General features: G+C 69.2%; 388 protein-coding genes and 10 pseudogenes (2 of these 398 only partly in view). 208 read left to right on the top strand and 190 right to left on the bottom strand.

Annotated elements, in window-relative coordinates:
• From BW730_RS14065 to BW730_RS14025, 10 genes are all read left to right on the top strand, one after another.
• Positions 1–418, top strand: the 3' portion of a protein-coding gene (locus BW730_RS14065; RefSeq protein ID WP_158522676.1) for an AAA family ATPase. The gene continues 98 nt to the left of window position 1, outside the view; 418 of the gene's 516 nt are visible here — the last part of the coding sequence; the start codon falls outside the window, past its left edge; its stop codon occupies positions 416–418.
• 30 nt (positions 419–448) lie between these two features.
• On the top strand, positions 449–1,510 hold the full coding sequence (locus BW730_RS18235) for a hypothetical protein (RefSeq protein WP_145952885.1): 1,062 nt from the start codon (positions 449–451) through the stop codon (positions 1,508–1,510).
• Complete coding sequence (locus BW730_RS14060; protein WP_145952884.1) at positions 1,396–2,937, top strand: hypothetical protein; 1,542 nt, start codon at positions 1,396–1,398, stop codon at positions 2,935–2,937. Before BW730_RS18235 ends, BW730_RS14060 begins: the two co-directional genes overlap by 115 nt.
• Entirely contained in the window at positions 2,934–3,722 is a 789-nt protein-coding gene (locus tag BW730_RS14055; protein ID WP_077686809.1) for a hypothetical protein, read from the top strand. The genes BW730_RS14060 and BW730_RS14055 overlap by 4 nt, the downstream gene beginning before the upstream one ends.
• 327 nt (positions 3,723–4,049) lie before the next feature.
• Complete coding sequence (locus tag BW730_RS14050; RefSeq protein WP_077686808.1) at positions 4,050–5,135, top strand: hypothetical protein; 1,086 nt, start codon at positions 4,050–4,052, stop codon at positions 5,133–5,135.
• Positions 5,116–5,958: a hypothetical protein gene (locus tag BW730_RS14045; protein ID WP_077686807.1), complete on the top strand. Its 843-nt coding sequence runs from the start codon at positions 5,116–5,118 to the stop codon at positions 5,956–5,958. The genes BW730_RS14050 and BW730_RS14045 overlap by 20 nt, the downstream gene beginning before the upstream one ends.
• Before the next feature lie 272 nt (positions 5,959–6,230).
• Entirely contained in the window at positions 6,231–6,791 is a 561-nt protein-coding gene (locus BW730_RS14040; protein ID WP_226996830.1) for a C40 family peptidase, read from the top strand.
• A 517-nt stretch (positions 6,792–7,308) separates the two neighbouring features.
• Positions 7,309–8,793, top strand: coding sequence for a DUF3375 domain-containing protein (locus tag BW730_RS14035; protein WP_077686805.1), 1,485 nt, complete (start codon positions 7,309–7,311; stop codon positions 8,791–8,793).
• Positions 8,790–9,458 (top strand): DUF4194 domain-containing protein, encoded by a 669-nt coding sequence (locus BW730_RS14030; protein ID WP_077686804.1) that lies wholly within the window; start codon positions 8,790–8,792, stop codon positions 9,456–9,458. The genes BW730_RS14035 and BW730_RS14030 overlap by 4 nt, the downstream gene beginning before the upstream one ends.
• Positions 9,455–12,808, top strand: coding sequence for an ATP-binding protein (locus tag BW730_RS14025; RefSeq protein ID WP_077686803.1), 3,354 nt, complete (start codon positions 9,455–9,457; stop codon positions 12,806–12,808). Before BW730_RS14030 ends, BW730_RS14025 begins: the two co-directional genes overlap by 4 nt.
• A 243-nt stretch (positions 12,809–13,051) precedes the next feature.
• Here the strand turns inward: BW730_RS14025 and iolG are convergent, their stop codons facing one another.
• The 3 genes and pseudogenes from iolG to BW730_RS14010 form a co-directional block, all read right to left on the bottom strand.
• Positions 13,052–14,047, bottom strand: a complete 996-nt coding sequence (gene iolG / locus BW730_RS14020) for an inositol 2-dehydrogenase (protein WP_077686802.1) — start codon at positions 14,045–14,047, stop codon at positions 13,052–13,054.
• Between the two features lie 32 nt (positions 14,048–14,079).
• Positions 14,080–15,153, bottom strand: a pseudogene (locus BW730_RS14015) (transaldolase family protein); the annotation flags it as partial.
• A 142-nt stretch (positions 15,154–15,295) separates the two neighbouring features.
• The gene (locus tag BW730_RS14010; RefSeq protein ID WP_226996829.1) at positions 15,296–15,919 is read right to left on the bottom strand and encodes a GntR family transcriptional regulator; all 624 of its coding nucleotides are present in this window, start codon (positions 15,917–15,919) and stop codon (positions 15,296–15,298) included.
• Between the two features lie 286 nt (positions 15,920–16,205).
• Here BW730_RS14010 and iolC point away from each other — a divergent pair, with 286 nt between their 5' ends.
• The 12 genes from iolC to BW730_RS13950 all read left to right on the top strand — a co-directional run bounded on the left by iolC (position 16,206) and on the right by BW730_RS13950 (position 30,624).
• Positions 16,206–17,192 carry a 5-dehydro-2-deoxygluconokinase gene (gene iolC, locus BW730_RS14005; protein WP_077686801.1) on the top strand — a complete coding sequence of 329 codons (987 nt, stop codon included), beginning with the start codon at positions 16,206–16,208 and terminating at the stop codon, positions 17,190–17,192.
• Between the two features lie 169 nt (positions 17,193–17,361).
• A complete protein-coding gene (locus BW730_RS14000) occupies positions 17,362–18,054 on the top strand; it encodes a Cgl0159 family (beta/alpha)8-fold protein (RefSeq protein WP_226996828.1) in 693 nt (230 codons plus the stop codon).
• Positions 18,051–18,938: a 5-deoxy-glucuronate isomerase gene (iolB, locus tag BW730_RS13995; protein WP_077686800.1), complete on the top strand. Its 888-nt coding sequence runs from the start codon at positions 18,051–18,053 to the stop codon at positions 18,936–18,938. The genes BW730_RS14000 and iolB overlap by 4 nt, the downstream gene beginning before the upstream one ends.
• A complete protein-coding gene (gene iolD, locus BW730_RS13990) occupies positions 18,935–20,812 on the top strand; it encodes a 3D-(3,5/4)-trihydroxycyclohexane-1,2-dione acylhydrolase (decyclizing) (RefSeq protein ID WP_418082018.1) in 1,878 nt (625 codons plus the stop codon). The genes iolB and iolD overlap by 4 nt, the downstream gene beginning before the upstream one ends.
• A gap of 46 nt (positions 20,813–20,858) precedes the next feature.
• A complete protein-coding gene (locus tag BW730_RS13985; protein WP_077686798.1) occupies positions 20,859–21,719 on the top strand; it encodes a sugar phosphate isomerase/epimerase family protein in 861 nt (286 codons plus the stop codon).
• Between the two features lie 133 nt (positions 21,720–21,852).
• Entirely contained in the window at positions 21,853–23,121 is a 1,269-nt protein-coding gene (locus BW730_RS13980) for an outer membrane protein assembly factor BamB family protein (RefSeq protein WP_158522675.1), read from the top strand.
• Positions 23,122–23,152: 31 nt separating this feature from the next.
• Positions 23,153–24,700 carry a DUF4132 domain-containing protein gene (locus BW730_RS13975; RefSeq protein WP_077686796.1) on the top strand — a complete coding sequence of 516 codons (1,548 nt, stop codon included), beginning with the start codon at positions 23,153–23,155 and terminating at the stop codon, positions 24,698–24,700.
• A 300-nt stretch (positions 24,701–25,000) separates the two neighbouring features.
• Positions 25,001–25,981 carry a sugar ABC transporter substrate-binding protein gene (locus tag BW730_RS13970; RefSeq protein ID WP_158522674.1) on the top strand — a complete coding sequence of 327 codons (981 nt, stop codon included), beginning with the start codon at positions 25,001–25,003 and terminating at the stop codon, positions 25,979–25,981.
• A 79-nt stretch (positions 25,982–26,060) separates the two neighbouring features.
• Complete coding sequence (locus BW730_RS13965; RefSeq protein ID WP_077686794.1) at positions 26,061–27,563, top strand: sugar ABC transporter ATP-binding protein; 1,503 nt, start codon at positions 26,061–26,063, stop codon at positions 27,561–27,563.
• Positions 27,560–28,564, top strand: a complete 1,005-nt coding sequence (locus BW730_RS13960; protein ID WP_077686793.1) for an ABC transporter permease — start codon at positions 27,560–27,562, stop codon at positions 28,562–28,564. Before BW730_RS13965 ends, BW730_RS13960 begins: the two co-directional genes overlap by 4 nt.
• Positions 28,565–28,637: 73 nt before the next feature.
• The gene (locus tag BW730_RS13955) at positions 28,638–29,648 is read left to right on the top strand and encodes a Gfo/Idh/MocA family protein (RefSeq protein ID WP_077686792.1); all 1,011 of its coding nucleotides are present in this window, start codon (positions 28,638–28,640) and stop codon (positions 29,646–29,648) included.
• Between the two features lie 10 nt (positions 29,649–29,658).
• The gene (locus tag BW730_RS13950; RefSeq protein WP_077686791.1) at positions 29,659–30,624 is read left to right on the top strand and encodes a sugar phosphate isomerase/epimerase family protein; all 966 of its coding nucleotides are present in this window, start codon (positions 29,659–29,661) and stop codon (positions 30,622–30,624) included.
• Here the strand turns inward: BW730_RS13950 and BW730_RS19830 are convergent.
• Positions 30,621–30,779, bottom strand: coding sequence for a two pore domain potassium channel family protein (locus BW730_RS19830; protein ID WP_077686790.1), 159 nt, complete (start codon positions 30,777–30,779; stop codon positions 30,621–30,623). The genes BW730_RS13950 and BW730_RS19830 overlap by 4 nt on opposite strands.
• Before the next feature lie 11 nt (positions 30,780–30,790).
• A complete protein-coding gene (locus BW730_RS13940; protein WP_077686789.1) occupies positions 30,791–31,330 on the bottom strand; it encodes a hypothetical protein in 540 nt (179 codons plus the stop codon).
• Between the two features lie 257 nt (positions 31,331–31,587).
• Between BW730_RS13940 and BW730_RS13935 the strand changes: the two are divergent.
• Positions 31,588–33,083 (top strand): annotated as a pseudogene (locus BW730_RS13935) (CoA-acylating methylmalonate-semialdehyde dehydrogenase).
• A gap of 71 nt (positions 33,084–33,154) precedes the next feature.
• Here BW730_RS13935 and BW730_RS13930 read toward each other — a convergent pair.
• Positions 33,155–33,469 carry a hypothetical protein gene (locus BW730_RS13930; protein ID WP_077686788.1) on the bottom strand — a complete coding sequence of 105 codons (315 nt, stop codon included), beginning with the start codon at positions 33,467–33,469 and terminating at the stop codon, positions 33,155–33,157.
• 55 nt (positions 33,470–33,524) lie between these two features.
• Between BW730_RS13930 and BW730_RS13925 the strand changes: the two genes are divergently transcribed.
• The 5 genes from BW730_RS13925 (at position 33,525) to BW730_RS13905 (ending at position 38,338) form a co-directional block, all read left to right on the top strand.
• Entirely contained in the window at positions 33,525–34,496 is a 972-nt protein-coding gene (locus BW730_RS13925) for a lactonase family protein (RefSeq protein ID WP_077686787.1), read from the top strand.
• 4 nt (positions 34,497–34,500) lie between these two features.
• The gene (gene lgt, locus BW730_RS13920; RefSeq protein WP_226996826.1) at positions 34,501–35,529 is read left to right on the top strand and encodes a prolipoprotein diacylglyceryl transferase; all 1,029 of its coding nucleotides are present in this window, start codon (positions 34,501–34,503) and stop codon (positions 35,527–35,529) included.
• 82 nt (positions 35,530–35,611) lie between these two features.
• Positions 35,612–35,998 (top strand): thiol-disulfide oxidoreductase DCC family protein, encoded by a 387-nt coding sequence (locus BW730_RS18645; RefSeq protein WP_158522673.1) that lies wholly within the window; start codon positions 35,612–35,614, stop codon positions 35,996–35,998.
• Positions 35,999–36,131: 133 nt separating this feature from the next.
• On the top strand, positions 36,132–37,136 hold the full coding sequence (locus tag BW730_RS13910; protein WP_077686784.1) for a Gfo/Idh/MocA family protein: 1,005 nt from the start codon (positions 36,132–36,134) through the stop codon (positions 37,134–37,136).
• A gap of 8 nt (positions 37,137–37,144) precedes the next feature.
• Positions 37,145–38,338: a Gfo/Idh/MocA family protein gene (locus BW730_RS13905; RefSeq protein WP_077686783.1), complete on the top strand. Its 1,194-nt coding sequence runs from the start codon at positions 37,145–37,147 to the stop codon at positions 38,336–38,338.
• Between the two features lie 7 nt (positions 38,339–38,345).
• Here BW730_RS13905 and BW730_RS13900 read toward each other — a convergent pair whose 3' ends face one another.
• Complete coding sequence (locus BW730_RS13900) at positions 38,346–39,440, bottom strand: ROK family protein (RefSeq protein ID WP_145952883.1); 1,095 nt, start codon at positions 39,438–39,440, stop codon at positions 38,346–38,348.
• A gap of 216 nt (positions 39,441–39,656) precedes the next feature.
• Between BW730_RS13900 and xylA the strand changes: the two genes are divergently transcribed.
• From xylA to BW730_RS13850, 10 genes and pseudogenes are all read left to right on the top strand, one after another.
• On the top strand, positions 39,657–40,832 hold the full coding sequence (xylA, locus tag BW730_RS13895; protein WP_077686781.1) for a xylose isomerase: 1,176 nt from the start codon (positions 39,657–39,659) through the stop codon (positions 40,830–40,832).
• A 245-nt stretch (positions 40,833–41,077) separates the two neighbouring features.
• Positions 41,078–42,145 (top strand): sugar ABC transporter substrate-binding protein, encoded by a 1,068-nt coding sequence (locus BW730_RS13890; RefSeq protein WP_077686780.1) that lies wholly within the window; start codon positions 41,078–41,080, stop codon positions 42,143–42,145.
• Between the two features lie 62 nt (positions 42,146–42,207).
• On the top strand, positions 42,208–44,793 hold the full coding sequence (locus tag BW730_RS13885; protein WP_077686779.1) for an ATP-binding cassette domain-containing protein: 2,586 nt from the start codon (positions 42,208–42,210) through the stop codon (positions 44,791–44,793).
• Entirely contained in the window at positions 44,790–45,788 is a 999-nt protein-coding gene (locus tag BW730_RS13880) for an ABC transporter permease (RefSeq protein WP_077686778.1), read from the top strand. The genes BW730_RS13885 and BW730_RS13880 overlap by 4 nt, the downstream gene beginning before the upstream one ends.
• Positions 45,789–45,810: 22 nt before the next feature.
• Complete coding sequence (locus BW730_RS13875) at positions 45,811–46,821, top strand: Gfo/Idh/MocA family protein (protein WP_077686777.1); 1,011 nt, start codon at positions 45,811–45,813, stop codon at positions 46,819–46,821.
• A 64-nt stretch (positions 46,822–46,885) separates the two neighbouring features.
• Positions 46,886–47,926 carry an aminotransferase class V-fold PLP-dependent enzyme gene (locus tag BW730_RS13870; RefSeq protein ID WP_077686776.1) on the top strand — a complete coding sequence of 347 codons (1,041 nt, stop codon included), beginning with the start codon at positions 46,886–46,888 and terminating at the stop codon, positions 47,924–47,926.
• Positions 47,927–47,929: 3 nt separating this feature from the next.
• Positions 47,930–49,374 (top strand): annotated as a pseudogene (locus BW730_RS13865) (aldehyde dehydrogenase family protein).
• Positions 49,371–50,123 (top strand): creatininase family protein, encoded by a 753-nt coding sequence (locus BW730_RS13860; RefSeq protein ID WP_158522672.1) that lies wholly within the window; start codon positions 49,371–49,373, stop codon positions 50,121–50,123. Before BW730_RS13865 ends, BW730_RS13860 begins: the two are co-directional and overlap by 4 nt.
• Before the next feature lie 15 nt (positions 50,124–50,138).
• Positions 50,139–50,972 carry an IclR family transcriptional regulator gene (locus tag BW730_RS13855; RefSeq protein WP_077686773.1) on the top strand — a complete coding sequence of 278 codons (834 nt, stop codon included), beginning with the start codon at positions 50,139–50,141 and terminating at the stop codon, positions 50,970–50,972.
• A gap of 7 nt (positions 50,973–50,979) precedes the next feature.
• Complete coding sequence (locus BW730_RS13850; protein ID WP_077686772.1) at positions 50,980–51,993, top strand: Gfo/Idh/MocA family protein; 1,014 nt, start codon at positions 50,980–50,982, stop codon at positions 51,991–51,993.
• On the opposite strand, the gene BW730_RS13845 is transcribed toward BW730_RS13850, so the two are convergent.
• Genes BW730_RS13845 through BW730_RS13835 form a run of 3 tightly spaced genes read right to left on the bottom strand, consistent with a single transcriptional unit; the run spans position 51,986 to position 54,619 of the window.
• Positions 51,986–52,732, bottom strand: coding sequence for an MBL fold metallo-hydrolase (locus tag BW730_RS13845; protein ID WP_077686771.1), 747 nt, complete (start codon positions 52,730–52,732; stop codon positions 51,986–51,988). The two genes, BW730_RS13850 and BW730_RS13845, sit on opposite strands and share 8 nt — an antisense overlap.
• Complete coding sequence (locus BW730_RS13840; RefSeq protein ID WP_077686770.1) at positions 52,729–53,430, bottom strand: GntR family transcriptional regulator; 702 nt, start codon at positions 53,428–53,430, stop codon at positions 52,729–52,731. Before BW730_RS13840 ends, BW730_RS13845 begins: the two co-directional genes overlap by 4 nt.
• A gap of 4 nt (positions 53,431–53,434) precedes the next feature.
• Positions 53,435–54,619, bottom strand: coding sequence for a M20 family metallopeptidase (locus BW730_RS13835; RefSeq protein WP_077686769.1), 1,185 nt, complete (start codon positions 54,617–54,619; stop codon positions 53,435–53,437).
• Positions 54,620–54,765: 146 nt separating this feature from the next.
• On the opposite strand from BW730_RS13835, the gene BW730_RS13830 reads away from it, so the two are divergent.
• Positions 54,766–55,881, top strand: a complete 1,116-nt coding sequence (locus tag BW730_RS13830) for a pyridoxal-phosphate dependent enzyme (RefSeq protein ID WP_145952882.1) — start codon at positions 54,766–54,768, stop codon at positions 55,879–55,881.
• A gap of 7 nt (positions 55,882–55,888) precedes the next feature.
• On the opposite strand, the gene BW730_RS13825 is transcribed toward BW730_RS13830, so the two are convergent.
• The 4 genes from BW730_RS13825 to BW730_RS13810 all read right to left on the bottom strand — a co-directional run bounded on the left by BW730_RS13825 (position 55,889) and on the right by BW730_RS13810 (position 59,472).
• Complete coding sequence (locus BW730_RS13825; protein WP_077686767.1) at positions 55,889–56,254, bottom strand: MGMT family protein; 366 nt, start codon at positions 56,252–56,254, stop codon at positions 55,889–55,891.
• Positions 56,251–57,006 (bottom strand): SIR2 family NAD-dependent protein deacylase, encoded by a 756-nt coding sequence (locus tag BW730_RS13820; RefSeq protein ID WP_077686766.1) that lies wholly within the window; start codon positions 57,004–57,006, stop codon positions 56,251–56,253. The genes BW730_RS13825 and BW730_RS13820 overlap by 4 nt, the downstream gene beginning before the upstream one ends.
• Positions 57,007–57,127: 121 nt before the next feature.
• The gene (locus tag BW730_RS13815) at positions 57,128–58,240 is read right to left on the bottom strand and encodes an IS30 family transposase (RefSeq protein ID WP_226996699.1); all 1,113 of its coding nucleotides are present in this window, start codon (positions 58,238–58,240) and stop codon (positions 57,128–57,130) included.
• A 242-nt stretch (positions 58,241–58,482) separates the two neighbouring features.
• Positions 58,483–59,472 (bottom strand): cation diffusion facilitator family transporter, encoded by a 990-nt coding sequence (locus BW730_RS13810; RefSeq protein ID WP_077686765.1) that lies wholly within the window; start codon positions 59,470–59,472, stop codon positions 58,483–58,485.
• A gap of 128 nt (positions 59,473–59,600) precedes the next feature.
• On the opposite strand from BW730_RS13810, the gene BW730_RS13805 reads away from it, so the two are divergent.
• From BW730_RS13805 to BW730_RS13790, 4 genes and pseudogenes are all read left to right on the top strand, one after another.
• Positions 59,601–59,891, top strand: a complete 291-nt coding sequence (locus BW730_RS13805) for a FeoA family protein (RefSeq protein WP_077686764.1) — start codon at positions 59,601–59,603, stop codon at positions 59,889–59,891.
• Positions 59,888–61,818: pseudogene (feoB, locus tag BW730_RS13800) on the top strand (ferrous iron transporter B). The gene BW730_RS13805 and the pseudogene feoB overlap by 4 nt, the downstream one beginning before the upstream one ends.
• On the top strand, positions 61,815–62,381 hold the full coding sequence (locus tag BW730_RS13795) for a NifU family protein (RefSeq protein WP_158522671.1): 567 nt from the start codon (positions 61,815–61,817) through the stop codon (positions 62,379–62,381). The pseudogene feoB and the gene BW730_RS13795 overlap by 4 nt, the downstream one beginning before the upstream one ends.
• A gap of 46 nt (positions 62,382–62,427) precedes the next feature.
• Positions 62,428–62,700 carry a hypothetical protein gene (locus BW730_RS13790; RefSeq protein ID WP_077686762.1) on the top strand — a complete coding sequence of 91 codons (273 nt, stop codon included), beginning with the start codon at positions 62,428–62,430 and terminating at the stop codon, positions 62,698–62,700.
• 14 nt (positions 62,701–62,714) lie between these two features.
• On the opposite strand, the gene BW730_RS13785 is transcribed toward BW730_RS13790, so the two are convergent.
• Both BW730_RS13785 and BW730_RS13780 read right to left on the bottom strand, forming a co-directional pair.
• Positions 62,715–63,935, bottom strand: coding sequence for an MFS transporter (locus BW730_RS13785; RefSeq protein ID WP_077686761.1), 1,221 nt, complete (start codon positions 63,933–63,935; stop codon positions 62,715–62,717).
• A gap of 41 nt (positions 63,936–63,976) precedes the next feature.
• A complete protein-coding gene (locus BW730_RS13780; RefSeq protein ID WP_077686760.1) occupies positions 63,977–64,165 on the bottom strand; it encodes a DUF6767 domain-containing protein in 189 nt (62 codons plus the stop codon).
• A 101-nt stretch (positions 64,166–64,266) separates the two neighbouring features.
• Here BW730_RS13780 and BW730_RS13775 point away from each other — a divergent pair, with 101 nt between their 5' ends.
• Together BW730_RS13775 and BW730_RS13770 are read left to right on the top strand one after the other, a co-directional pair.
• Entirely contained in the window at positions 64,267–65,529 is a 1,263-nt protein-coding gene (locus tag BW730_RS13775) for a YibE/F family protein (protein WP_077686759.1), read from the top strand.
• A 22-nt stretch (positions 65,530–65,551) separates the two neighbouring features.
• On the top strand, positions 65,552–66,451 hold the full coding sequence (locus BW730_RS13770; protein WP_145952880.1) for a rhomboid family intramembrane serine protease: 900 nt from the start codon (positions 65,552–65,554) through the stop codon (positions 66,449–66,451).
• Here BW730_RS13770 and BW730_RS13765 read toward each other — a convergent pair.
• Positions 66,411–67,832, bottom strand: coding sequence for a TIGR01777 family oxidoreductase (locus BW730_RS13765; protein WP_077686758.1), 1,422 nt, complete (start codon positions 67,830–67,832; stop codon positions 66,411–66,413). The two genes, BW730_RS13770 and BW730_RS13765, sit on opposite strands and share 41 nt — an antisense overlap.
• A 169-nt stretch (positions 67,833–68,001) precedes the next feature.
• Here BW730_RS13765 and BW730_RS13760 point away from each other — a divergent pair, with 169 nt between their 5' ends.
• Entirely contained in the window at positions 68,002–68,790 is a 789-nt protein-coding gene (locus BW730_RS13760) for a phosphatase PAP2 family protein (protein ID WP_145952879.1), read from the top strand.
• Positions 68,790–69,896, top strand: a complete 1,107-nt coding sequence (locus tag BW730_RS13755) for an autotransporter-associated beta strand repeat-containing protein (protein ID WP_077686756.1) — start codon at positions 68,790–68,792, stop codon at positions 69,894–69,896. Before BW730_RS13760 ends, BW730_RS13755 begins: the two co-directional genes overlap by 1 nt.
• Here the strand turns inward: BW730_RS13755 and BW730_RS13750 are convergent.
• Complete coding sequence (locus tag BW730_RS13750) at positions 69,893–70,825, bottom strand: CPBP family intramembrane glutamic endopeptidase (RefSeq protein WP_077687667.1); 933 nt, start codon at positions 70,823–70,825, stop codon at positions 69,893–69,895. The two genes, BW730_RS13755 and BW730_RS13750, sit on opposite strands and share 4 nt — an antisense overlap.
• Before the next feature lie 209 nt (positions 70,826–71,034).
• Here BW730_RS13750 and BW730_RS18640 point away from each other — a divergent pair, with 209 nt between their 5' ends.
• The 14 genes from BW730_RS18640 (at position 71,035) to BW730_RS13690 (ending at position 89,115) form a co-directional block, all read left to right on the top strand.
• Positions 71,035–71,481, top strand: coding sequence for a hypothetical protein (locus tag BW730_RS18640; RefSeq protein WP_158522670.1), 447 nt, complete (start codon positions 71,035–71,037; stop codon positions 71,479–71,481).
• The gene (locus BW730_RS13745; protein WP_158522669.1) at positions 71,478–74,213 is read left to right on the top strand and encodes a vWA domain-containing protein; all 2,736 of its coding nucleotides are present in this window, start codon (positions 71,478–71,480) and stop codon (positions 74,211–74,213) included. Before BW730_RS18640 ends, BW730_RS13745 begins: the two co-directional genes overlap by 4 nt.
• Positions 74,214–74,233: 20 nt before the next feature.
• Positions 74,234–77,716, top strand: a complete 3,483-nt coding sequence (locus BW730_RS13740) for a tubulin-like doman-containing protein (RefSeq protein WP_077686754.1) — start codon at positions 74,234–74,236, stop codon at positions 77,714–77,716.
• Positions 77,697–80,330 carry a poly(ADP-ribose) polymerase family protein gene (locus tag BW730_RS13735; RefSeq protein WP_077686753.1) on the top strand — a complete coding sequence of 878 codons (2,634 nt, stop codon included), beginning with the start codon at positions 77,697–77,699 and terminating at the stop codon, positions 80,328–80,330. The genes BW730_RS13740 and BW730_RS13735 overlap by 20 nt, the downstream gene beginning before the upstream one ends.
• A gap of 11 nt (positions 80,331–80,341) precedes the next feature.
• Positions 80,342–81,118 carry a hypothetical protein gene (locus BW730_RS13730; protein WP_077686752.1) on the top strand — a complete coding sequence of 259 codons (777 nt, stop codon included), beginning with the start codon at positions 80,342–80,344 and terminating at the stop codon, positions 81,116–81,118.
• Complete coding sequence (locus BW730_RS13725) at positions 81,115–82,518, top strand: SaeA-related protein (protein ID WP_077686751.1); 1,404 nt, start codon at positions 81,115–81,117, stop codon at positions 82,516–82,518. The genes BW730_RS13730 and BW730_RS13725 overlap by 4 nt, the downstream gene beginning before the upstream one ends.
• Positions 82,401–82,832, top strand: coding sequence for a hypothetical protein (locus BW730_RS20525; RefSeq protein WP_471248211.1), 432 nt, complete (start codon positions 82,401–82,403; stop codon positions 82,830–82,832). Before BW730_RS13725 ends, BW730_RS20525 begins: the two co-directional genes overlap by 118 nt.
• Positions 82,727–83,251, top strand: a complete 525-nt coding sequence (locus BW730_RS13720) for a hypothetical protein (protein WP_471248210.1) — start codon at positions 82,727–82,729, stop codon at positions 83,249–83,251. The genes BW730_RS20525 and BW730_RS13720 overlap by 106 nt, the downstream gene beginning before the upstream one ends.
• Before the next feature lie 73 nt (positions 83,252–83,324).
• Positions 83,325–84,692 (top strand): GAP1-N2 domain-containing protein, encoded by a 1,368-nt coding sequence (locus BW730_RS13715; RefSeq protein ID WP_077686749.1) that lies wholly within the window; start codon positions 83,325–83,327, stop codon positions 84,690–84,692.
• Positions 84,692–85,711 (top strand): hypothetical protein, encoded by a 1,020-nt coding sequence (locus tag BW730_RS13710; protein WP_077686748.1) that lies wholly within the window; start codon positions 84,692–84,694, stop codon positions 85,709–85,711. The genes BW730_RS13715 and BW730_RS13710 overlap by 1 nt, the downstream gene beginning before the upstream one ends.
• Entirely contained in the window at positions 85,708–86,679 is a 972-nt protein-coding gene (locus tag BW730_RS13705; protein ID WP_077686747.1) for a hypothetical protein, read from the top strand. The genes BW730_RS13710 and BW730_RS13705 overlap by 4 nt, the downstream gene beginning before the upstream one ends.
• Positions 86,679–87,248 carry a TerD family protein gene (locus tag BW730_RS13700; protein WP_077686746.1) on the top strand — a complete coding sequence of 190 codons (570 nt, stop codon included), beginning with the start codon at positions 86,679–86,681 and terminating at the stop codon, positions 87,246–87,248. Before BW730_RS13705 ends, BW730_RS13700 begins: the two co-directional genes overlap by 1 nt.
• Positions 87,249–87,267: 19 nt before the next feature.
• Complete coding sequence (locus BW730_RS13695; RefSeq protein WP_077686745.1) at positions 87,268–88,284, top strand: lactonase family protein; 1,017 nt, start codon at positions 87,268–87,270, stop codon at positions 88,282–88,284.
• A 90-nt stretch (positions 88,285–88,374) separates the two neighbouring features.
• Positions 88,375–89,115: a hypothetical protein gene (locus BW730_RS13690; RefSeq protein WP_077686744.1), complete on the top strand. Its 741-nt coding sequence runs from the start codon at positions 88,375–88,377 to the stop codon at positions 89,113–89,115.
• Between the two features lie 1,166 nt (positions 89,116–90,281).
• Here BW730_RS13690 and BW730_RS18230 read toward each other — a convergent pair.
• From BW730_RS18230 to BW730_RS13670, 3 genes are all read right to left on the bottom strand, one after another.
• Positions 90,282–92,228, bottom strand: coding sequence for a DUF222 domain-containing protein (locus BW730_RS18230; protein WP_145952877.1), 1,947 nt, complete (start codon positions 92,226–92,228; stop codon positions 90,282–90,284).
• Positions 92,229–92,303: 75 nt separating this feature from the next.
• Entirely contained in the window at positions 92,304–92,693 is a 390-nt protein-coding gene (locus tag BW730_RS13675; protein WP_077686741.1) for a hypothetical protein, read from the bottom strand.
• A gap of 50 nt (positions 92,694–92,743) precedes the next feature.
• On the bottom strand, positions 92,744–93,139 hold the full coding sequence (locus BW730_RS13670) for a VOC family protein (RefSeq protein WP_226997231.1): 396 nt from the start codon (positions 93,137–93,139) through the stop codon (positions 92,744–92,746).
• 904 nt (positions 93,140–94,043) lie between these two features.
• Here BW730_RS13670 and BW730_RS13665 point away from each other — a divergent pair.
• From BW730_RS13665 to BW730_RS13640, 6 genes are all read left to right on the top strand, one after another.
• Complete coding sequence (locus BW730_RS13665) at positions 94,044–94,994, top strand: hypothetical protein (RefSeq protein ID WP_145952876.1); 951 nt, start codon at positions 94,044–94,046, stop codon at positions 94,992–94,994.
• 31 nt (positions 94,995–95,025) lie between these two features.
• Positions 95,026–96,003 (top strand): hypothetical protein, encoded by a 978-nt coding sequence (locus tag BW730_RS13660; protein ID WP_145952875.1) that lies wholly within the window; start codon positions 95,026–95,028, stop codon positions 96,001–96,003.
• A gap of 28 nt (positions 96,004–96,031) precedes the next feature.
• A complete protein-coding gene (locus BW730_RS13655) occupies positions 96,032–96,730 on the top strand; it encodes an ABC transporter ATP-binding protein (protein ID WP_226997230.1) in 699 nt (232 codons plus the stop codon).
• Positions 96,731–97,247: 517 nt separating this feature from the next.
• Positions 97,248–97,958 carry a hypothetical protein gene (locus BW730_RS13650; protein WP_077686736.1) on the top strand — a complete coding sequence of 237 codons (711 nt, stop codon included), beginning with the start codon at positions 97,248–97,250 and terminating at the stop codon, positions 97,956–97,958.
• Positions 97,959–98,184: 226 nt separating this feature from the next.
• Positions 98,185–100,035 (top strand): ABC transporter transmembrane domain-containing protein, encoded by a 1,851-nt coding sequence (locus tag BW730_RS13645; protein ID WP_077686735.1) that lies wholly within the window; start codon positions 98,185–98,187, stop codon positions 100,033–100,035.
• A 161-nt stretch (positions 100,036–100,196) separates the two neighbouring features.
• Positions 100,197–101,960, top strand: a complete 1,764-nt coding sequence (locus tag BW730_RS13640; RefSeq protein WP_226996824.1) for an ABC transporter ATP-binding protein — start codon at positions 100,197–100,199, stop codon at positions 101,958–101,960.
• 520 nt (positions 101,961–102,480) lie between these two features.
• Here the strand turns inward: BW730_RS13640 and BW730_RS13635 are convergent.
• The 8 genes from BW730_RS13635 to BW730_RS18225 all read right to left on the bottom strand — a co-directional run bounded on the left by BW730_RS13635 (position 102,481) and on the right by BW730_RS18225 (position 108,793).
• Positions 102,481–103,077, bottom strand: a complete 597-nt coding sequence (locus BW730_RS13635; RefSeq protein WP_193432345.1) for a DEAD/DEAH box helicase family protein — start codon at positions 103,075–103,077, stop codon at positions 102,481–102,483.
• Between the two features lie 335 nt (positions 103,078–103,412).
• Positions 103,413–104,120 (bottom strand): tetratricopeptide repeat protein, encoded by a 708-nt coding sequence (locus tag BW730_RS13630; protein ID WP_145952874.1) that lies wholly within the window; start codon positions 104,118–104,120, stop codon positions 103,413–103,415.
• A complete protein-coding gene (locus tag BW730_RS13625; protein ID WP_077686732.1) occupies positions 104,117–105,073 on the bottom strand; it encodes a vWA domain-containing protein in 957 nt (318 codons plus the stop codon). The genes BW730_RS13630 and BW730_RS13625 overlap by 4 nt, the downstream gene beginning before the upstream one ends.
• 55 nt (positions 105,074–105,128) lie before the next feature.
• The gene (locus BW730_RS13620; protein ID WP_077686731.1) at positions 105,129–106,019 is read right to left on the bottom strand and encodes a VWA domain-containing protein; all 891 of its coding nucleotides are present in this window, start codon (positions 106,017–106,019) and stop codon (positions 105,129–105,131) included.
• Complete coding sequence (locus tag BW730_RS13615) at positions 106,010–106,474, bottom strand: hypothetical protein (RefSeq protein ID WP_077686730.1); 465 nt, start codon at positions 106,472–106,474, stop codon at positions 106,010–106,012. Before BW730_RS13615 ends, BW730_RS13620 begins: the two co-directional genes overlap by 10 nt.
• A 3-nt stretch (positions 106,475–106,477) precedes the next feature.
• Positions 106,478–107,356 (bottom strand): DUF58 domain-containing protein, encoded by an 879-nt coding sequence (locus BW730_RS13610; RefSeq protein WP_077686729.1) that lies wholly within the window; start codon positions 107,354–107,356, stop codon positions 106,478–106,480.
• A 7-nt stretch (positions 107,357–107,363) separates the two neighbouring features.
• Positions 107,364–108,383, bottom strand: coding sequence for an AAA family ATPase (locus BW730_RS13605; RefSeq protein ID WP_145952873.1), 1,020 nt, complete (start codon positions 108,381–108,383; stop codon positions 107,364–107,366).
• 2 nt (positions 108,384–108,385) lie between these two features.
• Positions 108,386–108,793: a hypothetical protein gene (locus BW730_RS18225; RefSeq protein WP_145952872.1), complete on the bottom strand. Its 408-nt coding sequence runs from the start codon at positions 108,791–108,793 to the stop codon at positions 108,386–108,388.
• A gap of 274 nt (positions 108,794–109,067) precedes the next feature.
• Here BW730_RS18225 and def point away from each other — a divergent pair, with 274 nt between their 5' ends.
• Positions 109,068–109,631, top strand: coding sequence for a peptide deformylase (gene def, locus BW730_RS13600; protein WP_077686727.1), 564 nt, complete (start codon positions 109,068–109,070; stop codon positions 109,629–109,631).
• Here def and BW730_RS13595 read toward each other — a convergent pair.
• A complete protein-coding gene (locus BW730_RS13595) occupies positions 109,628–110,041 on the bottom strand; it encodes a CBS domain-containing protein (protein WP_158522668.1) in 414 nt (137 codons plus the stop codon). The genes def and BW730_RS13595 overlap by 4 nt on opposite strands.
• Positions 110,042–110,193: 152 nt before the next feature.
• Between BW730_RS13595 and BW730_RS13590 the strand changes: the two genes are divergently transcribed.
• From BW730_RS13590 to BW730_RS13580, 3 genes are all read left to right on the top strand, one after another.
• Entirely contained in the window at positions 110,194–110,745 is a 552-nt protein-coding gene (locus tag BW730_RS13590; RefSeq protein WP_145952871.1) for a hypothetical protein, read from the top strand.
• A 278-nt stretch (positions 110,746–111,023) separates the two neighbouring features.
• On the top strand, positions 111,024–112,097 hold the full coding sequence (locus BW730_RS13585; protein WP_077686724.1) for a ScyD/ScyE family protein: 1,074 nt from the start codon (positions 111,024–111,026) through the stop codon (positions 112,095–112,097).
• Between the two features lie 204 nt (positions 112,098–112,301).
• Positions 112,302–112,913: a hypothetical protein gene (locus tag BW730_RS13580; RefSeq protein WP_077686723.1), complete on the top strand. Its 612-nt coding sequence runs from the start codon at positions 112,302–112,304 to the stop codon at positions 112,911–112,913.
• 37 nt (positions 112,914–112,950) lie between these two features.
• Here the strand turns inward: BW730_RS13580 and BW730_RS13575 are convergent, their stop codons facing one another.
• Positions 112,951–113,682 (bottom strand): RibD family protein, encoded by a 732-nt coding sequence (locus tag BW730_RS13575; RefSeq protein WP_077686722.1) that lies wholly within the window; start codon positions 113,680–113,682, stop codon positions 112,951–112,953.
• Between the two features lie 48 nt (positions 113,683–113,730).
• Here BW730_RS13575 and BW730_RS13570 point away from each other — a divergent pair, with 48 nt between their 5' ends.
• A complete protein-coding gene (locus BW730_RS13570) occupies positions 113,731–114,426 on the top strand; it encodes a class I SAM-dependent methyltransferase (protein ID WP_077686721.1) in 696 nt (231 codons plus the stop codon).
• Between the two features lie 52 nt (positions 114,427–114,478).
• Here the strand turns inward: BW730_RS13570 and BW730_RS13565 are convergent, their stop codons facing one another.
• The 4 genes and pseudogenes from BW730_RS13565 to BW730_RS19820 all read right to left on the bottom strand — a co-directional run.
• A complete protein-coding gene (locus BW730_RS13565) occupies positions 114,479–114,895 on the bottom strand; it encodes a VOC family protein (protein WP_077686720.1) in 417 nt (138 codons plus the stop codon).
• Positions 114,896–114,929: 34 nt separating this feature from the next.
• Positions 114,930–115,796: a helix-turn-helix domain-containing protein gene (locus tag BW730_RS13560; protein WP_158522667.1), complete on the bottom strand. Its 867-nt coding sequence runs from the start codon at positions 115,794–115,796 to the stop codon at positions 114,930–114,932.
• 109 nt (positions 115,797–115,905) lie between these two features.
• Positions 115,906–117,270, bottom strand: coding sequence for a phosphoketolase family protein (locus BW730_RS19825; protein ID WP_237268053.1), 1,365 nt, complete (start codon positions 117,268–117,270; stop codon positions 115,906–115,908).
• A 27-nt stretch (positions 117,271–117,297) separates the two neighbouring features.
• A pseudogene (locus BW730_RS19820) lies at positions 117,298–118,384 on the bottom strand (phosphoketolase family protein); the annotation flags it as partial.
• Between the two features lie 335 nt (positions 118,385–118,719).
• Here BW730_RS19820 and BW730_RS13550 point away from each other — a divergent pair.
• Positions 118,720–119,121, top strand: coding sequence for a hypothetical protein (locus BW730_RS13550; RefSeq protein ID WP_145952870.1), 402 nt, complete (start codon positions 118,720–118,722; stop codon positions 119,119–119,121).
• Between the two features lie 131 nt (positions 119,122–119,252).
• Here the strand turns inward: BW730_RS13550 and BW730_RS13545 are convergent, their stop codons facing one another.
• Positions 119,253–119,915, bottom strand: coding sequence for a FadR/GntR family transcriptional regulator (locus BW730_RS13545; protein WP_226996822.1), 663 nt, complete (start codon positions 119,913–119,915; stop codon positions 119,253–119,255).
• Between the two features lie 372 nt (positions 119,916–120,287).
• Here BW730_RS13545 and BW730_RS19480 point away from each other — a divergent pair, with 372 nt between their 5' ends.
• The 7 genes from BW730_RS19480 (at position 120,288) to BW730_RS13515 (ending at position 126,665) form a co-directional block, all read left to right on the top strand.
• Positions 120,288–120,803 (top strand): aminotransferase class V-fold PLP-dependent enzyme, encoded by a 516-nt coding sequence (locus BW730_RS19480; protein ID WP_237267966.1) that lies wholly within the window; start codon positions 120,288–120,290, stop codon positions 120,801–120,803.
• A complete protein-coding gene (locus BW730_RS19475) occupies positions 120,761–121,288 on the top strand; it encodes a hypothetical protein (protein WP_226996819.1) in 528 nt (175 codons plus the stop codon). Before BW730_RS19480 ends, BW730_RS19475 begins: the two co-directional genes overlap by 43 nt.
• A 26-nt stretch (positions 121,289–121,314) precedes the next feature.
• Positions 121,315–122,616, top strand: a complete 1,302-nt coding sequence (locus tag BW730_RS13535; RefSeq protein ID WP_077686716.1) for an ABC transporter substrate-binding protein — start codon at positions 121,315–121,317, stop codon at positions 122,614–122,616.
• 173 nt (positions 122,617–122,789) lie between these two features.
• On the top strand, positions 122,790–123,566 hold the full coding sequence (locus BW730_RS13530; protein WP_226996818.1) for a carbohydrate ABC transporter permease: 777 nt from the start codon (positions 122,790–122,792) through the stop codon (positions 123,564–123,566).
• Positions 123,563–124,399, top strand: a complete 837-nt coding sequence (locus tag BW730_RS13525) for a carbohydrate ABC transporter permease (RefSeq protein WP_077686714.1) — start codon at positions 123,563–123,565, stop codon at positions 124,397–124,399. Before BW730_RS13530 ends, BW730_RS13525 begins: the two co-directional genes overlap by 4 nt.
• A gap of 657 nt (positions 124,400–125,056) precedes the next feature.
• Positions 125,057–125,260 carry a transcription antiterminator/RNA stability regulator CspE gene (gene cspE / locus BW730_RS13520; RefSeq protein ID WP_077686713.1) on the top strand — a complete coding sequence of 68 codons (204 nt, stop codon included), beginning with the start codon at positions 125,057–125,059 and terminating at the stop codon, positions 125,258–125,260.
• Between the two features lie 163 nt (positions 125,261–125,423).
• On the top strand, positions 125,424–126,665 hold the full coding sequence (locus tag BW730_RS13515; protein WP_077686712.1) for an MFS transporter: 1,242 nt from the start codon (positions 125,424–125,426) through the stop codon (positions 126,663–126,665).
• On the opposite strand, the gene BW730_RS13510 is transcribed toward BW730_RS13515, so the two are convergent.
• A complete protein-coding gene (locus tag BW730_RS13510) occupies positions 126,641–128,326 on the bottom strand; it encodes a nuclease-related domain-containing DEAD/DEAH box helicase (RefSeq protein WP_077686711.1) in 1,686 nt (561 codons plus the stop codon). The genes BW730_RS13515 and BW730_RS13510 overlap by 25 nt on opposite strands.
• A gap of 108 nt (positions 128,327–128,434) precedes the next feature.
• Between BW730_RS13510 and BW730_RS13505 the strand changes: the two genes are divergently transcribed.
• From BW730_RS13505 to BW730_RS13470, 8 genes are all read left to right on the top strand, one after another.
• Positions 128,435–129,922, top strand: coding sequence for a glycoside hydrolase family 36 protein (locus BW730_RS13505; RefSeq protein WP_226996817.1), 1,488 nt, complete (start codon positions 128,435–128,437; stop codon positions 129,920–129,922).
• 1 nt (position 129,923) lies between these two features.
• Positions 129,924–131,051, top strand: coding sequence for an ROK family transcriptional regulator (locus tag BW730_RS13500; protein WP_077686709.1), 1,128 nt, complete (start codon positions 129,924–129,926; stop codon positions 131,049–131,051).
• Positions 131,052–131,130: 79 nt separating this feature from the next.
• The gene (locus BW730_RS13495; protein ID WP_077686708.1) at positions 131,131–131,556 is read left to right on the top strand and encodes an OsmC family protein; all 426 of its coding nucleotides are present in this window, start codon (positions 131,131–131,133) and stop codon (positions 131,554–131,556) included.
• A 193-nt stretch (positions 131,557–131,749) separates the two neighbouring features.
• Complete coding sequence (locus BW730_RS13490) at positions 131,750–132,883, top strand: ABC transporter substrate-binding protein (protein ID WP_077686707.1); 1,134 nt, start codon at positions 131,750–131,752, stop codon at positions 132,881–132,883.
• Positions 132,884–132,885: 2 nt separating this feature from the next.
• Complete coding sequence (locus tag BW730_RS13485; RefSeq protein ID WP_077686706.1) at positions 132,886–133,758, top strand: ABC transporter permease; 873 nt, start codon at positions 132,886–132,888, stop codon at positions 133,756–133,758.
• Positions 133,755–134,540: an ABC transporter permease gene (locus tag BW730_RS13480; protein WP_077686705.1), complete on the top strand. Its 786-nt coding sequence runs from the start codon at positions 133,755–133,757 to the stop codon at positions 134,538–134,540. The genes BW730_RS13485 and BW730_RS13480 overlap by 4 nt, the downstream gene beginning before the upstream one ends.
• A 7-nt stretch (positions 134,541–134,547) precedes the next feature.
• Entirely contained in the window at positions 134,548–135,591 is a 1,044-nt protein-coding gene (locus BW730_RS13475) for an ABC transporter ATP-binding protein (protein WP_226996816.1), read from the top strand.
• Positions 135,592–135,618: 27 nt separating this feature from the next.
• Positions 135,619–136,092, top strand: a complete 474-nt coding sequence (locus BW730_RS13470) for a nucleotidyltransferase domain-containing protein (protein ID WP_077686704.1) — start codon at positions 135,619–135,621, stop codon at positions 136,090–136,092.
• 108 nt (positions 136,093–136,200) lie between these two features.
• Here the strand turns inward: BW730_RS13470 and BW730_RS13465 are convergent, their stop codons facing one another.
• From BW730_RS13465 to BW730_RS13440, 6 genes are all read right to left on the bottom strand, one after another.
• Positions 136,201–137,151 carry a hypothetical protein gene (locus BW730_RS13465; RefSeq protein WP_077686703.1) on the bottom strand — a complete coding sequence of 317 codons (951 nt, stop codon included), beginning with the start codon at positions 137,149–137,151 and terminating at the stop codon, positions 136,201–136,203.
• A complete protein-coding gene (locus tag BW730_RS13460; protein WP_077686702.1) occupies positions 137,151–140,444 on the bottom strand; it encodes an AAA family ATPase in 3,294 nt (1,097 codons plus the stop codon). The genes BW730_RS13465 and BW730_RS13460 overlap by 1 nt, the downstream gene beginning before the upstream one ends.
• Positions 140,444–141,598: an exonuclease SbcCD subunit D gene (locus BW730_RS13455; protein ID WP_077686701.1), complete on the bottom strand. Its 1,155-nt coding sequence runs from the start codon at positions 141,596–141,598 to the stop codon at positions 140,444–140,446. Before BW730_RS13455 ends, BW730_RS13460 begins: the two co-directional genes overlap by 1 nt.
• Positions 141,599–141,605: 7 nt before the next feature.
• Positions 141,606–143,315: an ATP-binding protein gene (locus tag BW730_RS13450; RefSeq protein ID WP_077686700.1), complete on the bottom strand. Its 1,710-nt coding sequence runs from the start codon at positions 143,313–143,315 to the stop codon at positions 141,606–141,608.
• A gap of 144 nt (positions 143,316–143,459) precedes the next feature.
• Entirely contained in the window at positions 143,460–143,672 is a 213-nt protein-coding gene (locus BW730_RS13445; RefSeq protein ID WP_077686699.1) for a hypothetical protein, read from the bottom strand.
• Between the two features lie 9 nt (positions 143,673–143,681).
• A complete protein-coding gene (locus tag BW730_RS13440; RefSeq protein ID WP_145952869.1) occupies positions 143,682–144,011 on the bottom strand; it encodes an SHOCT domain-containing protein in 330 nt (109 codons plus the stop codon).
• 143 nt (positions 144,012–144,154) lie between these two features.
• Here BW730_RS13440 and BW730_RS13435 point away from each other — a divergent pair, with 143 nt between their 5' ends.
• The 5 genes and pseudogenes from BW730_RS13435 (at position 144,155) to BW730_RS13415 (ending at position 148,219) form a co-directional block, all read left to right on the top strand.
• Entirely contained in the window at positions 144,155–145,303 is a 1,149-nt protein-coding gene (locus BW730_RS13435) for a sensor histidine kinase (RefSeq protein ID WP_077686697.1), read from the top strand.
• Positions 145,304–145,344: 41 nt separating this feature from the next.
• Positions 145,345–145,878, top strand: a pseudogene (locus BW730_RS13430) (response regulator); the annotation flags it as partial.
• A 97-nt stretch (positions 145,879–145,975) separates the two neighbouring features.
• Positions 145,976–146,539: a GNAT family N-acetyltransferase gene (locus BW730_RS13425; protein ID WP_158522666.1), complete on the top strand. Its 564-nt coding sequence runs from the start codon at positions 145,976–145,978 to the stop codon at positions 146,537–146,539.
• Positions 146,536–147,447, top strand: coding sequence for a hypothetical protein (locus BW730_RS13420; RefSeq protein ID WP_077686695.1), 912 nt, complete (start codon positions 146,536–146,538; stop codon positions 147,445–147,447). Before BW730_RS13425 ends, BW730_RS13420 begins: the two co-directional genes overlap by 4 nt.
• Complete coding sequence (locus tag BW730_RS13415; RefSeq protein ID WP_077686694.1) at positions 147,431–148,219, top strand: ferritin-like domain-containing protein; 789 nt, start codon at positions 147,431–147,433, stop codon at positions 148,217–148,219. The genes BW730_RS13420 and BW730_RS13415 overlap by 17 nt, the downstream gene beginning before the upstream one ends.
• Before the next feature lie 67 nt (positions 148,220–148,286).
• Here BW730_RS13415 and BW730_RS13410 read toward each other — a convergent pair whose 3' ends face one another.
• On the bottom strand, positions 148,287–149,114 hold the full coding sequence (locus tag BW730_RS13410; protein WP_077686693.1) for an SDR family NAD(P)-dependent oxidoreductase: 828 nt from the start codon (positions 149,112–149,114) through the stop codon (positions 148,287–148,289).
• Positions 149,115–149,167: 53 nt separating this feature from the next.
• Between BW730_RS13410 and BW730_RS13405 the strand changes: the two genes are divergently transcribed.
• Positions 149,168–149,695 (top strand): TetR/AcrR family transcriptional regulator, encoded by a 528-nt coding sequence (locus BW730_RS13405; protein WP_077686692.1) that lies wholly within the window; start codon positions 149,168–149,170, stop codon positions 149,693–149,695.
• Positions 149,696–149,765: 70 nt separating this feature from the next.
• Here the strand turns inward: BW730_RS13405 and BW730_RS13400 are convergent, their stop codons facing one another.
• Positions 149,766–150,449: an HAD family hydrolase gene (locus tag BW730_RS13400; protein ID WP_077686691.1), complete on the bottom strand. Its 684-nt coding sequence runs from the start codon at positions 150,447–150,449 to the stop codon at positions 149,766–149,768.
• Positions 150,450–150,500: 51 nt separating this feature from the next.
• Positions 150,501–151,094, bottom strand: a complete 594-nt coding sequence (locus tag BW730_RS13395) for a hypothetical protein (protein ID WP_077686690.1) — start codon at positions 151,092–151,094, stop codon at positions 150,501–150,503.
• A gap of 245 nt (positions 151,095–151,339) precedes the next feature.
• Here BW730_RS13395 and BW730_RS13390 point away from each other — a divergent pair, with 245 nt between their 5' ends.
• The 9 genes from BW730_RS13390 (at position 151,340) to BW730_RS13350 (ending at position 162,952) form a co-directional block, all read left to right on the top strand.
• The gene (locus tag BW730_RS13390; RefSeq protein WP_077686689.1) at positions 151,340–152,377 is read left to right on the top strand and encodes a sugar-binding transcriptional regulator; all 1,038 of its coding nucleotides are present in this window, start codon (positions 151,340–151,342) and stop codon (positions 152,375–152,377) included.
• Between the two features lie 413 nt (positions 152,378–152,790).
• Positions 152,791–153,930 carry an ABC transporter ATP-binding protein gene (locus BW730_RS13385; protein WP_077686688.1) on the top strand — a complete coding sequence of 380 codons (1,140 nt, stop codon included), beginning with the start codon at positions 152,791–152,793 and terminating at the stop codon, positions 153,928–153,930.
• Positions 153,927–155,621 carry an ABC transporter permease gene (locus BW730_RS13380; protein WP_226996815.1) on the top strand — a complete coding sequence of 565 codons (1,695 nt, stop codon included), beginning with the start codon at positions 153,927–153,929 and terminating at the stop codon, positions 155,619–155,621. The genes BW730_RS13385 and BW730_RS13380 overlap by 4 nt, the downstream gene beginning before the upstream one ends.
• A gap of 54 nt (positions 155,622–155,675) precedes the next feature.
• The gene (locus BW730_RS13375) at positions 155,676–156,737 is read left to right on the top strand and encodes an extracellular solute-binding protein (RefSeq protein ID WP_077686687.1); all 1,062 of its coding nucleotides are present in this window, start codon (positions 155,676–155,678) and stop codon (positions 156,735–156,737) included.
• 203 nt (positions 156,738–156,940) lie between these two features.
• Positions 156,941–158,395, top strand: coding sequence for a carbohydrate-binding protein (locus BW730_RS13370; RefSeq protein ID WP_193432344.1), 1,455 nt, complete (start codon positions 156,941–156,943; stop codon positions 158,393–158,395).
• A 58-nt stretch (positions 158,396–158,453) separates the two neighbouring features.
• Complete coding sequence (locus BW730_RS13365) at positions 158,454–159,293, top strand: HAD-IIA family hydrolase (protein ID WP_077686686.1); 840 nt, start codon at positions 158,454–158,456, stop codon at positions 159,291–159,293.
• Positions 159,294–159,331: 38 nt separating this feature from the next.
• The gene (locus tag BW730_RS13360; RefSeq protein WP_193432343.1) at positions 159,332–160,690 is read left to right on the top strand and encodes a sn-glycerol-1-phosphate dehydrogenase; all 1,359 of its coding nucleotides are present in this window, start codon (positions 159,332–159,334) and stop codon (positions 160,688–160,690) included.
• Positions 160,691–160,964: 274 nt separating this feature from the next.
• On the top strand, positions 160,965–162,332 hold the full coding sequence (locus BW730_RS13355) for a threonine/serine exporter family protein (RefSeq protein ID WP_226996814.1): 1,368 nt from the start codon (positions 160,965–160,967) through the stop codon (positions 162,330–162,332).
• Between the two features lie 59 nt (positions 162,333–162,391).
• Positions 162,392–162,952, top strand: a complete 561-nt coding sequence (locus tag BW730_RS13350) for an LURP-one-related family protein (RefSeq protein WP_226996813.1) — start codon at positions 162,392–162,394, stop codon at positions 162,950–162,952.
• A gap of 8 nt (positions 162,953–162,960) precedes the next feature.
• Here BW730_RS13350 and BW730_RS13345 read toward each other — a convergent pair whose 3' ends face one another.
• The 11 genes from BW730_RS13345 to BW730_RS13300 form a co-directional block, all read right to left on the bottom strand.
• A complete protein-coding gene (locus BW730_RS13345) occupies positions 162,961–163,689 on the bottom strand; it encodes a hypothetical protein (protein WP_077686683.1) in 729 nt (242 codons plus the stop codon).
• A gap of 2 nt (positions 163,690–163,691) precedes the next feature.
• Positions 163,692–164,090 carry a hypothetical protein gene (locus tag BW730_RS13340; protein WP_077686682.1) on the bottom strand — a complete coding sequence of 133 codons (399 nt, stop codon included), beginning with the start codon at positions 164,088–164,090 and terminating at the stop codon, positions 163,692–163,694.
• A 20-nt stretch (positions 164,091–164,110) separates the two neighbouring features.
• Positions 164,111–165,688, bottom strand: coding sequence for a PGAP1-like alpha/beta domain-containing protein (locus BW730_RS13335; protein ID WP_145952868.1), 1,578 nt, complete (start codon positions 165,686–165,688; stop codon positions 164,111–164,113).
• Between the two features lie 2 nt (positions 165,689–165,690).
• On the bottom strand, positions 165,691–165,990 hold the full coding sequence (locus tag BW730_RS13330) for a hypothetical protein (protein ID WP_077686680.1): 300 nt from the start codon (positions 165,988–165,990) through the stop codon (positions 165,691–165,693).
• A gap of 842 nt (positions 165,991–166,832) precedes the next feature.
• Positions 166,833–167,936 (bottom strand): glycoside hydrolase family 3 C-terminal domain-containing protein, encoded by a 1,104-nt coding sequence (locus BW730_RS19470; protein WP_226996812.1) that lies wholly within the window; start codon positions 167,934–167,936, stop codon positions 166,833–166,835.
• Between the two features lie 35 nt (positions 167,937–167,971).
• Positions 167,972–169,120 (bottom strand): glycoside hydrolase family 3 protein, encoded by a 1,149-nt coding sequence (locus tag BW730_RS19465; protein ID WP_226996811.1) that lies wholly within the window; start codon positions 169,118–169,120, stop codon positions 167,972–167,974.
• Positions 169,117–170,130 carry an ABC transporter permease gene (locus BW730_RS13320; RefSeq protein ID WP_077686679.1) on the bottom strand — a complete coding sequence of 338 codons (1,014 nt, stop codon included), beginning with the start codon at positions 170,128–170,130 and terminating at the stop codon, positions 169,117–169,119. Before BW730_RS13320 ends, BW730_RS19465 begins: the two co-directional genes overlap by 4 nt.
• A gap of 3 nt (positions 170,131–170,133) precedes the next feature.
• Entirely contained in the window at positions 170,134–171,213 is a 1,080-nt protein-coding gene (locus BW730_RS13315) for an ABC transporter permease (RefSeq protein WP_077686678.1), read from the bottom strand.
• Entirely contained in the window at positions 171,210–172,016 is an 807-nt protein-coding gene (locus BW730_RS13310) for an ABC transporter ATP-binding protein (RefSeq protein WP_077686677.1), read from the bottom strand. The genes BW730_RS13315 and BW730_RS13310 overlap by 4 nt, the downstream gene beginning before the upstream one ends.
• The gene (locus BW730_RS13305) at positions 172,013–172,837 is read right to left on the bottom strand and encodes an ABC transporter ATP-binding protein (protein WP_077686676.1); all 825 of its coding nucleotides are present in this window, start codon (positions 172,835–172,837) and stop codon (positions 172,013–172,015) included. Before BW730_RS13305 ends, BW730_RS13310 begins: the two co-directional genes overlap by 4 nt.
• Positions 172,838–172,922: 85 nt before the next feature.
• The gene (locus BW730_RS13300; RefSeq protein ID WP_077686675.1) at positions 172,923–174,620 is read right to left on the bottom strand and encodes an ABC transporter substrate-binding protein; all 1,698 of its coding nucleotides are present in this window, start codon (positions 174,618–174,620) and stop codon (positions 172,923–172,925) included.
• Between the two features lie 223 nt (positions 174,621–174,843).
• On the opposite strand from BW730_RS13300, the gene BW730_RS13295 reads away from it, so the two are divergent.
• Positions 174,844–175,497, top strand: a complete 654-nt coding sequence (locus BW730_RS13295) for a TetR/AcrR family transcriptional regulator (RefSeq protein WP_077686674.1) — start codon at positions 174,844–174,846, stop codon at positions 175,495–175,497.
• Between the two features lie 1,079 nt (positions 175,498–176,576).
• Here the strand turns inward: BW730_RS13295 and arfA are convergent.
• The 9 genes from arfA to BW730_RS13250 all read right to left on the bottom strand — a co-directional run bounded on the left by arfA (position 176,577) and on the right by BW730_RS13250 (position 188,885).
• Positions 176,577–178,112 carry an arabinosylfuranosidase ArfA gene (arfA, locus tag BW730_RS13290; protein ID WP_077686673.1) on the bottom strand — a complete coding sequence of 512 codons (1,536 nt, stop codon included), beginning with the start codon at positions 178,110–178,112 and terminating at the stop codon, positions 176,577–176,579.
• Positions 178,113–178,137: 25 nt separating this feature from the next.
• Positions 178,138–179,034, bottom strand: a complete 897-nt coding sequence (locus BW730_RS13285; RefSeq protein WP_077686672.1) for a carbohydrate ABC transporter permease — start codon at positions 179,032–179,034, stop codon at positions 178,138–178,140.
• A complete protein-coding gene (locus BW730_RS13280) occupies positions 179,034–179,942 on the bottom strand; it encodes a carbohydrate ABC transporter permease (RefSeq protein WP_077686671.1) in 909 nt (302 codons plus the stop codon). Before BW730_RS13280 ends, BW730_RS13285 begins: the two co-directional genes overlap by 1 nt.
• Positions 179,939–181,264 (bottom strand): substrate-binding domain-containing protein, encoded by a 1,326-nt coding sequence (locus tag BW730_RS13275; RefSeq protein ID WP_077686670.1) that lies wholly within the window; start codon positions 181,262–181,264, stop codon positions 179,939–179,941. Before BW730_RS13275 ends, BW730_RS13280 begins: the two co-directional genes overlap by 4 nt.
• A 352-nt stretch (positions 181,265–181,616) precedes the next feature.
• Positions 181,617–184,055: a mannosyltransferase family protein gene (locus BW730_RS13270; protein WP_145952867.1), complete on the bottom strand. Its 2,439-nt coding sequence runs from the start codon at positions 184,053–184,055 to the stop codon at positions 181,617–181,619.
• 70 nt (positions 184,056–184,125) lie between these two features.
• Entirely contained in the window at positions 184,126–184,686 is a 561-nt protein-coding gene (locus tag BW730_RS13265) for a TetR/AcrR family transcriptional regulator (protein WP_077686668.1), read from the bottom strand.
• Positions 184,679–185,494 (bottom strand): alpha/beta fold hydrolase, encoded by an 816-nt coding sequence (locus BW730_RS13260; RefSeq protein ID WP_077686667.1) that lies wholly within the window; start codon positions 185,492–185,494, stop codon positions 184,679–184,681. The genes BW730_RS13265 and BW730_RS13260 overlap by 8 nt, the downstream gene beginning before the upstream one ends.
• Before the next feature lie 319 nt (positions 185,495–185,813).
• Positions 185,814–187,334 (bottom strand): DEAD/DEAH box helicase, encoded by a 1,521-nt coding sequence (locus tag BW730_RS13255; protein WP_077686666.1) that lies wholly within the window; start codon positions 187,332–187,334, stop codon positions 185,814–185,816.
• Between the two features lie 309 nt (positions 187,335–187,643).
• Positions 187,644–188,885, bottom strand: coding sequence for an alpha/beta fold hydrolase (locus BW730_RS13250; RefSeq protein ID WP_226996810.1), 1,242 nt, complete (start codon positions 188,883–188,885; stop codon positions 187,644–187,646).
• Positions 188,886–189,459: 574 nt separating this feature from the next.
• On the opposite strand from BW730_RS13250, the gene BW730_RS19460 reads away from it, so the two are divergent.
• Together BW730_RS19460 and BW730_RS19455 are read left to right on the top strand one after the other, a co-directional pair.
• Positions 189,460–190,284 carry a hypothetical protein gene (locus BW730_RS19460; protein ID WP_226996809.1) on the top strand — a complete coding sequence of 275 codons (825 nt, stop codon included), beginning with the start codon at positions 189,460–189,462 and terminating at the stop codon, positions 190,282–190,284.
• Positions 190,285–190,333: 49 nt separating this feature from the next.
• Positions 190,334–191,413, top strand: a complete 1,080-nt coding sequence (locus BW730_RS19455; RefSeq protein ID WP_226996808.1) for a S9 family peptidase — start codon at positions 190,334–190,336, stop codon at positions 191,411–191,413.
• Between the two features lie 378 nt (positions 191,414–191,791).
• Here BW730_RS19455 and BW730_RS13240 read toward each other — a convergent pair whose 3' ends face one another.
• Entirely contained in the window at positions 191,792–194,986 is a 3,195-nt protein-coding gene (locus tag BW730_RS13240; RefSeq protein ID WP_077686664.1) for a GH92 family glycosyl hydrolase, read from the bottom strand.
• Positions 194,987–195,141: 155 nt separating this feature from the next.
• Complete coding sequence (locus BW730_RS13235; RefSeq protein ID WP_077686663.1) at positions 195,142–195,468, bottom strand: YciI family protein; 327 nt, start codon at positions 195,466–195,468, stop codon at positions 195,142–195,144.
• A gap of 125 nt (positions 195,469–195,593) precedes the next feature.
• On the opposite strand from BW730_RS13235, the gene BW730_RS13230 reads away from it, so the two are divergent.
• Together BW730_RS13230 and BW730_RS13225 are read left to right on the top strand one after the other, a co-directional pair.
• Positions 195,594–197,258 carry an FAD-binding dehydrogenase gene (locus tag BW730_RS13230; RefSeq protein ID WP_077686662.1) on the top strand — a complete coding sequence of 555 codons (1,665 nt, stop codon included), beginning with the start codon at positions 195,594–195,596 and terminating at the stop codon, positions 197,256–197,258.
• Between the two features lie 185 nt (positions 197,259–197,443).
• The gene (locus BW730_RS13225) at positions 197,444–198,262 is read left to right on the top strand and encodes a TSUP family transporter (RefSeq protein ID WP_077686661.1); all 819 of its coding nucleotides are present in this window, start codon (positions 197,444–197,446) and stop codon (positions 198,260–198,262) included.
• 573 nt (positions 198,263–198,835) lie between these two features.
• On the opposite strand, the gene BW730_RS13220 is transcribed toward BW730_RS13225, so the two are convergent.
• Positions 198,836–199,657: a DMP19 family protein gene (locus BW730_RS13220; protein ID WP_077686660.1), complete on the bottom strand. Its 822-nt coding sequence runs from the start codon at positions 199,655–199,657 to the stop codon at positions 198,836–198,838.
• Positions 199,658–199,744: 87 nt separating this feature from the next.
• Between BW730_RS13220 and BW730_RS13215 the strand changes: the two genes are divergently transcribed.
• Complete coding sequence (locus BW730_RS13215) at positions 199,745–200,089, top strand: hypothetical protein (protein ID WP_077686659.1); 345 nt, start codon at positions 199,745–199,747, stop codon at positions 200,087–200,089.
• A gap of 46 nt (positions 200,090–200,135) precedes the next feature.
• Entirely contained in the window at positions 200,136–200,801 is a 666-nt protein-coding gene (locus BW730_RS13210; RefSeq protein WP_077686658.1) for a DNA alkylation repair protein, read from the top strand.
• A gap of 51 nt (positions 200,802–200,852) precedes the next feature.
• Here BW730_RS13210 and BW730_RS13205 read toward each other — a convergent pair whose 3' ends face one another.
• Positions 200,853–201,530: a winged helix-turn-helix transcriptional regulator gene (locus BW730_RS13205; protein WP_077686657.1), complete on the bottom strand. Its 678-nt coding sequence runs from the start codon at positions 201,528–201,530 to the stop codon at positions 200,853–200,855.
• A 1-nt stretch (position 201,531) separates the two neighbouring features.
• Positions 201,532–201,966 (bottom strand): VOC family protein, encoded by a 435-nt coding sequence (locus BW730_RS13200; RefSeq protein WP_077686656.1) that lies wholly within the window; start codon positions 201,964–201,966, stop codon positions 201,532–201,534.
• A 203-nt stretch (positions 201,967–202,169) separates the two neighbouring features.
• Here BW730_RS13200 and BW730_RS13195 point away from each other — a divergent pair, with 203 nt between their 5' ends.
• The gene (locus tag BW730_RS13195) at positions 202,170–203,432 is read left to right on the top strand and encodes a low temperature requirement protein A (RefSeq protein WP_145952866.1); all 1,263 of its coding nucleotides are present in this window, start codon (positions 202,170–202,172) and stop codon (positions 203,430–203,432) included.
• On the opposite strand, the gene BW730_RS13190 is transcribed toward BW730_RS13195, so the two are convergent.
• Positions 203,429–204,073: a Pr6Pr family membrane protein gene (locus tag BW730_RS13190; RefSeq protein WP_077686654.1), complete on the bottom strand. Its 645-nt coding sequence runs from the start codon at positions 204,071–204,073 to the stop codon at positions 203,429–203,431. The genes BW730_RS13195 and BW730_RS13190 overlap by 4 nt on opposite strands.
• Before the next feature lie 268 nt (positions 204,074–204,341).
• On the bottom strand, positions 204,342–206,006 hold the full coding sequence (locus BW730_RS13185) for a formate--tetrahydrofolate ligase (RefSeq protein WP_077686653.1): 1,665 nt from the start codon (positions 206,004–206,006) through the stop codon (positions 204,342–204,344).
• Positions 206,007–206,148: 142 nt separating this feature from the next.
• On the opposite strand from BW730_RS13185, the gene BW730_RS13180 reads away from it, so the two are divergent.
• Positions 206,149–206,655: a GNAT family N-acetyltransferase gene (locus BW730_RS13180; protein ID WP_077686652.1), complete on the top strand. Its 507-nt coding sequence runs from the start codon at positions 206,149–206,151 to the stop codon at positions 206,653–206,655.
• A 508-nt stretch (positions 206,656–207,163) separates the two neighbouring features.
• Here the strand turns inward: BW730_RS13180 and BW730_RS13175 are convergent.
• Positions 207,164–208,201 (bottom strand): extracellular catalytic domain type 1 short-chain-length polyhydroxyalkanoate depolymerase, encoded by a 1,038-nt coding sequence (locus tag BW730_RS13175; RefSeq protein ID WP_077686651.1) that lies wholly within the window; start codon positions 208,199–208,201, stop codon positions 207,164–207,166.
• Positions 208,202–208,248: 47 nt separating this feature from the next.
• Here BW730_RS13175 and BW730_RS13170 point away from each other — a divergent pair, with 47 nt between their 5' ends.
• A complete protein-coding gene (locus BW730_RS13170) occupies positions 208,249–208,683 on the top strand; it encodes a MarR family winged helix-turn-helix transcriptional regulator (RefSeq protein WP_077687662.1) in 435 nt (144 codons plus the stop codon).
• Positions 208,684–209,550: 867 nt separating this feature from the next.
• Here BW730_RS13170 and BW730_RS13165 read toward each other — a convergent pair.
• Positions 209,551–210,738 (bottom strand): amidohydrolase, encoded by a 1,188-nt coding sequence (locus BW730_RS13165; protein ID WP_077686650.1) that lies wholly within the window; start codon positions 210,736–210,738, stop codon positions 209,551–209,553.
• 46 nt (positions 210,739–210,784) lie between these two features.
• On the opposite strand from BW730_RS13165, the gene BW730_RS13160 reads away from it, so the two are divergent.
• Complete coding sequence (locus tag BW730_RS13160; protein WP_077686649.1) at positions 210,785–211,180, top strand: VOC family protein; 396 nt, start codon at positions 210,785–210,787, stop codon at positions 211,178–211,180.
• A 22-nt stretch (positions 211,181–211,202) separates the two neighbouring features.
• Here BW730_RS13160 and BW730_RS19450 read toward each other — a convergent pair whose 3' ends face one another.
• Complete coding sequence (locus tag BW730_RS19450) at positions 211,203–211,793, bottom strand: TetR/AcrR family transcriptional regulator (protein WP_077686648.1); 591 nt, start codon at positions 211,791–211,793, stop codon at positions 211,203–211,205.
• Positions 211,794–211,932: 139 nt separating this feature from the next.
• On the opposite strand from BW730_RS19450, the gene BW730_RS13150 reads away from it, so the two are divergent.
• The 3 genes from BW730_RS13150 to BW730_RS13145 all read left to right on the top strand — a co-directional run bounded on the left by BW730_RS13150 (position 211,933) and on the right by BW730_RS13145 (position 214,403).
• The gene (locus BW730_RS13150) at positions 211,933–213,258 is read left to right on the top strand and encodes an FAD-dependent oxidoreductase (protein ID WP_226996807.1); all 1,326 of its coding nucleotides are present in this window, start codon (positions 211,933–211,935) and stop codon (positions 213,256–213,258) included.
• An 8-nt stretch (positions 213,259–213,266) separates the two neighbouring features.
• A complete protein-coding gene (locus BW730_RS19445) occupies positions 213,267–213,629 on the top strand; it encodes an FAD-binding protein (RefSeq protein ID WP_418082017.1) in 363 nt (120 codons plus the stop codon).
• Positions 213,630–213,926: 297 nt separating this feature from the next.
• On the top strand, positions 213,927–214,403 hold the full coding sequence (locus BW730_RS13145) for a CoA-binding protein (protein WP_077686647.1): 477 nt from the start codon (positions 213,927–213,929) through the stop codon (positions 214,401–214,403).
• A gap of 233 nt (positions 214,404–214,636) precedes the next feature.
• On the opposite strand, the gene BW730_RS13140 is transcribed toward BW730_RS13145, so the two are convergent.
• From BW730_RS13140 to BW730_RS13130, 3 genes are all read right to left on the bottom strand, one after another.
• Complete coding sequence (locus BW730_RS13140) at positions 214,637–215,182, bottom strand: GNAT family N-acetyltransferase (protein WP_077686646.1); 546 nt, start codon at positions 215,180–215,182, stop codon at positions 214,637–214,639.
• Positions 215,183–215,250: 68 nt separating this feature from the next.
• Positions 215,251–215,481 carry a helix-turn-helix domain-containing protein gene (locus BW730_RS13135; RefSeq protein ID WP_077686645.1) on the bottom strand — a complete coding sequence of 77 codons (231 nt, stop codon included), beginning with the start codon at positions 215,479–215,481 and terminating at the stop codon, positions 215,251–215,253.
• Positions 215,482–215,991: a DUF2975 domain-containing protein gene (locus BW730_RS13130; protein WP_077686644.1), complete on the bottom strand. Its 510-nt coding sequence runs from the start codon at positions 215,989–215,991 to the stop codon at positions 215,482–215,484.
• 212 nt (positions 215,992–216,203) lie between these two features.
• Here BW730_RS13130 and BW730_RS20385 point away from each other — a divergent pair.
• Together BW730_RS20385 and BW730_RS13120 are read left to right on the top strand one after the other, a co-directional pair.
• Positions 216,204–216,329, top strand: a pseudogene (locus tag BW730_RS20385) (hypothetical protein); the annotation flags it as partial.
• 247 nt (positions 216,330–216,576) lie between these two features.
• A complete protein-coding gene (locus BW730_RS13120; RefSeq protein WP_077686643.1) occupies positions 216,577–217,374 on the top strand; it encodes a M56 family metallopeptidase in 798 nt (265 codons plus the stop codon).
• Here BW730_RS13120 and BW730_RS13115 read toward each other — a convergent pair.
• The 4 genes from BW730_RS13115 to BW730_RS13100 are packed head-to-tail and all read right to left on the bottom strand — an operon-like array spanning position 217,371 to position 220,281.
• On the bottom strand, positions 217,371–218,267 hold the full coding sequence (locus tag BW730_RS13115; RefSeq protein ID WP_077686642.1) for a copper resistance D family protein: 897 nt from the start codon (positions 218,265–218,267) through the stop codon (positions 217,371–217,373). The two genes, BW730_RS13120 and BW730_RS13115, sit on opposite strands and share 4 nt — an antisense overlap.
• Positions 218,165–218,947, bottom strand: a complete 783-nt coding sequence (locus tag BW730_RS13110) for a copper resistance CopC family protein (RefSeq protein ID WP_077686641.1) — start codon at positions 218,945–218,947, stop codon at positions 218,165–218,167. Before BW730_RS13110 ends, BW730_RS13115 begins: the two co-directional genes overlap by 103 nt.
• Positions 218,944–219,678: a YcnI family protein gene (locus BW730_RS13105; protein WP_077686640.1), complete on the bottom strand. Its 735-nt coding sequence runs from the start codon at positions 219,676–219,678 to the stop codon at positions 218,944–218,946. The genes BW730_RS13110 and BW730_RS13105 overlap by 4 nt, the downstream gene beginning before the upstream one ends.
• Before the next feature lie 24 nt (positions 219,679–219,702).
• Positions 219,703–220,281 (bottom strand): DUF5134 domain-containing protein, encoded by a 579-nt coding sequence (locus BW730_RS13100; RefSeq protein ID WP_077686639.1) that lies wholly within the window; start codon positions 220,279–220,281, stop codon positions 219,703–219,705.
• A gap of 163 nt (positions 220,282–220,444) precedes the next feature.
• Here BW730_RS13100 and BW730_RS13095 point away from each other — a divergent pair, with 163 nt between their 5' ends.
• Together BW730_RS13095 and BW730_RS13090 are read left to right on the top strand one after the other, a co-directional pair.
• Positions 220,445–222,382, top strand: a complete 1,938-nt coding sequence (locus tag BW730_RS13095; protein WP_193432342.1) for a cytochrome c oxidase assembly protein — start codon at positions 220,445–220,447, stop codon at positions 222,380–222,382.
• Positions 222,383–222,429: 47 nt separating this feature from the next.
• A complete protein-coding gene (locus BW730_RS13090; protein ID WP_077687660.1) occupies positions 222,430–224,670 on the top strand; it encodes a heavy metal translocating P-type ATPase in 2,241 nt (746 codons plus the stop codon).
• 134 nt (positions 224,671–224,804) lie between these two features.
• Here BW730_RS13090 and BW730_RS13085 read toward each other — a convergent pair whose 3' ends face one another.
• Together BW730_RS13085 and BW730_RS13080 are read right to left on the bottom strand one after the other, a co-directional pair.
• A complete protein-coding gene (locus tag BW730_RS13085; RefSeq protein WP_077686638.1) occupies positions 224,805–225,446 on the bottom strand; it encodes a response regulator in 642 nt (213 codons plus the stop codon).
• 38 nt (positions 225,447–225,484) lie between these two features.
• Complete coding sequence (locus tag BW730_RS13080; RefSeq protein WP_077686637.1) at positions 225,485–226,807, bottom strand: sensor histidine kinase; 1,323 nt, start codon at positions 226,805–226,807, stop codon at positions 225,485–225,487.
• Between the two features lie 109 nt (positions 226,808–226,916).
• Between BW730_RS13080 and BW730_RS13075 the strand changes: the two genes are divergently transcribed.
• Positions 226,917–227,561 carry a nucleoside/nucleotide kinase family protein gene (locus BW730_RS13075; protein WP_077686636.1) on the top strand — a complete coding sequence of 215 codons (645 nt, stop codon included), beginning with the start codon at positions 226,917–226,919 and terminating at the stop codon, positions 227,559–227,561.
• A 6-nt stretch (positions 227,562–227,567) separates the two neighbouring features.
• Here the strand turns inward: BW730_RS13075 and BW730_RS18635 are convergent, their stop codons facing one another.
• Positions 227,568–227,723, bottom strand: a complete 156-nt coding sequence (locus BW730_RS18635) for a substrate-binding domain-containing protein (protein WP_158522665.1) — start codon at positions 227,721–227,723, stop codon at positions 227,568–227,570.
• A gap of 333 nt (positions 227,724–228,056) precedes the next feature.
• Positions 228,057–228,626, bottom strand: coding sequence for a winged helix-turn-helix domain-containing protein (locus BW730_RS13070; protein WP_077686635.1), 570 nt, complete (start codon positions 228,624–228,626; stop codon positions 228,057–228,059).
• 80 nt (positions 228,627–228,706) lie between these two features.
• On the opposite strand from BW730_RS13070, the gene BW730_RS13065 reads away from it, so the two are divergent.
• Together BW730_RS13065 and BW730_RS18210 are read left to right on the top strand one after the other, a co-directional pair.
• Positions 228,707–229,597 (top strand): MFS transporter, encoded by an 891-nt coding sequence (locus BW730_RS13065; RefSeq protein ID WP_145952863.1) that lies wholly within the window; start codon positions 228,707–228,709, stop codon positions 229,595–229,597.
• Entirely contained in the window at positions 229,549–229,989 is a 441-nt protein-coding gene (locus BW730_RS18210) for an MFS transporter (RefSeq protein WP_145952862.1), read from the top strand. The genes BW730_RS13065 and BW730_RS18210 overlap by 49 nt, the downstream gene beginning before the upstream one ends.
• Before the next feature lie 183 nt (positions 229,990–230,172).
• Here BW730_RS18210 and BW730_RS13060 read toward each other — a convergent pair whose 3' ends face one another.
• The 8 genes from BW730_RS13060 to BW730_RS13025 all read right to left on the bottom strand — a co-directional run bounded on the left by BW730_RS13060 (position 230,173) and on the right by BW730_RS13025 (position 237,793).
• Complete coding sequence (locus BW730_RS13060) at positions 230,173–230,727, bottom strand: bacterial transcriptional activator domain-containing protein (RefSeq protein WP_145952861.1); 555 nt, start codon at positions 230,725–230,727, stop codon at positions 230,173–230,175.
• Between the two features lie 71 nt (positions 230,728–230,798).
• Positions 230,799–232,901, bottom strand: a complete 2,103-nt coding sequence (locus BW730_RS13055) for a LysM peptidoglycan-binding domain-containing protein (RefSeq protein WP_145952860.1) — start codon at positions 232,899–232,901, stop codon at positions 230,799–230,801.
• Positions 232,902–232,934: 33 nt separating this feature from the next.
• Positions 232,935–233,120, bottom strand: coding sequence for a hypothetical protein (locus tag BW730_RS13050; RefSeq protein WP_077686632.1), 186 nt, complete (start codon positions 233,118–233,120; stop codon positions 232,935–232,937).
• Positions 233,121–233,204: 84 nt separating this feature from the next.
• Positions 233,205–234,089 carry a hypothetical protein gene (locus tag BW730_RS13045; protein WP_077686631.1) on the bottom strand — a complete coding sequence of 295 codons (885 nt, stop codon included), beginning with the start codon at positions 234,087–234,089 and terminating at the stop codon, positions 233,205–233,207.
• The gene (locus tag BW730_RS13040) at positions 234,086–234,946 is read right to left on the bottom strand and encodes a type II secretion system F family protein (RefSeq protein ID WP_077686630.1); all 861 of its coding nucleotides are present in this window, start codon (positions 234,944–234,946) and stop codon (positions 234,086–234,088) included. Before BW730_RS13040 ends, BW730_RS13045 begins: the two co-directional genes overlap by 4 nt.
• On the bottom strand, positions 234,937–236,361 hold the full coding sequence (locus tag BW730_RS13035) for a CpaF family protein (protein ID WP_077686629.1): 1,425 nt from the start codon (positions 236,359–236,361) through the stop codon (positions 234,937–234,939). The genes BW730_RS13040 and BW730_RS13035 overlap by 10 nt, the downstream gene beginning before the upstream one ends.
• Complete coding sequence (locus BW730_RS13030; RefSeq protein ID WP_077686628.1) at positions 236,358–237,149, bottom strand: hypothetical protein; 792 nt, start codon at positions 237,147–237,149, stop codon at positions 236,358–236,360. The genes BW730_RS13035 and BW730_RS13030 overlap by 4 nt, the downstream gene beginning before the upstream one ends.
• On the bottom strand, positions 237,149–237,793 hold the full coding sequence (locus BW730_RS13025; RefSeq protein WP_158522664.1) for an SAF domain-containing protein: 645 nt from the start codon (positions 237,791–237,793) through the stop codon (positions 237,149–237,151). The genes BW730_RS13030 and BW730_RS13025 overlap by 1 nt, the downstream gene beginning before the upstream one ends.
• Positions 237,794–238,050: 257 nt before the next feature.
• On the opposite strand from BW730_RS13025, the gene BW730_RS13020 reads away from it, so the two are divergent.
• The 4 genes from BW730_RS13020 (at position 238,051) to BW730_RS13005 (ending at position 242,115) form a co-directional block, all read left to right on the top strand.
• Positions 238,051–238,884: a hypothetical protein gene (locus BW730_RS13020; protein ID WP_077686626.1), complete on the top strand. Its 834-nt coding sequence runs from the start codon at positions 238,051–238,053 to the stop codon at positions 238,882–238,884.
• Positions 238,885–238,916: 32 nt separating this feature from the next.
• Positions 238,917–239,381 carry a hypothetical protein gene (locus BW730_RS13015; RefSeq protein WP_077686625.1) on the top strand — a complete coding sequence of 155 codons (465 nt, stop codon included), beginning with the start codon at positions 238,917–238,919 and terminating at the stop codon, positions 239,379–239,381.
• Between the two features lie 68 nt (positions 239,382–239,449).
• Complete coding sequence (locus tag BW730_RS13010) at positions 239,450–240,496, top strand: NAD(P)-dependent alcohol dehydrogenase (protein ID WP_077686624.1); 1,047 nt, start codon at positions 239,450–239,452, stop codon at positions 240,494–240,496.
• A gap of 299 nt (positions 240,497–240,795) precedes the next feature.
• A complete protein-coding gene (locus BW730_RS13005) occupies positions 240,796–242,115 on the top strand; it encodes an MFS transporter (protein ID WP_226996804.1) in 1,320 nt (439 codons plus the stop codon).
• Positions 242,116–242,124: 9 nt separating this feature from the next.
• Here the strand turns inward: BW730_RS13005 and BW730_RS13000 are convergent.
• Positions 242,125–243,107, bottom strand: a pseudogene (locus BW730_RS13000) (ribose-phosphate diphosphokinase).
• A 167-nt stretch (positions 243,108–243,274) separates the two neighbouring features.
• Here BW730_RS13000 and BW730_RS12995 point away from each other — a divergent pair.
• From BW730_RS12995 to BW730_RS12985, 3 genes are read left to right on the top strand one after another with little or no spacing between them, the layout of a single operon-like run.
• Positions 243,275–244,624 carry a hemolysin family protein gene (locus BW730_RS12995; protein ID WP_077686622.1) on the top strand — a complete coding sequence of 450 codons (1,350 nt, stop codon included), beginning with the start codon at positions 243,275–243,277 and terminating at the stop codon, positions 244,622–244,624.
• Positions 244,621–245,655 carry a CNNM domain-containing protein gene (locus BW730_RS12990; RefSeq protein ID WP_226996802.1) on the top strand — a complete coding sequence of 345 codons (1,035 nt, stop codon included), beginning with the start codon at positions 244,621–244,623 and terminating at the stop codon, positions 245,653–245,655. The genes BW730_RS12995 and BW730_RS12990 overlap by 4 nt, the downstream gene beginning before the upstream one ends.
• Positions 245,652–246,254, top strand: a complete 603-nt coding sequence (locus BW730_RS12985) for an SMI1/KNR4 family protein (RefSeq protein WP_077686621.1) — start codon at positions 245,652–245,654, stop codon at positions 246,252–246,254. Before BW730_RS12990 ends, BW730_RS12985 begins: the two co-directional genes overlap by 4 nt.
• On the opposite strand, the gene BW730_RS12980 is transcribed toward BW730_RS12985, so the two are convergent.
• The 3 genes from BW730_RS12980 to BW730_RS12970 form a co-directional block, all read right to left on the bottom strand.
• Complete coding sequence (locus tag BW730_RS12980; RefSeq protein WP_158522663.1) at positions 246,219–247,136, bottom strand: COX15/CtaA family protein; 918 nt, start codon at positions 247,134–247,136, stop codon at positions 246,219–246,221. The two genes, BW730_RS12985 and BW730_RS12980, sit on opposite strands and share 36 nt — an antisense overlap.
• A gap of 74 nt (positions 247,137–247,210) precedes the next feature.
• Positions 247,211–247,729, bottom strand: coding sequence for an O-acetyl-ADP-ribose deacetylase (locus BW730_RS12975; protein ID WP_077686619.1), 519 nt, complete (start codon positions 247,727–247,729; stop codon positions 247,211–247,213).
• A 25-nt stretch (positions 247,730–247,754) separates the two neighbouring features.
• Complete coding sequence (locus BW730_RS12970) at positions 247,755–248,399, bottom strand: MerR family transcriptional regulator (RefSeq protein WP_158522662.1); 645 nt, start codon at positions 248,397–248,399, stop codon at positions 247,755–247,757.
• Positions 248,400–248,569: 170 nt separating this feature from the next.
• On the opposite strand from BW730_RS12970, the gene BW730_RS12965 reads away from it, so the two are divergent.
• Together BW730_RS12965 and BW730_RS12960 are read left to right on the top strand one after the other, a co-directional pair.
• The gene (locus BW730_RS12965; RefSeq protein WP_077686617.1) at positions 248,570–249,070 is read left to right on the top strand and encodes a GNAT family N-acetyltransferase; all 501 of its coding nucleotides are present in this window, start codon (positions 248,570–248,572) and stop codon (positions 249,068–249,070) included.
• Positions 249,067–250,773 carry a long-chain-fatty-acid--CoA ligase gene (locus tag BW730_RS12960; protein ID WP_077686616.1) on the top strand — a complete coding sequence of 569 codons (1,707 nt, stop codon included), beginning with the start codon at positions 249,067–249,069 and terminating at the stop codon, positions 250,771–250,773. The genes BW730_RS12965 and BW730_RS12960 overlap by 4 nt, the downstream gene beginning before the upstream one ends.
• Before the next feature lies 1 nt (position 250,774).
• Here the strand turns inward: BW730_RS12960 and BW730_RS12955 are convergent, their stop codons facing one another.
• The 8 genes from BW730_RS12955 to BW730_RS12920 form a co-directional block, all read right to left on the bottom strand.
• Positions 250,775–251,491, bottom strand: coding sequence for an esterase/lipase family protein (locus BW730_RS12955; protein ID WP_145952859.1), 717 nt, complete (start codon positions 251,489–251,491; stop codon positions 250,775–250,777).
• Positions 251,484–252,224 carry an alpha/beta fold hydrolase gene (locus BW730_RS12950; RefSeq protein ID WP_077686614.1) on the bottom strand — a complete coding sequence of 247 codons (741 nt, stop codon included), beginning with the start codon at positions 252,222–252,224 and terminating at the stop codon, positions 251,484–251,486. Before BW730_RS12950 ends, BW730_RS12955 begins: the two co-directional genes overlap by 8 nt.
• A 68-nt stretch (positions 252,225–252,292) precedes the next feature.
• Positions 252,293–253,468, bottom strand: coding sequence for a multiple monosaccharide ABC transporter permease (gene mmsB / locus BW730_RS12945; RefSeq protein ID WP_077686613.1), 1,176 nt, complete (start codon positions 253,466–253,468; stop codon positions 252,293–252,295).
• A complete protein-coding gene (mmsA, locus tag BW730_RS12940) occupies positions 253,468–255,000 on the bottom strand; it encodes a multiple monosaccharide ABC transporter ATP-binding protein (RefSeq protein ID WP_077686612.1) in 1,533 nt (510 codons plus the stop codon). Before mmsA ends, mmsB begins: the two co-directional genes overlap by 1 nt.
• An 86-nt stretch (positions 255,001–255,086) precedes the next feature.
• The gene (gene chvE, locus BW730_RS12935) at positions 255,087–256,232 is read right to left on the bottom strand and encodes a multiple monosaccharide ABC transporter substrate-binding protein (RefSeq protein ID WP_077686611.1); all 1,146 of its coding nucleotides are present in this window, start codon (positions 256,230–256,232) and stop codon (positions 255,087–255,089) included.
• A 595-nt stretch (positions 256,233–256,827) separates the two neighbouring features.
• A complete protein-coding gene (locus BW730_RS12930; protein ID WP_077686610.1) occupies positions 256,828–257,169 on the bottom strand; it encodes a DUF5713 family protein in 342 nt (113 codons plus the stop codon).
• A gap of 16 nt (positions 257,170–257,185) precedes the next feature.
• Complete coding sequence (locus tag BW730_RS12925) at positions 257,186–259,807, bottom strand: DEAD/DEAH box helicase (protein ID WP_077686609.1); 2,622 nt, start codon at positions 259,805–259,807, stop codon at positions 257,186–257,188.
• A 3-nt stretch (positions 259,808–259,810) separates the two neighbouring features.
• Positions 259,811–261,145 carry an MFS transporter gene (locus BW730_RS12920; protein WP_226996800.1) on the bottom strand — a complete coding sequence of 445 codons (1,335 nt, stop codon included), beginning with the start codon at positions 261,143–261,145 and terminating at the stop codon, positions 259,811–259,813.
• A gap of 59 nt (positions 261,146–261,204) precedes the next feature.
• Between BW730_RS12920 and BW730_RS12915 the strand changes: the two genes are divergently transcribed.
• The 5 genes from BW730_RS12915 (at position 261,205) to BW730_RS12895 (ending at position 267,608) form a co-directional block, all read left to right on the top strand.
• The gene (locus tag BW730_RS12915; protein ID WP_226996796.1) at positions 261,205–261,507 is read left to right on the top strand and encodes a DUF6458 family protein; all 303 of its coding nucleotides are present in this window, start codon (positions 261,205–261,207) and stop codon (positions 261,505–261,507) included.
• Between the two features lie 189 nt (positions 261,508–261,696).
• Positions 261,697–262,983 carry a citrate synthase gene (locus BW730_RS12910; protein ID WP_077686608.1) on the top strand — a complete coding sequence of 429 codons (1,287 nt, stop codon included), beginning with the start codon at positions 261,697–261,699 and terminating at the stop codon, positions 262,981–262,983.
• Positions 262,984–263,150: 167 nt separating this feature from the next.
• Complete coding sequence (locus BW730_RS12905) at positions 263,151–264,374, top strand: anaerobic sulfatase maturase (protein ID WP_077686607.1); 1,224 nt, start codon at positions 263,151–263,153, stop codon at positions 264,372–264,374.
• A gap of 148 nt (positions 264,375–264,522) precedes the next feature.
• Positions 264,523–266,334: an ABC transporter ATP-binding protein gene (locus tag BW730_RS12900; protein WP_077686606.1), complete on the top strand. Its 1,812-nt coding sequence runs from the start codon at positions 264,523–264,525 to the stop codon at positions 266,332–266,334.
• 125 nt (positions 266,335–266,459) lie between these two features.
• Positions 266,460–267,608 carry a DUF2207 domain-containing protein gene (locus BW730_RS12895; protein WP_158522661.1) on the top strand — a complete coding sequence of 383 codons (1,149 nt, stop codon included), beginning with the start codon at positions 266,460–266,462 and terminating at the stop codon, positions 267,606–267,608.
• 132 nt (positions 267,609–267,740) lie between these two features.
• Here the strand turns inward: BW730_RS12895 and BW730_RS12890 are convergent, their stop codons facing one another.
• Both BW730_RS12890 and BW730_RS12885 read right to left on the bottom strand, forming a co-directional pair.
• Positions 267,741–268,814: an FAD-dependent oxidoreductase gene (locus BW730_RS12890; protein ID WP_077686604.1), complete on the bottom strand. Its 1,074-nt coding sequence runs from the start codon at positions 268,812–268,814 to the stop codon at positions 267,741–267,743.
• A 156-nt stretch (positions 268,815–268,970) separates the two neighbouring features.
• Entirely contained in the window at positions 268,971–269,345 is a 375-nt protein-coding gene (locus BW730_RS12885; protein ID WP_145952858.1) for a helix-turn-helix domain-containing protein, read from the bottom strand.
• A 344-nt stretch (positions 269,346–269,689) separates the two neighbouring features.
• Here BW730_RS12885 and BW730_RS12880 point away from each other — a divergent pair, with 344 nt between their 5' ends.
• Entirely contained in the window at positions 269,690–270,715 is a 1,026-nt protein-coding gene (locus tag BW730_RS12880; RefSeq protein ID WP_226996794.1) for a CPBP family intramembrane glutamic endopeptidase, read from the top strand.
• On the opposite strand, the gene helR is transcribed toward BW730_RS12880, so the two are convergent.
• The 4 genes from helR to BW730_RS12860 form a co-directional block, all read right to left on the bottom strand.
• Positions 270,702–272,825 (bottom strand): RNA polymerase recycling motor ATPase HelR, encoded by a 2,124-nt coding sequence (helR, locus tag BW730_RS12875; protein ID WP_077686602.1) that lies wholly within the window; start codon positions 272,823–272,825, stop codon positions 270,702–270,704. The genes BW730_RS12880 and helR overlap by 14 nt on opposite strands.
• Positions 272,826–272,962: 137 nt before the next feature.
• Complete coding sequence (locus tag BW730_RS12870; RefSeq protein WP_077686601.1) at positions 272,963–273,466, bottom strand: GNAT family N-acetyltransferase; 504 nt, start codon at positions 273,464–273,466, stop codon at positions 272,963–272,965.
• 412 nt (positions 273,467–273,878) lie between these two features.
• Positions 273,879–274,349 (bottom strand): hemerythrin domain-containing protein, encoded by a 471-nt coding sequence (locus tag BW730_RS12865; RefSeq protein WP_077686600.1) that lies wholly within the window; start codon positions 274,347–274,349, stop codon positions 273,879–273,881.
• A gap of 221 nt (positions 274,350–274,570) precedes the next feature.
• Entirely contained in the window at positions 274,571–280,075 is a 5,505-nt protein-coding gene (locus BW730_RS12860) for an ATP-binding protein (protein WP_077686599.1), read from the bottom strand.
• Positions 280,076–280,632: 557 nt separating this feature from the next.
• Here BW730_RS12860 and BW730_RS12855 point away from each other — a divergent pair.
• Positions 280,633–282,537, top strand: a complete 1,905-nt coding sequence (locus BW730_RS12855; protein ID WP_418082051.1) for a potassium transporter Kup — start codon at positions 280,633–280,635, stop codon at positions 282,535–282,537.
• Between the two features lie 132 nt (positions 282,538–282,669).
• Here BW730_RS12855 and BW730_RS19435 read toward each other — a convergent pair whose 3' ends face one another.
• Entirely contained in the window at positions 282,670–283,170 is a 501-nt protein-coding gene (locus BW730_RS19435) for a hypothetical protein (protein WP_077686597.1), read from the bottom strand.
• 208 nt (positions 283,171–283,378) lie between these two features.
• Between BW730_RS19435 and BW730_RS19430 the strand changes: the two genes are divergently transcribed.
• The gene (locus tag BW730_RS19430; protein ID WP_077686596.1) at positions 283,379–284,824 is read left to right on the top strand and encodes a sensor histidine kinase; all 1,446 of its coding nucleotides are present in this window, start codon (positions 283,379–283,381) and stop codon (positions 284,822–284,824) included.
• A complete protein-coding gene (locus BW730_RS12840) occupies positions 284,821–285,486 on the top strand; it encodes a response regulator transcription factor (protein ID WP_077686595.1) in 666 nt (221 codons plus the stop codon). Before BW730_RS19430 ends, BW730_RS12840 begins: the two co-directional genes overlap by 4 nt.
• 351 nt (positions 285,487–285,837) lie before the next feature.
• On the opposite strand, the gene BW730_RS18625 is transcribed toward BW730_RS12840, so the two are convergent.
• From BW730_RS18625 to BW730_RS20515, 7 genes and pseudogenes are all read right to left on the bottom strand, one after another.
• Positions 285,838–286,200 (bottom strand): hypothetical protein, encoded by a 363-nt coding sequence (locus BW730_RS18625; RefSeq protein WP_077686594.1) that lies wholly within the window; start codon positions 286,198–286,200, stop codon positions 285,838–285,840.
• Between the two features lie 87 nt (positions 286,201–286,287).
• The gene (locus BW730_RS12830; RefSeq protein WP_158522659.1) at positions 286,288–287,520 is read right to left on the bottom strand and encodes an MFS transporter; all 1,233 of its coding nucleotides are present in this window, start codon (positions 287,518–287,520) and stop codon (positions 286,288–286,290) included.
• A 241-nt stretch (positions 287,521–287,761) separates the two neighbouring features.
• The gene (locus tag BW730_RS12825; RefSeq protein WP_237267965.1) at positions 287,762–289,204 is read right to left on the bottom strand and encodes an MFS transporter; all 1,443 of its coding nucleotides are present in this window, start codon (positions 289,202–289,204) and stop codon (positions 287,762–287,764) included.
• On the bottom strand, positions 289,171–289,401 hold the full coding sequence (locus BW730_RS19425) for a hypothetical protein (RefSeq protein WP_226996792.1): 231 nt from the start codon (positions 289,399–289,401) through the stop codon (positions 289,171–289,173). Before BW730_RS19425 ends, BW730_RS12825 begins: the two co-directional genes overlap by 34 nt.
• Entirely contained in the window at positions 289,394–290,410 is a 1,017-nt protein-coding gene (glsA, locus tag BW730_RS12820) for a glutaminase A (RefSeq protein WP_077686592.1), read from the bottom strand. The genes BW730_RS19425 and glsA overlap by 8 nt, the downstream gene beginning before the upstream one ends.
• A 1,065-nt stretch (positions 290,411–291,475) precedes the next feature.
• Positions 291,476–291,925: a FumA C-terminus/TtdB family hydratase beta subunit gene (locus BW730_RS20520; protein WP_471248209.1), complete on the bottom strand. Its 450-nt coding sequence runs from the start codon at positions 291,923–291,925 to the stop codon at positions 291,476–291,478.
• 41 nt (positions 291,926–291,966) lie between these two features.
• Positions 291,967–293,015: pseudogene (locus tag BW730_RS20515) on the bottom strand (fumarate hydratase).
• A 739-nt stretch (positions 293,016–293,754) separates the two neighbouring features.
• Between BW730_RS20515 and BW730_RS12810 the strand changes: the two are divergent.
• The 3 genes from BW730_RS12810 to BW730_RS12800 all read left to right on the top strand — a co-directional run bounded on the left by BW730_RS12810 (position 293,755) and on the right by BW730_RS12800 (position 305,994).
• Positions 293,755–298,167, top strand: a complete 4,413-nt coding sequence (locus tag BW730_RS12810) for a prealbumin-like fold domain-containing protein (protein WP_145952857.1) — start codon at positions 293,755–293,757, stop codon at positions 298,165–298,167.
• Between the two features lie 306 nt (positions 298,168–298,473).
• Positions 298,474–305,211: a VWA domain-containing protein gene (locus BW730_RS12805; protein WP_077686590.1), complete on the top strand. Its 6,738-nt coding sequence runs from the start codon at positions 298,474–298,476 to the stop codon at positions 305,209–305,211.
• Between the two features lie 162 nt (positions 305,212–305,373).
• On the top strand, positions 305,374–305,994 hold the full coding sequence (locus BW730_RS12800) for a hypothetical protein (protein ID WP_077686589.1): 621 nt from the start codon (positions 305,374–305,376) through the stop codon (positions 305,992–305,994).
• Positions 305,995–306,438: 444 nt separating this feature from the next.
• Here BW730_RS12800 and BW730_RS12795 read toward each other — a convergent pair whose 3' ends face one another.
• From BW730_RS12795 to BW730_RS12780, 4 genes are all read right to left on the bottom strand, one after another.
• Positions 306,439–309,183 (bottom strand): beta-glucosidase, encoded by a 2,745-nt coding sequence (locus BW730_RS12795; protein ID WP_077686588.1) that lies wholly within the window; start codon positions 309,181–309,183, stop codon positions 306,439–306,441.
• Positions 309,184–309,192: 9 nt separating this feature from the next.
• Positions 309,193–311,604 carry a glycoside hydrolase family 3 C-terminal domain-containing protein gene (locus BW730_RS12790; protein WP_077686587.1) on the bottom strand — a complete coding sequence of 804 codons (2,412 nt, stop codon included), beginning with the start codon at positions 311,602–311,604 and terminating at the stop codon, positions 309,193–309,195.
• A gap of 160 nt (positions 311,605–311,764) precedes the next feature.
• Positions 311,765–312,295 carry a substrate-binding domain-containing protein gene (locus BW730_RS12785; RefSeq protein WP_077686586.1) on the bottom strand — a complete coding sequence of 177 codons (531 nt, stop codon included), beginning with the start codon at positions 312,293–312,295 and terminating at the stop codon, positions 311,765–311,767.
• Positions 312,292–312,741, bottom strand: a complete 450-nt coding sequence (locus BW730_RS12780; RefSeq protein WP_077686585.1) for a LacI family DNA-binding transcriptional regulator — start codon at positions 312,739–312,741, stop codon at positions 312,292–312,294. The genes BW730_RS12785 and BW730_RS12780 overlap by 4 nt, the downstream gene beginning before the upstream one ends.
• 1,274 nt (positions 312,742–314,015) lie before the next feature.
• Here BW730_RS12780 and BW730_RS12775 point away from each other — a divergent pair.
• The 3 genes from BW730_RS12775 to BW730_RS12765 all read left to right on the top strand — a co-directional run bounded on the left by BW730_RS12775 (position 314,016) and on the right by BW730_RS12765 (position 317,464).
• Complete coding sequence (locus tag BW730_RS12775; RefSeq protein WP_077686584.1) at positions 314,016–315,329, top strand: GAF domain-containing protein; 1,314 nt, start codon at positions 314,016–314,018, stop codon at positions 315,327–315,329.
• 101 nt (positions 315,330–315,430) lie between these two features.
• Positions 315,431–316,987, top strand: a complete 1,557-nt coding sequence (exaC, locus tag BW730_RS12770) for an acetaldehyde dehydrogenase ExaC (RefSeq protein WP_077686583.1) — start codon at positions 315,431–315,433, stop codon at positions 316,985–316,987.
• An 87-nt stretch (positions 316,988–317,074) separates the two neighbouring features.
• Positions 317,075–317,464, top strand: coding sequence for a DUF779 domain-containing protein (locus BW730_RS12765; protein ID WP_077686582.1), 390 nt, complete (start codon positions 317,075–317,077; stop codon positions 317,462–317,464).
• On the opposite strand, the gene BW730_RS12760 is transcribed toward BW730_RS12765, so the two are convergent.
• Entirely contained in the window at positions 317,403–318,917 is a 1,515-nt protein-coding gene (locus BW730_RS12760) for a hypothetical protein (RefSeq protein ID WP_145952855.1), read from the bottom strand. The genes BW730_RS12765 and BW730_RS12760 overlap by 62 nt on opposite strands.
• A 10-nt stretch (positions 318,918–318,927) precedes the next feature.
• Positions 318,928–320,439 (bottom strand): hypothetical protein, encoded by a 1,512-nt coding sequence (locus tag BW730_RS12755; protein WP_145952854.1) that lies wholly within the window; start codon positions 320,437–320,439, stop codon positions 318,928–318,930.
• Positions 320,440–320,527: 88 nt separating this feature from the next.
• Between BW730_RS12755 and BW730_RS12750 the strand changes: the two genes are divergently transcribed.
• From BW730_RS12750 to BW730_RS12740, 3 genes are all read left to right on the top strand, one after another.
• Positions 320,528–320,944 (top strand): hypothetical protein, encoded by a 417-nt coding sequence (locus BW730_RS12750; RefSeq protein ID WP_077686579.1) that lies wholly within the window; start codon positions 320,528–320,530, stop codon positions 320,942–320,944.
• A gap of 61 nt (positions 320,945–321,005) precedes the next feature.
• Positions 321,006–321,542 (top strand): RNA polymerase sigma factor, encoded by a 537-nt coding sequence (locus BW730_RS12745; RefSeq protein WP_077686578.1) that lies wholly within the window; start codon positions 321,006–321,008, stop codon positions 321,540–321,542.
• Between the two features lie 433 nt (positions 321,543–321,975).
• Complete coding sequence (locus BW730_RS12740; RefSeq protein WP_077686577.1) at positions 321,976–322,563, top strand: hypothetical protein; 588 nt, start codon at positions 321,976–321,978, stop codon at positions 322,561–322,563.
• Positions 322,564–323,129: 566 nt separating this feature from the next.
• Here BW730_RS12740 and BW730_RS12735 read toward each other — a convergent pair.
• The 6 genes from BW730_RS12735 to BW730_RS12710 all read right to left on the bottom strand — a co-directional run bounded on the left by BW730_RS12735 (position 323,130) and on the right by BW730_RS12710 (position 328,673).
• Complete coding sequence (locus tag BW730_RS12735; RefSeq protein WP_077686576.1) at positions 323,130–323,528, bottom strand: hypothetical protein; 399 nt, start codon at positions 323,526–323,528, stop codon at positions 323,130–323,132.
• 234 nt (positions 323,529–323,762) lie between these two features.
• Positions 323,763–324,620 carry a sigma-70 family RNA polymerase sigma factor gene (locus BW730_RS12730; protein WP_077686575.1) on the bottom strand — a complete coding sequence of 286 codons (858 nt, stop codon included), beginning with the start codon at positions 324,618–324,620 and terminating at the stop codon, positions 323,763–323,765.
• Complete coding sequence (locus BW730_RS12725) at positions 324,613–325,233, bottom strand: NAD(P)/FAD-dependent oxidoreductase (RefSeq protein WP_077686574.1); 621 nt, start codon at positions 325,231–325,233, stop codon at positions 324,613–324,615. The genes BW730_RS12730 and BW730_RS12725 overlap by 8 nt, the downstream gene beginning before the upstream one ends.
• 50 nt (positions 325,234–325,283) lie before the next feature.
• Positions 325,284–325,694, bottom strand: coding sequence for an FAD-dependent oxidoreductase (locus BW730_RS12720; protein ID WP_158522658.1), 411 nt, complete (start codon positions 325,692–325,694; stop codon positions 325,284–325,286).
• Positions 325,695–326,714: 1,020 nt separating this feature from the next.
• A complete protein-coding gene (locus tag BW730_RS12715) occupies positions 326,715–328,130 on the bottom strand; it encodes an MFS transporter (RefSeq protein ID WP_145952853.1) in 1,416 nt (471 codons plus the stop codon).
• A gap of 105 nt (positions 328,131–328,235) precedes the next feature.
• Complete coding sequence (locus BW730_RS12710) at positions 328,236–328,673, bottom strand: OsmC family protein (protein WP_077686572.1); 438 nt, start codon at positions 328,671–328,673, stop codon at positions 328,236–328,238.
• 104 nt (positions 328,674–328,777) lie between these two features.
• On the opposite strand from BW730_RS12710, the gene BW730_RS12705 reads away from it, so the two are divergent.
• The 9 genes from BW730_RS12705 to BW730_RS12665 all read left to right on the top strand — a co-directional run bounded on the left by BW730_RS12705 (position 328,778) and on the right by BW730_RS12665 (position 338,870).
• On the top strand, positions 328,778–329,854 hold the full coding sequence (locus BW730_RS12705; protein WP_077686571.1) for a branched-chain amino acid aminotransferase: 1,077 nt from the start codon (positions 328,778–328,780) through the stop codon (positions 329,852–329,854).
• A 737-nt stretch (positions 329,855–330,591) separates the two neighbouring features.
• On the top strand, positions 330,592–331,425 hold the full coding sequence (locus BW730_RS12700; protein ID WP_145952852.1) for a hypothetical protein: 834 nt from the start codon (positions 330,592–330,594) through the stop codon (positions 331,423–331,425).
• Positions 331,426–331,672: 247 nt separating this feature from the next.
• Positions 331,673–332,545 (top strand): hypothetical protein, encoded by an 873-nt coding sequence (locus BW730_RS12695; RefSeq protein WP_077686569.1) that lies wholly within the window; start codon positions 331,673–331,675, stop codon positions 332,543–332,545.
• Positions 332,546–332,725: 180 nt separating this feature from the next.
• Positions 332,726–333,877 carry an LLM class flavin-dependent oxidoreductase gene (locus BW730_RS12690; protein ID WP_077686568.1) on the top strand — a complete coding sequence of 384 codons (1,152 nt, stop codon included), beginning with the start codon at positions 332,726–332,728 and terminating at the stop codon, positions 333,875–333,877.
• A gap of 62 nt (positions 333,878–333,939) precedes the next feature.
• Complete coding sequence (locus BW730_RS12685; RefSeq protein WP_077686567.1) at positions 333,940–334,533, top strand: CE1759 family FMN reductase; 594 nt, start codon at positions 333,940–333,942, stop codon at positions 334,531–334,533.
• Positions 334,534–334,562: 29 nt separating this feature from the next.
• The gene (gene mshB, locus BW730_RS12680) at positions 334,563–335,453 is read left to right on the top strand and encodes an N-acetyl-1-D-myo-inositol-2-amino-2-deoxy-alpha-D-glucopyranoside deacetylase (protein WP_226996789.1); all 891 of its coding nucleotides are present in this window, start codon (positions 334,563–334,565) and stop codon (positions 335,451–335,453) included.
• A gap of 106 nt (positions 335,454–335,559) precedes the next feature.
• On the top strand, positions 335,560–336,798 hold the full coding sequence (locus tag BW730_RS12675; RefSeq protein WP_077686566.1) for an NHL repeat-containing protein: 1,239 nt from the start codon (positions 335,560–335,562) through the stop codon (positions 336,796–336,798).
• A complete protein-coding gene (locus BW730_RS12670) occupies positions 336,779–337,999 on the top strand; it encodes a fibronectin type III domain-containing protein (protein WP_077686565.1) in 1,221 nt (406 codons plus the stop codon). The genes BW730_RS12675 and BW730_RS12670 overlap by 20 nt, the downstream gene beginning before the upstream one ends.
• Before the next feature lie 100 nt (positions 338,000–338,099).
• Positions 338,100–338,870 carry a hypothetical protein gene (locus tag BW730_RS12665; RefSeq protein ID WP_077686564.1) on the top strand — a complete coding sequence of 257 codons (771 nt, stop codon included), beginning with the start codon at positions 338,100–338,102 and terminating at the stop codon, positions 338,868–338,870.
• Here BW730_RS12665 and BW730_RS12660 read toward each other — a convergent pair.
• Positions 338,867–339,499 (bottom strand): HAD-IA family hydrolase, encoded by a 633-nt coding sequence (locus BW730_RS12660; RefSeq protein WP_077686563.1) that lies wholly within the window; start codon positions 339,497–339,499, stop codon positions 338,867–338,869. The genes BW730_RS12665 and BW730_RS12660 overlap by 4 nt on opposite strands.
• A 63-nt stretch (positions 339,500–339,562) precedes the next feature.
• Between BW730_RS12660 and BW730_RS12655 the strand changes: the two genes are divergently transcribed.
• The 6 genes from BW730_RS12655 (at position 339,563) to BW730_RS12635 (ending at position 349,038) form a co-directional block, all read left to right on the top strand.
• Positions 339,563–340,927, top strand: a complete 1,365-nt coding sequence (locus BW730_RS12655) for an FAD-binding oxidoreductase (RefSeq protein WP_077686562.1) — start codon at positions 339,563–339,565, stop codon at positions 340,925–340,927.
• A gap of 162 nt (positions 340,928–341,089) precedes the next feature.
• Positions 341,090–342,265 carry an SWIM zinc finger family protein gene (locus BW730_RS12650; protein WP_226996787.1) on the top strand — a complete coding sequence of 392 codons (1,176 nt, stop codon included), beginning with the start codon at positions 341,090–341,092 and terminating at the stop codon, positions 342,263–342,265.
• Positions 342,262–345,495, top strand: a complete 3,234-nt coding sequence (locus BW730_RS12645) for a DUF7824 domain-containing protein (RefSeq protein ID WP_077686561.1) — start codon at positions 342,262–342,264, stop codon at positions 345,493–345,495. Before BW730_RS12650 ends, BW730_RS12645 begins: the two co-directional genes overlap by 4 nt.
• 211 nt (positions 345,496–345,706) lie before the next feature.
• Complete coding sequence (locus BW730_RS12640; protein WP_226996785.1) at positions 345,707–347,665, top strand: alpha-amylase family glycosyl hydrolase; 1,959 nt, start codon at positions 345,707–345,709, stop codon at positions 347,663–347,665.
• Positions 347,572–348,033: a hypothetical protein gene (locus BW730_RS19420; protein WP_226996782.1), complete on the top strand. Its 462-nt coding sequence runs from the start codon at positions 347,572–347,574 to the stop codon at positions 348,031–348,033. Before BW730_RS12640 ends, BW730_RS19420 begins: the two co-directional genes overlap by 94 nt.
• Before the next feature lie 138 nt (positions 348,034–348,171).
• A complete protein-coding gene (locus BW730_RS12635) occupies positions 348,172–349,038 on the top strand; it encodes a diacylglycerol/lipid kinase family protein (protein WP_077686560.1) in 867 nt (288 codons plus the stop codon).
• Positions 349,039–349,265: 227 nt separating this feature from the next.
• On the opposite strand, the gene BW730_RS12630 is transcribed toward BW730_RS12635, so the two are convergent.
• From BW730_RS12630 to BW730_RS12610, 5 genes are all read right to left on the bottom strand, one after another.
• The gene (locus BW730_RS12630) at positions 349,266–349,691 is read right to left on the bottom strand and encodes an arsenate-mycothiol transferase ArsC (RefSeq protein ID WP_226996780.1); all 426 of its coding nucleotides are present in this window, start codon (positions 349,689–349,691) and stop codon (positions 349,266–349,268) included.
• A 33-nt stretch (positions 349,692–349,724) separates the two neighbouring features.
• Positions 349,725–350,321, bottom strand: coding sequence for a DUF4126 domain-containing protein (locus BW730_RS12625; RefSeq protein WP_077686559.1), 597 nt, complete (start codon positions 350,319–350,321; stop codon positions 349,725–349,727).
• A gap of 199 nt (positions 350,322–350,520) precedes the next feature.
• Entirely contained in the window at positions 350,521–351,150 is a 630-nt protein-coding gene (locus BW730_RS12620; protein WP_077686558.1) for a hypothetical protein, read from the bottom strand.
• A gap of 25 nt (positions 351,151–351,175) precedes the next feature.
• Positions 351,176–351,811, bottom strand: coding sequence for a hypothetical protein (locus tag BW730_RS12615; protein WP_145952851.1), 636 nt, complete (start codon positions 351,809–351,811; stop codon positions 351,176–351,178).
• A gap of 47 nt (positions 351,812–351,858) precedes the next feature.
• The gene (locus BW730_RS12610; protein WP_145952850.1) at positions 351,859–352,455 is read right to left on the bottom strand and encodes a hypothetical protein; all 597 of its coding nucleotides are present in this window, start codon (positions 352,453–352,455) and stop codon (positions 351,859–351,861) included.
• A 96-nt stretch (positions 352,456–352,551) separates the two neighbouring features.
• Between BW730_RS12610 and BW730_RS12605 the strand changes: the two genes are divergently transcribed.
• Positions 352,552–354,642: an NAD(+) synthase gene (locus BW730_RS12605; RefSeq protein ID WP_077686555.1), complete on the top strand. Its 2,091-nt coding sequence runs from the start codon at positions 352,552–352,554 to the stop codon at positions 354,640–354,642.
• Positions 354,643–354,676: 34 nt separating this feature from the next.
• Here the strand turns inward: BW730_RS12605 and BW730_RS12600 are convergent, their stop codons facing one another.
• Together BW730_RS12600 and BW730_RS12595 are read right to left on the bottom strand one after the other, a co-directional pair.
• Positions 354,677–355,168, bottom strand: a complete 492-nt coding sequence (locus BW730_RS12600) for an RNA polymerase sigma factor (protein WP_226996778.1) — start codon at positions 355,166–355,168, stop codon at positions 354,677–354,679.
• Positions 355,165–355,752 (bottom strand): hypothetical protein, encoded by a 588-nt coding sequence (locus BW730_RS12595; protein WP_077686554.1) that lies wholly within the window; start codon positions 355,750–355,752, stop codon positions 355,165–355,167. The genes BW730_RS12600 and BW730_RS12595 overlap by 4 nt, the downstream gene beginning before the upstream one ends.
• Before the next feature lie 579 nt (positions 355,753–356,331).
• Between BW730_RS12595 and BW730_RS12590 the strand changes: the two genes are divergently transcribed.
• From BW730_RS12590 to BW730_RS12515, 16 genes are all read left to right on the top strand, one after another.
• Positions 356,332–357,261, top strand: a complete 930-nt coding sequence (locus tag BW730_RS12590; protein WP_077686553.1) for a siderophore-interacting protein — start codon at positions 356,332–356,334, stop codon at positions 357,259–357,261.
• A 2-nt stretch (positions 357,262–357,263) separates the two neighbouring features.
• Complete coding sequence (locus tag BW730_RS12585; protein ID WP_077686552.1) at positions 357,264–358,298, top strand: FecCD family ABC transporter permease; 1,035 nt, start codon at positions 357,264–357,266, stop codon at positions 358,296–358,298.
• Between the two features lie 199 nt (positions 358,299–358,497).
• Positions 358,498–359,331: a FecCD family ABC transporter permease gene (locus tag BW730_RS12580; protein ID WP_158522657.1), complete on the top strand. Its 834-nt coding sequence runs from the start codon at positions 358,498–358,500 to the stop codon at positions 359,329–359,331.
• Positions 359,328–360,125 (top strand): ABC transporter ATP-binding protein, encoded by a 798-nt coding sequence (locus BW730_RS12575; RefSeq protein WP_077686550.1) that lies wholly within the window; start codon positions 359,328–359,330, stop codon positions 360,123–360,125. The genes BW730_RS12580 and BW730_RS12575 overlap by 4 nt, the downstream gene beginning before the upstream one ends.
• Before the next feature lie 47 nt (positions 360,126–360,172).
• Positions 360,173–361,222, top strand: coding sequence for an iron-siderophore ABC transporter substrate-binding protein (locus BW730_RS12570; protein ID WP_077686549.1), 1,050 nt, complete (start codon positions 360,173–360,175; stop codon positions 361,220–361,222).
• Between the two features lie 93 nt (positions 361,223–361,315).
• Positions 361,316–361,669, top strand: a complete 354-nt coding sequence (locus tag BW730_RS12565; RefSeq protein ID WP_077686548.1) for an ArsC/Spx/MgsR family protein — start codon at positions 361,316–361,318, stop codon at positions 361,667–361,669.
• Between the two features lie 300 nt (positions 361,670–361,969).
• On the top strand, positions 361,970–362,599 hold the full coding sequence (locus BW730_RS12560; protein WP_077686547.1) for a DUF1345 domain-containing protein: 630 nt from the start codon (positions 361,970–361,972) through the stop codon (positions 362,597–362,599).
• Positions 362,600–362,734: 135 nt separating this feature from the next.
• Complete coding sequence (locus BW730_RS12555; protein ID WP_077686546.1) at positions 362,735–363,904, top strand: M24 family metallopeptidase; 1,170 nt, start codon at positions 362,735–362,737, stop codon at positions 363,902–363,904.
• A gap of 213 nt (positions 363,905–364,117) precedes the next feature.
• Positions 364,118–365,185 (top strand): sugar ABC transporter substrate-binding protein, encoded by a 1,068-nt coding sequence (locus tag BW730_RS12550; protein ID WP_158522656.1) that lies wholly within the window; start codon positions 364,118–364,120, stop codon positions 365,183–365,185.
• Positions 365,186–365,268: 83 nt separating this feature from the next.
• On the top strand, positions 365,269–367,386 hold the full coding sequence (locus BW730_RS12545; protein WP_077686544.1) for a glycoside hydrolase family 20 zincin-like fold domain-containing protein: 2,118 nt from the start codon (positions 365,269–365,271) through the stop codon (positions 367,384–367,386).
• The gene (locus BW730_RS12540; RefSeq protein WP_077686543.1) at positions 367,383–368,870 is read left to right on the top strand and encodes a sugar ABC transporter ATP-binding protein; all 1,488 of its coding nucleotides are present in this window, start codon (positions 367,383–367,385) and stop codon (positions 368,868–368,870) included. The genes BW730_RS12545 and BW730_RS12540 overlap by 4 nt, the downstream gene beginning before the upstream one ends.
• Entirely contained in the window at positions 368,870–369,850 is a 981-nt protein-coding gene (locus BW730_RS12535; RefSeq protein ID WP_077686542.1) for an ABC transporter permease, read from the top strand. The genes BW730_RS12540 and BW730_RS12535 overlap by 1 nt, the downstream gene beginning before the upstream one ends.
• 21 nt (positions 369,851–369,871) lie before the next feature.
• Positions 369,872–370,858 (top strand): LacI family DNA-binding transcriptional regulator, encoded by a 987-nt coding sequence (locus BW730_RS12530; protein WP_077686541.1) that lies wholly within the window; start codon positions 369,872–369,874, stop codon positions 370,856–370,858.
• Between the two features lie 68 nt (positions 370,859–370,926).
• The gene (locus BW730_RS12525) at positions 370,927–371,841 is read left to right on the top strand and encodes a polysaccharide deacetylase family protein (protein ID WP_077686540.1); all 915 of its coding nucleotides are present in this window, start codon (positions 370,927–370,929) and stop codon (positions 371,839–371,841) included.
• Entirely contained in the window at positions 371,838–372,200 is a 363-nt protein-coding gene (locus BW730_RS12520; protein WP_077686539.1) for a sensory rhodopsin transducer, read from the top strand. The genes BW730_RS12525 and BW730_RS12520 overlap by 4 nt, the downstream gene beginning before the upstream one ends.
• A gap of 287 nt (positions 372,201–372,487) precedes the next feature.
• A complete protein-coding gene (locus BW730_RS12515; RefSeq protein WP_226996776.1) occupies positions 372,488–373,369 on the top strand; it encodes an ABC transporter substrate-binding protein in 882 nt (293 codons plus the stop codon).
• Between the two features lie 48 nt (positions 373,370–373,417).
• Here BW730_RS12515 and BW730_RS12510 read toward each other — a convergent pair whose 3' ends face one another.
• Together BW730_RS12510 and BW730_RS12505 are read right to left on the bottom strand one after the other, a co-directional pair.
• On the bottom strand, positions 373,418–374,104 hold the full coding sequence (locus BW730_RS12510; protein WP_077686537.1) for a haloacid dehalogenase-like hydrolase: 687 nt from the start codon (positions 374,102–374,104) through the stop codon (positions 373,418–373,420).
• Positions 374,094–374,702: a DUF4432 family protein gene (locus tag BW730_RS12505; RefSeq protein WP_237268051.1), complete on the bottom strand. Its 609-nt coding sequence runs from the start codon at positions 374,700–374,702 to the stop codon at positions 374,094–374,096. Before BW730_RS12505 ends, BW730_RS12510 begins: the two co-directional genes overlap by 11 nt.
• A gap of 222 nt (positions 374,703–374,924) precedes the next feature.
• Here BW730_RS12505 and BW730_RS12500 point away from each other — a divergent pair, with 222 nt between their 5' ends.
• A complete protein-coding gene (locus BW730_RS12500; protein ID WP_077684975.1) occupies positions 374,925–376,337 on the top strand; it encodes an IS1380 family transposase in 1,413 nt (470 codons plus the stop codon).
• 148 nt (positions 376,338–376,485) lie between these two features.
• Here the strand turns inward: BW730_RS12500 and BW730_RS12495 are convergent, their stop codons facing one another.
• From BW730_RS12495 to BW730_RS12465, 7 genes are all read right to left on the bottom strand, one after another.
• The gene (locus BW730_RS12495) at positions 376,486–376,866 is read right to left on the bottom strand and encodes an aldose epimerase family protein (RefSeq protein ID WP_077686535.1); all 381 of its coding nucleotides are present in this window, start codon (positions 376,864–376,866) and stop codon (positions 376,486–376,488) included.
• 41 nt (positions 376,867–376,907) lie between these two features.
• Positions 376,908–377,402 (bottom strand): lipocalin family protein, encoded by a 495-nt coding sequence (locus tag BW730_RS12490; protein ID WP_077686534.1) that lies wholly within the window; start codon positions 377,400–377,402, stop codon positions 376,908–376,910.
• Between the two features lie 67 nt (positions 377,403–377,469).
• Positions 377,470–378,519, bottom strand: coding sequence for a ferrochelatase (hemH, locus tag BW730_RS12485; RefSeq protein ID WP_077686533.1), 1,050 nt, complete (start codon positions 378,517–378,519; stop codon positions 377,470–377,472).
• Positions 378,520–378,590: 71 nt separating this feature from the next.
• Positions 378,591–379,706: an alanine dehydrogenase gene (gene ald / locus BW730_RS12480; RefSeq protein ID WP_077686532.1), complete on the bottom strand. Its 1,116-nt coding sequence runs from the start codon at positions 379,704–379,706 to the stop codon at positions 378,591–378,593.
• Between the two features lie 92 nt (positions 379,707–379,798).
• Complete coding sequence (locus tag BW730_RS12475; RefSeq protein WP_077686531.1) at positions 379,799–380,710, bottom strand: PfkB family carbohydrate kinase; 912 nt, start codon at positions 380,708–380,710, stop codon at positions 379,799–379,801.
• A complete protein-coding gene (locus BW730_RS12470) occupies positions 380,707–381,687 on the bottom strand; it encodes an ADP-ribosylglycohydrolase family protein (RefSeq protein ID WP_077686530.1) in 981 nt (326 codons plus the stop codon). The genes BW730_RS12475 and BW730_RS12470 overlap by 4 nt, the downstream gene beginning before the upstream one ends.
• Before the next feature lie 46 nt (positions 381,688–381,733).
• Positions 381,734–382,405 (bottom strand): DUF1707 SHOCT-like domain-containing protein, encoded by a 672-nt coding sequence (locus tag BW730_RS12465; RefSeq protein WP_158522655.1) that lies wholly within the window; start codon positions 382,403–382,405, stop codon positions 381,734–381,736.
• Between the two features lie 175 nt (positions 382,406–382,580).
• On the opposite strand from BW730_RS12465, the gene BW730_RS12460 reads away from it, so the two are divergent.
• The 5 genes from BW730_RS12460 (at position 382,581) to BW730_RS12440 (ending at position 392,857) form a co-directional block, all read left to right on the top strand.
• Positions 382,581–383,768 (top strand): L-lactate MFS transporter, encoded by a 1,188-nt coding sequence (locus BW730_RS12460; protein WP_226996774.1) that lies wholly within the window; start codon positions 382,581–382,583, stop codon positions 383,766–383,768.
• A 194-nt stretch (positions 383,769–383,962) separates the two neighbouring features.
• A complete protein-coding gene (locus tag BW730_RS12455) occupies positions 383,963–384,316 on the top strand; it encodes a hypothetical protein (RefSeq protein ID WP_077686527.1) in 354 nt (117 codons plus the stop codon).
• Complete coding sequence (locus BW730_RS12450; RefSeq protein WP_077686526.1) at positions 384,313–392,034, top strand: DUF7927 domain-containing protein; 7,722 nt, start codon at positions 384,313–384,315, stop codon at positions 392,032–392,034. The genes BW730_RS12455 and BW730_RS12450 overlap by 4 nt, the downstream gene beginning before the upstream one ends.
• Before the next feature lie 125 nt (positions 392,035–392,159).
• The gene (locus BW730_RS12445) at positions 392,160–392,414 is read left to right on the top strand and encodes a hypothetical protein (RefSeq protein ID WP_077686525.1); all 255 of its coding nucleotides are present in this window, start codon (positions 392,160–392,162) and stop codon (positions 392,412–392,414) included.
• A complete protein-coding gene (locus BW730_RS12440) occupies positions 392,387–392,857 on the top strand; it encodes a sortase (protein ID WP_077686524.1) in 471 nt (156 codons plus the stop codon). The genes BW730_RS12445 and BW730_RS12440 overlap by 28 nt, the downstream gene beginning before the upstream one ends.
• A gap of 624 nt (positions 392,858–393,481) precedes the next feature.
• Here BW730_RS12440 and BW730_RS12435 read toward each other — a convergent pair.
• Positions 393,482–394,078: an HAD family hydrolase gene (locus tag BW730_RS12435; protein WP_077686523.1), complete on the bottom strand. Its 597-nt coding sequence runs from the start codon at positions 394,076–394,078 to the stop codon at positions 393,482–393,484.
• A gap of 126 nt (positions 394,079–394,204) precedes the next feature.
• On the opposite strand from BW730_RS12435, the gene BW730_RS12430 reads away from it, so the two are divergent.
• Positions 394,205–395,629, top strand: coding sequence for a purine-cytosine permease family protein (locus BW730_RS12430; protein ID WP_077686522.1), 1,425 nt, complete (start codon positions 394,205–394,207; stop codon positions 395,627–395,629).
• A gap of 4 nt (positions 395,630–395,633) precedes the next feature.
• A complete protein-coding gene (locus BW730_RS12425) occupies positions 395,634–395,978 on the top strand; it encodes a YnfA family protein (RefSeq protein WP_077686521.1) in 345 nt (114 codons plus the stop codon).
• 40 nt (positions 395,979–396,018) lie between these two features.
• On the opposite strand, the gene BW730_RS12420 is transcribed toward BW730_RS12425, so the two are convergent.
• The 4 genes from BW730_RS12420 to BW730_RS12405 all read right to left on the bottom strand — a co-directional run bounded on the left by BW730_RS12420 (position 396,019) and on the right by BW730_RS12405 (position 399,459).
• A complete protein-coding gene (locus BW730_RS12420; RefSeq protein ID WP_077686520.1) occupies positions 396,019–396,663 on the bottom strand; it encodes an HAD family hydrolase in 645 nt (214 codons plus the stop codon).
• 906 nt (positions 396,664–397,569) lie between these two features.
• Positions 397,570–398,442: an HhH-GPD family protein gene (locus BW730_RS12415; RefSeq protein ID WP_077686519.1), complete on the bottom strand. Its 873-nt coding sequence runs from the start codon at positions 398,440–398,442 to the stop codon at positions 397,570–397,572.
• Entirely contained in the window at positions 398,439–398,957 is a 519-nt protein-coding gene (locus BW730_RS12410; RefSeq protein WP_077686518.1) for a DUF6553 family protein, read from the bottom strand. The genes BW730_RS12415 and BW730_RS12410 overlap by 4 nt, the downstream gene beginning before the upstream one ends.
• Before the next feature lie 52 nt (positions 398,958–399,009).
• Positions 399,010–399,459, bottom strand: a complete 450-nt coding sequence (locus BW730_RS12405; protein WP_077686517.1) for an anthrone oxygenase family protein — start codon at positions 399,457–399,459, stop codon at positions 399,010–399,012.
• Positions 399,460–399,554: 95 nt separating this feature from the next.
• Between BW730_RS12405 and BW730_RS12400 the strand changes: the two genes are divergently transcribed.
• Positions 399,555–400,475 carry an AraC family transcriptional regulator gene (locus tag BW730_RS12400; protein ID WP_077686516.1) on the top strand — a complete coding sequence of 307 codons (921 nt, stop codon included), beginning with the start codon at positions 399,555–399,557 and terminating at the stop codon, positions 400,473–400,475.
• Here the strand turns inward: BW730_RS12400 and BW730_RS12395 are convergent.
• Both BW730_RS12395 and dnaB read right to left on the bottom strand, forming a co-directional pair.
• The gene (locus BW730_RS12395) at positions 400,456–401,130 is read right to left on the bottom strand and encodes a hypothetical protein (RefSeq protein ID WP_077686515.1); all 675 of its coding nucleotides are present in this window, start codon (positions 401,128–401,130) and stop codon (positions 400,456–400,458) included. The genes BW730_RS12400 and BW730_RS12395 overlap by 20 nt on opposite strands.
• A 70-nt stretch (positions 401,131–401,200) precedes the next feature.
• A complete protein-coding gene (gene dnaB, locus BW730_RS12390; protein ID WP_077686514.1) occupies positions 401,201–402,559 on the bottom strand; it encodes a replicative DNA helicase in 1,359 nt (452 codons plus the stop codon).
• A 641-nt stretch (positions 402,560–403,200) separates the two neighbouring features.
• On the opposite strand from dnaB, the gene BW730_RS12385 reads away from it, so the two are divergent.
• The 4 genes from BW730_RS12385 to fumC all read left to right on the top strand — a co-directional run bounded on the left by BW730_RS12385 (position 403,201) and on the right by fumC (position 406,761).
• Positions 403,201–403,512: a metal-sensitive transcriptional regulator gene (locus tag BW730_RS12385; protein ID WP_077686513.1), complete on the top strand. Its 312-nt coding sequence runs from the start codon at positions 403,201–403,203 to the stop codon at positions 403,510–403,512.
• Between the two features lie 12 nt (positions 403,513–403,524).
• Positions 403,525–403,734: a heavy-metal-associated domain-containing protein gene (locus tag BW730_RS12380; protein ID WP_077686512.1), complete on the top strand. Its 210-nt coding sequence runs from the start codon at positions 403,525–403,527 to the stop codon at positions 403,732–403,734.
• Between the two features lie 252 nt (positions 403,735–403,986).
• Complete coding sequence (locus BW730_RS20065) at positions 403,987–405,210, top strand: septal ring lytic transglycosylase RlpA family protein (RefSeq protein WP_077686511.1); 1,224 nt, start codon at positions 403,987–403,989, stop codon at positions 405,208–405,210.
• Between the two features lie 159 nt (positions 405,211–405,369).
• On the top strand, positions 405,370–406,761 hold the full coding sequence (gene fumC, locus BW730_RS12370) for a class II fumarate hydratase (protein ID WP_077686510.1): 1,392 nt from the start codon (positions 405,370–405,372) through the stop codon (positions 406,759–406,761).
• 13 nt (positions 406,762–406,774) lie between these two features.
• Here the strand turns inward: fumC and BW730_RS18620 are convergent, their stop codons facing one another.
• Positions 406,775–407,359 carry a TetR/AcrR family transcriptional regulator gene (locus BW730_RS18620; protein WP_077686509.1) on the bottom strand — a complete coding sequence of 195 codons (585 nt, stop codon included), beginning with the start codon at positions 407,357–407,359 and terminating at the stop codon, positions 406,775–406,777.
• 75 nt (positions 407,360–407,434) lie between these two features.
• Here BW730_RS18620 and BW730_RS19410 point away from each other — a divergent pair, with 75 nt between their 5' ends.
• Entirely contained in the window at positions 407,435–408,442 is a 1,008-nt protein-coding gene (locus BW730_RS19410; protein ID WP_226996772.1) for a BadF/BadG/BcrA/BcrD ATPase family protein, read from the top strand.
• A complete protein-coding gene (locus BW730_RS12360) occupies positions 408,406–411,780 on the top strand; it encodes an acyl-CoA dehydratase activase-related protein (protein ID WP_226997226.1) in 3,375 nt (1,124 codons plus the stop codon). The genes BW730_RS19410 and BW730_RS12360 overlap by 37 nt, the downstream gene beginning before the upstream one ends.
• A gap of 16 nt (positions 411,781–411,796) precedes the next feature.
• Here the strand turns inward: BW730_RS12360 and BW730_RS12355 are convergent, their stop codons facing one another.
• The 4 genes from BW730_RS12355 to BW730_RS12345 form a co-directional block, all read right to left on the bottom strand.
• Positions 411,797–413,656 (bottom strand): glycoside hydrolase family 127 protein, encoded by a 1,860-nt coding sequence (locus BW730_RS12355; RefSeq protein ID WP_077686508.1) that lies wholly within the window; start codon positions 413,654–413,656, stop codon positions 411,797–411,799.
• A 45-nt stretch (positions 413,657–413,701) separates the two neighbouring features.
• Positions 413,702–414,520 carry a carbohydrate ABC transporter permease gene (locus BW730_RS18195; RefSeq protein ID WP_145952848.1) on the bottom strand — a complete coding sequence of 273 codons (819 nt, stop codon included), beginning with the start codon at positions 414,518–414,520 and terminating at the stop codon, positions 413,702–413,704.
• The gene (locus BW730_RS18190) at positions 414,517–415,452 is read right to left on the bottom strand and encodes a carbohydrate ABC transporter permease (protein ID WP_162494720.1); all 936 of its coding nucleotides are present in this window, start codon (positions 415,450–415,452) and stop codon (positions 414,517–414,519) included. Before BW730_RS18190 ends, BW730_RS18195 begins: the two co-directional genes overlap by 4 nt.
• A gap of 61 nt (positions 415,453–415,513) precedes the next feature.
• Positions 415,514–416,815, bottom strand: coding sequence for an ABC transporter substrate-binding protein (locus BW730_RS12345; RefSeq protein ID WP_077686507.1), 1,302 nt, complete (start codon positions 416,813–416,815; stop codon positions 415,514–415,516).
• A 221-nt stretch (positions 416,816–417,036) separates the two neighbouring features.
• Here BW730_RS12345 and BW730_RS12340 point away from each other — a divergent pair, with 221 nt between their 5' ends.
• Positions 417,037–418,047, top strand: a complete 1,011-nt coding sequence (locus BW730_RS12340; protein ID WP_077686506.1) for a LacI family DNA-binding transcriptional regulator — start codon at positions 417,037–417,039, stop codon at positions 418,045–418,047.
• Between the two features lie 159 nt (positions 418,048–418,206).
• Here the strand turns inward: BW730_RS12340 and BW730_RS12335 are convergent, their stop codons facing one another.
• Complete coding sequence (locus BW730_RS12335; protein ID WP_145952846.1) at positions 418,207–419,496, bottom strand: glycosyltransferase; 1,290 nt, start codon at positions 419,494–419,496, stop codon at positions 418,207–418,209.
• A 257-nt stretch (positions 419,497–419,753) separates the two neighbouring features.
• Here BW730_RS12335 and BW730_RS12330 point away from each other — a divergent pair, with 257 nt between their 5' ends.
• Complete coding sequence (locus BW730_RS12330; RefSeq protein ID WP_158522654.1) at positions 419,754–422,666, top strand: polysaccharide lyase family 8 super-sandwich domain-containing protein; 2,913 nt, start codon at positions 419,754–419,756, stop codon at positions 422,664–422,666.
• Here BW730_RS12330 and cydC read toward each other — a convergent pair.
• The 4 genes and pseudogenes from cydC to BW730_RS12310 all read right to left on the bottom strand — a co-directional run bounded on the left by cydC (position 422,628) and on the right by BW730_RS12310 (position 428,515).
• A complete protein-coding gene (gene cydC / locus BW730_RS12325; protein ID WP_077686503.1) occupies positions 422,628–424,256 on the bottom strand; it encodes a thiol reductant ABC exporter subunit CydC in 1,629 nt (542 codons plus the stop codon). The two genes, BW730_RS12330 and cydC, sit on opposite strands and share 39 nt — an antisense overlap.
• A pseudogene (gene cydD / locus BW730_RS12320) lies at positions 424,253–425,858 on the bottom strand (thiol reductant ABC exporter subunit CydD). The gene cydC and the pseudogene cydD overlap by 4 nt, the downstream one beginning before the upstream one ends.
• An 80-nt stretch (positions 425,859–425,938) precedes the next feature.
• Positions 425,939–427,015, bottom strand: coding sequence for a cytochrome d ubiquinol oxidase subunit II (cydB, locus tag BW730_RS12315; RefSeq protein ID WP_077686502.1), 1,077 nt, complete (start codon positions 427,013–427,015; stop codon positions 425,939–425,941).
• Positions 427,016–427,030: 15 nt separating this feature from the next.
• Positions 427,031–428,515, bottom strand: coding sequence for a cytochrome ubiquinol oxidase subunit I (locus BW730_RS12310; RefSeq protein ID WP_077686501.1), 1,485 nt, complete (start codon positions 428,513–428,515; stop codon positions 427,031–427,033).
• A gap of 111 nt (positions 428,516–428,626) precedes the next feature.
• Here BW730_RS12310 and BW730_RS12305 point away from each other — a divergent pair, with 111 nt between their 5' ends.
• Both BW730_RS12305 and cynS read left to right on the top strand, forming a co-directional pair.
• Positions 428,627–428,944 carry a BlaI/MecI/CopY family transcriptional regulator gene (locus BW730_RS12305; RefSeq protein ID WP_418082016.1) on the top strand — a complete coding sequence of 106 codons (318 nt, stop codon included), beginning with the start codon at positions 428,627–428,629 and terminating at the stop codon, positions 428,942–428,944.
• A 61-nt stretch (positions 428,945–429,005) separates the two neighbouring features.
• Positions 429,006–429,449 (top strand): cyanase, encoded by a 444-nt coding sequence (gene cynS, locus BW730_RS12300; RefSeq protein WP_077686499.1) that lies wholly within the window; start codon positions 429,006–429,008, stop codon positions 429,447–429,449.
• Positions 429,450–429,483: 34 nt separating this feature from the next.
• On the opposite strand, the gene BW730_RS12295 is transcribed toward cynS, so the two are convergent.
• The 10 genes from BW730_RS12295 to BW730_RS12250 form a co-directional block, all read right to left on the bottom strand.
• Positions 429,484–430,770, bottom strand: coding sequence for a PPK2 family polyphosphate kinase (locus BW730_RS12295; protein ID WP_077686498.1), 1,287 nt, complete (start codon positions 430,768–430,770; stop codon positions 429,484–429,486).
• 122 nt (positions 430,771–430,892) lie between these two features.
• The gene (locus BW730_RS12290; protein ID WP_077686497.1) at positions 430,893–431,741 is read right to left on the bottom strand and encodes a VOC family protein; all 849 of its coding nucleotides are present in this window, start codon (positions 431,739–431,741) and stop codon (positions 430,893–430,895) included.
• Between the two features lie 159 nt (positions 431,742–431,900).
• A complete protein-coding gene (locus BW730_RS12285) occupies positions 431,901–433,904 on the bottom strand; it encodes an ABC transporter ATP-binding protein (protein ID WP_077686496.1) in 2,004 nt (667 codons plus the stop codon).
• Positions 433,901–435,646, bottom strand: coding sequence for an ABC transporter ATP-binding protein (locus BW730_RS12280; RefSeq protein WP_077686495.1), 1,746 nt, complete (start codon positions 435,644–435,646; stop codon positions 433,901–433,903). Before BW730_RS12280 ends, BW730_RS12285 begins: the two co-directional genes overlap by 4 nt.
• A complete protein-coding gene (locus tag BW730_RS12275; protein ID WP_145952845.1) occupies positions 435,643–436,230 on the bottom strand; it encodes a TetR/AcrR family transcriptional regulator in 588 nt (195 codons plus the stop codon). The genes BW730_RS12280 and BW730_RS12275 overlap by 4 nt, the downstream gene beginning before the upstream one ends.
• Positions 436,231–436,294: 64 nt before the next feature.
• The gene (locus tag BW730_RS12270; RefSeq protein WP_145952844.1) at positions 436,295–437,503 is read right to left on the bottom strand and encodes a hypothetical protein; all 1,209 of its coding nucleotides are present in this window, start codon (positions 437,501–437,503) and stop codon (positions 436,295–436,297) included.
• Positions 437,500–438,846, bottom strand: coding sequence for a hypothetical protein (locus BW730_RS12265; protein ID WP_077686492.1), 1,347 nt, complete (start codon positions 438,844–438,846; stop codon positions 437,500–437,502). Before BW730_RS12265 ends, BW730_RS12270 begins: the two co-directional genes overlap by 4 nt.
• 45 nt (positions 438,847–438,891) lie before the next feature.
• Positions 438,892–440,157 carry a hypothetical protein gene (locus BW730_RS12260; RefSeq protein WP_077686491.1) on the bottom strand — a complete coding sequence of 422 codons (1,266 nt, stop codon included), beginning with the start codon at positions 440,155–440,157 and terminating at the stop codon, positions 438,892–438,894.
• On the bottom strand, positions 440,154–441,563 hold the full coding sequence (locus tag BW730_RS12255; RefSeq protein WP_077686490.1) for a hypothetical protein: 1,410 nt from the start codon (positions 441,561–441,563) through the stop codon (positions 440,154–440,156). Before BW730_RS12255 ends, BW730_RS12260 begins: the two co-directional genes overlap by 4 nt.
• 26 nt (positions 441,564–441,589) lie before the next feature.
• Positions 441,590–442,456 (bottom strand): DUF4031 domain-containing protein, encoded by an 867-nt coding sequence (locus tag BW730_RS12250; RefSeq protein WP_077686489.1) that lies wholly within the window; start codon positions 442,454–442,456, stop codon positions 441,590–441,592.
• A gap of 99 nt (positions 442,457–442,555) precedes the next feature.
• Here BW730_RS12250 and BW730_RS12245 point away from each other — a divergent pair, with 99 nt between their 5' ends.
• Both BW730_RS12245 and BW730_RS18615 read left to right on the top strand, forming a co-directional pair.
• The gene (locus BW730_RS12245; protein ID WP_077686488.1) at positions 442,556–443,272 is read left to right on the top strand and encodes a DMT family transporter; all 717 of its coding nucleotides are present in this window, start codon (positions 442,556–442,558) and stop codon (positions 443,270–443,272) included.
• A complete protein-coding gene (locus BW730_RS18615) occupies positions 443,215–443,532 on the top strand; it encodes an EamA family transporter (protein ID WP_237267964.1) in 318 nt (105 codons plus the stop codon). Before BW730_RS12245 ends, BW730_RS18615 begins: the two co-directional genes overlap by 58 nt.
• On the opposite strand, the gene lysS is transcribed toward BW730_RS18615, so the two are convergent.
• Positions 443,465–444,982 (bottom strand): lysine--tRNA ligase, encoded by a 1,518-nt coding sequence (lysS, locus tag BW730_RS12235; RefSeq protein ID WP_077686487.1) that lies wholly within the window; start codon positions 444,980–444,982, stop codon positions 443,465–443,467. The genes BW730_RS18615 and lysS overlap by 68 nt on opposite strands.
• 338 nt (positions 444,983–445,320) lie before the next feature.
• Here lysS and BW730_RS18185 point away from each other — a divergent pair, with 338 nt between their 5' ends.
• On the top strand, positions 445,321–445,698 hold the full coding sequence (locus BW730_RS18185) for a YbjQ family protein (RefSeq protein WP_145952843.1): 378 nt from the start codon (positions 445,321–445,323) through the stop codon (positions 445,696–445,698).
• Between the two features lie 7 nt (positions 445,699–445,705).
• Here the strand turns inward: BW730_RS18185 and BW730_RS12225 are convergent, their stop codons facing one another.
• Both BW730_RS12225 and BW730_RS12220 read right to left on the bottom strand, forming a co-directional pair.
• Entirely contained in the window at positions 445,706–446,359 is a 654-nt protein-coding gene (locus BW730_RS12225) for an HAD family hydrolase (protein WP_077686485.1), read from the bottom strand.
• Entirely contained in the window at positions 446,356–446,640 is a 285-nt protein-coding gene (locus BW730_RS12220; RefSeq protein WP_077686484.1) for a cell division protein CrgA, read from the bottom strand. Before BW730_RS12220 ends, BW730_RS12225 begins: the two co-directional genes overlap by 4 nt.
• Positions 446,641–446,746: 106 nt before the next feature.
• Here BW730_RS12220 and BW730_RS12215 point away from each other — a divergent pair, with 106 nt between their 5' ends.
• The gene (locus tag BW730_RS12215; protein WP_145952842.1) at positions 446,747–447,523 is read left to right on the top strand and encodes a DUF881 domain-containing protein; all 777 of its coding nucleotides are present in this window, start codon (positions 446,747–446,749) and stop codon (positions 447,521–447,523) included.
• A gap of 237 nt (positions 447,524–447,760) precedes the next feature.
• On the opposite strand, the gene BW730_RS12210 is transcribed toward BW730_RS12215, so the two are convergent.
• The 8 genes from BW730_RS12210 to meaB form a co-directional block, all read right to left on the bottom strand.
• Entirely contained in the window at positions 447,761–448,399 is a 639-nt protein-coding gene (locus tag BW730_RS12210) for an aminodeoxychorismate/anthranilate synthase component II (protein WP_077686483.1), read from the bottom strand.
• Positions 448,400–448,656: 257 nt separating this feature from the next.
• Positions 448,657–450,519, bottom strand: a complete 1,863-nt coding sequence (gene pknB, locus BW730_RS12205) for a Stk1 family PASTA domain-containing Ser/Thr kinase (RefSeq protein WP_077686482.1) — start codon at positions 450,517–450,519, stop codon at positions 448,657–448,659.
• A 67-nt stretch (positions 450,520–450,586) separates the two neighbouring features.
• Entirely contained in the window at positions 450,587–452,014 is a 1,428-nt protein-coding gene (locus BW730_RS12200) for a peptidoglycan D,D-transpeptidase FtsI family protein (RefSeq protein WP_077686481.1), read from the bottom strand.
• On the bottom strand, positions 452,011–453,405 hold the full coding sequence (locus tag BW730_RS12195) for an FtsW/RodA/SpoVE family cell cycle protein (protein WP_077686480.1): 1,395 nt from the start codon (positions 453,403–453,405) through the stop codon (positions 452,011–452,013). The genes BW730_RS12200 and BW730_RS12195 overlap by 4 nt, the downstream gene beginning before the upstream one ends.
• Positions 453,405–454,811, bottom strand: a complete 1,407-nt coding sequence (locus BW730_RS12190; protein WP_077686479.1) for a PP2C family protein-serine/threonine phosphatase — start codon at positions 454,809–454,811, stop codon at positions 453,405–453,407. The genes BW730_RS12195 and BW730_RS12190 overlap by 1 nt, the downstream gene beginning before the upstream one ends.
• A complete protein-coding gene (locus BW730_RS12185; protein ID WP_077686478.1) occupies positions 454,811–455,272 on the bottom strand; it encodes an FHA domain-containing protein FhaB/FipA in 462 nt (153 codons plus the stop codon). The genes BW730_RS12190 and BW730_RS12185 overlap by 1 nt, the downstream gene beginning before the upstream one ends.
• Positions 455,273–455,275: 3 nt before the next feature.
• Complete coding sequence (locus BW730_RS12180; RefSeq protein ID WP_077686477.1) at positions 455,276–455,971, bottom strand: FhaA domain-containing protein; 696 nt, start codon at positions 455,969–455,971, stop codon at positions 455,276–455,278.
• 104 nt (positions 455,972–456,075) lie between these two features.
• Positions 456,076–457,098, bottom strand: coding sequence for a methylmalonyl Co-A mutase-associated GTPase MeaB (gene meaB / locus BW730_RS12175; RefSeq protein WP_077686476.1), 1,023 nt, complete (start codon positions 457,096–457,098; stop codon positions 456,076–456,078).
• A 214-nt stretch (positions 457,099–457,312) separates the two neighbouring features.
• Here meaB and cobT point away from each other — a divergent pair, with 214 nt between their 5' ends.
• On the top strand, positions 457,313–458,374 hold the full coding sequence (cobT, locus tag BW730_RS12170; RefSeq protein WP_077686475.1) for a nicotinate-nucleotide--dimethylbenzimidazole phosphoribosyltransferase: 1,062 nt from the start codon (positions 457,313–457,315) through the stop codon (positions 458,372–458,374).
• A 132-nt stretch (positions 458,375–458,506) separates the two neighbouring features.
• Here the strand turns inward: cobT and BW730_RS12165 are convergent, their stop codons facing one another.
• Complete coding sequence (locus BW730_RS12165; protein ID WP_077686474.1) at positions 458,507–459,973, bottom strand: glycosyltransferase family 2 protein; 1,467 nt, start codon at positions 459,971–459,973, stop codon at positions 458,507–458,509.
• 260 nt (positions 459,974–460,233) lie between these two features.
• On the opposite strand from BW730_RS12165, the gene BW730_RS12160 reads away from it, so the two are divergent.
• Complete coding sequence (locus BW730_RS12160; RefSeq protein ID WP_145952841.1) at positions 460,234–460,824, top strand: hypothetical protein; 591 nt, start codon at positions 460,234–460,236, stop codon at positions 460,822–460,824.
• Here BW730_RS12160 and BW730_RS12155 read toward each other — a convergent pair.
• On the bottom strand, positions 460,821–461,373 hold the 3' end of the coding sequence (locus BW730_RS12155; protein WP_145952840.1) for a helix-turn-helix transcriptional regulator. 2,174 nt of this gene lie beyond the right edge of the window; 553 of the gene's 2,727 nt are visible here — the last part of the coding sequence; the start codon falls outside the window, past its right edge — the gene reads right to left on this strand; it ends in the stop codon at positions 460,821–460,823. The two genes, BW730_RS12160 and BW730_RS12155, sit on opposite strands and share 4 nt — an antisense overlap.

Raw genomic sequence — 461,373 nt, 5'->3', positions numbered from 1 at the left:
CGACGACGTCGGCGAATGCTTCATCGTCGCCGGCCTGGTGTTGCCAGGAGGCAACCCTGCCGACGAGGCCGAGCGGCAGTTGGCGCTGCGCCGTACCAACATCTGCGCGCTTGCCGCCAACTTCGCGGCCGACGGGTTCGACGTGTTCGTCTCCGACGTGGTGCTGTGGCCAGGGCTGTTCGCCGACTACGCCCGGCTGCTCGGCGGGCCGCCACGACTCGTCATCCTCGACCCCGACGCCGCCTCCATCGCCTCCCGCGACGCGGGGCGCGACAAGCAGGTCGCTGCCGCGTGGTCGCACCTGAAGGCCGACCTGGACGCCTGGACCGATGCCCCCGGGCTGCGCCTCGACAGCACAGCGCTCGACCTCGGCCAGACCGTCGACGAGGTGGACCACTGGCTGCGTGCCCAAGGGTGAGCGGCCCCCGTCGCGCCTAGAGTGAAGGGCATGGACGACCGCAGCAAGGCCGCCTCGCTGGTACTGGCGTGGAGCAGGATGCCGCTCGACCCGCACGAGTTCCTCCCCATCGTCGACCTGCTGCGCGAACAGGCGACCGAGGTCGGCGACCAGGTGCTCCGGAAGCAGGTCGACCGGCTCATCGAACTCAGCAGCGCCACCGTCGAACAGCCAGGGGAGCGCCCGGAAGAGGTGACAGGCGACGACCTCGTCACCGCGCTCAACCTGCAGGCCAGGATGATCTGGCAGGGCCACGACGCCAGCGCCACCGGCCCGGACGACACCGTCGCGGCGCTCGCCGACCGCCTCGACGACCTGGTCGCCGGATCGGCCCAGTTGCGTGACCTCGGCCTCGATGTGCCGATGGCCTCCGACGTCGCGGCTCACCTCGTCCGCTTCGCGACCACGGGCGTCTCGACGGAACGGACCATGCTGATCCGGCGCTTGTTCGACCTGCCACCGGAGCGGGTCCGCACCAACTCCTATGTGCGGGCGCTGACACCCTTCGCGCTAGCCGCCGCCGAGGCAGGGCGCGCCGACCTGTGGCAGCAGATCGCCGAGGAGTTCCTCGACCGGATCGGCGACCGCGCCCCCAGCGACGCGCTCGTCATGATCGCCCGCCACACGCAACCGCTCGTGGAGCGGGACTCCCGCTGGTACCGCGCCGAGCAGACCTGGGATCAGGCGACCCAGATGATCACCCTCGCCGAGGGCGGCGCGCACCCCCTCCCGGCCGGGTCAGGCGACCAGGTCCGCATCACGCTCGGCCTAGCCTTCCTCGACAACCGCGACCTCGACGAGCGACCATTCCTCGACGTCGTCAGCGACGTCTACGCGAAGGTGCACGCCCAGCTTCAGCCCTCCGGTCGGCCGGAACTGCTCGCCCGCTCGGCGCTGCGGTTGGTCAACAGTTGGGTCCCGGCGGGGAAGCGGCAGAGGTGCTGCGCGGCTGGATCAACCGGGCCTACCTCGACCGTCGGGATCTCGACGAGGAGGAGTCGGACGCGTTCACGGCCGAGATCGACTTCGCCTGGCGGATGGAACTGGTGCTGAGCCTTCGGGCTGGCGAACCCGTGGTCGACCGGCTGCTGGCACCGGGCACCGACGAGGAGGTCTTCAAGCGCCTTGAGATCGTCGTCATCGAGGGCCGCGCCCCGGACTTGGCGGCCGAACTCGAGCGGATCGGATCGACCCGCCCCGGACCCACCGGCACCGGATTCCTGGTCGCGGGCGCCGCCGTCAGGGCCCACTTCGACCCCGACGGCGGACAGGAACGGTTCGGGGAGCTTGGTGGCCTCGGCAGCGGCTCCGCGGCCGAACCCGACGCCCTGCAGCGGCTGCGCTTTGCCGTCTCCCAGGCACTGCTGCCCCCGGACGAGCCAGGGCCCGACGACGAGCGCGTCGACGGCGTGCCCCCGCAGCTCTACTCCGACGACCCTGCCCAGCGGCTGTGGGTGATGCAGTCGCAGTTCGGCGGCCCCGCCTTCATGAGCGCCATCGGCAGCCTCGACGAGTTCCGGGAGCACCTGCCCGTCCTGATCGAGCTGTACACCCGCGGGATCGGCGACATCGATGAGGAGGTGCTGGAGGCGAGCGTCATCTTCGCCCGCCGCATCATCTACGGCTTCCAACGCTACGAGCTCCGCGCCGACGCGTTGCAGTGGGCGCGGCGCGTCGCGGAGGACCTGCGCAACGCCACCAGTCCCAGGGCCGTGCGCGCCCGGGTCCTCGCCCTGCACGACGTCGTCCGCGAGGCCGAGCGCCCGGAGGCCGTAGCGGCGGCAGACGAGATGTGGGGGCTGCTGGAGGGCAACGACGCCGACTACGCCATCGTCGAACGCGCGCTCCTCAAGCACACCACGCTCGACTGGGAGGAGGACCAGCAGCGGCTGATCGTCGCCACCGAGCAGCTCGTGCCGCTGCTGATGGACGCCATCGAGCACGACGAGTACGAACAGCAGGATTACCCGCTGCTGATCCGGTCGCAGGGCCTCTGGCTGTTCCACCGCTACTGCGACGCGGAGGACTGGCCGAATGTCGCCCGCACCGCGCGCATCTTCCTCGACTGGCCGGGCGGCGCTGAGGAGCGCGAACTCGACGGCATCGGGGCTGTCGTGCTGCGCACTGAGCACAGCCTGGACGCGATGGACCAGCAGACCGCGCTCAGGATGCGCGAGGCCATCGACGAGGCGCGCGGCAGGCTCGCCGAACTGGGCCCCACCTACCTTGGCCTCGTCGAGGCCCGCGGAGGCCTCAACGCGGCACGGGACGTCCGCGACGAGGACCTCCAGCGCGCCGTCGAGCTGTATGAGGAGGTGCTGCCCCGCTACCTGGAGGCGGCGCGGGCCCACCTCGAGGTCGTTCCCGAGGCCCGCGAGAAGAGCCTCCTGCCCGCGGCCGGGCACGCCTCGGAGCTGTTCCTGACGTGCTGGCGCGCCGACAACGACGCAACCGAACTGCCCCGACGACGAAGTGGTTGAGGACCGCGCGGTCGGCGCGGCTGTACCTGCGGCTCGGCACGCCCGAGTTCGACCCGAACCCCGACGACGACCTGAAGGGCATGGTCCGGCTCGCCGGCCACGAGGACACCTTCGCGCCGCTGGCCGATCAGGCCCTGGTCGCCGAGCTGTACCGACTGCTCGAGCCGCACCTCGACCGGGCGCGCGACGCCGACTGGATCGACCGGTTCCACCGGGTGGCAGGCCGCTATCTCGCTGGTGGTGGGGCGGGAGTCGCCGTCGCCGCCTCAGACTCGGCGGCAGGTGCCGGGGACGGCGGACGTGCCGGCTCCTCCCACGCGTCGGATCTGGCAAGGGCGCGGGCGGCCGTGTCCGCGGCCGCCGACCAGTGGGAGGCGCATCCCGCGGCGGCCAACGCCGCCCTCGCCGACGCGCTGGCCGCGCTGCGCCGCGCCCACGACGCAGACCCAGACGACGCGTCGGCCGAGACGCTAATCGGCTGGGGTCGCTGGTGGCTGCGCGAGGCGATGCAGCGCGACGCGGCGACCCCACGCAAGCCCTACAACCTGTCCGCCTTTGCGGCGATGCACTACCTGCGGCTCGGCATCCACGTCCTCGACCCTGGCGGGGACGAGCAGGTGCGTGAGTTGATCGAGTGGGCCGTCCACCCGAACGGCTTCGTCCGCGCCCACGAGCAGACCCGCCGCGAGTTGTACGACCTGCTCGCCCCCTTGGTCGACCCGGCCCGCGACGACGCCAAGGGCTTCGCCAGGAACCGCAAGCCCAAGCTCTTCGGCCTCTTCTAGCGCCGGGCTGAGCGCCCGTGCCCGTCATCGTGGTCCTGATCCTCTTGGTGAATCTTGCTCTTAAGCCTGTTGGTGATCTTTCTCTTGATCCTCTTGGTGATCTTGGTCCTGTTCCTCATCGTGAGCGTGGTGGTGTTCACGATCGATCGTTCGCTTGTCCCTTGCTCAATGCTCACCGGGACCAATTCGTAGGCTCGAGGCCACCCGCTGCAACGTTGGGCGTGGTGCGAGGGCTTGGTGCGGTCGTGGCCTCCACGGGGCGACCAATGACGATGTTCTGGAAATCGCTATCTTCCGTACGCTGCGGAAAGGCTGTATTATCTGAACATGCCTGCAGTCAGCGAACATCCACCGCAGCTCACCGAGCGCATGTTGCTCGGAATCGTGCAGCGCACCCTTCAGGAACGACTTCCGTCTGGGTGGTCCGTGGGCGAGCTCGAGATACCAGCCTCCGATTCTGGTGCCGATGCCATCGTGGTCGTTACCGCGCCGACCGGACCGGCGCTGCGTGTCCTGGTTGAGACGAAGAGGCTTGTCGAACCCCGCGACGTGCAGCGCATCGGAGATCAACTCCTATCCAGGGCCAGAGAAACCTCTGACATCGGCCTTGTTGCCGCGCGCTACCTGTCCCCGACGGTGCGCCAGCGGCTCGAGGACGTGGGATTGTCATTCGTCGATGCCACAGGCAATGTCCGCGTCCGCTCCGATTCGCCTGCGTTGTTCCTTGCAGACCGTGGATTGGATCGGGACCCGTGGAGAGGTCCCGGGCGACCTCGCGGAACCTTGAAGGGTGCCCCCGCTGCGCAAGTCGTCCGGGCCCTCCTTGATGCACCCGGGCCCATGCGAATCAGGGAGCTAGTGGCCTCGTCGCAGGCCTCTACTGGGTCTGTCTACCGTGTCGTGGAGTTCCTGGAGACCGAAGACCTCCTTGTGCGACGCAAGGATGGGGCTCTGGCGGTACCAAGTTGGGTGTCGGTTCTTCGTCGATGGTGTGCGGACTATGAGTTCCTGACCACCAACACTGTTTCGCGGTGGATCGCCCCGCGCGGAGTCGACAGCGTGATCCGTGCCGCGATCGAGACGAACCCCGCCAGCTATGTGGTCACTGGGTCTGTCGCCGCTGCCACGTGGGCGGCCTACGCGCCAGCCCGATCGGTCCATGCGTATGCAACTAATGCGTCGGAGATCGCACGGCAGTGGGGCTTGCGTCCAACTGAGACTGGGGCGAACGTGTTGATCGCGGAGCCTGCCTACGAGGTGCTCATGCGCGGTGCCAGGCAGCGTCAGGACGGACTCTCGGTCGCCGCCCCCGTTCAGGTGGCCGCAGACCTCTTGAACGGTCCGGGAAGGGCGCCAAGTGAAGCGGAAGAACTGATCGAGTGGATGGTGGGGCATGAAGATGACTGGCGGTGATTCGGAGAGCCTCTTCATCCGGGCGCGAGAGGCCTTGCTGGATGCGCTCGAGGCGCTGGAGAAGCAGCGAGACGCTTTGATCGTCATCGGAGCGCAAGCCGTCTACCTGCGAACGGGTGACCTGGATGTCGCTCTTGCGCCCGCCACGAAGGATAGTGATTTCTCCCTCGACCCCCGCGCCCTTCAAGATGACCCGTTGATTGAACAGGCGATGCTCTCTGCTGGCTTCCTGCCCGACGAGCAACCCGGTGCCTGGCTGACTGCCGACGGCATTCCCGTGGACCTCATGGTTCCAGAGCGGCTAGCGGGAAATGCGCGCCGCAGCGTTCGCATTCCACCACACGGCGACCGCTCGGCACGGAGAGCGCGGGGGATCGAAGCGACTCTCGTCGACTACGACATTCAAGAGATTTGCGCACTCGATGCCCAGGATGGGCGACGGATCAGTGCGAAGGTCGCAGGTCCCGCTGCGCTCCTCGTCGCCAAGATCCACAAGATCACAGAGCGGCTCGCTCGGCCCACCCGGCTCAACGACAAGGACGCGCACGATGCGTACCGGCTTCTTCGAAGCATCGAGACCCAGGAACTGGTCGACCGATTCATCCGCCTCATGGGTGACGAGATCAGCCGTGAGACCACCGTGGAAGCGCTGCGATCTCTCGAGGTCAACTTCGCGTCGGGCGCGGATGCAATCGGGTCTTTCATGGCTGGACGGGCGGAGTCGGGCGTCGGTGACCCGCAGCAGGTCGCTCTGTCGACGGCCATCCTTGCCGAGGATCTGCTGCAAGCGCTGGTCGCCGACGGGATCCTCAACGCCGACTGAAACTGTGCGGAGCGTCTAGGTGCCGCCGACATTCGCCTCCGCGAGGAGGGTTTCTCGGCCGGCGGTCGCAGGTGAGGAACCGCGGCGTGTTGACTCTGAGGAAAGCCTGAGACGACGCAAGGAATCTTGAGTGTAGGAGGGCGTGATCTGAGCGTGGCCAGCCTCGGTTCGGTCCGAGGTCGAGAAATTGATCTGAGAAAAAGCTTGGAGATTCTCAGGTGTGGGTGTTACGTTTTCTCGTCATTACTGACCCCACCCGAAAGGGGGCACCCGTGTTCAAGCGCCAAGTGCTCGTGATTCTCACCGCTTTCCTCGGCGTCCTCGTCGGCGTCGCCCCCGTTGCGGAGGCCCAGGCGGACACCAACTACCGCCCGCCGACCACGACGAAGACGGCTCCGAAGCCGGCCCCGAAGGTCGCCGCCAAGCCGGCCCCGAAGGCCGCGGCCAAGGCTGCGCCGAAAGCCGCCGTCTCCAGCGCAGACGCCAAGCGACAGAAGGTCGTCGCCGCGGCACTGAGCAAGGTCGGGAGCCGCTACGTCTACGGCAAGACCGGCCCCTCGTCCTTCGACTGCTCCGGCCTCACGCTGTACGCCTACCGCCAGGTCGGCATCTCCCTCCCGCACTCCTCGCGCAGCCAGTCGCGCGTCGGTAAGCGCGTCGCCCTCAACGCGCTGAAGCCCGGCGACCTGGTCTTCTACTACTCGCCGATCAGCCACGTGGGCATCTACATCGGCAACGGCAAGGTCGTCGACGCGGCCAACCGTCGCACCGGCGTCCGCGTGACCAGTCTCAAGTCGATGCCGCTGAAGGCCGCCGTCCGCGTCATCAACTGACGAACCCCGCGTGAGCGGTCGCCGTTCCCGGAGCTTCTCCGGGAACGGTTTCCGTTTCCCGAGCTTGTCGAGGGGTCCGTGTGCCGAGCATCGGTCTCGGGGCGGGTCTGCGTTCGGGTTGCGGACGTTTCGACGCGGACGCGCGACTTCGTCGGCGGTCCGGCTCAACGAGCGGGACCGTTCCCCGAGCCTGTCGAGGGGTCCGTGTGCCGAGCATCGGTCTCGGGCGGGTCTGCGTTCGGGTTGCGGACGTTTCGACGCGGACGCGCGACTTCGTCGGCCGTCCGGCCCAACGAGCGGTGGGAGGTCCGGCTCAACGAGCGGGACCGTTCCCCCGAGCTTGTCGAGGGTCCGAGCGCCGAGCGTCGGTCTCGGGTCGGATAGGCGTGGTCGTTGCGGACGTTTCGACGCGGACGCGCGACTTCGTCGGCCGTCCGGCTCAACGAGCGGTGGGTCCGCTCAACGAGCGCGGCTCTCGAAATGCGCCGGGCGACCAGGCGAACTAGGCTGGCCGCCGATGAGCAACACCCATGTGGAGGCCGCCTTCCAGCGCTCGGCCGCCGCCTTCAAGAACCCCATGCTGGACCTGCTGCACGGACGCTTCGCGCCGTTCGTCGTGACGGCCCTGTCCATGGTGTTCACGCCCGACCGGCCGAAGGTGGCCGTGGCCGACGCGCACGTCGAGGTCGGCGAGGTCCTCGAGCAGCTTCGCGGCGCCGGCTACGGCGACGACGACTCTCCCTGGCACCTGCCCGCGGGCACCGCCCGTGAGCTCTGCCGACAGTGGGTAAAGGTCGGCTGGCTGCTGCCCCAGATCGACGACGACGTCGAGGTTTACCGCCTCTCCGCCCACGCCGTCGGCGCGCTCGAGATCGCGGGCCGGGTCGGCGGGGCGCGCACCCGCGTCACCACCTCCCGCGTCCGCACGCTGCTCGACGCCGTCGAGCACCTCGCCGAGACCACCGACCCGGACCCGAGCGCCCGGATCGATCGGCTCCGCGCCGAGCGCGACCAACTCGACCACGAGATCGCGCGACTCGCGGCGGGGGAGCGACCCGAGCAGGTCGGCGACGAGCAACTCCTCGAGGAGGCCGAGAACGTCCTGCACCTCGCCCGCGAACTGCCCGCCGACTTCGCCCGCGTCGCCGAGTCCATCAAGGCCATGCAGCGCGACGTCGTCACCGACCTGCGCCAGGACATCCGCCCCACCGGCGAGGTGCTGCGCGAGTACCTACAACGCGGCCAGCAGGTGATGGAGTCGACCCCCGAGGGCCGCGCCTTCTCCGGGGCGCTTCGCCTGATCGGCGACCCCGAACGCATCGACGACCTCACCCACCAGTTGGGCGTCGTGCTGCACCACCGCTTCGTCCGGCTACTCGACCCCGAGCAGCGCGCCGAACTGGCCGCGATCTCGCGCCGCGTCGAACAGGGCGTCCAGGAGGTGCTGGTCGCGCAGCGCCGCGCCTCGCACGTCATCACGACCCAGGTCCGCACCCACGACCCGATCCGCGACCGCCAGGTCGACGACCTCCTCCGCGACGTGATGAGCGGCTTCCATCGCTGGATGCAGAGCTCGCAGCGGGGCGAGACGGTCGAGCCGCTGCGCAGCCTCCCCATCGCCGACGTCGGCCACCTCCGCCAGAGCCTGGGCGACATCCGCCCCAGCAGCACCCCCGACGCCCTCGCCGACGGCGACGCCGACGCCGACTTCGTCGACGCGGACACGCGCAACTGGGGCGGACCGCACTACGGCGCCCTCGAGGACCACCTCGCGGCCTTCGCCGACGGCGAATCCTTCGACCTGGCGGCCGCCTTCGAGGCGGTCCCGGACGACGCGCGCCGCCCCGTCGACCTGCTCGGCCTGCTCGAGATCGCCCACCGCAACGGCATGACGGAGGCCGAGACGATCTCCGTCGTCGAGGCCCTGCGGCCAGACGGCACCAGCCGACGCTTCGCGTTCGGGTCGGTCACGGCCCGCACCACCCGAGGAGAAGACCAATGACGCAGGACATCGCCCTCGACGGCCCGTTCATCGAGCCCGTCTCGATGGAGGACGATCCGGACGAGTTGTACGCGGGCGACCGCGGCGTCCTCGAACCCGAGGTCCGCCACGTGCTGGTGCGACTGCTGCAGCGCCGCTTCCTGCTCGCCGACCGCAACGCCGCGCAGTGGAAGGTGCTGCTCGACAACCAGCAGGTCATCGAGTCCCGGCTCGGCGACCTGTACGTGCGCCTCGTCGTCGACCACGACCGCGGCGTCGCCTACAAGACGCAGGTCCGCTCCGACGAACTCGAGGTGCCGATCCTGCTCAAGGACGAGTCCTACACCCGCGTCGAGACGCTCGTGCTGATCAACCTGCGCACCGTCTTCCAGCGCGAGCGCACCGCGGGCGAGTCGTCCGCGCGCGTCGACGTCGAGGAGATCGAGCAGACGGTGTTGACCTACTTCACCGACGTCGACGGCGACATCGCCCGCAGGCAGCGCGCCATCCGCAACGCGCTGGCCCGGCTGCGCGCCGAGGGCGTCGTCGAGGAGGAATCCGAGGGCCGCTACCGGATCAGCCCGCTCGTCGAGATCGTGCTGAGCCTTAAGCGGCTGCAGGAACTCAAGACCTGGCTGCGTGACCAGAATGCGCAGCCCACCGACCAGGAGGAGGACCTCGCATGAGCATGCTCGACACCCTGTTCGGGCTCATCCCGGCCGCCTCGCGCGGCCAGCAGTGGCTCGCCGAGGACCTGCAACTGGTCAACTGGGGCGGCTACGACGGCGTGCACCGCGTCCGCTTCTCGCCGACGGCGACGCTGCTGTGCGGCGGCTCCGGCTCCGGCAAGTCCACGCTGATGGACGGCTACATCGCCCTGATGATGCCCCACACCACCCCCTTCAACGGCGCCTCCAACGGCGGCATCGTCGGCAGGCCGCGCGGCCAGGAGCAGCGCAACATCCTCTCCTACGGCCGCGGAAAGCTCGACGAATCCCGCACCGAGGAGGGCACCAAGTTCCGGGTGCTGCGCGGCGACGGCGTCGACACCTGGACGGCGATCGCGATGACCTGGGGCGACCAGGACGGCGCCCGGTTCACGGCGGTGCGCGCCTGGTACATCCCCGCGAGCGCCCGACTGCTGGACGACACCATCAAGGTCCGTGGGTTCCGCGCGGGCGACTTCGACCTGCGCTCCCTTGAGCCGGCCGTCGCGCAGCGCTTCGGCGACGCCGCCGTCCGGGCGACCGGACTCGACACCGTCGCCACCGACCGCGAGTTCTCCGCCAAGCTGCACTCGACGCTCGGCATCGGGGCGGCGGGCGCCGGGTCCAAGGCCATGAGCCTGCTCGCCCGCATCCAGGCGGGCCAGCAGATCACCACCGTCGACGACCTCTACAAGAAGATGGTCATCGAGGAGCCCGAGACGCTCGCCACCGCCGACGCCGTCGTTGCCCACTTCGACGGGCTCGAGTCGACCCGGCAGCGGATGCTGACGGCGCGCCAGCAACTCCGCGCGCTCGACCCGATCCGGGGGCTGCGCGAGAAGATCGACGAGGCCGCCGAGCGGCTGCGCGTGATCGACGCCGTCGGCTCGTTCTCCGATCCCACCTCTCCCGCGACGCTGTGGCAGGCCGAGCGACGCCTCGGGTTGCTGCGTGAGGTCGAGGAGGAGCAGCGGCTGCGCAAGCAGAAGGCCGACGCGTTGGTCAGGGAGCGGACGGCGCTCGCCCACGCGGCGGAGGCCGAGCGCGAGGGGCTCGAGGACGTGCTTCGTGCGTCGGGAGGCGACCGACTCGAGAACGCCCGCCGCGAACTGCGCGAGACCGAGCGGCGCCTCGCCGAGGTCCGCCGTCAACGCGAACGCCTGGACGGGGCCCTTGAGGTGCTCGGCGCGAGCGTCACGTCGGCGGGCTCGTTCGGCAAGCTCGCCGACCAGGCCCGCGCAGCGCTTGCCGACCGGGACGCGAAGGCCGTCGCCCGCGACGTCTACGCCGACGCGCAGGGCACCAAGCGCGCCGTCGAACGCGAGGTCGCGGACCTGGAGGCCGAGCGTGGCGTCGTCGAGACTGGCCGCGACAACATCCCGCGGCACCTGCACGAGACCCGCGACCTGCTCGCAAAGGTCGCGGGGCTGACCCCGGACGATCTGCCGTTCGTCGGCGAACTGGTCGAGGTCCGCACCGAGTACGAGCAGTGGCGCGAGGCGTTCAACCTCGCGCTGGGCGGCTTCGCCACCACGATGCTCATCGACGCGTCACACCTGCCTGCGTTCCGCGCCGCCATCGACTCGGTGCGCTCACGGGTCCGGCTCCGCTACGAGGGCGTCCACACCGGCGTCCCGCAGGCCGAACGGCTCGACGACGACACACTGCCCGGGCGCCTCGACTACCGCCGCACCGAGTTCACCGGCTGGCTGCAGGAGCGCCTCGAGGCGCGCTTCGGCTACGTGTGCGTCGACAACCCGGCGGCGCTCTCGCGACACAAGATGGCGCTGACCGTCACCGGCCAGATGGCGCGCGGCAGTTCCGGCGCGCATGGCGGGCACGGCACCGACAACGTCCTCGGCTTCTCCAACCAGCGACGGCTTTCGCTGCTGACCGACCGGATCGACGAGACCCGGTTCCGGCTCGTCGACGCCATCGACGCGGTCGACCGGGCGGCTCGGGCGCTCGACGACCTCGAGGCGCGCCGCACGGCCTACGCCGAGGTGTCCAACGTGACGTGGGACCAGGTCGACGTCGCCGGGCTGGAGACCGAGCTTGAGCGGTGGTCGCGCGTCATCGACGAGGTCACCTCCGGCAACCCGGAGATCGCCCGGGTGCAGAACCAGATCGCCAAGGCGCGCGACAAGGTCGCCGACCTGCAGCAGGCCATCGGACGGGCCCGCCAGGAACACGACCTGGCGGACGCGGCCCTCGGCGCCACCGTCGACGAGGTCGACGCCGCGCAGGAGGTCGTCGACGCCGCGGAGGACGACGAGCGCGCCCTCACCGCGGGGCAGCGCTCCTACCTCGACGCCCGCTTCGAACTGGGCGGCGCCGCCGGCGACGAGTCGCGCACCGAGGAACTGGGCCGCTTCGACGCGGCGCTGCGGCAGGCCTCCGCCAAGCTCGGCTCGGACCGGGATGCGGCGCAGGAGACGCTCGGCGAGTCGCGCGAGCGGCTGCGCCAGAGCCTCACGTCGTTCCTGGAGCGGTGGCCCAACCCGAACCTGCTCGCCGACCCGGACGAGTCGGTCGCCGACTTCGAGCGGATCATGGACGACCTGGAGGCCAGCGGGCTGCACGAGTTGGAGACGGAGTGGCGCGACTCGCTGCTCAAGCTCTCCGGCAACGACCTGACCAACCTCGACGCGTCGCTGTCGCGGGCCGTGCGCGAGATCCGGGAGCGGATCGAGCCGATCAACCAGATCATGGCCGACCTACCGTTCTACGACGACGGGTTCCGGCTCCAGATCGCGACGCAGGAGAGCAGTTCGGCGGTCCGCACCAGGTTCCGCCGCGAACTGCGCGACGTGCGCGCCGCTATCGACGCCGCCGAAGACGACGCGGCCCGCGAGCAGGTCTACACGCGGATGGCGAAGCTGATCCAGCGGATCCGCCGCACGGCGCCGGACTTCTCCGACCTGATCGACGTGCGCAACCACGTCAGGGTCAGCGCGGAGCGGGTGCGGGCAGGCAGCCGCGAGCACGTCGCGCTGTACGACCACATCGGCGAGAAGTCCGGTGGCGAGTCGCAGGAACTGATCGCGTTCATCGTCGGGGCGGCGCTGCGCTACCAACTCGGCGACGCGGGGGCCGAGCGTCCGCGCTACGCGCCGGTGTTCCTCGACGAGGCCCTGATCAAGGCGGATGCGCACTTCACAAAGCGCGCGATCGGCGCCTGGCGGGGGCTGGGCTTCCAGTTGGTGATCGGCGCCCCGAACGACAAGTACAGCGCGATCGAGCCGCACGTCGACGTCGAGTACGACATCCTCAAGGACACCCGCGGCCGGTCCTGGCCGAAGGCGAAGGTCGGGCTGCCCGCGGACTGATGTGGTGGTGCGACCTGGGCGTTGAGCAGTAGTCGACGGTCGATTCGGTCTGGAACGTGCAAATGCGCTCGCAAGCGCGTCGAACGTGTAATGCTGCTCAACGCCAAGCCAACGCCAACGCCAACGCCAACGCCAACGCCAACGCCAACGCCGTCCGACCCAGGCGCCCGACCCACGCGTGCGACCGGGAACGAGGACGGCGCCGCCCGACCGTAGTCGAGCGGCGCCCTGCGAATGCCAGGCTCAGGCGTCCAAGCGGACCGTCCTGCCCGAGTGGGCAGACTCCTCGGCCGCCTGGGCGACCACGAGGGCCGCGACACCGTCGGCGACCGTCGGGGACACCTCGGTGCCGTTGTTGATCGCGTCGATGAAGGCCGTCAACTCGTCGCGATACGCGTCTGCGTAGCGCTGCAGGAAGAAGTTGAGGTACGGCTGCTGCACCCCGGAGGTCTCCGCAGTGTTGACCGACAGCGTCGTCTCGCGCCAGTTGTCCATGCTGACCGAGCCCTTGGACCCGTGCACCTCGAGGCGCTGGTCGTAGCCGGTGACGCAGCGACGGTTGTTCGTGATCGACGCGACCGCGCCGTCCTTGCCGCGCAGCAGCACGAAGGCCGCGTCGAAGTCGCCGGTGCCCTTCAACTCAGGCAGCACGTTCTGGCCGAAGGCGCTCACCTCGACGATGTCGCCGATGAAGAAGCGGGCCTCGTCGAAGTCGTGGATGGTCATGTCCTTGAACAGACCGCCCGAGCCCGCGACGTACTCGGCCGACGGCGGCTGCGGGTCGCGGGCCACGATCACGACCTGCTCGATGTCACCGAGTTCGCCCGCGTCGGCGAGTTCCTTGGCGCGCCGGATCGACGGGTCGTAGCGGCGCTGGAAGCCGACCATGACGGGCGGGTGGTCGAAGGTGGCTAACTCGGCCTCGAGGGCGCGGGCCTCCTCGACGTCCTTGGCGACCGGCTTCTCGACGAGCACGGCCTTGCCGGCGCGGGTCGCGCCGAGCACCTGCGGGGCGTGCGCTGCGGTCGGCGAGCCGATGATGACGGCGTCGACGTCCGCGTCGGCGAACAGTGCGTCCGCGTCCTTGTAGGCCTTGGCGCCGAAACGCGCGGCGAGGTCCTCGGCGGCGGTTCCGATGGGGTCGCAGACGGCGACGAGTTCGGCCTGCGGGTGCGACGCGACGGTCTGGGCGTGCACCTTGCCGATCCGACCGGCGCCGATGACGGCAACACGAAGCATGGGGGTTCTCCTAGGGGGAAGGGAAGATCAGGGGCGGGGATCAGGATGTCGGTGACGAGCTGATCGAGGTCGGCGTCTGCGGCCAGGAACTGACGAAGCGTCTTGCGGGTCGGGCCGAACTGCTCGAACTCCTCCTCAGTCATGCCGTCCACGTCGTATGCCTTGCGGAAGTCCTCGATGCGCATCAACTCGTCCAGGTACTCCTTGCGGACCGGCTCGTTGATCCTGTCGACGACCTGGTAGTCCGAGGCGTTGATGATCTCCTGCCACTTGAACGGCGGGGAGACGACCAGGTCGCCGCCGACCAGTTCGGACCACTGCAGCACGTTGCGGAACGCGGCGGACAGGACGCGCGAGCGGAAGCCGCGCTCCTGGAAGATCTGGTAGGCCTTCTTGGCGCACGCGACGCCCGCCCACTCCAGCGCGGACGGGTCGATGAACATGGAGTCGCGGGCGACGACCGACTTCAGCCAGTCGTCCAGGCGGCCGACCATGATGGTGACGACGGGGCCCATCTGCGAGATGTCGTGGCCCTCGGCGGCGCGCCGGTCCAGCCCGCGCTCGATCGCCTCGGCGGCCCTGACGGCCTGCGGCACGGAGAACGAGACCGTCACGTTGATGCTGACGCCGCGGTAGGTGGCGTCCTCGATCGCCTCGATGCCCGTCTTGGTGGCGGGGATCTTCACGACGATGTTCTCGGCCAGGTGGTGGAACTCCTCCGCCTGGTCGGCCAGCGCCTTCGCGTCGCGGTGGAAGCGGGGATCGGTCTGCACCGAGAGGCGGCCGTTGCGGCCGTTGTGCTCGTCGAAGATCGGCTTGAGAAGCTCCGCGGCCTCCACCGACAGGTCCTTGACGGCCTGCCAGCCGATCGCGGCCTCTCCCCAGGTGGGGTTGGCGTCGGCGATGGCCTTGATGCGCGGGCGCCACACGTCGATGTTGGACTTGATGACGGTGTAGGCGATCACCGGATTACACGTCGCGCCGACCCCGCCGAACGAGATGGACTGGCGCAACTCATCGAGGTCCGACGAGTCGTTCCACAGCGCGGTGGGGGTGGTCTGTGCGGCCGTCAGCAACGGCCCGGGCGTGTAATCGATGTTGCTCATCCTTGGCTCCTGGTGGACTGCTCTGCACGCGGCGTCAATGCCGCATGCCAACGCGAACCAGTGAACCCCAATGTCCGGGTCCAGTCAAGTATTTGTACACACATACGCCACATGTGTGTGCCAATTCGGCCGTTGAGGAGGCTCAGGAGGTGAAGAGCGCGAACCGGAAGGAGTACAGCGTCGGGCGGTAGATGTGCTGTCCGATCTCGACCGGACGACCCTCGAGCGTCCTGCCGACCCGGTGCATCGTCAGCAGCGGGGCGCCGGGCTGCTCGCCGAGGGTCGACGCCTCCTCCTGCGTCGCCCCCCGAGCGCCGATCTCCTGGGTCGCCGACGCGATGTCGATGCCGCGGTTGTGGAGACACTGGTACAGGCCCGCCTCGCCCAGTTCCTGCCAGGTGGGGGCGATGTCGAGGGGGATCAGGTTGGTGAGCACGGCCAGGGGGTGATCGTCGGCGTAGCGGAGCCTGCTGACGGAGAGAAGCCCGTCGTCGGGCCCGAGGCCGAGTTGCTCGGCCTCCTTCGCGGTGGCCTGCCTGACCTGGTAGCTCAGCACCTTCGTGGTGGGCACGAAGCCCGCCTCCGCGAGGTCCTCGTTGAGCGAGCTCAGCTTCATGGGGCGATGCACGTGCGGAGGGGTCACGCGGGTGCCGACACCTCGGCGCCGAGTGAGCAGGCCCTTGTTCGCCAGTTCCTGTAGCGCGCGGCGGGCGGTGGGGCGGGCGACGTCTAGCCGGTTGGCCATCGACACCTCGTCCTCGATCATGGCGCCGGCCGGAAGCTCCCCGAGAGAATGGCAGCCTCGATGGGGCGGGCGATCTGCTCATACAAAGGGGTCGCAGACGCGCGATCGATGACGATCGGCGGCGCGTATGTCTCCTCCATGGTGACTCCTAGCAGCGTCGGGCCCGGTGGCAACTTTGCCCTGGGGTGGCCAAACCCATGGTAGAGGGGATCATAGCGGCAGGGAATACCCCCTCTATGTACACACAAAGAGTTGACCCGAGCGACGTCCGGCTGGCAGACTGAAACGCAGACGTAGGAGGTCGCCAATGGTGGTGGATGACTCGCGGGCACCCGAGGTACTTGTCATCGGTCGATGCAGCGTGGATGTCTACCCGCTGGAGGTCGGCGTCAAGCTTGAGGACGTCAAGGTCTTCGGCAAGTTCCTGGGCGGCTCGGCCACGAACGTCGCCGTCGCGGCCGCCAGGTACGGGCACCGCGTCACGGCGCTGACCGGGGTCGGGGACGACCCGTTCGGCCGGTTCGTCATCTCGGAACTCGAACATTTCGGAGTCGACGCGTCAGAGGTGGTCGTCAACGACCGGTTCAACACCCCCGTGACGTTCTGCGAGATCTTTCCGCCGGACCATTTCCCGCTCTACTTCTACCGTCAACCCACCACACCAGATCTCGAGATCGGCCCGGGCGACCTGCCGGTCGACCTCGACAGGTACAAGATCATCTGGCTGACCGGCACCGGGCTCGCCCACGAGCCGTCCCGGTCGGCGCACCACGCCGTGGTCGCGGCCGCCGTCGACTCGACCATCGTGCTCGACCTCGACTACCGCGAACGCTTCTGGGCCGACGAGGGCGTGCCCCGCCGCGCGATGGGCGACGTGCTTCCCCATGTCGACGTCGCGATCGGCAACGTGGAGGAGTGCAGGATCGCCACGGGGGAGAGCGACCCCGAGCGGGCCGCCGATGCGCTGCTCGCGATGGGCGTCACGATCGCCATCGTCAAGCAGGGCCCGGTCGGCACGCTCGTGAAGTCCGCCAACGAGCGCGCGTTCATGCCCGCCTTCCCGGTCGAGGTGGTCAACGGGCTCGGTGCGGGCGACGCGTTCGGTGGGGCCGTGTGCCACGGCCTCCTGGAGGGCTGGGCCCCGCACCGGATCATCGAGTTCGCCTCCGCAGCAGGGGCGATCGCCACCACCCACATCGAGTGCGCCTCGATCATGCCGACCGAGGCCGAGGTCGAAGCGCTGCTCGCCGAGCACCCCGAGGTCACCCGGGCGTTGGACGTGTGGTCGCGATGAGCCTGATCCGTCGACTCGCAGAACTGCGCTTCCACCAGCCAGAGGCCTTCGCGGAGGCGCTCGCGACCCGCGGCCAGGGCAACCTTCCCGCCGACCGCAGCAAAGCCCTGTTCGTCGCGGCCGACCACCCGGACGCAACTCGCTCGCCGCCGGCGGCGACCAGATGGCGATGGCAGATCGCGAGGACTACCTGCAGCGCTGCATCACGGCCCTGTCGCGCCCGGGCGTCACCGGCTTCCTCGGCACCCCCGACCTCGTCGAGGACCTTGCGGTGCTCGGCGCGCTCGAGGACAAGGTCGTGCTCGGCTCGATGAACCGCTCCGGCCTGGCTGGCGCCCGGTTCGGCGTCGACGACCGCGTCACGGCCTACGACCCGGCCGGCATCGTCGCGGCACGCCTCGACGGCGGCAAGATGCTGCTGCGGATCGACCTGGACGACCCGGCGACCCCCGCGATGCTTGAGCGTGCCGGGCGGCTCGTCAGCGAGTTGGCGGCCGTCGAGAAGATCGCGGTGATCGAGCCGTTCATGGCGACGTCCTCACCCGCCGGGCCCGTCAACGCGCTCGACGCGGAGGCCATCATCCGGTCGATCACCATCGCCTCGGCGCTCGGCAACACATCGGCGCGCACCTGGCTGAAGATCCCGTGCACCGCCGACGTCGCACGCACCGTCGCCGCCACCACGCTTCCCTGCCTGATGCTCGGCGGCGACGTGCCCGACGACCCGTACGCGGCCGTCGCCAGTTGGCGCGATGCGCTTGCCCAACCCAACGCCATGGGCCTCGTGCTCGGGCGCTCCCTGCTGTTCCCGCGCGACGGCGACGTCGCGGCAAACGTCGACCGAATCGTGGAGGTCCTGTGAGCGACAACGACACCTATGTGATCCGCGCCGGATCCACGGCGCACGGCCAGTTCGAGACGGACGTGGACCCCCGTCGGGCCGGCTGGGAATGGAGCAGCATCCGCGTGCTGAACCTGCCCGCCGGCGGCTCCGAGACCGTCGAGACCGGCGAGGAGGAGATCCTGGTGCTCCCGCTGAACGGCGGCTGCACCGTCACCTCCGACGACGAACGGATCGACCTCGACGGACGCCCCGAGGTGTGGACGGCGATCACCGACTACCTGTACGTCCCGCGGCGCACCACCATCACCATCAGCAGCACAGACGGCGGCCGCTTCGCGCTGCCCGGCTCCAAGGCGACCACCGACAAGCCGCTTCGCTACTGCCCGGTCACCGAGGTGGGCACCGGCCTGCGCGGCACCGGCAACTGCTCGCGCCAGGTCAACAACTACGCGCTCGGCAACGCCGTCGAGACCTCGCACCTGCTGGTCTGCGAGGTGCTGACCCCCGGCGGCAACTGGTCCAGCTACCCGCCCCACAAGCACGACGAGCACACCGACGTCGAGCGGGTGCTCGAGGAGATCTACTACTACGAGGTGCGGCCGGGCCGAGGCGACGTGCCAGGCATGGCTCTGCAGCGCATCTACCCCTCGCCCGCGGGCGACATCGACGTGTGCGCCGAGGTGCATTCCGGTGACGTCGTCGTGATGCCGTTCGGCTATCACGGCCCCTCCGTCGCCGCCCCTGGGTACGACCTTTACTATCTCAACGTCATGGCGGGGCCTGCCGAGGACTCGACCTGGCTGATGACCGACGATCCGCACCACACGTGGATCCGCGAAACCTGGAATGACTCGGACGTCGATCCGCGCCTTCCCATGACCCCCCTCAACCCCCAGGAGTGACTTCCATGAGCGAGACCGTGCGACTCACCGTCGGCCAAGCCATCATCCGGTTCCTCGTCAACCAGTTCGTCGAGAGCGACGGCGAGACCGACCGCCTCATCGTCGGCGCGATGGGCATCTTCGGACACGGCAACGTCGCGGGCATCGGCCAGGCGCTGCTGCAGAACGAGATCGACCCCACCCCCGACGGCGGCGAGATGGCCTACATCATGCCCCGCAACGAGCAGGGCATGGTCCACGCGGCCGCCGCGTTCGCGAAGGCGACCAACCGCCGCCAGACGTGGATGTGCACCTCCTCGATCGGCCCCGGCGCGCTGAACATGGTCACTGGCGCGGCGCTCGCCACCACCAACCGGCTCCCGGTGCTGCTGTTCCCCTCCGACCAGTTCGCTACCCGCAACCCCGACCCGGTGCTGCAGCAGGTCGAGGACCCGACGTCGCTGATGACGGCCGCGACCGACTGCTTCCGGCCCGTCTCCCGCTACTTCGACCGGATCGAGCGCCCCGAGCAGCTCATCCCGTCGCTGCTCGCCGGGCTACGGGTGCTGACCGATCCCGCCGACACCGGCGCCGTCACGATCGCGCTGCCGCAGGACGTGCAGGCCGAGGCCCACGACTTCCCGGTCGAGTTCTTCCGTCCCCGCACCTGGCGGATCCGTCGCCCCGCGCCAGAGCCGATCGCCATCGAGCGCGCGGCGCAGGCGATCCGCGACGCCAAGCGCCCGATGGTCGTCTCCGGCGGCGGCACCATCTACTCGCTCGCCTCCGAGGAACTGCGCGCGTTCGCGTCGGCCACCGGCATCCCGGTCTCCGACACGCAGGCGGGCAAGGGCGCCATCAACTTCGACCACGAGTGCGCCGTCGGCGGCGTCGGCTCGACGGGCGCCGCGTCGGCCAACGCGATCGCCGACCAGGCGGACGTCGTCATCGGCATCGGCACCCGCTACTCCGACTTCACCACCGCGTCGCACACGCAGTTCAAGAACCCCGACGTGAAGTTCATCAACATCAACGTCGGCGCCTTCGACGCCGCCAAGCACTCCGCCGAGATGGTCGTCGCCGACGCCCGCGAGGCGCTCGTGGCGCTCACCGCCGCGCTCGAGGGGTACCGCGTCGACGCGTCCTACACCGCCGAGATCGCCAAACTGCGCGACGAGTGGGCCGAGGCGACCCGCCAGTGCTACACCGTCGGCAACCAGCCGCTCCCGGCGCAGACCGAGGTGTTCGGCGCGCTCAACGAACTGCTGGGCGACGACGACGTGGTGATCAACGCGGCGGGCTCGATGCCGGGCGACCTTCAGTGCCTGTGGCAGGCCCGCACCCCGAAGCAGTACCACGTCGAGTACGCCTTCTCCACCATGGGCTACGAGATCCCCGCCGCGATGGGCGTCAAGCTTGCGTTCCCCGATTCCGAGGTCGTCGCGATCGTCGGGGACGGCACCTACCAGATGCTGCCCATGGAGCTGGCCACCATCGTCCAGGAGGGCGTCAAGGTCATCTTCGTGCTGCTGCAGAACTACGGCTTCGCGTCGATCGGCGCGCTGTCGGAGTCGCGCGGATCGCAGCGCTTCGGCACCAAGTACCGCTCCGGCAAGGGCGAACTGCTGCCCGTCGACATCGCGGCAAACGCCGAGTCGTGGGGCATCAACGTGCTGCGCGTGAAGACCATCGACGAGTTCAAGGCGGCCTACGCCGAGGCCAAGGAGATGGACCGCGCGGTGATGATCCACATCGAGACCGACCTGATGGGCCCGAACCCGCCCGGATCGAGCTGGTGGGACGTCCCCGTCAGCGAGGTCTCGCGCCTCGAATCGACGCAGCAGGCCTTCGAGGACTACGTCCGCGACCGCGCCCCGCAGCGCCACTACCTCTGATCGACCGGGCATCGCCCGTCAACCCACGAACAACAAGGAGACACACATGAAGATCGCTGGTGCGCCCATTTCCTGGGGCGTGTGCGAGGTCCCGAACTGGGGCTACCAGATGACGCCGGAGCGCGTGCTGACCGAGATGAAGGAGATCGGCCTGACGGCGACCGAGTTCGGCCCGCAGGGCTGGCTCCCCGTCGACGCTGAGGAGCGGGCCGCCGTGGTCGGCAGGTTCGGCCTCAAGCCCGTCGGCTCGTTCTTCCTCGCCGTGATGCACGACCCCGGCTTCGACCCGATCCCGCAGGTCGAGCAGGAGCTGAAGGCGTTCGAGGCGGCAGGCGGCGAGTTCCTGGTGCTGGCCGCCGACTCCGGCCAGGACGGCTACGACGACCGCCCCGAGCTCGACGAGGAGGGCTGGGCGACCCTGTTCAACAACATGTCGCGGATCCGCGAGGTCTGCGCGGCGCAGGGCGTCACCGCCTGCATCCACCCCCACTGGGGAACCATGGTCCAGAACGTCGACGAGGTGGAGCGCGTGCTCGACAACTCGACGGTCGGCCTGTGCCTCGACACCGGCCACCTGACCGCAGGCGGCGCCGACGTCGTCGAACTGGTGCGCAAGTACGCCGACCGCGTCGACATCGTGCACGCCAAGGACGTCAACAAGGCCATGACCGACAAGCTGCTGCCCGGTGAGCTCACCTGGAGCGAGGGCATCAAGGGCGGCATGTTCACCCCGATCGGCCAGGGCGACATCGACTTCGCCGCGATCGTCGGGCTGCTCGACAGCGCCGGCTTCGACGGCTACTGGGTGCTCGAGCAGGACATCATGCTCGACGAGGAGCCCCCGGCCGACGGCGGCCCGGTCGCCAACGCCAAGGCCAGCTTCGAGGCCCTCGCCGCCCTGGCCTGAGCCCCGCGCCTGAGCGCACGCATCGATGGCCCCGTGGACGAGTTCCGCGGGGCCATCGTCGTCCCCAGGCCTTGTCGGAGCCGGGTGGACCCGCCGCTTGCCACACTGGGGCTTCGCCGAGCGAGGAGGACACATGCGGGCAAGGACACCGTGGTGGGCGGTCGGGTTCGTGGCGCTCGGGATCGGCCTCGCGGTCGCCGCGCTGATCTTCCAACTCGGGTGGGTCGCATGGTGGATCGGCCTCGGCCTCGCTGCGGTCGCGCTGATCTACACGGTCGCCACCCGCTGGGGAAGACGCGGCGCCGTGATCGGCTGCCTGCTGGCCGCCATCATGCTCGCAGTCCCCTCGCTGGTCATCAGGATCGGGGGAGGGCCGGACATTGAGGAGTGGCCCGTCGCGCTGGTCGGTGACGTGCTCGTCTTCCATGGCCCCTCCGGGGCGAGCGGCGTCAGCCTCACGAGCGGGGAGACGCTGTGGGAGGCAGACCTCGGTGGCCTACAGGCTGCCGGCGGAACCCTTTTCGCCTCGTCGGTCCCTGGGTCGGAGCACGGCGGCGTGGTCGACGCCGCTACGGGCAAGGTGTTGTGGACGCTTCCCTCTCACGGCGCACCGAGCGCCGTCGGCTCCGGGACGCTGGCCGTCACAGGTGGCGGAAGCGTGACGGGATACGACTCCGCGACCGGGGCCGAACTGTGGCGCGTCCCCGGCACGGTCCTCCCTGAGACGTGGTGCGGCACAGGGCCTCAGATGCCCCTGCTACTCAAGGCCCAGCAGGACTGGGTAGCCGTGTCGCAGTTTGACCGGATTCTGGTCGTCGACATGGCAACGGGGGAGCCCTCCCAGGCGCGTCTCGACCCGCAGTCGGTGAGCATCTACGGGGATCGGGCCATCGCTCTCGACCGGAAGGGCGGCGTTGTCCGGGTGGCCGACCTCGGCACCGGGGACGTCCGCGCTACCGACCTCCGGTGGCAGATAGGCCAGAAGTGCTACGACGTCGACGGCGCCCCGGTCTATGTCGACACCCTGCGGGATGTGGTCGGGATCATCGACCCCGCCTCGGGCGAGGTTGTGGAGACCGATCTCGAGACCCGTGGGCTGGAGATCTCTGGGAGTATGACGCGCGAATCGGTACACGGCCTCCCCGGCCGTTACAGGGACGGCCGGGTGGTCGACCTGACCACCGGCGAGCCCTACCCTGCGATGCCGGGGCGACCGGAGAGTCGCCCCGAGGGTCACCTTGTGAGGGACGTCCTGGACGACGTGCTGATCGTGAACAGCGACGTCTTCGATGCGCTCGGGGCCCGCCACCCGATGCTCCTGGTGGTGGGGGAGCGGGGGCAGCGGCTGATGGCCGGTCCCTCCCGCGACGACATCGTCGAAGCGGTCGCCGCCGTCCGGTGACCCTGGGCCTGGCGGCGCCTAAGCTCCTGACATGGCCGAAGACCTGGTGGGCGCCGACCTCGCAGACGTGGAACGCGATCTCGTGGAGGGCCTCGCCCCGTCGAGTTACGACTCGTGGACGGTGCTGTTCGACGAGTACGCCGGCCTCACCACCGAACTGCTGCCCCACGCCCGCGCGCTCGCGGCCGACCCTCGCTGGGTCGACTTCGCGCAGGCGGCGCTGCGGGCCGCAGCCGAGCGCGGCAGGCAGGTTCGCGAGGGGAGCCGCGAGTACCGCTCCGACAAGCTGTTCGCCCAGGACGAGGCGGCGGTCCTCGAGCGCGCGCTGCTGACGGCGCTCGCCGTCGACGCCGACTGGGTCGGCCTCGGCATCGACGCCATGGACCTCGCGTCGGTCGCGCCCGGCGCGGCAAAGACCCTCCCGTCGCAGGCGGCGGTCTACGCGCTCGCCCGCGCCATCGTCAGCGTCCCTACCCCCGAGGCCATCGCCGGGATGGAGCGCGTCAGGGCGGGGTGCCGCAACGCCTCGGTGGTGAAGAAGTTGTGCAAGTACGTCGCCGATGCCCGGGCGGCGCTGCCCGCGATGCCGTGGGGGCTGCGGGTGCCCGAGGGTGCGACGTTCGGCAAGCGTGAACTCGGCGCGTGGCTCACGACGCTCGAGCACGGCTGGCTCCGCGACGCGCAGTGGAGCCCCGACGCCTGGGTAGCGACGCTGTACGCGAGGCCCGAACTCGCCGACGCCGCGTCCCGGCTGATCTGGGTCGCCGACGACGGTTCGAGCTTCCTCGGCGCCCGCGACGCCTGGGCCGACGCCTCCGGTTCGCCCGTCGCGCTGCCCGAGGCCACCGTCAGGCTGTGGCATCCGCGCTCCAGCGACGCGGAAGGGCGCGACCTGTGGAGACGCAGGATCATCGCCGAGCGGATCGACCAGCCGATCCGTCAGATCGACCGGGAGTTCTACTCCGAGCCGTTCGACGTCGCGGGCATCAGGGTCGACGTCCACGTCCTGATGGGGGTCGCGAGGAAAGAGGGCTGGACGAGCAGCCTCGACGAGTTCTCGCGTAAGGCGGCCGAGGTCCGCGTCGTGCTGTCCTGCGACCGGGAGTTGAACCCGTTCTCCGAGGGGCAGGCGCGGTTGTTCCGGTTGGAGGTCCGCGACGCCGCCCTCGACGCCGACTTCGGCCACGCACGCCCGGCCGAGGCGCCCGAGGGTCGCCCGGAGGTGGTGCTGTCCGAGTTGCTGCGCTCGGCCGACCTGCTCGTCAGCGTCTCCGCCGTGGGGATCGAGGCCTCTCCGGAGATCGGCTGGGACGCGCTGCCGCAGACCCCGCACGGCATCCTCGCCACCCGTCGCGAGATCCTCGGCCACCTGCTCGCCGAACTGGGCGACCCGCGCGTCGGGCTGGAGCAGCGGCACGTCACGGTCGGGTCGTACCGGATCCACCTGGCGACGGCCTCGGTGACCCGCGACGGCGAGCAGATCGAGGTGACCCCGGCAAGGCACGACCTGTGGGCCCCGCCCGACCCGTTGGTGAACAAGATCCTGGGCACCGTCGTCGCCCTGCTGCACCCGGTCTGAGCGGCTGACCTGGGCGGATGGGATCCCGGGCCGCGTCGACGCACCCTGGTAGGTGACAAATATCCGTACAATGTACCGGGGAGGTTGCTCCGGAGGCGCCGCAGAATGGCCGACCAAAGGTCACAGCGCGATAACAATTTCGCCTGCCAACGCGGCATCCAGCCTTATCAGGGCACGGTCGCGACGGTTGAGCAGACAAACTTCTCATATGTTTTGACAAGGACCGTTTCCTGGCACAGAATAGCGGCATTGGGTGTGGCGGTCATTGGTGACGCGACCCGGGAATACTTGGAGGAATCAATGAAGAAGTCTCTCTTTGCGGGGTTGATCTCCGCAGCGGTGCTGCTCTCCGCGTGCAGCATGGGCGCCAGCGAGCCGGGCACGGGTGGCAGCAACGGCGGCGGTGACGCCGGCGGCAAGATCAAGGTCGGCGTCGTCCTGAAGACCCTGTCCAGCGAGTACTGGCAGTACGTCGTCTCGGGCGTCAAGGCGGCCGAGAAGGACCTCGGTGTCACCGTCGCGCTCCAGGGCCCCGCCTCGGAGACCGCCTACGACGAGCAGAACGCCATGCTCGAGACGATGCTCGCGGACAACTCGATCCAGGCCATGGTCATCTCCCCGCTCCAGCCCGACTCCGTCGTGTCTGTCATCGGCGACACCGAGAAGCCGATCCTGTTCGTCGACACCGACGCCCCGTACGACAAGAAGGTCAGCTACATCGGCACCGGCAACGAGGCCGCGGCCAAGTCCGGCGGCGAGTACGCCTCCAAGATCGCAGGCTCGGGCGCCAAGGCCGTCTGGATCGGCGGCGTCAAGGGCAACACCACCTCCGACGACCGCGAGGCAGGCTTCACCGCTGGCCTCAAGTCCGGCGGCGTCGACGTGACCGTGCAGCAGTACGGCGAGGGGCTCGGCGACAAGGCCGCCTCCATCATGGAGAACGTCCTCACCTCGAACCCCGACGTGACCGTGGTCGTCGCCAACAACGACGACATGGCCGCAGGCGCCGCCCGCTCCGTGAAGGCCGCTGGCAAGGACATGGTCATCATCGGCTTCGACGGCATCAAGGCGGGCGTCCAGAACGTCATCGACGGCAACGTGACCGCGACCGTCGCGCAGGACCCCTTCGGCATGGGCTACAAGGCCGTCGAGGCCGCGGTGAAGACCGTCAAGAAGGAGCAGGTCGAGAGCTTCATCGACACCGGCTCCACCGTCGTGACCAAGGAGAACGCCGCGGAGTACCTCGCCAAGCTCGAGAAGCAGCTGGCCGGCGAGTCCTGATCGTCGGGCCTGAACCAGGAGGAGGGCTCGACCACGCGTCGAGCCCTCCCTCCAGCCCGACACTCAAGGCAGGTACACCATGACCGCAATCGTTGAACTTCGTAACGTCACGAAGCGCTTCCCCGGTGTCGTCGCCCTGCGCGACATGGGGTTGTCGATCGAACCGGGGGAGATCCACGGCCTGATCGGCGAAAACGGGGCTGGCAAGTCCACCCTCATCAAGGTCCTCACCGGCGTCTATGTTCCGGAAGAGGGCGACATCCTGGTCGACGGCGAGCCGCAGCGCTTCACGGCCCCTCGCCAGTCGCAGGACGCCGGCATCGCCTGCGTCTACCAGGAACTCAACATCGTCAAGCAGTTGTCACTGACGGACAACATCTTCCTCAACCAGTTCATCAAGGGCCGCGGCGGTCTCCTCGACTACACCGCCATGCACGCGAAGGCCGAGGAACTCCTCACGTCGATGGGCATCAACGTCGATGTCACCCAGCCGGCGGGCATCTTCGGGATGGGCGTCCTGCAGATGGTCGAGATCGCCAAGGCGCTGCTCACCGGCGCAAAGCTCATCATCATGGACGAGCCCACCTCGAGCCTCGGCGAGAGCGAGGTCGAACAACTGATCCGGGTGGTCCGCAGCCTCAAGGCCAACGGCGTCGCGATCCTGTTCGTCTCGCACAAGTTGGAGGAGCTGTTCATCCTCTGTGACCGCGTCACGGTGATGCGCGACGGACAGCACATCGTCACCGAGAACATCGAGGACCTCGACAACGACAAGCTGATCCGGGCCATGGTCGGACGCAACGTCGAGAACCAGTTCCCCAAGGTCGACACGACGCCGGGCAAGGTCGCGATCGAGTTCAGGAATGTGACCTCGGTTGGCACCATCAAGGGCGTCAGCTTCCAGGCCCGCTACGGCGAGATCCTCGGCTTCTCCGGCCTGGTCGGCGCCGGTCGCACCGAGACCATGCGGGCCATCTTCGGCGACCTCCCCATCGACAGCGGCGAGGTACTGCTCGACGGCGTGCCTGTCACCATCGCGTCGCCCCAGCGGGCCGTCCAGAAGGGCATCGCTTTCCTGACGGAGGACCGCAAGGGGCAGGGCCTCGTGCTCAACCAGTCGATCGCGACCAACCTCATCCTCGCCTCCCTGAAGAAGGTCGAGAAGGGGCCGCTGCTCGACAAGGGCAAGGTCACGCAGATGTGCGACGAGTCCATCGCCTCGATGCGCATCAAGACCCCGGACGCCGAGAACCAGGTGTCGAAACTCAGCGGTGGCAACCAGCAGAAGGTCGTCATCGGCAAGTGGATCAACTCCAACGCCGAGATCTATCTCTTCGACGAACCGACCCGCGGCATCGACGTGGGCGCCAAGGTCGAGGTCTACAACATCATGAACAGGCTTGCCAGCGCAGGTAAGTGCATCATCATGGTCAGTTCCGAACTTCCCGAGGTGATGGGGATGAGCGATCGCGTCATCGTCATGCGCGGCGGCGAGGTGATGGCCGAGATCGGCCGCGACGATCCCGACTTCAACGAGGACGACATCATGAAGGCAGCCTGGGGAGAACGGAAGACAGCATGAAGAACAACCCTCGCGTAGCGGCCATCCTGCGGGCGCTGGCGCCACTGCTCGCCCTGGCGATCCTGGTCATCGTGATGTCGGTGATCGCCCCCGAGTTCCGCACCGTCAACAACGGCATGAACATCCTGCGTCAGACGGCGGTCAACGGCTTCCTCTCCGCAGGCATGCTCGTTGTCCTGATCACCGCCGGCATCGACCTCTCGGTCGGCGCGAACGCCATCCTCAGCGCCTGCGTGATGGCGATGCTGATGTCGACCTTCGGCCTCACCAACCCGATCCTGCTGCTGGTGGCCGCGATCGTGACGGGCACCCTCGTCGGCGTCGTCAACGGCCTGCTCCTGACCAAACTGAAACTGCCCCACCCCTTCGTCTCGACGCTCGGCATGAAGTTCGTGCTAGCAGGACTAGCGCTTTTTGTCGTCAGCACCCGCACCATCTCGGGCTTCCCGGACGCGGTGACCTGGCTCGGGTCGGCGGACTTCCTGCGCGGTGCGGGGTTCAACGGCATCCCAGGCTCGTTCCTGGCGCTGCTCCTGACGTTCGCCCTGCTGCACCTGCTGCTGACCAGAACAGCACTGGGCCGCTCGATCTACGCGGTCGGCGGTAACCCCGAGGCAACCCGCCTGTCTGGCATCAACACCGACCGGGTGCTGACCTTCGTCTACGGCCTCTCCGGCTTCGTCTCGGCCCTCGCGGGCATCGTGATCGTCGGCCGCTCCGGCGTCGCGAACCCGTCTGCGGCCATGGGCGGCAACTACGAGACCGACGCGATCGCGGCCTGCATCATCGGCGGCGCATCGTTCACCGGCGGCAAGGGCACGGTGTGGGGCACCCTGATCGGCTGCCTGATCATCGCCGTCATCCGCAATGGCCTGACCATCATGAACGCGCAGTCCGACGTGCAGTTCATGGTCATCGGCGCCGTCATCATCGTCGCCGTCTTCATCGACGTGCGTCGCACCGCCTCGGAGGAGAAGCGCCGCCGCCTCGCGGCCGCCTGATCCGACACGACAACCACGAAGACGAGGGCTGGCGACCGCCGGCCCTCGTCGCGTCAACCAGGAGAGAGACCACATGACCGACATGCTGCGGGTCGGCGTCATCGGCGCCGGAGTGATGGGACGCGACCACGCCAGGTTGCTCGCGACCGAGGTGTCCGGTGCCCGCCTGACGGCGATCGCCGACATCAACCTCGACGGGGCGCGCGAGGTGGCAGAGCGCCACGGCGCCGAGGCGGTCTTCTCGACGGGGGAGGAACTGATCGCCTCCGGCCTGGTCGATGCGGTCGTGATCGCCTCCCCCGATCACCTGCACGCGGGCACCACGCTTGCCGCGATGGACGCGGGCCTGGCGGTGCTGTGCGAGAAGCCGCTCGCGCCCACCGTCGAGGAGGCCCTGGAGGTCGCCGAGCGGCACGCCGCGCTCGCCCGCCCGCTGGTCAGCGTCGGGTTCATGCGCCGCTTCGACCCCGGCTACGTCGCGCTGCGCAAGCGCCTCGACTCGGGCGTCGACGGGCGACTCCTGATGACGCACTCGGTGCACCGCAACGTCGAGGCCTACCCCGGCAGCCCGTCCAGCGCGACCATCACCAACTCCGCCGTGCACGAGATCGACATCCTGCCGTGGCTGACCCGCACCCCGATCGCCGAGGTGCTGTGGACGGCCGGCCGAACGACGTCATTGCTGCCCGAGCGTCACGACCCGCAGTTGCTGCTGCTCAAGGATGCCGACGGCGTCCTGCACTCCGTCTCCATGCAGGTCCACGCCCGGTACGGCTACGACGTGCGGTGCGAACTCGTGTGCGAACGCGCCTCGGTCGAACTGCCCAACCCACCCTCTCTCAACGATGCGGAACCCCTGATCGTCAGCGCCGACCTGACCCGCGGTGCCGCGTACGCCGCCGACTGGCGCCCCCGCTTCGAGACCGCCTACCGGCGCGAACTGACCGCCTGGGTGCAGGCCTCCCTCGCGGGCACGGTGCCTGAGGAGGCCGCCACCATCGACGAGGCGCTGACCACCACGAAGATCGCCCACGCCCTCGTCGCGTCGATGAATGACGGTGGCTGGGTCACCGTCGCCGGATAGGGGCCGCTCCATGCGCATCGCACTGCTCACCGACTCCCTCGGCTCGATGCCCGTCGACGACATGCTCGACGCGGCCACGGAACTCGGAGTCATGGACCTGGAGTTCGCGACCGGGGGTTGGTCGGAGGCGCCCCACCTCGACGTCGACGCCATGCTCGACGACCCTGCCGAGCGCGCCCGGTTCCTCCGCAAGCTGGACGAGCGGGGGCTGCGGGTCGCCGCGCTCAACGCCAACGGCAACCAGTTGCACCCCGTGATCGGGGCTGAGGTCGACCGGGTGCTCCGCCGCACCGTCGAACTGGCCGAGGTCCTCGAGGTGCCGACCGTGGTGTGCATGTCCGGGCTGCCCGGCGGGGCGCCCGGTGACGCGACCCCGAACTGGATCACCACCTCGTGGCCGCCAGAGACGCAGACCATCCTCGACTACCAGTGGAACCGGGTGGCGCTGCCCTACTGGCGCGACCTCGTCGAGTTCGCGCGGCCGCGGGGCGTGCGGTTCGCGGTCGAGATGCACGGACAGCAACTCGTCTACAACGCGGCGACCCTGCTGAGGCTGCGTGGCGAGGTCGGCGAGAGCGTCGGCGCCAACCTCGACCCCTCGCACCCGATCTGGATGGGCGTCGACCCGCGCCTGCTCGCCCGGGAACTCGACGGCGTCATCCACCACGTCCACATGAAGGACGCGAGGGTGCAGTCCTCGATCGCTGCGGTCAACGGCATGCTCGACACCCAGACGGTCGACAAGGCCCGCGACAGGGCCTGGAACTACGTGACGCTCGGGCTCGGATACCCGGGAGGGCAGCAGTTCTGGGGCCAGTTCCTGGCCGACCTGCGCGCCTCGGGCTACGACGGGTTGCTGAGTATCGAGCACGAGGACGTCGGCCAGGACGCCCTGGAGGGGGTCGAGCAGAGCGTCGCCATGCTGCGCGGGATCCTGCCAGTCAAGTCGCCGAGTTGGAGGCCCGCCGCACTCTAGGCGTTGTCGTAGCGCTCCCGGCGGCGCAGGCCCATCGCGACCAGCCGGGCGACCACCATCGCGACGTACAGCATGCCCGCGATCTGCTGGATCATCACGACCGAACGGGCCAGCGGCACCACCGGCACCACGTCCGAGAGTCCCGTCGAGGTCATGGTGGTACAACTCAGGAACAGCAGTTCGATCCACGTCCGGTCGGGGCCGGGCGTCGCGGCCGCGAACGCCCCGGGTAGAGGAACCCGATGATCGAGTAGGCGTAGGCGAAGGTCCACACGGCCACCGTGAAGCAGGCGCCGACCGCGAACAGTTCGTCGTGGGTCACCTTGTCGTCGCGGAACATGTAGACGATCAGCGAAATCGTCGTGTAGCCGTAGAACAGCATGTGCAGCACGTCGCTCCAGACGTGCAGCGGCTGGGTCCACCCGAACAGGCCATCGGCCACCGTGATGATCACCGCGGGGATCAGCAGCACGATGCCGACCCAGGTGAACATCGGGGTCGCGTTGACGGCCCGGATCGCCAGCACCAGCACCAGCAGTCCGAGCAGGCTGAACAGGCTGCGCCCCAACGCGCTCGCGTCCCCGTCGAGGAAGGGGAAGATCAGGATCGAGAGCAGTTGCACCGCGAGCAGCGTGGCGTTGGGGTTGCGGCGCAGCGCCCGCCACCACGGGTGTCTGACGAGGTCGGGGGTCGACGGCAGTTGCATGGCGTCACAGTAACCGCGCCCGGCCCATCCGGTCGGTCGCGCGGTCGACCGGGTCGACGCGCTATGTGCGGACAACTCCACTGACAGAGGCCGAATGCGGACGTCGGCGCGACCCCGCCATCGCCCCTGCGGGTGCGCTCGGGGCGGACACTTCGCCCTTGAGGCCCCGTCCCACGTCTGTTATTGTATGTACAAATGCCCAGCGCAGGTGCCGGGCCGAGTCGAAACCGATGCGCCGTTCAACGGAAGGCAGATACATGACGCAGACGATCACCCACTGGATCAACGGGGCCCCGTACGAGGGCCAGCCGGTCGGAACCATCCCGGTCGAGAACCCGGCCACCGGCAAGGTGGAGTCCGAACTGCTCGCCGCGAGCAAGGCCGACCTCGACCACGCCGTCGAGGTCGCCGTCGAGGCGCAGAAGGCCTGGGCGAAGACCTCGCTGGCCAAGCGCACGGCCATCATGTTCAAGATGCGCGAACTGGTGCTCGCCAACCAGGACGAACTGGCCAAGTCGATCGTCGCGGAGCACGGCAAGGACTACGGCGACGCCCTCGGTGAGATCCAGCGTGGTCGCGAGACCCTCGACTTCGCGTGCGGCATCAACGCCGCGCTCAAGGGCGAGTACTCCTACGACATCTCCTCCGGCGTCGACATCCACACCGTGCACCAGCCGGTGGGCGTCGTCGCGGGCATCTGCCCCTTCAACTTCCCCATCATGGTCCCGATGTGGATGCACCCGGTCGCTATCGCCACCGGCAACTCCTTCATCCTGAAGCCGGCCAGCCCGACGCCGACCGCGTCGCTGCTGATCGCGAAGCTCTACAAGGAGGCGGGCCTGCCTGACGGCGTCTTCAACGTCGTCTCCGGCAACCGTGACATCGTCACCAGCATCCTGGAGCACCCCGGCATCGACGCGATCTCGTTCGTCGGCTCGACCCCGGTCGCCCACATCATCCAGGAGGTCGGCACCGCAAACGGCAAGCGCGTCCAGGCCCTCGGCGGCGCGAACAACCACGCCATCGTGATGCCCGACTCCGACCTCGAGTTCGCCGCCCAGCACATCGCCGCCGCCGCCTTCGGTGCCGCGGGCGAGCGCTGCATGGCGCTCCCCGTCGTGGTCGCCGTCGGCGGCATCGGCCCGAAGCTGGCAGACATGGTCAAGGCATTCGGCGAGAAGATCAAGGTCGGAAACGGCCTCGACGAGGGCGTCAACATGGGCCCGGTCATCTCGAAGGCCGCCAAGGAGCGCATCACCGGCCTCATCGATGACGCGGAGAAGCGCGGCGCCACGGTCGTGCTCGACGGCCGCGGCCTCACCGTCGACGGCCACGAGGACGGCTTCTGGCTCGGCCCCACCATCCTCGACGACGTCCCGCTCGAGGCGCCCGCGTACTACGAGGAGGTCTTCGGCCCGGTGCTGACGATCGTGCACGCCGACAGCTACGCCGAGGCGATCGAGATCGTCAACGGCTGCGAGTTCGGCAACGGCTCCGCGATCTTCACCAACGACGGCGGCGTCGCTCGTCGCTTCACCCTCGACGTGGAGGCAGGCATGGTCGGCGTCAACGTGCCGATCCCGACGCCGGTGGCCTACTACTCCTTCGGCGGCTGGAAGGAGTCGCTGCTGGGCGACCTCCACATCCACGGCCCGAAGGCGTGAAATTCTACACCAAGCTCAAGGCGATCACCACCCGCTGGCCATCCGAGAAGGCCTACGCGGCGACGATGTCCTTCCAGCGCGAAGAGTGACGAGAAGACCTACGCACAAGGAGTAATGGGGCGGGCCAGACGGCCCGCCCCATTACTTGTCCCCCGTCTCTCTACGCGACCCGATGCAGCGGCGCCGGGCCGAGCAGGCCGACGAGCGAGACCATCGCGTCGGCCATGCCCGCCGCCCCCAGCGCGGGCGTCACGATGCCGTGCACCGCGGGCGAGATCACGGCCCAGCCGGTCGTCGACTGGTCGCTCCTCTCCAGCGTCACCGCCGCGCCCGTCGTCAGTCGGAGCGACAGCCTCGGGCGTTCGCCGTCGACCGTGACCGCGTCGGCGAGGTCGGGACGCAGCGCCTCCAGGTGGGCGCGCACCTCGTAGATGGTGATCAGGTCGGCAAGGCCGGTGTCGATCGTCGTGCTCATGGATCCAAGTCCACACCCCGCCTCCGACAGTTTTCTCGGGATGTAGCGTGAGGCCGTGACTTTCTGGGTGGGCGGCTCCCGACGCGGGGAGGGTGGCGGCGCCGCGGGCATCGGGCGCGTGTCGCGCACTGACGGCGGCGAGTGGACCTACGAGCTTGCCGCGGAGGCCCCGTCGCCGTCGTGGCTGACGGGGCACCCGCGGCTCCCGGTGCTGTACGCCTGCCTCGAGGGTGACGCGGCGGTGCAGGCGTTCCGGGTCGGCCCGGGAGTCGAGCCGCTCGGGCCGCCCGTCGCGGTCGGCGACGGGCCGTGCCACCTCGCGGTGGTCGGCGGGGCGGCCTGGGTGTCGTGCTGGGGCGACGGGAGCGTCGACGTGCTGCCGATCGGACCGGATGGCTCCCTCGGGGCCGCCGCCAGCCTGCCCGTGCTCCCGTCACACGCCGACCGGCGATCCCGCGCGCACATGGCGCTGCCTCTGACGGACGGTTCGACGCTGACCGTCGACATGGGCCTCGACGTGCTGCGCTGGTGGCGCGGCGAAGCCGAGCAGCAGAGGCTGTCGCTCGCCGAGGGATCGGGGCCGCGGCACGCCGTCGAGTCCTCTCCGGGCGTGCTGCACGTCCTCACCGAACTGAGCTGCGAGGTCGTCACGCTGGTGCGCGACGCGGACCGCTGGCGGGTCGCCCACACCCTCCCGCTCGGCTGCCCGGCACCCGGGACCCGCGACTTCGCCTCCGGGATCGTCGCGGACGGCGCGTCGGTGCTCGTCGCGGTGCGAGGCTGCGACCGGATCTTCACGCTGCGACCAACCCCCGACGGGGTGGCCCTCACCGGCAGCCGCCCGGCGGGCGTGGCCTGGCCCCGATTCCTGGGGATGATCGACGGTCGCCTCGTGGTGGCCGGGGAGCGCTCTGACGAGGTCGTCGTCAGCGACCCTGACACGGGCGCGGAGGCGCTGCGGGTGGCCGTGCCGACCCCCACCGCCATGGTGACGCTCGGAGCCTCCGCCGCGGCATGGCAAGCTTGACCCCGTGACGAGCTTGGTGCTGACCTTCCCAGACTTCGACCCGGTGGCGATCAACATCTTCGGGCTGAAGATCCACTGGTACGCGATCATGTACCTGGTCGCGTTCGCGCTCGGCTACGTGCTGATGCGCCGCAGGCTCCGCAAGGAGCCGTACAGCTCGATCACCAAGCCGAAGCCCTGGGCCCCGAGCGACGTCGAGGACCTGCTGCTCGCCGCCATCGCGGGCGTGCTGATCGGCGGCCGGCTCGGCTATTGCCTCTTCTACCAGCCCGCGCGCTACCTGGCGGCCCCGCTCGACATCTTCAAGGTGTGGGACGGCGGCATGAGCTTCCACGGCGGCGCCGTCGGCGTGGCGCTCGGCATCGCCTACTACGCGTGGCGTCAGAAGCGCCCCTTCCTGCAGGTCGCCGACTTCCTCGTGCCCGCCGCCCCGATCGGGCTGGCGGCCGGCCGACTCGGCAACTTCATCAACGGTGAGCTGTGGGGCCGCGAGGCGCCCGCCGACCTGCCGTGGGCGATGATCTTCCCGACCGGCGGCAACGTCCCGCGGCACCCATCGCAGCTCTACCAGATGCTGCTGGAGGGCGTGCTGCTGTTCGTGCTGCTCTGGTGGTACGCCGCCAAGCCCCGCTACCGCGGCCAGGTCGCAGGCTTCTTCCTTGCGGGCTACGGACTGTTCCGCTTCATCGCCGAGTACTGGCGCGAGCCCGACTCCTACCTCGGCCTGCTCGGCATGGGCCTCAGCATGGGGCAGTGGCTGTCGGTGCCGATGATCCTGGCGGGCGTCGCCCTGTGGCTGTGGTCGCGGGCGCGCCGGATCAGCGACGTCGAGGAGCCTGTGGACAACCCGGAGGATAACTCCGGAGCCGACGACGCCGAACAGGCGGAGGCTGACGCCCCGGATGCCGAGAGCGACGAGGCGGCGGCGGACGAACCATCCGCGGCTGAGGAGGACGGGAACCATCCCGAGCAGAGCGCTGTGGAGGACGAGGCCGCTAGTTATCCACAAGAGGAGACTCGGGCCAGTGACTGAGAACGCGGAGCGCAGCGGCGATACGTCTCCGACAAGGGGCGATGCGGCTGTGGGCCGCGCCAGCGTGACTGGGGATAACCCGGTGGACAAGTCGCCTCGCCGCGTGCCGCTGGTGCTCTTCGACGCCGATTGCGGGTTCTGCACGTCATCGGCCCGCGCCATGACCCGGCCCTGGCTAGGCGCGGACGCCGAGGCTCGTTCGTTCCAGTCGCAGGACCTGGCCGCGCTCGGGCTGACTGTGGATAAGTGTGCGGAGTCGCTGCACGTTCTTGCAGACGGCGACGTGTTCACCGGCGGCGCCGCGATCGCCCGGGTGCTGCGCGCCGGCCGCTGGCCCTGGCCGATCCTGGGGACCCTCCTGACGCTGCCCGGCCTGCGCTGGATCGTCGAGCGCGCCTACCGCGCCGTGGCCCGCAACCGTCAGCGACTTCCTGGCGGCACCGATTCCTGCGAGATGCCGCGCGACTGAAAGTGCCTAGTCGCGCCGCGTCCGCGGTGCGTGGCGATGCTCCGCGGCCTACGCTGGCTGGACAGGAATTGACCGGTCCGTTCGGGTGGTCGGAATCGACGCGCCCCCGGTCCCGCACGTGAAAGGACGCCGTATGCGCATCTCCCTGGTCGGCTCTGGCATCATCGGCTCGGCACACGCCGCCCGACTCGACGCCATGGAGCGCGTCGACGAACTCCTGCTGGCCGACTTCGTCGAGGGGCGCGCCGACGAACTCGCCGCGACGCTCTCCGGCAAGGCCCGCGCGGTCACGGTCGAGGAGGCCTTCGGCGACGTGGACGGCGTCGCGATCACCGCCAAGACCTCGCGGCACGCCGAACTGCTGCACCTGGCCCTCGACGCAGGGCTGCCGACATTCTGCGAGAAGCCGATCGCGATCGACCTCGAGACCACGCGCGCCGTGGTCGAGCACGCGGAGAGGCGGCCGGACGTCGTCGTCCAGATCGGCTTCCAGCGCCGCTTCGACGCAGGCTTCAACCGGGCCCGCGAGGCCTACCGCGAGGGCCGGTTCGGCGGCGTCCACACCATGCACGCCACCACCTTCGACGCCGCGCCGCCGTCGCCCGCCTACGTCGCGACCTCCGGTGGCCTGTTCCGCGACTGCAACAGCCACGACTTCGACGCCATCTCCTGGATCACCGGCCTGACTCCGGTCAGCGTCTACACCGTCGGCTCCACGATGGGCGAGCCCTACTTCGCCGAGCACGGCGACGTCGACTCCGGCAGTTCGCTTGTGACCTACGACAACGGGATGGTCGCCCTCGTCAGCGCAAGTCGCAACAACGGGGCGGGCCACGACGTGCGCCTCGAGATCTTCGGCACCGAGGGCGGCATCTTCGTCGGCCTCGACGACCGTGCCCCGCTGCGCAGCGCCGAGGAGAATCTCTCCTGGCGGCAGGGCGAGCCCTACCAGATCTACCACGAGCGCTTCGAGGACGCGTACGTCGCCGAACTGGCGCACTTCCTCGACGTGATCGAGGGCGCCGCGAACCGCGCCTGCACCCCGGTTGAGGCGCTCGAGGCGCTGTACCTCTCCGAGGCCGCCGTCCGCTCCCGCCAGACGGGCCTGCCCGTCGCCATCGCAGACCTGAAGAACTGAGGGCCACCATGACGACTCGACGACGCCTCGGCATCGGCCTGATCTCTGCTGGCTGGATGGGCATGCTGCACTCGAAGGCCTACCTCGCAGTGCGCGAGAACTATCCCGACCTCGGGATCGACCCGGACCTGGTCATCGTCGCCGACCCATCCGAGGCCAACGCGAACACGGCCGTTGAGCGGTTCGGCTACCGGGAGACCACGGACGACATCCAGCGGGTGCTGACGCATCCCGACGTGGATGCGGTGTCGATCTGCGCGCCCAACTTCCTGCACCGCGACTTCGCGCTCGCCGCCGTAGCCGCGGGCAAGCCGTTCTGGATCGAGAAGCCGATGGGCACCGGGGTCGAGCAGTCGCGGCAGATCGCCGACGCCGTGGAGGCGTCCGGGCTCGTCACGTCGGTCGGCTTCAACTACCGCCACGCGCCCGCGGTCGGCCACGTCCGCAGGCTGATCCGCGAGGGAACGCTCGGCGAGATCCGCTCGATCCGGGTCTGGCTGAACGCCGACTACTCCGCGTCACCGGAGGGCCCGCGCACCTGGCGGTTCGTGAAGGAGCAGGCGGGCTCCGGCGTCCTCGGCGACCTGCTCAGCCACGGCTTCGACCTGGCGCAGTACCTGGTCGGGCCGATCCGCGGGGTCACCTCCGCGACCCGCACGTTCATCAGCGAGCGCCCCGCTCCGCTGGCGGGCGGTCAGGGCCACGGCGTGCGGGCCGACCCCGACGCGCCAGCGCTCCCCGTCGAGAACGAGGACTACGCCGCGGTGATCGCCCGCTTCGGGTCGGGCACCATGGGCACCTTCGAGTCGTCGCGGATCGCCATCGGCGCGCGCTGCGACTACGGGTTCGAACTGTTCGGCAGCCTCGGCTCCGCCAAGTGGAACTTCGAGCGGATGAACGAGGTGGACGTGTGCCTCGCGGGGGAGCGCGGCTACGGCTTCACCCGGACGATGACCGAGCCCGGCTTCGGCGAGTTCGGCCGCTTCCAGCCCGGCGGCGGCATGGGGCTGAGCTTCGACGACCTCAAGACGATCGAGGCGAAGCTGTTCCTCGAGTCGATCGCGACCGGTCGCCAACTCGCGCCGAGCGTCGCGGATGGGCTCGTGGCTGCGGGCATCGCAAGCGCGGCGGCGGCCTCGGCGTCAGACGGCACCTGGCATCAGGTCCCCGAGCCGACGGGGCGCACCACCTTCGACGCCTGAGCGCCGCTCAGTCGGCCAGCAACTCGTCGATCCAGGTCGCAGGGTCGGCGATCACCTGGCCGAGCCCGGCGAGCCCCGCGCCCATCGCGGCGCGCAGCGGGGCGCGTTCCACCACCTCCACCTCGATGCCGGAGTGTCGTGCCCACAGCACGCGCTGGTTCAGCACGGCCGCGAGCCGGTCACGCATGAATGGCTCGAGTTGGCCCAGGTGCCCGCCCAGTCGGATGTTCTCGACGTCGAGGAGGTTCAGGGCGGCGCTCAGCGCGATCCCGAGCGCGTCGGCGGCGCCCTCGATCGTGGCGAGCGCCAAGTCCTCGTCCGCCTCCGCGGCCGCGATCAGGCTGGCGACGCCGGGCTGTCCGCTGTCGCGCAGCAGGCCCCGCGCGCCCGCGACCGACTCGAGGCAGCCGATCGACCCGCAGCCGCACAGGTGGCCGTGCGGGTCGACACAGACGTGGCCGAGTTCCGCGGCCCAGCCGCTGCGGCCCGCGAGGATCTCGCCGTTGATGGCGACGGCGGAGCCGATGCCGACCTCGCCCGTGACGTAGATGAAGGAGGCCTGCGGGTCGTCGCGCAGCACCGTCAGGGCGGAGCAGTCGATGTCGTTGGCCGAGCGGAGCGCAACCGGCTCGCCGTCGACGCTCAACCGCCACAGCGCGGACGGCTCGACGCCCTCCCAGCCGAGGTTCGGAGCGCGCAGCACGCGCGTCCCGGAGCGGTCGAGCAGGCCGGGCAGCGCGAGGGTCGCCCCGGTCAGCCGCGATCCGGCCGGCCTGCCTTCGAGGGCCTCGGTCGCCAGTTCGGCCAACTGACCCATGGCGTCCGCGGGATCGAGGGCGACGACGTCGAGATCGCGCTGCCGCACGACGAGGACCTCGCCCGTCAGGTCGACGAGGGTCGCGACGAGGCGCTCGACGTTGACCTCCAGCCCGAGGGAGACCACCGAGCGGCGCTGCAGGTTCAGCGGGACCGCCGGGCGCCCCCTGCCGCCAGCGGAGGTCTCGCCCTCGCGCACGAGGCGGCCGACGATCAGGTCGTCGATCAGCCTGGAGACGGTCGAGCGGGTCATGCCGAGTTGGGCCGCGATGTCGGCGCGGGACACGGAACCCTCCTCGCCGGGAATCCGACTGAGGACCAGGGCGAGGTTGGCCGAGCGCACAGAGGACTGTGTCATCTTCGCGGCCGAGGGATCCTGCGGTGTCATGTGGCTCCAATGCTCAACTTCCCCGGGGTTGACACTAACCCGCGACGAGATAAGTATTATACTGAAACTAATAGGGACGTCGTCGTCCAAACAACAACAATCAGCGAGGAACAAATGCGCACCCCCACCAAAGACGACAAGTTCTCCTTCGGTCTCTGGACCGTCGGATGGACCGGAACCGACCCCTTCGGCACCAACACCCGCCCGGCTCTCGACCCGTGGGAGTACGCCGACAAGCTCGCCGAGCTGGGCGCATGGGGCATCACCTTCCATGACAACGACGTCTACGCGTTCGATGCCACCAAGGAGGTGCGCAACGAGCGCATCGGCCACCTGAGGGACGCGGCGGCCAAGGCCGGCCTCACCATCGAGATGGTCACCACCAACACCTTCACGCACCCCTGCTTCAAGGACGGCGGGCTGACGGCCAACGACCGCTCCGTGCGCCGCTTCGGCCTGCGCAAGGTCCTCGACGCCGTCGACACCGCCGCCGAGTGCGGCGCCTCCATGTTCGTGATGTGGGGCGGCCGTGAGGGCGCCGAGTACGACTCGTCCAAGGATCTCTACGCCGCGCTCGAGCGCTACAAGGAGGGCCTCGACACCGTCGCCGGCTACATCAAGTCGCAGGGCTACGATCTGCGGATCGGCCTGGAGCCCAAGCCCAACGAGCCCCGCGGCGACATCTTCCTGCCGTCGATCGGGCACGCTCTCGGCCTGATCGCCGAGCTGGAGCACGGCGACATCGTCGGCCTGAACCCCGAGGTCGGCCACGAGCAGATGGCGAACCTGAACTACACCCACGGCATCGCCCAGGCGCTGTTCAGCAACAAGCTGTTCCACATCGACCTCAACGGCCAGAAGGGCCTCAAGTACGACCAGGACCTGGTCTTCGGCCACGGCGACCTGCTGAGCGCCTTCTTCACCGTCGACCTGCTCGTCAACGGCTTCCCCTTCTCGCCCGACGCGCCCCGCTACGACGGCCCCGTCCACTTCGACTACAAGCCGTCGCGCACCGAGGGCATGCAGGGCATCTGGGACTCCGCCAAGGCCAACATGGAGACCTACCTGATGCTGGCCGACAAGGCCCGCGCCTTCCGCTCCGACCCCGAGGTCGACAAGCTGCTCAGGGAGAACGCCGTCGACCAGCTCGCGCTGCCGACCCTCGGCGAGGGCGAGTCGGTCGCCGACTTCCGCGCCAACGTCGAGGACTTCGACGCCGACGCCGCGGGCGCCCGTGAGTACCGCTTCGTCGAGCTGTACCAGGCCGCGCTGCGTCACCTGATCGGGTAGTTTTTCGTTCCACCAAAAGGGTGCCAGGACGCTTCGTCCTGGCACCCTTTTTCGCGCCGTGACAAGGTGTGACGCGGCGGAAATTGCGACGCCACGCCGAGCTGCCGAGACGTGCCTCGCGGCGGAGCCACCCTATCCGGGGATAGATCAATCACGTACTCTCCAAAAGTCCCTTCCAAAACCGTGGGGCGAGGCTGGTTCTCTGCGAGCAGCCATGACGACGAAGTCAAAAATGTGGAGGAATCATGAAGATATTTCGGTCCCGTGGCTTGGTGGTTGCCACGGTCGCCCTCGCCGCTCTGCTTGCCGGCTGCAGCGGGGGCTCACAGCCCGGCACCTCGAGCGAGCCGGGCTCTGACTCGGGCGGCAAGCCGTCGGTCGGCGTCGCCGAGATCAACCTGTCGCTTCCCTTCTTCGTCCAGATGGAGGAGGCCTCGCAGGCCATCGCTAAGGACTACGGGGTCGACGTGACCTGGCAGAGCGCTGACGGCTCCATCGAGAAGCAGATCTCCTCGATCGAGAGCTTCGTCGCGCAGGGCAAGGACGTCATCCTGATCGACCCGATCAACGCCGATGCGATCGTCGACGTCGTCAACAAGGCCTCCGACGCAGGCGTGAAGGTCATCACGATGGGCAACAAGGTCGGCGGCGAGCAGAACTTCAACACGCTGTACCCCGACCACGACAACTGGGTGCAGTCGGCCCGGGTGATCGGCAACGCCGTCGGAGGCAAGGGCAAGGTGCTCTTCCTGATCGGCGCCGTCGGCAACTACGTCTCCGACACGCGCCAGAAGGCGTTTGAGGAGACCATGGCGGCCGAGTTCCCCGACATCGAGGTCATCACGCAGCCCACTGACTTCGATAGCTCGAAGGCCGGCTCGGTCACCCAGACGGTGATCTCGAACAACCCCGACCTCGCTGCCGTCGCCAGCATCTCCGACGGCCTGACGCTACCCGCCATCAAGGTGGTCGAGCAGGCCAACCTGGACATCCCGTTCGTCAGCAACGACGGCGACGCCGCGATCTTCCCCTACATCGACTCGGGCCGCGTGCTCACCGACGTCATCACCGGCTCCTACCGGGTCGGCGCCTGGAACACCGCCGTGGCCGCGCGCCTCGCGACGGGCGCAAGCTTCGACAACGACCTGTTCATGCCCACCTACACCATCGCCGCCGAGAAGGGCGCGCAGGCGGTCAAGGACGCCGGGCTCGATGTCGCGACCATCACCACGGAAGAGGCGACCAAGCTCGCCACCGACTACGTCGCCGAGTTCGGCAAGGCGAAGTCGGACGGCGATATGACGGTCGGCTGAGCCGACGGGCGGGCCCGGTGACGGGCCCGCCCACGCTCACCCCACGAAAGGCCTGCACACCCATGAGCACCCGCTCCGGGGTCTCGCGGATCCTCCGCGACGACCAGAACCGCACCACCGTCATCCTGATCACGGCCATCGTCGTCGCCACCGTGGTCCTCGGCGTCCTCTTCCCCGGCTTCCTCAGCCCGTTCAACCTGTCGAGCATCGCCGTCCAGACGGCAGTGATCTCGCTGATCGCCTTCGGCATGACCGGCGTCATCATCGTGCGCGGCATCGACCTCTCCGTCGGTTCCTCGCTCGCCCTCGCCTCCGTCGTCGGGGCGAGCGTGCTGACGGCGACCTCGAGCGCCCCGCTCACCGTCCTGACGATCCTCGCCACCGCCATCGCGGTCGCAGCGTTCAACGGCTTCCTGATCTCGGTGCTGCGGGTCAACGCCTTCATGGCGACGCTCGGCATGTTCGCGCTCGCACGGGGCGCCGCCATCAGCATCTCCGGCGGCAACGCGGTGCCCGTGACCGACCCGGCGCTGCTGTTCCTCGGCCGCGAGTCGATCCTGGGGATCCCCGTCTCGGTGCTCGTCACCCTCCTCGTGCTCGTCGCCTTCTGGTTCCTGCTGCGCCGCACGCTGCTCGGCCGCTGGTTCTTCGCCGTCGGCGGCAACGAGAACGCGGCGGTCGCCTCCGGCGTGCCGACGAAGACGGTCACGCTGCTCGCCTTCGTGCTGGTCGGCGTCGTCGTCGGCCTCGGGGCACTGCTGACCATCGGTCGCACCGGCTCCGCCCAGCCGATGGCAGGCCTCGGCCTCGAGTTCTCGGCGATCACCGCCGCCGTCATCGGCGGGGCGAGCCTCGCCGGCGGACGCGGGTCGATGGTCTCGACATTCCTCGGCTCGATCTTCGTCGGCCTGCTCTCCTCCGGCCTGTCCTTCGCGGGCGTCGACCAGTCGATGATCTACGTCAGCACCGGCCTGCTCACCGTCCTCGCGGTGATCGTCTCGCAGCGCGAGGTGCTGCGCGAGATCCGAGAGAACGGCCGGTTCATGGCCAACTCGCTTCGCTCCAGATCGTTCCGGAAACAGCACGCCACCGGCGGCGCCGCACGACCGGTTCCCGGGAGGCTCGACGTCGTCAACGTCCGGAAGGTCTTCTCCGGGGTGGAGGCCCTCAAGGGCGTCAGCTTCGACCTGGTCCCGGGCGAGATCGTGGCCCTGATGGGCGAGAACGGCGCCGGGAAGTCGACGCTCGTCAAGGTGCTGGCTGGCAACCACCAGCCGACCACCGGCCACATCGCCATCGACGGCAGCCCCGTCACGCTCGCCGGCCCGGAGGACGCCCGCAAGTTGGGCATCGCCGTGATCCACCAGCACTTCAGCCTGGTGCCGGAACTCGACGTCGCACAGAACATGTTCCTCGGGCAGGAGTTGCGGCTCGGCCGGTTCGGGCCGCTGCGCAGGCGCGCGATGCGCAAGGCGACGCAGGAACTGCTCGTCGAACTCGAGATGCCGTTCAACGCGGGCGACACCGTCAGTTCGCTCTCGGTCGGGCACCGCCAGATGATCGAGATCGTCCGCGCGGTCCGCGAGGACGCGTGGCTGGTCATCATGGACGAGCCGACCTCCGCGCTGTCGTCCAGGGAACGTGACCACCTGTACGAGTTGATCGAACGACTCAAGGCCAGGAACACCGCGATCCTCTACATCTCGCACAAGATGGACGAGATCTACCACCTGTGCTCGCGCGCGGTCGTGATGCGCGACGGCCTCGTCGTGGGTGCGCCGTCGCTCGCCGACACCGACTCCGCGGCCCTCGTTTCGATGATGGTCGGGCGCGAACTGGCGGAGATGTCCTACTCGCCAACGGGCGAGCCGGGCGCCCCGCTTGTCGTAATCGACTCCATCGCCGACGGCCGCAGGCTCAACGACGCGTCCCTGGTGGTCCGCTCCGGCGAGGTGGTCGGCCTCGTCGGCCTGATGGGCTCTGGTCGCACGGAACTGATCCAGGCCATCGCGGGGCTGAACAAGCCGACCGAGGGCACCGTCGAGGTGTTCGACCGCCCGGTCGAGCGACGCTCGCTCAACGAGTTGTCGATCGACGGCCTCGCCTACGTTCCCGAGGACCGCCACCACGACGGCATCTTCCCCGAGATGTCGGTCGCGGAGAACATGAGCCTGCTGTGGCTTCGCCGCAACGCCCCGATGGGGCTGCTCCCGCAGCGGGCCGAGCGCGACCTGGTCGCCGAGATGAAGTCGCGCCTCTCCGTGCGCCCCGACGACCCGGCGATCCGGATCAAGAACCTCTCCGGAGGCAACCAGCAGAAGGTCGTGCTCGGCAAGTGGCTCGCGCTCGACCCGAGGCTGATCCTGCTCGACGACCCCACCCGCGGCGTCGACGTCGGCGCAAAGGCCGAGATCCACGCGCTGATCGCCGACTTCACGGCCAAGGGCGCCGGCGTCGTGGTCACCTCCTCGGAAATCCCGGAGGTGCTCGCGCTCGCCGACCGCGTCATCGTGCTGCGCGACGGCGTCACCGTCGCCGAACATCCCGGCGGCGTGACGGAGGAGCGGGTCATGCAAGACGCCTTCGGTGAAGAGGGCGAACGCCTGGTGGCAGAGGTCATCCAGGCCGACGAGAAGGAGTCGAAGTGAGTGCCGTTGCCGCCACGCGCGCGACGCCCGCCGCCCCGGCAGGGGAGCGGGTCCGCGCCCTCATCGTGCGGTTCGCGCCGCAACTGCTGCTGATCCTGCTGCTGATCGGGGTGGCGCTGATCAACCCCGTGACCATCAGCCCCAACAACCTCGTCAACATCGCGCTCAACGCAGTGCCCATCGCGGTGCTCGGCCTCGGCGCGATGTGGATCCTGATCGCCGGCGGGCTCGACCTGTCGGCGGGCTTCGGGGTGGCGATGTGCGCCCTGGTGCTCGGCGGCGGCATCCAGCAGGGCCAACCGCTGGTCGTGACCCTGCTGATGTGCATCGCGGCCGGCCTCGCGCTCGGCCTCATCAACGGGTTGCTCGTCTCGGTCCTCGCGATGCCCCCGTTCATCGCGACGCTCGCGACCATGGCGGCCGTGCAGGGCATCGTGCTGCTGCTCGGCAAGCAGGGCACGGTGATCATCAACGACCCGGTGCTGTCCGGGCTCGGCAGCGTCCGACCCCTCGGCATCCCGCTGCTGGTGATCGTCGCGGCGTTGATCGCGGTGGCCGTCGCCGCCCTGGCCCGCTGGTCCCGGTTCGGGCTCTACACCTACGGGCTCGGGTCGAACAAGCACGCGATGGCCGCACGGGGCGCCCCGGTGCTCAGCCAGACCCTGCTCGTCTACCTGTTCGGGGGCCTGATGGTCGCGCTGACGGCGATCCTGCTGGTCGCCAAGGTGCAGATCGTCGACACCAACATCGCCAACACCAACCTGCTGCTCGACGCCTTCGCGGCGACCATCATCGGCGGCACCAGCCTCTTCGGAGGCAAGGGCTCCGTCATCGGCACCATCACGGGCGCCGTCATCATCTCGCTGATCTCGACGAGCCTCGTCGTGCTCGGCGTCAGCGCGGAGAGCGTCAACTTCTTCAAGGGCGTCACCATCGTCGGCGCCGTGATGATCGACGCCGCCATCCGCTTCCTCGACAAGCGCGAAAGCGCCTGAGAACCCTACCGAAAGGAAACCCATGTCCCTCAACATCGCAGTGGTCGGGGCCGGCTTCATGGGCGAGCTGCACGCGCGCACCGTCAAGGAGTCGACCGCGGCGACGCTGGTCGGCGTCGTCGACCTGAACGAGACGGTCGGCCGTCCGGTCGCCGAAGGCCTGGGCGTCGCCTACCTCCCGTCGGTCGCCGAGGCGCTCGCGGGCGGGACGGTCGACGCGTTCATCGTGGCTCTTCCGGACAAACTGCACGAGGACGCCGCCGTCGAGATCCTCCGCGCGGGCAAGCCAGTGCTGCTCGAGAAGCCGATGGCCCACACCCTCGAGGTGGCCCGCCGGATCGCCGCGGCCGCCGAGGAGGGCGGCGCCCGGCTGATGGTCGGGCAGATCATGCGGTTCGACCCCCGCTACGCGGGCGCCGCCGCCGCGGTACGCGACGGCAAGATCGGCGAACCGCTGCACTTCAAGGCGGGCAGGATCGCCAGTCGCGCCGTCGGCACCCGGATGAACGGCTCCTCCAGCGTGCTGTTCTACGTCGGCATCCACGACGTCGACGCCGTGCAGTGGATCACCGGACAGCCCATCACCCGCGTCTACTCGCGCGCGGTTCGCAAGCTGATGCCATCGCTCGGCGTCGAGTCTGAGGACGCCATCTTGTCGGTCGTCGACCTCGCCAACGGCGGCGTCGGCGAACTGTTCAACGGCTGGACCCGCCCCGAGGACACCCCGGTGCAGATCGACGGCCGCCTCGAACTGTTCGGAACCGAGGGCATCGTCGAGATCGACGTGCGCGACCACGGCATGAAGATCTACGGCAAGGACGCATTCGAACTGCCGGACGCGCTCCACTGGCCCGAGGTCAACGGGCTGATCGGCGGCGACCTGGCCGCGGAGGTCGCCCACTTCGTCGACGCCGTCGCGCACGACAAGCCGTTCGTCATCACCGTCGAGGAGGCGTTGCGCGACGTCGCCGTCAACGACGCCATCCTGCGCTCGGTCGACTCCGGGGTGCCGGAGGACGTGGAACAGATCTGACCATGACCTCCCTCGACGTGCGCGACCGGTTCACGGTGCCATCCGGCTACCTTGACACCCGAGCATGGGGCTGCCGACCATCGCGACGGTCGCCGCGACGAGGGAGGCCCTCGACGCGTGGGCCGTCGCGGGCGTCCACTACTCCCGCTGGGAGGCCGACATGGAGCGCTCCAGGCAGCGCTGGGCCAGGATGGCGGGCGTGCCGGAGCGCCTCGTCGGGACGACCTCGTCGGTCGTGCCGCCGCTGGCCGGGGTGTTCGTCGCCCTTGCCCGACGCCAGGGCGATGTCGTGCTCCACGACGATGAGTTCCAGTCGATCGCGCTGCCCGCGAGCGCCGCCTTCGGGGACCGCGTCAGACGGGTCGCCGGCCCCTACACCAGCGAGACCTTCATTCGGGCCATCTCGAAGGGCTGCGGCGTGGTGGCGCTGTCGTCGATCTCCTCGGCCACCGGCGAGCGGGTCGACCTGGAGCGGGTGCTCGACGCCGCAGAGGCGGTCGGCGCCCAGGTCGTGGTCGACGCGACCCAGTCGGCGGGCATCGTCGGCCTCGGCTGCCACGCCCGGCGGCTCGCCGCGTTGGCGGTCGCCGGCTACAAGGGCCTCCTGTCGGCCAGGGGCACCGGCTACGTCTACGTGGCCGAGGGCCTCGCGCTGCCACCGATCTTCGCTGCCAGCCCCTACGGCATGACGCCCAGCGGGCGCGGCTCCTACGGCTTCCCCGCGGAGCCGTTGCCGGGCGGGCACGGGCTGAGCCAGTCCCCGAGTTGGCTCAGTTGGGCGGGTGCGGAGTGCGGGCTCGAACTGCTCGAGAGCCTCGACCCAGCACTGATCGAGTCCCACGCGACCGGCCTTGCCGCGCGCCTCTCCGACGCCCTGGCGGAGGGCGGCGTCGCGACGCTCCCCACCGAGGTCGCCTCGCCGATCGTGTCCGTCCCGCTGCGCGACCCGCACCCCGTCGCCGAGGCGCTCGAGGCCGCCGGGCTCCGCGCGGCGATCCGGCTCGGCCGCCTCCGGATCGGCTTCCATCTCTACTCCACCACCGACGACGCGGACCGGGCCGTCGAGACCCTCCTCGCCGTCGATCACCACCTCGAAAGGACCTGAACCATGACCCTCCACCACCCCCAGATGCTGATCGCGGGCCGGCAGCACTCGCCGCGCCGCGAGACCAGGACCTACACCTCACCGTCCAAGGGCGACGCCGTCTCGGAGATCCTGCTCGGCACCCCGGAGGACGTCGACCTCGCCGTCGCCGCAGCGCGCGCCGCACTTCCCGCGGTCGCCGCCCTGACGCTGGACGAGCGCGGCGACCTGCTGCGCGCCACCGCGGCGTCGATCCGGGCGCACGCGTCCGAGTTCGCCGACCTGCTGGCGCTGGAACACGGCAAGACCTACCACGGCGACGCGCCCGGCGAGGTCGAGGCGAGCGCGGCGGCCCTCGAGGCAGCAGGAGGGCAGGCGCGCTGGCTGACCGAGGCGCACTACCCCCTGTCGACGCCGGGCAAGCGGCTCCTCACCGTCCGCCGGCCGCGCGGCGTCTACGGCATCCTCACGCCGTGGAACTTCCCGCTCGGGATCGCGACGCAGTACTACTTCGGGCCGGGCCTTGCGGCGGGCAACACCATGGTGTGGGTCGGGGCGCCGTCGGTGAACTCGACGCACGCTCTGCTCGCCCAGATCATCGCGGGCCTGTGGCCGGCAGGCGCGCTGAACTTCATCACGGGAGACGGGCCGGTCGTCGGGCAGGCGCTCGCCTCGCACCCGGGTGTCGACGCCGTCGGCTTCACCGGCTCCACCCCGGTCGGCAACGCGGTGCAGATCGCCGCCGTCGGCAAGCCGAGCTTCCTCGAACTCGGCGGCAACGGGCCGACCATCGTGCTGGCCGACGCCGACATCGAGCGAGCGGCCGAGAAGATCGCGACGGGTAGCTTCACCAACGCCGGACAGATCTGCACCGCCTCGGGCCGGATCCTCGTGCACGGCTCGATCGCCGCACAACTCGCGGAGGCCATCGCCGAACAGTCGAAGCGGTTCGTGCTCGGCGACCCGTTCGACGCCGCCACAACCATGGGCCCCGTGCACCGCTCCGAACTCGCCGAGACGGTGCTCGGGCAGGTGAGCCGCGCCGTCGAATCGGGCGCCCGGGTCGTCATCGGCGGCGAGCGACTGCAGGGCGCGCCCACCTCCAACTACGTGCTGCCGACCGTCGTCGACGACGTCCCAGCCGACTCGGACCTGCACCGCGCCGAGACCTTCGGCCCCGTCGCCCCGCTCGTGCACTTCGACACCGACGACGAGCTGGGCAGCCTGCTCAGCGCCAGCCGGTTCGGGCTCCACTCCGGCATCTTCTCCCGCGACGTCGAGAAGGCGTTGACGCTGGGGAGAGCCTGCGCGTCGGACACGTCAACATCAACGACACCAGCGCCTACTGGGAGCCCTCGATCCCGGCGGGCGGCGCCGCGGGGGCCGCAAGCGGCATCGGACGATCCGGAGGGCCCTGGTCGGTGATGGAGATGACGGAGATCCAGACCTTCAGCCTGGAACTGCGGTGAACCAACCCCGGATCAGGCTCGCCGAACTCACCACGGACGAGGCGGCCGAGCGTCGCGGAGCCGTGGTGGTCGTGCCGGTCGGGGCCGTGGAGCAACACGGCCCCCACCTGCCGCTCGGCACCGACATCCGGATCGCCGCCGGCGTCGCGGAGGCCGCCGTGTTGCGGGTCGAGGGCACCCTGCTGCTCGACCCGCTTCCGATCGGCTGTTCGGAGCATCACCGCAGCTTCCCCGGCACCGTGTCGCTGCGGGTCCGCACGTTCATGGACCTCGTCGCCGACGTCGCCGGGAGCCTCGCGGCCGACGGCTTCGTCCCTGTGTTCGTCAACGGCCACGGCGGCAACCGCGGCCCACTGAACGCCGCGCTGCAGGAACTGCTGGAGCGGGGCGTGGGTGCCTGGGCCGTCACGTATTTCGAGCGGATCGGCGACGAGGCGCGCCAGGCGTTCCCGGCCGACAGCATGGGCCACGCCTGCGCGTTGGAGACCTCCATCTCGCTGTCGCTGTGGCCCGACCTCGTCAGAGGGGACCGGATCCCGGCGCGGCCAGGCGCACCCGCCTATCCCGACCCGTCGCTCTTCAGCACCGCGGGCGTCGTGAGGCACCGGCGCTTCGAGGAGTTCGGCCCCGACGGGATCGTTGGCGACCCCCGGCTCGCAGACGAGGCGAAGGGAGCGGGTATCTTCAGTGCAGCCGTAGAACGGGTGGCCCAGACCCTGCGCCGTATCGTAGGAACAAGGGCCGACTAGCACCGGAGGATCGCCATGCAGGACGCGCCAGACACCGAGGTCAAGGCAGGCCGACGAGGACCGGAGGGCCTGCGGGCGCTCGACAGGGCGACGAGCATCCTGTACACGCTCGCCGCCCACCCCGACGGCATGTCGCTGGCCGACCTGTCGAGGGAGACGGGCCTGACGATGCCGACCGTGCACCGGATGCTCGCCGCGCTGCGGACCAAGGAACTCGTCCGGGAGACCAGCGGCGGCCTGCACGCGCTGGGGCTCGGCACCCTGGTGCTCGCGGGCGCCTTCCTCGACGGCGTCGAACTGCGACGCGAGGCCACGGCACACCTGGCGTCGCTGAACGCCTCCACCAACGAGACGGTGCACCTCGGCACCCTCGCCTCGCCCCACATGGTCTACATCGACAAGATCGACAGCAGCCATCCCGTGCGGATGTTCTCGCAGGTGGGCGCGGTGATGCCTGCCGTGCGCACCGCGATGGGCAAGGCGATCCTTGCGAACTCCTCCGACGAGACGGTCGAGCGGGTGCTCGAGGACAGCGTCCGGCAACTGGGCTCGGGCCTCGACGCCGACCAGTTCCGCGAGGAGTTGGGGCGCGACAGGGAGCGTGGCTACAGCACCGATCTCGAGGAGAACGAGCGGGGCATCTGCTGCGTCGGAGCGCCGATCTTCGACAGCACCGGAAGGGCGGTGGCGGCGATCAGCGTCTCCACCCCGACCGAACGATTCGATTTTGAGCGCATCGACGCGCTGGGGGCGGCCGTGCGCGGCGCGGCACAGGAGATCTCCCGAGGCCTCGGCCACCTGACGGCCGACGAGGCCCGCCGGATCCGTGACATAGCAGTCAGAGAGTAGGTCGACGATGGGGCTGCGGGTGGTGATCGCCGGGGCTGGGCGGTTCGGGACCTTGCACGCGCGGGTGTGGCGAGAGGGAGGGGCCGAGATCGTCGGGGTGGTTGACCTCGACCCCGAGCGTGCCGCGACCCTCGCGGCCGGGGCCGTCTCCGGCGACGACCTGGCGGGCCTGCTTGCGCGGGTGCCAGCCGACGCCGTCGTGGTCGCGACCGACGAGCCATCGCACGCCCCGCTCGCGCTCCAGGCGCTCGCCGCCGGCTGCCACGTCCTCGTCGAGAAGCCATTCGCCGTCAGCGCAGCAGAGGCCGCAGGCCTTGCCTCCGCAGCGGAGGACGCCAGCCGCGAGATCGTGGCGGGCCACATCTCCCGTTTCGCCGCCCCGTACCGGCAACTGCGGACCTCGATCGCCGACGGCCGGGTGGGCGACCTGTGGTCGCTGCGACTGCGCCGCGACTTCTCCCGCGAGTGGTACGCGTCCTTCGGCGGCAGGGTCGATCCGGTGTGGGAGTCGTGCATCCACGACCTCGACATCGCCATCTCGATCCTCAGGCAGCCTGCGCGGCGCGTCTACGCCGCCCGTAGCGCCGCCGCCGGATCGGCGGCACCCTCGGTCGCGAGCGCCCTGATCGAGTTCACCGGGGGCGTCCTCGTCACCGTCGAGACGGCCTGGACCATCCCGCCGGGCGCACCCCAGACCGAGTCCGGGGCCCTCGAACTGCCCGGTGCGATCGTCGCCGAGGCCGAGGCGCACGGGTCGGCCGGGGTCGCCCGGCAACGGCTGCTGAGCGACGGCTTCACGCTGTGGAACGACGCCTCCTGGTCGCCCAACCCGTTCCTGTGGCCGCTCGTCGACGGCCGGGTCGGCGGGGCGATCCGCGCCGAGGTCGACTACGCGACCGACGTGTTCGCGGGCCGCCGCCCGAACGACCTGATGCCGATGTGGGAGGCCGTGTGGGGCATCGACCTCGCGGAGGCGATGACCGCCTCGCTGGCCACCGGCGCCCCCGTCGACCTCAACTGATGAAGTTCGGGGGAAGGCGCAGTCGGCCGAAGGCGTCCGCGGCCGACCGCAGCGACGCGCGGCAGCGGTCCGCATCCAGTTCGACGGGACCGTGCCCCGGGAAGATCGCGTCGACTGGGCGCTCGGCGAGTCGGGCGACGGTGTCGGCGTAGTCGCTCAGCCTGCAGTCGGGCAGCGGTTGGACGCTGACGGTGCCGCCGGGGAACACCACGTCGCCGGTGAACAGCGACACCCCGCCCGGTTCGTGCAACTCGACGACGATGTGCCCGTCGCAGTGGCCGGGCGCGGGCCGCACGTCGAACAGCAATGAGCCGACGCCGACAGGGCCGTGCACCGCGCGCGCCGACGGGCAGGCGACGAGGCGGTAGTCGTCCGGGTAGACGCCCGCCCGACGCGCCCTCGCCAGTGATGTCGCCTCCTCGTCGGCGGCAAGCAGGGCGGCGACGGTGCGCTCGCTGCCGAGCACGGAGAACAGTGCGCCTGCCGCCCGCTGAGCCCCTCCGGCGTGGTCGGCGTGGTAGTGCGTGATGAGCACCGCCTCGACCGCGCGGAGGTCTCCGGTCACCTCGACGATGTTGTCGAGCCAACGCCTCGCCCCGCGTCCCGTGCCCGCGTCGATCAGCATCCCGCACCTACCGTCCCAGACGAGGTAGAGGTTGGCGTCGTACCCGTCGGTGGCGGCGGGGCCGTCGGCGCCGCCGACCTGCCAGACGGTGGGGGTGAGGCGGACGGCGGTCACGGCGTTGGCCGGTTGATGGTGCCGAGGACCTGATAGCGGTCGGCGCGGTAGGAGGAGTCGGCCAGTTGCACGAGGCGGCCCTTGCCGTCGGCGAAGAGGTGGCGGATGTTGAGGATCGCGTCCTGCGGGGGGACGCGGAGGATCCGCGCCTCGCGGTCGCTGGCGAGCGTCGCCCTGATCCGGCGCTCCGCGGTCATGGGTCGTGCGTCGTTGGCGGCAAGCGCCTCGTGCAGCGAGCGCTCGCCCGCCTCGATGAGCCCGTCGGCGAGGCGCTCGGGGATCTGGGACACCTCCACGCAGATCGGCTCGCCGTCGGCCAGTCGCAGTCTCTCCATCCACAACACCCGCTCGTTCCGCGAGAGTTGCAGCGCGCGGACCGCGTCGTCGTCCGGTCGCACGAACTCGACCCCGAGCAGGCGGGTGCTCGGCTCGAGGCCCTTGACCCGCATCTCCTCCGTGAAGGAGGTCAGCGAGTTTCCCTTCGCGATCACGCCGTGCCGCACGAAGGTGCCCTTTCCCAGCACGCGGAGCACCAGGCCGTCGTCCTGGAGCAGGTTCAGCGCCTGCCTGACGGTCATGAGGCTGACGTCGAACTCCGCAGCGAGGGTGCGTTCCGATGGCAGCCGCTCGCCCTCCGGCGAGGCCCGGTATCTCTTGCGGAGCGTCGTTGCTATCCGCTGGTACTTGGGTGCGATCACCAGGTCACTCTAGATCGTGGCGATACTCGCGCAGCAGGTGCTCGTACAGACGGGTCGCGTCGTCCAGGTGGCCGACGCCGACCTTCTCGTTGGCGCCGTGCGCGACGCTCAGCCAGCCGGGTCCGAGGCTCACCACCGTCGGGATGGCGGCCTCGCCCATGAAGTAGGCCGCGTCCGTTCCACCGGGGTAGGCGGCGAACGGGAGTCGCCTGCCGAGCACCGCCCGCGCGGCCGCGGAGGCCGCCGTCACCGCCGGATGCTCCGGGTCGATCTCCGTGGCAGGCATCCAGCCGAGCGACCCCTCGGCGTACCGGATGGTGGCCCGCCCCTGCCCGCCGACGGTGCGCTCGACGAGGTCGGCGACGGCCGCGCGGACCTCGTCGCGCATCATGCCAGGCACTGTGCGGATCTCGACGCCGACGGTGCAGCGACCCGGCCAGACGCCGAAGCAGACGCCGCCGGAGATCAGCATCCCCGGGTTGACGGTGGCGACCGCGGGCGTCCTGCCGGGCCGGGCGACCGGAGGGTCGAATGCCTCGAACGCGCGCAGCACGTCCGCGGCCACCAGCATCGCGTTGCGGCCGAGTCGGGGTGAGAGCCCAGAGTGCCCCTGCGTCGTCTCGATGTCGATCTCGAAGCAGCAGATCCCGCGCGAGACGAGGAACATCGCCTCCCACGGGTCGTCGATGCCGCTGGGCTCCCCGATCACCAGGGCGTCGGGTCGCGCCCAGTCGGACGACCCGATCAGGGACTGCGCGCCCGCGTCGGAGCCCTGCTCCTCGTCGGCCGTGAGGATCACCGACACCTTGCCGAGCCCCCCGGAGGGCGCGGCGGTGAACCGCTCCAACGCGATCAGCATGGCCGCGACGGCGCCCTTCATGTCGGTCGCACCGAGCCCGTATGCGGTGTCGCCGTCCACGGTGAGGGTCAGCGGGGGCGTCGCCCACTGGCTGATCGCATCGCCGATCGGCTTGGTGTCGAGGTGGCCGGTGAGCCCGAGGTGGGGCCCGTTGCCCAGGTCGGCGGTGATCAGCACGTTCGGCCGTCCGGCCTCGAACTCCAGGCGGGTGGCGTCGAAGCCCCGGGTGGTCGCCCAGTCCTGGACGAAGGCTGCGATCTCCGCCTCTCCCGCGCCCGGGTTCTGCGAATCGATGGCGACGAGTTGAGCGGTGAGGTCGAGGACGTCCATGGGGCTCCATTCGGGGGTGGCGGCGACACTGCCGCAATGTCAGAATTCTGTTCCAGAATCCGGCAAAGTGCGCTAGACCGCCACACCGTTTCGGAGGGTGCCATGGCCATCGACGACCCGCTAAGCACCACCAAAGGGGCCAGTCGGTGACGGCCGGACGCGCCTGGAGGGCCGTGTGCGGGCTGTGCGGCGTCCCCACCGATGGGCGTCGCTGTGCGACCTGTGGGGGCTGCGCCGTGCTCGACCTCGCGCCCCTGACCGCCGCGCCGTCGCCTGAGCGGGCGTCGGGGATCTGGCGGCACGCGGCCATGCTGCCCGCGACCACGACGAGGATCACGCTCGGCGAGGGCAATACCCCGAGCGTCGAATGGGGCGGTGCCCCGCGGCTGTGGCTGAAACTCGAGTCGATGAACCCCACCCTCTCTTTCAAGGACCGCGGCATGGCCCTGGCCGTCTCCGCCGCCGTCGACGCGGGCGCCGAGTCGCTGGTGGTCGCCTCCACGGGCAACGCCGCAGCCTCGGCCGCCGCCTACGCCGCCGCTGCGGGACTCGGCTGCCGGATCATCGTCGGAGACAGCCCGGGAGCAGCCGAGAAGGTGCGCGCCGCCGCCCGCTTCGGCGCCCGGGTCGCCCGGGTCGACGGCGACTACAGCGACGCCTACCGTCGCGCCGAGCAGGCGGAGGGGCCGGGGGTCGTCAACGTGACGACGACGTACCAGAACCCGATCACAGCGGAGGCCTACCGGGGCATCGCCGCGGAGTTGGTCGCCGACCTCGGTCACACCCCGGACCGTGTGGTGGTCCCGGTCGGAGCCGGGCCGCTGCTGAGGGGCATCGCGCAGGGTTTCGCCGACCTCGTCGCCGTCGGGGCCGCGCGGCGGGTGCCCGCCATGATCGCCGTCCAGTCCGCCGCGGTCGCCCCGTTGGCCGCGGCGTGGGCCGCGGGGGACACGCCCGAGCAGTGGGAGGGGGCGCTCGGGGCGGGTGGCCGCTGGTCGACGACAAGGGCGGGGGCCATCGCCGACGCCCTGCGCGGCTACGAGCGGCAGGGCCTCATCACGCTCGCGGCCGTCGCGGCGACCCGCGGGCGCGTCGTGACGGTCACGGACGAGCAGATCGCCGCCGCGGAGGCCGCGCTGTTCTCGGCCGGGATCTGGGTCGAGCCATCGGCCGCCGCCGCCCTATCGGCGGCTTCGCGGTTCGCCTCGACGAAGGTGTCCACCGTTGCGGTGCTCACCGGCCATGGCGCGAAGGCCGCCTGACGCGCTCCTAAGCGGGCTCGAGGCCGAGCGCGGCGATCGCGTCCTCGTAGCGCGCCGCGACCTCGTCCAGGTCGGCGCGGTGCTGCCGGATCCGGCAACCGCCCTCGCCCGCAGCGATGCCCTCCTCGGCCCAGTGCCGACGCGCCTCCTCCAGCAGGTGCGCAGGCAGTTGGCCGTCGCGGTTCGTGACGCGCCACCAGGCAACGCCGGAGCCGTACTGGCTCATCACGGAGCCGACGATCCGCGGGGTCGTCCCGACGATCCCGGCCACGTCGCCGTAGGAGACCACGCTGCCCGTCGGCACCTGTTCGACCGCCTGCAGGACGCGTTCTGCGAGGGTCTCGAAGGTGCCGGCGTGGCGTGGCGGGATCATGTCGACGAGCCGACCTCAAGGCCGAGAAGGCGGGGAAGTGTCTCGTCCAGGTCGCCCCTGATCACCTCGTCCGCCTCGTCGTCGTAGGCGGTGGGGGAGTCGTTGACGATCACCGTGTAGGCGCCCCGCTCCTTGGCGAGCGGGAACAGCGCCGCGACCGGGTACACGCTCAGCGTGGTGCCGACGGCGATGATGGCGTCGCAGTCCTCCGCGGCCTTCACCGAGGCCTCCAGCACGTCCGCGTCGAGGACCTCCTCGAAGAGGATGACGGTGGCGCGGGTGATGCCGCCGCAGTGCGGGCAGCGGGGGTCGTCCTCCCCGGCTTGGACCCGGGCGACCATCTCCTCCATGGGGCCGCCCTTGCCGCACATCTCGCAGCGCCAGGTGCGCATCGACCCGTGGATCTCGTGCACGAGGCGCGGCGATGACCCGGCGACCTGCTGCAGGCCGTCGGTGTTCTGCGTGATGACGGCCCGGAGGCGGCCCTGCCGCTCCAGTTCGACGATCGCCTCGTGGGCGGGCGTCGGCTTCGCGGCCCAGGCGGCCGGGTCGGCGCGGCGCTGCCATGCCGACTTCCGGACGTCCTCGTCGCGGAGGTACCAGGAGAGATTGGAGACGAGTTCGGCGAACGGGTCGCGCGTCCAGAGCCCGTTCGGCCCGCGGAAGTCGGGTATTCCGGCCGCCGTCGACAGTCCAGCGCCGCTCAGGATCACGATCCTGGTGGCATCGGCGAGAGATGTGACCTTGCCCATGGGACCAATCTAGTCAGCCTGCCCCAACCGCGCGGCGTGATGCAGGTGCCGGTGAGAGGGTCAGACCTTGAGCATGTTTGGTTACTCGTTGTCAGATCTGCCGCGAACTCCCGGGGCGGTTTCAAGTGGTCGACGCAACGTTGAGTATTTGTTGGAGTGTTTCAGCGGGGGTGGCGAAGTTCAAGACCTTGCGGGGTCTGTTGTTGAGGCTGGTCTCCATGTCGGCGATCTCTTGATCGGTCACGGTGGTGAAATCAGTGCCCTTCGGGAAGAAATCTCTGATGAGTCCGTTCCCGTTCTCGTTGGTGGGCCGCTGCCAGGGCGAGTGAGGATCACAGAAGAACACCCGGATACCGCTCGCGATCGTGAACTGAGCATGCCGGGCCATCTCGACTCCTTGGTCCCAGGTCAACGTCTTGAACGCCGCGGCGGGGAGCCGGTGGATCATCTCCTGCAGCCGGTCAGTGACGGTGACCGAGTCATGGGTATCGAGCCTGGAGATCAGCGTGAACCGTGAAGCGCGTTCGTTCAGGGTGATCAACGCCGAACGCGAGTCGCGGCCGATCACGAGGTCACCTTCCCAATGGCCAGGTACTGCCCGATCGAGGGCTTCGACTGGTCGGGCAGTGATGATCGTGTCAGGCCCGATCCAGGACCTGGACGACACCGGCGCGCCGACCAGTTTCGACTGCGGTTTGCGGCTCTTCCGGCCTGACCGGAGTGCCTTCTCCACGGTCAGTTCATGCCGGAGCGCGCCAGCCCCTTGAACGTAGAGCGCCTGATAGATCGTTTCGTGGCTCACCCACATATCCTGCCGGTCAGGGAACTGTCGTTTCAGTCGTCCAGCGATCTGTTCGGGAGAGTACCGCCCGCTCAAACCGGTGATCACCTCCCGGCGCAGTGGTGTCCCGGGACCAAGCTTCGAGGGTCGTGGTCGTCGAGCGGCAGCCTGCCTGGCGCGCTGGGCGGGTCTGGCCCGATACCGGCCAGGAACCCGTCGAACCTCACGCGACACCGTTGACCGATGCACCCCGAGCACGGCAGCAATCTTCGATTGGGACCAGCCGTCCCGGAGTCGGACCTCGATCACGACCCGAGCTTCCCGGGTCAAACACCCTCGCGGGTCGACCCAGTCAGCCTCCTCGATCTGAGGCTCGATCCGTTGCAGGGGACGTTTACGTCGATGCTCCGCCGCTCCTGGGACACCACCTAAACGGCCAACTTGGAAACTCATACCAGCGAGCTTGGCCCACCTCCGCACACTCGCGTGACCAATCCCGGTCTCCCGCGCTACCGCGAACCCAGACTCACCCCCAGCGATCCTGGCTAACACCATCTCCCGAACCACACCCGGATACGACACAACAACCCTCCAACCAAGTTGTTGCACCCACCACCTGAGCCCGCCCGGCGTGTCGCGCAACGAGACACCAAACATGCTCATCGCAGGGCCGTCACCAGGCCCAACCCCGCGGCTCAATCCCGCGGCTCGGGGTCCCGGTCGGGGTCCGCTTCGGCCAGGCCGGTCATGAGCGTCGAGGCCTTGCCGACCGGACCGTCGAAGGTGAGCGACGGTTCGTCGTCGACCGAGAGCGACAGCACCACCGCCTCGATCAGTTCGTGGTCCTCGATCTGGCGCTCGATGTCGCGCAGTCGACGGGCGACGTCGTGCTCGGCCTGATCGCCCGTCAGGTCGACCTCAGCGACCAGGAACAGGCGGTTCGGACCGACGTACTCGATGTGCAGGTACGTCACCCGCGAGACGCCGGGCGACGACAGCAGCGCGCGACCCGCGGCGTCGCGCAGTTCGGTGGAGATGGAGGTGCCGACGAGGAACGCAAGGTTGCGCTGGATCAGGACCACGGCGACGATGCCGAGCAGCACGCCGACGGCGATCGAGCCGATGGCGTCCCAGTAGGCGTATCCGGTCACCTGATGCAGAGCGATCGCGCCGCCCGCGAGGAGCAGGCCGACCAGGGCAGCGGCGTCCTCGAAGAAGACGGCGCGCAGCGTGGTGTCGGAGGTGCCGAGGACGTAGTCCCAGGTGCTGCGCCCGCGTCGCCTCGCGAGCTTGCGTGACTTGAGCAGGGCCTGCGTGAACGACGCCCCCTCCAGCACGAAGGCGATGCCGAGCACCAGGTAGGCGATGCCGGGGCTTTCCACGGGGGCGGGGTTGCGCAGTTCCGTGATGCCGTGGGTGATCGACACGATCGACCCGGCGGTGAAGATGCCGAACGCAGCGATCAGGCTCCACACGAAGGAACTGCGGCCGTACCCGAACGGATGCTTGGCGTCCTTCTTCCGTGCCCCCGCCCGGTCGGCGATCAGCAGGAAGATCTCGTTGCCAGCGTCGGCCCACGAGTGGGCGGCCTCGGCGACCATCGCCGCCGAGCCCGTGAGGAACGCGGCGATCGACTTGGCGATCGCCACCAGGATGTTCGCCACGAAGGCGATCACGACGGTCATGGGCACCCCTCTCCCCGCCAAGCGTAAACCCGTGTCACGCCCCGTTCCTGCACCTCGATGAGGCAAGCCTCACCAACTATCCGGACCCGGGGATCGGCATTTGGGGATGCGGTGTTAGCGTAATTCCCATGACCCTCGTCGAACGCTTCGCCGCCAGGCGCTGCACGACCGCGAAGGCACTCGCCGCGCAGTCGACCCGCACCCTGGACGTGCTGCCCGCGGGCGAGACCTCCGCCATCGTCGGGTTCGACTCCGACGACGTCGTTGCCAGGCGCCTGTTCGACCTCGGGTTCACGCCCGGCGAGACCGTCGAGAGGCTGCGCCGCGCCCCGCTTGGCGACCCCCTGATGTTCCGCGTCGGCGGCATCGAGATCGTGCTGCGTCGCGCGGAGGCACACCGCATCCTGGTCGCTGCATGACGCATCACCACCACGGAGCGCCCGCCGCGCCAAGCGTGCAGGGCGCCGCCCGGGTCGCGCTTGTTGGGTCGCCCAACGCGGGAAAGACCACGCTGTTCAACGGCCTGACCGGCCTGCGCGCCAAGACCGGCAACTATCCCGGTGTCACGGTCGCCCGCTACGAGGGCGCCGTCGAGACGACCGCTGGCCCCGTCGTCGTCGAGGACCTGCCAGGCACCTACTCGCTCGACCCGATCAGCCCCGACGAGCAGATCGTCGCCGCGGTGCTTGAGGAGGCCGACGAACTCTCCGGCGTGCTGCTGGTGGTCGACGCGACCAACCTGCGCCGCGGCCTCGGCCTCGTCACGCAGGTGCTGCAGGCCGGCCTTCCGACCGCCGTCGTGCTGACCTTCGTCGACGAACTGGTTCGGCGGGGCGGCCGGGTCGACCCGGAGGCGCTCGGCCGGGCGCTCGGGCTGAAAGTGCTTCCCGTCGTCGCGGGCGAACGGCGGGGCGTCGAGGCGCTTCGCGAGGTGCTGGCCGACCCGTCCGGCTGGGCCAAGCCGCCGTTCCCGCCCCCACCGAACCGGAGGACGTCGTCGGCTGGGCCCAGTCCGTCCTGAAGTCGGCCCACTACGCGCCGCCGGACCCCGACTCGCGCACCGGGAAACTCGACGCGATCCTGCTGCACCCCGTGCTCGGCAGCATCATCTTCTTCGTCACGATGTTCCTGTTCTTCCAGACGATCTTCGCGGTCGCCGCGCCGCTGCAGGGCTGGATCGAACAGGGCTTCGCCTGGCTCGGCGAGGTCGCCCGCGCCACCATCCCGATCGGCTGGCTCGCCAGTTTCGTGGCAGACGCGCTGATCGGCGGCGTCGGCGGCGTGCTGGTGTTCCTGCCACAGATCTCGCTGCTGTTCGTGCTGATCTCGCTGCTCGAGGGCAGCGGCTACCTCTCGCGGGCCGCCTACCTGATGGACCGCATCATGGCGACGGCGGGCCTGGAGGGTCGCGCGTTCGTGGCGCTGCTCAGCTCCCTGGCCTGTGCGATCCCCGGCATCATGGCGACCAGGACCCTTCCGTCCGCCAAGGACCGGTTGGCGACGATGATGGCCGCGCCGCTGATGACCTGCTCCGCGCGGCTTCCCGTCTACGTGCTGATGATCGGCATGCTGGTGCCGCCGGAACTCGGCTGGGGCCCGTTCCGTGCGCAGGGCGCCATCATGTTCGGCCTGTACCTGCTCGGCGCGGCCTCCGCGATGACGTCCGCGTGGTTCTTCAAGCGGATCGTCGGGCGCTCCGGCGTCGGGCTGCCGTTCTACATGGAGATGCCCTCATACCGGCTGCCGCGGCTGAAGACCGTCGCCATCTCGGTGTGGGACGCGTGCAAGGCGTTCCTGCGCAAGGTCACCTCGATCATCCTGCTCACCACCGTCGTCCTCTGGGCGCTGCTCAACCTCCCCGTCCGCGGCACCGCCGAACTCGTCGACGCCGGGATCGACCCGACCGACGACGTCGCCGTCACCGCCTACACGCTCGACCACTCGGCCGCAGCGTGGGTCGGGCACGCCGTCGAACCGGTCTTCGAGCCGCTCGGCTTCGACTGGCGCGTCAACATCGGCGTGCTCTCCTCGCTCGCCGCCCGCGAGGTGTTCGTCTCGACGCTCGGCCAGGTCGCCTCGGCGTCCGACCCGGAGAACCCGTCCTCCGCGCTGGCCGGGATGACCCACGACAGCGGCCCGCACAAGGGCGAGAAGGTCTTCACCCCGCCCACCATCGCCGCGCTGCTGGTGTTCTTCGTCTATGCGCTGCAGTGCATGTCGACGCTCGCCGTGATGCGCCGCGAGACCGGCACCTGGCGATGGCCCGCCATCGCGTTCACCTATCTCGGCGTGACGGCCTGGGTGATGGCCCTCCTCGCGCACACCGTCGTCGGAGCACTGACATGAAACGCACGCTGCACCCCCAAGCCGTCCCCGGCGAACCGCAGGCGATCCGCTGGGTCACCGACGTCGAGATTCCCGTCGGGCGCGTCGTCAAGGCGCCGGGCACCATCGGCCCGATGCTCGAATACGGCGTCCTCACCAAGGCCTTCGTGGAGCGCGGCGGCGTGTGGACGTGGCTCGACCCGTCGCAGACGTGGACCGAGCACGGCCCCCGGATCCGCGACGCGATCGGCCAGGCCGTCGACCTTGACGGTTGGGAGATCGAGGAGGGATCGGCCGAACTGCTCGGCCTGATCGCCCGCGAGGTGCTGGAGGGCGAGCTCAGCAGTTACGTCGCGTCGCACGGCGGCCACATCACCGTCTCCGACGCGACCCCCGACGTGCTGACCCTCGACTTCGGCGGCGCCTGCGAGGACTGCCCCGCCGCCGGGTCGACGCTGCACGACCGCATCGAGGCGACCGTCAAGCAGCGCTACCCGGGGCTGACCCGGGTCGAGCGACTCGAGGGCGGCCACCCGTCGACGTCTGGTTGGCTCGGACTACCCGTACCGGGTCGGGGTCGCTGACCCGCACCGCCGCACCGCGCCGCTGGGTGCGTGGGAGGATGGCTGCGTGTTCTCCGAAGTGCCGACCTGGGGTCGCTGGATCCTCGCGCTCGTCGGGGCGGCGCTCGGCGCGTTCCCCGGGATTCTGGTGCGGCTCGTCTCCGTGTCGCCCGACGCCGTCACCTCGGCGTGGTGGCTCAAACTGGCGGTCGCCGTCGTCCTGATCGTGGGCGGGTCGGCCCTTGTCGTGCGGTTCCTGAAGCACGCCGTCCCGCTGCTGCTCGGCGGGCTCGCCGCCGGGGCCGTCGCGACCCTCGTGCTCGGAGTGCTGGGCGGCTGACCTCGCGCCGCGCTTCAGCGGTCGAGTTGCCGGGCGACCAACGCGGCCGCGACCACCGCGGCGACCACGATCAGCGACACCAGGGCCAGCCCGCCGTAGCCGATCCAGCCGAGCAGCACGCCCGCGCCGATCGCGCCAGCCGCGCCCACCAGGCTCATCGTCAGGTCGCTGCGACCCTGCCGGGCGACGCGCATCTCCGGCGAGGACGACTCCGTCAGGAGCGCGGCCCCCGCAACCGTCGAGGCGCTCCAGCCGAGGCCGAGCAGCACCAGCGCGATGCCGACCGCGAGCACCGAGGCCTGCCCCGCGAAGGCGAGCAGCAGCGACGCGACCAGGATCGCCTGGCCGAGCAGGATCGTCGGGATGCGCCCCATCCGGTCCGACAGCACCCCGAACACCGGCGACAGCGCGTACATGCCCGCGATGTGCAGGCTGATGGTCAGCCCGACGACGGTGATCTCGGCACCGTGGTGCATCAAGTGGATCGGCGTCATCGCCATCACCGACACCATCACCGCGTGCGACCCCGCGACGGCGAGGATCGCGAACCTGGCCATCGCCGGATGGTCCCTGACGGTGCTCACGCTCGTGCCGCCGTCGCGGGCCACCCGCTGCGCAAGGACAAGCGGGTCGGGGCGCAGGAAGATCAGGTACATGGCGACGCCGAGTAGTTGGGCCGCGACGGTGAAGAGGTACGGGCCGGTCAGGCTCGGCATCCCGACGAGCCTGCCGAGGGCCTCGCCGGGGCCGACGAGGTTGGGGCCGAGCACCGCGCCGATCGTGGTGGCCCAGACGACCAGCGACAGGTCGCGGCTGCGGGTCGCGTCGGTAGCGAGGTCGCTCGCTGCGAAGCGCGACTGCAGGTTCGCGGCCTGCCCCGCCCCGATCAGCGCGAACGCGGCCAACAGCAGCGGGAACTGGTCGACGGCGCGCGCAAGCACGACGAGCGCGACCCCGACAAGCGCGATCAGCATTCCGGTGGCGAGCGCCGGGCGACGCCCGGACCGTCGAGCGAGCGCGGCCAGCGGGACGGCGAAGGCGGCGGTGCCGAGCGTCACGGCGGCGGTCGCGAGGCCGGAGAGGCCCTCGTCGCCGGAGACCTCCGCGGCCAGCAGCGCGCCGAGCGAGACGGTGGCCCCGAACGCGACGCCGCCCAGCACCTGGCCGAGCGACAGGACGAGGAGGGAGCGCCGCCGCACCGTCGCGACATAGGTGGGGTCAAGGGCGTGGGGCACCGCGTCAGCCTAGCCCGCGGCGGGGCGTCATCGACGCGGGTTCAGCGGCGTCGTGACGCGTTGAACGCCTCGCGTGCCTCGGGGTCGTCCATGATCAGGTAGACCAGCCCGCAGTCCTGCGGGCCGGTGACGCTCGCCTGGCAGAGGGTGCACGGCTCTCCGGGGCGCAGTGGGCACTTCGGATCGGGCGGGCGCCTGGTCGCCTTCTTGGCGGCGGGAGGGGCAGTCATGGCGCCCCCGACTTTACCCCTACATTCTGTAGTAACCAATCGTCTTCGCCACCCGAGGCTCGGCATGGGCGAGTCGCACGGCTCGACTGTAGGTTGTCGGCATGGGTCACGGACATTCGCACGGAAGCCATGGCGTCGTCGAGGTCGGGCAGCGCGCGCGGACGTACCTGATCGGGTTGCTCGCGGTGTTCGCCGTGTTCGCGGTCGCGGGCATGATCTGGCTGTGGCCGAGCGGCGCCGAGATGGATGGCGCCCTCACCAAGGTCGTCGACGCCCCGGGGGTCAGTTACGCCGACGCCACCATCACCAGCGTGACGGAGGGCTGCGAGTCCTCCATCGAGACACCGTCGGGCACCGCGGCCTGCCTGACGGTTGCCATCGACATCGCCTCCGGCCCCGACGCCGGCACCCAGAACACCGTCGAGTTGACCGGCGCCAACGTGCACAACGGCCTCCAGGCGGGGGACCGGATCGAGGTCGCCCGAGTCGACACCGCGGACGGCGTCCACTACTCGTTCAGCGGCGTGAACCGGTTGCCCGTCCTCATCACGCTGGCCGTGCTCTTCGTCGTCGCGGTGCTCGCCGTCGCGCGGTTGCGCGGCCTGATGGCGATGGTCGGCCTGGGGGTCGCGGCCTGGGTGCTGATCGGCTTCATGCTGCCCGCCGTCATCGTCGGCAAACCAGGCATGGCCGTCGCCCTCGCGGGCTCGACGGCCATCATGTTCATCGTCCTCTACGTGGCGCACGGCATCTCGATGCGCACCTCCGCTGCACTGGCGGGCACGCTGATCGGGCTCGCCGTCACGACCGCGCTCGGCGCGCTGGCCGTGCACGCGGCCAGGCTGTCCGGGTTCGCCGACGAGAACGAGTACGACCTCGCCCAACTCGCGCCCGCCATCAACTTCCAGGACCTGCTGATGGTCGGCATCATCATCGGCGGCCTCGGCGTCCTCAACGACGTCACCATCACGCAGGCCTCCGCCGTCTGGGAACTGCGCGCCGCCGCCCCCGAATGGACCCGCAGCAAGGTCTTCGCCGCGGGCATGAGGATCGGCCGCGACCACATCGCCTCCACGATCTACACCATCGTGTTCGCCTACGCGGGCGCCGCCCTGACGGTGCTTCTGATGCTGTTCTTCACCGCCCGCGAGCCCCTTGCGTTGTTCACCATGGAGATGTTCGCCGGGGAGGGTGTGCGCACCTTCGCCTCGGCCATCGGGCTGATCCTGTCCGTGCCGATCACCACCGGCATCGCGGCCATGACGGTCGGCCCCGCCAAGGTGCTGGCCACCGGCCCGAAGCACGGCGACGACGACGAGGGCGTAGACGCCGCGGAAGGGGCCGCTCCGGTCGAGCCGGCTTGAGGTTCACCGGTATCCTCCCAGCATGGACGACGCGTCAACCTGCTACCGCCACCCGGACCAGCCGACCCGGATCAGGTGCCAGCGGTGCGACCGTCCGATCTGCCCCCAGTGCATGGTGCCCGGCTCGGTCGGATTCCAGTGCCCCGAGTGCGTGGCGCGCGGCATGAAGGAGACCAGGCAGAACGAACTGCCCCACGGCGGCAAGCGCAGCGCCAACCCGCGCGGCACGTCGATCGCGCTGATCGGCATCAACGTGGCCGTCTGGGTCGCGATCCTGCTCACCGGATGGTCCAACAGTCGGCTCGTGAACCTGCTTGCCCTGACGCCCAATGGGGTCTGCGCCAGCCCCGACCAGTACGTCCCCGGAGCCACCCCCGCGACCTGCACGATCCCCGGATTCGAGTGGTCGGACGGCGTCGCGAGCGGCGCGTTCTGGCAGGTCATCACCTCGGGCTTCACGCACGTCGGCATCACCCACATCGGCTTCAACATGCTGGTGCTGTGGATGCTGGGCCCCAACATGGAGCAGAATCTCGGCCGGGTCCGCTACCTGGCCGTCTACCTGGTTGCCCTGCTCGGCGGCTCGGCGGCCGTGATGTTGTTCTCCGACCCCGAGACCGCAACGCTCGGCGCCTCCGGCGCGATTTACGGCCTGATGGGCGCCCTCGTGGTGCTCGCGGTGCGCTACAAGGGCAACGTGCAGCAGATCCTGATCTGGCTCGGCATCAACGTGGCCATCTCGTTCACATTCCCCGGCATCTCCTGGCAGGGACACTTCGGCGGCCTGCTCGGCGGAGCGCTGGTCGCCGCGATCCTCGTCTACCTGCCGAAGGACAAGCGGAACCTGCAGTGGCCGCTCGTCGGCCTGGTGGCCGCCGTGTTCATCGGGCTGGTCGTGACGCGGGCGTTGCAGCTGGCTTGAGCAGCGCGTGGCGCAGCGCCTCATCGACGGTGACCTGCCCGAAGCGGAAGCCGGAGCCGATCAGCTTGGCGGCGCTGACCCGCTGATCCGTGTCGATCAACTGGTCGTAGGCCTCGCTCCCGAGCACCAGCCTCGGCCCGAATGACGGCGTCGGCAGCAGGGCCGGACGATGCAGCGCCCCGCCGAGCGCCCGCGCGAACTCCGCCTGCGTGACCGGGTTGGGCCCGACCGCGGGAACCGGCCCGGACAGCGTGTGGGTGAAGGCCGCGTGGGCGTAGGCGAGCGCAAGGTCGTCCAGGCCGACCCAGCTCAGCACCGCGTCGGCCGACGCCATCCTTCCGCCCAAGCCCACCAGGTACAACGGGACCTGCGGCGGCAGGGCACCCCCGACGCCGCTCAGTACGATCCCCGTCCTCATGAAGACTGTCCGCACGCCCGCGCGCGTCGCGGGAGCTGCCGCCCGCTCCCAGGCGTCGACGACGTCGGCGAGGAAGCCCTGACCCCGAGGCGACGACTCGTCGAGCAGTTCACCGGGGCGGCGGGGCCCGTAGATGCCGATCGCGGAGGCCTGGATCAGCGACGCGTGCGGCGCCTCCCTGGCCATCGCCTCGGCGAGCGTCGTGGTCGCGTCGACCCGCGAGCTGAGGATCTCCGCCTTCCTGGCGCGCGTGAAGCGACCGCCGATCGTCTCGCCGGCCAGGTTGATCACGACCCCTACGTCCCGCAGCGTGCCCTTTGGCAGCCACAGCGTCCGCGGGTCCCAACGGACCTCGTCCGGGCCGGTCGGGTCGCGTCGCACCAGCCGCACCACGCGGTGCCCCGCGGCCGTCAGCAGCGCCCGCAGTTGGGTGCCGACCAGGCCGGACGAGCCCGACATCACCACGGTCGTCGGGGCCGCGTCGAGCCGACCGAACAGGTCGAGGTCGTCGCGCAGTTGGCGCTCCCGGAAGCGGAACAGCGCACGCAGGTGCGCCTCGACCCACTCGTCCGGGATGCCCTGAGGGGCGTCCCAGGTGACGGTGTCGGTCAGCACCGTCGTGCCGTCAGCTCCGTCGGCGAAGTCGTGTTCGTGGCGCCAGTGGTAGAACGGCCCATTGACCTGTTCGTCGACGAAGCGGCTGCCGGGCACGAGTTCGACGTGGCGGACGTGCCAGCCGACGCCGATCGGGCCGCCGCCGAGGTGGGGGAGCAGCGCCGCGATCAGCGGCGAGGAGATCCTCAGCCGTAGTTCGGAGCCTGGATTGATGCCGTCGGTCGGGCCGCTCAGCAGCGTCGCCATTCCCGGCGGGGTCTCGCGCACGAAGCTACCGGGCCGCGTGTGCCAGTCGAAGACCCGCCGCCGCGGCGCCTGAAGGGTCGAAACGTGGATGAACCTGGGCATCGTCGCTCCTCGGTGTACCACTCCGAGCGTAGCGCGGTGGGCACGGTGACATCGGCGGAAAGTGTTTACTCAGACTTCCTGCGCAATCTGGGAAAACGCTTGCCCACGCTCGGAAAGTCGTGCACTATCAGTCCTGACCCCGATGATCACCGCAGACCAAGAGGACCCCATGCACCGATATCACCGCAGAGCCATCGCCGGGCTGAGCGCCGCAGCCCTGGCCTCCACGACCCTCCTCGCGCCCGCGGCAGCCGACGACCTCACCCCGGTCGATGCCATCGCGCCGCACACAGCCGATTACGGCTACTACCTGGACACCTATGGCCAGAACACCACCCAGAACATGACCCCGGAGTCGAATCCGGCCATCGGGGTGCTCGCCCAGATGCTCAAGCTCTGGACGCCGGGCGAGTCCTGGAATGACGGCACCAAGCTCAACGCGGAGGTCCTTGACCAAAACATCGCCATCGTTGAGCGGCTCACCAGCAACCGCAGCACCGAGGAGGGGATTCAGGCCTACCTCAGCGACCGCCGCAACCAGAACTACTCGATGCTCGAGGGCCTCGGCGTCGACCAGGCGCGGATCTCCGAATTGATCAACGCGGGCACCACCATCGCCGACCAGATCCCTGCCGACGCCACCACCGTCAAGTACGACGACGCCGGCAACGCGAACGGCGAGTGGGGCGACGCGGACTCCACGCTCGGCAGCTTCGTCGAACTCGTCAACACCGTCCGCGGCCCGGCCGCCACCAGCAACCGGGCAAAGGAGTACTACCAGTACATGCGGCCCTTCCGGTGGAGCACCGACGTCGACGTGCTTCCCGCACTGCGGCCCGCGCAGAAGCCCGACTCCGAGGCCCTGGGCGACGGCGGCTTCCCGAGCGGCCACACCAACGCGGCCTTCCTCGCCGGCTACGCGATGGCGGCCGCCACCCCGAGCACTACGCAGAACTGATGCTTCGGGCCTCCGAACTCGGCGAGAGCCGCGTCGTGGCAGGCATGCACAACGCCATCGACGTGATGGGCGGCCGGGTCCTCGCGACCGGGATCGCGGCGTCCGTGCTCGCCGACCCCGCCAACGCCGACCTGCTCGCGCGCGCCCAGGCAGATGTCGAGGAACTCGTCGGGCCCGCGACGCCGACTTCGACCGACCGCGACGCCTACCAGGATCAACTCGCGCAGTTCCTCGAGAACGTCACCTTCGACTATGAGCCAGGCGCCGTCGGCCCCGCGACCGTCGCGCCGCGCGTCCCCAAGGGCGCAGAGGTGCTGCTCGACTCGCGGCTGCCCTACCTCGAAGACGACCAGGTGCGCTGGGTGCTGTACTCCACCGCGCTCGAGTCGGGCTATCCGATCCTCGACGACGCGGAGGGCTGGGGTCGCCTCAACCTGTTCGCCGCCTCGCACGGATTCGGGTCCTTCGACCGCGACGTGGCCGTCACCATGGACGCCGCTGACGGCGGCTTCTCGGCCGCCGACGTCTGGCTCAATGACATCGACGGCGCGGGCGCGCTGACCAAGGCGGGCAGCGGGGCGCTCACGCTCGCGGGCCTCAACAGCTACTCGGGAGGCACCACCGTCACCGGTGGCACGCTGGCGATCACGACCGCGACGGCGCTCGGCACCGGCGATGTCGCGCTGCTCGGCGGCGTGCTCGACGAGGACTCCGCCGACCCCGTCGCCATCGGCGGCGACCTGCGCTCCGACGCCCGACTCGAATTGGGCGTCGAGAACGCGGGCACCCCGGCGCTCACCGTCGAGGGGGTGGCCGACCTGGACGGCGCCATCGTCGTCGACGTGACCGGCCTCGGCTCCGCGGCGCGCGCAAGGGCAGCGACCGACCTGCCCGACGTCATCCCCGTGCTGCGGGCGGCGTCCTACACCGGCGCCTTCGACACCGTCGAGGTGATCGGCGCCGAGGGCTACGCGCTCGAGGTCCGCGACGGGGTCCTCTCGCTCGTCAAGGGCGGCCCCGCGCCGACCCCGACTCCGTCGCCGACGGTCAGCGCCAGCCCGTCGACGCCGCCGTCTCGCCCGGGGCTGCCCTCGACCGGCCGCTAGGCGAGACCGGCCTTGGCCTGCGCCGTCTCGGCCCGGGCGGTGGACCACGAGCGCCACCGCCCGCGCCGGACGGCAAGAACCGTCAGCGCGATGCCCGCGCCGAGGCCAAGCGCCATGATCACCCACGACCCCTCCATCCCCATGGCGCCGCCCGAGAGCCACCCTGGCCCCGACAGGTGGCCCGCGAACAGACCCCTGCCCGAGCCGGTGCCAGACACGTCTGTGCCGAAGAAGGCCGACTGCATCGCGTTCCAGCCGAAGTGGATCCCGATCGCCAGCCACAGCCGACCCGTCAGCAGGTAGGCGACGTTCAGCAGCAGGCCGGCGCTGATCGCGATGGCGACCGCGCCGAGGACCCCCGCCCCTGCGTTGCCGACATGCGCGAGGCCGAACAGGACGCTGAGCGCCGCGACCGCGACGCTCGAGCCGAACCGGGCGTTCAGCACCCGCAGCAGGACGCCCCGGAAGAGGACCTCCTCGCCAACGGCGGTGCCGACGGCGAGCATCAACCCGAGCAGGATCCCGGCGTTCAGCGAAGGATCGGTGCCCCGGTAGGCGCCCGCCGCGAACATCACGAGGCCGCCGACGCCGATCAGTCCCGCGCCGATCAGCGTCCCGAGCCCCACCTCCCGGGCGATGCCCGCCCGAGCAAACGTGACGCGCAGGTCGGCGCGGGCGAGGCCGCGCAGCAGCGCGGCGAGGCCAAGGAGCGACAGGGCGGCATAGGCGGCAAAGAACAGCGTGGTGGTGCCTGGCTCCTTGATGAGCGGCCCGACGCCCGCCGCCGCGAGGCCTGCCAGCACCTGGGCGCCGAGGAACACGACGATGCCCAGAAGCGCCTGCACCGGAGGCAGGCGGCCGCCTGGTTGCTCCTGGGGGTGCGACTCCGCGACGGTGGGGTGGCCCTTGTCCGGATGGCTGATCGTCATGCCTGGGAGGCTAGCCAGGAATCGTCCGCGAACTGGTCCGAGGTCGCCACCCGCCCCGGGTGGTCCCCACGAAGGATTGCTCGCGTCGCGCCTCAGTGCCGTACCGTGCCCCAGCGTGCGGGACCGGGGCGAGGGGCATCCCTGGGCGTGCCCTGAGAATGGCCGCACGCCTCGCGACCGTGAACAACTACTGGGCTACATTTGGGGCCATGAATTGGGCGCAGCCAGGACAGGGAGCGGCCTCCGGTCAAGGCTCATCGCCCGACGGCTGGTCGGCTCCACCGACCCGCTTCGACGACCGGCAGGCAGCCGACGGCTTCGGGGGCGGACCCCAGATCGAGTTGGTGACGCCGAACAAGCCCCCGATGTTGTGGCTCGGCATCGGCCTGATCCTGACCGTCGCCGCCGTCGTACTCGCCCTGATCGGGCAGAGCGCCACCACCGGACTGATCGGCTGGGTGCTCGCCGGACCGCTCGCGATCGGCGCAGTCGCGATGTTCGCGGTCGCCGACGCCAAGAAGCGCGAGTCCGGCTGGTACGCGCCGTCCGACCTCGCCGACTGGGGCCGCCGGATCCTGATCGTGCTTGCGCTGCTCGCCGTGACGCTCTGCGCCTGGTTCATCGCCAACGACGTCGCCCGTGGGATGTGGCGATGAGGGGCTGGAAGGCGGCGCTCGGCGCCGCAGTCGCGGGCGCCCTCGTCGGCATCGGCGGCGTGTTCAGCCCCGTCGCACACGCCGAGGACCCCGAACTGACGCCAGTGCAGCGGTTCGCCGCCTGCGTCAACGGCGGCGGCCAGGGCAACGTCCTGATGCTGATGGACATGTCCGGCTCGCTGCGCGACACCGACCCCCAGGCCGGCCGCGTGAAGGCCGCAAGCGTCACCGTCAACCGCCTCGCCGAGTCGCTCGCCGAGACCCAGGGCATCAAGGTCGACATGGCCGTCGCCGGGTTCAGCACCGGCTACGAGCGCACCCTCGACTGGACGCCCCTGACGCCCGAGTCGACGGGCAAGATCAACTCGGACATCGAGTCCTACGCGTCGAAGAACAACGGCGTCGACACCGACTACTGGTCCGCCATGGACGGCGTCCGCAAGGAGTTCTCGGCCCGCACCAAGGACCAGGCGAACTCCTGCAACATGCTGCTGTGGTTCTCCGACGGCGAGTTCTCGCTCAACGTCCGCAAGAGCGACAGCGACGTGCAGCGCTGGGGCGGCGTCAAGCCGTGGGCCCCCGACAACCGGCTGCGCAGCAAGTCCGCCGTGCAGGAGGCACTCACCTCCGGCCAGAACGACCTCTGCCGACCCGGCGGCCTCGCCGACCAGGTCCGCTCGCTCGACATCATCACCGTCGGCCTCGGCCTCGCCGTCGACGCGCCCCCGGAGAGCTTCAACCTGATGAAGGGCATCAGCACCGGCCAGGGCACCGCGTGCGGCGAGCAGACGACGCCGACGCCCGGCGAGTTCCTGATGGCCACCGACGTCGACGACCTGATCTTCACCTTCATCACGGCGCTCGAGGAGGGCAAGGGCGGCGAGAACCCCGTCTGTGTCGACTCCGAGTGCCCCGAGGGCACCCGCACCTTCGTGCTCGACGGCTCCATCGGCGCCGTCAACGCCACCGCGAAGGCCCCCATCGACGGCACCCGGATTTACCTGAAGACCCGCACCGGCGAGAGCCTCGAACTGACGCAGGGCAAGGGCGAGAAGGACCTCGGCGGCTCGACGTTGACGTGGGAGTGGGTGACGCCGCGCGTGCTCACCTTCGACCTGACCCGCAAGAGTCCAGACAACTGGGCCGGCCCGTGGGGCATCGTGTTCGTCGCAGACCAGAAGAGCGACGAACTGGCCAAGTCGTCGATCACCCTGAAGGGCGACATCTCGCCGATCCTGGCGAACCGCGCCGACCTTGCCCCCCGCATCGGCGAGGCGCCCGTCGAACTGAAGCTCGGCACCGTCGACCGCAACGGTGAGCGGATCGACCCGACCACGCTGTCAAACGAGACCACCATGGACGTCAAGCTGTTCAGCGGCGGCGAGACGACGGCGCTCGCGTCCGGCCTGAAGAAGGCGGACATCGAGAAGCCGCTGGAGCTGAACCTGGACGACCTCAAGCCAGGCGTCGCCGAACTGGTCCTGACGCTCGACGTCACCACCGAGTCGTGGCAGGAGGGCGGCGAGACGATCCCCGGCACCAAGCTGGAGCCGCGCCACGCCTCGATCCCGCTCAACATCCTGCCGCCCGTCAACTTCCCGTCGATCCCCGACAGGATCAGCTTCGGGTCCACCGAGAAGCCCGACCCCGTCACCGTCCAGGTCCCACTCGACGGTGAGGGCTGCGCCTGGCTGGCGGGCGAGACGAAGTTCACCGGATACCCCGAGGGGCTCGACAAGGCCAAGCTCTTCTCGCCCGCCTCGGGCAAGGACTCCTGCGCCTCCGGCAACCTCGAACTAACCCTCGACCCCGGCGGCCTCGGCAACGGCTCCTTCACCGGCACCACCACCGTGATGCTCGCCGCGAAGGACTCGACCGCCGAGCCGGTCGCCGTCGACCTCGCGTTCGACCTCAGCCAGACCCGCCCCGTGTCGCAGCCCGTGCTGTGGACCACCCTGATCGGCGTGATCCTGCTCGGCGTCGCGATCCCCGTCGGCATCCTCTACCTGGTGAAGTTCCTCACCTCCAAGATCCCGGGCAACGCCGTCCTCGCGGGCAGCGTCTCCGGCCCCGTCGACGATCACGGGGCCTTCACCGACAACGGCGTGCCGCTGGGCGTCGCCAACCTGACGGTGGCGCACCTGACCAACAACAGGCGAGAGGTCACCGTCGCGGGCAAGACGCTCAAGGCGAAGATGGGCATGGCGCTGACCGAGCCCGGCCACGTCGAGGTCGAAACCCCCGGCCCGTCCGCGGGCGGCCGCACCTCGCTGCAGTCCGTGAAGGGCAACGCGAAGCTCCCGCTCGCGGTGCAGGGCAACTGGATGGTCGCGCTCGATCCGCAGCGTCCGATGAGCGGCCCCGTCGAGGTGACGGTGTTCACCGCGCCCGGCTCGCCCGGCTTCAAGGACCTGCTCGAGGACGTCCGCGCCAACATCCGCACCTCGGTCGCCAAGCTCCGCGAGGGGCTGCCGCCCGACCAGGCCGGCCCGTCGAGCGACCCCTGGGGAGGCGGCGGTGGCGGCTCCGCCCCGGCGGCCGATCCGTGGGCGACGCCGAAGGCACCCGCCAGCGACCCGTGGGGGTCGTCCCCGACGGTCCCGCAGCAGCAGCCGCCCCAGCAGCAGATGCCCCAACAACCGCTCCCACCCCAGAACCCACCAGCAAACGATCCGTGGGGCAACCCGCCGGGGGACGACCCTCCAGCGGCCCCAGCTCGTGGTAATCGATAACCGAATGAGGAGAATCATCAGTGCGTAGGTTTCTGATCGTCGGCTGTGGCGGCTCCGGTGGCCGTACCGTCCGACTCCTGATCGACCAGTTGCGCGCCGACCTGCGCGCCCGCGGCATCAGCCAACTCCCGGACGCCTGGCAGTTCGTCCACATCGACGTGCCAGTGGACCCCGACAAGGGTCCCGCCCCGCTCGGCAGCATCCGCGACCTGGGCGGCCAGTACGTGTCGTTCTCCTCGCCGACCAACACCTACCTCGCAACCGCGGCCGCCGTCGAGGCTCAGCTCGCGAGCAAGGGCAACAACTTCGCCCCCATCATGGGCTGGGCCCCGCGCGACAGGGAGACCGCCAACGGCATCCCCGTCAACAACGGCGCGGGCCAGTACCGCGCTGTCGGCCGGATGCTGACGCTTCCCCGGCTCGGCGCGCTGCACGAGACCCTCGTCGGGTCGCAGGCGCGAGCCGTGGCGCCCAACGCCTGGGGCGACATTCCCCGCAAGGAGCAGACGAGCAACGTCATCATCCCGATCGTGGTCGGCTCGATGGCGGGCGGCTCCGGCGCGTCGATGTTCCTCGACGTGTGCCGCGTGCTCGGCTCGCTGCCCGGCGTCAAGCCGCAGAACATCGGCTGTTTCCTGTACACGGCCGACGTGTTCGCCGAGCTCCCCTCTGGCCTGCGCGCCAACGTGGAGGGCAACGCGATGGGCGCGCTTCCCGAGATCCTCGGCGCGATCACCCGCCTCAGCGAGCCGTTCGACCGCGAGACCTACCAGCGCCTCGGCGTGCCGTTCACCTCGGGGAACCCGCCCTTCGGGCGCGTCTTCCCGATCGGTCGACGCATCGGCGGCGACGGCGCCTACTTCGGCGACGGCTCCGCGGACGGCGTCTACCGCGGCATCGCCCGCGCGCTTGCGGGCACCATGCTGTCGGAGGCGGCGACCAGCCAGTACGTCGACTTCATGCTCGGCAACCCGCAGCCCCTCGACTCGATGACGAGCAAGTTCGGCTGGCGGGCCGACCGACGCGCCCTGCCGTTCGGCTCGCTCGGCTTCGCGAGCCTGTCGCTCGGCCGCGACCGCTACCTCGACTACGCGGCGCAGCGCCTTTCCCGCAACGCCTCCGATCACCTCGTCGAGGGCCATCTCAACCCGACGAGTCAGCTTCCAGGCAATGACCAGTTGCGGATGCTGATGGACAACCAGATCGGCGCCTCGCTGAGCGCCATGGGGCTGCCCTACCTCGGCCAGCAGGTGCCCGACTGGTTCCAGAGTGTCGCGTTCCCGCGCCCGCACTGGGAGGCCGCTGCCCGTGACGCCGCAGCACCCGGCGTCGCCATGATGGGTAACTCGGGCTCGGCTCCCGCTGCGCAGTGGGTCTCGACCGTCGCGTCCTCGGTCGGCGCGATGCGCGACCAGGCCCGCTACCAGTTGCAGCATTCTGCCTACGCGTGGGCCGAGCAGTGGGCCTACCAGCTCGAGGCGGCGACCAAGGCTGAGTTCCTGCGCGTGGTCGCCGAGTTCGGCCTGCCCTACGCGCGCGAACTGATGAGCCGCGTCCGCTCGCTCTCCGACCAGATCATCGGCCAACTCGCGCAGGCGGGAGCCACCGCTGACGGGGCAGACCCGGTCGCGCTCGACGCCGCCGTCGGCCAGCAGGCCCAGACGCTCGGCAAGAAGACCGTCGACATCACGCATCCGCTCGGCCAACTCGCCGCCCGCGCGCTGCAGTCCTCCATGGAGAACGTGCTGCGTCGTGAGGGCGCCCGGGTCGCGGCAGGCGTGCTGCGCGCCTACGCGGCCGACGTGCTCGGCGGCCTCGAGAAGGCAGCCAACGACTCGCTGCGCACCCTCGAGGTGGAGCGCGCGAAGGACTCCGGCGGCGCCGGCCTCGCGCAGCTCAACTCGGCGATCTTCGCCGACTGGCCCGACGAGACTGACCGGGTGCCGCTGCGCTTCAACCACGCCGAGAACGAGATCCTGCTGACCACCGCGGACGACTTCCCGGCGCAGTTCCGCAGCGACGTCGTCGCCTCCGCAGGCGGCGGGGCCGACTACGGCCAGGGCCTGTCGAAGCTGCGCGCCGAGGCCGTCTCCGGGCATTGGGAGACGACCGGATCGAAGGTCACGCAGGACGTGCTGCAGCAGGTCAGCCACTGGCGACCGGGCGTGCTGCCCAACCGCGCGAGCGACGGCACCCCGACGCCTGAGGCGAAGCCGGTGTACTCGCTTCGGATGGACTCGTTCGAACTGCTGTCGCGCGGCACGCTCCGCCTGGCGGCGATCGGCGACGTGTTCGCCAACTTCGCAGGCGCGTCGATCTCCGACTACCTCGACGATCCCGCCGTCACCCCCATCGACAGGCAGCAGCGCCACGAGGGCTTCGCGGCCAAGCTGATCGAGACCATGGACAAGGCCCGGCCCGTCGTCGGCGTCGACATCCCGATGGCGAAGCGGCTCCACAACACCGAGATCCGCTACGTCTACTCGTTCTCCGAGATCCCGCTTGAGGCGACCCACCCCGTCGCCGAGCAGGTCGTGCAGCAGTTGGGCGCCAAGCCCGAACTGGAGGTCACCTCGGTGGAGAACTTCAAGCGGGCCCTGTCGGGCGCGCTGTCGACCGCGGGCAAGGTCAACGTGTTCGGCTCGTACCAGAAGGTCTCGCCGATGTGCTACACCTCGCTGCTTGAGCCGATCAACGCCCGTTGGGCGATGTCGCCGGTGACGGCGCAGCGTGACCTGTGGCAGTGGAAGCGCACCAGGCCGCTGTACGCGGCGCTCGGCATGTCGCCCGAGGAGGTCGAGACGATCATCGCGGGCTGGTACCTCGGTCGCCTCGTCGGCCTGGTCCGGCAGGACGCCTACGGAACCGCGGAGGTCCGGACCCCGCGCGGCTGGGTCCGCTTCGGTGAGCTGCTCACCTCCGAGGAGACGTCGATCCGCACGCCGCACGACGTGCTCGCGGGCGTCCTGATGAGCCACACGCGTGCCTTCGTCGGCTGCGTCGGCGACCCCGACCTGACGCCGCTCGCCCCGTACGAGGCGCTGCGCCTGCTTGTCGACGGCGCCGACAGCAACGAGCAGTCGAGGCCCGACGAGACCATCAACGGCACCCAACTGCTGCACGCCGCGTTCTACGACAAGCCGCTCGAGGTGGGTGGCGTCAAGCTAGAGGGCGACGGCCCGTCGCAGGTGCTGACGTCGGTGCCAGCCGGGGCGACCCCCGCCGAGACGGCCGCCGCGCGTGTCGAGGCGACGCTGGCGTGGATCGACGGTCTCAAGGCGATGCTCGCGGGCGAGTGGGGGCAGCGCGACGCGAGCGGTCGCCCGGACGAGGGCGCCGTCAAGGCCCTGCAGTTGAAGCTCGACGTCGACGCGATGCGCCGCATGTCGCTGTTCTCCGAGTTGGCACCCATCGCGATCCCCGCCCTGGACCGGCTCAAGACGCTGGTGAAGGCCGCCGGGGTCGACGATGAGGGAGCCAAGCATGACGTGGTCTGGGTCTGACATTGTCGTGATCGCGGCGCGGCGGCCGGTCGCCGTCGCGCTGCAGGCGGTGCTGCACGACTGGACGGTCCAGGGGCTGGTCAATCCGTGCCGGATCGTCGACCTCGACTCGATCGTCGACGGTCAGCCGGCGATCCCGGCCGGGGTGCTGGAGCCTGACGGCTCCGTCCGCACGGTCGCGCTGCAGCAGGATCTGGCGCACACCCGGGTCGGCCGGATCCGGCTCGCTGTGGTCGGCGTCGTCGACGAGGACGAGACGGCCGTCGCGCCACGGCAGGCCGCCGCCGTCCTCGAGGCGATCAGGCAGACGGTGCCGAGCGTGCCGATCGTGCAACTCAACGTGTCGGCGGGCAGCCCGGAGGCCGAATGGGGCGGCCGTGCGCTCGCCGTGTTCGGCTGGCACAACCTGGCGATCTCCCCCGAGGAGTCCGTCTCGCCGGCGCAGGGCTCCGCGGCCCTGGTCCGCTCGCTCGACGACCCGCGCTGGCTGCTGCTGCTGACCGGGACGCTGTGCTCGCTGACGGGGCTGTGGCCGGGGCAGGCAAACGCCCCGTTCGACGAGAGGCAGGCCCCGAGCGGCGGCCTGATCGTGCCCGTCCGCGCCTTCAGCCGGTCGCTGTCGTCCGGCTCGGTGCAGGACGCGCTCGCGACCCGGCTCGTGTCGGTGCACGACCGCTACCCGACGCCGCGCGTCGACTCCAGTTACGCGCTGTCGATCGACGACGAGGCCGCGTCCGCCGTGTCGATGGCCGACCAATTGCTGACGAAGCACGTCGACGTGATGCCGCGCGTCAGGCACCGCACGCCGCCGCCCGCGCCGCAGAAGGTCGGCGCGTGGGAGGCGATCAAGCAGTTCGTGGTGTTCGCGGGCAAGGCGCTGGCCTCCGCGCCGCGCAACGCCGTCGACGCGCTCAACCGCTCCGTGTCGCAGGCCACCGCAAGCGCCGTCCAGAATGCCGTCTTCGGCGGGGCCGACTCCGGCTTCGCCGTGGTGGTGCGGGGCGTGCGCGCCGACGGGTCGTCGGCGACGTGGGCCGAGTACGAGCAGTCGCTCGATTCGGTGATCCGCAGGGCGGCGCAGCACGGCGAACTCGAACCGGTTCCCCAGAAGCCGCAACTGTGGCACGACTTCGTCGACGGCGGCATGACGCTGCTCGACGCGGGCAGCAGGTCGGCGGAACTGCCGCCCCGCACGCTCGGCTCGCAGCGTGCCGTCATCACGACCACCGACCGGGTCGGCGTCGACCCGTCCGACGCGTTCATGCTGCCGTCGAACCTGGCCGCGTTCCTGCCGAACTGGCGGATCGAGGCGGGCGATGACATCGCCGTCGGGCGGCTCTTCGAGCGCCTCGACCACCTGGCGCAGACGCAGCCGCACCTGGGGCAGGCCGTCAGCGCCGAACGCAACCGGCTGCGGGAGTGGGCCAACCGGGTCCGCGGCTCGTACTCGGGCCACATCGGCCGCAGGCTCGGCGACGCGCACCGCGCCACCATCGCCGAGGTGCAGGAACTGACCGACCTGGTGGACAGGCTCGGCGCGAAGCCGCCGGCGCCCGAGGCCATCCAGCAGGAGCAGGACGAACTGGCAAGCCACGTGCGCGTGATGTCGGCCGTCTCGCTGTCGCTGATCGCGATCTTCGTGGCGCTGACCGCGCTGTCGGTGCTCGGCTGGCCCTGGCTGATCCTGATGGTGCTGCTCACCGTCGGCGCCTGGGCGGGTGTCGGGGCGTGGCTGCACATGAAGTCCTCGGCCAAGGTGTACGCCTACCTCAACAAGTTGCGGGCAGCCACCACTGAACTCGAGGACGCCACCCGGCACCGGATGGAGGCGCTGGAGGACCTGCGTCGGATCAGCCGTGCCTATCGGCAGTACCTCGACTGGTCCCGCGCGTTCGGCGCGTTCATCCATGCCCCGCTCGGCCAGACCACGTCGTCGACCGAGCGCCAGTTGCACGTCGGGCAGGGCATGCCGCTCAACCTCGCCGTCGGCGTCGCCGTCCCCGATGACGAGGCCGTGGAGGACGTCGCCAACCGGTGGCGCGGCGAGCTGTTCAGGATCGGCTGGCTCTCCGACGCGTGGCGCGCCTTCGTCACCGACCTGCCGGCCAGCCTCGGCAACCTTCGCCACCACCTGCAGCAGGATCCGAACCTGCTCGGCAACGACCCCGCCATCGACGGGGTGCCGGTGCTGACCAGGTGGAGCACCGCGCTTGCCGACTCGGTCGGCACCAGGCGGCTGCCGCAGGCGACCTCGCAGCGCATCGTCGAACTCACCCGCAGCGACGCGGAGGCCCGCGACCGGCTGCTCAGCCGGGTGCTGGTGCGCGACTCGTCCGGCCGCCCGCAGGAGGTGTCGCGGACCTCGTTCATCGAGGGCCTCGACCGCGCCGAGATGTCCGGCTCCTTCCAGCCGGGCATGTTCAACGCGGCGGGCGGCGTCGTCGACATCCGTTCGGTGCGACACACGCTCGCCCAGGAGGACGCGACCGGCCTCGACGTCGCCCTCGTCGTCGTCCAACTCGGCGGCGCCTACGACCCCTCGAAGTTCGCTGGCGCGCAGCGCCCGCCGGAGGAGCCGCAGTCGCTCCAGTCGTCGTCGGACTCGTTCATCTAGGAGACACGCACATGCCTGAGTGGCTCAACGCCGACTTCTTCACCGCCGTGGTGATCTTCTACCTGATCAACGCGGTGCCCTCCTCGCTGTTCGGGATCGCGCTTGCGCGGCGCTCCGGCCGCCCCTGGTGGCACGGACTGCTTCCCGCGTTCTTCCTGCCGTGGCTCGGCCTGCTCTTCCTCAACAGGCAGCCCGACGGCGAGCCGTACGTCACCGGCCCCGCCCGCTACTCGATGGTGATGCTGTTCGTGGCGGGGATCCTGGTGCTGATCTCGATCTGGCTGCCGTGGGTCAACGGCAGCGGCACCGTCAACGGGCAGTCCGGCTCGTTCGAGTACTCGCCGAACGAGGTCGTGTTCGCCGCAATCCTGGTGTGGCTGCTGGCGCTGGGGATGATCCTCAGCTCCATCGGCCTGCTGTTCCGCGGCGGCTTCACGGTCGCACTGGTGACGGGGATCCTTGTCGCCTCGATCGGGGGCATCATCGCCGTCAGCTACTACCTCTTCGGACCCGCCGGCCTGTTCCTCAGCGAAGCGCGCACCGGCGTCGACCTGAACGTCGAACTCGGCGCCGGAGCCAAGCTGGCGATCGTCGCGCTCGTGACGGCCTACGTCGCGGTGCTCGTGGTGCCTTTCGGGCTGAAGGTGCGCCAGGTGCGACCCATCGCGCCGCCGGTGATGCCTCAGCCGCAGTGGAACCAGCCGCAGCCCCCGCCGCCGCAGCAGCAGTGGGGCGGCGGCCCGACGCCGGGTAGGCAGCGCCCGTCCGGACCGGGGACGACCTGGTGAGCACCGGACTGCAACGCTCCCGTTGGCTGATCGAGGCTGCGCAGGCCCGCGGGGGCGAGGGGATCTCGCAGCGCGACCTCGAACTGTGGGGGCACCTCGACATCCGGCTGCGCACCGTGGCCGAGCACATCCTCTGGGAGAACCGCGACGCGCTGCTGCGCTCGTTCGACGACCTGGTGCCCGCGATGGACGGCCCCGAGCCGCAGCCCGAGCCCCGGTCGGCGCCGCCCGCCAGGCAGGCTCCCGAGCCGCAGCCCGGGCTCGACCAGCGCCCGGAGGCCCGCTTCGGCAGGTTGATGGAGTGGCGGGGCGGGCACCAAGACCCGAAGGTCGCCACCATCGGCGACCAGGACCTCGCGCGCGTTGCCTCGAGCGGTGCCGTCACAGAGGCCGAGGTCGAACAGGCCGCGGCCCGGTTGACCGCCGCTGAACTCGTCGCGCTGTACGCCGACCAGATCGCCTACTTCCTGGGCGGCCCCGACGCCGTCGGACCCGCTCCGCAGCCGGAGCCCGAACCGGAGCCGGAGCCGGTGCCCGTCGCCGCGCCCGAGCCGGAACTGCTCGACCCGTACGCTCCGTTCGACTGGGAGAAGGTGCCGCAGTTCGTGCCCTTCTCGTGGGCGGACGGCCCGGCGACGGCGTTCGGACATCTGTCGGCCGATCTCGAGGACGACGGGGTCCGGCTCGCCTGGACCCCCGCGCCTGAGCGCGCGCCGGTGACGCTGTACCGGATCGTCGAGTCGACGTCGAACTGGCCGAGCGGCGCCCCCGAACTGGGTGGCCTCGTCGGCGTCACCCGCTCCAACTCCGGAACTGCGCAGTTGCACCCTGCCGGGCCAGTCACGTACCTCGCCGTCTGGGTGAACCAGGGCGACACGCTGCTCGCGGCCGCGCATTCGCAGCCGCGGCTGGTGGGCGTCGGGCAGGTCGTGTGGCCGCCCAAGGAACTGAGCGTGCAGGTGACGGCGAACCGCACGGTCGCCGCGCTGCTGTCGGCGCCGGAGGGCAGCCGCGTCGAGGTGCAGCGGTTCCCCAAGGGCGCCACGATCAGCTACGACATCAACCGTGAGATCGACCGCGAACTGGTCTCCTCGACCGGCTTCCGGGACCTGAACCCGCCGATGGGCGACGACATCGTCTACGCCGCGTTCTGCGTCGCCGAACTGGCCGACGGGCAGTCGATGGTGTCTGCGCCGCTGACCGCCGTCGCGCACGTCACGCCGGAGGTCCAGCAGATCAAGGTGCAGGTGTCCCGCTCGGAGTCGACCCCGGGGCCTACAACATCTCCTGGCTGCGGCCGAGCCACGGCAAGGTCTACCTGTACGCCACGCCGGAGCATCCGCCGCACGGGTTGGAGAACGAGTCGCGCACCGCGGAGATCATCGAGGGGCAGGGCCTGACGCGGGAGCGTCGGATCAACTACCCGCCCTCCGACCTCGGCGGGTTGATGACCATCAAGGACTACGTGGTCGACCCGACCTGGGTGCGGGCCCACTTCGTGGCCGTCCACTGGGTGTCGGAGGAGTCGGTGTGGGTCGGCCCCGCCGTCTCGATGGTGACCCCCACGCGCCGACCTACGCCGAGATCGTCGAGCGGGTCGACTCGGAGATCGTCACCTTCTCGTGGCCCGAGGGCGTCACGGTGGTGCAGGCCTACCAGGGCCCGCGTGGCCAGACGCTCGACCCGCGGGAGTCCGAGCCGATCGCGCAGTTGACCAGCGACGAGTACATCCGGATGGGCGGCATGCGGATCACCCGCACGCTCCCGTCGAACGGCTGCGCGCTGCACCTGTACGGCGTCGTCTACCTCGACGGCAGGCCGATGTACTCCGAGGCCACCAGCCTCGACTACCCGGGCATCACCCGGCTCGACTACCAGGTGGTGCCATACGGCCACGACGGCATGCCGTCCCAGCCGGGTGCGCGGCCCGCGTCGTACCGGATCTTCGCCGAGGTCGACGACGAGTTGCACGACACGCCGCTCGCCATCGTCGGGCAGCTCACCCGGCTTCCGTTGCACCCGCAGGACGGCCGGATCCTCGCGCAGCCTGTCGTCTCGCTGCAGGCCGGGGTCCCCACCCCATCGCGGAGTTGCCCGCCGGGAACACGGTGGCGTTCATCCGGGCGTTCGTGAACCTGCCCCCCGCCGACTGCGGCGCTGTCGCCGTGCTCGACCCGCCCGTCTACACGCTCGAGGTGGTGGTGTCATGAAGCAACTCGTCTACGGCAGCGCCGACCAGATCGCGGGCCGCGACGTCGGCGGGTGGGGCGTGCTTCACACCACCGGCGGCATCGGCCAGGAGGAGGGCGAGGCGCTGCTGAAGCTGACCAGCGTCGCGATGCCCTCGACGCTGCCGCAGTTCCCGTCGGCCCAGCAGTTGCAGCAGCGCGCCGTCCGGTTCCGGATCGGCCCGCTCGGCGAGGGCTTCGCTGCCTGCCGCAGCGTGGAGGCGGGCACCGACCACACCGGCCGACCGGGCAACGTGGTGTCGCACTGCGCGGTGATCGACGCCCGGCCGACGCTGCGTCCGGTCGACTGGTTCTTCTCGCCGGGGTGGGTGACGCCCTACGGGTCGCGTCAGGTCGCCGAGGCGGTTCCCCCGGCGGAGCTTCCCGCGCCGCGCGGCTGGGAGGACACCGCCGCCTGGCTGCGGGCCGACCCGTCGCGCACCGCGCGGATCAGGTGGGTCGTCGACCTCGCGCTGACGCAACTGCTGGGGCAGGAGCGGCTCGTCTTGGTCGGCCCGACCGCCGCGGAGTGCGCGCACTGGATCTCGATGCTGAGCTGGGTCCTTGACCCGGGCACAGCCAACCTGGTGCGGATCTGCATCGGCGAGGACCCCCGCAGCGCCATCGAGCAGTTGGCGACGATCCCCGTCGTGGTGGCTGTCACCGCGCCCCTTGACCCGAAGACGCTGCGCGGCGTGCCCCAGATGGATCTCAGCTGGCACGTCGAGCAGGAGTCCACCGACGACGGCGCCCGCTGGCGCCTGCCCGACGGCAGCGTCGCTGGCCGCTCCAACGCGGCGGGCCTTGTCGTCGACCTCGCCTACGCGGAGCCCGACGTCGCGCTTGCGGTGTTCGCCAAGCGTGACGAGTTCATCGCGCGTTACCTCGACGCGGGCAACGAGTTCCAGCCGAAGGACTACCTGGCGTTCCTGCAGGCCGCCTGGCTGACGACGCCCGGGGCGCAGGTGCTCGCCCGCTCCGAGCCGATCAGGTTCCTGCTCGACAGCGTCTCCGACGAGATCCGGCGCTGGGACGAGTTCGCGGCCCTCGCCACCGAGGTCGGCGTGCCCGTCCCGACCGACTCACCCGCCGAAGACGTCAGCGTCTACTCGATGGCCCCCGAGGTGGTCGACCCGTGGCAGGTCGACGACGAACCGACCGGGCTCGAGGCCGCGCTGATCGGGGCGGCCGCGCTCGGCAAGGCTGGCGTCGACGTCGAACGGTTGCTCGCCGAGGGCGGCCTCGCCGAGCGCATCGACGAACAGCCGGAGGAGCTCCGCCAGGCGATGCGCGACATCGTGGCGGCCCTTGAACCACACGCAACCATCCATGGAGAGGACCTCTGATGGCCGGAATCGTCCAGCTCGCTGCCGGCGGCACCGCGCAGGCGCCCGCCGGGGCGGTGTCGATCAAGCTGAGCACCACCGCCCCCGCCCAGGTGCTGCTGACCCGACCCGACGGCGAGGTCGTCGAGCCGCAGTTCCGCGTCTCGGCCAACGAGGTCGTCGTGGTGCCCGGCCAGGAACTCCTGATCGGCGCCCGCTCCGCCACGGGGCAGCCGTTCGCCTCCGGCACCCGGCTCGGCATGTCGTTCCGCAGCCCCGGAGGCGCGGGCGGCGAGATCGTCCGGCCCGCCGTCGAGGTCGGGGGGCATCACAGCGTGCACCTGGTGCGGCTGAGTGCCGACGGCACGCTGACCGACCTGTTCGCAGACGCCCGGCGCGCGGACGAGGGCGCCTGGTCGCGCGCCTGGCTGCGCCCCGGTGAGTACGCGTACCACGTCAATCACCAGGACTCGACCACCCGCGACGTCGACTGGGCGCTGGTGCTCGACGCGTCCGCCTCGGTGCTCGTCGAGGAGCGCCGCGCCGCGATCGGCACCTTCGTCGAGACGCTGATCGGGATCGCCGCGACCGGGTACGGGAACCTGCCAGGCTCGGTGCTGGTCGCAACGGAGCCGGTGCGTGATTCGGTCGCCGCGCTGGACGCGGACGCCATCGACTGGAACGACGCGCTCGGCCACGACCCGGCTCCCTGGCCGCGGGTGACGCGCGCCGTCGAGACGGCCGCGAAGGGTGGCCGCAGCGTCGCGCTGCTGCTCGACGGGGTCCCCGTCGACTACCGCGAGTTGGAGGCCTTCGCCGCCTCCTCGGGGACGCCGATGCTGGTTGTCGCCGTCGGACGCTCCCGCCACGGGCTGCGACCCGAGGATCGCCCGGCACAGTTCTGGGACGAGGAACTGGCCGCGCTCGATGGGCTTGCCGCGCTGGAGAACGTGCGCCTCGTCGCGACCGCCGACCTGGCGGGCGCCGTCGAGGATGCCGCGAGCCTGGCGGATGCCCTGTTCCCGAAGGTCGCCTCATGACGGTGTGTCCGCGCTGCTACCAGCAGGTCGCCAGGTCCGGCGAGTGCCCCAACTGCCACTTCGACGTGCCAGTCGAATGGTTGACGTCGACGCAACTCGCGATCGCCATCACCGGCGCCCGCACCGCGGGTAAGTCGGTGCTGATCGGCGTCATGATGGACCAGTTCGAGTACTTCCTGGGCCAGCAGCACCAGAGCTTCCTGACCCCGCTCGGGTCCACCAAGGAGCGCTTCCACCAGAAGTACCGGGTGCCGCTCTTCGAGCAGCGCAACCTGCTTCGCCCGACACCTCCCGCCCGCGACGAGCAACTCGAGCCGCTGCTGTGGAGCTTCGAGTACGGCGAACAGGCGGTCTGCCTCTCCATCATCGACGCGGCGGGCGAGGACTTCGAGTCGCTCGCGCCGTCGGACGCCCGGTTCCGCTACCTCGGCTTCAGCGACCTGATCGTCGCGATGGTCGACCCGCTGAAGGTGCCCGGCGTCGCGGCAGTGCTTGAGGGCGTCGTCACGGTGCCCCGCGGCTCCGGCCACGACCTCGAGGTGATGCGCTCGGTGCTCGCGGCCCGCGCCGCGCACCGTCAGCAGGGCGGCCCCGACCAGGTGCTCGGCATCGTGCTCAGCAAGTTCGACGTGCTGCAGCGGATGCGGGACCTGTCCGCGTCGCCGTGGCAGTCGATCTTCAACCGGCCCGGCTCGACCCTGCAGCGCGACCCGTCGATGGTCAGCGCCTTCGACAACCGCAACGACGCCGACCTGCTGCAGCACGAGCTCAACGGACTGCTCGGCCAGTTGGGCGCGTCGATGCTGCTGACCGCCGCCTCCGACGCGCAGATTCCGTACCGCCTCTTCGCGACCTCCGCGCTGGGGGCCGAGCCGAACGCCGCCACGATCGGCCGCGGCGGGATCGTGCCGTTCCGGGTGCTGGACGTGCTGCAGGCCGCGTTGACCAAGAAGATCGGGGTGCGCTGATGCCGAGAAGGCTGCTGCAGGGGGCCGCCGTCGGCCTCATCAACACGGGCGACGAGCCCGTCCAGCGGGTGCTGATCGGGGCGACGTGGTCGGCGACCAACGTCGACGTCGACATGTGCGCGCTACTGCTGACCAGGCACGGGACCGGCTACCGGGTGCCGTCGGAGCAGGACTTCCTGTACCGCAACCGGCGCACCACCCCCGACCGCAGCGCGTTCCTTGCCTACCTCGCGCCCGGCCAGTCGATCGGCCCGGACCGGGCGCAGATCATGCTGGACTTCTCGACCATGAACCCAGACGTGAGCCGCGTCGTCATCGCGATGTCGGCGCTGAAGCAAGGCACCACGCTGCGGGAGATGGGCACGTTGCGGACCCGGGCGATGGATCTTGCCACCGGCGAGACCATGTACGTCTACCAGCATCCGACGCCCACCCAGCTCGACGCGCAGTGCATCACGTTGTGGACGCTTGATCGGGCCGGGAACCGTTGGATGGGCAAGGTCACGGCGACCGCCTATCCGGGCGGCCCGCCCGCACTGGTGCGCGACTACGGGGCCAAGGCGGGGTAGTGAGCCGTAGGATGAGGGCATGTCTGATGAGGCCCTGATCCTGGTTGGAAATGACAAGGGCGGGACCATCTCGGCCCTGCGTCTCGACGGTGACCGGTTGGTCGAGGAGGCGGTGACCGAGGTCGGCCTCGGATGCAGCACCTTCGCCGTCGACCCCGCGCGTGACCTGGTGTACTGCGCCGTCAAGGATCCGGAGCCGGCCATCCTGACGCTGCGCCTGGACAGGTCGACCGGTGGCCTCACCGAGATCGCACGTCGCCCCGTCGACGACCCGCTTGCCTACCTCGCGATCACGCCGAACGCGCTGCTCGCGGCGTCGTACCACGGCGGCTGGGGAACCAGCTATCAGGTGGTCGACGGCGTCGTCGGCCCCGAGATGGGGCGGATGTCGCACCGCAACATGCACGCCGCCGTCCCCGACCCGAAGGGCCGCAACGCCTACTTCGTCTCGCTCGGCGACGACCTGATCGCCCAATACTCGATCGCAACGGACGGCGAACTCGTCGAACTGTCCGCCCCCTTCGTCCGGGTGACGCCCGGCGACGGCCCGCGGCACCTCGTGGTCTCTGCCGACGACCGTAACGCCTACCTGATCACCGAGTTCACGGGGCAGGCTGTCCGCTTCGACCGCAGCGAGGGCGGCAGGCTCGACAAGGCTGAGGACGTCCAGGCCTTCGACGCCGCTTCCGGGCTCGGCATCAGCGCTTACGGCCGTGATCCGCGAGCGGACCACCTGATCTGGGGCGCCGACGTGGCGCTCGCCGACGGGTGGCTGCTGTGCACCGAGCGCACCGAGTCCACCGTCGCGGCCGTGCGGCTTGACGGCGACGGTCGCCTGACCGACACCGTCGTGCTGACCCACGTCGAGAAGCAACCGCGCGGGTTGGCCGTGGCACCGGACGGTCGCCACGTCGTCGTCGCGGGGGAGGCCTCCGATCACGCCGCGCTGTACCGGTTGGAGCGCGACGGCCGGCTGGTCGCACTTGACCGGATCCACACCGGTAGCGGCCCGAACTGGGTGCGTTTCGTCGCCTGACCGGCCGTTACCGTCCCTGTCCTGCCCGCTCGGGTGAGCCGGTCCGTCCGTAGTGTGCTTGTCGGGACGAGTCGCTCGGAGGTTGACCGGATGGGACGCACGCGAAGGATCGGGGTCGCCGCGGCGGCCGTTCTCGCTGGGGTCGCACTGATGGGCTGCTCCGGGTCGAAGCAGACGGACCCGGTCGAGATCGGAAGCCTGCCCGCCGACTTAGGCGCGCCGATCGACCTGACTGGGAAGGTCGCCGACACCGGCGCCCTTGTCGACTGGCCCGACGCATGTGGTCTGCTGACCGACGAGGTGGTTCAGTCGCTGCTTCCGCAGACCGAGTCGATCGTCAAGACGCCCGAGTCGCAGACGTTCCGGTTCCACTCGGTCGACGACCCGCTGGCCGGCCAGGGCACTGAGGTCGAGGTGCCCGACTCGCGCTGCACGGTGAAGTTCGGGTTGCCGCTTGGCATGTTGGCGTTGGACTCGACGAAGTCGGACATTCTGGTGGTGCTCGACTACGCGGGCTCGCCGTCGGCCTTCGACCTGAACTTCGAGTACGACGAGTCGAGGGCGGTGCCGGTCGAGAACGGCAGGTGCATGCGCGACGACCTGCTGCCGAACGCCTACTCGTGCGCGAACGCCACCGGCCAGGTCGCGTTCACGGTCCTGTTGACGATGCCGCACCACGGGAAGAGCTTGAAGGACCCGTCGCGCTACGTCCACGACGGTGAGACGACGGAGTTCTCGACGAGCGACGACGACGCGGTCCGCCGCGAGTACCTGGACGAGCGGATCACGCTCCCGGCGATCGAGGCGATCCTCACCCGCCTGAAGGGCTGAGCCGAGCTGGTTGAGCCGGGCAAAGGCGCGAAGCGCCGCAGCCCGCGTCGAAACCTCTCGCGCCGGAGAGCCGTGGGTTGCGGACGTCTCGACAGGCTCGACGAACGGGGTCGTCGTCGCTGGTTGAGCCGGGCAAAGGCGCGAAGCGCCGCAGCCCGCGTCGAAACCCTCTCGCGCCGGAGAGCCGTGGGTTGCGGACGTCTCGACAGGCTCGACGATCGGGGTCGTCGTCGCTGGTTGAGCCGGGCAAAGGCGCGAAGCGCCGCAGCCCGCGTCGAAACCCTCTCGCCCGGTGCTGGGAGTCGTTGGCTGAGCTTGTCGAAGCCTCCGAAAGTGGAGGCAGCCCGAGGCCGTGTTGCTGGGCCTGGTCTCGGCTTCCGATGACGGCGTCGGGGACTTCGACCGATGCGGTCCGCTCCGCGTCCCGCATGGCTCAGTCGGCGGGCCGGGGTCTTGCTGCGTGCCGTATCTTTGGCCAGCCCAGGGAGAGCGGTGGCGCCCGAGGGCGAGAGTGGGTTGCGGACGTCTCGACAGGCTCGACGAACGGCGTCGTCGCTGGTTGAGCCGGGCATAGGCGCGAAGCGCCGCAGCCCGCGTCGAAACCCTCTGGCGCTCGGTGCGGGGACCTGTTGGCCGCCGCTGGCACCGGTTGCGGTCGTTGGCTGAGCTTGTCGAAGCCTCCGAAAGCGGAGGCAGCCGGACGCCTGCGTTGCTCCGCCTGGTGAGGGTTCCGACGTGGCGTCGCGGAGACTTCGACCGATGCGGTCCGCTCCGCGTCCCGCATGGCTCAGTCGGCGGGGAGTCGCGTGGCCGAGTCGAGGCTCTCGTCGGAGAGGCGGTGGTTGCGGACGTCTCGACAGGCTCGACGATCGGTCGTCGCTGGTTGAGCCGGGCAAAGGCGCGAAGCGCCGCAGCCCGCGTCGAAACCCTCTGGCGCTCGGTGCGGGGACCTGTTGGCCGCCGCTGGCACCGGTTGCGGTCGTTGGCTGAGCTTGTCGAAGCCTCCGAAAGCGGAGGCAGCCGGACGCCTGTGTTGCTCCGCCTGGTGAGGGTTCCGACGGTGGCGTCGCGGGGACTTCGACCGATGCGGTCCGCTCCGCGCCCCGCATGGCTCAGTCAGCGGGGGAGTCGCGGCCGTGTCGAAACCCGCTGGCACCGGGTGAGCTTCATGCGGACGTCGTCGTCCGGCGTCGGGAGCCGTAGGGCGTGACGTCGTAGGCGTAACCGAGCGGGCTGGTCCACACCATCTGGCCGGGCGACGGCTGGTCGAGCACCCAGAAGCCGGCCGTCTTGGCCCGATGCACCCCGCGCGACAGGGGTGCCAGGTTCCCGATCCGGGTCTGCCCGGCGACGCCAGGACGGTAGGCGATGGTGTGATCCTGGTCGAGCGACCCGGTGCGTCGGTTCGAGAACGGGAACGGCTCGACGGGGAAGGCCAGCGTCACCGCACGACGCATCCGGTCGGTAGGGACGTAGCGATCGGCGGGCGCGAACCGGGGCAGGTCGATCACCGGTTGGACGCGCACGTCGAAGGCCGCCTCGCCGAGCAGTTCCCGCAGCAGCGCCGTCGTGATGTGTCCCGCCCGCTCGACCCGGGCGACCGGGCTCAGTTCGCCGAAGGCGTCGGCGTGCAGGTGCACCGACACCTGCAGCACCGGACGGCGACGACCGGGAGCGCTCCCAGCCTTGGCCCCGCGACCGCGAGAGGAGTGCGAACCACCCGACGGCTCATCCGCCAGTTCACCGGGCAGATGCGCAGCCGCCCGGTTCCTTTCACGCCCATCGTTGAGACCATTAGGCCCATCGTCGAGACCCGCCGGCCCCTCGTCGGGACCCGCAGCCGGGTCGCCGACCTCACCGGATTGAGTACCTGAGCGGCCGGATTGGCATGTGGTCGGTTCGGAACCGGGCCCGGGCAGAGTTCTCCCGGGTAAGGAGGCAACCGGTCTGGCGGTGGTGCGCTCGGGACCCTCACCGCGCACTGATGCCTGGTGGGGAGGCCCACATACACCGCTCCACGGGAAGCCCAGGCCACCGTGCGCCGGGACCGTCCTCGCGGGGAGATCAACGTGCGCCCCTCGGAGGGCCTCAGGCGCACCGATCGGGCGGCCGGCGCTCCCGGCGGTTGCCGCGACCGGCCTCGACGATAGTTCCGCGGCGGCCACCCCTATGACTTCACCAGACCAACCGGCGTCGCCTCCGGTGGACGCCACCGGCACCGCCGGGCGATCAGCCGCGACCCCGCCAGGTGTGACGATCCCGCCAGGCGTGACGACCCCGCCCCCGGCTGACGCGCAGCGGCGACAACGGCAGGGCAGATGCGCACCAGCCGCCGCGTCGAAGAACGAGTCGAGCAGTTCCGGCTGCGGCGCCGCATCCAGAAGGGCCGCCGCCTGATGCGGGTCGACGAGGACCGCCAGGGCCTTCGCGCGACGCTGGCTCGCCGTGAGCGTCGGGAACACCGGCTCGAGGAGGGCCGCGACCTGGTCGAGCCGCTCGTCGAGCAACCGCGCATCGAGCACGTCGAGGCGACCGGTGAGGTTCATCACACCGTCGAAGAGGCCCCAGACCCAGACGCCGCGATCCTCTCGCGCCTTCCGTTCCCGCTCGGCGGCGAGCTTGGCGTCCACCGCGATGATGAGCTTGTCGAGCAGGTTGAACGCGGCCGTCCATCCGAGACCCGCCTGGCGTCTGCACCACTGGTTGGTCACGGAGTCGGCGTGCATCGGGTGCAGGTGCGCGCACCTGGCGGCCGCCTTGAGCGCCCGGCCTGCGTCGAGTTCGAGCCGTTGGACCGCCTCGTACAGCCTGGGGTGACGGTGCTTCAGGTTCAGCGCGTCGGCCAGCCTCCCCGTCGCGGCCGGGGGAGTGCAGCCGAGCAGCCCGGCGATCTCGAGGCGCAGGTGCTCGGAGACGCTCGGGGTCCCTTCGCCGCCGACCTGCACGCGCCGCTCGACAAGCACCTCGGTGAGTTCGTCCTCGTCCAGCCGGTAGCACTCGGCCAGGTCGCACAGCGCCTCGATGATCTGCGCCTCGCCCCGCCGACGCGCACGATCGCCGTCGAGCAACCGCTGCGCCGCGGCCCGCCCCTCGATCAGTGCACTGCCTTCCATACCCCTCACGCTACGCGGCCCCACTGACAGTTTTCGCCGCCGAACCGCCCCGGGCAAGGGCTTCTGTTCCCGGTGCTACTCGTTGACGATGATCCCGATGGTCACGGGTTCGTCCAGTGGCTGACACTCGCCCGGGCTCTCGACGAAGCAGAGGTGCACCTCAACGGACGTCTCGCCCGGCGCGACGCCGGTCACCGTGATGTAGGCAGGCTCCTCGCAGCCACCCGGCGCGCAGCCTGGGTCGGCCTCGCCGTGGGTCAGTTCGACTGTCGCGACGGCCTCGTCCGGGCCGGTGACGATCGTCATCTGTCGCCTGGCGCTCTGGTTCGAGGTCCCGACCTCGAAGAGTTGCGACTCGCCGACGGCGACCTGCGCCTGCCAGGGGATCGGATTGGGATCCGGGTCGACCGGTGCGGGCCCGATCCCGAAGAGCGACATCAGGAAGGCCAGGATGATGGACAGCATGGCTCAGGTTCTCACCGGAGCGGGTCGTCAGCATCCCGTCATCGGGCGACCTACTCGGACGGGTTGATGCTGACCATCCATTCGATGCCGAACTTGTCCATGCAGATGCCGAACGTGGCGCCCCACACCTGTGGTTCGAGCGGCATCCCGACGTTGCCTCCGTCGGCCAACCGCTCGAACCAGCCACGCAGTTGCGCGGCGTCCGTGCCGCCCAGAGAGATGTAGTTGCGGGTGCCTCCCCAAGTCGCCTCGGCCCCGGGCATTGCATCGGAGGCCATGATGACGAAGTCGGGCGTGGTGAGCGCGGCGTGCATGGTGCCATCGGTTGGCATGTCGGCCATCCCGAAGTCGGCGAACGACGAGACCGCCAGGTCGCCCCCGAAGATGGATTGGTAGAACTCCATCGCCTCGCGCGTGTTGCCGGCGAAGTTCAGGTAGGGATTCATAGTCACGGACATGAGAGTGCCTCCTCGAACGATCTCTCACGACAAGCGTAGAACTGCCTGCAAGCGGTGCGGTGCGTCGACGATATCCACCGCTGAGCCGCCGGTTATCCACAGCTTTGTCCACACCGGGGGATAAGTTACAAGCGTGTCGTTCGACCGCCTGGCTGCCGGTGCGAGGGGAGCAGCTGTCGAGCGATGCTGGTCTTCGAAAATAGCCCGCGACTAGCCAACGAAGGCTATCCTTGAACAGAGGATCGGTCAGTCGAGCAGGATGAGCAATGATGCCCCGTTCAGTACACGCTTCCAGGTCACGACGCCGAATGCGTGTAACCGTAGCCCCCACCTGCCTGATCTCGCTCAGCGCTTTACCCGCCCTCGCTGACCCTGCACCCGACACGGGGCCGCCGCCAGGCATATCCGATGTCGATGGACGTGTTTTTGGCGCGGCTGACGGGTACGCGTCCGAACAGGGTGAAGTCGACGCCACCGGAACGGCTGTGGGGGCGTCTCTACTATGGCCGTGCAGCGGTACACGAAGGGGACGAGTTGGGCTGCCACCAACCACTACTTGCTGGTCGGCTACACGGGTGAGTCGCAGGCATACGGAAACGTCTACTCCTCCACTCAAAGAGTGATCTCCGCGAGCTTCAAGTACACGCGTGACGGTAAAGACGTCATCGGTTGGCAGACATCCCGAGCAAAGCAATCTGGGTGCTCCTGGTCCGTGGGGACTAAGGCAAGAAAGAGCATCACAGACTCGCTCGGATGGAATGATCCCGTGACAAAGTTCCGCTACGATTTCGGCACGATTCATCCGTCTGTCTGCTGATAGGCCGTGACCCTACGGACTCCGGCTCTTCGTGGCTTCGGGCTTTGGTCTCTCTCATGCGTGTGCCTCACCGCCTTGCTTGCCTTCCTCCCTTTGCAGACGGCCGATCGCGTCGACTTGGCGAAGGCGGATGCGTTCGGAGCCTCGGGAGCTTCCCTGACGCAGGTCGCGGTCGGGCTGTCATCCCAGATCGATGCGCGCGACACGACCGCGGCACTGATGGTCACGCTTGAGAAGCACTCGGCGGCTGTGGCCATGACAAGGGATCCCGATGCAGGTTTCGTGTTCGTCACTGATCGGGGAGGGCTCTTCGGCGGCGAGTATCCTGCCCTGGAACCGTACGAGGCCCTTGTCAGCGCCCGATTGTCAGCGGACTCCGGTTTCCTGGAGGACTTGGGCGGCGGTGGCTTCGTGGTGGTGGGCACGATTCCGAAGCTCGCCGAGGTCGAGGGAGTGGCACCCAACGTCGTCTCCGCGGCTGGTGAGGATTCCTACGGCTCGGGCTACTACCTCTTCACTGTGCCTCGCGGGGGTGACATCCATGCCCTGCAGGAAGACCTGGATCAGCTGTGGCGCGCCCACGGGGTGGACGTGGTTCACGAAGGTCTCGCCCCGCCGCCGGATCGTTGGGCGGTTCTGTTAGCGATGCGCAACCCATACACCCTCTTCGTCTGGTTGGCTCTAGTGGGATCGTTGGCTGCGCTCGTTGTTGTCGGACGCTCACCTTCAGTGCGGGCCACGAGGTGGTTGCGGATAGCGGCTTCGTGCGGGGCAACCAGAGCTGCCGCCTGGCGACGAGTGTTGGCACGCTATGTCAGCAGCGCTGCCGCAGGTTCCGCCATCGCATGTGGATCCCTCTGGGGGCTTGCGCTGGGCATCGGCCAGTTGAGCCTTCTCGCGTCGCCCAGCTCGTTGTTGTGGGAAGTCCTTGTCGCCAGCCTCGGTGGGCTGATTATCGCGGCGTTGATCGGTGCGGGCCACGCGTGGGCAGCGGTACGACGGGTTGATCATGAGATTTGTTGGTGACTTGCGGGCGGCGGGGCCGTGGCTTCCCCTGATGGCAGCGGTCCTCACGGTCGTGTCGATTGTCGGCTTCGCGTTCTCGCTTGAGGAGGTCAGCCAGAGCCCGTTCGGGGTGGAGCCATCTGATCCTCAAAGCATCACCCTGGGTGCGGTTCACACCGGCTCTGCGCTGGTGCATGACTATGAGACGGCTGAGGAACTGGAGCGTTCTCGCTTGGCCGACCCAGGGCTGTCGTTGCTGATCTCCGCCATGAACCAGGATGACCGAATGCGGTTGACCGTCGATCCGGCGATGCTGGGCGACGGCGGGGATGGCCACTCGAGTCTGCTGATCGTGAGTGCCAGTCCGGTTCGCGACGACGCCGCCGCGACATTTGGCGGGCACACATTCCTTGTCGGTTCCGTGAACCATACAGATATCGGGGTCGAGGATCTCAAGGAGTTGGGAGTATCAGCATCGGTCACGCCCACCGAACTGGTTCGCGGGTTTGTCTGCGGCGGCTGCTCGCTCAAGGAGGGACGTGAACTCGCGCGCCGAATGTCGTTGGCTGAAGCCTCGGGAGGAGCTGAAGTCGTCTTCTTTGCCAGGCAGCTCGACGCCGCACCGTCTGCAACCGGCGTCATGTACCGGCGCGCCCAGGTGATCGAACGTTGGCATTTCGTTGTCGCAAGCATTGCAGCCGCCGTGGTCGCCGCAGCGTTGACTCAGCGCATCTGGGATGGCCGCGAGTCAGCCTTCCGCATCGACCAGCTGGCTGGCGCCACGGCTGGCCAGGTGTGGTGGCGTGCGCAGGGCTTGCTTTTGGTGGGAGCGACGCTGCCAGCTGTCACCGTCGTGCTTGGGCTGCACGCCTTGATGATCATCTTCGATGTCGCTGGGCTGTTGGCCCCCGGCCGGGTACTGATGGTCCTCGTCCCAGTGCTTGCCTTCCACGCCATCGCCACCGCATACCTCACAGCGCGGGTCCGGAGGCTGAGTGCCTCATTGACGAGAGGGGACAACCTTGAGTGACCAAGTCGCGATTCTGCGAGTTCGGGGCGTGCATCACTCCTACCCTGACGGGACTTCGTCGTTAGCCATCCTGCGAGGTGTTGACGTCGATGTTGCCTCGGGTCAAGCGGTGGCCATCACCGGTCGGTCAGGAAGTGGGAAGAGCACCCTTCTCCATATCGTGACCGGGCTGCTCGTGCCATCGGAAGGTAACGTGGAGATCTGCGGGGTGAGCCTCGACCCTTCTCACCCGGCTGGCGTCGGTCTGGTTCGGCGAACCCATGTCGGCCTCTCGTCTCCGCGCTTCGGCTTGCATCAGCACGAGACGGTCGCCTCCAACGTCGAACTTCCCCTCCTGTTCGGTCCCCATCGGTCGGCGAAACGCGATCGGGCTGCGGCTGTCAAAGAGGCGCTTGGGCGCGCAGGTATCGCTGCCCTCGCTAGTAGGCGGGCCCGAGAACTGTCTACCGGCCAGGCTCAGCGCGTGGCGCTGGCTCGAGCCATCGTCAAGCGGCCTGCCCTGCTGGTGGTCGACGAACCCACCGCTGCGCTGGACGAAGAGACCTCCGCGGAGATGGTTGCCCTGCTCAGGGCGCTCACCTCGGATGGAATGGCGATTCTGACCGCCACTCACGACCCACAGGTCAGCGCGGCGTGTGACAAGGTTGCCCATCTTGCAGACGGGGTCCTCAACCGGATGCCCGTGTCCGAACTCAGATCGGAGAACCACCGAAGCCTCTCCGGCTAGTTTTCGCTCAACCGCTCCAAGATCGGTCAGGATCGCCCCACCCCGTCTTCAGCTGCCAAACGTTCAGCCACTAGGAGGCAGGCTTCCGCCATCGAATCGTGTTTGCTAACCGAAGGAAGTTCCCGAAAACTGCGCTCGCCCTATGCTTGGGCGTCAGGATGACGCCAGATGGCACCCAGGCGACCCAGTGGAAGTGGCCTGAGCAGCGACTCGACGAAGCTGATGATGAGTTCGTCACGTTTCTGAGTGAGGTTCCGACCTGGCCCCCTGCGCCAAAAGAAACCATGCTCGGTGTTCAGCCTTTCTGGATGATGAGGCGAGATGATGCGCCGCCCGACTGGCGGCTACTTTGAACACCACCCGAGATGCGGCGGATCTGTACAAAGTGCTGAGCATGAGTTTGAAAAAACTAGGCCGCGGCTCGACAGCAGCAGCGGTGGCCCGGGCGCGCTTCGCGCTAAGACTTCGACCACCGGCGACCAGCGAGTCTCGATGGCCGCCATGGTCTAATCGAGACGTGCAGGAGAGATTGATCGTCGGGGGTTGGGTGCTGGTCAGGCCGACACCGACTGCCCCATGCCAGGGGACGACCCTGCCGCCGCTGCTGTGGTCGATCAGTGATTGCATCCAGGATGAACTCCCTCGCCCAGATCCATGGCTGGGCGACTGGTTCCAGGACGAGGCGGAAGCGGTGCGTGCCGCGGCCAACGTGACAGGCGAAATGCCCAGGGTTGTCACGGTCGCTCTGGTGCCCGAAGACGCGGTTGATCTGATGGCCGGCGAGGACGCTGAGTCCTCTCCTTGGTTTGACTTGCTGCGTCAGCAAGTGGCCTTGGATGCCGGGCGCTATGTCCATGGCTTTGAGGTCGTTGGGGCCGAACACTATGTGGATGTCCACTCGTGGCATTGCCACCGCTACGCAGACGAGGTGTGGGAGAAGCTAGGGATCCACACCAACGATAAGGGCCTGATCCCCACGTACGCGGAGGCGCAGGCAGTGCTCACGTGGATGTGCAACCTACCCGACTCCGAAGCGCCGGAGCCGTGCTTCTGGACCATCGTGGCGCTGGCCGAGGGCGAGATAGCGGTGCCGACGGTCCCGTATCGGGCGGAGACGGAGTCGCTGGCACCGGGGACATTCACGCCTTCTGCCCCGCCCGTTGGGGTGCGGAGTAATTCTGTGCCTGCGCGAGTGCGTGAGTGGCTCAAAGGCCTCGGCTCCGCTTAGCCGGCGCTCACACCGTCCGTTGACATGCCGGCGCCACTTCACTTAGTGTGAGCGCTGTTGTCGATCTGGAGGAGGTGCAGTGATGTTGACCATCGTCGCCACTGTTGTCCTCGGTCGGCCGCGCGTTTTTTCCGCCTGACCGGACCTGCGCACCCGACGCCCTGAGCGTCCCCCAACCCTCCAGATCTTCGCGTTGTTGACGACGCCGTCCACATAGGACTCACTCATGTTCACCACCCAGCGCGGGCGCTTCGACTTCCCGCCTGCCATCCCCGTTGACTCGCGCCCGGACACGAGGTCGCCGAGCCGGTTCCTGTTCTGGCTGATCCGCTCCTACGGCTGGGTCGTCCCTGCCATGACGGCCTCCGCGGCGACCTGGCTGATCCCGGCCGCCGTCACGCCGTGGCTGCTCGGCCGGGCCATCGACACGGGCATCAACCACGGGGTCGTTGACTCTCTCGGCTGGGTGGCCGCGCTGCTCGGCGTGATCCTGATCGGGGTGGTCGGCGGCATCGCCTTCCACACGTTCGCGGTGCGCATGTGGCTGCTCGGCATCTACGGGATTCAGCGGCGCGTCACGCGGCAGTCGGTCCATCTCGGGCACGTCCTGAACCGTCGGGTCCCCACCGGTGAGGTCCTCAGCGTCTCGTCGTCGGACAGCGACCAGTTCGGCGCGACCGTCGACGCCTTCGGGCATGCCATCGCCGCGGCGATCAGCTTCCTGCTCGCGTCGGTGCTCATGCTGACGACGTCGCCCACGCTCGGCCTCCTGGTGCTCGTCGCCGTTCCGCTGCTTGTCGGTGCGTCGACGCCGGTGCTGCGGCCGCTGACGCGGGCCCAGGCGGCGGAACGCACCGAGTCGTCGTCGCTGACGTCGCTCGCGACCGACATCGCCACCGGTCTGCGCATCCTGCGCGGGGTCGGCGGCGAGCGGACCTTCGCGGCGAACTACGAGCGCCAGTCGCAGAAGGTGCGACGCCTCGGTGTCCGGCTCGGCACCTGGCAGGCCCTGGTCGAGGCCATCAGCATCCTGCTGTCCGGCCTCCTGCTCGTCGCGCTCGTCTACCTGGGCTCGATGCGACTCCTCGAAGGCACCCTCTCCGTCGGTGAACTGATCAGCTTCTTCGGCTACGCCGTGTTCCTGATCTCGCCGATGCAGACCTTCTTCGACTTCGCCCAGAAGTGGGTGCAGGGCCTGGTCGCCGCGGGCAAGACGATCGCGCTGCTCAGCGCCGACGTGCCATGGGCGCCGGGCCAGCAGAAGCTAGGCGACCGCCCGGTGCTCGTCGATGAAGCCTCCGGCGTCACGGTCACGCCAGGCCGAATGCTCGGCGTCGTCTCGGCCGATCCCGACGCGTCGGCGGCCCTTGCCGACCGACTCGGGCGCTACCTGCCCGATGGGACGCCCGAGGACGCCGACGACGACGAACTGTCGGCCCGCGCGAAGCGACGCGCGCGTCGGGAACGGATGGCCGAGCGTCGTCGCCGTGCCAGTGAAGATGCTGAGGCGGCAGCCAAGTCCTGGGGTGTGAGCGCGGACGGCGTCGACTACTCGCTGCTCGAGGTCACCGACCTGCGGGAGCGGATCGTGGTGTCCCACACCGGAGCCATGCTGTTCGCAGGAACCCTGCAGACCGCAGTCGATCCGTGGGGGACCCACAGCCGACAGCAGGCCGAGGAGGCTTTGCGGGTCGCTTCCGCCGAGGACATCTACGCGTCGCTGCCCGACGGGTGGCAGGGCCGGATCGACGAGAAGGGCAGGGGCCTTTCTGGCGGCCAGCGCCAGCGGGTCGTCCTCGCCCGGGCGCTGCTGCGCGATCCCGAGATCCTCGTGCTTGTGGAGCCGACGTCCGCGGTCGACGCACACACCGAGGCGCGCATCTCGGAGCGACTCGCTGGCCACCGCCTGGGTCGCACCACCGTCGTCGTGACGGCGTCGCCGCTGCTGCTGCGCCGCTGCGACGAGATCTCCGTGCTCGTCGACGGCCGGGAGGTCGCGCGCGGCACCCATGAAGAACTACACGATCATCCTGACTACCGCAGCGTCATCGCGCGCGGGATGGAGGACTCGCCATGAGCGAACAACTATTGAGCATCACCTCCGCCGATACCTGGCGTGAGGACCCGCCGCCGCCCCGCGTTCCGGCAGGGCTCGAGGTGCCAAGGGGTGCCGGCCTGCGACGTCGGCTCTCGTCACTCAGGCACCGGCATGCGGTTCGAGGCGCGAACGCGAGGTCGGTGTACGAGGACGCCCGGGCCCCGAAGCAGGGCTTCCCGGTTGCGACCTCGGCCCAGGCGGCCGGGTTCCTCGGCTCTCTGATGCGTAGCCGCAGGTCGGCGCTGGTCTGGGCGATCCTGCTCAACCTCGCGGCCGCCGGGGTGGGCCTGGTGGCTCCACTGCTGCTTGGGCAACTCATCGACCAGGTCACGGCGGGCGCGCTCGGGCGCTCGGACGTCACGACCATGGCCGGAATCATCACCGGCCTGATCGTTGCGCAGGCCGTCCTGACGTTCGGCGCGCGGCGGGCTTCCGCCGTCTTCGGCTACGACCTGCTCGCCGCCGCCCGCGAGGAGGTCGTGCGCATCGTGCTGCGGCTGCCCCTCGGGCACGTGGAGGCGTCAGGGTCGGGCGACCTGCTGACCAGGATCACCTCTGACGTCAGCAAGATGGCCACCGCCGCGCGCTGGGCGCTGCCGAACCTGATCGTGTCGGTGGTGCTGATCGGGGCGACCGTCACGGCCATGGTGGTGAACTCGTGGCTCCTGACGCTTCCGATGCTCGGCACCGCGCTGATCATGGCGTTCGGCGGTCGCTACTACCTGGGGCGGGCGACGGCCGGCTACATCACCGAGTCGGCGTCGTACTCCGGCATCAACTCCACCACCACGGAGACGGTGGAGGGCGCCAGGACGGTGGAGGCGCTCGGCCTCGGTCGACGCCGGATCGAGCAGTTGGACGAGGACACCGAGGTGTCGGCACAGGCGGAGCGCTACACGATGACGCTCAGAAACATGCTGTTCGCCATGGTCGACTCGTCCTTCCAGCTGCCCCTCGTCGGCGTCGTCCTGCTCGGTATCTGGGGCCACTCGCAGGGCTGGGTCACGATCGGTCAGATCACCACGGCCGCGCTCTACGTCTCGCAGTTGCAGGGTCCGCTCGACCGCGTCATCGCCGTCCTTGACCACCTGCAACTGGGCATCGTCGGCACCGCGCGCCTGATCGGCGTCGCACAGCTCGACGACGACCGCACACCAGGTGAGACACAGCCGGACGGCGTGAAGCTGACCGGCTGCGACCTGCGGTTCGGCTACCGGCAGGGAGTCGACGTGCTGCACGGCGTCGACCTCGACCTGCGTCCGGGCGAGCGGCTCGCCGTCGTCGGGCCGTCTGGTTCGGGGAAGTCGACGCTTGGTCGCCTCGTCGCCGGCGTCAACCGTCCGCGCACCGGTGAGGTCACCGTCGGCGGCGTCGACGTGATGGACCTTCCCCTCGACCGGCTGCGCACCGAGGTGGCGCTCGTCACGCAGGAGCACCACGTGTTCGTGGGCTCCGTTCGCGACAACGTCGTGCTCGCCCGCGAGACCAGCGCGTCCGACGCCGAGGTGCAGCAGGCGCTCGCAACCGTCGGGGCCTGGGGCTGGGTCTCGAAGCTACAGGGCGGGCTCGAAGCTCAGTTGGGTCACGGCAAGACGGCGCTCACCCCGGCCCAGGCCCAGCAGGTGGCGTTGGCCCGGCTCATCATCGCCGACCCCCACACCCTGGTGCTGGACGAGGCGACCTCGCTGATCGACCCGACCTCGGCCCGCAGCCTGGAGGGCTCGATGGCCGCGCTGCTGGACGGTCGCTCGGTCATCGCGATCGCGCACCGCCTGCACACGGCCCACGACGCCGACCGGATCGCGGTCGTGGAGGACGGAAGGATCGTCGAGTTGGGGGCTCACAGCGAACTGCTGGAGAAGGACGGCGAGTACGCCCGACTCTGGAGGGCCTGGCGGGACTGACCAGGGGGGACGCGCTCGTGAATGTGAGCGCGTCCTCACCCTCCCAGAAGAGTCGACTAGAGGGTGAGCAGGGCTGTCCTCAGTCGCTTGGGGGCGGTCTCGTCGGTTCGGGGATGCAATCAGGCCCGTCGGAGTTTGCCTCGCGTGAGGTGACGCGCAGCATTGCTGGCCTGATGAGTATCGCCCTAGACATGTAGATCGTTTTGCGATGCTTTGGGTTCGGGCGAGCGCCGGTCGACTTCGGCTTCGGTGCTGGTTGCGCATTCATGGTGGCCTCCTTACCGGTCTGTGCTTCACGGTAGAGGAGGGGTCTGACAAGCATTCCTTGTCCGACTGCTAGCTCGCCTGATCATCAAGCCCCGACCAACCAGCGCCCACACCCGGGTTCACCACGGCCGTGCTCAGCATCCTGAGGAGCCTCGCGTTGCTCGGCACCGGCCTGCCGACGATCGCGATAGGCCTCCGTGCGTTCGACATCGTGAAGGGCCAGCGGAGACGGCCCAGGCAGACGTCGCGCTGATTACGTTGTGCTGACGCCCGCTGTCGATGTGGTTGTCGACTCCAACCAGGACAGGATCCTTGCCGCGGATTCCTCCGGTGCCAGGTCGGTCGTGTCGAGGACCAGGTGTGGATGGGTCGACAGCAGGTCGGTCGCGACCCCGGTGCCGTCCTCCGACGTCATCACCCAGGTGGATTCCATCTCCCGGACGTTCGCGTCCGACCACTCCAAGTCGCGCTTCGACGGCTTGTGCAGCAGTCGCTGTTCGGTGCCGTTGCGTGATAGGCGGGTGTTCAGGTCGGCTCGGAGTTCGACGAACGCGACCTCGCCGTCGAAGATGTCCACGTAGGACCGGATGACATCCCGGTCTCCCTCGCTGTCGAGCGCCCAGACGATGCTGAAGACCAGGTCGATGCCGTGCCGGGCGGCCTCCTCGAGCACCCGACGGCGGAACTCCTCGTTGAGCAGGTTGAACGGCTCGGTGCCGTGGCCGAACGTCTCGAGCAGCGGTTCGATCGTCGCGTGGTTGTGGAAGAGACGGAACCGGCCGGTGTCGGCAAGGGCGCGCCCGACCGTCATCTTTCCCACGGCGGGTGGGCCGAACACCATCAGCAGCATGGGTCCATCATGGTCGCTGGCGGGGCCTCCCTGCGGGATCGCCCCTCGTGAGTGCCGGTAGTTGGGGGAGGTCCCTGCGTGACGTCACGGGATTTCGACCGACGAAGCGGCGCTCCGCGTCCCTTCGTGGCTCAATCAGCGGCCCAGACGTCACGCGACCGACGAAGCGGCGCTCCGCGTCCCTTCGTGGCTCAATCAGCGGCGCAGACGCCACCGGATCCGACGGACGACGCCCCACCCGCGCCTACTCGTGGCTCATCAGCCGGCCAAGCGGCACCGGATGACGACCGACTAGGCGACGTTCCGCCTCACTTCGTGTCGCAGCCCCAGCGACGTCACCAGGAGCGGGGCGGGGGATCCTCAGAGGTGCCCTCGTTGTAGTCCTGCTCCTCGGTGTTCTCCCGCTGGCCCTCACGGTTGCGCTCCTCCAACCGTTCACGCTTACCGTCGCCCGGGTCGGCGCTGGCGGACGGTTCGCCGCTCGGGGTTGGCTCCGTGACCGGTTCGTCCGCCTTCGAGTCGGACTCCTGTTGCTTCTCCTCGAGCCGTTCCTTCGCCTCCTCGGCGGCCTGACGCTCCGACTCGTCGCGGTCGGAATCCCCGCTGTCGACCTGCCCGCACGACCCCGCGGCCAGCACGTCCAGGGCCTCCGCGTAGAGGTCCCGCGCCTCCGCGGCCCGTTGCGCGGCGAGCAGGTCGCCGGCTTGAGCATCCATCGCGGCCACCAGGTTGATCCGGACCATGCAGTCGCGCTCCTCTGGGGCGCGTTCCAGCGCGCGTTCCAGGTCGACGCGGGCCTCGGTCGCGCGGCCCTGCTGGAGCAGCGCGGTGCCCCGGTTGTAGGACGCCACCCAGTCTTCGAGGACATCGAGCGTGCGGTTCCTCCCGAAGGCCTGCGCCGCGTCGGGGAATCGCGATTGGTCGTAGGCGTCCTGACCCGCGGCGTTGTTGCCGAGCATCAGGGTGACCTTGCAGGCGAACGCGAGCAGCAGCACGGCGATCGGGGCGAACGCGAGGGCGAGCCTGCGGCGTCGGCGGCTCATGTCCGCCCCCGCTCCGTCGAGGCCGAGGCGGCCCACTGCGACGCCTGCCGCCGAAGGGTCAGGGAGTCCCACAGTTCCCAGAGGACGGGACCGAGCAGCAACAGGGCGAACAGCCAGGTCCAGTCGTCGCGCGCGTCGAGTTGGCCGTCGACCAGCGAGACCGTGGCCGTCACCGTCGGCGTCGGCACGGGGCCAGGGGAGACGCGGTGTTCGTAGGACCCGCCCAACTGCTCGGCCATGGCCCTCAGCGTGGACTCGTCGGCGACGGAGACGGCCTCCCCGCCGTCGAGGTAGTCGCCGTCGTCGAGGCGCATCCGCCCGCCCTCGGCGGTGCCGTAGCCGAGCACCAGGGCGCCAGACAGGTAGCGGCGCAGCGGAGCCATCGAGCCGGGCGCGGTCTCGACCGTCTGCTCCCCGTCGCCGAAGTAGACAAGCACCCGGCTGCGTTCGGGGTGCTGCTTCGCGGAACTCTTCAGCAGCTTCTCGGCCTCGGCCAGCCCAGCGTCGATCGAACTGCCGCGCTGATAGATCTGGCGCGGGTTGGTCACCTCGAGGAGCGAGGAGACCGCGGAGGTGTCGAGCGTGAAGGGGGTCTCCGTGCGACCGGAGTGATCGAAGGTGACCACCGCGAACCTGGCCCCGGCGTACTCGGTCATGATCTCGGCGGCATCGGCGCGGACGCCGTCGAGGCGCGGCTCGGCATCGGCGTAGTCCTCGGCGACCATCGAGAGGCTCCGGTCGACCAGCAGCAGCACGTCCAGGTCGCGCACCGCGGTCGACGACGGGGCCGTGGCCACCGAGGGCCGCAGCGCCGCCAGCAGCACCAGGACGCCGATCCCGAGCCGACGCCACAGCGCAACGGAGGAGCGGCGCTGACGGATGGCGGGCAGCGCGACGGCGAGCAGGAAGGCGACGGCGACCGCGACGGTCGGCCAGAACGGGTTCAGCGCCACGACCTGGCCCTCCTTCCGACGACGATCCACCCGGCGAGGCCGACGGCGATCACCGTCAGTCCAATCGCGGACTGGTCGGTGACGACCAGTTGCGGCGTGCCGGGAAGCCGGGCCGCCTCCTGCGCCTGGATCGAGCCGATGATCTCCCGGGCGCTCGACGCGTCGTCGAGAAGGTAGCCGGCGCCACCGGTGCCCGCGGCCAGCGAGCGCAGTTGCTCGTACTCGGTGGTGTCGTAGCCGTGCAGGGTGAACACCACGACCCCCTGCTCCCTGACCATCGCGAACGCCTCGTCGACGGTGTAGATCGGCGGGCGTCCAGCGAGTTGTCGGAGGCGAGGATCATGGTGCGGGCCCGATCCTTGTCCAGGTGGTCGAAGCGCTGCAGGCACGACACGACCCCGTCGCCGATCAGGCTGCCGCCCTCGCCCGCGTTGGTGCCGCCCATGTAGTCGAAGTCGTCGACCTGGTCTGCGCCGCGGCGCAGTTCGTCGAGGATGAAGTCGTAGTCGTTGGTGAGCGGGAACTTCGCGATCGCCGAGGAGTTCCAGATCGTCAGGCCGACGCGCTCTCCCTCCAGGCCGGAGACGATGTCGGCGAAGGCCCGCATCAGGTCGGCGTCGATCCCGGTCATCGAGTCCGAGACGTCCAGGCACAACATGATGTCGCGGTTGTGCTGCTCGGAGTTCGCGTCGCTCGTCGCGCCCAGCCGCGACGCGAGGAGCCAGCACCCCGCCACGATCAGCCCGACGGAGGCGACCTGGATCGTCGCGGAGATCAGGAACCGGCGGGTCAGCGCCGTGAACCGCGGGGACGAGCGGATCGCGTCGGTGCCCGCGACCAGCGCGCCGACGCCGGCCGACGGCCTGCCCCGCAGCGCCCACGCCATGGCGAACACGACAAGCACGACGAGCAGCACCAGCCCCAGCCACCAGAACTTCAGCGCCATGTCGCCACCAACCGTTCCGCGGCGGCGACTGAGGACTCTGCCCCGACCGCCCGGTCCCCAGCGTCCGGTCCGAACGCGGGCCGGTACAGGCCCCCGACCAGGTCGGCGACCGGGGCGAGCGCCGGGTCGGCGCGCAGTTCGGTGAGGGTCATCGCCTCGACGTCGGGTCGGCCGCGACCGACGAGGAACTCACGCACGATGCGGCTGAGTCGCTGGCTCGCCCCGCGGGCGTCGACGGCCCCGGATGCCAGGTCGGAGCCGACGCCGGAGATCAGCGCCAGGGCCTCGCGGCGTCCCTGCTCCACGTCGGGACTGGGAGCGGGAGCGGGCGGCGGTTGCGGCCTCGGTCGGGTGAACCACCAGCCGAGAAGCGGAATGCCGCAGACGAGGACGACCGCGGCGATCGCCAGCGGCAGCCAATAGTCGGCGTAGGGCGCCGGCCCGAACACGGGCATCGCTCAGCGCCTCGCCTGTCGGTGCCGCTCCAGCAGCGCGAAGATCGACCCGACGACCTCGGCCTCGGTCGCGATGTGGCCGTGGGCGATCCCCAGTCGATCGAGGTGCCCGGCGCGGAGCGCGTGCCGTTCCGTGGTCCTCTGCGCGACCTCCTCGTGCAGCGTGGCGTCGCGCAGGAACCCCGGCCACGCCTGCCCTGTGGGCTGGTCCACGAGGGCGCGACCCAGGGCCGGGTCGGTCGGATCAAGGTCGCCGATCGTCAGGAACAGCACCTCGTGCTGGGCGCGCAACCGGTTCAGGAGACGGCGCTGGGTCTCGTCGAGGTTGGCGTCGTCGGCGATCACCACCAGGATCGTGCGGCGCCGCACCGTGCGCACCACGTGCTCAAGCACCCGCGTCAGGTCGGGATCGGGCGAGCCCGGCAGGCACGACGCGTCCAGCGACTGCAACATCCGCTCCAGCGCGTCCTCCCTGGACGACGGGCGTGAGCCCTGTACGCCGTCGGAGTTGCCGTGCGTCAGCGTCACCCAGTCGCCGTGCCTGATCGCCAACCAGCCGAGGACGCCCGCGGCAAGCGTGGCGACCTCGCGCTTGGTGGCGTCCGCGTCGCACATGGCCGCCATGGTCCGCGACGCGGAGACGGCAAGCGCGATGGTGTGCTTCCGGTCGGCCACGAACCGCTTGACGAGGAGGTCGCCGCGCCGCGCGCTCGCCTTCCAGTCGATGTCCTTCACGTCGTCGCCCGTCACGTACTCGCGGAGATCGAAGAAGTCCATCGAGCGGCCCAACTGCACCGACGCGTAGGCGCCGTCGAGCAGTCCCCGCACCTTCCGGTGCGCGTGCACCGCCATGCGGGTCTTGACCTTCGTGAGGAGGGCCATCGGAGTTCTACGGGGCGGGGACGGCGTCGAACAGCGAGTCGATCAGCAGTTCCGGGCGCACCCGGTCGGCGACCGCCTCGAATGTGAGCACCAGGCGGTGCCGCAGCACGGCGTGCCGCAGGGCCTTCACGTCGTCTGGGACCACATGGTCTCGGTCGTTGAGGACCGCGAGCGCCTTGGCGACCTGCAGCAGCGCGATGGCGCCGCGCGGGCTCGCGCCGAACTCGAGGTAGGCGGCGCGCTCCGGCCCGATCACCGCGGCGGGGTTTCTGGTGGCGTTGACCAGGCTGACGATGTAGCGCTTGATGGCCGCGTCGACGTAGATCCGGGAGGCGAGGCCCTGGAGGAATGCGACGTCGTCGGTGGTGAGGGTCGCGTCGATCCGCCGCCGCTCAAGGGCCCCCGACTCGATCCGGTTGAGGACCTCAAACTCCTCCGCGGGGGTCGGGTAGTCGACGATCTCCTTCAGCAGGAAGCGGTCCATCTGCGCCTGCGGGAGGACGTAGGTGCCCTCCTCCTCGATGGGGTTCTGGGTCGCGAGCACGAGGAACGGCTCCGGAAGTGGGTGCGTCTCGCCGCCGATGGTGGTCTGACGCTCCTGCATCGCCTCGAGCATCGCCGACTGGGTCTTGGCGCTGGAGCGGTTGATCTCGTCGAGCAGCACGAAGTTCGCATGCACCGGCCCCAGGCTCGTGACGAACCGGGCGTGCTGGGCGTCGTAGATCTGCGTACCGATGATGTCGCTCGGCAGCAGGTCGGGCGTGCACTGGATGCGCGAGAAGGACGCCTGGACGGCGCTCGCCATCGTCGACGCGGCGAGGGTCTTGGCGAGCCCCGGCACCGACTCGAGCAGGATGTGCCCCCGGCTGAGGAGCGTCACAAGCAGTGCCCGCGTCAGGTTCTGCTGGCCGACGACCTTGGTCGAATAGTCGCGCTGGAAGGTGCCGAGCAGTCGGCGGGCGTGGGCGAGTTCGTCACGGGTCGGCGGCCCAGCCGACGACGGCGCCGTGGTGGGCTGCGTTGACATGGTCAGGACAGCTCGCGCAGTTCGGAGAGGTAACTGGGGTTGGAGAGCCCGAGCGCGTCGGTCGTGACGGTGTCCGCGTCGTTCTTCACGACGACCTTGACTGCCGTTCCCGAGTCCTCGTCGGGGGTCTGTGCGACCACCGTCGTCAGGACGTCGGTGAGGACCGCCTGCAGCGCATCCTTGTCCGCCGCGTCGCTGGTGAGGCTGCAATTGATGAGGTACGACAGCGACGCCGGCTTGACGGAGCACGTCCCGCCGGTGACGCCGGACACTGCAAGCACCGCCGGTTCGACGCGCGCCTGGATGTCTTCGGATGCCCCGCTGCCCTTGGCTCCGCATCCCGTCAGCGCGGCCCCGGCCGCGAGTACGGCCACGGCCAGTGCGGCGACTCGCCGGGTGGATCGCTTCATGGTGGTCCCTCTTTCGTCTCGAAGCGAAACACTAGGTGGCGAGGGATCACCGCGAACCGCGCCGTGACCAGGGGCTCGGGTCAGTCTGGCCGAAAGTGGCGGGGCGGGGCCACGCCGTCAGACCTGGGGACGACCAGACGGGCCGCCGCGCTCCTGCCACGGGACGAGAGAGGGCCTCTAGGTCCGCGGGTCTTCGAGACGATTTCGCCTCAGTCTTCAGACCAAGTCACTGACCCGACGTAGATTTGGCACACCCCAGCTAGGAGCGTGCGCGATGCCGTTGGACCAACTGATGACTGTCGGTTTGGCGCTGCCCATCGTGCGATGGGATGCCCCCGTGCTGCACAAACCGGCGCGGCCCGTTCAGGAGTTTGGGCCGGATCTGTGGAACCTCATCGCAGACATGTTCGCCACCAACCGCGCCGCTGATGGGGCGGGACTCGCCGCACCACAGGTCGGAGTGGACCTCGCGGTCTTCGTCTACGACACCGTCGATGATCGGCTCAGGCGACATGCCGGTGTGGTCTGCAACCCCTCCATCGAGGTTCCGACCCGTGACCGACGGGTGGTGACGGAGGCAGAAGGATGTCTCTCACTTCCAGGTGCCTACTCTCAGCTCCCGCGCCCCTTCCGCGCGATCTGCGACGGCCAGGACCAGTTCGGTCAGCCCATCTCGATCGACGGCACCGGCTATCTGGCGCGTTGTCTGCTGCACGAAACCGATCACCTGTCAGGGATCGTCCTGGAAGACCGCCTCTCGGCGAGGGCGCGTGCGCTGCATCGTCGCGCGCACGCCGCCGTCGCCGAAGAGTACGGTCCGGACTGGCCGGCGCGCTAGTCCTTCGAGATCTCCTTGACGACCTCGCCCGTGTCCGCGGCGTCGAGGTCGCGGGCCACGTCGGCCTGCGAGATCACGCCGACCAGGATTCCGCCGTCGACCACGGGTACGCGCCGGATCTGATGCTCGGCGAGGGCCGCGGCCACAGCCTCGGCGGAGTCGTCGACCCCGACGGTGACCACATCGGTCGTCGCGATGTCGGCGACTGTGGCGGTGTTGACGTCCAGCCCCGCCGCGATCCCGCTGACGACGATGTCGCGGTCGGTGACGACCCCGACGATGGTATCGCCGTCGGCGACCGGCATCGAGCCGATTCCGAGGTTGGCGAGGGCGCGGGCCGCGTCGGCGAGCGTCGCGTCGGGCGCGAGCGTCTCGGCCGGTGAGGTCATCAGGTCCTTGGCGGTGGTCATGGAATCTCCGTTCGTGGATGGTCTCCCAGCCCACCACAAGTCGGGCCATCGTGGGGCCGGATCGCGGAGTTGCCCGGTCGGGGGCGGGCGCATGGCGCGGCGCTGCCCTGACGTCGGGTTATCCTCGGGGCTCACTTCGGGAGGATGCGCACATGCAACGAATCGTGGTCGCCGTGGCCGCCGTCGCGGCGCTTGCCGCCTGCTCATCTCCCGGATCTCCGCCGCCGGCGGAGCCCTTGGACGAGCGCCGCCTCGAGTACCTCACCGAGGCGTGCGGGTCGATGTGGACCGAGCCTCACGGTGACGTGTCGTTCCAGGCGACCGCGGCCCCCGCGGAGCCCTCCCAGGAGGCCATGACCGCCAAGATCAAGGTTGACGTGAACCTGGACTCGGATCACGGCAAGCATTCCGCAGGCCTGAAGTGGGTGCACGGCTACGTCACCGACGAGAAGGACTTCGTCGTCGGCCTGGTCACGGGAATCGGCGCCGCGGAGGGGGCGAGCGGGTCGGGCGTCGTCGAGGTCACCTTGGGAGCCTGTCCGGTCGAGGGGCCACTGCCCAAGGACCCCCTCGCCGACGGTGGCTACCGGCTGGCGCTGTACGGCGCGGTCAGCCCGACCGACCACAACCACGGGCAGCAGGAGTACTGGGTCGCCGACCCCCTGGCGGTCACCGTCAAGGACGGTGAACTGGCCATCGGCTAGTCCCGTCGTTGCGAGCCCGGACCAGGGACGACGCCGACTCTCCGACCACGACGCGTATGTGGTCACCGTCACGCGACCGGCCTTAGCGGGCCACCGGGGCGTGACCGGGCGGCGCGGCGCGCGGGGTTTCGTCACGATTCTCTTGCGCGGGAGAGCGCGCGGAGAGACTATGTGCCGGAGCCGTCATTGGGGGCGACTCGCCCGCGTTCGGACCCTCGTTCGGAGGTTCCGCGGGCTGAGTTGGGCCTGGCAAGGAAGTCAGGCAGAACGGAGCAGAAATGCGCAGAATTCGTGCGCTGTTCGCGGCCGGTGCCGCGGCCGCGCTGATCGTAGGGGCGCCGGCGCCAGCCTCGGCGTCGCCCCGAGAGCCAGTCACCAAGGTGTGGTCGAGCCAGGTCGCGGTGCCCTTCAGCCTGGCCGTCGACGGAAGTCGCGTCCTCGTCGCGGACGGAGGCCCAGGCATCATCGGCCAGTTGCAGTCGAACGGCAGCATCAAGCCGCTGCTCACGGGCATCCCTGGCCTCGCAGGGCTGGCGACCCGCGGCGCCTGGACGGCCTATGGGTCGTCGATCGAGGACGACAGCGAGCCACCCATCATCAGTGCGAGCGGCCTGAACATCAGGTCGCCCAAGGGTACGACTGTCTATGCCGACGTCCACGCCTACGAGACCAAGCACAACCCCGACGGGGCACTCACCTACGGCATCACCGACCCGACGTCGTGTGCCGCGGGCTTCACGGCACCGGGGCGGATCGACTCGCACGTCTACGGCGTCGCCTCCTGGCGGGGTGACTGGCTGGTTGCCGACGCAGGCGCCAACGCGATCTTCCGGGTCACCGACAGGGGAGCCATCCGCACTCTCGCGGTGCTGCCGCCTGTGCCGGTAACGCTGACCGCGGAGTCGGTCGGGGCGCTCGGGCTCGGCGACTGTGCGATCGGGGACACGTTCTACGCGGAGGCCGTCCCGACGGGCGTCGCGGTGGGGCGCGGCGGGGACATCTACGTCAGCACGCTCCCGGGATTCCCGGGGGAGTCCGCCTCGCTCGGCGCGGTCTGGAGGATCAACCCGAGCAACGGCAAGGCGACCATGGTTGCCTCAGGGCTGTCCGGCGCGACCGGGCTTGCAGTGTCTGGATCGAAGATTTACGTTGCCCAGTTGTTCGGGCCGGGCATCGCGCTGGTTGACCACGGCAAGGTCTCGACCTTCGCCCCATTGGCCGGCTCGCTGAGCGTCGCTACGGCGCCTAATGGCACCGTCTGGGCCTCCACGATGGACCTCTCCGGGCAGAAGCCTGGAACCATCGTCAGCATCTCGAACAAGAGGGTGACCGTGCGGGGTCACTTCCGCTGAGTCGAGCCTGAATGGCCCCGTCGACCGTCGCGTCGGCGGGGCTTCGGCATGGTCGACAAGCGACGAACCGACCACCCTTTCGACGCGTCTCCGGAATGGCCAGGATATTTCCCGGCGCGGGGGCACAAACGTCTGAGCGCCCAAGTAGTCTGACGCCGTCAAGGCGTGAACTCTCCGCGAGGAGTTGTGAACAGGGGGGGCTCAATGGGCAAGGCGATGAAGGTCGGTGGCTTGCTGACAATTGGGCTGTTGGTAGGCGCATTAGTGATGTTTGGAGCCGTCAGGTTGGCGCCGGTCCTCCTTGCGTCCGGCAACAATGCTGAGAGCCGAACCACCCAGGTCGTTCAGTCCGTGACCAAGAAGCAGGAAGTGGTGCTCCTAAGCCTGGGGATCCAAGGGATCGCGGAGAGCACCGACAAGAGCAAGATCCTGGGAATCGACATTCCGGGGAGCGATCGAGCCACATTCCTCCAGTACAACTTCAGCGCCAAACTCGGGCTGGATGGCGAGTCGGTGAGGGTCGTCTCGACGGGTGAGAACAGCTACCGGATCGTGATCCCGGAGTTCGTGTTCATCGGGCATGACGACGAGTCCTTTCGCCTGGTCGCCGAAGACAACGGGGTCCTAAGTTGGGTGACTCCTGAGGTCGACACTGCCGAGATGATCAGCGGCATTCTCAACGACGAGGCCGAGGCCAAATATGTCGACGCGAACATCGACATTCTCAAGGATCAAGCGAAGGTCTTCTACACCGGAATCATCAGCAGCATCGACCCCGACGTCAGCCTCACGTTTGAGTTCGCGGACGCGAACTGAGAGGTTCGCGTCACCTGAATCCCGTCGACAGCACGCTTCAGGACAGCACCCGGTAGCGCGTCCGCACGACGCCCCGGTTGGTCGCCACGTCGAGCAGTTCCAGCAGGATCGGGGACTCGTCCTCGCCCAGTTCCGGCCCGTCCATGATGGTCGGCGCGCCCAGGCCGCCGATCAGCCCGGGAAGCGTGACGACGTCCAGCACGTCCACCAGGCCCTCGCGCAGCAGCGTCGCGTTGATGGTGCCGCCGGAGTCGGCGACGACCAGTTCGAGGCCGAGGTTGGCGCGGAGTTTCCGCAGCCCCTCGCGCAGGTCGACCCTGTCGCGCCCGGCGACGAAGTAGCCGACCCCGAGGTCGACGAGGCGCTGCAGGTACCCGGTCGGGGTCGCCTCGCACACGAGCAGCAGCAGGCGCACGCCGTCCATCTCGGTGAACTTCCAGTCGACGCGGCCGCGACCGTCGGCGATGACGTACCACCGCTCAGACCCGGTTGCGACCGGCGGGTGGTCCCGAAGGAGGGCGGAGTCCGGCGGCGTCGGGACGGGCCATTCGGGTGCCGGGGCGTCGACGTCGACGAGTGAGCCACTGCCCTCGAGGATCGCGCGGGCGCCTAATTGCTCGTGCCGATCGGTGAAGGCGCCGGGCACGGCCATCGTGCCCCAGCGGCGCCCGACCCGGTCGTCCATCAGTCGCTGCGACCGGCCGAGCGAGATCCGCCCGTCGACGCTTGCGGTCGTCGTCAGCACGACCCGGGGGAGTTCGGCGTCCATGGGCCGAGCGTAGCTTCGGTGCGCCGTGCCGCGGGTAGCGTGCGAGACATGACGATCAGCAACTACGACGACTTTGCCCCCGCCTACGATGCGGACAACGCCGAGAACCTGCTGAACAACTACTACGAGCGCCCGGCGATGCTCGACCTGGTCGGGGACGTGCGGGGCAGGCGCGTCCTTGACGCCGGCTGCGGGTCGGGACCGCTGTCGGTGCTGCTGCGCGAACGCGGCGCGATCGTGACAGGGTTCGACTCCAGCGCCCGGATGATCGCGATCGCCAGGAAGCGACTGCAGCCTTACGCCGACCTGCGGGTCCTCGACCTGGGCGACGCGTTGCCCTACGAGGACGGGGCCTTCGACGACGTCGTCGCCTCGCTGGTGCTGCACTACCTGCGCGACTGGGACGGGGCGCTCGCCGAACTGCGGCGCGTGCTGCGGCCGGGTGGCAGGCTGATCCTGTCCGTCAACCACCCCCTGGTATTCCCCCTGAGCGTCGAGGGCGGCAAGTACTTCCCGATCGTCGAGTTCCCCATGGAATGCGACTTCGGCGGCACCCAGGCCACCCTGCAGACCTGGCACCGGCCGCTGCACGCCATGGTCGACGCCTTCCACGAGGCGGGCTTCCGGATCGCCGACATCGCCGAGCCGCCCGTCGCGCCCGACACCCCGGCCGAGTTGCTGCCCAACGGCTCGACGCGTTTCGTCTCGTTCATCTTCTTCGTGCTGGAGCCCGAACAGCGCTGACCGCACGCCGACGCGGCGGAGGCCGAGGCCCCCGCCGCGTCGAGTTGGGTTCTCAGGCGGGCACGTCGAAGGACCACATGACGCCGAACTTGTCGAACACCTGCCCATAGGTGGCACCCCACGGGGCCGGCTCGAAGGGCATCTGGATGGAGCCGCCCGCGTCGACGAGCTTCTGGATCAGTTCCCTGGCCTTGTCGACGTCGTCGAGCGTGTAGAGAAGCGAGTAGATGCTGCCCTGCACGACGTAGTCCTCGCCCGGCATGGCGTCGCCACCGGTGATGGTGCCGCCGTCCAGGTCGAGCTGGGCGTGCGCGATGGTGTCGGGGTCCGGGGTGAAAGGCATTCCCTCCATGGGTGGGAAGTCGCCGTAGGACATGAGCTGAAGCTCGCCACCGAAGACGTCCTGGTAGTGCGTGAAGGCCTCCTTGGCGTTGCCGAGGAAAGCGATGTAGGTCGACAGGTTTGCCATGATGTTCTCCCTTGTCTGGTAGGTGAGAACGACGCTACCCGGCCCCCGACGACGGTGCTTGTCCCGAGTTGCGCACCGGTTGTCCCGAGTTGCTGACATCGACCTCCACCCTGCCGACCAGCGACTCGAAGAAGATCTGGGGCAGGTTGATCGTGATCGGCGGGTCGGTCTCGATGAGGTCCCGAAGCGGGAGCGTGAGCACCGTCGGGGCCGCCAGCGGGAACCTGACGGGGGTGCGCTCCAGTTGGCGTCGGTTCGCGTCCATCCTGAAGTAGGACCGCAGGCTGCTCGCGCGCGGCACCTCCACGACCATCGCGTAGTAGTCGCCGTCGGGGATGGCGGTGACGTCGATCTCGTGGGTGCCGAGCAGCGCGACGCCGAGCAGTGGCTTGCCCTTGACGAGGGGGTCGGGATGCAGCGCCACGAACAACGCGCCCCTCTCGGAGGCACCCTCGACGCGCACCGTCAGCGGGTGCGGCTGAGGATGGTCATCTGCCCGGAAGCCTCGGTGCAGCACGACGAGTGGGGTGGCGTCGTCCTGGTGGCGCATCAGGTGCGCGGCGAGCGAGCCGAGGCGTGAGCGGTACGTCGAAGGCGCCATCCCCGTGTGCTTCGCGAAGGCCCTGGTGTAGCTGGACGCTGAGTCGTGCCCCGCCTCGACCTGCGACCTGGTCACCGAATGCCCCTCGACAAGGACGTCGATGCCGCGGTCGACGCGGGCCGCGGCGAGGAAGTCGCGCAGCGGGAAGCCGAGATGCTCCTTCAGGAGCCGCGACAGGTGGAAGCGGCTGAGGTGGGCGCTGTCGGCCAACTCGTCAAGGGAATCGGCGTCGCCGCGGCGCGCGGCGGCCAACAGCGAGTCGACATCGCTGCGCGGCTCCGGGCGATCCGTGCGTGACACGCGCCAAGTATCGCCTCGTCCCCGGTCAATCCGCAGCGTTCAGCGTCCCGCCGTCGTCGCCGCACCGCTGGCCACGGAAGGACCCCGGGCCCCCGCGGACGCAAGTTCGCTACTCGTTGTCGCCTCCGGTGGCGGCCACCGCAGCCCGCACCTGGGATTCGGCCGCGGCGTCGCCCGCGTCGGGCCACACCCAGTCGCGGATCTCCGGCGGGTCGTCGCCGTACATCCGGGCGTAAGCCCTCGCATCGATCCGGCTGTCCTCCATCTCCTGACGCAGCCCGGCATAGCGCGAACTGAGGCCAGGCGTCCGGTCGATCACGTCGATCACCAGGTGGAAGCGGTCCAGGTCGTTGAGCATCACCATGTCGAACGGCGTCGTCGTGGTGCCCTCCTCCTTGTAGCCGCGCACGTGCAGGTTGCTGTGGCCGGTGCGGCGGTAGGTCAGCCGGTGAATCAGCCACGGGTAGCCGTGGTAGGCGAAGATGATCGGCTTGTCCGCGGTGAAGTAGGTGTCGAAGTCGCGGTGCGACAGGCCGTGCGGGTGTTCGTCCTCGTCCTGCAGTCGCATCAGGTCGACGACGTTGACGACCCGCACCTTCAGGTCCGGGATCCGCTTGCGCAGGATGTCGACGGCGGCCAGCACCTCGACAGTCGGGATGTCGCCGGCGCAGCCGAGCACCACGTCGGGCTCCTCTCCAACGACCTCGGTGCCCGCCCAGTCCCAGATGCCGAGGCCTCGGGTGCAGTGCTTGACCGCCTCGTCCATCGTCAGCCAGTTCGGGTTGGGTTGCTTGCCCGCCACCACGACGTTGACGTACTGCGTGCTGCGTAGGCAGTGGTCGAACGTCGACAGCAGTGTGTTCGTGCATGGCGGCAGGTACACGCGGACGATGTCGGCCTTCTTGTTGACGACGTGGTCGATGAAGCCAGGGTCCTGGTGCGAGAACCCGTTGTGGTCCTGGCGCCATACGTGCGAGCTCAGCAGGTAGTTGAGGCTGGCGATGGGGCGACGCCACTCGAGACGGTCGGTTACCTTCAACCACTTGGCGTGCTGGTTCACCATCGAATCGACGATGTGGATGAACGCCTCGTAGGACGACATCATGCCGTGCCTGCCGGTGAGCAGATAGCCCTCCAGCCAGCCCTGGCACTGGTGTTCGCTGAGCATCTCGACGACCTGACCGTCACGCTGCAGGTGCTGGTCGACCTCGGGCGACTCGTACTCCGCCACCCACTGCTTGCCCGTCTCCTCGTAGACGGCCTGCAACCGGTTCGACGCCGTCTCGTCCGGCCCGAAGATGCGGAAGTTGTCCCGGTTCGCGGCGACCACGTCGCGCAGCCACTCGCCGAGGACCTTCGTCGCCTCCGAGACGGTTGCGCCGGGTGCAGGCACGTCGACGGCGTAGTCGCGGAAGTCGGGGAGGTGCAGATCCCGGCGGATGATGCCGCCGTTTGCCTCGGGGCGCTCACCCATGCGCAGCCCGGCGGGCGGGGTGGTGGCGTCCAGGTCCGCGACTGGGGCGCCCGCCTCGTCGAAGAGTTCCTCGGCGCGGTACGACTCGAGCCAGTCGGACAGGTCCTTCAGGTGTTCGTCGGTGTCGCGCGCGCTCGCAAGCGGAACCTGGTGGCTGCGCCACGATCCTTCCGTCTTCTGCCCGTCGATCTCCTTCGGGCCCGTCCACCCCTTGGGGTGCGCAGCACGATCATCGGCCAGGCGGGGCGCTCGGCGTCCATTTCGCCCTCCTCGGCGGCGATGCGCCGGATCTCGGCGACCTCGTCCATCACCTCGTCGAGCAACTGGGCGAACCGACGGTGGAACGACGCCGGGTCCTCCTCGTCGAAGCCAGCGGTGAAGACGTGCGGACGGTGTCCGTAACCCCGCATCAGGTCGACCAGTTCGTCCTCCGGGATGCGCGCGAGCACCGTCGGGTTGGCGATCTTGAAGCCATTGAGGTGCAGTACGGGCAGCACCACCCCGTCGCGGACGGGGTTGAGGAACTTGTTGGAGTGCCAGGACGTGGCGAGCGGGCCGGTCTCGGCCTCGCCGTCCCCCACGACGGCGAAGACGAGCAGGTCGGGGTTGTCGAAGGCGGCGCCGTAGGCGTGCGAGAGGGCGTAGCCGAGTTCGCCGCCCTCGTGGATGGAGCCAGGCACCTCCGGCGCGACGTGCGACGGGATGCCGCCGGGGAAGGAGAACTGCTTGAAGAGTCGCTGCATGCCCTCCTCGTCGCGGCCGACCGCCGGATAGACGTCGCTCCATGTCCCGTCCAGATAGCTGTTGGCGACCATGCCCGGCCCGCCGTGCCCCGGCCCGGTGACGTACAGCGTCGGCTGGCTGCGCTCCGCGATGATCCGGTTGAGGTGCGCATAGAGGAAGTTCAGCCCAGGAGTGGTCCCCAATGGCCGAGCAGTCGACGCTTGACATCGTCGCGCTCGAGTGGGCGCCGCAGCAGGGGGTTGTCGAGCAGATAGATCTGGCCGACGGAGAGGTAGTTCGCGGCCCGCCAGCGCGCGTGGATGCGATCGAGGTCGGCGTCGGTGAGTTCTGGTGTGCCCGTCTCGGCGCGGGTCTGCCACGTGTGCGTCATGGGTTCTCCTGTCCGATCCCATCCAAACACCCACAGGGGTGGCCCGGGTGGGTTTGCAGGTGCCGAGCCGACCTCACCCGCCGCGGGTCAGTGCCGCCGCGCCTGAGCGTTGGGCGCCCCACGGGACAGGGCCAGGCGGGCGCAGCGGAGCGGGTGCCGGAGTTTCCGTCAGAGGCATCGAGGCGGGTCGGTCCGTTCGGCCACTTCGCAGGCTTGGCCGCCAGAGTCAGCACCGAGGACTGTTCCCCACGTTCCACACCCAAAGGGGTGAATCGATGCCATTGGTGCAGGTCAAGTGGCTGTAGTGACCGCCCGAGGGCCCTACGGTGACGGCCATGGTGATCTTCTATCGCGGTTCCGGGTGGGCAATGGTTGCGTTGGCTGTTGCGGCGGTCGTCGTGGCGAACCGCCTCATCAACGGCACGTTCGACCTGCTCGACTCCCCTGTCACCGGCACCGGATTCGTGCTGGCGGGGATCGCCGTCGTGGTGGGCGGCTGGTACGTCAACATGATCGCCCCGCGGAAGTTCCAGGAGCGGCTTGGTCGCGAGACTGTCGCCCAGGCGATGGGCTTGACGCAGGAGCAGTTCGAGGCCTCGGAGGCGGTCAATCCTGGCCTCGTGGAGGCGTCGGCGCTGCACAAGACGCGGCGCAACTACAACACCCTGCTCTTCATCCCCATCCAGATCTGGGGCCTGGCGATGGTCGCGCTCGGGGTCTGGTTCCTGCTGCGCTGAGGGGTGCCTAGAGGCTGGCTAGGCTCCGACGAATCGACTCCGGAGTGACCGAGCCCGCACCCACGGCGGGTCAGACGCAGGGGAGCCTCGCCGCAAGAGCCTCTTCTCAGGGCCGGGTCATCGTCGAGCTCTCACTCGGCATTCTCGAAGACGATGGGTCCGGGCTTCAGGCCCTCGAGCCAGAGGCGCGTGGTGCGCACGTGGTTCATCGCCAGAAAGCGCGCCGACTCGGGGTCCCGGTTCCTAATAGCCTCGGCGATGTCGACGTGCGCTGCGTCGCTGACCCGCTTTCGCTCGAGCCCGGCCGCGCCCTCGAATACCCGGTAGTCCTGCCCTCGGCGGCGGATCGAGGCAAGCAGCGCGGCGATGATCTCGTCGCCGGCGCCCTCGATGATCATGCGGTGGTACTTGGCGTCGAGTGTCTGGGCCCGGTCGGTTGCCGGTTCGGCGGCGAGTTCCCTCGCCATGGCGAGCAAGAGTTCGCAATCGACATCAGACATGCGTGCCGCCGATGCAGCGGCCACGTGCCCCTCCAACACTTCACGCAGCGGATAGAGCTCAAGGAAGCGGTCAAGCGGGATGAGAGGGACGATCATCTTGAGCCCGGACATCACGTGAGCCGCATCCATGACGGACACTGTCGAGCGGCTGCCTGGCCGTGCGGTGAGTGCCCCAGCGACGGTGAGCATCTTCTGCGCCTCGCGAAGAGAGCTGCGAGACACGCCGAAGCGTTCACAGAGTTCCGCCTCGCTTGGCAGCAACTCGCCGGGCGCCAACTCGCCCGAGGCGATCATCCTGGCCAGGCCGAGCCTGGCGGTTTCGACGGCGCTCATCCGGCTCCCTTCAGTTGACATACATGATGCCGTACGTGAGATTGTCAGACAATTAGTAACGATTTGGTCAATAGTCTGGTGATGATGCCGGTAGATCAACATAATTGTCAGACAAGGAGGTCTTGAGTCGATGACGATTTCTTCGCCCGGATGGTCCGATCTGCAGTTGCGGTGGACGCTCGATCCGTGCGTGCGGCACTTGAACCACGGGTCGTTCGGCGCTGTGCCCGTCGCGGTACAGGCTGAGCAGAACCGGTTGCGCGAGATCGCCGAGTGGAACCCCGTGCGATGGTTCGCCACGCTCGCCCCCGGGTCGGGGACGCACGCGAGGAGATGGCGGAACTGCTGGCGGTCGACCCAAGCAGGTTGGCCTTCGTCCTCAACGCCTCTGCCGGTGCTTCCGTCGTCTATCAGTCGCTGATGGACCGCGGACCGGTCACCGTCCTGACCACCAACCACGGATACGGTGCCGTGACGATGGGCGCCGAGCGCGTCGCTGCCCGAACGGGGGGCCGGGCAAGCGTGGTCGACATCCCCCTCAACGCCACCGAGGACGAGGTGATCGGACTGGTCGGCGAGGCCATGCGCGCAGAGCGGCCGACGCTGCTGGTGATCGACCAGGTCACCTCCGCCACGGCCCGCGCCTTCCCAGTCGACGCGATCTGCCGCGAGGCCCGGTCGTTGGGCGTCCTCACTCTCGTCGACGGCGCACACGCTCCAGGAGTGCTCCCCGACCCGATCTGTCGTGAGGCGGACTACTGGGTGGGCAACCTGCACAAGTTCGTGAGCGCCCCCGCGGGGCGGCTGTGCTTGTCGCGCGCGGGTCCGGGCAGGAGCTCTTTCCGCTGATCGACTCGTGGGGTTCACCGCACCCCTTCCCCCTGCGGTTCGACCATGGCGGCACGTTCGACGCGACGCCGTGGCTCGCCGCACCTTTCGCGTGGCGACACCTGGGCGAGACCGTGGGCTGGGAGCGGCTCCGGGCAAGATCGGCTGCGCTCCTCGACGAGGGCTGCGGCGTGGTTGCCCAAGCGCTTGAGGGGCTGGTCGACAACCCGTTGCCCGACGTTGGCCAACCGGTGGGTCCGCTGCGACTTGTGGGTCTCCCCGGCACCCTCGGAGCCACCCATGCGGGTGCCGATGCGCTCCGGGTGCCGTTCAGCGATGCGACCGGAATCGCCATCGCCTTCACCAACTTTGAGGGCCGCGGCTTCCTACGCCTGTCGGGCCATGCCTACAACTCGATCTACGACTACCAGTACCTGGCCACGGTGGGAATCCCTCTGCTTCATCGGTGGTCTATCGAACCCGGCGGGGGGACACATCAGGCATGACAGCCAACAAGAATCAAGGAGGATCCATGCGCAAGAAGCTGATCTCAGCTGTTGCGGCGATGTCGGCATTCGGGCTTGTGCTGACCGGCTGCGCCGGCGGCGACGAAGGCAACAAGGGGGAGGGCGGCGACGTCACCCTCCAGATGGTCGAGTCACTGACCAACCCTGCCCGCACAGACCTACTCAAGGGCATGCTGGCGGACTTCGAGAAGGCCAACCCGGGCATCAAGGTGCAGCTCGTCTCGCCGCCCACCGAGCAGGCCGACCAGAAGATCCAGCAGATGCTGCAGTCCGGGTCGGGCGTCGACGTGCTTGAGGTGCGTGACCTCACCGTCGGGCCGTTCAGCAACAACAAGTGGCTCTACGACATGGCGGGCGACCTGAAGGGCTGGGAGGGCTATGACCTCCTCACCGACCAGACCAAGAAGTTCACCGTCGACGCCGACGGCAAGGCCTACTTCGTCCCCTACGGCTTCTATGGACTGAGCCTGTTCTACCGCACCGATCTGGTGAAGGAGGCCGGCTTCGCTGGTCCGCCGAAGAGCTGGGACGAGCTGATCTCTCAGGCAGCCAAGATCCAGGACCCCACCAAGAACCGCTACGGTTACGCGTTCCGTGGAGGGGCGAACTCGTCCGGTCAGCTGATGAGCATCCTCGAGGCCTACAACGCGGACAACCTCGACGTCGAGAACGCGTACAAGGTCACGAGCGGGAAGACGATCTTCTCGACCCCTGAGTCCCAGGTCGCGCTCGACAAGTACATCGAGCTGTTCAAGACCGGATCTCCCGAGTCCTCCGTGGCATGGGGCTATGCCGAGATGGTGCAGGCCTTCACCAACGGGTCGACCGCCTTCCTGCTCCAGGACCCCGAGGTCATCGCCGTCGTCAACGACTCGACGCTGACCAAGGACCAGTGGAACGTGGCACCGAACCCTGTCGGTCCGACCGGCAAGGCCGCGTGGCCGATGGCGACGGCAGGCTGGGGCGTCGCCGAGTCCTCCAAACACAAGGAGGAGGCCGTGAAGCTGGTGAAGTGGCTCTCGGGTGACCCGTCCACCAAGTTCGCTCAGGACAATTCGCTGGTTCCGATCCTGAAGTCCGCAGGCGAGGATGAGTTCTTCAAGACCGGGCCGTGGGCCGGCTACGTCGAGATGACCTCGAACCCCGACACGTGGATCTCCGTCATCGAGCCGCGCAGTTCCGCGTGGTGGACCGAGTGGATGAAGCGTTCCGAGACCGACCTGCAGCAGGTCCTGCTCGGCAAGATGTCGACCGCCGATCTCCTGAAGGGCTGGGACGAGTACTGGACCCAGAAGTGGGAAGGCTGATCGATGTCAGCCACGACCGATGAGGTCGCCAAGGGGCGGACGCCAAGGGCGTCCGCCCCCGTACGGGGCGACAGTTCAACGCACGAGCTGCGCTGACGATCCTGGCGTACCTCTCGCCAGCCTTCATCTTCGTCATCATCTTCACGTACTACCCGCTCGTCGTCGGCGGCCAGATGGCGTTCAGGAAGTGGTCGCTCTGGGACCTGACCAGTACCCCGTTCGTCGGCCTCGGCAACTTCCAGACCCTCATCGCCGACCCGATGTTCGGCAAGGTGATGCTGAACTCGGTGATCTGGGTGGTCTGTTCGCTCGTCCCACAACTCCTGATCGGGTTCCTCATCGCCCTTGGGCTCCGCAAGAAGTTCCGCTTCAGGGGCCTGTACCAGGCGGTCGTTTTCTACCCGTGGGCCGTCTCCGGCTTCCTCATCGGCATCCTCTTCCGGTGGATGTTCAACTCCGAGTTCGGGGTCGTCAACGACCTCCTGATGCGCATCGGAATCGTCAGCAAGCCGGTTCCCTGGCTCGCCAACCCGGACCTGGCGCTCGTCGCCGTCATCGTCGCCAACATCTGGTACGGCGTCACCTTCTTCTCGATCATGATCCTCGCGGCCCTCCAGTCGGTGCCCGACGAACTGTACGAGGCAGCAGCGCTCGACGGCGCCGGACGCTGGCAGACACTCACCCGCGTGACAATCCCAACCATCCGCAGCACCTTGGTGCTCACAGTGCTGCTGCGCATCATCTGGATCTTCAACTTCCCCGACATCATCTACGCGATGACCGGTGGCGGGCCTGGCGACCAGACGCAGATCGCCACCACCTGGATGATCCAGTACACACAGCAGGGCGAGTACGGGCTCGCCTCGGCTCTCGGATTCATCATCATGGGCGTGCTTGTCGTGTTCACCGGGATGTATCTCATGCTGCTGAACAGGGAGCGCACGTCATGATCAGCAAAGACCCACGGTGGCTGTCGGCCATCCGGATCGTCGGGCTCGGGTTCTGGCTCATCATCACGATCTTCCCGCTCTACTGGATCCTGCTGACGTCGTTCAAGCCTGCCAACCAGATCGCCGAGTATCCCGTGCGGTACTGGCCAAGGCAGTTCACGCTCGACAACTACACGAGCCTCTTCCAGAAATCCGAGTTCGGCTCCTACCTGCTCAACAGCATCGTCGTGTCCGCGGCGGCGGGCCTCGTCGCGACGGCCATCGCGCTACTGAGCGCCTACATCCTCTCCCGCTACCAGTTCCGGGGGAAGGGGGCTGTCATGATGGCGTTCCTCGTCACCCAGATGATCCCCGCGTTCATCGCCCTCGGGCCGCTGTATCAGATGTTCACCAACCTGGGCCTTGTCGACAAGCGCTTCGGGCTGGTGCTGATCTACATCGCCATGACGATCCCCTTCTCGGCGATCATGCTGCGTGGGTTCTTTGACAACGTGCCGGACAGCCTCGAGGAGGCGGCAATGGTCGACGGCGCCACCCGATTCGGCGCGCTGTGGCGGGTCATCGTCCCGGTCATGACACCAGGCATCATCGCCACCTTCATCTTCAACTTCGTCAACTGCTGGAACGAACTGTTCCTTGCCGTCACGCTCATCAACACAGATGACCGCAAGACCATCCCCACGGCCCTGAACGGGTTCATCTCCAGCTTCAACATCGAGTGGGGGCCGATGTCGGCCGCCGCAGTGCTGACGATCCTGCCGACCATGCTCCTCTTCGCATTCGCGAGCAGGTGGATCGTTGCCGGTCTGACGCAAGGTGCCACGAAGGGCTGAAGTAGAGCCGGACGCACGACTTCGTGTCGACCTTGTGGTCCTGGACGCGATGCATGTTGCGCCTCGAGCCGTCCGAGTTGGGGTTCAGCGCCCGGGGCGTCAGGTCAGCGGGTGGTCGTACACAAGGGCGGCTGGGGGCTCGCCGTGGCGGGCGCGGTACTCAACGATCGCCGTCGACCTCAACCTGGCGGGGTCCTCGCCGACGAGGAGGCGCGCCAGGAGAGGCCTCAGCCAGGTTTCATCGGGGCCCGCGAGGAAGGCCCGCGGGACGGATCCATCAGTTCCGCCACGTCGATGATCGACGCGTGCGTGCTCGGGCCGTCGTCCTCCCAGATCCACGCCTTGGCGGCCTCGAACGAGATGAGGACCCCTTGCGGGTGTAGAAGCGTGTCCCGTGCTCGACGAGGGCCAAGAACTCGGTCGACATGGGCGGGCTCCCGGTGGTGCGGTGAGACGGCGAGATCCAGCGCCTCGGACCAACCGTAGCCTCCCAAAATCTGGCCGCTCAGCCCCCTGTGCGGCGAGTTTCGCCACCAGCGAGATGCATCAGGTGTGCGGTTGGGTATTCGGACGACCCCGTAGCATGTAGGATTCTCTCAGGTACAGGCCAACCTGAGGTATGGGTTGTGCCTGCCTGCGACACAAAGGAAACACATCATGTCCACAGGAACCGTCAAGTGGTTCAACTCCGAAAAGGGCTACGGCTTCATCGCTCCCGATGACGGCAGCGCCGATCTTTTCGCGCACTTCCGTGCGATCGTTGGCTCCGGCTACAAGACCCTCGAAGAAGGCCAGAAGGTCGAGTTCGAGACCGAGCAGGGCCCCAAGGGTCCCCAGGCAACCAACATCCGCGCGCTCTGAGCGTAACGATCTAGACCCCGAGAGGGCAGGCACCATCACGGTGCCTGCCCTCTCGGCTTTTCCTGGGTCGCTGGCAAGCCGCTTCTCCCAGGGGCGTCGGCCGATTTCGTGCCGGGCGGCGGGCTGCTGCACCATTGATTGCCGCACCCCGTCAGGAGAGATCATGAGAGCCGATTGGTCGCTGCTGCGCGATCCTCAGTTCTCGCGCCTCTTCTTCGCCCGCACCGCGTCCATGGGTGGGTCGTCGTTCGCGCCCGTCGCGCTCGCCTTCGGCGTGCTGCACCTGCCCGGCGGAACCAGCGAGACGTTGTCCTACGTCCTCACAGCCGAGAGCGTCCCGATGGTCGCCTTCCTGCTGTTCGGCGGCGTGATCGCGGACCGGTTCCCGCGGCAGCGCGTCATGATGGTCGGGGAGTTCCTGTCGGCGACCGCATTCACTGCGCTCGGCCTGCTGCTCCTCCTCGGCGATCCGTCCCTCTGGGAGTTGTGCGTTGCGGCGGCGTTCAGCGGTGTCGGCATCGCGACGATGATGCCCGCGCTGACCGGGATCATCCCCGAGGTGCTCAAGCCCACCCAACTTCAGTCGGGCAACGCGCTGCTCGCGCTCGGTGCGAACACTGCGAGGATCGCGGGGTTGGTGTTCGCCGGTTGGATCGTCGCCGTCGTCGGAGGAGCCTGGGCGCTGATCGGGGCCGGCGCGTTGTTCGCGACCTCTGGTCTGATCATCTCGGGCCTGCGCGGACTCGCGGATCGGCGCGGCGACTCCGGGTCGACGCTCGGCGACCTCAAGCGCGGCTGGCGCGAGTTCTCCTCGCGGCAGTGGATCTGGGTCGTCGTGCTCCAGTTCTCGATGCTGGTGCTGCTCTTCCAGGCCTGCTTCGGAGTGCTCGGCCCCGTGCTCGCCGACACCGAGATGGGCGGCGCCACGCCGTGGGCGTGGGTGCTGGCCGGCGACGCCGTCGGCATGGTCCTCGGCGTGCTGATCGCCATGCGGATCCGCCCGAGTCGACCGATCCTGGTCGGCGTGCTGCTGACCGCGCTCGCGACCCCGACCTTCCTGGCGCTCGGCCTCGGGGCGCCGCTCTGGATCGTCGTTCTCCTCGCCGTCGTGATGGGCATGGCATTCGACATCTTCGGCGTCCTGTGGAACACCACCATGCAGAGCCTCGTCCCCGCAGAGGCGCTGTCCCGCGTCGCGGCCTACGACGCGTTCGGGTCGCTCATGTTCGGACCCATCGGCCTGCTGCTCGCCGGCCACGCCGTCGTGTGGTGGGGAGCGCGCCCCTCGATGATCGGCGCGGCCCTCCTGATGCTTGTCACCGTCGTCCTTGCGCTCCTGTCACCCGAGGTGCGACGGCTGAGGGCCCCAAGCGTGCCGCCTCAGGTGGTGGAGGCCGCAGGCTGAGCGCCTCGCCGCAGCGCCTTGACGACCTCCGCGTCAGAGCGGGCGATGGCGTCCGGGTCCCCGACGACGATCAGTCGGTCGGTCGCCCGGGACAGCCCCACGTAGATGCGCTCCCTGAACCGGTCCTTGGTGCCGTCCTCGTTCACGCACAGCACGATGGCCCGCCGTTCGAGGCCCTTGAAGCCGAGCACATGGCCGTAGAAGACGAGGTCGGGGTCGTCGAATGTCTCCCAGTAGCCGTCCTGGCCGCCGTGCTCCTGACGCGACGCCTGTTCTGGATGCCGGCGCCCGGTCGTGAGCAGCGCGATGCTGCCCGGCGACCAGCCCTCGTCGAGCAGCGCCTCGACCTGATCGTCGGCGACGTCCATCGCGTCGTCGACGGAGGCAGGCACGTAGTGCACCTCGGGCCCGTCTCCGCCCTCCAGACGCATCCGCGACGGTGCGAGCGGGCGGAAGACCTCGGCGATCTGTCTGGTGTTTCGGAGGTTGTGATCCAGCATCAGGGGCACGAGCGGCACGGGCGGGTTCCCGAACCGCTGGAACAGTCGCTGGTTCGCGTCGGAGTAGAGGTACAACCCGCCGTCGGCCTCGTCGCGCAGCGCCGCGAGCAGTGGTGACCACCAACTCTCTGCGAAGTCCTGCGCCTCGTCGACGACGAACGCGTCGAACCGCTCGCCCGGGGGAAGTTGCGCCGCACGCTCGGACATCAGGAGTGGGAGTTGGACCTCCCAGAAGTTGGGGTCGTCACGCGAACCCGACTCGATTCCCCACAAGTTGGCGAGCGCCTCGAAGGTGCCGACGAACGCTGGGCGCTGCTTGTAGTTCCACCCGGCGACCTCGCGTCGAAAGTGGCTGGCCAGGCCGAGTGAGTAGCACAGCAGCGCGACGCGCTCGGCCTTTCGTCCAGTGCGACCCTGTGCCAGTTGGCGTGCCTGGGTGAGTGCGAGGACGGTCTTGCCGCTGCCCGCCCCACCGCGGACCTCGACGCGCCGCAGCAGCCTCGTGACGTCCAGAATCAGGGACTGCTCCTGCGTCAGTCGGTCGGCGCGTTCCTGCCGCTCGGCCGACTCGCCCTCGACATCCGGCGCCGTCCGGCGCCCCTTGCTCGTCAGGATCTCGACGATCAGCTCGCAGGCATCGGCGTCCGGGGCCTTGATCGTCTCTCGGGCCACCCCGGCGATCCGTTTCGCGATGTCGTCCTGGTCGGTCGAGTCGTGGATCATCCACCGCGGGCAGTCGGGCAGGTGGAACGCCTCGTCGAGCGTCGTGAATGGGGCCACGACCGTGTGGGCCGACCGGATCCGACCGTGTGAGGAGGCCTTCCAGAGCGGGTCGCCCTCAATGTAGTCGCGGACGGCGTAGCGGGCGTCCCGAGCCTGGCCCACCGGGTCGATCGGCACGTCGCGTCCCTCCCGCTCGCGCCAGATGTACCACTGCCCGTCGCGGCACTTGGTGCCCGCGCCCTTGACCTCGATGACGATCACCCCCACGCCGGGAAGCACGGCGATCAGGTCGGCCTCGTGGTCCTTGCGCGCGTCGGTGAGGCGGTAGTTGGCGATCAGCGCGTCATCGGGCCGCAGAGTATCCCGTAGTCGTGTCCACACAGCCCGCTCCGATTCTGTCTCGAACTGGGGGTCCTTGGGATACAGCAGCGGCGCCATGGGCCCACGGTAGCGGCGAACGGTGAGCGATTCTTGACCCAGGTTTGTAAAAGTAGTTTCCTAACCTCGGAGGCGCCAGTCGGGCGTCGAGTGACTGATCGGAGCACCGTGCGCGACCCACTTCCCATTCACCACGACGGCCGCGTGGTCGCCGGGCCCTCCGAGGTCGTCTCCGGCGTCGAGGAGTCGGTGATCGAGGCCGCCAGGATCGCCCTGCTGCACGGCATCGCGCAGGGCGACGTCTACCGCACCGGTCAGAACTCGTGGTCTCCGGCCGGCTGGCGCCGGATCGACGAGGAACCACTGCGCGTCCTGCGGGCCGACCGACTGCAGACGGCCGACGACCCTGCCCACCATGACGTCGTCCGGCACCATTCCTCGTGGATGATGGTCGTCACCGGCGAGTCAGGCAGCGTGCTCCTCGGCTGCATGGAGGGGGAGACACCCCGGTTGCGTGCGGACACGGACGTCCTGACCGGATGGACCGAGACCGGCCGCCCCGGAACCTGGGTGCTGCTGCGCGGCGCAGAGCAGGACGTTCTCGCCCGCTACAGGGCGCTGCTGGCCGACAGATACGGAGCGATGACGGCCGAGCCCGGTGCCGTCTGGTGCTCCTGGTACTCGCTCTACGAGGGCGTTTCCCAGGCGCTGCTCGACGACATCGTCCCGGAACTGCCCGGCCTCGGCTTCGACACCGTGCAGATCGACGACGGCTGGGAGCGCATCGTCGGCGACTGGCAGCCCAACGAGAAGTTCCCGGGCGGCATGCGCGCCACCGCGGACGGGATCGCCCAGGCCGGCCTCCGCCCCGGCCTCTGGATCGCGCCGTTCATCGCGCTGCCCGGGTCCGAGATCGTGGCGCGGCACCCCGAGATGCTGCTGCGCGACGGCAACGGCGACCTCGTCCGCGCGGGGGAGAACTGGGGAAGCCACTACTACACGTTCGACTTCACCCGCGCCGACGCCCGCGACCACCTCGTCGAGACGGTGCGCCGAGTCGTCAAGGACTGGGGCTTCACATACCTGAAGCTCGACTTCATCAACGCGGGTGCGGTGGCCGGCCGGCGAAGCGTCGACATCGACCGCGAGGCCGCCTACCGGCAGGCCATCGCGACGATCCGCGACGCCGTCGGGCCGGACGTGTTCCTGCTCGGGTCGGGCGCGCCGATCTTCCCGTCGCTTGGCATCCTGGACGCCGTCCGCACCGGCCCGGACGTCGCACCGCTGTGGAGCCACTTCGTGGTCACGGAACCGACCGATGCGCTCGGGCGCAATGCGCTGGTCAACGCGACGAACCGGCTGTGGCTGAGGGGCCTCATCGGGCTCGACCCCGACGTCGTCTACTTCCAGCGCAGGCAGAACCTGCTCACGCCTGAGCAAAGGCAGTGGCTCCTCGACTGCGCCACCCTGTCGGGCTTCCGCGCCGTCTCCGACCTTCCCGACTGGTTGGAAAGTGTCGACAGGGACGCGGTGCGCGACTACCTCGCGTCCCGGCCGAACACCCGTCAGCTCTCGCGGTACCGCTACGCCATCGACGAGCGGATCGTGGACTTCTCCGCGGCCGTCGACGGTCTCCCCGGCCCATACCCGCTCTGACATGGCCGGCTCGCTCGACAGCGGTCACGTCCGCAGGTTCAACATCCACCTGGTGCTGCGGCACCTGCGCGAGGCCGAGGGGTCGACCGCGAGTGAGTTGGCGGGAGCGACGGGCCTCTCCAGGCCGAGCGTGAATGGCGCGCTCGCAGAACTCGAGCGGCTTGGCTGGATCGCCTCCGCCGGGATGTCGACGACCGATCTCGGCGGCCGACCTGCCCGCAGGCACCGCTTCCACGCCTCGGCGGGGCTCCTGCTCGGCGTCGACATCGGGGTGCATGGCGTCCGCGTCGTGGTCGGTGACCTGTCGGGAACCCTGCTCGACGAGAGGGTCGCCGGGGTCGCGCCCGAGGCGATGCCCGACGCGCGCCTCGCCGTCGTCGACGCACTCATCGACGCCATGGTGAACGACCCCGGCCGGGTCTGGGCGATGGGCATTGCCGTCACCGGGCCCGTCGACTCGTCCGGGCGCACGGCGCTGTTCAGCCCGCTACCGGGCTGGGCCGAGGTCGACCTGCCGCAACGGTTCGGGCGGCGATTCGGCTGGCCCGTGCTGGTCGGCAATGACGTCAAGGTCGCGCTGCTCGCCGAACGCCAGTGGGGCGTTGCTGACGGCGTCGACGATGTCGCCTTCGTGCTCGCGGGCGCCCGGATCGGCGCGGCGGCCACCGTCGGCGGCATGCTGCTGCGCGGACATGGGGGAGCGGCGGGCGAGGTCGGTGCGCTGCCCGCGGTGCGGTGGGGTCGCGCGGTCCGAGACCTGGTGGGCAATGAGGGCGCGCTCGTTCCTGGCATGGATCTCGCGTTTCGGGCGGCAGCCAGTGGTGAGCGTGGGGCGCTTGCCCGGGTCGAGAGATTTGCCGACGACGTCGCGACGGGGGCAGCAGCCGTCACGCTGATGCTCGATCCTGAGGTGCTCGTCATCGGCGGCCGTGCTGCGGCGTTCGCCGAACTGTGGGTGCCGAGGTTCTCGGCGAGCCTGGCTGCCCAGGTGCTCCGGATGCCGGAGATCCGGATCTCGACGCTCGGCGGCAACCATGTCGCGCGCGGCGCGCTCCGGCTCGCGATGCTCGACATCGAGCGCAGGTTCTTCGGCGACGAGTTGGTCGCGGCACGCGCGCCCCGCCCCTGACGGGTGGCTCCAAGGGGAACGGCGCGCGGTCGCCCAATGGCTCGTAGGCTGGCTTGTACCCGAAGATTTTGGAGGATTCATGTCCGTCACCAACAAGGCAACCACCACCTGGCGCGGCTCCCTGTTCGAGGGCTCGGGCGACGTCGCCTTCGACTCGTCCCACCTCGGCACCTTCCCCATCAACTGGAAGGCCCGCAGCGAGGGCTCCGACTCGACCACCACCCCCGAGGAACTGATCGCCGCGGCGCACGCGTCGTGCTTCTCGATGGCGCTGTCCAACGGCCTCGCGCAGAACGGCACCCCGCCCGAGGAGGTCGTCACGACGGCCGAGGTCGGCTTCCAGCCTGGTGTCGGCATCACCGGAAGTCACCTGACCCTGAGGGCCGTCGTCCCCGGGCTGGACCAGGACAAGTTCCAGGAGATCGCGGCCGACGCGAAGGCCAACTGCCCGGTGTCGCAGGCGCTGGCTGGCATCGAGATCACGCTCGACGCGACCCTCGCGTGACGCGCTCGGCGACAGAAGCACGCTGATCGAGGGTCGGCAAACACCGGACACGCGGGGGCGGTCACTAGGAGTGATGGCCCCCGTTCGTCCGATGTTCCCCGGCCCGCAACCATGGCGTCGTCGATCGTTGGGTTTGCGCTCCTAGCGTCCGCCTCAGTGGCCACCCCGGCCACGGCAGATCAAAGGACAGCGCATGCGCACCTACCGTTCCCTCGCAGCGGCCGCCCTCGCGGTGCTCGGGCTCACCCTCTCCGCCTGCGGCGCGTCGACGCCCGGCGCAGAGGTCACCACGTCAGGCTCCGGCTCGTCGAACGCCGCAACGGCCGCCTCGGTCGCCGACCTCGGCGGGATGGACAAGCTCGTCGAGGCCGCGAAGGCCGAGGGCCAGCTCAACGTCATCGCGCTGCCGCGCGACTGGGCAAACTACGGCGCCGTCATCGATGCGTTCAAGGCGAAGTACGGCATCACCGTCAATGAGCAGTCGCCCGACGCCTCCTCCAAGGAGGAGATCGCCGCGGCCGACGCCAACAAGGGCACCGATAAGGCCCCCGACGTCTTCGACCTCGGAACCAACATCGCCCTCACTTCGACCGACTACTTCGCCCCGTACAAGGTGGAGCAGTGGGACAAGATCCCCGCCGACAACAAGGAGGCCACCGGCCTCTGGGTCAACGACTACACCGGCGTCATGGTGGTCGGCTACAACAAGACCAAGTTCGGTGAGATCACCTCCCTCGACCAGTTGACCGACCCGAAGTTCGCGGGGACGGTCGCCCTGAACGGCAAGCCAGCCGAGGCCGGCGCCGCGTTCAACGGCTTCATGCTCGCCAACCTGGCAAACGGCGGCACCTTCGACGACGGCACCGCCGGGCTCGACTACTTCAAGAAGCTCAACGAGGCCAAGACCCTCAACCTGACCGACGTCACCCCAGGGACGATCGAGGCCGGGGAGCACGGCGTCGTCTTCGACTGGTCGTACAACATGGTGCCGGTGGCGACCTCCCTCAAGGCGCAGGGCGTCGACTGGGCGACGTTCCTGCCCAAGGACATCGCCGTCGGGTCCTACTACAACCAGGCCATCAACAAGGACGCCCCCAACCCGGCGGCCGCCCGCCTGTGGCAGGAGTTCCTCTACTCGGCCGAGGCGCAGAACCTGTGGGCAGAGGGCGGCGCGCTCCCGGTGCTCGCCTCCGAGTTCGAGGGCGAGTTCTCCGAGGCCGCCAAGGCGGCCGTGCCGAAGGTGAGCGACCTTCAGTCGCCGACCACCGAGCAGGCCGACGCCATGACGAAGTTCCTGCAGGACAACTGGGACTCGGCGATCTCCTGATCATGTCGAACCCCTCGACGGTGGCGCGCGCCGTCCGGAACCTCCGCGACGGCGCCGCCACCCTCCCCTTCTTCGGATACCTGGCGGTGTTTCTCTTCCTGCCGACCGTCATCGTGATCCTGGGTGCCTTCCGCACCCGTGACGGTGTCTTCACGTTGGAACCGATGAGCCGACTGCTGCAACCGGCCACCCTGCAGATCTTCCTGACCACCTCCTGGCTCTCCCTCGCCTCGGCGCTGATCGGTGCGGTCGTCGGCGGGGCAGCGGCGTATGCCCTGTCCTTGACGTCGATCACCAGCACGACCCGCAGGGTCTTCACGGCGGTGTGTAGCGTCCTGGCGCAGTTCGGCGGCGTGATGCTCGCCTTCTCCTTCATCGCGGTCCTCGGAAAGAACGGCAACCTGACCCGACTGCTCGCGGACGCCTTCCACGTCGTGATCCCGGGCGACTTTCTCGCCTCGGTCCCTGGCCTGATCGTCGTCTACTCGTACTTCCAGATCCCGCTGATGGTCATCGTGTTCCTGCCCGCCGTCGACGGGCTTCGCGTCGAATGGCGCGACGCGACCGCGAACCTGGGCGGCTCGAGCCTGACGTACTGGGCGCGCGTGGCAGCCCCGATCCTTGCGCCCAGCTTCCTCGGCTGCCTGCTGCTGTTATTCGCCAACGCCTTCTCCGCCTATGCCACCGCCGCGGCGCTCATCTCGCAGCGCAACATCATCGTCCCGATGGCCATCGAGGGCGCGATCCGCAACGAGAACAACGCAGGGATGGATGCCTACGCGCAAGCGTTGGCGACCGGCATGATCCTTGTGGTGGCGCTCGTCATGGGCGGGTACACCCTGATCCAGCGTCGGGCATCGAGGTGGCACCGATGAGGCGCCGCGCCTGGCCATCGGTGGTCCTCCTCGCCCTTGTGGCGATCTTCCTCGCGTACCCGCTGTACGCCCTGTTCGAGTTCTCGGTGCGGTTCCCGCTGACCGGCAATGTGTCCTTCGACGCGTGGACCAAGCTGTTCGGTGGCACGGACCAGAGCAGGTTGGCTCCGCTCTACCAGGGGGTCGTCAACTCGCTCCTCATTGCGGCCCTGACCGTCACGATCATGCTGGCGCTCCTCGTGCCGACCATGATCTGGGTGCGGCTGAGGCTGCCGAGGCTCTCGCGGATCGTGGAGTTCTGCGCCCTGCTCCCGCTGACCCTACCCGCCATCGTCCTCGTCGTCGGTCTCGTGCCGATCTACCGGTTCATCTCGACGTCGCTGCTCAACACGGACGCGATCTGGCTGTGCTTCGCCTACGTGATCCTCGTGCTGCCCTTCGCCTATCGCGCGCTCGACTCCGGCCTGTCGGCGCTCGACCTGGAGACCCTCGCGACGGCCGCCCGATCGATGGGGGCATCCTGGCCAACGGTCATCCTCCGGGTCGTGCTCCCGAACCTCCGGACCGCGATCGCGTCGGCTGCGTTCATCTCGATCGCCGTCGTGCTCGGGGAGTTCACCATCGCCCGGATGCTTGCCCGGGAGACGCTCCAGACCGGCGTGATGCTCGTCAACCAGGCGGCCCCGCAAGTGGCGGCCGCCGTGTCGCTGCTCTCGCTGCTGTTCGGCATCGCCCTCCTGGTGGGCATCAGCTTCTTCACCAACCGTCGACCTACCCGATAGGCCACCCGTGTCCCATCCCACCGCCGCATCCGTCTCGATGCGTGACCTCAACCGCAGCTTCGGCACCGTCCGCGCGCTGCGTGACTTCTCGCTCGAGATCCACCCAGGCGAACTGGTCGCGCTGCTCGGCCCCTCCGGGTGCGGGAAGACCACGGCCCTGCGCGTCCTCGCAGGCTTGGAGGAAGCCGACTCGGGGACCGTGCTCGTCGCGGACCGCGACATCACCGCGCTGCCCGCCAACAGGCGGCACATGTCGATGGTCTTCCAGAGCTACTCGCTCTTCCCCCATCTCACAGTGGAGGGAAACCTCGACTTCGCGCTCTCGATGCGAAAGGTGCCCCGCCCCGAGCGGGGCGCGATCATCCGCGACCACCTGGAGTTGGTCGAGTTGGGGGCGATGGCCAAGCGGTTCCCGCACGAGTTGTCCGGAGGACAGCAGCAGCGGGTGGCGCTCGCCCGCGCGTTGGCGTCGCGCCCAGACGTGCTGCTCCTCGATGAGCCGCTGTCGGCACTCGACGCGAAGGTCCGAGTGCAACTGCGCGACCAGATCCGCCGGATTCAGCTCGAACTGGGCACCACGGCCCTCTTCGTCACCCATGACCAGGCGGAGGCGCTCGCCATGGCCGACCGGGTCGGCGTCATGCAGAGCGGGCGGATCGAGCAACTCAGTGCACCGCAGGACCTGTACGAGCGACCTGTCTCCGATTTCGTGGCGCGGTTCATCGGGTCGACCAACCCGCTTCCCGGCAGGGTGGCGGCGGGGTCCGTGCAGGTGCTCGGCCAATGGCTGCCGACCCTGCCCGGCTCGATCGGTGAGGGGCAGGGCACAGCCCTGGTCCGCCCGGAGCGCGTACTGCTCGGCATCGGTGAGGACGGCCACGAGGCGACGGTGCGCCAGGTCGCCTTCCTGGGCGACCGCGCGAGCGTTGTCGCCGAGTTGACTGACGGGACGACCGTGCAGGCCTTGGTCCACACCCGCGACGCCGACCGCCTCAGCCACGGCGCCCCGGTGCGAGTCTCGCTCGACCCCTCTCCCGTCCTCGTCAGCTAGCCGTCGAGATCGTGATAAGGTTGCCTTATGGCTCTTCTGGGGGAGTATCGGGCCGCGCGTCACCTTGAGGAGATCGCGCGGCTCAGGCGCGCCTACAGCCTCCGCGCCATGGTGGCTGAGGGGCGCTCTCAGCGGGAGGTCGCCGACGAGTTGGGAATCAGCCAACCCGCGGTGAGCCAACAACTCAAGGTCGCAGAATCCGTCTCCGACGCACACCCTCGCGACGCGGTCGAGGCGGCAGGCCCCGTACTGGTCGATCTCGCTGCTGCCTACGGGTTCGGAAGGCTGGCGGTCTTCGGATCGGTGGCACGAGGCGAGGCCACGACCGAGTCGGACATCGACCTCCTCGTGCAACCGCCGACCGGGGCGACCATCGGCGACATCGTCGGCCTTCAGGACCGACTCTCCTCGACTCTTGGCCGCCCGGTGGACCTCGTGACATACGGAGGTTTGAGGCAAGGGATTGACGCAGACATCCTGCGGGACGCGGTGGAGTTCTAGTGGAACTAGTCGCGAAGGAGTTGCTGCACATCCGGGACTGGCCCGCGATGGCGAGCGCTTCTCGCGGGCCGGTTTGCCGAAGCCGAGGACCGAGTCGCGCCCTAGCCGCTATCGGGGAGCGGAGATCAGCGCGCGTCGGAGCAGGGCCGGGTCGCCGAGGCGGTGGCGCAGCGTCTTCTCCAAGCCGCTGATCGGGTACAGGTTCTGCGGGGCCCGCGGGTCCTTGAAGGCTTCCGACGCGTAGCGAGGCAACACGGCCTGGGACAGTGAGGCGAGCGCGACCGCGTCCTCGACCGGCAGTTCGGGGGAGCACTCGACGCGGACGATGCCCGCCCACGGCGAGCCGCCTCCGCCGGGCAGTCGCAGGTACCAGGAGTAGCGCTCCCAGGTGGTGCCCAGCAGGAAGATCGGCGTCCGCTCGCCGGCTTCGAGCGTGCCGACCACCCGATTCAGGTCGGCGGGCAGGTAGGCGGATTGGTGCGACTTGATCGCCCCGATCGCCCGGGGCACCTTGGTGCGACCGTGCAGGGGGCCGTCGATCACGAGCAGGTCATCGTCGACGGAACCGGTCGCGGCGCGGGCGTTCGCCGCGCAGATGATCTCCAACTCGGCCAGTTTCTGTTGCAGCGCGAGCGAGAGCACGTCGAAGACCTGCTTGGAGGGGTCGGGCTTGGCGTGCACCGCCGTCCAGGTGCCGAGGCGGGTGACGATGTCGGCGGCGTCCTCGGAGGTGCTGAGCAGCGCGCGGCGCACCTCGGCGACCTCGACGGTGGCCGCCTTCCTGGTGGAGCGAACCACTCCCGCGGCGTAGGAGGCGCACAGCCCGGGCGCGGCGTCGCCGTCGTCCTCCGAGATCCACAGCCGGGCCTCGACGCGACGAACGCCGTCGACGAACAGGATCGTCTCGGGCACCGCCACGGGCTGCGCAGGGACCGCGGCCCAGCGCTCGAGGGCGACCTCGACGCTGGCGTCGAGTTGGGCGACCGACTCCGCCAGTTCCTCGACCTCCTGCAAGCTTGAGCCGTAGTCAGGTGCCCATCCGTCCACCGAGTACTGCATCAGCCCTCCCGCACCACGGTCGACGAGCGCGAGGTGCGCGTGACGACGAATCGGGTCGGGATCCGTTCGGCGAGGCCCTGCACGTGGGTCACGACGCCCACCATCCGGTCGCCTGCGGCCAGGCGTTCGAGCGTGACGGCGACCACCTCGAGGCTGTCGGGGTCGAGCGAGCCGAAGCCCTCGTCGAGGAAGATCGAGTCGAGCTTGGCCGCGTTGGACGACATCGACGACAGTTCGGCGGACAGCGCCAGCGCCAGAGCGAGGCTCGCCTGGAAGGTCTCGCCGCCGGAAAGCGTGCGGACGGAGCGCTTTGCCTCGGCGTCGGCGTGGTCGATGACGAAGAACTCGCCCTTCTCGTGCGCGAGGGTGAACTGCCCACCCGAGAGTTCGAGCAGCGAGGACGATGCTGCCTCGACCAGCACGTCGAGGGCCGCGCCTGCCAGCCAGCGTTGGAACTTCTTGGCGCTCAGGTGCTCGGCGAGCATGCCCGCGACCTGTCTGCGTTCCTCGGCCTCTGCGCGCGTCTCGTGCAGGGTCGCCAACCGGGCAAGGTCGCGTTCCAGATTGGTGACACGGTCGGCGGCACGGGCCGACTCCGCCGCGAGGGCCGACGCGACGCCCGCGGCGGTGGCTACCTCTAGCCCCCAGTCCGTGGCCGCGGCGACAATGGCGGCCTCGGCCTCGGTGACGCCCTTGGTCGCCTCCTCGGAGGCCGTGTGGGCGGCCAGCAGCCTCTCCTCGGCCGCCGTCGTGGCCGTCTTGGCCCAGTCGGCCAAGGCAGACCACGCCGCGGGCAGGTCGGACGTGTCGACGGAGGGGGCGCCGAGCGGGACCAATGGGTCGCGCGTCTCGCGGAGCAATCGGTCGGCGGCCGACAGTTCGGCGCGCAGGTCGCGCTCGGCCTGCGCGGCGGCGTTGCGTGACTGGCCCGCCGCCTGGAAGGCGGCCAGCGCCGACCGCTCCTGTCGTTCGAGGGCGGCCAGCGCGTCGAGGTCTCCCGAGACCTGCGCGGCAGGCGGCGCTCCGTCGAGGGTGCGACGGAGGTCCTCGCCGCGTTCCGTGACTCTGGTCAGCGTGGACTCGGCGCGCAGCACGGCCGACCGGGCGCCGTCGGCAGCGGCGGAGGCGCTCTCACGCGCGTCCTTGGCCGCGGCGAGCGCCATGGTCGCCTCGGAGTGCGCTCGCCCGGCCTCCTCGTGGTCCGCGCGGACGCGGGGAAGCGAGGTGGCGTCGAGGTCGGTTAGGGCGCCGCTCGCCCAAGAGGTCAGTTCGCGCCAGGAGTCCTGCACCGAGTCGGACTCGGCGACCGGTGACCCGAGCGGCAGGAGGGCGGATCGCGCCTCGCGGAGCGCCGTGAGCGCCGCCTTGCGCTCCTCGTCGAGGGTCGCGGCGCGGCGCTTGGTGTCCTCGAGGGACGCGCGGGCGGTCGATCGATCGGCCTGGGCCGCCTCGAGTCGTGCGCGCGCGGCGTCGACCTTGGCCAGCCCGGCCACGGCGTCGGCTCGTGCCTCGGCGGGGTCTGTCCCCGACGGTGTGAGGTTGGCGAGTTGGGCGCGGGCCTCGGCGAGCGTCCGGGAGAGGGCCGCGACCTCGGATTCGGCGCGGGTCACCGCCTCGCGGGCGGTGCGCGCCGCGAGGTCGGCCTGGCGGAGCAGCCCCGCGGCTGCGTCGGCCTCGCCCGCGTCGATCGGGTCGGGGAGGGTCGCGACGGGCACCGTGCAGACCGGGCAGTCGTGGCCGACCTTGAGCCCTGCCCTCAGCCCGGCGGCCGTGACGAGGACGCGTGCCTCGTCGTTGCGGGCGCGCGCCGCCGTCAGGTCGGCCTCGGCGGCCTGCGCCATCACGTGGGTGTCGCCCAGAGCGATCCCCGCGGCGCCGGCTCGGGCGGTCAGGTCGTCGACCCTTGCCGACGCCGCGATGGCCGCGTCGCACCGGGCGATCGTCTGGGACAGGTCGACGGGTTCACCTGCCGTGCGCAGCGCCTCGCGGGCGTCGTCCTCGGCAGACTCGGCGGCGTCGAACGCGTCGCCCGCGGCGCGCACCGCGTCGGAGGCGGCGTCGAGTCGCTGGGCCAGGTCGTCGAGCCCGTCAGGGGCCTCGACGGCGGCGATCCGCGCCCGCCGATCCTCCGCCGCCTGGACGGCGGAGCCGGCCGCGGCGAGCGCCTGACCGGCCTCCGCTTCGGCGGCGAACGCCTCGGACCACGCCGCCTCTGCCGCCGACCGTGCGACGGCTGCCTCGGTGGCGCGGGACTGTGCCTCGGCGGACTGGGTCTGCAGGTCGGGCAGTGTCGCTGTGAGGGTCGCCAGTTCGACCCACTGGTCGCGCAGGCGCTCCAACTGTGAGCGGTTCCCGCCAGCCTCGAGCGCCGCGCGGGCCTCGCCATAGGTGGCCTCGGCCGCGGTGGCCTCGGAGGTCAGCCGTTCGGCCTCGGCGCGCACCTGGGTCGACCGGGCCGCAAGGCCCGTCAGGCCGTCTGGGATCCGGACGGCGGAGAGTCGCGTCACGTCGGCAGCGGCAGAGGTGAGCGCGTCGGACGCCTTGTGCGCCGTGCTCCTGGCGCCGTCGAGCGAGGCCTGCAGCGCGGTGATCCGGTCGTCGAGGAGTCGGAAGTCTTCGACGCGGGCGCGTGCCTCGTCGATCGCCTCCTGGGTCGCGCCCCCGAGGTCGCCGATCCGCGCTTCCGCTGTGAGGACGTCGGAGTTCGCGGCGGCTCGGCGCGAGCCTGCGGCGCGCATCACGATGTCGTACTGGTGGGCACCGAGCAGTTTGAGGAGGATGTCCTGACGCTCGCCGACCGTCGCGTTGAGGAACTCGGCGAACCGGCCCTGCGGGAGCACGACGGCCTTGGTGAAGTCGTCGAAGGACAGCCCGAGGAGTTCCTCGACGGCGGGCGTCACGTCGCGCACCTCGGAGGCGACCACGTCGACCTCGTCGCTGGTGGCGGCGGTCTTGGCCGGGTCGTCGAAGCGTTCCAGGACGGCGCTGCGCTGCTGGATGGACTGGCCGACACGGCGCACCTCGCGCGCCACCTGGTAGCGCTCGGCGCCGACGTCGAAGACGAGCCGGACTGTGGCGGAGGTGGCCGTGGGGGCCAGCGCGTACTGGATGGCGGTGGCGCGACCCCAGCGCGGCGCGGAGCCGTAGAGGGCGAACACCATGGCGTCGATCACGGTCGACTTGCCAGCACCGGTCGGGCCGACGAGCGCGAAGTAGTCTGCGCCGTCGAAGTCGACGGTGGTCTCGGTGCGGAACGACGCGAAACCGTTCATCTCCAGGCGGACGGGGCGCATCAGGAGGCCGCCGTCGTCTCGTCGAGCAGGTCGGAGAACAGCGCCAGCAGGCGAGGATCATCGATGCCCGTCTCCTCGCAGTAGGCGGCGAACAGGTCGCGCGGGGAGCGGCTGGTGTTCTGCGCCGTGTGCTGCGGCTGGGTCTGGGCGAAGTCGGGGTGGATGCGCACCTCCAGCGCGTTGGGCAGCGCGTCGAGGACCTCGTCGCGCAGGCCCGCCCTGGTGCGTTCCTCGACGACGACGCGCAGGTAGTCCTGGCCGTAGTCCTCGACGGAGGCGAGCAGTTGCTCGACCGTGCCGGAGACCGTCCGCAGCCGCTTGCCCGCGGTGATGGGGATGTCGGTCACGCGGGCGGGCGTCGACGGGGTGGCCTCGACGAGACACACCACTGGCGTGTTCTCCTGCTCGCCGAAGTCGACCGCCAGCGGCGCGCCTGAGTAGTGCACGGGTGCGGGGGCCGGGATCTGCTGGCGGCGGTGCAGGTGGCCAAGAGCGACGTAGTGCGCGGTGATCGGAAACGCGGAGGCGGACACGTGATACTCGAAGATCGACTGGGCCTCGCGCTCGCCGCCGCCCATCACCCCGCCGGTGCACGTCAGGTGCGCCATCACGATGTTGACGGTGTCAGGCCCGAACGATGTCGCAAGGGCTGCGATGATGTCGCGGACCGACTGGTCGTACTGGCCCGCGTTCTCCGAGGGCGTGCCGGTGACGATCTCCTCGGTGCCGATGATGTGGCGCCGGGTGATGAAGGGGACGAGTGCGACGACCGCCTCCTCCCCGGTCGACCTGGCCGTGAAGCGGTGCACGCCGCCATCGTCAGCCGCGCGGACCCGACCGGTGTACTCGATGCCAGCCGCCGCCATCAGTTGGCGCAGCGCCTCGAAGGTGCGCGCGTGGTCGTGGTTGCCCGCGATCACGACGACCTCGATGCCCTCGCCGACCAGCTTGAGGAGGGCGCCGTTGACGAGTCGCTGCGCCTCTGCGTTGGGGGCGGCGCTGTCGTAGAGGTCGCCCGCGATCAGCACCGCGTCGACCTGTTCCCGGACGGCGATGTCGATGATCTCGGCGAGGACCGCCTGCTGCTCTTCCAGTCGGCTGCGGCCCTTGAGGGTCTTGCCGACGTGCCAGTCGGCGGTGTGGAGGAACTTCACCGGTCTCCTAGAAGGGCGCGGGGTCGGCGTCGCGCGCCATCCGGGACATGATGTTGATCGGCCCGCTCGACTCGGGCGCCATCTCCGACTGGCGCGTCGCCCAGGCGGGGAACGGGAACTCGACCGCGAGCGGAACCGGCAGTTCGGGCTGCGCCACGAACATCGCTCCCGGCTTGGCGAGGGTGGCGCGCTGCCGCTGCGAGGTGGGAAGGAAGCCGTACTCGGGGCGGCCCGCCTCGGCAGGGTCGAGGCGGCCGACGATGCGGATCGACGAGTTCGAGACGATCCGGCGCTCGACCTCGGAGGCGGTCTGCTGCGCGCCGATCAGGATGATGCCGAGCGAGCGGCCTCGCTCGGCGATGTCGAGCAGCACCTCCTTGATGGGGGAGTTGCCCTCGCGGGGCGCGTGCTTGTTCAACTCGTCGAGCATCGTGAAGAGCAGCCCGCCTGCGCCGGCGCGCTCCTTCGCCTCCGTCTCGGCGCGCAGCACGACGCCGACCACGAAGCGTTGGGCCCGGTCGGGCAGGTTGTGCAGGTCGACGACCGTGACCCGGCTGTTCGCGGTGGAGACCTGGCGCTGGCCGGGGCGCGACGCGAGGTCGCCGCGGATGATGGGGCCGAGAGCCTTCAGTGAGGAGCGCAGTCGTCGGATGAACGCGTTGACCGAGCCCGCCGTCGTGGCCGCGCCAGCCCAGTCGGCCTTGGTGGTATCGTCCTGCAGGCGGTCGGCGATGAACTCGACCAACTCGGCGTAGGTGCGAAGCTGGGTGCCGCCAATCGAGACGGCGCCGTCGACCCCCGCTGCCTTGGCCTCGCGGCGCAGTTGGGCCGCGACCTGGTGGATGACAAGCGTGTACTGGTTGCGGTCGTCCTCGGCGTCGGCGAAGACGTAGGGGAGCAGTTCCTTCTGGCAGAACTCGGCGAGCGTCCACCAGAACGCATCGACGCCGCTGGTGCGGCCCGCCACGTGCGGGCGTCCGGTGGTGTCGCCGGGGGTCGGGGGAGCGAAGAACTGCACCGAGTCGAAGGGCGTGGCGGGCAGCCCGAGCCGCGCGTACTGCGCGCGCATGGAGTCGTCGAGCTTTGCGTTGGGCTTGTCGAGGAACATCAGGTCTTCGCCCTTGACGGCGAAGATCAGCGCCTTCGCCGAAAGCGCTCGCTCGCGGAGCACCTTGGAGGCGAACAGCGAGTGGAGCAGGAACAGCGCGAAGCTGGTCTTGGTCGCGACCCCGGAGATGCCGGAGATGGACACGTGCGCGCCGCGGGTGCCGTCGAGGAAGTCGAGGTTGACGTAGACGGGGGCGCCGTCCCTGCCGAGGCCAACGACGACCTTCTTGTCCATCGAGTCGAAGTAGAGCGCGCGGTCGCGTTGGGCGCCCGTCGCGCGGGTCGCCGCGACGCCCGGCAGCGGCGGGACGTAGACCTCTGGGTCGACCCGCGTGGTGGTGACCTCTGCGATTTCCTGCGTGATGGCGGGAAGCACTCCGTCGGCGATCAGGAACGCGTCTGAGCCGAAGCTGGCGCCCTCGTGGCGCGCGACGACCTGGGTGACGACGCCGGAAGTACGGACGGGGCCGACGCCGGGGACGACGCGCTCGGTGGTGACGACGTCGTCGAGTTGAAGGTAGGCATCCGGGCCGACGGCGACGCTGAACTTCAGCGGCGTCGAGTCGCTCGTCCCGGCCACCAGTCCTACGGTGTCACGCTGCTCGGCCATGACCCTCCCTGCCTCGACGACCTGTGGGGACCACCGTACCGACCGCCGCCGACAGATCCGGGATCGGCTCGGGTTGGGAAGTGCTGCGCCGAACGCAGAGCACGGCCCCGGAGGTGTTCTCCGGGCCGTTGATTGGATGGGTGGTCAGCGGTCCTTCAGCAGGGCCGCCCTTTCCAGGTACTCGTCGGGGCTGAGGTCGCCGTCGGCCAGGCGTCGGGCGAGCACGCCCTCGGCCGAGTCGATGGCGGTGGGCTGGGGCGCTGCCGCGACCGGGGTGCCCAGCCAGCGGAAGGGGCCGATGCTTCCTCGGTGCTGCAGCGCGATGAGGAACACGGCGATCGCGATCACGAAGAACATGGCTGACCCTTACTCGCGCGGTTCCTGCGGTGTCCGCAGCACCGACGAGCGTTCCAGGTACTCCTCCGGCGTGATGTCGCCGTTGGCGAGCCTCATCCGCAGGGTGTCGAAGGCGGCGTCCTCCGCGGGACGGTGCGCGGCCCAGCCGTGCGGGTGACCGCCAGCGGGTCCTGCGCCGCGTGGGGCGAAGCCGACCGGGCCGAGGCGACGATGCTTCACCAACTTGATGACGGCGAAGATCAGGAGGCCGAACAGCAGCGCCTTGAACATCATGAGACCGAAGAGCATCGGACCCATTGCGTGAGCCCCGTGCTGGGGCAGTTCCAGTAGAAGTTGCATGACCACAAGTCTTCGCCTTCGCGTCCTCGCGTTCATCGGCCTGCGCGACGATCTTGACGGGCCGCCCCTACGTCAGGTGACGTAGGGAGAAGGTCATCCCCCGAGACGAGCCGTCAGCAGGTGCGGCTGCGTAGGCTGAGGGGGTGCATCCCCGATCCGAGACCCGCCGACAATGGGCGGTTGACGCGCTGCTCACGCTCGCCGTCGTCGCCGTCCTCGTGATGGCGTGGAGCATCACCCAGACATTCCGCCTTGAGGGCTTCGAACCCGGCCACAAGCCGTTCGGTGAGGGTCGACCCCGGATGGTCCCGCTCAGCGGGCTCGCTTGGGTCGGCGTCGCGCTCAGCGCGGGAGGGGTCGCGGCCCGCCGCACGCTCGTCGGCTACCTCGTGGCGGTGGCCGGACTCGCGATCTACCTCGTCTCCGGAGGCGCGCCGGTTGGGGCGGTGTTCGTCGCAGTGATCGCGTCGATCGGGTTCTTCAGGGTCCATGAACTGCGATCCAGGTGGCCGTGGGCACTCCTGCTCATTCCGGCGTTCGCGGCCGGCGCGCCGTTCGACCTGCGGCACTGGTTCACGGTCGTGACGATGCTCGCCTGGACCCTCTTGCCGGTGGGCGTGGCTCTCGCCGTCCACAACCGCCACGCCGAGCGGGCACAGCGGCGCCGCGATGAACTCGAACGCGTCGCGCACGCGGAGCGGTTGCGCCTGGCCCGCGACATCCACGACGTCGTCGGCCACTCCCTGTCGCTGATCACGCTGCAATCTGGCGTCGCGCTCAAGGTGCTCGACGACGACCCCGCGCAGGCCCGCGAGAGTCTTGAGGCGATCCGTGCCACCTCAAAGGACGCCCTCGCGGAGGTGCGGCGAACGCTCGGCGTGTTCCGTGAGGACGACGCGCCCCTCGCACCCACGCCCGACCTTGGTGCCATTGCCGCCCTCGTCGACCAGGTCCGCGCGACCGGGGTACCGGTCGAACTGCGCCTCGACGAGGGGCGGGACCCGGTGGCGCCGAGCGTCCAGGCCGTCGCGCACCGCATCGTGCAGGAGTCCCTGACCAACGCCCTCCGGCACGCGCCTGGGGCCAGGATCGCCGTCACCGTCGCCCAACGCGAGGAGTCCCTCGCCGTCCGGGTGCACAGCGATCGTGCGGTGACCGGACCGATCGTGCTCGGCGGCGGCTTGACCGGCATGCGCGAGCGGGTCGACGCGCTCGGCGGCACGCTGCTGCTCGACGCGGGTGCCGACGGGTTCACCGTCGACGCGCTGCTCCCGGCCGGGGAGGCGGCGTGAGTATCCGCGTCGTGATCGCCGACGACCAGCCCCTCGTCAGGATGGGCCTGAGGGCCCTCATCTCGTCAGAGCCCGACTGTGAGGTCGTCGCGGAGGCCGAGGACGGTCGACAGGCCGTCGACCTTGCCTCGACCCTTCGCCCCGACGTCGTCCTGATGGACATCAGGATGCCGGTGCTGGATGGGCTGGCCGCCCTGCGCCTGATCGTCGCCGACGCTGCCTGCGAGGGGGTCCGGGTCGTGATGCTGACCACCTTCGAGTTGGACGAGTACGTCTTCGCCGCTCTCGAGGCGGGCGCCGCGGGGTTCCTGATCAAGGACGCCGACCCCGACGAGATCCTGCGCGCCGTCCGTGCGGCCGCGGCGGGTGACTCGCTGCTGTCCCCGCGCGTCACCACCCGCGTGATCGGGACCTTCGCCCGCCCCGGCCAGGCGCCGCGGGTCGGTGCCCGCCACCCGCGACTCGACGAGCTGACCGAACGCGAACGCGAGGTACTGACGCTCGTCGCGGAGGGCCTCAACAACGACGAACTGGCGCAGCGACTGGTGATCAGCAAGGCCACCGCGCGAACCCACGTCGGCAACATCCTGACCAAACTGGGCGCCCGCGACCGCGCCCAACTCGTGGTGATCGCCTACCGGTCGGGGTCGTGTGACCGCCGACGTGAGGCCCGTGTCGGCCGAGGACCTCGCGGCGCTTGGCTCCCGCTGGCCTGCCCACGACGTCTGGGATGGGCACGCGGCCAGGGCGGCCGCCGGGGAGGCGACCTTCCTCGCAGCCTGGCTCGACGACGACCCTGTCGGCGTGGCACTGGTCCAGTGGGAGGGCTGCGTCGGAGCCGCCGCGCGCACCGCGCATCCCGACGCCGTCGAGATCAACCACCTGCACGTCCGCGACGGGCACCGCGGGGCGCGCATCGGAACAGGGCTGATCGATCACGCCGAGCGCTTGGCGTCGGCGCGGGGCGTCGCCCGGACGGTGCTTGCCGTCGAGGACGACAACCAGGCCGCCCGTGGGCTGTATCTGCGGCTCGGTTACCGTCCGACAGGCGTCTTTGACGAGTGCGCCTACAGCTATCTCGACGACCATGGCGTCGAGCGGCGAGCCAGCGAACGGTCCGAGTCGTTGATCAAGGATCTGGGCGGTGTCTCTTCCCCGGATCAGGGGGTCGCGCGTCGGTCGCAAATGGCTACCCTGGTACCACCACGACCGGTCGGAGGAATCAAGAAGCCGTGACGACGAAGGTTTCGGGACGCGACGCGTCCAGCCTGCCCGGCTACCGCGACGGAAGACTCCATTCCATCGCGGGCCGGCCCCTGACACTCTTCACCGACTTCGATGTTGCTGCGTACACGCGTGACGCGCGGGGCAGGCTCGGGATCGCCAAGGCGAAGCTCACCGGCATCACCGGTGACGTGCGAGACGACCTCGCGTTCCTCTGGCGGATCGAGAGCGCCGCGCTGTCGGAGACGCGCGCCCTGCTCGCCAGTTGGACGGGCAACGAGGGGAGGATCACGGCCTTCGTCGCGACATGGGCGTACGAGCGGTTGTGGCTGGCCCACGCGGTTCGTGATCTGTTGACGGCGAACGGTGAGCCGCTGCCCGAGCCGTTTGAACGCGCCCGGCTCGGCGCGAGGCTACGTTCCTGGTACGACGAGCGGGTCCTGCCGATCGTCGTCCCGGTGTGGACCTCCCTCGTCGGAGAGTCGGTCGCCGCAGGCCAGATGGCCAGGATCGCCGTCCAGGAGGCCACGATGCAGGCCGCATATCGATCGCTCATACCTCGGCTGGAAGGCGAGGCCGCCCGGGTCGTGCAGGAGGTCGTCGATCGTCGGGATGAGATCGTGCGCTTCTTCCGGCTGGAGGCCTCCGCCCGCATCACGCGCTCCCCACAGGAGGCGCGGATGGCGCGCTGGCACCTGCAATCGGGATGGCGCCCCTTCCGGGTCGTCGGCGTCGCCGATCCCGACGAGGAGAGGGCGCTCGCGTCGATCTTCCGCACCCCCGAAGATCAGGCAGCATTCGAGAGTGCCGACGCCGACCTACGGCGCTTGCTGATGGAGCGTCCCACGCCCTTCTGGGGCGCGATCGCCCCGACCCCGGGATTCCTGTCGAGAAAGGAACGCCGTGGCGTTCGACCTTGAAAAGTACGCCGAGACCTCTGACCGGGTCCGGTGGGAAGACCTCGACCTCGACATCTTCGACGAGCAGCCGCTTGATGCCGAGACGCTGCGGTCGCTGAGGTACATGTGCGACGTCGAATACCACACGTCCTGCTACCTGCGGGACCTGCTCGTCACCAGGTCGCACCGCGAGGACGAGGCGCGCGGCTTCATGACGACGTGGAACCGCGAGGAGTTCTGGCACGGCGAGGCGCTGTCCGCGGTGCTGAAGAAGCACGGCATTCACGTCGACTACGACGAGTTGAAGGCAAAGCGGATCAAGCTGGGCTGGCAGTTGGCGATGGGCCCGGTGAAGCAGGCGACCGGGTCGAACCTGGTCGGCGACGACTTCATCGCCGTCCACATGACGTGGGGTGCGGCCAACGAACTGTCGGCCGTCGCGGCCTACCGGCGGATGGCCGACATGCAGCATCACCCGGTCCTTTCTCCGCTTCTGGAGCGGATCGCGAAGCAGGAGACCAGGCACGTCGCGTTCTACACGACGCAGGCGAGGGCGAAGCTTGAGGAGTCGACCCGCGCCCAGAAGATCGTGCGATTCGTGATGACGAAGGTGTGGAACCCGGTCGGCTCGGGAATCATGGACGACGGCGAGATCAAGCATGTGATGCGCCACCTGTTCGAGGACCACGGCGAGGAATTGGACAAGCTCGATCAGCGGGTTCAGAAGTTCCCTGGTCTCGAGGGCATCACCATCTTCCGCACGGCGTTCGAGAAGATCGGCGTCCGCCTCTAGCTGTACTGAGACGTTGGTCAACCGTGAGAACGGCGGCTGATGGGCGGAGTCGGCCGTAGAGCGCCGGTCAACTCTCGGCCTGAAATCCCGGCTGAAGCGCATAGTCGCGCTGGCGTTGATCGAGGACCATTCGGATCTGGTCGGCGGCGCCTTCGCCGAGGACCAGTCGCAGTGGCCCTTCTTCCGCGTTCACGTGGGCAAGGATCGCCTCGGCTATGGCCTCCGGAGTCGAGCCGCCTCCTGTGGCCCCGGGCTCGCTCGGCCACGGCACGACGGAGGTTCCGAAGAGCCGCTGGCGCAACTCGTCGTAGCCAGGAAGCGGAGCACTGAACTGCATCCCCGAGGTCGCCCACTGGGTATCCATGGCGCCGATCTCGACGAGGGTGGCTCGCACGCCCATGGACCTGACCTCGCCTGCCAAGGACTCGGTGAAGGCCTCAAGACCCCACTTTGCGGCGTTGTAGAGACCGAGCATCGGCATGGCGCCTACCCCGCCGGTCGAGGAGATCTGCACGATGTGGCCCCTGCCCTGAGCGCGCATCAGCGGGAGCACCGCCTGCGTGAGCCACAAGGGCCCCAGGAGATCGACGTCAAGGATCGCCCTCGCTTGCTCCTCGCTGACCTCCTCGACGGCGCCAACGAGGCCGTAGCCCGCGTTGTTCACCAGGACGTCGAGACGGCCTGCGACCTCGTAAACTTCCTCGACGGCTCGCCGGCACTCACCCCGATCGGCCGGGTGCAGGCGCAACACGGTCAGAGACGGGTGCTGCACAGGCAGCGCACCTCGGCGGCTCGTGGCCACGACACGATGGCCTGCGGCCAGCACCCGCTGAGTCAAGGAAAGGCCGAGACCACTGCTCGCGCCGGTGATGAACCAAGTGTTCGCTGTCGTCATGGGCCCAGTCAACCACCAAACGAGACGCTTCGTCTCGTTTCTATACTGAGGGCATGGCCCGCCCCACTACCGCCGCGCGTGTGTTCGCGGCCGTCCTGCACCTCGCCGAGCGTGGCGGCCCGAACGCCCTGACCATGGAAGGCATCGCTACCGAAGCTGGTGTCGGCAAACAGACGCTCTACCGCACATGGCCCTCGATCCATGCACTCCTGTTCGACGCCCTGGCGGCGGAATCGGCCGCGGCTGAACCCCTCGTCAGCCACCCGGACCTGTTTGGGGCCATGAAGGCAACCAGCACCGAGCTCGTGTCAGAACCGCGAGCCTCACTGCTGCGGATGTTGACCGCTGCGATCCAGAGCGACGAGGCGATCGCCCATCAGTTCCACACCGCGCTGTTCCAGCCCCAGCAACAGCAGTTCGCCCGCCTGGTCGCTGCAGACGGCTTCGCCAATCCAGAACAAGCCACAGAGCTTCTGCTAGCTCCTCTCCTCTTCCGATGGTTCCTCCGACTGCCGCCCCTCAGTGACGGCGAACTGGCGGACCACATCGAAACCGTGCGACGCCTTGAGAATCCAGACTGATCAACGTGACCGGTCAGTACACCTAGCAAGGCACCTACCCCTTGGGGCAGGCGTCGTGGCTGCGGGCGAGCTACGCGGCCGGGCGACCAACGGAGACCAGGCCTGGGAGCGCGTCCATCGAGTCGAAGACGGCCGCCGCGCCGAGCGCCGTCAGCTCGTCGGGGGAGAGGTAGGTCGGCTCCCCGGGGGCGTAACCGAACACGGTCGCACCCGCCGCCACACCAGCACGGACGCCGGACGACGAGTCCTCGACGACCGCCGCCGTCGTCGGGTCGATCCCCATCGCCGAGGCCGCGGCCAGGTACACGTCGGGTGCCGGCTTCGAGCGCGGCAGTTCCATGCCGCTGAAGACGCGGTCGCCGAAGACTTCGGTCAGCCCCGCCATCGCCAGCTGCATGTCGATCTTGCCGCGGTCCGCCCCCGAGACGCACGCCACGGGGAAGCGCTCCGCGATGCTCCTGACGGCGTCGACGGCGCCCGCAACGGGCTCCAGCCGGGCGACCAGGGCGGCGTTGCGTCGCTCCCGGAAGCCAAGGATCCAGTCGTGGTCGATGCGGTAGCCGGTGTGTTCGTGGATGATCTCCCACTCGTCGATGAACGACGTGCCCACGAAGTGGCGGATGCAGTCCTCCTCGGAGATCTCCCAACCGAGTTCGTGCAGCATCTCGCGCAGCACCGAGTTGGTGATGGGTTCCGAGTTCACCAGGATCCCGTCGCAGTCGAACAGGACGGCCGAAAACCCAGGTGTGCTCATGCCTCAGCACCCTAACCGCGTCTCGGCGATCCGCCGAAACCGAACGTGAGGTCAGCCGATCGGATGCTCGGGTGAGGAGGGCCGGTTGATGAGCCGCCCGACGAGTGCATCGTGGCCGCCGTCGAATCTGGTCGCGAAGGCGGCGGCCGTCTCGGCGTCGTGCAGGCGCGCGAACGTCACATCGTCGAGGTCTTCGTCGTAGGCGTCGGCGGCGTGCAGCCAGACCCACAGCTCGCCACCATCGACGCGCCTCAGTTCGCCGGCCTCGCGCATGATCTGCAACGCGCGCACGATGCGGTCGACATAGTCGACGCGCAGCGCGTCGTACGTGGGCGAGTAGTCATCGCCATCGTCGTCGGGGAGGTCCTCGACGAGCTCCCAGATCGCACTCGTCACACGACCGGGCGGCGTGTCCGTCGGGTCTTCGGCGCTCAGCGGCCACTCCGAGGGCAGCCAGGCGAGTTCCCCAGAATCGTCGAGTTCGGCGAGCCACTCGGTGTCGGCGCCCGCGATGAAGAAACCCGTGAGGTCCTCGACGAGCCCGCACGCGACGAGCGCCAGCGTGGGTTCGGCCGAGCGCAGTTCTGTCACTCCCGCGCGAAGGGTGGTGAGGATGGCATCGTCGAGACGGGTGAAGTCGGTCACACCGCAACGGTAGGCGACGAGGCGTGCATCCGTCGGCACAGGGATCGGCGGCGACCGCGCTCGGGCCACGGCGGTGTTCGCACGGCTCACCTGACGCGATCACGACGCGGAACACGGCAGAAAGAGTGTTGGCTCTGACGTCGTACCCCGAGCGTGGCGGGGAGGGGTGGGCGGCCATCCGCGGGGAGGGGGTAGTGTGCACAGAATCATCGACGTCAGGTGAAAAGGCCAGAAAGGCGTGATCCGTGACGACCCGTCCCAGCCCGGAGGATGAGCGGCTCGCTCCGATCGGCCGGCCCCGCTCCCGCGACGTCAACGCGGCAGGGCACCGGCGGCTCCTGATGCAGGTCGCCAAGGCCTTCCACATCGAGGGCAAGGCCAAGATCCAGGTCGCAGACGAACTCGGCATTTCCCGGTTCAAGGTCGCCCGGTACCTCGACGAGGCCCGCGAACTCGGGATCGTCTCCATCACGGTCAACAGCGGCCTGCCGCTGCCCGAACTGTCCGAGCGACTCGCCGAACACCTCGGCCTGCGTAGCGCATCGGTCGTCGAGGTCTACGGCGAGATCGAGAACGTGCGGGCCGCCGTCGGGCGCGCCACCGGCATCGTCCTGCAGGAGCAACTCGACGACGGTGAGGTCCTCGGCATCGGCTGGGGCCGCACGCTCAACACCATGTTCGACGACCTCGAGCACCTGCCGCTCGTCGAGATCGTCCAGCTCTCGGGCAAGTTCGGCGGCGACGTCAACAACTCCGCGGCGACCCTGACCCGCCGCACCATGGCGCTGACGGGGGGCGCCGCACGCGTGATCCGGGCGCCCTTCTTCATCGACGACGCGCGCCAGGCCGTCGCGGTGCGCAGGCACCCGAACGTCGCCTCGGTGGTGGCCGACTTCGACCGCCTCACCACCGCCGTCGTCGGCATCGGCGCCGTCGTGCCGACCCCCATCTCGATCGCCTACTCCGCCGTCCCCGAAAGAGTCATCGAGCGCGTCGTCCAATCGGGCGCCGTCGGCGAGGTGCAGGGCTCGCTGTTCGCCGCAGACGGCCACACCGTCGACACGAACCTGTGGCGGCACACCGTCAACATCACCCCTCGCCAGTTGGCGCGGATCGGACGGGTGATCGCGGCCGCTGCCGACCCGTTGAAGGCGCAGGCCGTGCGGTCGGTGTGCCGCTCCGGGATCCTGACGGACCTGGTCGTCGACGTCGAACTCGCGTCCGCCCTGCTCGACCTCCCGCCCGTGACCGCGTTCCACCACTCGGAGCGCGCCGGAGGCTGAACCCGCGCCGTCCCCGACCCTACTGCGAGCCGGGGTGAGCTCCGTGTGGGCCCGACCTTGAGCATGTCTGGTAACTCGATGCGGATTTGATCGTGCATACAGGGCGCGATCAGCAACGAGCAACCAAACATGCTCAAACGCAGACCCTCACCGAGCGCCCGACCCAACCCGGTCGGGCGTTACCGATTAGTTATTGCTCAGATGAGCAGGGAGCCCAACTAGCCAATGAGGAGGCCTGCGATCGACGCGTACTGTCATCGAACGTCGGGCAGGACGAACTGCCCCATTCATCCAACCGAAGACCAAGGAGGGTCAACCGTGTCGGCACCTCACCAGCTCAGCGGACCTCAGGGCACCTCGCCCCTGCACGCCGGGTCGCCGATCACGACCCTCAAGTGGAGTGGAGCGCTTCAGTGAGCATCAACATCAAGATCCGGGACGCCGTCAAGAAGTACGGCGACACCACGATCATCCCGGGCCTCTCGCTGGACATCCAGCCGGGCGAGTTCTTCACCATGCTCGGCCCCTCGGGCTGCGGCAAGACGACCATGCTGCGCATGATCGCCGGCTTCAACACCATTGAAGGCGGCGACTTCTACTTCAACGAGACCCGCATCAACGACATGGAGCCGTCGAAGCGCCGGATCGGCATGGTCTTCCAGAACTACGCGATCTTCCCGCACCTCAGCGTCCGCAAGAACGTCGAGTTCGGCCTTCGCAACATGAAGTTCCCCAAGGACCAGATCCGCGAGAAGGCCGAGGAGTACATCAAGCTCGTCCAGATCGACCGCTGGGCCGACCAGATGCCCGACCGGCTCTCCGGCGGCCAGCAGCAGCGCGTCGCGCTCGCCCGCGCGCTCGTCACCAACCCCGACGTCCTCCTGATGGACGAGCCCCTGTCGAACCTCGACGCGAAGCTCCGCATCGAGATGCGCGACGTGATCCGCCAGATCCAGCGCGAGGTCGGCACCACCACCGTCTACGTCACGCACGACCAGGAGGAGGCGATGGCCGTCTCCGACCGCATCGCGGTCATGAAGGACGGCATCATCCAGCAACTCGGCACCCCGCCCGAGCTGTACCACCGCCCGAGCAACCTGTTCGTCGCGACCTTCATCGGCCGCTCCAACGTGCTGCCCGCCGAACTCGTCTTCCGCGACGGCGAGGCCATCGTCTCCGTCGCCGGCGGCCAGTTCGTGGTCCCCGGCATCGTCGACGAGCCGGGCGTCGCGGGCGCCGTCCAGGTCTCCGTCCGACCCGAGCAGTTCGTCCTCGACCGCACCGCCACCACGGGCATCCCCGCGACGGTCGACCACTCGATCTTCCTTGGCCTCAACACCCATCACGTCCTCAACCTCAACGACGGCACCACCGTCGAGGTCATCGAGGAGTCGGAGATCGAGGGGCTGCTCGAGCCGGGCACCCAGGTCTTCCTCGACCTCAAGGTCCGCAAGATCAACGTCTACACCGCCGACGGCGAGCGCAACCTGCTCGGCTGGCCTGGCAAGGCCCAGCGCGCCGTCTCCGAGGGCGCCGAGGCGGTCGCATCGTGACCATCCTGTCTGTTCCCCAGGACGGGGTGCGCACCAAGTCGCGCCTCCTCCGTCCCGACGTGTGGACCTTCGTCACGCTGTTCATGTTGGGCGTCTTCGGGCTGTTCCTCGTCTATCCCCTCTGGGGCGTGCTCAAGGAATCGGTCATCGACGGCGACGGCGGCTTCACCTGGAAGTACTTCGTCCAGTTCCTGTCGAAGACCTACTACCTCGGCACCATCCGCAACAGCTTCGTGCTGAGCATCGCCGTCACGCTCGTCTCGCTCGCCATCGGCATCCCGTTCTCGTACTTCTACACCTACTTCAAGCTGCGCGGCGCCAAGTTCCTGTTCGTCGGCGCGGTCCTGTCGTGCATGTCGGCCCCCTTCATCGGCGCCTACTCCTGGATCCTGCTGATGGGCCGTGGCGGTCTCGTCACCCAGTTCCTCGAGACGTTCCTCCCGTTCATCCCGGTCGGCTCGATCTACGGCTTCGGCGGCATCGTCTTCGTGCTCAGCCTCAAGCTGTTCCCGCTTGTCAGCGTCTACATGAACGGTGCCTTCCGCTCCATCGACTCGTCGCTGCTCGAGGCCGCCTCCATGATGGGAAGCACTGGCCTCAAGCGCGTCTGGCAGGTCATGATCCGGCTCACGATGCCGACGGTGCTCGCCGCGTCGCTGCTCGTGTTCATGCGCGCCTTCGCCGACTTCGGCACACCGCTGCTGATCGGCGAGGGCTACCGCACCTTCACCGTCGAGATCTATAACCAGTACCTCGGCGAGACCGGCCAGAACCACAACTTCGCGGCCGCGATCGGCGTGATCGGCGTCCTGGTCACCGCCGCGGTGTTCCTGATCCAGAAGTACGCGACGAGCAAGTTCAACTTCTCCATCAAGGCGAGCCGCCCCGTCGACAAGAAGAAGCCGCGCGGCATCGGCGGCGTCCTGATGTACATCTACATGTACGGCCTCGTCGCGCTCGGCGTGCTCCCGCAGCTCTACATCATCTACCTGTCGTTCCGGAACTCGAACTCGGGCAAGTTCCTGCCCGGGTACTCCTTCGACAACTACCAGGCCGCCGCCTCGCGCCTTCTGTGGCGCTCCACCTGGAACACGCTGTGGTTCGGGTTCGCGTCGCTCGCGATCATCATCGTGATGTCGGTGCTGATCGCCTACCTGGTGGTGCGGCGCGCCAACTTCGCCAACAACCTGATCGACACGCTGTCGATGATCCCCTACATCCTGCCCGGAGCCGTGATCGGCATCGGCCTGGTGCTCGCCTTCAACAGCCCGCCGCTCGCGCTGACCGGCACCGCCACCATCATCATCATCGCGCTGGTGATCAGACGCATGCCGTACACGATCCGCTCGGCGACGGCCACGCTGATGCACATCCCGATCTCCGCGGAGGAGGCCGCCCGCAGCCTCGGCGCCTCGAAGATGAAGACCTTCTTCCGGATCACCACCCCGATGATGGCCGCGGGCATCACCTCCGGCGCGATCCTCAGCTTCGTGTCGATCGTCACCGAGATGTCCAGCGCGATCCTGCTCTACAACAATAAGACGATCACGCTGACGATGTCCGCCTACGTCGCCATCTCCCGCGGCAACTACGGCCTGGCCTGCGCCTTCTCGGCGATCCTCACCGTCCTCACCGCCGTCATCCTGCTGATCTATCTCCGCTTCACCGCGGAGGAAGACATCCAGATGTAGCCCAACCACCCCGTCAACGACGACCACGTCAACACCCACCACTAGGAGAAACAGATGTCCTTCAAGAAGCTCATCGCGGCAGGCACCGCGCTTGCGGCGAGCCTCGCGTTCGCCGCATGCGGCGGCGGAGGCGGCGACACCGCGGGCGGTGGCAGCAGCGACCAGCCCGAGAACATGGATCTCGTCCTGTACTCGTCCATGACGGAGAACGACCTCGAGGTCCTCCAGGGGCTCCTCGAGGAGAAGTTCCCCGGCATCTCCATCGAGATCGTCAACGGCAGCGCAGGCGAACTCACCACCCGCATCCAGTCCGAGTCCGGCAAGCCGCAGGGCGACATGATGTGGGGCGGCCTCGACACCGCCGACGGCGACAAGCACTCCGCGATCTTCGAGCACTGGCTCTCCGACCACGAGGGCGACGTGCAGGACCAGTACAAGTCGCCCAACGGCTTCTACAACGTCGACCACCTCTCCAGCGTCGCCTTCGCGGTGAACAACAACCTGGAGAAGGAACTCGGCCTGTCGATCACGAGCTACGAGGACCTCCTCGATCCCAAGCTCAAGGGCAAGATCGTGATGGCCGACCCGACGTCCTCGTCGTCGGCGTGGAACAACCTGTCCAACATCATGGCCGTCTACGGCAACGACTCCGACGAGGCCTGGAAGATGATCCGCGGCCTGCTCGAGAATGACATCGTCATCGCGGGCTCCTCGTCCGCCGCGTTCGCGAGCGTCGAGGACGGCGAGTACGTCGTCGGCCTCACCTACGAGGACGGCATCGCCTCGCTGCTCAAGAGCGGCGCGGAGAACATCCGCCTGCAGTACCCCGACAACGGCACCAGCGCCTCGGCGTTCAGCACCGCCGTCATCAAGGGCGCCCCGAATGCGCCGCTCGCCAAGAAGGTCATCAACTACATCATGAGCCCCGAGGGTCAGCAGGCCTTCGGTGAGGCGGTCGGCACCGTCCGGATGACCACCAAGGCAGAGGTGAAGTCCGAGTTCCTGCCCGTGACCTCCGAGGTCAAGTGGGTCGAGCGCGACGTCGCATGGCTCACCGAGCACCGGGACGAGATCGTCGAGAAGTGGACCGACGTGTTCACCGAGGTCAACGGCTGACCCCACCCCATGACCGGTCGCGGTCGCTCGGCTCCTGAACGAGCGACCGCGACCGAACGGGAGCCCCAGGCTCCCACCGTGCCCGATCCCGTCACGGATCGACCCCCACGACCGACCCTGGCCCTGGCATGCCCGGAATCGGGCGTCGGCCCCCGCGTTACCCAATCAGGACACCCCCATCCCCCAGGAGGAACCAACCGATCATGGGAACCACCAACCGACCGGGCAGCCGCGCACCGAAGCGCCGCCTGCTCGGACTGCTGCTCGGCGCGGCGCTGGCAGTTGCGGGCGTCATCGCGCCTGCGCAGCCCGCCGCCGCCGACTCGTTCGACGGGCTCGAACTCGAACTGAGCAACGGCCCCTGGCCAACGTCCCACGTCCAAGGCATCGCCGTCGACGCCGAGAAGGGCTTCATCTACTACTCGTTCACCACGCTGCTGGTGAAGACCGACCTGCAGGGCAACGTCGTCGGCACCGTCGGCGGCTTCACCGGACACCTCGGTGACCTCGACATCAACCCCGCCGACGGACGCGTCTACGGATCGCTGGAGTACAAGGCCGCCGAGGCGTTCTACATCGCGATCTTCGACGTCGACAAGATCGATGAGATCGGCATGGACGCGCAGAACTCGCACGTCGTGTCGACGGTGCACCTGCAGGAGGTCGTCGACGACTACGCGGCCGACATGGACGGCGACGGCGACTTCGACGGCAACATCGCCAACACCCCGGACCACCGCTACGGCTCCTCCGGCATCGACGGCACCGCCTTCGGGCCGAAGTTCGGCAGAGCCGACGGCAAGCAGTACCTGACCGTCGCCTACGGCATCTACAAGAACGTCGACCGCGTCGACAACGACCACCAGGTCCTGCTGCAGTACGACACCTCCAAGTGGGCCGCCCTCGAGCGTCCCCTCACCGAGGCCGACCCACACCGCGTCGGGCCAAAGAAGGTCGACGGCAAGTACTTCGTCTTCACCGGCAACACCACCTACGGCGTGCAGAACCTCGAGTACGACGCCTACCTGCAGCGCTGGTGGATGGGCGTCTACAAGGGCACCAAGCCGCAGTACCCGAACTACCTGATGTTCGCGGTCGACGCAAAGGACAAGCCCAAGATGCAGACCCTGACTGGGCTCGGCGGCGAGAAGGGCCTGCTGCTGCCGCTGGCAGACGACGGCCTGCAGGATCCCGCCACCGGGATCCGCGGCTGGAACCAGGACGCCTCCGTCGGCATCCAGAGCCTCGACAACGGCCTGTACTACATCGCCAAGCAGACCAAGTCTGCGGGCGGACAGGGCTCCGTCATCACGCTGAAGAGCTGGACGGGCGACGCGAACGCGCCGTTCGCGACCGTCACGGCCGACTTCGAGTACCCCTGGCAGCGCGACGCGGTCTACACCGCAGGCGACCGGGTGCCATTCGACGGGTCCACCTGGGAGGCCAGTTGGTGGACGCGCGGACAGCAGCCTGGCGACCCCAACGGTCCATGGCAGGAGATCGTCACGGCCCCCGACGGCGCTGCCGTCTGGACCCCGAGCAGGATCTTCACCGCAGGCGACGTCGTGGTGCACGGCTCCCAGCGCTACAGCGCGCAGTGGTGGACCCGGAATCAGGAGCCCGGAGGCCAGAACGGCCCCTGGACGCTGATCGGCTGACCGGCGCCGGGCCGGACAAGCAACGTCCGGCCCGGCCCCCACTCACGAAAGGACACGCATGGAGACCATCGCGCTCGGTCGCCCGACCGGATTCCACGACGCCTATCTCTTCGACCTGGACGGCACCATCTACCTGGGCGAGGACCTCCTCCCCGGTGCCCGCCGCCTCATCGAGGAACTCCGCGGACGCGACATCCCCGTGCGCTTCCTGTCGAACAACCCCACCAAGGCGCCCGCGCAGTACGCCGAGAAGCTCGCGCGCCTCGGCCTGCCCACCCCGATCGGCGACATCGCCAACACCGTCGCCACCATGACCACCTGGCTGACGACCAACCACCCCGACGCCGTCGTGTTCCCGATCGCGGAGCGCCCGCTCATCGAGGCCTTCGAGGCCGCCGGGATCGCAATGAGCGAGGACCCCGACGAGATCGACATCGTGGTCGCCTCCTACGACCGAGGCTTCGAGTACCGCAAGCTGCAGATCGCCTTCGACGCGATCTGGTTCCACAAGCGCGCGTTCCTCGTCGCCACCAACCCCGACAGGTACTGCCCGTTCCCCGGCGGGCGCGGCGAGCCCGACTGCGCCGCGGTGGTCGCGGCGATCGAGGCATGCACCGGCACCACCTGCCGCCAGGTTGTAGGGAAGCCCGACGCGAGCATGGTCGCCCAGGCGCTCGCGGGCCTCGACGTCGACCCGACGCGCTGCGTGATGGTCGGCGACCGGCTCGGCACCGACATCGAACTGGCGCACCGCGCGGGCATGGCGTCCGCGCTCGTGCTCACCGGCGACTCAACCCTCGACGACGTCTCGGCCCTTCCCGAGGACCGTCGTCCCACCTACATCGTCGAGAGCATCGACCAACTCATCCCCGAGCCTGCGACGGTGAGCTCCCGATGACCGCCACGCGGCCCGTCACGACGGGCGAAAGGACCTCCATGTCGTTGATCGAGCGCGCGCTGCAATCCGCCGACGAGACGCGGGCCATCGAGTTCGGCCCGGGCGGGGTGCGCCGCACCGGGCAGATGTTCAAGGACCTGTTCCCCGGCCGACCGGTGCTCGTGGTCGCCGACGGGAACACCTACGCAGCAGCGGGCGAGGCGGTGCTCGACTCCCTGCGTGAGGCGGGCGTCCAACAGGCCGCCGAGCCCCTGATCTTCCCCGGCGTCCCCACGCTGTACGCCGACTACGGCAACGTCACCGTCGTGCGCGACCGGTTGGCCAAACTGCCCGACGCCGTCGCCTGCTCGATCGCCGCCGGCACCCTCAACGACATCACGAAACTGGCCTCCGGCGAGTTGGGTCGCCCGTACCTGAACGTGTGCACCGCGGCTTCGGTCGACGGGTTCAGTGCCTACGGGGCCGCGATCTCCGTCGACGGGTTCAAGATCACCCGCGACTGCCCCGCGCCTGCAGGCCTGGTCGCCGACCTCGACATCATGGCCGCTGCTCCGGCGCGGCTCACGGCGACCGGCTACGGCGACCTCATCGAGAAGATCCCCGCGGGCGCAGACTGGATCCTCGCCGACGAACTCGGCATCGAACCCATCGACGAGCACGTCTGGTCGCTTGTGCAGGGACCGCTGCGCGGCGCCCTCGACTCGCCCGACCGGGTCGCGGCAGGCGACCCCACCGCCATCGAGGCCCTCGCCGAGGGCAACCTGCTCTCGGGGTTGGCGATGCAGGCCATCAAGTCGTCGCGCCCCGCCTCCGGGGCAGGCCACCAGTTCTCCCACACGTGGGAGATGGAGGGGCGCGGCCTCGACTGGGAGCCGCCGCTCAGCCACGGCTACAAGGTCGGCGTCGGGACCGTCGCCTCGCTCGCGATGTGGCAGGAGGCCCTTCGGCTCGACCTGGGGGGCCTAGACGTCGACGCGGTCGTCGCGGCCGCGCCCAGCCGTCAGGACATCGTCGATCGGGTCACGGCTGCGCTCCCCGAGCGGATCGTGGAGGAGGCGCTGAAGACCTCACTCGCCAAGCACCTGGAGGGCGACGACCTGCGCGCCAGGCTCGAGGGCATCGTCGCCGCGTGGCCGCGGATCCGGGAGCGGGTCGCCGCCCAGTTGGTGACGCCGGAGCGGGCCGCCGGGATGCTGGCCGCGGCAGGGGCGCCGAACCATCCGGAGTCGATCGGGATCGGCTGGGACCGGTTCCGGGGCACGCACCACAAGGCGCACATGATCCGCACCCGCTACACCGTCCTCGAACTGCTGTGCGAGACCGGGCAGTTCGACGCGGTCCTTGAACGGCTGTTCTCCCCGGACGGCTACTGGGGCAGGACCCCGCACCCCGCCTGAGCGCCCCCGCGCTCGGCCCCAAGACACGGCGCCTCGGTGGAGACTCTCCGTTCTCTCCCCGGGGCGCCGTCGCGGTGGTTGGGTTGGGCGTTGAGCATGTTTGGTTGCTCGTTGCCTCCCGGGACACATTTGAACGATCAGATCGGAAACGAGTTGCCGAACATGCTCAAGCTCGGAGGCCCGGCAGCGGTCGTGGGCGATCCGAAGGCGCCAGCGACCGGCTCCTGACAGGGCGGTTTCGGGGTCCGCCCGGGCGTCTGGAAACATGGGCGCCATGTCTGTCGGCGGCGCCCACCCGGAGGTCCGGGAACTCAACCTGATCCTCGACCTCTGTCTGAGGATCGGCGAGGTGCTGCTGTCCTCCGGCGCGGGTGCGGCCGACGTCGTCGCCTCGATGCAGGCGGTGGCGCACCACCTGGGGATCACGCGGCCCGAGGTCGACGTCACCTTCACCCAACTGTCCATGAGCTACTCCTACGACCCCGAGCAGATGCCGCTGACGCTGGTGCGCCGGGTCACGCACCGCGACATCGACTACGAGGATCTGACGGTGGTCAACCAGTTGGTCCTCGACGTGGTGGCGGACCGCGTCGACGTCACGGAGGCGCGCTCCCGGATGGCGACCGTCGTGTCGACCCCCCACGCCGCGCCCCGCTGGGTCGTCACCGTCGCCAACGGCGCCATGTGCGGCGCCGTCGCGGTGTTCCTCGGCGGCGGGCCCATCGTCGCGGCCATCGCCTTCCTTGCTGCCGCGGCGATCGACCGGGTGCAGTTGCTCCTGTCTCGGCTGCGGCTGCCCGGCTTCTACGTCCAGGTCGCCGGCGGCGGGGTCGCGACGCTGTTCGCGGTGGCCGCGGCGGCGTCCGGGCTGAAGGTCGACCCGAGCCTCGTCGTGACGGCCAACATCGTCATGCTGCTCGCAGGCATCGGCTTCATGGGGGCGCTGCAGGACGCGCTGACCGGCTTCTACGTCACCGCAACCGCGCGCATGATGGAGGCCCTGTTGGCGACCGCCGGCATCATCGCGGGCGTCAGCGGCGGCCTCGCGCTCGCGGGGCTGCTTGGGCAGGAGATCGGCCATCTCGAACCGGGTCGCACGGGCTGGGAGGAGATGCCTGTCCTCGCGCTGGGCGCGGCCGCCTGCGCGGCGGCCTTCGCCGTCGCCGTCTACGCCCCGTGGCGGGTCGTCGCGCCGATCGCGGCCATCGCGCTGGTCGCCGCCTGCCTGGACCGCGTGATCGCGAACTTCGGCCTGGCGCGACCATGGGGAGCCGGCGCCGCGGCGCTCGCCATCGGCCTGGTCGCCTACGCGGTGGCGGGCAGGGTGAAGGTGCCGCCGCTGGTGATCGTGGTCCCCGCGATCGTCCCGCTGCTGCCCGGCCTTGCGATCTACCGCGGCCTGTCGCTGCTGACGCAGGGCACCGAGGCGAGCACCGCCGCCGGACTGCTGGCGATGATGACGGCGGCCTCGGTCGCCATCGCGCTCGCCTCCGGTGTCATCCTGGGTGAATGGGTCGCGCAGCCGTTGAAGCGCGAGGCGCGCCGCCTGGAGACGAGACTCGCAGGGCCCCGCCTTGTCGGCCCGTTCAAGGCGAGCCTACGGGGCCGGCGGAAGACGCGCGACGAGCAGACCGGCCCCTGACCTGGGGGTTTGCTACGTTGATCCGCGCCTTCGGGCCGTCCATCTCAAGAGGAGCATCCGTGCAGCACTATCCGAAGTTCTACATCAAGCAGCGCATCACCATGATGGTGAACCGCTACGAGATCCGCGTCGCTAACCCCGACGGCACGGAGGGTGCCCTGATCGCGCTCGCGCAGCAGAAGCGGATGGCGCTCAAGGAACAGGTGACGTTCTACGCCGACGAGGCGCGCACCCAGCCCCTGTTCGGTTTCAAGGCACGCAAGGTGATGGACCTCAACTCCGGCTACGACATCACCGACGGCGGTGGCCAGCCGATCGGCTACTTCAAGAAGGACTTCGGGGCGTCGCTGCTGCGCTCGACGTTCCTGCTCAGCGGACCCGGCTACGAGGGGAAGGGGCAGGAGGAGAACCAGGTGGTCGCGATCCTGCGACGCTTCCTCGACTTCCCGTTCCTGCCGATCCACTTCGTCTACGACGATGACCAGGGCAACCAACTGCTCCGCATCGAGCGCCAGTTCGCGCTGCGCGACAAGTACACCGTGACGGTGCCGGACAGCCGGGTCGACTACCGGGTCGCGGCCTGCCTGGGCGTCGCGATGGACGCGTTGATGGCGCGCTGACCGGGCGGTCAGCCGCGCAGGTCGGCGGCCAGGACGACGAGTTCGGCTGCCAGGTCGCCCGGTTCGACGGCGTCCCAATGCTCGCGGTCGACGCGGTAGATCTCCTCGCCGCGACAGAACCACATCAGTGTGTTCGGGCCCTCGACTCCAGGCCCTCCCCACGTCAGCGTCAGCGTCGCGTCGGGCGACAGGGCAGCCTCGGCCGAGCGGCGCAGTTCCTCGGGTGCGCCGTCCCAGGCGGCGATGCTCTCCATCGTCGAGCCGACGCCGGACGGGGGAGTGACGTCGGGCCGGGCGACCGGGCGACGCTCGCCGACCCGCGGACCCGCAGCGAGCGCAGGCGGGAGCACCCGTGCCAGCGAGTCCCACGTCTGGTCGGCGGGCGCGAGGGTGACCTCGACCACCGGTTCCATCTTCGTCAACTGCCCGTTCTCCGAGACGGCGCGCGAGCGGGCGACCACCGTCCGATCGGGCGCGAGGTGCGCGGTGCTGAGGAACACGACGTCACCCATGGTCGCCACCAGCACGAAGCCCGCCTTCGCGGTGACGGCCACGCCCAACGCCTCCGCCCAGCGAGGCTCCAGCGAGCCGTCCTCCAGGTAGAGACCCGCCGCCTGCTGGAAGACCGCCTGGTCCTCGTCCGGCGCACCGCCGGTGCGGTAGCGGTCCTTGGCCTGTTCCCAGGCGAGCATCGGCATCACGCCGAGCAGCAGGGGGCTGTCGGGCAGTTCGATCATTCTTATCCTCGGGGCAGGTCGTACTTGGTTGCCAGGTCGTCGAGCAGGATACTGCGCGCCTCGGTGGGCTTCCCCGCGCCCTCCGCCGAGGGCAGCCCTGTGATCTTGATCCGCAGCGTCGCCCCCTTCACCGGCAGCCCCACGACGGCAGGCGCGACGGCCTCCTCGATGGCGTCGACCAGCGGCGTCAGTTCGGGCGTCGAGGTCGCCTCGACGTTGGCGGTGACCAGCATGGTTCGCCGCTCGCTCATCCCGCCGGTGACGTCGTAGGACGCCTCAACCGCGTCGACGCCAGGAACCGTGGCGGCGGCCGAGGCCACCCCGGCCTCCCAGGTCTGCCTGTCCTCCAGCGCCTCCGGCGCGCAGCCGATCAGCGTGAGCAGGCCGGTCAGAACACCCATGGTCGCGAGGATACGCGGCCTCATTGCCGGCCGATGTCGTACTGGTACGTGACGACGTTGCCCTGGCCGGTCAGGTACGGCGCAAGCAGGTCGTTGAAGCGCTGGATGTCGGCGTTGCCCTGGCTGTGGGTGGCGACGTCGGTGGCGTAGGTCGGCACCCCGTGCGCCGTGCCCGGGTCGGTCCACCGCGGCAGGTGCACCTCGGTGACGTTGGGCTGGTCGTGGACGCCGCCCAGGTCGAGCTTCGGGACCACGTCGGTGGTGTGGTGGAAGTTCAGGACGGGCACGTCAGGGTTGATCGGGATCGTGTTGATGGGCGAGCCCGCCGAGACCACCCCGTCGACCTGGTATCTCGCGGTGAACGCTGGGTCGGCCGCGATGTTAGCGGCGATGATGCCGCCCTGCGAGTGGCCGGTCAGCAGGATGTTGGGGCGCTCGATCGGCCCGTGCGTCGACTCGTACTCGCGGATCGCCATGTCGATGGCGGCCTTGGTGGACTGCGTGACGGCGGAGTCGCCGTAGCCGACGGCCTTGGCATCGGCGGGCCAGTCGGTGCCCTCGATGTCGCCCGTCCAGCCGTTGATGCTTCCCATACCGATGGTGGTGCCCGGCACGTTGACGATGAAGCGGGGCGGGTGGCCCTCGATGACGGAGACCTCGACGGCGGGGCGGTCGGTGCGATCGGAGTCGTCCGGTCCGCGGGTGTCGTAGGGGCGATCGAGGTTGGCGACCAGGTCTGTTACCGACGCGGGGCCGTTGATCTGCTCGGTGCCGCGCAGCGTCGGCACGTACGGCGAGCCGTCGTCGAAGAACTGGGTTCCCGTCAGGTCGCCGATGCCGTGCATCCCCAGATACAACCCCTGGCCGAGCACCTCGGCGGGGGCCGGAAGCTTGCCGGTGTAGAGCATCTCCTGCAGCCAGCGTGGCTGCCTGCCCGCCTCGTCCATGAAGCCGTTCGACGCGCGCTGCCAGGCCTGTAGGGGGCCGACGGCGTCTGGCCACAGCACCTCGGCCGCGTCGACCATCCACTGGTTGGCACCGCTCAGCAGGTCCTGCGCGCCCGCGAAGCCGGAGTTGGTCCAGTCGATCGCGGTCTGCTGCGCGCCGTCGAGCAGGTCGTTGACGACCAGTTTGCCGAGCGCGAATGCGGTCCTGCCGTCGAATCCGTTGAGGCGCAGCACGATGCTGACGACGGCGCCGCTGAGTTCGCTCCACCACCAGGCGCGCCGCGGGTCGAGGCTTGCGGGGAACGACGCGGTCGACGACACCCAGCCGGAGTCGCCGATCGAGAACCGCTTGGACACGGCGTTGCGCTGCAGGTCGCGCTGGTCGGCCTGGAGTCGACGCAGTTCTGCGGCTGCGTCCGAGACGATCTCGGCCTGCTGGCCGAGCAGGTCGGCCAGTTCGGCCCAGCGGTGCAGCATCAGGCGGAAGTCCTGCCGTGACCGGTCGGCGGCCTTGCCGAACCAGACGGGTGGACGCATGGCGAGCACACCCTGGTGTTGCGCCTGGAGAGTCGCGACCCGCTGCCGGTTCGTTGACGCCTCTGCCTCCATAGGGCCGGCGTCCCAGCGCAGCCCGTCTCCCCATCCCGCCATCGTCAGCCTCCGAACATCTCGCGGATCTGGCCGACGCCGGTGTCCTCGGCGTCGCGGTAGTTGTTGGCCGATTCGACCAGCTTGGAGGGATGCTCGCCCAGGTGCTGCGTGACGCGGCGGGTGGCCGCCTCGTAGCGGCCCTGCAGTGCGCGTGCCGCGAAGGCGGCCATGCCGCCGCCCATCGCGGTGTTGGGGGAGTCGACCCGCGCGGAGGAGAACACCTGGCTCGCCTCCTGGGTGCGCGCACCCATGGTCGTCCCGTAGTCGGCCAGTACCCCGTATTCGACGGCGAAATCACTCATGGGAGCCCCTTCCTTTCGTCATCGTATTGGCGGGAGGGGGCAACTCCCCGGACGCTTAGGTCGACGCCACCCCGTTGGTTGAGCCATGGCAGGCGCGGAGCGGCTGGCATCGGTCGAAACCTCGTGAGGTGTCCGCAGTTCTGATGTCCGCTGCCTGGCGTCTTGGAGGTCACGTCTGTCGCTGAATGTCGTCTCTTGGCCGGGTCTCTGCGCTGGTGCGGTTGGTTTCGACACGCGCTGCGGCGCTGCGCGCCTTTGCGCGGCTCAACCCATGGTCGGCGGGCGCTGCGGCGCTGCGCGCCTTTGCGCGGCTCAACCGGCGGTGGCGCGGCTCAACCAGCGGAGCCGGGGTGCCCTGCTCGGGGGTCGGTCTCCGTTGGCTGAGCTTGTCGAAGCCTCCGATCGCCTCGGGGTTTCGGACCCTTCGACACGGGCGCGGGGCGCCCTGCTCAGGGAACGGTCTTGCTGGTCGAGCCATGGCAGGCGCGGAGCGGCTGGCATCGGTCGAAACCCCCGTTGGTTGAGCCATGGCAGGCGCGGAGCGGCTGGCATCGGTCGAAACCTCGTGAGGTGTCCGCAGTTCTGAGGTCTGCTGCCTGGCATCTTGGAGGTCGCGAATACCGCTGATGCTCGCTCTTGGTCGGGTCTCTGCGCTGGTGCGGTTGGTTTCGACGCGCGCTGCGGCGCTGCGGGCCTTTGCGCGGCTCAACCGGCGGTGGCGCGGCTCAACCCGTGGTCGGCGGGCGTTTGCGGCGCTGCGCGCCTTGGCGCGGCTCAACCAGCGCGGGCCGGGGAGCGCCCCTCGGCGCTCCCCGACCCGTTCTCGACCCTCCCCGGTCGCCTCAGTTCGTGACCGTGAAGCTTGCCCTCAACAGGCGGGAACGGTCGCTCGACGGGCCGACCCGCAACTCGAAAGCGCCCGGCTCGACGATCCGGCGACCCTCCGCGTCGACGATCGTGCAGTCGGAGACCGGCAGGTCAAGGTCGACGACCCGAGACTCGCCTGGGGCCAACTCGACCTGTCGGTAGGCCTTCAACTCCTGGTCCGCCCAACTCACCGACGTGACCGTGTCGCTGACGTAGACCTGCACCGTCTCCAGCACGGGACGGGTGCCCGTGTTCGTGACGCGCACGTGACCCCGCACCACGTCCGACGGCGTCAGCGACTCGGTCTCCACCGTCAGTTCCGCGTACTCGACGCTCGAGTACGACAGGCCGTGACCGAATGGCCAGGCCGGGGCCTGCGTCAGGTCGGCGTACCGGTCGCCGTGCTGGCCGCGGATCTGGTTGTAGTAGCTCGGCTGCTGGCCGACGTGCAGCGCGAACGACACGGGAAGCCTGCCGCTCGGCTCGACGAGGCCGAGCACGATCTCGGCGACCGCCTGCCCGCCCTTCATGCCCGGCGAGGCCGCCCAGATCACCGCTGCGGCGTTCCTGGCCGACGGAGGCAGCACCAGCGGCTTGGAGGCCATCAGCACCACGATCATCGGAGTCCCGGTTGCGGCGAGCGCGTCGAGCATCGCGATCTGGCTGCCGATCAACTCGAGCGTCGCCGTCGAGCGACCCTCGCCGACCAGTTCGATCCGGTCGCCGACCACGGCCACCACGTAGTCGGACTCGCGTGCCAGCGCGACCGCCTCGTCGAGTTGGGCCTGGTCGGTCTCGGCGGCCAGGATAACCGGCGGGCGCGGCTGCCCGTCCGGGAAGTGCGACCCCTCGGGGTGCTCCGCGAGGGTCAGGATGTCGGCGCCGCGAGCGTGGCCGACCGCCCAGCCGGACGGGGCGAGGCCGCGGAGGCCGTCGAGGACGGTGGTGATCATGTCGCGCGGATGACCGTCGGGCAGCCAGCCGGCCTGGCCGGAATTGCCCGCCCAGTCGCCGAGTTGGATCTGCGCCTCGTCGGCGAGCGGGCCGACCACCGCGACGCGACGCGGCTCACCGCCCACGGCGCGACCCGTGTCGTCCCGGTCCGCGGACGCCGTCAGGGGAGCACGCCGTCGTTGCTCAGCAGCACGATCGAGCGGCGCGTCACCTCCACGTTGACCGCCTCGTGTTCCGGTGTGGCGATCTCGGCGGCGATGCGCTCCGCGTCAGGCCGACGCGGGTTCTCGAACAGGCCGAGGTCGAACTTGACCCGCAGCACCCGGGCGACCGCGCGGTCCAGGTCGGACTCGCGCAGCAGGCCCTGGTCGATCGCGTCGAGGGCCCCCTGGTAGAAGCCGGGCGTCGTCATGATCATGTCGTTGCCCGCCTTGACCGCGGCGGCGGAGGCGTGCGCGTAGTCGGGCTGCACCTGCTGCTCCCACACCATCCGGCCGACGTTGTCCCAGTCGGTGATCAACATTCCGGTGTATCCCCACTCGCCGCGCAGCACGTCGGTGAGCAGCCAGTCGTTGACGGTGATCGGAACGCCGTCGGTGCTCTGGTAGCCGAGCATGAACGTGCCGGTGCCCTCGCGGGCGACCCGCTCGAAGGGAGGCAGGAACCAGGACCGGAGCTTGCGGCGCGACAGGTCGGCCTCGCTCGCGTCGCGCCCGCCCTGGGTCTCCGAGTAGCCGGCGAAGTGCTTCGCGGTCGCCAGGATCGCGCGCTCGTCTGCCAGCCCGTCGCCCTGGTAGCCGCGCACCATCGCGGAGGCGAGTTCGCCGATCAGGAACGGATCCTCACCGAACGTCTCGTCGACGCGGCCCCAGCGCAGGTCGCGCGTGATGCACAGCACGGGGGAGAAGGTCCAGTGGATGCCGGTGGCGGCGACCTCGACGGCCGTCACGCGCGCGACGCGCTCCACCAGTTCGGGCGACCAGGAGGCGGCCATTCCGAGCTGGGTCGGGAAGATCGTGGCGCCCTCCCAGAACGAGTGGCCGTGGATGCAGTCCTCGCCGACCAGCAGCGGGATCCGCAGCCGCGTCCGCCCCGTCAGCTCGTGTGCCCTCAGCACCCGCTCGGGGGAGGTGTGCAGGATCGAGCCGACGTGGCGCTCGAGCACCAACTGGTCGAGGTCGTCGCGGGCGTCGAGTTGCATCATCTGCCCGACCTTCTCCTCGACGGTCATCCGGGAGAGGAGGTCGGCCACGCGCTCAGCGGCGGGGCGGGAGGCGTCGAGGTAGGTCTCGACGTGCTGGGTTGTCACTGCTTGTCTTCCTTCTTCAGTGCCGCGGGGCGGACGGTCGTGACGGCGGAGTTGGCGTCGATGCCCTGCTTGCGCAGCGCCCGGGCCCGCTCACCTGCGGAGCGCAGGCGCGGGTTGACGTACTCATCGATGCCGAAGTTGATCAGGGAGAGGGCGACGCCGATCGCGGCGATGCACAGGCCCGGAGGGAGGTACCACCACCACTGGTTCTGCCTGAACGCGCCCTGCGCGGAGGCCCAGTTGAGGATGGTTCCCCAGTTGTAGGTCGTCACCGGGATGACGCCGATGTAGGAAAGCGTCGTCAGGCTCAGGATCGCGGCGGTCACGGTGCCGACGAAGCTGGCGGCGATCAGCGCCATCAGGTTCGGCAGCATCTCGACGGCGATGATCCGACGCAGCGGCTCGCCGTTGGCGCGCGCGGCCTGCACGAAGTCGCGGTTGCGTAGCGACATCGTCTGGGCGCGGAGCACCCGAGCGCCCCAGGCCCATCCGATGATGCCGAGCACCGCGGCGACGATCCACAGCGGCGGGTCCTCGAACATCGATGCCACGATGATGATCAGCGGCAGGCCGGGGATGACGAGGAACACGTTGGTCAGCGCCGAGAGCGCCTCGCTCTTCCAACCGCTGATGTAGCCGGAGATGACGCCCACGGTGATCGCGATGACCGTTGCGATGGCCGCCGCGAGGAAGCCGACGACGATGACGCCGCGGGTGCCGAAGATGACCTGGCTGAGGACGTCCTCACCGAGGTGCGTCGTGCCGAGCCAATGCTCTGCCGACGGCGGCTTCAGCCGCAACTTGGGGTTGACGGCCGTCGGCGAGTAGGGCGCCAGGAACTCGGCGAAGATCGCGATCAGCACGAAGAAGCCGAGGATCACCAGGCCCGCGATCGACTTGCCGTTGCGGAACATCGCGAAGGCGGAGGCCAGCTTCGCGCCGAAGGTCTGCCCCTTCGGCGCGGGCGGGGTGGCCGCGACGGGGGTCTCGAGTGCTGCTGGGGTCGTCATGGCTCAGGCCTCCGTCTGGCGGGTGCGCGGGTCGAGGAAGGCGTAGGCCACATCGGCCAGGATGTTGGCGATCAGCACCGAGATGGTGATCACCAGGAACACGCCCTGCATGAGCGCGTAGTCCTTGCCGTTGGTGGCGTCGAGCAGCAGTTTGCCGATGCCGGGGTAGCTGAACACCATCTCCATCACGATGGTGCCGCCGACGATGAAGCCGAGCGACAGCGCGAAGCTCTGGATCTGGGGGAGCACCGCGTTGCGGGCCGCGTAGCCCCACAGCACCTTGCGGTCGGGCATGCCCTTGGCCTGCGCGACGGTGATGTAGTCCTCGTCGAGGACCGTCAGCATCATGTTGCGCATGCCGAGCATCCACCCGCCGAGCGAGGCGATGACGATGGTCAACGCGGGAAGGGTTCCGTGGTGGATCACCTGGCTGATGAACTCGGCGGACCACTCGGGCTTCATGCCGACGCCGTAGGCCTTGCCGATCGGGAACCACTTGAGGTTCACCGAGAACACCGCGATCGCGAGCAGGCCGAGCCAGAAGTAGGGGATCGTGCTGAGGAAGGTGGTGATCGGGATCATCACGTCGAGGCGGGAACCGCGGCGCCAGCCGATGAATGCGCCGCCGAGGGTGCCGATCGTGAAGGACACGATGGTCGCGAAGCCCACCAGCCCGACGGTCCAGGGCAGCGCGCCTGCGATCACCTCGGTGACGGGCCGCAGGCCGTGGAGCAGCGAGACGCCGAGGTCGCCGCGCAGCAGGTGCGACCAGTAGTCGAGGTACTGCTGGAACAGTGACCTGTCGGTGTCGAGGCCGAGCAGGGCGCGCAGTGCGTCTGCCGCCTCCGGGGAGATGTTGCGGTTGCGGGCGAGGTACGCGTCGACCGCGTCGCCCTTCATCATCCGCGGGAGGATGAAGTTGATGGTGATCGCGGCCCACAGCGTGAACAGGTAGAACAGGGCGCGGCTGCCGAGGAAGCGCCACGGGATGCGCGCCCGGGCCTTGACGGCCTTCGTGGCGGTCGTGCCGACCTCGAGGGCGTCGGGTCGGGGGTCGGTCATGGTCGGCTGCTCGGTGCTCATTTCGTTCCTCCCTCGTGCGACAGGTGTGCGAAGTGCTTCTCGGGGTCGGGTGAGGCGGCCCGCAGTTCGCGGGTGTAGGGATCCTGCGGGTTGAGGATGACGTCGTCTGCGGGCCCGTGCTCGACGACGCGGCCCTGGTTGAGCACCATGATCTCGTCGCTGAAGTGGCGGGCGGTCGCCAGATCGTGGGTGATGTAGAGGACGCCGAGGGCCTCCTCTCGCTGCAGGTCGGCGAGCAGGTTCAGCACGCCGAGCCGGATCGACACGTCCAGCATCGACACGGGCTCGTCGGCGACCAGCAGCTTGGGGCGGGACGCGAGCGCGCGGGCGATGGCGACGCGCTGCCGCTGCCCGCCGGAGAGTTCGTGCGGGCGTCGGTCGATGACCTTGTCCGGCTCGAGCCGGACGCGCTCCAACAGGCGTCGCACCTCACCCTCGGTCTCGGCCTTCGGCACCACGTTGTGCAGCCGCAGCGGGCGCTCGATGTGATAACGGATGGAGTGGTAGGGGTTCAGCGACGCGAACGGGTCCTGGAAGACCATGCGCAGTTGCTGGCGGTAGTCGCGAAGCGCCTTGCCGCGCCGGGGGATCGGGGCGCCGTCGAGCAGCACCTCGCCGGAGGTGGCGCGCTCCAGTTGGGTGAGGATCTTGGCGATGGTCGACTTGCCGCTGCCTGACTGGCCGACCAGGCCGATCGTCTGGCCGGAGGTCAGCGCGAAGCTGACGTCGTCGAGCGCCTTGAGCTGGCCCGCTCCGCGGACGTTGTAGATCTTGGTGACGTTCCTGAACTCGAGGAGGCTCATCGGACCACCACTCCTCTCTCGCCGGTCAGGCGCGGGAACGACGCCAACAGCTTCTTGGTGTAGTCGTGCTGGGGGTCGGTCCAGATCTGCTCGGACGTGGCCAGTTCGACGATCTCGCCCTCCTTCATGATGGCGATCCGGTCGCTGATCTCCAGCAGCAGGGGCAGGTCGTGGGTGATGAAGACGACAGAGAAGCCGAACTCGCGACGCAGTTGGGAGATCTGGCGCAGGATCTCGCGCTGCACCAGCACGTCGAGGGCGGTGGTCGGTTCGTCCATCACCATCAACTGCGGTCGGAGGGCTAGCGCCATGGCGATCATGACGCGCTGCCGCATGCCGCCGGAGAGTTCGTGCGGGTAGGACCGCATCCGCTGCTCGCCGACCTTGACGATCTCCAGCAGTTCCTTCACCTCGGCGAGCCGCTGCTTGCGGCTCATCTCGGGGCGGTGCACCTGGAAGACGTCGTCGAGTTGCTTGCCGATCTGCACCACGGGGTTGAGCGCGTTCATCGCGCCCTGGAACACCATGGAGATCTTGTCCCACCGGAACCGGCGCATCTCCTCCGCGTCGAGGGCGTTGACGTCGATGTCGTCGCCTGATGCGTCGTGGAAGAGGACCGAGCCGCTCGTGATGACGGCGGGTGGTTTGAGGAGGCGCTGCACGCCGTAGGCCAGGGTGGTCTTGCCGCAGCCGCTCTCGCCCGCGAGTCCGAGGATCTCGCCGCGATGCAACTCGAGGCTGACGTTCTTCACGGCCTCGACGGGGGGATCGACGTCGTAGACGACGGAGAAGTCCTGCACGGACAGAAGGGTGTCGCTCATGGGTCTCACTTTCGTGTGCTGAAACACGCGGGGGGCGGATGCACGCCCTGGTGCATCCACCCCCACGCGTCACGGTGTGTGGAGACTAGGCGGTCTTCAGCTTGGTGAGGACCATGACGATCCCGGGCTGGGTCGGGTCGCCGGAGGCGTACTGGTCGTCCGTGGACGGCCAGCCGACGTAGTTGCGGGTGTTGAACTCGCCCAGCAGCGGGTGAGCGCCAAGCGGGATGGCGGGCACGTTCTCCACGAACGCGGTCTCCATGACCTTCAGGGCCTCGGCGCGGTCGCCCTCGTTCGCTGCGTTGGCGTAGGTGTCGAGGGCCTTGGTGACGGCCGGGTCGTTGAAGCGGCCGAAGTTGAACTGGGCCTTGTCATCGACGATCCACTTGGGATCCATCGTCGAGGTGTAGAGACCGTACGCGTTGCCGGTGTCCTCGAGCCAGTGGATGATCATCTGGAAGGTGCCCGTCTGACGGGCCTCGTCCCAGCCGCCCCAGTCAGGCTGGTCGACCTTGACGTCGATGCCGAGACCGTTCTTGAGCTCCTCGGCGATCAGCGCCTGCTCGGTGTTCCAGTCGCTCCAGCCCGCGGGGACGGAGATGGAGAACGAGACGGCCTCGCCGTCGGGATCGACGAGCTTCTCGTCCTTCCACGTGTAGCCGGCGTCGGTCAGGATCTGCTTGGCCTTGGCCACGTCGACGGAGTAGTTCTTGTCGGCGTACTCAGGCAGGATCTCGTCCTTGAGCAGGTCGCCGAGGCCGCTGACGCTCCAGATCGGCTCCGACGCGCCCTCGCGGGCGATGTCGACGTAGGCCTGACGGTCGACCGTCCACGCGATTGCCTCACGCAGTGCCTTGTTGTTGAAGGGCTTGGTCTGCAGGTTCATGAAGAGCGTGCCTGCGCCCGCGGTCGGGGACACGAGGAACTGGTTGTTCTCGTCGGCGGCCAGGTAGCTGTCCTTGATCTGCGGGATGAACGCCTGCGCCCAGTCGGCCTCGCCCGAGACGAGGGCGGTGGTGAGGGCGGCGTTGTCGCCGTAGGAGACGTAGTGCAGCTCGGGAACGGCCATCTCGCCGCCCCAGTAGGTGGGGTTAGCGGTCAGGGTGACCGACTCGGTCGACCAGTTGGACAGCACGTAGGGGCCGGTGCCGACCGCCATGCCTTCGCCGGTCAGCGGATCGGTGTTCGGATCGGCGATCTTCTCCCAGATGTGCTTGGGCACGATGGGGTGATGCAGCACGCGGGCCTGCGAGGTGAACTTGGAGTTACCGAAGGTGATGACGACCTTGTCGCTGTCGGCCTTGATGTCGGTGATGTTGTGCGCGGACGTGTCGTTCAGCTTGCCCGACTTGACCATGTCGTAGCTGAAGATCACGTCGTCGGCGGTGAAGTCGGTGCCGTCGCTCCACTTGACGCCCTTGCGGGGGACGACCGTGAGCTGGGTGTAGTCCTCGTTCCACTCGACCGACTCGGCGAGCCACGGGGTGGTGCCGAGGTCGCCGGTGGGGTTGACCAGCGCCAGGGACTCGAAGATCACCTTTCCGTAGGCGTACTTCGAGGCGGACGAGTCGCCGAGATACGGGTTGTGCGACTCGGTGGTGATGGCGCCGTCGGGCTTGGCGATGGTCAGCGCGGCCGTGCCGACGCCACCGCCTCCCTCCGTGTTTCCGGTCGTGGGCTTGGTCGTGCCGCCGCTGGTCGGGTCGCCACCACTGGTGCCGCTGCAACCGGCCAACAGGAGTGCTGCCACGGCAGACATGGCGATCAATGGCTTCAGCTTCATTGCTGCTCCTCGGTTTTGCCCGCCTGCGGCGGGCTGTTCTTTCATCCAGGGATCCTGGAGTTTCGATTATCTTACTGGCCAGTAAGTAAGTTGCAACTGTAGGCTGCGTATTGTTAGCAATACGTGACCAAGTCGCACCCGGCACCACGCGCAAAGAGGCAGTGCCGGTGACTACGGAGGATCCACCAGGGAGCCTCGGGTCAGCCGATCGGAGGCGGTCCAGATGAGCACCCAGCGGCGCAGGACGGGCACGCGTCCGGAGACGCAGGCCCGCAGGCAAAGCATCCTCAAGGCTGCCACAGAGGTCTTCGGAAACAAGGGGTACGCGAACGGGACGCTCGCCGAGATCGCCGACCAGGTCGGCATGACGCACGCGGGAATCCTGCACCACTTCGGGTCGAAGGACCATCTGCTGCTCGAGGTCCTCACCTACCGCGACCAGACCGACGTCGAACACCTCACGGAGCGCCACATTCCTGGCGGCCTCGACCTGTTCAGGCACCTGGTGCGGACGGCGTTCGCGAACGCGAAGCGGGCGGGCATCGTCCAGGCGTTCGTGGTGCTCTCCGGGGAGTCCGTCACCGACGAACACCCTGCGCGCGACTACTTCATGCGCCGCTACTCGACGCTGCGAGCGGAGATCACGGAGGCATTCGAGCAGGTGTGCAGGGAGCGGGGCATCACCGACGCGGGGTCGATCCGCTACGCGTCGGCAGGCATCCTCGCGGTGATGGACGGGCTGCAGGTGCAGTGGTTGCTTGACCCGAGGGTCGAGTTGGCGGAGGCGACCGAGTTCGCGATCGAGGCCATCGTCTCGGCGGTCCTGAACCCGACCCCGAGCCCGCTGGCGGTCGAGGACGAGACGGCCGTTCGTTGAGCCGGCCTGCTGACGGAGTCGCGCCCTCCGCTCGTTGAGCCGGCCCGCCGACGCAGTCGCGCGGCCGTGTCGAAACGTCCGTGACCTGTTCGGGGTCGATGTGTGTGGGGGGTGTGGTGTCGGACCCCTCGACAGGCTCGGGGAACGGTGGTCGGGTCCGCGCGCTTAGGCCGGGAGCTTCGACCGATGCGGGCCGCTGGCGCGTCCCGCATGGCTCACCCAGCGGTGGTCGCGCCCTCCGTTCGTTGAGCCGGCCCCGCCGACGTAGTCGCGCGGCCGTGTCGAAACGTCCGTGACCTGTTCGGGGTCTATGTGTGTGGGGGGTGTGGTGTCGGACCCCTCGACAGGCTCGGGGAACGGGTGGTCGGGTCCGCGCGCGTAGGCCGAATGGCTTCGACCGATGCGGTCCGTTGGTTGAGCCAGCCCGCCGACGAAGTCGCGCGGTGCGTCGAAACCCTCCGGCGCCTACCCATCGAACTCGACCCAGGACTCTGGAAACGTCGCGAGGCTTCGACCGATGCGGGCCGCTGGCGCGTCCCGCATGGCTCACCCAGCGGTGGTCGCGCCTCTGCTCGTTGAGCCGGCCCGCCGACGGAGTCGCGCGGCCGTGTCGAAACGTCCGTGACGTGTGCGGCGTCTTGGGTGACGCTTGTGGTGTCGGACCCCTCGACAGGCTCGGGGAACAGTGGTCGGGTCCGCGACCTTGTCGCGAGGGCTTCGACCGATGCGGGCCGCTGGCGCGTCCCGCATGGCTCACCCAGCGGCTGCTGGTTGAGCCAGCCCGCCGACGAAGTCGCGCGGTGCGTCGAAACCCTCCGGATCTTCGCGCAGACTGGCGCGCCGTTGGCTGAGCTTGTCGAAGCCTCCGATTCCCGTGGCGTTCTGTGGTTTCGGACCCTTCGACACGGGCGCGGGGCGCCCTGCTCAGGGAACGGTCGTGGAGCCAGCCCGACGAATCACTCAAGATCGCTACAGCGTCACGAGGCTTCGACCGATGCGGGCCGCTGGCGCGTCCCGCATGGCTCACCCAGCGGTTCGGCCGCCCGGGGCGCGAGGCTCCCCGGGCGGCCGACTGGGTGTCAGTTCCTGGCGACGTCGAGTTCGATCGCGGCCCACGAGATCGGGGGAAGCGTGACCCGCAGCACCCCGTCCTCGATCCCGACCGACTCGAGCTTCCGCATCCCGACTGCGTCCTGTGCGACCTCGGTGTTGGCCGTCAGGCGGTCGCCGCCCTCGGGGATCGCAAGCACCTCTGCCGAGCGGATCGCCGACGCCGACAGGCCCCGCAGGTCGACCGTCACGTCTCCGTCGGAGTCCATCGAACGGTTCGCAAGGAACAGCGCGATCCTTCCGTTGGCCTCGTCCCACGTCGCGGCCGCGTCGACCGAGTCGACGTCGCCGTAGCGCTTGGTCGACTCCTTCGACGCGTCGACGGCGACCCGCAGCACCCGGCCCTTCGCCATCCGCGCCATCAGCGCGAACGGCCAGAAGATCGTCTGACGCCACGCCGGGCCGCCCTGCTCGGAGCGGATCGGCGCGATCACGTTGACCAACTGCGCCTGGTTGGCGATCTTCACGCGGTCGCCGTGGCGCAGCAGGCTGTGCAGGAACGTCCCGACGACGACGGCGTCGGTCACGTTGTAGGTGTCCTCGATGAGGCGGGGGTGCTCGCGCCACGTCTGCGACACGTTGTGCGGCTGGTCCTCGGTGTCGAGGCCGCTCTGGTACCAGACGTTCCACTCGTCGAAGGACAGGTTGATCTCCTTCGAGTGCTTGCCGGCAGCCTTCACCGCGTCGACCGTCGCGATGACGCCCTCGATGAACGCGTCCATGTCGGTCGCCTCCGCAAGGAACGACGCGGCGTCGCCGTCGTGCTCCTGGTAGTAGGCGTGCATCGAGATGTAGTCGACCTCGTCGTAGGCGTGCGTGAGGACGGTGTGCTCCCAGGTGCCGAACGTCGGCATCTGACGGTTCGACGAGCCGACCGCGACCAGTTCGATGCTCGGGTCGACAAGCCGCATCGCCTTCGCCGTCTCCTGCGCCAAGCGCCCGTACTCGTGGGCCGTCTTGTGGCCGATCTGCCACGGCCCGTCGAGTTCGTTGCCGAGGCACCACAGCTTGATGTCGAACGGATCCGCGGCGCCGTTCTTGCGCCGCAGGTCCGACCACGCGGTGCCGCCAGGGTGGTTGGCGTACTCGACGAGAGCGCGGGCCTCGTCGACGCCGCGGGTGCCGAGGTTGACGGCCTCCATCACCTCGACGTCGGCGGCCTTCGCCCACTCGACGAACTCGTGCAGGCCGAACGCGTTGGTCTCGACCGTGTGCCAGGCGCCGTCGAGGCGGCGGGGCCGCTGGTCGACCGGGCCGACGCCGTCCTCCCAGTTGTAGCCGGAGACGAAGTTGCCTCCGGGGTAGCGCACGACGCTCGCGCCCAGTTCCTTGACGAGGTCGAGCACGTCGGTGCGGAAGCCCCGCTCGTCGGCGGCCGGGTGGCCTGGTTCGTAGATGCCGGTGTAGACGCAGCGACCCATGTGCTCGACGAAGGAGCCGAAGATCCGGTGCGGGACCTCCGCGATCGTGAAATCACGGTCGAGCGTGATGCGTGCTGTTGACATGGAGTTTCCTTCTCTTGTTGAGGTGTTACTGGCCGCCGAGGCCGGTGGTGGCGATGCCCTTGACGATCTGCTTCTGGAAGATCAGGAACACGACGATCAGCGGCACGGAGGCGAGCACCGCCTGGGCCATCACCTGGGCGTACTGGACGCCGTAGGCGCTGATCACGGTCTGCAGACCGACAGGGAGGGTCATCAGCGTGGTGTCGTTGATGACGAGGAACGGCCACAGGAAGTTGTTCCAGGCGCCGATGAACACGAAGATCGCGACGGAGGCGAGGATCGGGCGCGACAGCGGCAGCACGATCGACCAGAAGATGCGCAGCCTGCTCGCCCCGTCGATCCGGGCGGCCTCCTCCAGTTCGATGGGGATCGCCTTGAAGAAGCGCGTCAGGATGAACACCATCGTCGGCGCGACCACCTGCGGCAGGATCAGGCCCATGTGGGTGTCGACCAGGTTGAACGCGAGCATCTCGTAGAACAGCGGGATGATCAGCACCTGCGGCGGCACCACGATGGACGCGAGGACGGCGTAGTAGAGCAGTCTCCGGCCGGGGAACTCGAGGCGGGCGAACACGTAAGCCGCCAGCGCCGAGATCGCCAGGGTGATGAGCGTGACGGCGACGGAGGTCCAGAGGCTGTTGAGGGCCCAGATCCACACGTTGCCCTGCGAAAGGATCGACGTGAACGCGTCGATCGTGACGCCGTGCTCGCCGATCCACGACGGGTTGGTGGAGGCCGCGTCGTTCTCGGTCTTGAATGCGGTGGCGACCGCCCAGAGGAACGGGAGCAGCCAGCCGACCGCGAGCAGCAGGAGGACGATGAACGCCGCGATCCGCAGGGGCGAGAACGGGCTGCTGCCCGGCTTGCGGGTGCGCTGCAGGTCGAGCTTTGCGCCCGACTGGGTGAGGGTTGTGGTGGACATCACTGCCCCTTCCGTCGGGTGACGAGCGCCTGGATGAGGCCGACGATGATGATGAGTGCGAAGAAGACGTACGAGATGGCGGCCGAGTATCCGAAGCGGTAGCCGACGAAACCAGTCTCGTAGATGTACTGGATGATCGAGCGGGTGGTGTCGCTGGAGACGCCGCCCAACATCTGGTACGCCTGATCGAAGAGCTTGAGCGACGCCAGGATCTGCAGCATCACGATCAGCGCGGTGATGGGGCCGAGTTGGGGCAAGGTGATCGACCAGAACTGACGCCAGCCGCCCGCTCCGTCGATGGCCGCCGCCTCATACTGCTGAGCCGGGATGTTCTGCAGAGCTGCAAGGTAGAGCAGGAAGTTGAAGCCGACGGTCCACCACACCGTCGCGATCACGATGGCGATCATGTTGGTGTCGGGGTTCTGCAGCCAGGCGATGGGTGCGATCCCGAACTTCGCCAGGAGCGCGTTCGCCGCCCCGATCTGCGGGTTGAAGATCCACACCCAGATCTGCGAGATCACCGTCGAGGCGAGCAGGTACGGGGTGAAGAACGACAGCCGCCACAGCCACTGGCCGGGGAGCCCGCGGTCGACGAGGACGGCCATCACGAGCGCGACGATCACCAGCGGGACCGTCGACAGGAGCGTGAACCACAAGGTGTTGCCCATCGAGCCCCACATGACGGGGTCGGTGAGGGCCTCCAGGTAGTTCGCGATGCCGACCCAGTCGCCGCCCGCGCCGGTGAGGGACTGGTCGGTGAAGCTCAGGTAGAAGCCGTGCAGGATCGGCCACACGAGGAAGAGGACGAATGCGATCAGGAAGGGCGTCAGCATCGCCCAACTGATCAGGCGCTCGCCCTTCTGAAGGCCGCCCGTTGAGACACGGATGGGTGCGGTGGTGGCGCTCATGCCTTCCACACTCCCTTCGGATCGGCGGGGTTGGGCTTGGAGAGTTGACGCGTGACGTAGTCGCGGAACTTCTTCACGGCGGCGCCAGGGTCGTCGCCGGAGAGCAGCACCGGCTGGGCCGTCGCGCCGAACTCGGAGTGGAACTCGGACCCGGAGCCCGTGAACCAGGCGGGCGGGTCGTAGCGGACCTGATCGGCAGCGACGGCGTAGTTGGCCTGCGGCATCAGGTCGGCGTACTCGGGCGACTGAGTGACCGGCAGGTAGGCGGGGATGTGACCGGCCGTGGCCCAGTCGAAGGAGTTCTTCAGCAGGTCGGCAACGAACTGGTAGGTCAGTTCCCGCTTGTGCTCGTTCGGCTGCGCCTGGTGCGGCAGGACGAAGGTGTGCGAGTCGGCATAGCTGGCGGGCGTTCCGTACATCGTGGGGATCACCGCCGCATTGAACGGGAAGCCCGCGGCCTGGACGGTGCGCAGTTCCCAGACGCCGGTGAGCAGCACGCCGCTCTTCCCGGTTGCGAACTCGGCGATCGCGGCCTGGTAGTCGGCCTGCGGTGCCGCGATCTTGCCGTCGAGCAGGGAGCGCATGAACGTCAGCGACGCGACGGCGGCGTCGTCGTCGATCACGGGTGCCCCCTCCTGGGGGAACTCCATTTCGGCGCCGTGCTGCGTGTAGAGCGTGTAGAAGAGCCGCCACATCTGCGAGCCGTCGCCGAGGTAGCCGTAGGACAGGCCGTGCGACTCGGACGCGCCCGTGATCGCCTGCATGACCTCGACGAACTCGTCGGGCGAGCTGATCGGGGGCAGGTTGCCGTCGCTGTCGAGGACGCCGGCCTTGTCGCAGATGTCGGTGTTGAACATCAGGACGAACGGGTGCGCGTCGAGGGCGACGGAGAACCGCTTGTCGCCGATCTTGCCCTTGTCCCAGATGGGTGCGCTGAAGGTGGACTCGTCGACGCCGAGCGAGGCGAGCCGGTCGATGTCCCAGGTATCAAGCAGGCCGCCGGGGGCGTATCCGCCGACCCGGGTGGCATGCATGATCGCGACGTCGGGGGCGCGGCCTCCGGCGCCCGCGATGGCGAGCTTCGTGTAGTAGGGGGTTCCCCAGGCCAGCACGGTCGGCCGGACGTGGAAGGCGTCCTGGGAGGCGTTGACCTTGTCGAGCAGGCCCGACATCGTCACGCCGTCGCCCCCGGAGAGGAGGTGCCAGAACTGTAGGGTCTCCGCCCCGGAGGGGGTCGACGACGGTGAGCAGCCGGCCAGCAGGCCGGCGCCGGTGAGGGCGGCGGCTCCGGTGAGGAGCTGCCGTCGGTTGAGGTGGATCATGTCACTCCTTCGTGACTTCCGGGTGTCCGCACAGATTACGTCGATTTTCCTCCGTTGTAAATCACCCGTTGTAAATGGTTGTTAACGGGAACTTGGCCCGGAGTGGCCCCGAGAGTGTGGGAGCGGGCCGCCGTCGGCGGCGGACGAATGGCCGTGCGGAGGGGGAGGGGCTTGAGCATGTTTGGTAACTCGTTTGCGATCTGAACGTTCAAACGCCGCTTTGGAGGCAACGAGCAACCAAACATGCTCAACGCAGGACCCGACCCCCGGGTGGGCCGCGGCGCGCGATGCGAAGAGCCCGCGGCGAGAAGAACACGCGGCTAGAAGAACACGCGGCTAGAAGAACACGCGGCTAGAAGAACCAGGCCCCTCGCGTGTAGGCGACGACCCCGACCGTCGCGATCACGGCCATGGCGAGCACGACGTAGGTGTTGGCGCGGTCGCGACGCTTGACGAAGGCCGCGATCAGGAACGCGAAGGGGAAGAAGGCGAGCGCGAGCCTGGGCGTGCTGTAGTACCACGCGTTGCTCAGCCCGATCAGCAGCGTCGCGCCGACGTAGATGCTGTAGCCCAGGTAGCCGCGCCACATCAGCCACACCAGGAGGATCAGCGAGAGCAACGCGAAGACGATCTCGAGTCGCCAGGTGAAGATCAGGTTCGCGCCGTAGTCGCCCTCCCAGGTGTGCCAGGTCGCCAGGAGACCGTCCGTGAAGCCCATGAAGTCCCGGCCCCAGCCCTCCTTCTGCACCTCCATGAACGTCCAGAACGACCCTCGCACCCGCCACAGGTACAGCCCGTACGCCCAGAACGGCAGCGACGCGACGACCATCGCCGCGACTGCCGAGGCCATCTTCTTCCAACTCGGCCACGCCCTGCGCGCCAGTTCGATGGCGACGCCGAGCAGCACGAACAGGCCGACCGTGCGACTGCCGACGGCGATGGCAGTGAAGACGGCCGCGGGCCAGGGTCGCCCGCGCAGCCCGTAGTAGAACGCGGGGACGGCGCCCGCCAGGAACAGCGCCTCGGTGTAGGGGGCCACCAGGAACACGCCCGTCGGGAAAAGGAGCAGATAGACGACGGAGCGCTCGCCGTCAAAGCCGTGCAGTTCGGCCAACCGGTAGAGGTAGGCGGACGCGACGAAGGTGCTGACCGCCGAGATCAGGAGGCCTGCGTGGACCGGTTCGAGGCCGATGGTCGTCAGGGCGCGAAGCGCGAGCGGGAACAACGGGAAGAAGGCGGGGGCGTTGCCCGCGACGATCTCGGGGCCGTAGCCGTGCTCGGCGATCGCGACGAAGTGGTAGGCGTCCCACTGCAGCCAGATCTTCCAGTCGAGGAAGGGCTTGACCTTGTCCGTGACCATCAGCCACTGCGTCGCGTAGGCCGCGCCCATGAACACCACGCGCGTGACGACGGTGGCGATCGCGGCCGCCAGGATGGGGCGCCGCCAGCGCGCCCAGGTCGTCGTCCCCACCTCGGAGGCGTCCGCCTCGGCGACCGTGCGACCGGCGGGTCGTGCGGCGACCCATGGGTGGTCGTTCAGTTCGCCGCCTAGCGGGTCGTCGGCCGACGCGGCCCTGACGGCGTCACGGGTCGGCCGGGCCACGTCCCACAGCGTCTCCGCGAGGAGCCATACGAGGACGCTGACCTGTGCGACCACCGTCAGCCAGTACACCCAAGGCGTGCCCGCCAGCGCGCCGCCGAGCCACGCCCACAGCCCGATCGCGTGGAGCGCCTGCGTGACGGTGACGGCGACCAGGTCGCGCCGGTTGGGTCGCGCCGCGACCACCGCGAGCAGCACCCACAGCGCAGTCTGCGGCGGGTACGCCGGCCCCGCGATCGCGACGGTGAGGACGACGATCGCGAGCATCGACCCGACGCGCGGGCGTCGCCCCGTGGTGCGGAGCAGGCCGAACAGGCAGCCGAGCGCGATGGCGATCACCGCGAAGCCGACCGACCCGGCGTGCGGTTGGTCGAGGCCGAGTTGTTGCGCGACGAACCACAGCGAGCCGGGGCCCGGCGAGCCGCCCGCCTGGGCGCGGTAGTAGTCCCAGATGCGGCCGGGGTCGATCGCGATCAACGGGAGATGGATCGCCAGGAACGCGGCACCCCAGGGGATCGCGAACCGGGCCGCGACCTCGAGCCCGCCGCGCAGGCCAACCGCGACGAGCACCCCGACGGCCACGGCGATGGGCATCGTGGCCGTGCAGGACGCGATCGCCAGCACCAGCGCGGCAGGCACCGTCCGCCGTCGGGCGAGCAGGGCAAGCCCGACGCCTGTCATGGCCAGCGGGATCAGGTCCCAACTGATCAGGCCCACGGCCAGCACGATGGGCGAGGCGGCGATGAGCAGCGAGTCGCGCGACAGCGCGTGGCCGACCCGGCGGCCGAAGTAGCCCGCCGCGCCGATCAGCGCCGCGAAACAGACGAACAGGAGCACGCTGGTGAGCCCGAAGAACGCGACGCTCGCGTCGACCTGCCCCTGGACGTCGGTGACCGCCGGTCGCCCGGCGAACGCAGTCGCGAGCCGGGCGGTGCCGAACAGGATGACGGCCAGGACTGGGGAGAGCGTGAGGTCGCCGCCCGTGAGCGGGGACGCGCCGCTGCCCATCGAGTCGGCGAGGAACGTGGTCTGGATCTCGCTCGCGCAACCGAGCAGCAGGTTGCGGGGTGCGCCGGGCGCGGTCGCGACGCACGGCGTCATCCGGAGGAAGAGCGCCAGGAAAAGGGCGGTCCCGACCGCAAGGGCGACCCCGTTGGGGGTCAGCCTGCGTCTGAGATCGCTTTGCTCCACGGCGGTCACGCTATCCGACGCGGGGAGCGGGCGCGGCCCGACGTCGAGGGATCGGTTCCCCGACCGCTGGCTACCAGTTCTCCAGGGCTGAGGTGACGCTGCTCAGCAGCCGCTCGAAGCTGCGGCTCACCTCGACCGGAAGCCCGAAGGCTCCTCGGGTCTCGAGGTCGACGAAGCCGTGGAGGCTCGACCGGACGAAGCGGACGGCGTCGACGAGGTCCTCGTCCCCGATGCCGAAGCCCTGGACCACGCGGAACATCAGGTCGGCGAGGGCGGCGGACGCGGTCTCGTCCTCGGTGTCGCCCGGCCGCGGCGCCCGCACCGTGAGCGCGTACTGGCCCGGATGGTCGGCCGCCCAGGCGCGGTACCCCGTGCCGATCGCCCGGACGGCGTCCGCACGTGCCGTGCCCGCGGCGGCGCGGGTGAGGACGTCTGCCAGGTCGCGCTTGGCGGCAAGCAGGATGCCGCGGCGCAGGCCGTCGACGCCGGAGACGTGCTTGTAGAGGGACGGAGGTCGCACGCCGAGCCGCTGCGCGAGCGTCGCCAGGTTGAGGCCGGCGTCGGGATCGTCGTCCAGAAGGAGCGCCGCGCTCTGGATGATCGAGGCCTCCGTCAGCCCGACCCTAGGCATCCGCGTCCGCCTCGAGGAAGGCGAGGATCGCCGCGGCGGTCGCCTCCGGCTGCTGCGCGTGCGGGTAGTGGCCGGCGTCCTCGATCATCGCCGTCGTGCCGTCGAGGGCCGACCTGACCCACTCCGCCTCCGCAGCGGGATCCTTGAAGTCGGGGTCCTTGGTGCCCATGACGACAAGGGTAGGGGCCTGTGCCGAGCCGATCGCCGCCTCGGCGTCGGCATGGCTCGTCCTGGTCGTGAGCGAGAAGGCGCGCGAGTGTCCCGGGCGCGCCATGGCCTCCGAGACCTGACGCCGGTAGGCAGCGAAGTCCTCCGGCTTCCGTCCGCTGTAGAGGGTCGGCAGGTACGCGTTCCACATGTGTCGCGCCCAGGGGCGGGCCATCAGGACCCGCATGGCGGCCCGCTGCAGGGCGGAGCCGTCGACGGGGTCGCGGACGAAGGGCCCGACGAGCACGAGGCCGCTGACGCGTTCGGGGGCGGCGGCCGCGATGACCGCAGCGCCCGCGCTCATCGAGTTGCCGATCAGCGTGGCGGGGGTGTCGAGGTGTTCGAGGAGGGCCACGACATCGGACGCCGTGTCGGCGTCGCCGTAGGTGGGGAAGGTGGCGTCGCTGTCGCCGTGGCCGCGGAGGTCGACGCAGACCACCCGGTAGCCTGCGGCCTCCAGCAGAGGGGCGAGGAAGCGGTACGAGGCGCGCAGGTCGCCCATGCCGGGGAGCAGGACGAGCGTCGGGCCGTCGCCGCGCACGTCGTAGGCGATCCGGCCTCCGTCGACCTGGAGGTAGTGGGTCTGCGTCGGTGTGTCCATAAAGCTAGGCTACATAGCCATAAAGCTAATAGCAATAGCTTTTGGAGTTGACTCTGCCTCGGGACCTGTCGAGGCAGTCGACTGCGATGCCGGCGGTCGGACCCTTGCCCGCTGACGGACCCTCGACTGCGCGGCGATCGCTTGCTGTATCCGCCGACTTCGGCGACACCGGCCCTCGGACCGCTCGCCACGACGGGCACGTAGGGGGCCGAGGGATCGTCCCGGGCGGCGTCGACGCCCTTCCGGCCCAACGCTGAGCGACGGCAACGACCCGGTCGCACATGGCGACCGGGCCGTTCATCTGTCGAGCCGTGAGGGGTCAGCGACCCCGGCGACGCTGGGCGCTGAAGGCCGCCACGCCGCCGGTGCTTCCCGCACGGGACGCGCTCGAGTGGCCGGAGCCGGAGCGACGCGACTCGCCGCCGCGACGCTCGCCGCCTCCGCCGCCTCGACGCTCACCAGAGCCGCCACGACGGGCGCCGCCGCGGCTCTCTCCGTCGCGTCGGGACTCGGAGTCCCTCCGGTTGCCCGGCCGACCGCCGGCCGACGGGCGATCCGCGCCAGCCGAGCTGGGGCGACGGCGGTTGCCGCCACCGTTGCCTCCGTTACCGCCGTTGCCCTGGGGCTGCGCGGGCTTGGACGGGTAGGCGACTGCCTGCGCGGCCTCGGGGGACAGGAACTCGCGCTCGCCCGGGGCGAGCGAGGCCAGCAGTTCGTCGCCGGAGCGCACGACGGCGGTCGTCGGGTTGATCTTGGCCGCGCGCATCAGGGCGCGGACCTCGCTGTTCTGGTCGGGCGTGACGAGCGTCAGGACGGTGCCGGCCTTGCCCGCGCGCGCCGTCCGACCCGAGCGGTGCAGGTAGGCCTTGTGCTCAGCGGGCGGGTCGGCATGCAGGACCAGTTCGACGTCGTCGACGTGGATGCCGCGGGCCGCGATGTCGGTGGCGACCAGGGTCCGCACGGCGCCCGAGTGGAACGCCTCGAGGTTGCGGGTGCGGGCGTTCTGCGCGAGGTTGCCGTGCAGGTCGACCGCGGGGACGCCCATCGAGATGAGCTGTTTGGCGAGCTTCTTGGCGCCGTGCTTGGTGCGCGTGAAGACGATCATCTTGCCGGGGGCGGCCGCCAGTTCGGCGACGATCCCGACGCGCTGCGCCTTGTCGACCTTGAGCAGATGGTGGTCCATGGCCTTGACGGGCGACTCGGCCGAGTCGGCCTCGTGGGTCACGGGCTGGTGCAGGTAGGCCTTGACGAGCACGCCGACGCCCTGGTCGAGCGTTGCGGAGAACAGCATCCGCTGCCCGCTCTCGGGGGTCTTGTCGAGGATGCGGCGCACCATCGGCAGGAAGCCCATGTCGGCCATGTGGTCGGCCTCGTCGATGATCGTGATCGTCACGGCCGAGAGGTCGACGGCGCCCTGGCCCATCAGGTCGAGGAGGCGGCCCGGGCAGGCGATGAGCACGTCGACGCCCCTGGAGAGGGCGCGGACCTGCGGGTTCTGGTTGACGCCGCCGAAGACGGTGACGTGGCTGAGGCCCGCGGTCTTGGCCAGCGGGGTCAACGACTCCTCGATCTGCGAGGCGAGCTCGCGGGTCGGGGCGAGGATGAGGGAGCGGGCCTTCTTGGGCGCGGCGGGGCGGCCGTCGGAGAGACGGGCGACGAGCGGGAGCAGGAAGGCGAAGGTCTTGCCCGAGCCGGTCCGGCCGCGGCCGAGGACGTCGCGTCCGGCCAGCGAGTCGGGGAGGGTGGCCTCCTGGATGGGCGTCGGGCTGGTGATGCCGCGCGCCTCGAGGGCGGCGACTAGGGAGGTGGGCACGCCGAGGCGCGCGAAATCTGACGACAAAGGGATCCTTATTGATCGGTGTCTTGCGCGGCGCCCGTAACTCGCCCCCGAGTGGGGCGTCAGGCGCGGCTGGCGGAGTTCCCAAGCGTGGGTTCGGCTCCGATCACCGGCGGCCCACTGCAAGACTGGGTGGACCGGAGGCCCATTCTACCGTGAAGGTTCAACTATTCCCGAATCGGTCGTCCGTGGCCGGGGTTGGCGAGGCCTTGAGCATGTTTGGTTGCTCGTTGTCTCGAAGGCGCAGTTTTCACGTTCCAAACACAAACGGGTCACCAAACATGCTCAAGTAACCACTCGATCCGCGGGCGTTCAGCGAACGAGGCGACCCGCGGCAACGTCGAACAGGTGGGGGAGCACGTCGCCAGAGCGCAGGCCGCTGTGTTCGTGCCCGCTGGTGACGAACGGCATCACGCCCGGCATCAACGCAGCCGTCTCCATGGAGTACTCGACGGGCACGTAGATGTCGTTGTAGTAGACGGCCGCCGCGCCCTTCGCGCCGGACGCCGCGATCGCTGCCTCGTCGTAGAGCCTCGGCCATTCGATCTCGGCGACGGCGTCGACGACCTCGCGCCACGGCTGGAAGGCCGGGACCGTGTCGGCCCAGTCGCGTCGGACGTGCTCGGCGGTCAGCAGCGTCGGGTCGGCCCGGAAGTCGTCCGGTTCGACGCGCTCCGCCGCCCATCGGGTGGCGGCACCGTCGGCGTAGCAGGACTCGTGGATCACGTAGTACAGCGGGTTGCGGCCGCCGAAGGGCAGCGCGTCGGCGAGGTCGTAGCGGAACGCGTTGGTGCGCGGATCCTTGTCGAGCAGCGCCCACAGGCTCTGCCAGCCGTCGTCGGAGCCGAGCAGCGACCCGATCGAGCGCAGCCTCGACACCGAGACGACCTCTCCCGACGACAGCACCAGGTCGCCCGCTCCGGCCAGGTCGACTAGGCGGCTGACCGCGTCGCGGTGCTCAGGGAAGCGGCGGTAGTAGGCCTCGGTGGCGTTGCGGACCTTGTCGAAGGACAGCGCGTACGCCTCGTCCGGGGTGTGGCCGACCGCGCTCAGCCCGCCCGTGAAGAAGACGGTGTCGAGGGAGGCCGCGTCGGTGCTGAGGTAACTGAGGGTGGTGAAGCCGCCGAACGACTGGCCGAGCGTCGACCAGGTCTCGACGCCCAAGTGCTCGCGCAGCGCCTCGGCGTCGCGGACGATCGAGTCGGCGCGCAGGTGCGTGAGGCGCTCGACGAGTTCGTCGGTGCCGCGGGCGAGGTCATCGTCGCCGATCGGGGTCGACTTTCCGGTGCCGCGCTGGTCGAGCATCACGACGCGGTAGCGCTCGAGGGCAGCGTCGAGCCAGGACGGCGAGGTCGGCGCGTGGAACGGGTTGGGCCCCTCATAGCCGGGTCCACCCTGCAGGAACGTGAGGTAGGGCAACTTCTCGCCGCCTTCCCGGGTGATGACGGCGGCGTGCACGTCGATCGTGCGGCCGTCGTCCGGGTGCTTCCAGTCGAGGGGGACGGTGATGGTGTGGTCCTCGATGGACAGGTCCTGCATGCGTCGGGTGCTCACATGGCGACCATAGCCGCACTGGTCAGGGCGCTGGCTTGCGGACCCTTCGACACGGGCGCAGGCGCCCTGCTCAGGGAGCGGCGGTCCGTTCGTCGAGCTTGTCGAGACGTCCGATTCTCCAGTGGAGGTCTGCTCCGGCGCCGGTGGGAGTCTGCTCCGGCGTGGGTGGGAGGTTCGTGGTTGTCGGGTCGTTCGTCGAGCTTGTCGAGACGTCCGATTTGCCGAGTGGAGGTGACACCTCCTGGGTGTTGGTTGCTGGTTGCTGGTGGCTTGTCGCGCGGAGTCGGGTGGGTGAGGCTTGTCCAAGCGCGGCGGCTTGCGGACCCTTCGACACGGGCGCAGGCGCCCTGCTCAGGGTTCGGCGTCCGTTCGTCGAGCTTGTCGAGACGTCCGATTGCCCAGAGGAGGTGACACCTCGGTGCGGGTGGCGCAGTTCGTGGCTGGGCCTAAGGACTCCCAGAGGGTGGACGACGCCAGTCCCTATCGGGTGGCAGAGTTGGGACATGCCTGACACCCAACCCTCCCCTGGTTCGATCTCGAGACCTACGTCACCACCCCGCGCCTCGCGGGCCTCATGCTCAGCCACGACGGCTCGACGCTGATGGCCTCGGTGCAGGGCCCGGACACAGACAAGACCTCCTACGTGACCTCGCTGTGGAGCGTCGACACCGCGGGCGAGCGGCGCGCCATCCGCAAGACGCGTTCCCTCAAGGGCGAGGCCGCGGCGGCGTTCCTGCGCGACGGATCGCTGGTGTTCACCTCCAAGCGAGACATCCCCAACGACGGTGACGCGCCCAAGGACTGGACCACGGCGCTCTGGTGCCTGCCCGCCGACGGCGGCGAGGCCTACGTGCTGGCGCGGCGAGACGGCGGTTGGGGCTCGGTACTGACCAACGCCGCCAACGACGACGTGCTGCTCGGCGTGCTGATGTATGACGGTGTCGACGGCGACGAGGCGGACGCCGAGAAGCGGGAGTCGCGCTCCAAGCGCAAGGTGTCGGCGATCCTGCATGACGGCTACCCGGTTCGCTACTGGGATCACGACCTCGGCGCCGAGCACCTCCGAGTCCGTCGCGCCCGAGTCGTCGGGGACATCGACGACCACAGCCTCGCCGACAGCGCCGATGTCACCGGCGACGTTGGCGACGCGATCGGGGGCTCGCGCAGTCGCGAGACGGCTCGACCCTGGTGGCGGTGTGGAACGAGCACCTGTCGCGCGGCGTCACCGTCGAGCGGATCGTCAGGATCGACCCCGTCTCCGGGGAGCGCAGCGTCATCGCCTCCGATGAAGAGCACGAGTTCGCGCAGCCGGTGGTCAGCGATGACGGCAGTCTCGTGCTGTGCATTCGTCAGCGGATCTCCACCTCGGAGCGCGCCGTCGAGGCCCAGTTGTGGCTGATCGACCTGGCCTCCGGCGACGAAAGGGTCGTAGCAGGCGAGTGGGACAGGTGGGGCTCTCCGTCGCCTTCTCCCCAGACGCCTCGACCGCGTTCGTCGTGGCGGATGAGGACGGCGCATCGCCGGTCTTCTCGGTCGATCTGGTCTCAGGGGAGGTCCGCCGGCTCACGCAGGAGGGCGCCCACTCGTCCGTCATGATGGCACCCGACGGCGCCACCCTGTATGCGCTGCGCACGTCCTACTCCAACCCCGGCGACATCGTCGCCATCGATGTCGAGTCGGCGACCAGTCGCGTCCTGCAGGCGCCCGTCAGCTACCCGGACCTGCCGGGACGCGTCGAGCGCGTCGAGACCACCGCCGCCGACGGCACCCGCATCCCCGGTTGGCTGGTGCTGCCCGACGGCGCGTCCGCCGAGAACCCCGCCCCGCTGACGCTCTGGGTCCACGGCGGCCCGGTCTCGTCCTGGAACGCCTGGTCGTGGCGCTGGTGCCCCTGGCTGCTAGCGTCGCGCGGCCAGGCGGTGCTGCTGCCCGACCCGGCCCTGTCGACCGGCTACGGCCAGGACTTCATTCAGCGTGGCTGGGGACAGTGGGGCGCGGAGCCCTACACCGACGTGATGGCGCTCACCGACGCGATCGAGGCGCGCGCCGACATCCGCGACGACGCCACCGTCATGATGGGCGGTTCGTTCGGCGGCTACATGGCGAACTGGATCGCCACCCACACCGACCGGTTCAAGGGCATCGTGTCGCACGCGTCGCTGTGGAACCTGACGAGCTTCGGCCCGACGACGGACGCAGCCTGGTACTGGAAGCGGGAACTGAGCCCGGAGATGCTGCAGGCCAACTCTCCGCACCTGCTGGCGGCCGACATCGTCACGCCCATGCTGGTGATTCACGGCGACAAGGACTACCGGGTGCCGATCAGCGAGGGGCTCGCGCTGTGGTGGGCGCTCAACGAGAACTACGACGGCGACCCCGCGCAATTCCCGCACCGCTTCCTGTACTTCCCCGACGAGAACCACTGGATCCTGACTCCGCAGCACGCGATCGTCTGGTACGAGTCGGTGCTCGGCTTCGCTGAGGCGGCTAGGAACGACACGACGATGGAGCATCCGGCGATCCTGTAGGTCGCGCTGGTTGAGCCATGGCGGGCGCGGAGCGGCCGGCATCGGTCGAAACCTCGCGAGGCTCGCAGGGACCCAGTTCCCCGAGCTTGTCGAGGGTCCGATTGTGGTCGGGTGTGCTTGTCGGTGCGGGTTGGTTGGTTTCGACGCGAGCTACGGCGCTGCGCGCCTTGGCGCGGCTCAACCCATGGTCGGCGGGCGTTGCGGCGCTTCGCGCCTTGGCGCGGCTCAACCGGCGGGACCGCTGGTTGAGCCATGTCGAGCGCGGAGCGGTCGACATCGGTCGAAACCTCGTGAGGTGTCCGGGGGCTTGGGCCAGGTCTCTGCGTGGGTCCGGGTTGGTTTCGACGCGCGTCGCGGCGCTTCGCGCCTTGGCGCGGCTCAACCCGCGGTGACGGGGCGCAGCGCCAGCAGTTCGACCTGGGCCAGCGTGACCGGCGTCTCGAAGACCAGACGCAGAGCCTCGGCCTCGACCGGGGCGTCCAGCACGAACGGCCGAAGCTGCGTCGGCCACTCGAACGACTCGCCTTCGCGACCATCGACCACCGACCAGTTGGTGCCGTCGTGGGCCTCCAGGCGCCACGCCAAGCCGTCGGCCGCGTCGGCGCCGCCCGTGAGCGTGTACGCCTCGACCCGGGTCGGCGCGTCGAAGCGCCACTCGAGCCCTTCGTCCGCCGCGAGCCTCGCCTCGCCTCGCGGTTCGTCGTCGACCAGCACCGACACATCGGCGTCGCTCGCTGACAGCGCACCCTCGGCCCCACCCGTCCGCGACACCGTGCCCTCGGAGCCCACGTCGACCCAGCGGCTCGGTGCCTCGCCCCACGGGGTCAGCGACGCGGCGGATGCGTCCTGCTCGACGCCCCACGCCGACTGCTGATCGCCCAACAGGAACACGAGTTCCCGGCCGCCCAGCAGTTCCGAATGGTCGATCCAGGTCCGGTCGACAGGGGCGCCGTCCAGCGACACCGACTGCACGTAGTCGCCGTCGCCCTCGGCGCGGATGACGAGGTCGCCTCCTGGCAGTCGCCAGCGGCTGACAGGCACCGACGGGGAGTGCAGCGTGTAACGCGACGTGCCGACCTGCAGCGGGTACAGCCCGGCGATGGCAAACAGATACCAGGCCGACATCTCGCCGTTGTCCTCGTCGCCGGGGTAACCCTGGCCGACCTCGGAGCCGCGGAACAGGCGTCGGACGGCGTCGCGCACGATCTCGCCGACCCGCCACGGCGTCGACGTGAACGCGTACAGGAACGGGATGTGGTGCACGGGCTGGTTGCTGACGGCGAACTGGCCGGCCCGCGTCAGGCGCGCCTCGGTGATCTCGTGCATCCCGGCCGGGTAGGTGCCCGGCAGTTTGCCGCGCTCGGGCGTGGCGAAGAACTCGTCCAAGCGGCGACGCAGACCCTCACGTCCGCCCACTAGATGCGCCAAGCCCGCAACGTCGTGCGGGGCGGGGAAGGCGTAGGACCAGCCGTTGGCCTCCGTGTAGTCGCCACCCCAGACGCATGGGTCGTACTCCGCCGACGGGGTGCGGAACGATCCGTCGAGGCGGCGACTCTGGAAGAAGCCCGTCGAGGAGTCGAACAGATTCGCATACGTCGAGGCGCGGCCAATCAGATAGGCCGACTCGTCGCGCAGCCTCCTGGCGGCGCGCTCGTCAAGCGTGGGGTCGTCGGCGAGGCGTCCCGCCATCAGGCCGAGCGCGTGGTCGTTGAGTGACGCCTCGAACGCCCACGACACCGGCTCGTGCGACTCAGGGGTGGGCGCGCCGTGGAACACGAACCACAGGTCCTTGCGGCCGACGCCGGGAGAGGTGGGCATCGCCGTCGCGTTCCGCAGACCCGCCAGGTAGGTGGAGCGGCGGTCCGGCAGCGGGGCGCCCTTGGCGTCCAGGTCGGCGAAGGCCACGTCGGAACTGGTACCGGTCATCAGGTCGGCGTAGCCGGGCGACGACCACCGCGCGACCCATCCGCCGCTGCGGTACTGCTCGACGAACCCATCGGCCAGCGCGGCGCCCTCCGCTGGGTAGGCGAGCGCGTACAGGGGCCACACGGTGCGGTAGGTGTCCCAGAAGCCGTGGTTGACGGCCATCCGACCTGCGACGACCTGGGCGCCGGTGACGTCGTCGTCGCTGTCGCGCAGGTGCGGAAGGACGGGACTGGCGTGCACCGTCGAACCGTCGACGACCTCGTCGCTGAAGTTCGGGAAGATGCCGACGCGATACAGGCTGGAGTAGGCGCTGACGCGCTGGTCGTGGCTGGCCCCCTCCAGGTCGAGGACCCCGAGCCGCTCGGCCCACAGCCCGCGGGCCGCGTCGGCCAGGTCGGCGAAGTCGGCGTCGAGTTCGTCGCGCAGCACCGCGACCGCCTGCGCCGACCCAACCAGCGACGTGCCGATCCGGGCCTCGACGCTCTCCCCGGGGCGGGCGTCGAGTCGGATCCGCAGCGGCTTGGCGTTGTCGAGGCTGGAAGGCGCATCGAAGGCGATCGCCACGTACAGCCTGCTCCTGCCGACCGACAGGCCCGAGCCGTTGTCGACCCAGCCGACCCACAGGCCGTCGTCCCGCTGTCTGAGACGGAAGTCGCCGCTGCACACGCCGACGCCGAGTCGCAGCGTCCCGTCGGAGTCGGGGAGGCCGAGGCGCACGATGCAGCCGTGGCCGGTGGGGGCCAGTTCCACGAGCGGACCGTCGTCGAGTTGGACGCGGTAGCGGTACGGGCGCGCCTCCTCTTCGGCGTGGCTGAACGTGTGCGGCTCGCACGAGTCGGCCCACGTCGGCGTGAGGATCAACTGGTTGCGGTCGCCCATCCAGGGGCTGGGCTGGTTGGTGAGGACGATGCCCTCGAACGCGGGGTAGCCGGACGAGGTGTTGTGCCGTGCCCACGAGTAGAACCAGTCGAGGGCGCGGCGTGTCGACGGCGAGGTCAGCAGCGCGCCGTTCGGCAGGCCGGTCGCCGGGTAGGTGTTGCCTCGCGAGAGTTCGAAGGACGAGTTGGAGCCGCGGCGGGTGTCGACCAGGTCGACCGGATCGAGCCCGCGGGGCCCCGCATCGATGGCGACGTCGTCGATCCACGCCTGACCCGCGTCCGTTGACTCGACCCATGCGACGACCTGCGTGACGGTGCGGCCCTCGAACCCGTCGAGGGCGCAGGAGACGCGGTTCCATTGCAGCGGCATCAGGATGCGCGAGGTCCCCTGCGCGGCCGGGGAGAGTCCGACCCCGTGCGCGTCGATCGGGGAGGACGCCGACAGGGTTGTGCCGTCGTCGAAGAGCAGGTCGAGGCAGACGAACGCCCCGGGCGGCGTCGGGTCGTCGAGGTCGGCGTCGAGGAAGATGTCGTAGCTGAGCCGCCCATTCGCGGGGACACGCACCGGGGTGTCGACGATGACGACGCGACGCTCGCCCGGGCCGTCCCAGCGCACCCGCATCGCGCGGAGCCCGGACGAGCCGTGCCGTGAGGTCCCGGCGAGTTGGGTCTGCGGGCCGGAGCCGACCTGCGCGGTGATGCCTTCGCCTTCTCCCGGCGACGCCGGCTGAGATGCTTCGAAGGAGGTGCGCAGGACGTCGGGAATCATCGGGGTGAACTCCTGAAAGGGCTACGAGATCGCCGTCGGAGGACGGCGCCGGCATCTATCTTCGCGGAGGACGCCGGGACATGCCACCGCGCCCCGGGGTAACCGCTCCCGGCAAGGAGCGGAGGCGCCGATCGGGCGGCGAGTGGGGTGGACGGTCAGTCCTGAATCTGGCGGACCTCCAGGTAGCCACCTTGGCTGGTGATGGGGTTGCGCTGGGCCACGGCGAGGGCCTCGTCGAGGTCGTCGATCTCGATGACGTAGGCGCCGACGAGCGCGCCCTTCGGCTCGGCGGACGATGCGTCGTCGTGGACGTTGCCGAGCGTGACCGTCGCCATCGGGTCGCTGACGACGCAGGCGAACCGCAGCACGTCCTCCTGCTGGATCTGTTCGGCGTAGGCCTGGTGCTCGGCGAGATCGTTGGACGAGTCGCGGTCGGGATCGGGGCGAGTGGGGCCGTAGAGGCAGATCAGGAACTTTGCCATGGGAGTTCTCCTTGCATCGGTGACCGTTCCAGTCTCACCCCGGGGTCGGCAGGTGTGCAGCCGTACGCCCAAACCGGTGCCGCGTCGGCCAGAATGTCTGCGAAAGCAGATCTGGGAGGTCGAGCATGTTCAAGCCGGACGTCGTCGTGGTCGGGGCGGGGCTCGCCGGCCTGGTCGCCGCGTACGAGGCCGGCCTGCGCGGCAACCGGGTGCTGATCCTCGACCAGGAGAACCGCGCCAACCTCGGCGGGCAGGCCTTCTGGTCGCTGGGCGGGCTGTTCCTGGTCGACAGCCCCGAGCAGCGCCGGATGGGCGTGAAGGACTCCCTCGACCTCGCCTGGCAGGACTGGAACGGTTCGGCGCAGTTCGACAGGCTCGCCGACGAGGACTCGTGGGGGTCGCAGTGGGCCCGCGCCTACGTCCAATGGGCCGCCGACGGCAAGCGCGAGTACCTGCGCAGGCTCGGCTGGAGCGCCGTCCCCTTCGTGGGCTGGGCCGAGCGCGGCGAGGGGTCGGCGCTTGGGCACGGCAACTCGGTGCCCCGCTTCCACATCACCTGGGGGACCGGGCCGCGGGTCGTCGAACTGTTCGCGACGCCGGTTCTGGAGGCCGAGCGCGCCGGTCGCGTCGAGTTCGGCTTCCGACGCAGGGTCGACGACCTGATCGTCGAGGACGGGGCGGTGGTCGGGGTGCGCGGGTCGGTGCTCGCCGACGACGACTCCGCCCGGGGCGTCTCGTCGTCGCGCGAGGTGGTCGGCGACTTCGAGGCGAGGGCGAGCGCCGTCATCGTCACCTCCGGAGGCATCGGGCACAACCACGAGCTGATGCGCCGCAACTGGCCAACCGACAGGGTCGGGCCAGCGCCGTCGCACCTGATCTCCGGCGTCCCCGCGCACGTCGACGGCCGGATGCTCGGCATCACCGAACGCGCGGGCGGCCGCATCGTCAACCGGGACCGGATGTGGGCCTACACCGAGGGCATCCACAACTGGGACCCGATCTGGCCCGACCACGCCATCCGGATCCTGCCGGGCCCGTCGTCGATGTGGTTCGACGCTCTAGGGCGCAGGCTGACTGGCATGTCCGGCGTGCCCGGCGCCGACTCGATCGGCGCCATGAAGCAGATCCTCGCCACCGGGCACGACTACTCCTGGTTCGTGCTGACGCAGTCGATCATCGAGAAGGAGTTCGCGCTGTCCGGGTCGGAGCAGAACCCGGACCTGACGGGCAGGGACGTCTCGTTCCTCGTGAAGACGCGGCTCGCAAAGGGCGCGCCCGGGCCCGTCGAGGCGTTCAAGCAACACGGCATCGACTTCGTCGTCGCGGACACGCTCGGGGAACTGGTCGCCAGGATGAACGGGATCACGCGCGGACCTGCGCTGGACGTCGAGGAGATCGAGCGGCAGATCGTCGCGCGCGACCGCGAGATGGACAACGCGTTCACCAAGGACGTGCAGGTGATGGTGATCCACAACGCGCGTCGCTCCCGCACCGACAAGCTGATCCGGGTCGCCCGGCCGCACAAGATCCTCGACAGGTCGCACGGACCGTTGATCGGCGTCCGGCTCAACATCTTGTCGCGCAAGACGCTTGGAGGGCTGCAGACGAACCTCGACTCGCAGGTCCTCGACGCGGACGGCGCGGCGATCCCTGGGCTGTTCGCGGCTGGTGAGGTCGCCGGGTTCGGCGGCGGGGGAGTGCACGGCTACAACGCGCTCGAGGGCACCTTCCTCGGCGGCTGCATCTTCTCCGGTCGCGCCGCGGGTCGCGCCGTCGCCGACCGCCGCTAGCGCCGCCCTGGCGCGGGGGTCCCGGGGGTCCCCTGGGCTCCGGAGGTTCGGGGTGTCGGGAGGGCCTGGCGTTGAGCATGTTTGGTAACTCGTTTCGGATCTGAACGTTCAAATGTGCTGCGGGGGACAACGAGCAACCAAACATGCTCAAGGTCCCACCCGGCCGCTGTCGTAGGGTGGCGGCCATGATCCCGCTCGACGCCTGGCTGCCCGACGGCATCAGCGTCGAGACGCTGGCCTTGCTCGTCGTCGCCGCCTTTGCGGCGGGCTGGGTCGACGCCGTGGTCGGCGGGGGTGGGCTGATCCAGTTGCCCGCGCTGCTGCTCGTCCCGCAACTCGCCCCGGTGCAGGCCCTTGCCACCAACAAGTTGGCGTCCATCTGCGGCACCGCGACCAGCAGCGTCACCTACTACCGACGCGTGAAACCCGATCTCCGAACCGCCCTGCCGATGGCGGGCTTAGCGCTGCTCGGCAGCTTCGCAGGAGCCGCGGTCGCGACGGTGCTGCCGACGGCGGTGTTCAAGCCGATCATCGTGCTGGCGCTGGCTGCCGTCGCGATCTTCGTCGCCGTCCGCCCGCGGCTCGGCGCGGCCACCAGCCTCCGGTTCGAGGGGCGTCGGCACCACTTCGTGGCTGCCCTGTTGGGGATCGGGATCGGCTTCTACGACGGCATGCTCGGCCCGGGCACGGGCGCCTTCCTGGTGATCTCCCTGGTGAGCGTTGTCGGGTACAACTTCATCGCCGCCAGCGCGAAGGCCAAGATCGTCAACTTCGCCACCAACCTGGGGGCGCTCGCCCTGTTCGTGCCGACGGGCGCGGTCGTCTGGGGCCTCGGGCTGTGCCTGGCGGTCGCCAACGTCGCTGGTAGCTACCTGGGGTCGCGGACGGCGATCGCGAAGGGGACCGGCTTCGTCCGCGTGATCTTCCTGTGCGTCTCCGCGGCGTTGATCCTCAAGTTGGGTTGGGACGTCTGGGTCGAGACAGTCGCACCGATGCTGCGCTGATTGCGCCGTCGTTCCCCGAGCTTGTCGAGGGGTCCGATCGTCTGATCGGTGTGCGGACTGAGTGCTGGTCGAGTGGAACCTCGCGTTGGCGTGCGGAGTGCTCGCGGGGTTCCACGGGGTCGGGTTCTGCGTTCGGGTTGCGGACGTTTCGACGCGGGCGGCGCGACTTCGTCGGCCGGCCCGGCTCAACGAGCGGGTCTGCCGATTGAGCCGCCTGCCGGGCGGAGCCCGCGTTGGCGTGTCGAAATCCTCCTGGGTCAGGGCAGGGTCGGTTGGGTTGCGGACGTTTCGACGCGGCCGCGCGACTTCGTCGGCGCGCCCGGCTCAACGAGCGGGTCGTTCCCCGAGCTTGTCGAGGGGTCCGATTGTGGGCGGGTGTGCTGATTGAGCCGCCTGCCGGGCGGAGCCCGTGTTGGCGTGTCGAAATCCTCCTGGGTCAGGCAGGGTTGGTTGGGTTCTGCGGTCGGGGTGCGGACGTTTCGACGCGGGCGGCGCGACTTCGTCGGCCGGCCCGGCTCAACGAGCGGTACGGGCCCGGCTCACCGAGCTGTGCTTTCCCGGCTCAACGAGCGGTCAGCCGACCGGGAGCAGGTCGGCGATCCTTGCCCGCAGGATCTCCTCGTCGCCCTCTCCGGGGTACAGGACCGCCTCGTCGCCGACCGTCTCGTAGCGGTGCAGGCCCTTATCGGTCAGGAAGAACCAGTCGATCTCGCCGCCCTCTCCGGGCGACCCTGCCGTGATACGGTCGAGGGTCAGCCCCGCGCGCTCGCACAGGCCGATCGCGATGTAGACGAAGTCGGGCTGGGGCATGTCCTCCAGCGCGGCCTCGCGTTCCGCCAGGTCGGGAAGCTCCGCGAGCAGGTCGCGGATCAGGCCCTGGATCTCCTCCTCGGGAAGCACCACCACGTCCGGCTGGCTCATCAGGTACGCCGCGTTGCGGATCACGAGGTCGTCCTCGGCCTCCGCGAAGCCGACGGCGGCGGCGTCGAGCCTGTCGCGCACCGGGTTCTCGCCGAACAGGTCGCTCTCCAGGAAATCCTCGATGTCCTCCGTGCTCATCGCGTCGAGTTCGGCCCGCGCCCGGGAGAACACCGCCGCGTGCTGCGCCGCGCCCATCTGCTCGAGGCCGGCGGCGACGCACTCAAGCACCAACGGCGACGCCTCGCTGTTGAAGGCGAACTGCGAGAAGCCGCCATTGGCCATCTGCGCCTGGTAGAAGTCCGTGTAGTAGCTGATCAGGGCGGCGGCGGGCAGTTCGTCCGGCCCCAACAGCGCGGCCAACTCGTTGACCACCTCGATGTTGCTGAGGATGACGTCGTACGGATCCTTCGACGCCACAGCCTCGGCCGAGACGATCAAGGGGGCGATGGGATCCGGGGGTGTCTGCTCGGACATGTTTCTCCTAAGTGGGGTCCCCCAACCCTAACCGCGTGAGCCTCCCGGTCGGGCGTCGCTGGCCCCACCCCGACCTACCCTTTTGCGATGAGCGAGTTCAACGCAGCCCCGCAGTTCAGGCCACGGCCGTTGCTGCATCTGCTGTGGACCGTTCCCATCGCCCTGGCTGTGACCTGGCTCGCCGGTGTGTGGATGACGATCAACTGGTGCGGCATCAGCGGCTGCAGCGGCGGCGGGTTCGGACGCATCAGCGATCCGTCGCTCGGTGGGGTGCTCGTCGGCTCGGCACTGATCGCCTTCGTCTGGTTCGCGATCGTCGCGATCATTCCGTGGCACACGTCGCGACGCATGAGGCTGATCCTCGCGGTCGTCGCCGGGCTGCTGATGTCGACCGCCATGACGCTGATCGGCACCAGCGCGTTCGTCCGGTGAGCCCTCGACGCGCGGTCTAGGGTTGGTTCCTCAGAAGGGAGCCGAGATGACGGACACGACGACGGACGAGGTGCTTGCGGAACTGGGCGCCCTCGCCGATCCCAGGATCCAGAGCGTCAACCAGCGTCACGGCGATGACCACGCCGTCAACCTCACCAAACTGCGTGCCGTCGCAAAGCGACTCGGCGCCGACCAGGATCTCGCCAAGAGGCTCTGGGTGACGGACGACACCGCCGCCAAACTCGTCGCCCTGCTGATCTGTCGACCCAAGCAGTTCGACGCCGACGAACTCGACGCGATGCTCCGCGGCGCACGCACGCCCAAGGTGCACGACTGGCTGGTGGGCTACGTCGTCGGGAAGGGGCCGCACGCCGACCGGCTGAGGATCGCCTGGCTCGACGACCCGGATCCCGTCATCGCGAGCGCGGGCTGGGCGCTGACGGCCGACCGGGTCGCGAAGGCGCCCGATGGCCTCGACCTGCCTGGGCTGCTCGACACCATCGAGGCCGAGATGAAGGACGCCCCCGAGCGGCTCCAGTGGCAGATGAACACCTGCCTGGCGCAGATCGGCATCCATCATCCCGCGCTCCGCGAGCGCGCCGTGTCCATCGGTGAGCGCCTAGAGGTACTCAAGGACTACCCGACGCCGCCGAACTGCACCTCGCCCTTCGCGCCGGCCTGGATCGCCGAGATCGTCAGACGCCAGGGCTGAGGGCTCGCCGCCTCGCCAGGCCCTCCGTGGCCGAGACCGCCGAAGAGCGGGTCACCGCGCCGGTGCGACCGGAGGATCGATCCGAAAGGTCGCCGCGAAGCGTTCCAGTAGCCCGGGGTCTCCCTCAAGCACCTCGACGGCGCCCTCGGCGAGCGCGTCGGCCGGGGTCAGCGTGCCTGCGATCACCTCGCGGATCCTCGGACCCGCCATGATCACGACCTCCGATCGAGCGTCGTGCTCGGCCACCCAGGCGGTGCCGAGGTCGGCGACGGTGAGGCGGCCGTCGGTGACTGTCACCAGAAGGCGCGCCTCGCCGACCCGCATCTCGTAGGTCGCCTCCGGCGCCGACGTGGGTCGGAATGCGGCCCGCAGCGCCACCGTCAGGGAGTCGGCCGTGACGACGTCACCGTCGGCCGGTTCGCCCATCGACGCGAACCCCCAGCGCCCGAGCGCCAGGATGATCGGCTCGAGCGCCCGGCCGTAGTCGGTGAGTTCGTAGGCCGGGCCACACTTGGCGATCGGCACCCTGCGCACGACGCCCGCCTCCTGCAACTCCTTCAGTCGCGTCGCCAGGATGTTGGTGGGGACCTTCGGCAGCCCTCGCTTGAGGTCGGAGTAGCGCCGCGTGCCGACCAGCAGGTCGCGGATGATCAGGATCGCCCACCGCTCCCCGACGAGTTCGACGGCGGTCGCGACGCCGCAGTACTGCCCATGGCCCCGGGGAGCCACGTCAGGAGTTCTCCGCCAGGTACGCCTCCGGCCCCTTCGCCGCCGCCTCGGGGGCCATGTACAGGAAGCCGAGGATGTTGCCGTCCGGGTCCTCGAGGTCGCGGGAGTACATGAAACCGTAGTCCTGCGGTTCGCGCGGCTCGCTGCCGCCCGCGGCCAACCCGGCCGACATGGTGGAGTCCACGTCCTCGCGGGAGTCGCGGGTGAAGGCGATGCTCGTCTGGGCGTGGGTCGCGGGGTCGATGACCTCCTTGGTGGTGAACGTCTGCAGGTACTGCCTGGTCAGGACCATGAAGTAGATCTCGTCGCTGAACACGATGCAGGCGGCGTTCTCGTCGGTGAAGTTCTCGTTGATCGTCGCGCCCAGCGCGGTGTAGAACGCCTTGCTTCGTTCCAGATCGCTGCTTGGGAGGTTGACGAAGACCTGTTGGGACATGCTGGCTCCTTCATGAGGGTCGCCGACCCGGTCGGTCGACGGTGGGCCGTGTCTGACCCATCTCTAGCTTGCAAAAAACAAGTGAATTCTGTCAAGGGTCCTTTGGGGTCGACTTCGATTGTGGTGGGATCGCGCCGCCCGCGCATCCGACGTGAGGGGCACCGTCGGCCGTACTCTGTTCCCACCCGCCGGAAGGACCTCGCGTGACAAGCACCGACACCGCAGCGCCGCGGCCGCCGCACGGGCTCACTCCAATGGTCGGACGCGACCCGCACGAGCCTCACCGCGTAGGGTCGCCGCTCGAACTGATCTTCGACCTGATCGCCGTCGTCGCCATCGCCATCGCGTCCTCGCAACTGGGGCGCCTCATGAGCGAAGGCCACTGGGTGGTCGGCATCGGCTCGTTCCTCTTCGCCGTCTTCGGCATCACCTGGGCGTGGTCGAGTTACTCGCAACTGCTCTCGGCCTTCGACACGGACGACTGGTCGGTCAGGCTGGTCACGCTCATGCAGATGGTCGGCGTCCTGGTGCTGGCGCTCGGTATCGAGCCCATGGTGACGTCGGTCGACGCGGGCCTCGCGCTGAACAACCAGCAGATGGTGTTGGGCTACGTCGTGATGCGCGTCGGCGTCATCATCTTGTGGCTGCGGGTGGCCCACGACTCGCAGCAGTACCGCGCCACGGCGCTCGCCTACGTTCGGGCGCTGGTCATCTCGCAGGTCGGCTGGTGCCTTCAAGCCTTCCTGCCGCTGCCCCCGAAGATCGCCTTGGCGGTGATGGGCGTGTGGCTGCTGCAGGAGGTGCTCTACCCGGTCCTCGCGGAACGGCGTCGCAGGCTGCCGTGGCACCCGCACCACATGGCCGAGCGCTATGGCGCCTTCACGATCATCACGCTCGGGGAGGTGGTGCTCGGCACCGTGACGGCGGTCGGCGCCGACGTGACGGCGTCGGGTTGGAGCCTCAACGCCATCGTCGTCAGCGTCGCGGGCCTCGCGATGGGGTTCGGCATCTGGTGGATCTACTTCATCCTTCCCGCCGGCGAACTGCTCGCGGTTCGACCGGAGCGGTTGCACGTCGTCGTGGTGCTGCACGTCCTGCTCTATGCCTCGATCGCGGCCACCGGGGCGGGCCTGCACGTCGCGGCCAACTATGTGGAGGGGGAGAGCCACGTCACGCTCCTGTCGATGGCGCTGGTCCTGGCGTCCGCGCCCACCGCGGCGGTAGCGGTGATCTTCGCGCTGTTCCACGTGCTGCTGCCGGGCTTTGACGGGTTCCACCTCGGCCTGCTCCTCGGCACCCTTGCGGTCGCCGTCCTTGGCGTGGTGCTCGCCGCATCCGGGGCTCCGTTGAGCGTGGTTATCGCGGTGCTGACGCTGATCCCGTGGGTAAGCGTCGTCGGGTACGAGTTGCGGGGCCATCGCACGCTCAGCAGTCGCGTCGAGCAGGCGGTCGGGCCGCGCCCCTAAGCCGTTCCTCCATCGGCCGCGGGCACACTCGGAAGCCGGTGGGAGGCCCACCAGACGACCGCGCCAAGCGCGAGGCCGGTGGCGAAGATGGCGAGGCAGACGACGGCGACCGACCCGTAGCCGTTGCCCGGATCAAGGAACGGGTACGGCACCCAGCCGTCGCTTGCGCCGCGGGCGAGCACCACGCCCAACCAGACGGCCGGGTAGGCCAGCACCCACGGCAGTGCCCGCCACGGGAGGGGCGGTCGGTCGCGGACAAGGGCCCAGTCGAGGGGCAGGAACAGCGGGGTGATGATGTGCAGGACGGTGTTGGCCCACGGCACCGGGACACCTCCGGCCTCGGCGAGCGGGGCGAGCAGCGTCGCGTAGACGATCCCGACGATGACGAGGTAGACGGTGACGCAGCCCCGGGCGACGTGCAGCCAGCCAGGGACGCGCCTCGCCGTCAGGCTGAGGACGGCGACTGCTGCGAGCACCACCATCGCCAGCAGGTTGGCCTGGACCGTGAAATAGCCGAAGTAGTTGAACGGGTTCGGGGGCTTCCCGAGATCGGCCCAGGCGAAGGCGAAGGTCCACGCCACCGCCGCCAAGATCAGGGCAGCGAGGGTGAGGCGGGCGACGGCTGGCCACAGCGGCTTCATGGCCGAACGCTACTGGCGACGGTGGCGCTCCGTCACCCCCTCGGGGGTGCCGTGGACGGACGCGCCGTCGCCCGGGGTGCGGGTCAGGCGTTGAGCAGTATCGGCAACTCGTTGCGCGACACGCCGCGTGGTCACGGCGTGTCGGCCAACGACCAACGGATGCTGCTCAAGAAGCCCCCGCGCCGGGTCCCGTGAATAGTGTCCCTCCGGGCGTCGATGAACGGGGTTGCGCTTGCGCCCAGCCGGACGGCGTCGACCTGGCCCGCGGTCAGAACAGCCCGACGATCTCGCCGTCCTCGTCGACGTCGATGGCCTCGGCGGACGGCCGGGCGGGAAGGCCCGGCATTGTCATGATGGTGCCGCAGATCATCACCACGAAGTCGGCGCCCGCGCTGAGCCGGACCTCCCGCACGTCGACCACATGCCCCTCGGGAGCGCCCCTGAGTTTCGGGTCGGTGGAGAACGAGTACTGGGTCTTGGCGACGCAGATCGGCAGACCACCGAACCCGTCGGCCTCCAGGCGGCGGATCTTGGCCCGCACTGCGGAACTGGCGCTGACGTCAGAGGCCCCGTAGACGCGGGTCGCCACCGCGCGAAGCTTGCCAAGCAGCGAGTCCGTCAGGGGGTAGCCGTAGGTCGGCTCGGTCGGGGCGTTGTCGCCCGCTACGCGCATGACGACCCGTGCCAACTCCTCCGCCCCGGCGCCGCCCTCGGCGAAGTGGCGCGCCTCCACGGCTGGCACGCCCAGCCGCACGCATGCCTCGACGATCGCCGCGACCTCCTCCGGAGCGTCCTCGGCGCGGTGGTTGATGGCCACGACGACCTTCTGCCCGAACACGTCACGCATCGTGGCGACGTGCCGCTCGAGGTTGACCAGTCCGCCGCGCACAGCATCGACGTCGACGTCGGGAAGGTCCTCGACGGCGACCCCTCCGTGGTACTTCATGGCGCGCACCGTCGTCACGACGACCGCGCAGGCGGGACGCAACCCGGCGTCCCGGCAGACGATGTCGAAGTACTTCTCCGCGCCCAGGTCGGCACCGAAACCCGCCTCCGTGACGACCCAGTCGGCGAGCCGCAGCGCGGAATGGGTCGCGATGACCGTGTTGGTACCGTGCGCGATGTTGGCGAACGGCCCGCCGTGCACGAACGCGGGCGTGTGTTCCATGGTCTGCACCAGGTTGGGGGACAGCGCATCGCGCAGCAGCGCCGTCATGGCGCCGTGCGCGCCCAGATCGGCGGCCGTGACGGGGCGCTTGTCGAGCGTCTGGGCGACGACGATCCGCCCGAGTCGCTCCTTCAGGTCGGCGAGGGAGGTGGCGAGGCAGAACACGGCCATCACCTCGCTAGCGGGCACGATGTCGAACCCGCCCTCGGCGGGGAAGCCGTTGCTGACGCCGCCCAGGCCGGTCACGATCTGGCGCAGCGCGCGGTCGTTGATGTCCAACACCCGGCGCCAGGTGATGCGGCGCTGATCGATGCCCAGCGCGTTGCCGTGGAAGATGTGGTTGTCGATCATGGCGGCCAGCAGGTTGCTGGCCGAAGCGATCGCGCTGAAGTCGCCCGTGAAGTGCAGGTTGATGTCCTCCATCGGGATCACCTGCGCGTAGCCGCCGCCCGCGGCTCCGCCCTTCATGCCGAATACCGGGCCCAGCGCCGGCTCACGCAGGCACAGCATCGCCTTCTCGCCCAGCCGGGTCAGTGCGTCGCCCAGCCCGACGGTCGTGGTGGTCTTGCCCTCGCCTGCGGGGGTTGGAGATACCGCCGTCATGAGGATCAGCCGACCCTGGCGCCTCGGGGGGAGCGAGCCGAGCACCCGGAGCGGGATCTTCGCCTTGAAGCGTCCGTAGGGCTCGATCTTGTCTGGGTCGATGCCGAGTCGCTCGGCGATCGTCGCGATCGGCAGCGGGGTGGCCGCTTGGGCGATCTCCATATTGTTCAGTGTCAACGCTGGCACCTTCCGGGATTCGTCCCACTCACTATGGCATCCCCCTCAGCGGGGGTGCCAGTCAGGGCCACATTGGCGTGGTCGACGGGGAGTTTCAGGCTCAGCCGGGTGGCTTAGGGTGGGACGCATGGAGGCAGTGCTACGCCCCGCGGAGGGGCCCGATTGGGAGGCGACGGAGCGCGTCGAGCGCGCCGCGGATCGGCTGCTGGTCGACCTGCTGAGCCCCGAGGAGTGGCCCCCCGCGGCGACGGCTGCCGAGCGTCGCGCCGCGCCCGGCTTCACGCTGGTCGCCGCCGTTGGCGGTGAGATCGTCGGGTTCGTGCAGGTGCTCGAGGTCGACGGGGCGACGCACCTGGAGCAGGTCTCGGTGCTGCCGGAGTCCGGCGGCCGGGGGATCGGACGGCGGCTCGTCGAGGCGGCCGTGGCCGAGGCAGGGCGCCGCGGGTATCGCGAGATCACGCTGCGGACCTTCGCCGACGTCGCCTTCAACGCCCCGTTCTACGCATCGTGCGGTTTCGTGGAGTCCGCGCCGGCGACGCCCTTCCAGGTCGGGCTGGTCGCGGTCGAGGAGCGCTTGGGCCTGACGTCGATGGGTCGACGCGTCCAGATGACGCGGGCCCTCGACGCCCGCTGACCGCCGCCGGGTTGAGCCGGACTGTCGGGCGCACCTGCCGATTGAGCCGCCTCCCGGGCGGGCCTGTTGGTTGAGCCGTCTGATTGAGCCGCCTGCCGGGCGGGCCTGTTGGTTGAGCCGTCTGCCGGGCGGAGCCCGCGCTGGCGTGTCGAAACCCTCGTGAGGTGGGCGCGAGACGGGGGTCTGGATCGCCTTCAAGGTCGCGGACGTTTCGACGCGGACGCGCGACTTCGTCGGCCGTCCGGCTCAACGAGCGGTGTTCGCTGGTTGAGCCGCCTGTCGGGCGGAGCCCGCGTTGGCCTGTCGAAACCCTCGTGAGTCGGTGGCGGGTCCTTGGATGAGCGCCGGATGCGGCATTGGGGTGGGGGCAGACTGGGTCGGGATCGCCTTCAAGGTAGCGGACGTTTCGACGCGGACGCGCGACTTCGTCGGCCGTCCGGCTCAACGAGCGGTGTTCCGCCAGCGTCGTCGGCCCGTTGCCGCGCGCTGACCGTGAATCCGTCGGCGGCTACCCGGTGTGCTCGACGAAGAAGGACCAGATCTCCTCGGTGGCATCCAACTCGTTGCTCGCCGAGTTGCTGGGGTTTCCCTGCGAACTGGCCGACCCCGGCCAGTGGTGCGCGCCTCCATCAATCGTGATCAGTTCGACGGTCCGTCCGGAGGGGCAGGCCGCCGTCGAGCGCGTGATCGCCCCCGACTGCTGGTCCGTTGGCTCGGAGCAGTCGTCCACCGTGCGCCAGAACTGGTTCACGTCGGGAGCAGATGGCCCGTCGACATTCCCGACGCCCGAACCGGGACCGCCCCCGTAGGGCACCGATGGGTCGGAGGTGCCGTGGATCGCAAGCAGCGAGACCTGTTTGGCGTCGGCGCAGTCGACCAACTGGGTGCCCGAGACCGGGGCGATCGCGGCAAAGACCCCAGGCGCCTCGCACGCGATCCGGTAACTCAGCATCGCGCCGTTGGAAAAGCCGGTCAGGTAGACCCGCTCGGGGTCAAGCGGTTGCTCTCCAAGCAGTTCCGCGACCACGGCGCCGACGAAGCCGACGTCGTCCACGTCGACGGTCTGCGCCCGGCCGCAGCAACTACCCGCGTTCCAGGCCTGGCCGACGCTCTCCGGGTAGACGACGACGAAACCGTGCCGGTCTGCTGCCCGGTCCCAGCCGTAGGCGGCCTCCGCCGTGGCGGCGCTCCCGCCACCGCCGTGCAGCACGACGACCACCTGGACTGGTTGCGGGACCTGGGCCGGTCGATAGGTCCGGAAGCTTCGCTGGGTGCCGTCCCATGTCAACTCATGGTCGGAGCGGCCGCTGGGCAAGGTCAGTGAGGACGGGGCGTCGGTGGAACTCGGGTCGTCCGAGGTCGGCGGCGTGGCCCTCGAAGGCACCGCGCTGGGAGAGGTCGTGCCCGGAGGTGCCGTGCTCGGGCCGACCCTGTCGGCCCAGGTGCAGCCAGACAGCAGCGCGAGGACAAGGACGATGACGGCGAACACTGGGGCGCGTCGCAGGCGGGGGCGGGCCGCGTGTCGTGTCGCCTGAAGGGTGTCCATGCCCCATAATGACAGGTAACCTGACAATCGTGAAGGGGTTGGGCTGGATGACTACCGAGAACGCGCTCGCAGGGCGCACCGTTCCTGGGCTGGTGCAGCGCTTGGCCAGACGCAATACCGCGACGCTGGCGCGGGCGCTCGAGGACGCAGGCATGGACGACCTGCCACCAGCGCAGGCGCTCCTACTCCCCGTCATCGGGCGTGACGAACGGGCGGCGCGGGTGGCCGAGCGAGCGGGGGTCGCGCGGCAGACCGTGGCGCAGGCGATCGCCGGGCTGGAGCGGTCAGGTTACGTGGAGCGCGACGAGGATCCGGACGACGCGCGTGCGAAACTGGTGCACCTCACCCGTCGTGGACGAGAGGCGATCGCCGTCGTCAGGGCCGCAGGGGTCGCCGAGCAGCGTCGCTGGGCCAAGATCCTTGGCCCCGAGCGCCTGGCCGACCTGCGCGAGCACCTGCTTGACCTGCTGGAGTCGGACTGACCCGCCGGTTGAGCCGACTGCGTCTTGGAGCAGTCGGCGTACCTGGATCGTCGGGGCCCGCTGGTTGAGCCGCCTGCCGGGCGGAGCCCGCGCTGGCGCGTCGAAACCTACGTGACGTGGGCGCTCGGCTGAGTGGAGGGCTCCCGTTTCGAGGTGGGCTGGCCATGGATGCGCTGGTCTGTCGGGTTGCGGACGTTTCGACGCGGACGCGTGACTTCGTCGGCGGTCCGGCTCAACGAGCGGTGATTCGTTGGTTGAGCCGCCTGCCGGGCGGAGCCCGTGCTGGCGCGTCGAAACCTTCGTGAGGTGGTCGCTCGGCTGAGTGGAGGGCTCCGGTTTCGAGGTGGGCTGGCCATGGATGCGTTGGTCTGTCGGGTTGCGGACGTTTCGACGCGGACGCGCGACTTCGTCGGCCGTCCGGCTCAACGAGCGGTGCTTCGTTGGTTGAGCCGCCCGCCGGGCGGAGCCCGTGCTGGCGTGTCGAAACCTTCGTGAGGCGGTCGCTCGGCTGAGCTGAGGGCTGCTGTTCGCAGGGTGCTGGCCCTGGGTGCGTTGGCCTGTCGGGTTGCGGACGTTTCGACGCGGACGCGCGACTTCGTCGGCGGTCCGGCTCAACGAGCGGTGATCCGTTGGTTGAGCCGCCCGCCGGGCGGAGCCCGCGCTGGCGCGTCGAAACCTTCGTGAGGCGGTCGCTCGGCTGAGCTGAGGGCTGCTGTTCGCAGGGTGCTGGCCCTGGGTGCGTTGGCCTGTCGGGTCGCGGCGTTTCGACGCGGACGCGCGACTTCGTCGGCCGTCCGGCTCAGTGAGCGGTGCTTCGCGGCGGTCCGGCTCAACGAGCGACTCGGCCACCTTGCAGCGGCACCGAACCTAGATGACCAGTTCGCCGTCCTCGACGACCACGCGGCCGCCCGCGACCACGACCTCACGGCGCGGGGTCCGGACCAGCGCGTCCGGGACGTTTTCGGCGTCGAGGAGCACCAGGTCCGCGCGGTCGCCGACCGACAGTCCGTGCGACCCACGGTGCACGAACGGAGCGGCCGACGACGTCGCCAACTCGACGACCCTCGCGAGGTCCTCGTCCGTCCTGAGCCCGTGCAGGCGGGCGAAGCCGAGCGCGATCTTGAGCAGGTCGCCGTCCCCGAACGGCGACCACAGATCCCGGATCCCGTCGGTGCCGAGGCCCAGATGCATCCCGCGCTCGAGCATCCGCCGCCACGGCAGCGGCGCGGTGCGCACCGGTGCGACCGTGGTCCAGCCGATACCCGCCTCGGCAAGTCTGTCGACCAACGCCTCCTGGCGTGCGGGGGCGACGTCGCCCAAGCCGAACCCGTGCGACACCACGACCCTGCCCTGCAGCCCGGCGGCGATCGTCCGATCGGCGATCAGTTCGAACTGGAACGCCCCCAGTTCGCCACCGTCGTGCAGGTGGATGTCCAGCCCGACTCCGCGCCGCGCAGCGATCTCGAACAGGCCGTCGAGTTGGCCGACCGGGTCGCGGTCGAGCGACGCCGGGTCGATCCCGCCGATGCTCGCGGCACCGGCCTCGGCGGCCCGGTCAAGCAGTTCGAGCACGCCCGGCCGACGCAGTACGCCGTCCTGAGGGAAGGCCACGATCTCGACGTCGACGGCGCCGTCGAGCGCGGCGGCCGCCTCCTTGACCGACTCGATGCCGCGTGTGCCGACCCCGAGATCGACGTCGACGTGTGTACGGGTCGCCGTCGTGCCGTGCCTCAGGAACTCCCGCAGGACCGCGACCGTCGCGTCGACGCTGGGGATGCCGAGCGCGTCGCGCTCGGCCCGCTCGTGCGCGATCCGCCCCTGCGTCGTCGCCTCGCCGCCGTAGGACACCCACTGCCTGCCCCACCAACTCTTGTCGACGTGGGCGTGAGCGTTGATGAACCCGGGCAGCGCCAGCAGGCCGCGCCCGTCGAGCACCCTGTCCGCGACCGCCTCACCGCCGGTCGGGACGATCGCGTCGATCAGCCCGTCCTTCATCGCGAGGTCGACGGCGGCACCGCCGTGCGGGCGGACATTGGTCACGATCAGGTCAGCCATGCTCCCACGCTAGTCGCCGCGAGGTCGAGGGTGGTTGACTGGCCACATGGACCCCACTCCCAAACTCGCAGGCATCCACCACGTGACGCTGAGCGTGAGCGACCTCGACACCACCCTCGCCTGGTACCGCGACGTGCTCGGCTTCGAGCCGGTGATGTCGGCCGAGGTCGATGGCATGCGCAAGGCGCTGCTGACCCGCGACGGCATCCGCGTCAGCTTCGTCGAGCACGGTGACCTGGCCGAACCGGGGCCGTTCAGCGAGCGCAGGGTCGGCCTCGACCACCTCAGCTTCGCGGTCGCCGGACGCCAAGAGCTCGACCGCTGGGTCGAGATCCTCGACAGTCACGAGGTGCGGCGCAGCCCCATCGTCGGCGGCACCATGGGCGACGTGCTCTCGTTCCGCGATCCCGACAACATCGCGCTGGAGTTCTACACCGTCTGATCGCTGACCGACGGCGTCGCCATCACTCGGCGCCGGGCTGGCGAGCGATGCGTGGATCGATGCCGAGGAGGTGGGCGCCGAGGCTGAGGATGCTCGAGTGGATGACGTCTGCCCCGATCGACGCCTCCTCCCGAAGGGCCGGCTGCGCCGGAGCGTTGCAGGCGGCCAGGAAGTAGGCGACCGCGAGTCGCCGCCCCGCCGTCGGATCCGGGCCCAGCAGCGCCGACTCCATCTGGACGAAGGTGGCGGCGGTGTGCGGGTCCGCAGCGAGGATCGGCCCGACCGTCGGGTCGTTCATCATGATCGAGTAGCGCTGTCGATGGTCGACCATGATGTCGGCCAAGCCCATGACGATCAGCCAGGCGCGTTCGTCCGGCGTGGCGGCGGCCGACGACGCGGCGACGGCATCGTCCAACTGCGCCAAACCCTCGCTCAGCACCTCGACGACGATCTGATCCTTGACGGGGAAGTGGTGGTAGATCGCGGCCTTCGTGATGCCGAGCCGTCCGGCGATCATCTGGAGCGAGGTCCCCGCGACACCATGCTCGGCGAACAGTTCGAGCGCTGCCTCCAGCACCCGTTCGCGTCCAACTCCCGCGGCTGCGCGTCCCATGTGTGCCTCCTGTTCCACAGCAGTGTGGCCGGTCTCCCCGGTTAGTGCCACCCCACCCTTTCAGAAAACTTGCCGTGCGGCTAGTATTTGGACAAAGGCGGTCGTCCCGCCCGAATTGCCACAGCAAAGGAGCTTCACCATGGCCGAGACTGTTCCCCCTCCGGTTCCCGCGAAGGACTGCACCGTCGACCTCCTGGTCGTCGGCTCAGGCACCGGCCTCGCGACCGCGCTGGCCGCGAAGGAGCGCGGCCTGAACGTGTTGGTCGTCGAGAAGACGAAGTACGTCGGCGGATCGACGGCACGTTCCGGCGGCGCGTACTGGATCCCCGCCAACCCCGTGCTGCTGCGCGACGGCGGCATCGACACGCACGAGCGCGGCCTCACCTACATCGGCGACGTCGTGGGCGACACCTCTCCGGAGCCCCGCTGGACGGCGTTCATGAAGCACGGCGACGAGACCGTCAAGATGCTCGAGCGCACCACCCCGCTGACCTTCTTCTGGGCCGAGGGCTACTCCGACTACCACCCCGAGCGTCCCGGCGGCGACGCGGCGGGTCGCAGTTGCGAGCCCAAGCCGTTCGACCTGCGCAAGTTGGGCGAGGACCGCGCGCGGTTCCGCCCCGCGACGATGTCCGCGCCTGTGCCGATGCCGGTGACCGGCGCCGACTACAAGTGGATGAACCTGATGATGCGCACGCCGCTGAAGTCCATTCCCAAGATCATCCGCCGCGTCATCCAGGGCATGGGCGGCCTCGCCATCAAGCGCGAGTACTCCGCTGGCGGCCAGGCGATCGCGGGCGGCATGTACGCGGGCGTTCGCAACGCGGGCATCCCCGTCTGGACGGAGGCGTCGCTCAAGGAACTGGTCACCGACGGCAACGGAGCGGTGACCGGCGCGATCGTCGAGCAGGGCGGCCGTGACGTCACCGTCACGGCCCGCAAGGGCGTCGTGCTTGCGGCAGGTGGCTTCGACCACAACCTGGACCTGCGGCACCGCTACCAGTCGGAGAAGATCACCAAGAACCTCAGCCTCGGTTCCGAGGGCAACACTGGTGACACGCTCGCGATGGCCGAGGGACTCGGTGCCGAGTTGGCCAACCTCGACCAGGCGTGGTGGTTCCCGGCGGTCGCGCCCGTCAAGGAAGGCATGGCGCCCGCCGTCATGCTCGCCGAGCGCTCGCTGCCCGGCTCGCTGATCGTCGACCACACCGGCAAGCGGTTCATCAACGAGTCCATCGACTACATGAGCTTCGGCCAGAAGGTCCTGGAGCGGGAGAAGGCAGGCGACCCCGTCAAGGAGATCTGGCTCATCTTCGACCAGCAGTACCGCAACTCCTACGTCTTCGCCGGCGGGATCTTCCCCGCCAGCCCCTGCCACAGGCGTGGTACGACGCGGGGATCGCCGCCAAGGCGACGACCCCCGCCGAACTGGCCTCCGCCATCGGCCTCGACCCGGCCGCGCTGAGCGAGACGATGGCGCGGTTCAACCTGATCGCCGGCGCCGGCGTTGACGAGGACTTCCAGCGCGGCAACAGCGCCTACGACCGCTACTACGGCGACCCGACCCAGACCCCCAACCCGAACCTCCGCCCCCTGTCGGGCCAGTTGTACGCGGTCAAGATGGTCGTCTCTGACCTCGGCACCTGCGGCGGCGTGATGACCGACGAACACGGTCGCGCGGTCAAGGAGTCCGGCGAGCCGGTCGAGGGCCTATACGCCCAGGGCAACGCGGCCGCAAACGTGTTCGGGCACAGCTACCCCGGTGCGGGGGCGACGATCAGCCAGGGCCTTGTCTACGGCTACATCATCGCCAAGCACGCCGCCGAGGCGCGCTGACCGACTGACATGGGCCAACGGCCGCCCCGCGATCGCCACACCGCGGGGCGGCCGTTCCGCGTCTCTGGTGACCCCCAGAGGTGCGCCTTGTAGACATGTGCAAGGACCGGCCCAGCGGCACCCTTGAGTCGGTGTCGTTGCGGGCGAGACGCACCGGTTCGCATCCTTCGATGACGTCGACGCGTCGGACGTGGGCGGGCCGGGGTTTGCGGAGGCATCGTGGCTTGTCCGTGAGGGGTGGGGCGCTTGCGCCGACCCGGCTCCGAGCCGAGGATCAGGCAGGCGCACCATGGGCGTATGAACATCAAGGACGCTGCCGCCGACTTCCTGGCATGCCGGCGGATCGCGGTGACCGGGGTCTCCCGGACGCCAGGCAGCCACGGCGCGAACGTGGTCTACGACCGGCTGATGGAACGCGGCTACGACGCGGTCGCGATCAACCCGATGACCACGGAGATCGGCGGCAGGCCCGCCTACCCCGACCTGAGATCGGTGCCTGGCGGGGTCGAGGCCGTCGTCATCGGCACCGCTCCGCGGCACGCCATGGGCACCATGCGCGAGGCGGTTGAGTTGGACGTCACCAAGGTCTGGCTGCATCGATCCATCGACGGTGGCAGCGTCGATGACGACGCCGTCACGTTCGGGCGCGAGCACGGGGTCGTGGTGATCGACGGAGGGTGCCCGCTGATGTTTGACCCGGCCGCGGACGGTGCCCACAAGGCGATGTGTGCAGTCCTGAAGCTGGTGGGTCGGGTGCCGCGAAAGGTCAGTTGACGCCCGGACCTCGGCGCTCCCGGCAGCGGCTCGCGGCCTCCTCCGTCAGTGTCACGCGATTCGTTGCCCGGCGGTTGACGCACGCGCGACGCCCGGACGATGGCCGTCGATGCCTGGCGGCGCGCGTTCGGGACCACATCAAAGCGCGACGCAGACAGGTCGAGCGCGCCGCGGGGCTGGATCCGACGTGCATCGGGCGGCGGTCACCGGGTTCCCTCGCGCGAGCTCGGGTGTCAGAGTGGCGGATCGTCGTTCAGTCGGCTCAACGCCAACAGATCGACGAGCCCTCCGTGCGTGCGACCCTTGCGTCGGAGCGTTCCGTCGATGCGATAGCCGGCTCGCAGCGCGACCCCGAGCGAGGCCAGGTTGCCCGTCGCCACGTGCACCTCGACGCGCTGCAGCCCCTGTCGAAAGGCGTAGTCGGTCATCGCCATCAGGGCCGTCGTCATGAGCCCCTTCCCTCGCCCCCACGGTGCCAGCCAGTAGCCGGCCTCGGTGACGCCGACCGACCAGTCGGTCGTGTTGAGGCCGATCACGCCGCAGAGCCGACCCTCCGACTCGATGGCGCGCTCGATCCCGGCACCGCTCTTGAGCTGCTTCGGGGCGTGGTCGAGGGCGAAGGCCCGCGCGTCGTCCTCGCTGTAGGGGACCGGGATCGGGAGCCAGGCGCGGATCGCATCGTCGTTGCAGGCCGCCGTGATGTCGGCCAGATCCCGCTCCGCAAGTGGGCGTAGGCGCCCGCGATCGAGCTGGATGATGTCGTCGCTGAACCGTCGCATGCACCGAGGCTAGTCCGGTTCGCCCGTGCCTGCCGCCCGGGGTCGACGGGGCATCGACGGGGCGGCAGTCATTCCACCGGGTCACCGTCGGGGTCGCCCGGCACCCAGGTCATCACGTCTCCCGGGGTGCAGCCAAGCACCCGGCAGATCGCGTCGAGGGTGCTGAAGCGCACGGCCTTCGCGCGACCGTTCTTGAGCACGGCGACGTTGGCGGGGGAGAGGCCGATGGCTGCGGCAAAGTCGCCGACAGACATTCGACGTTCCGCCAGGAGGACGTCCAGGTTCACGATGATCGCCACTCAGACCACCTCCGCCAGTTCTTCGTGCAGGGTGACGGCCCGACGCAGCAGCCCGCGCATCACGAAGACCACCATCGCAAAGCCGAGGGCGGTGGCCGCGCCCGCCAGGCAGAAGAGCAGCAGCGACACGTCCGTCATGTCGCCCGCGCCGTCTGCGCTGGGAGGCAGGGCGGGCAACCACGCCGTCGAGATCAGGAACCCGACGCACAGCGCCGACGCCGCGAGGCAGGCGGCGATCACCAGGTCGACCCATGCGAACGCGCGACGGGAGAAGATCCCCTCGCCGAGGCTCATCTGGGCGAGCACCGCCGTCGCGATCAGGACGACCTGGACGCACACCAACCCGAGGATGCCCATCACGATCAGGCGGCCCTCGACCTGCGCGATCACGGGATCGAGCGCCGCCTCCGCCGTGACGGCTTGAGGGATCACCACGACCTGGAAGAAGATGCAGAAGGAGGCGACGAAGATCGTGCAGATCTGGACGAGGATGACCACGGCTCTGTTCATGACACGAGTATCGACAGGTATCTATCGGTAATCAATAGATTTCGGACGATGATCGACAGGTTGGGACCAGGGTCTGACGGCGTGGGCACCCAGGTGCGACGGCGACCGGCACCGCCACCCGGCCGCCGGTCCGTGCCGGACGGGAGCCGGTCGCTGGATCTCTACGCGATGTAGCACTGCGTCGAGTAGCATTCCCGCAGAGGAGGTGGCCGGTGGCAGGTCAACGGTCCCGGGAGCCGGGCGAACTCGAGGCGGAGGTGCTGCGCGTCCTTCGCTGCTTTGACGGCCCCGTCGGTGCGCGGGAGATCCAGGCGCGGTTCGCCGAGCCTCGCCCCGCCAACACCACGCTCCTGACGATCCTCGAACGACTTCGGGTGAAGGGCCTGGTCGAGCGCGAGGTGTTGTCCCCCGCAAGGTCCGCTTCGCGGCCGTCCACTCCGTCGAGGAGCACGCGACCGAGGCGATGCTCGGCGTGCTCGAGGGTGTCGATGACCGGCGCGCGGTGCTGCTGCGCTTCGCGGGCAACCTCGACGACGCCGACGTTGCGTTCCTGCGCGATGCCCTGGCGACCAAGCGGAAGTGACGATGCTGCTTCCCCTCGTCCTGCTGCTCGGCGCACTGACCCTCGCGTTCGGTGCGCCCCTGCTGCTCGCGGGCGGCCGATGGCAGGTGTTCCGGCCGGCGCTCGCGCTAGGGCTGTGGTTCTCGGCCTTCGTCCTCGGCGTGCTGCTCGCCTGCTCGGCGTTCGTCGCGAGCATCGTCGTGGCGGTCGACGCGTCGACGACGACTGGCTCGTTCGCCGCGTCCCTGGTGGCCTGGGGCGCCGTCGTGGTGACCGCCGGGGTCATCGCCCTGGCGACAGGTGCCTCCGACCCGCTCGTCGACTCCTACCGGGAGAACCTGCGTCGGCTGACCCCGGTCGCGACCTCACGAGAGGATCGCGGCGCCTTCACCCTGGTGCGTTTCGAGTCCGACGACCCCGTCGCGGTCGCCGTCCCGGGGCGACCCGCGGAGATCCTGGTCTCCTCCGCCCTGGAGCGGGCGCTCACCACGGCCCAACTCCACGCCGTGCTTGCCCACGAGTACGCGCACCTGCGCGGCAGGCACGGCCTGCTGGTGCGGCTCGCCGAACTGAACGAGGCCTGCCTGCCCGGCTTCGTGCCAGCGGGCCGCTCGCTCAGGAAGGCCACCCTGATGCTCGTCGAGTTGGTCGCCGACGACGTCGCCGCACGCCAGGCTGGCTCCGCGCAACTCACCGTCGCGCTGGAGAGGTTGGCCGAGGCGAGCGGCGAGGCGGGCTTCCTCGCCCGCGCCGAACGCCTGCGCGCCATCGCGCCGCAGCGCCCCGACGGCGCAGCGCTGCCCACGGCGGTGCGGGTCTAGCTCCCCGCCACGTCGACCGTGACAAGGGCGATCGGGCTCTCGAACCGCGACACCCGCGCCGTGAACTGCACCTGCCAGGCGCCTTCGACCGGCAGCGGAAGCGACGCCACCCAACGCCCGTCCTCGAATCGCGCCTCCGCGCGGATCGGGCCGAGTGACTGTTCGGGAAGCCGTGCTTGGACGGCGACCTCCCCGTCGGTCACCGCGCTACCGCGGTAGGCGAGCCCGAAGCTCAGGTCCAGCGCCTGACCCCGCTCCGATGCCTCGCCGTCGACCCGCAGGCCCTGCGAATCGGCCGAGATCGTCACCGGTGCCTGGACGTGGTGGTGCGCGTCGTGCGGGTCCAACTGCGTGAAGAATCCCGTGATCACGGCGACCGTGACGACGAGCGCGGCCTCCTTGGCCAACATCCGCCGCAGCCGCGGCCAAGCCTCCCGGTCTGGTGCCCGCCGGAGGGCTGGCACCAGGGCGAACCGGTTCCACGCCGCAAGCACGACCGCCGCGACGACGACGCCGACCTTCAGTAGCAGCGTCCTGCCATAACCGCCGTCGACAAGGGCCGATGGTTCGGGCAGCACCAGCGCGGCCATCGCGACCCCGGATGCGGCCAGGGCCGCGACCGAGACCAGCGCGCCGCCTGAGAAGCGTGCGACCACGCGGGCCGCGTCACCCGCCGGGACCCGCCCCGGGACGGTCACCGCGACCAGCCCGACGAGCCCGCCGAGCCAGAAGGCGGCCGCGGCCAGATGGACCGCGTCGCCGGTCAGCATCAGCCACGACGGGGTGGCCGTCAGCGTGTGCCCCACCAGCACGGGCGCGGCGAGCGCCACCAGCGCCAGGACGGGGGCGAACGGGCCGCGCAGCCACCACGCGGGGCCCGCGACGACGACCAACCCGAGCGCGAGCAGCGTGCCCGGCTGGACGGACGCGACCCAGCCCGGATCGCCGAGGCCAAGCCCCGCGCCGCGCAGCGCGGCGAGCGGGACCAGCGCCGCAGACGCCGCGACGGCGAGCAGCCAGGCCGCCCGCGCCGCGCGGGCAGCACCGGCGTCCGCGCCACCCAACCGCCGAAGATCAGCAGGCCGACGCCAAGCAGCAGGCCGGCGTACTGGGCCGACGTCAGCGCCCCCGTCAGCCAGCCGACCGCGGGGTCGTCCGCGGACGCCTGGGGCCCGACGGGTGCCCCGCCGGTGTCAGTGCCGACCGTGAACGACAGCGTCCCGGATACCGGGTGCCCGTCGCCGGAGATCACCCGGTACGCCAGGAGCAGGCGCCCCGTCGCGTCGCCCGCGGGGCGAACCGACACCGTCGCGCCGGTGGCGGTCGCGTCGGGTTGGGGGAGTTCGCCCGCCGAGCCGAAGAGCCGGAAGGCGCCGGGGACGGGGGTCACGGCCTCGCTGAAGACCAACTTAATGACGGCCGGGGAGGCGGCGAGGACCGCCCCGTCGGCCGGGTCGCTCGACTCGAGGTCCGCGTGGGCGGCGGCGGGTGAGGCCGGGGCGAGCAGCGCAAGCACGAGCGCGAACAGGCCGACCAGAGCGGCCATCCGGGAGCGGGTCCCGGCGCGGCTCATGCGCGCGGCCGCACCCTGATCAGGGCCACGAGCCCGGCGAGGAGGCCGAGCGAGCCGACGACCAGCGCCGCGATCCCCACCGCGTTCGACGAACCCGCCTCGGCCACGTGCGAGTCGTGACCCCCTTCGGAGGCGTGCTCGTCGTGTGCGGACGGGGAAGCGGTAGGCGTCGCGTGGTCGTGGCCATGCGTATCGACGGCCGGCGCGACGGCCAGCGCGGGGGCGGGCAGGTCCAGGTCGTGCGGATCCTGGCCATCGGCGGGGAGCTCGACCCACGCCGACTCGCCCTGTTCGCAGGTCTGCACCGTGGGGAAGTAGAGCGTCGTGTCGCCCGCGTCCGCGGGCAGTTGCATGGACAGTTCGAAGGCGTCGCGCTGCCCGTCGGGCAACGGGGTGGTTGCGGTGTAGACGACCTGGGCGACCCGCTCGGTCAGTTCGTTGCCGTGCGCGTCCGTGATGGGGGTCGGAAGCTGCTCCATCACCTTCTCGACGGTGTAGAGCGCGTTGCGGGTCGGGGTGACCGAGTTGATGCCCTCGGGGACCTGGATGGCCACGGCGGTCGTCGCCGAGCCGTCGCACCCGTGCGGGACCGCGAGGGTGACGACGGTGTAGCCGCCCGCGACCGCGGAGTCGGACGATGCCGTCACGTGAGCGTGGGCGACGGCCGCCGACCCGAGCGTCAGGGCGGCGGCGCCGAACAGGGCGGCAAGGGCGGAATATCGATGCTTCATGGATGTCTCCTGGGTGAGAGGTGGTCAGGCGACCATCAGCCAGCACATCGCGGCCATGCCCGCCAGCATCGCGACCATGGTCACGGTGTCGACGAGATGGTTGGAGCGACAGTGTCGACGCACCTGGGGGGCAGCGTCGACCGCCAACAAGACGGCGGTGATCAGCAGCAGGGCGGTCAGGACGACGCCCGCCACGATCCCGAGAGTGCTCATGGAGTGGGCGTGGCCGGCCCCGTGCGGCATGGGCGGCATCACGGCCACCATCCACGTCATCGACCCCATCATCAGCGCGTGCACCAGTTGGTGCCAGGCCGGGTGGCCGCCCAACTGGTCCGGCTCGAATCGGCCGAGCAACTGGCCGAGCCAGACGGCAAGGAACCAGAGGGTTGCGATCGCGAAGACGACGAGTTGGGGCAGCCAAGGGATGGCCCGCCACCACGGCCACACCATCGCGAGCATCACCACGGCCATCAACAGATGGAAGGCGTTGCCGATGGTCAGTAGCGGGCGGCGGCGACCGGCGAGGAGTTGGGCCGCGAGCGATACCGTGATGGCGGCAAAGACGATCGTGAAGATCCACTGCCACACCGGGTTCGAGACCACGAACTCCCTTTCTCTACAAGCTGTAGAGAACGTAACAGACAGATCCGGTCAATAACAAGACATCCTGTAGAGTAACGCGGCGATGGAGGGTGTTGACGAGGCGATGAAAACCACGAGCAGATCCGCAGGACACCTGCCCTTACAGGCCGCAGGCGCGGTGGGGGTGACCCTCGCGCTCATCGTCCCGATCATGGTCGCGCTGTACGTCGGCACGGAGCCCTACGACCTTCTGATCCGCAACTACCCGGGCGTCGGGATCTCCGCCGCAACCACGGCGTTCCAGGCGGTCGCCGAGCTTTCCTCGGTCGTCGCGGTCGGCGCGCTCGTGAGCGTGCTGTTCCTGCGCCCGTTGCCCGGACGCAAGGCCTTCCCGCTGCCTGCTGGCCTCGACCGCACGATCCTGCGCTGGTCCGCAGGCACCTGGGCGCTCAGCACCTTCGTGCTCGTCTTCCTCAACGCCCTCGACACCAGCGGCATGTCGCTTGCCCAACTCGCCCAGCCGGGCATGGCCGACTACCTGGTCGCGTCCGTCTCGAACTTCTGGCCGTCGGTGCTCCGCTTCGCCGGCGCCGCACTCGTGGCGTTGACGGCGCGCGTCGCGTCGTGCTGGACCACGCTGCTGATCGGACTGTGGGGCGCTGGCCTCTCCGTCCTGACGCCGATCGCCGTCGGGCAGGTGCTGGTCGGCCCCGACCACGACTTCGGAGGCGACGCGGCCACCGTCCAGGCGCTCATCGGCTACCCGACCCTCGGGGTCCTGCTCGTGATCGCGCTGCGCGTGCTGTTCGGCGACGAGGTCGCCACCGTCACCTGGCGACGCTGGATCCGGATGGCCGTGGTCGCGCTGCCCGTGATGGTCCTCGCCGAGGCGATCCTCACCTGGTTCAAGCTTGCGGGCAGCCCGCTGCTCTCAACCCTGACGGGTTGGCTGATGGTCTGGCGCTGGGCGGGGCTCGCCCTCGTCTGCGCCGCGGCGCTCGGCATCATCGTCGCCCGCAGGCGTCGTCGCTTCCGTTCCGTCGAGGCGCCGCTGCTCGCGCTCGGGTCGCTCGGCATCTTCGGCTGGGTCGCCATCACCGTCGCGATGCTCCGGGTGCTTCCGCCGCAGTACTTCGTGCCGACCAGCCCTGCTCAGGTCTTCCTCGGCTACGACACCCCCGACGCCCCGACGCTGGTCAAGGTGCTCACCTCGGGCCGACCCAACATGCTCTTCGTCGCGCTGGGCGTCGCCGGGATCGTCTTCTACCTTGTCGCGCTCGCCGCGCTGCGCCGCCGTGGCACGCCGTGGCCGTGGACCCGCACCCTCTCCTGGATCCTCGGCTGGGTCGTGGTCATCTACGTCACGAGTTCCGGCCTCGGCCTGTACTCGGCCCCCCACTTCGGCATCCACATGATCGTGCACATGAGCCTCAGCATGCTTGCGCCGGTCCTGCTGTCGCTGGGCGGCGTCCTCACCCTGCTGCTGCGTGCGAGCAAGGCGGGCGGCCCCGTCGCGAGCATGCACGACTGGGTCAGTTGGGCGCTGCAGTGGCGCGTCGCGAAGTGGCTGTACAACCCGATCGTCGCGTTCACGCTGTTCATCTCGTCGTACTACGCGCTGTACTTCACCGGGCTGTTCGAGCACCTGATGACCTACCACTGGGGCCACCAGTTGATGAACGCCCACTTCCTGCTGGTGGGCTACGTCTACTACTCGCTGATCATCGGCGTCGACCGCGGTCCCAAGCCGCTTCCGCACATCGCCAAGCTCGGTCTGGCGATGGCCGCGATGCCGTTCCACGCCTTCTTCGGCGTGATCCTGATGAACGGACGCTCGATCATCGCCGAGCGGTACTACTACTACCTCGGGATGCCGTGGGCCGACCTCCCAGCGGCGCAGGAACTGGGCGGCGGCGTCGCCTGGGCGGGCGGCGAGATCCCGTCGCTGCTCGTCGTCGTCGCGCTCGGCATCCAGTGGGCGCGCCAGGATTCCAAGGAGGCGGCCCGCGCCGACCGCCACATGGACACCGGACGCGACAACGAGTACGAGGAGTACAACGAGATGTTGCAGCGGCTGGCCGAGCGCTCCGCGACGCCGACTCGTCGTGAGGGGGAGAAGTGACCCACACCGACACGGGTTCCCGGCTGATCGAACTCGAGATCAGCGGCATGACCTGCGCCGCGTGCGCCAACCGGATCGAGAAGAAGCTCCGCAAGCTCGACGGCGTGAGCGCCACCGTCAACTACGCCACCAACCGGGCGACCATCACCGGCATCGACGACGTCACCGCGGCCATCGCCGAGGTCGAGAAGGCAGGCTACGGAGCGCACCAGCGCCAGGGCGACGACGACGTCTGGTCGAAGCGCGCCACCGAGATGCACATCACGTCGCTGCGCCGCCGCCTCATCACGGCCGCCGCGCTCGCGATCCCGCTGATGGACATCACCATCGTGCTCGCGCTGTCGCCACAGTGGCGCTTCCCCGGCTGGGAGATCGTCTGCCTGCTGCTCGCGCTTCCCATCGTCACCTGGTGCGCGTGGCCCTTCCACAAGGCGACGCTGCGCAACCTCAGGCACGGCTCCGTCAGCATGGACACCCTCGTCTCGCTCGGCATCGTCGCCTCCTTCGGTTGGGCCGTCGCGACCCTGCTGTTCGGGCTCGGGCAGGCGAGCGACCACGGCTTCTGGCTCGGCTTCGGGGCGACCCCCGAGGGGGCCAACTCCGTCTACCTCGACGTCGCGGCAGGCATGACGACCTTCCAACTCGCGGGCCGCTACTTCGAGGCACGGTCGCGGCGGAAGGCCAGCGACGTGCTCGGCGCGCTGCACGCGCTCGCGGCGACGGAGGTCCGCGTGATTCGCGACGGCGTCGAGGAGATCGTCCCCGTCACCGCGCTCAACGTCGGCGACACGTTCGTCGTGCTGCCGGGCGAGACGATCGCCACCGACGGCGTCGTCGTCGGTGGGTCGGCCGCCGTCGACGCGTCCATGCTGACTGGAGAGCCCGTCCCCGTGCCCGTCGCGGCTGGCAGCGAGGTGACCGGCGGCACCATCAGCACCGATGCCCGCCTGGAGGTGAGCGCCACCGCTGTCGGCGCGCACACCCAGTTGTCGCAGATGGCGGCCCTCACCGAGGACGCGCAGGCCCGCAAGTCGCAGGTGCAGCGCCTGGTCGACCGGGTGATCACCTGGTTCGTGCCGACGATCATCGCGCTCGCCGTGCTCACCACCGTCGGCTGGATCATCGCCGGCGCGCCCCTGCAGCAGGCCTACGGCATCGGCATCGCCGTGCTGATCATCGCCTGCCCCTGCGCGCTCGGCCTCGCCACCCCGACGGCGCTGATGGTCGGCATCGGCCGCGGCGCGAGCCTCGGCGTCCTCATCAAGGGCCACGACGCGTTGGAGGCCTCCGGGCAGATCACCACCGTCGTGCTCGACAAGACGGGCACCCTGACCACCGGGTCGATGAGCGTGGCCGAGGTCGTCGCCGTCGGCATCGACGAGGACCGTCTCGTCGCGCTGGCCGCCGCGGTCGAGCGCGGCTCGGAGCACGCGATCGCCCGGGCCATCGAGCGCGACGCCGTCGAACGCAGGCTGCCACGCCTGGACGCCGAGGGCTTCGCCACGCTGCCTGGGCTCGGCGCCTCGGCGTCGGTCGACGGCGCCGAGGTCGTCATCGGCAACCCGCAACTGTTCCGCGAGCGGGGGATCGAGGCCCCGGCGGCGCTGGTCGAGGCCGTCGGTCTCGCCCGTGATCGTGGCGACAGCGTCTCCCTCGTGTCGCTCGACGGCGTGCTCGTCGGCTCCCTCGCGCTGAGCGACACCATCAAGCCGGACGCGGTGCAGGCGATCCAGGCGCTGAAGGCGCAGGGGCTGAGGACGGTGCTGCTGACCGGCGACTCGCGTCAGGCGGGCGAACGGATCGGCGCCGAACTCGGCCTGGACGAGGTGATCGCCGAGGTGCTGCCGCAGGAGAAGGCGGCCGTCGTCGAGGGTCTGCAGGCCAAGGGCGAGTTCGTCGCCATGGTCGGCGACGGCATCAACGACTCGATCGCGCTCGCCACCGCCGACCTGGGGCTCGGCGTGGTCAGCGGCACCGACATCGCACTGCGGGCCGCCGACATCATCATCGTGCGCGACGACCTGATCGCGATCGCCGACGCCGTCGGGCTGTCTCGCAAGACGCTGAAGACCATCAAGACCAACCTGATCTGGGCCTTCGCCTACAACATGGCAGCGGTCCCGATCGCGGCGGCCGGCCTGTTGAACCCGCTGATCGCGGCGGCCGCGATGTCGCTGTCGAGCGTGCTGGTCGTCCAGAACTCGCTGCGCCTGCAGAGCTACCGCAGCAAGCGCGTCGCGGCGCCGTCGAGGGACGAGATCCACGAGGACGAACTGCTCGCTGCCTGATTCGGCGACCGGCGCCGTCGATCGGCGGGCGCGCGGCCGGGTCGGGCGTTGAGCAGCATCCGGTGATCGTTCGGCCCTGGATCGTTCAAGACGGCAACTCTCCGCAACGACCTACGGAACTGCTCGAGGCCTCGTCAGCGGGCACGCAGGTAGGACACCACAGCGGTGACCCGACGGTGCGCGCCGTCGTCGGGCGCCAGGCCGAGCTTCGCGAAGATCCGCTGTGTGTGCTTCTCGACTGCTCCCTCCGTCACCACCAGCGACTCGGCGATCCGCGCGTTGGTGTGGCCCTCTGCCATCGACGCGAGGACCTCGCGTTCGCGCGGGGTGAGCGTCGCGATCGGGTCACTGCGGCGTCCCATCAACTGCCGCACCACCAGCGGGTCCAGGATGCTGCCCCCGGACGCCACGGTCGCGAGGGCCGTGAGAAAGTCGTCGATCTCGCTGACCCGGTCCTTCAACAGGTAGCCGAGACCACCGTCGCCCGAGGCGGCCAGATCGTCGAAATAGGACACCTCCACGTACTGGCTCAGCACCATCAGCGCAGCCTCCGGCCAGGTGCGACGGACCTCGACGGCGGCCCGCAGCCCCTCATCGGTGTGCGACGGCGGCATCCGCACGTCGACCACACACACGTCGGGGCGGTGCTCGAGCGCCGCGGTCACGAGCGCTGGGCCGTCGGCGACGGCGGCAACCACCTCGTGCCCGGCCTCGGTGAGGATGGCGACCAGACCCTCGCGCAGCAGGGCCGAGTCGTCCGCGATCACGATCCGCATGGCGCTCCTCCGGTTGGCTGCCGTCAGGGTATCCGAGCTCACAGGAGCGGCAACGAGGCGGTCAGGGTTGTCGGCCCGCCGGTCGGGGAATCGACATCGAAGATGCCCCCGACGCCCTCGACGCGCGAACGGAGCCCGCGGAGACCACTGCCCTTCGCCTCGTGCGCCCCGCCCATCCCGTCGTCGCTGACGGTCACGTCGAGGCGCACGGCGTCGCGCTCGACGACCGTCACTTCGGCGCGGTGCGCGAGCGAATGCTTCGCGACGTTGGTCAGGGCCTCGGAGACCGTGAAGTAGATGGCGGTCTCGACGGCGGGCGAAAGCGGCGACTCGACGTCGAAGTCCAGCATGACGGGGACCGGCGCCCGGTTGACCACCTCGTCGAGCGCGACCCGCAGCCCGCGGTCCACGAGCAGCGGAGGAGCGATCCCGCGGGTCAGCGAGCGCAGTTCGTCCACGGTATCGCGGGCCTGCTGAAGCGCGGAGTCGATGGTCGCCGCCGCCCTCTCGGGATCGTCGGCCAACTGCTTCCTCGCCCGTCCGAGATCCATGCTCAGCCTGACCAGTCGCTGTTGCGGGCCGTCGTGAATGTCGCGCTCGAATCGGCGCAGGGCGGTCGCCTCGGCGTCCTGGTGCGCGAGCCGGGTGGCTCGCTCGGTGTCGATCTCCTGCCGGAGGGAGGCCTGCGAGTTCAGGAGGAGGTCGGCCGGAGCCGCGTGAACCCATGCGGCGCCCCGAATCACCCATGGAAGGGTGACGAGCGCGATGAGGCCGAAGGCGGTGTTGATGATGGTGTCGCCGAGGCGGCCGCCGATGCCGAGCAGTTCGGCCAAGCCTTGGTTGCCTTCAGGGAGGAAGCCCTGCCACATCCAGTAGGTGAGGCCGCCGAGGACCGCGGCGTACCAGACGACCGAGACGCACCACGCGAGAAGTCCGGTGACGAAGCCGACGATGGTCCACAACGCGTCGAGCCAGTATTGCGCCTGCCGAAGGGGCCACAACCTGGTGGCGAGGGCCCCTGTGTCGCCGGGCGCTGGCGGATACGCTCCCCGCGGGATCGGGGTCCCGTTGAGCTTGTTGAGGCGCTGGCGCTCGGCCGTCGCGAAGCCGCGGGCGGCGAACAAGCCCGCGACCATGATCGGGAGTCCAACCCACACGATGACCGTGGAGATGCCGACGGCGATGAGCGTGAACACGGTGACGAACGCCGCCACGGCGAGGGGCAGGGTCAGCAGCACGTAGCCGGTGTCGGCGGCCAGTCGGCCCATCACACCGCGCCTCGTGCGGCGCGAGGGGCCGGTGGGCTGGCTGGTGGTGTCGAGCACAGGACCAGTGTCGCGGTCGACGTCGTCAAATGTCATGGGTCTGACGCTACGCGGTGGACGTCCCGCCCCCATCCCGCTGCCCGGCCAACCCGATGTCGGGCCAGCCCCACCCCTAGGCTTGGGCTGACGCGGAAGGGGCAACGCCTTGTCACAGACACCACGACGGATCACGGCCACGATCGACGAGGTCGTCGAGCGGGTCCGAGCCATGATCGTGCCTGGTCGGCGCAGGGTGCTGGCCATCGTCGGTTCACCCGGCGCGGGCAAGTCGACCCTCTGTGAGGCCATCGAACGCGGCCTGGGCGACCAGGTGGTGGTCGCCGGGATGGACGGCTTCCACCTCGACAACCCGATCCTGCTCTCGCGGGGCCGCCGCGAGGACAAGGGTGCGCCCGACACGTTCGACGTCGACGGCTACCTGGCCATGCTCCGCAGGCTCGTGGCGGCGGAAGAGGCGATCACCTACGCACCGCGCTTCGACCGGGAGATCGAGACGAGCATCGGCAGCGCCATCGCCGTCCCGCGCGACGTGCCGCTCGTCGTCACCGAGGGCACCTACCTGCTGCAGCCCACCGGCGGCTGGGAACTGGTGAAGGACCTGGTCGACGAGGTGTGGTTCCTCGACCTGCCGACCGACGTTCGGCAGGGTCGGCTGCTCGACCGCAGGCTGGGCCACGGCGACGATGAGGAACACGCGCGCGACTGGGTGCTGCGGGTCGACCAGGCGACGGCCGACCGGGTCGACGCGACCAAGGATCGCGCCGACCTGATCGTCACGATCCTCGACTGATGCGCCCTAGGTGCGTGGCGGTGCGGTCGTGCCCCGAGGCACGAACTCCGTCGGGATGATGATCCGTGACTTGGACGAGTTGTACGAGCCGCGAATCTGGTCGATCACCAGGTGGACCAGTTCGGTGCCGATCCGCGGGAAGTCCTGCCGGATCGTCGACAACGTGGTTGCAGGCAGGCCTGAATACCAGGTCGTCGAACCCGACGACGCCCAGCCTGTCCGCCTAGTCGGTTGGGCCAAGACCTCGTTGTCGCGACGGGAGTGGTTCCGGACCCGGTCCCGTTGCGGAGTCCGCGGAGCCAGTGAGCAGGTTGTCGATCGGTCGCCGGAGCGTGGTGCGGGTCTGACGTTGAGCATGTTTGGTAACTCGTTTGTGATTTGAACGTTCAACCAGGGCGCGGAACGCAACGAGCAGCCGAACATGCTCAAGGCTGAGTCGACCCGAGCACCGTTGGTGTCGGCTCGGACGATTGGCCCGCCAGTCGGGTGGGGGTGCTAGATCTCCTCGCTGGCGCTGAGGATCGTCAGGGTCCAGCTCAGGTCGTCATCGCTCGAATCGTCGCGGTAGCGGGCGATCACCTCGTGGAGTTCCTCGATCAGGTCATGGTGACGCTCGCGCGTCAGTCGCAGTCGAGTCTCGGCGAGCGTCCCTCGCTCGACGGGGTCCTCGCCGGTCACGAAGGACGATGCCCACTTCGCGACGCGTGCCAGTTGGTCCTGTGTCCCCGCGACGGACGTGGCAAGCACTGCGTTGCCCAGCGCGATATCGGCGACCGGATCTTCGGGCGAGCCCAGGGAGAGTTGCCCTGAGGTCGGCTTCCAGACGCGGTCGCGCCGATCGCGTGCCCTCTCGGGGGCCTCCTCGATCAGGCCGGCGTCGGCGAGCACGCGCAAGTGGAAGCTGAGAGTGTTCGCGGGGACCTCCAGGCGGTCGGCCAGGTCGGCGGCCCGCGCGAAACGCAGCCGGGACACCTCTCGCCACACCTGGTGACGCAGGGGATTGGCGAGCGCCTTCAGCACCTCGGTCGACATGGTCGGCGCTGGCAAGGACTTCTTCGTGGCCATGCCCCAAGGATATCCAGAAGCCCAGGATTAATTGCGCAAATCTACTTGCGCAAGAAGATTTGCGGATTTAGTCTGAGCGCATGAGTCAGAATCCAAGGCAGAGCGTGTGGCGCGGTGGCTATCCGCTGTGGCTGGTCAGCGACACGGCGTTCGAGCTCACCAGCGCGCTCGTGGGCTTCGTCATTCCACTGCTTGCGCTGATGGTCACCGACGACCCGGCCCTCGCCGGCATCATCGGTGGTGTCGGGCTGGCCGTCAGGGTCGTCGCGTCGTTGGTCGGCGGCGTGCTGGCCGACCGCCACAGCCGGGTGCTGCTGATGGTGCTTGGGGCGCTGGTCGGGCTGCTCCTGGCGGCCGTGTTCACGGCGCTGACGGTGGGGCAGTGGCTGACGTTCTCGACCCTGCTCGCGCTCAACGTCGGTTTCGCGGTGCGCAACGGCCTCTTCGGGGCCCCGAACCAGGCGGCGCTGAAGGACGTCGTGCCCGACTCGGCCCTCGGCAGGGCACAGGCCGCCAACCAGGGCCGCGACGCGGTCATCGGCCTCGGTGGGGCGCCGCTCGGAGGGCTGCTGCTCGGCATCGGCGCGCCGGTCGTGGGTGTGGCCATGATCCTCTGCCAGGCGGTGGCCGCGGCGTCCGCGTCGGTGCTGAGCCGAAGGGTTGCCCCGTTCGTCGCCCCGGAGCGCGCGCCCGATTCTCGCTTCCTGCGCGAACTCTCGGACGGGTTCCGATGGGTGTTCTCGCGCCCGGACCTGAAGGGATCACTCGTCGTCAGCACGCTCGTCAACCTCGGCTTCAACGCCTCGATCATCACGATCATCTACTCGCTGCAGCAGGCGGGGTCCTCGCCCGCGACGATCGGGCTTGTCTCGGGCGGCCTCGGCGTCGGCATGCTGCTGGGGCGGCGCTCGCGCCGATCCTGGTGCCGCGGGTCCGGGCAGGCTGGCTCGGCATCGGCGGGCTTGTACTGATCACCGTCGCGACAGCGCTGCTGCCGCTGATCGAGGGGCCTTGGGGAGTCGCCGTCGTGATGGCGGTCGGGATCATGGGCGGCCCAGCGCTGAACGCCGCGCTGCTCGGCTACTTCATGGTTGCGACGCCTTCCCACCTGATCGGGCGCGCGACCTCGGCCCTTTCCGTCTTCGCGATGGGGGCGATGCCGCTGGCGCCGCTGTTCGCCGGCTTCGGGCTGAACCTGGTGGGGCGGGGATGGACGCTACTCGGGTCTGCGGTCATCACGCTGGCGGCTGCCGTGTTGGCGATCCTTACCCCGAGCCTCCGCAGCATCCCGGCCGAGGCGGGCTGGGTCGCACACGCCAAGGCGCACGAGCGGGCCGCGACGCGCGCCATGGCCGACACATAGGCCAGCGCCGACGGAACTCATGGCCTTCCCAGCTCCAACGGCGGTTCGGTGAAGGGGCGAGGCGTCGCCCGCCGGCGCATGCGCGCGCCCCGCCCGCCTGTGCCCGATGACCGAGCGTCCGGCGGTGGCGGTCATCGGCGCCAAGCCTCGCGGCAGATGCCGGTCGACCGGCGAGGAACGTCGTCATTCGGCCTCGGCGCTGGGTCTAGGAGCCGACAGGTGGATGGCCAACTGGACGCGGCGCGCGAGGTTCTGCGGCAGGTCTCTGTTGGTCGCCCGGACGGTGCGGTTCAAAGCGACGACTGCGCGTTCCAGATCGGAGCGCCGGCCTGCGATTGCGAGGGCGTGGATTTCCCGAACGCTCAGTTCGTCGTCCTCCGGCGCCGCGAGGCGGCCACGGGCCACGGCCCAGAGCGCCAGGTCGGGGTCCCGCTGATCGATCGCCCGGTCGGCAAGCACGCTCGCCGCATCGACGATCATCGCGACCATGTCGGCGCGCATCGTCTCGGCCCAGTGCCACTGGAATGCCAGTGGGCCGAGCGGCTCGCCGCGCACCAGTCGCAGGGCTTGGCGGATGGCCGCGGTCGACGCGAGGTTTACGCCACCCGCGAGGAGGGCCTCGAACCGCTCCCAGTCGGACGTGACCCTCGGATCGAGTCGGATCCGGCCTGAGTAGGCATCCGGCAGGTAGGCGTCGCCGTCGGGAGCGCTGCCGAGCCAGGACCGCAGCCTGCTCATGTTCGACCGCCGGGTCGTCTCGGCAACGAGGAGGGACGACACCATCTCGGACGCGGTCGCCCCCGCGTGGGTCAGCAGCCAGGCGCAGTACTCCATGCATTGGGAGAGCGCCCGGTTGGGCGTGGCCCCGGCGGGGTCACGGAGCGCAACCTCGCCCAGCAACAGCAGGGTGGGGTGGTCGTTGTCTTCGGGCGGGTCGGGCATGGGTTGCTCCTGAGCGTGGGCCGCGAAGCGGGGGAGCGGGAGGACGTTGGGGGGCAGGTCGTCGGTGTCCTGCCACCAGGGGCCGGCTCGGTGGACGGCGATCCGGTCGCGAGGAACAGGTCGATGAGCGCCCGGCGGGCCGGGGCGGCGATCAGTTGCGGGGTGAAGGCGCGGCCGGCGAAGGTGCCGGACTCCGCGCCGATGTCGAGGTGGGCCGCATCGATGTGCGGGGCCGCCTCGGTGAGGGCCAGCACGCCGACGCCCACCCGCCCGAGAGCGAGTGCGTCCGCGACCCGGTCCAGGTCCGCAGCGCTGAGCGGCGCCTCGAAGACGAAGACGGTCGGCGCCCACTGCGGGGCAAGGTCGGCATTTGATCGGACCGCCTCCAAGGATTGCTCGCGGAGCGCAACTCGGCGAGCGGAGCACAGCCTGGTGAGCCGGACCAGAGCGGCTTCCTTGTCGGGCTCTTCCTCGATGCGTGGCTCGTCGACCGCCTCTGGCCAGTCGCCTCCGACGCACACCACATCGACGGGCTGACTCCAGGGGGCCGAACTCAGGCTGGTCAGCGCCGCGGCCAAACTGCCGGCCGATTCGGCGCCGGTGAGGACCGTCGCGCCGTTCTGCTCAAGGTCGAGCCACACCTCGGCACCCTCGGCATCCCAGCCGAAGAGCACGTCGGTGGGCGCTCGGCCGTCCTCGGCGGGTGTCGGCGCTACCTCGCGGGAGAGGGCCGCCCACAGGCGCGAGACCTGTGGCGTCACCGGGGAGAGCCTGCGGCCAACCGGGCGGGCATGGAGTTGGGCGCGACGCCGGGCCGCGAGGCCCCCGAGGACCCCAACGGCGAGCAGCGACCCGAGCGCGCCCAGTGCGACCGCGGGGTCGACGCCGCGCTGGGTGGTCTCGACCGGCTCGGCTCCGCGCTGGGTGGTCTCGGCGGTCTGGACGGGTTCGGTTCCGCGCTGGGTGGTCACGATGGGTTCGGCTGCGGGCTCGGTGGTCACGACCGGCTCGGCCCCGAGTTCCGATGGGCGCTCCGCGTCGCGTGGCGGGACCGGTGGAGGCGTCGGCAGCCCGGGACGGACCGCGGCACTCCCGACGACCCCAGCGGCGTCGGCCTCGCCGCGCGCCCCTGCCGAAGACGGCCGCGGCGGCGCCTGGGCCGGCTCGGACACGGACGGGAGCGTCAAGGCCCAACCGATGTCGATCTCGTCCGGGTCGGCGATCTGATCCCGATTGAGGTCGAAGATCTCCCGCCACCTCTCGCCGTCCCCGAGGACGCGCTCGGCGATTGACCAGAGGGAGTCTCCGCGCTGCACGACCACGACCATGGCGCCTGCGTCGGTGGGCGTGGCGACGGCAGACGGCAGGCGAAGGCTCTGCCCTGGGCGAACCTTGAGGGAGTCGTCGATGTCGGGGTTGAGGGCGACGATCTCCCTCCACCTCTCGCCCGAGCCGAGTTGCTCCTCCGCGACGGTCCACAACTCGTCGCCCGGGCGGACCTGGTAGGGCCGGGAGGCTTGCTGCGCTGCCGGCGTCCCGGCATCTCCATCTGTGGCATCGGACCGGACCGTTGCCGTTGCCGTTGCCGTGGCCGTCGGTGCAGGTGTGGGCTGACCGGGCTCCGGCGGCGAGGCCTGAGCGACGGTGGGCACCGCGAGCGCCGCCGCCACCAGCGCCCCCATCGCGGGACGGAGCCAAGCGGTGCCGGGCAGCGCGAGGCGGATCCGGTGGCGTGAGGCGACCGCAAGCACCTCGAACGCGATCGTCAGCGTCAGGACCAACCAGGCGACCCAGCCAACGACGCTGAGCAGCCCGAGGATCAGCCGCGGGTCGGCAGGGCGCGACAGGACGACGGCCCAGTCGACGGCCAACAGAGCCCCGGGCGAGCCCCACTGGAGGAGGAGCACCGGAGCCCCGACGACGACGGCGAGCAGCAGCGCGGCCGCCCCGGCCGCCCTCGCCCACCTCACGGCACGCCCCTGCCGCACGCCTGCCCGCTCATGTCACTTGGGCAGGTTCTTCGTCACGTAGGCGGTGATGGCCGTGATGATGATGATGGCGATCGCGGCCGCCCCGGCGAGCAGGATCGCGTTCTCGGTGCTCTGCGACAGCCCCCGCTCATCGCGCTCGGGTGGGGCGCCGCGGGTGAGGTGGACGATGAGGCCGATGGCCTGGTGGATGGTCGACATGGTTCCTCCTACGAGTTCTTCTTGGCGGACGGTCCGTCCGGTTTTCAGTTGTCCACAGGTGAGGCGTTGGCTGCTGTCCACAGGTCACCGCCCGCTTCCCAGCAGCGTCAGGAGTGCTGGTGCGAGCAGGGCGACCCCGAGAAGGAGGGCGGGGATGGTCATCCAGAGCGACAGCGACTCGCTCGCCGCCTGCGCGTCGGCCTTTTGCCGGTTCAGGTGGGCATCGCGCAACTCCCTGACGCGCGCCTGAAGCACCTCCGCGAGGCCGGCGCCCTGCTCCTCCAGTTGCATCACGTCGGCGAAGTCGGCCAACTCAGGGACGCGCCATTCGGCCGCGATCGCGCGCAGCTCGTCCCAGGGCGGCACCTGCTCCATGCGTGCCCGCTCCAAGCCTGCTGAGATCCGGCGGAACAGCGGTGCCTCCGAGACGGCCGCGGCATGTGCGGCCGCCTGTGGCGCGGACGCGTTCGCCAGGCGCTCCAGCACCACCAGGTCGAAGAACGTGTGGATTCCGTCGATGGCGGACTTCCGATGACTCTCTGCCCCGCGCCGCAGACGCACATCCGCGACGAAGTAGCCGACGGCACCGCACACCAGGGCGACCCACAGCGGCGTCAGCGTCGGCGGCTGGCCCGCCACCAATTGCACGACCGCCCACAGCAGCGGCAGGAGCAGACCAGCGAGCGTCCAGACCAGCTTCTCCGTGAAGAAGTCGCCGACGCTTCGGCCCTGAAGCTTCAGGAGCCGCTGCTGAGCCTCGGTCAAGGGGAGCCGCAGGGTGCGTTGCAGCCCTTGGCTGAGGCGCTCGATGCCTCTGTCCTCCTGCTCGTGGTCGACCTGCAGCGGTGGCCTGCGCTCCAGGACGGCCAGCGCGTCGCCGAGTCGCAGCGGCGCGGCGACCGAGCCCCGCACAACCAGGAACAGGCCGAGCCCCACCAGCATCCCCAGAGCGATCATTGGGCCGATCATGACGGGCTCCGAAGGAATCTTGGCGTCGACGGCGGGACGGTGCGCCGCCGCAGCATCGCGAGGCAGCCGAGGTAGACGGCCACCAAGGTCGCGGCCAACAGTTGCCCGATCGGCGTGCCGTACGGGGCGAAGAAGGTCGGGTTGAGCACGAGGGCCGCGATCAGGACCACGAGCGTGATGACAGTGACCTGACGCACCACTGCGCGCGGCTTGGCGCGCTCGGCCGCGATCTCGCGGAGTGCCCGGAGGCGGTGTTGGATGGTGTCGGAGAGCGCCTCAAGCGTCGCCCGGGCGCCTGCGCCGCCGTGGGTACCGGCGATCGCGAGGGCCGCGACCACCGCGTCTCCGTCCGCGGAGTCCATCTCGTCGCCCATCGCCCACAACGCGTCACGAAGCGACCAACGCTGGTCGAGGCGCGCGCACAGCTTGGCCACCGGCGCCTGCAACACGTCTGGCACCTGCCGTCGGGTCGCGAAGATCGCATCGCGGATCGACTTGCCCGACGAGAGCGAGGCACCGAGCAGCCTGACCCACCGGTCGAGCCCGGCGAGCGTCTCGACCTCGCGGTGGGTCGGCGCGCTCAACAGCCACGGGACAACCAGGAAGACGACGGGGATCAGGATTGCGGCCAACAGCCAGCCCGAGGCGACCGCCACGAGGACACCCGCCAGCAGCGCGCCGAGCACCCAGGCGCGCCGACCCCTCGACAGGGTTTCCCACCGTCGGTGAAGCCTTGTCCACAGGGTTGTGGATGGTTGTGTGGATAAGTCGGGGACGGCGCGGATCATCCCCGCGACGAGCAGGATCGCGCCGAGGCCGACGCTGCAGCCGGAGAGGATCGCGATGCTCAGCCCCATTGCGCCGCCCTCTCGAACTGGGCGAGCTCCGCCGCCATCTCCGCCTCAGGCTGATACAGCTCGGGCCGCGTCTCGGTGGCCGCGCGGAAGACGAGATGCGTCGTGGGTCGCCCGGCCTCCATGGAGCCGGTGAGTTGACGCACCTCGGAGACGAACCGGCGGCGCAACCCGCCGCGCCAGGCATCATCCTGGAGCGTCACGTGGACGACGAAGTCCATGTGGTGCGCGATCTGGCGCATGGCGTCGTCGAGGCTCATCACCCGGCCCTGCGCGACGCGGGCCGCCAGTCGGTCGATCGTCGAGGACGCCGAGTGTGAATGCGTCGTCGACAACGTTCCGGCCCCGGACTGCATAGCTTCGAACATCGCGCCGGCCTCTGCGCCGCGCACCTCGCCGACGACCAGGCGGGTCAGGTTCTGCCGAAGCGCCTCGGGGATCAGGTCGGCCACCGTGTACGACCCGACGCTGTGGCCGCCGGACATCTCGCCCATCCCGATCCGGGACTGCAGCGCCAGCACGTTTCGACGGTTCGCGAGCAGGTGTGTGAGGAGTTCGTAGTCCGTCTCGAGGGTGCCGAACCGCTCGTTCGGGTGGATCGCGGAGATCAGCGCCCGCAGCAGCGTGGTCTTGCCTGCGCCCTGATCGCCGGAGATCACGATCGACTTGCGGGCGAGCACCGCCGACTGCAGCATCCGGGCGAGCCGCTGCGGCAACATGTCGTCCTCGGCAAGGTCGGCGAGCGTCACGTCGGTCAGGAGGTGCTGACGGATGACAACGCTCGGCCGGAACGTGAGGCCGAAGCCCATCGCGTGCAGTCGGAACCGGTCGCCGAGCGCGAGAGTCATGGTCGGGTGGAGGTCGTCGAACGGGCGGGGCGGGTCGGCCGTCTCGCCCAGGAAGCGGATGGCCTCGACCAGTTCCTCGTCGGAGTCGGCGACCGGCGGGTGCGACACCCTCCGTCCGTCCGGGTACTGCACGCTGACCGAGTCGTAGCCGTTGATCTCGATGTTCTCGGCGGTCGGGATCTCGAAGAGCGGCTGCATCCTCCCGTATCCGAAGATGGCGCTCTCGACCGCGTCGGCGTAGCGCTCCTCCATCTCCAGCGGCCACAGCGCCTCTCCGCTCTCCCCGAGGCTCTGGGCGCGCGCATGTACGACCGACCTGATGATCGCGCGACCCTGGGCGCGCCGGTCCCCCTCGGGCATCGGCGACCCTCTCGAGGCCAGCCACGACGAGCCAGCCCCCGCGATCCGCTCGGCGGCCTCACGGCGCATCGGAAGGATCACCTGCCAGTCGATGTCGACCACCGCCAGGCGCTCGGGAGCCGATCGCTGGGGCGAGAGCACGTCTGGGTCGCGCACGATCCCCAGTTGGCCGAATGCGCCTGCCAGCGACGGCAGGCCCCCGACGCTCATCTCGCGGCCTCCGCGCTCACCATCGACATCCGCTGCACGCGCTCGAAGAGGGCGGCCGACTCTCGGCGCAACCGCCCCATGAACCGGCCCGAGCTGAACCGCTTCGGCTCGTCGCCCCCGTCGCTGAGCACCTCGGCCGCCTGCGGATCCCACGCCGGCTCCAGCCAGGAAGGCAGCCCGAACTGGGCCGCGATGTCGGCCGAGGAGTACGGCCTGCCAGGCCCGACGATGGCAAGCGCCGCGGGGCGGGGGACCGTCAGCGCTCCCAACTGATCCTCCAGGGTCAGGAGGTGGATCCGCGCCGCCGCCAACGACCGCAACGACGATCGGACGCACAGGAGGACGGCGTCGGAGGCGGCAAGGAGCGCCGGCGGCAGGCCGTGCACGGAGACCCGCCCGGCATCGACGATCACGTCCACGCCTTGAGCGTCGAGCATGCCGAACGCGTCGGCCAGCGCGGCCCACACGTGTTCGAAGAGCCGCGACGAGCCGGCCGACGTGAACCCGGGCAGCAGGCGGCGTTGGACGGAGCCGCCTTGGATGAGCGGGAGGGTCTGGCGCCACAACTCCGGGGCCAGCGCGACCCCCTCGCGGTGCAGCCGGGCGACCGCCATCAGCCCGCGCCCGCCGTGGTCCATCCCGCGCAGGTAACCGGCCTGCACCGCCTGGGCGGCGTCCCGGTCGCAGTCGGCGAGCAGCACGTGCCGCGGCCAGGTGAGTGCCATCCCGAGCGCGGTGGTCGTCACGCCGGGGGAGCCGGCGCAGGAGGCGAGCAGGACGACGGCCATCACTGACCCACCACGACGACGGCGACCAGATCCCCCGCAGCGAGGCGCGCGACGGCGTCCGCCTCTGCATCGGCGACCGTCACCTCCAGCGCGAAGGTCATGCCGTCCTCCAGCGCGAGGGGAAGGCTCGCCGTCACCGCGTCCACCGAGGACTGATCGCCCTCGGAGAGCCCGACGACCCGGACGGCGGTGCCGACGTCGATGTCGGCGGAGGGCAGTTTCCCGAGCGGCAACCGGAGCCCGACGACCGTGCGGCCCGACGGCAGGGGAGCGGCCCCCACGTGACTGCCGAGCGGGAACGAGCCGGAGGGCAGGTCCGTCAGAGCCTCCTGCCCGAGCAGTGAATCGAACCGGTCGGCGGGCAGCGCCGTGATCCCGGCGGAGCCTGGCAGGTCGACCAACCTCAGGTCGCCCGGCTCGATCTGCTCGCCGCGCCGGACGTCCGCGGCCATCACGATCACCTGACGCTCGTCGGTGTTCATCGAGTAGAGGGCCGCCGCGCCGAGGCCGCCGAGGACCACCAGGAGGACGCCGAGAGCGATCAGCCGGGGGCTGCGACGGGCGCGCAACTGCACGACGTCGGGGCGTGGTGTCGACGGCGGCGTCAGATCTGGCTTCGTCGGTCGCTGCTGCGGGCTGTGCATCGCACGCCTCCTCCCCCCGGGAGCCTCATTCAAGCCCGAAGTGGCCTCTGACGTGGGGTTTTTGACCAAGTCCCGCTCTTTTTGTGGATAACTTCGCGCGTGATCCGTGCGGCCTGTGGACAAATCGGCCCCCGGTGCAACGCGATATCCGCCGCGACGCTGAGCAGCGGTTATGCACATAACCGACCCCCGAGTTTGACTTCCTGAGATTCCTGAGAGAATCTTGGGGAGGAATTTTCCGGTAAGAGGAGTGCTTCGTGCGCAAATGGATCGCAGCAGCGGCCACAGGGCTGGCCGCAGCCGTCGTATCCGTCGTCGCCACCACCGCGACCGCGCTTCCCCTCGCGCCGACCCCGGTCGCGCCGGTCACCGGCATCCCCAACCCCTGCGCCCCGACGTTCCCGTTCCCTGAGGACGCGTCGATCTCGGAGCTCAAGGACGGCATCACCACCAACTTCGGCTTCAAGCTGACCGGTTCCCAGTGGACCGAGGAGCGCCGCCCGTCGATCAAGATCCTGTGGGAGACGCTCGACGCGATGGAGTGCACCTCCTACCGCAAGGACCTGCAGGCGAAGGTGGACGGCAACGTCGGCCTCAACGCCGCCAACATCAGCGGCTACGCCTGGGGCGACTGGAGCCTCACCAAGGGCAACTACGTCACCTACGACTTCTCGAAGTTCCAGAAGGCGCTCGACTCCGGTGACGAGGGTCGCCTGACGCGCCTCGTCGCGCACGAACTGGGTCACGTCCTCAACTCGGACCGCTACAGCGAGCCCGAGTACTGGCAGACGTTCAAGAAGCTGTTCGCCAAGGAGGGCAAGTTCTCCTCCTACGCCGGCGGCAGCGTCACCGAGACCTTCGCCGACGTGATCGGCTACTACGTCGGCCGTTGCGCGCTCGACAACCCGTACGACACGGGCAAGTACGACGCCTACTACGAGTACGCGAAGACCTATGTCTTTGACGGCAAGGAGTTCGGCCCCGCCCCCGGCGAGAAGCCCAACTGCACCACGCCGTCCGCCGACGCGGAGGCCCCGATGCCGGGCGCCGAGCCGACCGCCGACTGGCTGGAAGGCCTCAGCGGCGAGTAGGCCTGGACCGCCGCTCAGGCATCCTTGACGCCATGACAAAGCGTCCCGTCTTCTGGGTGCTGATCGGCCTGGCCGTGGCGATCCTGCTCGGCCTCGTCATCACCCTCGCCTTCGTCGTCGGCCGGTCCTTCGGCGACGACGCCGGCTGCGACCACTGGCTGGGCCCCACCGACTGCCCTGTCGACGCGGAGACCATCGAGGAACTCACCCGCATGGACCTGCCCGAGGGCACCACGCTCGAGTCGTCGAGTTACTCGTCGTTCCAGGACTGGAGTCTCGACGCGACCTTCACCGTCCCGGCAGACGGCGTCGCCGCCTGGGAGGCGTCGCTGTACGGCTACGGCGAGCCGGGCGCCGAGTGCTTCGACCTGCCGGTCCTCTCCGAAGATCAGGTCTGCGCAGCGACGCCGGACGCCGCCTACAAGCATGCCCGCTACGCCCGCGCAGACCAGCCCGACGGGTCCGTCAAGGTCGCAGTGGAGGCATACGGCGACTGACGCGGCGGTAGGCTAGCGGCGAGCCCGAGCGACGGGCCGACCCCACTTGAGTTTTCCTTGGAGGAAACATGCCCGAGGTAGCCGCATACGCCATCGATTCGCCGACCGGCGCCTACCACCCGACCACCATCACGCGCCGCGAGCCCGGCCCGACGGAGGTCTACTTCGACATCCACTACGCAGGCATCTGCCACTCAGACATCCACACCGCTCGCGGTGAGTGGGGCCCGATCTCTTACCCGTTCGTCGGCGGACACGAGATCGCGGGCATCGTCAGCGCCGTCGGATCCGACGTCACCAAGTTCGCGATCGGCGACCGGGTCGGCGTCGGCTGTTTCGTCGATTCCTGCGGCGAGTGCGAGATGTGCAAGCAGGGCGAGGAGCAGTTCTGCACCGGCCGCCCCGGCACCGTGTGGACCTACAACGGCGTCGGCCGCGACGGCCTCCCCACCCAGGGCGGCTACTCCAAGGGCATCACGGTCGAACAGGACTACCTGATCCGGGTTCCCGACTCCGTCAGCCTCGAGCACGCCGCCCCGCTGATGTGCGCTGGCATCACCACCTACAACCCGCTCAAGCGATGGGGCGCCGGCCCAGGCAAGCGTGTCGGCATCGTCGGCATGGGTGGCCTCGGCCACATGGGCGTGCAGTTCGCCGCCGCGCTCGGCGCGGAGACCATCGTGCTCGGCCGCTCGCTCTCCAAGCGTGACGACGGCCTCAAGCTCGGTGCGACCGACTACGTCTCCACGCAGGACCCTTCCGCGATGCGAGCCCTGCGCGGCAGCTTCGACCTGATCCTGTCGACGATCTCCGACGGCATCGACCTCGACGAGATGCTGAAGTTGCTGAAGGCCCATGGGGTGCTCGTCAACGTCGGGCTGCCCGAGGACTCCTCGACGTTCGACATCGGCGTCCTCACCGGGCAGGCGCGCGTGCTCGCCGGCTCGAACATCGGCGGCATCGCCGAGACCCAGGCGATGCTGGACTTCTGCGCAGAGCACGACCTGCGCCCGATCGTCGAGATCATCTCCGCAGACAAGATCAACGAGGCCTACGACAACGTGGTCGCATCCAAGGTGCGCTACCGCTACGTCATCGACGCATCGACGATCTGAGGTCATCTGCCCTAGTCAGGCCGGGTCGCGGGAGGGTAGCACAGCCCTTCCGCGACCGACCGGGCACCCCCGGGCTGATCGTCAGAGCGGGGTGAGACGATGAGTAACAGCAGGTACAGCGTCCACTGTCCTGCGGCCGGCCGGGTCGGCCCGACAGCTCCCGGCACTCGGGCCGACCCTACGGGGCCTGCCGCGGCCGGACGCTTGCCTGTCGCTCAACGTCGAGCGCCCCTTGGGGCACTATCCGCATGTTTGCGCCTGTCAGGGCCAGCGCCGTTAGGGTGGCCAGGGAGGCGAGCGTGAGCGACAACCGATACGGCCGTGCTGCCTGGGTGGTTTGGGGCGTAGGCCTCTTCGCCTACGCGGTGGTCGTCATGCACCGCACCTCGCTCGGCGTCGCCGGGCTCGAGGCGGCCCAGCATTTCGGCACCACGCCCGGCGTCATCTCCACCTTCGTCGTCCTCCAACTGGCCACCTACGCGCTCGCCCAGGTACCGGTGGGGCTGCTGCTCGACCGGTTCGGATCGCGGGCGCTGCTGACCGCGGGGGTGCTACTGGCGGGCGTAGGGCAGGTGCTGCTCGCCTTCGCAGACGACCTTCCGCTGGCCTACGCGGCGCGCCTGCTGCTCGGCGTCGGCGACGCGTGCATCTTCAACTCCGTGCTGCGCCTGCTGCCGCGGTGGTTCGACGCGAAACGGGTGCCGATCCTCAGCCAGGTCACCGGCATGTGTTCGGCCATCGGGCAGATCGCGGCCGTGGCGGTCGTGCTTCCGCTGATCCAGCACCTCGGCTGGACCAACGGCCTGCTGATTGCCGCCTCAACGTGCCTGCTCGCGGCCCTGGCCACCGTCACCTTCGTGCGTAACGCCCCACGGGGCGAGGCCACCGCCGTCGTCGCCGACCCGCTGCGCGAGATCCCCAGCAACGTGCTCGGCGTCACCAAGCACCCCGCGACCCAACTGGGCTTCTGGATCCACTTCACCTCCGGCTTCTCCATGAACGCCTTCCTGTTCATGTGGGGCATGCCGTACCTGATCGTCGGGCAGGGGCTGACGCAACTGGCGGCGTCAGGCCTGTTCACGCTGCTGTCGGTCGCCTCGATGGTCGCGGGGCCGATCATCGGCGCCCTCACGGCCAGGCACCCGCTGCGGCGCAGCAACCTTGCGCTGATCGTCATCGGCGCGCTGATCCTCTCCTGGGCCGCGGTGCTGCTCTGGCCGGGGAAGGCGCCCGCGCCGCTGCTGTTCCTGCTCATCGTGGTGATCGCCGCCAACGGTCCAAGCACCGGAATCGGCTTCGACTTCCCGCGCACCAACCTGCCCGTGACCCGCCTCGGCGCCGCGAACGGCGTCGTCATCGCGGGCGGCTTCACCGGTGGCACCATCCTGATCCTGCTGATGGGCATCTTCCTGGACTGGGTCTCGGGAGGCGCCGACTACAGCGCGCAGGACCTGCGCCTTGCATGGGCGCTGCAGGCCCCGTTCTTCGTCGTCGGGCTCGCGGGCATCCTGATCAGCAGGCGCAGGCTGCGCGCGCTGATGGCCGAGGAAGGTGTGATCGTGCCGAGTTGGCGAGAGGTGGTCGAGCGGATCCGCCGCAACCGCGGTGCCGGACGCTGACGTCTGGGCTCAGAAGAGACCTTCCGGGGGCTCCGGCGGCGGCGCGTATGCGGGGTCGACGCCGTTGAACAGTTTGCTGACCGAGCGACCCGTGTGGATCCGGGCGATCGCGTCGGCGAACAGTTCCGCGATGCTCAGTTGCGTCAGGCCGGGGAACTCGGCAGGAGCGGGGACGGTGTTGGTCGAGACGACCTCGAAGATCCGGTCCGACGACGTCAGCTTGCCGACCGCGTTACCGGTGAACAGCCCGTGCGTGCACGCCACGGACACCTCGCCGCAGCCGAAGTCGTCGAGCCGGTTCACGATCTCCATGATCGAGCCGCCCGTTGCGATCTCGTCGTCGAGGACGATCGCGTTCTTGCCCGCCACGTCGCCGACGATGGAGTCGATCACGACCCGGTCGTCCGCGAGACGCTGCTTCGAGCCTGCCGCCACCGGCAGGTTCAGGAGGCGGGCGAGCAGCGTCGCCTGCTTCGCGTTGCCGAGGTCGGGGGAGACGACGACGTAGTTGCTGAGATCCCTGCCGCGGTAATGATCGGCGATCACGCCAAGCGCCGTCAGGTGATCGACCGGAACCGAGAAGAAGCCGTGCACCTGCGGCGCGTGCAGCGCCATCGTCAGGACGCGGTCGACGCCGGCGGTTGTCAGCAGGTCGGCGACCAACCGGCCCCCGAGCGAGATCCGCGAGGCGTCCTTCTTGTCGGAGCGCGCGTAGGCGTAGTGCGGCATGACGGCGGTGATCTGCTGCGCCGAGGCGCCGCGGGCGGCGTCGACCATCAGCAGAAGCTCCATCAGGTGCTCCTGCGTGGGGGGCACGAGGGCTGGACGATGTAGACATCGCGTTGGCGGCAGTTGGCGAGCAACTGCGCCTGGAGGCAGTCGTTGCTGAACCTGGAGATGTTGACGCCGGATCGTTCGATGCCGAGGTTGCTGCAGATCTCGTCGGCGAGAGCAGGGTGCGCCGAGCCGGAGAAAACGACGATGCCCTTCACAAGGTGTGGCCTTTCCCTGGAGTTGGCCCTCAGCCTAGCGACCCAGCCGATTCGCCAGGAACGAACCTCGCCAATCGGTCGAGGCTTGCTCCGACTGCAATACTGGTGCGCATGCCAACCACTGACTCGGAGAGTCATAAACGCATCCCGCCCCATGAGGCCGCCCGGTGAGCCCGATAGTTTCGCTCCTGGTCGGAGTGGTGGTCGTCCTGGCCATCACGGCCGCAACCGCCTACTTCGTCGCGCAGGAATTCGCCTACGTCGCCGTTGACCGCTCAAGACTCGCCAGCCGCGCAGCGGACGGCGACCGGCGCGCCGACGCGACCCTCACGATCACCCGCCGCACGTCCTTCATGCTGTCCGGCGCCCAACTCGGCATCACCGTCACGGGTCTTCTCGTCGGCTACGTCGCGGAACCCCTGATCGGGCAGGCCCTCGGATCGATGATCTCCGGTGGAGCCCTGACGGCGGTGTCTGTCGCGATCGGTGGCTTCGTCGCGCTCGCCTTCTCGACGCTCGTCCAGATGCTGTTCGGGGAACTGTTCCCCAAGAACTACGCCATCGCCCGCTCCGCGCAGGTCGCAGACGCGCTGTCGCCGTCCACGAAGCTCTACCTGAAGATCTTCGGACCGCTGATCTGGGTCTTTGACAAGGCCGCAGAACTGCTGCTGCGGGCGCTGCGCATCGAACCGGTGCACGACGTCGAATCGGCCGTCACGGCCACCGACCTGGAGCGCGTGGTCGCCGACTCGCGCTCCGCCGGCACCCTGCCCGACGAGATCGGGCTGATCATCGACCGGATCATCGACTTCCCGCGCCGCGACGTCGAGCACGCCATGGTGCCGCGGGTCCGCGTCGGGACCGTCCGCGAGCACCAGAGCATCGCGGAGGTCCGCGCCGAGATGGCAACCGGGCACACCAGGTACCCGATCATCGCGGAGAACAACGACGTCGTCGGCATCGTCCAACTCGTCGACGTGCTCGACCAGCCCGCCGATTCCTACGCCCCGGTCGCCAGCATCGCACGGGAGGCCCTGTTCCTGCCGACGTTCATGTCGCTGCCCGACGCCCAGGTCGCGCTGCGCGACGCGGACCAGGAGATGGCGTGCGTGCTCGACGAGTTCGGCGGCTTCGCAGGCATCGTCACCGTCGAGGACCTGATCGAGGAGATCGTCGGCGACCTCGTCGACGAACACGACCTCGACCCCAACCCCGGCGACGACATCCACGTGGTCGGCGGGGACATGCCCGTCGACGACGTGGAACGGCTCATCGGGCACCGACTCCCCGACGGCGACTACGAGACGCTCGCCGGCCTGCTCATCCACGAGGTAGGCGACCTGCCCGCTGTCGGCTCAGTCATCGTGCTCCGCCTCGAGCCGAGCCTCGGTGAGCGGACCCTGCACGAGGACGTCTCCGCCCTGATCGTCACGTTCGAGGTTCAGGAGATCGAGCGCCACGTGCCGTCGCGGGTCCGCATCGAGGTCGCCCCCGAGGCTGGGGAGGAACGGTCATGATCCCCCTTGCCATGAACGGCTGGACCGTCACGATCTGGACGGTCGTCATCATCGCGCTGAGCGCGTTCTTCGTCGCCGCAGAGTTCGCCCTGATGGCGGCCAAGCAGCACCGCCTCGAGCGGCGCGCCTCCACGGCGGCGGGCAGGGCGGCGCTGAAGAACTCCGCCGAACTGACCCTCGTGCTCGCCGGCGCCCAACTCGGCATCACCATCTGCACCCTCGCGCTCGGCGCCATCACCAAGCCCGCGGTGCACCACGCGCTGATGCCGCTGCTGGAGAGCGGCATGCCGACGGCGGTCGCCGACGTGGTGGCGTTCGTGCTCGCCCTGATCATCGTCACGTTCCTGCACCTGGTGATCGGCGAGATGGCGCCCAAGTCGTGGGCCATCGCGCACCCGGAGGACTCCTCGGTGCTGCTCGCGCTCCCGCTGCGCGGCTACATGTGGCTCACCCGTCCGGTCCTCAAGGCCATGAACGCCGCGGCGAACTGGCTGGTCCGACGTGCGGGCGCCGAGCCCGTCAACGAGTTGGACCACGGCCAGGACGCGGCAGGGTTGCGCGCCCTCGTCGAGCACTCCGCAAACGTCGGGGCCCTCGACTCGCGCTACACCGGATCGCTTGAGCAGGTGCTGACGCTGCGCGACACGAAGGTCCGCGAGGTGCTGCCCGAGCACCAGGTGCTCTCCGAGGTGCCCGTCGACGCGACCATCGCCGACGTGCAGGAGGTGACGCGCTACAGCCGCCACCTGCGGGTCCTCGTCAGGGACGGCGCCCGCACCGTCGGCGTCGTCCATGTCCGCGACACGCTGAATGCGGCCGACCTGTCCGCCCCGGCGCTCACGCTCGCGCGGACCCCCGTCGTGGTGTCGGCCGACATGGGGCTAGGCACCGCGGTATCGATGATCCGGCAGGAGCGCACCCAGTTGGCGATCGTCGTCGACGAGGACCGCGAGGTCGGGGTGCTGACGTTCGAGGACGTGCTGCCTAGCCTGATGCCGTCGGCCATGCTGAGGGCCGAGGAGGCCGCGTGACCGGTGCCGACGAGGCCGAGGGGGTCGCGCGGATCCGCGACGTGTTTCCCCGGTTCCGTCGGCTGGTCGAGGACCTGCTCCCCGACAACGCGCCCTTCCTGCCCGGGGCGGGCCGCGACGAGTTGACGCTGCTCGAGTGGGAGTTGGGCTTCCCCGTCCCGCCGGAGTTGCGGGCCATGCTCGAACTCGCCAACGGGCAGGATCGGCGGGTCGCGCCCGACGGACCGATCCAGTGGGCGCGACTGTTGAGCGTCGACGGGATCGCGACCACCTACCGGTTCCTCTCCGAGGCCGTCTCCGACATGGCGGTGCCCGCGGCCCAGCCGAGCCACTACCGCCACGAGGTGATCTCGCCGGGGTGGGTGCCGTTCGCGGAACTGGCCGACTGCTTCTGGTGCCTCGACATGTCGCCAGGCAGCCTCGGCGTCGCGGGCCAGGTGTTCTACCTGCCCAACGTGCCCGACCTCTCGCCACCTGAGGCGGTCAGTCTGTCCGCCTTCCTCGCCCGGTTCTGTGACGGGGTCGAGGACGGGTCATTCGAGGTCTCAGACGGGACCTTCCTGCTACCGCTTGGCGACCGTTCGACACAGCCCGAGTAGCCAGGCGAGCGACCACACGATCGTGACGGCGGCGGCCGCGTAGGCCACCGCGACCGGGAGATGGATGCCATTGTTCTGCGTCGACGCGAGTCCTCCCGCGGAGATCACGACGCCGAGCACCACCTCGACTGCGGTCGCGAGGGCCACCAGAAGCGCGGCCAGTCGGAGTCGACGGTGCCGCAGCGCCAGCGTCACGATCCAGACGATCAACGCGAGCGCGGCCGCGGCAAGCACGATCCGCACCACCTGTAGCGCCGGGAACCGGTCAATGGCGGGCAGCGCCCAGAGCGGCCAACTGAGGCAGCGCGTGAACGACCCCGTTCCCGCGCTCGTGGTGCCCGCGACCACGCTGCCGAGCAGGTGCATCACGATGAGCGTCGCGAGCGTGGTGCGGATCAGCCGGGCGATCCTCGGCTGCCTCGCCTGAGTCCGGTCGCGGCGCAGCGCTGCGTCGGTGACGGCGATCAGGACCATCGCGATGAGCGCGAACAGCAGGTCGAGCAGGCCGAGCGCCAGCGGCAGGTGGAAGAGGATGATCATCATCCCGAAGACGGCAGATCCGACGCCGCACAGCAGCGCCGCCCACGGGAAGACGCGCACCCGCACGTCTGGGGAGCGGCGGCCCATCCGCCCCGAGAAGCCGAGCAGGACCAGCGCGGAGAAGCTGATGAAGCGGTGCACGAACTCGATGGCGGGATTCTCCAGGAGCCCGGGTCGCAGGTCGGGGGCGACCTTGTCGGCGTAGCAGACCGGCCAGGCGGGGCACGTCGAACTGGAGTCGGTGGCGCAGACGACCGCGCCGAGCAGGACCGTGACGAAGATCAGGGCGTTGGCCCATCGCGTCACGGCGCGGTGAGCCGGCGTCGGTTCGGCGACCAGCATGGGCGCAGACCTCCTCCGGGGGATGACTGCGTTCATCCAATCAGCAGGCTGCCCGGCGCTCGCGTCGGGGTCTGCTAGCTGGCGGTGCCGCCCCGGTCGGCGGCGAGCCGACCGGCGATGGCTCGGTGGGTCGCCTCGTCGAAGGCGACGAGGACGGCCTCGCTCACCCGGGTAGGGGTCTGGCGCAGCGTCTCGACGGCGGCGTCGATGGCGTCGTCCTTCGGCCAGCCGTAGATGCCCGCGCTGATCAGCGGGAAGGCCACGCGCTCGGCGCCCAGGTCGTCGGCGACCTGAAGGCTGCGTCGATAGCACGACGTGAGCAGAGAGCGGTCCCGCTCGCCCCCGGCATGGTTCGGGCCGACCGTGTGGATCACCCAGCGGGCGGGCAGGTCGCCTGCGGTCGTCCAACCGGCATCGCCCGTGGCGAGCCCGTCGGGGAAACGTCGGATGCACTCGGCAAGGATCTGTGGGCCGCCCACCCTGTGGATGGCGCCGTCGACCCCGCCCCCGCCACGCATGGCCCGATTGGCGGCGTTGACCACCGCGTCGACCCGTTGCCGGGTGATGTCGCCGAGCAGAACCGAGATCTCCATGGACCCCATTCTCGGCGACTGGTCGTCAGGAAGCGGGCGTCGGCCCGGGCTGCTGCTGCGCCCCGCCGAAGACCTCGTGCGAGACGGCCTTCTGCGCGAGGCGACGCAGCGTCAGGATCAGCGGATCCATCAGCACGGTGCCGAGCACGACGCGGCGCAGCGCGTCGGTGGGGGACGCGGCCGAGCCGGTCATCTCGATGTCGACCTCCGCGATCGAGCGGACTGCCCGGATGTAGCGCTCCAACACGTCGGTCGGCAGGTCCAGCCCGGCCGACCTCGCGTGCTCCATCGCGGCGGTGACGGCGCCAGCGAGTTCGAGATAGTCGGGCCCCTTGTCCCAGCCGACCTCCGCGAGCACGTCGAGCACCTCATCTGAGGGCTCCACTGGCTGCGACGGGTACGGAAGGCTGCGATGCGCGACCCCGAGGAACTCCCAAGGGGAGGTCGGGGGCGTCTCGAGCGCCTCGAGGACGCGTCGGGTGCCCGCGATGCCGACGCCGCCCGACTCGAGCAGCGCCCGGATCAACCGGACCCTGTCGACGTGGCGCTGGTCGTAGGTGGCGCGGGTACGGCTCGTGGCGTGTCCGGGCATCAGGAGGCCCTCGCGCAGGTAGTACTTGAGAGTCGCAACGGGGACGTCGGTGGCCGCAGCGAGACCAGAGATCCACATGGTTGAATCCGTTTGGGTGAACATTAGGTGGGCAGGATATCGACTTCACCCCTTGGGGTGCAATTTTTCAAGGGGGTTTACTAACGAAAGGCTACAAGGTTTTGCGGTCAACGTCGACCCGGCAATGACGGACGGTGAGCCGCGCCCTGCACCCCTGGTAGACATATCGGGTGAGCGATCTCCTCATCCGCCCAGCCCGGCCCGGCGATCACCCGGTGGCGGCCGCCGTCTGTGCGACCCTGGGTCGCCCGGCCTGGCCGGAAAGGGCGTTCGAGGAGCGCGTCGACAGGCTCGCGTTGGTCGCCACGCACGAGGGTCGGGTGGTCGGGTTCGCCAAGACCCACCGCCACCTCGAGGCGGACGGCGTCGCGCCCGCAGGGCACTACCTCGGCGGCGTCGTCGTTGCGGACCAGTGGCGGCGCCGGGGCATCGGTCTCCTGTTGACGCGGGACCGTCTCGACTGGATCGCCCACCGCGCGTCGGAGGCGTTCTACTTCACCAACGAACACAACGCCGCCTCGATCGCGCTGCACGACCGGTTCGGCTTCCGGTTCGTCACGGCACTCCCGACGATCCGTGGCGTCAGCGCCGACGACGGCCATGCCCTCATCCGGCTCTACCGCTCGGCCCTCGCGGCGCCCGGGAGGCGACCTGAGATGATGGCCCCATGAGTACATCGTCCCTACCCGCACCCTGGACCAAGCACTATCAGCCCGGGGTCCCCGCCGAGATCGAACTGCCCACCGAATCACTTGTCGGGCTCTACGAAAGATCTGTGGCGGAGGGAGGCGACGCGGTCGCGCTTGAGTTCTTCGGCAAGGAGACGACCTACACCTCCCTCGGCGATCAGATCTCCCGCGCGGCGGAAGGGCTGCGTGGGCTCGGCGTCAAGGCGGGCGACCGGGTCGCGCTGATCCTGCCCAACTGCCCCCAGCATGTCGTCGCGTTCTACGCGGTGCTGCGCCTTGGCGCGATCGTGGTCGAGCACAACCCGCTCTACACGGCCCGCGAACTGCGCCACCTCTTCGAGGACCACGGCGCGCGCGTCGTCATCGCGTGGGACGTGGCCGTCGCCAAGCTGCGCGAACAGCCCGCCGACATCACCCTCGACGCCATCGTGGCGGTCAACCTGCTGCAGGCGTTCCCCACCGTCAAGCGCCTGGCGCTCAGCCTCCCCGTCAAGAAGCTTCGCCAGACCCGCGACAGGCTCACCCAGCCCGCGCGCGACACCATCAGTTGGGAGAAGCTGCTCAGCAGCCCGCCGATCGACCCTGGCCACCCGCGCCCGACGGTCGACGACGTCGCGGTCGTCCAGTACACCTCCGGCACCACCGGCCAGCCGAAGGGCGCGATCCTCACGCACTCCAACCTGTTCTCCAACGCCCGCCAGGGCGAGGCGTGGATGCACGGCGCGCAGTATCGCAGGGAGACGTTCTACGCGATCCTGCCGATGTTCCACGCGTTCGGCATGACGCTCTTCCTGACCTACGGCATCCTCAAGCAGGCCCGCCTGGTGCTCTTCCCGCAGTTCGACGTCGACATGGTGCTCGACGCGGCCAAGAAGCACCCGCCGACGGTGTACTGCGCCGTGCCTCCGATCTACGAGGCGACGGCGAAGCGCGCAAAGGAACGCGGCATCTCGCTTCGCACGGCCAAGTACTGCATCTCCGGCGCGATGTCGCTGCCCAACTCCACCGTCGAACTGTGGGAGTCGGTCTCCGGCGGGCTGCTCGTCGAGGGGTACGGCATGACCGAGGCATCGCCGGTGTGCCTCGGCAACCCGTTCGCGGCGTCGCGCCGGACGGGCACCATCGGCGTCCCGTTCCCCAGCACCTGGATGAAGGTCGTCGACCCGGAGGACCCGACCCGCGAGGTCGCGCAGGGCGAGCGCGGCGAACTCCTCATCCACGGCCCGCAGGTGTTCCATGGCTACTGGCACAACGAGGTGGAGACAGAGAAGACCCTGCTGCCAGGGCGCTGGCTGCGCACCGGCGACATCGTCACGGTCGACGAGGACGGCTTCACCTCGATCGTCGACCGGGTCAAGGAACTGATCATCACCGGCGGCTTCAACGTCGCGCCCTCCGAGGTCGAGGCCGTCCTGCTCACGCACCCAGGGGTGCGCGACGTCGCTGTGGTCGGACTTCCCAACGAGGAGGTCGGGGGCGAGCGCGTCATCGCCGCCATCACCCCGGAGCCCGGCACGACTCTGACCCACGCCGACCTGCGCGCCTGGTGCAAGGAGCGGCTGACCGGATACAAGGTGCCGCGCGACTTCTACCTCATCGACGAACTGCCCAAGTCGATGCTCGGGAAGGTGCTGCGCAAGCAGGTCCGCGACGACCTCGCCGCCCTGTCGCCCCTGCCTCACTAGCTCAAGATCGGGTCGCGCCCAGCCGATCCACGTGGGCGTGGATCACCGCCCAGGACGCCGGGTCGCGCACCGAGCGGAAGTGGCCGCCGACCGGGAGCATCTCGTTGACGGCGCCCTCGAGGTGCGAGCCTTTCGGCACGACCTGGTCGAAGCTCGGCTGCAGCGACACGATCCGGGCGTTGACGGAGCCGTCGACGGCGAGGCCAGCCAGTTCGGCGCTCGCCGGGTGGAAGAGGCCGAGCGGGGAGCGGCGCACCGCGGCGGTCGCCTGGGCACGCTCCCACAGCACCGATCCGGAGAACGGGGTCGCGACGGCGACCATGCCGATCAGCATCCCCTGAGAACGCGGGTCGCGCAGCATCGCCTTGCCGATCAGCCCGCCCTTCGAGTGGGCCACGAGGACGGCGTCGCGCAGGCCCATCCCGCCGACCTCGTCGAACACCCGGTCGACGGAGGTCGCGAGCCCAGACACGTTCCAGCCGAGTGATGCCACCGTCGTGACCGGGTGCCCGGCGGCCGCGAGCCACGTCGTGAACGGGCTCAGGTAGCGCGGATTCTCGAGGATGCCCGGCAGCACCACGACGGGGATGGCGGCGCACTCACCGCCGTGTCCGGGGCGGGCGGGTCTGCGGCCTGGGAGGATCGCACGGGCCAGGTCGCTCAGCCCGATCGTCCAGTCCCTGGCGAACGACGCGAGGCGGGCGATGCCCTCACGCACCGGCATCCCCGCAGATCAGGCCGGCCACCACGTCGGGCCTGGTGAACATCGCCTGGTGCGAGGCGTGCGGCACGACCTGCACCTCGGCGCTGCCCCCGGCCCGCTGCCCCAGGTAGTCCAGCCAGTCGCGCGGCGCCGTCTCGTCCAGTTCGCCGGTGACCAGCAGCACGTCGTTCGGGACGGCGCGGATCCGCTCCTCGATGGGGTAGGCGACCATGATCGGGAAGGTCCGCACGAAGGAGCGCAGCCCGCCGCCAAGCAGGGCCTTCACCGACGCCGCGGCGGAAGGGACCGACTCGCGCGCCGCCGAGCGGGCGAACCGCCATGCGAGGGTGCGTGGGCGGCGCTCCCGGATGTTGACGACGGGGGAGAGCAGGACGACCCGGGTGGCGATCTTCGGGTCCTGGGCGACGGCCTCCGTGACGACCTGGGTTCCCATCGAGTGGCCCACCCACACGGCGGTCTCAACGCCGCTGCGGGCGACCGCCTCCCGCGCCACCCGCGCGAACTGGGAGATCCGCACCGCGTGGTCGGGGTCCTTGGTCGGCCCGAAGCCAGGCAGGTTGACGGCGACCACCCGGCCGCGGGAGCGGAGTTCGCGGGCCAGCGGTTCGAAGTACGAGGCGGCCACGCCGATGCCATGCACAAGCACGAACGTCTGCTCATCCTCGGCGGCGTCGGACGCGACGACCTGCACCTCGAGCCCTTCGATCCGATACATCCATTGCTGCACGTGACCACCTTAGGACGCGACGACGGCACGCCCCCTGGGGAGCGTGCCGTCGCGTGGAATCTGGAGGATCAGGCCTTGGCGGCCGCGGCCCTCCGCTTGTTCCAGATGTCGAAGGCGACTGCGAGCAGCAGCACGAGGCCCTTGACGATCTGCTGGATCGACGTCGGAACGCCCATCAACTGCATGCCGTTGGTCATCACGGCCATCACGAGGCCACCGACCATGGCGCCGCCGACCGTGCCGACGCCGCCGGTGACGGCCGCGCCACCGATGAAACAGGCCGCGATGGCGTCGAGTTCGATGCCGTTACCCGCAGCGGGCTGGGCGCCGTTCGAGCGCGACGAGTAGACGATGCCCGCGATGCCCGCGAGCAGGCCCATGTTCACGTAGGCCATGAACAGCGTCCTCTTCACCTTGACGCCCGAGAGCAGCGCGGCGTTGAGGTTGCCACCGATGGCGAAGACGTGGCGACCGTAGATGGTGTTCTTCGACACGTAGCCGTAGATCAGGATCAGCGCGGCGAGGATGAACAGCACGATCGGGAAGCCGCGTGAGGTGGCCAGCTTCCAGGCGAAGAACAGCACGACGGCCGCGATCAGGACCAGCTTGACGATGAACAGCGCCATCGACTCGACCTGCTGCTCGTACTTGATGCGGGCCATCCGGGTGCGCCACTGCGACCAGGCGTAGCCGACCACGGCGAGGGCGCCGACGACCATGGTGAACAGGTCGAAGCCCATGCCTCCCAACAGTCCGTTGAGGAAGCCTGTCGCGATCGCCTGGTACTCCGGCGTCATGGGGGAAAGCGACACCGAGTCGAGCACCAGGAACGTCATGCCGCGGAACAGGAGCATGCCCGACAGCGTCACGATGAAGCCGGGGATGCCGACGTAGGCCACCCAGAAGCCCTGCCATGCGCCGATCAGGAGGCCGACGCCGATGCCGGCGATGACGGCAAGCCACCACGGCATGCCTGCCTTGATGATCATGGTCGCGGCGATGGCACCGACGAGGGCCATCACCGAGCCGACCGACAGGTCGATGTGCCCGATGACGATGACGAAGAGCATGCCGATCGCGAGGATCAGGATGTAGGAGTACTGCAGCACGATGTTGGTGACGTTCTGGGGGTCCAGGAGGACGCCCTTGGTCAGGATCGTGAACAGCAGGGTGATGGCGACGAAGGCGATCAGGATGCCGCTCTGTCGCAGGTTCTTGGTGAACATGTCCTTGAGGGCGGCCATCACGCGACCTCCCTTTCCTTGGTCATGAGCTTCATGAGGTTCTCCTGATTGGCCTCTTCGCGGGTGAATTGGCCGGTGATGCGGCCGAAGGCCAGCGTGAAAATGCGGTCGCAGATGCCCAGCAGTTCGGGGAGCTCCGAGGAGATCACCACGACGGCCTTTCCGGCGTCGGCGAGCGCGTTGATGATGGTGTAGATCTCGTACTTGGCGCCGACGTCGATGCCGCGGGTCGGCTCGTCGAGGATCAGGACGTCAGGCTCGGTCATCATCCACTTGGAAAGCACGACCTTCTGCTGGTTGCCGCCCGAGAGTTGTCCGACGATGTTCATCACCGTCGGGGTCTTGATCCGCATCGACTTGCGGAAGCTCTCTGCGACCTTGATCTCCTCATTGGAGTTGACGACGGTCGCGCCATTGGAGATCTTCTTCAGCGATGCGGCCGAGATGTTGTGCCGGATGTCGTCGATCAGGTTCAGCCCGTAGCGCTTGCGGTCCTCGGTGGCGTAGGCAAGCCCCGCGTCGATGGCGGCGTCGACGGACCTCAGATGGACCGGCTGGCCGTGCAGGTAGAGCTGTCCGCCGATCTTGCGACCGTAGGACTCCCCGAAGATGCTCATGGCGAGCTCGGTGCGACCAGCGCCCATCAGGCCTGCGATGCCGACGATCTCGCCGGCGCGGACGTCGAAGCTGGCGCTGTCGGCCACCTTGCGTCCCGCAACGGTCGGGTGCATGACCGTCCAGTCCTCGACCCGCATGATCTCCTCGCCGATGTTGGGCGTGTGATCGGGGAAGAGGCTGTCGAGGTCGCGTCCGACCATGCCGCGGATGATCCGTTCCTGGGTCATCTCCGGCCCGCGCTCGAGGGTCTCGATGGTCGAGCCGTCTCGGATGACGGTGGTGGAGTCGGCGATGGCGACGATCTCGTTCAGCTTGTGCGAGATCATGATGGACGTGATGCCCTCCGCCTTGAGCTGCCGGAGCAGTTCGAGCAGGTGCGCGGAGTCGGTGTCGTTGAGGGCTGCCGTCGGCTCGTCGAGGATCAGGAGCTTGACCTCCTTGGAGAGCGCCTTGGCGATCTCGACCAACTGCTGCTTTCCGACGCCGATCTGGTTGATCGGGGTGACGGGATTCTCGTCAAGGCCGACCCGGGCAAGCAGCTTCGCCGCCTCGTGGTTGGTCCGGTTCCAGTTGATCCGCCCGGACTCGACCTGCTCGTTGCCGAGGAAGATGTTCTCGGCGATCGAGAGCAGCGGCACCAGCGCCAACTCCTGGTGGATGATGACGATGCCTGCCTTCTCCGAGTCATTGATGTTGGAGAAGCTGCAGACCCGGTCTTCGAAGACGATGTCGCCCTCGTAGGTGCCCATCGGGTAGACGCCCGAGAGCACCTTCATCAGCGTCGACTTGCCTGCGCCGTTCTCGCCGCAGATGGCGTGGATCTCGCCCTCCTCCACCTCGAGGTTGACGTTGGAGAGTGCCTTGACGCCGGGGAATGTCTTGGTGATGTTCTCCATCCGGAGAAGCTTGGCCATCTGTTCCTGACCTTTCTTGTGCGCGGAGCTGAGGGTGAAACGGCCCGGCACCGACACGCGATGCCGGGCCGTACCACGGTCTCAGATCAGGCGACGCCCTTGTCGATCTGCGCCTGGGTCCAGTAGCCGCTGTCGACCAGCGCCTCGGTGATGTTTGCCTTGGTGACCGTGACCACGTCCAGGAGGTACGAGGGAACGACCTTCACGCCGTTGTCGTAGTCCTTGGTGTTGTTGGCCTCGGGCTCCTTGCCCTCGAGCAGGTCGGTCGCCGACTTCACGGCCTGCGCGGCCAGGAGACGGGTGTCCTTGAAGATCGTCGAGTACTGGATGCCGTCCTGGATCAGCTTGACGGAGGCGATCTCGGCGTCCTGGCCGGTCACGACGGGGAAGCCGGCGCCGACGGTGCCGGAGTAGCCGTTGTTCTGCAGGGCGGTGATGATGCCGCGGGACAGGCCGTCGTAGGCCGACAGCACGCCGTCAACCTTGGTGCCGCCCTGGTAGTTGGCCGTCAGCAGGTCCTCCATGCGCTTCTGCGCGGTCTCCTGCTGCCAACGCAGCGTCGCGGCCTGGTCGATCGAGGTCTGGCCCGAAACGATCTTGATGTCGCCGCTGTCGATCATCGGCTGGATGACCGACATCGCGCCGTTGAAGAAGAAGTGTGCGTTGTTGTCGTCGAGGGAGCCTGCGAACAGCTCGACGTTCCACGGGGCGGGCTTGCCGCTGGCCTTGAGGCCCTCGATGAGGGACTCGCCCTGGGCGACGCCGACCTTGAAGTTGTCGAAGGAGACGTAGAAGTCGACGTTCTTGGAGTCGCGGATCAGGCGGTCGTACGCGATGACCTTGATGCCCTTGGCGGCGGCCGCGTCGAGCTGCGGGGCGAGGGCCGTGCCGTCGATCGAGGCGATGATCAGGACCTTGACGCCCTGGGTGATCATCTGGTCGATCTGCTGCGCCTGGGTCGGGATGTCGTCGTTGGCGAACTGCAGCGAGACCTCGTAGCCGGCCTCCTTGAGCTGCTTCTCGACGGCGTTGCCGTCCTGGATCCAGCGCTCGGACGTGCGGGTCGGCATCGACACGCCGACCTTGCCGCCTGCCACAGCGGGCTTGGACTCGCCGCCACCGGCGGTGGGGGCAGGGGTGCTGCCGGAGCCGGCGCCGCCGCCGGCGCACGCGGCCATCGACAGCGTCAGCAGCAGGCCGGCTGCGGCCACTGCAAGCTTGCGAAGCTTCATTCGTTCCTCCTGAGAACGTCTGGGCGGCCGGCTCCATGCCTGCCCCCCGAGGTGTCGACCCGATCTCCTCCGAACTCCTATGTCAGAGTGGATCGCCGGGGTCTCCAATGGGAAGTTTCGACCCGCGCAACCCTTGCGTCAAGCTGAAACGGTGTCCCCGAGGTTGCAGATCCGTAACGATTCATGTGCTATCAAATCGAACGATTGAACCCGAGCATTTGTCACCCGTGGGCAGTCTAGGACTGAGATGTTACCGGTAAATCAGCGGGGTGACTTTGAGCAGCACCGGAACGGTCCGGAGGTGGCTTGTCAGCAGACGCTGCGGATCAGCGAGACCAGGTCCGCGTGCGTAGGGACGACAGGGTTGGTCGCGGTGCATCCGTCTGCCATCGCCGTCTCGGCGAGTTCATCGAGCGATGCCCGCGCCAGTGAGACGTCGCCGGTGACGCGACGATCGTGCCCGGGCTGACGCTGAACGCGTTCGCGAAGGCGAAACTGGCCGCCTCCGTCGAGGAACTGGAACGCGAGGCGTCCGCCGTCGAGGCGCTCGGGTTCCTGCCCGGCTAGCCGCTCACCAAGGGCGGAAGGGCCGCGGTCACCAGTCGCGGGGCGCGACGAGTTCCTCCAGGTCCGCGTTGGTGAAGCCGTAGGCATCGGCGATCGCGCCGAAGTCCCCGGCGATGCAGTCCCTGGCCGCCGTCTCGATCTCGCTGTCGGCCTCCCAGAAGTCCTCCTGGAGATCGTTGAAGCGCACGGTCGCCTCGTGGGTCAGCGCGTAGATGGCGGGAAGGTCCGCGGGACGCTCGGCCTCGACGCGCTCGCACAGTTCCCGCAGGATCGCCTCGCCCTTCGCGACCAGCGCGTCGGGGAAGTAGTCGCTCGCGTACATGTCGGTGAGGAACTCGTAGCCCGCCATGGTCGGGTTCTCGATCGTCATGCGACGACGGTAGCGGCTACCAGTGCCGTCGGGTGACGACGGAGAGGCCGGCGTCAGAGCCGAACGGCGAGGTCCACTTCAAAGCCTGCAGCAGGCCGGTGCCCTCGGGGGTGCCGACGAAGACCGCGCGGCCCGGGCCGACGTGGCGGGTCCACGCCTCGGCGAACAGGTCGGCCCTGCTGCGCAGCGTGGCCAGCGTGCTCGGCACCTGGTGCCACACCTCCCGGTCGGGCGTGGGAGGTCGGAGCGCGTCGACGAGGTGGACGGTGGTGTCGTCCCAGACGGGTCGCGAGATCAGGTAGCGCGGCTGTTCGATCATCCCGAGCACCTCGGTCAGCGCGTCGGTGAACACCTCGGTGACCGTCTCGTCCACGCCCTCGAGATGGATGCGCGTCTCACCGCCGGCGGTGATCTCGACGACGACCCCTTCGGCGCCGACGGGGGACTGCCCGTCTGCGTGCAGCGCGTCGGCGACCGCCCGCGCGTAGTCGCTCGTCGATGGGGGTGTCGTCACCGCCCTGCGCACCGTCCTCGCCCGGAACAGCCACCAGCCCCCGCCGATCACGAGGGCGACCATCAGGAGGATCAGCGTGGCGGGAAGGCTGTCGAGGCCGACTCCGATGCCGAGAGCAACCAGCCCCCCGCCCGCGGCGGCGAGACCGGCCGACCGGGCGAGCACCGGGGGAGGCGCCTCGCGTCGCGCAACGGTCGTCCTCGGGGTGCGGTCGCCGACCACGCGGAGCGTCGAGACCGGGTGGTGGCGCCCCGGGTCGACGGCGGCCCAGGCCGTGCGGATCGCCTGGGTGTCCTGGGCGCGGCGCAGCGCACGGGCGTTGAGTTCGGCCAGCGGATCGGCGCCCGTGCCGGGGTGCGCACTCGGCGGCGCGATCGCCTTCGCGTCAGCCTGCTCGACGGCCGCGTCGCCCGGGGCGACGTCGGGGCTCAGCCTGGAGTCGAGGTGCGCGACCCCGTCGACCACGTCTCCCTCCTCGTCGACGGCGAACCACCCGGCATGCTTGCGGACCAGGCGTCGGTAGTCGGCGTCGCCCTGCGGCCGGTCGGTTGCCACGCACGTCACCGTCCAGTTCACGGCGACCTTGTCGGGGTGCTGCGGGTCGGAGCGCAGCGACCTGCCGCGCGTCTGCACGATCGCCGTCGACGTCGTCGCGGACGTCAGGTCGATCACCCCGGAGACGGCCCTGGCGTCCCAGCCTTCGCCGAGCAGCCCTCGGGTGCCGACCAGGCAGCGGGTCCAGCCGCGGTTCAGGGCGTCGGTGGCCGCGGCCAGCCAGCGGGACGCGCCGGTGCCCTCCAGCACGACGACGCCCTCGCCGGTGATCGTCTCGTCGGGCAGCAGTTCGCGCAGCACCGACGCCTCGGCCCCGACGCTGGTGCCCGTCACCATCACGGGTCGCGCCTGGGCGATCCGCTCGTCGGCGACCATCGCCTCGAGCAGCCACCGCGCCGAGCCCGACTGCGGTTCGATCACGCCGTCGAGGTCGGCGGGCAGCGCCGTCGCGGTGGAGAAGTCGGTCAGGACCAGGACCCGCGCGTCCGGGTCGTCCCCGACGGTGTGGGCGACGATCTCGGCGGCGGCGGCCGACTTCGAGGCGCTTCGGCTCAGCACCCGGTCGACGAGCGGGACCCCGGGCTTGATCCCCGTCTTGGTCAGCCGGTAGCCGACCCCGGGCAGCAGGTCGCCGATCCGCCGCGCGAAGGCCCGCTGCTCTGGCTCGGCGGTAGACAGCGCCTCCAGCCAGAGGTCGGCGACCGTCAGCCAGTCCGTGAGCGTGACGTCCTGACGGTGCCGCTCGAACACGTGCGCGTGCTCGGGCAGGTCGAGGTGACCGGCGAGCGCCAGCCGCACGACGGCGTCGCCGACCTCGGGCGAGAAGTCGCGGAAGTCCCACATCTGGACCCAGGTCAGCAGCGGCACGTAGGTGTCGACACTCGTCAGTTCGGTGATCAGTTCCGCGGCGCGCACCGACCGGGTGTCGAGCCACTCGTCCTCGCGTGGCGTCGGGCGGGTGAACCAGGCCAGTTCCGCGAAGGGCGCCAGGTCACCCTCGGCGACCAGCGCGGGGATGCCCGCCTGGTACGTGATGGTGCCGAACAGGCGGTGCACCCGCTCGGCCTGGGTCGTCGTCAGCAGTTCGGGGGGCGTGGCAGTCAGGGCGACGATGCGCGCCTCCGGCAAATCCGCGAGGATCTCGTCGAGCAGGTCGCCCCATACCTCGAGCAGGTGGTGGCACTCGTCGAGGACAAGGGTGATGGGGCCTGCGGCGTGCAACCGCTCGACCAGGGCGAGGCCGTTGGGGTGCAGGCGGGTCTTCGCGCTGGTGCCGTCCGACTCGGAGTCGAACACCGCGAGCGTCTGGTAGGTGAGGGCGGTGAAGCGGGTCGGGAGTTCCCTGTCCGAGGTGGCCTTCTCGCCCGTGAACGCCTCCCAGGCGGCCCGCCACTGGGCGACGATCGCCAGGTTGGGGCCGAACGCGACGATCTTGCCGTCCCAACCTGCGGCGGCGCCGACGCCGACGAGCGTCTTGCCGCCGCCCGGAGGCAGCACCACCCAGTGACGGTCGTCGTCAGGGATCGCTATGGCGTCGAGCGCCTCGCGTTGGTGCCGCCGCCAGCGCACCGCTCAGGCCGCCTCAACCTCGGTCGCCCGGGGCGGGTCCTTCACGAACAGCGCGAGGAGCAGGCCGGCGAGCAGCACCACGACGACGCCCAGGATGCCCCAGTACTGCGCCGCCTCCTGCGTGGAGCTGAGCACCGACTGGCCGATGGTGATGCCGAGGCCGAAGAGCAGGGGCGACAGGAAGCTGACGGCGCGACCGGTGGTGGCGTAGAGCCCGAAGATCTCGCCGCTCATGCCCTCGGGGATGAGGCGCGCCAGGAAGCTGCGGCTGGCCGACTGGGCCGGGCCGACGAACAGGCACATCAGAAGGCCGAGCGCCCAGAACACGGGCTTGCCGCCGTCGTGGAAGACGAAGATGCCGGTGCCGAGCAGCACCAGGCTGACCAGCGAGATCAGGATGACGCGCTTGGGGCCCAGCTTGTCGTCGAGCAGCCCGAAAAGCATCGTCGCGACGCCCGCCGTGACGTTGGCGGCCACGCCGAAGATCACGACCTCGCTGAACTTGAATCCGAAGGTGCCCGCGGCGAGCACGCCACCGAAGGTGAACACGCCTGCGAGGCCGTCGCGGAACAGCGCGGAGGCGAGCAGGAAGAACAGGGTGTTGGGGGAGGTGCGCCACAGGCTCCGGATCGAGGCGAACAGGGCCTTGTAGGAGCCGACGATGCCGAGCGAAGGCGCGGCGGTGGTGGGCTTGCGGTCCTTCAGCGCCACGAAGATCGGGATGGTGAAGAGCAGCGTCCACGCGCCACAGATCAGCATCGCGATCCGCACGTCGGAGGCCGGGAAGTCGGACCCGAGGGTCGCGATGATGACAAGAAGGATGGCGATGCCGCCGAGGTAGCCGAGGCCCCACCCGAGCCCGCTGACCCGGCCGACGTTGCGGGGAGTCGACACTTGGTCGATGGCGGCGTAGTAGTTGACGTTGGCGATCTCGGAGACGACGTTGCCGCCCGCGAGCAGGATCGCGCCCAGCCAGAAGTACTCGGGAGACGGTGCCACGAAGTACATGGCGGCAGAGACCGCGGCGAGCAGCCACGTCTGCCAGCGCAGGTGGAACATGCGACGTCCCTTGCGGTCGGCCCCTTGGCCGAGCACCGGGGCGAGCAGGGCGACGCAGATGCCGGCGATGCCCGTCGCCCATGCGAGGTTCTTGGTCAGGGTGTCGTTGTCGCCGAACGCGCCGCTGGTCAGGTAGACGGCGAAGACGAACGTGGTGATGACGGTGGCGAAGGGCTGGGTGCCCCAGTCCCACATGGCCCAGGAGATCACCTTGCCCGTCGATGCCTTGGACGAGGCCAGCGCCGTCTTGGGCGGCGTCACTTCATGCGTGCTGCTCACGCCGTCAACCTAGTGGGCGGCGCCGCAGTTGCCCACCAATCCCGCTAAACCTTCGCCGCGTGTTGGCCGCGGCGTTACGCTTCCGTGTACTCCACCCCCCAAAAGATTGGAGAATCACCCTGCGCATCGGAACCTCCATCGTCCTGATCGCCCTCGGCGCGATCCTTGCGTTCGCGGTCAACGCTGATGTCCCGTACGTGAGCCTCGACATGATCGGCTACATCCTCATGGGTGCAGGCGCGATCGGGCTGATCTGGTCCCTTCTGACCATGAACCGCTCGCGGGTCACCGAGTCGCGGACCGTCCAGGACCCAGGCACCGGCGCGACCGTTCATCGCTCGGAGACGCGCGACGGCCTCTGAGCGTAAACCCAGCAGATCGGCCCCACCCGCCATAGCGGGTGGGGCCGTGCTATGTCCAGCGCCTCTGGGCTGGGCGAACGATCCCTACAAGTTGTTCGCAAGGGGTTGTATGGTGGGGTTCCGCACAGCCCCACAGAGCTAACCGGCGCCCATGGCGGCCGTCCGGAAAACCAGAGAAAGGCGAATCGCATGACCGATAGCGGAGTCCTCAAGTACGGGGGAACCGAACTCGAGCTGCCGACGGTGGAAGCCACGCAGGGCAACGACGGGCTCGACATCGGAAAGCTGCTGTCCACGACAGGAGTGACCACCCTCGACCCCGGCTTCGTCAACACCGCTTCATGTGTCTCGTCGATCACCTTCATCGATGGCGACAAGGGCGTGCTCCAGTACCGCGGCTACCCGATCGAGCAGCTCGCCGAGAAAGCGACGTTCATCGAGGTCGCCTACCTGCTCATCTACGGAGAGCTCCCCACCCAGGCGCAGCTTGACGAGTTCAACGGCAAGATCGCGCGCCGGATGCTGCTGGACGAGCGGATGCGCGAGCTGTTCCGCGCGTTCCCGCGCGGCGCCCACCCCATGCAGGTGCTCGCGGCGGGCGTGACCGCGCTCGGATCGTTCAACCGCGACACCCTCGACGTGCACGACGAGGGCCAGGTCGAGGAGGCAAGCCTGCGCCTGCTGGGCTCGATGCCGACGCTGGCCGCCTACGCCTACAAGTCGTCGATCGGCGCCCCGTTCCTGTACCCGCGCAACAACCTCGGCTACGTCGAGAACTACCTGCGGCTGTCGTTCGGCACCCCGCAGGAGGAGTACGAGATCGACCCTGACGTGGTGCGCGCGTTCGAGACGCTGTTCATCCTGCACGCCGACCACGAGCAGAACGCCTCCACCTCGACGGTGCGCCTCGTCGGCTCGGCCGACGCGAACATCTACGCGTCGATGGCCTCCGGCGTCCACGCGCTGTCCGGCCCGCTGCACGGCGGCGCCAACCAGGCCGTCCTCGAGATGCTCCGCGAGATCTCGAAGGAGGGCCTCGACATCAAGGACTTCGTCTCGCAGGTCAAGGACAAGAAGTCCGGCGTGAAGCTGATGGGCTTCGGTCACCGCGTCTACAAGAACTACGACCCGCGCGCGAAGATCATCAAGGGCCACGCCGACCAGTTGCTGCGCAACTCCGGAACCTCCAACCACCTCCTGGAGATGGCCCTGGAGTTGGAGGAGACGGCGCTGAACGACGAGTACTTCATCGAGCGCAAGCTGTACCCCAACGTGGACTTCTACACGGGCCTCATCTACGAGGCGATGGGCTTCCCGGCGCAGCACTTCACGGCGCTGTTCGCCCTGGGCCGCCTGCCCGGCTGGATCGCCCAGTGGCGCGAGCAGCACGCCGAGAAGGGCCGCAAGATCGGGCGTCCGCGCCAGATCTACATCGGCGCCACCGAGCGCGACTACGTTCCGATCAACGAGCGCTGACCCGATCGCACGACCAGACCCCGCGGCCCAGGCCGCGGGGTCTCGTCACGTCTGGGCCTGCCTGACGCGGTGGGCCTCGGGCGCGCGTGGTGGCCATTCCCGCGCCGCGCGATTCTGTCGTGTCCCCGACGCTTGGCAACCGGCGCGACAGGTGCCATCGTGGGGGCATGCGTGCCCTGCCCTTCTCCGTCGTGACCAAGCCGACCGGGGCCGCGTGCAACCTCGACTGCACCTACTGCTTCTTCCTGTCCAAGGAACTGCTCTACGACGCCGACGGGCAGCGGATGAGCGCCGGGACCCTCGAGGTCTACGTCCGCGAGTTCCTGGCAGGGCAGCCGGACGGGGAGGTCATGTTCGCCTGGCAGGGCGGCGAACCGACCATGCGCGGCCTGGCGTTCTTCCGTGAGGCCGTCCGGCTCGGCAAGCACTACGCCCGCCCCCGCCAGGTGGTGCGCCACTCGATTCAGACCAACGGCACCCTTCTCGACGATGACTGGGGACGCTTCCTGAAGGACGAGGGCTTCCTCGTCGGCCTGTCGGTCGACGGCCCAGCAGAACTGCACGACGCCTACCGCGTCAACAAGGCCGGACGCGGCACCCACAAGCAGGTTGTCCGCGGTTGGGAGGTGCTGCGCCGTCACGGCGTCGAGGTCAACGTCCTGTGCACCGTCAATGCCGCCAACGCCGAGCACGGGCTCGACGTGTACCGCTACTTCCGCGACGACCTTGGCGTCGAGTACATGCAGTTCATCCCGATCGTCGAACGGGTCGAGGCCAAGGACCTCGAGCTCGCGGAGCAGGGCTGGACCGGCCCCGACGGTGCGCGCCTGCTGTACCAGCAGCACGGCGACGCCGTCACGTCCCGGTCCGTCACCGCCCGGCAGTGGGGACGCTTCCTCTCGGCGATCTTCGACGAGTGGGTGCGCCACGACGTCGGCCGCGTCTATGTGCAGCACTTCGACGTGATGCTCGCGGCCCGCTTCGGCCAGTACTCGTTGTGCGTCCACTCGCCCGAGTGCGGCGGCGCGCTCGCCGTCGAGCACAACGGCGACGTGTACTCCTGCGACCACTACGTCGAACCCGACTACAGGCTGGGCAACATCCACGAGTCCGGCTTCCAGAAGTTGCTGACCTCCGAGGCGCAACGCGAGTTCGGTCGCTACAAGCGGGTCGGCCTGACGCAGCAGTGCCAGCGCTGCCCCGTCCGGTGGGCCTGCCACGGCGGCTGCCCCAAGGACCGGTTCATCGCCTCGGCAGACGGGCAGCCGGGCCAGAACTACCTGTGCGATGGCTACTTCTCGTTCTTCACGCACGCCGCCCCGTCCATCGAGACGATGGCCGAACTGCTCGCCTCCGGCAGGCCCCCTGCCCACATCATGACGATCGGGTAGCCGGTCGACCGCCGAGCGGCCGATCAGGCGGCGCGGGCGGGGTGGACTTCCTCCCGTGGCGAACGTCGGGTGCTGACGATGCGTGGCGCCCCTAGCCGCGTTTGATTCCTTGGCGCCGCGGTCTAGAGTTCGGGCCGAAGGAGCACCCATGCGAAGCATCGTCAGAATCCTCGGCACGGCCAGGGAACTGTGGCATCTATACCTCGGCATCATCGTCGGAGCCGTCGCCATCGCGGCGACCGCCCTGCTGATGCCGTTCGTCATCGCCCGCGCGACCGACGTCGTCGTCAGCATGGTGGGTGGCAAGGGCGGCACCGTCACGACGCTGCTCTGGCTGGCCGGCGGGCTGCTGGTGCTGTCGCTCGCGAACTCGGTGCTGACGAACCTGACCGGCTACTGGGGCGACCTGATGGCAACCAGGCTCCGGGCGATCCTGTCACGACGCTACTTCCGCAAGCTGCTCAAGCTGCCGCAGCGTTACTACGACAACGAGCTGACCGGCACGATTATCTCCAGGCTCAACAGGTCGATCACGTCGATCACCGACTTCCTGCAGATGTTCTCCAACAACTTCTTCCCGATGCTGATCACGGTGTTCGCGGTCCTGGTGATCTCGCTGGTCTACTCGCCGTGGCTCGCGCTGCTGCTCATCATCATCTACCCGACGTTCGTGTGGCTGACGGCGCTGACGTCGAAGCGGTGGCAGGTGTGGGAGCACCAGAAGAACGAGCACTATGACATCGCGGGCGGCCGGTTCGCCGAGGTGATCGGCCAGATGCGCGTCGTGAAGTCGTTCGTGACCGAGCGCGACGAACTGAAGAAGTTCGGCGACCACTACAACGACGCCGTCGGCCTCACGGGCGAGCAGTCGGCCTACTGGCACAAGATGGACACGCTGCGCCGTGCCGTGCTCGACGTCGTCTTCTTCGTGATCTTCGCCATCATCTTCGTGCAGACGGCACAGGGCGCCTTCAGCATCGGCGTGATGGTGATGCTCATCCAGTTGGTCAACATGGCAAAGCAGCCCGTCACCGGGATGAGCTACCTGGTCGACACCACGCAGCGCGCCATCGCGGGAAGCCACGAGTACTTCAAGGTGATGGGCGAGATCGACGAGCCGAACAACCCCCTCGAACTCGACGAGTCGGGCGCGGCCCAGCCCACCGTCGAGTGGCGCGAGGACGACCCCGTCGTCGCCTTTGACGACGTCAGCTTCGGCTACGGCGACACCACCGAGCTCGTCCTCAACGACATCAACCTCGCCATCGACAGGGGCGAGCGGGTCGCGTTCGTCGGCGAGTCCGGTGGCGGGAAGACGACACTGGTCAACCTGCTCATGAAGCTGTACCCGGCGACCTCAGGCACCGTCGAGGTGCACGGTCAGTCGGTGCGCGACGTGCCGTCGGAGCTGCTGCGCCGCGAGATCGGCGTCGTGTTCCAGGACGCAAGCCTGTTCAGCGGCACCATCCGAGAGAACATCGCCTACGGCATCGACGACGTCACCGACGAGCAGTTGGAGACCGCGGCGCGCCGCGCCAACGCGATGAGCTTCATCTCGCGCCTCAAGGACGGCTTCGACACCGAGATCGGCGAGCGCGGCATCAAGCTGTCGGGCGGTCAGAAGCAGCGGCTCTCGGTCGCCCGGGCGCTGCTGAAGGACGCGCCGATCCTGATCCTCGACGAGGCCACTAGTTCGCTCGACACCAAGTCGGAGCGCGCCGTGCAGGCCGGGCTGGACGAGCTCATGGAGGGTCGCACCACCGTGATCATCGCGCATCGCTTGTCGACCATCTCGACCGTCGACCGGATCGTCACGCTGCGTGAGGGTCGCATCGACGAGATCGGCACGCCCGCCGAGTTGGCCACCACGGACGGGATCTACGCCGAACTGCTCGCGCTGCAGGGCTCGACCTCACGGGCGGACAAGGCCAAGCTGGCACGCTACGACATCGTGCGCTGACTCCAGCCTGACGGTGCCCCGCCGGGTGATCCGACGCGGCCTCGCACGGGCTGCGGACCGGTCGTCGGTCTCAACCCGGACGGCGGGACCGGCTGGGGTTTGTCACATCCGACACAATGGTGCGCATGACCTCCATGGATATCGGGGCCCTTGCCATCGCGATCGTGGCAGGCGGTGTGATGTTTCTCATCGGCGCCGTCGCCAACCGGTTCTTTCACGACCGGATCTTCGTCGGCCTGACGCCCGGCCTCGTGCCCGCGCTCGGTCAGAGCGCCCCGGAGACCAAGGTGCAGCCCGGTCGGGAGTACTCGGGCCAGGTCGCGGTCGCGTTCTCCCCGCCCCGCGGTCTCAGGCCCGGACTCGTCGGGACCATCGTCGACGGGCAGGCGGAGATGCGCGACCTGACGGCGACGATCGTCGATCTTGCGGTGCGCGGCTGGCTCAAGATCGAGGCGGTCGACGTCGACCCGAAGCGGCAGCAGGACCCGAAGAAGAAGGCCCGCGACTGGCGCATCACCCCGATCCATCCCGCCCCAACCGCCGACCGGCTCGACCAGTTCGAGGCCGACCTGTTGGGCTCGCTGCTCGGAATGCCCGGCGCCGGGGACGGGGTCCTGATGAGCCAGTGGACCAAGAAGCGCGGGGGAGACCTGCGCAACGCCAAGGAGGACCTGTACCGCCAGACCGTCCAGAACGGGTGGTACGAGAAGGACCCGAGGCCGCAGGAGGCCGGCTGCCTTACGGTGCTCGGCTGGGTCGTGCTGCTCGGCTGGTGCGTGCTGGTGTTCACCATGTCCTCATCGATCTGGACGATCCTGAGCGCCCTGATCCTCATCGGCGGCGCACTCTTCCTCAGCAAGCGGTTGAAGCGCCGCGTGCCCCGCACCGCGCTCGGCACCGCGACGACGATCCAGGCCCTCGGCTTCAAGAAGTACCTCGCCACGGCGGAGGCCGACCAGTTCAGCTTCGAGGAGGCCGCGGGCATCTTCAGCCGCTACCTGCCCTATGCGCTCGTGTTCGGCGTGGCCGACCACTGGTCGAAGGTATTCGGAGAGGTGGCAAGCCGCAGCCACGAGGCGGGCGACACGGACGTGCTCGACGGGCTTCTCTGGATGGACATGGGCCTGGACCTGACATGGAACCTCGCGTTCCTCGCCGACGGGTTCGGCGGGATCGCTGATATGGGTGACGCGGTCGGCGGTGTCGCTGAAGGGCTTGGCGGCTTCGTCGAGGGCGTCGGGGACTTCATCTCCGACATCGACTTCGACTTCTAGCCGCGCTCTACCCTGAGGCTGTCGAAGCGGCCGAGACCAACGCCGGCGGCTGTTGCCCTGTGGTTTCGGACGTCTCGACAAGCTCGACGAACGGCTGCCCCGGCGTCAGTCGACCGATCTCAACTGAGGAGCTCAGCCGGCCAGTTGATCCCGCACGGCCAGGGCCGCGACCCTGCCCGCGCGCGTCGCCCCGATCGTCGAGGCGGACGGGCCGTAGCCGACGAAGTGGATCCGCGGATCCTTGGTCGCCGTCGTGAACGTGTGCGGATCGCGGGGCGCCTCCAGTTGGACGCCCCCGTTCGGCCCCCGCAGCCTGAGCGGCGACAGGTGCGAGATGCTCGGCCTGAATCCGGTGGCACAGAGGATCGCGTCGGCATGCTCGACGTGCCCGTCGGCCCAGGTGACGCCATGCGGTTCGACGCGCTCGAACATCGGCCGACGCGCGTCGTAGAGGCCCATCTCGGCGGCCAGGCGCTCCTGCGGCCGGAGCATCAGCCCCGTCACGCTGACGACCGAGCGGGGTGGCAGGCCCTGCCGGACGCGGTCCTCAACGAGGGCGACCGCCTCGCGCCCTGCGTCCGGGTTGAACTCGCCGGTACGCCAGATCGGTTCGCGGCGGGTCACCCAGACGATGTCGGACGCCACGCCAGCCAACTCGCCGATGAACTGCACCGCCGAGGCGCCGCCGCCGACGACCACCACGCGCAGCCCGCGGAAGAACTCCGGGCCTGGGTAGCCGGACGCGTGGAACTGGGGGCCGAGGAAGTCGCGCGCGCCGGGGTAGTAGGGCAGGAACGGCGTGTCCCAGGTGCCCGTGGCGTTGACGATCGCCCGGGTCCGGAGGTCGCCGTCGCTGGTGTGGACCGTGAGCGTCGCTCCCGGCCCCGGCCCGTCCGGCGTGACGCTCTGCACCGTGACGGGGCGCCGGATGGAAAGGTCGAAGCGCCGCTCGTAGTCGGCGAAGTAGGCGGGCACGGCGGCGTTCGCGCGGGCCTTGGGATCGAAGTCTGGGACCGGCATGCCGGGAAGGTCGGCGACCCCGTGCACGTCGTGCATCGTCAGCGAGTCCCACCGGTGCTGCCACGCGCCGCCGGGCCGGTCGTTGGCGTCGATGACCACGAAGTCGATGCCGAGCCGTCGCAGGTGATAGGCGGCCGAAAGCCCGGCCTGCCCCGCCCCGATCACGATCGCCTCGACCCGCGTCATCTGCCACCTTTCCTCGCCCGCGAGCCTAGACCAGGGCTCCTCGTCGCTGGAGAGTTGGGAGCCGATGCCGTCCGGCAGTACCAGACCTTGAACTCTCGCGATCTCTGATCAGGATCAAACGGGCGCCCGATCCAGGCTGCACGCACTCCTTCGCTGCTAGTCGCCGTCTTCGAGGTCCATGAGTTCCTGGTAGGCCGCCCGCTCGCGCGCGCGGCGTGCGCGGAGGGCAGCGTAGACATCGCTCGCCTTCAGTCGGGTATGCGTCCCGACCTTGTGGGACGGCAGTTCGCCGTTGTCCACCATGCGCATCAGGGTCGGCCGCGAGACGCCGAGGAATCCCGCCGCTGTGGTCGTCGTCAGCACCTCAGGAACGCTCCCGACGGTGACCGTTCCCCCACGTGCGACAACATCGAGGACGTGTTGCAGCAACCGGCCAACCTCCACAGGCAGTGGCGAAACAGCCTCGTGACGGGTCACCGCAAGGGCCCCGTCCGGCCCGGACAGTTGGTCGAGAACCTGCGCGGCGAGCATCTGCTCCCGGTCGTTCGCCAAGACGCGATCGCGTGAATCGAGTTTCATCCGTGCAACCTCCTTGCATCTGTAAGTGTAATGTCAGCCAGTTGTAGGTGCATGGCGCCTTCGATGGGGCGGGCCGCCACGGTCGCAGCGGATCGACGCTGACCAACGTGCCGATCGCCTGGTGGGTCTCTGCGAACGCGAGGCCCACCACCCCGGGTCCGGGATCCGAAGGACTCAGTGTGCCTGCGCGAGCGCCGCACGGAGGGGTCGCATGATTCCAGAGACGGATAGCCCCGCCGGGCGCGGGCCGGGCGGCGGGCGTATGGTGCGACTGAGCGGAGAGAAGGGAGCCTCCCATGACGTCTTCCGCCGACTGGGCACCGCCGTCGATGCCCGACCCGCAGCCCTCACCCGCACAGCAGGAGCCCGACCTGCCGACGATTCCGCCGTCGGCGATCGGCGCCTACGTCGTGCTGGCGTGCGGGCTGGCCTGGCTGGTCGCGCTCCCGCTCTGGCTCGGCAAGGGGCTGGCCGAGCCGATCGCTGTCGTGCTGCTCCCCGCCATGATGTTCACCCCCTTGCTCGCCGTCCTCATAGTGATGTTCGCCATGAGGCCGGTCGCCAAGGGGCGGAGGCTCTGGTTCCTGGGAGGCTGGCCGCTTCGGCCGACCCGACGCATCGTGTGGCTGTCGGTGCTCGCCGTGCTCGGGACCGTCGTGGTCGTCGTGGCCGCCATGTTCGTCGCGATCGCCCTCGGGTGGCTGACGCCCGACTTCGCGGAACTCTCCGGGCTGGCGCAGATCCTGAAGGCCAGCGCGCCTCCCGGCACCGAGATGCCGCCGACGTGGGTCGTCGCGGCCGCGCAACTGGCGTCGATCCCGATCGCGGCGTTCACCGTCAACGCCCTCCTCGCGCTCGGCGAGGAGATCGGCTGGCGCGGCTTCCTCGTCCCGGCGCTGCACCGCTACGGCACCTGGCCCGCGCTGATCGTCAGCGGCATCGTCTGGGGCCTGTGGCACGCGCCGGTGATCCTGCTCGGCTATAACTTCGGCCGTCCCAACGTGACTGGGTTGCTGCTGATGGTCGGCGGCTGCCTGATCTGGGGCGTGCTCCTCGGCTTCCTCCGGTTGCGCAGCGGGGCGGTGTGGCCTGCCGTGTTTGCGCACGGCGCCATGAACGCGTCGATGGGTCTGCCGATGCTGTTCTTCGCCGCGGGGAGCAAGCCCGATCCCGCGCTGATGCTGGGGCTCGGCGCTTCGGGGTGGATCGCGGGCGGGCTCACCATCGCGGTGCTGCTTGCGACGGGCCAGTTCCGCAGGCAGCACACGCTCGCCGCGCCCACGAACCGAGCGAGGCGCGCGGACCCGGCTACTCGAGGATGACCAGGTCGCCCGTCGCCCTCGTCATGGCGACGTAGCGGTCGACCGCGCCCTGCACGCCCGTCCCGAACGACTGGGGTCGCACCAGCACGACGAGGTCGAACTCAAGGCCCTTCGTCAGTTCCGGCGCCAACACGCTGACCCGCTCCGACGGCGGGAACCCCGGATCGCCGACGACGACCGCCACGCCGTCCTCGTGACCCGCCAGCCACTCCGCGACCACGTCGCTAACCCGGTCGGCGTCGCCGCCTCGGACGGGAAGCCCCTCGCGGACGGAGTCGGGCACGTTGGCGTCCGGAAGGACCGCGCGGATCACGGGCTCGGCGGCCTCCATCACCTGCCGAGGGGTGCGGTAGTTGAGGTTCAGCCGCCGCTCGGTGACCGAGCCGAACCCGACCCTCCGCAGCCGCTCATCCCAACTCTCGGGGAAGCCGCGGCGGGCCTGCGCACGGTCGCCGACCACCGTGACGCTGCGCGAGGGGCACCGCGCGAGCACCATCTGCCACTGGGCGTCGGTCAACTCCTGCGCCTCGTCGATGATGACGTGACCGAACGGCCCCGCGAGCGGGTCGAGGTCGACGCCCGGGGCGACGTCCTCGTCGACGAGGGCCTCCCGGATGCTGTCGCGGTTCAGCAACGGAAGAGGCGACTCGGGATCGTCGTTGGCCTCCAGCAGGTCGGCGACCACCTCGTCCATGAAGGCCCTGCTCTCCGCCAACGCGGCCGCCTTGCGGTGCCGGATCTCCGGCGCCCCCGGGTCGCCCAGGCGCCGCCGCATCGCGTCGAGCATCGGCAGATCCTCCGCCGTCCAGGGCGAGCCCTCGGCGCGGCGCAGGTGAGCGCGTTCCTCGGACGTCAGCCAGGGGGCGCAGCGGCGCAGATAGGCGGGCACGGACCACAGATCGGAGACGAGGTCGGCGGGCTCGAGGATCGGCCAGCCGCGTCGCAGGGCGACCCGCAGGTCCGGGTCGGTGGCCAGGGCGGCGCGCACGTCCGACGCATCCAGGTCGTCGTCGACGCCGTGCTTGTCGACGAGGACGTCCAGCAGCGCCTCCCACACCTCCACCTGGGCCTCGTTGTGCGGGGTGCCAGGGTCGGGCGAGGAGAATGCCTCGGCCCAGTCGGAGGCGTCCACCTCGACCTCCGCCCACGGTGTCTCGACGGTCAGTTCGTCGCTCGGTGGCTCCTCGTAGAACGCGACGGCGGCCTCGACCGCGCCCAGCAGGCGTGCGTCCGACTTGAGGCGGGCCACTTCGGCGTCGGGTTCCTGCGCCGCGTCGGCTCCCTCGGGGACGAGGTCTGCCAGGGTCGCGATCGCCACGCCGTCCTCGCCGAGGTTCGGCAGCACGTCGGCGACGTATCGCAGATAGGGCCGATGCGGCCCGACCACGAGCACCCCACCGCGGCTCCCGAGCCTCGGGTCCTCGTACAGCAGGTAGGCGGCGCGGTGCAGCGCCACGACCGTCTTGCCGGTGCCTGGGCCGCCGTCGACGACCAGCGCGCCGTCGGCGTCGGAGCGGATGATGGCGTCCTGGTCCGACGCGATCGTGGCGAGCACGTCGCGCATCCGTTCCGTACGGGTCGCGCCGAGGCTGGCGATGAAGGCCGACTGGTCGTCGAGGGCGGCGGGGGAGTCCGGGTCGCCGGTGAACACCTCGTCCCAGTAGTCGACGATCCGCCCGTCGGCCCAGCGGTAGCGCCTCCGGCTGGAGAGTCCCATCGGGTCGGCGTGCGTGGCGGCGAAGAACGGCTCGGCAGCGGGGGCGCGCCAGTCGATCAGCAGGGGCTCGCCTTCGGCGTCGGTGAGCCCGATGCGGCCGACGTAGACGGGCGCCTCACCGTCGGATGGCACCATCCGGCCGAGGCAGACGTCGAGGCCGAAGCGGCGCAGCACCGACAGCCGGGAGGAGAGGCGGTGGATCTCGAGGTCGCGGTCCAGCGCGCCATGGCCGGGGCCTGCGGGCTCGAGGCGCAGGTCGGCCAGGCGCGCCTTGGTCGCACGGACCTGTCCGTCCAGCAGGCCGGCGACGAGAGTGAGGTGCGCCTCGTCCCGGTCGAGGTGGGTGCCTGCGGCCTTCGCGGCCTTCGAGGAGGGGAGGTTGAAGACTGACATGGGTGGCTCCTTGGGTAGCCGATGCAGTCAGCGATTCTGCGCTCCGGTAGGCCCTTGCCACAAGGCCCCCTCGGCGTTGTATGGTGGAACTGCGAGGTGGTTCGCCCACCTCGCTTTCGCGTTCCCAGGGCCGGTACTCAGGCCAGTCGGCGGGTGAACATCAGGCATGCATCGTCGTCGATCGCCACCGAGGCGCCCGGCTCGACGGGTTGGCCGGCGTAGACGATGCCCCGGCCGTCGGGCAGGTACCCCCGCGCCACGTACATCCGCTGTGCCGGGCCGTAGTCCGCGTACAGGCCGACGCCGAGGCCGACCGTGTCTCCTCGGGTCGCGGCCTCGCGTTCCAGGGCGTCGACCAGGGCGGTCGCGACGCCGCGACGGCGGAACCCTGGCAGCACGTTCAGATCGACGATCTCAGGGATTCGCGCCGCGCGGAACGGTGGGTAGCCCGACTCCCAGCAGAGCGTGCAGTACCCGGCGAGCCGTCCGTCGACCTCTGCGACAAGGCACACGCGGTCGCCAGCCTCGGCCTCGGCCACGTAGCGCTCGAACTGTGCGCTCGGCTTGTCCCAGCCGATGGCGGCGAACGCCTCCTGCAGGGGGAGGGCGTCGTCCGGCATCATGGCGCGAAGGGTGACCATGAACCCATCGTGGTGCCGACCGCCGACGTTGTCGAGGCATCCAAGCGTGCGAAGTGGGTGTCGGACCCCTCGACAGGCTCGGAGAACGGTTCGTCGTTCGTCGAGCTTGTCGAGACGTCCGTCCGCCGAGTGGTGGTGTCGGACCCCTCGACGGGCTCGGGGATCGGCGGTTTCGGACCCCTCGACGGGCTCGGGGATCGGTTGTTCGTCGAGCTTGTGGAGACGTCCGAGCGCCGAGTGGTGGTTTCGGACCCCTCGACGGGCTCGGGGATCGTTTGTTTCGGACCCCTCGACAGGCTCGGGGAACGGTTGCTCATCGAGCGTTGGTCTCAGCTTTCGAGAAGCGCAGGGATCGTCCCGCGACGAGCTCAGGAACCGCCCTCAGGCGAACGGACGGCTCGCCAGCCAATCCTCAGAGCGGGCCGAGCACCTCGTCGACGGCGCCCTCGAGGGCGAGCCCGTCGAGCACCGTCAGCAGTTGACGCTCCTCGTACCGGAAGTGGCTCTCCATGATCGCGGCGATGCCCTCGAGGTGGCGGTCGAGTTCCTCGGGAGAGCCCCCGGCGTCCACCGCCGTCTGCAGCGCGCCGAGCAGGTGCGCGATCATCGAGTGGTCCTGTTCCAGGGCGGCGAGGGTGGGCGCCAGTTCCGGATGGGCTGCCCTGATCGCGGGGAACAGGCTGCGGTCCTCGCCCCGGTGGTGGCCGTCGAGCGCGGCGCAGAAGCCGTGACAGTAGAGCAACAGATCGCGGCTCGCAGGCTCGGCCGGTAGGCCCTCATGGACGGCGTCCCGGGTGACGCGCAGCGCGTCGCGGAGACGCTGGTGGACGCGTCGCAGCTCGGCGCTCCAGGCGATCAGCCTGGAACTCTCGCGCTCAGTCACGCGAGCGCGGGGAGATCGATGTGGTCATCGGCATCCCTTCGGTTCGGCGCCTCCATGCCTGAGACTGACTCCCACCGGCACGCGACGCTCCCCCGATACTAGGCGATCCGCTGCGTCTTCAGGCTGAGCACGCCCCGGCGAAGAGTCACCGAGGGACCGCCCCGCCGAGCTATCGGCCGGACGAACGCGTCCCCGCGAGTGGTCCACGAAGAGTCCCCGGATCAGCGCTTCCCGTATGCCTCGATCGTTGCGATGATCGCTGGGCGGATCTCCGCCGGGCTGATGACCTTGTCGACCGAGCCGACCTCGACGGCGCGGTGGATGTTGTGGATGCCGTCGAACTCGGCCGCGATCTCCGAGATCTTCTCGGCCCGCACCGACTTGCGCGCGGTGTCCAACTCCACCTGCAATTCCGCCCGCTGCTGGGGCGACGCCGAGCGCAGGGCGGCCTCCAGATCGACAACCCGCTGATCGGCCGACGTGCGCGTCTCGACGTCACGGGCGAACACCACGGCGGCCGCGGGGGCGCCCCCGATCACCGACGCGAAGCTGCCCTCGACCGCGAGCACCGTCATGTTCGGGTTCAGGCGCTTCGAGAACACCACGAACGCTCCGCCGTGGTAGCGCGAGATCACCACGAACACGATCGGGCCTTGGAAGTTGACGATGGCGCGACCGATCTCGGCGCCGTACTCCAACTGCAGGTTGCGCATCGACTCCGGCGAGCCGTCGAAGCCCGACAGGTTCGCGAGCACCACCAGCGGACGGTTGCCCGACGCCGCGTTGATCGCCCGGGCCGCCTTCTTCGACGACTGCGGGAACAGCGTGCCCGCCGTGAACGTGTCCGGCCCGTCGGTGGGAGGGAACCCGGCGCGTGGCACCGGCTTGGACTCGATGCCGAGCACGGCGACCGAATGCCCGCCGATCCGCGCATCGACGACGACCGCCGTCTCCGCCTCTGCCATGCCCGCCCAGCGCTCCGAGTGCCCGTGGTCCTGGTCGGTGACGGCGGCGATCACGGTGCGGATGTCGAAGGCCTTCTTGCGGTCCGGGTTGGACTCGCTGGAGAAGATCTGGCCGACCGTGCTGAAGTCGGAGCCCTCGGAGAAGTGCGGGAAGTCCGAGATGTCGCGATCCGACGGGTCCGTCGTCTCCGCGCGGCGCGGGCCATCCTCGCCGGGCACCACGTAGGTGTGGTCGTAGTGCGTCAGCAGGATCTCCATCGCGGCGCCCAGGTTGGGGGCCCAGTACTGCGCCTGCCCGTTGGGGCCCATCACGCGGTCGTAGCCGCCGATGCCGAAGTTGTCCTCCGCGGACACGCCGCCGGAGAAGTCGAGCGACTGCTTGCCGGTCAGCACCATGGCCGAGTCGGGCGTCATCACGAGGATGCCCTTGGTGTGCATCAGCATGGTCGCCTCGGCGTTCCAGTACGGCTGCGCGCCCACGTTGATGCCAGCGACGATGATGTTGATCTCGCCGCCGTCCTGCGTGAACTCGACGACCCGCTTCAGGGCGGCGCCGACCCAGTCCATGTTCTCGGTGCCGGAGTCCTTCGAGATCTTCGCACCGGAGCTGAGCGTGAACCACTCGAGCGGGATCCGCTCCTGCTCCGCAAGGTCGATCGCGGCGATGATCCTGGCGCATTCGGGCTCCGCGAGCGCGCCCAGCCCCTTGGTCGGGTCGCCCGACAAGACGATGCGCGTCAGGCCCTCCGGGTGCAGCGGGGTGGGGGTCGTCACCCTCGCCACGATGATCGCGGCCTTGTTCAGGCCCGGCGCGCGGTTCGCCTCGACGAGGCGGCCGTCGGCGTCCAGATCCAACTCGGTCAGCGTGCCGCCGGGGCCGGCGAGCGTCGAGGACAGTTCGTACGGGTAGACCAGGCCGCGTCGACGCGCCCGCAGCACCTTGCCCGCGTACTCGTCAAGCGGCTTCAGCGGCTCGCTCGGGGGCGGGCCGACGGTGGTCGTCACGCCCGAGCCGGGCTGCGAGTAGAACCGGACCGCGAGCGGCACGAGGCGCTTGCCCTGTCGGAAGCGGCCCTGGCACAGCACCTCCTCGATCCCGGCGCCGTCGGACAGCGGCGTGATCTTGGACTGCAGCGGCGTGATGTCCTCCAGCGACAGGTCGATCTCGGGCCAGACGTCGACCCACACGTGGTTCATGTCCAACTTGCTGCCCGCAGCGCCTCGCGAGGCGCGGGTGCGGCGGATCGCCTCGAGGCAGTTCGAGATGGCGCGCTCGGCGTGCGGCAGGCCGACGAGGTTGCCCTCCCGGTCGCGGACCGCGGCGAGTTGACGCACCTGGGCCATCGCGACGAGGCGTCGGTCGTCCGGGTTGGACTTGGCGACGCACTCGAACAGCCACACGTCTTCAGTGGCGGGCAGCCGGGTGGTGTCGAACTCGCGCAACCGCCACAGGTCCAGCCTGCGCCCGGCCATCGGGTGCAGCCCGCGGACCAGTTCATCCTCGACGGCGATCCCGTCGCGGAACCGGAACGTGTAGTACTGCACCTCGCCGTCCGCGGTGCTGACGCCGACCGCGATCCGCTTCACCTCGGCGCCGAGGCCCCAGGACGTCAGCGTCTCCGACAGTTCGGCGACGACCGCCTCGGGCTCCGGCTGCTCGTCCCACAGCACGTACAGTTCACCGACGGCGTCGTCGCCGGGGTTGCGGCCCTCGAACAGGCCGGTGACCAGGCTCGCCAGCGGCCCGTCAGCGGCGAGTTCGGCTGCCGTTCCGACGGTGCTCACGAAGCGGCGCGGCCTGCCCTCCAGCACGTAGTCGGCGGTCACGACGGCGCGGCCGTCGACGGCGGAGCGGGCGATCCCGGTCAGGTCGTAGTCGCTGTAGTACTTGTGCAGAAGCACCTCGAGCATCGGCTCGACGGCCGGGACGCCGCGGCCAAGGCGCGTTGCCAGGTAGTCGGCGGTCCATTCGTGCACGTCAGACAGGTCGCGGGTGCGCTGGGCGTAGTCGTCTGCGTCGGGGTTCGCGGCGAGCGCCTCGACCTCGTCGCCGAAGCCTGCGAGCACCGACGCGCGTTCGGCGTCGACCTGGGGCTGGTCGAACCAGCGGAACCGGATGGAGCGGGTCATGTCGCCGACGGCGGGGAACCGCAACTGGGTGGCGCGGAGCACCCGCTCGAGATCGGCGCGGGCGGAGTCGGCGCGGGCAGGCTCGGGCGCGGGTCCGGTCATCCAGCGGTTGAGGATGCCGAGCACGATCGGCACGTCGGCGGCGACCCGCTTCTGCGCCAGGAAGATCCGGAAGACGGCCTCGGCCAGTTCCGGCGTGCGGTCGAGCGACTCGACGCCGTAGTGGCGCAGCACCTTCCCGAGGCGCTCCACGAACTGCGCGGGCAGCTTGGCCCGGTCAACGTCGAGGGTTGTCAGGTAGCGGTGGAGGTGTTCCCGGTCGGAGTGGATCCGCAGTTCGGTGTGGTCCTGCTCTCCGAACGGGCGGTTGCGGGACAGCTCTGCCAGGTCGGCGAACAGGCCGATCAGCGCGATCTCGCCGGTGAGGACGTCGCCGCCGTCGGCGATCACCTGATCGCGGGCGTCGAGGTAGGCGGAGAGGGTCTTCTCGGCCGGGTCGGCGTCGTAGCCCATCAGGATCGCCGAGAGTTGGGCGCGCAGCCGGTCTGCGGTCGCGGCAGCGTCGGCGTCCGCGGCGGGGGCGGGCAGTTCCACCTCGGCGGCGGGCTGGGCCTCGGCCTCGTCGTCGCCGCCGAGCGGCTCGAGCTTGACCAGCGGAGCCATGGTCTCGACCTGCGAGCCCGTCATGACGTGGAGTTCCTTGATGCGGGCCGCGAACGGTGCCGGGATCACCGTCTCCATCTTCATCGACTCGAGCACGACGACGGGCGCGCCAGCCTCGACCTCGTCGCCGACCGACACGGGGGTCGCGACGACCAGCGCGGGGGCGGGGGAGCGCAGCACGCCGCCCTCGTCGCGCGAGACGCGGTGCGTGACGCCGTCGACCTCGATCACGTGCACGGGACCGTGGGTCGCGGAGATGATGCGGAAGCTCTGGTTGCCGACCCGCACCCGGCCGTGCACGTCGTCGAGGCGGGTGATGGACGCCTCGGTCGGCGTGCCGTTGACGATCACCCGGTAGGTGCCGGGGCCGGTGGCGTAGGTGACCACCTGATGCACGGTGCCGCGGAGCTTGAGTTCGACGGTCGCGCCGGTCTTGTGCTGCGTCTGGGGGCGGCCGCCCTGCGCGGTGGTGAGCAGTCGCTCGGTCTCCACCGCCGCGGTCTCCTCGTAGGCCTCGATCGCGGCGACAACCAGCGCGATGCCCGCGTGCTCGTCGGCGATGAGGCCGCCGTCGGCGCGGACCCGGTCGATCCAGCCGGTGTCGGCCCACTGCACCTTCGCCGCGCGGCGCGGCTGGGCGCCTGCGGGCGGGCCGGTCACCTCCGGCTGGGCGAGCAGTTCGAGGACGAAGCTCTTGTTGGTGGCGCCGCCGTCGATCACGACGGTCGTCTCGCGCATGGCGCGCCGCAGCCTGCCGAGCGCCTCGTCACGGGTGCGACCGTAGGCGATGATCTTGGCGATCATCGAGTCGAAGTCGGCGGGGATGGTGTCGCCCTCGGCGACGCCTGTGTCGACCCGGATGCCGGGGCCTGCAGGGAGGTCGAGGCGGGTGATGCGTCCGGGGGCCGGCGCGAAGTCGCGGTCGGGATCCTCCGCGTTGAGGCGGGCCTCGACGGCGTGTCCGAACTCGGAGGGCCGGTCGGTCAGCGTCCCTCCAGAGGCGACGTGGAGCTGTGCCTTGACCAGGTCGAACTCGTTGGTGACCTCGGTGATCGGGTGCTCGACCTGCAGTCGGGTGTTGACCTCGAGGAACGCGAACAGGTGGTCGGCAGGGTGGTACAGGAACTCGACGGTGGCCGCGCCGCGGTAGCCGACGCGCAGCGCGAGTCGCTCCGCGGCGGCCTTGACCTCCGCGGTCTGGTCGGGGGTGAGCAGCGGCGACGCCGACTCCTCGATGATCTTCTGGTTGCGGCGCTGGATGGTGCAGTCGCGCACGCCGAGCGCCCACGCGGTCTCGCCGTCGGAGATGAGTTGCACCTCGATGTGGCGGGCCCCGGTGACGAGCTTCTCGAGGAACACGACGCCGGAGCCGAACGCGCGCTGCGCCTCGTCGCGGGTGCGCTGGTAGGCGTCGGCCAGGTCGTCGGCGCCGTCGACGCGGCGGATCCCTCGACCGCCGCCGCCCGCGGTCGCCTTGAGCATCAGCGGGTAGCCGATCCGCTCGGCGGCCGCGAGGGCCTCGTCGAGGGTGTCGACGCCGCCGCGCGACCACGGCGCGACCGGGACCCCGACCTCCTCTGCGATCAGCTTCGAGCCGATCTTGTCGCCCAACTGGCGCATGGCGTCGCCGGAGGGGCCGATGAACGTGATGCCGAGCGACTCGACGAGGTCGGCGAAGGCCGCGTCCTCGGCGACGAATCCCCAGCCGACCCAGACGGCCTCTGCTCGGGCCTCCTTCAGCACCGTGGCGAGCAGATCGTGGTTCAGGTAGGGGCGCTCTGACGCCGGGCCGATGGAGTAGGCCTCGTCGGCCTCGCGGGCGAACATGGCGGAGCGCTCGCCGTCGGTGTAGAGGGCGATGGTGACCAGGGGGTCCCGGTCTGGATGTTCGGCGTTGAGATCGCGGACAGCGTGGATGAGCCGCATCGCGGACTCGCCACGGTTGACGATGGCGATTCTCTTGAACATCTAACCTCCTGGGCACGACAAACGCCGGACTATGCAAGACTTCCGCATCCCCGGGCTCCCAGGGCGCAATCTGACACCCAATGTCGGTTCCGGAAGTTTGTGGAGAATCTACAAGCCATCCGGCCATCCAGCGCGAGACCGCCTTGTCACGGCACCGATGGCGGTCATCGTCAGGAGTGGACCCGACAGAATCGCCGTTGCGAGCCGGCTGGCACCGCACCGCGATTGGCCGCGGGACGACTGGGAGATCTGGACGTCGGACGGCCTGAGCCGGGGTCGCGAAGCGGATGTGGGTGCTCGACTCAGCGTTGAGCAGCATCCGTAACTCGTCCGTGGTTCGAACGATCAAGTCGTGCCGCGTCAGGAACGAACACCGACTACTGCTCAACGCGCAGCCAACCCGCGGTTCGATCGACGGCGAAAGGGTAGTCAGCAGTGGATGATCGCGCCCCGCGAGTGGGCGGGCGGCGCTGGTGGCGAGATCGCGATATTTGCCGTGGGAGTGGGGCAGCATTGCCCATGTGAGTACCCCAGGGTCGCCGCTTCCCCGCCACGCCATCCCGCCCGAGCCGGACAAGCCGCGTGACGGGGCGAAGGTGCCGCTGGCGGTCGGGGCACTTGGCGTCGTCTTCGGTGACATCGGCACTAGCCCGCTCTACTCGCTGCAGACCGTCTTCTCGCTCGACCACAACGCAGTCGAGCCCACCCCCGCCGACGTGTACGGCGTCATCTCGCTTGTCTTCTGGGTCGTCACCATCATCGTGACCGCCAAGTACGTGCTGCTCGTGATGCGGGCGGACAACGACGGCGAGGGCGGCATCCTCGCGCTGGTCGCGCTGCTGCGCGGGCGGCTCCGAGGGAGGAAGAAGTTGGTCGCCGTCGCCACCATCCTCGGCATCATCGGGGCCGGCCTGTTCTACGGCGACTCGGTGATCACCCCCGCGATCTCGGTGATGTCGGCCTTCGAGGGCCTCGACCTCGTCACCCCGAAGGCGGCCGAGTGGGTGCTGCCCGCCGCGATCCTGGTGCTGACGGCGCTGTTCGCCGTGCAGCGCTTCGGGACGTCGAAGGTCGGCCGGACATTCGGGCCCATCATGCTGGTCTGGTTTATCGTGATCGCGGTGCTCGGCGTGCCACACATCCTCGACCATCCCGAGATCCTCGCGGCGATCTCTCCGCACCACGCCCTGTTCTTCGCGGCGGAGCGGCCGCTGATCGCGTTCATCGCGATGGGCGCCATCGTGCTCTGCATCACGGGGGCCGAGGCGCTCTACGCCGACATGGGCCACTTCGGCGCCGGCCCGATCCGGCTCAGTTGGTTCGCCGTGGTGTTCCCCTGCCTGATACTCAACTACTTCGGCCAGGGCGCGATGATCCTGGGCGACCCGGCGACATCGGCCAGCCCGTTCTTCCACCTCGCACCCGAATGGGCGCGCGTCCCGTTGGTGCTGCTCGCCACCGCCGCCACCGTCATCGCGTCCCAGTCGGTCATCTCGGGCGCCTTCTCCGTGTCGCGGCAGGCGTCCCGGCTCCGGCTGCTGCCCCGCCTCAACGTCCGGCACACCTCCAAGGAGGAGTCGGGCCAGATCTACATCGCCTCCATCAACTGGATCCTGTTCGTTGGCGTGCTTGTCCTGATCGCCGTGTTCCAGTCCTCCGAACGGCTCGCCACCGCCTACGGGTTGGCGGTAACGGGCACGCTGCTGCTGACCACCGTGCTGTTCCTCTTCACGGCGCGCTTCCTGTGGCACTGGCCCGCTTGGAAGATGCTGCCCGTCACCATCCTGATCGGCGGGGTGGAGCTCGTGATCTTCGCTGCCAACGTCACCAAGATCGCCTCGGGCGGTTGGATCCCGCTGCTCATCGCGGGCATCGTGATCGTCGTGATGCTCACCTGGCAGGTCGGCTGGCGTGCCAGGGCCCAGGCCCGCGCCGCGCTCGAGGGGCCCCTGGACGACTTCGTGCAGGAGATCCGCACCGCGAAGCTCAACCGGGTGCCGGGCGTTGCGGTGTTCCCGCATCCCGATCGGGAGACCACGCCCCTCGCGCTGCGCGACAACCTCGAGTTCAACAACGCGCTGCACGAGAAGGTCATCATCGTCAGCATCGTCAACGACACCGTCCCGCACGTGCGCCACGTCGACCGGGTTTCGGTGCACGATCTCGGCTACGACGACGACGGCATCGTGCACGTCAGCTACCGGGTCGGGTTCAACGACTCGCAGGACATCCCCAAGGCGCTCACCTGGGCGTTGGGCAAGTCGCCCGAGTTGGAGTTCAACCCGGACGAGGCACGCTACTTCCTGTCGATCCTGCGGGTGACGGCGAGCGAGCAGAGCAAGCTTCCGCGCTTCGGACGCAGGCTGTTCCTGTGGCTCGCCTCGAATGAGGCCTCCAGGACCAACGTGTTCCACCTGCCGCCCGAGCGCACCGTCGTGATGGGCGCCGAGACGCTGGTGTGAGGCTCAGGTCCTCCCCCGTTGCAGCGCCACAGTGGAGTCCCGGGGAGTGACATCGCTCTGCTCGCCGAAGAGCGAAGTCAGAGCGGGTCAGGCCTGGGGCGGCCCAGGGGGAAGGCCACCCCAGGAGTTCAATCAGTCGGCCGACGCCGGGCTCACCGGGGATGCCGGGCTGGCGGGCGAGGCCGGGCTGACCGGGGATGCCGGGCTGACCGGGGACGCCGGGCTGGCAGGCGAAATCGGGCTGACCGGGGACGCGGGGGATGCCGCGCTTGCGGGCGAGATCGGGCTGACGGGGCTCGCGGCGGTCTTGGCCGAGACGGGGCTGCTCGCCGACACCGCACTCGCCGCGCTCGCGGGGGAGGCGGCCGTCGCGGCGGAGACGGCGCTGGCCGCCGCGACCTTGCTGGCGGACGACGTCGGGTCTGCCGTCGGGGCGGGGGAGGCAGATGCTGGGGAGTTGGCCGAGACGGCCGACAGCACCGACTGCGGCAGCACCGGGCGGGTCGTGCTGGTCGCCGGGGCGGTGGGCGAAGGGGTCGCGGGGTCGGCGAACGACGCGAGCGCGCCTCCGCTGGCGGCGGCGACGCCGAAGGCTCCGGCCAGGACCCAGGGGGTGGACTTCTTCCATGCCATGTCAGTTCTCCTTGTGCTTGGTTGTGTCTCCATCACACAGCCCCCACATGAGGGCGGCACGCGTGCCACGGTGAGAGGATCCTCATGCTTGTCCACTCCGCCCCGGGGAGCGCAGATGAGAGATCTCTCAGTGCCACCTCATCGGCTGGGACCCTTCGTCCGAGACGATGTCGGGCATGGATGCGTGCGCGTTGGGCAGGATGGTGCCATGACGCCCGAAGCCGACGGCGCGAAGGCAGGCCTTCGCACCAGGATCATGCTGCCGATGATCCTGCTCGCCGCGCTCACCCTGATCGCGTCCGGGACCATCGTCGCGGCCGTCCAGAACCGCGAGATCGGCAGGGCCATGGACGACCAGTTGATGCGGTCCGCCGGAGAACTGCGCAAACTCGCCGACAACGGCCTCGACCCGGCGACCGGCGAACCCTTCGCGGGGCCCAAGGAACTGCTCAGCACCTTCCTGAGCCGGGCCATGGTGAGCCAGACGGAGGGCATGCTGGCCTTCGTGGGTGACAGGGTCAGCCTGGTCGCCAGGGACGTCGACCTCCGCCCCGAACACGACCTCGAACTCGTCGCCGCACTTCGCCCCCTCGCGCTCGGCAACGAGGTCGTCGTGACGAGCATCTCGACGGCGGAGCGCGAATACCGCGCGCTCGTGGCGCCCGTCGTCTACCCGACGCAGCAGGGCGCCTTCGTCCGCGTCGTCGACGTGGCGGGAGAGTACCGACAGTTGCGCACCACCATGCTCATCTACGCGGGTGTCGCGCTCGCCATGATCGGGCTCGCGGCCGCGGTCGCCTGGCCCCTGATCGGTCGGCTGCTCCGCCCCATCAACGAGTTACGCGTCGCGGCCGACTCGATCGACGAGGGCGACCTGACAAGCCGCGTTCCCGTCCGTGGCGCCGACGAGCTTGCGTCGCTGACCGCCACGATCAACGGGATGCTGGACCGGGTGCAGCGCTCCGTCGAGGGGCAGCAGCGCCTCCTCGACGACGTCGGCCACGAACTGCGCACCCCCATCACCGTCGTGCGGGGGCACCTCGAACTGGTCGACCCGAGCGATCCTGCCGACGTCACCCAGACCCGCGACCTCGCCATCGACGAACTCGACAGGATGGGCGGCCTCGTCAACGACCTGCTGGTGCTCGCGAAGGCCGGCCAGCCGGACTTCGTGACGCCCCGCTGGGCCGACCTCGCCACGCTCACCGACCAGACGTTCGAGAAGGCCCGCACCCTGGGACAGCGACAGTGGGGGCTCGACAGCGTCGCCGCGACCGAGGCCTGGATCGACCCGACCCGGATGACCCAGGCCTGGCTCCAACTCGCGGCCAACGCCGTCAAGTACTCCGCTGAGTCGACGGTCATCCGACTGGGATCCCGCGTGCACCGCGGGGAGGCCCACCTGTGGGTAGCGGACGAGGGCATCGGCATTCCTGCCGACCAGATCGAGCGCGTCCGGGAGCGGTTCGGTCGCGGCAGCGAGGCGACGCAGCAGCATGGCGTCGGCCTGGGGCTGAGCATCGTGGAGTCGATCCTCGCGGCCCACTCGGGTCGGCTGGACATCGAGTCCAGGCACGGCGAGGGGTCGACGTTTACCCTGGTGGTGCCCATCGCCCCCACCCCTGAACCAGCGACGAAGGAGCCGGAGACGTGAGCACAGTACTGATCGTGGAGGACGAGGCCAGGATCGCCTCCTTCATCGCCAAGGGGCTGAAGGCGGCTGGCTTCACCTCGCACCAGTGCGCCTCGGGACTCGAGGCCGTCTCGCTCGCGGTGCACGGCAACTTCGACCTCGTCCTCCTCGACGTTGGCCTCCCCGACATCGACGGCTTCGAGGTGCTGGAGCGGCTGCGCGGCCAGGGCGTCGGTGTCCCGGTGATCATGCTGACGGCGCGCTCGTCAGTCGAGGACCGGGTCGCGGGGCTCGAGGGCGGCGCGGACGACTACATGCCCAAGCCGTTCTCGTTCGAGGAACTGCTGGCCAGGATCCGGCTGCGGCTGCGCAGCGACAACCATGACGCTGCCTCAGACTCGACACAGCTCAGCCACAACGGGTTGACGCTCGACTACCGCACCAGGAAGGCGGGCGTCGAGGGGAAGTGGGTCGACCTGTCCGCCCGCGAGTTCGCGCTGGCCGAGACCTTCCTGCGCAATGCGGGCCAGGTGTTGAGCCGGGAGCAGTTACTCAGCAACGTGTGGGGCTTCGACTTCGACCCCGGATCGAACGTGGTGGACGTGTACGTGCGCTACCTGCGCGGAAAGCTGGGGAGGGACCGCTTCGAGACGGTCCGCGGGATGGGCTACCGGCTGGTGTGAGCGCCGCGCATCGGAATCTCGCCGACCGTTCCCTGAGCCTGCCCACCGTTCCCTGAGCTTGTCGAAGGGTCCGGTTGCCGGGTGGTGTCGGACGTCTCGACAGGCTCGACGAGCGGGTTGCTTCCTGAGCCTGCCGGCCGTTCCCTGAGGTTGTCGAAGGGTCCGGTTGCCGGGTGGTGTCGGACGTCTCGACAGGCTCGACGAGCGGGTTGCTTCCTGAGCCTGCCGGCCGTTCCCTGAGCTTGTCGAAGGGTCCCGTTGCCGGGTGGTGTCGGACGTCTCGACAAAGCTCGACGAACGGCGCCGAGCCAGTCGGGGTCCGGGGTGGCCGATGATCAGGCGACGCGGCGCTCAGTCGTCGTCATCGTCCGGATCGTCATCGTCCGTGTCATCGTCATCGGGGTCGTCGTCGTCATCCAGGTCATCGTCGTCGTCGACCGACTGGGGCTTGGCAGGGGTCACGGTCTCGGGCGCCGTCGGTGAGGCGCTCGGCGACGGGCTCGGAGATGGAGCGGGCGTGGCCGGAGGCGACGCAGTGCCGGAGGGCGGCGTCGGCGACTCGACCGTCGGGGTCGGCTCTGGGGCCTTTGTCACGACGATGGCCGACTGCCGCGGAGGCTCGGTCTCGGTGCGCACCATCATCGCGAACACCCAGCCCGCGACCAGGCCGATGAGCGCCAGCAGCCCGACGGCGATGACCCACTTCTTCTGCATCCGTGTTCCTCCTCGTCGCCCACTCAACGCGACCAGCATGAGGACAGCACTGCCCAAGGGATGAGAAGACTCTCATCTGGCCGCTCGTCAGGCGGGGATGTGGCGATGCAGGCGCAGCAGCGGGACCACGCCGAGGGTGCCGAGGCAGGCGGTCAGCCACAGGAAGTTGCCGACCCCCATCAACTGGCTGAGCCACCCGGCGGCGATGGCGCTGATCGGCATGATGCCCCACACGATGAACCGCACCGAGGCGTTCATCCTGCCGAGCAGGTGCGGCGGGCACAGCCGCTGACGAAGCGACACCTGGGTCACGTTGTAGGTCAGGATCGCGGCGTTTCCGATGAATGAGCCGACGATCAGCACCACGAACTGCACGGCCTTGCCCTCCATCAACATCGCCAGCGGGTAGGCGAACACGGCGAGGGCGCCGAACAGGGTGGAGAAGCGCACCGCGTTGGCGACCCCGACCCTGCGCGCCACCCTTCCCGCCATCGCCGCGCCGAGCAGGCCCCCGATCGCGCCGAGCGTCATGATCATCCCGAACTCGAAGGGAGTGAAGCCGAGCAGGCGCAGCACAACGATGGGCACCAGCGTGTAGGTGGCGGTGGAGGCGAAGTTGCTGAGGAACGAGGCGAGCGTGATGCGGCTGATCGCGGGCTGTCGCACCACGAAGCTCAGCCCTTCTCGGATCTCGGCGACGAGGTTGCGGCGGGGAGCCGCGGGCCGCTCTGCCCGGTACTCGGCCTCGTGGTCGCGGGTGACGAGCAGGAACCCCCAACTCGCCAGGTAGCCGAGGCTGTCGGCGAGCAGCAGCAGTGGGGCGCTGATCACCTTCAGCAGCAGGCCGCCGAGCGCTGGGCCGGCCAGTCGCGCCAACTGCGCCGTCGCCTCCATTCGCGAGTTGGCCCGCGAGATCACACCCGTCCCGACCAGCATCGGGATGAAGCTCTGGTACGCGACGTCGAAGAACACCGTGGCGATGCCGATCACTCCCGCGATCACGTACAGGTGCCACAACTGCAGCAGCCCGGTGAAGTACAAGATCGGGACCGCGGCCACGGCGACGCCCCGGACGAGGTTCGCGGCGATCATGGTGGGGCGCTTGAACCACCGGTCGACCCAGGCGCCCGCGGGCAGCCCCAGGATCAGGAACGCGGCCGTCGAGGCGGCGTTGAGGTAGCCGAGTTCCGACTCGCTCGCGTTCAGGATCTCGACGGAGATGACGGGGATCGCGACGGCACCGAGTTGGACCGCGAAATGCGAAAGCGACTCACCCGTCCAGAACCGGTTGAAGTTCCTGTCCAACCCTGGGCCTGCCACCCGTCTCACTCTCCCCTGACCAAGGAAGGCGCGCGCAAGGCGCCGTCCCGGAGCGGCGATCCTACTCGTCGGGTCGCCGGGCCGCGAAACCGGGTCGGGTCGCGTCCGCTGCCCGAAACGCAGAGATCCCCGCCGGGTGGCGGTCGTAGGCGGTAGGGCCTCGACCGCCCTCCGGCGGAGATCACGGCGCCGGCGTCGGGTCGCCGGTCCGGTGGGACCGTCCGACCCGACGCTGCGGCCGTCAGTTGGTGGCGGGGATGTCACCGGGACGGTAGCGCGGCAGCCTGGACGCGGGGATGGCGGCGATCGCGCTGACGCCGGCCAGGATCAGGAAGCCGATCCGCAGCGTGGAGAGGCGGGCCTCCTCGTTGAGCGAGACGGCCGCCTCGATCTGCTCGGGCGTGGCGGTGGTCTCCTCAAGCGTGTCTCGCAGATCCTGGTTGCTGACGAAGTTGATGTTGTCCAGGTCGACCTGCGCCGCCAGTTCCTGCGGAAGCTCCGGGTGGGCCTCGACGGACTGGGTCACGCCGAAGCTGAGCACCGTCACGAGCACGGCGCCCACCACGGCGGTGCCGAGCGCGGAGGCCAGGTTCTGGGTCGTGCCGCGGATCGAGCCGACGTCGCCGGCCAGCCTCTTCGGAACGGCGGTGACGAGCACGTTGAACACGAGGGTGACGAGCGATCCCTGGCCGATGCCGAAGACGATCAGGCCGATGATGGTCGGAAGGGTCTCCCAGTTGTTCGTCACGACGATGGACAGCCACACCAAGGAGACGGTGGTCAGGCCGAACGCCATCAGGGCGATGGTGCGGGGCGTGAAGTGACGGTAGAGGCGCACGATCAGCGTCGCGGTGACGAACACCGTCAGGTTGAACGGCATCATGGCGAGCGAGGTGTCGAACGGGGTGCGGCCCTGGACGATCTGGATGTAGGTCGGCACCGTGAAGTTCACGGCAGCCTCCATCGCGACGATCGTGAACATGGCGTAGACGGCGGCCCGTTCGGTGGGCTTGCGCAGCACGCTCAGGTCGACCAGCGGGACCTCGCCGCGCTTGGTGCGACGACGCGTCCACATGAAGAAGGCCTGGCCGAGCACGATGCCGAGCACGATGAGCATCGGTGCGGGGGAGACGCCGACAAGCGAGAACGGGGCGTCGGGGCTGGCCATCAGCATGCCCCACCCGTTGAGGTTGTTGAACCCGAGCGTGAGGGAGACGATTGCCGCGCCGATCAGGACCGATGCGACGACGTCGATCGTGACGTCCTTCTGGCCCTTGTCGGAGCGCAGCTTGAAGCTGAGGGCGAAGACGGCGACCGCGATGCCGAGCGTGATCATGAAGATGGGGCGCCAGCCGACGAAGGTGCCGAGCGTTCCGCCGATCAGGAATGCGCTGAGGCCGGAGAACGCGCGGGCGGAGCCGAGCGTGCCGACGGCGGTCGCCTGCTGGGTGCCGATGTAGTTCTCGGCGATCAGGGCGACGAGGGCCGGGACGATGATGGCTGCGGCGGCGCCTGCAAGCACCTGACCCGCGATTGCCCACTCAACGGTCGGGGAGAAGATCATCATGAGGGAGGAGGCCGCGAAGATCACCACGACGATGCGGAAGACCAGCACCCAGCCGACCCGCTGGCCGAGCTTGGCGCCCGTCATCACGAGCGCGGCGACGGCGAGGCCGTAGACCACGATGGTCGAGCCCGCGACGGTCGGGGGACGCCGAAGTCCTTGACCATGCCGCCGAGCGAGATGGGCAGGGCCGCGACGTTGAACGACATCAGCACCTGGGCGAGGAAGAGGCCGATCATCGGCACCCAGGAGCGGCGGGTTGCGTCGACGGCGGTGCGTTCCGCCTCGACAGGTTCAGTAAGGGTCTGTTCAGTCATTGGTTTCTCCTTGATGCCCTTCGGCCTGGGAGGCGAAGAGGTTGAGTCCGAGGGTTCGGGAAAGGTAGGCGCAGGCGCGCTGCCCGCGGATGCTGTTGCCTGCGGGGTCGAGCGGTGCCGAGAAGGTGCCGACGGCACCCTTGCCGGGGGCGATCGCGACGATGCCGCCCGAGACGCCGGACTTGGCGGGCATCCCGATCTCGAACAGCCAGGCGCCAGAGTTCTCGTACAGGCCGGTCGAGGCGAGCAGCGCGAGCGTGTCGCGGGCCACGTCCTCCGAGACGACCCGTTCGCCGGTGACGGGGTTGACGCCGCCGTCGGCGAGCGTTGCGCCCATCACGGCGAGGTCGGTCGCGGTGACGGAGAGGGAGCACTGCCGCGTGTACACGTCGACGATCGCGAGGGGGTCGTGATCGAGTCGGCCGTAGCTCTGCAGCAGCAGCGCGATCGCGCGGTTGCGGAAGTTGGAGCGCGCCTCGGAGCGGTAGACGTCGCCGTCGAGTTCGAGCGCACGGCCCGCGAACCGGGAGAGTCCGGTGCGGATCGCCTCCCACTTCTCGACGCAGGTCTCGCCCGGCATCAGGGCGGTGGTGGCGAGGGCGCCCGCGTTGACCATCGAGTTGAAGGGGCTGCCGTCGTTGAGTTCGATGGCGATCACCGAGTTGAACGGCAGGCCGGTGTTGTTGACGCCGACGCGTTCGCGGATCTGCTCGTGGCCGAGGGCCTCGGCGACCAGGGCGAACACGAACGCCTTCGAGATCGACTGGATCGAGAACGCGATCTCGGTGTCGCCCATGTCGTAGGTGCGGCCGTCGACCGCGACGAGCGAGACGCCGAACCACGCCGGATCGGCCTTGGCCAGGATCGGGATGTAGTCGGCGATGGCGCCTTGGGAGTGGTCGCTGTAACGGGAGTGGGCTTCGGCGACCAACTCCCGCACCACGGGGTCTGGCGGCAGCGACCCGGTGTGGGCCTGTTGTCTGACGGTGGCTACGTCTGTGGTGAACATCTTTCTCCACTGATTGGGGTGGGGCGACAGCTCCTGCTGCGCGCCTTTTCGAGCGTCGCAGAACAAACCCGTGCAGAAGGAAGCGAGAAACCGGGCTATTGGTCAGACCACCCGGATCGGGTAGGAAGGTCACAAACGCATAACAAAGCGGTCACAAACCGGTCACTTCGGGGTCCGCTAAGTCGGGGGAAATCCGCGCCAGGCAGACATCGTCAAGGGGGCGCCATCTGCCGCTTGAGCATGAGGAGCGGTCGAACGTCGTGAGCCCCGCTGGTTGAGCCATGTCGAGCGCGGAGCGGGCGACATCGGTCGAAACCACCGTGAGATGCCCAGGGACCACGTTCCCCGAGCTCGTCGAGGGGTCCGATTGCGGTCGGGTGGGCCTGTCGCTGGTGGTTGGTTTCGACGCGAACTGTGGCGCTTCGTGCCTTGGCGCGGCTCAACCCACGGTCGGCGGGCGTTGGGGCGCTTCGGGCCTTGGCGCGGCTCAACCCACGGTCGGCGGGCGTTGGGGCGCTTCGGGCCTTGGCGCGGCTCAACCCACGGTCGGCGGGCGTTGGGGCGCTTCGGGCCTTGGCGCGGCTCAACCCACGGTCGGCGCGAGCTGCGGCGCTTCGCGCCTTGGCGCGGCTCAACCCACGGTGTGCTGGTTGAGCCATGTCGGGCGCGGAGCGGTCGACATCGGTCGAAACCCTCGTGAGATGCCCAGGGGACCCCGTTCCCGAGCTCGTCGAGGGGTCCGATTGCGGTCGGGTAGGCCTGTCGCTGGTGGTTGGTTTCGACGCGAGCTGCGGCGCTTCGCGCCTTGGCGCGGCTCAACCCACGGTCGGCGGGAGCTGCGGCGCTTCGCGCCTTGGCGCGGCTCAACCCACGGTGTGCTGGTTGAGCCATGTCGGGCGCGGAGCGGTCGACATCGGTCGAAACCCTCGTGAGGTTGGCAGGACCCCGTTCCCCGAGCTTGTCGAGGGGTCCGATTGTGGTCGGCTCTGCGCGCGGGCGGGAGTTGGTTTCGACGCGAGCTGCGGCGCTGCGCGCCTTGGCGCGGCTCAACCAGCGGGCCCGAGGCTAGATGCCCTCGCGCTTGGGGATGGTCAGCACGAGGGGCTTGTTGACCTCGGCGAAGAAGTCGTTGCCCTTGTCGTCGACCACGATGAACGCGGGGAAGTCCTCGACGTCGATCTTCCAGACGGCCTCCATGCCGAGTTCCTCGTACTCGACGACCTCCACCTTCTTGATGCAGTCCTGCGCGAGCCGGGCGGCGGGGCCGCCGATCGAGCCGAGGTAGAAGCCGCCGTGAGCGTCGCACGCGTCGGTGACGGCCTGCGAACGGTTGCCCTTCGCGAGCATCACCATCGAGCCTCCCGCGGCCTGGAACTGGTCGACGTAGGAGTCCATCCGGCCGGCGGTGGTCGGCCCGAAGGAGCCCGACGCCATGCCCTCGGGGGTCTTGGCTGGCCCGGCGTAGTAGACGGGGTGGTCCTTCAGGTACTGCGGCATCTCCTCGCCGGCGTCCAGACGCTCCTTGATCTTGGCGTGCGCGATGTCGCGGGCGACGATCAGGGGCCGGTCAGGGACACTCGGGTCTTGACGGGGAACCTGCTGAGCTCGGCGAGGATCTCGGGCATCGGCTTGGTGAGGTCGATCCGCACGACCGCGCCCTTGCCGGTGCCGGTGATGCCGTCGGTCTCCGCGTCCAGGTCGGCGTCGACCGTTTCGGGCATGAAGCGCGCGGGCTCGGTCTCCAGCTGCTCGATGAAAACGCCCTCGGGGGTGATCTTGCCGAGGCACTGCCGGTCGGCCGAACAGCTCACCGCCATGGCGATCGGCAGCGACGCGCCGTGGCGGGGCAGCCGGATGACGCGCACGTCGTGGCAGAAGTACTTGCCGCCGAACTGGGCGCCGATCCCGAGCTTGCGCGTCAGCTCGAGCACCTGCTCCTCGAGTTCGCGGTCGCGGAAGCCGTTTGCCGCCATCGACCCCTCGCCCGGCAACGTGTCGAGGTACTTGGCGGAGGCGTACTTGGCGGTCTTGAGCGCGAACTCCGCCGAGGTTCCGCCGATCGTGATGGCCAGGTGGTAGGGCGGGCAGGCGGCGGTGCCGAGCGCGCGGATCTTCTCCTCGAGGAACTTCATCATCGAGTCGGGGTTCAGGACGGCCTTGGTCTCCTGGAACAGGTACGACTTGTTCGCCGAGCCGCCCCCTTAGCCATGAACAGGAACTTGTAGGAGTTCTCGTGACCCTCAGCGGTGTCGGCGTAGAGCTCGATCTGGGCGGGCAGGTTGGAGCCTGTGTTCTTCTCCTCCCAGGTCGTCAGGGGAGCGTTCTGGGAGTAGCGCAGGTTCAGCTTGGTGTAGGCGTCGAACACGCCGAGGCTGAGGGGACGCTCGTCGGTGCCGTCCGTGAGGACCTGCTGCCCGCGCTTGCCCATGATGATGGCGGTGCCGGTGTCCTGGCACATGGGGAGCACGCCACCCGCGGCGATGTTGGCGTTCTTCAGCAGGTCGAGCGCGACGAACTTGTCGTTGGGCGATGCCTCCGGGTCGTCCATGATGTTGCGCAACTGCTGCAGGTGCGCGGGGCGCAGGTAGTGCGCGATGTCGTGCATGGCCGTCTCTGCGAGCAGGGTGAGCGCCTCGGGTGCGACCTTCAGGAAGGTGCGACCCTCGGGCCCGTCGATCAGTTCGACGCCCTCTGCGGTCAGCAATCGGTAGGGGGTCTCATCCTCCCCGATCGGCAGCATGTCAACATAGCGAAACTCCGGCATCGATCCTCCTCGAGACAACGTGGCAACATCTTCTCAGACGCGAAGGTGCCGGTCGTTGCCGGGTGAGGGTGCAAGCGGTAGCTGTGGTCGCCCGATGCCAGATCTCCTCCATGTGCGACAGCAAAGGCCTGGGCCCTCCACCGCCCTAACGCGCGCCTGGACGCAGCCAGATGTGGGCGTCGCGGACCCCGCTGCCGCGGCGATGTGCCGGAGCCGGCGGCGCGGAGGCGCCCGCTCGTTCGTAGGGGTGACGGAGCCCCGGGTTCAACTCCGGCCCTCTGGTGCGCCCATCCGACGGACGCCCTGAGGGTTCGCATCTCAGAGGTTCAGGAAGCGCCCGGTTCGGCGTCGCCTCGTCGCCCCGAGGCCGCTCCCGGGGTGACCCGTGGTGGGTGGTTGTCGCGGAGCGGGCTCACCCCTGCGGATGGGGCCTTCGTCGCCCGTTTGTCTGACTTGCCTCGCAGCACTTCGAGCCCGATCCTGGCCGCCGCGAGCTCGTTGAAGGTCAGGCCAATCGCTGATTGAGTATCGGGAAACCCGTGGGCCCCACGCCTGGCGCCCACCATCTTGGGGAGTGGCAATGCCAGCTACATTTTCCGTCGTTTCTCGTCTCCTAGTCGCGTGTACCCTCGCGCTGTCGATCGCCGCCCAGCCGGTGGTGGTGCGCGCCGATGAACCGGGGGACTTGACGCCGGGGGTCAGTGCATCCCCGAGCGCCGAGCCGATCGCAGACGAGCAGGCCCCGACGGAACCTGTGCAGACCCCTGCAGCGAGCGAGGAGCCCGCCCCTGACGCCGTCGAGACCGAGCCGGCCGCCCCGGAGACTGACGCCCCGGAGCCAGCCGCCCCGGGGACCGACGTCACGGAGCCCAGTTCCCCTGAGCCGCCCGTCACGGACGAGCCGTCGGAGGAGCCGGTCGAGGATCCGGCGCCCGTCGAGCCCCTGGCAGACGCGGTCGAGCCCGCTGCGGCGGACGCGCCCGCGGTCAGGGCCGCGACCGGGACGCTCCTGGGCGGCTTCGAGATCGACGGCGACCTGACACCGGGCACGATGAGCCCGGCGGGCCTGGACTGGGACTCCCCGGAGATCACATACGGCGAGTTCTTCGACGGGTTCGAGGACGCCACCCAACTGAAGGGCAAGGAGAACGAGCCCGACGGCTGGCAAGCGGCCGCTCCTGGGACCGCGCCTGCCAAGGGCGACTTTGATCACATCCGCTGGTACAGCCGGATCGTTGACGGGAAGCAGTACCTGTTCCTGTCGATGACCCGCGCCTCCGGTACCGGCAGCGTCAACTACAACGTCGAGTTGAACCAGGTGAAGGCCCCGGCCGGCCAACTCCAGCCGACCAGGACCGAGGGGGACCTCCTCGTCAGCGTGTCCCAGGGCGGCGGTGGGGCCTTCCACGTCTCCAGCGTCAGCCGCTGGAACGGCGCGAACTGGGTGAGCTTCGCGGCCGCGGGCGCGATCGTGGGCTCCGACAATGCCACTGAGCTGCCCGGCCTGGCGGTCAGCGAATTCTTCGAGCTCGGGATCAACATCACCGAGGTCGAGACCGACGCCGGGGCGGGAAAGTGCGACCGGGTAGCGTTCGAGCAGATCGACATCCGCACGCGAGCTTCCGACGAGGACAAGTCGCAACTCGGTGACCGCGCACGCTTCTCGGCCCTGGTCCCTGTTGACTGTCCGGTCCTCTCGATCGAGAAGATCAATGAGCAGGGCGATCTCGTGGCTGGCGCGACCTTCACCATCACACCCAACCCGGCCACGGGAATCGGGACCCTCACCGTCAAGGACGGCGCGGCCGCCGACCTCGACGACCGGGACGGCATCATCGGTCTGAAGTCCGAGGATGAGGGCGAGTTCACGGTCGAGGAGGTCGCCGCACCCGAGGGCTACCTGCTCCCGAAGGACCGCGCCCAGATCGTCCAACTCGCCTTCTTCGAGACGACCACCGTGGAGTTCGTCGACCCGCTCCCCTTCAAGCCGCTTACGATCACGAACACCGCCACCGGCGCGTACAGCAGCCAGTACGCGTGGACCATCGAGAAGTTGGTCAACACCACGCATCAGAACGTCCCGGGAGACACCGCCGCCACCTACTCCTACACGGTCAGGGTGGGGCAGGCCGGAGTGACGACGACGCACCTCGGCGTCACGGGGACGGTGAAGATCACCAACCCGAACGAGCAGCCGATGCGCGGCACCGTCGACGTGACCCTGCAGAACGACGCTGACGCCGTATGCACGATCGACGCCACCGACGCCGACCCGGGCGCGACCGGCATCCAGCACGACTTCCCCGCGGGCGTCACCTCGCTGACCTACACCTGCGAGGGTGCTGCGGTGACCGGCGTCAACAGCGTGGCGAGCGTCACCTGGAGCGCGGCCGACTACCCGGCCGACCAGGACGGCGTCGACCATCCCGAGGAGGCAGGCACGGTCAAGGCGACGGCAAGTGCGCCCGTCGCGTTCACGGGCACCGACGTCAACAAGACCATCACGGTGACCGACACCTTCCCCCAGTTCGGAGACGACTGGACCATCACCTACGACACCGACAGCCCGAGCAGCACGCTCTCGCGCAGCTACTCCGTCGCGCTCGGGGCCGATCCGGGCACCTGCTCGACGAAGGACAACACCGCCGCGATCACCGAACTCGACCTCGAGGACTCGGTGAGCGTCACCACGTGCGCCGGCGCCGACCTGTCCATCGACAAGCAGGCCGTCACCTCGTTCGCCCGCACCTACCTGTGGGACATCGTCAAGACCCCCCGTGGCGACGGCCCTTACGCCACCGATGCCGACGGCAACGTCACCGTCACCTATGACGTGACCGTCACCAACACCGGCTCGGCGGACAGCAACTGGAAGATGGACGGCGAGATCACCGTCACCAACCCGAACGACTGGCAGGACGTGACGGCAACGGTGAGCGACGAGGTCGCGCTCGGAGAGGGTGCGACCTGCACCGTCACGGGCGCCAAGGATGACCCGGCCGCCGTCGACCTGGATGCCGAGAAGGACGGCTTCCAGGTTGTCATCCCGAGGTCGAAGACGATGGTCTTCGAGTACGAATGCATGTTCACCGAACAGCCCGACTACGTCGGAAGCAACACCGCGAAGGTGACCTGGGACGCCGAGGCCGCCTCGACCCCCCTCGGCGCCGTGCAGCACCGGATCGAGATCGTCGAGGACGACTGGACCCAGACGCCCATCAACGACGAGATCACGGTGGAGGACAGCCTCTACGAGTTCGATCCTGCCTGGACCGTCAAGGCGGGCGGGGAGCCCACAACCCGGGAGTACCCGGTGACCTGGAAGGTGACCGAACCCGGCACCTGCCAGAGCTTCGACAACACCGCATCCGTCGTGAACCGGACAGAGACCCTCGACTCGTCGACCGCGACGATTGAGGCGTGTCGCCAGGCCGACCTGACCGCTGACATCGACGCATCCGCCTGGTTCTCCAGGACCTTCAACTGGTCGATCGACAAGAACCTCGCAGAGGGCCAGGAAGCACAGGTCTACGCCAAGGCCGACGGCACCGCGAGCATCGACTACGAGGCAACGGTCTCGGTGGTCGGTCACACCGACGGCAAGTGGCGGGCCGACGGCTCCGTCGAGATCACCAACCCGAACGACGTCATGAGCGTTCGGGCCACCATCGAGGTGCAGGCCGACCACGGTGGCGTGTGCACCGTGGACGCGGTCGACGTCGACCCCGAGGTTGACGGCGTGCAGGTCGACATCGCGGCCGAGCAGGTCGTGCCCGCCGCGTACACATGCACCTTCGCCGACCTCAGCGAGAGCGACTACGGCGACGTCGCAGTCTCGGCGACCGTGGCATGGGACGGCGGCGCGACGAGCACCGACGAGGTGCCGGTCCCGTTCGCCACCTACGACGCGGACGCCTGGGCCGCCAACCGTGAGGTCGCCGTCCACGACGACCTCGGGGACCCTGCCGGGGAACCCGAACTGCTCGGCACCGTCAAGGCAGACGAGGCTCCCGTCACCTTCTCCTACACCCTCGACCTTGAGGGCATCGAGTCCGAATGCCTGCTGGTGACAAACACCGCGTGGGTCCTCCCCTCGGTGACACCGGAGATCGCGGTCCTCGTCGACGCAGGCCAAGGCCCCGACCACGCCCTCGCCACCGACGAGGCCGAGGTGAGCGTCTGCCCGCAGTCGCCCCTGACGCTCGCGCTCGAGGGCGCTGGCACCTTCGACAGGGACTACCACTGGAGGATCACCAAGACGGTCGACGCCGCGTCCAAGACCGTGACCGCGGACGGGAAGGCCGAGTTCGACTACGTCGTCCAGGCCCTGCCCGACGGGTTCAGCGACGCGGGCCACGCGGCGGCCGGGGCGATCACCCTCGCCAACCAGAACACCGAGGCCGTTTCGGTGACGCTCGGGACGCTGACCGGCCCCGCGGGCATGGAGTGCTCCGCCGAGGCCACCGACGCCGACCCCGAGGCTGACGGCCTCCAGGTCGTCGTCCCCGCCGAAGGGACAACCAAGGTCGACTTCCGGTGCACCGGAACCCCGGCCGCTCCCGACGCATCAGCGGCGTCCGTCACCCTCACCTACGTCGACCTGACCGGGGACGAGCACTCCCTGTCAGCGACGGTGCCCGTCGCCTTCGCGCTCGCCGGTGAGACCGACAAGACGGTGACGGTCTTCGACGACCTGACCCAGCCCGCCAAACCGCGCGCCGAGTTGGGCACGGCCACCTGGAACGCGGAGGGCACCGCCACACAGTTCGCCTACCGGCTCCAGGTCTGGTTGGCCTCCGGCGACCTGTTTGATGAGTTCACCAACACCGCGCAGATCGGCGAGAACGGCCCGAAGGCCTCGACCACCGTCACAGTGCTGCGGGCCAAGCCGACGCCACCGAAGACAGGCGCGGAAGGGCAGGGGGACGCCGTCGCGCTGCTCCCGTTCCTTGCCGTCGTCGCCGCCGCGGCGTGCCTTGCGAGGCGCCCATGAGTAGCCGAAGCTGAGACGGCCGGACGGAGGACCCGGCAACAGTGACGACGCGGTTCCGCGACCCCGAATCGGGTCGCGGAGCCGCGTGCCTGTCCGGCACGTGAGACGGATCTCCGTCGGTTCGTTTCCGCATTCACTAGGGACAAGGCGCATTGTCTATAGCCAATGCTCGAACATCCGTTGCCGCGCCGCCGCGCGCCCCCCTATACTCAGCGGCAGGTGGGGGCCGTGCCGTGGTCCCCGCACACTGGGGGAGTGGCCATGTTGCCGACGTTTAATGCCGTTTCGAGATTCTTGACCGCGTGCGTGCTGGTGACAGCCATCGCCGCGCAGCCGCTGGTCGGACGCGCGGATGAACCGACGCCCACACCGACCACCTCGGCGACTCCGTCGGTGGAGCCGACCCCATCGCCGAGCGCCTCCGCCGAACAGTCCCCGGCCGAGCCAAAGGACGCGAAAAATACAGACGCCCCCGCGGACGCGTCCAAGGGCGACGGGCGTGAGCCGTCGCCGACGCCCGACGCCGCTCCCCGTGCGCTCGCCGCGCCGGCCGACATCATGCCGCTGGCGTCCAACACCTCGACCGACATCCGGGTGACCGCTCGCGTGACGGCACAGCCGCTCGGCACTGCGGGCACCGTCGGAACCAACTACGCGAACACGGTGGGCGCGAAATTCCAGCTCTACACCTACACCACCCAGGCGGCCGGACCCCAGAACCCCGTGTCGGACTCCTGGGCGACCTGCACGATCACCACCGATGGCAACTGCATCATCAACGTGCCCAACACCAACAACGGCGGCGCCAACGCACGTAAGCAATTCTGGGTGGTCCAGACCGCTGCAGGCTCGGGCGCGTACTTCTCCGACCAGTTGCGCACCGGTAGCTACAACGGCCCGTCGGACGTGGCGTACCAACTCGGTCTGACCCCGTCGATGTCGCCCAACTCCACGATCGACATGCCCCGCGTCGGGAGCCAGCCCTCCGCTAACCTCGGCTCGTTCGGCGCGGTCGCCAACTCCCTGAACAACCCCCCACTGATCTCCACCTGCACCGCGGGACTCAAGGTCGCCCTCCTGATGGACCTGTCCGCCTCGATCTCGTCTAGCCAGCGGACCACCTACAAGAACGCCATCATCGGCTCGGGCGGGCTCTACGACTCCCTGATGAACACCAACTCGTCCATCTCCCTGTTCACGTTCGGCACGGACTCGCCTGCGGGCGGCACGACCAACTACCCGGTGCCGATGGCGCTGACGGCGGCCAACCGGAGCACGTTGGAGAGCCGGATCAACACGTCGACGACTGGGACACAGTCCACCAACTGGGACCGCGGCCTCCGCACCGTGGCCGCCGCAAACGCCACGCACGGATATGACCTCGTGCTGATGATCACCGACGGCGCCCCGAACTACATCGCGACCTCGACCGGATCGGGCTCGACGTCGGTCAACAGCTACGACGTGACCCAGCGGTCCCTGGAGGCCGCGATCTACTCGGCCAACGCCATCAAGCAGAACACCAGGCTCGTGGCGGTGGGGGTCGGCAACGCCGTCTCCGGTGACGTCGCCCGCAACCTGCGGGCCATCTCCGGCTCGGCCGTCAACAGCGACTACTTCCAGACGGCGGACTGGGACGTGCTCAACACCCAGTTGAAGGACATCGCGTCCGCCGCGACCTGCCAGGTGCCGATCTCCATCACCAAGGTCGTCACGGATGTCAACGGCCAGAACCCGACCCCCGACAGCGGATGGACCGTCACCGCCGTCCCGGGCACGCCGAGCGCCGGCACCGGGACCCTGACCCCTAGCCAGACATCGCAGGTCACCGGCTCGGGAAGCAACGCGCCAGGCAAGGCGACCTGGACGCTCGCCATGACCGCCGAGACCGCAAGCGTCTCGCTCAACGTCGCCGAGAACGCCCAGTCGAAGCCCAACTACTCCTTCGCTTCAGGCGCATGTGTCGTCAACCATGCAGACGGAACCGCGACGACCCTGAACATGACTGGGCCGAGCCTCAACCTCACCGGACTGGTCGTCAACGACAACGTGTCCTGCACATTCACCAACAAGGCGAACCCGGCGTCGCTACAGGTCGACAAGGAATGGGTGATCAACGGAACCACCTACACCCACGCGGCCGCAGCCTCGGTCCTCTCGCAGTACGGCGCCTCCGCCAGCCCCGTGGTTGCGCCCCTACCGAACGGACAGAGCGCCGCGTTCGGGTCGACCATCAACGGGTACGCCATCGGGACGAGCGTCAACATCAACGAGACCATCGGTCTTGGACAGTGCACGCTCGGGTCGAAGCGGTACACCAACGGCACCTCTAGCGGGGTGCTGCCCGCGGCGGGCCTCAACGTCGTGCTTCCCGCTGGGAAGACGACCGTCAAGCTCACCAACACCCTCACCTGTGGCGCCACCCTGCAACTGGTCAAGAAGGTCACCAACGACAACGGCGGCACCGCGACCGGTGACGCCTGGAAGCTGTCCGCGGTCAAGTCGGGCGGCGCCACCAACCTGGTCGACGTCGTGACCGGAACCGCGGCCGCGACCCGACAGGTCGAGCCCGGTAGCTACGCCATCTCCGAGAGCGGTGGCGCCGCAGGTTACGACTGGACGGCGCTGACCTGCACGAACCGCGGGACGGCCATGTCTGGCCCGAGCCTGCAGAACAAGTCGGTGACCCTCGCGCCCGGCGACCAGGTCGTCTGCACCCTGGTCAACGACGACAAGCCGCTGGAGGATCTGCAGGTCACCAAGAACGTGGCAGGCACCTTCAAGCGCTCCTACCTCTGGGACGTCGAGAAGTCCGGCCCGACCGAGCGGATCTACGCCGACCCTGCCACGGGCAAGGCGACCGCGACGTACAAGGTCACGGTGACGCCGACGGGTACCGTCGACTCCGGCTGGGCCATGGTCGGCAAGATCACGGTCAAGAACCCCAACGCGTGGCAGGACGTCAAGGCCACCGTCACCGACCAGGTAGACATCGGCGGCGGCGCGACCTGCACCGTCGTCAACGGCGTCGACCGGGTGATCCCGAAGGGCGAGAGCGTCGTCTTCGACTACACCTGCACGTTCACGAGCCAGCCAAGGTACACCGGCGTGAACACGGCAACGGTCACCTGGCCGCGAGTCGGAGCTGCCACCCCGACCGGGACCGCGACGGGCACAGCCTCGATCGCCGGGGACTCGTGGGCCACGTCGCTGTCGAACGCGTCGGTCACCGTCACCGATGACCACCACACGTTCAACCCGGCCTGGGTCGTCAACGCCGCGGACGGTGAGCAGTCCAAGGAGTACAGCGTCGAATGGCAGGTCACCCAGCCGGGCACCTGCCAGTCGTTCACCAACAACGCGACCATCACGGGAAGCGACGGCCTCGTCGACTCCGCCGATGCCACCGTCGAGGTGTGTCGGGGCGCAGACCTCACCGTCAGCAAGACCGTCTCGGCCTCGCTCGACCGCGGCTACGAATGGACGGTCGTCAAGAACGCCACCGGCCAGCAGCCCTTCGCGGCCAACCCGGCAACGGGTGACGTGACGGTCGGCTACGAGGTCGTCAGCACCGCAAGCGCAGGCACCGACTCCAACTGGAAGGCCAACGGCCGGATCACCGTCACCAACCCCAACACCTGGCAGGGCGTCGCGGTCACCCCGACCGATGTCGCCGACCTGGGCGGCGGGGCCACGTGCACCATCACCGGCGTCGTCGGCCCGCTGGGCCAGGTCACCTCGGTGACGCTGCCCCACACGGTCCCCGCGTCCGGCACCGCCGTCTTCGTCTACGAGTGCGCCTTCACCGGTAAGCCCTCCTACGACGGCACCAACACCGCGACGGTCGCCTGGGACAAGGACGCGGCGCACACCACGAACGCGACCGCGACCGGCACCGCGCCGATCGAGGCGGCCGACTGGCTGGTGACGCTCCACAACGAGACCGCCACCCTCACCGACGCCCACGCGCCCGCGCCTTGGACCGTTGCGCTCGCCGACTCGCCCCACACCGAGAAGTACTCGGTGACCTGGAACGTCGGGACCGCAGGGACCTGCAAGGACTTCGACAACACCGCAGCGCTGACCGGAAGCGACGGCTTCGCCACCTCGGACACCGAGCGCATCAAGGCCTGCCGCGGCAAGGACCTGAGCGCCAGCCTGACCTGGTCCGGTGCGCTGCAGCGTTGGCACACCTGGAGCATCGACAAGGTCGCCCCGGACGGGCCGTTCTACACCGACGCCGAGGGCAACGTCACCGTCGATTACTCCGTCGCCGCGGAGCCGAACGGCTTCGATGACAAGTCGTGGACGTCGGCAGGAACTGTCATCGTGACGAACCCGACTGACTTCCAGGACGTGCTCGCCACGGTCGCCGTCGCCGACAACCTCGGTGGCGGATCGGTGTGCACCGTCGCCGGGCCTGACGCCGACGCCGCCACCCCCGGCTTCCAGATCCTGGTCCCCAAGGGAGCCTCGGTCACCCGTGGCTACACCTGCAGCTACCCGACCAAGCCGTCCTACGCCGGCACCGCGACCGCCACCGTCACCTGGGACAAGGCGGCGATCGCGAGCCCCAACGGCAGCGTGACGGGCACCACCCCCGTCGCGGCGGCCGCCTGGGTCGTCACGCAGAAGAATGACTCCGCCGTCATCACCGACCCGGCCGTGCCTGAGCCGTGGACGGTCGACCTTGCCGGAGGCAAGGTCACCAAGGACTACTCCGTGGTCTGGAACGTCGGAGCCGCTGGCACGTGCAAGGCGTTCCCGAACAAGGCGACCCTGGTCGCCGACGACGGCTTCACCGTCGACGACTCGGCCACCATCGACGCCTGCCGCGGCGCCAACCTGACCGTCGACAAGAACGTGGTCAACTCGTTCGACCGCTCCTACCTGTGGAACATCACCAAGACCCCGAAGGGCGACGGGCCGTTCACCGCGGACCAGGAGACCGGCAAGGTCACCGTCGGCTACGACGTGACGGTGACGCCGACCGGTCACGAGGACGGCAACTGGGTCATGGAGGGCGAGATCACCGTCTCGAACCCGAACTCCTTCCAGGACGTCTCGGCGACGGTCACCGATGAGGTGGCCTTGGGTGCTGGCGCGTCGTGTTCTGTCACGGGTGTGAAGGACGAGGCCGCGGCCGTCGACGCCGATCCGGAGAAGGCCGGGTTCCAGTACGTGGTCCCGCGTTCGTCGAGCGTGGTGTTCACCTACGCGTGCGCGTTCACGGATCAGCCGGACTACACGGGTACCAACACGGCGAAGGTCGAGTGGGATGCCGCGGCCGCACATACTCCCGCGGCCTCGGCGACCAAGGTCGTCGACGTTGCTGAGTCGGGCTGGTCGCAGCATCCGATCAACGACACCGTCACCGTCACCGACAGCAACTTCACGTTCGATCCGGCGTGGAGCGTCTCGGTCGCCGACGGCGAGCAGAGCAAGAGCTACGAGGTGACGTGGACCGTCGAGAAGGCTGGCACCTGTCAGGAGTTCCCCAACATCGCGACGATCTGGGGCGGTGACGTGCCGCTCGGCAGCGACAGCGCCACGATCGAGGCCTGCCGCGAGGCCGACCTCACCGTCTCCAAGACGGCGGGTGGCTCGTACCAGCGCGAGTTCCGCTGGAGCATCGACAAGAGCCTCGCCGAGGGCCAGAGCGACACCGTCACCGCGGACTCCGACGGTAAGGCCAGCATCGACTACGTCGTGACGGCCGACGTCGACGGCTACACCGACAGCAACTGGAACGTCGCCGGGGCGATCGTCGTCACGAACCCGAACGACTTCCGCAGCGTGACGGCAACCGTCGCCGACACGCTCAGCGCGGGTACCGGTACCTGCACCATCCGTGACGTCGAGGACGCCGACCCGGAGGCCGACGGTTTCCAGGTTGACGTCGCGGCCAGCGACTCGGTGACGCTGAACTACCAGTGCGACCTCACCGCGCTGGACGAGGCCGACTACGAGACCCTCACGAACCAGGCGACCATCACCTGGGACGGCGGCTCGGCAACCACCGAGGCCATCCCGGTCGAGCTATGGATGAACGAGCGCAACCAGTCGGTCTCCGTGATGGACGACCTCGGCGACGCCGATGCGGAGCCCGAACTGCTCGGCATCGTCTCGGCCGATGACGCGCCCGCGATGTTCGAGTACACCCTCGAGTTCGAGGGCATCGACGCCGCGTGCGAGGTCGTGGAGAACACGGCATGGGTCCAGACCCGCATCCTCGCCCGGGCACCCGCAGCGATGGTGCGCACCGAGTCGTCGGTGCTCGCCTCCGACACGGCAACCGCGACCATCTGCCCGCAGGCGCCGATCGGGCTGAGCATCGACGGAGCGGGCAGCTTCGACCGCGAGTACCTGTGGGAGATCGCCAAGAACGTGGACGCCACAAGCAAGGTCGTCCAGGGTGGCAAGGCCGAGTTCGACTACGTCGTTGACGCCATCCCTGCCGGTTACCGCGACGGTGGCTTCGGGGCGAGCGGCACCCTCGTGCTGACCAACCCGAACGAGGTCGACGTCATGGCGACCATCGCCAACCTGACCGGCCCCGCTGGCATGGAGTGCGCTCTGCCCGCCAGCGATGCCGACCCGGAGACGCCCGGTCAGCAGGTCGTGGTCCCGGCGGGCGACGAGGCGAGCATCGCCTACTCGTGCACCGGCACCCCGACGAAGGCCGACGACTCCACCGTCGCGGCCGAGGTGACCTATGTCGACCTGACCGGTGGCGAGCACTCGCTCAACGCCAGCGACGCCGTCGCGTTCGACGTGGCCGGTGAGACCGACAAGGAGGTGACGGTCTTCGACGACCTGACTCAGCCGGACAAGCCGCGCACCGAGTTGGGCAAGGCCACCTGGAATGCCGAGGGCACGGCGATCTCGTTCAGCTACCGCCTGCAGGTGTGGCTGGCGCAGGGCGACCTGTTCGAGGAGTTCACCAACACCGCGCAGATCGGCACTGACGGCCCGAAGGCCTCGGTGACGGTCACCATCACGGGCAAGAGGCCGCTGCCGCCGAATACCGGCGCCGCCGGCTGACCGTCCCGACAGGTCCACCGGTGACCGGTTGACCGCCTGACGAGCGACGGCCCAGGGGAGAGATCCCCTGGGCCGTTCGCCGTCCTCGGGGGCGCGGGCGATCGGAGCGGTGACGGTGGGCGAACCCCCCTGCTGGCGCCGACCCCGTGCGACGATGTTCGCGTGCTCATCACCAAGGCGACGGCCGACGGCATCCGGGAGGGTCGGATCACGACGCAGTACCGGCGCTGGGACGCGCCGCGGGTGAAGGCCGGAGGCACCCAACTGACCCCGGCCGGCCTGATCCGGTTTACCAGGGTCACGCGCGTGCCCGACCTCGCCAAGGTCAGCGACCGGGCCGCGAAGGTAGCCGGGTTCAAGGACGCCGACGCGCTGAGGAAGATGCTGCGGCCGCGCGACCCCGACGCCCCACGTCGCGAGCGGTCGGCAAAGGGCGGCGAGCACGTCTACCGGATCCAGGTCGAGTGGGCCGGTGAGGATCCACGGCTGGCCCTTCGCGAGGCGGCCCCTGGAGACGACGACCTGGCCGATCTCGTGAGGCGGCTGGACCGTCTCGACAAGCGCCCCACCGGCGTATGGACGGTGGACGTGCTGATGTGGATCCGCGACAACCCGCGCGTCGTGTCGAAGGTGCTGGCCGCCGAGCGGGGCGTCGACCTGCTGCCGCTGAAGGTCGACATCCGAAAACTGAAGGCGTTGGGCCTGACGATCAGCCACGACGTCGGCTACGAGTTGTCGCCGCGCGGCGCCGCATATCTCGAGTGGCGCACGGCACAAGGCTGACCCGCTCCGGGCGGTCGAGGCGCTGGACGACCCGCGGGAAGAGGCGGCGTGGGACCGTCGCTGGCAAGGGTTTGAGCATGTTTGGTAACTCGTTTGCGATTCGAACGTTCAACAAGGCCGCGCGCGGCAAAGAGCAACCAAACATGCTCAACGACATACCCGCACCGCACCCCGCCACCGGACGGCGGGAGGAGACGCGGCGGCGCGGGCCGGAACCGTGTTCCGACCCGCGCCACTCATTCCCCCCGGGGATCACTCAGGCAGGCGACCCCCGATCACTCAGGTAGGTCGTCCTCCGATCACTCCGGTAGGTCGTCCTCCGATCACTCCGGTAGGTCGTCCTCCGAGCACTCAGGCGGGTCGTCCCTCCGATCACTCCGGTGGGTCGACCGCCGAGCACTCAGGCGGGCCGTCCCTCCGATCGCTCGGGCAGGCGATCCCCGATCACTCGGGCAGGTCGAGCTCCGTCTGCAGGAGCACGAACAGCGTCGTGTGCACCCGGTCGCGCAGCCCGTTGGCGATCCCGACCGGATCGTCCTGGTACGCCTTCTCCAGCTTCTTGATGTTTCCCGTCGGGGTCAGCATGTCGAGCATCAGATCGTTGCCGTGGCGCACCGCGAGGGTCGGGTCCATGAAGTCCCCGAGCACCGCGTCGGTGCTGACCAGGCCCTCGAAGCCCCACTCGTCGCGGAGGACGTCGCCCAGCAGTTCGGGGTTCCCGCCCGCCCACTTGTGGCCGATGTGCGAGAAGCTCGACATCGCGCCGCGCGGCGCCGCCTCCTTCACCGTGATCTCGAACGGCCGCAGGTACAGCTCGCGCATCGCCTGCTCATTGAGGAACACGTTGATGCTGGAGCGGGCGTTGGTCTCCTGGTCGTTGACCACGAAGTGCTTGATGAAGACGATTACGTTGCGCTCCTCAGCGCCCGCCGTCATCCCCGCAGCGATCCGACCCGACAGCAGCGGATCCTCCGAGTAGTACTCGAAGTTGCGGCCGCCCTGAGCGGTGCGGTGCAGGTTCATGCCGGGCGCGTACCAGCCGTGCACTCCGTACGCGTTGGCCTCCTGGCCGACGGCGTCGCCCATCTGACGTGCCAGGTCCTCGTTCCACGTCGCCGAGATGACGGCCTCCGTCGGGTAGGACGCGGCGGTCACCTTGCCGAACAGGAAGTTGATCCCGGCCGGGCCGTCGAGCAGGACGGCGGACGGCACCCCGAGGCGCTCGATGTCCTGCGTCTTGTAGGCGCCGCGCTCGAACACGTCCATCAACTCGTCGAGCGTGAACTGGTCGAGGAACTGCTCCCAGCGCGGGTCGTCGAAGGCGGCGCCCTTGAGGTCGCCCAGCGCGATGCCGTTGTCAGCCCCGAAGATGGGCAGGTCGCCCTCGGCCTTCGCGGGACGCTCCGTCATCGCGGCCAGAAGCGCGTCGGAGGCGGTCAGGTCGGTGTCGGCGCCGTCCGGGTAGGTCCCGGCCCAGTCGGAGCGCGACAGGTACGTCAGGTCGCCGTCGGCGTAGCCGAACCGGTTCTCCAGCTTGGTGCCCGTCACCTCGTCGGTGTCGTAGACGACGTCCGTGGCGACCGTGTGCGTCAGCACCGTCTCGGCGTCGTGCACGTCGTGGCCGACCTTGACGGCGTAGTCGCCCGCCTCCAGCACGTAGGCCTGGCGATCTCCCATGTCGTAGGACGACATGTCGCGGACGGGGAACGTGACGGTCACTGTCTCGGACTGTCCGGGTGCCAGGTCGGAGGTCTTCGCGAAGCCCGCCAGTTCGATGGCGGACTTCTCGATGCCGCCCTCGGTGTAGGGAGCGGAGAAGTACACCTGCACGACGTCCTTGCCCGCGGCGTCTCCGGTGTTGGTGACCTCGACGGGCACCGTCACCTCGTCTCCGGTGACGGCCGCGGTGCCTGCCTTCCAGTCGAAGTCGGTGTAGCTCAGGCCGTGCCCGAACGGGAACTGGACCGCGTCGGCGTAGCCTGGCTCGTCGCCGAGGTAGCGGGTCTCGTAGTAGCGGTAGCCGACGTAGATGCCCTCCTCGTAGTTGATCAGCGCCCTGCCCTTGATGTTGTCGTACTTGTAGTCGCCGAAGTTCTCGGCGGCGGGCGCGGTGGTGACGTCGTATGCGTAGGTGTCGGTGAGGTGACCGGACGGGTTCACGTCGCCGGCGATGACCTTCCCGAGGGAGACGGCGCCCACCGGGCCGGGGGTTCCGATCCACAGCGACGAGACGATCTGCGGGTACTCATCGAGGAAGCCGAGTTCCATGGTGTTGCCGCTGTTGACGACGACGATCACCTTGTCGAAGGCGCCCGTGACCCGGTCGAGCAGGGCCTTGGTGTTGGCGGGCATCCGCAACTGGTCCGTTGTGAAGTCAGAGGCCTCCACGCCGCCGTTGCCGACGACGACCAGGGCGACGTCCGAATACTCCTTTGCCTGCGCGAGGGCCGCGTCGCTCAGGTAGGTCACCTCGGGCTCGTCAGGCTCGGGCGCGCTGAACATGCGCAGCAGGATGGACAGCAGGCCGGAGTCGCTCTTCTTGTCGGGGTCGGCGCCCTGCTCGATCATGAAGTCGTAGAGCGTCTCGTTGAAGGCGACGCCCGCGTCGGTCAGGCCCTGGTAGAGGTTCTTTGAGCTGGACTGGTCGGCGCCACCGGAGCCGCCGCCCCCGTAGCGAAGCGCGAACGACGAGAAGCCGAACACGTTGACGCCCTTGTCGCGCAGCGGGAGCGTCCCGTCGTTGCTGAGCAGGACGATGCCCTCGTCGGAGATCTGTTCGGCAACCACCGCCGCGTTCTCGCGGGCCGCCTTTCCTGCTGCGGTCGATGAGTCGATGGGGGTGTCGAACAGGCGGGAGAGGTCGCGGACGTATGGCGTCACGAAGGAGGCGAGCAGGGCGACCACCAGGAGGACGGCGATCCAGCCGACCGCGCGCCGCGGCCGGTGCCACACCTTGCGGTACATCCGGTCGTGGCGCTTGGCGAGCTTCTTCTCCTCGCCGGTCATGGCCTTCACGTCTGCCTTGCGCTGCTTGGCCGACGCCTTGGCCGCGGCCTTGTCGGACGCCTTGGCGGCGGCTCGGTCCTCGGGGGTCATCGCGGCCAGTTCGGCCGACCGCTCCTTGCGGCGTGCCTTCTCGGCCGCCACCTCGTCGACGACCCGGGACTTGGTCTGCTTTCTGGTTTCCATGTGCTTTCCTCAGTTGTGGTCGGTGCGACGACGGTCGCGGTTGGCGGCGATGAGGCGACGCAGCCCCTTCACCGGATGGCCGTTGATCGCCACGAGCAGGGCGTCGAGCATCGGCGGATTCACCCGGCCCCCCGACATCCGCGAGACGTTGCGGAACGGGAGGTCAAGGACGAAGTGGGTGTAGTTGGCCTCGATGGGTTTGTTTGCCCGCATCAGGACCCGGCGCGTCAGGGTGACGGCCCTGACGAGCAGGCGGCCGAGGCCGCGGCGGTCGGCGCCCTGGGCGAGGATGTCGTTGTAGCCGAGGTCGGCTTCCCTTCTCCAGTCGGGGTCGGGGAGCGGTCGGCCGAGCAGGGTGCTGAACTCCTCGGCGGTGACTGCCTTCACCTCGCCCGAGTGGTAGCGCGGCAGGTCGTCGGCCGAGTAGGGGAAGTCCGCCTCGTCGCCGTCGACGTTCACCGTCGTGCTGAGCCGCAGGTCGCGGGAGGAGGCCCCGACGAGCACCTCGCGTTCGCCACCCTCGGTGACGAACCGGTCCAGATCGACGTTGAAGTAGTCGAAGGCGTGCTCGCGCAGCGCGATCGTCACCCGGTGTGACTCTCCTGGGGCCAGGTCGACCTTGGCGAAGCCGGCCAGTTCCTTCGCTGCGCGGAAGCCGCCGTCGGCCGCGGCGACGTAGACCTGCACGATCTCCGCCCCCGCGACGGCTCCCGTGTTGGTGACGGTCACGGTGACGGACTCGGGGGAGGCGGTCAGGTCCGAGTAGTCGAACCGCGTGTAGCTGAGGCCGTGACCGAAGGGGTACTGGACCGGCTTGCCGAGGGTGTCGTAGTAGCGATAGCCGATGAAGATCGAGTCGCGGTGCTCCGCCGTGGCCTCGCCGCGGGCATACGAGGCCGAGGAGGCCACGTCTCCGTAGCGGATCGGGTAGCTCTCGGCGAGCTTCCCGGACGGGTTGACGGCGCCGGTGAGCACGTCGACGATCGCCTCCCCGCCGCCCTGGCCGCCCAGGTAGCCGTGCACGATCGCGTGGACGTCGTCTGCGAACGGCAGTTCGACGGGGGCGCCGCCCGACAACACGACGACGATCCGACGCTCGAGGGCGATCAGTTCGCGCATCAGGGCGAGTTGGTTCTCCGGCAGTCGCAGGTGCGTGCGATCGAGCCCCTCGGTCTCCGCGGCCTCGCTGAGGCCGAGGAACACCACGACCACGTCGGCGCGTTCGGCGAGCCTGACGGCGCGGGCGAGCCGCTTCGGGGAGGCGGCGCCGAGGCGCGCGAAGCCCGGCTCGTAGCCGACGACGTCGCGACGGCGACGCAGTTCGGTGAGCGCGGCGCTGAGTCTCGTCGGGTTGACGAGCGAACTGCCTGCGCCCTGGTACCGCGGCGTCTCCGCGAAGTCGCCGATCACGGCGAGGCGCTCCCCGTCGAGCGGCAGCGCCCCGCCGTTCTTGAGCAGCACGATGGAGCGGCGGGCCGCGTCGACGGCCCTGGCGTGCGCGGCGTCCTGGTCGAGTGGGGCGCTGGCGTCGGTGGCGACCGCGTCCCGGGTCCCGAACACGACGGTGAGGACCTCGTTGACGCGGCGGTCGAGGGTCGCCTCGTCCAGGCGACCGGAGGTGACGGCGTCGACGACCTCGCGGTCGGTCACGCCGTCGGCCGATGGCATCTCGAGGGAGCCTCCCGCCTCGATTGACGCGACCCGGTCGCTACAGCCGCCCCAATCGGAGACGACCATGCCGTCGAAGCCCCACCTGTCGCGCAGCACCTCGGTGAGGAGGTAGCCGTTCTCGTGCGCGAAGGTGCCGTTGACCCTGTTGTACGAGCTCATGATGGTGCGCGGGCGGCCCTGCGTGACGGCCAACCGGAATCCCTCGAGGAAGATCTCGTGCAGCGCCCTGGTGTCGACGATCTCGTCGACGCTCATCCGGTGGGTCTCCTGCGAGTTCACCGCGAAATGCTTCGGGCAGGCGGCCACCCCGCGCCCCTGCACGCCGCGGATGAACGCGGCCGCAAGGGTGCCCGACAGCAGCGGATCCTCCGAGAAGTACTCGAAGTTGCGGCCTGAGAGCGGGTTTCGCTTGATGTTGAGACCGGGGCCGAGCAGCACGCTGACGTCCTCCGCGGCGGCCTCGGCGCCGAGCGCGTCGCCGACCTCCTCGAGCAGGTCAACGTCCCAACTGTTGGCCAGCGTCGCGGCCGTGGGGAAGCAGGTCGCGGGGATCGACTTGTTCAGCCCCAGATGGTCGGCCTTTCCTCCCTGCTTGCGGACCCCGTGCGGCCCGTCGGTGAGCATCATGGACGGGATGCCGAGCCGGTCTATCGACTCGGTGTTCCAGAAGTTGGCGCCGGAGGTGAGCGCCGCCTTCTCCTCGAGGGTGAGTTGGTCGATGAGCGACCGGTGGTTGAGCGTGCCTGTCATGCCGTGATCCTCTCCGGGATGGTTGTGTCTTCGACCGTGCGGAAGGACGTTGAGGTCGAGGGGGTCGATTCTGGGCGTGCTTCGCCCGGCTGAGATGGCATGGGGTTCCTTTCCGGTCGAGCCGACGTTGGCTCGTTCGTGGCGGTCGGGGAAGGGTTGGTCAGGCGGAGGCGCGCTCGACGATGCCGAACAGGGCCCCCGCCGGGGGTTCAGGTTCGTCTGCGAGGCCGAGACGGTGCAGCACCGCGGAAGCGATCCAGGAGGAGCCGCCGTCGACGTCGAAGCCGACGGTCGTCAGGGGAGGGTAGGCCACCGCCGCGGCTGGGATGTTGTCGCAGCCGATCACCGCGATGTCGCGGGGGCAGGAGAGGCCCGCCTCGCGGATGCCGAACAGCACCGCGAGCGCGATCTCGTCGTTGTAGGCGCACACGGCCGTGACCCCGTCGCGGTGCCACCCGGCGATGATGTCGGCGGCGCCCACGCCGTCGCGGGCGAACTCGGCGGCGACCGAGCCGTCCAGGCCCCTTTCGGTGCAGGCATCGGTGAACTCGGCCCTGCGTGGCAGGACGCCGAAACTGCCGGAGTCGACGACGTCTGCGAAGGCGAGCCGCGCGTGACCGCGGTCGGCGAGGGTGGCCACCTGGATGCGGCTCATGGAGAACTCGCCGTCCTCCTGCGTGAACCCGATCACCTGGAGGCCCGCCTGGCGGAGCCGGTCGCCCAGTTCGCCTGCGGGGGGAAGGCCAGGATCGCGGCCCGCGGGTTGAGGGCGGTGATGGCCTCGACGGTCGAGTCGAGGTCGCCGGAGACCTGCAGCACGGTCGTGAGTACTCCCCGCATGGCGAACGCCGTCGACATGGTCGCCACGGCTGCGGTGGTCATCTCGTTGTGGGGGAGGTGCGACATCACCATGACGATCGGGCCAGCTCCTCCGACGAGCGAGCGCGCCGCGACGTTGGGCTGATAGGCCAGGTCGTGCGCGGCCTGCAGCACGGCGGCCCGGGTCTCGGGGGTGAAGCTGTGCCCGGGCTTGTCGTTGAGGATGTAACTGACGGTGGCGCGCGAGACGCCGGCACGCTTCGCGACATCCGCGCTGGTGGCGGGTCTGCTCGGGGACTGCGACGCCGATGTGGCCATGCATCCAGAGTACGCGACGGTGGTTACGCGCGTCAATTACACGTGTAACTATTCGGTAACGCTTGGTGGTGGTTGAGCCATGTCGAGCGCGGTGTTGGTTGAGCCATGTCGAGCGCGGAGGGTTGCCCGCTGGTTGAGCCATGTCGAGCGCGGAGCGGTCGACATCGGTCGAAACCTGGTGACGTTCACGGGGGACTGCCTTCGGGGGTCGAAACCTGGTGACGTTCACGGGGACTGCCTTCGGGGGTCGAAGCCTGGTGACGTTCACGGGGACTGCTGTCGGGCGTCGGCTGGGAAGTCGGCGCGGTGGAGGGTCTGTGCGCATCGTCCGGAGGCTTCGACCGATGAGGTCCGCTGCGCGTCCCTCATGGCTCGCCCAGCGGTCGTTGGTTGAGCCATGTCGAGTGCGGAGGGTTGCCCGCTGGTTGAGCCATGTCGAGCGCGGAGCGGTCGACATCGGTCGAAACCTGGTGACGTTCACGGGGGACTGCCTTCGGGGTCGAAACCTGGTGAGGTTCGCTGAGTCTTCTCCCAGCCTCCGTCGAGGCGTCGGGGTGGTGCCTGGGTCTGCGTGGATCGTCGAGAGGCTTCGACCGATGAGGTCCGCTGCGCGTCCCTCATGGCTCACCCAGCGGTCCGTTGGTTGAGCCATGTCGAGCGCGGAGCGGTCGACATCGGTCGAAACCTGGTGACGTTTGGCGGGGTCTGTTCCTTTCTTCCGTCGAGGCGTCGGGGTGGTGCCTGGGTCTGCGTGGATCGTCGAGAGGCTTCGACCGATGAGGTCCGCTGCGCGTCCCTCATGGCTCGCCCAGCGGTCGTTGGTTGAGCCATGTCGGGCGCGGAGGGTCGCCCGCTGGTTGAGCCATGTCGAGCGCGGAGCGGTCGACATCGGTCGAAACCTCGTGAGGTGCACGGGGACTGCTGTCGGGCGTCGGGGTGGTGTCTGGGTCTGTGTGGATCGTCGAGAGGCTTCGACCGATGAGGTCCGCTGCGCGGCCCTCATGGCTCACCCAGCGGTCGTTGGTTGAGCCATGTCGATCGCGGAGCGGTCGACATCGGTCGAAACCTGGTGAGGTCCGCGGGGTCTGTTTCCAGCCTCCGTTGAGGCATCGGGGTGGTGTCTGGGTCTGCGTGGATCGTCGAGAGGCTTCGACCGATGAGGTCCGCTGCGCGTCCCTCATGGCTCACCCAGCGGTGGTCGCTGACAAGCCCTTGTAATGCGGCCCCGTCGACTTAGACTGAATCTCTCAGCTCCAACCCGGAACGGAGCCCTCTTGTCGTCGCCCTGGTCAGAGGATCGTGACGCGGCCCAGACGCGTCGCCAGGTCGAGCGCGCCCGGGCATCTCTCCTCACCGACGACCCGGACGCGGGGCCGCTCGACGACATCCGGTCCCTGATCCGCGACTCGTGGCGCCGCTCGATGGCGGGCAGCGTGCGCGCCGAGGGACTTCCCCCCATCGACCTGACCGGCGACGAACTCGACGAGTACCTCAGGGGGCATCCGCTCGCCTCCACGCTCGACCTGATCTGCGGCCTGCTCCTGCCGGGCGGCTCGCGCGACTCGGGCATCGTCGTCGCTGTGGGCGACGCGGCCGGGCGGCTCCTGTGGATCGAGGGAGACAGCGAGATCCGCAACCGCACCGGTGACATGGGATTCATCCCCGGCGCCAACTGGTCCGAGGGCGCCGTCGGCACCTCCGCGCCCGGCACCGCGATCGAACTTGGCCGCTCCGTCCAGATCCACGGCGCCGAACACTTCAACCTGCGCGTCGCGCCCTGGTCCTGCACCGCGGCCCCCGTCCGGGACCCGGAGACCCGGCGCGTCATCGGGGTCATCGACATCACCGGCGGCACCCAGGCGATCACACCGCAGGCTCAACTGCTGGTCGACGCGACCGCCCGCGCCGTCGAGTCCGAACTGCTGATCTCGCGGCTGCGTGCCCGGGAGGCGACGGCGCAGCACCGGCCGCCGCGCAGGCGCCGGGTGAACCAAGCGACCCTCCAGGTGCTCGGCAGGCAGCGCGCCGCGCTCGAACTGCAGGGCGACGACGGCGCCTCCGTCATCGAGTTCGGGCGCCGCCACGCCGAGATCCTGCTCCTGCTGCGCCTGAACCCCGCGGGCCTCTCCGCGGAGCGCCTCGCCGAACTTGTCTACGGCGAGGGCGGCGACCCAGCGACGCTGCGCCCCGAGATCGTCCGGCTCCGCAAGGCGCTGCGCCGCGCGACCTCCGACATCGACCTCGCCTCCCGCCCCTACCGATTGGTCGGCACCATGACCACCGACGCGCACGGCGTGCTCGGCCTGCTCGACAGGGGGGCGCACCGGGTCGCACTCGCGGCCTACCGCGGCGACGTGCTTCCCGAATCGGAGGCGCCAGGGGTCACCGAGTTCCGCGACACCGTCCGGGCGACCCTGCGCGAGGCGCTGATGGCAGAGGCGAGCCCCGAGGTGCTGCTCGCCTTCGCCGACACCCAGGCGGGGGCCGACGACCGAGACCTCCTGATGCTGATCCTCGAACAGTTGCCCGCCAAGTCGCCCAAGCGGGCCGGCGTGCTGGCCCGCGTCGAGAGGCTCGACGCAACCTAGGTGCAACCTTCTGCTCACTAGCGTTGCCACATCGTCGCCGGGGACGCCTTGGTCGGGTCCCACCGGGAGCGCGACGCACAAGTCAAAGGAGACACCCCGATATGACGTTGACCGAGGAAGCAGTAACCGCATCCAGCACCTACGCCGCGCCGGGTCAGCCGGGCGCCAAGGCACAGTACAAGCCTCGTTACGGTCACTACATCGGCGGCGAGTTCGTCGACCCGATCAAGGGCGAGTACTTCGAGAACATCACCCCCATCACCGGTAAGCCGTTCACCGAGGTTGGCCGCGGCACCTCCGAAGACATCGACCGCGCCGTCGACGTCGCCTGGAAGGCCTTCGCCGACTGGAAGAAGACCTCACCCGCCGAGCGGGCGCTGGTGCTCAATCGCATCGCCGACCGGATGGAGGAGAACCTCGAGGCGATCGCCGTCGCCGAGACGTGGGAGAACGGCAAGCCGGTCCGCGAGACCCTCGCGGCAGACATCCCGCTCGCCATCGACCACTTCCGCTACTTCGCGGGCGTGCTGCGCGCCCAGGAGGGCAGCCTCAGCCAACTCGACGAGAACACCGTCGCCTACCACTTCCACGAGCCGCTCGGTGTCGTCGGCCAGATCATCCCCTGGAACTTCCCGCTGCTGATGGCCGTGTGGAAGCTCGCCCCTGCGCTCGCAGCAGGCAACTGTGTGGTGCTCAAGCCCGCCGAGCAGACCCCCGCGTCGATCCTGTTCCTGTTCGACATCATCGGCGACCTGCTCCCCGCGGGCGTCGTCAACATCGTCAACGGCTTCGGCATTGAGGCCGGCGCGCCGCTGGCCCAGAATAAGCGGATCCGCAAGGTGGCATTCACGGGTGAGACGACCACCGGGCGCCTCATCATGCAGTACGCCTCGCAGAACCTGATCCCCGTCACCCTCGAACTGGGCGGCAAGTCGCCCAACGTGTTCTTCGAGGACGTCGCGGCCAAGTCGGGCGACGCGTACTACGACAAGGCGCTCGAGGGGTTCACGCTGTTCGCGCTCAACCAGGGCGAGGTATGCACCTGCCCCTCGCGCGCGCTCATCCAGCGCTCGATCTACGAGCAGTTCCTCGGCGACGGCCTGGAGCGCGTCGGCAAGATCATCCAGGGCAACCCGCTCGATCTCAACACGATGATCGGCGCGCAGGCCTCCAACGACCAGCTCGAGAAGATCCTGTCCTATATCGACATCGGCAAGCAGGCGGGGGCCAAGCTCCTCACCGGCGGCGAACGCGTCGACCTGGGCGGAGACCTGAGCGGCGGCTACTACATCGCCCCGACGGTGTTCGAGGGAACCAACGACATGCGCATCTTCCAGGAGGAGATCTTCGGGCCGGTGCTCGCCGTGACGAGCTTCACCGACTTCGACGATGCCATCTCGATCGCCAACGACACCCTGTACGGGCTCGGGGCGGGCGTGTGGAGCCGCACCGGTGACATCGCCTACCGCGCGGGCCGGGCCATCGAGGCGGGCCGTGTCTGGACCAACACCTACCACCAGTACCCGGCGCACGCCGCCTTCGGTGGCTACAAGCAGTCGGGCATCGGCCGCGAGAACCACCTCAAGATGATGGAGCACTACCAGCAGACCAAGAACCTGCTCGTCTCCTACGCCGAGGGAGCCATGGGCTTCTTCTGACAGACCGGCTCGGCACGTTCCCACGCCGAGCCCCACCTGAGGGCGGGGGCCTCGCCCCTCGCCCTCGCATTTCGTCGAAGGAATCCCATGAGCGAACCAACCCGTGTCGACGTCACCGAGGCGGCCGCGTCCCTGCTGAAGGACCTCACGGCACAGCACGGACCCCTGATGTTCCACCAATCAGGCGGCTGCTGCGACGGCAGTTCGCCGATGTGTTACCCCGTCGGGATGTTCCTGACGGGGCCCTCCGACGTGCTGCTCGACGCGCTGCGGATCGACGGCCTCGAGCCCATCGAGGTCTACATGTCGGAGTCCCAGTACGACTACTGGAAGTACACGCACCTGACGATCGACGTCGTGCCTGGGCGTGGCGCCGGCTTCAGTGTTGAGGCGCCGACGGGCAACAGGTTCCTGATCAGGTCCCGGATGATGAGCGACGACGAGGTCGCCTTCTTCGGCCTGCTACCCAAGCTGTGAGGATCGTCCTCGGAGGGTCGACGATGGGCCAGGCGGCGCGCACCGCCGCCCCGGTCACCTCGCTCTGGCGTCGCGCCCGGGTCAGGACGGCGCCGGAGGCGATCAGCAGCACGACCGCCACCGCGAGCGCCCACCACCAGGAGTGCTCCGAGAACGGCACGTGCCCGTAGGCCGCCTCGACGACCGCGGAGAGCCAGAACCACAGGAAGGCGCAGCCCCACATCCCGATCACGGTGCCGAGGCCGCGTAGCGCCGACGGCTGATGCAGGAGTTGGTGCAGCGCCTCGTCGCTCGGGCGCAGTTCCCCGATGCCGGGGAGCACGGACTGCTCGCGGACCAGTCGCGCAGTGCCGAGGCTGGAGACCAGCGCGAGCATCGGCCCGACCGTCAGCAGGACAACGGCCGCCACCGTCGCGACGGTGACGATCCCGAAGACCACGGCCAGCGCGGCCTCGATGGGGCTGGCGTAGAAGCGGGGCTCGCAGAACCGGCACGGCTGCCGGAGCAGGACGGCGCCCAGCAGCGACACGAACGCCACGCCGACCGCCCAGAGCCCGGCCATCATCAGCCGGTTGGACAGGGCGTCGATCCGCGGCCAGCGCCCGGGCAGCGTCTCGGGTGGGTCCTCGCTCCGCGCGGCCAGTTGTGCCTTGATGACGCGCGCGGTCTGCTTCTCGGCGGCGGTCAGGACGGAGAAGTCGCCGCCGGGCACGTAGAGCTCGGTGCCCTTCGTCTTGGGCAGGAACCGCACAGCAAGCAGGCCGACAAGCGCGATGGCGGCGGAGATGCCCATCATCCAGAGCGAGTAGTGCCGCGTTCCCGGGGTGTCCTTGGTCAGCAGGATGAGCCCGATCAGGAGCATGATCCCGCCGAAGAGGAGGGTCGACCACCCGGCGTGCTCGAGGCGCTGTCGGACCTTCTCCCACTCGCCGCGCTGCGCGGCCAGGGGCATCGCGTCACCCGGGGTCGCGCAGAAGCGGCGGACGTCGGCGTCTGTTGAGACGCCGCGGAGGATCAGCAGCAGACCGTAGACCGGGGCGAGTGCCATCGCGCCGAACATCGGGAAGGGGATCAGCTTGCGGGCGAACCAGTCGAGCTGGCCCCAGCTTGATGGCAGCACGATGAGGCGCTCATCGAGCGCGAATCCCATGGCGAGCGCCGCCACCCCGGTCGCCACCGAGCCCGCGATGAGGGTCAGCACGATGTGTTCTGCGACCGTGAGGACCGCGGTCGTCCTCGAGGCGGGGACGCGGACGAAGCGGGGTCCCTCGCGCAGCATCAGGTCGCGGTCGGCCGACCGCCTTGGCGCTGGCTGGGGGCGCGCCTCGTCGGCGTCGGGCTGCGGGGGCGCGAAGGTGATGACGGGAGACGTGGAGTGCCCCTCCGCTGCGGCCTGTCGTCGAGCCCTTCGCGGCGGCGTGGAAGCGCCTACGTTGGGAGTCCGAGGAGACACGGCCGCGATCCTAGCGGGACGCCGGCGGACCGGAGTCAGGCACGTCGTCCGTGGTCATCGCGTCGCCCGGGGTCGTCGCGCCCGTGCTTGTGGCCGGGTCGTCCGTGGCCGTCGTGGGATCCGGAGGCGGAGGGTCGACGACGGGCCAGGTGGCCCGCACGACGTGGGCGGTCGCCTCGGACTCGCGCAGCGCCACGCGCAGGATGACCGCGGACGCCGTCAGAAGCCCAAGGCACACCAACAGCGCCCACATCCAGCCACCGCCGGCGAACGGAGGGTGTCCCTCGGCGGCCTCGAGCGAGGCCGAGAGCCAGAACCAACCGAACGCGGCGGCCCACATGCCGAGGATGATGCCGAGGCTCTTCAGGGGCGAGGGGAGCCGCAGCAGTTGCTCGGCGGCGCTGTCGGATGGCCGCAGCGCACCAACGCCGGGAAGGTCGGCCTGCCGACGCACGAGTCGCTCGGTGCCGAGCTGCGAGACCACGTCGCCCAGTGGGGCAAGCGTGAGCAGCACAACCGCGGCGATCGTGCAGATCGAGGCGACGAGGAGGCCCGCCCCCAACAGGGACTCGACCTCCTGGCCGAAGTAACGCTCGTCGCACCCCTGACAGGGCTTGCGGAGGAGGGTGGCGCCCATCAGGATCACGAGTGCCAGGGCGGTGGCGACCCCACCGAGCCGCCACGCCAGGCGTGCCGAGGCGTCGAGCCACGGCCAGCGCCCAGGGAGTGTCTTGGGCGGCTCCGAGACGCGCGCGGCGAGCTGTGCCTCGATGGTCCGTTCGGTCGCCTCCTCGGCGCGAGTGATGGTGGACAGGTCACCGCCCGGCACGTTGTCCTCGGGGTTCCCGATCGGGATGGGATGACGCACGAGTCGCACGCCCACGTACAGAAGAACCCCCGAAATCGCGGACGCCACGAGCCCGATGCCGAGCATGTCCTCGTCGCCGAGGGCCGTCAGGGTGACGCCGAGGCAGCAGACGAGCAGCACCCCGCCCGTTACGGCGGTCACGTAACCCGTCGTGGTGAGGATGTCGCGGACGGACTCCCGGCTCTTTCGCTGCTCCTCGATCGGGACGGCGCCGCCGGGGGTCGCGCAGAACCGTCGGACATCTCCGGCGGTCAGCAAGCCTCGCGCGACGCGCGCGAGCATCCACGGGAGCGGCAGGGCCATCCCGGAGAGCAGGGCGAAGGGCAGCAGTTTGCGCGCGAAGGAGTCGAGTTGGGCCCAGGACGCGGGCAGCACGATCGCGTCCTCGTCGAGCGCGAGCATCACGCCCAACCCGGCCAGGCCCGTCAGGAGAGAGCCTCCGATCAGGGCGATCAGCACCTGTTCGACCACGAATGCCAAGGCGGTCGTGCGTGAGGCCGGGACTCGGACGAACCGGGGGCCTGCGCTCAGCGTCGGGGCGTCGCTGCTGCTGGCGGCATCTGCCGCTTGGGTCGGGGAGACGAAGTCGACGATGTCGTCGTCACTGAGGGAGCCCTGCCGCGGCCTGTCGGAGGTCGGGCCGACGGGATTCATGGCGATCACTGTAACCGCGTGCGAGTTCGCGCAATGCGGCTGCGACCCCTGGTCGGTGGAGGGGGTTGCTCCGGTTAGGCTGACCCGCATGGCTGACGAACTCTCCGAGCGGCAGAAGGCCGCCCGCAAGCGGCACGAGCTCAACGAGGGCGCGGCGCGCGCCGAGGCCGCCAGGGCCAAGGTGCTGATCGACCAGTTCATCGAGGACGCCGACGCAGCCGGGCTCGTCCCCAGGGCGCTCAAGGCGCGCACCCTCGACGGCCACCTCGTCAAGACGGACAAGGTCGGCTGGTACCTGCGTACCAACCACTCGGTCGCGATCGACACGGACGGCAACTACTACACGCTCGTGGTGCCTGGCGGCTGGAAGGAGCGGCTCCGTGGAGTCAAGCTCCAGCCGACGCTCGCGCCGCTGGTGATCGGCAGGGGTGGTCGCGACGGGGAGACCGGCGACCTGAAGGAGTTCCTCGCCTGGACCCTCGACGGGACGATCCCCCAGGACTGAGCTGGCCAACGCAGCCCAAACAGACCTGTGACGCGGAGCGCCTGGCCGGGAACTACGGGGCATGAGAGACCAACAGGACCACGAATGGCTTGAGGCGCTGTTCGACCTGCACGCCACCTCCGTGCGGGCCTACGCCGTCCGACGCGTTGGTCCCGACTCGGCCGATGACGTCGTGGCGGAGGCATTCGCCGTCGCTTGGCGTCGACGACGCGACGTCCCCGAGCCTGCGCTTCCGTGGCTGCTGCGCACGGCCCGACACGTGATCCTCCACGAGCGCCGATCACTCGCGCGGCACTTGAACCTGCGCGACGCCGTCGCGCACTCCCTGACCGACACCGCAACCCCAGGGGCAGACCAGTCGAGCCTCGCGCTCGCCGAGAGCGTGCTCGCCCAGTTGCCCGCGCTCGACGCCGAGATCCTCCGGCTCACCGCATGGGAGGGGCTGACCCCCGCCGAGATCGCAGTGGTCCTCGACCTGCGCGACTCGGCCGCCCGTCCCCGATTGATGCGCGCACGGCAGCGCGCGCAGCGGCTCCTCGACGAGCCCGCCGCGCCGCGCCTCGCGCCGGTCGTCCACACCCAAGGAGAACCGTCATGACCCACATCGACACCCTGCTGCGCGCCGCCGACCCGGCGGCGGAGACCCCCGACTACACCGATGCCGAGCGTCGCGCCATCCTGACCGGCGCTACGGCCGAGCAGAAGACCCCCGAGCGCCGAGGATGGCGGATCGGGGCCGTGGCGGCGGCAACGCTGCTCGTCGTCGGGATCGGCGCGAGCAGCCTGGGAGGCTCGGGCGCCACTGCTCGCGCGGACGAGGCGCTATCCAGGGCGGCCATCAACGCGGCCGATCCGGCAACGAGGCCCGGCCAGTACTGGGAGATCACGAGCAAGGGCCACTACCTCGCCGGCATCAGCTTCCAGGAGCCGGGCAACTGGAGTCGGTCTCGGTCGACTGCGCCGCCTCGCAGGCGAGGACCGAATACGTCTCGGTCGACGGGTCGCAGCCCGACTGGTACGTCGACGCGAGCGTGTTCGAGGCCAGCCCGGACGTCCCCGAAGCGTGCCGGCAACTGGCAGAGACCTCGCCCGGGATCCCGCCATGGACCACCGACCTCTCCTCGAACGAGTACCGCTCGGAGTCGTGGCAGGTGCCGAGCCCGGCCTTCCTGGCGTCGCTTCCGAGGGACGTCGGCCAACTCAGGGACCGCCTGTACCGCGACTCCGCGGGGCGAGGTCGCGGCAGCGATGCAGAGGCCTTCATCTACGTCGCCGACGTGCTGCGCTCAGGGATCGTCCCAGCCGACCTTCGGGCCGCGCTGTTCGAGGTGCTCCGTACCGTCGACGGTGTGACGGTCCTCGACGAGCCGTCGATCGAGGGCCGTCAGGTCGTCGTGATCGGGATCAAGGACGCGGTCGAGTCGTCGCAGTTGATCATCGACCCCGACGGCGGCCAGGTCGTCGGCGAGCGGACGAACGACCACAACGGCGAGGTCGCCAGCGAGTTGCTCATCACCCGAGCCCTGGTCGACGAGATCCCCGCAGAGATCCAGCGAACGGCGGAGCGGAAGACCTGCACGGTCCACGTGGACGGCGCAATCGAGTGCAGCGTGAAGTAACGACCGCGCTGAGGTGGACGTGTACCAGGCTCGTTCCCTGAGCTCGTCGAAGGGTCCGGTCGCCGTTCCCTGAGCTTGTCGAAGGGTCGGGTTGGTGCACGGTGTTGTGGCGTTAGGGAAGCTGGCCTGAGCGGCTGAGGTTGTGGTGTCGGACGTCTCGACAGGCTCGACGAGCGGTGCGGCGCCTCGGCGTCGTTCCCTGGGCTTGTCGAAGGGTCCGAGCACCGTTCCCTGAGCTTGTCGAAGGGTCCGGTTGGTGCACGGTGATGTGGCGTTAGGGGGAGCTGACCTGAGCGGCTGAGGTAGTGGTGTCGGACGTCTCGACAAGCTCGACGAGCGGTGCGGCGCCTCGGCGTCGTTCCCTGAGCTTGTCGAAGGGTCCGAACACCGTTCCCTGAGCTTGTCGAAGGGTCCGGTTGGTGCACGGTGGTGTGGTGTTAGGGGAGTCCGGTCCGACTCGAGGCGGCGGGTGGAGTTCAGCGGCCAGGAGTGGCTGGGGTTGTGGTGTCGGACGTCTCGACAGGCTCGACGAGCGGTGCGACGTCTCGGCCTGCCGGGAGTGGCCCCTAGCCGGCGAGCCCGAGCACGCTGAGGAGGATGGAGGCCGGATCCGATACGTCCACCCGGACGGAGCCATCCTGGGTGAAGTTGTGGGGCTCGATCTCGGCAGCTGCCTCCCTGGCCGGGTCGCAGCCGAAGCTGAGCCGGGTCAACCGTTCTCCGCCCTGCCAGAGGGTGACCGAGACGAGCTGTCCGGAGTCCTCGGCGAAGCAACTCGCAACGACCTTGAGGCGCGGCGTTGACGCCGCGAACTCGTAGCTCGGCAGGACGGGTTCGTCCCACCGCACGTAGTGGGTCTCCGCGCCCAACTGCTCGACGCGCGAGGACAGGAACGCCTCGGCACGCGACCGCGCCGCCTCCTCCGGAAACGTCGCGGCCCCGGTCGACTGGGGCGTGGGCGCCACAGCGGGTGTCGATGCGGGAGGCGAGTCGGTTTCCTGCGGCGGATCGTTGACACCCGGAGTGCACCCGCAGAGCGCTATGACCCCTGCGGCCGCGAGACCCACGATCGCTCTCATCTGCCCTCCGCCCGAGATGCCGATGTGCCGCAGCCTCGATGCCGCGACCGGTACTGCTACGCAGCGTAGTAGCACTACGGTGTCTTCGCGGGAACCGGCGAGCCGCGGGTGCCGTGGGGGTCACTCCAGGTGGGACAGCTTGTCTGGGTTGCGCACCAGGTAGAGGTCGGCGGCGCGGCCGTCGTCGCCGACCAGGACCCACAGCACCGAGTCGACCGAGCCGTCGCCGCGTCGGAAGAGCAAGGCCGGGCGAGCGTTGGCCGCGACGATCTCGACGCTGCCCGCGGGATCGAGCAGCGAGGCGACCCCGACGAGGAACCGGGCGACCTTCTCCGCGGAGACGACCGGCCTGATTGCGGCGTTGATCTTGCCGCCTCCGTCGCTGACCAGCGTGGCGTCCTCGGCAAGCAGCGCGACGAGTCCGTCGACGTCGCCCGCCTTCGCCGCCGCGAGGAAGGTGCCCACCAGCGTGCCGAGCGCCGCCTCGTCCACCTCCTTGTAGGGGCGACGCGACTGCACGTGGGCCCTGGCCCGATGGTTGAGTTGCCGCACCGCCGCGGGGGTGCGCTCGAGCATGGTCGCGATCTCGGGATGCGTGAACCCGAACACGTCGTGCAGCACGAACACCGCCCGCTCCAGCGGGCTGAGGGAGCCGAGCACCACCATCAGCGCGATCTCCACCTCGTGGGCGGTGAGCAGGTCGGCATCGGCCCCGTCGATGAGTGGTTCCGGGAGGAACTCGCCGACGTAGCCGATGCGGTCGCGGGCGGCCACCGCGTCGAGCGCCTGGTGGGTCGCCATCCTCGCGAGGTAGGCGCGCGGGTTGCGCACCGGAGACTCGACGGCGCACCAGCGCACGTAGACCTGCTGCGCCACATCCTCGGCGTCGGTCCAGGTGCCGGTGATGTCGTAGGCGAGACGCACGACGAGGCCGCGATGGGCCAGGTAGTCGGCGAGGCGATCGTCGTCGTCAGCCACGGGCCGCCTCCGTCTCGAGCATCGTCGCGGCCCGGGGCCCGCGCGGGGCCGCGAACAGCCGGCTCAGCCACGTCATGCAGCCCCACGCGTAGCGGCAGATCAGTTCCTTCGTCACGGCCCCCATGCTGCCGGTGATCGCGGTCGTGGGGGAGTCGTCACCGCGAACGAGTTGGACCAATCCGTCCTTGCGACCAAGCGAGATGCACCGCGCCGCGAAGCCGACATCCAACGAAGGAGGGGTCCTGCCCGCGTCGACGGTGCGGATCGCGGCGACCAGGTGCGGCACCATCGCCTGCGCCGCCGCGCACGACATCCGCAGATGCGGCGCACCGTCCAGCACGGCGGCGTCCCCGACGCCCCACACCCGCGAGGTGCCCGGCACCCGCAGCGTCCTGTCGACGCGGAGCCTGCCCGACTCATCGACGGGCAACCCGCTCGCGGCGGCGAGCGGGGCGACGGTGAGGCCCGAGCAGTCGATCGTCAGGTCCGACGCGGCCGGGAGCCTGCCGCCCTCGAAGGTCGCGACTCCCAGCCTGTCGAGCGATCCACGGAGGTGCCGCTCGGCCGCGGGGCTGAGGTCTCCTCCGATCCTCGACCGATCGACGAGCGACACGCTCAGGCCGGGGTGCGCCTCGGCGATCTCGGTCGCCGTCTCGATGCCCGTCAGGCCGCCCCGAGGATCGTGACGTTGCCGCCAGTCGGAAGTTCGCAGAGCGCGCGGCGGGCCTCCTCAGCCCAAGGCAGGGTCCCGACCCCGGCACCGCTCCCGCTCGCCACGACCACGTGGTCGGCGTCGAGTCGCGACCCGTCGGCGAGCGTGACGACGCCGTCGCCGATCCGTTCGACGCGGGCGACGACGACCTGGACTCCCCGGCGCACCATGTCGGTGAGCGGGGTGCGCACCTCGCGGCCGGTCGCCAGGTGCTGGTGAAGCCGGATCCGGTCGACGAAGTCCGGCCGCTCGTTGACGAGGATGACGCGATGAGTGCGCGCGGCCCGGTTGGCCGCGGCGATGCCCGCGTAGCCGGCGCCGACGATGACGATGGTGCTGGGACCCTTCGATGCCTTGTTCATGACCATGTGACGTTCGGGCGACGCGAAGTGTGACATCGGACCGGCGACTCGCCGGTCTCGCCGGCTCCGCGACCGTTCCCTGAGCGTGTCGAAGGGTCCGGTTGGTGCGCCGTGGTGTGGTGTGGGGGGAGTCGATCCGAAGGTTGTCGCTGTGGTGTCGGACGTCTCGACAAGCTCGACGAACGGCGCCGTTGGCACATTTCGTCTGGCTCGGCGACCGTTCCCTGAGCTTGTCGAAGGGTCCGGTTGGTGTGCCGGGGTCTGGCTTGGGGAGTCGACCCGAGGGTTGTCGCCGTGGTGTCGGACGTCTCGACAGGCTCGACAAACGGTGTCCGGGTCGCGCTGTTGGTACGTTTCGTCTGGCTCGGGGTCGTTCCCTGAGCTTGTCGAAGGGTCCGGTTGGTGCGCGGTGGTGTGGCTTGGGGAGTCGACGCGAGGGTTGTCGCAGTGGTGTCGGACGTCTCGACAGGCTCGACGAACGGCGCCGTTGGCACATTTCGTCTGGCTCGGCGACCGTTCCCTGAGCTTGTCGACGGGTCCGGTTGGTGTGCCGGGGTCTGGCTTGGGGAGTCGACCCGAGGGTTGTCGCCGTGGTGTCGGACGTCCTGGCAGGCTCGACGAACGGTCCGGTTAGCGAGGCGAGGGAGCCGCTCGGTATGGCCGTGGTGCCGGACGTCTCGACAGGCTCGACGAACGGTGCCCGGTCGTTCCCTGAGCTTGTCGAAGGGTCGGGTTGGTGTGCCGGGGTCTGGTTTGGGGAGTCGATCCGAGTGGGTGTCGCTGTGGTGTCGGACGTCTCGACAGGCTCGACGAGCGGTGCCCGGTCGCGCCGTTGGCACGTTTCGTCTGGCTCGGGGTCGTTCCCTGAGCTTGTCGAAGGGTCCGGTTGGTGTGCCGGGGTCTGGTTTGGGGAGTCGACGCGAGGGTTGTCGCTGTGGTGTCGGACGTCTCGACAGGCTCGACGAACGGTGGCCGGGCCGTGGTGTCGGACGTCTCGACAAGCTCGACGAACGGTGCCCGTCAGTGTTCCGTGTAGCCCTTGCCGAGCACGTCGGGACCGGGCAGGTCGGGAGACGGACCCGCAGGGTCGTCGGCATCCGCCGTAACGTCTGCGTTCACGTCGCCTGCCGCGTAGGCCGCAGACAGCCGCCGGTAGGTGCGGGTGAAGAACACCATCGACGTCAGGATGAAGCCGATGATGCTGACCAGCAGGAAGACGAGCGCGATGCCTCGACCTGGCCCCTCGCCCAGCAGCCACGACCACTGCTGGCGCCCCTCGGGCGACTTTGCATAGGGGATCAGCCAGAACTCGGCGATCGGGCCGATCAGGAACGCCGACAGTGGCGCCGCGGCGACCTCGATCGCTTGCGCGAAGCCGAAGACCCGGCCCTGCTTCGACAGCGGCACGACCCGCTGCAGCAGCGTCTGCTCCGCGGCCTCGATGACGGGAATGATCGCCATGTAGACCACGATCCCCGCCACCAGCAGGGGCACCGAGGCGCGGATCGTGAACAGTCCGGAGATGATCCACATCAAGAGGCACGCGAGCAGCAGCGCCTTGAGCGGCCTCGATCCGAGGCCGAACTTCGCGATCAGCGCGCCGCCGATGATGAAGCCGACGCTGGAGACCCCGAACAGGATGCCCCACAGTTCGACGCTCATCAGTTCGAGGCCGTAAGCGTCGAGCAGCGACATGAAGACGCCACCGAGGAAGTTGTTGAAGGTCGAGAAGATGATCAGGCCGATCAGCCCGGGCACCGCGATCACCGCACCCCAAGCCGCCTTGAAGTCGACGGCCTTCGGCGTGCCGTCGGCGTGCACGATCGTCGGCTCAGGGATCCGGATCAGCGCGAGATGCACCAGCGACGCGGCCATCGCGACGATGGAGATGAGGATCACCGGCCCGAGGCCGAGTTGGCCGATGGCAAGGCCGGACAGCACCCCGGTGACCAGCATCGTGACCCCGTTGACCGTTCCCACCATTCCGTTGGCGTTGACGCGCCGGTCCGACTCGATCAGCATCGTGACGCACGTCGAGAGGGCAAGGCCGCGGATCATGGCGAGCATCGCGCCGATCAGGGCGAAGCTACTGAAGAGCCAGAACCAGGGGCGGGCCAGATCGATGAGTTGGTCCGCTGGAACCAGCAGGTAGATCGCCCCTGCCAGCAGGAAGAACACGGTGGTTCCGATGGCTGAGGCCATCATCACGACGTGCTTGCGGAACCTGTCGATCAGCGAACCGAAGGGGACGCCGAGCACCGCCATGCCCAGCATGTAGGCGCCGCCGAGGAACGCCGTCGTGATCACGGAGCGGGTCTCAAGGTAAGCCCAGAATGTGATCGCGTACCAGAGGAACGCGGTGCCGAGCATGGCCACCGCTGAGTTGCCAAGCACGTGGTAGAAGGCGCGCGTCCTGGCGCGTTGATCGGAAGTCACGGTGAAAGTTAACACGGACACTCGGACATTCTGATCGGGCAGAACCCCGATCTTCACCCCAGCCTTCGGCCTAGCCGGACGACGTACACCCGGCGGGGTGTGCAGCTAGGCGTCGTCGACGGAGCGCATGGTCACCGGCGTACCGAGCTCGATGGTGCGCGACACGGTGCACATCCGGTCGTGTGCGGAATCGATGGCCCGCTGGATCAGGTTCCGCGCGCGGTCGCCGTCCTCACCGTCCGGGAAGCGGAGCAGGAAGTCCACCTCGATGTCGTCGAGCCGGTTGCCGGTCGCGTCCTTCACTCGGGTGGCGTGCACGTCGACATCGAACGACTCGGGCTGCGCTCTGCGCGTGGTGATGAGGTCGACGTCGACGGCGGAGCAGGCGCCGATCGCGACCATCATCAGTTCGACCGGGGTGAAGTCGTCGGTCTCACCGCTGCCGACGCTGATCGTCGTGCCGCGTGAGTTGGTCGCCGCGTAGCTCAACGGCGCGGTGCGGGCGATGCTGACGGTGGTGGGGCGACGGGTCTCTTCGGTCATGGCGGCGAGTCTAGGTTGTACACCCCTGCGGGCCACCGGGAACCGACCGCCTCGTTGGTGATACGGGCGATGTTGGCGAAAACGCGGGGGATAGCATCGCCCACATGGCCGAATTCTCGATCACCAACACGACCGCCCCCACCACCGACGCCGCGCGCCATGCCGCGCTGGCCGACCCGGGGTTCGGTCGCTACTACGTGGACCACCAGGTGGTGATCGACCACATCGACGGCGACGGCTGGCAGGACCCCCGGGTCATCCCGATGTCCGAGTGGGCGCTGCATCCGGCCGCAGCGGTGCTTCACTACGGCCAGGAGATCTTCGAAGGGCTCAAGGCCTACCGTCGCGACGACGACTCGATCTGGCTGTTCCGGCCCGACCGCAACGCGGCCCGCTTCGTGCACTCGGCCGAGCGGATGGCCATGGCCACCCTCCCGGAGGACCTGTTCATCGACTCGGTCCGCCAACTCGTGGAACTGGAGCAGGCCTGGGTGCCCGTCAGCGAGAACGAGCAGAGCCTCTACATCCGGCCGTTCATGATCGCCTCGGAGCCCTACCTCGGCGTCCGCGAGGCGAACAACTACCGTTTCGCCGTCATCGCTACGCCGGCCGGGCCGTACTACTCCGAGCCCGTCAAGCTGTGGATCACGCCCAACTACACGCGCGCCGCCCCAGGCGGCACCGGCACGGCCAAGTGCGGCGGCAACTACGCCTCCAGCCTGGTCGCCACCAAGGAGGCGGCCGCCAACGGCTGCGGCCAGGTGCTGTGGACCGACGGCGCCGAGCACAAGTGGGTGGAGGAGTGCGGCACGATGAACATCATGTTCGTCACCGCCGACGGCGAACTCGTCACCCCGGCCCTCGGGTCGATCCTGGCGGGCGTGACGCGCGACTCGATCCTCAAGCTCGCCCCGATGCACGACCTCACCCCGGTCGAGCGCCCCATCACGATCGACGAGGTTCTCGACGGCGTCGCATCTGGCCAGATCCCCGAGGTCTTCGCCTGCGGCACCGCTGCGGTCGTCACCCCGATCACCGGCTTCAACTCGCCCGATAGGGGCGTCCAGAAGGTCGGCGACGGGCAGCCAGGCGTCAAGACCCGCGCGATCCGGCAGCACCTGGTCGACATCCAGTACGGCCGCGCCGAGGACCCCTTCGGCTGGACCCAGCGCGTCTGCTGACGCCCGCCCAGCCCGGCGCCCGGTGGACGTCCTTGGCTGTGCTTGCCGTCTCGTTCCCTGAGCGTGTCGCCGCCGTTCCCTGAGGTCGTCGCCCGGTTCCCTGAGCTCGTCGCCCCGTTCCCTGAGCTCGTCGAAGGGTCCGTAACCACCGCTCGGCTTTCGGATGTCTCGACAAGCTCGACGAGCGTTCCCTGAGCTCGTCGAAGGGTCCGAAACCGCCGCTCGGCTTTCGGACGTCTCGACAAGCTCGACGAGCGGTCCGTAACCGCCGCTGGGCTCTCGGACGTCTCGACAAGCTCGACGAGCGGTCCGAGACCGCCGCCGCTGGGCTTTCGGACGTCTCGACAAGCTCGACGAGCGGGTGGAGGTCGTCCCCTGAGCTTGTCGAAGGGTCCGTAGCCACCGCTCGGCTTTCGGACGTCTCGACAAGCTCGACGAGCGGTCCGTAGCCACCGCTCGGCTTTCGGACGTCTCGACACGCTCGACGAGCGGTCCCTGTGCTGTGGAGTGGGTGCCCATTCTCCGCTGGGCTCGTGGACTCATTCGCTGAGCTCGTCGAAGGGCCCGAAGCCTTCGCTCGGCTTTCGGACGTCTCGACAAGCTCGACGAGCGGTCCGTGACCACCGCTGGGCTTTCGGACGTCTCGACAAGCTCGACGAGCGGCGGCGACCGCCCGACGCAACCACTCGGTGGACCCCCAGATCGATACGGTTGGCGCCGACTTGAAGGAGGCGCCCATGCGTCGTGGAATCGCTGGTCTTCTCGGCTCCGTTGCCGCCGCGCTGCTGGTCGCGTGCACCCCCGAGCCGGCACAGCCCATCGATGTGGCCCAGGACGTGCTCACCGAGGCGCTCGCGAAGGGCGGTCCCGTCGCGGGGTTCGAGGTGGACGTCGACAGCGTCGACCTCATCACGGGCGATCCGCTCACCGCGACGCCGCTCTACCTGTCGGGGCGCACGCTCCCGCCCGCACGACCGTACGGGATCAACCTGCCCGTGATGCCCGCGGCCGACCTCGACGTCGCGACCGCCGTCGCCCGGGTCAAGACGCAGTTCGATCGCTGCGAGAAGAAGTACGAGTCCGCGTCCGTGCACGCCATGTCCGAGACGGCGTTGCTTACCCGCGTCCGGTGCTACGACGAGGGGGCTGCGAACTCGACCCCCGGGACGGCGTTCATTAACGACCGCGAACTCACGCCCTTCGAGCCGAGCCCTGCCTCCCTTGCCACCCTGGAGGCGGCCTGGAGTGACATGACCGAGGCGGGCATCCTCGAACTCGCCACCGACCTCTCTTACGGCGTCAACGGGTTGCAGATCCAGTACGGCGTCTCCACCAAGCGGGACTCACAGTTCACCCTGGTGCAGAGCGAGGAAGGTGCCTGGATCATCGGTACCCCCAGGGCCAACGCCGCCGCGCCGCTCCGCCTGGAAAAGATCTCCGCCGAGCAGGTGTGGCAGGCGCTGGGCAGCCCGTCCGAGGTGCCACTCGAGAAGGGGCTGCACCTCTGGCGCTACGCGGACCGGCTCGAGGTGTGGCTCGGCAGCGAGCGCTTCCCCGTGGCCGGCAACTGAGCCGGGCATGCGCGTCAGAACCATGGCTCGCGGACGCTCAGCGGACCCCTCGAGACGATCCAGGCCCCGCGCGCGGGTCGCGGGGACCCATCGACCCGGGACTGATCCGATCCTCCACGACGGGGGCGGATCGCCGCCGCCGCAGGTCGGTCCCAGAAGCTTCCGTCGGCATCGTCAGGTGAGAACGCTGGCTTGTGACGATGTGGGATGACACCCTAAGAGCACCAGATCCGAGAGGAGCCGCGTCATGACGCAGCCGCACGATCCGTCGAACCCGTTCCTGGGCCCGGGAGGACAGGTCCCCGGATCCCCTTCGCCCTACGGGGCGCCGCAGGGGACGCCAGGGTCTCAGCAGCCGGGGCCGGGCCAGCCCGGCCGCTCGCCCGGGTACGGTCCCCAGGGCCCCAGCCAGGGCTATGGTCAGCCCAACCAGCAGGGTTACGGGCAGCCCAGCCAACCGGGCTACGGGCAGCCCAGCCAACCGGGTTACGGGCAGCCCCAGGGCGGCTACCAGCAGGGTCAGCAGGGTTACGCTCAGCCGCAGGGCGGCTTCCAGCAGGGTCAGCAGGGCTACGCGACCGGACCGCAGGGTCCCTCCTACGCGTCACCGGCCAAGCCGCCGGGCAAGGCTCCGAAGATCCTCACTATCGTCGGCATCGCCCTGATGGGGGTCGGTGCGATCCTCGCGGGGCTCTTCGCGTTCCAGTTCACCTCGCTGATCCCCGCCGCCGACGAGATCGTCACCATCAACGGCGCCACCGACGTCACCGTCACCGGGGGCGAGATGAAGGTGATCTACGCCTCCGACCCGGAGGTGTCGTGCCAGGTGACCAGCCCGGGGCAGGCCAAGCCGAACCTGTTCCTCGGCGCCGAGATGACGTTCACCCACGACGGGACCTCCTACAGTTCCATCGGCAAGATCGGCGGCGACGGTGAACCCGACGGTGCCTACTCCTTCGACTGCGACGGCCCCGGCGTGATCGTCGCGCCGCCGCTGGACATCCCCGGGGTGTTCGGCGCCATCGTGCTCGCCTTCGTCGGGTTCGGCCTACTGGCCCTCGGGCTGATCCTGCTTGTCGTCGGCCTCGTGCTCCGGGCGGGGCAGAAGCGCCAGGCGTAGCCAACCACCGGTGTGACGCCGCGAGTGCCGAGGCGCTCGCGGCGTTCGCATGTCCAGCCCTTCGGTTAGGCGCCGTCAGTGCAGAGCAGGCGTAGCCTCACCCGTGAGGGGTGACACCGCCAGGGAATAGTTGAATGCTCAATCATGTTGTATCCTGGTGAGAGCAACAAGGAGGCAATCATGCAGTTCGGCATCTTCACGGTCGGAGACGTCACCACCGACCCCACCACCGGTCGCACGCCGACCGAGCACGAGCGCATCAAGGCGACCATCGAGATCGCGCTGAAGGCGGAAGAGGTCGGCCTGGACGTCGTCGCCGTCGGTCAGCACCACAACCCGCCCTTCGTCGCGTCCTCGCCGACCACGACGATGGCCTACATCGGTGCGCAGACCAAGCACATCATTCTCTCCACGGCCACCACCCTGATCACCACCACCGACCCGGTGCGCATCGCCGAGGACTACGCCACCCTGCAGCACCTGCTGGACGGGCGGATGGACCTCACGCTCGGGCGCGGCAACACCGGGCCTGTCTACCCGTGGTTCGGCAAGGACATCCGCGACGGCATCGCGCTCGCCGTGGAGAACTACGCACTGCTGCACCAGCTGTGGCATGAGGACGTCGTCAACTGGGAGGGCAAGTTCCGCACCCCGCTGCACGGCTTCACCGCCACGCCGCGGCCGCTCGACGGCGTCGCGCCGTTCGTGTGGCACGGCTCGATCCGCTCTCCCGAGATCGCGGAGCAGGCCGCCTACTACGGCGACGGCTTCTTCCACAACAACATCTTCTGGCCCTCGTCCCACACCCGCCGGATGGTCGACCTGTACCGCCGCCGCTTCGAGCACTACGGGCACGGCAGCTACGAGCAGGCGATCGTCGGCCTCGGCGGCCAGGTGTTCATGCGGAAGAACTCGCAGGACGCCGTCAACGAGTTCCGCCCCTACTTCGACAAGGCGCCCGTCTACGGTGGAGGGCCCTCGCTTGAGGACTTCACGCGGGAGACGCCGCTCACGGTCGGGTCGCCCGAGCAGGTCATCGAGCGGGTGCTGAGCTTCCGCGAGTACGCGGGCGATTACCAGCGTCAGCTCTTCCTGATGGACCACGCAGGCCTGCCGGTCAAGACCGTGCTCGAGCAGCTCGACCTGCTCGGCGAAGAGGTCGTCCCGGTGCTCCGCAAGGAGTTCGCCGCGCTGCGCCCCGCAGGCGTGCCCGACGGCCCGACGCACGCGTCGATGGTCGCCGCCGCTGGCGGCCCCGTCGAGCAGAACATGGAGGAGCCGCAAGTCGACAAGTGGACCGGCACCCGTGCCGAGGACGACAACCAGCTCTGACGAGCGCAGCGGGTCCGCCGCCCGGCGGACCCGCCAACCAGCCAACCGATAGGACAAGCACCATGTCTCGCATCGTCGTGATCTCCGGCGGCCTCGGGTCGCCCTCCAGCACGCGCGTGCTGAGCGACGACATCGTCGCCCGGCTGCGTGACGCGCTCGCGCTCAAGGGCGAAGACCTTGACGCGCAGATCGTCGAACTGCGCGAACTCGCGCACCCCATCACCGACGCCATGCTCACCGGCTTCCCGACGGGCGACCTCGCCCGCGTCGTCGAGGACGTGGCAGAGGCCGACGCGCTCGTCGTCGTCAGCCCCACCTTCTCCGCGTCGATCAGCGAGCTCGTGAAGAGCTTCTTCGACATCCTCGAGCCGGGCACCGTCACGGGCAAGCCGGTCCTCCTGGCGGCCACCGGTGGCACGGAACGCCACTCGCTGATGATCGACTTCGCGATGCGTCCCCTGTTCAGCTACCTGGGCGCACTCCCGGTGCGCACCGGCGTGTTCGCCGCGACCTCCGACTTCGGTGGGGCGGGAGCGGTCTCGCTCGAGGGTCGGGTGGCGCAGGCCGCAGACGAACTCGCCGACGCGATGGTCGGCGCGCCGCGGAAGGCCAAGGACGACGACTTCGTCGACTTCGCGACCCTGCTACGTCGATGAACCTCGCGGATGAACCTATGCTGGGCGCCGTGACTGCCGACCGCCGCCTCCTCCTCGTCCACGCGCACCCCGACGACGAATCGAGCCAGACCTCCGCAACCATGGCCCGCTACCTCGCCGACGGAGCCCAGGTGACGCTTGTCACCTGCACGCTCGGCGAGCTGGGCGAGATCCTGGTCCCCGAATGGGCGCACTACACGCCCACCGAACTCGGCCAGCACCGGCTCGGCGAGATCGGCGACGCCATGAACATCATCGGCGTCACCGATCACCTGTTCCTCGGCGGCGCCGGGCGCTACCACGACTCGGGCATGACGACCGACGACAAGGGCAGGGCCGCGGTGCCGGCCGAGATGCCCGCGAACGCGTTCTGGAACGCCGACCTGCTCGAGGCGGCCGACCTGCTGGTCGAGGTCATCCGCGACCGCCGTCCGCAGGTGCTGATCACCTACGACCCGCACGGCAACTACGGCCACCCCGACCACATCCAGGCCCACCGGGTCGCCATGTACGCCACCGTGCTCGCGGCCTCCCCGTCGCACCGCCCCGAACTTGGCGCCCCCTGGGAGATCAGCCGGGTGCTGTGGAACTCGCACAACACCGCCATGTGGCGGGAGGCGTACCAGATCGCCAAGGACCGCGGCATCGAACTGTGGCCGGACAACGAGCGCGACCCCGACAGCTTCGGCCCCGACCCGTCCCAAGTGGTCGCCGTCATCGAGACCGGCCCCTACCTCGACATCTGCCGCCGTGCGCTCGCCAACTACCGCAGCCAGGTCGACACCTCCCAGCCGTTCTGGCAGTTCTTCCAGATCGTGCAGGAACTCCCGGGCGCAGGCGAGGCATACATGCTCGGGTTCGGGCGGCCCTTCCCCGTCAGCGACGGCCCCGCCTCCGACCTGTTCGAGGGCCTCGACTGAGCAGCGCCCGACGTCGTTAGCTGGGCGTGAACGCAGCAGTCAATGCGCGTTATCAGTAGACTATGCGCGCGCGTGTCGTGCGCGTCAGCTACTGAAAGTACCGTGTATGAAGACACGTCGAGCGCGGGCTGCCTGCCTGCTCGCGGCCGGGGCGCTCGTCGCGTCGGCCATCATCCCGGCCGGGACAGCCCGCGCCGCCTCCGGTGACACCGGCTCGGTGACGAGCGTCACGACCGTTCCGGGCAAGGCCCAGGGGACCGGCAAGTGGGGCTTCGTCGGCGACATCGAGACCCTCGGCGGCCGGACCTACAACTACGGGCTGGCCTTCAGCCCGACGGACGACTCGCTGTGGGTCACCGACTCCGGCAAGGTGGTGTACAACGCGCTACTGTGCCGCTTGGCCGGCTTCCCGCAGACACCCTGCCAGACCGGCACCCCGCGGGTGTTCCGCTACGGGCTGACCGGGGATCAGGCAGGAGCCGCCTCGGAGGCCGACCTCACCAGCTACGCAGGCAACGGCGGCTACTCGGCCTCCTCCGTCTGGAACAACGGGGACTCATCGGGCAAGAGCATCGGCCTCGGCGGTCGCTACGTCCCCTCGTCGGAGCGCACCACCTATACCTACCCTGCCCCCGGCACGCAGCACGGGCCGCGCGGGATCGCGTTCACCCCCGACGGCAGGGCCTTCGTGGCCGACTCGGAGGCCCTCGCGCCGCTTGCGGCCAAGGAGCCGGGTGCCATGAGCATCTTCGGCCCCGACCTGAGCCTGGTCGGCGGCGCCGGGTTCAGCGCGCCCTGGGCCCAGCACGGGGAGCCGGGCGTTGTGCTCTATCACACCGGGTCGGCCGTCACCCCGGATGGTCTGATGGTCACCAACTCCGAGATCGCCGACCGGCTCGTCTACTTCAACCAGGACGGCACCCCCGCCAAGGCGATCGACCTCGACCTGCCCGACAAGGTCTACCGCAACCCGTACAGCGTCGCGGTCGACCCCGTCGACGGCTCGCTCTACATCCCGCTCGTCAACTTCCGCGACGATCCGACCGTCCACCCGTTCCTCGAGAAGCGTGACGCCTCTGGCGCCGTCGTCAAGCAGTTCGCGTTCCCGGATTGGTTCGCCAACCAGGTCGTGATGGGCGCTGCGGTCGAGCCGAAGACGCAGCACGTCTTCGCCTGGGGGCAGAACACGGGCGCCCTCGTCGAATGGGACAAGGACGGCAACTACGTCGCCACGTACTCCGGTTCCGGCATCGTCGGCGCCACCAACAACACCGTCATCCCGGGCCTGACGACCCCGCGCGGCCTCCTTCGACGCCAACGGGCGGATGTACGTCACCGTCGCTGAGGGCACCAGCGCGGCGCGCGTGATGATCCTCGGGAAGACCCCTGAGCCGGTGAACGGTGCATGCGCGTCCTACTCCGACGACAAGACCTCCGTGACGCTGACCTGGGACTGCCTCACCACCGACCCCGACACGGGGCTCGCGCCCTACCAGGGCGCGCCCGTGCTCGACTACGTGGTCGAGGTGAACTCCGGCTCGGGCTGGGCGGTCGCTTCGCACCCGGCGAGCACCGAGAAGACCCGCACCGTGACAGGCCTCGACCCGACACTCACCTACAGCTTCCGGGTCTCCGCCTGGAACGAGGCGGGCAACGGCGACTGGCAGGAGTTCACGGTCAACCCCTTCGATCTTGCCGAGGACTCGGCAACGGTCGCGGCGGGGGAGACCACGACCATCGCGGTCCTCGACAACGACACCGCTCCCGCAGGCTCGACCGTCGCCCTGGTCGGAGACGACGGGGCCAGCGTCACGGAGCTCACCCGTCCCGAGGGCACCTACACGGTCGTCGACAACGCGGTCCGGCTCGAGGCCGACGACGCGTTCACGGGAACCGCGGAGCCGATCAGCTACCGCGTCGTCATCGGCGACTGCGCCGACGACGCCCAGCTCACCGTCACCGTCGTCAAGGCTGGACTCGCGCTGACCAAGACCGCACACCTGGTCGACGGCAACGGCGACGGGATCGGGCAGCCGGGCGAGAGCGTCGACTACACGTTCGAGGTGACAAACACCGGCACCGTCCCCGTCGACGGCGTCGCGGTGGACGACCCGATGCTGCCCGTCACCTGCCCCGCAGGCCAGCTCGCGCCCGAGGCGAAGGTCAGCTGCACCGGGTCCCTGACCCTGACCGACGCGAACGTCGCGGCAGCAACCGAGGGAAAGATCGTCAACGTCGCCACCGCGACGGCCGACTGGAGGTTGGGCGACGAGGACCGCACGGTCGCCTCCGACGAGTCGACCGCGGAGGTGCCGGTGAAGCCGACCGTCGTCACGCCGACCACGACGCCCACGCCGACTGGCACCCCGTCACCGAGCGCGTCGCCGACGCCGAGCACGTCCCCCTCGCCGTCCGTCCCGGCCTCGCCGAGTACCTCGCCGAAGCCGACCCAGTCGCCGACCGGAACGCCGAGGCCCACCGCGACGCCGACCAAGCCCATGCCGACCAAGCCGCCCAAGCCAGGGCTGCCGTCGACCGGCAACTGACGAACCGAGCCGCTGCCCCCGATCGCTGATCGGGAGCAGCGGCCATTCCGGCCCGACGGGTCCACCGCCCTGTGCACCCTCGAGTCACTAGCGTTGGCCCATGGAGATCAGTGACATCGAGGGCCAGGCTGGCGCGTTCAACGGCTTCGCGAGCGTCCGGGTGAGCGGGTTCGACGACATCGGCCAACTCGTCGACGCCGTCCGGGAGGCCAGAACCGCCGTCCCGGAGAGCCGGGTCCTCATCACGCTGGACGACATCGACCAGGCGGCCTACACGAGCATGCATGCCTGGGAGGCGGACGACCTGGAGGTCCCAGACGACGAGTGGGGCGCTCCGTCCGACGGCGAGCAGTGGGACGAGGCAGCCGACGAGCGTCACGAACTCGCCCAGGCCTCACGGCTGGCGAGGCTGCTCGCCGAGCGGCGTGGCACCGTCCCGCTCGAGGGCCTCGCCGAGCGGCTGATGACCAGCGAACGGGACGTCGCGGCGCTCGTCAAGGTGAATGCCGAACCGAACCTGCTCCTCGACCGTGTGTCGCACCTCCTCACGGTTCCGGTCGACGCGGACGACCTGGTGCTGGCGGGCGCACCCAACGGCTACTTCTCAGGCGACCTCGACGTCTTCGCCAACCACGCGCTGGCCTGGCACCTCCAGCAGCGGCACGGCTACCGCCTCTTCGGCGAGGGGGCCTCCTGGCTCGGCTTCGAGCGCGACCACCCGCTCGGCCAAGAGGAGGCCGCCGCGGTGGTCGCCGACCTCATCTCCGCCTACGGGGCACCCGACGCGCCTGGCTGGGCCGAGCTAGCCCAGGTCATCCGGGGCAAGGACCTGTTGCTGCTCGGCTACACCGAAAACTACGTCGACCTCTAGCCGCGGGCGAGGCCAAGCAGCGGCCGGAGTTGGTCGAGCGTCTCCACGGAATACTCCGCCTCGTCGTCGACAGGGGCCGCGGCCGACTCGAGCGTCGCGGCGGTCAGGCCCGCCGCCCGCGCCGCCTCCGCGTCGATGGGACGGTCGCCGACCGCGAGACAGTCCGCCGCGTCCAGCCCGTTCTCCTGAAGTAGCACGCGGTACATCCCGGGATCGGGCTTGCGGGGGTACCCGTCCGCCGTCGAGATGAGGCCGTCGACGCGCAACGCCAGCCCGTCGAGCAGGGCGGTCGCCGAGGCCCGGTCGCGGTGCGTCACCACCAGGTTCAGGCCACCCGCGGCCCGGACATCAGCGAACAGGGCCGCGGCGCCCGGCATCGCGGGCGCCGGGTCGCGCTCCCAGCGTCGTTTCAGGGCGGCCTCCGCGTCGCGGAACGCCTCCTCGGGGATGCCGAACCGCCCCGAGAGGACGGTGATCGCCTCGCCCGTGGATCGACGGGTCAGCCGGGCCACCTCCGCGACGTCGATCGCACCCCCGTGGGCGGTGACAACGCCCGCGAGGGCGGCATCGAGGGCCGGGTAGGTGTCGACCAGCGTGCCGCCGAGGTCCCAGATCAGGTTGCGGAACATGGCGTCACTGTACGGCGCGTTGTCGCCGCCGGATGGCAGACTCGGGCCACGAAGGAGGCCACCATGCCCCAGCCGACGCCACTACCAGCGGCCTGGCCAGCGCTGCCCACCGAACTGGACGGCGTCGCGGTGACGCCCGCGGACCGGGCCCGCTACCCGTATCTGTCCTCGTCCTACATGCGCGTCGGCACCCCGGACCTGATCCTGATGGCCCGTGATGTCGACGACGCCGCCGCGGCCGTCGGCTACGCCGCGGGGCTCCGGGCCGCCGTCGGCCAGGTGCCGTTCTCGGTCCGCTCGGGAGGCCACGGCATCTCCGGCGCCTCGACCAACGACGGGGGAGTCGTCCTCGACCTCTCGGCGCTGAACCGCGTCGAGGTGCTCGGAGCCGACCTGGTGCGGGTTCAGGCGGGCGCCATCTGGGGCGACGTCGCGGCCGAACTGAGCGGGCATGGCCTGGTCATCACCAGCGGCAACATGGGCGACACGGGCGTGGGCGGCCTCGCTACCGCGGGCGGAATCGGCTACTTCGTCCGGGCACACGGGCTGACGCTCGACCTGATCCGCCGGGCGACCATCGTGACGGCGGACGGGGCGGTCCACGTCGTCGATGCAGAGCATGAGCCCGACCTGTTCTGGGCGCTGCGCGGCGGCGGCACCCAGGCAGGCGTGGTGGTCGACCTCGACCTCGAGGCGCGCAGGATCGGCGAGGACGACGTCGTCGTGATCCACCAGGCGTCCCAGCAGATCGTCGACGACCTTCCGGGATACGTCCACGCGTGGGGAGACCTGATGCGCGGCGCCCCGCGCGAGTTCACCAGTTTCCTGATGCTGCAGCGCCTCCCTGACGGTCGCCACCTCAGTGTCGCGCGCAACGTCTGGGCCGACACCGACATCGCCGCGGCCCAACCCGCCGTGTCCGACTTCGCGCGCCTCGCGCCCCTGGTGCAGCACGATGCCTCGCTGATGCCCTACTCCGGCATCGTCCCCACGCCGCGGAGCCCGAAGGTCGGGCAGCAGCACATCCAGATGCGCGACGCCCTCGTCGACGTGGCCGATCGTGCGCTCGGAGAGCGGGTGGCAGAGGCCCTCCGCCACGACGTCGCCTCCCTCGTCGAGTTGCGATCCCTCGGAGGGATCGTCGCGGACCTGCCCGCCCCCGCGACCGCCTTCGGGCACCGCCACCAGGAGGTGCTGGTCTCGCTCTGGGCGCAGCCGCGCGGGATCGCCGCGATCGACCGCGCCTGGGAGCCCGTCGAGGCGGTCGCGTCCGGCGTCTACTCCGCCTACACCTCCGACACCAGGGCGCGGCAGGCGGAACTCGCCTGGCCCGGTGAGACGGGTAGGAGGCTGCGCGCCATCTCCGAGCGCGTCGACCCAGCCCTGCTGTTCGACGCGGGCCTGACGCTGCGCGCGTCCGCCGAATGAGCCGCCGACCGGCCCTGACTAGACTCTCGCCATGATCCGCGCCTTCCACGGAACCTCAGCGCTGGTCGACGACGACCTGGGACTCGCGCTCGCGCCCGCGCTCACCCCCGACGGGATCGTCGAGGCCCCACCTTCTTCAGCGGCTTCGCGGCGCACCCCCTCGTGCTCGCCCGCGGCCTCCTCTCCCTGGCCGACGTCACCGCCACCCGCTACTTCCAGTTCGCACCCGCGAGCCTCCGAGACCCGATCCTCACGGCCCACGGCGACCGGCTCCGCGCGGAGTGCTTCTCCGCCTGCAACGGGGTCTACGCGCGGCTCGACCTGCTGCCCGACGCCTTCGACACCGGGGAACTCGCGCACGGCACCACCAACGTCGACATCAACCTCGCCACAAGGTCGGCGCTCACCAAGGTCGGAAGGGACCAACTCCTCCACCTCGACGTCGGCACCGCCGGACTCACGGTCTCGACGCCCGAGGCCACCGCCGTCGAGCGACCGGTCGCGATGCCGTCCCGCTGGGTCAGGGCGCTCGGCAACGTGGCGGAACTGCACCGCGACCTGCCGCTGGCCGTCATCCTGAAGGGGCCCGCCGCCAAGGCGTTCGTCGCGGCGCTGCCCGGCGCCACGTCGTCCGGGAAGGACGGGTGGGTCACGCCGCAAGGGAGGGTCAGCCCGCGCCTGGTGGCAGGTTCGGTGCGGATCTCCGGGCTCAACCGGCTCAACGCGCTGAAGCGACTGCTGCCGCACGTGAGCGGCCTGTCGATCCACGGCACCGACGACGCGGGTCCGGTGATCGTCACCGCCGACCTGCCGGGCTCCAGGCTGACGCTTGGGTTGACGGAGGAGGCCTGGCGCGGGCATTCCGGCGAGGGCTCGCTGCTGACTGGCCTCTCCGGCTCCGACGTGCTCGATGACGGTGACCTCATCGCCGCGCTGCTCGCCTTCGAACCCATCATCGACGTGCCCCGTCTCGCCCGCGAGGGGAACCTGGAGGAGGCGCGCGTCCGCGGCGGCCTCGCCGTCCTCGCGGCGTCGGGCCGGGTCGGCTGGGACGCGCACGACCAGGCCTGGTTCCACCGGGAACTCCCGCACGACCCCGACCGCGTCGACCGGGACAACCCGAGGCTCGTCAAGGCGAGGGCGATGGCCGACGCGGGCCTCGTGGCTCCGACCCCCGACGGTGGTTGGCGGGTCACCTCTGGCGAGACCGTCTACACGGTGCGCAGGTCCTCGAGCGGGCCGACGTGCACCTGCGCCTGGTACCTGCGCCACGGAACCGGCCGCGGGCCGTGCGCCCACGCGCTCGCCGTCGACCTCAGCGCAGGCGACCCGCGATGAGGCTGACCGCGGAACTGGCCGCCGCCTACGCCGTCTTCCTGGAACTCGGCTGGGCGGGCGCCGACCGCGCCGACGTCGAGTCGCTGCCGCTCGGCACCCCCGAGCAACGGGCGGTCGCCAAGCGGGGGCTCGCGAAGGGCGAATGGGGCGAGTACGGCTACCGCGGCTGGCAGAGCGCGGTCGACGACAACGACGACCTGCTCGGCTACTTCGCCGTCCGGGTCGGCGTGCCCGCCTCGCGGGCCGTGCAGGTGCTCCCCGTTGCCGATCGCGAACTCGCCATCAGGCTGGTTGCGGAGCGCGGCGAGGACTTCGCATCGGCCTACTGCCGCGCGCGCGGTCGCCGCTGGGACGCCCTCCCCGCCATCGTCTCGCTGGTGGCCAGGCTGGGCCTTCCACTTCCTCCGGACCGCGACTACCTCGAACAGTGGGCGGCCAACGCGGCGATGGTGCTCGACCCGGCCATGCTGCCCGACCCGAACGGCGACCTCCCGCCGCGCCCCGACGTCGAGGCGCGCTTCGCCGAGCACCTCGAGGCCGCGCTGACCACAGGGATCTCAGCGGACGGACGCTGGGATGACCTGCTCGGCTGGGCGGTGACGGACGGCCTCGTCCCACGCGACCGCGGCCTGGAGGCCGCCTTCGCAGGCCTCGACGCCGCGACACGGCAGGTCGACAGGCGGATGTGGCTGCGGGCGCTCGAGGCTCTCGCCGTCACCGATGAGGAACTTGTCGCCCGCGCCGACCTCCTCGTCTCCGCCATGTCGCACGGGGAGGGCCCCCTCATCGAGCGGTTCGCCCCGGTCCTGATCGCACGGGCCGACGATGCGGTGCTTGGCGACGTGCTCGCCGTGACGCTCGGCACGACCATCAAGAAGGCGGCGCGAGCGGTGCTGCGCGCCGCGGCCGAACGCCCCCGCCCCTCCGAGGAGACGATCGACGTCGCGGCGGCCCTGCTGCCACTCCACCTGACGAGTTCCGACGCAGCGGTAGCCAAGGCCGCGTCGACGCTCGCCGACGCGTGGGGGATCGGCGTCCATAACGAGACCGCAGACGACGTCGAGGTGGGTGGCCTCTGGACTCAGCCCCCGCCGCTGTGGGAGGTGCCCCGGTTCGCCGTCCCGGAGCCGACGCCGCAGGCCCTGACGGAGGCCGCCGCGCGACTGCTCCGCAGGCCGGCGTTCGCGGAGGACGTCGAGGCGGACCGCTTCCTCGCCCTCGCCAACGAGGTCGCCCGGCTCGACCCGGCCGCGGCGCGCGACGCGCTGGCGGGCGTCGGCGACAGCCTGGTCCCCGGCCTGCTGGCGATCGGCGCGTGGCGCTCAGGCACCCCGGTGACCGACGTAAGGAGGCTCGGCGTCGACACCCCGGGCGCCCGTCGCGAGGTCGAGGTCGTCGGACGCCTCGGCGCGCTGCCCATTCCGCTGTCGACGCCGACGTGGGAGGACCTCCGGATCGACCCCGCCGACCTGCTGGCGAGGCTGCGCCGCTACCGCGACGAGGGGGTGGCGCCGGGCCGCGCCGACCTCGCCCTCGCCCTGACCCGCCTCGACGTGACGCTTGTCTCGAAGGCCGTCCGTGACGACCTCTGGGCGACCACGGTGCGGGTAGCGGGCACGCACGAGTCGGCGGGCAGGCTCGCTGCCGACTACCTCGACGCCCCCTTCGAGGAGCCGGGCCTGATTCCCGACCGGGAGGACGACCGCTACAAGACGGCCCCGACCCGGGCGCCCCAAGCCATCGCGACGCTCGGGATGGGGCTTCGCTCCGGGCTGGCCGGCCATTCCGAGTTCACCGGCTACGTGCTGCCGACCTGGGGCGATGCCGCCGCCATGAACATCACCAACTGGGGCTCTGCCTCCCTCGGCGTGGAGGCGCGGCAGGCGGTGCGCAGGGCCCGCCCCCTCACCCCTGGCTTGGCCGTCAACATCCTCGGCATCCAGCGAGGCCTCAACCCGGCGGCCGTGTCGGACGCGTCGGCCACGGTGCGGGAGGCGTGGGACCGCGGACTGCTGCAGCCAGGCGTCGCCGACGTCGCCCTGCTCGACTGGTCCGTGGTGCCGACCGGCCTGGCGTCGTTCGCCACCGTCTGCGTCGACCTGGCGCACGACGGGATGCTGGCCGTCGTCTGGCCCCTGCTCGACGACCTCCTGGCGGCGTCGCTTCGGCAACCCAGGCTGCTGGCAGGCTCCGCCGACGTCGTCGAGGCGGTCACCGCGCTGCTGCCGCACGTGGCGGCCGCCGTCGACGAGGGGGCCGCGCTCGCGGCGGCGCTCGACCTGCCCGCGGTCCGAGCCCTCGCCGAGCGACCCGGGTCATCGCGCGCCACGAAGCTCGCCCGCGGCGTGCTGGCGGCCCTGCCCACTCCGACGGTGACCCACGCCGCGGAGGCGCCGGTCGCCCAGGTCGCACCGGTCGTCGAGGTCGCACCGGAGCCCCTGGAACGGATCTGGGCCGAGCCGGCGGATGTCCGACCCATCGAGGACGGGGTCGAGTTCGTGGCGCGCCAGGGCGACGGCACCTGGGATCAGCAACTGATCTGCACGCTGCCCGACGGGACCCGGTTCAGGTGGCGTGGCGTCTCCCAGTACGACCTGGCCACCGGTTGGCTTTCCGTCTACTCGATCGAGGGGGAACGGACGGCCCGGCACCCCGACCTGTGGCTCTGGCTGACGCCGAAGGACGGCGCGTTGTGGGTCGAGCCCATCACCGTCATCGATGGGTTGCCGGTCGCCGACGGCAGGCGCAAGCACAAGGTCAAGCAGGCGACGGTGGCCACCGCCGCCGCGCTGATCCAGACCTGCAACGGCCTCGGGCTCGGGCCCGAACACAGCTACGGCCTCAGCGACGACACAGCGTTCACCAGCGGCGTCCTCACCTGGCAGGGCGTCGACGCGGCGGCCCGCTCGCTGCTGGCCGACGAGGAGTTCAACCCGCGGGGCATCGCGGTGTTCGTCCGGCGGGTGCCGACCTCGCTGCAACGGCTGTGGCCCGTGCTCGCGGAGGCGACCCGCGTCGCAGCCTCGGCCGCGAAGCTCCCCGCTTGGCTGAACCCCGTCCTCGACACGTTGGGGCACTACGCGCCGCACCTGCGGAAGGCCGCCGCGAGGGGCTGGACGCCCCCGGTCGACCAGGCGTGGGAAGGCGTCGCCGCCCTGGCCGCCCGCAAGGGCTCGACCAAGGCACTCCAGAAGGCCCGCGACCTCTGGGCCAGCCTGACCGCCCCCTGAGGCTGGGCGCTGGTTGGGCACCTGCGTTGAGCAGCATCCGGGACTCGTTGGGCGCCGGACGGGATGTGAACGTTGCCATCGGCAACGAGCAACGACTACTGTTCAACGCCTCAGGCGCCCACCCCTCGTCCAGCGCGGGAGATCCGCCGCCAGCAGTGACGCTGGGTAGGGCAAATACGCGAATTCGATTGAACGTTCTAGAATATTTGATATGTCCGAAGTCATTGCCCTCGACGAATCCTCGTGGTCGACAGCAGATTGGGCGCTCGGCGCCCATCCGTCGGCCCAGGGGATCACCTTCGCGGTGTACGCCCCAGCGGCTACCCGCGTGCAGCTTGAGATCTTCCCCGACGAGATCGGCTCGTTCGCCTCCGACACGTTCCTGCTCGCCAAGGGTGAGGACGGGGTCTGGCGGGGCAACCTGCAGGGACTTCAGCTCAACGCCCTCTACGGCTTCCGCGTGTGGGGCTCCAACTGGCCCTTCGTGGAGGACTGGGAGCCCGGCTCCGAGGCGGGCTTCATCGCCGACCTCGACGCGGACGGGAACCGGTTCAACCCGAACAAGGTGCTCTTCGATCCCTACGCCCGCGAGATCACCCACAACCTGTACACCGACAAGTTGGCAAAGCTCGGCGTCAACGACGGCGTGTTCGGCACCGGCGGAGACGACGTCAACGGCGTGCCCCGCCGCGAGATCGACACCGCCATCTACGCGCCGAAGGGCGTCGTGATCGCCGACTACACGCCCGTCACGCCCAAGCCGAACATCCCGGGCGAGCGCACCGCGATCTACGAGGTCTCGGTCGAGCAGGCGACGGCGCACCCGTCGACGATGCGGCTCGGGGAACTGCTCGGAGACGAGCCCGGCTTCGGCGCCGTCGGCAACATCCCCGACGAGTACCGCGGCACCTACAAGGGCGCGGGCATGCTCGCCCCCTACCTGAAGGCGCTCGGGCTGACCACCATCGAACTGCTGCCCGTGCACGAGACCAACGCGTCCGAGTCGGGCCGCGACTCGAAGACCAATGCGTGGGGCTACATGACGCTTGACTTCTTCGCGCCGAACCGGCTCTACGCACACGACCAGAGCTGGGGCGGCCCGACCCGCGAGTTCAAGGAGATGGTCTCCGCCTTCCACGACATCGGCCTCGAGGTCTACCTCGACGTGGTCTACAACCACACCGCCGAGGGCGGCAACTGGGGCGGCGACGTCAACACCACCGGATTCACGACGCTCGGCGGGTTCGCGACGGCCGACTACTACCAGATGACCGACGCGAAGATCCTCGTCGACGGCGCCACCGGGACGGGCAACCAACTCAACTACTCGCAACGCGCCGCCTGCCTTCTCGTCCTCGACTCGCTCCGCTACTGGACCGACGTGATGCAGGTCGACGGTTTCCGCTTCGACCTCGCGACCGTGCTCGGACGCCTCCCCGGCGACGCCGACCCCGACGACTGGGGCCAGCAGAAGCGCTTCTTCAGTGACCATCCGCTGCTCGTGGCGATCTCGGAGTTCGCAGACGAGAACGGCATCGAGGTGATCGCCGAGGCGTGGGACCTGTGGGGCTACGAGGTCGGCAACTTCCCCAAGGGGTGGGGCGAGTGGAACGGCCGCTACCGCGACGCCGTCCGCCGCTTCACGAAGGGCGACGGCAACGCGCCCGGCTTCATCGACATGTTCAACGGCGACTACCACCACTTCCACACCTCGGGCGGGGCGCAGAAGACCATCAACTTCGTCGACGCCCACGACGGCTTCAACATGGCGGACCTGGTCAGCTACCAGACGAAGAACAACAACCAGCCCTACCCGTTCGGGCCCTCCGACGGCGGATCCGACGACAACCTCTCCTGGGATTCGGGAGGCTCGCAGTCGCTGCGGCGGCAGCGGGTCCGGAACCTCTGGGCGATCCTGTTCCTGTCGCGCGGCGTGCCGATGGTGGTGGCGGGCGACGAGTTCGGTCGCACCCAGAACGGCAACAACAACCCGTGGGAGTTGCACTCGCTCGCGATGTGCAACAACTACGCCATGATCCCGACCAACGCCCCCAGCGGGTGCCGGTCGAGGCCGGGGTGGAGGCCGCCTACCACGACAACTTCGGCGAGTTCGAGACCGCCGACAACGTCAACGGGGTCTTCCGCTTCGCGACCTTCATGGCGAACCTGAGGCAGCGTCACGACGCGCTGCTGCAGAACCATTGGGGCGACCTGATCGCGGACGACCAGGACGTGTCCTACCTGTTCCGGACGCCGTCCGGCGAGGGGAGCACCAGGGGTGGCGACCGTACGGTCGGCGTCTACATCAACTCGCCCGGCGACAACTTCTTCGTGATGATCAACATGGCCGACGTGTCGGTCCAGTTCACGGCTCCGGAGATCAGCAAGGGCCGCTTCTGGCGAGCCCTGATCAACACCGATGTGAGCGAGGAATCCCACGCCAACTACTGGGCGGAGGGAGAGGGGCCCGTGCAGGAGGGGTCGGCACAGGTCCCGGCATGGTCGGTCGTGGTGTGGCAGGAGCGCGCCCAGGCCTGAGGTTCAGCGTTCCAGCCAAGGTGACGGGCACGTCGGCAACAATGTGGGCATGCCTAACGCCGCCGTCATCTTCAACCCGACCAAACTCGACCGGGCCGATCTCGAGAAGGTCCTCAACCCTGCGGTAGAGGACGCCGGCTGGGGGAGAGCGTCTGGTTCGAGACGGAGAAGGACTCGCCTGGCACCGAACAGGCACGCTCGGCCATCGACCAAGGGTGCGACGTCGTGATCGCGGTCGGAGGCGACGGGACCGTTCGCGCGGTCGCGGAGGGTATGCATGGCAGCGGCGTTCCGCTTGCCCTCGTCCCACAGGGCACCGGAAACCTGCTGGCCCACCACCTTGCCCTCCCCATCGACGACCTGTCCGCCTCAGTCGACATCGCCCTGAACGGCCAGACGCGCTCCATCGACATCGGGCTTGCCGACTGGACGCGGCCCGACGGATCGAAGGAGAGCCACGCATTCGCGGTGATGGCTGGGATGGGGCTCGACGCGCAGATCATGTCGTCGACCGACGAGGGCCTGAAGAAGCGGGTCGGGGTGCTCGCCTACGTGAAGGCTGGCGCGGTCGCGCTCCTCAAGGGTCGCAGGATGACGCTCCAGTACCGGATCGACGGCGGCGAACCGAAGCTCACCAAGGTGCACACCGTGCTGGTCGGCAACGTCGGCACCATCGGGAAGAACGTGACGCTGATGCCGGACGCGTCCATCGACGACGGCATCCTGGACGTGGTCGCCGCCCGGCCGGTCGGCCCGCTCGGCTGGATCGCGGTCGCCTGGCGGGTGCTCGTCGACAACGGCTTCCTGCGGAGGCTGAAGTCGACGAGGATGCGCGAGCGCGACGACAACGCCCGCGAACTGCGCTACCTGCAGTGCACCCACATCGACCTCAACCTGCGCGAGCCCGAGGAGATCGAACTGGACGGGGATCACTTCGGCGAGATCCGATCGGCGAGCATCGAGGTCGCCCGCGACGCTCTGGCGGTCAAGATCAAAGCTGGTTGAGCCATGAAGCGGCGCGGAGCGTCGCTTCATCGGTCGAAACCCCTGGCACCATTCCGCCGGTTGAGCCGGCCGCGGCGACGGAGTCGCCCGCTGGCGCGTCGAAACCTCTTGCGCCTGGTGCTGTGACTGGTCTGCTTGTGGGGGTGCGGGGGTTTCGACCGATGAAGTCCGCTGGCGCGTCCTTCATGGCTCAACCAGCGGGACCGATGAAGCCCGCTGCGCGTCCTTCATGGCTCAACCAGCGCAGGGCTCCAGCAGTTCGGCGTGGAGCCTCTCCACCCGGGCGGCGATGTCGTCGCGCACCAACCGCATCCGGTCCATGCCCCGATGCCGCGCAGCGACGGCTCGTCGGTGATCCACGTCTCGATCGGCCCTCGCATCCCGTCGACCGGGTCGACGACCGCCTCCTCGCCCAGCACCACCACGCGGTCCACGCCCGCCAATACCGTCGGGTCGATCGGCCGCGGCACCTCGCCGCTCATCGAGGCGCCCACCTCGGCGACCGCCGCCTCCGACTCCGCGTTCAACGCCGAGCCGGGGGCCGTCCCGGCCGAGAACACGTCGACCCCACCCAGCCGACGCATCAGCGCCGCTGCGATCTGCGACTTGCCGCCGTTCTTGACACACACGAACAACACTGATGGACGTGCCATCGTGACCTCCGCTCCTCGACGGGGAACCCGCCGCTACTGAACGACCTCGGCCTCCTTGGCCCAGCGCCGCTTCACCCACCGCCAACCGCGGCGCGCGAACCGCGCCAGGATGACGGCGAGCACGATCATCGCCACCAACAGGACGCCTGCGATCACCGCGGCGGCGACCGGATACAGCACGGCCAGGGTGGTCACGCCGACGACCCCGACGTCGCCCGCGACGGAGGCGGAGATGTTGGTGACCGGCTCGGGTGAACTGTTCACGGCCAGCCTGATGCTGGCCTTCGCCAGGTGACTCACGAGCGCCGTGATGCCGCCGACGGACGCGAGGGTCACCGTCCACAGATCCCCGGAGGCGCCGGCCATCAGCGCGCCGATGACCGCCCCCGCGACCGGGCGGACCACGGTGGAGGGAACGTCCCAGATGGAGTCGACGACGGGCACCTTGTCCGCCACGAACTCGATGACGCACAGCACGCCCATCACGATCAGCACGTCGGTGCGCTCCAGCCCGGCTGGCACGCTGTCGACGCCGAGGAAGCGGCCGAGCAGGCCGAGCACGAGCACCGTCGCGTAGGCGTTGATGCCAGAGGCCCAGCCGGCCGCGAAGGTCATCGGGAGCATTTCCATGGACCAAGTATCGGGGAGAGGGCCGCCATCTTCGGCAAACCCGGCACAGTGCGCGGCGACCGGTCGCCGGACGGCTCGACCGGGGCGCCGCTCCCCGTGCGCTCGGGGAACAGGGGCGAGCCCCAGCGCGTTTGTCAGTGAGGCATCGCCCGCCTCGGCGCGTGCCAGCCCGGCGGCCGGCGCGCCGTGGCTCGCTGGGTCAGCCGGCCCGGCGGCGCCGCACCGTGACCAGCACGATGCCCACCGCGGCCAGAGCGACGAGGCCGGCCGCGCCGAGGCCGAAGGCGAGCCATTCGCCGCCGATCGTCTCGCCTCTGCCGTCTTCGCCGCCGCCCTGCGGGGCCGGGTCGACCTGCGCGTCTGGTGCCGGTGCGCGCGGCTCGCCCAACGCGGTCGTCAGTTCGGCCGTCACCGTCTCGTCGACGGGGCCCGTCCCGTCGCACAGGATCGAGCCCCAGCCCTCGATCGGCTCGCCCATCACGTCGGTGTGGGTGGCGAACACGATGATCCGCATGCCCTCGGTGACGTTGTCGAGCCCGCAACTGGCCGAGTTGTTCGGGGTGGTGACCTCGATGGTCTTGGCGGCCTCGCCCTTCCAGACGCGCTCGAGGGCGACCGCGAAGATCCTCGGATCGGTGCTGCTGGTGGGGTCGGCGGGCGCGTCGACGGCGCCGACGACCCCCTCGGCGACCAGCACGGCGCGCGAGGCGTTCTCGGCGGGGGTGCTGATGGCGCAACTGCAGGCGGAGGCCACGGCGGCCGGGCCCCAGGCGATGCCGATCGAGCCGGCGAGCATCGCCAGCAACAGCAGGATGGACTTGCTTCTCATGGTGAGTCTCCTTGGAGGAGGTGGGTCAGGGTGTGGTGGCAGGAGAGGGGCGCCGGCGGCGCGCAACGGCGATGGCGATGATGGCGGCCGTGCCGTTGAGGAGCAGCAGGCCGCTGAGCGCCCACCGCGCAGCCACGGGCAGCGTCTTGAGCGGGTCGACCGGGACGGGTGCGGGGACGTGGGTGTTGAGCTTCTCGAATAGTTCGGGGTCGCTGGCCGCGGTCTTGCCGGGGCCGACGGCGGCCTCGATGTCGGGGACGACCGACATGCCGTCTCCCATCCACGCCCCGTAGCTCTGGGAGATGGTGGAGTTGAACACGAGGATCTTGTCTCCGACGTTGAAGCGCGGGTTGCCGCACGAGGTGTCCTTTGCCTCGATCCGGGTTCCCGGCAGCGGGTCGCCCTTCCAGATCGTGGTGAAGTCGACGTCGTAACTGGCGTGGTGCGCGCCGATGGGCTCGTACTCGTCGACGACCGTGACGACGGCGACGAGGGCGGCCTCGTCGATGCGCTCCTGCATCGGGGGAGGGTCGACGATCGGGGAGATGTCGCACGCGGAGGCGGGCACCGCCACCCAGGACAGCGCGGCGACCCCGGCGGCCATCGCCAGGTTCGACGCGAGGAGCGGAATGCCCCACCGGGGGCGGTCGGGACGTCTCATGCTCACTCCTTGGTTGCCTGTGGAGGTGCGGTCGTGGGTGTTCATCATCATCCCCTGACGAGGAGGAACAGGGCGAGGGCCGCGACGATCCCGATCGCGAGCGGCGGGAGGACGTCCGAGAGGCCGTCGAACCCGCTGACGGGGGTGGGGGTTGCGATGGTCTCTGGCGCCCATGGCTCGCCGAACCTCGATTCGAGGGCGGCGTCGACCTGATCGGCCGGCTCGCTCGGCAGGCCGCACCACGATGCGCCGTAGGTGCCGTCGTGCTCGAAGCCCCACAGCCGGAGTTCCTCGCCGACCTTCAACTCCCCGAGCCCGCATGCAGTCCCCTGGAAGTTGGTCTCCATGGTCACGGTGGGGGACTGCTCCCCCTTCCACACCTCCAGGAGGGCGACCTCGTACTCCCCGGCGTACCTGTCTGAGGGGGAGACTCCCGCCGACAGGACCCGCACCTGGGCGATCAGGTCCACCTCGTCCATCAGTTCGTCGGTGGTGAACGGCTTGCACGAGCAGGCGGCCGCGGTCGGCGCGTAGCTGACCTGCAGGACGCCGACGCAGGTGAGGGCGAGCATCAGCCCGGTGAGCCACGCGGCCCATCTGCCAGCCAGGCGGGTGGCGGTGCGGGGACGCGGATCTGCTGTCATGTTGGTCACGACGCGACGGGGTCCCTGTTTGGTTGTCACCGGGACTCCGGATTCTTTGCTCAGCGCGGCCAAGGGTCGACGTGCAAGACTCACCCCATGGAGTTCACCTCGCTGTACAGCCACGGTTTTGCGCGGGTCGCGGCCTGCACCGTCCCCGTCGCGTTGGGAGATCCGGCCACCAACGCCGAACGGATCATCGAGCAGGTGCGGCTCTGCCACGACGACGGGGCCGCGATCGCGCTGTTCCCAGAACTGTCGGTCAGCGGCTACTCCCTCGATGACCTGCTGCTGCAGGACGTGCTGCTCGACGCCGTCGACGCCGCCATCGTCCGGATCGCCGAGGAGACCGCCGACCTGATGCCGCTCGTGGTGGTCGGGGCCCCGCTCGCCACGGATCGTCGGCTGTTCAACTGCGCGGTCGTCATCCAGCGCGGCAACGTGCTCGGCGTCGTGCCCAAGAGCTACCTGCCCAACTACCGCGAGTTCTACGAGAAGCGCCACTTCGCCGACGCGGCAGGCGACGCCGACCTCGGGGCCCTGCTGCGGCCGCACTGGCCGACGGCGATGGACGATGCGGAGATCCCGTTCGGCACCGACCTGGTCTTCGAGGCCGCCGACGTGCCCGGCTTGAAGGTCTTCGTCGAGATCTGCGAGGACATGTGGGTGCCGATCCCGCCGTCGACGAAGGCCGCGCTTGCGGGCGCCTCGGTCGTGCTGAACCTCAGCGCCTCCCCGATCACGATCGGCCGCGCCGAGGACCGCGCGCTGATGGCCAGGTCGCAGAGCGCCCGCTGCCAGGTCGCCTACGTCTACTCGGCCGCCAGTCTCGGGGAGTCGTCGACCGACCTGAGCTGGGACGGGCAGTCGATGATCTACGAGGCGGGCGACGAACTCGCCCAGTCGGAGCGCTTCCTGCCCGACGCGAACCGGCTGATCGCCGACGTCGACCTCGACCGCCTTGCGCAGGAGCGGCTGCGGCAGGGTTCGATGGACGACAATGCCCGCGCCAACGGCGTCGGCGCGTTCTCCCTCACGCCGATCCTGTTCGAGGTCGATCCGCCGGAGGCCGACCTCGGCCTGCGTCGCCCGCTGGACAGGTTCCCGTTCGTGCCCGACGACCCGGCCCGCCTCAACCAGGACTGCTACGAGGCGTACAACATCCAGGTCTCCGCGCTGGAGCGGCGGATGCTGTCGATGTCGGGTGGCGTCGCTGAGAAGGCCCCCAAGATCGTGATCGGCGTCTCCGGTGGGCTCGACTCGACGCACGCGCTGATCGTCGCCGCAAAGGCATGCGACCGGCTCGGGCTGCCCCGCACCCACATCCTCGCGTTCACGCTTCCCGGATTCGCGACCTCCGACCACACGAAGAGCAACGCGACGCTGCTGTCGGAGGCGCTCGGCGTCACGTTCGACACCGTCGACATCAAGCCGATGGCCGAGGCCCTGCTGAAGGCGCTCGGGCACCCGGCGGGCGACGGTGAGCCCGTCTACGACGTCACCTACGAGAACGTCCAGGCAGGGCTGCGCACCGACTTCCTGTTCCGCGCCGCGAACCAGCGGGGCGGCTTCGTGCTCGGCACCGGCGACCTGTCCGAACTGGCACTCGGCTGGTGCACCTACGGCGTCGGCGACCAGATGAGCCACTACGGCGTCAACGCCGGGGTCCCGAAGACGCTGATGCAGCACCTGATCCGGTGGGTGATCAGCTCCGACCAGTTCCCGGAGGAGGGCGTCAACGAGACCCTCGACTCGATCCTGAACACGGAGATCTCGCCCGAGCTGATCCCGGTCGCCGACGGGGCGAAGCCGCAGTCGACGCAGGACTCGATCGGCCCCTACGCGCTGCACGACTTCACCCTGTTCGGCGTGCTGCGCCGCGGCTACCGGCCGAGCAAGATCGCCTTCCTCGAGTGGCACGCCTGGCGCGACGCCGAAACGGGGGAGTGGCCGCCCGGCTACCCCGAGGCCGACCACCTCGCCTACGACCTGACCACCATCAAGAAGTGGATGGCGGTCTTCCTGAAGCGGTTCTTCTCCAACCAGTTCAAGCGCACCGCCATGCCCAACGGGCCCAAGGTCCTGGCGGGAGGCTCGCTCTCCCCGCGCGGCGACTGGCGGATGCCGTCGGACGCGTCGGCGCGGGTGTGGCTCGAGGAGTTGGAAGCCAACGTGCCCGACGAGGCCTGAGCGACCGGCCTGGTGGCACGGCCGGTCGCGCGGCTCAGGTGACGCTGGCCGCCTCGCCAATCAGGGCGCGGAGCCTGCCCTTCGCTGCGGCGTATCTACCGCGCGCCGTCGACGCGTTGAGGCCCATGATCGTTGCCGCCTCGGTGATGCTGAACCCGTCCCAGTGGATCAGACGCACCAGCTCGGCCTGGCTCGGATCGAGCCGCGCGACCGCGTCGCGCACGGCGATCGCCTCTGCCGGATCAGGCTCTTGCTGCCGGTCGAGTGCCTGACGCAGCTTGTCGGCGAGGGCGTTGCGGCGACGGCGTCCGCGGGAGTGGTTCAGCGCCACGTTGCCGGCGATCCCGAAGAGCCACATGCGGGCCTCCGTCTCGTCGGTCGGGGTGTTCTCGGCCCGTCGCCATGCCTGAAGCATGGTCTCGGCGAGCAGGTCGCCTGCCTCGGAGCGTGGCACGACGCGACGCTCGAAGTAGGCGAGCAGGTCGTCGGCGTTGCGGCGGAGCGCCTCGGTGAGGGAGGCGTTCACGACTCGCACGTCCACCCGACGGAGAGCAACGACGCCCTCCACGGCAACCCCAGCTCCGTGAGATGCGCCTTCCAGTCGTCGATGAAGACCTGCGTGATCCCGTTGAGCTCGTTCTGTTGGTCGGAGAGGACCGGCTGCCTCTCTCCCTCTTCCTGCCCGTCGATGATCTGCCTCTCCACCTGACGTTGGCGTTTCGCTGCCGCGTCGGCGTCGATCGCGTCGAAGTTGTAGGACTTGAGGAACGCCTCGGAAGCAGCGACGGCGGCGTCCTCGACGTCGCGGGGGTAGGTCTCGCTTCCCTCACCCTCGTTGCCCTTCGGGGAGAAGGTGATGTCGGCAACGCATGCCGTGTCGGTGGTGGTGCCAAAGCCGAACCAGCCGTTCATGACGGCGCCTGCGGTCGCGACGCCGCCCGCAACCAGTGCGGCCGAGACCAGGCCGACCAGCCCCACGCGGAACCTGCGACCGCGCAGCCTGTCTGCGTCGCGCGTGGCGAGCGTCATCGTCAGCAGTTCGGTGTGCAGCGCCTCGTCTCTGGGAGCGATGCCCGGGGACGAAGCGTCCAGGAGGTCGTCGAGATCCATGGGGGAAGCCTTTCAGTAGTGCTTACCCCGTACATGTCCGGCACCCCGCTCTTCGTCCGACCCGGTCGTGACCAGGGACCGCCTGAGTGGCCTCCCGACTTTCCGGACGCCGACCACCTCGCCCACGACCTTCGGCCCACCAAGGATCCCGCCGGGGGAGTTGGGCGAGAACGTCCCCGGCGTCATGGCGTCTTCCGTCCGCTGCGTGAGAGCAGTGCCGGGTGCGGAGCCCGGCAACGGTCCCCACAACCTGGAGCTGGTTGGGACACGGAGCGGCCCCGGAGCGTCGTTTCATCGGTCGAAGACCTCGTGCGCCATTCCGCTGAGGCGTCCCTCATGGCTGAGAGCCAGCGCGCGTCGGTTGGGCAGTCGCGGCACCGCGGCCCCGTGCCGTCGTCGCGTTGTTGCCCAGGATCGTCGCACGGGTGGAGTGGGGTCGTCGGAGGATCGCGACCCACGTCTGACAATGCCTGGAGCAACCGACCTGGCGGCAGTCGGGAGCGCTTCCAGACCGTCAAGTTAGGGCCACCTTAGATGTCGGCTATTACGCAATGGACGACTTGTGTAATACTTTTCGCGATGTCTTCCGCACCTGCCTCGAACGACGCCCGCCCCGCCTACCGGGCCTTCCGGGTCAGCGTGGCGCGCACCCGCCGTCTCAGCCCGCACTTCACGCGGATCACCTTCACGGGCGACGATCTCCTCGACTTCGGCACCGCCGGGCTCGACCAGCGCGTCAAGGTCGTGCTGCCCTTGCCGGAGGTCGGATTCGAGCACTTCCCGCAGGTGGCCGACTGGTACGCCGCATGGCGGGAACTCCCCTCGGAGCGCCGCAACCCGTTCCGCACCTACACGGTGCGCGCCGTCCGGCCGGAGCAGCGCGAGGTCGACATCGACTTCGTCGGTCACGGCGACGCCGGGCCCGCGAGCCGATGGGCGGCGCGCGCGGCCGCCGGTGACGAGGTCGTCATCGTCGGCCCCGACGAGCGAAGCCCGGGGCGCGCCCTCGGCATCGACTGGCGCCCCGGTCACGTCAGCACCCACCTGCTGGCAGGCGATGAGACCGCCGCCCCTGCCATCGCGTCGATCCTCGCGACGCTTCCACCCGACGCAACGGGGGTCGCGCTGATCGAGGTCCCGGACGCCGCGGATGCCCTCGACCTGGTCGCCCCGGAGGGCGTCAGCGTCCGGTTCCTTCCCCGCACACCCGACGGCGACCAGGGCCAGCGACTGATCCCGGCGCTGCGCGACTGGGTCGCGCGGACCTGCTCCGCCGCTGGTCGCGTGCCGGAGCCTTCGCGGCCGACGACGTTCGACGACCCCGACGACGCCCCCCTCTGGGACGTTCCCGAGGGGAGCAGCCTCGACGCCGACTGCTACGCCTGGATCGCGGGCGAGGCGGGCATGGTCAAGGCCCTTCGCCGCTTCCTCGTCACCGACGCCGGCTTGGACCGCCGCCAGGTCGCCTTCATGGGCTACTGGCGCACAGGCCGGGCAGAGCTGGACTGACCATGACCGTCACGACCTCCCCGGCTGCCGCGGCCGGGGCCGTGCTGCGAGCACGCAGGAACCGCGCCGGGTGGGTGTTCGCGGGCGCCCTCGCGGTGCTTGTCGTGATCTGCTGCGCCAGCCTGCTCCTCGGCGTCCGTGACCTCGACCCGGCGACCGTATGGCAGGCGTTGACCGCACCCGTCGCCGACAATGTGGACCACATGGTCGTGCTGCAGCAACGCGTGCCGCGAACCCTCATCGGGCTCGCCGCCGGGGTCGCGCTCGGCGTGGCTGGCGTCGTCATTCAGGGCGTGACGCGCAACCCGATCGCCGACCCCGGCCTGCTCGGCATCAACTCCGGGGCCTCGCTCGCCGTCGTGCTCGCCATCCAACTGCTCGGCGTAACGTCCGCCGTCGGCTACGTCTGGTTCGCGTTCGCGGGGGCCGCGCTCGCCGCCGCCGTCGTGTTCTCCTTCGGGCACGCCCAGCCGGTTCAGCTCGCCCTGGTCGGCGCCGCCCTGGTCGCGCTGATCTCCCCGCTGATCACCCTCGTCCTGCTGCGCGACCAGGCCACCTTCAACTCGTACCGGTTCTGGGTCGTCGGCGCGCTCACGGGCCGCGACCTGCGCTCGCTCGCCCTGATGCTGCCCTTCCTGCTCGTCGGACTCGCCCTCGCCGCCGTCCTCGCCCACCGCCTGAACGCCCTGGCATTGGGCGACGACGTCGCCCGCGGGCTGGGGCAGGACGTCGGCGTCACCCGGGCACTGGCCGCCGCTGCGATCGTGCTGCTCTGCGGCACCGCCGTCTCCCTGGCGGGGCCCATCGCGCTGGTCGGGCTGGTGGTGCCGCACGCCGCCCGGCGCCTTGTCGGCGCGGATCATCACCTCACCACGGCGCTCGCGGTGCTGCTCGGCCCCATCATGCTGCTGCTCGCCGACGTGATCGGACGGTTGGTCGTCAGCAACGACGAACTCGAGGCGGGCGTGGTCGCGGCGTTCCTCGGTGCGCCGGTGCTCGTCGCCGTCGCGCGCGGTCGAAGGGTGGTCGGCCTGTGACCGAACCGTCGACGCTTGCCCGCCAGGTCCGCTCCCGACGCAGGGGCCGCCTCCTGCGCAAGGCCGTGGTGGTCGTCGCGGCCACCGGGCTGATTGCCGCCCTGAGCGTCGCGGGCCTGCTGCTCGGCGCGGCCGACCTCACCCTCGACCAGGTCGTCCGGGGCTCTTCGGGGTCGGCACAAAGTCCGAGATCCTCATCGTGCACACCCTCCGGCTGCCGCGGATCGAGGCGGCACTGTGGGCCGGCGCCGCATTCGGGCTCGCCGGCGCGGTGTTCCAGTCGGTGCTGCGCAACCCGCTCGCCAGCCCCGACATCCTCGGCATCTCGTCGGGGGCGAGCCTCGGCGCGGTCGCCGCGGTGCTCTGGTTCGGATGGAGCGGCGTGGCGATCTCGCTCAGCGCGTTCGTGGGCGCCCTCGTCGTCGCCCTGGCCATCTGGGCCCTCGCATGGCGAAAGGGCCTGCACGGCATCCGGTTCGTGCTGGTCGGCATCGGGCTGTCCTACCTGAGCGGCTCGCTGATCAGTTGGCTGCTGAGCGAGTCGTCGGTGCGCGAGGCCCAGCCCGTGCTGCTGTGGACGATCGGGAGCGTCGCAGACGTGCGGGGCGACCACCTTGACGTCCTCGGATGGCTGGTCCTGGCCTTCGCGACCGTGATCGCTCTCTCGGCCCGGCCGCTCCGGGCCCTCTCGCTCGGGGACGAACTCGCCAAGGGCCTCGGGGTGAGCCTCGACCGGAGCCGCCTGGTGCTACTGCTCGCGTCCGTCGCCCTCGTTGCAACGGCGATCAGCCTCACCGGCCCCATCGCCTTCGTGGCGCTGCTCGCCGCGCCGATCGCGCGCCGCCTGCAGAACGACGGCGGCCCAGCGCTCCTGGTGTCGTGCTTCGTCGGTGCCGCTCTCACCCTCGCCGCCGACGTGCTGGGGCAGCACGCCGTCCCTGGGCTCGTCGCGCCGGTCGGGATCGTCACCGGCCTCATCGGCGCCCCCTACCTGCTCGTCCTCCTGGCCGGGCAACGAAAGGCCACCTCATGAACGACCATGCATTCGAGGCCCTCGGCATCACCGTCGCCTACGACTCGAGGGTGGTGATCTCAGGGCTCGACTTCGCGGTGCCGTCCGGGGCGGTCACCGTCATCGTCGGCCCGAACGCCTGCGGCAAGTCAACCCTGTTGCGCTCCATGGCGGGGCTACACCGGGTCGCCGCGGGCGAGGTGAGGCTCGACGGCGAGTCGATCGAGCGGCTCGGGCGACGTACCGTGGCCAGGACCGTCGCCGTGTTGCCGCAGTCGTCCACCGCGCCCGACGGCGTTCGCGTCGGCGAGTTGGTGGCCCGGGGCCGCTACCCGCATCAGGGCTGGTTCGGGTTCGCGCGAAGCGACGACGACCAGATCGTCGCGAAGGCCCTCTCCGACACCGGGATCGCCGACCTGGCCGATCGACGGGTCGAGGAACTGTCGGGAGGTCAGCGGCAACGCGTCTGGATAGCGATGGTGCTGGCCCAGGACAGCGACATCGTCCTGCTCGACGAGCCGACGACGTACCTCGACGTCACGCACCAACTCGACCTGCTCGACCTGCTCGCCGACCTCAACCGTGAGCGGGGAACCACCGTGGTGATGGTGCTGCACGAACTCAACCTCGCCGCCCGCTACGCCGACCACCTCGTCATGATGCGCGACGGCGCGATCGTCGCGCAGGGCCCGCCCGCAGAGGTCGTCACGGCCGACGCCATCCGCGACGTGTTCGGCCTCGACTCCCACGTCATCCCCGACCCAGTCTCCGGCACGCCGCTCGTCGTGCCCGTCGGCCGCAGCCACGCGGCCTGAACCCAAGAACCGGGGCCGTCACGGCCCCACAACCCCAAGGAGAATCCATGCGGAAGCCACGCATCATCACCGCGGCGCTCGCCATCGCCGGGCTCGCCCTCGCCGCCTGCGGCTCGCCTGCCGGACCGTCGAACGCCGATCCAAGCGTGACGCCGAGCGGGGCCGCCAGCCCTCAAGCCAGCAGCAACGCCTTCCCCGTCGAGATCACCAGCGCGCTCGGCACCGCCACCATCGCCGAGGCGCCGAAGCGCGTCGCCACGTGGGGTTGGGGATCGACCGAGGCGGCCATCTCGGTCGGCGTCTACCCTGTCGCGGTCGCCGAGCAGTCCTGGACCGTCGGGGCAGGCAACCTGCTGCCTTGGGTCGAGGCCGCCTACGACGAGGCTGGCGTCGAGAAGCCCGCAGTGCTCACGGATGCTGACGGCGGCGCCACCTTCCCGTACGAGGAGCTCATCGCCGCCGACCCCGACCTGATCGTCGCGCCCTACTCCGGGCTCACGCAGGAGCAGTTCGACACCCTGAGCGACATCGCGCCGGTGGTCGCCTACCCCGCGGCCCCTTGGACGACCGGATGGCAGGACACCATCACGATCACGGCCGAGGCCCTCGGCCGTGGCGCGGAGGGTGAGAAGGTCCTGAGCGGCATCGACGACTCGCTCGCGGCCATGAAGGCGGCCCACCCCGAGTTCGAGGGTAAGACGATCGCGGGCATCTGGGACGGCGACGGATCCGTCTCCGTGTACACGGGGGCGGACCCCCGGATCGGGATCCTCACGGAGCTCGGCCTGAAGGTGGCCCCGAGCGTCTCTGAACTGGACACGTCGAACGGCGGCTTCTACTACGAGCTCAGCTATGAGCAGTTGGACAAGCTAGATGCCGACATCCTGATCGCCTACCACGCCAACGAGCAGGACGCGAAGGCGTTCCTGACCAAGCCAGCCCTCCAGGCGATCCCCGCGGTGAAGGCCGGTCGCGTCGCGCAGGTCAGCGACCCCGTCACCGTCTCCTCGGTCTCGCCGCCCACCGCGCTGACCTTCGACTGGAAGGACGGGCTCCCGTCGCTGGTCGACAAGCTCTCCGTGGCGGCGAAGAAGTAGTCAGGGCAGCAGGGCAGGGCCCGTCCCTGACGGCGGGCCGCTGCCTTGCGGCCGCCCGGCTCGTGGCCTGGGCCGGGCGCCTAGGCTGGCGTCATGAGTGAGATCATCGTCCTGCACAACCCACGCTGCTCGACCTCTCGGGCCGCCGTTGAGGCGGTCGAGGCGGGCGGTCTGGAGGCGTTCGTGCGGAACTACCTCACCTCGCCCCTGAGCCGCGACGAGTGGCTCGATGTCATCGCGAAGCTGGACGGCGAGCCCGGCGACCTGGTCCGCCGCGACCCCAACTTCGAGCGATCCGGGCTGAAGGACGACGAGGTGGCCACCGCGGAGCAGGTCGCAACGGTGCTGGCCGAGCGCCCCGAACTGGCGCAGCGCCCCGTGCTGATCCGCGGCGGTCGGGCCATCATCGGCCGACCCAAGTCGCGGGTGCCCGCCTTCCTCGCCTGAGGCCAGCGGCCGAGCTTCCCGCCTGCTGTGCCCGCGACATCAGGACGACTCGGGCTGAATGCGTCGACCAGGGTTCCGCTGCGTTACCGGACCCCTCGACGGCTCCGCAACGACGTTCCGGGAACGACGGCGTCGGGGGCCGATGAGCCGTCGCGACGGGAACGGAACCGTCGCCGTTCGCCCTCGGGCGAGATGGCCTGCCGACGGCGCCAAACAGCCACCCGTCCTCGCGGCGACTCCGGAGGGTGGGCGATCTGTGCGTCACCACACAGGGTGTGCGCCCTGCCCTAGCCTGAGGCGATGACAGTGAAACGCTCCACCCGGCGCAGGGTCCGGCAGGGGATCTCCCTGCTGTTCGGCGCGATCGTCGGCGTCCTGGTCGGCAAGGCGATCAGCTACGACGTCGGGGCCGCCGCCGGCTGGACGACGTTCGTGTTCCTCTACTGCATCTGGAGTTGGCTCGTGCTGTGGCCCCTCGACTCCCAGCAGACGGCAGAGCACGCACGCGAAGAGGATCCGGGGCGGTGGTTCGCCGACGTGATCCTGATCGTCGCGGCCGTCGCAAGCGTCATCGGCATCGGCTTCGTGCTGCTGGCAGGCAACGCGTCGAACCTGGTGACCGCCGGGATCGGCGTCGCCTGCGTGGTCGCCTCCTGGCTTCTTGTGCACACCATCTACGGCGTCCGCTACGCGGATCTCTACTTCTCAGCGCCAAAGCCGCCGATCGACTTCGGCGACGAACCGCCCCGCTACACCGACTTCGCCTATCTGACCTTCTGCCTCGGCATGACGTACCAGATCTCGGACACGAACCTGAAGACCAACCAGTTGCGCGTCGTCGTCTTGTGGCACACCCTGCTCAGCTACTTCCTCGGCGCCGTGGTGCTCGCCTGCACCATCAACCTCGTCAGCGGCCTCGCCGGATCCTGAGGCGACCGCGTGCCCCTCTCGCGACTCTTGCTGAGATAACGATTGCGCAAAACCGTTGACGCCTTGCCCTGTCTCCCTCTAAGGTCGTGCACAATCGTTTGCGCAGGCTCGAAGGTGAGCCTCGAGAGGAGAGACATGAACCGGGTTCAGATTCCCGAGCAGGAGTACAAGGATCGGGCTCAGCGAGCCGCCCAACTGATGCGCGAGCGGGGCCTCGACGCCCTGATCGTGAACGGAAACGAGGCCGACTACGCCAACACCCGCTACTTCAGCGGCTTCTGGCCCGTCTTCGAACGCTGCGGCGTGGCCATCAACCCCGACGGCGACACAGCGCTGATGGTCGGCCCCGAGTCCGACATCTACGCCGCAGACTTCGGCAAGATCGATGACGTCTTCGTGCTGGCGGAGTACCGCGAGTCGGCCGATCCCGCCTACCCGCACCTGACGCTTCAGACCTACCAGGACGTGCTCGGCCACCTCGGCGTGAAGGGCGAGAGCCTCCGAATCGGTGTCGCCTCCATCCTCGACACCAACGTGGTCATGTGGCAGGGACTGCAGTCGGCCTACCCGGGCGCGGAACTCGTCGACGCCCGCGACATCATGGTCGCGCTCCGTTCGGTGAAGAGCGACAACGAGATCGCGTGCCTGCGAGAGGCCGCCCGCATCACCCACATCGCTACCCAGGAGGTCATCAAGGCCCTCCGCCCGGGCGTGACCGAACTCCAGATGGTCGGCATTGCTCAAAAGACCATCTACGAGCATGGGGCCGAGTACGAAGGCCTCCCGATGTACGTCTTCAGCCAGAAGTCGACCAAGCACGCCATCTCCCGCTCCTCGCACCGTGAGATCAAGATGGGCGACATCGTCCAGTTGAACCTCTCCGCGAAGGTCGACGGGTACAGCCCTTCGATCGGCATGCCTATCTCGCTCGGCCCGCTCGGGGGCGAGAAGCGCGACATCGTCGAGTTCATCCTCGAGATGCACCGCTGGACCGAGGGCCAGTTGAAGGCCGGTCGGATCTCCGGCGAGATCGCGCGGGAGTTCGAGGAGAAGTTCATCGCCGCAGGCAAGAAGGACGCCTACCTCTACGGACCATGCCACGGACTCGGCCTCATCGAGGTTGAGGCCCCTTGGATGGAGACGACGTCGACCTACGACCTCGTCAGGAACATGACCTTCCAGATCGACACCTTCGGGATGGGATCCGACTTCGGCGTCCGCTGGGAGAAGCCCATCGCCATCACCGACGACGGCATCGACCTGCTGTCCCCGCAGATCGGCGACATCGTCGAACTGTCCTTCTGAGACAAAGGGGTCGGGCCCGCGCGGCTGGGCTCGACCCCTCCCACAACCGCCGCACCCACAAGCGCCGAGGCTCACTGTTGAGCCCCCTCAAAGATGAGGCGACCCCCGCACGCCTGGTCAACCGGTCGGTGAACCGACCACCTCCACCTCACGCCGACCAACACCAATCGTTGGATGGCTCGCCAACCCGTTTTTCCCGAATGGAGCAACCACATGCGGATCAAGCTCGGGGCATTGCTGTTGTCAGCAGCCCTCCTCTTCACCGGCTGCGCCGGTGCCACCTCCAGCCCCATCGAGTCGGAGCAGAAGCCGTCAACCGGCGGCAGCCCGGCGGCGGGCGACCACAAGTTCGGTGAGGATGAGACCCTCATCGGCGGAAGCATCTTCACCCTGCAGTACGCCTGGTTCCTTGGAGCGCAGGAGGGCATGGAGAACTGGGCCAAGGACCACCCCGAGGCCAAGGTCAAGTTCCAGTTCGAGGACAGCAAGCAGGACATCCAGACCAACATCAACAACCTGGAGAACCTGGTCGCCGCTGGCGCCAAGGGCATCGTGGTGTTCCCGGTCGACTCCAAGGCGATCATCCCCACAATGGTCGACCTGCACAAGCGCAACGGCACGCAGTTCGTCGTCGGCGATTACCCGCAGCAGCCGGACAACCCGGAAGACGTCGTGTGGAACACCTTCGTCGGCCACGACATGCTCGCCCTGGGAGAGGTAGCGGGAGAGGTCGCCGTCAAGCACCTCGATACGCTCGGCAAGGACGACCCGACCCTGCTGTTCATCACGGTCCCCACCTCCGGCGAGGTGACCCAGCAGCGGCTCAAGGGATTCACCGACGTCGTCAAGGCCAAGTATCCCAACGCCAAGATCATCGAGGAAGGCGACACCGGTGCCGCCGACCGCAACTCCGCCCAGACGCTAATGGAGAACGTGCTCCAGCGTGAGAAGACGATCGACGTCGTCTCGGGTCACAACGACGCCGAGGTCCTCGGCGCCTACAACGCCGCCGTTGGAGCAGGCCGGGCAGACACCATGAAGTTCATCGGCATCGCGGGCGACAAGGAAGTCCTGAAGTACATCGCCGACGGCAACCAGTCGTGGCTCGGTGAGGTCCTGCAGGACCCGGTGGTGCTCGGTTACACCGCAATGGACGCGCTGTGGAAGTCGATGGCCGAAGGCGAGAAGCTGCCGGAACGCTACGACCTGCCAAGGCCCGAGGCGATCACGCCAGACAACATCGGCGACACGGATTGGCAGAGCTGGAAGTGGCTCGGCTGACCGAGCTCGCCCCGGGGCCGCTCCTTCCGCGGAGCGGCCCCATCCCCCATCCATCTCCCTGAGAACGGACAGAAGGACCACAGATGATTGCGACGTTCCCCGAACCCAAGACAGTGCACGATCGTGACGGAGCAACCGACCCATTCGCATCGCTCGTCTTCGACGCCGAGGACATCGGCGAGGTGTCGGCGGACGAGGTCGTGCGCATCGCCGAGTTCCGCCTCAGCGCCTACCCCGAATTGCTCGACGGAACGGACGGCTACCGCGTCGATATCCGCCAGGGTGACGCAGGAGAGGACGCCGGAGAGAAGCAGACGCTCTTCCGGGAGCAGGGCTACGTGCTCGACATCGCACCAGGCGCCGCCACGCTGTACGCCCAGGAACGGGCCGGGCTGGTCAACGGTCTCTCGACGCTGAAGTCGCTGATTGCGGCCGAGGAAGCGGCCGGCAATGGGACGCGCCTCCCGCTGGCGCGGATCGTCGACCACCCCTCCATCCCGGTGCGCGCCGTCGCTCCCACCTTCAGTTGGTACGCCGGCTACGGGCGGATGGGCTTCGACATGCAACTGTGGGGTCGCGAAGAGTGGATCTACTACCTGCAGCACTGCCTTGACAACAAGATCAACCAGCTCAACATGGTGCTCTACGGCTACTGGCCGTTCGAGGTACCTGGCTACCCCGAGACCGTCTACCGCGACATCCCCATGCAGGTGTGGAACCAGGAGACCGGGCGCTTCCTCGACATCTCGTTCTCCCACCCCAACGTCGCCGACGACTTCCTCGGCGATTTCATCGACCTCGCGCACACCATGGGCGTGGCGGTCTTCGCCTACGTCGGTCTCAACTCCTACAACGGCGGCTGGACGATCGCGCACCCCGACAAGCGGATGGTGCCTCCGGCGGGCAGCGACTTCCTCAACGACTTCGACTCCGCTTGCCTGTCCGACGAGGAGACCACCGAGTACATCCTCGAATGCATGCGACACATCGCCAGGCTCGGGTTCGACGGCTACACCCTCGAGGAGAGCGAGGAGGGCTTCTGGTTCTGCGAGTGCGACCGCTGTCTTGCCCGCTGGCGTTCGGACGGCGCCACTCCGGGTGAGGCGAAGCACCGGGCCAACATCGAACTTCTGCACCAGATCCGCACCGCGGTACGGGAGATCAACCCCGACGTAGTGATCGGAATCCGAGCCTTCCGCCAGCCGCCACTGGTCAAGGACGAGACGTGGCTGCGCGAGACGGCGGCCTCGCTGCCATCAGATGTGGTCCTGTTCTGGGCGCCCGCCCTGTACGTGCCCGAGACCGAGTTCGGCAAGTGGGTCGACGCCTTCGGAAAGGACCGCATCTGGGGGCGCGACAGCGAGTCCAACTCCATCACCTCGACCATGGGCAGGCTGTACCGCACGTTTGAGTCCAACCTGATCCGCTACCCGGACGAGGCCAACACCCAGACGATCGAACGGGACATCGAGCAACACATTGGGAGCGTCGCCGCGGATGTGCACGGCATCAACGGGTACGTCTTCGAGTGGCACGGCATCTTCCTCCACCAATGGGCCCACGGCAACTACGGTTGGGGCTCGACGCTGGAACAGGACCGCTTCTTCGCTGGCTCAATGGAGGCCACCTTCGGGGCGGACCTCGGTGCGCGACTGCTCAGCGTGATGCGCGACATGGTCACCATCCACGAAAGCCAGATCCCCCTCTACACCACGCCGTTCCCGTTCCAGGCCAACACGATGACGGACGACGACATCCCTGCCATCGAGGACGCGATCGCGCGTCACGAACCGTTGCTCGCCGAGATCCGCGAGTTGCGCTCGAAGATGGCCGCGCACCCCCGCCACGTCCGCTGGGTCAAGCATCTCGACCGGTTGGAGAACGCCCAACGGCGAAACCGGGCGATCTACGATCTGGTGCTCGCGGCGCTCGACTATGAGCGGGCGACAGACCCGATCGAGAGGGACAGCCACCTCGATGCCGTCCTCGCGCACAACGAGCGTGACTTCGACATCGCGAAGGAGATGTTCTTCGACCTGAACCCCGTCGACTTCACGGGCGTCAAGAGCTGCATGATGCCTTACCACGAGCTGAAACGGTTGGTGTATAACCTCCGGCACCCCGAGCACCGCGACGACGCGATCATCTGTTCGGGCATCGAGGCGCTGGGCTGGCTCTGGCTCGCGGAGGACAAGTCATGACCGCGCCGCTGTTGGAGGTGCAGGGAGCCACCATGGAGTTCCCCGGAGTGCTGGCTCTCAACGACGTGTCGTTCGCGCTTCAACCAGGAGAGTGCCACGCCCTCGTCGGCGAGAATGGCGCGGGTAAGTCGACCCTGGCGAAGGCGATCATCGGAGAGAACCAACTCACCAAGGGCGAGATCCTCGTCGAAGGGGAGCAACTCCCGGCAGGCTTCGCGGTGCGGGACTCGCAGCGCCATGGCATCGCCATCGTGCACCAGGAGTTCCAGCTCATGGATGAGATGACCGCGCTGGAGAACATCTACGTCGGGCACTACGCAAAGCGCGGCCCGTTCATCGACCGGAAGAGGCAACGGGCCAAGGCGCGGGAACTGCTCGCCTACCTCGGCGTCGACATCGCGCTCGACGTCCCCGTGAAGTTCCTGCGCACTGCGGAGAAGCAGCTCGTGCAGCTTGCCCGTGCCCTGTCACAGGAGGCGAAGGTCATCATTCTGGATGAGCTGACCGCGGTGCTTCCGGAGCAGGACATCGAGAACATCTTCAGGATCGTGCGGCTGCTGAAGGCAGACGGCAAGGGCGTGATCTACATCTCGCACCGCCTCGACGAGATCTTCGAGGTCTGCGACACCTACACCGTCCTGATGGACGGGCGACACATCAAGACGGACAAGGTGGCCGACCTCACCAAACCGGCCCTCGTTGAGATGATCGCCGGCCGCGCGCTGAGCCAGGTGTTCCCACCCCTGCCGATCCCGCGTGACGAGGTGATCCTCGAGGTCAAGGGATTCACCTCGGACTCCTTCGCCGACGTCGACCTGCATGTCCGGCGCGGCGAGGTGGTCGGGATCGCAGGCCTCGTCGGTGCGGGCAAGACCGAACTGCTTCGCGCGATCTTCGGCGACTACAAGGTCACCTCCGGTGAGCTGTGGATCGATGGGAAACGGGCCCGACTTGGCTCGCCCCAGGCGGCCATCGGACTCGGCCTCGGGTTCATCCCCGACGAACGGAAACGGCTCGGCCTGAACTCGGCCCTCGACGTGCGCAAGAACACCACGCTCGCCTCGATGGCGAAGTACCGCCGTGGCCCGTTCATGAACGAGGGGCGCGAACTGCGCGACTCGTTCGACACCCTCGGCGCGCTGAACCTTCGCTACTCGTCCCTATGGCAGAGCACCCTCAAGCTCTCGGGCGGCAACCAGCAGAAGATCGTCATCGCCAAGTGGCTTCTTGCGGACACCGAGATCTTCCTGATGGACGAACCCACCCGCGGCATCGACGTCGGCGCCAAGTCCGAGATCTACAAGCTCATTGCACAACTGACGGCGGCAGGAAAGTCGGTAGTGCTCGTGTCGCCCGAGGTCGAGGAACTGCTCGGCCTCAGCAACCGCATCTACGTCCTCTACGAGGGCCGTGTCCGCGACGTCGTCGAGGGTGAGCGCCGCAACCAATCCGAAATCATGACGAGCCTCCTGGGAGCCCACTGATGTCAACAGCCACCGCCACCTACGCAGACAAGTCGCGGCGCTACACCGGCGGCTTGCGAAGCTTCATGAACGAGTGGATGATCCTGTTTCTGTTCGCGGCGCTGTTCGTCCTGTGCGCCGTGTTCATCGACCGGTTCCTCGAACTCGGCAACCTGATGAACATCGCCCGGCAGGTCTCGTTCCTGACCATCGTTGCCCTCGGCCAGTTCTTCGTCATCCTGATCGCCCACATGGACCTCTCCATCGGTTCGTCGATCGGCTTGACGTCTGTCCTGCTCGCCGGGCTGGTCGCCAAGAGCGGCCTCCCTGTCGGCCTCGCCATCCTCGTTGTGTTCGCCGCCGCGGTCCTGATCGGGCTGATCAACGGGGCCCTCGTCGTCTACGGGCGGGTACCGGCCTTCATCGCGACGCTCGTGATGATGAACGTCCTCATGGGCGTTGCCTACATCTACTCGCGAGGCCTCCCGATCAGCGGTCTGCCAGGTTGGATGAACTACCTCGGGATGGGGTACCTCTTCAACGTCCCGGTGCCCGTCTATCTGATGGTGATTGTGGCTGCCCTCTGCTACATCTTCACTACCCACACTCAGCTTGGACGCAGCTTCTACGCAGTCGGAGGCAACCCCGATGCGAGCCGGCTCAGCGGCATCAACGTCAAGTTCATCGGGATGCTTGCCTTCGTGTTGTGCTCCCTGCTCGCCACGCTCGGCTCCATCGGCTTGACGGCGCGGACGATGTCCGGGGCCGCCTCGCTCGGCGAGTCGATGCTCTTCGACGTCATCACAGTCGTGGTGCTCGGCGGGACGTCCCTGTTCGGAGGCAAGGGAAATGTGATCGGTGTGGTCATCGCCGCGCTGCTGACTGGGGTCATCACCAACGCGATGGTCCTGATGGGAATCGACACCTACTTCCAGTGGATCGTCAAGGGCGCCATCCTCATTACAGTGGTGCTCATCGACGTGAACTCGAAGAAATCCTGAACCCGAGATTGGTCTGTTGCCATGGCGACTCTGCGCGACATCGCTGCGCATCTGGGCCTCTCCGTGTCGACGGTGTCCCGGGTGCTGAGCGGGAAGGGGCGCGTCGGTCAGGACACCATCGACAAGGTGCTTGCCTACGCTCAGGAAATCGACTTCCATCCGAACCAGTTGGCCCAGCGGCTCAAGTCGCAGTCGGCCAACTCCATCGGGGTCGTCGTCCCCGACATCAGCAACGAGTTCTACGCCATCTTGTTCAAGGAGATCGACCACAGGCTCGGCCCTGCCGGGTTCACCCCGGTGCTGTTCGACATTGGGGAGAACCCGGAGCGCGAACGCGAGTTCCTCGGGCATCTGCGTTCTGCGACCGTCGACGCCATGGTCGTGGCGACCGCGGGAAGTGACGCATATGCGGGCCTGCCGCGCGACCTGCTCAGCCGCGTCGTGTTCATTGACAACAGGCCAGCGATCCCCGACGGATTCGCCTACGTCGGCGTCGACAACGTGCGTTCCTCCTTCGAACTGACGCAGCATCTGATCAACCGTGGGCACACCGCGATCGCCACCATCACCGGGTCGCCCGGCGAGTCCTCGGCGGTGGAACGCACAGAGGGTTTCCGTCAGGCGATGGAGGCCAACTCGTTGGAACTCCGCGACGAGTGGATCGCGCACGGGCGCTTCGAGTACGCCGACGGCTACGCCAAGGCGGTCGAACTATTGGAGGGGCCGCATCGGCCCAGCGCGATCATCGCTCAAAACAACGTGCTTGCTTACGCGACCATCCGGGCGGTGAGGCGACAGAGCCTGTCGGTGCCCGCCGACGTCGCGGTCGCGTGCTTCGACCACATCGACACCTACGAGTTCATGCGCCCAGTCATCACCACGATGCTGCAGCCCCTGGACCGGATCGCGGCACTTGCCTGTGACCGTCTTGAGGCGAGCCTCGCTGGGGAACCGGTCGACAACTCCGAGCCTCTCAACTCCGTGTTCCGCCTCGGCGAAACCACCTGATCACACACATCACCCACCAGTCAGCAATCCACCGGCCACCGACGGCCGGACCTGAGGAGTACCCGGACATGACAAGAAACCCCATCACAGTCGTCATCGGCATCGACATGGAGACCGATGTCGGCAGCTTCACGCCCTATTACGAGGGCCTCGTCAACGGCACGCCCCGTCTGCTCGACCTGTTCGACGAGTTGGGCATCGAGACGACGTTCCTGTTCACCGGGGAGGCTGCCGCTGCGCACCCCGAGGTCGCCAAGGAGTGCCTGACCCGTGGCCATGAAGTCGGTTGTCACTCGTACCAGCACGAGACGGTCGGCGACCCTCTCTTCGACCTGCCCGGCACCAAGCCGATCCTTCCCCATGAGGTGTTCCCTCGGATCGAACTGAACACCGAACTCGTTGAGAAGGCGACCGGGGTGCGTCCCGTCTCCTTCCGCTGCCCACGTCTGTGGGGGTCGACGGCCGTGGTGCAGTCCCTCGCGAAGCTGGGATACACCGCCGACCTGACCTACCCCATGTACTTCTACCGCGAACAGTTCGAGCCCTACTTCGTCGACCTCAACGACTGGACCAAGCCCGGCGACTCGACACTGCTCCAGATCCCCAACTTCGCCGACATGACCATGGAATCCAACGACCCCGGCCTGGAGCGCGACCGTGACCAGTGGCCGCTGTTTCGCACCATCGGCGGCCAGTACATGCTGGAGCGTTCCCTGGCCTTCGATGAGTTCTGCAGGGACAAGGGAATCGACACCTTCCTCTGCTACTACATCCATCCCTGGGAGTTCTGGCCCGTGGAGGAGAGCTACAACTTCGGCGAGGCAACCGTCATCCCCGACGAGTTCATCACCAAAAACTGCGGCGACGTCGCCCTGGACGAGTTCCGCGTCCTGCTCCGCGGGCTGCTGGACGCCGGCGCCGAGTTCAAGATGTCGAAGGACCTGCCCGAACTGGTGCGCGAGCGTCAGGCGGTGCGGGCATGACCGGGCGCACCACCTGGGTGTTCCCGGACGCCGAGCTGCCCCCGTACGGACCCGGCGGCGAACTCTACGGCCACGAGTCGATCATCGTGCTCAACACCAACCTCGCACCCGTCGCCGTCCGCGCAACGCTGTGGTACACAGACAAGGCCCCAGCGCAGTTCGAGTTCCGGGTAGAGGGCCAGAGGGTGCGCTGCCTTCGCACCAATGAGCCCTCCGACATGGGCGGCGTAGAGGTGCCGGTCGGGGAGCAGTATGCGATCTCGCTGTCTGCCGATGCACCCATCGTCGCTCAGTACGGCCGCCTGGACGTCAGGCAACCAGAGATGGCCTTCTACACAACCCCTGGATACAGCGAGTAACGCACTCTCAACCGACTCCGGCTCCGCCACCCGGCGGAGCCGTTGGTGGCGCGCGCCCAGATCCGGTCGCGCCCAGCCAGACCAGCCAGTCGGGAGAACGGACTCCCGACCGACAGGAAGGAACCGCCATGCGCATCCTGCGCCAGGCAATCGCCGCATCCGCCGTGCTTGTGCTCGGCCTCAGCGCGTGCTCGACCTCCAGCGCCGGAGGGCCAAGCGCGCCCAGCTCGAAAGCCCCGGCCTCGAAGCAGGCCTCACCCGCCCAATCGTCGGCGCCGAGCGGCGACGTGCCTAGGGGGGATGGCACCAAGACCATCTACCTCGTCTCCCAGGGCTTCCAGCACCGCTACTGGCAGGCCGTGAAGGAGGGAGCAGAACAGGCGGGCGAGGAGTTCGGCTACAAGATCGCCTTCGTCGGTCCCGACGACGAGACGAAGGTCACGCAGCAGTTGGACCAGCTCAAGACGGCCCTCGACTCGCGGCCCGCGGCCATCGGGTTCGCCGCGCTCGACTCTGGTGCCGCAGAGCCGGTGCTGCAGGAGATCGCCGCAGCGAAGATCCCCGTGATCGCGTTCGACTCCGCCGTCGACTCCGATGTGCCGGTGACCACTGTGCAGACCGACAACTATGCCGCCGCCCAGGCTGCTGCGGAGCACCTGACCGAGCTCATCGGCGGCAAGGGAACGGTGGGGCTCGTCTGCCACGACCAGACCTCGCAGAGTGCCAAGGACCGCTGTCGCGGCTTCCAGGACTGGATGAAGGACAACGCGCCAGAGATCAAGGTGCTGCAGCAGCAGTACGCGGGGGAGGTCGGTCTCGCGGCAAACGCGGCCAAGTCGATCGTGCAAGCCAACCCTGACGTCGTGGGTATGTACGGCACCAACGAGGCCGCAGCGGGCGGTGTCGTGCAGGGAGTGAAGGAGGCGGGCAACGCCGATGTCACGGTCGTCGGCTTCGACTCGGGCAAGACGCAGTTGGACGCCATCCGGGACGGCTCGGAGGCCGGCGCCATCACTCAGGCCCCGGTCAAGATGGGCTATGAGACGGTCATCGCGGCCATCAAGGCCATCGACGGTCAGACGCTGCCCGAGGTGATCGACTCCGGCTTCGAGTGGTACGACGCGACCAACCTCGACGACCCCGCGATCGCGGCCAACCTGTACGAGTAGCCAACGCTTATAGGCTCCGTCGCCGACCTGCCAGCGGCGGCGGAGCCCTCAACGTCTTGAGGTGCCCTGCCCCTCGTCAGCCGCGACTCCCGCGCGACGAAAGGCGGCAGAGGTCCGCCGTGAGGCTCCCACCAGCTCGACCGATGCCGCCAGCCGGGCAGTCGGAAGGTCGGTCGTCGAGTCGGTCACGAAGGTGGCCTCGTCGATCCGCACCCCGGCCTGGAGCAGCGCCGTCGCCTTGCGGGGACCGATCCGGTAGTCGTCCACCCGCAGTCCCGAGCGGCCAGTGCCCAGTGTGGTGGCGGACAGCAGGTCGAACGGCACGCCCGCACCCTCCAGGAGCGCTCTGACGAGCAGTTCTTCGCTCGCTGTCGCGATCACGATGCGGGCTCCGGCTGCGTGTCGCGACCGGAGCCGCTCGCACACCGCGCGCCGGATCCAGCGTGAATCCGAGCCGAGTCGGGCCCCGACCGTCGCGGCAAGTCGCTCGTACTCATCCAGGCCGAGTCCGGCCAGTGCGTGTCCGACGACTGCACGGGCACGGTCGTGTCGGGCGGCACCGCGGCAGAACAGTCGCGTGGCAGCGTGAGGTATCGCCCGAAGGGCGCGACCGGGTCGCGATCGCAGGCGCTCGACAATCAGGGCCGTCAAGGTGTCCCGGGTCGTGATGACCCCGTCGAGGTCGTAGACGAACAGAGGGCGATCCGTGGCACCAAGGGGCCGTTCAGCCGGCACGTCGTGAGGAGGCCGTCGAGGCGTCCAGTACGTCCGCGATCACGACCAGGTGGTGCTTGGCTCCGGGGGCCAGTTCGACGAGCATGCCGTCAGCCTCGGCCGCGGCGCGGCCGTGGTGGTGGGCAGTCGATGGAAGGCAGAACCCAGCGGCCTCCTCGTCGCCGGTGTTCGAGATCCACCGGATGGCGTGAGGCAGGCGCGTGGTGTCGTAGCGCACCGAAGCGGCCTTACCGTCCGGCCGGACCATGAGGAATTCGGCCCAGCCGGACTCATCTGGAGTGGGCGTCAGGACCGCGCAGTACTCGGGGACCAGCGACTGCGCGAGGTCGATCCGGTTGGAGAGCGTTGGGTCGGCAGAGATGCGCGCGGTGTACGCGGCCGTCTCCGGCGTCTGGCCGGGGTGCGGGTCGACCTTGAAGTCGGGCAGGGCTGGTCGCACGGGCTGGACGAGTTCGGCACCGTCAACGGGCGCCCAGTTCACGTGGCACAGGTACGAGTAGCTCATCGGAGTGCGCCGCTGGTTGGTGATGTCCATGTCGAAGCGGAGCGCCGGGCTGTCGCTGCGCAGGGTGATCCGTGGGGTGAAGGTCGCCGACAGCAGGTGGCTGGTGCGTACCTGGGCGGTGCCCGTGAGCGCAACGGTGTCGACTCCGTCTGTCGAGCCGAACAGAAGACTCGGGCGCTCGTAGTCAGCGTTAGCCTCGAGATTTCACGGGGGTGTGGTCTCGACCGGCGGAATGAATGGCGAAAGGTGCTCCTGGCCTGGGATGATACGAGGTGTTGAGACCCGTAGCCATCCGCTGGAAGGAGCACCTTTCAGGTGTCCCACCCTACCTTGTTCTTCTACCCCCGTCCGCGGGTGGACGTCGCCGAGGTTCCGGCCCTCGCGCATGCGGGCGCTGTGCTGCTGACCGACACGATTCACGCCACTGGCCTCGCTGCTTCGCTGCGTGAGGCGCTGGATTCGTGGACGAAACCGCTGGCAGAGCATCACAGCTCGAAGGTCCTGCTGGATCTCGCACTCACTCTCGCGATCGGCGGCGAGCACGCTTCGGATGCTGATCTGCTGCGGTGCGAACCGGACCTGTTCGGTGACGTCGCCTCGGCCCCCACGATCTCCCGCATGCTCACCACGCTGGCTGAGGACGCGCCCGCCGTGATCGAGGCGATCTCGAATGCCCGTCGCGCCGCGCGGGAACGGGCCTGGGCCTTGGCCGGGGAGCACTCCCCCGCCGCGGGGGCCAGTGCGAAGAGCCCGCTGGTCATCGACCTCGACGCCACCCTGATCAACGTCCACAGCGAGAAGGAGCAGGCCGCACCGACGTTCAAACGCGGCTTCGGCTATCACCCGCTGTGCGCGTTCCTCGACCACGGCAGCGAAGGGACTGGGGAACCGCTGGCGATCCATCTCCGCCCCGGCAACGCCGGCTCGAACACCGCGGCTGATCACATCACCGTCACCAAGGCCGCGCTCGCGCAGCTCCCACCAGCCCTGCTGGCCCGGAGCAGGCGGGGGTCGAAGAAGATTCTGATCCGCACCGACGGAGCCGGCGGCACCAAGGACTTCGTCAAGTGGCTGACCAGGCGGCGGCTGGCCTACTCCGTCGGGTTCACTCTCCCCGCGCACACTCCTGACCTGCTGGAACATATCGATGAGGCGCAGGCGTGGACTCCGGCCTATGACACCGATACCGACGGGATCCGCGAGGGGGCGTGGGTGGCGGAGCTGACCGGACTGCTGGACCTGTCCGGGTGGCCTGCCGGGATGCGGGTGATCGTGCGGAAGGAACGCCCCCACCCCGGAGCGCAACTACGGATCACCGATCACGAAGGAATGCGCATCACCGCGTTCGCCACCAACACCCCGCGCGGCCAGCTACCCGTCCTCGAGCTGCGTCACCGCCGCCGCGCACGATGCGAAGACCGGATCCGCAACGCCAAGGACCTGGGCTTGATGAAGTTCCCGCTGCAGGGCTTCGCGCAGAACCAGATCTGGTGCCAGATCATCCAGCTCGCCTCCGAGCTCGTCGCCTGGATGCAGACCATAGCTCTGACCGGCCATGACGCGAGGAAGTGGGAACCCAAACGGCTCCGCGCACGCTTGTTCGAGATCCCCGCGACTCTCGTGCGCCGCTGCCGGCACAAGGTCCTCCATCTCGCCGAACACGCCCCCGAAGCCCGAACCGTCCTAACCGGCATGAACCGGCTCCGCACCGCCGTCGCACAGACCTGACCAGGCGGCTCCACCCGCCCCACCGACCAGCAGAATCCTCCTCTCGGGAGTGGAACCCGACCGCCCGCAACGGACACTGCGACGATCTGTCACACCCACATGCCAGAATCAGCAGCTGAACACCGGCAACGACGCCGAACGCCCCCGCTCACCAACCCGATGAAACATCGAGGTTAGGGAGTTCGCCGTGGTGGGCATGGGTGTCCTGAGGAGAGGGCGCCCCAATCCCGGTGAGGCCGCAGTGCAGCATGAAGGGGCCGTAGGTCTCACCGAACTTCGTCGAACGAGCCGGCTCGTCGAAGTGGGTGCGCATCGTCATCTCCTCACCGTCGACCCGGTAGCGCCACACCTGCTGCCCGCGGAACGGAAGGAGCACGGCCTGGACGCGCGGCGTGACGATCGTGAGGGCCGCCACGCCCGAAGCGAAGGCGGATGCGGTGATCCGGGTGTGGGAAGTCTCAAGGAGCACCCTTTCCCGCTCGTCGAACAGGTCGCGGGTCAGCGGGATCGTCGCCAGGTCGTCGTGCATGCGGATCATTGTGGCCCAACACCGCCACCGGCGGGTGCGGACTACAACAGGTCGTCGGTGACCCGGCGACCGTCCTGCACAGGCGCGATCCAAGCCTCGAGGGAGAAGCCCTGACGGCGCGCCTCGTCCAGGTAGTCCGAGGCGACCGCCTCGTCCAGTTCTGGCTCGCGGGCCAACAGCCACAGGTTCTTGTGGTCCGGGGTGCCGACCAGCGACACCGAATAGTCACCGGCGATCTTCAGGACCCAGTAGTCGCCCTGCGTGAACGGCAGCCAGCGCAGGGCCGCAGGCAGGAAGGTGACCTTCAGCCTTCCCGGGCCGACCACGGTCGCCCGGCCCAAGCTCTGCGTCGGCTCGCCAGCCTCGTCGAAGCAGCGGTTGTCGACCTCGACGGCGTCGTCCTCGCCGAGGCGGTACTCGGCGGTGATGCAGGTCGCGGCCGGGTCCTCCCACTTGAGCGGCAGCCGCCCGATCTCGTACCAGAGCCCCAGATAGCGCTCGAGATCGAGGGACTCGACGGGGGCAACGGTGGTCATGTTCGCCTCAGCTCCGAGGATCGGTCGGCCTCTTCGCTTCGACGCTAGTCAGCGACCCGGAGGCGTGTCAACGGTTCAGCGGTGCGACCCAGCCGGCCAGGTTCTCCTCCACGACCTCCAGCAGCGCGTCGACGTGCGCGGGGGAGTCGTTGAGGCAGGCGATGTAGTCGAACCGAGGCCCTCCCGCGGACTCGTAGGCGTCCCGGATCAGCTTGTCGATCTCCTCGAGGGTCTCGACGCAGTCGGCGGCGAAGGCGGGGGAGATGACGGCGACCGTGCGGCCCTGCCGTGCGAGGTCGGCGGCGTGCTCGATCGTGTAGGGCCGCAGCCACTCCTCGCGCCCGAACACCGACTGGAACGTGGTGTGGATCCGCTCCGGTTCCCAGCCGAGGCGCTCGGCGAGCAGTCGCGAGTTCTCGAGGCACTGCTCGTAGTAGGGGTCGCCCTCCTCGTAGTAGCGCCGGGGCATGCCGTGGTAGGACGCGATCAGCACGTCAGGCGTGTGGTCGAGCCGCGCGTAGGCCTCCTCCACCGACGCCGCAAGCGCGTCGAGGTAGCTCGGCCGCGCGTAGTACTCGGGGGCGACCCTGACCGCTGGCTGTCGCTTCATGGCCATCAGCGCCCGGAACAGTTGGTCGTTCGCAGTTGCCCACGTCGGGCCCGCGTAGTGCGGGTACAGCGGCACGAACAGGATCCGGGTGCAGCCCGCCTCGGCCAGCCGGTTCAGCACGTCCGACGTCGACGGGTTGCCGTAGCGCATGCACACGTCCACGACGACGTCCTCGCCGAACCGCTCGGCGGCAGCGGCGCGCAGCGCCTCGACCTGGCGCCGGGTGATCGTCATCATGGGCGACTCGTCGTCGGTCTCGTTCCAGATCGAGCGGTAGATCGCGCCTGACGTGAACGGGCGGCGGGTCAGCACCGCCAACTGCAGGATCGGCTGCCACTTCCACGACGGCAGGTCGACGACGCGCTTGTCGGAGAGGAACTCGCCCAGGTAGCGGCGCATCGAGCGGTAGTCGGTGCCCTCCGGGGTGCCGAGGTTGGCGAACAGGACGCCGACCCGCTCGGCGGAGGGTCGGACGGTGTCGGGGAAGGTGGTGGCTGTCTCGGTCACGCGCGTTCCTCTCGGGCTGAACCCACGAGTCTAGGAGCAGCGGGAGTGGCCGGATGGCGACCAGGTGTCGCTCAGGCAAGCACCTCCGAGACGGGCACCCAAGCCCGCCCGAACGCCGCGGCCACCGGTTCGGACGTCAGCCGGCCGGCCTGGGTCGACAGGCCCTTCGCCAGGGCGGCGTCGTGGCGCATCGCGTCCCGCCAGCCGTGCTCGGCGAGCGCGATGACGTAGGGAAGCGTCGAGTTCGTCAACGCCCACGTCGACGTGATCGGCACCACGCCCGGCATGTTGGACACGCAGTAGAACGTCGAGCCGTGCACCTGGAAGGTGGGGTCCTCGTGCGTGGTCGGCCTGCTCGATTCGAAGCAGCCACCCTGGTCGATGGACACGTCAACAAGCACCGAGCCCGGTTTCATCTGCGCCACCATTTCCTCGGTGACGAGCTTCGGGGCGCGTGCCCCTGGCACAAGCACCGTGCCGATCACCAGGTCGGCGTCGAGCACCTGCTCCCGCACCACGAGCGACGACGACGCAAGTTGCGTCACCCGGTTGCCCCACCTGCCGAGACAGGCGCGCAACTTCTCCAGGTTGGTGTCGAGCAGCGTGACGTCGGCGCCCATCCCGATCGCGACCTCGGTGGCGTTCTGCCCCACGACGCCCGCCCCGAGCACGACGACCTTCGCGTTGGCGACCCCTCCGATGCCGCCCATCAGCAGGCCCCGCCCGCCGGAGTTCTTCAGCAGTTCGTTGGCGCCGACCTGCGGGGCGAGGCAGCCGGCGACCTCGCTCATCGGATAGAGCAGCGGGAGCAGCCCGGACGGCATCTGCACCGTCTCGTAGGCGACCGACGTGGTCCCGGCGGCGAGCAGCGCGTCGACCAGGTCCTCCTCCGCGGCCAGGTGCAGATAGGTGAACACTACGAGGTCCTCGCGCAGCCGGTGGTACTCCTCCGGCATCGGCTCCTTGACCTTCAGGATCAGCTCAGACGCGGCCCACAGGTCGTCGGCGCTCTCGACGAGGCTTGCCCCGACCGCCTCGTAGTCGGAGTCGGCGATGGAGGAACCCGCGCCTGCCCCCGCCTCGATCAGCACAGTGTGCCCGCGCAGCGTCAACTCGTGCACCCCCACCGGAGTGATCGCGACCCGGTACTCGCTGTTCTTGATCTCGCGGGGCACTCCGATGCGCATGTGCGGCTCCTTTGGCGTAGGACTTCAGGCTAGCCATCCATGGTCGAGTTGGTGGCAGGGGTGCCCGCTTCGCGGCATACCTGCCTGCCGCGTCAGCCTTCGAGCGCCGCGAACAGTTCGGAGCGGGTGGGCCCCGTGGCCGAGCCCTGCACCGTGACGGCCATCCCCGCAGCGACGTTGGCGAGCAGCACCGCCTGATCGACCTCGAGGCCCTCGGCGAGGAAGGCGAGCAGGGCCCCGGCGTGCGCGTCGCCCGCGCCGGTGGAGTCCACGACGTCGACCGGCGGGCTCTCGATCAGGAGTGGGTCGCGGTCGCGTCGGTGCAGCCAGGCGCCGTCCGCCCCGACGCGCACCAGCACGACGGCCTCCGGTCGAGGCAGCCGATCCCAGAGCGTCAACGGGCCCGCGGGCGGCTGCCCGAGGATCGCCGCCTCCCGTTCGTTCATGCTGAACACGGTCGCCGACCCGAGCACCCGGTCCAGGACGGGGGCAGGCACCTCTGCGATCAGCGGCCCCGGATCGAGCAGCAGCCCTGCGGGCGTGAACCCGTCGAGCCAGCGCGCGACGGCCGGTCCCGTCTCCGGGTAGAGCAGGTCGTAGCCGCTCAGGTAGACGAGATCGTCGGGCCGCCACGCGATGCCCGCGAGATCAGCGTCTGTGATCTCCTGCTCGACGCCGGGGCTGGTGACGAAGGTGCGCTCCCCGTCCGGCTCGATGAACCCGATGCTGGTGCCGGAGTCCCCTTCGCCGCTGCGAGGGATCAGCACCGGCACGCCCAGCCCGGCGAGGGCGTCGGTCAGCAGCGAGCCGATCGGCCCCGTCCCGATCCGTCCGGCGACGGCGGTCTCCAGGCCCATCCGGATCGCGGCGGCGACGATGTTGTAGGCGCCGCCCGGCTGCGCGGCGACCGGTCCCGCGAGGACGTCGCCGCCACGCTCCGGCAGGTGTGGCACCGTCATCATCTGGTCGCCGATCACGCTGCCGATCACCACGAGGCGACTCATCGGCGCAGCCCCATCAGGCCGGCGGCGAGGCCGCGGAGGTCCAGGTCCGGGTTGACCAGTTCGAGGTAGGCGACCTCGTCGGCCGGGAAGGCGTCGACGCCGTGCAGCGCGCCGAGGACCGCGCCTGCCATGGCGGCGACGGTGTCGCTGTCGCCACCCAGGCTGGCGGCGGCCAGCACCCCTGCCCACGGGTCGTCGGCGTAGGCGGCGACGATCGCGAGCGCGGCGGGCACCGCCTCCTGCGTCGCGACCGAGGTGCCGACCAGCCGTTCGATGGCCTCGAGTGGCTCGGGACCCATCGCGAGGGACACGGCCCATCTGATCCGGTCGGGCACCGACGGGCCCGGGGTGGCGTAGCCGCGGGTCGCGCCCTCCTCCGCGGCCTCGAGTGCCGCATGCATCAGGTCGCGCAGGTCGGCGCCGTCGATCCCGGCCGAGACAGCGGCGGCGATGGCAGAGGCGCCCGAGTTCGCGATCCGGGTGTTGTGCGTGAGGACGTCGACCGCCTCGATCCTGTCGACGAAGGCCCGCATCGGAAAGATCCGGTGCGCGATCCCGAGTGGGGCGACGCGCATGGCTGCACCGTTGGTGTCTCCCCACCTTCCGGTCTCGGTGGGAGGTGTGCCGCGCCGGAAGGCCTCGATCGCACGCAGCGTCGAAGGGCCGAGCAGGTCGAGCGACCCCTTGGCCTCCATCTCGTGATGCCAGTCGCTGAGCGCCTGAGCGAAGGTCGTGAGGTCGACGGTGCCCCCGCCGTCGAGGATGAGGCGGGCGAGGATCACGGCCTGCTCGGTGTCGTCGGTGACGGTTCCCGCGACCTGGCCGGGGCTGATCGGGTTCTCTGCGGGCCCCGGGTGGAAGCGGTCAAGCGTCCCGAAAAGTTCGGCGATCCGCGACCGGGTGAGCATCTGCGTCGGCATGCCGAGCGCATCCCCCAATGCCAGCCCGATCAGCGCACCCTCTGCCCTTGCGTTCATGCCTGCCAGCCTAAGCCGCAACGCCCAGCGCGTGGCCGGAGGGCAGTCAGGAGGTCTCGAGCGCCGCCGGTCCCATCGATGGGTTCGCGAGTGCGCGTCGCTCCGCCAGTTTGCGGAGTTCCCGCGTCGTCGCATAGCGGGCCTTGCCGTTGCGCGTGTGGCCACGCATCACGATGCGGGGCATGCCCTTGTCAGGCCGGGTCGCGACGTTCGAGGTGAAGGCACCTTGGCTGTTGACCGACAGTCGCTCCGTGTCGACGCCCCAGCCGGGCGGCACGATCACCGTCGGCGAGCCGCTGTGGGCGACGACGACCATGTCGATCACGGGCGCGAGCGCCGTTGCCTCGAGGAAGTTGAGGGTCAGCACCTTCCAGAAGGAGCAGTAGACCTCCAGGAACGGGGGCACGTTCCAGGGGCCCTTCACGTCCCATTGGCTGTCACGGCCGATGACGAGCGGGTCGTCCCACGTCGACCCTGGGCCCTCCAACGGGGGAGTGACGTCCGCGAGGAACGCGGCGAGTTCGGCGCTCGGTACGAGGTCGCCGACGATGCGCCGCAACTCGCCCTGGGTGCGGGCCTCCAGGCCGACGCTGACGCGGCCGTTCATCTCGTCGAAGTCCAGCCGACCGTCTGCCGCCGCCTGTCGCACCAGTTCGACCGCACTCTCGCGCTGGGCCGAGGTGATGCGGAGCTGATCGTCGATGTTGTTGATGTCCACAAACCCAGTCTGACAGTAGAGGGAGCCGCTGGCATCGGGCCAGCGACCGATCCGGGTCTCATCCGCGAGTATGAGGCGCCCCTACTTTCGTTAGTAGACCCCGCTGCCAGGAGCATTCGGCCCTCCGGCAGACTTGCCGCTTGTGCGTTGGTTAGCTCTTCTCGGTGGCGTCCTGGTGCAGCTCGTCGTCGGCGGGGTGTACTCGTGGAGCCTGTTCGGACGCGCGCTGCAGAGCCAAGGGGCCATGGGGTTAACCGCGGTGCAGGCGTCCATCCCGTTCGAGGTGGCCATCGGCATGATCTTCGTGGGCGCGTCCATCGGCGGACGGCTGCAGGACCGCAGCAGCCCGCGACTCGTCGCGATGGTCGGCTCCGCCGTCTACGCGGCGGGCCTGATCCTTTCCTCGTTCGCCCGCGACGCGGGCGACCTGTGGCTCCTGGTGCTCGGGTACGGCCTGATCGGCGGCTTCGGGCTCGGCATGGCCTACATCGTCCCCGTGGCGCTTCTGCAGAAGTGGTTCCCGGACCGGCGCGCGCTGGTGACCGGCATCGCCGTCGGTGGGTTCGGGTTCGGCGCCACCCTCACCTCCCCGGTCGCGGAGGCGCTGATCGCCAGGGCACCCGCGGCACCGGCGTCCTCGTTCCTGTGGATCGGCGTCGGCTACCTCGTCCTCGGCGTCCTCGGCTCGGCCATGATGAGCACCCCTCCCGCTCAGGAAGCAGCCGAGGCGACACCGTCGAACGACCTGGACGTCCGGCAGGCGCTGCGCACCCCGCACTGGTTCCTCCTGACGGGCATCCTCGCCGTCGCCGTCGCGGCTGGCATCTCGCTCGTGTCGATGATGGCGGTAGCTGCCGTCGACGTCGGCGGGATCGACGCGGCCTCCGTGGCGACCGTCGTCGGCGTGCTCGCCCTGTTCAACGGCGCCGGACGGATCGCCTGGGCCTCTGCTGCCCAGCGCGTCGGGCAGTTGCCCGTCCTCGCCGCGATCCTGCTGCTCGAGGGCGTCGCCCTGATCGCGCTCCCGCATGCGACCGGGTGGACCTTCCTCGCCCTGGCCGCCGTGGTGTACCTCTGCTACGGCGGCGCGTTCGGAACGCTGCCCTCCACGGCAGGCGCGTTCTTCGGGATGCGCCATGCCGGGGCGATCTACGGACTGATGCTTGTCGGATGGTCCTTGGCAGGGGTACTCGGCCCGCTGGCGGCCTCCTCGATGGTGGGGGAGGCAGGCAACTACGCCCTCGCCTTCAGCGTGATGGGTGCCCTCGCCGTCGCGGGCGTCGCCCTGCCGCTGGCGACTCGCAGGCTCCCGCTCCCGACAGTCCGATCCGTGAAGGTTCGAGAGATGGTTGAGGCTTCCTGACGAATCACTAATACGCCCCTGTCGGGGCCTCGTTGAGCGTGAAACCTCGACGATTTTGTTCCGGGCTGAGAGTTTCTCAGTCCGCGACTCGACTCGCCCGGGATTCTTTGGATAGTGTTCGTCCCAAACTATCGGCGTTGACTGCAGAAAACGTGCAATGTCAGCCTCCGATAGCAGTACAGGGAGGGACACTAGTGCTAAATCAACGGGGGGACTCTGCCCCCAAGCACAAGCGCCGCGGACTGGGATGGCTCAATGTCGCCATCGCCGTCGGGCTCATTGGCGGTTTTTCCGCGGGGCTGGCTCAGCCAGCCAACGCGGCCCCAGGTGATCTTGCGTTCGGCAAGGTCATCGTCGACTCGAACAAGAACGACGCGATCGACTCCGGTCCGGTCGGCACCAACGACACCCCGCTCGCGGGCGTCAAGGTGACGCTGCAAGGATCCGACGCGACCATCCCCGGTGTGAGCGTCACGACAGATGCGCAGGGCAACTGGGCATTCCTTCCGGCGGACGCGACCACGCAGGGCCTGGTCCGTACACCGTGACCATCGACGCGGCCGGCGTCAACAACAACGCGTACATCGCGCCAACGGCCACCAGCGGAGACAACGACTTCACCCGTGTCGCTGGCAACGGCAACGCTCAGAAGTCGGTGTCCGCAGCGATCCCGGAGGGCACCACCGCACTTGAGCTGAACGCGCTCGTGTACCCCACGTGGTCCACCGACGTCATCGCACTCAACGACCCCGACGGCTACGACGGCAAGGCCATCTACACCGGCACCGGCCCGTTCGACGCCAACGACGACCCGGGTAACGACTCGGGCAATGGCAACGACATCGTCCGTAACGGTGACGTCGTCAACTACAACTGGTCCGTCGTGTCGAAGGCGGAGCTGGACACCGGCTCGACCTTCAACGGGTGGTTCGAGCAGACGCTGACCCCCAAGGACGGCGCGGTCGTCACCTTCGGTGAGCTCCCGACAGCCTGTGTGGCAGCGACCAGCACCATTACGGCACTGCCATCCGGCACCATCCTCCAGCCCCGAGTCGCGCCGCCTGCCGGCACCACCTCGGTGGTCCTGAAGTGTGATCTTGGGACCATCAGCGAGGACACCGCGCAGAAGACGGTCGCCACGCAGGCCTTCGTTACCAGCGCCTCGCCGAACGGCTCCTCGTTCGACACCTCGGTGCGCACGTACGGGGCCACCAGCGACGGCGTAACCACCGCGCGTCCGGACGGACCCGAGGACTTCGGCCCCTTCAAGATCACCGCGGTTCCGCGCTACGACCTCGAGAAGCAGCGTCCCTGGACCTACCCACTCGGGCAGAAGAACGTCAACGGCGTGACCAAGTTCGGCTGGGAGATCCTGTACTCCGTGCAGATCAGCACCGACCGCAAGGTCGGCGTCGAGGCCTTCGAGCAGCCGGTCACGTTCGAGGATTCCCTCTGGGGCCTCAGCAACGATGGCGCGGCCACGATGCAGCCCGATTTCCCCTGGGAGATCACCTCCTGCCAGCCGAACACCGGCAACCAGGCCGTCGGCCCCGGTCCGACCACCGTGTACGGCAAGATCGGCGGCAGGAACCAGTCCAACAACGGCAACACCACCGCTGACGACTCCGTGCGTGACTCCGGTACCTGTGCATTCTCACGCGTTGGCGATCCCGATACCGGCAACTACGAGTTCACCCTCAGCGGCATCGACGCCTCTGGCGCCACCTATCCCACCAAGAACGTTGAGGGCAACCCGCTCCCCGCCAACAAGTTCTACGTGGCCAGCTACGCCATCAAGGTGTTCATCCCCTACGAGGCGATCGACGCTATGGACGGCATCGAGGGCAACGGCATCGGCTCCGCGAAGCTCGGAAACCGGGTCGGCAACTTCGACCCGACCGGCCTGTCTGGGGTCAGCAACTACGGCACCGGCAATGAGCCCGGCTACTGCCAGCCTGGCCCGAACACCGACGCCGCCACCAAATGCGACAAGATGCCCAACAACACGCAGAGCAACAACGTGAGCCCCACGCTCGCCGAGCTGACCATCAGCCCCGGCTCCTGGGGCAAGGTGCTCTCCAACCCGCGCGGCACGTGGCTGTTCCGTAACGCAGCCCTCCCCGAGTCGGCCAATACGCTGGGCGACGGAGCGGGTCAGGTCCAGCCGGGTCAGACCTACGCCTCCGTGATCACTGCCAAGATATCCCTGGACACCCAGAACCTGCAGATGTGCGACGTCTGGGACGGGTCGATGATGAAGCTCGACCTCCTGAGGAACATCCCGGGTGACAACGTCTCGACGGGCCCGGTCTGGAATGACCTGTACTCGGCCGCCGTCGAGATCCCGCAGGGTCGTGCGGACCCCGACCGGGCCAAGATGCCCGCGTTCCAGGACAACGTCACCATCAAGTACGCCCACGTCGACTACGGGTCGGACGACCCCAACAACGGGAGCTTCGACTCGGCCACCAACCGGTGGAAGGGCACCTGGACGACCCAGAAGGCAGCCGCTGGCACCAACATCGCCTGTGGCAACCCGAACGTGACCTGGTACGACAACCCGGCCGACGTCCCCGGTGGTATCGACGGGGTCAACGCCGCCTGGCTGCAGACCAAGCCCGGATACACGCAGCTCAACAGCACGAGCTTCCAGTGGATGATCGGCCTGCAGCAGCGCAACACCTACTACGGTGGCCCGCACGCAGGCCAGGAGATCCCCGAGCTGACGGTGGCGGCGAACTTCGCCAACCTGAAGTCGGACACCTTCGGCAACTGGAAGCCCGTCAACGATTACCTGCCGGGTGCAGGTAACACCGACGGCAAGACCGTCGCGTCGGAGAACGGCTCCACGATGGGCGACCGCTGGACCCTGGTCCGCGCCCGCCTCGCGATCACGAAGCACACGATCGACGGCACCGTGAACGGCGCGGACGCGACCGGCGCTTCGGCCATCGGCAACACGGGTTCGGCGAAGGCAGGCACGCCTGTCATCTGGCAGATCGACCCGTCGCTGTCCGCGGCGAGCGACGCGCCGGCTCCGGTGGACAACGTCGTCGTGACCGACATCCTTCCCAAGGGTGCCGAGTACGACCCGGCCGCCACCGCAGCCATCGCGGGCAACACCGCGCCGAGTTCGTACACGGTCAACCCTGACGGCACCACGACGCTGGTGTGGAACCTGGGGACGCGCACGCCGAACCAGCCGCTCGGTCCGCTGAAGGTCGTCACGCACGTCGATCCGCTGCTGCCGAACAACACCTCGCTGACCAACAAGACCGAGGTCCGCGCCGACGGCATCGTCTACTACAAGTCGGCGCACTACGACGATCACACCGTCACAGTGATCCAGCCGGGCTCGCTGCAACTGAAGAAGTCCGTCGACCAGGTCCTCGACCTGCAGGACAAGGACCAGGTCTACACCCTTCAGGTCCGCAACTTCGGTGAGACCCTTCGGGTCGCCGCACCGACGATCATCGACGTCCTGCCGTACAACGGCGACGCGACCAACGATGCCAACGTCAACCGCAACCCGGCATCCGACTTCGCTGGAACCACGAAGCTGGACGCACCCCCGCAGGTGTTCTGGTTCGACGGCACCACGCCGGCGACAGGCACCTTCTACTACACGACGATCGATCCCAAGCTCGTTCCGCAGGACCTGAACGCGGACACCGACCCGTCCATCTGGTCGACCACGTTCACCACGGACGCGACCGCCTGGAAGTTCGTCGCGGCCCAGGGCCTCGACTTCGCCGGCACCGGCGTCAAGTCGGGTCTGCAGTTCAAGTTCAAGATGAACCAGGCTGACAACGCTGCGGGCGACCTCTACGTCAACCGTTTCACGGCGTTCAGCGACACCTTCAAGAACGAGGCGACCGGCGTCTACCAGGTTCTGACCTCCAACCAGGTCATGGTTCGCGTCGTCGGCTTCTCGCTCGGTGACCTGATCTGGTTCGACGCCAACAACGACGGCAAGCTCACCCCGGGCGTCGACACCACGGCACCGGAGGGTGTCAAGGTCGACGTGTACAAGGCTGACGGCACCCTCGCGGGGAGCGTCACGACGAACAAGGACGGACGCTGGGTTATCAACGACCTGCCCGAGGGCGACTACTACGCGGTCATCCCCGCGGCGGAGTTCGCCGCAGGCGGCAAGCTTGCGGGCTACGTCGCGCAGACCGTCGGGTACCAGGCCGATCCGAACACCGACAAGAACGAGGGCGACGACCACAACGGTGCCCCGTTCGAAGGCGGCATGAAGACCGGCAACATCCACCTGTCTGCCACCGTCAACGGTTCGACGATCACCGGCAATGAGCCGCTGAACGACAACACCGGCAACATGCCCGTCACCCCCGGCACGACCGACGGCTTCACGAACTTCACCCTCGACATGGCCCTCAAGGCCGTCCCCGGGTACGAGTTCACGAAGACGGCCGATCCTGCATCGGGCACCGACGTGGTGAAGGGTGACACGATCACCTACACGGTCGTCGGCAAGAACACCGGCAAGACCCCGCTGGCCGTCGAGATCACCGACGACCTGGCCGAGGTCCTCGCCTACGCCGAGGGCAACGCCCTGACCGGGGCCCCGACCGCGACCATCGGGACCACGGCAGCAGCCGCCCCGACCGTCGACGGCACGACCCTCACCTGGACCGGCAACCTGAAGCCCGGCGAGACCGTGACCCTGAAGTACACCATCACGGTGGGCGAGGGGCACGAGGGCAAGATCGTCAACAACAAGGCGAACTCGACGGCGACCCCGCCGTACGATCCGCCGATCACGCCCCCGGAGGTCGTGACCGAGCACCCCATCCCGGGGTACACGTTCACGAAGACGGCCGATCCCAAGTCGGGCACGGACGTGGTGAAGGGTGACACCATCACCTACACGCTGACCGGTACCAACACCGGCGCAACCGCGCTCGATCCGGTCGTCGTCAACGACGACCTGACCAATGTGGTTGCGTTCGCTGACATCACGACGGCCCCGGCCGCTGTGATCGTCAAGGACGGCGCTGAGACGCCGGCCACGGCTCCGACCGTGACCGACGGCAAGCTCGTCTGGAACGGCAAGTTGGCCGTTGGTGAGTCCGTGAAGATCACCTACACCGTCACGGTGAAGGCGGGCTTCGAGGGCAAGACGATCAACAACAAGGCGAACTCGACGGCGACCCCGCCGACGACGCCCCCGATCACGCCCCCGGAGGTGACGACCGAGCACCCGATCCCGGGCTACGACTTCACCAAGTCGGCCAATCCGGCGAGCGGCACCTCGGTGCAGGCCGATGACACCATCACCTACACGCTGACCGGTACCAACACCGGCGCAACCGCGCTCGATCCGGTCGTCGTCAACGACGACCTGACCAATGTGGTTGCGTTCGCTGACATCACGACGGCCCCGGCCGCTGTGATCGTCAAGGACGGCGCTGAGACGCCGGCCACGGCTCCGACCGTGACCGACGGCAAGCTCGTCTGGAACGGCAAGTTGGCCGTTGGTGAGTCCGTGAAGATCACCTACACCGTCACGGTGAAGGCGGGCTTCGAGGGCAAGACGATCAACAACAAGGCGAACTCGACGGCGACCCCGCCGACGACGCCCCCGATCACGCCCCCGGAGGTGACGACCGAGCACCCGATCCCGGGCTACGACTTCACCAAGTCGGCCGACCCCAAGAGCGGCTCGCTCGTCAACCCCGGTGACACGATCACCTACACCCTGACCGGTACCAACACCGGCGCCACCGCCCTCGACCCGGTCGTCGTCAACGACGACCTGTCGAAGGTGCTCGACAACGCGACCATGACCACCGCCCCGGCAGCGGTCATCATCGACAAGGACGGCGCGGAGACCCCCGCGACCGCCCCCACCGTCGACGGCACCAAGGTTGCGTGGACCGGCAAGCTCGCCATCGGCGAGAAGGTCGTCATCACCTACACGGTGACGATCAACGAGGGCGCCGACAAGGATGCCGTCGTGGTGAACAACCACGCGTCGTCCAGCGCGACGCCCCCGACCGGCCCGCCGATCACGCCCCCTGACGTGACCACCGAGCACCCGGTCCCCGGCTACGACTTCACCAAGACGTCGGATCCGGTCTCGGGTACCACCGTTCAGCCCGGCGGCACCATCACCTACACGCTGACCGGTACCAACACCGGCGCGACGGTGCTCGACCCGGTCGTCATCAACGACGACCTGTCGAAGGTGCTCAACAACGCCGCGATGACGGTCCAGCCCGTTGCCACCATCGAGGGTGCGGACTCCGTTCCGCAGCCGGTGGTCGACGGCACCAAGGTGACGTGGACGGGCAAGCTTGAGGTCGGCCAGAAGGTCGTCATCACCTACACCGTCAAGGTCAATGAGGGCACCGACAAGGGCGCCGTGGTGATCAACAACCACGCATCGTCCGAGGCGACGCCCCCGACTGGCCCGCCGATCACGCCTCCGGACGTGACCACGGAGCACCCGGTCCCCGGCTACGACTTCACCAAGACGTCGGACCCCGTGTCCGGCACCGCGGTGAACCCCGGCATGACCATCACCTACACGCTGACCGGCGAGAACACCGGCGCGACCATCCTCGACCCGGTCGTCATCAACGACGACCTGTCGAAGGTGCTCGACAACGCCGCCCTCACCGTCCAGCCCGTTGCCACCATCGAGGGTGCGGACTCCGTTCCGCAGCCGGTGGTCGACGGCACCAAGGTGACGTGGACGGGCAAGCTGGAGGTCGGCCAGTTGGTCGTCATCACCTACACGGTGACGCTGAACGACGATGCCAAGGGCGTCGTGGTGAACAACCACGCTTCGTCCGAGGCGACGCCCCCGGGTGAGCCGCCGATCACGCCTCCGGACGTGACCACGGAGCACCCGACGCCGAACTACGAGTTCACCAAGACCTCCGACCCCGAGTCGGGCACCGCGGTGAACCCGGGCGACACGATCACCTACACGGTGACGGGCAACAACACGGGCAAGACCGTGCTCGACCCCGTCGTCATCAACGACGACATGTCGAAGGTGCTCAACAACGCCAAGCTGACCGTCAACCCGGTCGCCACCATCGAGGGCGTGGACGATGTTCCGCAGCCCACCGTTGAGGGCACCAAGATCTCGTGGACGGGCAAGCTCGAGGTCGGCCAGAAGGTCGTCATCACTTACACGGTGACGCTGAACGACGACGCCGAGGGCGTCATCGTGAACAACCACGCGTCCTCGTCGGCGACGCCTCCGGGCCTTCCCCCGATCACGCCTCCCGATGTTGAGGTCTGGCACCCGACCCCGGGTTACACCTTCAACAAGACCGCAGATCCCGTCTCGGGCTCCACGGTCGTCGCGGGCGACACGATCACCTACACCCTCACCGGCAGCAACTTCGGCGAGACGGTGCTCGACCCGGTCGTCATCAACGACGACCTGGCCAACGTCACCGCCCACGCCACGCTGCAGGGCGACCCGGTCGCGACCATCGTGACCTCCGACGGCGAGTCCGAGGCTGCCAAGCCGACGCTCGACGGCACCAAGCTCACCTGGACGGGCACGCTCCAGAAGGGCGAGCAGGTCGTCATCACCTACAAGGTGAAGGTCAACGAGGGTCAGGAAGGCAAGATCATCAACAACCGTGCGTCGTCGACCGCGACGCCGCCGGTTGGCCCGCCGATCACTCCTCCGGAAGTGACGACGGAGCACCCGATCCCGGGCTACACGTTCACCAAGACCTCCGACCCCAAGTCGGGCTCGACCGTGAACCGTGGCGAGAAGATCACCTACACCCTGACCGGTACCAACACGGGCGCCACGGTGCTCGACCCGGTCGTGGTCACCGACGATCTGTCGAAGGTGCTCAACGTCACCACGCTGTCCGGTGCCCCCGTCGCGAAGATCGTCGACGCCGATGGGAACGAGACCGCCGCGGCGGCCCCGACCCTCACCGGCACGACGATGTCGTGGAAGGGTGTCCTGCAGGTCGGCCAGAAGGTCGTCATCACCTACGCGGTGACGGTCAACTCGGACGCTCCTGCGACGAAGGTGAACAACCACGCCGAGTCGTCGGCCACGCCTCCAGGCGTCCCGACGATCACGCCCCCGCCGGTCGAGACGGAGCACAACGTGCCCCCGGCGCCGGTGAACCCGCCGAAGCCGCCGCTGCCCAACGTTGGTAGCACGGTCACCGTGGGTCTGCTGGTGGTCGCCTTCGCGGCGCTGCTCGCTGGTGGAGTCCTCGTGCTGCGCGGCCGTCGCCGGACGCACAGCTGAGGCTGATCGCCTGACTCACCACGGTGAGTGAAGTTCCGCCCCGGGGTTTGGGAAACCAACCCCCGGGGCGGTTCCCTTTTCGGCGCTGGCTTGGAGGAATGTTGAGCGTGAGGAACAATGGCGCCATGTCTTCCGCCACCCGAGCCGATAGCACAAGCCCTCAGAAGGGCAGGCGTCGAGGCACCTTCTGGCTGGGCATCGTCCTGGTGCTCGGCGCGCTCAGCGTGCTCGGTTACGCGGCATGGGAACAGTGGGGCACCAACCTCGGTTCCTGGCAGGCGCACAAGCGGATCGTCCAGGAGGTCGAGAAGCAGTGGAGCGGTGAGGTCAGCGGCACGGGGACACCCCCGTCATGGTCGGCGAGGACGTGGTCGCCCTGATCCGCATCCCGCGCTTCGGGGACGACTACATCATCCCGGTGCTCGAGGGCACCGGCGACAAGGTGCTTGGCGAGGGCCTCGGCCACTTCGACGACACCGCCGCCCCGGGCCAGGAGGGCAACTTCGCCGTCGCCGGGCACCGGGTCACGCACGGAGAGCCCTTCCGGAACATGCCGAAGCTGGAGAAGGGCGACCAGATCATCGTCGAGACCCGCGAGGCGACCTACACCTACGGCCTCATCAACGGCGGCGACTCGCTCGAGGTGACGAGCCAGGCCGGGTGGGTGCTCGACCCGCTCCCCAAGAACCCCGACGGCGGCTTCGAGCCGGAGCAGGTCCCAGGGTCCAAGCTGCTGACGCTGATCGCCTGCGCCGAGGTGTTCCACACCGACAACCGGTTGATCGCCTTCGGCGAGTTGGTGGAGACCACGCCGCGCGGCTGAGGCCTGCGGGTTGAGCCGACCGTCGGGGCGGAGCCGCTGGTTGAGCCAAGAAGGACGCGTCAGCGGACTTCTTCGGTCGAAACCTCCTGCGCCCGGCAGCGGGATTCCAGTCCGTGTCCGGCCTCGCGTGGATTTCGACGCAGCGGCGGGCGACTGCGTCGCCGCGGCTGGCTCAATCAACGGCCGCTGGTTGAGCCGACCGTCGGGGCGGAGCCGCTGGTTGAGCCAAGAAGGACGCGTCAGCGGACTTCTTCGGTCGAAACCTCCTGTGCCCAGCAGCGGGACTCCAGTCCGTGTCCGGCCTCGCGTGGATTTCGACGCAGCGGCGGGCGACTGCGTCGCCGCGGCTGGCTCAATCAACGGCCGCTGGTTGAGCCGACCGTCGGGGCGGAGCCCCGCGCGTGTCGCGTCGAAACCAACCGGCACCTGACCGCGGTACCCGTTCAGCGGCCGGGAGGCGCGCCGGGCTGGCCGGTTGATTCGCGGTTTCGGACGTCTCGACAGGCTCGACGAGCGGGTCCCGAGTTCGGTCGGACCGGTGTCCCTGTCCGGCCTCGCGAGGATTTCGACGCAGCGGCGGGCGACTGCGTCGCCGCGGCTGGCTCAATCAACGCCCCCGACGCGTCAGATGACGCCGAGGCCGACCAGCCAGACGCGCGTGTCGGCGTCGCTGACCCAATGGTGGGCCTGCCAGCCGAGTTCGGCGGCCGCCTCGACGTTGGGTAGCCGGTCGTCTACGAAGGCGATCTCGCGGCCCTCCAGCCCGAGCCTCCGCTCGACGTGACGGTAGATGTCGTGGTCGGGCTTCACGACGCCGAGCGTTCCCGAGATGAACAGGTGGTGCACGTCCTCGCGCCAAGGCGCGGTGTCCGCTGCGACCTTCATGGCGACCGGCGCGTTCGACAGGATCGCGACGGTGGTCCCCGCACCCCGCACGTCGCGCAGCAACTGTCGGGCGGTCGCGCGCAGTTCGCTCCAGCAACTCGCGTCGTACCTTGCCGTGTCGTCGATCAGTTCCGGCGTCGCGTCCACTCCGAGGCGCTCCAGGAGCGGCCCCCAGTAGTCCGCGTCGGAGGAGCCGGCGTCGTAGTCCGGCCGACCGTCCCAGTAGTGCGCACGCAGGGCCGACTCCTCGACGCCGAGCCGTGCGGCGTGCCCCGGCAGCAGTGAGGGAGGTGAGGCGAGAACCTCGCCGAGGTCAAACACGACTGCTTGGATCATGTCCCGATCCTAAGCCGTGGGCCTGTCAGGCGGGGCTGGTGCGGGCGGCGCGCGTCGCCCCGATGCGCAAATCCTTCCCAGGTCACCCTGGGGGGTCTAGGTTTGTGCCCCAGAAAGGAGCCGACCATGACCGAAAACTCCGCGACCTCCATCGAGGTCAACGGCATCAATGTGATCGCTGAGGACGAGCGCAAGGGAAAGCCCAGCGACCTGTTCATGCCCTGGTTCGCCGCCAACATCTCCATCCTGGCGATCCCCTACGGCGTGTGGTTCCTCGGGTTCGGGATCTCCTTCTGGCAGGCGACCATCGCGGGCGTGATCGGCGTCATCGCGTCGTTCCTGCTCGTCGGCTTCTCCTCGCTGGCGGGAAAGGTCGGGTCTGCGCCCACCATGATCCTGTCGCGCGCCGCGTTCGGCGTGCACGGCAACGCGCTGCCGTCGGTGATCGGGTACCTGATCCTGGTCGGCTGGGAGATCGTGCTCGTGACCCTCGCCACGAAGGCCACCAACACGGTTCTTGGCAGGCTCGGCTGGGCCTCTGGCAACGTGTCGCTGATCGTCTCCTTCCTGATCATCGCCGCCATCATCGTCGCGGCGGGCATCCTCGGCTTCGACGCGATCATGAAGGTCCAGACGTGGATCACCTGGGCCACCGCGATCCTGACGGTGATCTACATCGCGCTGACCATCCAGCACATCGACGTCGCGGCCGTCACGGCGATCCCGTCCGGACCGTTCCAGGCGGTGCTCGGGGCCCTCGTGCTCGCGATCACCGGCTTCGGCCTCTCCTGGGCCAACTCGGCCTCCGACTACTCCCGGTACCTGCCGCGCTCCTCCTCAAGCGTCGGCGTGGTCGGCTGGACGACGTTCGGCGCGTCGGTCGCCCCCATCGTCCTTGTCATCTACGGTCTCTTCCTGGCCGGCTCTGACCCCAAGCTCAGCGAAGCGGTCAACCTCGACCCGATCGGCGCGCTCACCCAGATCCTGCCGCTGTGGTTCCTGATCCCGTTCGTCATCGTCGCGATCCTCGGCCTCGTCGGCGGCGCGGTGCTCGACATCTACTCCTCTGGCCTTACGCTGCTCGCGCTCGGCCTGCCCGTCAAGCGCTGGCAGGCGGCGGCGCTCGACGGCGTCCTGATGGTCATCGGCACCATCTATGCCGTGTGGGTCGCGACCAACTTCATCGGCCCCTTCCAGGGCTTCCTGATCACGCTCGGGGTGCCGCTCGCGGTGTGGGTCGGCATCTTCCTCGCGGACCTGATGCTGCGACGCCAGGGGTACCACGACGAGGCGCTCTTCGACTCCCGCGGCATCTACGGGTCCGTCAACTGGGTCGCGGTGACCCTGATGGTGGTCGGCTCGATCATCGGCTGGGGACTGGTCACCAACACGATGGCCGACTTCACCAAGTGGCAGGGCTACCTGCTCGGCCCGCTGGGGGGCAAGGAGGGCGCCTGGGCGTACTCGAACCTCGGCGTGCTCGTCGCGATCCTGATCGGCTTCTTCGGCTACTGGATCCTGTGCGGCGGCCGGGTCCGCCGTCAGCAGTAGCCCGGTGCTGACCCTGCGCTCCGCCGCGCTGTTCGTGGCCGCGGCCCTGCTGGAGATCGGCGGCGCCTGGCTCGTGTGGCAGGGCATCCGCGAGCACCGCGGCTGGGTGTGGATCGGCGGGGGAGTGATCGCGCTTGGCCTCTACGGGGCCGTCGCGACGCTGCAGCCGGACGCGAACTTCGGCCGCATCCTTGCGGCCTACGGGGGCGTGTTCATCGTGGGCTCGCTGCTGTGGGGCATGGTTGCAGACGGCTTCCGCCCGGATCGCTGGGACGTCGTCGGCGCACTGATCTGCCTGGTCGGCGTCGGGATCATCATGTACGCCCCGCGCGGCGCCGTGGCCGGCTGACTCGTGACCCGACCACCGCATTCGCCGGGCGGCGGCGTCGCTAGGAGGTCTCGACGACCAGGCCCTCCGGGGTGACGGCGACCGTCACGGAGGTGAGGTCGGTGACCACTGCCGTCGCGTCGGCTACCGCGTCGGCCGGGTGCGAGGTCGCGACGCCAAGCACCGGGCCCCCGGCGGCCAGGCCGGCGTGGATGCCTGCAGGCGCGTCCTCCACCACCAGGCAGCGCCCGGGCGTGAAGCCGAGGCGCTCGGCCGCGAGCAGGTAGCACTGCGGGTCGGGCTTGCCGTTGGAGACGTCCTCGGCGGTCACCATCACGGGCGGGATCGGAAGCCCTGCGGTCCTGAGTCGTGCCTGCATCAGCGACCGGTTCCCCGACGTCACGACCGCCCACCTGTCCAGGGGAAGCGAGGCGAGCAGGTCTCCGGTGGCGGGGAGGGCCACGACGTCGCTGAGGTCGTCCTCCTCGAGCGAGTCGAGGAAGGCCAGCGACTCGGGGATCCGCTCGGGGGGCAGGAAGTCGGCGATGGTGTCCTCGCTGCGCCTGCCGTGGCTGACGCTCAGCAGTTCGTCGACGTCCACGTCGTGCACGTCGCACCACAACCGCCAGGTCCGTTCGACGACGGCGGTCGAGTCGACCAGCGTCCCGTCGATGTCGAAAAGGATGGCATCCACCTCGAAGCGCATGGTGCCATCGTAACGAGCCACCCCCGGTTTGGAACTCTCCGCGTAACCCTCGACCCGGTCGCGGTGGTCCAGAACCGCCTGCCCCGGGTAGCGCGGCGACGCGCGTCGACAGGCTCGACGGCCGGTGGGCCGGTGCCCCTGAGCCTGTCGTGGTGCCGTTCCCTGAGCTTGTCGAAGGGTCCGTGCGCCGAGCGTGTTTCGGACGTCTCGACAGGCTCGACGAACGGTGGGCCGGCGCCCCGGAGCCTGTCGTGGTGCCGTTCCCTGAGCTTGTCGAAGGGTCCGTGCGCCGAGCGGGTTTCGGACGTCTCGACAGGCTCGACGATCGGTGGGCCGTTCCCTGAGCTCGTCGAAGGGTCCGTGGGTTCGGGGGAGGTTGGTGGTTTCGGACGTCTCGACAAGCTCGACGAACGGTGGGTCGTTCCCTGAGCCTGTCGTGGTGCCGCTCCCTGAGCTCGTCGAAGGGTCCGTGCGCCGAGCGTGCTTCGGACGTCTCGACAGGCTCGACGAACGGTGGGTCGTTCCCTGAGCCTGTCGTGGTGCTGTTCCCTGAGCTCGTCGAAGGGTCCGTGCGCCGAGCGGGTTTCGGACGTCTCGACAGGCTCGACGATCGGTGGGCCGTTCCCTGAGCCCGTCGAAGGGTCCGTGGGTTCGGGGAGGTTGGTGGTTTCGGAAGTCTCGACAGGCTCGACGAACGGTCGGTGCGCCGAGCGTGTTTCGGACGTCTCGACAAGCTCGACGAACGGTAGGCCGGTCCCTGAGCTTGTCGTGGTGCCGTTCCCTGAGCTGGTCGAAGGGTCCGTGCGCCGAGCGTGTTTCGGACGTCTCGACAGGCTCGACGAACGGTCGGTGCGCCGAGCGGGTTTCGGACGTCTCGACAGGCTCGACGAACGCCGCTCGCGAGGGCTAGCGGGGCAGGCTCAGCCCGGCGGGCGTGGCGACCGCCAGCCCGTCGGAGACCAACGACGCGACGCAGCGGGCCAACTGGTCCTCGTCGGACCAGGCGAACTCAGCGAGCGGCACCGGTTCGCGAGACCCGCGCAGGGCGCCCATGATGCGACCCCTGCACTGCCGGTCGGTCCCCTCCCACGGCTGGGCGACCCGCGCCGGGCCCTGCCACGCGGGACGACCCGCAGCAAGCCAGGCGCACTGCCCGGCCACCGGGCAGGCCCTGCACTCGGGAGAGCGGGCCGTGCAGACCGTCGCGCCCAACTCCATCGCGGCGGCCGACCAGGCGGCGGCCTCCGCGTCGCCGTCCGGCACCCACGCCATCGCCGCCCGACGCTCCGCCGCGGTCTCGTGCCGCGCCGGATGCTCGACGCCGTCGGCCACTCGCGCCAGCACCCGGCGGACGTTCACGTCGAGCACCAAAGACCGCCTTCCGAACGCGAACGCCCGCACCGCCGCAGCGGTGTAGGCGCCGACCCCAGGGAGCGCAAGGAGGGCTGACTCGTCGTCCGGGACGACCCCGCCGTGCAGGTCGACGATCGTGGCCGCCGCCTCGCGCAGTCGCAGCGCCCGCCGCGGGTAGCCGAGCCGACCCCACGCCCTCAACACCTCGTCCATTGGGGCCTCTGCCAGGTCGCGGGGCGTCGGCCAGCGAAGCATCCAGTCCCGCCACGGAGCCTCGACGCGGGCCGCGGGCGTCTGCTGCAGCATGATCTCGCTGACAAGCACACCCCAGGGCGTCGTCGCCGCGTCGCGCCACGGCAGCGCCCTCGCATGGTCCGCGAACCAGGTGATGACCGCCGAGCGGACAGCCTCGACGTCCCCGGTCACGCCAACGGGTCGAGCAGGTGCCCGACGGCGTCGAACGCCGAGGGCCGCTTCGCCAGGGCTCGACGCAACTCGTCCGCGCCGTTGGGGATGGCCTCCAGGTAGCCCTCGACCCACAACTGGGGCAGCCGGCGCGCCGTGTCCGTCTCGAGGTTGGAGTCGATGATGACCTGCAGGGCCGAGGCCGCCTCGTTGGCGATCTTGCCGTGCAGTTCCTCATTCGAGATCCGCTTGAGCCCGAAAAGCGTCGACGAGTAGGCGGGGTCGGTCAGCGTGGTGCCGAAGTACAGCCGCGCCGCGTCGAGCAGTTCGCCGAAGTACGCCTCCGGCCCCGCCTCTGCGAGGGCAGGCGCGGTGTCAGCGACGAACGCGTCGATCGTCTTCCTGGCGCGCCGGGCGTCCGAGGCGCGCACATAGCCGCGGCCCTCGATCACCAGCGACAGCCAGAACCCCAGGAAGTGATCGGCCTTGCCTGGCTTGGTGCCGTAGCGGGCGCGTTCCAACAGGGGAGAGGTCATGAACGCAACCTATAGCACCGTGCCGACCGATCGGAACCGGACCGCCGATCCTTCAGGGCTGCCCCACGAGGCCGGCGGCCAGGCAGGCGGCGCCGGCGGCCGACAACGCGGCCCGCAGCGCGTTGGAGGTTCCCCAACGCCGCGAGTACTCCTGCCACGAAGCGGAAGGGTCGCGTTCGAGGGCGTTGTTCAGAGGCACATTCGACGCCACGGTGACGACGTGACTGGCAAGGGAGAGGGCAGCGCCCACCGCGCCGATCGTGGAGCCATGACCCAGAGACAGCGCCCCTGCCGCGACCGCGGCGATCGCGCCGCCGAAGAACAGCGACATGAACGGCGCCCGGACCGCGGCCCGGTTGATCGCCCGCATGGTCGCGACCGCGTCGTCTGGCTGACGAACGGCCAGGGCGGGAAGCACCATCGAGGTGAAGGCCAGATAGATCCCGGACGTGGCGGCGGCGGCCGTGGCCGCCAGGACGGTGACGGGGAGGTGGGGCTGCATGTGACTCCTTCGGACACGACGAGCCTGCCGTCTTCGGTGGACGGAAAGAATGGTTGAGGCGCTGAGAATCATGCGCAGGCGTCTAGGGTGGACGGATGGATCCCCTGTCGCGGTTCGTGCTCGGCCCTCGCGCCGTCGCACCCACCTGCCTGCGCGTCCACCTCGCCGGTCGATGGGGACTTTCGGTCGAGGACCGGTCAAGCCTGACGGTGATCGCCGTCACGGCAGGCCGACTCATCGTGGAGGGCCAGCGGGTCGACGCGGGCCAGGTCGCCGTCGTGCGCGGGCCCGAGCCCTTCCGGGTGCTGAGCGACGAGGGCGCGCCGGTGACCATCCGGATCAACGAGCAGCAGCGCTGCGAGACCGTCGCGGGGGAGTCGCTCGAACTGGTCTGGCGCCGCGGCGTCAGGTCGTGGGGGATGCCAGGAGCGTGTGGGACCGAGTTCCTGATCGGCGTCTACACCGACCACGGCGCCTCCGCGCGGGCCCTGGACGCCGTGCTTCCCCGCGCCATCGTCGCCGCCCCGATGGGCGGGGCGTCCGCCGACCTGCTGGCCGCCGAACTCTCGGGCGGCGGCGTCGGCCACGAGGGGCTGCTCACCTCGCTGGTGGGAGTGCTCCTCGTCCAGAGCGTTCGCGGGTGGGCCGCCAAGAATCGGGCGGCGGCCCGCTGGCTCGCCGCACCCGACGACCCCGTGGTCGGCCCGATGCTGGCGCGCATCCACGAGGCGCCCGCCGACGGCCACACCGTCGCGACGCTCGCGGCCGCGGCGCACGCGTCGCGCGCACTGGCAAGCGCCCGGTTCACCTCCGTCGTCGGGCGACCCGTGATGGCCTACCTCAGGTCGTGGCGCCTGGCCATCGCCGCGGACCTGGTCGCCGACGGCGCGCTCCCGCTCGACGCCATCGCGGGTGAGGTCGGCTACGGGAGCGGCTTCGCGCTGTCGACGGCGTTCCGCCGCGAGTTCGGCCTCAGCCCCAGCGACTACCGGCGGCTCAGAAGGGATCGAGCGTGATGCCGAAGCCCGTCAATCTCTCGGTGGCGGCGTCGAAAGCCGCGTCGTCGCGGGCCGTGAGCCAGGCCCAGGTGTCGCCGTCGACCTCCAGGAGCGCGTCGTCCAGCGGGTAGAACATGGTCGGGTCGGCCGGCCAGGTCGCACCGAGCGGCAACGGTTGATGCGCGGCCCGGAAGCGGTTGAGGGGGTCGTCCTCGACCTGACCGTTGGAGCGACGCAGGTCAGCGGGCGAGAACTTGACCGCAAGCAGCACCCACACGATCGCGAACTCCGAGACCCGCCCGAACTCGTCCTCCCACTCGTCGGTGTCCAGATCCACGTACTCGACGGGAGGGTCGGGGTCCGTGAGGTGTTGCAGGTCGATGCCCCACTGCGTGACGCCCTGCGCCTCCTCCCCGATCACGAGCCGGTCCTTCCAGAAGGCCCATCTGTCGCTCGGTAGGAGGCGGTCCTGCACGTTCCACACGTCGTCGCGCGCGGCCCTGGTGGCCAACTCGGCGAGGGCGGGCGAGAGCGCACCGGGGACCACGGCGGTCAGCCTCGCCTCGACGGTCGACAGGTCGGCCGGCGCGGCGGGGCCTTGCGGCGGAGGGAACCAGCGGGCGGTCAGGGCGTCGACGTAGGCCCAGTTCTCCGCGGTGTCGAAGGGGATCATGGCGGCCTCCTGCGCATCCGGGGGACGCTGGCCCGACGTCCCTGCGCACCAGCCTAAGCCAGCGGAAGCCTCAGATGGGGGCGTTGGTGAAGCGGCTGTAGTGGCCCTGGAACAGCGCGTCGATCTTGCCGGTCTCGCCGTTACGGTGCTTCGGGATGTGGAAGGTCGCCAGGCCGCGCTCGTCGTCGGTCGGGTTCTGCGAGTACATCTCCGGGCGGTGCAGCATGATCACCATGTCGGCGTCCTGCTCGAGCGAGCCCGACTCTCGAAGGTCCGAAAGCTGCGGGATGCCGTCCTTGCGCTGCTCGGTGTTACGCGACAACTGCGACAACGCGATGACGGGGATCTCGAGTTCCTTCGCCAGCAGCTTGATCTGACGGGAGAACTCGGAGACCTCCAACTGGCGCGACTCGACCTTCTTGCCGGAGCTCATCAGCTGGATGTAGTCGATCGCGAGCAACTGCAGGTCGTTGCGCTGCTTCAGGCGGCGGGCCTTTGCCCGGATCTCCATCATCGTGAGGTTGGGGGAGTCGTCGATGAAGAAGCTCTTCTCGCCGAGGATGGCGGCCTTGTCAGTGATGCGCTGCCAGTCGCTCTCGTCCATCTTGGCGCCACCGCCGCGGATCCGGTTCAGCGGAATGGACGCCTCGGCGCTGAGGACCTTCATCACGATCTCGGTGCGGCTCATCTCGAGCGAGAAGAACGCGGCCGTCAGGTTGTGATGGATGGCCGCGCTGCGGCAGATGTCGAGCGCGAAGGTCGACTTGCCGACGCCCGGGCGGGCCGCGACGATGATCATCTGGCCGCCGTGGAAGCCGTTGGTGAGCCGGTCGAGGTCCGTGAAACCGGTCGGGACTCCTGAGAGTCCGTCGCCGGAGTTCTGGATGGACTCGATCTCGTCGAACGTCGGCTCGATCAGCTCACGCAGCGACTTGTAGTCCTCGGAGGCCTTCTTCTCGGTGACCTCGAAGAGCGTCTGCTGCGCCTCGTCGACGATCTTGTCGACCTCGCCCTGACCCTGGTAGCCAAGCTGGGCGATGCGGATCGACGCGTTCACGAGGCGGCGAAGCACGGCCTTGTCGCGCACGATCTCTGCGTAGTACGGCGCGTTGGCCGCGATCGAGACGCTCGAGAGCAGGTCGTGAAGATAGATGGTGCCGCCGACCTTCGCCAACTGACCCGACTTGCCAAGCTCGCCCGCCACCGTGATCGGATCGGCCGGCTCACCGCGGCCGTACAGGTTGACGATGGCGTCGAAGATGGTCTCGTGGTTGGGACGGTAGAAGTCGACCCCACGGAGCACCTCGACGGCGTCCGAGATGGCGTCCTTCGACATCAGCATGGCGCCGAGCACGCTCTGCTCCGCCGCCAGATCCTGGGGAGGTGTGCGGTCGAGCTCACGATCGTCGTACACGGCAGCTTGGGTCACTGCACCTCCTGGCGGAATCTTCGATGGCAGCACTTAGGTTAGGTCACCGGTGCGACAGATCCGTCCGGCGCCCTGTGTGCAACCCTGGGGACGAGTTGTGGACGGAGTGTGGATAACTCGGACTGTGCCGATGGGGGCATGTGGATGACCCTGTTCGCTGAGCGTCAAATGCCCGTTATCAAATCGTTATATTCATGGAATCGACGATCAAGGTGGGTATTTGTCCACAAATCGCCCGGCAGTCGATTTCGCGGGTCGCCGCGGCCGTCGGGAGGGCTCGCGTCGCCGCCCCTCGGCTCTGGTGCTTAACCTCTCGAAACGCCGCCCACAAGGACTGGAGCCGCAAAATGGCCCCGGTTGGACGTGGCCGCCCTGTTCGTGGTATGAGCGGAGTCGCGGCACCGAATCGCCCAACGTGCGGGACAAAAGAGTCGAGTTATCCACAGCGCATGTGCGTGGGATGTTGATAACTTCCGGTGCGGCGCTCGCGCGGCGCCCGCCCCGTCGGCGTTCGGGGCGGGGCTCGCGGGAGTCGCCGTCCGTCGCTGATCCGGTTCGGCCGGTCGTTGCCTCGAGCGGGTCGGAGGCCTGCCTTGGGTCCAGTACCCCAGGGGGGTATATTTGGGCGTCAGGAGGTTCCCATGACCGAGGCAGTTGATCAGACGTGTCATTCGACGCATGGCTACACGGCCGAGAAGGCGAGCTATCTGCGCCGCCTGAAGCTGATCGAGGGGCAGGCGCGCGGCATCGCGAGGATGGTCGAGAACGACCAGTACTGCATCGACATCCTCACGCAGGTCGCCGCCGTGACGAGCGCCCTCAAGGCCGTCTCGCTCGGCCTGCTCGAGGACCATCTGGAGCACTGCGTCGCAGACGCCGCGCGCAAGGGTGGGGCGGAGGCCGATGAGAAACTCGAGGAAGCGATGCAGGCCATCAAGCGCCTGGTGAAGTAGCAAGGAGAACAGATGATCACCAACTACACCGTCACGGGCATGACCTGTGGCAACTGCGTCAACCATGTCACCGAGGAGGTCTCGGAGATCGACGGCGTCAACGACGTCAAGGTGAGCCTCGAGGGGGGCGCCATGGCCGTCGAGTCCGACGAGCGGATCCCGTTCGACGCCATCATCGAGGCCGTCAAGGAGGCGGGCGACTACGCCGTCGTCGAGGCCTGAGCCACCAACACGTCACGACCCCGACCCGGATTCCGGGCCGGGGTCGCGCCGTCTCGACCCGCGCCCGGGCGCCGCGGAGGCAGCGGCGGTGGGGCGCCCGCGTCGCGCCTCCGGTTCCGCCTGGAGTGAACCCGTCGAAAGATATCCTGAGAATCTTAAGTTTTCATTTGGGAATTCCTCAGGAACGCCTTAGGCTGTTGCCTGTATCCGGAACTGTCCGGCTGCGAGACACCCTTCCTGGAGCATTCGAAGATGGCAAAGGTCCTCATCCCCGCGATCGCCGGTGGCGTCGCACTTGCCGTAGTTGGCGGCGCAGCAGTTGCGACCGCCCTGCACAAGAACGACGTGACGCTGACGGTCGACGGCGCGAGCAGCGCCATCGCGGTGCGAGAGCGCACCGTGCAGGAGGTGCTGAACCTCGAGGGCATCACGCTGAGCGACCACGACGTCGTGCTCCCGGCCGCTGATACGACGATCACCGACGGCATGGCCATCTCCGTGTCCTACGGTCGCCCCCTCACCCTGACCGTCGACGGGGAGGAGCGCACCGTCTGGACGACTGCCCGCAACGTCGGCGAGGCGCTGCAGCAGTTGCGTCTCGACGAGGCCGACTCCAAGCTGTCTGCCACCCGCTCCGCAGGCATCGGCCGCGAGGGCCTTGACCTCGACATCGCCACCGCGAAGGACGTCAGCCTGACAGTCGCGGGCGCCGCCAACCCGGTACGCATGGCGGGCACCGTGCAGGACGTCCTCGACGAGCAGGGCATCAAGCCCGACGCCGACGACAAGCTCACGCCCGCCGCGGACACCACGCTGACCGACGGCCTGAAGATCTCCTTCGTGAAGGTCGAGGTCAAGACCTCGACCAAGGCCAAGGAGATTCCCTTCGAGAAGTCATCCGTCAAGAGCGACAAGCTTGAGAAGGGCAAGACAAAGGTCTCCACCGAGGGAGTCAAGGGCAAGGCCACCGAGACCTACACCGACGTCTACAACGACGGCAAGCTCGTCTCTTCGACGCTGAAGGAGACCAAGGTCGACACTAAGCCCGTCACCGAGGTCACCCAGGTCGGCACCAAGGTCATTGAGACCCCCAAGCCGAAGCCCTCCTCGTCGTCTTCGTCCTCGTCCTCGTCGAGCAGCTCCTCGAGCGACGACAAGTCCTCCAGCTCCAGCTCGAGCGACCTCACCCCAGCCACAGGCGCGAGCTGCAAGGCGTCCTACTACTGGCAGGGTCAGATGACCGCCAACGGTGAGCGCTTCAACCCCAACGACCTGACGGCCGCCCACAAGACCTACAAGTTCGGGACCCGCGTCAAGGTCACGAACCCCAAGAACGGCAAGTCCGTCGTCGTGAGGATCAACGACCGCGGTCCCTACATCTCCGGTCGCTGCCTCGATCTCTCGACGGCCGCCATGAAGGCCATCGGCGGCACCTCCGCCGGCGTGATCACCGTCAACTACGAGGTTGTTGGGTAAGACCAGAATTGGCTACCGGCCGCCCCCGGCTGGTAGCGTATTTCAAGTGCTCCTGCGAGAGGAGCCCCACTGAACCGCCCGGTCCGCTGCCGCCCCCCAAGAGCAGCGGGCCGGGCCTTTTTCTGCCCGGAGATGTCCGTTCCGGGGTAGCGTCGGCCCATGGGTTACCGCACCGAAAAGGACTCCATGGGCGACGTACAGGTCGCCGACGACCGGTACTGGGGCGCGCAGACCGAGCGCAGCCTCCACAACTTCGACATCGGCCGCGACACGTTCGTGTGGGGCCGCGACATGATCCGCGCCCTCGGGGTGCTGAAGAAGGCCGCGGCGCAGGCCAACGCCGACCTGGGTGAGCTCCCCTCCGACCGCGCCGACCTCATCGTGCGCGCCGCCGACGAGGTGATCGCCGGCGACCTCGACGGGCACTTCCCCCTCGTGGTGTTCCAGACAGGCTCTGGAACCCAGTCGAACATGAACACCAACGAGGTCATCTCGAACCGCGCCATCGAACTGGCGGGCGGTGAGCTCGGATCCAAGACCCCCGTGCACCCCAATGACGACGTCAACCGCGGCCAGTCGTCCAACGACACCTTCCCCACGGCGATGCACATCGCGGTGGTCTCCGAACTGAACGCGCGCCTCTACGCGAGCGTCGCACGGCTGCGGGACGTGCTCGCCGCCAAGGCCGCAGAGTTCGACGACGTCGTGATGGTCGGCCGCACCCACCTGCAGGACGCCACGCCCGTGCGGCTCGGCCAGGTGATCGGCGGTTGGGTCGCACAACTCGACTTCGCGATCGAGGGGGTCAAGGCGGCGGATCAGAGGGCCCGCGACCTCGCCATCGGCGGGACCGCCGTCGGCACCGGGCTCAACGCGAACCCCGGCTTCGGTGCCCTCGCGGCCGTCAAGATCAGCGAGGAGACGGGACTCGAGTTCCGTCAGGCCGACAACCTCTTCGCCGCGCTCAGCGCGCACGACTCACTCGTCGAGGTCAGCGGCGCGCTTCGCGTGCTCGCGGGCGCCCTCATGAAGATCGCCAACGACGTGCGCTGGTACGCGAGCGGCCCCCGCAACGGCATCGGCGAGATCACGATCCCGGAGAACGAGCCGGGGAGCTCGATCATGCCGGGCAAGGTCAACCCGACGCAGTCCGAGGCGATGACAATGGTCGTGGCGCGGGTCTTCGGCAACGACGTCACCGTCGGCTTCTCCGGCAGCCAGGGCAACTTCCAACTCAACGTGTTCAAGCCCGTGATGGCGCACGCCGTGCTCGAGTCGATCCGGCTGATCTCCGACGCGTGCGTGTCGTTCACCGACCACTGCGCCGTGGGCATCGAGCCGAACCGGCCGCGGATCCAGGCCAATCTCGACTCGAACCTGATGCTGGTCACGGCGCTGAATCCGCACATCGGCTACGACATGGCGGCCAAGATCGCCAAGCAGGCGCACCGCGAGGGCACCTCGCTGCGGGACTCGGCGCTCGCCAACGGTGTCGACGGGGCGGACTTCGACGCGTGGGTGATCCCCGGCGACATGACCGGTCCACGCTGAGAAGGGGAGACGCCTAGTCGGTCTTCGCGTGGCCGTGCAGGAAGCGGTCGACGTGGCGCGCGGCGTCGAACGGGGCCTCGCCCAGCGAGGGGACCAGCGCGTAGCCGCCGGTGACGATCGGCATCACGATGGGCCCCAGCAGTGCGGGGATCTGGGTCTCCAGGGGCTCCTCAGCGAGCAGGCCTTCAGCCTGGTAGGTCCGCAGCAGCCCGCCGATCGCCTCGATGACAGCGCGGAGCCCCTCCAGCGCCACCGCCACCTCCTCGTCGAACGGCACCTCCGTCAGCACCGCCCGTGCGACAGGGCCGAAGCCCTCGAGCGCGGCGTGATAGGCCGACGTCAGTCGAACCAGGTCGGCCTCGAGATCGCCGGTGTGCGTGATCGCGTCGGCGGTCAGGGTCGCGAACCGCGCCGAGATCGCCTCGCGTACCAGTTTGGACTTGGAACCGAACTTGCGAAACAGCGTCACCTCGTTGACTCCTGCCCGCTCCGCGATCGCCCTCGTGGTCGTGCCGCGCAGGCCGCATTCGCCGATCAGGTCGAGCGCCGCGTCGAGGAGCGCGTCTGCGGTGGCCTGAGAACGGGCGGAACGGTTCATGCCCCCAGTCTATTGCAAGCATGCACTTGCTTACTACACTCGGTCGTAGTTGCAGTCTCGGATCGGAGATTCCCCATGGCGCCAGCGCTGTCACTCGGCCTGGACATCGGATCGACCACGGTGAAGGCCGTCGTGCTCGCAGGCGAAGACGTCGCCTTCAGCGAGTACCGGCGGCACAACGCCGACGCGAGGGGGGCGCTAGGCCAACTCCTGCTCGAGGTCGCCGACGCCTTCCCCGGCCAGTCGATGACGGCGGCCGTCACCGGGTCGGCCGGCCTCGGCGTCGCCGACCTGATGCGCGTCGACTTCGTCCAGGAGGTGATCGCATCGACGGCGGCCATCGAGGCATTCGTGCCGGACACCGACGTCGTCATCGAACTGGGCGGCGAGGACGCCAAGATCACCTACCTGCGACCGAGCGTCGAGCAGCGCATGAACGGGACCTGCGCGGGCGGGACCGGCGCGTTCATCGACCAGATGGCCACCCTGCTGCATACCGATGCCGCGGGCCTCGACGACCTGGCGGCCCGTCACCAGCACCTCTACCCGATCGCCTCGCGCTGCGGGGTGTTCGCCAAGTCCGACCTGCAGCCGCTGCTCAACCAGGGCGCCGCGCACACCGACCTCGCGGCCTCCGTGTTCCAGGCCGTCGCGACCCAGACCATCGCGGGCCTCGCCTGCGGGCATCCGATCCGAGGCAACGTCGTCTTCCTGGGCGGCCCGCTGCACTTCCTTCCCGAGTTGCGGGCCGCCTACCAGCGTGCGCTCGACGGCCAGGTGCACGGGTTCACGACGCCCGCCGACGCCCACCTCTACGTCGCCATCGGCGCCGCGCTGCTCGCAGCCCGACCATCCAGGGACAAGCGCCCCCGACGCCTAAGAACCCGCGCGACCTGCACGCCCGCCTCCGCCAGACGGTGCTGCTCCCGCTTGCCAGCGCCCGGATGCGGCCCCTGTTCGCAGACGCCGACGAGCGCGGCGACTTCGACGCCCGCCACCATGGCCACCCCGCCCCCACCATCGACCTCGCCGACGCCGACGGCCCGATGTTCCTCGGCATCGACGCCGGGTCGACCACGGTGAAGGCCGTGCTGCTCGACGAGGCCGGGCGCGTCGCCTACTCGCACTACCAGTTGAGCAACGACCCCGTCACGGCGGCGCGGGGCATCCTGCGCGAGGTGCTGGAGGGCATCCCGCTCTCGGCGCACCTGGCACGGGCCTGCGTCACCGGGTACGGCGAGGGGCTCGTCAAGGCGGCGCTGCGGCTCGACGACGGCGAGATCGAGACGATGGCCCACTACCGGGCGGCAGACGCGATCTGCCCCGGAGTCACCGCCGTCATCGACGTCGGCGGGCAGGACATGAAGTACCTGCGCATCCTGGGCGGTGCGGTCGACTCCATCGCCGTCAACGAGGCATGCTCGTCCGGCTGCGGATCCTTCCTGCAGACCTTCGCGGCAGGGATGGGTCTCGACGTGCGCGAGTTCGCCCGGCTGGCGCTGACGTCGTCGGCGCCCGTCGACCTCGGCACCCGCTGCACCGTGTTCATGAACTCCTCTGTGAAGCAGGCGCAGCGGGAGGGCGCCTCCGCCGCGGACATCGCTGCCGGCCTGTCCTATTCCGTGGTGCGCAACGCGCTGTACAAGGTGATCAAACTGCGCGACGCCGGCCAACTGGGCGACAAGGTCGTCGTGCAGGGCGGCACGTTCCTCAACGACGCCGTGCTGCGGGCCTTCGAACTGCAGACCGGCCTCACCGTGATCCGGCCTGAGCTTGCCGGCCACATGGGCGCCTTCGGCGCGGCCCTGACAGCGCGCCGCAACTGGGTCGAGGGGGCCTCGTCGCAGGCCCTCGACCTGAGCGAACTCGGCGCATTCACCGTCGAGACCGAGCTGAAGACCTGCCGGCTGTGCCAGAACCACTGCGGGCTGACGATCTCCACCTTCGGCGACGGGTCGAGGCACGTCTCCGGTAACCGGTGCGAGCGGGGCGCCTCGACCGAGCGCGTCCCCAAGAAGTCCGACCTTCCCAACCTGTACGACTACAAGTACCGACGCCTCTTCGGCTACCGACGGCTCACGCACGAGAAGGCCACCCGCGGGGAGATCGGCATCCCGCGCGTGCTCGGCATGTACGAGAACTTCCCCCTGTGGTTCACCGTCCTCACCACCCTCGGCTTCCGCGTCACCATCTCCGGACGCTCCAGCCACGAGGTCTTCGAGCAGGGCATGGAGTCGATCCCCGCCGAGAACGCCTGCTATCCGGCCAAGCTCGCGCACGGCCACATCGAGGGACTCCTCGAGCGGGGCATCAACACGATCTTCTACCCATGCGTGCCACACGAGACGAGGGAACTGGCCGACTCGGACAACAACTTCAACTGCCCGATCGTCGCGTTCTACCCGCAGGTGCTCGAGCGGAACCTGGCGAGCCTGCGCGAGAAGGGCGTGACCTACCTCGCGCCGATGCTGAACCTCGACGACCCCGACAAGCTCGCCCGCCGACTCGTCGAGGTGTTCTCCGCCTGGGACGTCACGCTGCAGGAGGCCCGCGACGCCGTCAAGGTGGGCTTCGAGGAGGACGCAGCCGTCAAGGCCGACATCCGGGCAGAGGGACGGCGGGCGCTGGACTACCTGCGCGACCGAGGCCTGAAGGGCATCGTCCTCGCCGGACGGCCCTACCACGTCGACCCGGAGATCAACCACGGCATCCCCAGCCTCATCAACGGCCTCGGGATGGGCGTGCTCACCGAGGACGCCGTGATCGACCCCACCGCGCCGAGGCTCGAGCGGCCGCTGCGGGTGCGCGACCAGTGGACCTACCACTCACGGCTCTACGAGTCGGCGGCGGTCGTCGGCGAGGAGCCCGGCCTGCACCTGGTGCAGCTCAACTCCTTCGGCTGCGGCGTCGACGCCATCACGACCGACCAGGTCGCGGAGATCCTGGACGCGTCGAACGAGCTGTACACGCTGCTGAAGATCGACGAGGTGTCCAACCTGGGCGCCGCAACCATCCGGCTCCGCTCGATGCAGGCCGCCGCCGCGGAACGCGCCGGCAACGCCGTCATCAGGACCGCGCCCGAGGCGGCCGAGCGGGCTGTGTTCGACGAGGCGGCGCGCGACGCCCACACCATCTACGCGCCCCAGATGGCGCCGATGCACTTCCGGCTGCTGATGCCGGTGATGCGAAAGCTCGGCTACCGCGTCGAACTGCTCGAGCATGCCTCGGCAGAGGACGTCGAGGTCGGCCTGAAGTACGTCAACAACGACGCCTGTTTCCCGGCGATCATGGTGGTCGGGCAACTGGTCAACAAGATCCGCTCCGGCGAGGCCGACCCGGACCGCTCGACGGTCGGCATCACGCAGACCGGCGGGATGTGCCGCGCCACCAACTACGCGGCGCTGCTGCGCAAGGCGCTCCGGGAGGCGGGCTATCCGCAGGTGCCGGTGCTTGCGATCAGCCTGCAGGGGCTTGAGGACAACCCCGGCTTCAAGCTCAGCCCCGCGATGCTGCACCCGGCCATCCAGGCCCTGGTGCTCGGCGACCTGCTGCAGAGCCTCACGCTGCGCACGCGACCCTACGAACGCGACCCCGGCTCGGCCGACGCCTTGTACCAGCGCTGGGACACCATCTGCCAGGAGTTCCTGCAGCACTCGGGCCACAGCGTCACGCTCGGTCGCCACATCGGGTACCGGGGGCTCGTCGACCAGGCGGTGCGCGAGTTCGACGCCCTCCCACTGGTCGACGGGGAGCGCAAGCCGCGCGTCGGCATCGTCGGCGAGATCCTGGTGAAGTTCCATCCCGACGCCAACAACCACGTGGTCGACGTGATCGAGGACGAGGACTGCGAGGCCGTGCTGCCCGGCATGCTGCCGTTCTTCCTGATGGGGCTGCACTCGGCGCGCTTCAAGGCCGATGCGCTCGGCATCGGGGAGGGCACCGTCGCCTGGAAGCGGCTCGCGGTGTGGATCGTCGAGCAGTACCAGCGGCCGGTCGCCCGGGCGCTGCGACGCTGCGGAGGCAAGTTTGACGCCCCGCCCAGGATGCGCGACCTCGCGGAGAAGGCCGACGGCATCATCTCGCTCGGCACCCTTGCCGGGGAGGGCTGGCTGCTGACCGCCGAGATGGTCGAACTGATCGAGCACGGCGCGCCAAACATCGTGTGCGCCCAGCCCTTCGCGTGCCTGCCCAACCACGTGGTCGGCAAGGGCATGTTCGCCGAACTGCGGCGGCGCTACCCGGAGGCCAACATCGTCGCCGTCGACTACGACCCGGGCGCCTCGGAGACCAACCAACTCAACCGCATCAAGCTGATGGTCGCCACCGCGCACAAGAGGCACGGCGACCAGGGCCGCGGCGGCACCGTCCAGGAACTCGAGTTGACGGCGGTCGAGGCCGACCTCAACGAGGAGGTCGGCTGAGGGCGCGACCCAGCCGTCAGTCGGCGACCGGGAGCCAGACCCGCATCGTCACGGGGCCGCGGTTGCCCCACGAGTGGTAGGGCACCAGGGGGATCGCGAGGTCGCCGCGCGGTGCCTCGTGCGGCGAGCCGTACGCCCATCCCGAGTCGCCACGGTCGAGCCTGCGGCCCTGGATCACCGCGCCCCGCCCGTCGGCGGCCACGCCGCGCTCGGGGTAGACCTCCAGGTCGTTGACCGACATCCCCTCGGGCAGGTCGACCGACTCGACGCACAGCACCAGCGGCCCGCGCTCGACGGCGACCGTGCCGCGGACCGCGTCGATCCTGGCGTCGGGCCGGGTGATGCGCGGTCCGACGGGCAGGTTCACCACGACGACGTCGCCCTCGGCGACCCCTTCGACGCGGAAGGCGCCAGGCGAGGCGGCCGAGCCGTCGACCGCTGCGCCCTCGGCCCACGCCGGGATCCGCAGGTCGAGCGCGAACGGGGCCGGGGCCTGCTCGACGTGCACCTTCACCTCGCCGTCGTAGGGGTATCCGGTCTCGACGCGCAGCCGCACGTCACCGACGGTGAGGGTGGCGGGGGCGTAGAGCACGAGCGCGACGCCGTCATCGGTGCCGGCGGCCAGGTAGCCGCCGAGGCTGGCGAGGGTGCGCGACACGTTGGTCGGGCAGCACGACACCTCGAACCATGGTGCCCGCAGCGACGAGTTGGCGCGCGGCACCTGCTCGTCGGCGGGGGCTGCCGCCGCCGGGGTGCGGCGGTGCAGCAGGTTCGCGTAGAAGAACGCCTGACCGTCCTCGGCCGGGGAGGCGGCCACGATGTTGTACAGCGTGCGCTCGATCACGTCGCCGTAGCTGAGGTCGCCGGTGGCGAGCAGCAGTCGCCAGGCGACCATGATCGAGCCGACCCCCGCGCAGGTCTCGCAGTAGGAGCGGTCGGGCGGCAGTTCGAAGTCCTCCCCGAAGGCCTCATCCTGGTGGTGCGACCCCATCCCGCCGGTCAGGTAGGTGCGTCGGGCCAGCGCCGCGTCGTACTGGCGTCGCGCGACGTCCAGCAGTTCCGCGTCGCCCTGCTCGACGGCGATGTCGACGGCGGCCGCCGTCAGGTACAGCGCCCGGACGGCGTGGCCGCGCAGCACCGTCGAGGACCGATACGGCTCGTCGTCCTGGTAGTAGGAGCGGCCCCACTCGATGTCGGGGAGCAGGCCGTGGCCGCGCCGGTCGACGAAGAGCCTGGCCTGCTCGACGTAGCGGGCGTCGCCGGTGGCGCGGGACAGTTCGGCGAGCGCCACCTCGATCTCCGGGTGCCCGCACACCGCCTCGCGGGCGCCGTCGCCGAACTCGCGCAGCACGTGGTCGGCGGCGCGCAGACCCACCCGCACGATCGCGCTGTCGGGGTGTCCGGTGCGGATCCGTGCGACGGCCGCCTGGATGAGGTGGCCGAAGCAGTACAGTTCGTGCCCCCACTCGAAGTCGCTGTACCTGGTGTCCTGACCCGGGTTGTCGAACTTGGTGCTGACGTAGCCGTCCTCCCGCTGCACCGCCTCGACCATCGCGCCCAGCCGCTCGATCTCCGCCTCGAGGCCCGGGTCGCCGGTGCGCCCAGCCTCCCAGGACATCGCCTCGATGAGCTTGTAGACGTCGGAGTCGGAGAACTCCCGCCCGTGCCGGTGCTCGGCGATGGTTCCGTCCAGCGCGTAGCCGAAGTTGGGGATCCAGCCGACCCGCGTCTCCCACTTCAACGCGTGCGGGATGATCGCCTCCGCGTTGAGCCGCTGCCTGTCGGCCCAGAAGCCGCCGTCGATGGTGACGGCATCGATCCCCAACGGTCGAAGGGGCCCTGCGGAGGGCGCGACGGGGACGGGTGAGGTGTTCATGGGGTGTCGCTCCTAGTGTGGTGGTTCGGAGGTGGCCGTACCGGCTCAGCCCTTGACGGCGCCGGAGGTGAAGCCCTTGACGTAGTACTTCTGCAGTGCGAGGAACAAGATCAGCGCGGGCAGCGTCAGGATGACCACGCCTGCGGTGGTGATGCCGTAGTCGATGACCCCCATGGCCTGCTGACGCATGTTGACGAGCGCCAGGGGGAGCGGGGCGTTGTCCATCGACAGCAGGTAGAGCGAGACCATGAAGTCATTCCAGGCCGCCAGGTAGGCGAACAGGCCGACGGTGATCAGCGCGGGTGTGACGGTCGGCAGCATCACGGCGAAGAAGGCCCTGAGTGGCGAGCAGCCGTCGATCTGGGCGGCCTCCTCCAACTCGCGGGGGATCGCGGCGAACGAGTTGCGCATCATGAACACGCCGAATGGGAGTTGGAACAGCGTCAGCACCAGGCCGACGCCCGGCAGCGAGTTCTGCATGCCGATCCTCTGCATCCAGACGATCAGCGGGATCAGCAGCGCGGCGACCGGCACCATCATGACGGAGAGCACCAGCACGAACAGCACGTTCTTGCCGCGGAACCTGAACCGGGCGAACGCGTAGCCCCCGGTGGCGGCGCACAGCACCGTCACCACGATGGCGACCACCGAGATGATCAGCGAGTTGAGCAGGTAGGCGGGAAGCCCCCGACCGTACTCGAAGAGTGCGACGTAGTTCCCGAGGCCGAAGCCGCTGGTCTGCGACGTGCCGGGGGCGGGGGACACCGAGCTGATCACCGCCCACACAAGGGGCGCGAGGAAGGTGATTGCGATGCAGGTCGTCAGGATGTAGTAGGCGGCCTTCGGCGCGGCGTTGGACCTCACTTGTCCTCCTTGTCCGTGACGCCCATGGCGCGCAGTTGGACGGCGTTGACCACGATGAGCGCGACCAGCACGAGCACCGAGAGCGCGGCGGCCATCCCGAGGTCGCGCTTCGTCTCGAACGCGTAGCGGTAGATGAGTTGGACGACCGTCATGGTCGAGTTGTTGGGGCCGCCCTTGGTGAGCACGTAGAACTGGTCGAAGGCGAGCAGCGAGCCGGTGATCGACATGATCATCGTCATGGCGATGGTTGGCTTCAGCAGTGGAAGCGTCACCTGGGTGAACGTGCGCCACCTGCTCGCCCCGTCGATCCGCGCCGCCTCGTACACGTCGGTCGGGATGGCCTGCAGCCCCACCATGGTGAGGAGCATGTAGAAGCCGGAGAAGCGCCACACCACCAGGAACACCGTCGCCCACAGCGCCCCGTTCGGAGTGCCGAGCAGCGAACTGTTCTGGTCCATCAGCCCCAGCCCGGCGAGCGCCTTGTTGATGGGGCCGACCTGCGGCGAGTACAGCGCGTAGAACAGCACCGACGCGGACGCGATGCCGAGCGCCGACGGCACCAGGATCGCGGTGCGAAGAACGTTGTTCCAGCGCCGCGCCTCCTGCACGAGCAGCGCGAGCCCGAGCGCGATCGGCATCAGGATGACGGTCGTGAGGACGGTGTACTTCAGCGTGAACCAGATCGAGTCCAGAAGCATCGGGTCGGCGAAGACCTTCTCGAAGTTGGTGGTCCCGTTCAGGCCCTGGTTGCCGCCGAGGAGCGTCCACTTCGACCCGGACATGATCACCACGAGCACGATCGGTGCCAGGAACAGCAGCACCAGGACAAGTGTCACGGGGGTCGCGAAGGCCCATCCGGTGGCCGCCTCGCGTGCCGCGTGGGTCCGCCGCCTCGGTGCCTTTGTGGGCGTCGTCATCGTCGTTGACGTCATATGTTGCCTCTCTTGCGTCGCGAGGTCGGCGAGGCGTTGCGCCCCGCCGACCCGATGCGGCTCAGCCGCCGAGCGTCGCGGTGATCTGCTCGTTGAGCGAGTCGACCTGCGACCCGTCGCCCCAGACGGCGTCCTGGATCAGGAGCTGCCAGTTGGAGCCAGCGGCGTTGAACGCCTCGTTGAAGTTGACCGCGACCGGTGCGCGACCGTCCTTGATGGTGGCGTTGGCGATCTTGGTGCGCTCGTCGGCGTCTGCGTAGCCGTTCTCGAGCACGCTGAGGCTGGAGGCGGTGTCGTTGTTGTCGGCGAAGACCTTCTGCTGGGCCTCGTCAGACATCAGCCACGACATGAAGTTCCACGCCTGCGCCACCTTCTTGGAGCTCTTGGAGATGCCGAGCGCATCGCCGCCCAGGAAGGTCGACTGGTTGCCTTCGACGCCGGGGATGCCCGCGACGCCGATCTCGAAATCGACCGTGTCGAACAGGCCGGTCACCGCGGTGTACGGGTACTGCATGACGCCGACCTTGCCCTCCTGGAAGGGTGCCGTCCACGTTGCGCCGGTCTCCTCCTTGGAGCCCGCCCCCAAGCCGTTGGTGGTCTTGGCGAGGTCGTTGTAGGCCGCGTAGATCTTCTTGGCGTTGTCCGAGGCGACGTTTGCCTTGGTGCCGTCCTCGTTGAGGACCTCCTCACCGCTGGCCCACATCATCGGGAAGAGCGTGAACACGAGCGCGCCTCCGGACTGGCCCGCGAGGTAGCTGCCCGCGACGCCGGACTTGTTCAGCCCCGCCACGGCCTTTGCCTGCGACAGGAACTCGTCGACGGTCGCCGGGCCCTTCTCGGGATCGAGGCCCGCCTCCTTGTAGAGGTCCTTGTTCCAGACCATCACCGAGATGTCGGTCACGAATGGAAGGGTGTGCTTCTTGCCGTCGAGGGTGCCTGCGTCGATGTGGCCTTTCTGCAGGTTGGCGGTGTCGAGCCCGTCGATCTGGGCGGTGACGTCGGCGAAGACGCCCTGCTGCACCCAGTAGGGGATCCGCACCACGTCGCCGGCGAGGATGTCGGGAAGCGTGTCGGTCTGGATCGCGCCGCCGACCTTGCCCTCGACGTCGTCGTTGGGGAGGATCTCCAGCTTGACCTGGTTCTTGTGTGTCGAGTTGTAGGCCTCGACGGCGTTCTTTGCCTGGCGCTCCAGTGGGGCGCGGGTCCACATCGTCAGTTCGGTGCCGTCGTCGAGCCCGTCGGCCGGGATGGACGCCGCCGGTGAGCCCCCGTTGTTGCCTGGCGTGTCGCCGCCTCCGCAGGCGGCAAGCCCGAGGCTGAGGCTCATGGCCGCGACCGCGGCCACGATCGAACGAGTCTTCATGGTGGTCCTCTCATCGTTGAGGGTGTCGTTGATGCTGCGGGTAAGGCGGGGTCTTACCCGTCTCACGAAACCTTCCGAAAAGGTTTGCGACAATCCTGACACGAGCCGACTCGTAACGTCAATAGGCCTCGTCATTTAGCCTTTTCAGCCGTAACCTGTAGGGTCGCTGCGATAGGCTGCGCGCAGCGTGGTGGACGCCATTTGCAGGACGGGATGGGGAGATGTCGAAAACGGATTCGAAGACGCCGACCCTCATCGACGTCGCCAAGCTTGCGCAGGTCTCCGTGTCGACGGCGTCGAAGGCGCTGAACGGCCGCAGCGACGTGAGTGAGGCGACCCGCTCGCGGGTGGTGGCGGCGGCGGACCAACTCAGCTTCGTCCCGAACACGCTCGCGAAGTCGCTCCTGACGGGCCGCACCGGCACCGTCGGCCTGATCACCCACGACCTCGAGGGCCGGTTCTCCATCCCGCTGCTGATGGGCGCGGAGGACGCGTTCGGGCTGAACAAGGTCTCGGTGCTGCTGTGCGACGCGCGCGGAGACGCGATCCGGGAGCGCTACCACCTCGGCGTCCTGATGGAGCGCCGGGTCGACGGGCTCATCATCGTCGGCGCGCGGCCCGACACCAGGCCATCCCTCGGCGACATCCAGGTGCCCGTCGTCTACGCCTATGCGCCGTCCGACGATCCCGACGACTGCTCGATCGTCTCCGACAACGTCGGCGCCGGGCGGATCGGCGTCGAACACCTGCTCGCCTCCGGGCGGCGCAGCATCGCCATCCTGGGCGGCGACGTCACCTACGGCGCCTCCGAGGAGCGCTCCCGCGGCGCGATCGCCCGGCTCGCAGAGGAGGGGCTGAGCCCGGTCGGAGGGGCCGCGCTGTTCGGAACCTGGTCGGAGGACTGGGGACGCGCCGCCATGCGCACCGTGCTGACGCAGCACCCGCAGGTCGACGGGGTGCTGTGCGGCAACGATCAGATCGCCCGCGGCGCGCTCGACTCGCTGCGCGACGAGGGGCGGTCGGTGCCCCGTGACGTCGCGGTGGTCGGCCACGACAACTGGGCGATCCTCGCCACCGGCGCCCGCCCCGCCCTGACCAGCATCGACATGAACCTCGAGGACATCGGCCGTCGCGCCGCCCATCGCCTCGCCGAGGCGATGGAGGGTCGCCCCTCGCATGGCGTCGAGTACCTGCCGCCCCGCCTGGTCGTCAGGAACTCCTCGCTCGCCTGAGGCTGGCGCCCGGGTAGGGCGTTGAGCAGTAATCCGAGCTCGTCTGGTTCCGCGTCAACTATTCGCGGCGTGTCGCGCCACGAGGCACGGATGCTGCTCAAGCCGACGGTGCGAGCGGGCACACCAGCCCATCAGCACCCAGACGCAGGTGGTACGCGGTCAGTCGCGAGCGGAGGCGAGGGCTCCGACCCCGGCGAGTTCCGCGTAGATGTCGAGCATCGCCCTGGCCTGCGAGGCGATCGTCCACTGCGACGCCAGTTCGACCGAGCGGGCAGACGCGCTCTCCCGCCACGCCGTGTCGTCCAGTCGGTCGAGCGTGCGCAGCAGGCCGGCGGCCAGCGATGCTGCGGTCGGGCGGGTGATCTCCCCGTTGACGCCCGGCTCAATCACCAACTGCAGTTCGTGGTCGACGGAGACGATCGGCAGCCCCGCGAGTGCCGCCTCGTGCAGCACGAGCGCCTGGGTGTCGGTCAGGCTGGGGAACGCGAACACGTCGGCCATGCCGTAGTAGGCGCCGAGCGCGTCGCGCTTCTGCTCGCCCGGCAGGATGATGCGTCCCGCGTCGCGACCTGCTGAGAGCACCTTCTTGATGTGGGAGTAACGCTCCCAGTCGCCGACCACGCACAGCCGCGCGTCGGGTCGCTGCGCGTGGACCAGCGCGAACGCGTCGGCGAGCAGCGGGATGCCCTTCTCCGGCGCGATCCTGCCCGCGTAGAGCACCAACGGGCCGTCGGGATGCGGGAACGGCGGAGGGCCTGGGGGCAGCGGGTCGACGCCGTTGGGCACGACGCGGATGTTCGCGTTGGTGCTGATCAGGCGACACCTGGTCGCCGTCTTCGGTGACGGGGTCGTGACGACGTCGGCGGTCTCGAGCATCTTCTGGCACAGCCCGAGCAGCAGCGCGGTCGACCTGCCGCGGTCCTCGTAGCGGACCTCCGCGAGGCGGAGATCCTCCGAGTCGACGACCTCGCCCTTTGTCAGCCGGGCGAAGGCCCGCACGACGCCCGTGAGCAGCGGGAGCACCGCGGAGTAGTGATCGGCGTATGCGTCGAAGTCGGTGTGCCAGGTGAGCAGCATCGGGATGTCGAGACGGCGGGCGGCCCAGGTGCCGAGCGCGCCGACCGTTCCGAAGCCGTGCACGTGGATGACGTCGGGGCGCAGTTCGGCGATCTGGTCGATGGTCCGATCGAAGTGGCGACCGCTCGCGACTCGCGTCGGCATCTTCGGAACCTTCACCGACGGCAGCCGGATCTCCCTGCGACCCTCGCGGCCGTGGTGCGGGTTGGGGCCCTTCGCGGCCGGGGCCACGACGATGACCTCGTCGCCCGCGTCGAGCAGGTTCCCCTCGAGCTGCTGGACGGCGAACATCAGGCCGTTGCTGCCTGGACCGTAGTTGTCGGTGAACTGCGCCACACGAAGTGGTCGCGCTGCGCCGGCTTCTTGGATCACCCCGACACTCTATCCGCTCGCGTCTCACCGTCGATGCCGACATCCCAACCACCTAGCCCACAAGGGGGAATGTCCCGCGTGTCCATGTTTGAGTTTGTGCGTTTGCTGCCGTGAAGGGGTGTCGACTCCAGTCGGGAGACCTTACTGTCTGCGTGGCACCCGTTGTGTCGAGCGAGGCGTTCCCGTGGGGGCGTGCGCGCTCATGTTCGCAGATGTGTCTGTCGAACATGCATTCCCATGGGTTCAAAGGAGTAGACATGGGCACCTTTTCTCTCAAGAGGCGAACTTTCCTCGCAGGGTCGGCGACCATCGCCGCCGCGACCGTTTGCACCTCGTTGCCCGCCGCGGCCGAGGACGAGTACGCGGAACTGATCCGCAGGCGTCGGGACTTCCTGACCGGCGGCGAGGTAGCCGCCAGCCACGCGGGACTTGCCGAGAAGCGTGCGACGCTCGACGCGGCTGCGGACGACCTGATCGCCACCTTCACGCGCACTGCGGGCCGGAAGCACCTCTGGTCGAACCTGCCGCTCAATGCGGTCTCGACAACAGCCGAGGTGGGAAATCTCGGTGTCACGGCGAACCAGGTCACCGCGCTGGCCGTCGCCTGGGCCGCACCGGCGTCCAAGCACCATGGCAGCGCCTCGCTGCTCACCGATCTCATCGGGGCCCTCGGGTTCATCGCATCGGTGTACCGGGCAGGCAGGAACAGGCCGGGCAACTGGTGGTTCTGGGAGGTCGGGCTGCCCCGTCAACTGGGCGACACCCTGGTGCTGCTCGGCGATCAGGTGGCTGCCGACCTTGTGACGAGCCTGGTGAACGCCATCCGGTTCTTCGCGCCGGATCCCAACATCCGAACCACCATCCCGACCTTGAAGGAGACGGGAGCCAACCGCGCAGACAAGGCGCTGGCGTGTATCGAACGAGGGCTGCTCGCCAAGTCCCCGGCCGACATCCTGCTCGGCCGCGACGCACTGTCCGACACCAAGGGGGCGGGCAAGGACAGCCTCTTCGCCCGGGTCACCTCCGGGGACGGCTTCTACTCGGACGGCTCGTTCATCCAGCACGCCAAGCTCCCATACGTCGGCACCTACGGCGCCGTCGCGGTGGCGGCCGTCGGTGAGGCCCTCGCGATGCTCGGCGGGAGCACGTGGGCCGTCACGGACCCCCAGTTGGGCAACCTGCACGAGGCCGTGATGAAGTCCTTCGCCCCCTTCCAGTGGGACGGACGAACCATGGACACGGTGCGCGGCCGGGCCGTCTCCCGCGAACGTGAGCGCGACTACAACTCAGGCTTCGCGATCGCCCACGCGGTGCTGGTCCTTGGCGCGTCGGCACCGCAGGCCCAGGCCGCCCAGTGGCGCAGCGTCGTCAAGGGTTGGCTGACCCGGATGACCGATCAGAGCGCCGCGACCAACTCCCAGAAGCTCGCGGCGTCCGCCCGGCTCCTCGAGGTGCTCGTCGACGACGCCACGGAGGCGGCGGCGCCCTTGGTCGCAACCGTGAGCACGGTGGCCCAGGAACGGATGGTGCATCATCGGCCCGACTGGGCCGTCGCGGTGAACACCTCATCCACGCGCATCGGCCGCTACGAATGGGGCAACAAGGAGAACAACCTCGGCTGGTACCAGGGCGACGGGATGATGTTCCTGTACCACCGGCGCGACTCCGCGCAGTTCTCCGACGACTTCTGGCCGACCGTCGATCCGTACGCGCTGCCGGGCATCACGGCCAACTCCGCCGTCCGTGCCTCGGGGCTTGCCGACGGCACCGGCATCCCCGGCGCGCCCAACACCTACGCCGGTGGCGTGACGGCGGGCGGCAGCGTCGGCACGACCGCGATGGATCTGGTCAACGCGACAGGCACCCTCACCGCCAAGAAGTCCTGGTTCTATCTGGAGGACCGGGTCGTCTGCGTCGGCTCGGAGATCACGGACACCTCCGGCACGCTGACCCGCACCGTCCTCGAGAACCGCGGATACGCCAAGGGAAGCCTGCCGAAGGTGACGCTCAACGGCGTCGAAGCTCCGGCGGCCCCGGTGGCGCAGCAGGCGACGTGGGCGCTGATCGACGGCCACGCCGGCTACGTCTCGCTCGGGATCGCGGCCGGCGCACCGCAGCCCTTCAGCATCGCCTCCGAGGAACGAACCGGCACCTGGCAGGCGATCAACAGCGGCGCCGACACGGGCGGCAGCACCACGCCACTCGCCCGGGACTACGTCCGTGTCGAGTACCTCCACCACAACGCGGGAGACAGTTACGCCTACGAGATCCTTCCGCTGGCCTCGGCGGAGCGGACCTCGTCCGAGGCAGAGTCGAACGGCGTTCTCGTCTCGAGGGCCGACTCCGCGCACGTCGTCGAGACGGCGGACGGGAACACGAGGCTCGCGCACTACTTCGCCGCTGGCGACTACGACGGGTGGAGCGTCGACGCCCCGGCGGCTATCGCCCTGCGTCGGACCCAGGCGGTAACCAGGCGGGCCGCGGGCGCCCAGGTCATCGAACTCGTCGTCTCGAACCCGACCAAGAACGCCGCGAACCTGCAGGTCGCCACCCCGCTGGATGCCACGGGGCGGATCATCGAGCAGGACCCGACGATCACCGTCGTGAGCGAGTCGCCCCTGACCATCCGGTGCGCGACCGCGGCCACGCCGGGCGCCGAACACCGGATCACGTTCGCCAGTGCGCCGACGGCCGAGCCGGTCATCGTCCGCTATCTCGACACCGAGGGCGTCGTACTGGCGCCGGGCTATTCGATCGTCGGCGCGCTGGGGGACCCCTACTCGGCCACCCAGGTCGACATCGAGGGCCACGTGCTCACAGAGGTTCCCGCGAATGCGTCCGGAGTGATCGGCGACGCGGTCGTGAACGTCGACTTCGTGTTCCGCAAGGTCGAGGACCCCCAGCCGTCTGAGTCGCCGTCGCCTGAACCGACCACGTCCCCATCACCGGATCCGACGACCTCCCCGTCGCCCTCGGCGTCGCCCACGGCGACCCCCACCCCGACCACGACCCCGCGTCCGACGGCCGGGCCGACGCCGACCGCTGCGCCGAGCGCCTCGCCCAGTCCCACCTCGCGGCCAACGGTCAGGCCGACGTCCACCACGCCGACGAGGACCCCTGGTCGTCCGGACTCAGGTGGTCGCCCCGGGCTCCCCAGCACGGGACGATGACGTCGAGGGGCCCCTCCTGAGGTCGGGCCCCTCCACCGTCACCACCCGGTCGCAGGCGGCCATCACCTCGGGGTCGTGCGTGATCACGAGCACCGGGTCACCGTCGAACGCGGCCCAGACATCGGCCATCAGCGCGTCGGCCGTCTCGCGGTCGAGGTGCTCGGTCGGCTCGTCCAGGATGATGAGTTGACGCTCGCCCACCAGCAGGCGCGACACCGCGAGGCGGCGCCTCTCACCGCCCGAGAGCGTCGTGCCCTCCTCGCCGATCAGCCGTTGCGGAGCGAGGTCCAGGCCGGCCTCGCGCAGCGCGTTGACGATGTCCTCGTCGGTGGCGTCCCGGTCGCCGATCCTCACGTTCTCGGCGACCGTCGTGGCGAAGATGTGGGCGTCCTGTTCCAGGTATCCGACGCGGCCGCCGCGGCTGATCCGGCCGCCCATGGCGGGGATGAGCCCGAGCGCCGTCGCCGCGATGGTGGTCTTCCCGATCCCGGACGGCCCGACCAACGCCACCCGCTCACCTGGCGCCACCGTCAGGTCCACGCCCGCCAGGACGGGACCCGAGCCGGGCCAGCCGACCGTCGCGTCGTCGAACCGCAGCCCCGGAGTCGGCGCGTCGCCGTCGGTGACGTCGCCGGTCCCGACCGGCGTCGCGTCGATCACCTCCGTCAGGCGGTCGAGGGCGGAGCGGGCCCGCGTGTAGGTCTGCGCGGCCTGCGCGAAGGTGCCGAGCACCTCGTGCATCGCCAACGGGGTCAGCGCTAGCACCGCGAGGAAGCGTGGGTCGAGGTCGCCCGCCGCGACCGCGGAGGTGCCGAAGTACATTGCCAACGCGACCGCGACCCCCGAGGCGACCAACTGACCGCCGGTGGCGATGCCGCGCACCCACGCGCCGCGCGCCTCCTGCGCCCGCAGTTCGTCGTCGATCGCCAGCAACCGGTCAAGTTCCGCGCCGTCCGCCCCATACGCGACCAGATCGGTCGACGTCAGCGCCAACTCGCGGACGCCGTCGCCCAGCCTCCCGCGCGTCGGGACCGCTGCCACGTCGGCGGCCAGGCTCATCCGCTGCGTCCACCACGGAAGGACGACGCCCGCGAGCGCTGCCGTCGCGAACAGCGCCAGCGCCGATGGCAGGTTGAACACGGCGAGCATCACGGTGGTGCCGAGGACCACGACAGACGCCGACACGAAGGGGATCACCACTCGCACGACCAGGTCCTGCACCGCGTTGACGTCGGCGACGACCCGGGTCAGCAGGTCGCCTCGGCGCCTGCCGATCAGCGTGGTGCCCGCGAGTTTGTCGAAGACCCTGACCCGCAGCGCGCCCTGCATCCGGAGCGCCACCTCGTGGCCGAAGATGCGCTCCGCGTAGCGGAACACGCCCCGCGAGATGCCGAAGGCGCGCACCCCGACGGCGGCGGGCTGTAGGTAGAGCACCGGGGGAGCCATCGCCGCGAAGGAGATCAGCCACGCGGACACGCCCATCAGCGCCACCGAGGACGCCGAAGCCAGCGAGGCCATCGCGATGGCGAGGATCAGCCGGCCGCGGCCCTTCGGGATCGCGGCGAGCAGTTCGCCGAGCAGGCGCCTCATGCCGCCACCTCCACGATCCGGTCGGCGGCCTCGAGCACCGCAGGTCGGTGCGACACGATCAGCGCACCCGCCCCCGTCGCGCGGACGGCGCGGATCACCTCCGCCTCGGTGTCGGCGTCCAGACCCGCGGTCGGCTCGTCGAGGATCAGGAACCTGGCCCCGCCCTCTCGGATCCGCAGCAGCGCGCGGGCCAGCGCGACCCTGCGCCGCTCGCCGACCGAGAGACCCTCGCCGTCGTCGCCGACCGGCTTGTCCGGCCCGAAGTCTGCGCCCGCGTCCCGCAGCGCCCGGGCCACCAGGTCGGCGCCCGCACCGGGATGCCCGAGCGCGACGTTGTCGCCGACCGTCCCGTTGATGAGGCCAGGCTCCTGCGCCACCCAGGCGACCCTTCGTCGCCACGACGCCAGGTCGGTCTCGGTCAGCGGTTGCCCGCCGACGGTGACGCCGCCGCTCTCAGGGGTCAGGAAGCCCATCGCCATCGCGAGCGCCGTCGACTTGCCGCCTCCAGATGCGCCGCTCAGGGCCACCACCTCGCCGGGCGTCACCTCGAGGCTGAGCCGCTCGACGGCGGCCGCCTCCGAACCGGGGTAGCGGTAGCCGACCGACTCGAGCCGCAGAGGCCCATCGGGCGCGGGCAGCGTGCCGCCCGCCTCGGGGGCGGCGTCGATGATCTCGAAGGCGGCGTCGGCCGCGGCGACACCGTCTGCCGAGTCGTGGAAGTGGACGCCGACCTGGCGCACCGGCAGGAACGCCTCGGGGGCGAGGATCAGCACGAAGAGGGCGGTGCCGAAGGTCACATCACCGTAGACAAGGCGGAAGCCGACGGTGACCGCCACGATCGCGACCGACAGCGTGGCGAGCAGTTCCAACGCGAAGGACGACAGGAACGACACGTAGAGCGTCTTCATGGTCGCCTCGCGGTAGCGTTCCTCGCTGAGTTCGACGCCCTTGCGCTGCGCCCGGGCCCGCGCGAAGGCCTGCAGCGTCGGCAGGCCTGCGATCAGGTCCGCGAAGTGATTGGCGAGCCGGTCGGCGACCGCGAAGCTGTGCCTGGTCGCCTTCTCGGTGGTCCAGCCGATCAGCGCCATGAACACCGGGATCAGCGGAAGCGTGAACGCGATGATGATGGCCGACTGCCAGTCGGCGATCAGGATGGCACCGCCGACCAGGAAAGGGACGGTCGCCGCCAGGCCGAGTTGGGGAGGTACTTGGAGAAGTAGCCGTCCAGCGAGTCGAGGCCCTGCGTGACGGTGCGCACCAGCGAAGCAGACGACGCCCCACCGACGGGGTCGCCAGCCGGGCGCGGAGCACGTCGCGGCGCAGGTCCGACTTCACGGAGGCGGCGCTGCGGTGCGCAAGCAGCGACGACAGCCAGGCCAGCACCCCTCGACCCGCGAACACGGCCAGCAGGGCGATCAGCGCGACCTGCCAGCCGGGCGGGAAGGTCCTCGTCTCGAACGCCATGGTGATCCAGTCGGCGAGCAGCCGAGCCTGGACGATCAGCAGCGCTGCGGTGGCGACGCCGACGACGACGCTCGCGACCAGGAACACCCTGGTCGCCTTGGCGCGCTTCAGCAGCCTGGGGTGGATGGGTCCGGCCATGACTATCAGTTTCTCATTCGCGTTCAAGCGCGAGGCCCGCCTCCGCGGGGAGACGGGCCTCACAGTGACGGGTCGACGGGTCAGTAGCCGGTGCTGCTGACGTCGGGCATGTTCTTGGTCGAGATGCGCTTGCTGAAGACCCAGTACGACCAGGCCTGGTAGCCGATCACGACGGGGACGAAGATCACCGCGGCCCACGTCATGATGGTCAGCGTGGTGGGCGAGGACGCGGCCGTGATCATGTTGAGCCGCTCGGTGACCGCGACGGCCTCGTCCTGGGCGAAGCCGAGGTTGCCGTACAGCTTGACGAAGATGCCCGCGAACAGCGTCACGATCGAGAGGCCGGTGCCGATGAAGGCCCAGCCGTCGCGACCCTTGCGCATCATCAGCGCCGCGAAGCCGATCGCGACGATCGCCAGGATGCCGGCGATCCACGCGAAGACCCGGAAGTCGCCGAACTCGGAGGTGGCGGGCCACAGCAGGTTCTGGCAGAGCACGAAGGCCGTGACGAGGGCCAGCGCGCCCCAGGCGAGCTTGCCGCCGAGGGCCTCGGAGCGCTCGTGGATGCCGCCCTTGGTCTTCAGCGCGATGAACGCGCAGCCGTGCACCAGGAACAGCACGACGAGCATCACGCCGCCCAACAGGCCGAACCAGCCGAACAGGCCCCAGAAGGAGCCGTTCCACAGCAGGCCGTCGTTGGCGAGGCCGATGATGAAGTTGGCGAACCCGATGCCGAAGACCAGCGAGGGCAGGAACGAGCCGATCGTGGCGAACCAGTCGAGCACGTTGCGGTAGGTGCTGTCGGGGTGCTTCGAGCGGTACTCGAACGCGACGCCGCGCAGGATCAGGCCGACAAGGACCAGCAGCAGGGGCAGGTACAGGCCGGAGAACAGGCTGGCGTACCAGCCGGGGAAGGCCGCGAACATCGCGCCGCCGGCCGTGAGCAGCCACACCTCGTTGCCGTCCCAGACGGGGCCGATGGTGTTGACCATGACGCGGCGGTCCTTCTCGTCCTTCCCGAGGATCGGGAAGAGCATGGCGACGCCGTAGTCGAAGCCCTCGAGGAAGAAGTAGCCGAGCCACAGGACGGCGACCAGGATGAACCAGACCGCGGTGAGCGTGGGAACCGCGACGGTGCTTTCAAGCAGATTCAGCATGTCTTATTTCCGTCCTCAGTACGCGAAGGTCAGGGGGGCGTCTGGATCGGTCTGTACCTCAGGAGGCGCGACCTCGGGGAGGCCCGCCTTGGCGTACTTGAGGAACAGCCACACCTCGAGCACGGCCAACGCGCCGTAGATGAGGGTGTAGGTGATCATCGAGAACAGCACGCTGCCAGCAGGCACCGACGGGGAGATGCCCGCCTGGGTGGGCAGCACGCCCGCCACGATCCACGGCTGTCGCCCCATCTCGGTGAAGATCCAGCCGAACGAGATCGCAAACAGCGGAAGCAGTGGCATCGCGAACATCGCAAGCGTCCACAGCCTGCCCGGCTTGGGCAGCCGGTCCTTGCGCAGCACCCACAGGGTGAACGCGCCGAGCGCGATGCCGACGAAGCCGAGGCCGATCATCAGGCGGAACGTCCAGTAGGCGAGCGGAACGTTGGGCATCGGGTCGATGCCCGGGTAGTTCGCGGCCAGTTCGGAGGCGAACTGCTCCTGCAACTTGGTCTGGGAGCCGTCGAAGCGGTGGAAGCCGATCTCCTTGTACTCCTCGCGCAGGTCGTTGATGCCCTTGACCGTCTCGTGGCCCGACAGGAAGGACAACAGCCCGGGGATCTCGATCGCGAAGACCTGCTTGGTTCCCTCGCGGTTGCCGATGGTCAGGATCGAGAACGGCGCGTTCTCCGTGGTGTGGAACAGCGCCTCTGCCGCGGCCATCTTCATGGGCTGCACCTCGGTCATCACCTTCGACTGCTGGTCGCCCGAGACGATCACGAAGACCGACGAGATGATCAGGGTCCAGGCGCCGAACTTGGCAGCGAAGCGGTAGGCGCCCTTGTCGCCCTCCTTCGCCTCGCCGTCGCGGTTGATCTTGGCCAGGTGCCAGCCGGCGATGCCGGCGATCAGGCCACCCGCGACCATGTAGGACGAGGAGATCACGTGCGGGAAGGTCACCAGGAGGACCGGGTTGGTCAGCACCTCCATGAAGCCGGCGACGCCGTCGATCTCGGCTCGACCGTTGTTGAAGATGGTGCCGACCGGGTTCTGCATCCAGGAGTTGGCGGCGAGGATGAACACCGCAGACAGCATGGTTCCGAACGCGGCAGCGTAGATGGTGAGCAGGTGAAGCTTCTTGGGCAGCTTGTCCCAGCCGAAGATCCATAGCCCGATGAATGTCGATTCGAGGAAGAACGCGAGCAGCGCCTCGAGCGCAAGCGGGGCGCCGAAGACGTCACCGACGAAGCGGGAGTATTCCGACCAGTTCATGCCGAACTGGAACTCCTGCACGATGCCTGTCACGACACCGAGCGCGAAGTTGATCAGGAACAGCTTGCCGAAGAACTTGGTGAGCCGAAGATAGGCGTCCTTGCCAGTCTTGACCCACATCGTCTGAAAGATCGCCACCAGCATCGACATCGCGATGGTGATGGGTACGAAGAAGAAGTGATAGACGGTCGTGATGCCGAACTGCCACCGTGCCAAAACGACTGGATCCATGCTGGCAACGTACTACGATTTGTCATATTTCGACAACCTGTCGCTATCATGCGCTCGCCCTACCCCTATGCTTGCCCCATGGCGTCGAGAGGTGAGCTAGAGCAGCGGGTGATGGAGCTCCTGTGGTCCTCCCCCGCGCCGCAAAGCGTCGCCGATGTGCACGCCAGCCTCTCCGCCGAGCGCGAACTCGCCTACACCACCGTGATGACCGTCCTTGACCGCCTCGCGAAGAAGGGCCTCGTCGACCGCGAACTCGTCTCGCGCGCCTGGCGCTACACGGCCCGCAACCCGCAGTCGGCGGTGATCGCGCACGAGATGGTTGCGCTGCTCGACGGGGTCGCCCCCGAGGTGCGGGTCGCGGCCCTTCGCGAGTTCGCGGCCACGCTGACGGGCCGTGAGGCCGAGGCGTTCAGCGTCACTGCCCGCTGACCTGCCCTTTCGCGTTTTCTCCGATACCTTTGTCCAAAACCACGGACAAAGGAGTTTGCCCATGAACGACGCAAAGGCCCTCGCCGCAGAGGAGATCCAGGTCGCCCGACAGAAGGCCGGCCTCACCTGGGCCGCCATCGCCGAGCACATCTCGCGCCCCAAGGAGTGGACGGTCGCGGCCCTGCTCGGCCAGCACCCCGTCCCGGAGACCGAGGCGCGCGCCGTCGGGGAACTGCTCGGCCTTTCCGACGACAGCGTCGCCGCCCTGCAGCGCCAGCCCTACCGAACCGGCCTCGGCGAGGCCGCCAACGACCCGACGATCTACCGCTTCCTCGAGGCCGTCAACGTCTACGGCCCCGCGATCAAGGAGCTGATCCACGAGGAGTTCGGCGACGGCATCATGAGCGCCATCAACTTCAAGGTCGACGTGTCGCGTCGCGCCGATCCGGGCGGCGACCGCGTCGTGGTGACCCTCGACGGGAAGTTCCTCGACTACAACTGGTGAGCGGCGGCGCCCGGCGACCCTTCGCCGGGCGAGATCACTTACCCTTCTTGGCCTTCTTCTTCTCGGCCTTCTTGGCCTTGTCCTCGGACTTCTTCCCCGACTTCTTCTTGGTTGACTGCTTCTTGGCCGACTTCTTCTTCGACGGCTCCTCGGCCGCAGAGGAGTCCTTGCCCTTGCCTGACTTCTTGCCCTTCTTCTTCGTGCCCTCGTCGACGATGGCGGCCGAGGCCGCGGCGAGTTCGGGGCTCAGTTCCTCCAGCAGGGCGCGCTTCTGTTCCAGCGTGGTCGCCAGGTCGGTCTCGAGGTCGGAGCGGCGGGACGCGATGGTCGCCAGGTCGGAGTCGCGGGTCTCCTGGTCGGCGTGCCCGTCGCGGATCTTCGCCGCCTCAAGGTTGACGTCGACGCTCTCGTCGATGGCCCCCTGCACCGTCGAGGCGGTCTCGGCGAGCGAGGCGGCCAACTGCTCCGGCGTCATGGTCTTGACCAGCCTGCGGCGCTGCGCGTCGGGGCGCCACCGCGGCTTGGGCCAGCGCAGGTCCATCTCGATCAGTGAGCGGGTCAGGATCTCGGTGACCGCGAGCCGCGGGTACCACTTGCGGTCGGCTGGCAGCACGTACCAGGGCGCGTACTCGGTGGAGGTGCGCTCGAAGACGTCGGAGTAGGCCTGCTGGTAGTCGTCCCACTTCAGGCGGGTCGGCAGGTCGTTGACGGAGTACTTCCATCTCTTGTCCGGCCGGTCGATGCGCTCCATGAGTCGCATCCCCTGCTCGCCGTGCGAGACCATCATGGCGAACTTCAGCACGATGGTGCCGTTGTCGACCAGCGACTTCTCCCACTTGTTGATCTCGTTGTACCTGGGCTCCCACACCTCCGGCGGCACCAGTTCGTCGACGCGCACCACGAGCACGTCCTCGTAGTGTGAGCGGTCGAACAGGCCGATCAGGCCGGGGCGGGGGAGCGCCTTCTTGATCCGCCACAGGTAGTGGTGGCTTCGTTCCTCCGCGGTGGGGACGCCGAAGCTGCGCAGCGCGACGCCCTGCGGGTCGACCATGCCCATCACGTGGCGGGCGATGCCGCCCTTGCCGGCGGTGTCGAGGCCCTGGACGATGACGAGCACGTTGCGTGTGCCGCCGGAGCGGCCGTTGGCGTAGAGCCGCTCCTGCAGTTCGGACAGCAGCGCGCCGCGCTCGGCCATCAGCGTCGCGGCGGCCGCCTTGTCGCCGGTGAATCCGGGCGTTCCCGCCCGGTCGAACGCGCTCAGGTCGAAGCCTTCGCCGACGCGCAGCGCGTCGCGGGGGTCCTGGAGCCACAGGTCAGACATCGGTGTCCTCTCGTCGGAAGGAACCCAAGTCTAGGGGCGTGCCGGGCGTGGCCGTCGGGTCGCCGCGGAAGTGGTGGACGCACAGCGCCCCGCCCTCGAGAGGGCGGGGCGTCGAGGCTGGGTCAGCCGACCGAGAGCCGGATCTCGTTGTTCCAGGGGTCGAGCACGCCGAGGGTGCGCCCGTCGAAGGTGGTCGTGAGTCCCTTGCCGCGCAGCCGTTCCTCGGTCTGCGCGAGTTCGGTCGCGTCGGGGACGAGGATGTCGACCACGCCCATGCCGAGGGTCTTGCTGCGCGGCCCGGCGCCTGCCGAGTTCCACACGTTCATGGCCATGTGATGGTGGTAGCCGCCGGCCGAGACGAACAGGGCCGAGCCGGGGAAGGCGAAGGTCTCGTCGAAGCCGAGCGCGTCGACGTAGAAGTCGCGTGCCGAGTCGACGTCTCCGACCTGCAGGTGCACGTGGCCGAGGGTCGCGTCGGTGGTCAGCGCGTCCGGATCGACGCCGTCCAGGTGCGTGTTCACGAAGTTCGCCGGGTCGATGTAGAGGGTGTCCATCTGCACCTGCCCGTCCACCCAGGTCCACTGGTCGCGGGGGCGGTCGTGGTACAACTCGACGCCGTTGCCCTCGGGGTCGGTGAAGTAGAAGGCCTCCGAGACGAGGTGGTCGCCGGTGCCCGCGTAGGTGTCGGCGTACCTGGTGTACATGCTGACCAGGGACTTGGCCAGCGCCTTCGGGTCGTCGTAGACGACGGCGGTGTGGAACAGGCCGGCCTCGTTGCGCCGGGCTGGGCGCAGGTCCTTGGACTCGGTGAGCCGGACGATCGGCGTCGAGCCGTGGCCGAGCGTCACCGCGCCCGGTTCGTCGGACAGCGGTTCGAGGCCGACGCCGTCGGTGTAGAAGGCGAGCTGGGTGCCAAGGTCCTTGACGCGCAGCTCGAGGCGACCCATGTGGGTCTCGGGTGCGAGGGTCATCGCGTCTCCTTAGTTGTCTCTACAAGTGTTGAAGCTTCAACTATTGTACGTCGCGATCGGCCCGATGCCAAACCGCGGGAAGGGGGAGATGCGAGGAGGCGCTCCGGGGAATGCGCGGCGCCCCGCCACCCGGAGGTGACGGGGCGCCAGGCGAACGGGTCAGCTTGCCTGTTCGTCCAACTCGTCCATCGCGGCGGCGAACTGCGACTGGTACAGGTCGTAGTACGGGCCCTTCTTCTCGAGCAGTTCGTGGTGCGTGCCCTGCTCGACGATCGATCCGTGCTCCATGACCAGGATCAGGTCCGCGTCGCGGATCGTCGAGAGCCGGTGCGCGATCACGAACGACGTGCGGCCGCTGCGCAGGGCCGACATGGCCTTCTGGACGAGCAGTTCGGTGCGGGTGTCGACCGAGCTGGTCGCCTCGTCAAGGATCAGGATCGACGGGTCGGCCAGGAAGGCGCGCGCGATCGTGATCAACTGCTTCTCGCCCGCCGAGACGTTCGAGCCCTCCTCGTCGATGACCGTGTCGTAGCCCTCGGGAAGCGAGTGCACGAACCGGTCGACGAACGTGGCGGTGGCCGCCTCGAGCAGTTCCTCCTCCGATGCGCCGAGGCGCCCGTAGGCGATGTTGTCGCGGATCGTGCCGCCGAACAGCCAGGTGTCCTGCAGGACCATGCCGATGTTCGAGCGGACCTCGCTCCGGGGCACCGTCGCGATGTCGGTGCCGTCGATGAGGATCCGACCGCCGTCGAGGTCGTAGAAGCGCATCAGCAGGTTCACGAGCGTCGTCTTCCCTGCGCCCGTCGGGCCGACGATCGCGACCGTCTGGCCGGGTTCGACGTGCAGGTTCAGGTTCTCGATGAGGGGCTGGTCCTGCGTGTAGGAGAACTTCACGTGATCGAAGTCGATTCGGCCCTCGACGTCGCCGAGGTGGCCGGTCGGCTCCGCCGTCATCTCGTCGGCGTCGAGCAGTTCGAAGACCCGCTCGGCCGACGCGACCCCGGACTGCAGCAGGTTGGCCATCGAGGCGACCTGGGTCAGCGGCTGGGTGAACTGGCGCGAGTACTGGATGAACGCCTGCACGTCGCCGATGTTCATGGTGCCCGACGCGACCCGGAGGCCACCGATCACCGCGATGACGACGTAGTTCAGGTTTCCGACCAGGAACATGATCGGCATGATGATGCCCGAGATGAACTGGGCGCCGAAGCCGGCCTTGTAGAGCTCCTGGTTGCGCTCCTGGAACTGCGCCTCGACCTCGCGCTGCCTGCCGAACACCTTCACGAGCGCGTGCCCGGTGTAGGCCTCCTCGATCTCGGCGTTCAGCTCACCGGTCGACTTCCAGTTCTGCGCGAACAGCTTCTGGGAGCGCTTGCCGATCAGCGTGGTCACGACCATCGCGACCGGCACCGAGACCAGCGCCACGAGCGCGAGGGTCGGCGAGATCCAGAACATCATGACAAGGACGCCGATGAGCGTCAGGACCGCGTTCAGCAACTGCGACATGGTCTGCTGCAGCGTCTGCGACACGTTGTCGATGTCGTTGGTGACGCGGCTGAGCACCTCGCCACGGGCCTGCTTGTCGAAGTAGCTCAGCGGCAGTCGATCGAGCTTCGCCGAGACCTGCTGACGCATCCTGAACACCGTGCGCTGCACGGCCCCGTTGAGCACCCAGCCCTGGACGTAGGAGAACACGAAGGACGCCACGTAGAGCGCGAGCACCAGCACCAGGACGTTCCCGATGGCGCCGAAGTCGATCCCCTGGCCAGGGGTGAAGTCGAGCTTGCGGAGCATGTCGGCCTGGTCGGTGTTCCCCTGGGCGATCAGGCCGTCGATGACCTGCTGCTTCGTGGTTCCCGAGGGAACCTCCTTGCCGATCTGCCTGCCCATGATGCCTGCGAGCATGAGGTCGGTCGCCCGGCCGAGGATCTTCGGCCCGACCACGCTGAGCGCGACGGAGAACACCCCCATCGCGACCGCGATGATCAGGGCGATGCGCTCTGGCCGCAGGTTGCTGAGCAGCCGCTTGAGGGAGACGCCGAAGTTTGCGGCCTTCTCTCCCGAGCCGCCCATGCCATGGCCACCGCCAGGCCCCCCGCCGCGGTGGGCCGGCCCGTACTTGGGGCGTTCGTTTGCCTTGACCGGCGTTGTCTTCTCGCTCATGCCGCGGCCTCCTCTGCGCTCAGCTGGGACATGACGATCTCCTGATAGGTGGGGTTCGTCTCAAGTAGTTCCTCGTGCGTGCCGCGACCGACGATCTCGCCGTGTTCGAGCACCAGGATCTCGTCCGCCTCCGTGATGGTGGAGACACGCTGCGCGACGACCAGGACCGCCGCGTCCGCCGTCTCCGGCTTCAACGCGGCGCGCAGCCGCGCGTCGGTGGCGACGTCAAGGGCGGAGAACGAGTCGTCGAAGACGTAGACCTTCGGCTTCTTCACCAAGGCTCGGGCGATGGCGAGGCGTTGCCGCTGGCCCCCGGAGACGTTGGTGCCTCCCTGGGCGATCGGCGCCTCCAGTTGGCCCTCCTTCTCGCGGACGAAGTCGGCGGCCTGAGCGACCTCGAGGGCGGCCCACAGCTCCTCCTCCGTGGCGTCGGGCTTGCCGTAGCGCAGGTTGGAGGCGATGGTGCCGGTGAAGAGGTACGGCTTCTGGGGCACCAGTCCGACCCGGGCCCAGAGGTCGTCCGGGTTGTAGTCCCGCACGTCGAGGCCGTCGACGAGCACTGCGCCGTCGGTCGCGTCGAACAACCGCGGGATCAGGTTGACGAGCGTCGTCTTGCCGGAGCCGGTCGATCCGATGATGGCGGTGGTGCGGCCCGGAGCCAGCGCGAACGACACGTCGCTGAGGACCGGGGCCTCGGCGCCCGGGTAGGTGAAGTCCACGGTGCCGAAGTCGACGCGGCCCGCGGCGGTGGGGCTCGGGGTCGGGGACTTCGGAGGTGCAACAGAGGTCTCGGTGTCGAGGACCTCCATGATGCGGTCGGCGCACACCGCGGCGCGCGGAGCAAGCATCAGCAGCATCGTCGTCATCATCACGGAGATCAGGATCTGCATCAGCCAGGCGATGAAGGCGGTGAGTTGACCGATCTGGCTCGTGCCCGCATCGATGCCCTTGGCCCCGAACCACATGACCGCGATGGTGGAGATGTTCATCACGAACATCACGAACGGGAACAGGAAGGCCATCAGCCTGCCGACCCGGGTCGTCGTGTCGACGAGGTCGGCGTTGGTGTCCTTGAACCGCTGCGCCTCGTGCGGCTCGCGCACGAACGCGCGGACGACGCGGATGCCGGTGATCTGCTCGCGCAGCACCCGGTTCAGCGAGTCGATCTTGGTCTGCATGGCCTGGAAGAGGGGCCCCATCCTCGAGACGAGGACGCCGATCCCGACGCCGAGCAGGATGACGGCGGCCAGGATGATCCAGGAGAGCCCGATGTCGTTCCTGAGCGCCATGAACACGCCGCCCACCATGGTGATGGGCGCGGAGACGAGCATCACGCAGGTCATCAGCACGAGCATCTGGACCTGCTGGACGTCGTTGGTGTTGCGGGTGATCAGCGAAGGGGCGCCGAACTTGTTGAGCTCACGCGTCGAGAACGAGAGTGCGCGCTCGAAGATCGCGGCGCGCACGTCGCGGCCGAACTGCATGGCGGCGTTCGCGCCTGCCCAGACCGCTCCGATCTGGGCGAGGGCCTGGACCCCGGAGAGCAGCAGCATGATGCCGCCGGTGCGCCAGATGAAGTCGGTGTCGCCCTTGACGACGCCCTGGTCGATGATGTCGGCGTTCAGGTTCGGCAGGTACAGCGACATGATGGTCGCGATGACCTGCAGGACGATGACGACCGAGAGCAGCCCCCAGTAGGGGCGGATATAGCGGTTGATGAGCCGCCCTAGGCGGGAGATCAATTCGGTTCCTTTCGAAGGGCCCCGTGCAGGGCCAGTGAAGCGGTGGCGGCGGCGTCGATCCCGGTGTCCAGGTGGAGGACGGTTCCGGTGGCCAACAGCCGGAGAAATGAGACGTACTGGGTGGGTGAGACGCGTAGCTCTTCTGCGTTCTCGTCGAAGCGCGCCGCGAGCCAGGCGTCCAGTTCGCGCCTGCGCAGGTCGAGCTCGTCGCGGATGCACGTGTCCGGCTTGTGCTCCTCCTGGCCGTGCGCGTGATGGATGACCATCATCAGCGCACGGATCGTGTCGAGGCGCTGGGCGAGGAGGCCGAGGGTCGCGTTGGTCTTGGCCTCGAGGTCGGCGCCCAGGTCCACGTCGTGGAGCAGTTCGAGCAGCTTCTCGCGGGAGAAGGCCGACATGATGGCGGCGTCGATGAGTTCCTGCAGGGAGTCGAAGACGCGGAAGATCGTCCCCTCGGCAACCCCGGCGGCCTCGGCGACCTGGCGGGTCGTCACGGTGGTGCCGTGCTGCTCGATGAGCGGGAGCGTCGCTTTGATGATGGCGGCCCGACGCTTCTCGGGCGGCATAGGTGCTGCGCGTGTCACCGGGCCATAGTAATGAGTGAATACTCACTCACCAAATGTCGGCCGGTGCCGTGACCACATAGTGTCAACCGGACAGGCGTCTACCCAGCTCGGTGGCCAGCGTCGCGGCGGCGACGGCGGCGTCTGAGATCTCGGCGCGCCCGACCCGCGCGGTCACCGCCAGGTAGCCGCCCTGGGGGAGTTCCACCCGGCAGACGACCTCGGTGGAGGGCCGCTGGGTGGTGCAGCGGGCGCCTTCGACGGTGCTCATGTACTCGGCGTCGAGCGCGACGCTCTGGCTCCCGCCGAAGGGCTCGACGACGGCGATCAGCAGGTCACCCTCGCCGCCCTGGTAGTAGGTCTGCTCGGCCAGCGAGACGCCGCCTCCCGGGTAGCTCTCGACCGTCGGCCACGTCGTCGCGGTCAGGGCAGGCAGGTCGTTGCGGGCCCGGGCGGCCTGCTCGTCCTCGGGTGTCAGTGCGAACGAGGCGTTCGCCGTCGGCGTGCCCGCCTGCAGGAGCGGTCGAGGGTCGGACGGATCGGTCCAGACCAGTTCGATCCTCGCGTCCTCGCCCTTGGCCGCGGCGGCCAGGCGGCTGCCAAGGTCCGGCGCGGCAGCGGAGAGTCGGGGAAGGACGTCCGGGGTGCCGACCCCGGCCTCGCAGTAGCCGGTCGGGAGGCCTCCGACGAACTCGACACGCACGGCGTTGCACCGACGCCCAGCGGCCCCGTCGGGGACGAACCCGAGCACTGGCCCTTCCTCGGTGACGGTGAACCGGGTCAGGCGGGGATCGCCGAGCGCCGCCACGAATGCCTGCAGGAAGGTGACCCCCTCAGGGCTGAGCCACCCCTCGGCGGACGGGGAGAATCGCGTCTGGCCGATGGACAGATCCTCGCCCGCGCAGCCCGTCGCGATCAGGGGCGGGGCATCGGGGCCGAGCGCGACAAGCCATCCCGAGTCGCACTCTGGGCCGTGCTGCCGCACGGCGGCCTGCAGGCCCGCCACGTCGAACTGGGCGGGGGTCGCAGGGACACCGAGAACACCCAGGTCCAGAACAGGCCCGCGGTAGTCGCCGTCGGGTCGGAAGAACGAGATGCCGGGGTGGCCGGCCAGTTCGACGAGCAGCGCGAACCCGTCGTCCTTGACCGCCAGTCCGATGACCGAGTCGCCGTAGCCCAGGACCTGCTCCGCGATGCGATCTGCGAGCCCGGACTCGCCTCCGTCGGCCGGCGCGGCGGTGCATGCCGACGCGGCGAGCAGCAGCGCGAGCACCGGGGCGAGAAGCCGCCTCATCGTTTCCCCGCCTTCGCAAGCGCGTCGGTCAGTTGGGCCACCGGGGCGAGGTCCTCGGCCGATTCCGCGGTGACGAGCAGCGTCCCGTCCTCGATCCGTGCCAGGCAGAGCGCCCCGCTCGTCAGCTTGTGGGCAAGCCCACAGACGGCGCCCCCGGACGTCACCGGCATCGGGATGTCCGAGGCCGTCCACTCGAACCAGTCGCGGGGGAAGGGCCGCGGCGGGATCGCCTCGGCGGTCACGGACCGCCCTCCGAGCAGGTAGGTCGCCTTCGTCTCGCCCGCGTCGCCTGGCTCCGAGGTCAGGCGCCACTGATCGACCGTGGCCGGCCACGGCAGCCCAAGCAGGGCAGGGGCGGACGGCTCGGCGCTCAGCAGCGGCTGGTCGGCGGCGGCCAGCGCCACGATCACGTCGCGTCCCCCGCCGGTGACGGCCAGGGCGGGCGTGCGGCCTTCGGCTCCGGCCAAGCGGAGACTCGCCTGGCGGGCCTCGGAGGCGCCCGCGTCGGCCAGCGCCGCGGTCAGCCTGCCCAGCGTCTCGCCCGGGTCCCAGTCTCCGACGCTCGGGTAGGGCGAGAAGTCATCGACCGTCATGGCCTCGCTCTGGTACGGGCCCTTCATCGCGGCCTCGCAGGCCACGTCGTCCAGGGACAGGCCCAGATCGTCGAGCGACCAGGTCCAGCGGGTCACCACGCACCCCCTCGGTCGGCCCGGGTCAACCAGGGCCATGCTGACGCGGTACGCGGTGATGTCCAGTTCGTACAACCTGTCGGTGGCCGCGCCGTCGATCGCGAAGCCACGCACGAACTCGAGCCCCTCGCGGGAGAACCAGGTGGTGAACGACGTGTCCAGTTCCTGTTCGCCCCGCCAGACCTTGAGGCCGGTGGTGTTGGCGGGTGTGTCGCACCCGCTGAAGGTGAGGACCTCGTCGATGCGCTTGAGCCGCACCTGCGCCGCGACCGAGGCGCCGGGGCAGTCATCCCTGCGCTCGCCTGCCCGCCTCCAGAGCAGCGCCGGGTCGAAGTCGTCGCTGCTGCCCGGCGAGGTGAGGTCGGCCAGTCGCTGGAGCAAGTGCGCGTCCCGGCCGGCGAACGCCTCGCCGGAGAACCCGCCGACCGTCGATGACGCCCTACCCGTGCTGTCGAGCCAGAAGCCGCCCACGTCGTTGCCCTCGCGTGACGTGAAGTACCGCATGGCGTCCTCCTCGGCCTTCGCGTCGCGCCAGAGCCCCAGGAGCCCAGGGGTCGCCAGCGCGGCCGCAACCCCGAACGCGATGAGGCCGACCAGGGTTAGGAGCAGTCGACGCCGAGGTCGCGGGGTGCGCGCCGGGCTGGGGTTCTGCATGCGAAGAGGGTAGTCAACGCCGGGATCACCGGCGGGCGGCCCCGATCACGAGGCCGTGATCAGGGGCCCGAGCGCCTTGAGCAGGCCCGCGATCTGGGTGGCCTTGGCCGACGGGGTGTCCCTGTTGGCGTGGCCCTCGATCGTCCCAGCGAGGTAGGCGCCCCCGCCCAGTTCCGTGGCACACGAGACCGTCTCCTCGACCGGAGTGAAGGTGCATCGCGCACCGTCGATGGTGACCGTTCCCGCGTCGGAGACCGGCAGGCGCTCCTCCGACCCGAGCGTCAGCAGGGAGACCCTCGTCACCAGCCGATCCTTGGGATCGCCCCTGTCGAGCAGGTAGGACGTGAACGGCTCGGCGACCGGCCGAGACGAGGTCTTCCACCCGGCGACCGACTCGGGCCAGGTGGTGGCCGTGACGGCGGGGAGCCCGTCGTGGGCGCGGACCGCCTCCTCGTCGCCTGGGTAGATCGCGATCGAGCGCGTGTCTCCGGGCGTGCCGACGCGCAGCAGCGGGACGGGGTCGGCCGCGTCGGCCCAGCCCAGTTCGACGCGGGAGTCGTCGCCCTGACCCTCGAGCGCCGACGCGATCCGGTCGGCCAGGTCTGGTCCCGCCGCCCCGAGCCGCGGCAACCCGGCCGGCTCCAGCGCGACGCCGTTGTCGCACCCGAAGATCGGCACGCCGTCGCCGAACGTGACGGTCTCGCTCAGACAGACGCCCCAGGTGCTGGGCGCGTCGGCAACCCAGGCGAGGCTCGCGCCGGTTCCGGTGACGCTGAACCGGGCGACGCGGGGGTCTCCGACGGCGCCGGTGAACGCCATCAGGAACCGCATGGCGTCGGCCGAGTGCCACCCGTCGGCCGCGGCGAAGCTGACGTCGCCGACGAAATACTGCGCCTCCTCGAGCACCGGACCGCAGCCGGTGACCATCAGAGGCGGGCCGTAGTCGCCGACGGCCATCAGGAACCCCTGCGGGTCGCAGCCTTCGGCGCGCCGGGCGTCGATCCGCGAGATCAGGGTGTCGACGTCGAGTTGGGCCGGGCTTGCGGTCACTGCCGTCACGTTGGGCTCGAGCGTGACACCACCGGTGTAGTCGTCTGCGGTCCAGACGGCGACCTCGGGCCGGTCGTCGGTCCCGGCGAGGAAGGCGAACTGATCGTCCGCGATCGCGACAGCCTTCGGTCGCCACGTCGAGGACTTGAGGTCCTCGGCGATCCGGGTGGGAAGGTCCGGCTCTGGTTCGGGCTTCTCCTCGGCCGTGCATGCCGTCACCATCAGCGCGACAGAGAGTGCGGAAACGATGGCGCGCCTCACTTGGAGACCTCCTTGACGATGGCGGTGGCAAGCTCGCCCATCGGCGGCAGGATCGCGTCGCGGATGTCGCGGTCGTACTTTTCCGTGCTGACGATCAGCGCGCCGCCCGCGACGGGGACGTGGCACGAGTCCATGGAGAACGGGAGCCCGAGCGAGAGAGGCCCGCCGCAGGTCGCGTCGCCCTCCTTGGTGCCGGGGTAGGTGTTCTCGCTGAGCCAGTCGTACCAGTTGGGCGGCAGCGGCTCCAGCGGCGCCATCGTCGCGGTGACGGTGAACTCGCCCTTGCGGTAGCGGGCGCCGGCCTCCCCGATCGGCCCGGCAGGCGTGGCGGTGAGCGTCCAGCCGGCGGCCTGTTCCGGCCAAGGCTTTCCCAGCACCCCAGGCGCGCGTTGCTCGGCCGCCCTGAGGCGCGGCTGGTCGGAGGCGAGCAGCGCGACGACGGCGTCGTAGCCGCCGCCGCTTGCCGTGAGGACCGGGACGTCCCCCGATGGGCCGGCGAGCGTCAGACGGGCTGACTCGAGGCGGGCGTCGGGCGCGGCGCCCGCGGCCGTGAGCGCACCGGTCATCTCGTCGAGGCTGGCGGCCGGGTCCCAGTCGCCGACGGTGGCGTAGGGCTCGAAGTCGGCGTCGGCCATGGGCTCGGTCCCCCAGGGGTCCTTGGACGCCTTCTCGCATGCCAGGTTGTCGAGCGAGACCCCATTGGCGTCAACGAACCAGGTCCAGCGGTTCACGACGCACGCCTCAGGTCGGCCCGGGTCGGCCAGCGCCATGCTGACGCGCTGCGGGGTGATCTCGAGTTGGTAGAGCCTGTCGGTGGCGGCGCCGTCGATCGCGAAGCCCCGCAGGAAGTCGAGGCCCTCGCGGGAGAACCAGGTGGTGAAGGAGGTGTCGAGTTGGCGGTCGCCGCGCCAGACCTTGAGGTTGGAGACGGCCCCGGGGGCCGTGCATCCGGTGAAGGTGAGGGTCTCGTCGATCCGCTTGAGACGCACCTGCGAGCCCGAGGCGGTCGACGGGCAGTCGGCCTCCCGCTCCTCTATGCGCTGCAGCAGGAGCTTCGGGTCGAAGTCCTCGCCCCGGCCGAGTGACGTCAGAGCCTCGGCCCTGCTCAGCAGCGGGTCGTTGCCGAACGCCTGGACGTCGCCCGGACCGTAGCCGCCGCCAGTGTGCGACGTGACGCCCTCGCTGTTCACCGCGAAGCCGCCGAGCGAGCTCTCCGCTGCCGAGTCGAAGGCCTTGATGATGGAGTCGCGTGCCTCCGCCTCCGCCTGATTCCTCAGCAGAGTGGGGGCCGAGACGGCGAGGGCCACGGCCACCGCCGCCGCGACGCCCGCGAGGATCCACCACCTGAGCAGCCGCTTCGGCGGTTCCTGGGACGGGTCGTCGGTGGTGCTCTCGTCGCTGGACATGGTGCCCAAGCGTAGTGAGGCGGGGTTCAGGTGAGGCCTGCCAACTCGTCCGCGAGGTTGCGGCTGGCGGCCTCGGCCCACAGCGCCGAGCCCTGCTGCGTGTGGAACAGTGGGTCGGCGGCGAGCAGGGCTTGGACGACCGTGCGTCGGCCAGACCGCCAGGTCTCGTCGTCGAGGTGGGCGTAGTCGAGGCGCACGTCGCGCAGGTAGACGTGGTAGCGGCCCGGCGACTGGCCGAGCACCGAGAGGTCGGCGTCGGAGAGGAGCTTGGACGGCGCGTCGGTTGGCCGGTGCTCGGCGGTCATCCGCACCAGTCGTGCGACCTCCGCAGCCTCGGCGGCGTCAAGCAGGCCGGCCAGGCGCTCCTCGGCGAGCGCCGCGGAGCGTTCCTCGTCGCTGCCGTGGACGCCCTCGTAGACGGCGTCGTGGAACCAGGCCGCGAGCCGCACGGGGCGCTGCGTCGCGCCGAGGTCATCGAGGGCCGCTAGGCAGGCGGCGAGGTGCCGGACGTCGTGGTAGTGGCGGTGCGGCTCACGCCAGCGCCCAAGCAGGTCGTCGCGCAGGCCCTCCGGCAGGTCGTAGCGCGCCCAGTCGCGGGCGGCGGCGTCGAGCGCGGCGTCCCGAGTGGGGGTCTTGTCTGCCTTTCGGACGCGCAGCCCGGAGTCGATCAGCCTGCGGACCAGGTCGCGCTCGCGCACCGGCAGCGCGCCCGCCGCGACCAGGTCGTCGTAGCGGGCCTGGGGCACGTCGTAGTGGTCGTGGTCGAAGGCCCGGCTCGGCAGCCCCGCCGCCCGCGCGAAGGCGTGCAACTCCTCGAGCGAGGAGTCCGAGACGAGGTGGCTGAACACGGTGCCGTGGGCCGGCCAGCGGGGCGGGTCGATCAGGATCGCCATCGCGTTCCTTTCTCCCGGCTGTGCCCCAATCTAGCCGCGCTTGGCAGCGGGGGGCCGCTGGTTCTAGGTTGTCGTCATCCACGTGCGCCAGGAGGCCCCATGCAGCGATCGACCCTCGCCACGTTGGCGATCGTCGTGATCACGGCGATCTGGGGGTCGACCTTCTTCGTCATCAAGGACGCCGTCTCGCTGATCGACCCCGTCGACTTCCTCGCCGTCAGGTTCGCGATCGGCTCGCTGATCCCCGCGCTGATCTTCCTGCCCCGGCTGCGCCGCCTGACGGGACGCCAGTGGCTGACCGGCCTCGGCATCGGCGCCATCTACGGCGCGGGCCAGATCGTCCAGACCATCGGCCTGCAGACCACGGCGGCCTCCGTGTCTGGCTTCATCACCGGAACCTATGTCGTCATCACGCCGTTGGTGGTGTGGTTGGCGTTTCGTGCCCGACCCGGCCGCGGCGTCTGGCTCGCGGTGCTGCTCGCCGTCGCGGGGCTCGGGGTGTTGAGCCTCAACGGCGTGACCGGCTTCGGGTTGGGGGAGTGGCTGACCCTCGCGGGCGCCGCGCTCTACGCCGTGCACATCGTGGTGCTCGACCGGCACGCGACCAGCATGGACCCCATCAGCCTTGCCGTCGTCCAGTTGATCGGCGTCGCGGTCGTCTGCGGCGTCGGGGCGCCCCCGGCGGCTACCACGTGCCCGCCGTCGGGTCGGTGTGGCTTGCGATCGGATACACGGCGATCCTGGCGGGCATCGTCACGATGGCGCTGCAGACGTGGGCCCAGCGGCACATCCCGCCGACGCGCACCGCGCTGCTGATGACGCTCGAGCCGGTGTTCGCCTCGGCGTTCGCGGTCGCCTTCGGCGGCGAGCACGTCACGCTCCGACTGATCCTCGGCGGCGCTCTGATCCTGCTCGCCACGCTCGTCGGGGTCCGCGGCAACGAGTCGGCCGAGCCGCTGCCAGAGCGTCCCCCCGGCCTGACCGGTCTGGGGGCCTTACTGGGTGAGGTCAGCCCTGGGGGCGCAGCAGCGGGTAGAGGATCGTCTCGCGGATCCCGACACCCGTCAGCAGCATGATGAGCCGGTCGATGCCGAGCCCGAGGCCACCCATCGGCGGGACGCCGAACTCGAGCGCCTCGATGAAGTCCGAGTCGAACTGCATCGCCTCTGGGTCACCCGCGGCCGCCTGCAGCGACTGCGCGACAAGCACGTCGCGCTGCACGACCGGGTCGACCAACTCGGTGAAACCGGTGCCGCGCTCCATGCCGCCGATGATCAGGTCCCACGCCTCGACCTTGCCCGGCTGGGTGCGGTGCGGGCGGGCGAGCGGCTGGGCGATCGAGGGGTAGTCGTAGACGAAGGTCGGCTGGATCAGGTCCGGCTCGACGAGGTCCTCGAACAGCTTCATGATGAGCTTGTCCGCGCCGAGCTTCGGGTCGTACTCCAACTCGTGCTCGGCCGCGATCGCCTTCAGCCGCTCCAGTGGCGTCTCGACGGTCAGCTCCTCGCCGACCTTCGCCGAAAGGGCCGGGAACACCGAGACCCACGCCCATTCGCCGTCAAGGTTGATCTCGCCCTTGGGCGAGTCGACGACCCGGGAACCGACGGCGTCCGCGGAGGCGACGATGATGTCCTGGATGAGTCGGGCGACCGTCGTCTGGTCGCCCCACGCCATGTAGGCCTCGAGCATGGTGAACTCCGCCGAATGGCTCGAGTCGATGCCCTCGTTGCGGAACACCCGGCCCATCTCGAAGACGCGGTCGGCGCCGCCGACCATGGTGCGCTTGAGGTGCAGTTCGAGCGCGATCCGAAGCGACATGCCGATGTCGAACGCGTTGATGTGCGTCTCGAAGGGGCGCGCTGCCGCGCCGCCGTGCACGAGTTGCAGGATCGGCGTCTCGACCTCGAGGAAGCCCTTGTCGTAGAGGGAATCGCGGACGGCGCGGGTGATGGCCGAGCGCTTGCGGAGGATGTCGCGGGCCTCGTCGCGGACGATCAGGTCGACGTAGCGGCGACGCACCCGGGCCTCCTCGGAGAGGTCCTTGTGCATGACGGGCAGCGGTCGCAGCGACTTGGCCGCCATCTTCCACTCGCTCGCCATCACCGACAGTTCGCCGCGCTTCGACGCGATGACGCGGCCCCGCACCCAGACGAAGTCGCCAAGGTCGACGTCAGCCTTCCAGGCGGCGAGCGACTCCTCGCCGACCTCGGCGAGCGAGAGCATCACCTGGAGCCGCTCGCCGTTGTCGTCGGGCGTGAACCCGTCCTGCAGCGTCGCGAAGGCGAGCTTGCCCGTGTTGCGGACGAACACGATGCGGCCACCCGTGGTCACCTCGTCCTGCGTCTCCTCGCCCGCCTCCAGGTGCCCCCATCCGGCGCGGATCTCGCGCAGGGTGTGGGTGCGGGTCAGGTCGGCCGGATACGCCTCGACGCCTGAGGTCAGAAGGCGTTCGCGCTTCTCTTTGCGGATCGCGGTCTGCTCGGAGTCGCTGGGCAGCTGATTGGGGTCGTCGGTCACGCGCGACATCCTACCCGGCGCCGCTCGGACCGCCGTCGCACTAGGCTGGCGAGATGACAACGCAGCCACAGGGGTCGGCGGAGCGGCCACGACCACGGCCGCAGCCGCCCGTTCCGAGGCCACCCGGCACGCTGCCCCGGCAGCGTTCAGCGCAGCCAGGCGGACAGGCGACCCCACCTAAGCCGGCCCCACCGACGCGGACGGCCCAGCCCGGCCAGCCGGGACCATCGGCCCAGCCGACTCAGCCAGCGCCGTCGACGCAGTCGCGTCCGGCGCAGCCACAACCGGCCCCCACGCAGCCCGCGCAGGGGACGCCAGCGCACCCCGGCCCGGGACAGGGCAAGCCGGTGGCACCAGCGTCGCCCACGCCCGCGCCGATCTCGCCGCAGCCGCAGCGCGACGTCGACCCGAGGCGGCCCGTGTTCGTGTCGTACCCGATCCCCGTTGCCACCACGGAGTTCCTGCCGGGGCGCGAGGTGACAGGCGTCGTGGGCGTGGTGATCGGGATCGCCACCCGCCCGCGCGACATGGCGCACAACCCTGAGATGGCCTTCGTGAACACCGCGGCCCGTCAGGACGCCGTCGGGGCGATGGTGCAGCAGGCCGTCGAGGCGGGTGCCGACGCGGTGGTCGGGGTGCGGTTCGACGGTGGGAAGATCAGCGAGACGGTCACGGAACTGACGGCCTACGGGACGGCCGTGACGCTGCGGTCCCAGCAGGCCTGAGCGCGCGTCAGGCGGGCGTGACGACGATGCCGCCGTCGGTGGCGACAAAGCGCAGGTCCGCCAGGGTGTCGACACACCAGTCGGACGCGAGGGCCTCGTCGTCGTAGCGGGTCCGCACCCCGATGGTGGCGCAGCCCGCGGCCTTTGCTCCGCGGACCCCCGCGGGCGCGTCCTCGAGGACGACGCAGCGGGCAGGGTCGACGCCCAGCCTCTCGGCGGCGAGCAGGAACGAATCGGGAGCAGGCTTGCCCTCGGCGACCATGTCGCGGGTGACGACCACGGCGGGCATCGGCAGGTCGGCAGCGCGCATCCGGGCCGCGATCAGGCGGTCCGTGCAACTGGTGGCGATCGCCTGCCTGTCGGGTGGGATCGCGGCGAGCGCGGCCACGGCCCCGGGGAGCGCCACGACGCCGCCGGTGTTGGTGCTCTCGAGTTCGTCGATCCGCAGGCCGCCCGCGCGCGCAAGTTCGGGCGGGAGCAGGATCTTCGCGACGGCCTCCGTCGGCATGCCGGTGTACTGCTCGGCCAGCTTGTAGTCGACGCCGTACTCGGCCGCGAAGACGCGGTAGGCGTTCATCATCGACTCGTGCGAGTCGGCAAGGGTGCCGTCGAAGTCGAAGATGACGGCGTCGAACGTGCCGAGCGGCTCGGGGAGGCTCACTTCCAGAGCGTCATGAACGAGAAGCACGCCACGATCAGGCCGAGGCCGATCGCTATGTTCCAGTCGCCGAGGGCGCGCATGAACGGGATCGCCTGGCCCGCGAGGCTGTTGACGACCATCCAGGCGACGCCGAGCAGGCCCACGGGGATGAAGACGGCGGGCACCCAGTTGCGGTTGGCGGGCGCGAGGCGCTGGCGCTCGCTGCGCTGCTCTACGAGATCGGCCTTTTCCTTCGACCTCTTCTTGGTCTCGGCCTGCTTGCGGACCTTGGATTCGGGCACTGGTGCCTCCTCAACGATTCTCCGGACCGGCATAGCCTAATTGAGCCGCGCCCGATTACACATTCTGGGGCCGCTCAGACGCTCGGAGCCCAGCTAGGCTGGGCGCATGAACGGGTGGGAGTGGCTGAAGGGACGCATCCCACGCGTGCGCGCCAACATCTCCCGCAACCAGGAGCGGCGCCGCTCGCCCAAGGGTCGCGTGGCTACGGTGCTCGTCTGCGTGCTCGCAGGCCTCATGATGACCGTCGCAGGGCTCGCGGCGCGCGGCACGGACCTGCGCAGCGACCGCGGCGCCGACCTCCGCGACCTGATCGTCACTCAGGCCGACCGGAACGAGGAACTGCGCGGCCACGCGTCGGAACTGAGCGGAGAGGTCGAGTCCCTGTCGGCTGCCCAACCCGGCAGCAGCGGCCTGTCGCAGGAGGTGCGCGTCGCCGAGCTCGAGGCGAGCATGCTGCCCGTCACGGGGCCGGGGCTGCGGGTCACGCTGATGGACGCCCCCAACGACGTGAAGCCGGCCGGCGTCGACGACGATGCGCTCGTGGTGCACCAGCAGGACATCCAGGCCGTCGTCAACGCATTGTGGGCGGGCGGCGCGGAGGCCATGACCATCCAGGGTGAGCGGGTCATCTCGACGACGGGCATCAAGTGCGTCGGAAACACCGTCGTGCTGCACGGCATCCCGTACGCACCGCCGTACGTGATCGAGGCGATCGGCGACCAGGAGTCGCTGCAGCGGGGCCTCGACGAGTCGCACGCCATCGAGATCTACCGCCAGTACGTCGCCGCCTACGGCCTCGGCTACTCGGTCGACCGGGTCGGCACCCTCGAACTGCCCGCCTACGACGGCACCGTCGGCCTGCGCTTCGCCCGCCAGGGCTGACGGGAATCATTGGGGGCCGGCGTCTCGGAACGCCGCGGTCTCGTCTCTTCGCGCAGGGCGGGACGTGTCGGACCTCCTCGCTCCGCGGGCATGGTCTGGCGTTGAGCAGTAGTCGGCGTTCGTTGTCGGGTTTGCCGCGTTTGCACGTTCGAATCGCGAACGAGTCCCGGTTACTGCTCAACGCCGAGGCGCGCGGGTGCGCCTCCGAGCGACTCGGGTGCCGCGGGGTCTGCAGCCTCAGGTGAGCTTGGTCGCGACCAACGGGGACATCCCGACGGCGCGCGCCGGGGCCCCTTTGTCGCCGCACTCGGCGAGCCAGTTGGCGAGCATCTGGTAGCCACCCTCGGTCAGCACCGACTCGGGGTGGAACTGGACCGCCTCGACGGCCAACTCGCGGTGTCGCACGGCCATGATGACGCCGGAGTCGGTCCGCGCCGTCACCTCCAGCACCTCGGGCACCGTGCCCTCCACGATGGCAAGCGAGTGGTAGCGCGTCGTTGTCACCGGCGAGGGAAGCCCGGCGAACACCCCGACCTCCTCGTGGAACACGGGGGAGGTCTTGCCGTGCAGCAGTTCCGGGGCCCGGCCGACAACGCCGCCGTAGGCGACGGCCATCGCCTGCAGTCCGAGGCACACGCCGAACAGCGGCACGACCCCGCCGAGCGACCTCACCACGTCGACGCAGACGCCAGCCTCCTCGGGCGTGCCGGGACCGGGCGACAGCAGCACGCCGTCGAAGCCCTGATGCCAGCCGTCCACGCCGAACCGCTCGTCGTCGTTGCGCCACACCTCGACCTCTGCCCCCAACTGGGCGAGGTAGGACACGATGTTGTAGACGAACGAGTCGTAGTTGTCGATGACGAGGATGCGGGCCACGCCGCAATTCTGCCACCCTCGCGCGCCCCGACCCGGGCCGCGACCTCCCGCGAGATGGGCGGCCGTGGTGCGTCGGTTGGCCCATCACTTGAGCATGTTTGGTAACTCGTTGCAGATTTCGGCGCGTTTGAACGTTCGAACCGGCAACGAGACACCAAACATGCTCAACGCAGGAGGCGACCCAGGCACACGGGGGACGAGAGGACGGCGAACGGGCCACCCTTGAGAGGATGGCCCGTTCGATCGGGGTGGAACCCTTAGCCCTCAGGCGACGGGCTGGGCGACACGGGTGCGGTCGTCGGCGGGGCCTTTGCCACCTTGACGGTGATGGCCTCGCTGCGAGGCGCCGCCTGTCCGGCCTTGACGCTCTGCTCGAGGACCTGGCCGGCGGGGACGGTGCCGTCCTCGACCTCCTCCTTGGTGAGCGTGAAGCCCTTGCCCCGGGCGCGCTCCTCGGCGGCGTCGAAGCTGATGCCGGTGAACTCCGGCACGATCGAGTTGCCCGTCGCGATGGTCAAGGTGATCTCGGTGTCGGCCTCGGCGCTCCGGCCGACGTCGGGGTTGACGCGGATGACGGAGCCGGGGACCGCCTCGATCGGCTCGTCCTTCGGGTCCTCGTCGACGGCCTTGACCTTGGTGAACCCGAGGGCATCGAGCGTGGTCTTCGCCTGCTCGGTCGTCATTCCGACCACTTGCGGGATGGTCGACTGCGCGGGCCCGGTCGAGACGGTCAGCACGACCTTGGTGCCCTCCGGGACGGAGCCGGTGCTCGGGTTCTGGTCGATGACCTGATCCTCGGTGCCCGCGTCGCCGGGGGCCTCCTTCGTGCCATAGCCGAGCTTCAGCCGGGTCAGCTCCGCGACCGCGTCCTCCAGCTTCATGCCCTTCAGGTCGGGGACCTGCACCATCGGCGTCGGTGTGGCCGTCGGGGTTGGCGTCGGAGTCGGCGTGGGGGTCGGGGTCACCGACACGGTCGGCGTCGGGGTGGGTGAGGCCGTCGGGCCGCCCCCGCCGTTGAGCAGCAGGAAGATGCCGACGATGATGCCGACCAGCACGAGCCCCGCGATGATCAGCAAGGCGATGAGGCCCTTGCGGCTCTTCGGCTCCTCCTCGAGGTCCTCGGCGACGATCTCCTCGGGCGGGCTCGGCGGGCCCACCGGGGGCGTCGTCGCGGCGACCGTCGGTGCGACCCCGCGTCGCGCGGTGGTGGTCATCGGGTCGCTTGGGATCACGCGGGTCGGCTGGTCGGCCGGGTTCATGGCAAGCACGGGCTCGCCCGCGATGCACCGGTTGATGTCGTCTCGCATCTCGCCAGCGTCGGAGTAGCGGTCCCGGGGGTCCTTCTCCAGCGACTTCAGCACGATCGCGTCCATCGCCGGCGTGATCTCCGGGTCGAGTTGCGACGGGGGCACGGGCATTTCGCGGACGTGCTGGTAGGCAACCGACACGGGCGAGTCGCCCTTGAACAGCGGCTGCGACGTGAGCAGTTCGTACAGCAGGCAGCCGACCGAGTAGATGTCGGAGCGGTTGTCGACCTTCTCGCCGCGCGCCTGCTCGGGCGACAGGTACTGCGCGGTGCCGATCACGGCCGCCGTCTGGGTCATGGTCGCCGACGTGTCCGCGACGGCCCGAGCGATGCCGAAGTCCATCACCTTGACGGTGCCGTTGGGGGTCAGCATCACGTTGGCTGGCTTGATGTCGCGGTGCACGATGCCCGCGCGGTGCGCGTAGGCGAGCGCGTCGAGCACCCCCGCGGTGAACTCAAGCGCGCGCTCGGGGACGATCTTGCGACCGTCGCGCAGCACCTCCCGCAGCGTGACGCCCTCGACCAGTTCCATCACGATGTAGGGAACAGACACGTCCGAGACGGAGTCGCGCTCCTCACCGGTGTCGTACACGGCGACGATGTTGGGGTGGTTCAGACCCGCCGCCGACTGTGCCTCCCGACGGAACCGGGCCTGGAAGGTTGGGTCGCTCGCCAGGTCAACGCGCAGGCGCTTGACCGCGACGTCGCGCTCAAGACGGATGTCACGGGCGCGCCAGACCTCGGCCATGCCGCCTCGCCCGATGATCTCATCAAGCTGATAGCGGCCGCCGAGCAAGGCTCCTCGCTCTGTCATCGCTGCCGGTCCTTTCGGTTTGTCGGGCACCATCTTGCCCAATCGAGATGAGAGGAATCTGAGAAGTTCATCGAAGCGCCTCCACGACTGCTCGGAAGATGGGTGCGGCGAGCTTGCCGCCGGAGATGTCGTCGCGGGCCACGTCTGCGTTCTCGACGAAGGCCACCACGGCGACCGAGGGGTCCTCCGCGTAGCCGACGAACCAGGCGTACGGGGGGCGGTCGGGTGCGGTCTGCGCGGTGCCCGTCTTGCCGCCGATCGTCAGGCCGGAGATCCGCGCGGGCGACCCGGTGCCGTCCTCGACGACCGTGACCATCATCTGCTGCAGCAGCTTGGCGCTGGACGCCGAGAGCGGCTGGCCCTGACGCTGCGGGGTCGTTGAGCTCAGCACCGTGAGGTCCCGGTTGGTGACGGAGCTGACCAGGTAGGGCTTCATCATGACGCCGTCGTTGGCGATCGCGGCCGCCACCTGCACGATCTGCAGCGGCGAGGCGGCGACGTCGTACTGGCCGATCGCCGTCAACGCCGTCTGCGCCTCGTCGAGTTCGGTGGGGAAGCGTGACTTGGCGGCCGCGACGTCGATGGTCGGGTCCTGGTTGAAGCCGAACGCCTCTGCCTGCTTGCGCAGCTTGTCGCCGCCCAGGTCGAGGCCGAGGTTGCCGAAGGCCGTGTTGCACGACGTCTTCAACGCCTGCTCGATGGTGATCCGGTCGCCGCCGCAGTTGGTGGAGTTGCCCATCGAGCGGGTCGAGTTGGGCAGCCGCAGCGAGTCGGGGGCGTCGACCATGGTGTCGGGCACCATGCCGTCCTCGAGGGCCGCCGCGGCCGTGACCAGCTTGAAGGTCGACCCGGGGGGATAGACCTCGCGGGTGGCGCGACCCTTCAACGGCTCGTCGGCGGCGTTGAGCAGCTCGTTCCAGGCGGTCTGCGCCTCGCTCAGGTCGACCGTCGCGAGCCGGTTCGGATCGTAGGTCGGCGTCGAGACAAGCGCCAGGATCTCGCCGGTGGTGTAGTCCATCGCCACGACAGCGCCGCGCTTGTCTCCGAGCGCCTTGACGGCGGCCGCCTGCGCGTCGGCGTTCAGCGTGGTCTGGATGTTGGCACCCGACGACTGCCTACCAGTCAGCAGGTCGACGACGCGGCCGATGGACTGCTCGGACGAGGTGCCCGCGAGCTCCTGGTTGAAGGACGCCTCCAGCCCGGAGCGGGCGTAGTTGTAGGAGTACCAGCCCGTCACCGAGCTCCACAGCTCCGGCTTCGGGTAGGTGCGCACGTAGGGGAAGCGGCCGGTGCGTGGCACCGACTCGGCGATCGCCTCGTTGCCGACCAGGATCGCGCCGCGGTTCCGGGAGAACTCGGCGTCGCGGACGCGGCGGTTGCGGCTGTCGTCGTTGAGGGACTCGGTGCGCGCGACGGAGATCCACGTCATGTTGACAAGCAGCGCCGCCAGCAGCAGCGAGACGAAGATCGTCACCTTGCGGATGGGGCCGTTCATCGGGAGATCACCGCCGTCGCGTCGTCGAGGGCGCTCATTTCCTGCGGCGCCGCGGTCGCGGCCTGCGGCATCCGGGCACGATGCGAGATGACCATCAGGATGCCGACGATGATCCAGTTCGCGACCATCGACGAGCCGCCCTGGGACATGAACGGCGTCGTGAGGCCCGTCAGCGGCAGCAGGCGGGTGACGCCGCCGATGATGGCGAACACCTGCAGCGCGAACGTGAAGCTGAGGCCGGCCGCGAGCAGTTTGCCGAAGCCGTCAGGGGCGGTGAGTGCCGTCTTGAAGCCGCGGGCGATCAGGAGGCCGTAGATCATGATGATCGCCATCAGCCCGAGGACGCCGATCTCCTCGCCGAGCGCCGCCGCGATCATGTCGCTCTTGGCCAACGGGGTCAGGCCGGGGCGACCGAGCCCCCAGCCGCGGCCGAACAGGCCGCCCCATGCGAAGCCGAACTGCGCGCTGATGATCTGCAGGTTCTTGTCGTAGTCGCTGAACGGGTCGAGCCAGGCGCTGACGCGTCGCCCAACGTGGTTGGTGAACTTGTACGCGGCCAGGGCCGCGCCGACGAACAGGATGCCCGCCAGGATCGGCCAGGCTGGCCGCTCGGTCGCGATGTAGATCATCACGGTGAACAGCCCGAAGAACAGCAGCGACGTGCCCAGATCGTTCTGGAACACCATGACCGCCAGGCAGGCGAGCCACATCACCATGATCGGTCCGAGGTCACGGGCGCGGGGAAGTTCGATGCCGAGCACGCGCCGTCCGGCGAGAGCCAGCACCTCGCGCTTCTCGTAGAAGTAGGCGGCGAACGCGATCGCAAGCATGATCTTGGCGACCTCGGCAGGCTGGAAGGAGTAGCCGGCCACCTTGATCCAGATCTGCGCGCCACCCGACTTCCAGCCGATGAAGGGGGCGAGCGGCAGCAGCAGCAGCACGAGGCCGCCGATGAACATCAGGTACGGGTAGCGCTGCAGCCGACGGTGATCCCGCAGCAGCACCGCGACAAGGCAGAACAACACCAGCCCGAGCGCCGTCCAGATCATCTGGGTGCTTGAGTCGGTCCTGACGGGTTCGGGGATCTGGTCGATGCGGTAGATCATCGCCAGCCCCAGCCCGTTGAGAAGGAAGACGCACGGCAAGATCAGCGGGTCGGCGTAGGGCAGGATGAACCGGACCACGAGGTGCACCGCGATGCCCATGCCGTACCAGACGGCGGCCACCAGGATGATGTTCGAGGGAAGCTCGCCGTATAGGTTGAGGTCGGTGATCACGTAACCCGCGAACCCGAAGGACTGCGCGAGAAGAAGCAGCAGCAGTTCGACGCCGCGCCGCTTGCGGTAGACGATCACCTCGTCGGAGAGTGCCGGCTGGACCTGGTCTGACATCAACAGGCCTCCGGGTCGGCCTCTTCAGTGGCCGTCGGTGACTCTGTGATCGTGCTCGGGAACACGTTGGGCGGTGGCGACATGGGCGTCGCCGAGGGGTCGAGCGGAAGGCCGGGGCCGGTCGGCGTCGGAACTGGGCTGGGTGATTCCACCGGCGAGGGACGCTTGTTCTCGTTGCGCACCTCGACGCAGCGCTCCGCGATGCCCGCCAGGGTGGCGACGGTGCCGCGGGCGGCGTCGATGCTGCCGACGGGGATGGTCGCATCGACCTGGCGTTGGAAGAACGACGGCAGGTCGGTGACGTTGATCGAGGAGCGCTCCACCATCTCGTTGAGATGGAGGCCGAGGATGCCGCCCGGCAGTCCGTTGTAGACCGCTACGTAGCCCTCGTCCGCACCCACGAAGTAGCGGGACTTGCCGTAGGCGTAGACACCCCAGCCGCCGATGCCCAACACCAGGGCGATCGCGACGATCGCGGCCAGGATGCCGGGCCAGCGGCGCTTCGGATCCTGCGGCGCGTACCGGGCGACCTCTCCTGCGTCGTGCTCGGGCGCGTTGAGGTCGGGCTTGGGGTAGGGGGCCTCGCGGTCGGAGCCGCCGCGTTCCTTGGCGAGCTGGCCGGTGCGGGGGATCTCCACCTCGGTCGCCGAGCCGACGAGCAGCCCGGGCAGCGCGTCGAGGTCGCCGTCCTGCTCGACCACGTCGCCGAGGACGACCGTGATGTTGTCGTGGCCGCCGTTGTCGTTGGCCGCCTTCGCCAGTTGCGCCGCCGCCTCGTCGAGGTCGTCGGTCTGCAGCAGTTCCGCGATCTGTTCGTCGCTGATCAGCCCGCTGAGCCCGTCGGAACAGAACATCAGCCGGTCGCCCAGTTCCGCCGCGAACAACTCGTAGTCGGGCTCGAACATCGACTGCCCGTTGAGCACCTTCAGGATCAGCGAGCGGTGTGGGTGGACGGCGGCCTGGGCCGGCGTGATCTTGCCCTCGTCGATGAGCGACTGCACCCAGGAGTGGTCGTGCGTGATCTGGGTCAGTTCCCCGTCGCGCAGCAGGTAGCCGCGCGAGTCACCGATGTGGGCCAGCCCGAACTCGGTCCCGTTGAACATGGCGCCGCAGAACGTGGTGCCCATGCCGTCGAGTTGCAGGTCCTCGTCGATCAGGTCGGACAGCTTGGTGTTGGCGCGCGCCATCATGCCCGCGATGCGTTCCAGCATCTCCTCGCCGTCGGTGGCGCGGCGGTCCGAGCGCGACGCCTCCGTCGAGGCGACAGCCGATGCGAGGTCTCCGGCCGCGGCTCCGCCCATGCCGTCGGTGACGAGCAGCATGTTGGGCGAGGCGTAGCCGGCGTCCTGGTTGTTCTTGCGGACCCGGCCCACCTCCGAGTGGGCGGCGAAACGGAGACTGAACACTAGATCTCCAGGCGCATCAGGGTCTTGCCGATGCGCACCACATCACCGACGGTCACCTTGATGGGTTCGGTGGCCAACTTGCCGTTGACGTAGGTTCCGTTGGTGGACTGGAGGTCGGTGAGAAGCCAGGTGGTCGGATCCTTCTGGACGAGTTGGGCGTGCCGCGCCGAGGCGTAGTCGTCGTCGAGCAGCAGCGTCGAATCGGCGGCGCGACCCAGGTTGATCACCGGTTCGACGGGGACGGACGCGCCCTGCTGCGGCCCGGCCGTGATGGCGAAGCGGGTGGGAAGCTTGCTGCGTCCCTTTCCCCTTCCGCGGTCGGCGGGGATGGCGGCGAGCGAGGACGCGGGCACCCGACGACCGAACAGGTCGGTGCGCACCACGTTGGCGACGAACAGGATGAACAACCACAGCAGGGCCAGGAAGACGATCTTGATCGCCGCGATGATGAGGTCAGACACGGATCAGGACTCCGAAGGCGTGTGGATCAGCATGCGCGTGTTGCCGATCTCGATCCGGGCGCCCTCCCCGACGCGGGTCTTGGTGATGCGGCTGCCGTTGACGTGAACGCCGTTGGTCGAGCCGAGGTCCTCGATGGTGATGACGGGATGCTGGGGGTCGCCCGACACGGAGATCAGGGCGTGCCTGCGGGAGATGCCTGGGTCGTTGAGGCGCAGGTCGGCCTCGGTGCCGCGGCCGATCAGCAGGCCGGGGGAGACGAGCGGGTGACGCACGCCGTTGACCTCCAGCACCAACTGGCCCGGAGCGCTCTGACGGCCGAGCGTGTCGGGCGCGACGGCCTGGCTGGCGACGGTGAACTGCCCGGTGGGCAGCGACGTGTCGAGCGCGTAGTCGATCGAGATAGGGCCGTTGAAGACGTACTGCCTGTCTGCCGCGTGGTCGCGGATGCCTGGCAGGATCTCGGCGTTCAGCGTCTTGGAGTACGGCGCGAGGCGGTCGTAGTCGGCCTGCGACAGCCCGATCCGGAAGGCATTGGGGACGAGCCGCTTGTCACGGCTCAGAAGCTTCGCTTCGGCGTCGAGTTCACGCTGGATGCCGGCCACGATCTCTACGGGATGGACGTACCCCTTGAAGGTCCGGGCGAACACCTTGCCGACCGCGGATTCGATCCGCTTCTCGGCCCTGTCGAAGACTCCCATGTGCCTCCTTTCGATCGGTCGAGCACAGGTTCCACGCGTCGAGTTTACTCGGCGCACCGACTGGGGGTGCTCCGGCAGGCTAGCGCATCCCCACTTCTTGGCCTCTATTGACCGGGTCGATCCGCCCAGGGAAGCGACCCGACGGAGCGGGCGAAGGCGGCGAGGATCTCCTGCGCGCCCTCCAGCGCGGAAAGCGACTCGTCCGCCAACTGGGCCTGGACGACGTCGGCGGCCGCACGGACCTCGGGGGAGGTGCGAAGGGCCTCCATCAACTCGTCACGCACCATGTTCCACAGCCAGTCCTGCTGCTGCTCCAGGCGCCGCGCCGCGAGCGTTCCCGCGGCCTCCAGTTCCGCGCGGTGCTTGGCGACGGTGTCCCACACCTCGTCAAGGCCCGCTCCGGTGTACGACGAGCAGGTCAGCACGGGGGCGCGCCGCTTCGAGTTGTCGCTCGTGATCAGCTTCATGGCGATCGACAGTTCGCGGGCCGCGACCCTGGCCGCCTGCTCGTTGTCGCCGTCGGCCTTGGTGATGGCGATGACGTCGGCCAGTTCGAGGATGCCGCGCTTGATGCCCTGCAACTGGTCGCCCGTCCTGGCCACCTGCAGCATCAGGAACGTGTCGACCATGCCGGAGACCGCGACCTCGGACTGTCCGACGCCGACCGTCTCGACGAGGATCACGTCGTAGCCGGCGGCCTCGAGGACCAGCATCGACTCGCGGGTCGCCCGGGCGACGCCCCCGAGGTGGCCTCCCGACGGCGAGGGCCGGATGAACGCGTCATCGCGGGCGGCCAGGTCGGCCATCCTGGTGCGGTCGCCGAGGATCGAGCCCCCGGTCCGCGACGAGGAGGGGTCGACGGCGAGCACCGCGACCCTGTGGTGGCGCTCGTCGATCAGCTTGACGCCCATGGCGTTGACGAAGGTCGACTTGCCCGCTCCGGGGACGCCCGAGATGCCGACCCTGAAGGCCTTGCCGGTGTGCGGCGCGATGAGTTGCAGGAGTTGGTGTGCCTGCGCCCGGTGCGCCGGCTTGGTCGACTCGACCAACGTGATGGCGCGCGCGATGGCCGCACGTGAGCCGTCCCCGATGCCCTGTGCCAGTTCCTCAACATTGACCCGCCGCATGTTCCCGACCTTACCGGCAGGGGGTCGGTGGCGGCGTCCGCCCCCGCCGCGGAGCCCCGACCCGGCTGCGGCGACCACCTGGCCCCCGTTACCAGCACCCGACGGGCGAGTCGGCAGGGAGCCCCCGTCGTCTGCTGAGGTCGCGCTGATAGCCTCGCCGGGCAGCTCCCTGCGGCCCAGCAGGGGGCACCCGAGCAGGAGAGATCGTTCACAGATGTCCGAGCAGTTGATCGCAGACACCGTCACGGCCATCGCCGCCACGTCGCAGCGCGCCGTGGCCGCCGCCGAGGCACGGCAGGCAAGCCTCACCAAGCCCGCAGGCAGCCTCGGGCTGTTGGAGCGGATCGGCATTCAGTTGGCTGGCATCGCGCGGGTCTGCCCGCCTCCGGTGCCCGAGCGTGCCGTCGTCGGCGTCTTCGCAGGCGACCACGGCGTCTGCGCGCAGGGCGTCACCCCATGGCCGCAGGAGGTCACGGTCGCGATGCTGTTGAACATGGCGGCGGGCGGCGCGGCGATCAACGTCCTCGCGGCCCAGGCGGGCGCCGAGGTCGTGGTGACCGATGTCGGCGTGAAGCTCGACTACCCGCCCACAGACGGCGTGCGCGGCCGCAACGTTGCGCGCGGCACCCGCGACCTGTCCGTCGAGGCCGCCATGACGAGGGACGAGGCCATCGCGGCCCTCGCGGTCGGGATCGACACCGCAAACGAGGCCCTCGACGGCGGCGCCCAGGTGCTGCTGACCGGCGAGATGGGGATCGGGAACACCACGGCCTCGAGCGCGCTGATCGCGGCGATCACCGGGGCGGGCGTTGCCGCCGTCACTGGGCGCGGCACCGGCATCGACAACGAGGCGCTCGCGGGCAAGATCGCCGTGATCGAACGTGCGCTCGCGCTGCACCGCCCCGACCCGTCGGACCCGGTCGGCGTCCTCGCCGCGGTCGGAGGGCTGGAGCAGGCCGCGATCGCGGGGTTCATCCTCGGCGCGGCCGCGCGTCGCGTCCCCGTCATCCTGGACGGCGTCATCGCCTGCGCCTCGGCGTGCATCGCCGTGTCGCTGGCGCCCGAGGCGCGGGGCTACCTGATCGCGGGCCACGCTGGCGCGGAGCCGGGCATCACCGAGGCGCTGTCCTGGCTGGGGCTCGACGCGCTCGTCGACCTGGGGCTGCGGCTGGGCGAGGGGACCGGCGCCGCGCTTGCGCTGCCCATGGTGCAGGCCTCGGCGCGGATCCTGCGCGACATGGCGACCTTCGACGACGCCAACATCAGCGCCGGCTAGCCGCCACCCGAACAGGGGGCAACGCCAAGCCGCCTACCGACCCGCGGAGAGCCAGAAATGCCCGGGGCGATCAATCCGATCGCCCCGGGCATCTCCCAAGTCCCCCCCAGGACCTCCCCCCACGTCAGCCGGCTACACGCGGTAGCCCCGCTGCCTGCGCAGCAGCTTGAACACCATGCCGAGCGTCTGCATCCCGGCCAGCACTGCGAGCGTCGGCCATGCGAACCACAGTGCGATCTCCTTGACCAGCAGCGGCAGTTGCGTCCACGTCAGCGCCAGGAGGCCGATGAAGACGGCCAGGTACAGCACCGGCTGCAGGTAGGCGTTGTTGGCCTTGCCCCGCTCCGCGGCCGCCTGCGCGCCCCAGTTGTCGACCTCCTGCCGCGACAGGAACTTCGCCCAGGAGCGGATGAAGTGGCCGAGCTTGAGCCACATGTACAGCTCACCCGGCACGAAGAGCAGGGCGAACAGGACATCCTTCGCGGACCGGTCGTGCATCGACAGCGCGGTGCGCAGGTTCAGCAGGATCGCGACGCATGGCGGCAGCAGCCACCACGGCGAGAAGACGAAGGCGCCGATGGTCATCGAGGCGGCCAGCAGCAGCACGAAGCCGATCCGGACGGCCAGGTTGAACAGCATCGACCAGTTCTCCAACCAGCGCAGCCGAAGGTTGGGGTGGAACGGCTGGCCGCTCGTGTCGCCACGCTGCCCCGGCCACATCAGGTCGATGGCCCCGTAGTTCCACTTCACCTGCTGCGCGTCGAGGGACTTCAGCGTCACCATCGGGCCGACGTCGGCCCGCGCGCTCGCCGAGATCTTCGTGGAGAACCCGCACCGCTTCAGTTGGAGCGACAGCAGCGAGTCCTCGACCTCGGAGTCCGACACCCACGGCCCCCGCTGCCGGTACTCGTCCCTGACCGTGCGGAGAGCCTCGACGGAGAAGATGGAGCACTGGCCGCCGAGCACGGCCATGTTGCGGCCGCGAAGCAGGTTCTGCATGTTGAAGCTCGCGAACTGCTGCCGCTGGCCGGCGATCAGGAACCGTTCGGCGCCGTTTGCGCCCTCGTCGTAGTCGATGGAGTAGATCGCGGAGATGCCGCCGATGCGCGGATCGGAGCGGGCCTCGGAGAGCAGGTTGGCGACCGCGTTGCGGTCGAGCACGGTGTCGCCGTCGACGCCCAGGAAGTAGTCGCAGTCCTCGACAAGCTTGAAGCCGATGTTCAGGGCGCCGACCTTGCGCTCGGGAAGCTTGCCCACGTCGTGGACGTGCACGTCGCACGCCATCACCTCGTCGCGGTAGCGGCGCTCATGCCTGCCCGCCAGTTCGCGCGCCACCCAGAAGGTGTCGTCGGAGCTGTTGTTCACGATGACGTGGATCACGTCGGGGACCCTCGTCTGGCCGAGCAGCGCCTCGACCACGGCCTGGATCGAGGACTCCTCGTTGTAGGCCGGGACGACGCAGCCGATGCGGGGCTGCGTCTCATGCTCGGGCACGTAAGCCCCCGCGAAGAGCTCCACCTGTCCAAAGGTGCGCTCGTCCGCGTCGGCCAGGACGACCTCTACGTCCTCGACCTCAACCGTCTTCTCCATCACGCTCATGCCGCAATCCTGGTCTGGCGGGCGCCGCCGTGCCACTGCGCGAGCCACCAGTTTCGGCAGAGCGACTACCAGCTTCCTGACCCTCTACCAGTGCCACTACCAGGATCCGGTTCCTGGGGTTGGCCGAGGCCACAAGAGGCGGCAGACTTCGTGTGCACGGAGCCGAGTAGAGGCGGAAAATGATTCACGGGCGTAGGGGACTGATGGTGGCTTGCATGGTGTCGACAGTGGTTCTGGCGGGGTGTGGCACCCCACCATGGATGGGTGAGGCGGCGCCGAGCCCGGTGCCCTCGCCCCACTCGCCCGCGTCGCCGGTCCCGGCGTCGCCCGCCTCCCCGACCCCGGGGCAGTCGATGCCCGCGAGCGAGCCCGTCCCCGAGCCGACGCCGACCCCGAAGGTCCCGCCGATGGTGGTCGACGACCTGGCGACTGGCAGCGCCGAGCACCAGTTCAAGGCAGGCGCGATGGTCGTGACGGCCGACTACTGGTCCGATCGCGGCAAGGCCGACTGGACGCCCGGGACCGTCAAGCCGTTGACGCTCAACGTGTCGGCCGACGGGCGGGGCGACCTGACGCTGGCATCGGTCAACGTGCAGGTCGAGCGGCTCTCGCTCGACGGATGGGTCGCGGTTCCCTCGGACGTCGTGACCCAGCCTGTGGTCTCGGCGACACCGGACATCAAGGGGCCGTCGAGCGCCAGCGCGACGGTGCTCGTCAACGCGGTCGACCCCGCCTCCTACGGGCTGCGGTACACCATCGTGTACACCGTCACATCCTCCAGTGGCGACGCCGACTACCAGGCCGTCGGCAACGACACGGTGGTCGTGACCTTCGACGGAAACCCGGGCTAGGCGACCGCCTCGCCGAGGGCCTGCTGCAACTGCGCGCGCGACGTCATGCCGATCTTGGTCAGGACGTTGTGGACGTGATATTCCGCGGTCCGCACGGTGACGAACAGCCGGCCCGCGATCTCGCGGTTGGAGAGCCCATCGGCGACCAGCAGGGCCACCTCGCGTTCGCGGCTGGTCAGCGTGCCGAGCAGGTCGAGGCCTGAGCGGGACGGGACGGGCGGCGCGGCTGGCGTGAGTTGGTGCTCGACTCGGACGAGTCGGTCGCGCCAGAGTGTGGCGCCCGCCCGCGTCAGCATGGCGATGGAGTCCCGCAACAGGGTGACCAGCCGCGCCGGTGTCGCCGCCCCGAGGCGCACGACGGCCAGTGCCCAGTCTTCCGCAAGGACGGCACCGAAGACCTGCAGGGCGGCGCCCGGATTGGTGCGGGCCTGCGCCCTCAGATGGCGGGCCGCTGTGGCGAAGGCTTCCGTCGCCGCGTCGGTCTCCCCGGCGTCCTCGGCCAGGAGGGCCGAAGCATGCGAGGTCGCGTAGGCGTGCGCCTGCGCCTCG

Source organism: Tessaracoccus aquimaris (genome assembly GCF_001997345.1).
In the GTDB taxonomy this organism is placed as follows: domain Bacteria; phylum Actinomycetota; class Actinomycetes; order Propionibacteriales; family Propionibacteriaceae; genus Arachnia; species Arachnia aquimaris.
This window is presented reverse-complemented; position numbering and strand designations above follow the sequence as displayed.

Coding starts and splice junctions, on each gene's coding strand:
- BW730_RS12910 (WP_077686608.1), top strand. CDS start 261,697: ATGACCGATAGCGGAGTCCTCAAGTACGGGGGAACCGAACTCGAGCTG.
- BW730_RS13770 (WP_145952880.1), top strand. CDS start 65,552: ATGGACGACGCGTCAACCTGCTACCGCCACCCGGACCAGCCGACCCGG.
- BW730_RS13710 (WP_077686748.1), top strand. CDS start 84,692: ATGGCCGGAATCGTCCAGCTCGCTGCCGGCGGCACCGCGCAGGCGCCC.
- BW730_RS12895 (WP_158522661.1), top strand. CDS start 266,460: ATGACCTCCATGGATATCGGGGCCCTTGCCATCGCGATCGTGGCAGGC.
- BW730_RS19825 (WP_237268053.1), bottom strand. CDS start 117,270: ATGGGTGAGCGCCCCGAGGCAAACGGCGGCATCATCCGCCGGGATCTG.
- BW730_RS13595 (WP_158522668.1), bottom strand. CDS start 110,041: ATGACCACCGCCAAGGACCTGATGACCTCACCGGCCGAGACGCTCGCG.
- BW730_RS12495 (WP_077686535.1), bottom strand. CDS start 376,866: ATGCACGACGACCTGGCGACGATCCCGCTGACCCGCGACCTGTTCGAC.
- BW730_RS12490 (WP_077686534.1), bottom strand. CDS start 377,402: ATGACCACCGTTGCCCCCGTCGAGTCCCTCGATCTCGAGCGCTATCTG.
- helR (WP_077686602.1), bottom strand. CDS start 272,825: ATGTCAGTCTTCAACCTCCCCTCCTCGAAGGCCGCGAAGGCCGCAGGC.
- BW730_RS13275 (WP_077686670.1), bottom strand. CDS start 181,264: ATGATCCACCTCAACCGACGGCAGCTCCTCACCGGAGCCGCCGCCCTC.
- BW730_RS13070 (WP_077686635.1), bottom strand. CDS start 228,626: ATGGCCACGAAGAAGTCCTTGCCAGCGCCGACCATGTCGACCGAGGTG.
- BW730_RS12660 (WP_077686563.1), bottom strand. CDS start 339,499: ATGTTCCGCAACCTGATCTGGGACCTCGGCGGCACGCTGGTCGACACC.
- exaC (WP_077686583.1), top strand. CDS start 315,431: ATGACGTTGACCGAGGAAGCAGTAACCGCATCCAGCACCTACGCCGCG.
- BW730_RS12540 (WP_077686543.1), top strand. CDS start 367,383: ATGACCGCGCCGCTGTTGGAGGTGCAGGGAGCCACCATGGAGTTCCCC.
- BW730_RS13525 (WP_077686714.1), top strand. CDS start 123,563: ATGATCAGCAAAGACCCACGGTGGCTGTCGGCCATCCGGATCGTCGGG.
- BW730_RS12790 (WP_077686587.1), bottom strand. CDS start 311,604: ATGACAGGCACGCTCAACCACCGGTCGCTCATCGACCAACTCACCCTC.
- BW730_RS13260 (WP_077686667.1), bottom strand. CDS start 185,494: ATGGACACACCGACGCAGACCCACTACCTCCAGGTCGACGGAGGCCGG.
- BW730_RS13080 (WP_077686637.1), bottom strand. CDS start 226,807: ATGACATTTGACGACGTCGACCGCGACACTGGTCCTGTGCTCGACACC.
- BW730_RS13730 (WP_077686752.1), top strand. CDS start 80,342: ATGCCTGAGTGGCTCAACGCCGACTTCTTCACCGCCGTGGTGATCTTC.
- chvE (WP_077686611.1), bottom strand. CDS start 256,232: ATGAAGCTTCGCAAGCTTGCAGTGGCCGCAGCCGGCCTGCTGCTGACG.
- BW730_RS13660 (WP_145952875.1), top strand. CDS start 95,026: ATGGCAGCGGTCCTCACGGTCGTGTCGATTGTCGGCTTCGCGTTCTCG.
- cspE (WP_077686713.1), top strand. CDS start 125,057: ATGTCCACAGGAACCGTCAAGTGGTTCAACTCCGAAAAGGGCTACGGC.
- BW730_RS18225 (WP_145952872.1), bottom strand. CDS start 108,793: ATGAAGCGATCCACCCGGCGAGTCGCCGCACTGGCCGTGGCCGTACTC.
- BW730_RS13610 (WP_077686729.1), bottom strand. CDS start 107,356: ATGGCCCTCCTCACGAAGGTCAAGACCCGCATGGCGGTGCACGCGCAC.
- BW730_RS12290 (WP_077686497.1), bottom strand. CDS start 431,741: ATGACCCTCGCACCCGAGACCCACATGGGTCGCCTCGAGCTGCGCGTC.
- BW730_RS13280 (WP_077686671.1), bottom strand. CDS start 179,942: ATGAGCGCCACCACCGCACCCATCCGTGTCTCAACGGGCGGCCTTCAG.
- iolC (WP_077686801.1), top strand. CDS start 16,206: ATGGTGGTGGATGACTCGCGGGCACCCGAGGTACTTGTCATCGGTCGA.
- BW730_RS13130 (WP_077686644.1), bottom strand. CDS start 215,991: ATGAACAGAGCCGTGGTCATCCTCGTCCAGATCTGCACGATCTTCGTC.
- BW730_RS14025 (WP_077686803.1), top strand. CDS start 9,455: ATGAGCATGCTCGACACCCTGTTCGGGCTCATCCCGGCCGCCTCGCGC.
- BW730_RS12525 (WP_077686540.1), top strand. CDS start 370,927: ATGACAAGAAACCCCATCACAGTCGTCATCGGCATCGACATGGAGACC.
- BW730_RS18625 (WP_077686594.1), bottom strand. CDS start 286,200: ATGCAGAAGAAGTGGGTCATCGCCGTCGGGCTGCTGGCGCTCATCGGC.
- BW730_RS12625 (WP_077686559.1), bottom strand. CDS start 350,321: ATGGAAATGCTCCCGATGACCTTCGCGGCCGGCTGGGCCTCTGGCATC.
- BW730_RS13850 (WP_077686772.1), top strand. CDS start 50,980: ATGGGGCTGCGGGTGGTGATCGCCGGGGCTGGGCGGTTCGGGACCTTG.
- xylA (WP_077686781.1), top strand. CDS start 39,657: ATGCGCACCCCCACCAAAGACGACAAGTTCTCCTTCGGTCTCTGGACC.
- BW730_RS13230 (WP_077686662.1), top strand. CDS start 195,594: ATGTTCAAGCCGGACGTCGTCGTGGTCGGGGCGGGGCTCGCCGGCCTG.
- BW730_RS12435 (WP_077686523.1), bottom strand. CDS start 394,078: ATGATCCAAGCAGTCGTGTTTGACCTCGGCGAGGTTCTCGCCTCACCT.
- BW730_RS12330 (WP_158522654.1), top strand. CDS start 419,754: ATGGGCACCTTTTCTCTCAAGAGGCGAACTTTCCTCGCAGGGTCGGCG.
- ald (WP_077686532.1), bottom strand. CDS start 379,706: ATGCGCATCGGAGTGCCCCGCGAGATCAAGAACAGCGAGTACCGGGTC.
- BW730_RS13855 (WP_077686773.1), top strand. CDS start 50,139: ATGCAGGACGCGCCAGACACCGAGGTCAAGGCAGGCCGACGAGGACCG.
- BW730_RS19435 (WP_077686597.1), bottom strand. CDS start 283,170: ATGGCATGGAAGAAGTCCACCCCCTGGGTCCTGGCCGGAGCCTTCGGC.
- BW730_RS14035 (WP_077686805.1), top strand. CDS start 7,309: ATGAGCAACACCCATGTGGAGGCCGCCTTCCAGCGCTCGGCCGCCGCC.
- BW730_RS13675 (WP_077686741.1), bottom strand. CDS start 92,693: ATGCTGTCCATCATCCTGGCCTTCCTGATGTCGCTCTTCGGGATCGGG.
- BW730_RS13515 (WP_077686712.1), top strand. CDS start 125,424: ATGAGAGCCGATTGGTCGCTGCTGCGCGATCCTCAGTTCTCGCGCCTC.
- BW730_RS13110 (WP_077686641.1), bottom strand. CDS start 218,947: ATGAGCCGCGCCGGGACCCGCTCCCGGATGGCCGCTCTGGTCGGCCTG.
- BW730_RS13510 (WP_077686711.1), bottom strand. CDS start 128,326: ATGGCGCCGCTGCTGTATCCCAAGGACCCCCAGTTCGAGACAGAATCG.
- BW730_RS13580 (WP_077686723.1), top strand. CDS start 112,302: ATGGGCAAGGCGATGAAGGTCGGTGGCTTGCTGACAATTGGGCTGTTG.
- BW730_RS12710 (WP_077686572.1), bottom strand. CDS start 328,673: ATGACCGAAGAGACCCGTCGCCCCACCACCGTCAGCATCGCCCGCACC.
- BW730_RS13410 (WP_077686693.1), bottom strand. CDS start 149,114: ATGACGACAGCGAACACTTGGTTCATCACCGGCGCGAGCAGTGGTCTC.
- BW730_RS12215 (WP_145952842.1), top strand. CDS start 446,747: ATGAACGGGTGGGAGTGGCTGAAGGGACGCATCCCACGCGTGCGCGCC.
- BW730_RS18615 (WP_237267964.1), top strand. CDS start 443,215: ATGGCGCTGCAGACGTGGGCCCAGCGGCACATCCCGCCGACGCGCACC.
- BW730_RS12645 (WP_077686561.1), top strand. CDS start 342,262: ATGAGGCTGACCGCGGAACTGGCCGCCGCCTACGCCGTCTTCCTGGAA.
- BW730_RS13165 (WP_077686650.1), bottom strand. CDS start 210,738: ATGGCTGACCTGATCGTGACCAATGTCCGCCCGCACGGCGGTGCCGCC.
- BW730_RS12695 (WP_077686569.1), top strand. CDS start 331,673: ATGACGCAGCCGCACGATCCGTCGAACCCGTTCCTGGGCCCGGGAGGA.
- BW730_RS12980 (WP_158522663.1), bottom strand. CDS start 247,136: ATGCTGGTCGCCGAACCGACGCCGGCTCACCGCGCCGTGACGCGATGG.
- BW730_RS13460 (WP_077686702.1), bottom strand. CDS start 140,444: ATGCGCCCCGTCCGCCTGGAGATGAACGGTTTCGCGTCGTTCCGCACC.
- BW730_RS13645 (WP_077686735.1), top strand. CDS start 98,185: ATGTTCACCACCCAGCGCGGGCGCTTCGACTTCCCGCCTGCCATCCCC.
- BW730_RS13565 (WP_077686720.1), bottom strand. CDS start 114,895: ATGGCAAACCTGTCGACCTACATCGCTTTCCTCGGCAACGCCAAGGAG.
- BW730_RS12520 (WP_077686539.1), top strand. CDS start 371,838: ATGACCGGGCGCACCACCTGGGTGTTCCCGGACGCCGAGCTGCCCCCG.
- BW730_RS12685 (WP_077686567.1), top strand. CDS start 333,940: ATGTCTCGCATCGTCGTGATCTCCGGCGGCCTCGGGTCGCCCTCCAGC.
- BW730_RS13965 (WP_077686794.1), top strand. CDS start 26,061: ATGACCGCAATCGTTGAACTTCGTAACGTCACGAAGCGCTTCCCCGGT.
- BW730_RS12930 (WP_077686610.1), bottom strand. CDS start 257,169: ATGACGATCGAGAACCCGACCATGGCGGGCTACGAGTTCCTCACCGAC.
- BW730_RS13495 (WP_077686708.1), top strand. CDS start 131,131: ATGTCCGTCACCAACAAGGCAACCACCACCTGGCGCGGCTCCCTGTTC.
- BW730_RS12900 (WP_077686606.1), top strand. CDS start 264,523: ATGCGAAGCATCGTCAGAATCCTCGGCACGGCCAGGGAACTGTGGCAT.
- BW730_RS13305 (WP_077686676.1), bottom strand. CDS start 172,837: ATGAGCGACACCCTTCTGTCCGTGCAGGACTTCTCCGTCGTCTACGAC.
- BW730_RS18190 (WP_162494720.1), bottom strand. CDS start 415,452: ATGACGTCAACGACGATGACGACGCCCACAAAGGCACCGAGGCGGCGG.
- BW730_RS12795 (WP_077686588.1), bottom strand. CDS start 309,183: ATGGAAACCAGAAAGCAGACCAAGTCCCGGGTCGTCGACGAGGTGGCG.
- glsA (WP_077686592.1), bottom strand. CDS start 290,410: ATGTTCACCACAGACGTAGCCACCGTCAGACAACAGGCCCACACCGGG.
- BW730_RS12620 (WP_077686558.1), bottom strand. CDS start 351,150: ATGAGAAGCAAGTCCATCCTGCTGTTGCTGGCGATGCTCGCCGGCTCG.
- BW730_RS13980 (WP_158522675.1), top strand. CDS start 21,853: ATGCGGGCAAGGACACCGTGGTGGGCGGTCGGGTTCGTGGCGCTCGGG.
- BW730_RS13015 (WP_077686625.1), top strand. CDS start 238,917: ATGACAAAGCGTCCCGTCTTCTGGGTGCTGATCGGCCTGGCCGTGGCG.
- BW730_RS12340 (WP_077686506.1), top strand. CDS start 417,037: ATGTCGAAAACGGATTCGAAGACGCCGACCCTCATCGACGTCGCCAAG.
- BW730_RS20065 (WP_077686511.1), top strand. CDS start 403,987: ATGGCAAAGGTCCTCATCCCCGCGATCGCCGGTGGCGTCGCACTTGCC.
- BW730_RS12360 (WP_226997226.1), top strand. CDS start 408,406: ATGTTCCTCGGCATCGACGCCGGGTCGACCACGGTGAAGGCCGTGCTG.
- BW730_RS12470 (WP_077686530.1), bottom strand. CDS start 381,687: ATGAACGCAAGGGCAGAGGGTGCGCTGATCGGGCTGGCATTGGGGGAT.
- BW730_RS12885 (WP_145952858.1), bottom strand. CDS start 269,345: ATGCTCGCCGCGCAGGTTCTCGACCAACTGTCCGGGCCGGACGGGGCC.
- BW730_RS12655 (WP_077686562.1), top strand. CDS start 339,563: ATGCCCCAGCCGACGCCACTACCAGCGGCCTGGCCAGCGCTGCCCACC.
- BW730_RS12380 (WP_077686512.1), top strand. CDS start 403,525: ATGATCACCAACTACACCGTCACGGGCATGACCTGTGGCAACTGCGTC.
- BW730_RS13340 (WP_077686682.1), bottom strand. CDS start 164,090: ATGGGTGTTCTGACCGGCCTGCTCACGCTGATCGGCTGCGCGCCGGAG.
- BW730_RS13835 (WP_077686769.1), bottom strand. CDS start 54,619: ATGGACGTCCTCGACCTCACCGCTCAACTCGTCGCCATCGATTCGCAG.
- lysS (WP_077686487.1), bottom strand. CDS start 444,982: ATGTCGCGCGTGACCGACGACCCCAATCAGCTGCCCAGCGACTCCGAG.
- BW730_RS12440 (WP_077686524.1), top strand. CDS start 392,387: ATGGTCGGCGAGGACGTGGTCGCCCTGATCCGCATCCCGCGCTTCGGG.
- fumC (WP_077686510.1), top strand. CDS start 405,370: ATGGGTTACCGCACCGAAAAGGACTCCATGGGCGACGTACAGGTCGCC.
- BW730_RS12395 (WP_077686515.1), bottom strand. CDS start 401,130: ATGATCCCCTTCGACACCGCGGAGAACTGGGCCTACGTCGACGCCCTG.
- BW730_RS13605 (WP_145952873.1), bottom strand. CDS start 108,383: ATGTCAACGCAGCCCACCACGGCGCCGTCGTCGGCTGGGCCGCCGACC.
- pknB (WP_077686482.1), bottom strand. CDS start 450,519: ATGACAGAGCGAGGAGCCTTGCTCGGCGGCCGCTATCAGCTTGATGAG.
- BW730_RS13700 (WP_077686746.1), top strand. CDS start 86,679: ATGCCGAGAAGGCTGCTGCAGGGGGCCGCCGTCGGCCTCATCAACACG.
- BW730_RS13030 (WP_077686628.1), bottom strand. CDS start 237,149: ATGGCCGTCGTCCTGCTCGCCTCCTGCGCCGGCTCCCCCGGCGTGACG.
- BW730_RS12780 (WP_077686585.1), bottom strand. CDS start 312,741: ATGGCCACATCGGCGTCGCAGTCCCCGAGCAGACCCGCCACCAGCGCG.
- BW730_RS19480 (WP_237267966.1), top strand. CDS start 120,288: ATGGCGGAACTGCTGGCGGTCGACCCAAGCAGGTTGGCCTTCGTCCTC.
- BW730_RS12665 (WP_077686564.1), top strand. CDS start 338,100: ATGGAGATCAGTGACATCGAGGGCCAGGCTGGCGCGTTCAACGGCTTC.
- BW730_RS12745 (WP_077686578.1), top strand. CDS start 321,006: ATGAGAGACCAACAGGACCACGAATGGCTTGAGGCGCTGTTCGACCTG.
- BW730_RS12560 (WP_077686547.1), top strand. CDS start 361,970: ATGACAGTGAAACGCTCCACCCGGCGCAGGGTCCGGCAGGGGATCTCC.
- BW730_RS13750 (WP_077687667.1), bottom strand. CDS start 70,825: ATGACGATCAGCCATCCGGACAAGGGCCACCCCACCGTCGCGGAGTCG.
- BW730_RS13490 (WP_077686707.1), top strand. CDS start 131,750: ATGCGCACCTACCGTTCCCTCGCAGCGGCCGCCCTCGCGGTGCTCGGG.
- BW730_RS13360 (WP_193432343.1), top strand. CDS start 159,332: ATGTCGTTGATCGAGCGCGCGCTGCAATCCGCCGACGAGACGCGGGCC.
- BW730_RS19410 (WP_226996772.1), top strand. CDS start 407,435: ATGGCGCCAGCGCTGTCACTCGGCCTGGACATCGGATCGACCACGGTG.
- BW730_RS13795 (WP_158522671.1), top strand. CDS start 61,815: ATGAAACGCACGCTGCACCCCCAAGCCGTCCCCGGCGAACCGCAGGCG.
- BW730_RS13295 (WP_077686674.1), top strand. CDS start 174,844: ATGAGCACCCAGCGGCGCAGGACGGGCACGCGTCCGGAGACGCAGGCC.
- BW730_RS13805 (WP_077686764.1), top strand. CDS start 59,601: ATGACCCTCGTCGAACGCTTCGCCGCCAGGCGCTGCACGACCGCGAAG.
- iolG (WP_077686802.1), bottom strand. CDS start 14,047: ATGCTTCGTGTTGCCGTCATCGGCGCCGGTCGGATCGGCAAGGTGCAC.
- BW730_RS12970 (WP_158522662.1), bottom strand. CDS start 248,399: ATGTGGATCTCTGGTCTCGCTGCGGCCACCGACGTCCCCGTTGCGACT.
- BW730_RS13765 (WP_077686758.1), bottom strand. CDS start 67,832: ATGCCCAGGTTCATCCACGTTTCGACCCTTCAGGCGCCGCGGCGGCGG.
- BW730_RS13485 (WP_077686706.1), top strand. CDS start 132,886: ATGTCGAACCCCTCGACGGTGGCGCGCGCCGTCCGGAACCTCCGCGAC.
- BW730_RS13890 (WP_077686780.1), top strand. CDS start 41,078: ATGAAGATATTTCGGTCCCGTGGCTTGGTGGTTGCCACGGTCGCCCTC.
- BW730_RS12585 (WP_077686552.1), top strand. CDS start 357,264: ATGACCGTCACGACCTCCCCGGCTGCCGCGGCCGGGGCCGTGCTGCGA.
- BW730_RS13780 (WP_077686760.1), bottom strand. CDS start 64,165: ATGACTGCCCCTCCCGCCGCCAAGAAGGCGACCAGGCGCCCGCCCGAT.
- BW730_RS13200 (WP_077686656.1), bottom strand. CDS start 201,966: ATGTCCCAACAGGTCTTCGTCAACCTCCCAAGCAGCGATCTGGAACGA.
- BW730_RS13210 (WP_077686658.1), top strand. CDS start 200,136: ATGACGGACACGACGACGGACGAGGTGCTTGCGGAACTGGGCGCCCTC.
- BW730_RS13955 (WP_077686792.1), top strand. CDS start 28,638: ATGACCGACATGCTGCGGGTCGGCGTCATCGGCGCCGGAGTGATGGGA.
- BW730_RS12860 (WP_077686599.1), bottom strand. CDS start 280,075: ATGTTCAAGAGAATCGCCATCGTCAACCGTGGCGAGTCCGCGATGCGG.
- BW730_RS12880 (WP_226996794.1), top strand. CDS start 269,690: ATGACGTCTTCCGCCGACTGGGCACCGCCGTCGATGCCCGACCCGCAG.
- BW730_RS18640 (WP_158522670.1), top strand. CDS start 71,035: ATGAATTGGGCGCAGCCAGGACAGGGAGCGGCCTCCGGTCAAGGCTCA.
- BW730_RS13400 (WP_077686691.1), bottom strand. CDS start 150,449: ATGAGCACACCTGGGTTTTCGGCCGTCCTGTTCGACTGCGACGGGATC.
- BW730_RS13550 (WP_145952870.1), top strand. CDS start 118,720: ATGGTGATCTTCTATCGCGGTTCCGGGTGGGCAATGGTTGCGTTGGCT.
- BW730_RS12550 (WP_158522656.1), top strand. CDS start 364,118: ATGCGGATCAAGCTCGGGGCATTGCTGTTGTCAGCAGCCCTCCTCTTC.
- BW730_RS13170 (WP_077687662.1), top strand. CDS start 208,249: ATGACTACCGAGAACGCGCTCGCAGGGCGCACCGTTCCTGGGCTGGTG.
- BW730_RS13615 (WP_077686730.1), bottom strand. CDS start 106,474: ATGCCCGTGTTCGGGCCGGCGCCCTACGCCGACTATTGGCTGCCGCTG.
- BW730_RS12890 (WP_077686604.1), bottom strand. CDS start 268,814: ATGACGCGGGTCGAGGCGATCGTGATCGGGGCGGGGCAGGCCGGGCTT.
- BW730_RS13775 (WP_077686759.1), top strand. CDS start 64,267: ATGGGTCACGGACATTCGCACGGAAGCCATGGCGTCGTCGAGGTCGGG.
- BW730_RS12750 (WP_077686579.1), top strand. CDS start 320,528: ATGGCTGACGAACTCTCCGAGCGGCAGAAGGCCGCCCGCAAGCGGCAC.
- cydC (WP_077686503.1), bottom strand. CDS start 424,256: ATGAGGCGCCTGCTCGGCGAACTGCTCGCCGCGATCCCGAAGGGCCGC.
- BW730_RS12445 (WP_077686525.1), top strand. CDS start 392,160: ATGTCTTCCGCCACCCGAGCCGATAGCACAAGCCCTCAGAAGGGCAGG.
- BW730_RS12310 (WP_077686501.1), bottom strand. CDS start 428,515: ATGGATCCAGTCGTTTTGGCACGGTGGCAGTTCGGCATCACGACCGTC.
- BW730_RS13185 (WP_077686653.1), bottom strand. CDS start 206,006: ATGGAGATCGCCCAAGCGGCCACCCCGCTGCCGATCGCGACGATCGCC.
- BW730_RS13970 (WP_158522674.1), top strand. CDS start 25,001: ATGAAGAAGTCTCTCTTTGCGGGGTTGATCTCCGCAGCGGTGCTGCTC.
- BW730_RS13140 (WP_077686646.1), bottom strand. CDS start 215,182: ATGCGACGGTTCAGCGACGACATCATCCAGCTCGATCGCGGGCGCCTA.
- BW730_RS12255 (WP_077686490.1), bottom strand. CDS start 441,563: ATGTCCAGCGACGAGAGCACCACCGACGACCCGTCCCAGGAACCGCCG.
- BW730_RS12345 (WP_077686507.1), bottom strand. CDS start 416,815: ATGAAGACTCGTTCGATCGTGGCCGCGGTCGCGGCCATGAGCCTCAGC.
- BW730_RS12700 (WP_145952852.1), top strand. CDS start 330,592: ATGCGTCGTGGAATCGCTGGTCTTCTCGGCTCCGTTGCCGCCGCGCTG.
- BW730_RS12295 (WP_077686498.1), bottom strand. CDS start 430,770: ATGTCTGACCTGTGGCTCCAGGACCCCCGCGACGCGCTGCGCGTCGGC.
- BW730_RS13065 (WP_145952863.1), top strand. CDS start 228,707: ATGAGTCAGAATCCAAGGCAGAGCGTGTGGCGCGGTGGCTATCCGCTG.
- BW730_RS12675 (WP_077686566.1), top strand. CDS start 335,560: ATGAAGACACGTCGAGCGCGGGCTGCCTGCCTGCTCGCGGCCGGGGCG.
- BW730_RS19460 (WP_226996809.1), top strand. CDS start 189,460: ATGCTCAGCCACGACGGCTCGACGCTGATGGCCTCGGTGCAGGGCCCG.
- BW730_RS13690 (WP_077686744.1), top strand. CDS start 88,375: ATGGGACGCACGCGAAGGATCGGGGTCGCCGCGGCGGCCGTTCTCGCT.
- BW730_RS13985 (WP_077686798.1), top strand. CDS start 20,859: ATGAAGATCGCTGGTGCGCCCATTTCCTGGGGCGTGTGCGAGGTCCCG.
- mmsB (WP_077686613.1), bottom strand. CDS start 253,468: ATGGCCGCCCTCAAGGACATGTTCACCAAGAACCTGCGACAGAGCGGC.
- BW730_RS13375 (WP_077686687.1), top strand. CDS start 155,676: ATGTCCTTCAAGAAGCTCATCGCGGCAGGCACCGCGCTTGCGGCGAGC.
- BW730_RS12610 (WP_145952850.1), bottom strand. CDS start 352,455: ATGACAGCAGATCCGCGTCCCCGCACCGCCACCCGCCTGGCTGGCAGA.
- BW730_RS13440 (WP_145952869.1), bottom strand. CDS start 144,011: ATGCAACTTCTACTGGAACTGCCCCAGCACGGGGCTCACGCAATGGGT.
- BW730_RS13105 (WP_077686640.1), bottom strand. CDS start 219,678: ATGAAGCATCGATATTCCGCCCTTGCCGCCCTGTTCGGCGCCGCCGCC.
- BW730_RS13240 (WP_077686664.1), bottom strand. CDS start 194,986: ATGATTCCCGACGTCCTGCGCACCTCCTTCGAAGCATCTCAGCCGGCG.
- BW730_RS13950 (WP_077686791.1), top strand. CDS start 29,659: ATGCGCATCGCACTGCTCACCGACTCCCTCGGCTCGATGCCCGTCGAC.
- BW730_RS13265 (WP_077686668.1), bottom strand. CDS start 184,686: ATGCCTAGGGTCGGGCTGACGGAGGCCTCGATCATCCAGAGCGCGGCG.
- cydB (WP_077686502.1), bottom strand. CDS start 427,015: ATGCTGAATCTGCTTGAAAGCACCGTCGCGGTTCCCACGCTCACCGCG.
- BW730_RS12640 (WP_226996785.1), top strand. CDS start 345,707: ATGTCCGAAGTCATTGCCCTCGACGAATCCTCGTGGTCGACAGCAGAT.
- BW730_RS13930 (WP_077686788.1), bottom strand. CDS start 33,469: ATGAGCACGACGATCGACACCGGCCTTGCCGACCTGATCACCATCTAC.
- BW730_RS12960 (WP_077686616.1), top strand. CDS start 249,067: ATGAGTACATCGTCCCTACCCGCACCCTGGACCAAGCACTATCAGCCC.
- BW730_RS13715 (WP_077686749.1), top strand. CDS start 83,325: ATGAAGCAACTCGTCTACGGCAGCGCCGACCAGATCGCGGGCCGCGAC.
- BW730_RS13975 (WP_077686796.1), top strand. CDS start 23,153: ATGGCCGAAGACCTGGTGGGCGCCGACCTCGCAGACGTGGAACGCGAT.
- BW730_RS13815 (WP_226996699.1), bottom strand. CDS start 58,240: ATGAGTTTCCAAGTTGGCCGTTTAGGTGGTGTCCCAGGAGCGGCGGAG.
- BW730_RS12615 (WP_145952851.1), bottom strand. CDS start 351,811: ATGAGACGTCCCGACCGCCCCCGGTGGGGCATTCCGCTCCTCGCGTCG.
- BW730_RS19445 (WP_418082017.1), top strand. CDS start 213,267: ATGGCGCGGTTCAACCTGATCGCCGGCGCCGGCGTTGACGAGGACTTC.
- meaB (WP_077686476.1), bottom strand. CDS start 457,098: ATGCGGCGGGTCAATGTTGAGGAACTGGCACAGGGCATCGGGGACGGC.
- BW730_RS14045 (WP_077686807.1), top strand. CDS start 5,116: ATGAAGATGACTGGCGGTGATTCGGAGAGCCTCTTCATCCGGGCGCGA.
- BW730_RS13370 (WP_193432344.1), top strand. CDS start 156,941: ATGGGAACCACCAACCGACCGGGCAGCCGCGCACCGAAGCGCCGCCTG.
- BW730_RS13235 (WP_077686663.1), bottom strand. CDS start 195,468: ATGGCAAAGTTCCTGATCTGCCTCTACGGCCCCACTCGCCCCGATCCC.
- BW730_RS19450 (WP_077686648.1), bottom strand. CDS start 211,793: ATGGGACGCGCAGCCGCGGGAGTTGGACGCGAACGGGTGCTGGAGGCA.
- BW730_RS14030 (WP_077686804.1), top strand. CDS start 8,790: ATGACGCAGGACATCGCCCTCGACGGCCCGTTCATCGAGCCCGTCTCG.
- BW730_RS12565 (WP_077686548.1), top strand. CDS start 361,316: ATGAGTGAGATCATCGTCCTGCACAACCCACGCTGCTCGACCTCTCGG.
- BW730_RS12410 (WP_077686518.1), bottom strand. CDS start 398,957: ATGACCTCTCCCCTGTTGGAACGCGCCCGCTACGGCACCAAGCCAGGC.
- BW730_RS13635 (WP_193432345.1), bottom strand. CDS start 103,077: ATGCTGCTGATGGTGTTCGGCCCACCCGCCGTGGGAAAGATGACGGTC.
- BW730_RS13905 (WP_077686783.1), top strand. CDS start 37,145: ATGACGACTCGACGACGCCTCGGCATCGGCCTGATCTCTGCTGGCTGG.
- BW730_RS12180 (WP_077686477.1), bottom strand. CDS start 455,971: ATGGGAGTCTTCGACAGGGCCGAGAAGCGGATCGAATCCGCGGTCGGC.
- BW730_RS12605 (WP_077686555.1), top strand. CDS start 352,552: ATGGAGTTCACCTCGCTGTACAGCCACGGTTTTGCGCGGGTCGCGGCC.
- BW730_RS13535 (WP_077686716.1), top strand. CDS start 121,315: ATGCGCAAGAAGCTGATCTCAGCTGTTGCGGCGATGTCGGCATTCGGG.
- BW730_RS13060 (WP_145952861.1), bottom strand. CDS start 230,727: ATGAGCAGGCTGCGGTCCTGGCTCGGCAGCGCTCCCGACGGCGACGCC.
- BW730_RS12870 (WP_077686601.1), bottom strand. CDS start 273,466: ATGGTCACCCTTCGCGCCATGATGCCGGACGACGCCCTCCCCCTGCAG.
- BW730_RS13465 (WP_077686703.1), bottom strand. CDS start 137,151: ATGCAGTACTCGGTGGACGGATGGGCACCTGACTACGGCTCAAGCTTG.
- BW730_RS14050 (WP_077686808.1), top strand. CDS start 4,050: ATGCCTGCAGTCAGCGAACATCCACCGCAGCTCACCGAGCGCATGTTG.
- BW730_RS13820 (WP_077686766.1), bottom strand. CDS start 57,006: ATGGGCAAGGTCACATCTCTCGCCGATGCCACCAGGATCGTGATCCTG.
- BW730_RS19425 (WP_226996792.1), bottom strand. CDS start 289,401: ATGACTGAACAGACCCTTACTGAACCTGTCGAGGCGGAACGCACCGCC.
- BW730_RS12705 (WP_077686571.1), top strand. CDS start 328,778: ATGGCCGAATTCTCGATCACCAACACGACCGCCCCCACCACCGACGCC.
- BW730_RS12755 (WP_145952854.1), bottom strand. CDS start 320,439: ATGAATCCCGTCGGCCCGACCTCCGACAGGCCGCGGCAGGGCTCCCTC.
- BW730_RS13870 (WP_077686776.1), top strand. CDS start 46,886: ATGGGGCTGCCGACCATCGCGACGGTCGCCGCGACGAGGGAGGCCCTC.
- BW730_RS12595 (WP_077686554.1), bottom strand. CDS start 355,752: ATGGATCTCGACGACCTCCTGGACGCTTCGTCCCCGGGCATCGCTCCC.
- BW730_RS13885 (WP_077686779.1), top strand. CDS start 42,208: ATGAGCACCCGCTCCGGGGTCTCGCGGATCCTCCGCGACGACCAGAAC.
- BW730_RS13315 (WP_077686678.1), bottom strand. CDS start 171,213: ATGAGCACCGAGCAGCCGACCATGACCGACCCCCGACCCGACGCCCTC.
- cynS (WP_077686499.1), top strand. CDS start 429,006: ATGAACGACGCAAAGGCCCTCGCCGCAGAGGAGATCCAGGTCGCCCGA.
- BW730_RS12545 (WP_077686544.1), top strand. CDS start 365,269: ATGATTGCGACGTTCCCCGAACCCAAGACAGTGCACGATCGTGACGGA.
- BW730_RS13590 (WP_145952871.1), top strand. CDS start 110,194: ATGCAACGAATCGTGGTCGCCGTGGCCGCCGTCGCGGCGCTTGCCGCC.
- BW730_RS13180 (WP_077686652.1), top strand. CDS start 206,149: ATGGAGGCAGTGCTACGCCCCGCGGAGGGGCCCGATTGGGAGGCGACG.
- BW730_RS13575 (WP_077686722.1), bottom strand. CDS start 113,682: ATGGACGCCGAACTCCCCCGGGTCGTGCTGACGACGACCGCAAGCGTC.
- BW730_RS13050 (WP_077686632.1), bottom strand. CDS start 233,120: ATGTCGACCATCCACCAGGCCATCGGCCTCATCGTCCACCTCACCCGC.
- BW730_RS12285 (WP_077686496.1), bottom strand. CDS start 433,904: ATGAGCGAGAAGACAACGCCGGTCAAGGCAAACGAACGCCCCAAGTAC.
- BW730_RS12305 (WP_418082016.1), top strand. CDS start 428,627: ATGGAGCTCCTGTGGTCCTCCCCCGCGCCGCAAAGCGTCGCCGATGTG.
- BW730_RS18235 (WP_145952885.1), top strand. CDS start 449: ATGGACGACCGCAGCAAGGCCGCCTCGCTGGTACTGGCGTGGAGCAGG.
- BW730_RS13175 (WP_077686651.1), bottom strand. CDS start 208,201: ATGGACACCCTTCAGGCGACACGACACGCGGCCCGCCCCCGCCTGCGA.
- BW730_RS13215 (WP_077686659.1), top strand. CDS start 199,745: ATGAGCGAGTTCAACGCAGCCCCGCAGTTCAGGCCACGGCCGTTGCTG.
- BW730_RS12530 (WP_077686541.1), top strand. CDS start 369,872: ATGGCGACTCTGCGCGACATCGCTGCGCATCTGGGCCTCTCCGTGTCG.
- BW730_RS13190 (WP_077686654.1), bottom strand. CDS start 204,073: ATGAAGCCGCTGTGGCCAGCCGTCGCCCGCCTCACCCTCGCTGCCCTG.
- BW730_RS12590 (WP_077686553.1), top strand. CDS start 356,332: ATGTCTTCCGCACCTGCCTCGAACGACGCCCGCCCCGCCTACCGGGCC.
- BW730_RS13335 (WP_145952868.1), bottom strand. CDS start 165,688: ATGGCGGGATGGGGAGACGGGCTGCGCTGGGACGCCGGCCCTATGGAG.
- BW730_RS13735 (WP_077686753.1), top strand. CDS start 77,697: ATGACGTGGTCTGGGTCTGACATTGTCGTGATCGCGGCGCGGCGGCCG.
- BW730_RS13500 (WP_077686709.1), top strand. CDS start 129,924: ATGGCCGGCTCGCTCGACAGCGGTCACGTCCGCAGGTTCAACATCCAC.
- BW730_RS13040 (WP_077686630.1), bottom strand. CDS start 234,946: ATGGGGCTGAGCATCGCGATCCTCTCCGGCTGCAGCGTCGGCCTCGGC.
- BW730_RS12575 (WP_077686550.1), top strand. CDS start 359,328: ATGAACGACCATGCATTCGAGGCCCTCGGCATCACCGTCGCCTACGAC.
- BW730_RS13405 (WP_077686692.1), top strand. CDS start 149,168: ATGGCCCGCCCCACTACCGCCGCGCGTGTGTTCGCGGCCGTCCTGCAC.
- BW730_RS13530 (WP_226996818.1), top strand. CDS start 122,790: ATGGCGTTCAGGAAGTGGTCGCTCTGGGACCTGACCAGTACCCCGTTC.
- BW730_RS13695 (WP_077686745.1), top strand. CDS start 87,268: ATGTCTGATGAGGCCCTGATCCTGGTTGGAAATGACAAGGGCGGGACC.
- BW730_RS13345 (WP_077686683.1), bottom strand. CDS start 163,689: ATGATCGAACTGCCCGACAGCCCCCTGCTGCTCGGCGTGATGCCGATG.
- BW730_RS19430 (WP_077686596.1), top strand. CDS start 283,379: ATGACGCCCGAAGCCGACGGCGCGAAGGCAGGCCTTCGCACCAGGATC.
- BW730_RS12200 (WP_077686481.1), bottom strand. CDS start 452,014: ATGAACGGCCCCATCCGCAAGGTGACGATCTTCGTCTCGCTGCTGCTG.
- BW730_RS13090 (WP_077687660.1), top strand. CDS start 222,430: ATGACCTGCGCCGCGTGCGCCAACCGGATCGAGAAGAAGCTCCGCAAG.
- BW730_RS12245 (WP_077686488.1), top strand. CDS start 442,556: ATGCAGCGATCGACCCTCGCCACGTTGGCGATCGTCGTGATCACGGCG.
- BW730_RS13120 (WP_077686643.1), top strand. CDS start 216,577: ATGCTGCTTCCCCTCGTCCTGCTGCTCGGCGCACTGACCCTCGCGTTC.
- BW730_RS12670 (WP_077686565.1), top strand. CDS start 336,779: ATGTACGTCACCGTCGCTGAGGGCACCAGCGCGGCGCGCGTGATGATC.
- BW730_RS13450 (WP_077686700.1), bottom strand. CDS start 143,315: ATGGCCGAGCAGCGTGACACCGTAGGACTGGTGGCCGGGACGAGCGAC.
- BW730_RS12430 (WP_077686522.1), top strand. CDS start 394,205: ATGACCGAAAACTCCGCGACCTCCATCGAGGTCAACGGCATCAATGTG.
- BW730_RS13355 (WP_226996814.1), top strand. CDS start 160,965: ATGTCTGTCGGCGGCGCCCACCCGGAGGTCCGGGAACTCAACCTGATC.
- BW730_RS12355 (WP_077686508.1), bottom strand. CDS start 413,656: ATGAACACCTCACCCGTCCCCGTCGCGCCCTCCGCAGGGCCCCTTCGA.
- BW730_RS12265 (WP_077686492.1), bottom strand. CDS start 438,846: ATGCAGAACCCCAGCCCGGCGCGCACCCCGCGACCTCGGCGTCGACTG.
- BW730_RS13670 (WP_226997231.1), bottom strand. CDS start 93,139: ATGAATCCCTACCTGAACTTCGCCGGCAACACGCGCGAGGCGATGGAG.
- BW730_RS13545 (WP_226996822.1), bottom strand. CDS start 119,915: ATGATCGCCTCGGGCGAGTTGGCGCCCGGCGAGTTGCTGCCAAGCGAG.
- BW730_RS13220 (WP_077686660.1), bottom strand. CDS start 199,657: ATGTCCGAGCAGACACCCCCGGATCCCATCGCCCCCTTGATCGTCTCG.
- BW730_RS12990 (WP_226996802.1), top strand. CDS start 244,621: ATGATCCCCCTTGCCATGAACGGCTGGACCGTCACGATCTGGACGGTC.
- BW730_RS13570 (WP_077686721.1), top strand. CDS start 113,731: ATGACGATCAGCAACTACGACGACTTTGCCCCCGCCTACGATGCGGAC.
- BW730_RS13630 (WP_145952874.1), bottom strand. CDS start 104,120: ATGAGCCGCCGACGCCGCAGGCTCGCCCTCGCGTTCGCCCCGATCGCC.
- BW730_RS12720 (WP_158522658.1), bottom strand. CDS start 325,694: ATGAACAAGGCATCGAAGGGTCCCAGCACCATCGTCATCGTCGGCGCC.
- BW730_RS13320 (WP_077686679.1), bottom strand. CDS start 170,130: ATGACGACCCCAGCAGCACTCGAGACCCCCGTCGCGGCCACCCCGCCC.
- BW730_RS12570 (WP_077686549.1), top strand. CDS start 360,173: ATGCGGAAGCCACGCATCATCACCGCGGCGCTCGCCATCGCCGGGCTC.
- BW730_RS13755 (WP_077686756.1), top strand. CDS start 68,790: ATGCTTCGGGCCTCCGAACTCGGCGAGAGCCGCGTCGTGGCAGGCATG.
- BW730_RS12535 (WP_077686542.1), top strand. CDS start 368,870: ATGTCAACAGCCACCGCCACCTACGCAGACAAGTCGCGGCGCTACACC.
- BW730_RS12475 (WP_077686531.1), bottom strand. CDS start 380,710: ATGAGTCGCCTCGTGGTGATCGGCAGCGTGATCGGCGACCAGATGATG.
- BW730_RS13585 (WP_077686724.1), top strand. CDS start 111,024: ATGCGCAGAATTCGTGCGCTGTTCGCGGCCGGTGCCGCGGCCGCGCTG.
- BW730_RS13705 (WP_077686747.1), top strand. CDS start 85,708: ATGACGGTGTGTCCGCGCTGCTACCAGCAGGTCGCCAGGTCCGGCGAG.
- BW730_RS12810 (WP_145952857.1), top strand. CDS start 293,755: ATGCCAGCTACATTTTCCGTCGTTTCTCGTCTCCTAGTCGCGTGTACC.
- BW730_RS13045 (WP_077686631.1), bottom strand. CDS start 234,089: ATGATCGGCCCAATGATCGCTCTGGGGATGCTGGTGGGGCTCGGCCTG.
- BW730_RS13825 (WP_077686767.1), bottom strand. CDS start 56,254: ATGATCCCGCCACGCCACGCCGGCACCTTCGAGACCCTCGCAGAACGC.
- BW730_RS13745 (WP_158522669.1), top strand. CDS start 71,478: ATGAGGGGCTGGAAGGCGGCGCTCGGCGCCGCAGTCGCGGGCGCCCTC.
- BW730_RS13365 (WP_077686686.1), top strand. CDS start 158,454: ATGGAGACCATCGCGCTCGGTCGCCCGACCGGATTCCACGACGCCTAT.
- BW730_RS13145 (WP_077686647.1), top strand. CDS start 213,927: ATGAACATCAAGGACGCTGCCGCCGACTTCCTGGCATGCCGGCGGATC.
- BW730_RS13940 (WP_077686789.1), bottom strand. CDS start 31,330: ATGCAACTGCCGTCGACCCCCGACCTCGTCAGACACCCGTGGTGGCGG.
- BW730_RS13480 (WP_077686705.1), top strand. CDS start 133,755: ATGAGGCGCCGCGCCTGGCCATCGGTGGTCCTCCTCGCCCTTGTGGCG.
- BW730_RS13300 (WP_077686675.1), bottom strand. CDS start 174,620: ATGAAGCTGAAGCCATTGATCGCCATGTCTGCCGTGGCAGCACTCCTG.
- BW730_RS12690 (WP_077686568.1), top strand. CDS start 332,726: ATGCAGTTCGGCATCTTCACGGTCGGAGACGTCACCACCGACCCCACC.
- BW730_RS13035 (WP_077686629.1), bottom strand. CDS start 236,361: ATGAGCGTCGGGGGCCTGCCGTCGCTGGCAGGCGCATTCGGCCAACTG.
- BW730_RS13285 (WP_077686672.1), bottom strand. CDS start 179,034: ATGTCCACCACAACCCTCACCCAGTCGGGCGCAAAGCTCGACCTGCAG.
- BW730_RS12630 (WP_226996780.1), bottom strand. CDS start 349,691: ATGGCACGTCCATCAGTGTTGTTCGTGTGTGTCAAGAACGGCGGCAAG.
- BW730_RS13330 (WP_077686680.1), bottom strand. CDS start 165,990: ATGAGTGATTTCGCCGTCGAATACGGGGTACTGGCCGACTACGGGACG.
- mmsA (WP_077686612.1), bottom strand. CDS start 255,000: ATGGCCAAGCTTCTCCGGATGGAGAACATCACCAAGACATTCCCCGGC.
- BW730_RS13150 (WP_226996807.1), top strand. CDS start 211,933: ATGGCCGAGACTGTTCCCCCTCCGGTTCCCGCGAAGGACTGCACCGTC.
- BW730_RS12160 (WP_145952841.1), top strand. CDS start 460,234: ATGGGTGAGGCGGCGCCGAGCCCGGTGCCCTCGCCCCACTCGCCCGCG.
- BW730_RS13225 (WP_077686661.1), top strand. CDS start 197,444: ATGATCCCGCTCGACGCCTGGCTGCCCGACGGCATCAGCGTCGAGACG.
- BW730_RS12420 (WP_077686520.1), bottom strand. CDS start 396,663: ATGCGCTTCGAGGTGGATGCCATCCTTTTCGACATCGACGGGACGCTG.
- BW730_RS12195 (WP_077686480.1), bottom strand. CDS start 453,405: ATGTCAGACCAGGTCCAGCCGGCACTCTCCGACGAGGTGATCGTCTAC.
- BW730_RS12765 (WP_077686582.1), top strand. CDS start 317,075: ATGAGCGAACCAACCCGTGTCGACGTCACCGAGGCGGCCGCGTCCCTG.
- BW730_RS12555 (WP_077686546.1), top strand. CDS start 362,735: ATGAACCGGGTTCAGATTCCCGAGCAGGAGTACAAGGATCGGGCTCAG.
- BW730_RS13470 (WP_077686704.1), top strand. CDS start 135,619: ATGGCTCTTCTGGGGGAGTATCGGGCCGCGCGTCACCTTGAGGAGATC.
- BW730_RS19830 (WP_077686790.1), bottom strand. CDS start 30,779: ATGACCTCGACGGGACTCTCGGACGTGGTGCCGGTGGTGCCGCTGGCC.
- cobT (WP_077686475.1), top strand. CDS start 457,313: ATGTCCGAGCAGTTGATCGCAGACACCGTCACGGCCATCGCCGCCACG.
- BW730_RS13160 (WP_077686649.1), top strand. CDS start 210,785: ATGGACCCCACTCCCAAACTCGCAGGCATCCACCACGTGACGCTGAGC.
- BW730_RS13910 (WP_077686784.1), top strand. CDS start 36,132: ATGCGCATCTCCCTGGTCGGCTCTGGCATCATCGGCTCGGCACACGCC.
- BW730_RS13875 (WP_077686777.1), top strand. CDS start 45,811: ATGTCCCTCAACATCGCAGTGGTCGGGGCCGGCTTCATGGGCGAGCTG.
- BW730_RS13960 (WP_077686793.1), top strand. CDS start 27,560: ATGAAGAACAACCCTCGCGTAGCGGCCATCCTGCGGGCGCTGGCGCCA.
- BW730_RS18620 (WP_077686509.1), bottom strand. CDS start 407,359: ATGAACCGTTCCGCCCGTTCTCAGGCCACCGCAGACGCGCTCCTCGAC.
- BW730_RS14000 (WP_226996828.1), top strand. CDS start 17,362: ATGGCAGATCGCGAGGACTACCTGCAGCGCTGCATCACGGCCCTGTCG.
- BW730_RS12250 (WP_077686489.1), bottom strand. CDS start 442,456: ATGGCGATCCTGATCGACCCGCCCCGCTGGCCGGCCCACGGCACCGTG.
- BW730_RS12400 (WP_077686516.1), top strand. CDS start 399,555: ATGGATCCCCTGTCGCGGTTCGTGCTCGGCCCTCGCGCCGTCGCACCC.
- BW730_RS14010 (WP_226996829.1), bottom strand. CDS start 15,919: ATGATCGAGGACGAGGTGTCGATGGCCAACCGGCTAGACGTCGCCCGC.
- BW730_RS13620 (WP_077686731.1), bottom strand. CDS start 106,019: ATGGCGCTGAAGTTCTGGTGGCTGGGGCTGGTGCTGCTCGTCGTGCTT.
- BW730_RS12905 (WP_077686607.1), top strand. CDS start 263,151: ATGCGTGCCCTGCCCTTCTCCGTCGTGACCAAGCCGACCGGGGCCGCG.
- BW730_RS13760 (WP_145952879.1), top strand. CDS start 68,002: ATGCACCGATATCACCGCAGAGCCATCGCCGGGCTGAGCGCCGCAGCC.
- BW730_RS13810 (WP_077686765.1), bottom strand. CDS start 59,472: ATGACCGTCGTGATCGCCTTCGTGGCGAACATCCTGGTGGCGATCGCC.
- BW730_RS12405 (WP_077686517.1), bottom strand. CDS start 399,459: ATGCAGCCCCACCTCCCCGTCACCGTCCTGGCGGCCACGGCCGCCGCC.
- BW730_RS12975 (WP_077686619.1), bottom strand. CDS start 247,729: ATGGAGATCTCGGTTCTGCTCGGCGACATCACCCGGCAACGGGTCGAC.
- BW730_RS12165 (WP_077686474.1), bottom strand. CDS start 459,973: ATGAGCGTGATGGAGAAGACGGTTGAGGTCGAGGACGTAGAGGTCGTC.
- BW730_RS12385 (WP_077686513.1), top strand. CDS start 403,201: ATGACCGAGGCAGTTGATCAGACGTGTCATTCGACGCATGGCTACACG.
- BW730_RS12270 (WP_145952844.1), bottom strand. CDS start 437,503: ATGAGGCGGCTTCTCGCCCCGGTGCTCGCGCTGCTGCTCGCCGCGTCG.
- BW730_RS13445 (WP_077686699.1), bottom strand. CDS start 143,672: ATGTTCTTCGTGATCGCGATCGCCGTGTTCCTCATCGCGCTGCAGCAC.
- def (WP_077686727.1), top strand. CDS start 109,068: ATGCCGTTGGACCAACTGATGACTGTCGGTTTGGCGCTGCCCATCGTG.
- BW730_RS13085 (WP_077686638.1), bottom strand. CDS start 225,446: ATGCGGATCGTGATCGCGGACGACTCGGCCCTGCTGCGCGAGGGTCTG.
- BW730_RS18230 (WP_145952877.1), bottom strand. CDS start 92,228: ATGGAAGGCAGTGCACTGATCGAGGGGCGGGCCGCGGCGCAGCGGTTG.
- BW730_RS13010 (WP_077686624.1), top strand. CDS start 239,450: ATGCCCGAGGTAGCCGCATACGCCATCGATTCGCCGACCGGCGCCTAC.
- arfA (WP_077686673.1), bottom strand. CDS start 178,112: ATGTCAACAGCACGCATCACGCTCGACCGTGATTTCACGATCGCGGAG.
- BW730_RS13025 (WP_158522664.1), bottom strand. CDS start 237,793: ATGCACAGCCCGCAGCAGCGACCGACGAAGCCAGATCTGACGCCGCCG.
- BW730_RS13310 (WP_077686677.1), bottom strand. CDS start 172,016: ATGAGCCTCCTCGAGTTCAGGAACGTCACCAAGATCTACAACGTCCGC.